The organism is Noviherbaspirillum cavernae (assembly GCF_003590875.1).
GTDB lineage: Bacteria > Pseudomonadota > Gammaproteobacteria > Burkholderiales > Burkholderiaceae_D > Noviherbaspirillum > Noviherbaspirillum cavernae.
Map to the genome: position 1 here is coordinate 1,490,945 of NZ_QYUN01000002.1, position 461,373 is coordinate 1,952,317.

Here is a 461,373-nt window from a genome sequence, read left to right on the forward strand (position 1 = left end):
CAATGAAACAAGGGAATGGGGATTGACGACAGAACGCGACATTGACCAACTGCTTGTCGAGCGCGTCCAGCGTGGCGATAAAAAAGCGTTCGAGCTATTAGTGACCAAGTATCAACGGAAACTGATGCGGCTCGTGTCTCGGCTTGTGCGCGATCAGGCGGAAGCCGAGGACGTGGTGCAGGAAGCCTTTATCAAGGCATATCGGGCCCTGCCTCAGTTTCGCGGCGATTCTGCGTTTTATACGTGGCTGTACAGGATAGGCATTAACACTGCGAAGAATTATCTGGTGACGCAGGGGCGGCGCGCACCCACGTCAACGGAAGCTGATGCTGAAGAAGCAGAAACCTTTGATGATGGTGAACACCTGCGGGACATCAATACGCCGGAATCGATGCTGGCAACCAAGCAGATCGCCGAGACTGTGAATGTGGCGATGGATGCACTTCCGGACGAGCTGCGTGTTGCAATCACATTGCGCGAAATCGAAGGGTTGAGCTACGATGAAATTGCGGAGGCGATGGGATGTCCGATCGGGACCGTACGCAGCCGGATATTCAGGGCGCGTGAGGCTATCGCAGAAAAGCTGAGGCCATTGCTGGGTACTGCAATAGACAAACGTTGGTAGCGGCAAAAGCGCCTATAAATACGGATTTGGGAACGAAAACAGGGATCAGCCCAGCTTAAACGAGGTTGTAATGAATACGAAAGAAATGGCCAAAGAACAGATTTCTGCTTTTGCTGATGGAGAGTTAAGCGATCAGCAGACGGAGATGGTGCTTGCTTCTTTGCGCCAAACTGATCACCGAAACGACTGGGAGCTATATCACCAAATCGGCGATGTGTTGCGCTCGGACGACATTGCTGTTGAATTGAGTCCCGGATTTGCCGCCCGCATGGCGGCGCGCCTGGAAATGGAGCCGACAATCATTGCACCCGCAATGGCTATGCAGTCGTCGACATCTGACGCCATTGGAGTCGGAATGCCGGCGGCATCCGGCAAAGCGAATGCATTCCCGCGGCCCGCAAAGCGATGGGCACTGTCCGGAGTTGCGGCCGCAGCAGCGGTGGCGACGGTTGCATTTGTCACGGCACCGCAGCTAATGGTGGCCATGAAGGACATCACAGGTGGTGACGCCGGCGAGACAAGTCTTGCTTCCGCTGCGGCGACAGCTTCAAGCATCACGCACGTTGATTCCCGCATGGCCCAGCCGGCCTTGATCGCTACTCGCGCCCCGGAAGGCGTAGTACTGCGTGACGCACGCATTGACGACTACCTGCTGGCGCACCAACGATTTTCCCCATCCGTGTACAGCACTGCGCAGTATGCACGCTCGGCCACTTTTGCAACCGATTCCAATAAATGATTTGTATGCGGCAAACACTCGTTTTATTTAGGTTTGTCGTTGCGTTTTCTGTTCTCTTTGCTCTATCAGCCAAGGCTCAAAATATAGAGTCGCCCGCTGATAAACGTGAGGCGCAGTCCTGGTTGAAGAAAATCCAGTCTGCAGCGCAGAAGCTCAATTACGCTGGCACTTTCGTGTACCAACAGGGAACGCAGATTCGCACGTCGCGTATCACGCATCTGGTGGATGGCAAGAGGGAAATCGAAAAATTGGAGATTCTCGACGGCAAGCCACGTGAATATATACGCAGTAACGAAGAGGTCGTTTGTTATGTGCCTGAAGCCAAAACCTTGCTGGTAGAAAAGCGCGTCACACACGACGTGTTCCCTGCGATTCTGGCAGCCAATCCGTCCGATTTGACCGATTTTTACAATGTCAGAAAAGGCGAAGCAGGACGCGTGGCGGGACACGATTCGCAGGCAATCGTACTGGAACCGAAGGATAACCTGCGTTATGGATATCAATTGTGGGCGGAAAAGACGACTGGCTTGTTGCTTCGGGCGCAGACGTTGAACGAAAAAAGCGAGGTCGTCGAGCAAATCACTTTTACCCAGATTGCAATCGGAAATATCGACAAGAATCGCGTGAAGCCGACCTTTCAAAACACTGCCGGCTGGCGAGTTGAAAATGCAGTCATGAGTCAGGTTAGTTTGTCCGGCTGGACGGTCAAATCCGTGCCTCCGGGGTTCAAGAAAATTCGCGAAGTGAAGCGGCTGGTATCGGATACGACTCCCATGAATTCGAGCGCGTCCGGAAATGCACAGAATAATGCACATCCAGCGACACAGCCTCATCAAAGAGAAGTGTCACAGATTGTGTTTTCTGACGGGCTGGCTGCGATTTCCGTATTTATCGAGCCGGGCACGCAAAGCCGTACCGAAGGATTCATGCAGCAAGGTGCAATGAATATCGCTGGTAAACGTCAAGGCGATTTTTGGCTTACCATCGTGGGCGAGGTGCCGTCTACGGCAATCAAGCAAGTCGCCAATTCGATTGAATTCAAATCCAGGTAACTAAAGAACCATGAGGGCAATCTTGTCTGCACGGAACACAATATTGGCGGTACTCCTTGGCGCGAGCAGTGCATTCTTTGCACTCCCCTTGGCAGGCGGTGTGTCGTCGGCATCTGCAGCATCTGTCGCAGGACTTCCCGATTTCACCGATCTGGTGGAAAGAACGGGAGCGGCCGTGGTTAATATCCGGACAACTGAACGTGTAAAAAATGGCCAAGGCATTCCTGGTAGCGACGACGAAGAGATGCAGGAATTTTTTCGGCGGTTTTTTGGTGTGCCGATGCCGCCACGTCAACAGCCGGCACCGCGAAATCGCAAGCCTGGCCCGCAACAGGACGAGGAAGTTCAACGTGGCGTTGGCTCGGGATTCATCATTTCGCCTGACGGCTTCGTATTGACCAATGCGCACGTGGTGGACGGCGCGGATGATGTCTATGTCACGTTGACAGACAAGCGCGAGTTCAAGGCGAAGATTATTGGCGTGGACAAACGCACGGACGTCGCGGTTGTCAAGATTGAAGGGAGCAATCTGCCGCGCCTGACGATCGGTGATCCGGGCAAGCTTCGCGTCGGAGAATGGGTGATTGCAATCGGTTCTCCTTTCGGACTTGAGAATACAGTGACTGCGGGCATTATTTCGGCGAAGGCACGCGATACCGGTGACTATCTGCCCTTGATTCAGACCGACGTCGCGGTCAATCCCGGAAATTCAGGCGGGCCGTTGATCAATATGCGCGGCGAAGTGGTCGGCATCAATTCGCAGATCTACAGCCGTTCCGGCGGATACATGGGAATCTCATTTGCCGTTCCCATTGACGAGGCGGTACGTGTTGCGGATCAGTTACGAGCAACCGGCAAAGTAACTCGTGGCCGCATAGGTGTGCAGATCGGCGAAGTCACGAAAGATGTCGCTGAATCGCTTGGGATGCCTAGAGCGAACGGCGCTTTGGTACAGCGGGTCGAGCCGGGTGGCCCCGCAGAAAAGGGTGGATTGGAAGCCGGAGATATCATTCTCAAGCTCAATGGCATCAATATCGAAAAATCGAGCGATCTGCCGCGGCTTGTCGGTGCAATCAAACCCGGTACGCGCGCGACATTGACCGTGTGGCGCAAGGGTGCGCCGCGTGATTTCACGTTGACGATCATCGAGCTGGAACCCGAAAAAACCGCCAAGAAGGAACCGAAAAAAGCAAAACCCGAGCAGCCCGCCAATGCCTTGGGATTGGTGGTGAGCGACCTCACAGAAGCCCAGAAAAAGGAGCTTAAGGTGGATGGGGGAGTTATTGTTGATGCGGCTGAAGGTTCTGCGGCACGTGCCGGACTGCGTCCAGGGGACGTGATACTTCAACTAAATAATACGGATGTGCAGGATGCCAAGCAGTTCAATGTCGCGGTATCCAAACTTGATACGAAGAAGGCCGCTGTAGTGCTTGTACGACGCGGTGAGGCATCGCAATTCGTCCCGATCCGGCCGAATGGGCAGTAGCATTTTCTCTTCCGACAAGGGCCACCAGCTGCATGAGGCTTGTGGCCTTTTCTTTATCCACGCTTACCAAATCCACTTTGGTTCACTTCACTCTCTACTCCAGAAGCTATTGTCATCTTTGCGATGACATGATTGAGGCGCTGCAAGCATTGCGTAGCGAATATCCGTTTGCGCTTGAAATTGTCGACGTGGATGCCGATGACGGGCTGGTCGCGCAGTTCGATGAACTGGTACCCGTACTTGTTGGGTCTAAAGACAATGCGACGACGGTACAGCTATGCAACTATTTTCTGGATGAGGCAAAAGTGAGAGATTTTTTGGGCGCGCCATAATTCAGAATGCGAAATATTCTTCGCTCGGAATTGCGATGGTGTGGCTTGTCATTCTTGAATTTGAATGACGGCAGAGTGAGCGAACAAGAACATTTTCGATGCAATTTTTCGTGATTTCAAGAAAGAAAGAATGCGGGATGTGAAATGGGTTTGACTCCACATTCAAGGGTTTTCCACTCTGAAATCCGGTAAAATGCGCGTTATTGAACAACCTTCTGGAAGAGGCGCTCATTTGGGGTTGCTACCCTGTTCAGAGCGCTTTTTTTGTAATTGCACCTTAATTAATGGATAACATTCGCAATTTTTCCATCATCGCCCATATCGATCATGGCAAATCAACACTGGCTGACCGCATTATCCAATTATGCGGAGGCTTGTCCGATCGCGAGATGGAAGCCCAGGTCCTCGACTCGATGGATATTGAGCGGGAACGTGGCATTACGATCAAGGCGCAGACGGCGGCCTTGTCTTACAAGGCGCGTGATGGCGAAATCTATAATCTGAACCTGATCGATACGCCCGGCCATGTGGACTTCAGCTATGAGGTCAGCCGCTCATTGTCCGCATGTGAGGGGGCATTGCTCGTGGTGGACGCCTCTCAGGGCGTTGAGGCGCAAACGGTGGCCAATTGCTATACTGCGCTGGATCTTGGTGTTGAAGTGGTCCCCGTGTTGAACAAGATCGATCTGCCATCCGCCGATCCGGAAAATGCGATTCGTGAAATCGAGGATGTGATCGGCATCGATGCCGGCGACGCGGTACGGTGCTCCGCAAAAACAGGCATGGGCGTCGAGGATGTACTGGAGGCATTGATCAGCAAGGTGCCACCTCCCAAGGGGGCGGTCGATGCGCCGCTGCAGGCGTTGATTGTCGATTCATGGTTCGACAACTATGTGGGTGTTGTCATGCTGGTCCGGATTGTCAACGGCGCGTTGCGCCCCAAGGACAAGATATTGCTGATGGCGACCGGAGCCCAATACCTGACGGAAAGCATTGGTGTGTTCACGCCGAAATCGCAGGCGCGCGACGTGCTATCGGCAGGGCAGGTTGGATTCATCATCGCGGGCATCAAGGAACTGAAGGCGGCAAAGGTCGGAGATACGATTACGCTGGCTGCCAAGCCGGCCGCAGAGCCGCTGCCGGGATTCAAGGAAGTGCAGCCGCAAGTGTTTGCAGGCTTGTTTCCGGTCGAGGCAAATCAGTATGACGCGCTGCGCGATTCGCTCGAAAAGTTAAAGCTGAACGACGCGGCATTGCAGTACGAGCCTGAAGTGTCGCAGGCGCTTGGTTTCGGCTTCCGCTGCGGCTTCCTTGGCTTGCTGCATATGGAGATCGTGCAGGAACGACTCGAACGCGAGTTCGACATGGACTTGATCACGACGGCACCCACCGTCATTTATGAGGTCGTGCAGCGCGATGGCACCATCATCTCGGTCGATAACCCATCGAAGATGCCGGAACCATCGAAGATCGAGGAGATTCGCGAGCCGATCGCGACAGTCAACCTGTACATGCCGCAGGAGTACGTTGGTTCGGTCATTACGCTATGTACCCAGAAGCGCGGCGTACAGACCAACATGACTTACCACGGCAAGCAGGTGATGCTGACGTATGAAATGCCGATGGCGGAAATCGTGCTCGATTTCTTCGACAAGCTGAAGTCCACGTCGCGCGGTTACGCATCCATGGATTATGAATTCCTGGAGAATCGCGCCGCAGATGTCGTCAAGGTAGACATGCTGATCAATGCGGAAAAGGTGGATGCTTTGGCGATCATCGTGCACCGTTCGACCAGCCAGTATCGTGGACGGGCGGTTGCGGCCAAGATGCGTGAGTTGATTCCGCGTCAAATGTTCGACGTCGCGATCCAGGCTGCGATCGGGTCAAACATCATCGCCCGCGAGAACGTCAAAGCCATGCGCAAGAACGTGCTGGCGAAGTGCTATGGAGGTGATATCAGTCGCAAACGCAAGCTGCTCGAAAAGCAGAAGGCCGGCAAGAAGCGCATGAAGCAGGTCGGCTCGGTAGAGGTGCCGCAAGAAGCATTCCTGGCGATTTTACAAGTGGACGATAAATGAGTTTGCAAGCGATTCTTGGCAATTTTGCGTTAATCCTTTTTGTTCTAACCATTGCGACCGGGGTGATATGGTTTCTCGATGTCTTTTATCTCACCAGGCAGCGGCGCGCGCGGGCCGATGTGGCGTTGGCTGCATTTGATGCGCGCAATGCCCGGTTGATGGCGGATGGCGTCCGGCCGGACGACCGCGGTCGCAGTGCGCTGGAAACGGATCTTCTCAAACAACCCACCTGGATCGAGTATTCCGGAAGCTTTTTCCCGGTTATTGCGCTCGTTTTCTTCCTCCGATCGTTTCTGTTTGAGCCATTCAAGATCCCGTCCAGTTCAATGGTTCCCACTTTGGCAATTGGGGATCTGATTCTGGTGAATAAATTCACCTACGGAGTGCGCCTCCCGGTTATTAATAAAAAGGTCATTGAAGTCAATGCGCCACAACGTGGCGATGTCATGGTCTTCAAATATCCGAAGGACATGTCGCTTGACTACATCAAGCGTGTCATCGGTGTGCCAGGTGATAAAATTGTCTATAAAAACAAACGTTTAAGCGTCAATGGTAAAGAGCTTTCATATCAGCCTTTGCCGGACTACCTGGACGAAGAGCATTTGACTTATTCCAAACAGTTTTCCGAGAGGCTGGCGGGTGCAGGACACAAGATACTGAATGATGAGCGGGTGCCGGCCTATGTTCCGAATCCGGATGCATTTCCGTACAGGGAATCGTGCAGCTACAACCTCGAAGGATTTGCATGTACCGTCCCGGCTGGACATTACTTCGTGATGGGGGATAATCGGGATAACAGTCTGGACAGCCGATACTGGGGCTTCGTGCCGGATGAAAATATTGTCGGAAAGGCCTTTTTCGTCTGGATGAATCTCGGCAATCTGAAGCGAATCGGCAGCTTTCAATAAATAAAACGAGGGAGTGACCGCATGGAACTATTGTCAGGAATCACGGACAGACAAAGAGGCGTGTCGTTGTCGGGCTTTATTTTCGTGATCGTGATTGTTGCGATTGCTACGGTGATTGGAATGAAAATTGTGCCGACCGTAGTCGAGTACTCAGCAATCAAGAAGGCAATTGTGTCAGCCAAGAATGCCGGGACGACAGTAAGGGAAATTCAGCTTGCGTTCGACAAACAGAGTGCGGCTGGTTATATCGACTCGATCGCAGGTAAAGATCTGGAAATCACAAGAAATGCCGATGGCGGTTTGGATGTCAGCGTTGCATATGAGAAGAAAATTGCATTGTTTGGCCCGGTAAGTCTGGTCATTGACTATGTGGCGACGACGGGGCGCCAGCCGGTGGTTCAATAAGATTGCACGCAGCAGGCGGAAATGGATTCGATGGTATTGCAAACCCGGCTAGGCCACACGTTCAAGGATGCCGCATTGCTGCAGCAGGCTCTGACACATCGAAGCCATAGCAGTTTGCATAACGAACGACTGGAATTTCTGGGTGACTCGATACTCAATTGCGTTGTTGCATCGTTGCTGTTCGAGCGTTACAACAAGATTGATGAGGGCGATTTGTCCCGGCTGCGTGCCAATCTCGTCAAACAACAGTCCTTGTACGAAATTGCGCAACGACTGGAGCTTTCGCAGTTCCTTCGGCTGGGTGAAGGCGAATTGAAATCGGGCGGCTTTCGCCGTCCCTCGATTCTCGCAGATACGCTTGAGGCTTTATTCGGTGCGATTTTTCTGGATGCGGGTTTTGACGCCGCGTGCGGCGTTATCCGGGCCTTGTACATTCCGATACTGGAAACGGTCGACCCCAAAACTCTGGGCAAAGACGCCAAAACGCTCTTGCAGGAGTATTTGCAAGGAAAGAAAATCGCGCTTCCTCAATATAACGTTGTCGCAACGCACGGCGCGGCACACAACCAGGAATTCGAAATCGAGTGTCTGGTACCCAAGCTCGATATCCAGGTATTCGGTACCGGTGGCAGCCGCAGGGCTGGCGAACAAGCCGCCGCAAAGCTCGCGCTGGAGGCGGTTCAGAACGCATTTGCAAAAGGCTCGAGCACTGCACGCAAAACCAAGCCGCGTGCTTCGCAATTGAAGCTTGCCGGCATCGCGACCATTCAGCCGGATGCACCGGTTGACGAGGTGCAGAAGAAGTCGGTGAAGGCGACATCAAAGACGGAGTCGCGGCAAGAAGTCAAGCAACTGGATGCAGCGCAGGAACTGAAATCCGATGCTGCCACGGACAGTCAGCCGGACGGCAAGGCTGATACCAAGCCCGATGCCAAATCCGATATACCTGCTTCGAATCAGATTGAAACTCCCATTGTTGCTACCCAATCCAAAACAGCATGACTGAATCTGCATCATCTCCAGACTTTCGATGCGGCTATATCGCGATCGTGGGGCGTCCCAATGTCGGCAAGTCGACGTTGATGAATGCGCTGATTGGCGCCAAGGTAAGCATTACTTCGCGCAAGGCACAGACAACTCGCCACAGGATCACTGGCATTCAGACCACTGAAGACGCGCAGTTCGTGTATGTCGACACTCCGGGATTCCAGACACGCCATTCCAATGCCTTGAACAAGACGCTCAACCGCACAGTCACCAATACGCTGACGGCGGCGGATGTGATCCTGTTCATCGTCGAGGCGGGTACCTACGGACCTGCAGACAAGCAGGTTCTTGAATTGCTCCCTGCGGACGTGCCATGCATTCTGGTGCTGAACAAGTCTGACCGCGTGAAGGACAGAGCGGTGCTGATGCCTTTCGCACAGCAGGTTGCGGCAGAGAGGGATTTTGCTGCCATCGTTCCGGTGTCGGCGAAGCAACGATTTCAGCTGGATGTTCTCGAAGGCGAAATCAAGAAGCATTTGCCTGCAGAGCAGCCGATTTTCGATGAAGACGACATAACAGACCGCAGCGAAAAATTCCTCGCGTCGGAGATCGTGCGTGAAAAGGTATTCCGCTTTGTGGGGGATGAGCTGCCTTATACCAGCACCGTCGTGATTGAAAAATTCGAGCAGGAAGGCAATCTGCGCCGCATTTTTGTGGCCATCCTCGTTGAGCGCGATGGCCACAAATCGATGGTTATCGGACAGAAGGGGATGAAGCTCAAGGAGATATCGACCCAGTCCCGGCTTGACATGGAAAAGCTGTTCGGCGGCCCGGTCTATCTTGAAATCTGGGTGAAGGTGAAATCCGGCTGGGCAGATAACGAGGCCGGGCTCCGCGCATACGGCTACGAATAGGCGCAGCACTGGATGAACATCAACGTCGCGGACGTGATGCATGGGTTGGACATGCCGTCGCATGGCACAAAGATGGAACGGCAAGTGGGCCAGGCGCATGGTGCAGGAGAATCCGACGCTCGATCAAACGGCGCGATGAATGACGGCAATGCACCGGTCGAAGGCCGAGTCGGCGTCCAGGCAAAGCGCAGCAAACCCACGGAGAAGGAGAGCCGCGTCGCGCATCAACCCGCCTTCGTCTTGCACAGCCACCCCTACAAGGAAACCAGCCTGATCGTCGATATATTTTCGCGCGATTACGGCCGCATTCCGCTGATCGCCAAAGGTGCCAAGCGGCCGCATTCCAAATTGCGTGGTGCGTTGCAGACATTCCAGCCTTTGTCTGTTGGATGGAGCGGAAAATCGGAAGTGCGTACGCTCACCAGCGCGGAATGGATAGGCGGCTTGCTGCCGCTGGAGAGATCGGCATTGTTATGCGGTTTTTATTTGAACGAATTGCTGGTCAAGCTGCTGGCGCGCGATGATCCTCATCCAGCCCTGTTCGATTGCTACATCGACGCCTTGAATCAGCTGGGCCATGGTGAACCAGCGCCCATCGTATTGCGCAAATTCGAGCGGGCGCTGATGAAGGAAACCGGCGTGGCAGCCAACTTCACAGTGTGTACGCGTACCGGGCGCACCGTCGAGCCGGGCGAGACCTATATCGTCGATCCCGAACGCGGACCGCGTCCGGCATTGCCATCCGATGCCACGCCGCGCGTTTCCGGCAAGACGCTGCTCGACATGGAGCATGAAGATTACGCGGATCCTGCCACGCAAACGCAAAGCAAATTCCTGATGCGTTTTTTGCTCGCACATCATCTGGGTGGCGCGCAACTTAATACGCGGCAGATTCTGATAGATTTGATGCAGTTATAAATCACCTATTCCCATCATGAGTCTCTTGCATCCACACAAGCCGGTTATCGATTTGGGCGTCAATATTGACCATGTTGCGACCTTGCGCAACGCACGAGGAACCATCTATCCCGACCCGGTCCAGGCCGCCTTGCTGGCGGAAGAGGCCGGGGCAGATGGAATCACTCTGCACATGCGCGAAGATCGGCGTCATATCAAGGATGCCGACGTCGAAGCCATTCGTCCGCAACTGCGCACACGCATGAATCTGGAGTCGGCAGTGACGGCGGAAATGATCGATTTCGCGTGTCGGATCAAGCCGCAGGATGTCTGTCTGGTCCCGGAGCGGCGTGATGAGGTCACCACCGAAGGCGGTCTGGACGTGGTCCGTTACTTTACCCAGGTGCAGGCCGCAATCCGGCAACTGCAGGCCGAGAACATCCGCGTCAGCCTGTTTATCGATGCCGATCCCGTTCAAATCAAGGCGGCAGCCGAGGCGGGTGCGCCGGTGATAGAGATTCACACGGGCCGTTATGCCGATGCCCGGACCGAAGATGAACAGCAGCAGGAACTTGAACGCGTGCAAGCGGGCGTGCTGGAAGGCGTGAAATGGGGACTTAAAGTCAATGCCGGTCATGGCTTGCACTATGACAATGTGCATGCGATCGCGGCCATCCCGGAAATCATCGAACTCAATATCGGCCACGCCATCGTCGCGCAGGCGCTTTTCATCGGCTGGCAGAATGCGGTGCGGGAAATGAAGGCAATCATGACTGCGGCGCGCCTGGGAATTCACAAGAAATGATTTACGGCATTGGGACCGACATTATTCAAATCTCGCGTATCGAAGCGGCCTTGGCGCGTCACGGCGATCGATTCGCTGAAAAAATTCTTGGTCCCGATGAAATACTGAAATACAAGGGCCGCAAGGCAAAGGTCGAAGCGCGCGGCATCCGTTTCCTGGCAACGCGGTTTGCCGCGAAAGAGGCTTTCTCCAAGGCGGTTGGGTTGGGTATGCGCATGCCGATGACGTGGCGCGCAATGCAGACCTTGAATGCGCCGGGCGGAAAGCCGATTGCGGTAACAAGCGGAGATTTAAGGGATTTCATGGAGCAGCAAGGATTGACTGCGCAGGTATCGATAACAGATGAGGCTGATTACGCGGTCGCGTTCGTCATAGTGGAGAAAAAATGAATTCAACAACAAGAACGACCGGCCTGAAATCGGGCCCCGTCATGCTCGACGTGGCGGGAACATCGCTCGATGACGACGATATCCGTCGCATTCAACATCCGTTGACCGGCGGCGTCATTCTGTTTGCGCGTAACTACGAGAACCGCGAGCAACTGATCGCGCTGACCGAAGCGATTCATGCAGCGCGGCCGGGCGTACTGATTGCCGTGGATCATGAAGGCGGACGGGTGCAGCGATTCAAGACAGATGGATTCACGAAATTGCCGGCGATGCGCAGGCTGGGTGAGTTGTGGGATCGGGACGTGCTTGCCGCGACAAAGGCGGCGACGGATGTGGGGTTTGTGCTGGCCGCCGAGTTGCGTGCCTGCGGCGTTGATTTGTCGTTTACCCCCGTGCTCGATCTCGATTATGGCGAATCGGGTGTCATCGGCGATCGCGCGTTCCATCGCGACCCGCGCGTGGTCACGATGCTGGCAAAGAGTTTGAATCACGGTCTTGCGCTTGCCGGCATGGCCAATTGCGGCAAGCACTTTCCCGGCCATGGCTTTGTCAAGGCGGATTCGCATGTCGATATTCCGGTTGACGAGCGCGGATTGAAAGAGATTCTGGGCGAAGATGCTGCGCCATATGACTGGCTCGGTCTCGGTCTGTCCGGGGTCATGCCGGCGCACGTCATTTATCCGAAGGTGGACAAGCATCCCGCCGGATTCTCCAAAAAGTGGCTATCGATCCTACGCCGGGACATGGGCTTCCAGGGGGTGATCTTCAGTGACGATCTCAGCATGGAGGGGGCCAGTGTCGCTGGCGGCGTGGTCGATGGCGCCCATGCAGCCTTGTCTGCAGGCTGTGACATGGTGTTGATCTGCAATTCGCCGGACAAGGCCGATCAGTTGCTGGTCGGCTTGAAAGTGGAATCGGATTCTGCCGCCAGGGAATCGGCCGCCCGGATTGCATCCTTGTCACCACAGACGCCAGGTTTGGACTGGGACGCACTGCAGAACGATGTGCGTTATCAAGCGGCGAAAGCCGTTGCGCAGTCGCTTTGCACCAGCTGATATTGTTGAAGTGATGTCCGAAAACGTTGCACCCGACCCGCGCACGGCAATTCTTGAAATAGTTGCGAAACTTCCGCACCTGCCGGGCGTGTACCGTTATTTCGATGTCGATAACAATCTCTTGTATGTCGGCAAGGCACGAGACCTCAAGAAGCGTGTTTCTAGCTATTTCCAGAAAACCCTCACCAGTCCGCGGACTGCGATGATGGTGGAACGCATCATGCGGTTGGAAACGACCGTGACACGAAGCGAAGCCGAAGCATTGCTTCTTGAAAACAATCTCATCAAGACCTTGCAGCCGCGATACAACATTCTGTTTCGCGATGACAAATCTTATCCGTATCTGAAAATCACCGGGCAGGCTGTGCCGCGCATGGCCTATTACCGCGGCGCAGTTGACAAGAAGAGCCAGTATTTCGGGCCATTTCCCAGCGCGTGGGCGGTCAAGGAATCGATGCAGATTCTGCAGAAGGTCTTTCAGATCCGTACGTGCGAAGACACGGTTTTTGCCAATCGCACCCGGCCTTGTCTTCTGCATCAGATCAATCGCTGCAGTGCGCCGTGCGTAAATGCGATCGGCAAGGAAGACTATGCGATCGATGTTGAGAATGCGGCGAAGTTCCTGCGTGGACGACAGAACGAAGTGATGGAGGCGCTGGAAGCGAAGATGCACGCCTTCGCTGCCGAACTCAAGTTCGAGCAGGCGGCGGCGGTGCGCAATCAGATCACGGCGCTGTCTCGCGTGCTGCACCAGCAAAGCATGGAAGTTGCCGGCGACGCAGACATCGATGTCATCGCCGTCATTGTGCAGGGCGGCCGCGCCTGCGTGAACCTCGCGATGGTAAGGGGCGGGCGGCATCTCGGTGACCGGGCATACTTCCCGACGCACGTGGATAACGCCATCGCCACGGTAGAGGATTCGGTCGAGGTCGAAGTGCTGAAAGCATTCCTGGCCCAGCACTACATCGACAAATTCATCCCTGGCACGATCATTCTCAACGTCGAATTCGACGAGCCGGCGCTCATGATGGCGCTCGCCGAACAATGCGGTCATCGCATCAATCTGGTATTCCAGCCTCAGGGGCAGCGCCGCCAATGGCTGGATATGGCGCACAAGGGGGCGGAAATCGCATTGGCCCGTCTGCTGTCCGAGCAGGGCTCGCAGCAGTCGCGCACGCGGGCTCTGGTGGATGTGCTGGGAGTCGATATCGAAGACATCGACTTGCTCCGTATCGAGTGCTTTGACATCAGTCATACACAGGGCGAAGCGACGCAGGCGTCTTGCGTGGTATTTCATCATCACACGATGCAGAATGGCGAATATCGCCGCTTCAATATTCTGGGCATCACGCCGGGAGACGACTATGCCGCGATGCGTCAGGTGCTGACGCGACGCTACGAGAAAGTCGCAAACGGCGATGGTGTCATGCCGGACGTTGTGCTGGTCGATGGCGGCAAAGGTCAGGTCGAAGTGGCGCGCCAGGTATTCAGCGAGCTCGGCTTGGACATCAGCCTGATCGTTGGCGTGGCGAAAGGAGAGGGCAGAAAAGTCGGACTGGAAACCCTGATCTTTGCCGACGAGCGCGCGCCGCAAGAGCTTGGCAAGGAATCTGCCGCATTGATGTTGATTGCACAGATTCGCGATGAAGCCCATCGCTTTGCAATTACCGGAATGCGTGCCAAACGTGCAAAGGCGCGCCAAACCTCGCGCCTGGAAGAGATCGAGGGGATCGGAGCGAAGCGGAGGCAGAAACTGCTCGCGCGTTTCGGCGGCCTGCGCGGTGTTGCGGATGCCAGTGTCGAAGAACTTGCTTCGGTTGAAGGAATCTCGCGCCAGCTCGCGGAGGAGATTTACAAGCAGCTGCATTGACCGTCGGGACAAAAACGTCTCGGCAAGGCGCACGCGTTGCGCATGAAGCGGGCACCGACATTCGAATATCCGATGCCCGAGTCGCTAATAATTGCGCGCAATGCAAATTGCGGGCGATAATCCGGCCTGAAAATTTCTCGAAGCCATCCTATGCCTTTGAATATTCCAATTCTGCTGACCTGGTTGCGCGTGGCGCTGATTCCACTTGTTGTGGGGGTGTTCTACTTGCCCGACGCATGGTTGTCGCCATTCGGAAAAGGGGCCGCGTCCTGCGCCATTTTCATCATCGCCGCCGTCACGGACTGGTTCGATGGCTTTCTCGCGCGGCGCTGGAACGAAACATCGGCATTCGGCGCGTTCCTCGATCCGGTTGCGGACAAGCTGATGGTGGCGGGTGCGCTGCTGGTGCTGGTCGAGTTCGGCAAGGTCAATGCGGTGATTGCCTTCATCATCATCGGGCGCGAGATCACGATTTCCGCTTTGCGCGAGTGGATGGCGCAAATCGGCGCGTCCAAGTCGGTCGCCGTTAGTTCGCTAGGAAAGATCAAGACAACCGCGCAGATGATTGCGATTCCGATGCTGCTGTTCGATGGCCACCTGTTCGGTGTCATCGATACGGAATATTGGGGCAGCTGGTTCCTGGCCGTTGCCGCAGTGCTCACGGTGTGGTCGATGCTTTACTACCTTCGAAAAGCCTGGCCGCTTATCAAGGAGCGGACTGGCAATGTCCTCTGAGACCGAATGATTCGGTCTGGGACGATTGTCTGCTCACAGAAGTGAGTCGGGATGTGGTTTGCGTTCGGAGCCGGATCGCAAGGCTTCTCCAGTCGCCAATGGATCCGCATGCCGGCGCCTGCAGTGTCGCCATGTCCCATCGGGTCTGTTGTCTGCGAAACCATTAGCGCCTGAACGGCTCGCTGCGATTGCTTGATCAACGCAGTCCGATTTTTTTGCGCATCGTTTACGCCACGCGCCCATCTTTTTACGAAATCTTTATGTCCGCGCGGCTACCCTGATCATTATCAGGGCATGTGTGCAGGTGCTTCTTTGTTCCGCGATTCAGGATGTATGCCATCGGTTGGATACGATGCAGCCGCAACACGAAATGCCCTTTTTTGCATCGGTCAAGGGGCATGACAATGAAAGCATCGAATACGAGGGGGACATTACTCAAATGGCCCTCAGCGAATCCCGTTCGGAATGATGCCGGGATTGAACAGCAGGGCGCAGGGACCAATAGTTCAGCTGACCCTGCTCCTGATCAAATCGCAAGCGGCCACTCTCGCGGTAAAGACAATGGCAGCATGCGCAGGCGCTTGTACGATCTAGTGAGAATCCGGCGGGATGATCATGCTGAACCCTCTGTTCCGACGCGGGATGATCTGCAGACGGACAATCAATTCCAGCCAGACAATCAAGTAAACGCGCCCCATCTCAACCTGGATGAAAACCGCTTGCTGAACATATCCAGGGCGGACCTGAGCGACCTGCTTCCTGCGCTTTATGGCACGGCGCAGAATCTCGCCAATCTTGGCAATAATGCTCTCAGCGCCACATATCAACAACTTGCGGATCAGGCAAAGCAGCTTGCCGACGCGCCGCTTGAGTCGTTAAAGGCGCAATTTCTGCCTGCAGATGCGTTGAATCTGGGTCTGTCGAGCAGCATTTCTGCCGTAGTCTTGCCCTTGGCCTTCATTGCCTTGCGCGCCGGCATCCGCGATACGCGGAAAGCAATTGAATCCAACGAAAAACTGAACGCCCGTGAACAGTTGACGCAGAACTATGTGCGAAATCTCAAGGCGTTGGCAGATGACGCTGCGCGCGGAAATCTGCATCCTCTCCTTGGCCGGTATATCCATCTTGGCGAGCAGCAAGCCGAGTTGCTTCGTTTTGCAAAAAGCATGAACAAGCTGAGTGGCGTTATCTCAGCCTCGTCTGCCACATCGTCCGCGATTGTGATAATGCACGCCGGCGAGGAGCTCGTTGCCAAAGGCATCCTCGGCGTCGAGCACGGATTCAATGCCGCGCAATTGGGTACTACCGCCGCTGGCGCGGCGACGGGTTTGAGCATTGCGGGAACGCTCGCATTGACGCCTCTGTACGGCATTGCCAGTACTGCCATGGCGAGTACATTGACCTATAAGTCAGTCAAGAAGCAGAAGAACTTCCGAGCGGGCAAGGAGAAAGTCGATGCGTTCCTCAGGAATGAGATCAATGCGGAATCCGTCCGCGATCAAAGGTACCGGCGTTTTTTGCAGACGAAACTGAGCCAACGGGCCAAATTCTTTCGTACAAATGTCATTTCCAATTCGGGTTTTCTGGCGGGGAGCATTGTTTATACGGGCACGTCGATTGCGAAAATGGCGATCGTGGCGGCGGCAATGACTGGCGCTGGAGTGGCGGCAGCCAATCCCGTTGGGGCTTCGGCATTGTTGGCAATGGGGATTGTCGGTGGATTGGTCATGGGTGCGGGGTCACTGAAATTCCTGCATTCAAACAGCAGGCAAAACCGTTACGACCACTATCTCATTGCAGACGATCTGGAGCTGGAAAGGGAGTTTCTCCATGTCGTGGATATCATGCATCCCGATGGCAAATCCAGGGGATTCGGCATGCGCGCGCACTTTTACGCCTTGATCTCTGCGCGGGAGTATCGCAGGCAGGGTCTCCTTGCCGAGATTGCCGAAGTTAACAACAAGTCCTATAAGCCGGTTCATTACTCGACAGATGGCGTCACTTTGCCTCCAAGGCAAAAGGCGGACGGTAGTGCATGGAAAAAAAACATACAGGCTCGTCTGGATACGGAACTCGTCAGGATGAAGGGTTTTTTAAAAGGAAAGCCCCGGCAGGCGAAGGAGGATGCACGAAAAGAATGGGGGAATAAATCGGACATGCTGACGTCATGGCCGGTACAACGCTGGTTGGAGAATCCCGCTAATTTTCCTCGGCAGATCGATTTCATGAAGGCGGAAACGCGCGCACAACTTGCTTATCTTGAAGAAAAAATGGCGGCCCGCGGCGAGGTGTTCCGCCGCTTCGGCTCCAATACCGGCACGGCTGGTGAGCAATCGCGTCCGCAGGGAGCGAGTCAGGAGGAAAACGGCAATCAATTGTCAGCGCTGATCAATGATTTTTTGACGGGACAAGAGAATGCTGCGCAAAGAGATGCGCTGTTGGTCGAGCGTGGGCAGACTCTGATGGAGAGTCTCGACAGGATCAAAGAAGCTGGGGAGCAAACACCAGATGCCCAGGCATTGGAAAAACTGAAATCCGACTTTTTGCATTTGCAAACAGGAGATGTGCCCGATTCTGCCGAATCCGCCGCCGACACGCCTCAGGCGACAGATCACTTGTTTGCCAAATTCCTTCGCAGAGAGTCACCGAAGCGATACCGGGATTTAAGGGGCATCCTGATTGAAACAGAGATCTTCGCCGCAAAATTGCGAAGCAGGGCAGAGATGGAGCCCGTACTGGCAAGGGAATCATCTGAAACACCCATCACACCGGCAGTCGGGACGCATGAACCTGAGCTGCCACCTGAGCTGCCGATTCACCGGCAATTCATGGCGGGGAAAGATCGCTCGTCAGCGCCTCAGCCATCGCCGAGTCCGGAGGAAAAAGATGTTCAAAAATGGCTCGCGAATTTCATTGACGGCGATCCTGACTTGAAGAAATTTTTTCGCACCGAGTAAAACTGGCCGGGTACCCTCTGACATCAGGAGGCCAGGCTGATATTCTCTTTAACGAGTTGTGCCGGCTTTTGTCTTGAAAAGCACAAGTAAATCGTCATTACAGGAAAAATGCATGTCTTCAAAACAATCTTTTTCGGAGTTCATGGAGCAGAAAAATGTCAGGCTGACGCTGGCGGCTGTGTGTGTCTATTTCGCAATCGGCGGTCTCTTTCAGCTGCTTACCGGTGACAACGGCGCGGACTGGTTCCGTGGTGGAGGCGGATTTCTGCTGTGGGGTGGATGGGCTGTGATCAACGCGCTAAAGCCCTACGGACGGAGTGTTCCGGGTATCAATATCGCCGTCAACGCCGGTCTGGTGATGATCGTTGCCAGCTGGATCGCAAGGAATTGAAAAAAGCAATATTTGTCGGTCAAATTCATGGATGTTTCACGCATTGCCAAACAGGAAACTCTCCGGATGCAAGCAGCAATCCTTGCGTTTTCGCAAGGAATACATTGCTTGCTGGAAGTACGATGAAGTCGGTCCCTTAAGGCCTCCCAGGAAGTTTTGCCCGCAACGCGCAAGCCTTGCGGGCTTTTTCTTGCGTTTTCGTTTTTCAGGCATGCAGAAATTTCTCGTGGACGTAGGATTTTCCTGAGGCAAGTTTGAGAATTATCAAATACTTCAAAGCAAACATTTTGCATACTTTCCCATCAGAAAAATTCCCCCGTCCCCAAGCAAAATAAAGCCATGAAGAAAAAGCCAAGCACTGAAGCCATCATCGACGACCTCATTTCCGCAAGCTGCGCGGCAGATGCCAGCCCCCGTGAAAAACATGTGCTCCGCGAATCCCTGCGCGGTTTGGTGCGACTTGCAAAGGCGGAGCAGATGATGGAAATGAGGGCCGATGTGGACAAGCTTACCGGCGCAATCGCTGCGCGCGCTGCGCGGCGTCGTGCGAAGGCCTTGCTGCTCGCCCAGCGCTTGTCGTTTACGGCGGGCGACATGCAAAGGCAGCTGGAGTTCAGCCGCGGCTGACGTTCCCGCCGGCTGACATGCCGGACGGCATGCGCAGGTGCTGTGCGTGCCGTGGACGAGCCTGGCAAGCCGCAGGCCACTGTACTTCAAGCTTCGATGCGAATCGGCATAAAATCCCGGTTCCGCAGCTCTTGTCGCACAGTACAGATGGCCATGAAAGTCTATAACCTCGGTTGTGAGCATCAACATCGTTTCGAAGGCTGGTTTTCCTCTGAAGAGGATTGCAGCGCACAACTGGCGCGGCAAGAACTGGCGTGTCCCTTGTGCGGCAATCGAGGGATTGCCAGGCTTCCTTCCGCGCCGCGCCTGAACCTTGCCGGTATGCAGAAAGTAGAGTCTGACATTCAGAATCAGGTGCAGGAAAAATTGCTCGAATTCACTCGTCACATCGTCCGCAATACTGAAGACGTTGGCGATCGCTTTGCGGAAGAAGCGCGCCGCATCCACTACAACGAAATTCCGGAGCGCAGCATTCGAGGGACGGCGAGCGCCGATGAATGCGAGGCATTGGCGGACGAGGGCATCGGTGTGCTGCAATTGCCCATGCCGGCGGTGTCGAAGCAAACGCTGCAATAGACAGTACACGTTTGCGCATGCCATTGACTGACGTCAATGTGCGACGCCTTTGGCGATGATTCCGGGGGCGCGGCGAGAACAACGTTCTCTCGGCATGCCGACGTCCATTGAACATTGCTGTTTTTCATCCCGCTTCACATCTTGATTTCACATCCTGATTCCTCTTCTACGAGGATCGTTGATCCATCCTTTTTCTGCAGTCAACAACGCGCAATTCACCTGCCATAGTGGCTGCAAATTAATTGAACATACGTTCGCAAATTCCGCTATTATTTAGAACGGTCGTGCTTTTTAGCCGCAATCATGAGGAGACAGCATGGATTTGAATTACACGGCGGATGATCTGGCTTTCCGCGATAGCGTTCGCGCCTTTCTGGACGCGAGCCTGCCCAAGGACCTGCAGGACAAGGTGCTGAATCACAAGCGCCTGTCGAAGGAGGATATCGTCCGCTGGCACAAGATCGTCGCCAAACAGGGCTGGGTCGGCACCGGCTGGCCGGTCGAGCATGGCGGCACCGGCTGGTCTCCCGTGCAGCGTCACATCTGGGAAGAAGAGTGCGCGCGCGCCGGCACGCCGCCGATCCTGCCGTTCGGCGTCAACATGGTGGCGCCGGTCATCATGGCTTTCGGCAACGAAGCGCAGAAGCGGCACTATCTGCCGCGCATCCTGAGTTGCGAAGACTGGTGGTGCCAGGGTTATTCCGAACCGGGTTCCGGCTCGGATCTGGCATCACTCAAAACCCGCGCCGAGCGTCAAGGCGATCACTACATTGTCAACGGTCAGAAGACATGGACCACGCTGGCGCAACATGCCGACATGATTTTCTGCCTGGTGCGTACCGATCCGAACGCACGCAAGCAGGAAGGTATCTCGTTCCTGCTGATCGACATGAAGACGCCGGGCATCACGGTGCGGCCGATCATCATGCTCGACGAAGACCATGAAGTGAATGAAGTCTTCTTCGACAACGTGAAGGTTCCTGTACAGAACCTGATCGGCGAAGAAAACAAGGGCTGGACGTACGCGAAATACCTGCTCGGCCACGAGCGCACCAATATCGCTGCAGTGGGCCGCGCCAAGCGCGAACTGCTGTTTCTCAAGCGTGTCGCCAACGAGCAGCGCAAGAACGGCAAGCCCTTGCTGGAAGATCCGGTGTTCGCAAGCAAGGTTGCCAGCCTCGAAATCGAAATCATGGCGCTGGAAATGACGGTGTTGCGTGTGCTGTCGCTGGAGAGCGCCAAGCGCGGCCCGGGACCGGAAGCGTCGATGCTGAAGGTGAAGGGTACCGAGGTGCAGCAGATGCTGACAGAACTGATGGTGGAAGCCGTGGGACCATATGCGTTGCCGTTCGACGCGACGTATCTCGAAGGTGAGCGCGAACACAGCATCGCGCAGGACGACGATGCCGCACCACTTGCGCCGTACTACTTCAACTACCGCAAGACATCGATCTACGGCGGCTCCAACGAAATTCAGAAAAACATCATCACCCAGATGATTCTGGGACTGTGAGGCGACCATGAACTTCAATATCACGCAAGAGCAGCAACAATTCGCCGATGCCCTGCGCCGCTGGGTCGACAAGGATTATTCCTTCGAGCATCGCAACAAGATCATCCATTCGGAGCAAGGCGTGTCCGGCGAGGCTTGGGCGACGCTGGTGGAACTCGGCATGACGGCATTGCCGGTTCCTGAGGAGCAGGGCGGCTTCAATGGTTCCGCGATTGACATGATGGTAGTGATGCAGGAACTGGGTCGCGGCCTCGTCGTCGAGCCTTACTTCGCTACTGTGCTGGGCGCGCAGTTCCTGAAGCTGGCTGGTGGACAGGAAGCGTTGCTGGAACAGGTCGCCGGCGGCGAGTTGAAGCTCGCGGCCGCGCTCGGCGAAAAGCAATCCCGCTACGAAATGTTCGACATCGCAACGACGGCGAAAAAGAATGGTGACGGATATGTCCTCAATGGCACCAAGACGGTAGTGATCCACGGCGGGCAGGCAGACAAGCTGATCGTGTCGGCGCGCACCGGAAGCGGACAGCGCGACACCAGCGGCATTTCCTTGTTCGTCGTGCCGGCCGATGCTGCGGGAGTGTCGCGGCGCGATTACCGTACGATCGATGGCCAGCGCGCAGCCGATATCACGTTCTCGAACGTGCAGATGCCCGCCAGCGCATTGCTCGGCAAGGAAGGCGCGGGTTGGGACATTCTGGAAGCTGCAACGGACTATGGCGCGACGCTGTTGTGCGCAGAAGCAGTCGGTGCGATGGAGGCGCTCAACGCCGCCACGCTCGAATACCTGAAGACCCGCCAGCAGTTCGGCGTGCCGATCGGTAAATTCCAGGCATTGCAGCATCGCATGGCAGAAATGTTCATGCAGATGGAACAGGCGCGCTCGATGGCGACGCTGGCTGCGGTAAAGGTCGCGTCTTCCGATCCGGAAGAGCGCCGCCGCACCGTGTCCGCCGCCAAGGCGCGCATCGGGCAGGCTGCCAAATACGTTGGCCAGCAGGCGGTGCAACTGCATGGCGGCATGGGCGTGACCAATGAATTGCCGGCGGCGCATCACTTCAAGCGCCTGACGATGATCGATGTGACGCTGGGCGACACCGACTATCATTTGGCGCGATTCGCGGCACAGCCAGGCTTCAAAAAATCGGCTTGACGTTTTCACTTGAACGGGAGAGGGCGGCATGTCGCAACTGAAGTGGTACTTTGAAGATTTTGAAGTCGGCAAGACCATCGCGGTCGGGTCTTGCACTGTGTCGGAAGAAGAGATCATCGAGTTTGCAACCAAGTTCGATCCTCAACCCTTTCATGTCGACAAGGCCGCCGCTGCGCAGTCCATGTACGGCGGCATCATCGCCAGCGGCTGGCACACCTGCGGCATGATCATGCGCCTGATGGTGGATGGCTTTCTGAAGGAAGCCGCGAGCCTCGGTTCGCCGGGCGTGGATGAGATCCGGTGGCTGAAGCCGGTGCGCGGCGGCGACACGCTGACAGTCACCACCACTGCGCTGGAGTCGCGTCCGTCCGGCAGTCGACCGGATCGCGGCGTCATCACCACTTCGTGGGAAGCCAGGAACCAGCACGGTGAACTGGTGGCGACGGTGAAGGGCATGGGCATGTTCCAGCGCCGTCCGAAACCCGCAAACCTCGAATAAGAATTGGAGACAATATGCGCGAAATCTCGTCCCTCGCGGAATTGAAAAGCCTGGTTGGTCAGGAAGTGGCGGTATCGGATTGGGTGCAGATCACCCAGGAACGCGTGCAGCTGTTTGCGGATGCCACCGGCGATCATCAGTGGATCCATCTCGATGTCGAACGCTGCAAGAAAGAGTCGCCGTTTGGCGGCACCATCGCGCACGGATTTCTGACCTTGTCGCTGTTGCCGATGTTGATGGAGCACACCGTTCGCATGAGCGATGTGAAGATGATGGTGAACTACGGCTTGAACAAGGTCCGCTTTCCGGCGCCGGTGCCGGTCGGGAGCAAGGTGCGCGGACGGATGGCTCTGCTGAGTGTCGAGGATATTCCGGGCGGCGCGCAGGTGACATGGCAAGTCACGATCGAATGCGAAGGCGGCGACAAGCCGGTGTGCGTCGCGGAATTGATCGGACGACGATACGGCTGATGGAATGTCTTGTCAGGTGCGCTCTGCAGGCGTACCTGATAAGGCAGAGCGTCGTTGCGACGCTCTGTGTTTCCGCTCAATGCTTCTCATACTGCGTCCTGCCAAACAGGATTTCCTTCGCCTTGTCGTCGAATGGCTTGCTGCTGTTTGCCAGCACTTCCACTCCGCGCTTGACGGCGGACCGCTCGCTGATCTCATCGAACCAGCGTTTCGCATGCGGGAAGTCGCTCCAGTCGACGCCCTGATTCTTCCATGAACGCAGCCACGGAAACGTCGCGATGTCGGCGATTGTGTACTCGTCGCCTGCGAGATAGGCATTCTTCGAAAGCTGCGTGTCGATCACGCCGTATAGCCGGTGTGTCTCGTTCGTGTAGCGGTTGACCGCGTACTCGATTTTCTCCGGCGCGTAGACGCGGAAATGATGCGCCTGGCCGAGCATCGGGCCGACGCCGCCCATCTGGAACATCACCCACTGCAGCGTCGTGAATCTTTCACGGTCGGTGCGACCGAGGAATTTGCCGGTCTTGGATGCCAGATACACCAGGATCGCGCCGGATTCGAACAGCGACATCGGTTTACCGTCCGGTCCTTGCGGATCGACGATGGCGGGAATCTTGTTGTTCGGCGAGATCGCAAGGAACTCCGGCTTGAACTGGTCGCCGGCGCCGATGTTGATGTGGTGAATGCGGTAGGGCAGTCCGCATTCCTCCAGCATGATGTGGACCTTGTGGCCGTTGGGAGTCGCTGCGGAATAGACGTCGATCATGTTTCCTCTCCTGTAGATGGCATATGGCGATGGTGGAACCTCGAACTTCTGCAGGGATTATGCAGAACTTCGAGATTCCGTGCCGTGCGCCGGTCGGCAGGAGAGGACGCCTGCGGGCTACCCTGTGAAGGGCGCCTATGAGCGCGTGATCGGCAGTTCCTGCTCGGTCGCCGGGACGTGCATGTGCTTGGCCAGTTCAAGCTTGGCGATCGCGTTGCGGTGCACTTCGTCCGGGCCGTCGGCGATGCGCAGCGTGCGGTTGCCTGCCCATTGATAGGCGAGCGGGAAGTCCTCCGACACGCCGCCCGCACCGTGCGCCTGGATTGCCCAATCGAGTACCTGCTGCGTCACGTTCGGCGCCAGCACCTTGATCATGGCGATCTCGGCCTTGGCGTGCTTGTTGCCGACGGTATCCATCATGTAGGCTGCCTTGAGCGTGAGCAGGCGTGCGGTGTCGATCATGATGCGCGCCTCGGCGATGCGCTCGTGCCAGATGCTTTGCTCGGAAATTCTCTTGCCGAACGCGATGCGCTCGTTCAATCGTTTGCACATGTATTCCAGCCCGCGTTCGGCCACGCCGATGGCGCGCATGCAGTGATGGATGCGGCCCGGGCCGAGGCGGCCTTGCGCGATTTCGAATCCGCGTCCTTCGCCGAGCAGGATGTTCGATGCCGGCACGCGCACGTTTTCGAACAGGATTTCGCAATGGCCGTGCGGCGCATCGTCATAGCCGAACACCGGCAGCGGGCGCTTGATGGTCACGCCTTGGGTGTCCGTCGGCACGAGGATCATCGATTGCTGCGAATGGCGCGGCGCGTCCGGATCGGTCTTGCCCATCAGGATGAAAATTTTGCAGCGCGGATCGCCTGCGCCGGAAATCCACCACTTGCGGCCATTGATCACGTAGTCGTCGCCGTCGCGCTCGATGCGGGTCTGGATATTGGTCGCGTCAGACGATGCAACGGCAGGTTCGGTCATCGCGAATGCAGAACGGATTTCGCCGCGCAGCAAGGGCTCCAACCATTGCTTCTTGTGTTCCTCGGTGCCGTAGCGTTCGATGGTTTCCATGTTGCCGGTGTCCGGCGCGGAGCAGTTGAACACTTCCGGCGCCCAGGGCACGCGGCCCATGATTTCGCACAGCGGCGCATAGTCGAGATTCGACAAGCCTTCGGGAGCACGCGCCGATTTCGGCAGGAACAGGTTCCACAGGCCTTGCGCACGCGCCTTCGGCTTCAGGTCTTCGATGATGCGGGTGGCGAGCCAGCGATTGCCTTTCTCCAGCCCGTTGCGGTCGATCTCTTCCTTGTAGGCCTTTTCGTTCGGATAGACGTGTTCATCCATGAATTTGAGAAGCTTTTCCTGCAATTGCTTGCAACGGTCCGAGTATTCGAAATCCATGATGTCTCCTGTCGTTGTGTGATTTGGCAGTGGTTGTCTTGAACGGGCTTACTTGCTGCTCGCGTAGCTCCAGCCCATCTCTGCCATCGGCCGCGCTGCCTTGCCGGCCTTCAGCGCTTGTTCACTCGACGCCGTGCCATCCACGTAGCGCTTCATGATGCCTTGCAAGATGCCGGCCATGCGGAACATGTTGTAAGCGAGATAGAACTTGAAATCTTCCTTGCGGATCGTCTTGCCGGTGCGTTCGCAGTATTTCGAGATGTATTCTTCCTCGCTCGGAATGCCGAGCGCCTTGTGGTCGAGCCCGCCGATGCCACGGAACTGGCCGGGCGGAATATGCCAGCTCATGCAGTGGTAGGAAAAATCGGCGAGCGGATGGCCGAGCGTAGACAGCTCCCAGTCGAGCACGGCGAGTACGCGCGGCTCGGTTGGATGGAAGATCATGTTGTCGAGCCGGTAGTCGCCATGCACGATGCTGGTCTCGTCGCCTGCCGGAATGTTCTTCGGCAGCCAGTCGATCAGGGCGTCCATCGCGTCGATCTTCTCGGTTTCCGATGCCTTGTACTGTTTGGTCCAGCGGTCGATCTGGCGGGTGAAGTAATTGCCCGGCTTGCCGTAATCGGCGAGGCCGATCGCAGCGTAATCGATCGTGTGCAGCTGCGCGATCACGCGATTCATCTCGTCGTAATGTGCGGCGCGTTCGTCGTTGCTCATGCCCGGCATCGACTGGTCCCACAGCACGCGGCCATCGACGAAATCCATGATGTAGAAGGCGCGGCCGATGATCGATTCATCATTGCACAGCGCGTACTGGCGGGCGGCGGGAAAGCCGGCCTTGTGCAGCGCATCCATCACGCGGAATTCGCGGTCGATGGCATGCGCTGACGGCAGCAGCTTGGCGCTGGGTCCCGGTTTGGTACGCAGCACGTAACGCTGGCCATTCGTCGCCGTCAGCTTGAAAGTCGGGTTGGATTGGCCGCCCTTGAACTGCTCGACGTTCAATTCGCCCGAGAAGCCGTCGACATGCTGATGCATGTAGTCCTGCATGGCACCAAGATCAAATTTCTGGCGCTCCGAAACGGGTCTGGTGCCCATGAATTCTTCGAACATCTTGTCTCCTGTGGGTGGATGGCGCGTAAGTGCGGCAAATGAAATTTATCGGCTCAATGCATTCTATCTCATGAAAGAGTACGGTCGTACTATTTTTAATGTCGCACCTGGCGCAATCGTTGCACCCAGTGTCAGACCGGCCGGGATTTTCTGTATTGATCCAGCAAGACTTCCATCGTCGTGTTGCGCGACTCGCCTTGCAGAAGCGAGGGCGGCGAAAAATTGATGATACGCACCACCCAGTCGGCAGGATCGTCGCCGACATCGAGCGCATTGATGCAGCCGGCGGTTTGCGCCAGGTTGCCGAGGAAGAGGCGCTGGTTGGTCAACGCGTAGGAGAGGATCGCGCGATTGATGCCGCCGTGCAGTACCAGCAGCACCGTATCCCAGGACTTGTCGGCGCGCAGGCGGTCGATGCATGGATGGACGCGATCCATCAGTTGCCCGATCGATTCGCCACCGAGGAACTGCTTGTGCTCAGGAACCAGTCCGTCGAATGCGCCGACAAAGGCATCCTTCAATGCTTCGTCGGGGATCGCCGACAGCTTGCCGCCCTTGATCTCTTCCAGCTCCGGCCATTGCTCGAGTGCGATCGGCTGGCCGGTTTGCTCCAGCACCAGCGTGGCAGTTTCCACTGTACGCGGCAGTCCGGAAACGATCACGCGGTCGAACTGCAGCTTCTCCAGCGCGAAAATTTTGCCTGCCGCAGTGGCCTGCGCGCGGCCGAGTTCGTTCAGCGGCACCTGCTCGGGCAGGTAGGGTTTGCCGGCTGCGTCGAAGTAGGTCACGCTGCCATGGCGCATCAGGTAGATGCGCCGTCGCTTGTGCGGATTCATTTGTAGTGAGGCTTTCTTTTTTCAAGGAAGGCGGTGATGCCTTCCTGCGCATCGCGATGATGCAGGCTTTCGATAAAGCTGATCTTCTCTGCCTCGAAATGCTGCGCCAGCGAGTTGCCGCGCGCTTGCTGCATCAGCGCTTTGACGCGCTCGACCGCGTTGGGCGACTGCTCGGACAGGGTATCGCTCCAGGTCAATGCGGTATCCAGCGCCGTGCCGTCCGCCACCAGTTTGTTGACTACGCCCAGCTGATGCAGGCGCGGCGCGAGAATTGTTTCGCCGCCGATCAGCAATTCGGCTGCAAGCTGATGGGGCAAGGCCTGCGTCAGGAACCACGAGCCGCCGCCATCCGGCGTCAAGCCGACCTTGACATACGACATCAGGAACTTCGCCGATTCGCCGGCCACGATCAGGTCGCATGCCAGCGCAAGGGAAAAACCGGCACCTGCCGCTGCGCCTTCGACCGCTGCGATGACCGGCTTGGGGCAATCGCGGATCGCTTCGATCCAGCCGTTCAGGCTGTTGATCGACTCGGCCTGTTCGGCTTGATCCCTGCTGCGGTTTTCCAGCAGCCGATTCAAATTACCGCCAGCGCAAAAAAAATTGTCGGCCCCTGTCAGGATCACGGCGCGGACCGAATCGTCGCGTTCGGCAGTGGAGAGTGTTTCAATCGCGGCGGCGTAGATGTCGGGATGCAGCGCATTCCTTGCCCCCGGATTGGAAATCGTCAGGATCAGTGTCGCATCGCGGCGGGCAGCTTGGAGTTCGGCAGACATGAGAAGTGGTTTGGGGTTATCGAATTGGAAATCAGGCGTCGGCTGGATGCCGATGCTGTCGCATCGACGACGAGAGCATCGAAGCAACTTTCGCCAATATTATTGCCCAATTGTGGCAGGCCGGGGCGGATCCCTTGCGAATCCATTGCGCACCCCGTTCGCATGAATGCATGGCGCAATGAGCCCGGTCTTGCGGTAAGCTTCCCTTCCAATGCCGTCGCTCAGGCGATGCTGCAGCGACAATGTGCGCCGGCGCGCACGACATCCGATCATTCAAGAGACACATCAGGGAGACAACATGCTGAAACTCTGCGGCTTTGCCGTCAGCAATTACTACAACAAGGTCAAGTTTGCGCTGCTGGAAAAAGGCATCGCCTTTGAAGAGGAAGTGGTGTGGACCGACAAGTCGCCCGAGCTGCTTGCCCGTTCCCCGCTCGGCAAGGTGCCGTTTATCGAAACCGAACACGGCAGGATGTGCGAGTCGCAAGTCATCATGGAATACATCGAATCGACCTATCCGCAAAAGCCGCTGATGCCGGCCAATCCATTCGCGGCGGCGAAGGTGCGTGAGCTGATCACCTTCATGGAACTGCATCTCGAGTTGGTGGCGCGCGAGCTGTATCCGGAAGCGTTTTTCGGCGGCAAGGTGACGGACGAGGTCAAGGCGCGCACGCAGAAGCTGCTGGCGCGCAACGTGAAAGCGTTTGCAAAGCTGGCGAAATTTTCTCCTTACGTTGCCGGCGAAGAATTCACCATGGCCGACTGCGCGGGCCTCGTGCATCTGCCGCTGGTCAGCATGGCGTCGAAGATCATTTACGGGGAAGATGTATTGGCCGAATTGCCGGTGCGCGACTATATGAAGGTGCTCGGCGAGCGGCCATCGGTGCAGCGCGTGAATGCCGATCGCAAGATCAGTCAGGAGGCAATGAAGGCACGCGGCAAATAGCAGCGCCATCCGCCGCAATCGTCTTTCGCACTCGCATCCCTCGCGAGTGCATCAAAAAGTAACAATGATGAACCCCGGCAAACAGGCTTTATCTAAAGGCTATGCGCGGCCATATTCGCGCTGCGCCGGGGGTTCCATGAAACACTTCTTCCTCCCCTTGTTTTTGTCGGCAGGACTTGCCGGTTGTGCTGTCGTGCCGTATGACGCCTATCCAACGTACGAGTCAGGAACGATCGTGAGCGGGCCGTATTACTCGTCGCCGTATTACTACCCTTATTACGCCTGGCCGCCGAGCTATGCCACGTTCGGATTCAACTACGGCTATTGGGGAAATCGTTCCGGGAACGGCCACCATCATGGCCACAAGGGAACGACTGCTGCGCCGGCCCCCGCGCTAACCCCTGTCCCGACTCCGGGGATTGCACCCCGAGGCAGCGGGCATATGAACCCGAGTCATGGGCACGTGATCGGACGCGGCGGCATGCGACGGTAATGGTTCGTCGAGGCCGCCGCTTCAACCCTTCCTTCATTGCGGCTCGTCGGTATCGGGAGCGGGCGCTGTAAATTTCTGCATGTCTTCGCGGCTCATGCGGTGCGGCCGGTGCGGGTCAAGAAGGGGTTCGTCTTCCGGAAAAATATGCTGGTCGCCGGATTGCTTATGATGCATGCGATTGCGATCGGCGGACTGGTTTCTGTTTCGATTCGGATTGTTTGTACTCATCGCAAATTCCTTTTCATCGACTGAACGAAGGTCAAACACTGCCATGCATCGAAGAATGATCGCTATCGATACATGTTGCAGATCAATTTAGAACACGCCTGTGGCGCGGAGTTCGTCATCTCGACTATGCATGTGCGCAAGAGAAATCTTCGATGGTGTGCTTTGGCGCTTTCAATGATGTCGGATCGATGTCGATGCGCCTGATCCGTTCGATGATTTGCGTTTTCTCAATCCACCGATGCATCGTTTCTGCAGCATTTTGAAACATGCATTTGCGCAAGCAATTTCCTCTGCCGGACTCGTTGGAACTCGACGGCTTTCATCGTTGATGCATTCATCGAAAAAGTAAATGCAAATCGCTGATTCGGCGACGATGCATCGAATTTTCATGCTTATTTTTTCCTGTGCAACTGGTTACATTGACAAGACGCGACGCCGCACCGGCAGACCGCTGCGCGCCTTCGCATATCAAAACCATTTAACCAGCCAGGGTGGCGATCGCGCGCATGTCATTTGTATCAACAGTCAACGCAATGTCGGGCCGATGCACCGATGGAAGAACGTGGCGATGATTGATTACGGCGATTCCCCCGCATCTACACTCTGCACAGGTCCCGATGAATCCATCCATTCAGCAGATGCAACCGGTCTCGGAGCAGGAGGACTCGGTTGACCTCGCAAAGTACCTTGGCTTTCTTGCCGACTATAAGTGGCTGATTGTCGGTATCGCACTTGCGACCATGCTGTGCGGAATGCTTTATGTGATGGCGACGCGGCCGGTCCATGACGCGAACATCCTGATTCAGGTGGAAGATCGCGCGGCTGCACCCAAGAGCATTCTTGGCGACATGTCCAGCATCTACGATCTGAAGGTTGGCGTAGCGTCGGAGATGGAGATCCTGCAGTCGCGCCTCGTGGTGGCGCAAGCGGTTGAAAATGCGCGGCTCTACATCACGGTCGAGCCGAAATACCTTCCGCTCGTCGGCGAATGGATGGCGCGCCACAACAGGAAGCCCTCGGACCCCGCGCAGCGCGGCAGCGATGGTAGCGCAGTGGTGGGTTCGTCGAAGCTGTCGGAACCCGGACTGCTGGGTTACGGTGGCTACGTCTGGGCGGGGGAAAAGGCCGACGTCTCGACATTCAATGTGCCGGAGCCACTGGAGAGACAGCCCTTCGTCCTGACGGCCGAAGGCAATGACGGTTATCGCCTGACTCGCGACGAGCATGGCATCGACTTGCAGGGGAGGGGCGGCGAACGCTTGAAGGCGCAGACAGGCCAGGGCGAGATCGAACTCCTCGTCGATCACATGGATACGAAGCGCGGCGCGAAATTCACCGTGACGCGCATATCGCGGATCGCCGCCATCGAGGCTTTGCAGAAGGCATTGAAGATTTCGGAAAAGGGGAAGCAGTCGGGCATCATCGGCGTGTCGCTGGAGGGGCGCGACCCGAAATCGACCGGCCTTGCGTTGAATGAAATCGGACGCGACTACATCCGCCAGAACGAAGACCGAAAGTCGGACGAGGCGGAGAAATCGCTTGCTTTCCTGAACAAGCAGATGCCGGAACTGAAGGAAGAACTGCTGACGCGCTAGCGGCACATACAGGAGCCATATTCAACATCGTGCGCGGCGGCGTGAGCACGGTCGTGGAGATCGAGGAATCGGTGAAGCGCCTGAATCAGGCAGGGCATGCCGTGACCGGCGTCGTGTTCAACGATCTGAAGTCGCGCTATGCGCGTTACGGATACGGATCGAAGCATGGCAAGTATGCCTGCGTGTAATGGCCTTGCCGGCATTGATTGTCGATTGGCCGAATGTCGGTGGACTTGACGACTCCATATGCGATGGTTCCCGCGCAGGAGTGATCTGAATCCGTAGACATTTCGTACGCTTTCATTCGTCCATGCATGCTGGAATTTGTATGCAATGCATCGCCGTCGAACCCATCAATAAAGTGAATATGAGAGGGGAAATTCAACAGTCAAGCATCGAATTTTCATACTTAATGTTTGTGGCGTGCCCGGGTAGAGTAGTACGAAGTTCGGGCGCACCACGCGTTCGCATTTCAACGCTTCGCATGGGCCGGTTGAACAGAATCTAATATGGAAAAGCTTATCTATCCCCACTGCTGCCGCGGTGTTGTTGCGGCGAACCGCTTGCCTGCATGGCCTGGTGCGGGAGTGTCATTGTGATGGCATTCCAGGATATCGTCGGCATCATTGCCATCGCTGCGCTTGCCAGCTGCGTTGTCAGCCTGTTGATCGTCCTGACGCAGGCGTGGCACGGCAGCCTGTCGCTCGACAAGGATGTTGCGGGAGTTCAGAAATTCCACAAGAAACCGGTGCCGCGCATCGGCGGCGTCGCACTGGTGGCCGGTGTTGTCACAGCCATTGTTTACGGTGCATTCGATGAATCGCCGCGCATTCAGCAGGTGGGGACGGTTGCGCTGCTCAAGCTGCTTTTGGCGAGCATGCCGGCCTTTCTCGCAGGTCTGCTGGAGGATATGACGAAGCGGGTTTCGGTCATGGCGCGTCTGCTTGCCGCATTCGCCAGTGCGTTGCTGGCATGCTGGCTGCTTGGGGCATGGCTGCCTCGCCTCGATACCTGGGGATTCGACCAGTTGCTCCGCTTTACGCCATTTGCCATCGCGGTAACGATGATTGCCGTGGCCGGTGTTTCCAACTCCATCAACATCATCGACGGCTTTCATGGCGTCGCCGGCAGTGCGGCAGTGATCATTCTTGCTGCTCTCGGATTCCTGGCATGGCAGGCCGACGACATGTTGGTGACCAGGATTGCCTTGATGGGTATCGGGGCCGCGATCGGCTTTCTCATGGTGAACTATCCAACCGGACGCCTGTTCATGGGGGATGGCGGCGCTTATTTTCTCGGGTTCTGGATTGCGGAAACGGCGGTGCTGCTTGTGGCGAGAAATCCATCGATCAATGCGTGGCAGGTATTGGCGGTCTGCGCCTATCCCGTGATTGAAGTGATGTACAGCATCTACCGCAGAAAGATCATTCGCAAGATGAGTCCGGGTGACCCGGATCGCTTGCATCTGCATACCTTGATTTATCGCCGCGTGGTGTGCCAGATCATTCCTCGCAACGACGCGTATCCCTGGATTCGCAATTCGGCGGTCGCCTGCGTCGTCGCGTCGATCGTCGCGACCATGACGCTGGGTGCGGTGCATTTCGGCGATGGTGCGATTGCCGCGCCTCTGATCGTGCTGGGTGAAGTACTGCTGTACATGGCGCTCTACACGCGCCTGGTGCGCGGGCGCTGGTGCCTCGATCCGACAGTCATCCTTGGCCTGCGCCCGGCGCCGGCGGTGCGGGAGTGGCGATGAGTGACGAGGCCCTTCCAGAGCAGGCATGCTGGCATGTGGTGCGGACGAAACCCAGGCAGGAATTTCGCGCACTGGAGCAACTGCAGAATCAGCGATACCACTGCTTCTTGCCGATCATCAAAGTAGAAAAAATCCGTCGCGGCAAACTGGAGACGTGCATCGAGCCGCTCTTTTCGCGCTATCTATTCATCCATCTTGACAGGGTAACGTGCAACTGGAGTCCGATCCGCAGCACGCGCGGCGTCAGCGAGCTGGTCGCGTTCGGCGGCCGCTTCGCTACGCTGCCGCAGGCCTGTGTCGAGGTGCTGCAGAGCAGCCCGGCACCGATCTGCGAATACCGGTTTCAACATGGAGAGCGTGTTGCCATCACCTCCGGGCCATTTGTCGGCCTGGAGGGGATTTATCAATTGTCGGATGGCGAAGCGCGTGCACTGGTGTTGATCGAATTGATGAGCCAGCCGCAGCGATTGAAATTTGCCGTGGAGATGCTGCGCAAGGTTGCGTAGTGATGATGGGCGGTGAATGCAGCCGCGTCACATGTTATCGAATCAAGGGTCTTTGGAATGCGACCGGTAATCCAAGGGCGGTAGCGTGGTTGAATTCGCGAGGTCGTCGGTTGGCCCCGATTGAAGGGGAAGGCGGGGATGGGGGCACTACAAATAGCGGAAGCGTTTCCGTCATGCTGACAATGATGAGGACAAAGATGGATCAGATCGAATTCGACGAAAGGATGCAGCTGAACGGGTGGGCCGTATTCGAAGACGCCTTGCCGGACCATCTGATTCAGGAGCTGAAGCGGGACTGTCTTGCGTGGATCGAGGTCTGCCGGGAGTATCAGATCGCGAACCGGATAAACGAAAGCGGCGACGGCACGGGGCACCATTCGGTGGGACAGGGGAAAAGCATCGATGCGTTTCTCGACATGCATCTGTTCCATCCCTATCTTTCCCATTTTTTCAATGATGTGCCTTACATCATGCATGCCTGCAATCCGGTGGGCGGCTTCCCGAAGCTGGATACCTATATCCACAAGGTGCATCGGGACGTTGCGACATACATCCCCGATTTCAACATGAGAATCAATATGCTGGTGATGCTCGATGACTTCACATTGGAGAATGGTGCGACCCGGGTTCTTCCCGGATCGCACAGGCAGAAGGAAAAGCCCTCGGACGATGCGTTCAATACGGACTGCGAACCGATATTGGGGAAGGCTGGTTCGGTCGTTCTGTTCAATTCCTATCTGTGGCACAAAGGCGGCCTGAACACGACCGCGCGAAACCGCGTTGCCCTGACCTTGAGTTTTGGCCTGGCGTTTGTCAAGCCGCAAATGGACTATGCGCGATATCTGGGAGAAGAGCATGGACGGCGGCTGTCCGATTTGTCGCGACAGGTGCTGGGATACAACGCGCGTGTTCCGACCACCCTCGACGAATGGTACAAGCCGAAGTCGGAGCGGCTGTATTGGGCCAATCAGGGATGATGCGGCTTGTTCCCGGCGCATCCGGTACCGGACATGGCGTGGCGTTTCTTCCGTTCACCCGGATTGATCGGCGCTGAGTCATGGTAAAAAAAATCGGCATCATGCAGCCTTACCTGTTTCCGTATCTGGGTTACTTTCAGTTGATAGATGCAGTGGACGTTTTCGTGCTGAGCGACGATCTTCAATACATTCGCCAAGGATGGATCAATAGAAACAGGATTCTTGTTCAGGGACAAGCCAAATACATTCACATCCCGATCAAGCATGACAGCTATCTATTGAACATCAACGAAAGGGTTTTTCCGGATAACCATCGATCCACGATAAGAACGCTTCTGAAAACGATCGCCACCGCGTATGGACGAGCGCCGTTTTTCAAAGACGTTTTTCCCATGGTGGAAAGCGTCATGCGATCTCCTGAAAGGAATTTGGCCAGGTACGTGGAGAACTCGATCAGGACGGTATGCACTTATCTGCAGATAAGCACACCGATACTGATTTCATCGGAGCTGGGGTTGAAGTCAGATCTTCGAGGGCAACAGAGGGTGATCGAAACGGTGAAGTCGCTGAAAGGGGATGTCTATATCAACCCCATAGGCGGAGTCGAGTTGTACAACTTCGATGACTTCAAGGGCCAAGGTATAGCTCTGCAGTTTCACCGAATGTGCGACATGCAAAGTCGCCGGCCTGGCGATGATTTTGAACCCTATCTTTCGATCATCGACATGCTGATGTTCAACAGCATCTCAGACATGCGGAAGCGGCTATCTCATTATTCATTGGAAAGCAATGAAAGGCGAGATTGTTCCGCCACCTGACGCGGCACTGCTTTCTCGTCTGCAAGTACCTTGCGACCGGCTCTGGACAAGAGTTGACTCGTGACCGTATCGATTTCCGGAATCCAGGGACCTCCTTCCCTGCGAGGCTCCTTACGCACCCCGCACGAAAGGTGCTTGGTGTCGCATCGTGTATCAACTAACCAGCCCAGAGGAAAAGCATGAGCAATCTTCAACCTGTTCACGACGCAGCGATGCATCTTGATGGGCCGATTTATGTGACTCAGCCTTACCTCCCCCCTTTGGAGGAATTCATTCCCTACCTGGAGAAAATCTGGAACAAGAAAGTATTGACCAATGGCGGACCTTTTCATCAGCAACTTGAAAAGGCGTTGAGCGATTACCTCGGTCTGGAGCATATCGCCTTGTTTGCCAACGGCACGCTTGCGCTGGTCACTGCGTTACAGGCGTTGCGCATCACCGGCGAGGTGATTACAGCGCCTTACTCATTCGTCGCCACCGCCCATTCGCTGCTATGGAACAGCATCAAGCCGGTGTTTGTCGATATCGATCCAAAAACGCTCAACCTGGATCCGGAGAAGATTGAGGCCGCGATCACCCCACAGACGACCGCGATCATGCCGGTGCATTGCTATGGACATCCTTGCGACGTTGAGGCCATTCAGAAGATAGCCGACAACTATAACCTCAAGGTGATCTACGATGCCGCCCATGCATTTGGCGTCCAGGATCAGGGCGGAAGCATACTTCGGCATGGTGACCTGTCGGTACTCAGCTTCCACGCTACAAAAGTGTTCAATACCTTCGAGGGAGGTGCGATCGTCTGCCCGGACGCCAAAACCAAGTTGCGCATCGACCACCTGAAAAACTTTGGTTTTGTGGATGAAGTGACGGTTGTTGCAGCCGGCATCAACGGCAAGATGAGCGAAATCAATGCGGCTTTTGGCATGCTTCAACTACAGCACATCGATCATGCATTGGCCCGACGCAGGGAGATCACAGCCATTTACCGCGAATTGCTTGCGGATATAGAAGGCATACGTTGCATAGAGGACGCAGGCGAAACGGTTGCCAACTATTCCTATTTCCCGATACTGGTGGAATCCGGATATGGGACGAATCGAGATGGCCTGTACGAAAGACTCAAGGAGCAGGGGATCTTCTCACGCCGCTATTTCTACCCGCTGATCTCGGATTTCCCCATGTACCGCAGCCTGGTGTCGGCGCATCGCGACAATCTCCCGGTTGCGACAGAGACGGCGCGGAAGGTGTTGTGTCTGCCGATATATCCAGGGTTGCAACATCATGACATTCAACGGATTGTTGAATGCATCGCTCAGTGAGATGACGACGAAGAGAATTCCTTTTCTCGGGGGGGCGATCCTGTTCCGGCTATTGAACATGTGCCGAAGCCTGCTTCAATGGACCGTGGACTTCATTGCATTTGCAGGAACGCGGCGTCAAGAGATCTGTGCGGGTGAAACCTGCCGACTTGCTTGACAAGTGCATTGGCTCTTGCGACGCCTTGACACAATGATTCTCCACTTCGATAACGTGGAAGAAATGTGCGATGTGATAGACAGCAGGGAGCATGACATCACCATTGAGGGGGTGATATGAGTTTTTTTCTCCGCAATCTCTCGAAATCGGATATCGAACTGATCAACAAATGGCGGAATGACCATGATGCGCAAAGAGGGCTGGTGAGCCCGTTCCGGTTTGTGGCAGAAGAGGTTGATGAACGATGGTTCGAAGCTTACCTGGACGGGCATGCAAATAACATTCGTCTGGCAATTGGCGACTCCGATTCGCATGGAGTGATTGGCACGGTATACCTTTTGAACATCAATTGGACTGCTCGCTCTGGTGAGTTTGGAATATGGGTGGGTGACAAGGCATGGCAAGGCAAGGGGGCGGGGGAATTCGCAACGCGACACATGTTGTGTCATGCCTTTGCAGATTTGAATTTACGCCGCGTCGATCTCACTGTTCTTGCCAACAACGAACGGGCCATACGCCTCTACAGGAAAGTTGGCTTTATCGAAGAAGGATGCCAGAGACAAGCCGCCTTCAAGAATGGTGAATATGTAGACCTGATTCTGATGGCAATGCTTTCGAGCGAATATCGACATACGGAATCAAAAGCCCAGGCATGAACCTGTCTTTCAAACGCAATGTCATCGCCAATTACGTCAGCCAGCTCTACAGCACGCTGATTGCCATTGCGATGGTGCCTTTGTATGTGCGCTACATGGGGGCGGAAGCCTACGGTCTGGTTGGTTTCTTTGCCATGTTGCAGATGTGGTTCCAATTGCTGGACATGGGTATTACCGCCACCATCACGCGCGAGACGGCGCGCTTCCACGGTGGCGCGGGCGATGCGCTTTCCCTGCGTCGTCTATTGTGCGCACTCGAGATGATCTTCTTCGGGATTGCCCTGGTCGGCGCCATGGCATTGATGGCAAGTGCGGGCGTAATCGCCAGTAGCTGGTTGAAGGTGCAGCAGCTGCCGCTGACTGAAGTGCGGAACGCCATCATGCTCATGGCGACGATCGTCGCATTGCGCTGGATATGCGGCCTGTACCGCGGTGCCATCACGGGCTTCGAGCGGTTTGTCTGGCTCAGCGGGTTTAACAGTGCTGTTGCAACGACCCGCTTTGTACTGGTGATCCCGTTTTTCATTTACGTCGGCGCCAGCCCAACCGAATTTTTCAGCTTCCAGCTGGTGGTGGCGATTGCCGAGACAGCGGCCTTGATGCTGAAAACCTATCGCCTGTTACCGAGGATTGCAGACGGTCAGCGACTGCTCTGGCAATGGGCGTCCTTGCGTGGTGTACTCGGGTTCTCTCTCAGTATTGCCTTTACCAACTCGATATGGGTGATAGTGACGCAGACCGACAAGTTGTTGTTATCCAAGCTGTTGCCGCTGACAGACTATGCTTATTTCACGCTGGCCGTTCTGGTCGCCAGCGGTGTGCTCGTGATCAGCAGCCCGATCAGCGGTGCCTTGCTGCCACGCCTGACCAAGCTGTCCGCCGAGGGCGACGATGCCGGATTGATCCGCTTGTACCGCAACGCGACCCAAGTCGTCGGTGTGATCGCCATCCCGCCGGCGTTGATGCTGGCATTTTTTGCCGAACAGGTGCTATGGGCCTGGACCGGCGATGCAGACATCGCTCGCAAGGCGGCACCGGTGCTCTCGCTCTATGCCCTGGGTAATGGTGTGCTGGCTTTGGGAGCTTTTCCTTACTACCTGCAGTTCGCCAAAGGCGATTTAAAGCTGCATTTGATCGGCAATGCGCTATTTGTCGTACTGCTGATCCCGGCGATGGTCTGGGCCACTTGGCGATATGGCATCGTCGGCGCCGGTTATGCGTGGCTCTGTGCCAATGTCGTTTTCTTTCTGTTGTATGTGCCAACCGTGCATGCACGATTCGTCAAGGGGCTGCATCTGCAGTGGCTCTTGCGGGACGTGAGTGTCGTCGTGCTGTTGAGCGTGATGGGATGCGTGATGTTGCACGGTTTGATGAAATGGCCGCAAGAGCGAGAGGCGGTTGCGATAGGGATCGTTGTGGCGGGCTTGATGTTACTCAGCATCGCGGCCGCCGGATCTTCGTGGGTGAGAACGGCAATTGGGGGCAGATATCGTGCGCGATTTTTCAGCTAAGGACAAGACAATGGAAGAAATTCAGAAGAAGCCGAAAGTTTCCGTATGCGTCGTGACGTATAACCACGAAAAATACATTGAGCAATGTCTGCAAAGCATTGTTGACCAGGAAGTCGATTTTGAGTTCGAAGTGATTGTCGGAGAAGACTGTTCAACCGACGATACACGAGGGATCTTGCGTCAATTCGCAGAGCGTTATCCTTCGGTGATCAAACCCATATACAACGAAACCAATCTTGGTGCATGCAAAAACTATATAGCTATTCAAGTCGCAGCAACAGGAACATATGTCGCCCACTGCGATGGTGATGACTTCTGGTACCCGGGAAAGTTGGCGTATCAGGTTGAGTTTCTGGACAATCATCCGGAGATAGCCGCGATCTTCTCGAATGCGAACTATGGCAATGGTGTCAGAAACAAGTCCAGTGAATGCGGTGTATATCGACTTGAAGCGATTCTGGAGAAGGTCTATACGAAGAATCTCTGCATTCACTCATCAATACTGGAACGGAATGCTGCTGCAAATCTGCTGCATGAGGATGAAAACGGGCTGTTCGACTTTGTGATTTATTGGTTGAAGCACGGTAGCTCCCTGATTTATATCGATCCCGCCATAAGAGTAAATTATTCGAAAAATCCGGAGGGATTGTGCGGCAACAAAAACTTCATAGAATCGTTACGACTGTCCCTGCATAGAATGGAAAAATCCGGGATCAATGAAAAATTGCGGGAGCGGATGCATTTTGACTATGAACTATTGAAGTACTTTTCAAATCCGCTTGTCATGAATCGCCCGTCGATTGCAACGGCGATTCGCCAGCATTACGGAGCAGAGATACTAGGGCGACTTATTGTGCCAAAAAAAATGTATCGCACCGTCAAATCTCTTGGGAAATCAGTACTTGGAACATGACATCACAAGAGAGATTCCTGCGGAAAAATTACTCGCCGGATCTGCAGAAACATCTGTGGCTTCAGCCAAACAACGATACTGAATCGCCCTGCTAACGACTAAAGAACTGCGCTTATCAAGCCGGAACGCCACTGGTTCTAAAAGCCAATGCATATCGCCACCCAATTACATGAACAAGAGACGTTTCGGCGTCGCAGCAGCAGGAAGACAATCATCCATTTCCTTGCGTTTGTATCCGTGTATTTGTCGCTGTTGGCCCTCAACTACTTTCTCAAAAATGATGCATTGAAGACGCTGGCAAATGGCTTCGCATTCCTCATATTTGCCATGTTTCTGCTCAAGATACTTCAGCAGAAAACAGTTTTGCGCCTGAAAAACGGCTATGCATTGACATTTGCAGTGTTGATATTCGGGATGGTCTGCAATGTGGTTGTAAACCTTGGGGCAACGGATATTGCGGACTATCTGAAAATGCTGCTGTCTCCCTTTTTTTTCGTAATAGGGTATTTATCCTTGAACTTGAATGAGTTCAGCGGAACCGTACGAAAAAAAATGCTGTTTTTCACATGGATGCTTCTTCTTGTTCCCAGCGTGATTGCTGTCGGCGAACAAATGGTCTGGGGAAGCAGATTCCAGGAAGAAGACTTAGCCATTTCCATATTCGCGAACCGAAACAATGCAGCACTCTATGCACTTGTGCTTTCGATTTTGTTTGCGATTCTGAAGGTCAATCTGCGCTGGATTCTGTTGTATCTGGTAGCGGTATCGGTGTCGTTCGCAACGCTGGGCGTATTGGTTGCCGTGGTTCTTGGCATTGTTGTTGTCCAGATCAGAAAAGGAAATATTCTCTATTTGATGCTTTCGCTCATGCTTGTCGTAGTGGCTTTTCTAATTCTGATGAGCACCATGCCAACCCTGCCGGTATTTGAAAGACTCATGAGTCTTGGCGAAGGACTGCACTATCTCTATTCGTCGGGGCAGATCAGGAATCTATCCCGGATGAACTACGGACAGTTGAGCGAAATAATGGGAAGCTCCGATATCTCGTTCTTTTTCCGGATAACGCACTGGGCGGAATTGCTGGAGATATATTCGAACGGATCGCTAGAGAGCATGCTTTTCGGGAATGGCGTTGGCAGCAGTGTCAGGATGACTGCCGCGGGTCTGGTACCCCATAACGATTATCTGCGGTATCTGTTCGAATGCGGGCTCTTCGCATTCATGGGTTTCCTGCTTCTGAATCTTCGAATCATTAAAGATGCAGGAAGCACTTATGCGGCGATTCCGTGCACCGCAATAATGATTTATTTCTTTTCCGAGAATCTCATCAACAATTTTCTGGCAATGATGCTCTTTTACTTTCTGGCAGGTTTTGTGATTGCCCGGAATACCGCGATGCGCAAGACAAGGACAAGACATGAACATTATGCAAGTCAGCCAGAATTACTTCGTTTCGGGCGGCTCTGATACGTATTTCTTCGCAGTATCGTCATTGCTTAGTGAACGGAACCATAATGTCATTCCGTTTTCCGCCTATAACGAAAAAAATCTGCCTTCGAAGTGGGCGAGATATTTTCCGAAAACATATAAGGAAGCGCCGAATAAAGCCGTCGGACTCGTAAAGTATTTTTACTCGAACGAAAGTCGTCGATCAATTACTGAGCTGTTGCGTGCCGAGAAAATTGACATGGCACATTTGCATATATATTACGGTTCGCTCACTTCTTCGATACTGGAGCCTCTCAAACAGGCAAATATACCTGTAGTCCAGACCCTGCATGAATACAAGCTCGTGTGCCCGGTCTACACGCTGGAAAATCATGGCAACTTGTGCAATAAATGCGTCACAGGCAGTTCGCTGAACGGAATCATTCATCGATGCAAGAATGGTTCCCTCATGGATTCGACAATCCGAGTGGCTGAAAACGGTCTGTCGAGAATGCTTGGCGATGTCCGGCTCGTCGACAAATTCATATCCGTCAGCGATTTCCATAGACGGAAAATGATCGAGGGAGGAATCCAGGAGCAGAAGATCGTGACGGTGCACAACTTCATCGATGCTGACGCTATCGAATGTTCGGATGAAGACGAGGCGTATGCCCTGTACTTCGGCAGGATCGAGAAGGTGAAAGGCATCCAGACCCTTCTGAGGGCATTCAAGAATCTTCCTCTGAAGCTGGTCATGGCAGGAGAGGGAAGCGCACTTGGCTATTCGAGGGAGTTGGCGGCCGATCTCCAGTTGAATAATGTCGAATTCGTGGGTTTCAAAAATGGAAGCCAGCTGCATCGGCTCATTCGACAGGCGCGGTTCTGCATTGTCCCGTCTGAGTGGTATGAGAACTGTCCGATGGCGGTTCTCGAAGCGATGGCGCACGGGAAAGCCGTGGTGGCAAGCAATATCGGCGGCATCCCTGAACTGGTACGTAACGGAACGGATGGCTATCTGTTCGAGCCGAAGTCAGTCGAACAGCTCAGGGATTGTTGTCTGAAGTTGTCCATGAGGAGCAGGGCGCGAGAGATGGGACACAATGCCCGTAAACATGTCGAAGCTGATTTTTCGAAAAGTGCGCACTACCAAAAAATCATGGATGTCTACAAAAGCATTTCTCCTGAAATTTCAATGAATGCTTGAAAACTGGTTCGATGTGATAGGCGTTAAAGCGACGCTGATCAAGTAAACGAGTTGAAACGGCAAAGTGTTCCGCAGCCCATTGATCAGCAGATGTGCTGCAAGCTGATGAACAGCAGAGCCGGATGGCGAAAGACATGATAATGTTCTCTGCATTATTTTAGGAAGAAGGATTGACGTGATTCTTGTTACAGGTGGTGCCGGCTTTATAGGCGGAAATTTTGTCCTGGATTGGCTGAAGGAGAATGACGAAAAAATCGTCAATCTCGACAAGCTGACATATGCCGGCAATCTGGACACGCTCACACGCCTTCAGGACGATCCGCGGCACATCTTCGTGAAAGGCGACATAGGTGATCGCGGCCTTGTGAGTGACCTTCTTGGAAAATATCGGCCCCGCGCGGTGCTCAATTTTGCGGCCGAGTCACATGTGGATCGTTCCATTCATGGTCCTGGCGAATTCATTCAGACCAACGTGCTGGGGACATTTCATCTTCTGGAGGCTGTGCGCGCTTACTGGTCGGGGCTGAGTGACGTCGATCGGGCGGCATTCCGGCTTCTGCACGTGTCGACCGATGAGGTGTATGGCACGTTGAAACCCGGTGCTCCCGCCTTCAGTGAATCGCATCCCTATGAGCCGAATAGCCCATATAGCGCCAGCAAGGCGGCGAGCGATCATCTGGTGCGCGCCTGGCATCATACGTACGGACTGCCCGTTCTCACCACCAACTGCAGCAACAATTACGGACCATATCACTTCCCGGAAAAGTTGATTCCGCTTTGCATCTTGAATGCGCTTGCCGGCAAATCCCTGCCGATCTATGGCGACGGACAGCAGATTCGAGACTGGCTTTACGTAACAGACCATTGCGCCGCCATACGCCGCGTTCTGGATGCCGGTGCCGTCGGAGAGACCTACAACATCGGCGGTTGGAACGAGAAAACCAATCTCGAAGTCGTGCGTACGATATGCACAATTCTGGACGAAATCAGGCCGCGTGCGGATGGCAAGTCCCATGAGATGCAGATCACCTTCATCCAGGATCGCCCGGGCCATGATCGGCGGTATGCGATTGATGCAAGCAAGATTCAACGAGAGCTTTCCTGGAAGCCCACGGAGACGTTCGAGAGTGGCATCCGAAAAACCGTCGAATGGTACTTGGCGAATGCAGGCTGGGTAAAGAACGTTACCAGCGGAGCTTATCGCGAATGGGTTGAAAAACAATACGGAATTTAATCAGCATGCGGGGCGGTTCAATCGACTACCTTCACGGTACTGATGAATTTGAATGTTAAAACGCGTCTCGAGAAAGTCATGCGCGCTCGTTCCCTGATTATCAATTCCAGATATCGAATCTGACTGAGCGCAATGGGGCAACCCCATTGTCCCGCTATCCTGCTGTTGCTTGCCGTTTGACGAACGCACGTCGACTCTCCGCTCTTCTTTGCGTGCGCTGGCGTATTACCGGTTGGAGTTAGTTGTCCCACACACTCACTGGCAGGTCCGACTATGGCAAATCGAGACAATATCCGACGCAAAGGCATTATTCTCGCCGGCGGTTCCGGCACTCGCCTGTATCCTGTTACGCGCACCGTATCAAAGCAGTTGATGCCGGTGTATGACAAACCCATGATTTACTATCCGCTTTCGACGCTGATGCTGTCAGGGATCCGCGACATTCTCGTGATCTCCACGCCGGAAGACACGCCACGATTCGAGAATCTATTGGAGGATGGTGAGCAGTGGGGCATAAGCATTCAGTACGCAGTTCAACCCCATCCCGATGGACTGGCGCAGGCATTCATCATCGGTCGGGATTTTCTCGCCGGTCATCCGAGCGCGCTTGTCCTTGGTGACAACATCTTCTATGGACATGAGCTGTCCAACAAGCTCAAACGGATCAATGCGCAGATTGGCGGCGCGAGCATATTTGCATACCATGTGCATGATCCGGAACGTTACGGCGTGGTGACCTTCGATGCGCATTGTCGAGCTTCGTCCATTGAAGAGAAGCCTGTCGCCCCGCGTTCCAATTACGCGGTCACAGGATTGTATTTCTACGACAACCAGGTGTGTGACATCGCTGCCAGCATTCAGCCATCGGAACGTGGTGAACTGGAAATCACGACAGTCAACAAGATCTATATGGAACTCGGACAGTTGAATGTCGAAATTCTGGGGCGGGGTGTGGCATGGCTTGATACGGGAACACATGAGTCGCTGCTGGATGCGGCACAGTTCATCGCAACGCTGCAAAGTCGCCAAGGACTGATGGTGGCCTGTCCAGAGGAAATCGCTTATCGCCAGCGATGGATTACCGCGGATGAGGTGGAGCGCCTTGCCGATCCGCTGGTGAAAAATGGCTATGGCAAATACTTGTTGCAGATGTTGAAGCAGTAAGACCCTGTTTCGTCTTCTTGTTTCAAGATGGAGAGCGGATCGGCCAATCTGGATGCATGGGTGCGAGTGCCGCACCAACACCGGTCGATGCATTCGTAAATACCTCTTTGTCCCGTTGGTAAAGCCATGCACGATGGCACCACAAAATATCGGCGCCTCAACACTCATGCGCAACGATATGCAGCGGGCTGATTCTTATAGCGGCTTGATGAAGTCGTTGGTATCCGGAAAACACAACCAAGCTCACCTGGTTCATAAGGCTGGAAGACATATCCATAAAGGGGAGGTCGCTACTTTTTTCAGATCCTTCAGTGCTGTGCAATTGCAATTCGCCCTCTCCATGCCCATGGGATTGGGGAAAAAACCAAGCGCACTCTGTATTCCTCCGTGCAGAGGGCATTGATGATGCCAAACACCTTCATTTATGACCGTGAAATTGCGGCGAACCTGTATCGATCCAGTTATGGCTAAAAAGATCGCAATAATGCAGCCGTATTTTTTTCCCTATCTAGGCTATTTCCAGATGATAGCGGCTGCCGATGTCTTTGTTCTCTACGATGACATCCAGTTTATTAGTCGAGGTTGGATCAATAGAAACAAGATTCTCATTAACGGCGACGGGATGTTCATCACCTTGCCGGTAAAAAATGACAATCACACATTGAAGATTCATGAGCGATACTTTTCCGATGACTTTCCGCGTGAAATCGAGAAGATATTAAGAGGTATCTACCTTTCATATGCGCGTGCACCGTACTTCCGTGAAGTATTTCCTGTTCTTGAATCCATCATTAAATTTCCCCAACAAAACGTATCGTTGTATATCGAAAATTCGATTAGAACGATTTGCAATTATTTGGATATCTCCACAGAAATATTGGTTTCATCCAGGCTGGGTATAGGTAATGACCTGCATGGAAAACAGCGGGTGCTGAAGATCATAAAGGAGCTAGGCGGTGGAATCTCGATCAATCCGATCGGAGGGGTAGACCTGTACAGTTGCGAGGAATTTCTGCAGCACGGAGTAACGCTGAAATTCATCAAAATGCATGATATCTGTTACCGGCAATATGGAAATCGCTTTGTGCCCCGTTTATCGATCATTGATGTACTGATGTTTAACAAGATTCCGGAAGTGCATCAGAAATTGTTGCGATATTCACTGGAGGACAATTGCGGCAATCCAGTCTATGACGTTCTGAATTGAGCTGCTCCTGGTAGCCTGGGCACTGAGAAGTGGCGTCGCCAGGCGTTCAGACGCCGCAACGCTACGCTTCTTGACCCGCTGATACAAACTGTACGTCCCCCAAACCTGCTGTTCCCACGACCGGATGAATGCATTCGGTCACCTGCCTTGACCACTCCGGTCTTGAATTCCTCGCTGTGCCACTTCGGCACATAAACCGTCCCATCGCCAAACCGCAATGCTCGGACGGGTCTGCGAAATCAAGCGCGGTTCAAGTGTCAAGTATTCATGAAAGCTCGATCTTTGGAGTCGATTGACCTTTCGCATCTGATGGATTTTTCTGAATTCTTTGAAGATCTTCAATCGAACTGCCAAGCGTGCAAGAGAAACCCATATGAAAATCAAAGCGGCATTTATTGGTGCAGTTGGAGTTCCGAACAACTATGGCGGCTTTGAGATGTTTCTGGATTCCTGCTCGCCGACGTTCGTTCGGATATTCGATGAAGTCATGGTCACCTGCGACAGAACAAGATATGAAAATCGGGATCGCTACTGGCAGGGTGTTCGCCGGATTTTCATCCCGGTGCGGGCCAACGGGGTGCTGTCGATATTGCACGATCTGCTCGCTTTTCTCGCTGTATTCTGGCGATCGAATGTGGTGATCGTTCTGGGCGTTTCAGGGGGAGTATTCTTTCCCTTGTTCAGGCTGCTTTGTTCAGTGACGGGAAAAAAGCTGATTGTCAATGTTGACGGAATAGAGTGGCGGCGCGAAAAATATTCCGTGGCAAAGCGCACTTTTCTCTTTATCTCCGATCGACTCGCCCAGATCTTTGCTCACCGTGTGGTGATTGACAATGAGGCGTTGCGACAATTTTTAACAAGGTCCGCGCAAGGAAAGACATGTCATATCGCGTATCCAGGCGATCATGTGATCAGAACGGCGGATAGTCCAGACAGTAGTATTGGGGGTACTCCGCGATGCCTGACTATATGCCGCATCGAGCCCGAGAACAATTGTCATCTGCTGATAGAAGCATTCGCGAAAGCCAGGCAGGGTAACTATATCTTTGTCGGAAACTGGGAAGCGTCCCGCTATGGACGCGAACTAAGATCTCTATATCGGGATTGTCCCGGACTGGAGATGCGAGATCCTACGTACAACAAGGCAGAACTGGCATCCTTGAGAGAAAGCTGCGATCTTTATCTTCACGGCCATAGCGTAGGAGGAACCAATCCGTCTTTGGTCGAAATGCTTTTTTACGACTGCCGCATTCTCGCATTCGATTGCGCATTCAATCGGTGTACCGGTGCGGATGCATTGGATTACTTCCGCGATGAATCTGAACTTGTCGCGCATCTTCATTCGATTGAAGAGTATGCGTGTGTGAATCGAGCAGAGATTCGCAGCCGATATACGGTCGAAGGGATCTCTTCCGCGTACGCCAAAATGATCAGCGGAATGTTCCTTTCAAAAGACGTTGATATTCGGTCGCAATCACTGCCACGAAGCCGTGAGTCTGACCAAAGCGCGCAATAGAGGGCACTATTGGTCGTCTGGTATCCGCGACTGTGCATGTACGGCTCGTTGCCCCGCATGCATCGCTTTTTCGGATTTATCAGGGCAGCGAGTCCACTGCATTTGGATGACATCGTTTGAGGTCGCTGTTGCTGAATATTTTTCTTCGGCCCCATGTTGGAATGGCAAAGGATGGGACGAGCGATGCAGTATGTCGGCGACAGTGAATGCCACTTGCCAGGCGCTGCGAAATCCGGCATCAAGGCGATGCAGAACAGTCGAAACAATTCTGGAAACGGCAATCCGTCCCAAACAAGGCTTTTTCAAATTGTGCTGTCGTCTGTGGCGATAGTATTGTTTTCATGCTTCGTGCTCGTTTCTCCCTATTTGCTTCAACTTCCGGCAAGTGTGCCTGCGGAAGCCGATGCAATCGTCATTCTCGGTGGCGGGAAAGGGGACAGGGTTGCAAAATCCCTGGATTTGTACCGTGCGGGCTATGCAAGGAATCTGGTACTGACGGGCACCAAGCCCTCTCGCGTGACGAGCCATCAAGACGTTCCTGATTCCCGTACTGAATTTCTGGTCAATCGGCAAGTGCCGTCGGAAGATATCTCATATCTATTCCCGTCCGAGAATAGCTGGGAAGAAGCTCATTCCGCTCTGAGAATGATGCAGCAACTCGGTTGGGAGAAAGTGATTGTGGTCAGCGATCCGCCTCATATGCTCCGGCTGTCTTATGTCTGGGGAAAAGCATTCCGCGACTATCCAAAGCATTTCACTCTGGTTGCTACTGAACCGACGTGGTGGAGCCCATTGACATGGTGGGGAAATAGAACCAGTTTTGCCTTCGTGTTCAGTGAGATTTTGAAGTTGGGCTATTACGTCGTTGCATATTAAGAGCGTCTAACAAAATGATTCTGAGGGTGTTGCGCCGCCTTGCCGTACAGTCGTACTGTCTGCGGCGATGCCCTTGCAGGGCGCGCACTGGCTTGCATGCCAGTGCCGTTTCGCAGGCGGGCAGCAGGCTGCCCGAATTCCCTTCTCAACCCTGCTCAGAACCGCTTCGCTTCATTTTGTTAGACGCTCTAAGTTTGAAATCAACGCTTCGCGGTGCTGAATGCGGCGAGGGATTGATTGCCAGCTATAGCGGCATGTGGGTGTTCCGGTTGCCGCGTCGATTATTGTGTTCAATAGCTTCTGCCTGCCAAACCAGGCGATATGACTTTCGCAGTAGTGTGATCGCTCTCGCGGTCATGCCTGGCTTGGCGGCGTTAACGTTTATCGAGGGGTCAACGTTGATTCGTTCTCGAGGTAGTCGCTGATCTCGGCGCTGGTGGTGAGGGTATGGGACGTGAATGTCTGCCAGTCGTTGGTGGCGAACTTGAAGCGGCCGATCGCAAAGTCAACATTGGAGCCCGAGCCGTTCCATGTCTGGGTGGCGTTGCGCCAGATATCGCCACCGGAGTTGACCAGCAGCCGTGCCGAGGCGCGGTCGTCGGACTTGGCGGCATCGTCCACGATCAGGCGCGCTTCCAGTCGCGAGACGATTTCCTGGGCGCCGAACGCGACCGGGAACCGCTTGGCGGTGTAGAAGTGGAAGGAGCCGCCGGCATCGGGCAATCTGACGGAGATGCCGTCGGTGCCGTGCTTGCGCACATTGGCGGGGGCGGTGGTGTTGGTCTGGTAGTTGGTATAGAGGGTACCGACGACCTGGGAATCGGTGGTGTTGTAGGCGACGCGCGACCAGGTGCCGTTGCGCTTGATGTCGAGGATCACCTTGCGGATCTGCACGCGCACGTTGCGGGCCGGGCTGCCGGTGGTGGCGGTGGCGGCAACGCCCCACGGCACGAAGTTGGGATCAGGGTGATCAGACGGAAAATCGACGCCAAAATTCAGTTCCGGACCCGAACCCCATTTCCATGCCGGATTGACGCCGTTGGCGTACGCCTCGTGCGGCTTGGTCATGTCATCCGACAGCTGCTGTGCAGACAGTGCGTCAATTTGCGTTGATTGGGCACTGCTGACGCTCCCATAGGCTGACAGTGCCAGCGCCATGAAAAGCAAGCCAGGTGAATGCCTATTGCAAACTGCATTCTGAATATCCTTGAATGACCTCTTCGATCGCGGCTGAATACGCATTGTAAGCATGGGCGAAATTCGCTTTTCCGAAATTAACTTTATCCAGGGGTTACCGTGATGTCTTCGTATTGCGTTAGAGCGGTTGAAAGAGCGCGTCTGGCGTTGTTGCATCGACTTGCCTTGCTACGCGTACTGCCTACGCCGGCGTTGCTCTAGCCAGAGAATGCATCCTCATTCTGTCAGGAACTCTTGGACTGATAGCTGCCTCAACGTTTGACCGGCTGGCAAACCGCATCTGATTCGACGAGGCATTTCACAAAAATTACCACAATCCTTGGAGATCAAATTGAGGTATGTCATCCCATCATCCCTTGGAGGATAAGGAATGAGGGAATGCAGAGACGCTTGCTGATGTTTACCGAGGGCTCAGTGCCGACTCCCTGGCGAGGTAGTCGTTGATCTCGGCGCTGGTGGTGAGGGTATGGGAGGTGAACGTCCGCCAGTCGTTGGAGGCGAACTTGAAGCGGCCGATGGCGGATTCGACGTTGGAGCCCGAGCCGTTCCATGTCTGGGTGGCGCTGCGCCAGATGTCGCCGCCGGAGTTGACCAGCAGTCGAGCCGAGGCGCGGTCGTCGGGTTTGGCGGCATCGTCCACGATCAGGCGCGCCTCCAGCCGCGTGATGATCTCCTGGGCGCCGAACGCGACCGGGATGCGGTTGGCGGTGTAAAAGTGGAAGGAGCCGCCGGTATCGGGCAATCTGACGGAGATGCCGTCGGCGCCGTGCTTGCGCACATTGGCGGGGGCGGTGGTGTTGGTCTGGTAGTTGGTGTAGAGGGTGCCGACGACCTGGGAATCGGTGGTGTTGTAGGCGACGCGCGACCAGGTGCCGTTGCGCTTGATGTCGAGGATCACCTTGCGGATCTGCACGCGCACGTTGCGGGCCGGGCTGCCGGTGGTGGCGGTGGCGGCAACGCCCCACGGCACGAAGTGGGGAGAGGGGTAGTCGGACGGGAAGTTGACGCCGTTCGTCAGGATCGGACCGGAGCCCCATCCCCATGCCGGATTGACGCCATGGGCGTACGCCTCGTGCGACTTGGCCATGTCATCCGACAGCTGCTGTGCAGACAGCCCGGACGCTGGTGCCGGAGTCGGAGTCGGAGTCGGTGTCGGTGTCGGTGTCGGTGTCGGTGTCGGTGTCGGTGTCGGAGTCGGAGTCGGAGTCGGAGTCGGAGTCGGAGTCGGAGTCGGAGTCGGAGTCGGAGTCGGCGTCGGCGTCGGTGACGGCGTCGGCGTCGGCGTCGGTGACGGTGACGGTGACGGTGACGGTGACGGTGACGGTGACGGTGACGGTGACGGTGACGGCGCCTCAGTATCAACTTGTGTGCTTGTGTCGGTTTGTGCGTCTTGAATGCCAGCTTGTTGATCGGTTTGTGCGGTCGAATCACTACCGCCCCCACCGCAAGCGGAAAGTGTCAAAGCCAATAGCAAGGCGGGAATATAAGGTTTTTGTTTCATCATGTTTTTGCCTTCATAAGGAACAATGGAATCGCCCGAGGCGAAAAGCATCCCGCTTCCAAACACGAATATTGCAGTCAGGCTCCGTGACCAGATGCAGCTGCAAACCGCTGCTGCATCTAGACGTCAGATTGAATGACGATGGAAAGCGGGGATGTTCGCTAATGTTTACCGAGGGCTCAGTGCCGACTCCCTGGCGAGGTAGTCGTTGATCTCGGCGCTGTTGGTGAGGGTATGGGAGGTGAATGTCTGCCAGTCGTTGGAGGCGAACTTGAAGCGGCCGATGGCGGATTCGACGTTGGAGCCCGAGCCGTTCCATGTCTGGGTGGCGCTGCGCCAGATGTCGCCGCCGGAGTTGACCAGCAGTCGAGCCGAGGCGCGGTCGTCGGGTTTGGCGGCATCGTCCACGATCAGGCGCGCCTCCAGCCGCGTGATGATCTCCTGGGCGCCGAACGCGACCGGGATGCGGTTGGCGGTGTAAAAGTGGAAGGAGCCGCCGGTATCGGGCAATCTGACGGAGATGCCGTCGGCGCCGTGCTTGCGCACATTGGCGGGGGCGGTGGTGTTGGTCTGGTAGTTGGTGTAGAGGGTGCCGACGACCTGGGAATCGGTGGTGTTGTAGGCGACGCGCGACCAGGTGCCGTTGCGCTTGATGTCGAGGATCACCTTGCGGATCTGCACGCGCACGTTGCGGGCCGGGCTGCCGGTGGTGGCGGTGGCGGCAACGCCCCACGGCACGAAGTGGGGAGAGGGGTAGTCGGACGGGAAGTTGACGCCGTTCGTCAGGATCGGACCGGAGCCCCATCCCCATGCCGGATTGACGCCATGGGCGTACGCCTCGTGCGACTTGGCCATGTCATCCGACAACTGCTGTGCAGACAGGCCGGACGCCGGTGCTGGAGTCGGGGTCGGAGTCGGAGTCGGAGTCGGAGTCGGCGCCTCAGTATCAACTTGTGTGCTTGTGTCGGTTTGTGCGTCTTGAATGCCAGCTTGTTGATCGGTTTGTGCGGTCGAATCACTACCGCCCCCGCCGCAAGCGGAAAGTGTCAAAGCCAATAGCAAGGCGGGAATACAAGGTTTTTGTTTCATCATGTTTTTGCCTTCATAAGGAACAATGGAATCGCCCCGAGGCGAAAGGCATCCCGCTTCCAAACACGAAGATTGCAGTCAGGCTCCGTGTCCAGATGCAGCTGCAAACTGCTGCTGCATCTGGACGTCAGATTGAATGACGATGGAAAGCGAAGACGCTTGCTGATGTTTACCGAGGGCTCAGTGCCGACTCCCTGGCGAGGTAGTCGTTGATCTCGGCGCTGGTGGTGAGGGTATGGGAGGTGAACGTCCGCCAGTCGTTGGAGGCGAACTTGAAGCGGCCGATGGCGGATTCGACGTTGGAGCCCGAGCCGTTCCATGTCTGGGTGGCGCTGCGCCAGATGTCGCCGCCGGAGTTGACCAGCAGTCGAGCCGAGGCGCGGTCGTCGGGTTTGGCGGCATCGTCCACGATCAGGCGCGCCTCCAGCCGCGTGATGATCTCCTGGGCGCCGAACGCGACCGGGATGCGGTTGGCGGTGTAAAAGTGGAAGGAGCCGCCGGTATCGGGCAATCTGACGGAGATGCCGTCGGCGCCGTGCTTGCGCACATTGGCGGGGGCGGTGGTGTTGGTCTGGTAGTTGGTGTAGAGGGTGCCGACGACCTGGGAATCGGTGGTGTTGTAGGCGACGCGCGACCAGGTGCCGTTGCGCTTGATGTCGAGGATCACCTTGCGGATCTGCACGCGCACGTTGCGGGCCGGGCTGCCGGTGGTGGCGGTGGCGGCAACGCCCCACGGCACGAAGTGGGGAGAGGGGTAGTCGGACGGGAAGTTGACGCCGTTCGTCAGGATCGGACCGGAGCCCCATCCCCATGCCGGATTGACGCCATGGGCGTACGCCTCGTGCGACTTGGCCATGTCATCCGACAGCTGCTGTGCAGACAGCCCGGACGCTGGTGCCGGAGTCGGAGTCGGTGTCGGTGTCGGTGTCGGTGTCGGTGTCGGAGTCGGAGTCGGAGTCGGAGTCGGAGTCGGAGTCGGAGTCGGAGTCGGAGTCGGAGTCGGAGTCGGCGTCGGCGTCGGTGACGGCGTCGGCGTCGGTGACGGTGACGGTGACGGTGACGGTGACGGTGACGGTGACGGTGACGGAGAAAGCGTCTGGCTGACTTTTTCCGATACTGCGTTTGGCGACTCGGTTTGTGTGATCAGATCAATGCCAGACGGCGATCCAAGATCGGCACGGGATACGGTCAGATTGGCCACTCCGTTGGCGTAGGTATAGTTAACGCGTTTGATGAATGTCCACGTCCAATTGGTGCCACCACTGCCAGAATAGCGATATAGATATCCATTCTCGATCAAATAGCCGGCCCCGACGGTGCCGAAGCGATAGCCAGTCGTGGCATTGCGATCTGCGTCAAGGAATACGCGTATCCATTGAGGCGTGCCAGAGTAAGGAATTTTGTAGTAGACGTTCGTTGCGTCACTGGTTGCCTGCGGTGCGGCAACTGTAAACGTTTGGGTAAGCTTCGCCGACGTTTTCATTGGCGATTCAGTCTGGGTCACCAGATCAAGGCTCGACGGCGAACCGAGATCGGTACGCGCTACGCTTACATTTGCCATCCCATTCGCGGCAGAATAATCGACGCGTTTGACGAAAGTCCAAGCCCAGTTAGAGCCGCCGCTGCCAGAATAGCGATACAGATAACCATTCTCGATCAGATGGCTTGCACCGACGTTTGCCAAACGATATCCGGTTGCGGCATTGCGATCTGCGTCGATGAATACTCGAACCCATTTCACTGTGCCAGTGTAAGGAATCTTGTAGTAGGCGTTCGCAGCATCGCTGGTAGCGATAGGCGCACTCTGAGCCAGTACTAACGGTGTCAGACAGCACCCAACAGATAGCAAAAGAATCTGCGAGCGTCGTTGAGAAAATGGTGCGAGTTTTGTAAAGAACTCGTTCATGATGATGACCTTTCTAAAATTTTGCGTGTGACGATCCAGCCGCCTCGATCTACGAGGCAGAAGACATCGGGTGTTACAAGGAGCGGGATTGGCGACGTTGCTTATGCAGCGCAGTCAGAGAAGGGTGGGTGATGCAGAAGATCCACGCATCGTCTGCGATACGAAAACCGTTTCGGATTTCGCTGGATGGAAATCAGTGAGGCACCATTGCCCGCGATCCGGATTCTCCCGGGCGGTAGATTGAGGCTCGCAAGCACGTGCACTTTGTTATCGAGAGGCTTGCGATTCATACGTTGCGGCATCACGGCATGTTCCACATGGCAGCTACTGCCAATGGTCGATGCTTGTTCTGCTGGCAGGTAACGCATCGAAATCGATAATGATTTGCAGTGATTCATGGTTTCTAATTAGCCAGTAACTTATCCGGTGGATGCGAAAACGCCGACGGCAAGATCAGTGTTTTTCAGGCAAAAGCTCCCCCGCGATAGATTGAATCTATCGTTTGTCATTTCTGAAATTCAGGAATCAACTCAGGAGACAGGCATTTCAAGCAAGCCGGAAATGCAAGGGGTGGTTAATAACTTATAGGCAGTTGAAATAAACAAGATTCCAGTACATGAAAATCAAAAAGGCCATACCAAAAAGAATGGCCAAATTGACTGTTGTGTCGCGAGGAAATATTACGTACCGTCAAGTGTTTTCGCAACGAAATTTATACGAACCTGCCCCTTTATATTTTTTATTTTGGGCGGAACTTGAGGGAAAAAAAAAGTTCCCACTTTCCATTGCCTTCTCGGCATTGGAATGAAAATTATTTCGTATTGAGATGGACAATTACTCACTAAACAGGAACGAAAAGTGAGGCTTTTCAAAGTTTCGATGCCAAACCGTTTTTTGCATTTATCCAAGTTGCAGGAACGTGGCTGCGCTTCTTTATCGAGTTGCGATGTCAGCACAGCAGATTGGCGGTACTGAGTTCATTTACATCACGGGTTGAATGGAATCTAGACATCGCAAAAATGAATTTTCTAACTCAAATGGCTATTCTCATTACCGGTGGTGCCGGATTTGGAAATCGCATCTACGAACGACTGGAGTTCGTCAAAGAACGCCCAAGGCTCGATCATTGTTACGCCATCGATCCAGGCAAGCTGGAAAGAGAGCTTGCCTGGAAGGCATCTGAACCCTTTGAACTCGACATTCGTACATCAGTCAGTTCGTATCTTGATAATCAAGAATGGGTTCTTGATGTAATGACCAGAATCTGCCGCAACCGGACGAATAGGTATTGCGGCGCATGAAGATCCTTCTGCTTGGTAAAGACGGACAGGTCGGTTGGGAGCTGCAGCGTTCGTTGAGTCCGCTCGGTGAACTGCATGCCTTCGGCCATGAGGAAGCTGATCTTGAAGATTTTGAGAATCTGCGAGTACTCATCAGATCGCATAAGCCTGACATCATCGTTAATGCAGCTGCCTACACGGCAGTGGATAAAGCGGAGACCGAAGCGGACAAGGCTCGCCGAATCAACGGAGAGGTAGTTTCCTTGCTTGCGGAAGAGGCGAATCGGATTGGAGCATGGCTGATTCACTATTCGACGGACTATGTTTTCGATGGCAAGAAGGAAACCGCCTACGTCGAGCTGGATGCTACTAATCCGTTGTCAGTCTATGGCCTGACAAAACTGGAAGGGGAACAGTTTGTTCGGACATTAAACCCCAATAAGCACCTGATCTTCCGCACTAGTTGGGTCTATGCTGCCAAGGGAAGTAATTTCCCGAAAACGATCCTTCGCCTGGCAAAAGAACGGCAGACATTAAACGTTATCGCCGATCAGCACGGCGCACCGACAAGCGCAGAGCTGATTGCGGACGTTACGGCACTTGCCTTGTATCGCATATTGAATACCCCTGATGCATCCGGTCGCTTCACCGGCACTTACCATCTTGCGGCTGGAGGCCACACCACCTGGTACGCATATGCGCAGTACATATTGGAACTTGCTGCCGCACATGGAGTGCTGCTAAAAACAGGTCCGGATGCGATTGAACCCATATCAACCGAATCTTATAAAGTGTCCGCGGCCAGACCCAGGAATTCACGGCTCGATACAACGAAATTGAGTACTACTTTTAACGTCACCCCGCCTGATTGGCAGATTCTCGTCAAGCGCATGATGGATGAATTGGCTTCGCAAGGAAAGCTATGAAATGCAAGGGAATTATTCTTGTCGATGGAAGTGTGGTCTGTCTCCAGCATTGACTTCATGAGGATGTAGAGACTGTTTCTGAAAGAAGGCGGACAGCGAAAAACGATTCACCGAAATCGAATCATTGGCATCCTGCGGGAAACAGGGCCGATACACACACGGGCCGATGTTCGACGCCAGCCGATTCATGACATTACTTGCTACGGCTCGACAGCGACTCAAGATTGCACGTCCGGACGAAATCGCATGCCGGCAGAGATCGATCGATGCCATGGAACGGCGAGACCCGCACGACTCTTGGACAAGAACGGTTACGGCAAACACATGCAACGACATCTTAAGGAAGGCATATTTTCATGAATGCGACTCCTCTCGCCATACCGGATGTTCTTCTTCTGCAGTCACGGCTTTGGGAGGACGATCGTGGATTTTTCTTTGAAAGCTTCAACCAACGAGAGCTTAAGGAATTGGTTGGTCGGGAAGTGACCTTTGTTCAGGATAATCACTCAAGGTCAAGCAAAGACGTTCTGCGCGGATTGCACTATCAGGTGACTCGGCCGCAAGGAAAGCTTGTTCGCGTCGTGGCAGGTGAAGTTCTTGATGTCGTTGTCGATCTCAGGAAGTCTTCCCCGACATTCGGGCATTGGATAGGTCAAGTCCTCAGCGCCGAGAATAAAAAGCAGCTGTGGATTCCGGAAGGTTTCGCACACGGGTTTCTCGTGCTTTCCGATACCGCTGATTTTCTTTACAAAACCACCGACTATTGGGCACCTGATTGCGAGCGTTGCATTGCATGGAATGACCCGGAACTAGCGATTGACTGGCCAATCTCGTCCGGCCCAATTGTTTCTGCCAAGGATGCACAAGGCGTTCCCTTTCATTTAGCAGAGACGTTCTAAGAGTCAGGTAAATGGCCCTGCAATAACAGCGGCAGGAAGGCCGACACAACGAGTTGCAAACTCGTCTGTGAGCTTGTGCTCGTAATGCTTCCGGAGTCCACGGTATTTTTCTGGCCAGCAAAGGCACGGTCGACGGCCAAGCCCGTGGAAATCGCAGTGCACTTCCCCAATTCCCCGCGTTTTGACCTATCGAGGGACGTCCGAAGTCGTCGATTTTTCTTACAGTCCAAGCTCTTGATTGCCGATTTGTTTTGTAACTATTTGATTTAATTGTAATTTAACAACCGGTATAAAGATTGCTTAACGAAAAGTGGTTACTCCTGATCTATTTGTCAAAGGATGTCAAAATGGATTCCCTTAAAAAAGCACTCTTAGGTTTGGCGCTGGTTTGCGCATTCGGTACTGTGACTGCTGCTCCTATTACTATCGCAGACTATGTCAACCCTTCTCCGGATAGAACGGTTACGACAAACAATCCTTTTACCTTTGTCTTTGACATTACCGATGGGGCTGAGAGCTATGTTGCCGGGGTTGACACAATCGTGTCGGCAGAGTTGAAGATTCATCTTATGGACAATGCCCAAAAGGGCAATGAAACCTTCACCTTTCTTATTGGCAGTGGAGGCACCTCACAAATCTATAGTGCCCAGAATGTAAACAATGGGTCGCAAGGACAAACCTATTCGATTAATCTCCTGAATGCTTTGGCAGATCTCATCGCTGATGGACTGCTGTCTGTGAAGCTGAGCGCGACGTCCGGTAATTATGAATTCGTCGATGCCACTTTGATAGCGAAGGTGGAGAAGGGGACTGTTGGCAATGCAGTACCTGAACCGACAAGTCTTGCCTTGCTTGGCATTAGTCTGTTGGGCTTTGGCGTGGCGCGCAGACGCAGGCAGTGATCTCAATCATCCGGAAAAAAGCCCGCTTTGACGGGCTTTTTCTTTTTCAGGGTGCGGCGCAGCCGGTATTGTGGATATCAGCGCCGGGTATCATTTCGGATTCATTCTTGCCAAGCATCCAAAAACGAAAAGGCCGCACAAGGCGGCCTTTCGCAAGTCATTGATTTCATTGGTCGGGGCGAGAGGATTCGAACCTCCGACCCCTTGCACCCCATGTCATTAAATTAGCGTCCGGGGAAGCCCAATAGCATCCAATAACGTTCATAAAATCCATTTAAGATCATATGGTTAAGATAATTCGTTGTCCGAGAGACTCTAATGGTGTACGCTAAAAGCCATCGAAACTGTAGGGGTAAATGTAGGGGTAAAACTTCGGAACCCAGACCCCTTACAACTCAAAATGACCAAGATTACGCAGAAGACGCTGGAGTCATTACGCCTCGACCGAAGCGGTTCGGTAATCCGCGACGAGGGCAATTTGTTTGGCCGGATTCGCGCCAAAGCTGACGACACGGTTGCCGTCTCCTTCTATTATCGATATCGCTTCGACGGAAAATTCAAAGACATCTCCTGCGGCACTTGGCCTGCTGTCAGTCTGTCCCAGATTCGTGCCAATCGTGATGCAGCGAAACTCCGAGTCACCGAAGGCGTCGATCCGGTCGCCAAGAAGAAAGTCGAGAAGCAGGAACAGCGGGAAGCCATCGCAGTGCGGTTGGCAGAGATCGAACACGGGAAGGCCGAAGGGCTGACCGTGCAGGACATGTTCGATGCATGGATCGCCGATGGTGTCAGACGAAAGGATGGCAACGCCGAGTTGCGCCGCTCCTTCAATGCGGACGCGCTACCCAAGATCGGAAGGAAAGAGGTTAGGGCGCTCACGGAGCACGACCTGCGGGGCGTGCTTCGCGCCATGGTTGTGCGTGGCGTCAATCGCGCAGCCGTTGCGATGCGTAACAACCTGATGCAGATGTTCGCCTGGGCAGAGAAGCGCCAGCCATGGCGCAAGCTGTTCGCCGATGGTAATCCGATGGAGCTGATCGAGATCGACAAGATCGTCAGCCCCGATTACGACTTGAACAATCAACGCGACCGGACTCTGTCCACCGAAGAGATTCGGGAGCTGCGTGACATCTTCAGACGGATGCACGCGGAGTACGAGCAAGCGGACAACAAGCGAACTGCCGTGCAGCCGCTGGAGAGGGTAGTCCAATGCGCGATATGGATTATGCTCTCGACGCTTTGCCGCGTCGGTGAGTTGTCCATGGCCCGATGGGAGCATCTCAATCTTGAATCCGGCGCATGGTTTATCCCGCGCGAGAACGTCAAGGACAACGCCAGCGACCTGACGGTCTATCTATCCGACTTCACCATCGAACGCTTCCGGCAGTTGCATAAGATCACCGGCAAGTCTGAATGGTGCTTCCCGGCGCGGAACAAGGAAGGGTATGTAAACGTGAAGTCTATGAGCAAGCAGATCGGCGACCGGCAGACGATGTTCAAGAAGTCCCTCGATGGTGGACCGCGCAAACCGATGAAGAACCGGCGCAACGACAACACGCTGGTTCTGGCAAGCGGGAAGAAGGGAGCGTGGACTCCGCACGATCTGCGCCGCACTGGCGCGACGATGATGCAGAGCCTGGGCGTTTCGATGGACATGATTGACCGCTGCCAGAACCATGTGCTGGCGGGCAGCAAGGTACGCCGGCACTACCTCCATCACGATTACGCCAGCGAGAAACGCGAGGCATGGGCTCGGCTTGGAGGGCAGCTATCAGCGATTCTCGCTGCGCCAGAAAATGTGGTCCCATTTCAGCGTAAGGCGTAAGTCTCAATGACCCCGCTGGCGGCTACGACGACAGTCGCTGGCGCGGCGGCTATCGAACCGCTGATCATCCGGAGCGGTTAGTGGACCTGAGTGGACAGAATGAGCAGGTGGCGATTTGGCCCAATAACCCGCCAATACCCCCAATGCCGTTGGATAGCGCCATCGGCACAGCACCGTGTGACGCCATAGTTAATCGTCTATTTAAGGTCCTCCTCAGGGTGCGTAGGTAGTTTTGCAACCTCTGCATCCAGTCTTGTGACATCCAGTACGCTTGGTTCCTCACCAGTATGCAATGCATTTAACTGCGATATCAGGTACGGCATCATGAAGGGCATCGTGACAGTCACCAGGGCTTGTATATCCATCCCATTGGCGATTGTAGGTAACTGGTCGGCACCACGTTCGCGCACAGTTCCGTCATAAAACTGGTGTCCGCCGCCGCCCCTATATACCCCCGACTTATTGTGTCTCCACGCGACGATGGCACGCGGCCCAACGGTGCCGTCAGCGGTATTTTGATGCGCAAACAGGTTGAAGCGCGCCAAGTGATCGGCAACTACAAGTGGTGATACCCGCTTTGCGTCGCTTGCGCGGACCAGTCGCAATAAATCACGCATCCAGCGCTTATCGTGCATAAGGCACAGCGCTCCCGATCCGGTCAGCCCAAGACAGTGCGCCCGGTGTGGTCGATCTTTCGACGGGTTCACAACGTGCCGCGTATAGCGGAACACTTGGGTTTTCCTGTCGGGCGCGAGCGCCAGGCCTATTGTGTAGAGTCGCAACTCGTCGTCGACGAAGCAGGGAATGACAATGTCGTGTTCTGCGGGACAAAGATGGCTGCGTTGACCTTCAACAATTCGCGATACCCGACCTAAACAACAGGCACCTGTGTCCACAAGAAATTCTTGTTTTTCTTTAAGGTAGTTTGGTGGATATACTCCGTTGGACAATTCATAACGGAAAGAGTTTCCAATGAAACTAGATTGGTGGGCCGAGCTAGACGAACCGAATTACCGGCCGATTGAAGCAGCGATTCGTTGGGGTGGCCTAATAGCTGAAGAGGCTGAAATTTTGGCGGTGGTCGACAGCCATGGGATTCCTTGGCCAGACGCGACTGAGTTCCCGCAGTGGGCCTGTGTGCAGGCGCTTGCAGAAAGGTTGTGGGATGCCATTATTTACGATCGCTTGCCGGCATGGTGGATTGCACGGAGTGGTAGAAAGATGCAGGCTGTTGAGTCATTGCCGAGAGCGGCACCTGGCTTGAAGATTTTCCACCGTGACCTGAAAGAATGGATGATTCGTCGTTATCCAAGTCAAAGGCCAGCTTTCCTGTTCGATGAGATCGAGCGCACCGAGCATGCGCACGTAGACGCGCCTAAGCTTCAGGCGGTGCAGGCAGAGCGCGATGCCTTGCAGGCGCAGCTCAATGAGACCGACACGATGCTTCAAGTCACGCGGCAATCGCTTGCCGATGTGATGGCAGAGCGCGATGCGCTTCATGCACAGATCGTGGCCATGGCGGCAGAACGTGATGCTGCTCTAGAAAAGCCCTTCAGTACGACCGAGCGCAACTCAGTGCTAACGGTACTGGCGGCAGTGCTTGATTATTCCGATATTGACCCAACTGCCAGAGGCAGTGCTAAGCAAGTCGAAGGGTGGACGGAGCAAATGGGTGCGCGGGTGACTGATGATACGATTCGCAGAATCTTCTCGCAGATTCCTGCTGCCGTCGACAGCCGCAGAACGAAATAGGCGTAAAACCGAATTCGGATTTGATAATGCCAAATTCGGATTTGCTAGTACCGAATTCGGCCCCGAATCACATCTAAAAAATCATCCTGTAGGCGTGTTCAACAAGGTCCATGGAGGACAGACATGCCGAAAACAATCCTGCGTTTTCCCGGAGTAAAGGCGAAGAGTGGTGTAAGCCGTTCGACGCATTACAACCAAATCAAAGATGGCCTCATGACGCGCCCGGTCGCGCTCGGTCCGCGCGCACGCGGCTGGCCCGAAAACGAAATCGATGCGCTGAATGCGGCCCGCATTGCCGCCAAGTCCGATGATGAAATTCGCGTCTTGGTGAAGCAATTGGAGGCCGCCCGCAAGGCCGCGCCTTGCCTTGTTGCAGAAATGTGCAACGTGGCGGAGGAGCCTGAATCGATCAACAAGAAAACGGCGTAAGGAGGCGTGCACCGTGAATGACATCCTTTCCCAATTCCGTGACGCGATCCAGCGTGCAGGACTGATGCCGCCGGATAACATAGTGGCGGACGGTAAGCTGCACCGCTTCGCCAGCAATGGCCAGCGTGGTGACGATTCCGGCCGCTACGTGCTGCATCTGGACGGCATCCCGGCCGGCTGGATCGGCGACTACCGCACCGACGTGGACCAAACCTGGCGCGTCGACATTGGCCGTGCACTGACTCAAGCCGAGCAGGAGGAGCACAAACGCCGTGCGCCCGCTATGCGCGCGAAACGCGAAACCGATGAAAAGCTGCGCCGTGTCGAAGCCGCCACCAAGGCCATCACGCTCTGGAAAAAAGCGGCTCCGGCCTCGTCCGATCATCCTTACTTGATGCACAAGCATGTGGCCCCCGTGCCGACGTTGCGGGAGATCGACGCCCATGATGCAGCAACGCTTCTCGATTACACGCCCAAGTCGCGCGGCGAAGAACTTACCGGCCGCTTGCTGGTCGCGCCGGTCAAGATCGGCAACATGATTTCGACTTGCGAGCTTATCGATGTCCACGGGCGCAAATCGGCCATCTACGGCGGCGCAAAGGCGGCCGGTTATTGGGCCGCGCAGCCGCTGCCGGACGGCGAAGGCACTGAACTGATTCTGTCGATCGGCGAGGGGGTGGCAACGGTCCTGTCAGTTCAAGCCGCGACTGGCTACCCGGTGGTCGCCGCGCTTTCGGCGGGCAACCTGCTGCCCGTGGCTAAGGTCATGCGCGCGCGCTATCCCATGGCGCGTCTGGTGATTCTCGGCGATCTCGGCAATGGCATGGAACAGGCGGAAAACGCCGCGCGGGCTGTGGGGGCGCTGCTTGCCATCCCGGCGTTCGGCCAAGATCGCCCAGACAACGCAACCGACTTCAACGATCTCGCGGTGCTGCATGGCCAGGAAGCCGTAAAACAGGCGATAGCAGCCGCAACAGCGCCGGAACCGCTATCAGTCCAACCCGAGCAAAAAAACGTGCCGGAGGAAGAATACGCCGGTCACGTCGAGCTGATTCGAGGTAGTGACCTGACGCCCGAGCCGGTGATGTGGCTATGGCAGGGTTGGCTGGCCGCCGGCAAAATGCATATCCTCGGCGGTGCGCCCGGCACTGGCAAGACAACCATTGCGATGGCGCTGGCGGCGACGGTATCGGTCGGCAGACGCTGGCCGGATGGCATGCGTGCTCCTTTGGGCAACGTGGTGATTTGGACCGGCGAGGATGACCCGCGCGATACATTGGTTCCGCGACTCGCTTTGTCAGGGGCGGACCTATCACGCGTCTATTTCATCACTGACGTTCGCGAAGGGAACGAGCGCCGCTCGTTCGATCCCGCCCGCGACATGGACAAACTGACGCGCAAGCTGATTGAAATCGGCGACGTTCGCCTGTTGATTGTCGATCCGATCGTATCGGTGGTTGTCGGCGACTCGCACAAAAACGCCGAGGTGCGACGTGGTCTGCAACCGTTGGTCGATCTAGCGGCATCGATGCGATGCGCGCTGTTGGGTATTACGCACCTTACCAAGGGCACCGCCGGACGCGATCCGGTCGAGCGCTTGACCGGCAGCCTCGCGTTCGGCGCTCTGGCGCGCGTGGTGATGATGGCGGCCAAGTACCAGGAGGAAGATGAACATGGTCGCACCGTGCGCGTGTTCTTGCGCGCCAAAAGCAACATCGGTCCAGACGATGGCGGTTTTGAATACGATTTGCATCAAGGCGAAATGAAAAGCCATCCCGGCATCGTCGCTTCGTCCGTGCTGTGGGGTAATGCAGTCGAGGGCACGGCGCGCGAGTTGTTGGCGACGGCCGATACGGCTGCCGATGACGGCGAGGGCGGCACCTCGGCCGATGCCAAGCGCTTTCTCTCTGATTTGCTGGCCGATGGACCATTGCCGGTCAACCAGGTCAAGGCTGATGCCAACGGTGCGGGCTATTCGTGGCCCACGATCCGCCGCGCGCAAAAAGCGCTCGGCATCAAGTCTTCCAAGTCTGGACTGAAAGGCCCCTGGAAATGGGCGCTGCCCTCAAAGCGCATCCAGCAGCCCGAAGGTGCTCAACAAAATGCCGAAGGTGCCCAACAAAATATCGTGAGCACCTTCGGGAATCGTGAGCATCTTCGGGACGATTCGGATCAGAACGATCGTGGCGACTCGGACTACGCTGAGGTGGAAGTATGATGCCGGCGGCAATGGTCGAGGTCGCCAGAAAGGATGGGGTGACACTCGCCTTGTCCGACACCGACACGATCAAGCTCGCCGGTCACAAACTGGCGGTGAAGCGTTGGATGCCGCTGATCCGGCAAAACAAGCCTGCGATCCTTGCTGTGCTGTTGGAAGAGGCCGCTGTCGCAGACGAGAACGTCGGTCACATGTCGATCGCCACATTGACCACTGATGATGACCTTACGCGCGAGGCAGCGCTAGCGCACCATCAGGCAAACGACCTGTCCATCCAGGATGACTTCAAGCGCCAACGCCGCAATGAGGGGGATGTACCCGACCGTGCAGAAGAAGCACCGCGCTCGATTACTTTCGGCGACGAGCGGAGGACCTGCACGCAATGCCGGAACCTAATGCCGAGCGGTCAGTGCATGGCCGCCATACGCGGCGAGCTGAACGCCACCCAGACCTATGAACCAATCCAGGACCTGTTGCAGCGATGCGCCGGCTATCTGCCTGGACCGGACGATGCCGACCAGCGCACGGGCCATGAGCGCCGTTGGCCTGCCTAAAGTGGAAAGTGGTGTGCAATTCGCTAAACGTCGTCCCACTATGAAGATCGTTTCGGCGGACGAGAAGGCGATGGACAACTAGAGCGTGTGACGCAGCTTGACGCAGGTTTTGACGCAATGAAACGGTCGTCGTATTGTGCTTTCTCACTAACTACCTTTCATCAGGCCATGTCGGCTTATTGGTGAGGGGAACGGAACTGACCATGCTCCGAAGTCGCTCAAAATGCCGCTGCTCTGGGTGCGCGTACTCGGTATCCTGTTTGCGTTGAATCATTCCGGTGTTGGGCGGCTCGACTAACATGAGTGCCGGGTGGTGTTCCGACTGACTGGCGATGCGTCTGCGAGCACACAGCACCATGCCGCACATTGAGCTGCAACAAACCTCTCGGTCCCAAGGATTCTTCATTCATGAATGGAAGACAAATGGAACAATGCGTGGCCCTCGTTTCGTGCGTGAAGACAAAGCAAGAGCGTGCGGCAGCCGCACAGGACCTGTATCGTTCGACGCTCTTTACGGGCATGCGCCGCTATGCAGAACAATACGCCGATGCTTGGTTTATCCTGTCTGCCGAATATGGTGTACTGCGGCCTAGCCAGGTGATTGCTCCATATGAGCGCACCTTGAACACTATGCGTAAGCCGGATCGGTTAGCGTGGGCTTCACGCGTCCAACAACAACTGCTCCAAGTATTACCAACCGGCGTTACGGTCGTTTTTCTTGCGGGAGACCGTTACCGCGAGCACCTCGTCCCGTTTCTCAAGTACCATGGGTTTGTCACGCGAGTGCCCATGGAGGGACTTCCATTTGGTCGTCAGCTTAGCTGGTTGAACGAGCAGACACGTAATGCGTAATTTACTATCTGATCTCGACCAGTTTTACACGCTTCTGACCCGCCTTGAGGCAGCGGGGCAGGGTGAGCACTTAGGTTCCTATTCGGGCCGAGCGCGCTTCCCGCTTCGGGGGGTATATTTTTTTCATGAGCCAGGCGAGTACCGCCGGAGTCATCCAAATTCGCCGCGCATTGTTAGGGTCGGCACCCACGCCGTCAGCGCAAACGCAAAATCCACGTTGTGGCAGCGCTTGCGTACACACTGCGGCACGCGCGCAGGTGGCGGGAATCATCGTGGTTCAGTGTTTCGACGCCATATCGGCGCTGCCTTGATTGCCCGTGACGGTCTGTCGTTGCCGACGTGGGGTGTGGGCCAAGCTGCGCCGCCAAGGTTGCGTGAAAGTGTGACGAATCAGTTGGCCGAGGCGGCGTGCGAGCGCGAGGTATCTGCATACATCGGCGCAATGCCCATCTTATGGGTTGATGTGCCCGATGCTCCTGGACCAACCAGCGAACGCGCCTTCATTGAAAGGAATGCCATTGCGCTGCTATCTCAGGTCGGTATGTCCACCGAGTCCGCGTCAAGGTCTTGGTTGGGGCTGCATAGCCCGCGATCGGAGATTCGTAGTAGCAGGCTATGGAACGTCGACTACACCGGGCAGACCTATGATCCGCGATTCCTGAACGTGCTGGCGACGGCCGTGGAACGCACCGTGAAGCAGCATCTTTAGGCGCACTATTTCATTGATAGCTCGGCGCGCCAGCCCGCTCGTCCGAGCGCCCGCATAACCCACCAAAGCATCACGCCCTCATCCGAGTAAAGATGATGCCCTTGCGAACTAGTGACGAATTTCCACATGGTCAATGAATTTGACGAACGATATGGCTTGTAAGGGCGGTATCGTGTCGGTGAAATACTTCGCCAATATGCGTGATGGTCGGCGTGTCGCATACCGAAGGTGCTCAACATGTCCGAAGATGCCCATCCTTTTTGTTTGAGCATCTTCGGACATGTTGAGCATCTTCGCCCAAGAGCGCTCCGTAGAAGTAGCGCCGCGCTTTATCAAATTCCACAGCTCGTTGCTATCCTGCGGAGTTGCCATAAGGAAGGCTTAGACGCCTCTCTGTCTCCTTCGTTTATGTATCAGTTTCGTACCGAAATTTTCCGTCTCTTGATGACATTTTTTGCAAAGGGTTACAGCATTACTCGGGTCGAGCGCTCGTGACGGGTCTTCGGAGATCGCAACTTTATGGTGTACGTGGAGTGAGCTTTCCACGGAATTTCGTCTTCCATGGGGACGTAAAATCAACGTTACTTTGGAAGAACAGGAAATGAAGAAAATACCAAAACAGGCATATACGACGGAGTTCAAGGAGTTGGCCGTCAAACGGGTGGCGGATGGGCAGGCGATTGTGGCGGCGGCGAAGGAGTTGGGACTCAATGAACAGACGCTGCGCAATTGGGTCAAGGCTGCGGCAGCAGGCAAGCTGACAGGGGCTGGCAGCAAGGTCATCACGCCGGAAGCGATGGAACTGTCCAGGCTGCGTGCAGAGAATGCCCGCCTGAAGCGGGAGAACGAAATCATAAAAAAAGCAGCGGCGTACTTCGCGCGGGATGTTCTGTGAAGTACGCCTGGATTGACGCGCATGGCAATGTCTTTGCGCTGACGGAAATGTGCGCCGTGCTCGCGGTCAGCATCAGCGGTTATCGTGCATGGAAGCGTGGCGGCACACCTGGTCGCAAGCGGTTGACGGATGCGCAGATGCTGGCCGTGATTCGTGCCATCCATCCCGAACTGAAAGGGGCGTACGGCAGTCCGCGCATGCTCCGCGAACTGCGGCTGCGCGGCTTTACAGCCGGCAAGGAGCGTGTCGAGCGGTTGATGTGCGAGAACGGCATTCATGCCCGCCATAGACGGCGCTACAAGGTCACGACGGACTCGAAACACGGCTTGTCGGTGGCAGACAATCTGCTTGATCGCCACTTCACCCCGGCAGCCCCTGACCGCGTCTGGACGTCGGACATCACCTACCTGTGGACCGATGAAGGCTGGCTGTATCTGGCCATCGTTCTGGATCTGTTCAATCGGGAAGTGATTGGCTGGTCGCTCAAGCCGCGCATGACCGCCGATCTGGTGACTGATGCGCTGACAATGGCGTGGTTTCGCCGACGGCCGGATCCCGGCATCCTGCATCACTCGGATCGCGGCAGTCAATACGCCAGCCATGCCTTTCAGGACAGGCTCAAGGAATATGGCATGACCTGCTCGATGAGCCGCAAGGGCAACTGCCGGGATAACGCACCGACAGAGAGCTGGTTCAACAGCTTCAAGAACGAACGGGTGCATGGCGTGCGTTACGCAACCCATGCCGACATGAAGGCGGCCAGCTTCGAATACATCGAGGTGTTTTACAATCGCAAGCGGCAACACTCGACCCTCGGTTATCGATCATCAATTCAGTATTTGGATCACTGGATCAGTGAGCAGAGTCAGGAAAGACTGGCTGCATAAAGGACATCTGCTGGAAGACGAAAAACCGAGGGAACCTCATCTTTTGACGTACTGTCGCGGAAAGCTCCTGCCCGAAGGCAGCGGTAGCTGTAAAAGGTGTCGGCTATCGTCAGCAATCTGGTCAGTTCTTCTACTTTGGCCTTCGGGGAACCTCGGGCTGTAGCCGAACAGAACGTGTCGCGACTCGCTATGCCGGAAGGGCAGCTTCATATCGAACGCTTAGAGCCTATCCCAGTAGGCCTATGCTTCGCCAGGTGATAATGCCGCAGGCGAGATGAAGGAACGCGAGATGGTTCTTCGCCTTCTTGGCCCAACGAATCAGCAAGCCACGAAACCGGTTCAGCCAGCTATGCGTACGCTCCACCACCCAGCGGCGGGCTCTCGTTCCCGTCTGCCGCTGCTGCGCTTCCTCCCCGCGTGACCGGATGTGCGCCCGGTAGCCCAATTCAAGCGCCAACTGCTGGATCTGCGGATAGTCATAGCCCTTGTCCAGGCACAGTCCTTGTGGCCACACCGCAAGCAATGACGGTCGCCCCACTTCCAGCGACTCCAGTGTCGGTCGCGCCAGCTTCATGTCATGGCGGTTCGCACCATCAATGACGATGGCCAGGGGAATGCCGTGTGCGTCCGTCAGCAGGCTGCGCTTGACGCCGCCTTTGCCGCGATCCGTTGGATTGGGGCCGATTTTTTTCCCCACCCAGAGGAGCCTTGGTCATCGCGCCGTCGAGTGACAGCCAGGACCAGTCGATTTCCCGCAACGCCGCTGCCGACAACAGCCCATGCATCCAGAACTCCTCGAACACGCCGGCATCAACCCATTCCTGAAAGCGCCGATGCGCCGAACTGCTGGAACAAATGCCGGTACCGTTCAATGCATTCCACTGGCAACCGGTACGCAACACGAACAAGATCGCATCCATGGCTGCCCGGTCGCAGACACGCGGGTTATGGCAGCCCAGCGGATGTGGCTTGCGTGGCGGTAAAAGCGGCTCCATTTGCGCCCAGAGTCTGTCTGGCAAACGCCAGCCGTCGTCCTGCTTGACCATGCCCATGTCGAACCTCCTTCGCCAACATGCGCTTGGACCACCATTTACCTCGCAATTTCCCTTGCCGACGGCCTACCGGGATAGGCTCTAAGAGCCTATCCCAGTAGGCCTATGCTTCGCCAGGTGATAATGCCGCAGGCGAGATGAAGGAACGCGAGATGGTTCTTCGCCTTCTTGGCCCAACGAATCAGCAAGCCACGAAACCGGTTCAGCCAGCTATGCGTACGCTCCACCACCCAGCGGCGGGCTCTCGTTCCCGTCTGCCGCTGCTGCGCTTCCTCCCCGCGTGACCGGATGTGCGCCCGGTAGCCCAATTCAAGCGCCAACTGCTGGATCTGCGGATAGTCATAGCCCTTGTCCAGGCACAGTCCTTGTGGCCACACCGCAAGCAATGACGGTCGCCCCACTTCCAGCGACTCCAGTGTCGGTCGCGCCAGCTTCATGTCATGGCGGTTCGCACCATCAATGACGATGGCCAGGGGAATGCCGTGTGCGTCCGTCAGCAGGCTGCGCTTGACGCCGCCTTTGCCGCGATCCGTTGGATTGGGGCCGATTTTTTTCCCCACCCAGAGGAGCCTTGGTCATCGCGCCGTCGAGTGACAGCCAGGACCAGTCGATTTCCCGCAACGCCGCTGCCGACAACAGCCCATGCATCCAGAACTCCTCGAACACGCCGGCATCAACCCATTCCTGAAAGCGCCGATGCGCCGAACTGCTGGAACAAATGCCGGTACCGTTCAATGCATTCCACTGGCAACCGGTACGCAACACGAACAAGATCGCATCCATGGCTGCCCGGTCGCAGACACGCGGGTTATGGCAGCCCAGCGGATGTGGCTTGCGTGGCGGTAAAAGCGGCTCCATTTGCGCCCAGAGTCTGTCTGGCAAACGCCAGCCGTCGTCCTGCTTGACCATGCCCATGTCGAACCTCCTTCGCCAACATGCGCTTGGACCACCATTTACCTCGCAATTTCCCTTGCCGACGGCCTACCGGGATAGGCTCTAAGTGGGCTTGGGCGTGTTCGGCGATCCCTTATAGCGTGCCCGTTGGCAAGGGCAAACTGCTGCCCGACTATCGAAAGCATTGGCGAAATGAAAATGAATTAAGTCGGCGCGTGGTAACCGAAGAAATTCCCTGTCTTACGCTGGGTAAAATAAGTGATAATACGTCACTGGATTAGCCCTGAAAAAGACGAAAGAAAACGGATATGGAGCGCGTGGACGAATTCTCACTGCTTAAAAACGTACTGGAGATTTATGACCAGAAATATGTGGCGGATTATCTGAATGGTATTTCGCCAGGTACATGGTGCCGCGAAACAATTAATCGTTGGCTCAATGGAAAAGCAGCCCCGAAGTTAAGTCACGCAGAATTTCTTCATCTGGAGAATCTGCTCCCAAAATCACCGCAGAAAAAAGATTCCTCATATAAATTTGATTTTATTGATCTTTTTGCTGGCATCGGAGGAATTCGGCGCGGATTTGAAGAGATTGGTGGGCGCTGTATGTTCACAAGCGAATGGAACTCATATGCCGTTCGGACTTATAAGGCAAATTACTATTCGCACCCAGAGCATAAATTTAACGAAGATATCCGAGAGGTAACTTTCACAGACCGTTTGGACTTGTCCGAGGAGCAGGCTTATCGCGATATCAACGAGACCGTTCCCGATCATCAAGTCCTACTTGCGGGTTTCCCGTGCCAGCCATTTTCGATTGCGGGTGTGTCGAAGAAGAATGCCTTGGGACGAAAGCATGGGTTTGAATGCGAAACTCAGGGAACGCTTTTCTTCGACGTCGCCCGGATTCTTGCGGCAAAGCAGCCTGCTGCGTTCGTGCTTGAGAACGTAAAGAATCTCAAGAGCCATGATAAGGGAAAGACTTTTCGCGTCATCATGGACACATTAGACGAGCTTGGGTACTGGGTGGCGGATGCTGATCATTCCGGGCCGAATGATTCAAAAATTATCGATGGCAGCTATTTTGTGCCACAACATCGTGAGCGTATCGTGTTGGTTGGATTCCGTAAAGATTTGGGCATCCACGAAGGCTTTTCGCTTAAAAATATCGTCAAGTTATATCCGCCAAAGACACCGACACTCGGCGAAATCCTGGACAAGAAAGTGGCTGATAACTACATCCTCACGCCAAAGCTCTGGGAATACCTGTACAACTACTCGATAAAGCACAAAGCTAAAGGCAATGGCTTTGGATACGGATTGGTTAAGGATGGTGATATTGCGCGAACCTTATCCGCCCGCTATTACAAAGACGGTTCTGAAATTCTTATCGATAGGGGTTTTAATCCCAAACTGGATTTTGCACACGAACGCAACGTGAAGAACCGGCCGCGACGATTGACCCCCCGAGAGTGTGCTCGCCTGATGGGCTACGATGGTCCCGGAGAGTCGAAATTCAAGATTCCAGTCTCTGATACCCAAGCGTATAAGCAGTTCGGGAATTCAGTGGTTGTTCCTGTGTTTACCGCTGTTGCGAAGCTGATGAAGGACCGGATACTTGCGGCCAAGAAGATCGAGGATGCATTGCGAAAGCGTGCCGCCTGAATAGATGGTAGATGTGCATACGCCGGATCGTCGAAGCGCGAATATGCGCGCGATCCGGCATAAGGATACGAAGCCCGAAGTCGCAGTTCGCCAGCTATTGCACGCCCAAGGTTTCCGGTTTCGCCTGCACGTAAAAAAGCTACCGGGAACTCCTGATATCGTCTTACCGAAGTATCACGCAGCGATTTTTGTTGATGGCTGCTTCTGGCACGGTCATAACATGCTACATGTTTAAGATGCCGGCCGAGAGGCGTGATTTCTGGGCGGCGAAGATCGCGGCAAACCGTGAGCGTGACCAACGCAGCAGAGGAGTATTGAGTGCGGATGGCTGGCGGATAATGACAATCTGGGAATGTGTGTTGAAAGGACGTCTTCGGCTGTCGCCATTGGCGTTATCGAATCAAATAGCCGCTTGGTTGCGTTTGCCGCCAAACTCCGTTTCATTTAATTCTGCTGAGCTAAGTTGTCACGACTGCCTCGCAGAACAACAAATAGGCGACTTGCCGGCATAGGGCGGCAGGCAGCTCTAACCTGTTTCCCCTGCAATAACTCCACGACTTACTGCGCCGCGCACAGTGGCGCATTCTGATATTGCGCCTGCTTCTTCCATTCGCGGAGTTCTCATTCTCCGCATCCCCGGAATTCATGGGTATGTACGAGCACTTTGCAATACGCGAACCTGACGTGCGCTCCCGTTTTCCAGATATCCCTGAGGCAATAAACCGCGATTAACCCAAGCAAAATCCAAGTAAAAAATAAAAAACACAAATAAAACAATAGTTTAAAAACATTCGCGAAACTTATCTGAAATATTTCTTCTGTTCATGATATCCTGTTTGCAACATTGACAGGAGGAAATCATGAGCAGCTACCCATCTGAGTTTGAGCATAGCGCGCAGTCCGTTGGCGAGATCAGGCAGCGACTCGCAGCGCTGGGCGTTGAAGTCGCCTTGTTAAAGATGTTGCCTAAGAATGCAAATGACAAGAACCAGATTTACATCGCGTCGGATTTCTTTGTCCTGCATGACCTCTTTGATATGACACTCCTGGAGCGCGGGGAAAGCACCAGCGAAACCAAAGACAGGTCTGCACCCGGCTCGCGAATTCCTGAGGCGGTATTTAACGACTTTGAGTGGGTAAAGCGTGATGGCACGCGAATCGCCGCGAAACGTATGAAGGCGATTATTTACCCTCAATATCCAGAAGCGCGCCTTTCAGGTTTGCAGACCGTCGAGAATACGATTCCGCAATCTCTCTCTGTCACCTTTACCAAAACATACGGTGATGCAAAACGACTTCTTGTGCTGGGCAAGCTCCCGGGCGGGCGGTGCGTTGGATTGGTCTATATCCACATTTCACCGGAGCTGGAACATGAGATTTCAGCGCTTCCCGGATTTGAAAGGGCGCGCGCATGCAAGCGCTTTACTCTGGATCAGGGTAACAGTGAAAAACTGGAGCGAAGGCTCGCCGATGTCCTCAATGTGCCGTTGCCTGGATGCCGTCTGGACGTGTATGGGAACACAGTGCCTTTTTCCGGCACGCAGGTTTGCGGATATACCTTGGAGCATGCACTCGGCATTGTCCCTAATTCGGGGAGTGACGGTGATCTTTACGGCATTGAACTGAAGACGCACACGCAAGTAAAGGTAACGCTCTTTACGCCAGAGCCTGACTTTGGTCTGTATGCCGACGACTTTCCGAAGTTTATGACGACATATGGCTACACGAACAAGGACGGGGGTGGAGAGTACAGGTTGACAGGCATACATCGTGCAAATATGTGCTGCTCGAAATCCAATCTGACGTTAAAGATCAGGGAACACCGTTTCGAAGGAGAAGAGCTAAAGGCGTTTCCATACAATCCATTGACGCCACTGACGGCAAAGATGGATGCGATTGATGTTGTTCTGGAAGGGCCAAGTGGCGAAGTTGCTGCCGGATGGAGTATCGAACGCCTGATGAACTGCTGGGGCGCAAAGCACAACGAAGCGGTCTATATTTCGGCAACCAAGAAAGCCAATTCGGATGAGGATTTGCGGGCGCTTGGATACGAGCACATTGTGACCTTCGCTCCAACTGTCATGTGGTGTCGGACAACGTCGATGGAAAGGCTGCTTAACGCTATCAATGATGGTGTGATTTTTCTTGACCCGGCACCCAAGTTTCATCCGACCGATCCGTCGCAGAATAAGAGGCGGGCGCAATGGCGCGTAAACGATATTACTAAGGCCGCCCCCGCCTTATATGAGGAAGTCCGGTTTAAGACAATTGCTCCCGATCGTGCGCGTTAAATAACAGCATTTCTTTAGCCGTGCGACTGCAATGCAGATTTGGCCTGACCGAATAAAAGGGATTATGGATAAAGAAGAATTAATACTCACGCTCCTGAATGTCGTTTGGAGCAACATAAATCCGCGATTGGTGAAAACGAATCGAAATACGAAAAGCAAGCACTTCCTGAAGAACGATTTTCAGAACGCCTTCGTAAACCGGATAGTGGGTTTTTTGGGTGAACTCGCCTATGTAACGGTTACGGCTGACCGACCTGGAATTTTTCCGGGCGGCTGGTTTGTTCCCGATGAAAAAGAAGACAATCCACTTGCTGCCAAATGCTATTACACGGTCGCCGACAGTATCGGTGGCGACTTGGTGAAGGTTTACACAGTGCTCGCGAAGCACATGCCAGAAAAGCAGCTATTCGTTCTTGTCGCTCAAGACGGAATTGACGTGCGCAATCTTTCACGCGATTCCTATGCATACTACCTGTTCAGCCGGACCGAATCCGTGTTTCAGCAAGTGTCACACACGGAATTTTTTCAGTGTTGGAAGAAGAGGGGCGCGCCAAGACCGCAGCTCCCGGATATTCGCGACCAGATAAATCGTGAAACCGTCGCATACGTGAAAAGACTGTTGTCCAATAGTGCAATCAGCGCTGAGGCGCTAAGACTGAAGCTCCTCGATCGATTCGTGTTTGACGTTGAAATCGCTGGTCATCATTTAAAGGGACGCCCCTCGGATATTGACTTTATCAAGCTCCGCTCGGATGGCTGCATTGTGCCGATCGACGTCAAAGACAAATATGTCAGCAGGAAAGGAACGTTGGGAGTAAATCTCGATCACCTCCCATTCTTTTTGGATTTGGATCAGATTTTCGGGACTGAATCACAGTATGTAGTCCGGGTTTCCGAGACGGGGCCTGATCGGGCTCTGGTAGAGTGGCGTTACATCGCGATGCGCGAATTTTCACTGGCACGTACCGGCAGGGGGAATTGCGGCGCAAATGGCAAAGATGCCGAAGATACGCCGGAGCTGCCGCTGGCGGATTTCAAAGTTTGGTCACCACCCGGGACGAAAGACCCATGAGGACTCCGAATGATGCGGCGTCGCGCGCATTAGCAAAGGGCGAAATATAGCTGAATTGTCGCCCATGGGGTGCGGCCGAGAGTATCGTATTGCATGATTCGCCCCCACCTTTCCTTTGGAGGCGGGGGCATTATCAATTTTCAGAAGTCACAGCAGGATTACTTCAATTACTGAAAAATAGTCTGAACCTTTGTCTGAAGTGAAAGGGGAAGCGCAAAATCCGCTGAGGATACGTGCGTGAGCGCGGCGTATGGCTTATTTTTGTCGCCGGCCAGTATCCCGATTTCTTCCTCGATATCATTCACAAATTGTAGGGTCGAACCGACAGTGGGATCAATTGCGCCTTCAATACGAGCACTGCTTATGTCTGCTGTCGCAATATCGGCCGCCCCTTTACTGGCTTGATGGTCTTTGTCATAAACTGCCAGATAGGGAATGCGGAATTTGTTGAGTAGCTGGCAGTACAGGGGTATGTTGTTTTTTGATCCGCAGTCAACCAGAGTATAGTCGTACCTGAACACGCCTAACCGCTTCGCCAGCAATGGGATAATCGTTTTATCGGTTGGTCCTTCCACAAGAATCACGCGGCGTGCAAAGAACAGCTCGCTTCTGTCCGGGTTAATCCAGTAGGATAAATTAAAATCCTTCTTTTTGTCTCCGGTGAATAGGTCTTCACTGCATTGGCATACCTTCGTGCCGATATTTTCATCATCCTTCTTCACAATACAAATTGACTTGTATTTTTCCACGTCGATCAGAGCGCTGGAGTGGGTGCAAAGCATTACCTGATTTTTCGATTCGGAGAGGGCAACTAAGGAGTCGAATAATGCGCGTTGCGCTTGAGGATGCAGATAAAGCTCGGGTTCTTCCAGGATGAAGTAGGTCGAAGCCGATACCATTCGGCTACCGGAGGTTTCCTCTCCGCCTGAATCGGCGCTTCGCTCCCTCTTCAAAGTATCCGAAACTACTTTTATCAGAGCAAACGTAAGTGCTCTTTGCAGGCCATGACCTTTACGCTTGATATCTGTTCTGACACCGTCGTTTACCCAAACTTGGGTATTTGCTCTGAACACTTCTTCAATGTTCGGGGGAGTCACTTCAACGTCAATTTCCGCGCTCCACGATTTCAATTCATCACCTAGTGCGCGTTCAAAGTCCTCCAGTTCTTTAGGACGATTCTTATTATCCTTCCCGTCGCAATCTAGACGATTCAACGCGCCGAAAAGAGTGGAGAGTTTGTTCTTCGTTTCTTTCCATTCCGGGTTGGTCGATGATAACGAATCAATAATATTCGTGTACAGCTTTCCGAAGGCGCTCGCCTCCTTGGACGAAAAATCGTCCGAAGCGTCCCTTATGGCGGGAATGAAGTACACATCGCCAAATATTCCCTTTGCTACTGACTTTAGCCCGAGAAAGTTGGTTTCTTCCATTTGAAACCGAAGCTCCACCGCCTCCTTGTTGTCCTCGATGTACTTTTTCTGGGCATCGATGACCTCTTGTTTCGTCAAGCGCCCCTCTGGCGGGAGATAGGGGTAGAAGGGCAAAGTTTTCGCGACCTCTCGCTTTGCGTATTCCGACGCACTGGCTTCCTGAAGCCACTCTTCGACCGGGTTCTGAATATAGCCCTTGTACTCAAAACTTCCACCTGCAAAGGCAGTTTTCCGAACCTTGAGCTTGTTGTCTGAGGTAAGGTACTTTTTGAACGTCCTTTTGTCGTTTTCATCGAGATCAGAAAACGTGGTTTCTACGTAAAGTTCTTCTGAGCCGTGATTGAAATCCAGATCGTGCGGCTTTATTTCACCGAAGAAGAACAGCAGGGCTGAAAGGACGTTTGATTTCCCATGATTGTTTTGCCCGATAAAGATCATTAAATCTTGGAACTTGATTTCCAAGTTCTTAATTGATCGCCAATTGCATATGCAAAGTTCTTCTATGTTCATCGCCACTCCCTTAACGGAGCCGCGATCATATAGGGCGCATTGGGTGGCGGCTATCTCATAATCATGGGGGTTGGCGCTTACGTAGATTTTCGCAGGCCACTTATGGCGTTTCTGAGAGACCGTACCCGATGTTCACGCATAATTCCCCAGGCATTGGTGGCGAGTTAAGCCCGTTAAAACGGAGCGCCTGGAGAGCACAATAAGGATTGTCGAAAGTTGGTCCGAGGCTTGTGAATGCGGCTTAAATAGGGCGCTTGATTGCAATTCCCCTGTATGTCGGTTTGCAGCATTACACAGCAATTTCTCACGAACAAAAGTGTTTGCGACGCAATTGCGGTAAATGCGGTTTGCTACCAATGGGATGGAATCAAGTCGCTGGCACAAGATTTTGATCCCACGCATCTTGGAATATTTCTTACCAAATTTCTTACCAAACGCCGGACAACAAAAAAATCCGCGCGAGGCGGCGGTCTGTAGGGGTAAACGTAGGGGTAAATTCCGTGCAAATGAAAAAGGCCAATCCGAAGATTGGCCTAAGTCTTTGATTTCATTGGTCGGGGCGAGAGGATTCGAACCTCCGACCCCTTGCACCCCATGCAAGTACGCTACCAGGCTGCGCTACGCCCCGACGAGCTGTGCATTATAGCAGAGCGATAACCTTTTCCGCCACGCATCGCGCCTTCAAAATCGGCATCAATCCAGTCTTGCGCCGGTCTTCCTGATGATTTCCGCCCATTTTTTGGTTTCCTCTTCGATATATTTTCTGAATTTTCCGGCTGTACCTCCAACCGGTTCGAGCCCGGCATTGCGAAGGCGTGATTTGACGTCCGCCATTTTCAGGGCGGCGTCGATCTCGCGATTCAGACGTTGCACGATTTCGTCCGGCGTCCCTGCCGGGACCAGAACGCCGTTCCATGCAAGCGCCTCGAAAACCGGCAGGCCCGATTCGGCAAGCGTTGGGATATCGGGCAGAAGGGGAAAGCGGGTCGCGCTGCTGACGGCAAGGGCACGGATTCTCCCGCTGCTCAGTTGCGGCATCACGGCGGTAGGTACGGTGAACAGCATCTGCGTGTCGCCGGCTGCGATCGACAATGCGGCCGGCGGCGCGCCGTTGTATGGAACGTGAACGATGTCGGTGCCGGTGAGCATCTTGAAGTACTCCATGGCGAGGTGGGAGGAGGAACCATTGCCGACCGAGGCGTAATTGAGCTTGCCGGGATGGGATCGTGCATGGGCAATCAACTCGCGAACGTTCGTTGCCGGGATGCCGGCGTTCACGGCGAGTATGTTCGGTTGTGAGCTTGTTTGAATGACCGGGACAAGATCCTTCTGTGGATCGTAGCGCAGTCTGGTCAGGAATTGCGTGGAGGCGAGTGGTCCGTTGTACGACATCAGCATCGTGTATCCATCAGGTGCAGCTTTGGCGACCTGGGCAGTGGCGATGGTGCCTGAAGCTCCGGCGACGTTTTCGACAATCAAGGGCTGGCCGAGCCTTTCTCGCAACTTGTCGCTGACGCTGCGTGCAATGACGTCGAGCGATGAGCCGGCGGGACCGGCAACGACAAAGCGGATCGGGCGGGATGGCCATGCATCGGCGTGCGCGGCACTCGCGCTGGCGAATATCGCCATGGCGGCAAACAGCAATCGACACAACATGTTGATCTATGCGGGATGGGGCAAAACCCGCAGAATAGCATCTGGATCACGTTCACCGCGATGACTGCGCAGCCGCATCATTGTCGGCGTTATCGCTTTTTTGGAATTAAATCTTCTACCCATGCCTATCAAGATCAGTCATCAATTCGACGCCGGTGCGATTGAGGTCCTGCGCGCTGACAGCGCGGCGACAATCGACCTGCGTTTGCGCAAGGATTCGCATGCCGAATTCGCACAATGGTTTTATTTCAGGCTCCAAGGCGCACGGGACCAAGCGTGCACAGTGCGCATACTCAATGCTTGCGAGGCGACCTATCCGGATGGATGGAAGAACTATCAGGCAGTTGCAAGCTATGACCGTGAAAACTGGTTTCGCGTGCCGACGGCGTATGACGGCCAAGCGTTGACGATTGCGCATACGCCGGAAAAAGACAGCGTGTATTACGCCTATTTCGAACCGTATTCCTGGGAGCGGCACTTGCGGCTGATTGCACGCGCTGAATCGTCGCCGCTGGCACGCGTGCATGATCTTGGCAGCACGATAGACGGGCGCGATTTGAATCTGCTGACCATCGGCAATCCGTCAGCCGCGAGAAAAATCTGGGTCATCGCGCGCCAGCATCCGGGCGAAAGCATGGCGGAATGGTTTGTCGAGGGAATGGTCGAGGCGTTGCTGGATCAGGCCAATCCGATTGCGCGCCGACTGCTTGAGTGCGCAGTGTTCCATATCGTCCCGAACATGAATCCCGACGGCGCCGTGCGCGGCAATTTGCGCACGAACGCGGCGGGCGCGAACCTCAATCGTGAATGGGTATCGCCGTCGCTTGAAAGAAGCCCGGAAGTGCTGCTGGTGCGAAAGCGGATTCACGAAACCGGCTGCGATATGTTCTTCGATATTCACGGCGATGAAAGCCTGCCGTATGTATTCGTCGCCGGCTGTGAAATGCTGGAAGGATTCAGCCCCGAGCAGGCGGCGGAACAGCAGGCTTTCATCGCGCATTTCAGAAACGCCAGCCCGGATTTTCAGACTGTGCATGGCTACGAACCCGGTAAGTACCGGGAGGACATGCTGCAGCTGGCGTCCAAATACATCGGCCATACGTTCAAGTGCATATCGCTCACTCTGGAAATGCCGTTCAAGGACAACGCGGACTTGTCGGATGCGCGGACGGGATGGAGCGGCGCGCGCAGCGCGAAGCTGGGGGAAGCCATGCTGCAGCCCATCCTCCGATCCATCAAATAGGAGCGACAAGAATGGGTGTTGAAATCGAGCGGAAATTTCTTGTCCGTGATGACCGCTGGCGGACCCTGGGGCAGGGGATATTGCTGCGACAAGGTTACCTGTCGTCGCACCCGGATCGTGTCGTGCGCGTGCGCATCGAGGGTGATGAGGCGACGCTGACAATAAAAGGGCGTACGCAGGGAGCGACCAGGTCGGAATGGGAGTATCCGATCCCGATGACAGATGCCCGCGAACTTCTCGGCGACTTGTGCGAGCGGCCGATCATCGAGAAATACCGCTATCGCATTCAACACAACGGCATGACGTGGGAGCTCGATGAATTCCTCGGCGATAACGCGGGTCTGGTGGTGGCGGAGATCGAACTGGAGCGCGAGGAGCAATCCTTCTCGAAACCGGATTGGCTGGGCGTGGAAGTGACCGGCGATGCGCGCTACTACAACGCCAATCTTCTGCGTCATCCCTATACCCAATGGTGAGGGAAACGCCAGGTGACACTCAGTGGAAGTGCCCGGTCCCCGACGGCACATCCTCCGGCATTTCGGCGTGAACCAGGTCGGCGTCGGGATCCGGATACAAGGGGGAGCCGCAATCGTCGCAGAATTCCAGTGGAAAGCGTTCGCTGTGCCGCTTGATATGCACGATTCCGCTTTCCCGCAGTAGTGCAAGGATTTCTTCGCTCGGTGTGCGGGGCTGGTCGCTCAATGCATCTTCGACACTGCTCAATGCTTCTGCAATAGTTGCGCGATCGGCCTCATCCTCATCTTCTTGTCCATACAGCGGCCACACGACGCCATAGATCACTTCCGGGCTGTGGCGCAAGGTAAAGCTGATCCGATATTCGTCAATGCGGCCGCTGACCGGCTCCTCGCTGAAGCTGCCGATGATTGCACGCAGCTCTTGCGGGTCGGTAGCGAGCGTATTCGTCAGGTAATGGACCGCCGCGCGGATCGACGCCGGGCGAATAAACTTGTCCGCTTCACGACAGGCGATGTGATATGCCTCCGGCAACAGCAATTCCACGTTGCAGCCCGGCAGCAATCGCATGATGTTGGGCATTGCCTGAGCGCGCCAGTGTGACGCCGCGCGTTCGCGGTCGGCAGGATTCGCGGTTTCTTGCCAGAGAAATAATGGCTCGCCAGCGCGCACGACGACAACGGCTAGCACATAGCGCGTGTCAGCCAGGAAGGGCGCGGTTTCGGGCGGATTGGTCAACGGACGCAGAGGCGTGTCCTTGAGGGCTGCCTGTGCCATGCGTTGCGTCATTGCCAACGTTTCCGCATGGCTGTGCGGCAACTGGTCAATTGCAAACAAGGTCGGTGCCATTGCCAAACGCGCATTGGATGACAGCAAATGTGCATGCAAATGCGCGGAAAGCGCTGTCTGCACGTCGGTCGGGATCGTCCCGGATGCGATGGAAAAGCGTGTCCAGGCGAGAATCGGTGCTGCAATCAGCAAGGCATCATAGTGCCCGTCATCATGCTCGATATGACAGGATTCGCTGCCGGCTTCCGCAGCTTCCATCAAGGTTTCATAGGCGCTCAGATCGCTCTTGAACAGATGGTCGAGCGCAGCATCCACCGTTTCCTGATGGCCGGTCTTCAGCAATTTGCGAAGCAGTGCATCGAGGTTGCGTTCCCACACGCGCTCTTCCAGGCGGCTGGAGGATTGCATCAGCCCTTGGGCTGCATTGACTAGTTTCTGGCTGTCGCCGGAGAGTCTGTGGGAAGAGTTTTTGGATGGACGGCGCATGACGGGAAGAGAAAGCGGAAAAATGAAGCGGAGGAATTGTATTGTAGTAGATTCAACGCACTCCGTATGCAGGTGCGTGAATAATGAATAACGAATCGCCGGCCCGTTGCCGCTTTGGCTTGAGGCGCTGCTGTTGCCGCCCAAAAAAAAGCCGCACGGCAGATGCCGTGCGGCTTTTCAATTTCAAACCTCAAAACTTACTTTTGAGAAGCAGGAGCTGAAGAATCTGGGGCTGAGGACTCATGCGTCGTCGTTTCCGTCGGATTATGGCCTCCCGCTTCGCCCTGCATGTTGACCTTGTCGCCCCCTTTCAGGATGACGAACAGGGCGAGGGCCGCGAAAACGATGAATGCTGCAAAGATCTTCCACATGATATGTCTCCAGGTTTTCAAATCGATCAAGAAAGTGTCGGAGGGAACCGGTCTTTCTCATCGCTCCAGAATACATATCGATTCTTACACTACGCTTGCAAAGGGACATGCCGGGCCAACCGGCATGTCCCCCGCAACACCTTACGCTGCCAGTAACTGACGCAGGACAAACGGCAGAATGCCGCCGTGCTTGTAGTAGTCCACTTCGATCGGCGTATCGATGCGCAGCAGCACCTTGACGTTCTTCTTGCTGCCATCGGCGCGCGTGATCACGAGCGTCACTTCCTGTTGCGGCTTGATGTCGCTTTCGATGCCTTTCAGATCGAAGGTTTCATTGCCGGTAATGCCCAGTGACTGGATGCTGTCGTCACCGAGGAATTGCAGCGGCAACACGCCCATACCCACCAGGTTGGAACGGTGAATGCGCTCGAACGAACGTGCAATCACGGCCTTCACGCCCAGCAATTGCGTGCCCTTGGCGGCCCAGTCGCGCGACGAGCCGGTGCCGTATTCCTCGCCCGCGAATACCATTGTCGGCACGCCGTCGCCGATGTACTTCATCGCGGCGTCGTAGATCGACATCTGTTCGCCGGTCGGTTGGTGAAGCGTGACGCCGCCTTCGACGCGCGAGCCGTCCTGCTTGGCGGGGATCATCAGGTTCTTGATGCGCACGTTGGCGAAGGTGCCGCGCATCATGACTTCATGGTTGCCGCGGCGCGAGCCGTAGGAATTGAAGTCTGCCTTCAGAACACCGTTTTCGAGCAGCCATTTGCCAGCCGGGCTCGATTCCTTGATCGAACCCGCAGGCGAAATGTGGTCGGTCGTGATCGAGTCGCCGAATACGCCCAGCGCGCGCGCGCCGCTGATTCCCGTTGCTGCAGCCTTCGGCTGCATCTCGAAGCCTTCGAAGAACGGCGGCTCGGCGATATAGGTTGAGCTTGGCCAGTTGTAGACTTCGCCCTCGGCCACGCCCTTGATCTGCTCCCACAGCTTGCCCGGAGCGCCCTTGACATCAGCGTAGTTGTCCTTGAAGGTCTTGGCATTCATCGCAAACTTCATCAGCTTGCTGATTTCTTCCGAAGTCGGCCAGATGTCGCCGAGGTAGATATCCTTGCCACCCTTGCCCTTTCCAACCGGCTCGGTCATCAGGTCTCTGGTGACGTTGCCGGCGATGGCGTAGGCCACAACCAGTGGCGGGGACGCCAGGAAGTTGGAGCGGATGTTCGGATGGATGCGTGCCTCGAAGTTGCGGTTGCCGGACAGCACAGCGGATGCAACGATATCGTTTGCCACGATCGCTTCGTTCATTGCCGGTGTCAGATCACCGGCATTACCGATACAGGTGGTGCAGCCGTATGCCGTCACGCCGAACCCGAGTTTCTCGAGGTAGGGCAGCAGGCCCGCGGCTTCCAGATACTTGGTGACGACGCGCGATCCAGGGGCGAGCGATGTCTTGATGTGCGGCGCGACTTTCAATCCTGCTTCAACAGCCTTCTTCGCCAACAGACCGGCGGCCAGCAAAACGCTCGGATTGGAGGTATTGGTGCAGGAGGTGATGGCGGCGATCAGCACGTCGCCGTTCTGCACCTTGACGCCATCGGTGTTTTCATAGACGGCGTCGAGGTCTTCCACCTTCTTGTTGAAACCGTTTTCAGCAACCGGCTTGGAGAAGAGATCGGCGAAGGTCGATTTGACGTTGCCGATTTCGATACGGTCCTGCGGACGCTTCGGACCGGCCAGCGACGGTGCAACGGTGCCAAGGTCGAGCGTGACGACGCTGGTGTAGTCGATCTCGCCTGCCTTCGGGATGCCGTACAGGTTCTGTGCCTTGAAGTAACCTGCGAAGGCGTCGATCTCTGCCTTGCTGCGGCCTGTGCCCTTGAAGTATTCAATGGTCGCGTCATCGACCGGGAAGAAACCCATGGTGGCACCATATTCCGGCGCCATGTTGGCGATGGTTGCGCGGTCGGTCAGGGACAGTGATTCGGTACCTTCGCCGAAGAATTCGACGAATTTGCCGACGACCTTGTGCTTGCGCAGCAATTCGGTGATGGTCAGCACCAGGTCGGTTGCCGTCACGCCTTCGCGCAATTGGCCGGTCAGGTTCACGCCGACGACATCTGGTGTCAGGAAGTACACCGGCTGCCCGAGCATGCCGGCTTCGGCCTCGATACCGCCCACGCCCCAGCCGACGACGCCGATGCCGTTGATCATGGTGGTGTGGGAATCGGTGCCGACCAGCGTGTCGGGGTAGTACACATCAGTCTTCTTGTGAACGCCGCGTGCCAGATATTCGAGGTTGACCTGGTGCACGATGCCGAAGCCCGGAGGCACGACGCCGAAGGTGTCGAATGCCTGCATGCCCCACTTCATGAACTGGTAGCGCTCGTTGTTGCGCGAGAACTCCAGTTTCATGTTGAGGTCGAGCGCCTTCTTTTCACGGAAGTGGTCGATCTGCACGGAGTGGTCGACCACCAGATCCACCGGCACCAGCGGTTCGATGTTCTTCGGCTTCTTGCCCATCTTGGAGGCGACGCCGCGCATCGCGGCCAGGTCGGCCAGCAGCGGCACACCGGTGAAGTCCTGCAACACGACGCGCGCAACCACGAAGGGAATCTCGTCAACACGCGCTGTGGTCGGGCCCCAGTTCGCGAGCTGCTTGACGTGCTCTTCGGTGACCTTCTTGCCGTCGCAATTGCGCAGCACCGACTCCAGCACGATGCGAATCGATACAGGCAAGCGCGAGATATTCACGCCCAGCTTTTTCTCCAGAGCGGGGAGCGAGTAGAACTTGCCTTTTTTGGAATCCGAAATCTTGAATTCCTTGAGCGTGTTCAGAGTGTTGCGGGACATAGCCTCTCCTTAGATGCAATCAACTGAAAATAAAATGAACTTCAACCCTTGTTGCGACCGGCCTGTGTATCGGCCGGCCAAAATTTGTGTACTTCCTAGCTCTTGATTGTTTCTTCTGCCTTTGCCTTCAGTTGGTCCGGGTTTCTGCATTCATTCGCAAGCTGCTGCCCTTTCTTCGCGTCGAGCAACATACTTTTGGCCGGAATATCGATCCATACCCAGCCGCTTCTTCGGTTTTCGAAGCGATGTGCGCCGGTCGTCGTGTCCACGCGCTTCAAGCGAAGGAGCTGCTTCTTCCAGCGCAGGGCGATGTGCTTGTCGTCGTCGGCGTTGCGATAAATGGTGACCTTGTTGCCGAGCTCGCATGCAAATTCGGTCGCCGACGCGGATGTGACATCCGGCTCTTTGTCCTCTTCGTGATCGCCAGCTGCCGCATCTGCTTGCGGTGTCGGTTCGGTTTTCTTCTTGACTGTTTTCTTGGCTGCCGGCTTGTGCGTTTGCTTGGCGGCAGCGGCGCTGTCCTGAGCCAGCGCCGGCAGGCCGACACCCATGCCGATGGTTGCAAACAATAGTGCGGTAAGTAACTTCATATGGTGGTCCCCGGTTATGCGCGATTCGGCGAACATGCCGAAAAAGATTCGCGTGTTGTCATAGCAGGCCCGCAGCCGCTTCCGGCACGGGCAGGCCGCTTGCCTTGGCACGTTGCAGGATCGTCCAGTAGTAACGATAGCTGGCACGGTCATGCAATCTGCCATTGTGTTGTATCGGTCCCCACTGAATCCGTTGGGCTTCAGTCAGGATGGCCGATGCTTCATTAATTTCGGAGCTGCGGGGTGCGAACGCTTTCAGGATCGGTTTGATCTGATCCGGATGAATGCTCCACATGCGCGTATAACCGAGCTCCGACGATGCGCGCTGCGCGTCGCTCGCGACGATCGCCGTGTCCTTGATTTCGGTTGTTACGTTGTGCGATGGCGTCTTGCCGAAGGCATGGCAGGCTGCGGCAATTTCCAGCTTGGCGCGGACGACCAGCGGATGGGTGAACTGCCCGGGACTGCGCATGGCATTACCCGGGATGGCGCCGTAATGCGCCGACACGAAATCCATGATGCCGAACGACAGGCACTCGACTTGCGGCAAGGCGGCGATGGCGCGGACTTCGGCCAATGCTTCATGCGTTTCGATCAGCACGTGTACCGGCAAGTCGCTGCGTCCTGCCTTCTTCGCCTGACGGTTGATGAGCTGAACAGCTTGCTTGACCTCGGCAACGCTTTCCACCTTGGGGACAACAACATATGCCAGCCGTTGGGCTTGTTCGCAAATGATCGCGACATCGGTTTCAAAGCCGGGATGAGAGAGGTGGTGCAGGCGCGCGCCGATGCGATTGAAACGATTGTCGTCGCTTGCGACCAGAGAGGCGACCAGCCGGGCGTGTGCCTCTTCATTGCCGGCACTGGCGCCGTCTTCACAATCGAGGGTGATGTCGAAAACAGGGCCAAGCTCTTGTTGCAGAGCAATCGACTTACGCATGAGCTTTTCTGAACCGGCGTAATGGTCGCAAACCGGAATCGATACCGGCTGGCGTTTGCCCTGGAATAAAACCTCGGAAGGGTGCATGTGCAACGTATTCTTGGATTTGATGCTGCGAGGTTGAAACAGGTGAGTGACGCGGCATGAAACGTTGCCGCGCCACTCGTCCAGCGGGGGTTAGCCCACGAGATGTTTTACGCCCTCACGCTCTTCCAGCAATTCCTTCAGCGTGACATTGATGCGCTCTTGCGAGAACGCGTCGATATCGAGTCCTTGAACGATCTTGTATTCACCATTCTCGGTCGTGACCGGGAAACCGAACATCGTGCCTTCCGGAATACCGTAGGAGCCGTCGGAAGGAATGCCCATCGTGGTCCACTTGCCGTTGGTGCCAAGCACCCAATCACGCACGTGGTCGATGGCGGCGTTGGCGGCCGATGCGGCGGACGACAGGCCGCGCGCTTCAATGATGGCGGCACCGCGCTTGCCAACGGTGGGCAGGAACACGTCCTTGTTCCATGCATCGTCGTTGATCATGGCCTTGACCGATTGACCGTCAACCGTGGCGAAGCGGTAGTCGGCATACATTGTCGGCGAGTGGTTGCCCCATACGCACAGCTTTTCGATCTGGGAGACGGGCTTGCCGATCTTTGCCGCGACTTGCGACAGCGCGCGGTTGTGGTCGAGGCGCAGCATGGCGGTGAAATTCTTCGCAGGCAGGTTCGGTGCGGACTTCATGGCAATGTAGGCATTGGTGTTTGCCGGGTTGCCGACAACCAGGACCTTGACGTTGCGCGATGCCACGGCGTCCAGCGCCTTGCCTTGCACGGTGAAAATCTGTGCATTCGCTTCGAGCAGATCCTTGCGCTCCATGCCCGGTCCGCGCGGACGTGCGCCGACCAGCAGCGCAACATCGATATCCTTGAATGCAGTCATCGGATCGCTGTGTGCAGTCATGCCGGCCAGCAGCGGGAATGCGCAGTCGTCGATTTCCATCATCACGCCTTTGAGAGCCTTTTGCGCTTTTTCGTCGGGGATTTCCAGCAACTGCAGAATAACGGGCTGGTCTTTGCCGAGCATGTCGCCGTTTGCGATGCGGAACAGCAGGGAGTAGCCGATTTGGCCGGCGGCGCCGGTGACGGCAACGCGCATGGGGGCTTTAGCCATGATGAATCTCCAAAGTGGTAATGAAAACGGAGTGGAACGTTCAGAAAATTTCTGCAAGCCTGTAATAATACCGTTGAAAGCCTGCCAAGTCACAGCCTGCACCCTGTCGTGGGCGGGTCTTGCAGTGCTTGAATGTCATGCAAGGCTCCGCATTTTCAAGGCATGAGTACGGTCAATAATTGCTCGCGAGTGTAGGCGCACATGGCTGCTCTGTCAATGACTATCTTATGTCTTATATAAGACATATCACACGTCACTTTTTGCTAGACTGCAAAGGGTATTTTGTGGTGAAATCTGGCGCTATGAGTTCCAATCCGTCCAACTTGTCGGCCAACAGCGCATCTGGTGCGGGGGCTTCTGCTTCTGGAGCATCATCGCCCACCTTCAGTCCGCTTTATCAGCAAATCAAGGGGCTTATCACGCAGAGCCTCCAGTCCGGCGAGTGGAAGCCTGGTGAATTGATCCCAAGCGAGGTCGAATTGGCCGCGCGTTTCAAGGTAAGCCAGGGAACCGTACGCAAGGCGATCGACGAGTTGGCGGCGGAGAATCTGGTCATGCGCCGTCAAGGCAAAGGAACGTTTGTCGCGACCCATCACGAGGCGCGCGCGCAATTCCGTTTCCTCCGTCTGATGCCCGATGCGGGCGAGCCGCATAACGCAGATAACAAGATTCTTGAGGTCAAGCGTTTGCGCGCTCCGGCGGAGGTTGCACGTCTGCTTGATATCAAATCCGGTGATTCGGTTGTCTTCATCAGGCGTGTGCAGTCGTTTGACGGTGCGCCGACGATTGTCGAAGAGCTGTGGTTGCCGGGAGTGATTTTCAGAGGTCTGACCGCAGAACGTCTGGTCGAATACAAGGGGCCGATGTACGGCTTGTTTGAAACTGAATTCGGTACGCGGATGATTCGTGCGGCGGAAAAAATTCGTGCAGTGGCCGCGGATGAGGTGACTGCGGAGTTGTTGAGCATCGCGTTGAATACGCCTTTGCTCAGTGTGGAGCGCGTGTCGTATACCTATGGCGACAAGCCGGTTGAGGTTCGTCGAGGTCTGTACTTGACTGATCATCATCATTATCAAAACGAGTTGAGTTGACAAAACCGTCGGGCTGGCCAGATGGTCGGCGGATTTTCGTGCGCCAAGCGGACACAGTATGCGCAATGCATAATAACTGTTGGTGTGCCGCACAAAAATCGGCGAAAATTACGGGATTGTTATGCTCAGGGAGGTGCTGTTATGTCTGAAGCCGTGAACAAGAATCGGCGACAATTTGGTGTCATGCGGTTTGCTGATGTCATGCATTATCGATTGCCCCTTGCGGGATACATATCGATCCTGCATCGAGTCAGCGGAGCGTTGATGTTTTTTCTACTGCCTTTTGTCTTGTATCTGCTGGACAAAAGTCTCACATCCGAAATTTCTTTTGAATATCTCAAAGGCTTTACTTCCCACTGGTTTGCAAAGCTTCTCATCCTTGCATTGGTCTGGTCGTATCTCCATCATTTCTGCGCCGGCATCCGCCATCTGTTCATGGATTTTCACGTGGGCGTCGACAAGGACAGCGCACGTAAATCATCTGTAGCAGTTTTTGCAGTCAGCCTTCCGCTGACCGCATTGGTTGCATTGAAATTGTTCGGAGCGTTTTAAATGGCAAATAACAATATCGGGCCGCGGCGGCTGGTTGTCGGCGCGCATTACGGACTGAGAGATTGGATGGCGCAACGCGCCACCGCAATCGTGATGGCCCTGTACACAGTCATTCTTCTGGTTGCATTTTTGAGCGGCAACAATTTCAGCTACGAAGGCTGGGCCGGTCTGTTCTCGCACCAGTGGTTCAAGATCGCCACCTTCGTCACTCTCATGTCCCTCTTTTATCACGCATGGGTTGGATTGCGTGACATCTGGATGGACTACTGCACCAAGTCGGTCGTGCTCCGGCTGGTGTTGCAGGTTGCCACACTCCTGTGGCTGATCGGTTGTGCCGGATGGGCGGCACAGATTATCTGGAGAGTGTAATCGTGGCAGCAATTAAAACCTCTATTCCTTCCCGCCGTTTCGATGCGGTAATTATTGGCGCCGGTGGTTCCGGTATGCGCGCTTCGTTGCAACTGGCAGAAGCCGGTTTGAATGTCGCAGTACTGTCCAAAGTATTCCCGACTCGTTCGCATACCGTTGCAGCACAAGGGGGCATCGGTGCATCCCTCGGTAACATGTCCGAAGACAACTGGTATTGGCACATGTTCGATACCGTCAAAGGCTCGGATTACCTGGGCGACCAGGACGCGATCGAATTCATGTGCCGTGAGGCACCGAAGGTCGTGTACGAGCTCGAGCATTTCGGCATGCCGTTCGACCGCAATCCGGATGGCACGATCTATCAGCGCCCGTTCGGCGGCCATACCGCCAACTTCGGTGAAAAGCCTGTACAACGTGCTTGCGCTGCAGCCGACCGTACCGGTCACGCGTTGCTGCACACGCTGTATCAGCGTAACGTGCGCGCAAAAACGCATTTCTTCGTCGAGTGGATGGCGATTGATCTGATTCGCGATGCGGATGGCGACATTCTCGGTGTGGTTGCACTGGAGATGGAAACCGGCGACGTGATGATTCTCGAAGCCAAGACCACACTGTTCGCGACTGGCGGAGCAGGGCGCATTTTCGCGGCTTCGACCAATGCATTCATCAATACTGGTGACGGCATGGGCATGGCTGCGCGTGCGGGCTTGCCGTTGCAGGATATGGAATTCTGGCAGTTCCACCCGACCGGCGTATCCGGTGCAGGCGTGCTGATCACAGAAGGCGTGCGAGGCGAGGGCGGCATTCTCATCAACAGCAATGGCGAGCGTTTCATGGAACGCTATGCACCGACGCTGAAGGATCTTGCGCCGCGTGACTTCGTTTCGCGTTCAATGGATCAGGAAATCAAGGAAGGTCGCGGATGCGGCCCGAACAAGGATCACGTGCTGCTCGATCTGCGTCATATCGGTGCCGACACGATTCGCAAACGTCTGCCTTCGATCCTCGAAATCGGCCACAAATTCGCCAACGTCGACGCAACCAAGGAACCGATCCCGGTTGTGCCTACCATTCACTACCAGATGGGTGGCATTCCGACGAACATCTACGGTCAGGTCGTCGCGCCGAAGAACGGCATCCCGAATGAAGTCGTCAATGGCATGTATGCCATCGGCGAATGCGCATGCGTTTCCGTGCATGGTGCAAATCGCCTCGGCACCAACTCGCTGCTGGACCTCGTGGTCTTCGGGCGAGCCGCCGGCAATCACATCGTGGCAAGCAATCTGAAGGCGAAGAGCCACAAGCCATTGCCTGCCGATGCGGCCGATGTCGCTCTGTCGCGTTTGGCAAAACTGGAAACCAGCACAGGTTCGGAGCGGGTGCAGGATGTTGCCAATGCAATTCGCTCCGCGATGCAACAGTACTGCGGCGTATTCCGTACCGATGAATTGCTGCAAACCGGCTACAAGAAAATCATGGAGCTGGATGAACGCCGCAAGCACGTGTCTTTCAAGGACAAGTCGAAGGTCTTCAACACCGCTCGCGTCGAGGCGCTGGAGCTCGATAACCTGATCGAGACAGCGAAAGCCACCATCACGTCAGCTACTGCCCGCAAGGAGTCGCGTGGTGCCCATGCGCATCGCGACTACGAGAAGCGTGACGACGAGAACTGGATGAAGCACACGCTGTGGTTCTCCGAAGGCAACCGCCTCGACTACAAGCCTGTCAACACGAAGCCGTTGACTGTCGAAACCTTCAAGCCTAAAGCGCGTACTTTCTAACAAGGTAGGAACATGCCACGTACTCTGAAATTTCAAATCTACCGCTACGATCCGGATAAGGACGCGAAGCCGTACATGCAGGACTTGACGGTGGAACTGCAAGATACCGACAAGATGCTGCTGGATGCATTGCAGCGTATTAAATCGGATGTCGATGATTCATTGGCGCTGCGCCGCTCCTGCCGCGAAGGCGTATGCGGTTCCGATGCCATGAATATCAATGGCAAGAACGGATTGGCTTGCACCACCAATCTGAACGAATTGACCGAACCGATCGTCTTGCGTCCGCTGCCCGGCCTGCCGGTAATCCGCGACTTGATCGTGGACATGACGCAGTTTTTCAAGCAATACCATTCGATCAAGCCATTCCTGATCAACGACACGATTCCACCGGAGAAAGAACGTCTGCAAAGTCCGGAAGAGCGTGAAGAGCTGGATGGCCTGTACGAGTGCATTCTCTGTGCATGCTGCTCGACGTCCTGCCCATCATTCTGGTGGAACCCGGACAAGTTCGTCGGTCCGGCAGGCTTGCTGCAGGCATATCGCTTTATTGCCGATAGCCGCGATGAAGCTACAAACGCACGGCTGGACAATCTGGAAGATCCGTATCGCTTGTTCCGTTGCCACACGATCATGAATTGTGTCGATGTCTGCCCGAAAGGCCTGAACCCGACCAAGGCGATCGGCAAGATCAAGGAACTGATGGTGCGTCGTGCTGTTTAAGTTGTATTAGTAACACAAGGGCGGAGGCGAATCGGCTTCCGCCTTGTTTCGTGCGCCATTGCCCGACCATGGGTTTGGGATGGCGAATGAAATAGCGTAATGAGGATTTATGTCGATATCCCACCAGTCCGACCCGGCAAAACGGGCCCGACTTCGCTGGCGCGCAAGGCGCGGCTTGCTGGAAAACGATTTGATCGTGTCGCGTTTCCTTGATGCGCACGAGACTGCATTGACAGATGAAGAAGTCGACGCGTTTTCGCGTCTGATGGAGTTGGCGGACGGGGACTTGATGGATTTGCTCCTCGCACGCAAGGAGCCTGAAGCCGAAATTGATTTTCCGCATGTCCGGGCTTTGCTGGTGAGGCTCCGCGCCGCCTGATACAAGATCGTTGCAACTTGTGTTTGTGTTTTTATAACAATCGATTCACCCATCTGCATTTGAAGGAAGCGCCATGACCAACTCTGATTCTAAAGCCACGCTATCGTTTTCTGACGGTTCGCCCTCGCTTGATCTTCCGATTTACAAGGGTACTGTCGGCCCGGATGTGATCGATATCCGGAAGTTGTATGGCGCGACCGGCAAGTTCACGTACGACCCGGGTTTCATGTCGACCGCAGCGTGCAATTCCTCGATTACTTATATCGATGGCGACAAGGGTGAGCTGCTGTATCGTGGCTATCCGATCGAACAACTGGCAGTGAACTGTGATTTTCTGGAAACCTGTTATCTGCTGTTGAACGGCGAACTGCCGAATGCCGGCGAGAAAAAGAAGTTCGTCGACACGGTAACCAAACACACCATGGTTCACGAGCAGATGCAATTCTTCTTCCGCGGATTCCGTCGCGATGCGCACCCGATGTCGGTGCTGGTCGGCACGGTCGGCGCGCTGGCATCGTTCTACCACGACTCGCTCGACATCAACGATCCGCATCATCGCGAGGTGTCCGCGATACGCTTGATCGCAAAGATGCCGACGCTGGTGGCGATGTCCTACAAGTACTCCATCGGTCAACCGTTTGTCTATCCGCGCAATGACCTTTCTTACAGCGCAAATTTCATGCGCATGATGTTCTCGACGCCGTGCGAAGAGTACAAGGTCAATGATGTGCTGGTTCGCGCACTGGATCGCATCCTCATTCTGCATGCCGATCACGAGCAGAACGCTTCGACTTCAACGGTTCGTCTATCTGGTTCCAGCGGTGCCAATCCGTTTGCCTGTATCGCTGCTGGTATCGCCTGCCTGTGGGGACCGGCCCACGGTGGCGCGAATGAGGCAGCGCTCAACATGCTGCGTGAAATCGGTTCGGTGGACAAGATTAACGAATTCGTCAAACAGGTCAAGGACAAGAGCTCCGGCGTGAAGTTGATGGGCTTCGGTCATCGTGTCTACAAGAACTACGATCCGCGCGCCAAGCTGATGCGTGAAACTTGTCACGAAGTATTGAACGAACTTGGCTTGCAAAACGATCCGTTATTCAAACTGGCGATGGCGCTCGAAAAAGTGGCGTTGGAAGATGAATACTTCGTGTCTCGCAAACTGTATCCGAACGTCGATTTCTACTCCGGCATCGTTCAGTCCGCGTTGGGTATCCCGGTGTCGTTGTTCACCGGTATTTTCGCCATGGCACGTACCGTCGGTTGGATTGCACAATGGAATGAAATGATTTCCGATCCGGAGCAAAAAATCGGTCGTCCGCGTCAGTTGTTTGTCGGGTCGGCACCACGCGATGTTCTGCCGATGGACAAGCGCCGCTGATCGCGTACACGCCCCATGAAAAAGCGAGCCCGGGCGGCTCGCTTTTTTCGTTGGCAGAGGCAAATATGCTATGCTAACGCCTCAGTAATTTCAGTAACACTTCAGGTCACGTAGCCCTTCCCCACAACTTGATGTGCAATCCGCTAACCGGTCAGGCCGTGTCGCGGAAGGTTATATAAACCCGCTAATCTCGCGAAACGCGAAGAAAGGTGAGCAAGATGATGCAGCAGCACCACTCCAATTCCTATCTGTTTGGAGGCAACGCACCGTACGTAGAAGAATTGTACGAGGCTTACCTCAATAATCCTGGATCCGTTCCCGACAACTGGCGCGCCTACTTCGATGCAATGCAGCATGTGCCTGCAGTCGACGGTTCGGCGAAACCCGATGTCGCCCATGCTCCGGTCATCGCCTCCTTCGCGGAGCGTGCAAAGCAGGGGCCGATCCGCACGGTCACCGCATCGGTCGATGTCGAGATGGGCCGCAAGAGCGTCGCAGCGACCCAGCTGATAGCTGCCTACCGCTTCCTTGGCAATCGCTGGGCCAACCTTGATCCGCTGCAGCGCCAGGAACGTCCGAACATTCCGGAATTGGAACCGAGTTTCTATGGCTTCAGCGATGCAGACATGGACATCGTGTTCAATATCAGCAACACGTACTTTGGCCCGGAAACTGCCTCGCTGCGCGACTTGCTCAATGGATTGCGCGATACGTATTGCCGCTCGATCGGCGCCGAATTCATGTACGTCAGCGATCCGGCACAGAAACGCTGGTTGCAGGAACGCCTCGAATCAACGCGCTCCACACCGAATTTCTCCGCTGACAAGAAAAAGCACATTCTCGAGCGTCTGACTGCTGCTGAGGGGTTGGAGCGCTATCTGCACACCAAGTACGTGGGGCAAAAGCGATTCTCGCTGGAGGGTGGCGAAAGCTTCATCGCGTCCCTGGATGAAACCATCCAGCGCGCTGGCGAAAAAGGTGTTCAGGAAATCGTGATCGGCATGGCACACCGTGGCCGCCTCAACGTTCTCGTCAACACGCTCGGCAAGATGCCGCAGGATTTGTTTGCAGAATTCGAAGGCAAGCATGCGGACGATTTGCCTGCCGGCGATGTGAAATACCATCAAGGCTTCTCTTCCGATATCACCACTCCGGGCGGCCCGGTTCATCTTTCGCTGGCGTTCAACCCCTCGCACCTTGAAATCGTCAACCCGGTTGTCGAGGGTTCGGTCAAGGCGCGCATGGAGCGCCGCGACGACAAGGATGGTTCGCAAGTGCTGCCGATTCTTGTACACGGAGATGCGGCGTTTGCAGGGCAGGGCGTTGTGATGGAGACGCTTAATCTCGCACAAACCCGTGGTTATGGGACGGGCGGTACGGTGCATATCGTCATCAACAACCAGATCGGCTTTACAACCTCCGATCCGCGCGACTCGCGTTCGACGCTGTATTGCTCCGACGTGGTCAAGATGATCGAAGCGCCGGTATTGCACGTCAATGCAGATGATCCTGAAGCGGTCGTGCTCGCGACGCAAATCGCAATCGATTACCGCCTTGAATTCAAGAAGGATATCGTTGTCGATATCATCTGCTTCCGCAAGCTGGGCCACAATGAGCAGGATACGCCGGCGCTGACCCAGCCGTTGATGTACAAGAAGATTGGTCAGCACCCGGGAACTCGCAAGGTGTATGCGGACAAGCTGGCTGCACAAGGCACCATCCCGGCCGACGGTGCTGACGTAATGGTCAAGGCTTATCGCGACGCGATGGATGCCGGTCGTCATACGGTAGATCCGGTTATTTCGAACTTCAAGAGCAAGTATGCTGTTGACTGGATGCCGTTCCTGAATCGCAAGTGGACCGATGCTGCCGATACGGCTGTGCCGCTGGCGGAGTTGAAACGTCTTGCTGCTCGTATCACGACGGTTCCAGAAGGTTTCAAAGTGCACTCGCTGGTCGAAAAGGTATTGAGCGATCGCGCGACAATGGGGCGTGGCGAGTTGAACCTCGATTGGGGTATGGGTGAGCATCTGGCGTATGCGTCCCTCGTATCTTCCGGCTATGCGATTCGCCTCACTGGTCAGGACGCGGGCCGCGGTACGTTCGTACACCGTCACGCAGTGCTGCATGATCAAAATCGCGAACGTTGGGACGCGGGCAGCTATCTGCCGCTGCAGAATGTGTCCGACAAGCAGGCACCGTTTACCGTTATCGATTCCGTATTGTCGGAAGAAGCAGTTCTCGGCTTCGAATATGGTTACTCCACCGCGGAACCGAACACGCTCACCATCTGGGAAGCGCAGTTCGGTGATTTCGCCAACGGCGCTCAAGTTGTGATCGACCAGTTCATCAGCTCCGGTGAGGTCAAATGGGGTCGCGCATCGGGCTTGGTCATGATGCTGCCGCATGGCTACGAAGGACAAGGACCAGAGCACTCATCGGCTCGCCTGGAGCGCTATCTGCAGCTGTGCGCCGACAACAACATGCAAGTCGTTCAGCCGACGACCGCAGCGCAGATTTTCCATCTGCTGCGTCGCCAGATGATTCGACTGTTCCGCAAACCGCTCGTCATCATGACGCCGAAATCGCTCCTGCGTAACAAGGATGCAGGCTCGCCGCTGTCCGAACTGGCGAAGGGCTCGTTCCAGACCGTGATTGGCGAAGTCGACGAGAAAATCGATCCGAAGAAGGTCAAGCGCGTCATCGCATGTTCGGGCAAGGTGTATTACGACTTGGTCAACGCACGCAAGGAGCGAGGACAATCCGATACCGCGATCATCCGTGTCGAACAGTTGTATCCGTTCCCGCACAAGGCGTTTGCCGCTGAACTGAAGAAGTTCCCGAACTTGACGGAACTGGTGTGGGCGCAGGACGAGCCGCAAAATCAGGGGCCATGGTTCCAGATTCAGCACAATATCTTCGAGAATCTGGAAGATGGCCAGAAGCTGGCATATGCAGGTCGTCCCGCTAGCGCATCGCCAGCAGTCGGCTATTACGACAAGCATTATGCGCAGCAAAAGGCATTGATCGACACCGCGTTTTCCAAGCTCAAAGGCTTTGTCCTTACGAAATAATGACCCGACGGCACGTTAGAAACTGGCGTGCCGAACGAACAACCCGAAACGGAGAGTTACATGGCTATTCTTGAAGTCAAAGTTCCGCAACTGTCGGAATCCGTCGCAGAAGCGACCCTGCTGCAATGGCATAAGAAAGTGGGCGAGGCAGTCGCCCGCGATGAGAACATGATTGATATCGAGACCGACAAGGTCGTGCTCGAATTGCCTGCGCCGGACGCCGGCGTCATCACCGAAATCATCAAAGGCGACGGCAGCACTGTTGTCGCTGGTGAAGTGATCGCAAAGATTGATACAGAAGCCAAGGCGGGCGCGGTTGCTCCGGCAGCTGCGGCAGCAACACCAGCCAAGGCGGCAGAACCGGCAGCCGTTGCTGCATCGTCTGCGGCAGCTGGCATTGCCATGCCGGCGGCAGCGAAAATGCTGGCCGACAACGACATGTCGGTCACCCAAGTCGCAGGTACAGGCCGCGATGGCCGTGTCACGAAGGGTGATGTGATTGGCGCAATTGGAAGCAAGGCAGCGGCTCCTGCGCCGGCTGTTGCAGCCAAGCCCGCGTTGCAGCAGGTTGCCGCACCGGTGAGCCTGAATCTGGCAAACCGTCCGGAAGAACGCGTACCGATGAGCCGCTTGCGCGCCCGCGTTGCCGAACGTCTGCTGCAGTCGCAGGCAACCAATGCAATCCTCACCACGTTCAACGAAGTGAACATGCAACCGGTGATCGATCTGCGCAACAAGTACAAGGACAAGTTCGAGAAAGAGCATGGTGTCAAGCTCGGCTTCATGTCTTTCTTCGTCAAGGCCGCTGTTGCGGCACTGAAAAAATATCCGATCATCAATGCATCTGTGGATGGCAACGACATCGTTTATCACGGTTATTTCGACATCGGTATCGCGGTTGGATCTCCACGCGGTCTGGTGGTCCCGATTCTGCGTGATGTGGATCAGCTGTCCATCGCCGAAATCGAAAAGAAGATTGCCGAATTCGGCACCAAAGCCAAGGATGGCAAGCTGAGTCTCGAAGATTTGACCGGCGGTACGTTCTCGATCTCGAACGGCGGTGTGTTCGGCTCCATGTTGTCGACGCCAATCATCAACCCGCCGCAATCCGCGATTCTCGGCATCCATGCGACCAAGGAGCGCCCCGTTGTCGAGAATGGCCAGATCGTGATTCGTCCGATGAACTATCTCGCGATGTCCTACGACCACCGCATCATTGACGGTCGCGAAGCTGTACTCGGTTTGGTCGCCATGAAGGAAGCGCTGGAAGATCCGGCTCGCCTGCTGCTGGACCTGTAAGAAAAGAAGCTTGGGGATCACGGGGACGAGGAAAACATCCTGCTCCGTGGTCCCTTTTTATTTTCGCGGAAAACGAAATTACGTATATGTCAAAAAACTTTGATGTGGTTGTCATTGGCGGCGGTCCTGGTGGCTATATCGCAGCGATTCGCGCTGCGCAATTGGGTTTCAGCACAGCCTGTATCGACGAATGGAAGAATGAGAAAGGCGGCCCGGCGCCGGGCGGCACATGCACCAACGTGGGTTGCATTCCGTCCAAGGCGTTGTTGCAATCGTCCGAACACTACGAGCATGCAGGGCATGCATTTGCCGAGCACGGTATTGAGGTCAAGGGTCTGGGGCTGAACCTCGGTCAGATGCTGTCGCGCAAGAATACGGTCGTAAAGCAGAACAACGATGGCATCCTGTACTTGTTCAAGAAGAACAAAGTCACGTTCTTTCACGGTCGCGGCTCTTTTGCAAAGGGTGATGCGAAGGGCTATGAAATCAAGGTGGCGGGTGCAGCTGAAGAAACCATCACCGCAAAGCATGTGATTGTTGCGACCGGCTCCAATCCTCGCGCACTGCCAGGTGTTGAGTTCGACGAAAAACTGATTCTGTCGAATACCGGTGCATTGGCGATCGATTCTGTACCGAAAAAACTGGGCGTGATCGGCGCCGGCGTGATCGGTCTGGAAATGGGCAGCGTCTGGCGCCGTCTTGGTGCCGATGTCACCGTGCTGGAAGCGCTCCCCGCTTTCCTCGGTGCGGTGGACGAGCAGATCGCGAAGGAAGCTCAGAAACTTTTTGCCAAGCAGGGACTGGTTGTCAGCCTTGGCGTGAAGATTGGTGCCATCACTTCCGGCAAGAAGGACGTGACGATCGAGTACACGGACGACAAGGGTAATGCGCAGAAGGCTGTCTTCGACAAGCTGATCGTTTCGATCGGTCGCGTACCGAACACGATTGGACTCAATGCCGAAGGTGTCGGACTCAAGCTCGACGAGCGTGGCTTCATTGCCGTCGATGGCGACTGCAAAACCAATTTGCCGAACGTCTGGGCAGTGGGTGACGTGGTGCGCGGCCCGATGCTCGCGCACAAGGCCGAGGAAGAGGGCGTCGCGGTTGCCGAACGCATCGCGGGTCAACATGGCCACGTGAACTTCAATACAATTCCCTGGGTCATATACACGTCGCCGGAAATCGCATGGGTCGGCAAGACCGAGCAGCAACTGAAGGCCGAAGGCGTGGCGTACAAGGCCGGCACGTTCCCCTTCATGGCGAATGGACGTGCCCGCGCCTTGGGTGATACGTCGGGCATGGTCAAGTTTCTGGCGGATGCAAAAACCGACGAGATCCTCGGCGTGCATATCGTCGGCCCGATGGCTTCCGAGCTGATTTCGGAAGCGGTTGTTGCGATGGAATTCCGCGCGTCGTCGGAAGACATTGCTCGTATTTGCCATGCCCATCCATCCTTGTCCGAGGCGACCAAGGAAGCCGCGTTGGCGGTCGACAAGCGTTCGCTTAATTTCTAAGGAGTCGCTCATGCGCCACTTGATCCTGATGCTTCCGATTGCACTCGTCGCATGTGCAACTACAGGGTCAAGCGGTGGCAATGTCGCGATTGAGACTACGGCGAATGGACAGTCCTTGCCTGGCGTGCAATGCGTCGTGAATAACTACAACGGCAGCTGGAATGTAACGACACCGGCAACGATTAATGTGGGTAGTGCGAACGGTGATCTGCGCATAGTGTGCGACAAGGAAGGCTACCGTACCTCTGAGATGGTTTTCAGGCCATCCGGCCCGCTTGGCTCAAGCGTCGGTCTTGGCGTGGGTGGAGGTGGTGGAAATGTCGGTGTCGGTGTCGGACTGAGTGTGCCGATCGCACTGGGTAGCGGTGGATATCCATCGAGGGTGACTGTCAATTTGAATCCGCAATAGGCTGGTTCGAGGAATATGCCGCGGATGTGCCCGGATACTCGGGCGGCGGAAGCGGTGATGAAGTTTTGTTGGATGGGCGAGCAAGGTCTCGCCCATTTTTTTGTCAATGCGCGGCAAACGCGGCCGATCGGAGAATATCGACCATGTTGCGGTTGCAACCCGGGCCGTAGTTGCCTCGTGCGGAAATTGATCAAACGGCGAATGGGCCAGTGCCGAAATCCCGAGATGGCGGCAAGAACAAGTGAAGCAGAATGATATGAACGTTAGGGAGTTCTACGAGCATGCGCTCACGCAGCGCGGCTTCAAGTCCGATGAGGCGCAGCGACGTGCAGTGGATCGGCTGCAGCAGGCTTATGACGAATGGATTGCGTACAAGTCGCAACGAGCCAACAAGTTCATGCGGCTCATCAGCCGCCCGGAGGTGCCGCGTGGCGTCTACATGTGGGGCGGCGTCGGTCGAGGCAAGTCGTTTCTGATGGATAGCTTCTACTCGGTGATTCCGGTCACGCGCAAGACGCGGCTGCACTTTCACGAATTCATGCGCGGCGTGCACCGCGAACTGGATGAGTTGAAGGGGGTGGCCGATCCGCTTGATGAAGTGGCAAAACGCATCGCGAAAAAGCACCGTCTGATCTGTTTCGACGAATTTCATGTATCCGATATCGCGGATGCGATGATTCTCTACAATTTGCTCAAGGCGCTGTTCGACAACGGCGTCTCGTTCATCATGACGTCCAACTATGTGCCGGACGCGCTCTATCCGGATGGCCTGCATCGTGACCGCATGCTGCCGACGATCGCACTCATCAAGGAAAAGATGGATGTGCTGAACGTGGATGCCGGCCTTGACTATCGCAAGCGGGCATTGCAGCAGGTCGATGCTTACCACATGCCGCTGGGTGCGGCGGCGGATCATGCACTGCGTGACGCATTTGCGGGCATCGCCGACACCACGGACGAGGATCCGCGCATTCATATCGAGGCACGTGAAATCAAGGCGCTGCGCAGGGCCGGCGGCGTAGTGTGGTTCGACTTCGCGACCTTGTGCGGAGGTCCGCGCTCTCAGAATGATTACCTTGAAATCGCAAGCCGCTTTCATACGGTGATCCTGTCGGGAATCCCGCGCATGTCGGCTTCCATGTCTTCGGAGGCGCGTCGATTTACCTGGCTGATCGATGTTTTGTATGACCACAAGGTCAAGCTCCTCATGTCTGCCGAAGTCGCGCCGGAGGAGCTTTACACGGAAGGCATGCTGGCGAACGAATTCCACCGGACGGTTTCGCGTATCATTGAAATGCAGTCTTCCGAGTATATGGAGACGGAGCGGCGTGATGTCGCGGGATCAATTTCTTGACCGGTTTTTATGGGACTTGACTATATGCATTTCAAGACGCTGGCATCGGCTCCGATGAGCGGCTTTTCGTTGGCAGTGTATGTTTCTTGCGCACTGGTTGCAATTCTGACGTTGGGTACTGCTCCGGCTTTTGCGCAGGATGCCGCGGTATCGGGCAATGCGCAGGTCGCTACATCTGTATCCGTCGCTTTGCCGGCTCGCTATCCCGCCGGCTCCATCGACTCCGTCCAGATGGCGGAGCGGGCGCTGGAAGAAACGTCAAGAGAACGTTCCGCCATTGAGGCCAGGTTTGCAACAGAGGAATCTGCGTGTCATCAGAAATTCTTCACGAATGCCTGCATCGATGCGGCCAAGGAGCGTCGCCGGCTTGCGATCAAACAGGTGCGGCCCATAGAGATCGAGGCAAACACTTTCAAACGTCAGATGCGTGTCACCGAGCGGGATCAGGCTTTGGCAGAGAAGGCGGCGCAGGAAGAGCAGGAAAGGCCGCAAAGATTGAAGCAGCAGCAGGAAAATGAGGCTGCTGCAGCACAGCAGGCAGCGGCCAAGGCAAACGAGCCGCAACGTGTTGAGCCGAAAGAACCAGTATCAGACCAACGCACTGCGCAGCATGAAGCCAGGATGAGGCAACTCCAGGCCAAAGAAGCGGCCAATGCACAAAAGCGTGCCGACAACGTTGCCGAGTACGAGGCGAAAGTACGGGAAGCCGAAGAGCGGCAACGCAGTGTTGCGACAAAGAAGCTTGAGAAGGAACAGAAGCGCGCCAACAGCGGACTCCCTGCAGCGAAGCAGTAGCGTCCCGGTCTTGGGGTTGTTGGCGCTGATGGATGGGATCGAGGCTGCTGATGCGGCCTTTAAATTGCGCGGCGTATTTTTCCGACCGTATAGTTTTTTGCTTCCTTGGGCGGTGCGGCGAGTTTCACGATGGCAAGTGTGCAGTTGTCTGCGGCAGAGCCAGAAGCGCGTTCACGCGCCTTGTTGATCAACATCTCGGATGCCTGGCGTGGGGAGTTCATCGCGATTGCCGCACCCAGTTCCGCATCATTGAAGTATTGCCAAAGCCCGTCGCTGCAAAGCAGGAAGGCATCGCCGGCTTTCAAGCCATGGTGGCATCCGATCGTGATTTCAGGCGTGAGATCCTTTGATCCCAATGCGTTGACCAGCACGTTTGCAAGCCGATGGCGCTGTGCCTCTTCGCGCGACAGCTTGCCGTCCTTTACCAGCTTTTCAACATAAGAATGGTCGACTGTGCGATCGGCGATATTCGGGCCTTCGAATCGATACAGGCGAGAGTCGCCGACATGGGCCCAGATTGCGCTTCGTTCCGGCGTTACGACAAGCGCAACCATTGTGCTGTGCGGGTCCTTCTTCGACGAAATTGCAGTGAGCTGAATGATGGTGTGCGCGTCGCGTGCAATGGCGGCCAGCATTGTCTCGACATCGTCTGTTTGCGGAGAAAACAAGTCGAATGTCTGCTTGGCGGTACGAATCACTTGTTCAGCCGCGAGCGCGCCGCCACTCAGGCCTCCCATGCCATCGGCGAGCACGGCCATCATGTAGCCGGGTGCCTTGGGGGCCGCAAACAATGCAGTGCGATCCTGTTGCTCTTGCCGATCGCCAAGGTGTTGGCCCGTGCCCGCTTCGATCTTGTATTGGCTCATAAGTGTGGGTAGATTAAACTGCCGAACGGCAATCCATTATTGCATGTGAGAAAAGTCATGCTGGATGTTGATAGATTTTGTTACAGATGGTCAACATCATGCGATAGCACAAGGTGTTCCAAGCGAGTAAGCGAGTATACGCATATCACTTTCACTCTTAAAATAGTGGCTACAAGCCCTCCCGGAAAAGATCATGACGCCTTCCGAAGAAATAAAGCAACGCATCATTGAATTGGAAGTGGAGCATCGCGATCTGGATGCCGTCATCGACCTGCTGGTGTGTGACATCCGCCACGACGAGTTGCAATTGCGGCGCCTGAAAAAGCGCAAGTTGCAGCTGAAGGATCACATCACATTGCTGAAAATGCAACTCATTCCCGATATTCCCGCCTGAGCCTTTCACGGTGCAGGGAATTACCCTTTTCTGAATTGTTATTGCTTTGACCGAGAATGCCCTCACCACGCCGGCTCCGGGTGGCCACGATGCCGACATCGAGCAGTTGTTTGACGCAAATGGTTTGTTGAGTCAGGCGGTGGAGGGCTTTCGTCCGCGCCAGTCGCAGACCGAAATGGCCAAGGCGATTGCGCGCGCAATTTCGGAACAGAAAACCCTGATCGCCGAGGCTGGCACCGGCACTGGCAAGACGTTCGCCTATCTGGTTCCTGCCTTGTTGTGGGGTGGCAAGGTCATCGTTTCGACCGGTACCAAGAATTTGCAGGATCAGCTCTATCTGCGTGACATTCCCATGGTGCGCAAGGCCCTCAATGCGCCGGTTTCGATAGCGCTGCTCAAGGGACGGGCCAACTATGTTTGCCATTTCCATCTCGAACGTACGCTGCAAAACGGACGGCTGACCTCGCGCGACGATGTCGGCTATTTGCGCGAGATTTCACGCTTCATCAAATCGACCGGTTCAGGCGACAAGGCCGAGCTGTCGAAGGTGCCTGAGTCCGCGCCGGTGTGGAATCTGGTGACGTCAACGCGCGATACCTGTTTGGGAGCGGAGTGTCAGTACTATCAAGACTGTTTCGTGATGAAGGCGCGCAAGGAAGCGCAGCAGGCGGATGTCGTGGTGGTGAATCACCATCTGTTCTTTGCCGATGTCGCGCTCAAGGACACCGGTGTGGCCGAGTTGCTGCCTTCGGCGAATACCATCATTTTCGATGAGGCGCACCAACTGCCGGAGACGGCGACACTCTTTTTCGGCGAAACGGTTTCAACATCGCAGGTGCTGGAGCTTTGCCGCGACGTGCTGGCGGAAGGACTGGCGCATGCGCGAGATGGCGCGGACTGGCCGCGGGTTGTGGCGCCGGTTGAGCGTGCCGCGCGTGACTTGCGCCTCGCCTTTCCGCAGGATGTGATTCGGCTGGCTATCGGCCAAATTGCACCGTCGAGCGAGTTCTTTCCCGCGCTCGCCAAACTGAAGGACGAACTGGATGGCATGATCGCCACGCTGGAGAGTCAGGCGGAGCGCGCCGAGACGATTGAGCAATGCCGTGCAAGGGCCGTCGAGCTTGGTGCGAAGCTGGTCGCATGGAATGCGCCTGGCGAGCAGATGGAAGGGGCAGAGTTCGTGCTTTGGATTGAGGCATTCACTTCATCGCTGCAAATGCACAAGACGCCATTGTCGATTGCGCCGATTTTCAGCAAGCAGCGAGACGGGGCGTCGCGTGCCTGGATCTTTACTTCCGCAACGCTCGCAGTCAAAAACGATTTCAATCACTACATGTCGCAGATGGGCCTGTGGAACGAGCCTGCGCAGTCGTGGCCGAGTCCCTTCGACTACGGTCAGCAGGGTCTGCTGTATGTTCCGGAAAACCTGCCGCAGCCGAATTCATTCGACTATACCGATGCGGTGATCGACGCTGCGCTGCCGATGATCGAAGCGGCGGGTGGGCGGGCTTTTCTTCTTTGCACAACGATACGTGCGGTGAATCGTGTCGCCGAGCGCCTGCGCGACGAATTCGAGAAGCGGAAACTGCCGTTCCCAATGATGGTTCAGGGCGAAGCCGGCCGTACGGAGCTGCTCGATCGTTTTCGTTCGGCGGGCAATGCGGTATTGATAGGAAGCCAGAGCTTCTGGGAAGGCGTGGATGTGCGCGGTGAGGCGCTTTCGCTGGTGGTGATCGACAAGCTGCCCTTTGCGCCGCCTGATGACCCTGTCCTGGCGGCTCGAATCGAGGCCTTGGAAAAGAAAGGCTTGAACGGTTTTGTGCATCACCAGCTGCCGGCAGCGATCATCAATTTGAAGCAGGGGGCAGGAAGACTGATTCGCGATGAAAGGGACCGCGGGGTGCTGATGATCTGCGATCCGCGACTGATCTCAAAGCCTTATGGAAGGCGAATCTGGCAAAGCCTGCCGCCGTTCAAGCGTACACGGGACGGAGAAGTCGCGAAGGCATTCTTCATCCAGCAGCGAGAGGATTGATTCGTCTCGCTGCGAAGCCTGCAGCAGGAGTGCTGCAGGCTTCGCGGTTTTCATTCAGCGCTGCGGCTGAATCACGATTTTCCCTGTTACCTTGCGCGCGGCCATGTCGTTCAGCGCCTGTGGTGTTTCCGCCAGCGCGTAACGTCCGGAGATATGCGGCTTGACCTTGCCTTCGGCCATCCAGGTCATCAGTTCGCGCATTGCTGCGGCATTGGCCTTTGGCTCGCGCTTGGTGAATTCACCCCAGAACACGCCGACCAATGAGGCGCCCTTCAGCAGCGGCAAGTTCAACGGCAATTTCGGAATCTCGCCATTGGCAAACCCGATGACGAGATAACGGCCGCGCCAGGCAATCGAGCGGAACGCCGGCTCCGCGTATATTCCGCCCACCGGATCGTAAATGACGTCGGGTCCCTTGCCGTCGGTGGCGGCCTTGATTGCTTCACGCAGGTCCTGCGTGCTGTAGTTGATCGTGGCATCGGCTCCATGCGCCTTGCACACTTCCAGCTTCTCATCGGTCGATGCGGCCGCGATGACACGTGCGCCAAGCGCTTTGCCGATTTCAATGGCAGCGAGGCCGACGCCGCCCGCTGCACCGAGGACCAGCATGGTTTCCCCCGCTTTCAGTTGCGCCCGATCCGCCACTGCGTGATGCGAAGTTCCATAGGTGAGCGTCACTGCTGCTGCTGTGTCGAAGTCCATCCCCGGCGGCATCGGCATGACCATCTGAACCGGTACCGCAATCTGCTGCGCGAACGCGCCCTGAGTCGCGAAAGCCAGCACCTTGTCACCCGCCTTGAAAGTCGTCACACCGTCGCCAACGGTGCGTACCACGCCGGCGAGTTCGTTACCGGGTGTGAAAGGCAGTTCGGGTTTGAACTGATACTTGTTTTGAATGATCAGCACGTCCGGGAAGTTGACACCTGCAGCATGGATGTCGATAACAACCTGACCCGGGCCGGGAACGATATCCGGGAGCTCCTCAACAACCAGAGTATCGGGCAGGCCCCAAGCCTTGCAGAGGACAGCTTTCATGTAGTCTCCTTGTGTTTATAAAAACGAACGGTCGTTTTATTCTAGGCGTATGCCACAAAATGTCAATATCTGTAAAGCTCAAAAGATTGCTTCGGGTAAAATCGACTTATGAAAATTCTTATCAGCAATGACGATGGTTATCTTGCGCCAGGTGTGATCGCATTGGCCGAGACACTCACGCCGATTGCCGAAATTATCGTTGTCTCGCCGGACAGCAATCGCTCCGGCAGCTCCAATTCCCTGACGCTCGATCGACCGCTTTCTGTTTATCAGGCAGCCAATGGTTTTCATTTCGTGAATGGCACGCCGACCGACTGTGTCCATGTGGCGTTGACTGGCGGCCTGTCATTCAAGCCAGATCTGGTAGTGTCAGGCATCAACCAAGGGCAGAACATGGGCGACGATACACTTTACTCCGGTACTGTTGCCGCTGCGACTGAAGGATTTCTGTTCGGCATTCCTGCCATTGCTTTCTCCCAAGTGGAGAAAGGATGGGCGCACCTCGACTCTGCGGCGAAAATTGCGAGAGAGATCGTGGAACGCAACTTCGACATGTTGCAAAAACCTTATCTTCTCAATGTGAACATTCCCAATTTGCCGCACGAGCAGATCAAAGGAATTATGGCAACGCGTCTGGGCAAACGGCATGAATCGGAGCCGGTAATCAAGACACACGATCCACATGGCCGCGACATCTTCTGGATAGGGCCTTCGGGCAAGGAAAAGGATGCAGGGGAGGGTACGGATTTTCATGCCGTGGCACACGGCTTCGTCTCGATCACACCGCTGCAGGTGGACTTGACGCACACGGCACAGCTGAATGTGCTCAAGAAGGGATTGTCATGACAGAACGAGGCAAGCGCTTTCCGCTGTCATTGTCATCCGTGGTCGAAAAGCCGGCCAAGTCAGCACAGACCCCACGTGCATCGTTGAACAATGTTGCAACACCTCAAACAGCCACAAAGAATGCTGCGCAACATCTGACGCGGCCATCTCCAGTTGCGAATGCGCATACCAGATCGATGCCGCAGCCGGCAGTGCCGGTCGCATCACAACGACCGCTGGTATCGGATGCAATCCGGGCGGCGATGGTGGCGCGTGTCGCCAAGCAGGGAGTCAGGGATGGCAAGGTGCTGGCAGCGATGGAAGCGGTGCCGCGGCACATGTTTGTGGAGCCGGGCCTGTCGGGTCAGGCCTACGTTGATGCCTCCCTGCCGATCGGCCACCATCAGACGATTTCCCAGCCATATATCGTGGCCCGCATGATCGAGGTCATGCGCGATAACGGCAATGGCGGCGAACTGAGCCGCGTGCTTGAAATTGGGACGGGCTGTGGTTATCAGGCTGCCGTGCTGTCGCTTGTGGCGAAAGAAGTGTATTCAATAGAGCGCATCAAGCCGCTTCACGAATTGGCAAAATCGAACTTGCGTCCGCTGCGCATCGCCAATATCCGCTTGCATTATGGAGATGGTATGCTAGGGCTTCCGCAAGCAGGGCCTTTCGACGGCATCATTCTGGCCGCAGCCGGCCTGGAAGTGCCGCGAACGCTGCTGGAGCAGATGAGTGTCGGCGGCCGCCTGGTGGCACCTGTCGGCGAGCGTCATCAAGTGCTGCAACTGATCGAGCGCGTCAGTAAATTCGAGTGGACCAATGTCACACTGGAAGCCTGTCACTTTGTTCCGCTGCGCCCGGGCGTTGTTTGAAGCCGGTTCCATCGGTCTGCCGCCCAACCATGCCGCAGCCCCGACAATTGAATGTATGAGAATGAAAAAAGCACGTTTAGTATGCATTGCAATCCTGCCCGGCCTGATCGCCGCCTGTAGCACCACTCGTCACTCGGCTCCCGTGGTGGACCGGGCTGCCGGTGCCAAAACGGCCGAAGTGCCGAAGACCGCCCCAACCGCTCTTGGCGCGCCGAAGCAAATGGATGGCAAAGGCTTCTATACAGTCAAAAAAGGCGACACTCTGCATCAGATCGCATATGAGTTCGGTCAGAATTACCGCGATCTGGTTGCATGGAATAATCTTGCCAATCCCAATGACATCAAGGTGGATCAAGTATTGCGTGTATCCCCGCCCGACCAAGGCGCGGCAGGCGGTGTGCAAGTCGGCAGCGTCGCTGCAACATCCGGTGTCGAGGTAAGGCCGCTGTCGCAAACTGGCGTCTCGGCGAATGGCTCTGCACCAAACAAGACTGCACCTCGCGGAGAGAAACGACCATATTCCGACGGTACTCTGGCCGAAATGCAAAAACCGGAGGGGGCGGCTGGCGCGACTCCAGCGGCCACTGCGAAGGCCGAAGCGCCAAAGTTGTCGGATGCGAAGCTTGCGGAAAAACACTCGGATCCACAGAGCAATGCGGCAGTGGATGATGAGGGGATAGCATGGATCTGGCCTGCCGACGGCAAGGTCATTTCACACTTTAGCGATGGCAAGAAAGGCATCGATATTGCCGGCAAACTCGGACAGCCTGTTGTGGCAGCGGGCTCGGGCAAGGTCTTGTATGCGGGCAGTGGAATTCGCGGATACGGGAACCTGGTGATCGTAAAACACACCAATAGCTTGTTGTCCGCGTATGCGCATAACAAAACCATCTTTGTAAAAGAGGATCAAACTGTTAACAAAGGCCAAAAGATTGCAGAGATGGGGAACTCTGATACTGATGCGGTGAAACTCCACTTTGAAATTCGGCAGCAAGGCAAACCCGTTGATCCATCAAAATTTCTGCCAAACCGCTAAATGACACGAATCCCCCACGATCCACTCAATGATGAAGCGCCGTCGGACGATTTGGCCGATGATATTTCGCTGAATTCGGCTGACGACGCAGACGGTGCGCTTGTCGATGGGGGCGTTGAGGCCGATCGGATAGGTGGGGACGTTGCCGTAGCCGATCCGGTGGACGAATTGAAAACCGTATTGGCCGCAGAGCTGTCAACGGACACGACCCAGCACTACCTCAATCAGATCGGTGCACGTCCATTGCTGACAGTGGCAGAAGAAGTCCATTACGCCACACTCGCAAAGCGCGGGGAATTTGACGCAAGGCAAAAGATGATCGAGCACAACCTGCGTCTCGTGGTTTCGATTGCCAAACATTACATCAACCGCGGCGTGGTGCTGCTCGACTTGATCGAGGAAGGCAATCTTGGTCTGATGCGCGCGATCGACAAGTTCGAGCCAGAGCGCGGTTTTCGTTTTTCGACCTATGCAACCTGGTGGATACGCCAGAGCATCGAACGCGCGATCATGAACCAGGCACGCACCGTACGATTGCCGGTCCACATGGTGCGTGAGTTGAATCAGATCTTGCGCGCCAAGTATCACCTCGAGGCGCAGCACCACGATGGCAAGGATGCGACCGCAGAAGACATTGCACACCTGGTCGATCGACCTGTGGAGGATGTGCAGGATATTCTTGCATTGTCGGAGCATGCGACCTCGCTCGACGCGCCGCTGGACAACGACCCGCAGGCCAGCTTGATGGACATGCTGCCGGGCGATGCCGCAGACGGTCCCGATTCCCGTGCCGAGCACCATGAAATGACAGTGCTCGTGCGCGACTGGCTGAAGAAGCTGCCGGACAAACAGCGCATCGTCATCATTCGGCGATTCGGTCTGGACAATGACGATCCTGCGACGCTTGAAGAGCTGGCTGCAGAGATGAGCGTTACCCGTGAACGCGTACGCCAAATTCAGCAAGAGGCCTTGGTCAAACTCAAGCGCGCCTTGACTGCGCGCGGTGTCGGCAAGGACGCATTGTTGTGATTCCTGTTTTGGTGTTCGACATCGAGACGATTCCCGATGTGACGGGTTTGCGTGCGCTGAACAATCATCCTGCATCGATGACGGATGCGGATGTTGCCGCTGCTGCGTTCGCGGCCCGGCGCGAGAAGAGTGGCACTGACTTCCTCCAGCATCACCTGCACAAGATTGCCGCCATATCCTGCGCGTTCCGCGATGATGATGGTTTCAGGGTACGCTCGTTGGGAAACCTGGAGGATCAGGAAGGAAAACTCGTTCAGGATTTTTTCCGCATCATCGACAAATACTCGCCGCAGCTGGTGTCGTGGAATGGCGGCGGATTTGATTTGCCGGTCCTGCACTATCGCGCCATGATCAACGGCGTGGTCGCGTCGCGCTACTGGGAAATGGGTGATGACGATCGCGAGTTCAAATGGAATAATTATCTGAGCCGTTATCACACTCGGCACCTCGACTTGATGGATCTGCTGGCGCTTTATACCGGTCGTGCAAATGCACCCCTGGATGAACTGGCAAAATTATGCGGTTTCCCCGGCAAGCTCGGCGTCGATGGCTCTCAGGTCTGGAATCTGCACCAGGACGGACGCCTGAGCGAAATCCGTGACTATTGCGAGACGGATGTGGTCAATACGTATCTCGTCTACTGCCGTTTTCAACTGATGCGAGGCACCCTTGCGAAGGCCGCATACGACGCTGAAGTGGCTTTGGTGCGATCCGCGCTCTCATCTTTGGATGGCGCGCATTGGAAAGAATATCTGGCCGCATGGCCGGCACCGCAGTCTTGAACCACACTGATTAATTTTTCAATTCCCGGGCGATAAGCGCCCGACATGTCTACATAATCCATATGCAGCACCAACTTATCGATATCGAGTCGCTCGACATGGAAGCTCGCGGCATCGGCCATCTGAAGAACGAAGACGGCACGCAGGGCAAAGTCATTTTCGTGGAAGGAGCCTTGCCCGGCGAGAGAGTCGGCTTTCAGTCGTTCCGCCGCAAACCCAAATGGGAAGCAGCGACAATGACCGAATTGCATAACGAGTCGTCCTTGCGGGTCAAGCCGCAATGCACTTATTTCGGCACATGCGGCGGCTGCGCGATGCAGCACCTGGAGCCTTCCGCGCAGGTCGCCATCAAGCAGCGTGTTCTGGAAGATAACCTCTGGCACCTCTCCAAGGTGCGCGCCGAAACGATGATGCGACCGATCTATGGCCCGACATGGGGATATCGCTTTCGGGCGCGTCTGTCGGTTCGCAACGTACGCAAGAAAGGCGGCGTCCTCGTCGGTTTCCATGAGCGGAAATCATCCTATGTCGCCGACATGGAAACCTGTGAAATCCTGCCGCCTCACGTTTCCGCCATGCTGGTGCCACTGCGCCGCCTGGTCGAGTCGCTGACAATCTTCGAGCAAATACCACAGATGGAATTGGCTGTTGGCGAAGACGTCACTGCGCTGGTGTTGCGCATCATGGCGCCGTTGACCGGAGAGGACAAGGAGAAGCTCACCGCGTTTGCGGATCAATACCGGATTCAATGGTGGTTGCAACCCAAGGGGCTGGACACGATTTATCCGTTCTATCCGACGGATGTGCAACTGCATTATCTGCTGCCGGAGTTCGGCGTGAAGATGCCATTCAAGCCAACCGATTTCACGCAGGTCAATCATCAAATCAATCGTGTGCTGGTTGCACGTGCGCTGCGTCTGCTCGATGTGCAGCCGAACGAGCGGGTTGCAGACTTGTTTTGCGGCTTGGGGAATTTCACTTTGCCGCTTGCGACCCAGGCAAAAGAAGTTGTCGGAATCGAAGGCAGCACGACACTCACGGAACGCGCTCTCGAGAATGCCCGCACAAACGGACTTGCAGGAAAAACCATCTTTTACAGCCGTAATTTATTTGAGGCAAAGGCCGAGGATCTGGTCGCGCTAGGCAAGTTTGACCGCATGTTGATCGATCCTCCTCGCGAAGGTGCGGTCGCGGTCTGCCAGGCAATTGCCGCTCTCGATGCCGACAATGCGCATCTGAAACCCAAGCGCATCGTCTATGTATCTTGCAATCCTGCCACCCTCGCACGCGATGCGGGTTTGCTGGTGCATCAGGCTGGGTATGTATTGAAACAAGCGGGTGTGGTGAATATGTTCCCTCACACGGCGCATGTCGAGTCGATGGCGGTATTCGATTTGGCTGGTTAGTGCGAAGCCCACGAAAAAAAAGCCGACTTCGCGTCGGCTTTTTTCTGCATCTGTTTTTACTTCAGTCGCGATCGCCGCCAAAAATGCCAAGCAGGGCCAGCAAGTTGGTGAAGATGTTGTACACATCAAGATAGATCGCGAGAGTGGCCGAAATATAGTTCGTTTCGCCACCATTGATGATCTGTTGTACGTCAAACAGGATATAGGCGGAGAAGATCGCGATTGCCAGCACGGAAACGGCCAAGTACAACGCGGGGATCTGCAAAAAAATGTTGGCGGCCGCAGCGACCAGGATCACGAGAACACCCGCAAACAACCATTTTCCCAACCCGGAAAAATCGCGTTTCGACACGGTTGCGACAGTCGCCATTGTCGCGAAAATCGCCGCAGTTCCGCCAAAGGCTGTCATGATCAGCGATGCTCCGTTGGAGAAGCCGAGGATTTGGCCAATCAGACGCGACAGCATCAGCCCCATGAAGAAGGTGAAGCCCAACAGGACGGCAACACCAATGCCCGAGTTCTTGGTCTTCTCAATCGCGTAGAAAAATCCGAATGCAACCGCGAGAAAGACCATGAACCCGACGAATGGACTGCCGGCGAAGAAGGTAAATTCAAACTGAACACCAAGCCACGCGCCAAGTACAGTCGGAATCATCGACAGCGCGAGTAGCCAATAGGTATTGCGCAGCACGCGATTGCGAGTGATCAGCGATTCAGCGGATGTAGTAAAAGTATGTTGCAGGTTCTGGTCCATGTTGCCTCCGGATACGATTGTCAGATGCAGGGCATTTCAAAAAAACAAGGCACCCTATTAAAACATAAGATAGCGATATTGAAGCGAAGTTCTATATATGCAATTGCTTCCAATCTGACTCTTGGATGGGGGATTTCATGCTAAAATCAAAGGTTAGTTGAATTCCTTGTTACCAGCCTTAACCCTTTCTTTTTATTGGAGTTTTTACAGATGGCAATCGAACGTACACTGTCGATTATTAAACCTGACGCAGTCGCGAAAAACGTGATCGGTCAAATCTACGCCCGTTTTGAAAATGCTGGTTTGAAGGTCGTCGCGGCTCGCATGGTGCATTTGTCTCGTGCCGAAGCCGAAGGCTTCTACGCGGTACATCGCGAGCGCCCTTTTTTCAAGGATCTGGTGGACTTCATGATTTCCGGTCCGGTCATGGTTCAGGCGCTGGAAGGCGAAAACGCCATCGCCAAGAATCGTGAACTGATGGGCGCAACCGATCCGAAGAAGGCTGAGAAAGGCACGATTCGCGCGGATTTCGCCGATTCCATCGATGCGAACGCTGTACACGGCTCCGACGCTGCTGAAACCGCGCAAGTGGAAGTTGCCTACTTTTTTCCGGCATTGAACGTTTATTCCCGCTGATTCTGACGCCGTCCCGCTTGCTCCCACACACAGCATGGACGGCACAATGAGATTATTCGATGACGGCTCTTACCAATCTGCTGGATCTTGATCCCGCGCAACTCGTCGCCTACTGCGGGGAGTTGGGTGAGAAGCCGTTTCGCGCAAAACAATTGCAGCGCTGGATTCATCAGTTCGGTGCCAGTGATTTTGACGCGATGACCGATTTGGCGAAATCCTTGCGCGAAAAGCTCAAGGTTCGCGCCACCATCGCCGCACCCTCGATCATCAGTGACCATACTTCCGCCGACGGCACGCGAAAGTGGCTGGTGGATGTCGGGCAGGGCAATGCGGTCGAAACTGTATTCATTCCCGAAGAAAACCGCGGCACGCTATGCGTTTCAACGCAAGCGGGCTGTGCAGTCAATTGCAGGTTCTGCTCAACCGGCAAGCAAGGCTTCAGTCGGAATCTGATGGTTGGCGAAATCATCGGCCAACTCTGGATGGCGGAATTCGAGTTGCGCAAGACGAAAGGCGTTGAACCGGGGCCGAAGGGCGAGCGCCAGATCACGAATGTCGTGATGATGGGCATGGGTGAGCCATTGCTCAACTTTGAGCCGACAGTGACCGCATTGAAGCTGATGCTGGACGATAACGCTTACGGATTGTCCCGGCGTCGAGTGACACTATCGACGAGTGGCGTCGTGCCCATGATCGATAAATTGGCGCAAGAGTGTCCGGTTGCGCTGGCGGTGTCGCTGCATGCCTCGAACAATGGTTTGCGCGACGGCCTTGTACCTCTGAACAAAAAGTACCCACTTGAAGACTTGATGGCAGCATGCAAGCGTTATCTTGCATACGCGCCGCGCGATTTCATTACTTTCGAATATTGCATGCTGGATGGCGTCAACGACACTGACAAGCATGCACGCGAACTGGTAGCGCTAGTACAAAACAGCGCCAATCCGGTGCCTTGCAAATTCAATCTTATTCCCTTCAATCCCTTTCCTGAGTCTGGTCTGCTGCGCTCCAACAATGCGCGCATCAAGGCGTTTGCACAGATTTTGATCGATGCGGGAATTGTCACCACCATCAGAAAAACGCGCGGAGATGACATCGATGCGGCCTGCGGTCAGCTGGCGGGAGAGGTGCAGGACCGTACACATGTGCAGGAGCGGATGCAAAAGATGGTTGAATACCAGAAGAAGTTCGGCAAGAACTTTGGCCGCATCGTGGAGATATCTACGTGAGAATGACTTGGCAATGCTCCGCGCTCGCCGCCATGGCTGTGTTCACTCTGATGTTGAGCGGCTGCGCATTGAATCCTTCCAGTGCCTCACAAAGTGAATTACCGACCAGTTTGGAGCAGACCGACAATCAACACCGGGCGCGCATTCGGTTGCAATTGGCGGTTGGATACTACGAGCAGCGTCAAATGACGGTCGCGTTGGATGAAGTGCGGCAGGCACTTCAGGCGGATCCGAATTTTGCCGATGCTTACAGTGTGCGCGGCTTGATTTACATGGATATAGGGGAGAATCGACTGGCGGAAGAAAACTTTCTGCATGCGATCAAGTTGTCCCCGAATAATCCGGATTTCAATAACAATTACGGGTGGTTCCTTTGCCAAAACGCGCGAGAGCGTCAATCCATCTCGTACTTTGAGGGAGCGCTGAAGAGTCGCGCTTATCAATCTCCGGCCAAGGCGCTCAATAATGCAGGAGTGTGCAGTCTGAAGGTGCAGGACAAGGCGGCAGCGGAAAAGTATTTTTCGCAAGCGTTCCAGTACGAACCGGGCAATGCGTCCACGAATGTCAATCTCGCAAAGCTCTATTACGAACAGCGTGATTACGAACGCGCGCGGTTTTATGCCGACCGCGTGGTGAAAACGGATGGCGCGCAGGCAGACGCTTTGTGGCTGGCTATCAAGATCGAGCGCAAACGCGGCGATCGGACAGCTGAGTCCAGTCTCGCAACCCAATTGCGACGCCGATATCCAAATTCCGTGGAATATGCCGCTTATCAGCGTGGAGCTTTTGATGAGTGATCAGGAAGTGAATGCATCTATGGCATCGGACCTTGACGTAGGTGTTGCCAGCGAGAGCAAGACGCCCGGCGCGCAGCTTGCGGCCGTTCGGCAATCCCATGGCTGGTCGGTTGAACAGGTGGCGAGCCAGCTCAATTTGGCACCGCGTCAAATACATGCAATAGAAAGCGATGACTATGCAGCGCTGCCCGGCATGCCGATTGCGCGCGGCTTTATTCGGGCCTATGCGAAGTTGCTGAAGGTTGATGCCGTGCCGTTGCTGGCAACAATTTCGGGCGATGCGGCAGTTGCCAATGAAGGCATTACGCCGCCGAGAACATTGTCGATGCCGTTTGCTGAAACACGCTTGCCCACCATGGTGAGCCGACAGGGGTTTTCTGGAAAAAGACTCACAGGCGTGCTCGCTGTTGTTGCACTTGTTGCCGGATTGGGAATGGCGCAGCAGTCCGGAAAATTAGGTGAAATGTTGCAGTCATTGACTTCTGCATTGGGTCACAGTGATGCTCTCGAATCCGTGTCGGCGCTTGCGTCAGCGACAGCACCCGCGCAAGCAGAGGTGACGGTTCCTGTGAGCGTCGAGAGTCTGTCGACGGCTACCTCGACTGGAGGCGAGGCAGCAAATGTAGCTCCGGTGGTTGCGATGGCTGAATCTCCTGTCGAGGTTGCAACGACGGCGGACACTGTCGCTCCGACCATAGAAAAAACTGCGATGGAGCATGAAGCGCTGGTCCTGAAGGCTCATGCGGACTCCTGGATCGAAATCAAACGGCCCGATAACAGTATTGTGTTTTCGGGATTGGTAAAGGCGGGAAAGACTGAAACAATCGATTTGCCAGGGCCTGTTTCGCTGGTCATTGGCAATGCGTCAGGTGTTGATGCGAGTTTGCGCGGTACTTCACTCGAGCTAAAGGCGAATACAAGCAGCAATGTCGCTCGCCTGAATTTGAAATGAGATGAAGATGTCGTCCGTGAATTCCCCAATTGCATCCGGTCCGCTTTCCCGCCGTAAAGGGCGCATGGTGACAATTCGTCATGGCTTGCGCGAAATTGATGTTGGCGGCATTGCACCGATTGTCGTCCAGTCGATGACGAACACCGATACTGCAGATGTGATTGCGACCGCGATTCAGGTGAAGGACCTGGCGCGCGCGGGTTCAGAGCTGGTACGTATTACCGTGAACAATCCTGAAGCGGCGGCGGCGGTGCCGGCCATTCGGGAACAGTTGGACAAGATGGGCGTTGATGTTCCTTTGGTAGGGGACTTTCACTATAACGGTCATAAACTCCTCAAGGACTACCCGGAGTGCGCCCAGGCGCTGTCGAAATATCGAATCAATCCGGGCAATGTGGGGCAGGGGGCCAAGCGCGACATGCAGTTCGCGCAAATGATCGAGATCGCATGCCAGCATGACAAGCCGGTTCGCATTGGTGTGAATTGGGGCAGTCTTGACCAGGTGCTTCTTGCGCGCATCATGGACGAGAATGCGCAGCGTACCGAGCCTTGGTCCGCGCAGGCCGTCATGTACGAGGCGCTCGTTACCTCTGCCATTGAAAATGCGCAAAGAGCGGAAGAAGTCGGTTTGGCTGCCAACAAGATCATCTTGTCGTGCAAAGTCTCCGGTGTGCAGGACTTGATCGCGGTTTATCGTGAGCTTGCGCGTCGCGCCGATTATCCTTTGCACCTCGGCTTGACGGAAGCCGGCATGGGCAGCAAGGGGATCGTGGCATCGACTGCTGCGCTTGCTGTGCTGCTGCAGGAGGGCATCGGCGATACGATTCGTGTTTCATTGACGCCGGAACCGGGCGGTGACCGTACGAAAGAAGTCATTGTTGCACAGGAAATTCTGCAGACGATGGGATTGCGCAAGTTCACGCCCATGGTGATTGCGTGTCCGGGATGCGGACGAACGACCTCGACGGTTTTCCAGGAGCTTGCAGACAAGATTCAAACCTATTTGCGCGAGCAGATGCCGGCGTGGAAAGAGCAATACCGCGGCGTTGAAAGCATGAACGTCGCTGTGATGGGATGTATCGTCAACGGCCCTGGCGAATCCAAGCATGCAAACATCGGCATCAGTCTGCCGGGCACGGGTGAGTCTCCGGCCGCGCCGGTATTCATCGATGGTGAGAAAAGTGTCACGTTGCGCGGCGAGCGCATTGCTGAAGATTTCCAGGCCATCGTGCTGGACTATGTCAAAACTCGTTATGGAAAAGACGCTGCGACGTCTTGATCATGACGCCAACTGTTGTCTCAAAAGAATGTCTGAAAACAAGAAAGCAGAAAAAATCGTCGGCGTGAAAGGGATGAACGACATCCTGCCCGCGGATGCACCGCTGTGGGAGCTGTTTGAGAATACTGTGCAATCGGTATTGAAAAGCTATGGCTTCCAGCAAATCCGCACGCCCATTGTCGAGTCAACAGCGCTCTTTGCGCGCGGTTTGGGCGCGGTCACCGATATCGTCGAAAAAGAGATGTACTCGTTTGTCGATTCGATGAACGGCGACAACCTCACGCTGCGACCGGAAAGCACCGCCGGCGTGGTTCGTGCCGCGCTCGAACATAACTTGACATACGACGGGCCAAAGCGCCTGTGGTATGCCGGTCCGATGTTTCGCCATGAAAGGCCCCAGCGCGGCCGCTATCGTCAATTCCACCAGGTTGGAGCGGAAGCGCTCGGCTTCACCGGACCGGATATCGACGCGGAATTGATCATGCTGTGCCAACGGCTGTGGGATGACCTTGGTCTGCAAAACATCAAGCTGGAATTGAATTCAATTGGTAACGCGGATGAGCGGAACAGACATCGCGCCGATCTCGTCACTTACTTTGAGCAGCACAAAGACATGCTCGACAATGACGCCCAGCGCCGCCTCCATTCGAATCCGTTGCGCATCCTGGATACCAAAAACCCTGCTATGCAGGAGATGGTCAATGCGGCTCCGAAGCTGCTTGATTACCTTGGAGAGGATTCGCGTACGCATTTCGAAGGGGTGCAACGAATCCTGCGGCATAACAATATCCCCTTCACCATCAATTCACGCCTCGTGCGCGGCATGGATTACTACAACCGTACCGTATTCGAGTGGGTAACAGACCAGTTGGGCTCACAAGGTACGATATGCGGCGGAGGTCGTTATGACCCGTTGATCGAAATGTTCGGCGGCAAACCGACTCCGGCCTGCGGGTTTGCGATCGGCGTTGAGCGCTTGCTCGAACTGATGAAGGCCGCGGGTGAGCAGTTCACGCCGAATCAGTGCGACGTCTATGTGGCTCATCAGGGCGATGCCGCACAATTGCAGGCATTTCTCGTGGCAGAACGTCTGCGCGATGCCGGCCTCGATGTCGTTCTGCACTGTTCGTCGGCCGGCGCCGGCAGCAGCTTTAAATCGCAAATGAAACGCGCCGACGCAAGCGGTGCCGCCTTCGCAGTGATTCTGGGCGAAGACGAGATGGCAAAAGGCGTTGCCACCATCAAGGCAATGCGATTGGGCGAAGGCGAGAACAACCAGACTGCGGTTGCGCTCGACAATGTTGCCGATCACGTGCTTGACCAGATTGCCTGTGGCGGCGACTGCGACCATCCGGATCATAATCATCATCACCATCATTAATACGTTATCAACATGGCATACGATCTCGAAGAACAAGAACAACTAGCGTCCTTGAAGGCTTGGTGGGGCAAGTACGGCAACCTGTTGACGTGGGTGCTGATCATTGCCTTGGCGGGCTACGCGGCATGGATGGGCTGGAACTACTATCAGCGCAATCAATCGTTGCAGGCCTCGCAGTTGTATGACGAGATGCAGAAAGCGCTTGCGGCAAAAGACGTTGAGAAAGTGCAGCGTGCGGCAACTGACATGACTGACAGATTTGGCAGAACAGCCTACGCGCAAATGGGGGCCTTGGCGGCGGCCAAGGCTGCGTTCGACGCGAACGACTTGAAAACTGCCAAGGCTAGACTCCAGTGGGTCATTGATCATGGGCATGATGATGAATACAAGGCCATTGCGAAGGTTCGTCTGGCCGGGATTCTTCTTGACGAGAAAGCCTTTGATGAGGGCTTGAAGCTATTGTCACAAGAATTTCCTGCGCAGTTTGCAGGTGTGGTTGCCGATCGCAAGGGCGATATATTGGTCGGACAGAACAAACTCGAAGAAGCTCGTTCGGCATATCAGGTTGCACTGGATAAAACGGATCAAAAGAATCCAGCCCGCCAGTTGATTCAGTTGAAACTGGACGCGATCGGCGGAACACCTGCCAAAACCGTTGGTTAACCGGCAGTAAGGGGAGAAAATGCGCAGCGTACTGAAGCTCACTTGTATTGGGGCAATCGCAGTATTGGCGGGATGTTCGTCGTTGAATCCTTTCGCCAAAAAATCCGAACCACGCAATCCGCCGGCGGCATTGGTCGACTTTAAGCCGACGATGTCCGTTCGCACCGCATGGACGGCTTCCGTTGGCAATGCGGGTGCCTATTCATTTTCGCCTGTGCTGGCAAATGACAGTCTGTACGTTGCGGCTGCGGACGGTTCCGTGATGCGTGTCAGTCCGATCAACGGTCATCCCATGTGGCGCATCAACGCAGGCATGCCATTGACCGCGGGAGTGGGAAGTGACGGCGCGACTGTCGCGGTTGCGGGCGAGAAGGGCGTGCTGTTGGCATTCGATGCGGATGGCAAGCCGCGCTGGAAAGCGCAGGCCTCAAGCGAGATACTGTCCGCTCCGGCAGTAGGGCAGGGGCTTGTGGTTGTTCGCAGCTTGGACAATCGCATTGCTGCCTATGATGCCGAATCGGGGGTACGTCGGTGGGTTGCGCAACGCACGGTGCCACCGCTGACCTTGCGCACTGCGCCTGGAATCGTCATCGCGAACTCCACCGCATTTGTCGCGTTGCCAGGTGGCCGGCTTCTTGCCCTTGCCTTGTCGAATGGCGGCGCACGGTGGGAAGTGGCGGTCGGCGATCCGCGTGGAACGACTGAGCTGGAGCGTATTGCGGATATATCCGGTGCGCCGGTCGTCGCCGGACGCGATATTTGCGCCGTGGCATACCAAGGGCGGGTCGCGTGCTTCGATGTCGCTACGGGGCAGCCACGCTGGGCCAAGGAGTTATCCAGCGATGTCGGCCTGGGAATGGATGAGCGCTTCGTATTTGCCGCCGATGAGCGCGGTGCGGTGAGCGCGTTTTCGCGTGAAAGCGGCGCAGGCGTATGGCGAAACAACAAATTAGCCAATCGCGGTTTGTCGACTCCTGTCTCGTTTGGCCGCGCGATTGCGGTCGGCGATGCGCAGGGTTATGTACATTTCCTTTCACGCGAAGATGGGGCATTGCTCGCGCGTTCTGCGACGGATGGCAGTGCCATCATTGCAGCCTCGCCTCTGGTTGCCGGCTCGAACGTGATTTTTCAAACCAAAGCAGGAGCTGTGGTCGCGTTAGCGTCCGAGTAAGAATTTGATGAAGCCGGTTATTGCATTAGTAGGCCGACCGAATGTCGGTAAATCCACGTTATTCAACCGGCTTACCCGGTCGCGCGATGCACTTGTCGCCGACCTACCAGGATTGACTCGCGATCGGCATTACGGCGAAGGTCGTGTCGGCGAGCGGCCATTCCTCGTCATCGATACCGGTGGTTTCGAACCGGTTGCCAAAGACGGGATCATGCATGAGATGGCCAAGCAGACGAAACAGGCTGTGGCGGAAGCGGATGTGGTTATTTTCATCGTCGATGGCCGTCAGGGGCTGACTCCGCATGACAAGACGATCACCGATTTTCTTCGCAAATCCGGTCGTTCCGTCATGCTCGTGGTTAACAAGGCCGAGGGCATGAAATACACTTCGGTCGCATCAGACTTTTACGAGTTGGGCCTGGGCGATCCCTATGTCATTTCTGCCGCCCACGGAGATGGCGTGGCGGATTTGGTGGAAGAGTCTTTGAACCTCGCATTCGCCCAACGACCGGTCGACGATGAAATCGAAGAGTCCAGCAGCAAAGGCATCAAAATCGCCATCGTTGGTCGCCCCAATGTCGGCAAGTCCACACTGGTAAACGCGCTTCTTGGCGAAGATCGCGTTATCGCATTCGACATGCCCGGTACTACCCGCGATGCCATCGAGATTCCTTTCGAGCGAGATGAAAAACAATACACATTGATTGACACTGCAGGCATACGCAGGCGCGGCAAGGTATTTGAGGCGATCGAGAAGTTTTCCGTAGTCAAGACCTTGCAGTCGATTTCCGAAGCCAACGTTGTGCTGTTATTGCTTGATGCTCAGCAAGATATCTCTGAACAGGATGCCCATATTGCCGGCTTCGTACTTGAATCTGGTCGTGCACTGGTTGTCGGAATAAATAAATGGGATGGCTTGACCGCTGACCGCAGGGATGAAATCAAGATTGATATTGAACGCAAGCTGAATTTCCTGTTTTTTGCGAAATTCCATTTCATTTCGGCATTAAAGGTGACAGGGATCGGTCCACTGATGAAGTCAATTGACGCTGCCTATGCGGCGGCAATGGCAAAGCTTTCGACTCCAAAACTGACCCGTGCACTGATTGAAGCAATCGAACATCAACAGCCGCGGCGCAAAGGCTCGATTCGTCCCAAAATGCGCTACGCACATCAAGGCGGGCAAAATCCACCGATCGTCGTTATTCACGGTAATGCACTTGAGGCGATTGATGCCAATTACAGGCGCTATCTTGAAAAGCACTTTCGCGAAACTTTTTCTTTGGTCGGCACTCCATTACGTATTGAGCTGCGTTCAAGCAAGAATCCATTTGTCAAAGGCGAAAAATAGCCATTGCCTTGGCATTAAATGCAAAAATCGATTACAGTCGTAATTCACCATACTATTGGGCACTTGAAATTCACTCAAGTGCCTCCACCTCCTGATCACAACAACACAATGGAGCTGTCATGAGCAACAAAGGGCAACTACTACAAGACCCCTTCCTCAATGCCTTACGTAAAGAGCACGTACCTGTTTCGATTTACCTCGTGAACGGGATCAAACTCCAGGGCCATATCGAATCGTTCGATCAATATGTCGTCTTGCTGCGTAACACGGTCACGCAAATGGTTTACAAGCATGCTATTTCGACGGTTGTTCCCGCACGTGCGGTTAGCATCAGCACCGAGTCGGATACGGAATAACGAATCGTTGAACCAATCACTCATCCTATGCGCGCTGCTTTAGTCGGCGTTGATTTCGGCGAAGGCGACTTTACTGCAAGTCTGGAGGAGCTTTCTCTGCTGGCCAAATCGGCTGGGGCCGAACCAGTCATCACCATCATTGGCAAGCGTGGCAGTCCGGACGCAGCATTATTCGTTGGATCCGGAAAAGCTGACGAGATTGCGCAAGTCGCAGAAGACAAGCAACTCGATCTCGCGATTTTCAATCATGCATTGTCGCCGGCCCAGCAGCGTAACCTGGAGCGCCACCTCAAGGTGCGCGTCATTGATCGCACCAGTCTGATTCTCGATATCTTTGCGCAAAGAGCGCAAAGTCATGAGGGCAAGGTGCAGGTTGAACTGGCACAGTTGCAGCATCTGGCAACGCGTTTGATCAGAGGCTGGACGCACCTGGAGCGGCAAAAGGGCGGTATTGGCTTGCGCGGCCCGGGTGAAACCCAGCTCGAAACGGATCGACGCTTGCTGGGCGATCGGGTAAAGGCCTTGCGTGCACGGCTCGACAGATTGCAGCGTCAGCGCGAAACACAAAGACGGGCGCGCAGTCGCAACCAGACTTTTTCTGTATCTCTGGTCGGATATACAAACGCTGGCAAGTCCACCCTTTTCAATGCGCTTACCAAGGCACGCGCTTACGCAGCGGATCAACTGTTTGCGACACTCGATACCACTTCTCGTCGAATTTATCTCGGCGAGGCGGGCAATGTCGTGATTTCCGATACAGTTGGCTTTATCCGTGAATTGCCGCACCAACTGGTTGCCGCGTTCCGCGCCACGCTGGAAGAAACGATTCACGCAGACTTGCTATTGCATGTGGTCGATGCAGCAAGCCCGGTCCGAATGGAGCAGATCGATCAGGTAAATATGGTCTTGAAGGAGATCGGTGCAGACCACATTCCGCAGGTTCTGGTTTGGAACAAGATCGATATGGCAGGGCTCGAGCCGGCTTTGGAGCATGATGAATATGATAAAATCCGCCGTGTTTTCATCAGCGCGCAAACTGGGGACGGCATGGATTTGCTACGTCAAGCCATAGCCGAATTTGCGAAAATGAATGCTGTGGAGCGTCTTGATTGTCTGCCGGTTCGGGAGTCTCACGATGCACGAATCAATAATAACTAGCATTGCAACCCTCTAAATAAACCGGATAGCGACAGAATGCTCGTTCCTCTATTCAAAAAGATAGGTCTGAAGTTTTCATTGAACGATCCTCGCTGGGGGCGCGGCTCAGATGATAACAATGACCAGCAACAAAATCAGGATGGGAAAAAACCAGGTGACGGGCCTCCGGACTTGGACCAGTTATGGCGTGATTTCAACCAACGCCTGAATCGCCTGTTTGGAAACAAGAATGGCGGGCGTGGTAACGGTGGCGGCGGATTTACCCCCGACATGCGGGGAGCCAGTGTCGGAGTCGGCCTGATCGGCGCAATCATTGTCTTCTTGTGGATGGTGAGTGGGTTCTTCATTGTCCAGGAGGGGCAGACTGCTGTTGTTCTGACTTTCGGAAAATACAGCCACTCGACGCCAGCGGGCTTCAATTGGCGCTGGCCTTACCCCATTCAGAGTCATGAGATCGTCAACATATCCCAGGTGCGTACCGTGGAAGTCGGTTACCGTTCCAGCGTCAAGAACAAACAGGCACGAGAATCTCTGATGCTGACCGATGATGAAAACATCATTGATATCCAGTTTGCCGTGCAATACAAGCTGAAGAATGCCGCGGATTGGGTATTCAATAATCGCGACCAAGAGGAAATGGTTCGCCAAGTGGCCGAGACTTCCATTCGTGAAATCGTCGGCAAGAGCAAGATGGACTTCGTTCTGTATGAAGGACGCGAGAAGGTGGCACTGGACGTCAACATGTTGATGCAGCAGATACTGGATCGCTATAACTCGGGCGTTCAGATCACAAATGTCACTATGCAGGGGGTGCAACCGCCTGAGCAAGTGCAAGCGGCATTCGATGATGCAGTGAAGGCCGGTCAAGATCGTGAGCGGCAGAAAAACGAAGGACAGGCATACGCCAATGATGTGATCCCTCGGGCTCGAGGTGCTGCGTCGCGATTGATGCAGGAGTCGGAAGCCTATCGGGCCCGCGTGGTGGCAACCGCACAAGGTGATGCCTCCCGCTTCAAGCAAGTGCTTGTCGAGTATCAAAAAGCACCTGTTGTAACCCGTGATCGTATGTACTTGGAAACGATGCAACAAATTTTTGCCAACACGACGAAAGTCATGGTCGATTCCAAGAGCGCTGGCAATCTGCTCTATTTGCCTCTTGATAAATTGATTGCCCAGTCAGTCGCAAGCGATTCTGCTGCCAAAACCGGAGTGTCTCCGCAAGCAGGCGCAACATCTTCTCCCCAGGATCCTTTGCAGTCGTTGGAGCCGCAAAGGCAGAGAGATTCGCGCAGCCGCGATGGGCGTGACTCGCGTGATCGGGAGACACGATGATGAATCGCCTCATTTCACTGGCAATAATCGTTCTTATCGCCTTGTCGATTTTGCTTTCAACTTTATTTATTGTGGATCAGCGGCAATATGCAATCGTGTTTGCTCTCGGGGAAGTGAAGAAAGTCATTAGCGAACCCGGGCTACACTTCAAATTGCCGCCCCCATTTCAGAATGTGCTGTTTCTCGATAAACGGATCCTGACTCTGGATACGCCAGAGGCAGATCGTTTCATCACCGCCGAGAAAAAGAATATTCTGGTCGACGCATATGTAAAGTGGCGAATCGCCGACCCCAGATTGTATTTTGTCAGTTTTAGCGGCGATGAGCGTCGGGCAAATGATCGAATGAACCAAATCATCAAGGCGGCGCTGAACGAGGAAATCACAAAGAGGACTGTACGTGAGGTGATTTCGGGCGAGCGCGGCAAGGTGATGGATTCACTCCGGAAAAAGGTTGTTGATGAAGCCAAGCAGATTGGCGTCGAAATTATCGATGTGCGCTTGAAGCGCGTGGATTATGTCGAGCAAATCAATAACTCAGTGTACGACCGAATGAAGGCCGAGCGTATGCGCGTAGCAAACGAATTGCGCTCGACCGGTGCCGCGGAATCTGAGAAAATCCGCGCAGATGCTGATAGGCAGCGTACTGTTATTTTGGCTGAGGCCTATCGTGATGCGGAAAATATTCGGGGTGATGGTGATGCCAAGGCATCTCAGATTTATGCGCAGGCATTTGGTCAAAACCCGGAGTTTTTCAAGTTCTATCGCAGTCTTGAAGCATATCGAGGCAGCTTCAAGAATCGCCATGACATGATGGTAGTTGACCCGAGCTCGGAGTTCTTCAAATACTTCAGGGGTGCTGGAACGGGCCCGGCGCTCAACTCCAAAAAGTGATTTGGCGCGTTGACGATATTGTCGAGTAATCGCACATGGACTGAACCTGTCGAGAAGGTCAGTCCATTTGTCTTTCTCAAACAGCGGTGATTGAACTTCAACTGCACTGGTGATGAGGGTTCATATTCCGAGGTGAATGGGCGATCATCGAGCCAGATGGGCTAGATTGCGTCTGATTTTTTCATATCTCTTGAAGTAATTCTTCTTTTGTTGTTATGCCCAATTGGCTTCTCCCTGAAAATATTGCTGATGTTTTGCCATCAGAAGCGCGCAAGATAGAAGAATTGCGTCGTGCCTTGCTGGATAATTTTCGCCTGTACGGTTATGAGCTTGTCATGCCGCCGATGCTTGAGTACGTTGAATCTTTGTTGACGGGAACTGGTCAGGACATGGAATTGCGCATGTTCAAGTTGGTTGATCAGCTGTCTGGTCGGACCATGGGCATACGAGCGGATATGACGACACAAGTGGCGCGAATTGATGCTCATTTGCTTAATCGTTCCTCGATTACTCGATTGTGCTACACCGGCAGTGTGATGCATACTCGCCCATCCGGATTGCATGCGACGCGCGAACCGTTACAGATCGGCGCTGAAATTTATGGTCATGCAGGATTGGAGGCTGATGCCGAAGTGCAGGAATTGGCGCTTGCATCGCTTGCATTGGCTGGAATCTCGCATGTCCGTCTGGATTTGTGCCACGTTGGGGTGTTGCGTGCAATCATTGCCAATGATGAGAAGACAAAGCATTGCGAAGCGGCTTTGTTCGGCTTGCTGGAAGCCAAGGATATTCCGGGTTTGAAGGAAATTTCATCCAATTTTGACGACCTGACAAGGAACGCTTTGTTGGCGCTTCCAAATTTATATGGCGATGGGAAAACGATCGCGCATGCTCGTCAGGTCTTGCCTCAATTGCCTGGAATCACAAAGGCGTTGGACGATCTTGATTCTTTGATCAAGCTTGCCGGCACGACGGACGTGACAGTCGACTTGGCTGATTTGCGTGGCTACCATTATCACAGCGGTGCAATGTTCGCTGCATATGTGCCTGGGTTGCCGAATGCAGTGGCGCGTGGCGGACGGTATGATCACGTCGGAGAAGCATTCGGCCGCGCACGGCCGGCTACCGGTTTTTCAATGGATTTGCGCGAACTGGCACGTCTCATGCCGAGTGCCGGACGTACGCGCGCCATTCGCGCCCCGTGGGGTAAAGAAGCAGCATTGTGCTCGAAACTCGAAGAGTTGCGCAGGTCAGGTGAAGTCGTGATCCAAAGCCTGCCTGGGCATGAGAACGATCAAGACGAGTTCGATTGCGACCGTGCACTCGAACTCGAAAATGGAAACTGGATTTTGAGAAAATTAGGTTAAAAGTATGGCAAAGAATGTGGTTGTCATCGGCACCCAGTGGGGCGATGAAGGAAAAGGAAAGATCGTCGACTGGTTGACCGATCATGCGCAAGGCGTCGTACGCTTTCAGGGAGGGCATAACGCTGGCCATACGCTGGTGATTGGTGGGCAAAAGACCGCCTTGCAACTGATCCCGTCCGGCATTATGCGAGCCGGAGTTGCCTGCTATATCGGCAATGGCGTCGTCTTGTCGGTACCAGACTTGCTTCGCGAGATTGACAAGCTGCAGGCGAATGGTGTCGAGGTAGTGTCACGTCTGAAAATTTCGGAAGCCTGCCCGGTCATTCTTCCCTATCACGTTGCACTGGATGCCGCACGTGAGGCGGCCCGTGGCGCTGCGAAGATCGGTACGACGGGTAAGGGTATTGGCCCGGCATATGAGGATAAAGTGGCGCGTCGTGCGATTCGGGTTGCCGACTTGCTCAATGAGGAGCGTTTCGCGGAGAAGTTGCGCGATAATCTGGATTATCACAATTTCGTGCTCAAGAATTATCTCGGAGCACAGCCGATTGATTATCAGAAAACCCTGAGTGATGCGCTTGCAACAGTGCCTCGTATCGCGCCCATGGTGGCTGACGTCTCAAGTGCTCTTTACGCGTCGCACAAGGCGGGCGGAAATTTGCTGTTTGAAGGTGCGCAAGGAAGTTTGCTGGATGTGGATCATGGCACGTATCCATTCGTCACATCCAGCAATTGCGTGGCGGGCAATGCGGCTGCAGGCTCTGGCGTTGGTCCAAACATGCTGCACTATATTCTCGGTATTACAAAGGCATATACGACTCGCGTTGGCTCCGGTCCCTTCCCTTCGGAATTGCCAACCGATCAGGGGATTGGCAAACACTTGGCTAGCGTCGGTCATGAATTTGGTACCGTCACGGGGCGTGCTCGTCGATGCGGATGGTTTGATGCGGCTCTGCTGCGCCGATCAGTACAGATCAACGGCGTTTCGGGAATGTGCCTGACCAAGCTGGATGTGTTGGATGGATTGGATACATTGCAGCTATGCACCGGATACATGATTGATGGCAAAGCTGTCGATATCTTCCCGGTTGGAGCGGAAGATGCCGGAAGGTGTCAGCCAGTCTATGAAGAGATGCCGGGATGGAAAGAATCTACGGTTGGCGCGAAGTCGTTGGCTGCACTTCCCGCGAATGCTCGTGCGTACATTAATCGAATCGAACAACTTGTCGGCGTGCCGATTGATATGGTTTCAACCGGTCCGGATCGAGAAGAAACGATCGTTTTGCGGCATCCATTTGTGTAAGGGTAGAAGTGGAAATGCCCGTATCAGACGACAAGCACCTTTGGGTTTCCTGGGCGCAGTATCATCGCTCCATAGAGGAGCTTGTCAAACTCGTCCATGAATCGGGCTGGAAATTTAATCAGGTATTATGCCTTGCTCGCGGTGGCTTGAGGCCGGGCGACATTTTCTCGCGTATTTTCGATGTGCCGTTGGCCATCCTCTCTACGAATTCGTATCGTGCGGAAGCGGGGACGGTGCAAGGGGAGTTAGGCATTGCCAAGCACATTACGGTAACGAAAGGCACCGTGTCGGGAAAAGTGCTTCTGGTTGATGATTTGGCAGATTCCGGAGTGACGTTAAAGCGGGTGCAGGAGCATCTTCAATTTAATTTCCCCGGTGTAACTGAAGTGAAATCGGCAGTCATCTGGTGCAAGGCATGTTCGGTTCTGCGGCCGGATTACTATCTTGAATTCCTACCCACCAATCCCTGGATTCATCAGCCATTCGAAGAGTACGATAGCATGCGTCCGGCAGATGTCATTGCGCGCTTGAAGAGCGAACAGGAAGTCTAGCGCGCAGAACTTCATCCATGCCAGAACCATCCAAATAAAAGAAGTTCGGGTTTGAATGAAACGATATGGGTTCCGGAAAAAGGTGCCGATAAAACGAAAAACCCGTTGGCGAACCAACGGGTTTTTAGTGATTTGGTGCCCAGAAGAGGACTCGAACCTCCACAGTGTTGCCACCGCTAGGACCTGAACCTAGTGCGTCTACCAATTCCGCCATCTGGGCGATGCGAAAGACATGCATTATAGCTGAAATGATTTGGAAGTCAATCCATTCGGAAAGCAAATCGTCCACATTGTGAGTCGTTAGGTAAATGCTGTACTCCTCCGTTACACTAGACCATGTGCCAATAATAATTAACTGAAGTACCCATTTGAGCCAATATTCATACACCATCCCCAGCCGAGAGGAAATTCTCGGTATCTTACGTACCGCGACGGGCCCGCAAGATGTGAATTCCCTCGCCGCGGCTCTCGATGTTAAATCCGCAGAACTGGACGGCCTGACGCGCCGCTTGAATGCGATGGAACGTGACGGTCAGATCAAGCCGAATCGAAACGGCCACTATCAACTCGCACATCAGCCGAACTTTATCGAGGGCCGTGTCAGTGGTCATCGCGAAGGTTACGGTTTCCTGATTCCGGACGATGCCAGCGAAGATATCTTCCTACCCGAAAAGGAGATGCAGAAGGTTCTGCACGGAGATAGCGTGCAAGTGCGCATCGTCGGCACCGATCGACGCGGTCGTCCCGAGGGAACCATTGTCGAAGTGGTCGAGCGCGCAAATGCATATGTCATCGGACGCTTGCTGAATGAGAATGCTGTCTGGATCGTGGCGCCGGAAGACAAGCGAATCGGTCAAGACATACTTTTGGCGGGTTCTCCTGGCAAAGCAAAAACCGGGCAGGTGGTCAGTGTCGAGTTGACTGAGCAGCCATCACGATTTACCCAGCCGGTCGGCAAGATCGTCGAGGTGCTCGGGGATATAGACGATCCGGGAATGGAAATCGAAATCGCAGTGCGCAAGTATGGCGTGCCGCATGAGTTTTCCGAAGCGGCAAAAAAGCTTGCCGCGAAGCTGCCAAACGAAGTGTACGAAGCGGATTTGGCCAGCCGGGTTGATTTGCGCGACATTCCACTGGTGACGATCGATGGTGAAGATGCGCGGGATTTCGATGATGCGGTGTATTGCGAGCCGGTGAAGATCGGCCGCAGCAACGCATTCCGCCTGATCGTTGCCATCGCAGATGTCAGTCATTACGTCAAACCGAACGACGCGCTGGACGTCGATGCAATTGAGCGCAGTACTTCGGTGTATTTCCCCAGACGCGTGATTCCGATGCTGCCGGAAAAGCTGTCGAATGGATTGTGTTCCTTGAATCCGGACGTCGACAGACTGACACTGGTGTGCGATGCGATCATCACCTCGAAAGGCGAAATCAAGGCGTACCAGTTCTATCCTGCGGTGATTCACTCGGCGGCGCGCCTCACCTACACGGAGGTGGCAGCGATTCTTGCCAATACCAAAGGCACGGAAGCGGCAAAACGGCAAACACTGGTGCCGCATCTGTTGCACCTTTACGAAGTGTTCCAGGCATTGCTCAGGGCGCGACAAGCGCGTGGTGCGATCGACTTCGAAACCACGGAAACCTATATCGTGTGCAATGCCGCAGGCAAGATTGAACAAATCCTGCCTCGAACGCGCAATGATGCGCACCGGTTGATTGAAGAATGCATGCTGGCGGCGAATGTCTGTGCCGCCGATCTGCTGGAACGGAACAAGCAGCCCGGCGTGTTTCGCGTCCATGCGGGGCCGACCAAGGAAAAGCTGAATCAGGTCAGAACGTTTTTGAAGCAGGCCGGCTTGCATCTAGGCGGCGGCGACAGCCCTTCGGCGTCCGATTATGCTGAGCTGCTGCCGAAGATCAAGACGCGCCCGGATGCCATATTGTTGCAGACAATGCTGCTGCGTTCGATGCAGCAGGCAGTCTATAGCCCAGAAAACATCGGGCATTTCGGCTTGGCGTATGAGGCCTATGCCCACTTCACCAGTCCGATTCGCCGCTATCCGGATTTGCTGACCCATCGCGCAATCAAGGCGATCCTGCAGGGAAAACGCTACGAGCCGAAGGGCATCGATACCGCTGTGCTGAATACGATGCTGTCGCCGGCGGCGCGCAAGATGCAGGCACAGGACAAGGCTGCAGGCAAGAAAAAGGCAGAGGGTGACATCGCAATCTGGGAGGCGCTGGGTATTCACTGCTCCGCCAATGAGCGTCGTGCCGATGAAGCATCGCGCGACGTTGAGGCGTGGCTGAAGTGTTATTTCATTCGCGACAAACTTGGCGAAGAGTTTACGGGAACGATTGCCGGCGTTGCGCCGTTCGGTATTTTCGTGCAGTTGGACTCGCTCTTTATCGAGGGGTTGGTGCATGTCACCGAGCTGGGGGCCGACTATTTTCAGTACGATGAAATGAGGCATGAGCTGCGCGGAGAGCGCACGGGTATTCGCTATCAGTTGACGGATCGCGTCACTGTTCAGGTAAGCCGCGTCGATCTGGATGCACGCAAGATCGATTTGCGTCTGGTGAGCGAACCGGGCATCCGCACCGTCTTGAAGAACGAAGCAAGGCGAGCCGAAGTCGAGCAGACGCGAGAGAAGAAGGGCGACCAGAAGGCGGTGCGCACCAGAGAAGCCGCGGTAAAGAACGGAAAGCCGAAGCGTGCGAAATCGGCGACCAGCGGGACTAAAAAAGCGCGTTCGGTCAAAACGAGCACCAAAACCGGCAAGAAAAAGCGTCAACAATGAAAAGTAAAATGATTTTCGGCTTTCACGCTGTGACTGCACGCCTGCGTCATGAAGCATCTTCGGTGGAAGAGATCTATATCGACGCCAGCCGTCACGACCGTCGCATGCAGGAACTGTTACGCGCTGCTGAAGCTGCGAAGGTGCGCATCATCCACGCGGATGATCAGCGTCTCGACAGAATGGTGGGAACGCGACGGCATCAAGGCGTGGTTGCGAAAGCAGGTGAATTGTCGTTGGCGCGTAACCTCGACGAATTGCTGGATGCTATTGAAGGCCCGCCACTGTTGTTGATACTGGATGGGGTAACCGATCCGCATAATCTCGGCGCTTGTTTGCGCGTCGCTGACGGCGCTGGTGCGCATGCAGTGATCGCGCCCAAGGATCGTGCCGTAGGGCTGAATGCCACCGCTGCCAAAGTGGCAAGCGGTGCGGCCGACACGGTTCCTTACATTACGGTCACCAATCTCGCCCGCACGCTGCGCGAACTCAAGGAACGCGATATCTGGCTCTTCGGTACGACCGACGATGCGGAAAAAACCATCTATGACGTGGATTTTTCAGGTCCTGCTGCACTCGTCATGGGTTCCGAAGGAGAGGGCATGCGCCGTCTTACACGGGAGAATTGCGATGTGCTGGCCAGCATTCCGATGTCCGGTGCGGTCGAAAGCCTCAATGTGTCTGTTGCGTCCGGTGTTTGTCTTTATGAGGCGCGCCGCCAGAGGATGTCTGTGCGCTGAGAAATGCAGCGTACGGCGCAAGCGCCTGCGAATTTCCGCTTTCGCCTGCGTGGCCATGCACGCAATGCCGTTGCGTTTGTTCCCTGATGCCGCAATCAGCAAGGCTTTGCGCTACGCGTTAACATTACATTCTCGAGTAACAAAATCAATTTTCTATGTTTAGCCGCCTTCGCGAAGACATCGCCAGCATCATTGAACGTGACCCTGCCGCACGTACGGCATGGGAGGTGCTGACTTGTTATCCTGGCTTGCACGCGATTGTGATGCATCGCTGGGCGCGCTGGTGCTGGACGCGCGGGATGAAGTGGTTGGGCCGGTTTATTTCTCATATCGCTCGCGGTTTGACCGGGATCGAGATCCATCCCGGTGCGACGATTGGACGGCGTGTATTCATTGATCACGGCTTCGGCGTCGTGATCGGGGAGACTGCCGAAATTGGCGATGACTGCACAATCTACCAGGGCGTGACCTTGGGTGGGACGTCGTTGAGCAAAGGGGCGAAACGCCATCCGACCTTGGAGCGTGGCGTGATCATCGGTGCCGGTGCCAAGGTGTTGGGCGGATTCATCGTTGGTGAAGGTGCCAAAGTCGGGTCCAACGCCGTTGTTGTGAAAGCGATTCCTGCCGGTGCGACGGCAGTTGGCAATCCGGCACACATCGTCCGGAAAGAGGCAAACAAGCAGCACGAAGAAGCAGCAGCACGCATGTTCGCTGCGTACGGGGTGACGCCGAACGGCGATGATCCTTTGTCGACCGCGTTACATGGCTTGATCAATCATGCGGCAGCCCAGGAAGGCCAGATTCATAAAATCATCGCTGCGATGAAGAGTGCCGGTGTTGCATGCGAAGTATTGCCGGAGCTGGAGAAATTCGACCCGGAGCAACTTAATAAGCTGGTTGAATGAAGGTCGCAGAATGAGTGAAGAATCCACCAATCAAGAATCTTCAAATGCCGATCGCAGTACGAGCGAGTTGCTTGACGCTTTTGAGGTCAGGGTGCTTGCCGTCCTCGCGGAGAAAGAGGCGCTGATACCGGACAATTATCCGCTATCGCTGAATGCACTGGTCAACGGCTGCAATCAGCTATCCAGCCGTGATCCCGTGATGTCGATGTCCGAGGAAACCGTGCTGGAAGTGCTTCAGCGATTGATGCAGAAAAAGTTTGTGGTTGAAGTGCGGCAGGCCGGTGCTCGCGTATCGAAGTACGAGCACCGCATGCGCATAAAATGGTCGCTGGAGCAGGACAAGCTTGCGATTCTGACGATACTGATGCTTCGCGGATTTCAAACTGCGGGAGAAGTCCGGACTCGTAGCGGCCGATTGCACGAATTCTCAACCGTGCAGGAAGTGGAAAGCGGCCTGCAATTCCTGATTGATAAATTTCCACCATTGGTGGCGCGATTGGCACGCGCGCCCGGCACCAAGGAGGCGCGATATGCTCACTTGCTGGCTGGCGAAGATATGCTAGAGAGGCAGGAAATTGCGGCAAGCTTTTCTTCTGGAGTGGAGATGCATCGGCAAGACCGGGTGTCTCAGCTTGAAGACGAAGTTGCTCGTTTGCGCAGCGACGTCGCAACGCTGACGGAACAGTTCGCTCAATTCAAAAAGCAATTCGAGTGAATCACTGAGAGTGAATCACTGAGAAAGTGCAATGAGCGCGTTAGCGCTGAACGCCATCAACGTCATGCGAGCTTGCCGCGCCAGTCGCATCGATGGCAAGCCAGCCGCCGCGTGGTGACTCGCTATCACAATCCCAATCCGGCAGTACGTAACGTATCTTGTCTCTTTCATACTGATGGCATGCGGGCCGATGTGTGTGGCCATGGATGAGCATTGATGCGCCGGTTGCTGCAAACAGCGAAGCAATCGCTTCCGGATTGACATCCATGATCTCGCATGACTTCGACCGTTGCGCTTCACGGCTGCCGGCACGAAGGTTTGCAATGATCGCCTTGCGCTGCATCAGCGGCATTGCAAGGAATTCCTGCTGCCAGCCCTGCTGCCGAACTTTTGCGCGGAATGCCATGTATTCCACATCATCGGTACATTGCGCATCGCCGTGAGCCAATGCGATCTGCCTGCCGGCTATGGAAATCATGAAAGGGTCCGGCAACAACGTCACACCCGCATCTCGGGCAAATTGTGTCCCGACCAGAAAATCGCGATTGCCTGCGATCCAGTACACTGCCACGCCTGCGTCGCTCACCTGCCTGATTGCCTGCAGCACCTGCTTGTTGTAGGGATCATCGATGTCATCGTCGCCGGCCCAATATTCGAATAAGTCCCCAAGCAGATAGAGTTGTTTGGCATACCTTGCATGCTGACGCAGGAATTTGAAAAATGCCTTGGTGGTGCGTGGCAGCGATGCCTGCAAATGGACGTCCGAAACAAAAAGCGCAACCGTTTCAGGTTGCGCTTTTGAGGCCGCAGACGAACTCATGTCTGGCTCATGCATGATGGTTCTGGAGTAGATGCAGCGCTCAGACGATTTCCGCTTTTTCGATCACGACGTTTTCTACCGGAACGTCAGCATGCATGCCGGCTCTGGTGGTCTTCACCGACTTGATCTTGTCCACCACGTCAGTACCTTCAACCACTTTGCCGAATACGCAATAGCCCCAGCCATCCTGACCCGGATAGTCGAGGAAGCTGTTGTTCTTGATATTGATGAAAAACTGCGCAGACGCAGAGTGAGGCGCCGATGTGCGTGCCATTGCAATCGTGTACGGCTCATTCTTGAGACCGTTCTTGGCTTCGTTTTCGATCGGTTCGTTGGTCGGTTTTTGCTTCATGCCCGCTTCGAAGCCGCCTCCCTGAATCATGAAGCCATCGATTACGCGATGGAAAATCGTGCCGTCATAGTGGCCGCTCTTGACGTAGTTGAGGAAATTCTCAACGGTCTTTGGCGCTTTCTCTGCGTCAAGTTCGATTTTGATGTTGCCGTGATTGGTAGTGAGAATTACAGCCATGGGAATTCCTGTCTGAGTGGTTATGAATATTAATTGGTAACGGATGCGGACTCGATCACAATTGCTTTGACCGGTACATTTTGATGCATTCCGACAGTGGTGGTTTCTGCTTTTTTAATTTTGTCCACGACATCCATTCCTTTCACGACTTTGCCGAATACTGTATAGCCCCAGCCATCCTGGCCGGGATAGTTGAGAAAGTCGTTGCTCTTGACGTTGATAAAGAATTGCGCGGTGGCAGAATGCGGAGCGGATGTGCGCGCCATTGCAACCGTGTACGCATCATTTTTCAGGCCGTTCCTTGCCTCATTCTCAATCGGGCTGTTGGTCGGCTTTTGCTTCATGTCCTTGTCGAAACCGCCGCCTTGAATCATGAAATTTTCCATTACGCGATGGAAAATCGTGCCGTTGTAATGTCCGCTCTTTACGTACTGAAGAAAGTTTGCCACCGACTTAGGTGCTTTCTCCGGATAGAGTTCGATCACGATGCTGCCCATGCTGGTTTTCAAGGTGACCTGTTCCGCGTCTGCTGCGTTCGCGTTGTGTACAGCAGCGGTCAAGCTTATCGCTGTCAGCAAGTGAATAAAAGTGCGGCGTGAATATTGCATCATGAGTTCCTGAAGTCCTTTACAGACAATTATTGATTGTGTATCTTCCCTGTCCCCGTGATCATGTACTCATCCTTCAGATGGTTACATCACGCGCGAACTGATTGAATGCGATGAGCTTGCATACTCGCCTCTATCCATTTCGATTGTAGCGGCTGAGTACTGATTGCATGTTTGTTGCGACTCATCGTTCGCCAGATGATCATCGTGGTTTGTAATTGCTCATGCGTTGAATGTTTCCGGACTTGAGTCGGTCCGAACGCAAAGAGTGGAATTTTCATCGATGTTATACTGCGGCGAAGAGATGCATTTTATCAAAATCTGCATTGAAAAAGGGTTTCGGCGACCCTGTTGCAAGGCGCTGCACGCTCGCGATCGGAAAGCAGGTGCAGGCAAAACCAAGACTGTGACATCCCCCAGGCCGGAACGGATAATTGCCCCATGAGTGCCATAAAAATCTACAACACGCTCGCGCGTGAGAAGCAGACATTTGTCCCGATGCAAGCGGGCAAAGTACGCATGTATGTATGTGGCATGACAGTGTACGACTATTGTCATCTTGGTCATGCCCGCGTCATGGTGGTTTTTGATATGGTGCAGCGCTGGCTGAGAGCGTCCGGCTTCGACGTTACATATGTGCGCAATATCACAGACATTGACGACAAGATCATCAAGCGTGCAGTAGAAAATGGTGAGACAATTTCCCAATTGACGACGCGATTCATTCAGGCAATGGATGAAGATGCGGCTGCGCTCGGTGTGCAGAAACCGGATCATGAGCCGCGTGCGACACAGTACGTACCTCAGATGCTGGGCATGATCGGCAAACTCGAAACAAACGGTTTGGCATATCAGGCTGCGGATGGTGACGTTAATTTTTCCGTGCGTGACTTTCCTGGTTATGGAAAATTGTCGGGCAAGTCTCTTGATGATTTGCGCGCCGGCGAACGTGTTGATCTGAATGCCACCAAGCGCGATCCGCTGGATTTTGTGCTCTGGAAGGCGGCCAAGGAGTCAGAGCCGGATGAAGTCAAATGGGATTCTCAGTGGGGTAGGGGACGTCCGGGATGGCATATCGAATGTTCGGCAATGAGCTGCGAGCTGCTTGGCGAGCATTTTGATATCCATGGTGGCGGCCAGGATTTGCAATTCCCGCATCACGAAAACGAGATCGCGCAATCCGAAGGTGCGAGTCAGCTGACATTCGTCAACTACTGGATGCATAACGGCTTTGTGCGAGTGGACAATGAAAAGATGTCGAAATCGCTCGGCAACTTTTTCACCATTCGTGACGTGCTGAAAAAGTATGATCCCGAAGTCGTGCGGTTTTTCATTTTGCGCGCGCACTATCGCAGTCCGCTGAATTATTCCGATGCGCATCTGAATGATGCCAAGCATGCGTTGACGCGTTTGTATACTGCGCTCAAGGATGTCACTCCGGATCTGCTTCCCTTGGATGTGACGGAGCCGCATGCCGCCCGCTTTGCGGACGCGATGAACGATGACTTCAATACGCCGGTCGCCATTTCGGTGCTGTTCGACCTTGCCAATGAGGTGAATAAAACCCGGTCTCCGGCGCTAGCCCGGCAGTTGAAGCATCTGGCCGGCATCATTGCATTACTTGAACGCACACCTCGGCAATTCCTTCATGCCGAACCAGCCAGTAGCGAGGATGGTTATGCGGAACCGGACATTCTTGCGCAAATTGAGGCGAGGGCCGCTGCCAAGAAGGCGAAGAATTTTGCGGATGCCGATCGCATACGTGCGGAACTGCTCGCCAATGGCATTATTCTCGAGGATAAACCGGGTGGCCTGACTGAATGGCGAAGGGCGTGATCCGGATGGTGACGTCGAAGATGGCAGACGCCACGGTTTGCATACCGGCCTATTGGCATGATGCGAAGGAAGAGCTAATGAAGCGCGATCGCATCATGCGCAGGCTCATTCCGCAATTCGGCGATATGCATCTGATCGGACGTGGCGAAGCATTTACGACATTGGTTCGGTCGGTAATCGGGCAGCAGATCTCAGTCAAGGCGGCGGATTCGGTATGGCAGCGTGTGCTGGAGATATGTCCGAAATGCACGCCGGTGCAAATTCTCAAGGCTGGCAATGACAAGCTCTCGAGCTGCGGATTGTCAAAGCGAAAAGCTGAATACGTTCTCGATCTGGCGGATCATTTCAAGGCCAAGCGCGTTCATGTGGATAAATGGTCGGAAATGAACGATGAGGATGTCATCTCCGAACTCGTTCAGATTCGCGGGATCGGTCGCTGGACCGCGGAAATGTTTTTGATTTTTAATCTGCTGCGTCCCAATATATTGCCCTTGGATGATGTGGGACTGCTCAAGGGCATCAGTCTCAATTATTTTTCCGGCGAACCCGTGTCACGTAGCGATGCGCGCGAGGTTGCGGCGAATTGGGAGCCGTGGCGAACAGTTGCCACATGGTATCTGTGGCGCAGCCTTGATGCGGCACCTGTCCCTGTACAATACTGAACCCGTTGAATTTAATATTTACGTCGTGTCAAGCAAAATGGAGGCGCAATGAGCAAGACGACTTTTCTCGGTTTTGAACAGCCGATTGCAGAGCTGGAAGGAAAAATCGATGAGTTGCGCTTTGTGCAAGATGACTCCGCAGTCGACATCTCGGAAGAGATCGAGCGTCTTTCGAAAAAAAGTCAGCAACTGACCAAGGATATTTATGCGAAGCTGACGCCGTGGCAGGTGTCGCAAATCGCGCGCCATCCGCAGCGTCCTTACACGCTGGATTACGTGAATGAGATTTTCACGGACTTTCATGAGCTGCATGGCGACCGGTCTTACGCCGATGATCTGTCGATCGTGGGCGGTCTCGCGCGTTTCAACGGACAGCCGTGCATGGTGATTGGTCACCAGAAAGGGCGCGATACCAAAGAGCGGGCTTTACGCAATTTCGGCATGCCGAAACCAGAGGGATATCGCAAGGCGATGCGTCTGATGAAGCTGGCGGAAAAATTCGGTCTGCCCATTTTTACGTTCATCGATACGCCGGGCGCATTCCCCGGCATCGACGCGGAAGAGCGCGGGCAGTCGGAGGCCATCGGACATAATCTTTATGTCATGGCGGAATTGAAAGTGCCTCTGATCGCAACCATCATTGGCGAAGGTGGATCCGGTGGCGCGCTGGCAATCGCGGTGGGCGATGCCGTGTTGATGCTGCAGTATGCGACGTACTCCGTGATTTCGCCGGAAGGCTGTGCTTCCATTCTCTGGAAAACTTCCGAGCGTGCCGCCGATGCGGCGGACGCGTTGGGACTGACCGCGCACAGGCTCAAGGCCATCAACCTGATCGACAAGATCGTCAACGAACCGTTGGGCGGAGCGCATCGCGATCCGAAGCAAATGGCTGCAATGCTGAAACGTGCATTGGCCGACACGCTGCGTCAATTCCAGGGAATTAAAACCAAGGATTTGCTTGCTGCGCGCCATGAAAAGTTGATGAGCTACGGCAAGTTCAAGGAAATCAATCCATCCGAATGAGATAGCTTTTTGTGTCAAACAGGCAGGCAGCGTCGTTGATCGACGCATTTGAATGCGCGTTGGGGGAAATCCAAACGCGCGTTTGTGTTTCTGGCGAGAGGGCCAATGTTCGGGATGTATCGCATTCATCGGACGAGGCAAAGATCGCCGGTGTGCCGGCCATTGCAATAGCGTATAGCGGCGGACTCGATTCATCAGTGCTGCTCGCGCTGATGCAGCGTTATGCCGCCAGACGAGCAATCCGGCTATTCGCGTTCCATATTCATCACGGCATCAGTCCGAATGCGGATCTCTGGCTGGCTCATTGTCAACGTGAATGCGAGCGGCTTGGCATTGCCTTTGAGGCGCGCCGCATTGCGATCACAGGGAGAGAGCAAAGCGGTCTGGAAGAGGCGGCGCGCATCAGCCGCTATGCTGCGCTGGGGGAGCTATGCAGGGTGCACAATGTACCGCTGCTGCTGACTGCACATCATCAGGATGATCAGGCGGAAACCGTATTGCTGCAATTGTTGCGTGGCTCGGGGGTGGCTGGGTTGGCGGGGATGGAGGAGGTAAATGCTGCGCCGGACCTGCTGGGTTCTGCCGATCTGCTGATGGCGCGCCCTCTTTTGGCGGCATCACGTGCGGAGCTGGAAAGCTATGCTGCCAGTGAAGGAGTTGCCTATGTCGAGGATGAATCCAATGCGGATACGCGGTATGCACGCAACGCGTTGCGTCATCGGGTGATGCCGGCGCTCGCGGAATTCTTTCCGGGATTCCCGGGGCGTATTGCGCGGGCTGCGCAACATGCACAATCGGCGCAGCGTCTGCTGAATGAACTGGCCGCACAGGATCTTGATCGATGCGTGCATGGTGAATGCCTGGATATTCCCCGCCTCAGGCAGTTGAGCGAGGACCGGATCGACAATGTGCTGCGCCATTGGTTTGCCTTGCGCGATGTGCGCATGCCAGCAACCTCATGGCTGGCTGAGTTGCGTCTGCAATTGTTCGGCGCCCGGGCGGATGCGCAGCTGTGCGTGACGCATATGGATTGTCACGTCCGGCGCCATCGCGATCGAATCTTCCTTGTTCCCAGGCGCGATGACGACGCCCGGCAAGCCTTGCCGGCAACGTTCCGCTGGAATGGAGAAGCGTGCATTGCCTTTGCGGAGTTTCACGGCCATCTGTGCTTCGAAGAAGCAGACGAGGGCATTGATCCGAATTGGCTGCGTCAGCAGAACTTGATGCTTCGCCATCGGAGCGGAGGAGAGCGATTGAAACCCGCACTCAATCGCTCGACGAGGAGTTTGAAACAGCATTACCAAGCCTTGGACATACCCTCCTGGCAGCGCGAACAACTTCCATTGCTGACGGCCGGAGGCGACTTGCTGTTTGCTGCCGGTATCGGCATGGATTGCCTGCATTTCAGCATGGCGCCTGGGCCGAAGATACGTTTCCATTGGCAGTCTGACAAAGTGTAGTGTTGCCTTTCAGGTCATAGGTCGGCACTTGTTATTTCGCATTGTGGCAGGTATAGTAAAGGGTTGATTTTTATCGATATTTTTACAATTTTCCAAGCCCAATTTTTCAATTCTCATGGCTTTAATCGTCCACAAATATGGCGGCACATCGATGGGCTCGACCGAGCGCATCAAGAATGTCGCGAAGCGCGTCGCCAAATGGCATGACGCTGGTCACCAAATCGTCGTGGTTCCGTCCGCCATGTCCGGCGAGACAAATCGTCTGATCGGACTTGCCAAGGAAATCATGCCGCAGCCGGATCCGCGCGAACTCGACATGCTGGCCTCCACCGGTGAACAGGTGTCGGTTGCGCTGCTGTCGATGGCATTGCAATCAATCGGCAAACAGGCGGTGTCGTACGCCGGTTGGCAAGTCCCCATCAAAACCGATTCCGCATTCACCAAGGCGCGCATTCAATCGATCGATGACGTCAAGGTGCGCAAGGATCTCGATGCGGGAAAGATCGTCATCATCACCGGTTTCCAAGGCGTGGACGACGATAACAACATTACGACGCTGGGCCGCGGCGGCTCGGATACATCGGCAGTTGCGGTTGCCGCCGCATTGAAAGCGGCAGAGTGCCTGATCTATACCGACGTCGATGGTGTTTACACTACCGACCCGCGCGTCGTATCGGAAGCACGCCGTCTGAAGACGGTCACGTTTGAAGAAATGCTCGAGCTTGCATCGCTTGGTTCGAAAGTGCTGCAGATTCGCTCCGTCGAATTCGCGGGCAACTACAAGATGCCGACGCGCGTGCTGTCGTCGCTGACCGATCCGCTGATGTCGCTGGAAGAAGAAGCCAATTCGGGCACCCTGATTTCGTTTGAGGAAGATACACACATGGAACAAGCCGTCATTTCCGGTATCGCGTTCAATCGCGACGAGGCGAAAATTACCGTACTGGGCGTGCCTGATCGTCCGGGCATCGCTTATCAGATTCTTGGCCCGATCTCTGATGCCAACGTCGAAGTGGACATGATCATCCAGAATCAATCGGTCGAAGGGAAAACAGACTTCTCTTTCACTGTCGCACGAGGCGAATATGCGAAGGCAATGGACGTGCTGAACAAGAGCGTCAAGGAGCATATCGGAGCCGCCAGTATCATCGGCGATGCCAAGGTGTCGAAAGTGTCGGTGGTTGGCGTGGGCATGCGCAGCCATGTCGGTATTGCATCGCAAATGTTCCGCACTTTGTCGGAAGAGGGCATCAACATTCAATTGATTTCCACATCCGAGATCAAGATTTCTGTCTTGATCGATGAAAAGTACATGGAACTTGCTGTGCGCGCGCTGCACAAGGCGTTCGACCTCGAAAAAGCTTGATCATTTTGGATCAGATTGCAGAGTTTCATTGACCAAGTGCGCATGAGAAGTTATCATGCGGCTCTTCGCCAAAGCGGACTTGCAATACTGCTCTGGATGTGGAGACGTGGCCGAGTGGTCGAAGGCACTTCCCTGCTAAGGAAGCATATGGGCTTAAACCTGTATCGAGGGTTCGAATCCCTCCGTCTCCGCCAAAATTAATAAGCCCCGCAAGGGGCTTTTTAATTTTTCAGAGGCAGGAGCGCGCGCAGCGTGCGATCGGGACTCGAAGGAGTGGGCTTGCAAGCTCAACTGCGGACTGCGATATGCAGGCGAATCCCTCTGTCTCCGCCAAAATCTACAAGCCCCGGGAGGGGCTTTTTTCATATGCAAGGACCAGCGGCGCATTGCGCGTGATTGTGATTCAAGGGGGAGTCCACGCGTGTTCTGCGAAACGTGGATGAGCCGCCCATCTCCGCCGAACATCACTACTCTTGCCTGAGCCGCCATGGTGTGTGCACATCAATGTTTTTCATGCAGCCCACGGCAATCGCATCCTCACACCGTGACCTGGTATCTGCGTTCGCGTGCCGACAATCGGTTCAGCGCGCAACCGCAGCGATGCGGGTTCTACTTCATGAATCTAGACGCTATACAGCCTGGTGTTGCGATTGCGTAGCTCCTCGTCGCTCGATCAGACCGAAAATGCTCCACGCGAAAGCATTTGTACATGGATGCGAATGTCGTCGGGCCATTGTTCGATCTGTGCGTTGAAACGTTCGGGGGCGTTGGCGAACAATGCGCGCGTTGCTTCTTCGAAGCCGGCGTAGTTGCCTGCCATGGCGGACATGAAGCGGTATGTCGCTTCGCGCGACTGACGCATTTGGTCTTGGTCGGCATTGGCGCGGCTGGCCTGCTCCACAAGTTTGCGTAATGCCACGGACGCACCGCCTTCCTGAGTGCTTAACCAGTCCCAGTGACGCGGTAGCAACGTGACCTCACGAGCGACAACGCCAAGTTTCGGACGTCCTCTGGAGGGACGTGCTGCCGTTTCGACGGGAGTGCTGCTGTCGACTGAGGCATTGGTGGCGATGCGAGTGAGGCGGTTCAGCACATCGTCCGTTGTGCCTCGAAAATCGACCTCGATCCGGTTGCAGGTGGTGTCGTCGAAAATCATTACGGCCGCCTGCTCCTCATCACTCACGAGCGTTTTCACCTGTTTCGCCACTGCGGAGAGGTCGCCGGAAACGATCCGCCTTGTGCCGATAAAAGCGGTACATGTTCCCCGGTGGTTTTCCATGATCATGCTTCTCCTGACAGTGGGTGAGGGTCTAAATTTACCCGGATATAAAATTACCGTCAATAACACCCGGGTAAAAATAGAATTTCGTTGAGGTATGCGTGCCGAAGGAGAGCTGAAACTACTTGCGAAAAAAATTTGCAAATAAATGATTATCAAATGCAACTTTCCGAAATTTATTCAGTCATATCCCTAAATTCGATATCTGCAATGCCGTTAAGTAACCAACAGGCGGTTTCTTTGCTGGATACCCAACGATACTCAAATGGCGTTTTTTTCGGGCGGCACTAGCTTGGCTCGAAATTTCCGGACAAATACGCGTTCATTTGTTGCAGGAATTCAACGAAATTTGCCAGCCAATGCACATTGGTACAGGCAAAATCTGCTGAATTGGTTGGCATTCCCATGACGGCAGATCGAGCGGGCTGCAGACACGTGTTTGCATGCTCATCAGCCTGAATGCAAGTCTCCACGCCGTTTCTCGCGGCATTTTCTCTACCCGCCTTGAGCGCGGTTCCTTGTTTGTAGGACAAATACCTACAATGCTGTCAGCATCTCCTCCGACGAAAAATACCGACTGGTACCTATTCCCCGTGCCTTGCGGCGCAAGCAGAATTCATTTACCGGCAATCCAAAAATACAACCCGGTGCTTAATGGATAGGGGAATGAACATGAACACGAACGACATGATGGCCGAAATTCGTGACGCCAATTTGAGCTACCTGATGCTTGCTCAACAGATGATCCGTTCCGACAAGGCCACGGCGATCTTCCGTCTCGGAATCAGCGGCGAGATTGCCGACCTGATCGAAGGTCTCAATAATGCGCAGATTCTCAAACTCGCCGGTACCAACATGATGCTGGCGCGCTTCCGCTTCGACGATCGTGCAATCCTGGGCATGCTGACCAACTACAACAAGGATCGTGAACTGGCGCAGTCGCATGCGGCGATCCTGATGGCTTGCCAATCCGTTGAAGAAATCTCGTAAGACCCTCCTTTAGAACTCATTTCATAAATGACCGGGTGCGGAACGGTGTCTGGGCGGAGATGTCGCCTGACTTCGGTTCGTTCATGCGCGCAGTTTATGAAATCGGTTCTGGTTATTTTTCGACATTGAATACTCGAACGGGGTCAGGAAATGACTAAGAAGAGCGTGGTCACGGAAGTCCAGGAAATTCAGTTGGCCATCGAGCTGATCAACCTCGGCGCACGCTTGCAGCTGCTGGAATCGGAAACGTCGTTGTCGCGCGAGCGCCTGCTGAAGCTGTACAAGGAGCTCAAGGGCGTTTCGCCGCCGAAGGGCATGCTGCCGTTCTCCACCGATTGGTTCATCACCTGGCAGCCGAATATCCATTCGTCCCTGTTCATCAACATCCACAAGTATCTGGTCGAGCATGCCCGCATTTCCGGCATCGGGGCCGTGATGAAGGCGTACAAGCTCTATCTGGAGCAGGTCGGACCGGACGCCAGCGGGGAGCAGGTTCTTTCGCTGACACGGGCGTGGACGCTGGTGCGATTTTTCGAAAGCAAGATGCTCACGACAGCCTGCTGCAGCAAGTGCAAGGGCGAGTTCGTGGTGCACAAGCTGGACCTGCACAACCATTACACCTGCGGCTTGTGCCACATGCCTTCACGCGCCGGGAAGACAAAGAAGGCGAAGGAAGAGGCTGCGTCCATCGCGGCGGAAGTCGCTGCTTGAGCGATATTTCTCTCGTATCGAAACAAGGTCGGATTCATGAACGGCGTGCGCTCGGGCACGGGCGTATCGCACGATAGCTCGCTGTTGAACAAGCCTGCGGTACAGGCGGCACTGATTCAGGCTGCGTCGTTTGCGGTCGTCGTGGCGATTGCCTATGCGCTGCCTTTGCTGTCTGCGGCACCGCTGACGATCGTCGGCGCGGCTCTGCTGCAGGGGGCATTCGCAGCGCTGATCTCGCGCTTGCTCAAGTTGGCGCCGTGGTGGCTGCCGATTCAAGCCGTGTTTCCGATCGCGTTGGTCGCGATGCTGTCGGTGCGGCTTCCCCCCGAAATATTCCTCGTTGCGTTCGTCGCACTGCTTGGGTTGTACTGGACCACGTTCCGAACCCAGGTGCCGTTCTATCCATCCGGACCGAAGACCTGGGATGCCGTGCTCGACATTTTGCCGGCCGATCGGCCGATTCGATTCATTGATGTCGGCAGCGGATTGGGCGGGCTGGTGCTGCGTCTTGCGGAAGCGCGGACGGATAGCGTATTCGTCGGCATCGAGCTGGCACCGCTGCCATGGCTTGCCAGTTTGCTGCGCAAATGGATACGCCGCAGCGCGGCGCATTTCACGCGGGGCGATTACGGCCGACTCGATTTTGCGGCATACGATGTCGTGTTTGCCTATCTGTCGCCGGCAGCCATGCCGGCGCTGTGGCAGAAGGCGCACGCGGAAATGCGGACAGGCACGCTCTTGCTCAGTTACGAGTTCGACGTGCCGGCGAGCGAGCCGCATTTCGTTCACGTGCCGGTTGACGGCGGCCCGGCCCTTTACGGCTGGCATATGTAGACGACCGTGCCTTCGCCGTCATTTTCCATTCGTGGTACGGCGCGCGGACCGCAGCACATTTCCACACTCAAGTTATTTTCTTTCGGACCGTTATTCAATTGAAAGCCGGCTTTAGGGTGTCTGTTCGAACCTTTGCGCCAGCGGGCAGGTTGTTATCCTGTTGGCTGGTTGGCAAAATGGCTGGTCAATGACACTGATCCTTTCTTGAGACGGAGTATCTCCCTTGTTAGTCATCGTTGGATACATCATTGTTGTCGCTTCCGTCTTTGGCGGTTTTGCAATGTCGGGCGGACATCTGGCCGCGCTTTTCCAGCCGCTCGAACTGTTGATGATCGGCGGCGCGGCTGTAGGTGCGTTCCTGGTAGGGAACAGCGTCAAGGCGATCAAGGCGACGTTCAAGGTATTGCCGAGCCTGCTCAAGGGCTCCAAGTACACGAAGGATCTGTACATGGAGCTGATGACGCTGCTGTTCGAGATTCTCACCAAGGTGCGCAAGGAAGGACTGATGTCCATCGAGGGCGACATCGAGATGCCGGAGGAAAGCCCGATCTTCAGCAAGTATCCGAGCGTCCTGGCCGATCACCACATTGTCGAGTTCATCACCGACTACTTGCGGCTCATGGTGTCGGGGAATATGGACGCGTTCCAGATCGAAAACCTGATGGACAACGAGATCGAAACGCATCATGCCGAAGGCGAAGTGCCGGTGCATTGCATTTCCAAGGTCGGCGATGCATTACCGGCGTTCGGTATCGTGGCGGCAGTGATGGGGGTGGTCCATACGATGGAATCGGTCGGATTGCCGCCGGCGGAACTGGGGATATTGATCGCACATGCGCTGGTCGGCACCTTCCTTGGCATTCTGCTGGCGTACGGATTCGTCGGTCCGCTCGCTACTGCACTTGAGCAGAAACTGCATGAGTCATCAAAGATGTTCCAGTGCGTGAAAGTGACCTTGCTGGCGAGTCTGAACGGTTATGCACCGGCGCTTGCCGTTGAATTCGGTCGCAAGGTCCTGTTCTCGACGGAGCGCCCGTCGTTCGTCGAACTGGAAGAACACATCAAGCAGTCCAAGTCGAAGTAATCAGGCCTGGCAACCAGAACAACCACAGGGAATTCGACATGGCAGAGGAAGGGCAGCGGCCCATCGTCGTAAAGAAAATAAAGAAGGGCGGCGGCCATCACGGCGGCGCCTGGAAGATCGCCTACGCCGATTTCGTCACGGCGATGATGGCGTTCTTCCTGTTGATGTGGCTGCTGGGTTCGACGGCAAAAGGAGATCTGCAGGGGATTGCAGAGTACTTCAAGACCCCGCTCAAGGTCGCCATGGCAGGCGGCAGCGGAAGCGGTGACAGCTCAAGCGTGCTGCAGGGCGGCGGCAGGGACCTGACGCGCAAGGACGGTCAGCTCCAGAATGGGGAAGAGGCTTCGCCGAGGAGGGTCAATATGCCGACGGCGGCCAGCATGCAGGCTGCGCAAGCGGAACTGGAGCGGATGGAATTGGCCCGCCTGAAAGCCTTGAAGCAGCGCATCGAGGAGGCTATCGAAGCGCGCCCGGCGCTGAAGCAGTTCAGGAAGCAGCTCCTTCTCGACATCACCACCGAGGGACTGCGCATTCAGATCGTGGACGAACAGAACAGGCCCATGTTCGCGCTGGCCAAGGCCGAGCTTCAGCCCTATACCAGGGAAATCCTGCTTGAGATAGGCCACTTCCTGAACGATATGCCGAACAGGATCAGTCTGTCCGGCCACACCGATGCCACCCCTTACGCCAGCGGCGAAAAGTACTACAGCAACTGGGAGCTTTCGGCCGACCGCGCGAACGCATCGCGCAGGGCGCTGGTGGCGGGCGGCATGGATGAGGTCAAGTTGTTGCGGGTGGTCGGATTGTCGTCGGCGGTGCTGTTCGACAAGGAAGATCCCTTTAATCCTGTCAACCGCCGTATTAGTATTATTGTCATGAACAAGAAAGCGGAGGAATCCGCACTCAAGGACGGCGGAACCATCGAGGTTACGAGCGGAGCGCAAGTCAGACAGGAACTTGGCAGTGCGAGCGCGCGATAGCGAAGCGCATGCCGGTAGTGGTAACGAGCGCTGTTTGGGGACAGGACTTTTCATGACAGAAAATGCATTGCCAGGCTCTCAGGTGAAACGCCTGCTATCCAACTTGTCGGAGCACAGCACGCAGCATTTGACCGAGGCAGAGACCGATCTGGTACAGACTGGCATTCTGCTTGGCGAAGCCATCGAGAAGCTCGGTACAAGTTTCATGGCGATTCACGATGCCATCACGGCGCAGCAGCAGGCAGTCGACATGCTACTGTCCGGCGCAGAGCCCACCTTGGAAATCACCGAACTCATCAAGGCGAAACAGCAGGAGATCGGTCAGCATGTGAATGCGGCAGTGACCGGCTTGCAGTTTCAGGACATGACCAACCAATTGATCGGCAGGGCGGTCCGGCGTGTCACCGGCTTGCGCGATGTGCTGGAGCAGATAGGTGCCGGCAGTGCCGGCGTGTCGGCCGAGGGCGGCACGGAACAGATCAACATGACACTGAACGATATCAACAGAGCATTGGAAGAGCAAAGCCTGAAGCTCGAAAGCGAGTTGTGGAAAGCGGTTTGCCAGACTCATATGGAAAGCGGCGATATCGAACTGTTTTAACGATTGCAGATACTGGAAAAGCGGGTGTACGGCGTCATGGCAGGACGCCGGCCCTTCAACGAAAAAGCGGGAGTAACAGGAAATGGCGAAATCAATTCTGGCTGTAGACGACTCAGGTTCATTGCGGCAAATGGTGGTGTTCAGTCTGCGAGCAGCTGGCTACCAGGTCACCGAGGCGGTGGATGGACAGGACGGTCTCGACAAGGCAAAGACCCAGGTGTTCGACCTGGTATTGACGGATCAGAACATGCCACGGATGGACGGGCTGATGCTGATCCGGTCCTTGCGCCAGCTGCCGACATATCAGAAAGTGCCGATTCTCATGCTGACCACCGAGTCCAGCGATGAAATGAAGGCGAAGGGCAGGGCTGCCGGTGCTAACGGCTGGCTGGTCAAGCCGTTCGACCCGAATCGCCTCACCGAGGTGGTGAAAAAAGTCATTGGCTGACCAGGGTTAGTCGAATGCAACAAGAAAAACGCACAGCGCCAACGACGGAGTCCGACAATGACCATTGACATGAGCCAGTTCTTTCAGGTGTTCTTTGACGAGGCCGAAGAGCTCCTCGCGGAGATGGAAAAACTGCTTCTTGCCGTCGATATCGCCGCGCCGGACGAAGAGGACCTCAACGCGATCTTTCGCGCCGCGCATTCCATCAAGGGTGGCGCGGGAACGTTCGGTCTGAACGACCTGACGGAAGTCACGCATGTGCTGGAGTCGCTGCTGGACAAGATTCGCAAGGGCGAAATGGCGCTGACGGCGGAGCACGTCGATGCATTTCTCGTGGCCAAGGATATTCTCAAGATGCAGTTGGACGGGCATCGCTTGCACACGCCCGTTGACCAGGATGCGGTGGGTGATGCCCGCATGATGCTGCAATCGCTTTCGCAGGGCGACGTGTCGCACGCTCCGCCGGCTGCTTCGCTGGAGATCGCCGCCGGCCGTCCGCATGCAGCGCCAATGCCGGCACCGGGCAGCGCCCGGCAATTCCGCATCGAACTGCCCGAAGTGCAGGCGCGCGACGTCGATGCGCTCGCCGCCGAACTGGGACTGTTGGGGTCGATCACCAGAACGCCGATTGAAAACAACCGTACCGCATTCACTCTCATCACGGGAGAGAGTGAGAGCGATATCGTGGCGATCTGCTCCTTCATCCTCGACCCGGACGACTTGAAGATTACCGAAGAGGCGGTGCAGCTTCCGCAGGGAGAGGCCGCAGCAGGGATTGCCGGTCAGGAAAACGCGCAGGGCTACGGATTCTTCGAGCCTGTCGAGACGATAAGAGCGCGGTCCGATGCCGCCAGCAAGGCGGCGCAGGAGGAAAGGCAGGGCTACGGATTCTTCGAGCCGTTCGATACTCCCGCGATGAAGGAAGCGCGAGAGGCGGCGGCGAAAGCCGAGCAGGCGGCAGCCAGCGGTGCAGCAGATGCGACACATGAACATGTCGAGGCATCGGCAAGCGACAAGAAAGCGGCGGCCAGGCGTGACACAGAGCGGGCCGCAAGCACGCAGGAGTCATCATCAATTCGCGTCGGCATCGAGAAGGTGGATCAGCTGATCAATCTCGTCGGCGAACTCGTGATTACGCAGGCGATGATCGAGCAGCGTTCCAGCGGACTCGATCCGATGCTGCATGAGCGACTGTTGAACAGTGTCAACCAGCTCACGCGCAACACGCGCGATCTGCAGGAAGCGGTGATGTCCATCCGCATGATGCCGATGGACTACGTGTTTTCGCGCTTCCCGCGCATGGTGCGCGATCTGGCACACAAGCTGGGCAAGCGGATCGAGTTCGTGACCCATGGCGCGGCGACCGAACTGGACAAGGGACTGATCGAACGTATCGTCGATCCCTTGACCCACCTGGTGCGCAACAGCATCGACCATGGCATTGAAATGCCCGAGGCACGCAGGGCCGCGGGCAAGGGCGAGACGGGCAAACTGTCTCTCTCCGCCGCGCATCAGGGCGGCAATATCGTCATCGAGGTGACCGACGACGGCGGCGGCTTGAACCGCGAGAAGATTCTGGCAAAGGCGATGCAGCAAGGGCTCGCCGTGTCCGACGCGATGCCGGATGCCGATGTGTGGCCGCTGATTTTTGCGCCCGGCTTTTCCACGGCGGAAGCAGTGACCGACGTTTCCGGGCGCGGCGTCGGGATGGATGTCGTCAAGCGCAACATCACGGCGATGGGCGGCGTGGTCGATATCCGTTCGGCCAGAGGGTTCGGCACCACCATCTCGATTTCATTGCCATTGACACTGGCGATCCTGGACGGGATGTCGATCAAGGTAGGAGAGGAGATTTACATCCTGCCGCTGGGCTATGTGGTCGAATCGCTTCAACCTGCGCCTGTCGACATCAAGGACATCAGCGGACAGGGTCGGGTGGTGAAGGTGCGCGGGGAATATCTGACCCTTATTCCCTTGCATCAGATGTTTGACATCGAACCGGTTTTCACCGATCCGTCGCAAGGCATCGTGATCATTCTGGAGTCGGAAGGCAGGAAGGCCGCGCTATTCGTCGACGATCTGGTCGGGCAGCAGCAGGTCGTGGTGAAGAATCTCGAATCGAACTACCGCAAGGTGGCAGGCATTTCCGGCGCAACCATCCTCGGCGATGGCGGCGTTTCATTGATTATCGACGTCGCGGCGTTATTGCGATCGAGCCGTCAGTTGAACGATGCACCCATTTTTTCCTGAAGGACAACCGCCATGACTCTATCCATGCAAAACAACGTCACTGCACTCGCAGATCACTCCGACCGCGATATCGCGGGACGCGAGTTTCTTGCCTTCACGCTGGGCAAGGAAGAGTACGGTATCGACATTCTCAAGGTGCAGGAAATCCGCGGTTACGAAACCGTCACCCGCATCGCCAACTCGCCCGATTTCATCAAGGGCGTGGTGAACCTGCGCGGCATCATCGTGCCGATCGTGGACATGCGGATCAAGTTCAATCTCGGCGAGCCGACCTACGACCAGTTCACGGTCGTCATCATCCTCAACATCGGCGGTCGTGTCGTCGGCATGGTGGTGGACAGCGTGTCGGACGTCACGACGCTGTTGCCCGAACAGATCAAGCCGGCACCTGAAATGGGCACGGCGCTGAATACCGACTACCTGATCGGCCTGGGTACGATCGAGCAGCGCATGCTCATCCTAGTCAACATCGACCAACTGATGTCCAGCGCCGAAATGGGCCTGATCGAAGCACTCGCAGCATAAACCAGGCCTCAAAGAAGGCCGGGCATACCAAAGGCGCCTGACAAATCAGGTGCTAATAAAATCGGAGACAAGGGTGCGCGTTGCTCGACAGCGGCGTGCACTCCAAGAGCGTCTAACAAAATGAAACGCAGCGGTTCTGAGTAGACGCGCCGCCGCAGACAGTACGACTGTACGGCAAGGGCGAAGCAGGGGATTCGCAACGCATGCGTTGCGCCTGCGTAGCGGCCTTGGCTTGCCAGCCAAGGCGCGCCCTGCAAGGGACGCAACACTCTCAGAATCATTTTGTTAGACGCTCTAAAAATAAAGGTGCGCAAATGCTTGATAACCTCACGATCAAATCGCGGTTGGTTTTCGTCATTGGCTTTTTGTCATTGCTATTGGTAGGAAGCGGCGTCGTCGGCCTGACCAGCCTGGGTGCCGCCAACAATTCCCTCAAATCGATATACAAAACCGGCCTTGTTCCGATGGGTCAGCTGGACATGGTAGTCAGGCTGATCGACAAGAACAGAATGGCGGTTGCCGAATCCATGAACGGCGATCCAGCGGTCGTCACCAAGAGAATGGATGAGGTGGACAAGATGACCGGCGAAGTTGGCAGGCAGTGGAGTGCCTATGTCGCGGGTTCGCTGGCTGCCGATGACAAGACGCTGGTGACCAGCTTTGACGAGAGTTACAAGAAATTTCTCGAAGAAGGACTGAAGCCGACCGTCGCCGCATTGCGTGCCGCCAACGTGCAGCAGGCCATGGAGCTGCTGCAAGGGCCGATGAACCAGCATTACGCGCCCTTGCAACAGAGCATCGATGCGCTGATCAAACTGCAGCTCGATGATGCGGAAAAGGAATTCGAACGCACGCAGGACATGTACACATTGGTGCGCAACATGTCGATCGTGGCTGTCGTGTTTGGCGTCTTGCTGGCGGCGATTATCGGCGTGTGGCTGATACGCGCGATCTCGAGGCCGCTGGAGCAGGCGGTACGCGTGGCCAGGAGCGTCGCGTCGGGCGACCTGACACAGACGATCGATGTGCGATCCCGCGATGAAACCGGCCAGCTTCTGCAGGCCTTGAAGGACATGAACCACAGCCTGGTCACCACCGTGGGCCAGGTGCGCCTCGGCACCGAAACGATCGCCGTCGCATCGCGCGAAATCGCCTCCGGCAATGCCGATCTGTCAGCGCGCACGGAATCGCAGGCAAGTTCGCTCGAAGAAACCACATCGTCCATGGAGGAGCTCACGAGCACGGTACGGCAGAACGCAGAGAATGCGCGTCAGGCCAATCAACTGGTCGTGTCGGCATCGGAGGTTGCAACACGTGGCGGCGAAGTCGTAGGGCAGGTGGTCGACACCATGGGATCGATCAAGGACAGTTCGCGCAAGATCGTCGACATCATCGGCGTCATTGACGGCATTGCATTTCAGACCAACATTCTCGCGCTGAACGCGGCGGTGGAGGCAGCGCGTGCGGGCGAGCAGGGCAGAGGCTTCGCAGTGGTGGCGGCGGAAGTGCGCAGCCTTGCACAGCGCTCCGCCGGTGCGGCGAAGGAAATCAAGTCGCTGATCAACGACTCCGTCGAGAAGGTGGACGTCGGCAGCAAGCTGGTCGATCAGGCCGGCAGTACCATGCACGAAATCGTGACTTCGGTAAGACATGTCGCCGACATCATGAACGAAATCACGGCTGCAAGCACCGAGCAGAGCAACGGCATCGAGCAGGTGAATCAGGCAATCAGCCAGATGGACCAGATGACGCAGCAGAACGCGGCACTGGTCGAGCAGGCTGCCGCCGCGGCGCAGAGCATGCAGGATCAGGCCGGTACGCTGTCGCAGGCGGTCGCGGTATTCAAGCTTGAGGGCGGCGTCCATCACGCATTGCCGGTGCGGACGACACCACTGGTTGAACGCGTTGCGCCAAAAATGTCGCCTGCAAGGGCGGTACCGAGAGCGCGAGATGCTGCATCGAAAGCCGCGCTTGCGCCGGCAGAAAAGGGCCGGCCGCTTGCCACCGATGCGGATGACTGGGAAGAGTTCTGATTGTTCCGACACTCATGGGCCTTGGCGGCATTTTTCATCCTGCCCGGACGTCGCATGGAAGAAATGGCAACGGGTGATGCGTCGAGATCGGAATCCTTCATGGTCACCCGGCCAATGATTGAAAGGCGTGCTTGAACGGCACGCCTTTTTCACATGGGTAATTGGCGTGGTAATTAGCGTGGTAATGGCGCTCTGTTTCTTCGATCACCCTGAAAGTCGGCGCGCCATAATCGTTTTCAGATACCGTGCTTGATAAATACTGCGAAACGCAGACGCTGATACTCAAGTCCCGCGCATTCTTCGCCGATATATAGATGATGCGGCAAATGGAGTATGCGTAATTTGTCATAGAGGCAGTAACGGACTGAATTGGTGGAGTAGCTGATGAAGCGTGCGAATTACAAATCGTTTCGCCTCCTGTTGATTGCAGCGGGGGCAATCGTTGTCAGCACATTGTTGACGGCCTTGATTGACTGGGCCGGCGGAGCGACCGCGAAACCGATCCTTCTTGCGGCAATGGCGTCCGTCATCACGGCGGGTATTTGCCTGTTCGCCTTGCGATTCAATGACGAGGCTCGCAATTCGCTGGCGGAACTCATGGCGGGCGAGCTCGATCACATCGTGATCGGTGCTGCCGAGACATCCTATTTTGTCGAATCGATCAAGAAGAAAATCGATCAGGACGTAGAGGCCACCAACGATATCGTGACTCGTGCGGCGCAGAACGCCGGCACCACGGAGCAAATCGCGATCAATGCAGAGAACGCGTCAAATGTCGCCGCCGACGTACGGCGTGAAAGCGTCGCGGGTCGCGCCGAAGTCGACCGGGGTTTGCAGCAGATCAGCGACGCAAGGCAGGACGCGCAGGCGGCATCCGGGACGATGGCAACGCTGCAGCAAAAATCCCGCCGTATCCACGTGATCACGGAAGTGATCAACGAGATCGCGGCGCGCACCAACCTCCTTGCCTTGAATGCGGCGATCGAGGCGGCGCGTGCCGGCGAACACGGGCGCGGCTTCGCGGTTGTCGCAGGGGAAGTACGGCAGCTCGCACAGCGGACGAAATCGGCAACCGACGATATCGGCGTCATGGTGCGTGAGATCACCGACGAAGCCGAACGCGCAGCCCGAGACATGACTGCATTGACCGGAAAAGTGACCGATGCGGCGCAGAACGTTGAACGGGTTCACGGGTTTCTGGGCAATATCGAGCGATCCGCCGGCGTATCGCAGAGTGAAATCGAGAAGATTGCGACCGCATCGCGCGAGCATGTGGACACCACCCGCATGATCACGGACGCGCTTTCGCAAATCAGGGATCGCATGTTGTCGACCGAGGAAGAGCTGCCCCGTGCCGCGAGTTCCGCGATGGCGCTTTCCGATCGCGGCGAGGCGTTGTTCATCGCACTGGAAGGCTCCGCTGTGACGACGGTGCATGGCGAGATACGGGACGTTGCCGAAGTCGCGTCGAAGGAGATCGGGGGTATCTTCGACAAGGCGATTGCAAGCGGTGAAATCAGTGAACAGGCTTTGTTTGACCGCAATTACAAGCCGATACCGAACACGAATCCGCAAAAGCACACGACCTTGTTCGATGCATTTACCGATCGTGTGTTGCCTGACGTGCAGGAACGGATTTTGAAGGAACTGCCGCAGCTGGCTTACGCCGGTGCGGTCGATAACAACGGGTATTTTCCAACGCATAACAGGAAATTCTCCAAGGCGCTGACCGGCAATTATGAGACTGACCTGGTGAACAATCGCACCAAGCGGATCTTCAACGATCGCACTGGATCCCGCTGCGGTTCGAATACGGAGCCGTTCCTGTTGCAGACTTACAAACGCGATACGGGTGAGGTGATGCATGATTTATCCGTACCGATTTACGTCGCCGGACGCCATTGGGGCGGATTCCGCATCGGTTACCGTTCTGGTGACCCAGCGATGCGAGACGCTGATCGGCGCGCGGCACCGAAACAGGGTTGACGTGATTGATTGATGTGGTGTGGATGCGGTTAGCAAACCGCGATGTCAAGGAAAGAAGTTGGATGTGATGAATACGGTTCGGCAAAACAAGATTGATGGAGTCAAGGAGTTCGAGTTCACCGCTCGCGACTTCGAGCGAGTGCGCGCGCTGATTTACAAGCGCGCAGGCATTGCGCTCGCCGATAGCAAGCAGGAAATGGTTTACAGCCGGTTGGCGCGCCGCCTGCGCGCGACGGGCATCCGCTCGTTTCAGGTGTATCTGGACAGCCTGGAAGGCCGGCAGGACGACGATGAATGGGAGGCATTCACCAATGCGTTGACCACCAACCTGACGTCGTTCTTCCGCGAGGAGCACCACTTCCCGATCCTCGCCGACCATGTGCGCAATCGCAAGGAGCCGGTGACGGTATGGTGCTCCGCCAGTTCGACCGGTGAGGAACCGTACTCGATTGCGATGACGCTGTGCGAGGCATTCGGGACATTGACGCCGCCGGCGCAGGTGATCGCGACGGATATCGATACCAATGTGTTGGCAACCGGGGCGAACGGGGTCTATCCCTTGGAACGCGTGAACAAGCTGTCACAGGAACGCGCGAAGCGGTTTTTCCTGCGGGGCAAGGGCGCGCAGGAGGGCCTGGTGCGGGTGCGCCCGGAACTGCGTCAGATGGTGACCTTCAAGCAGCTCAATCTGCTGGCGGACAGCTGGCCGATCAAGGGACAGTTCGACGTCATCTTCTGTCGCAACGTGATGATCTATTTTGACAAGCCGACGCAGGGCAAGATCCTTTCCCGCTTCGTGCCGTTGATGAAGCCGGATGCGCTGTTGTTTGCCGGTCATTCCGAAAATTTTCTATATGTATCCGATGCGCTCAAATTGCGGGGCAAGACCGTGTACGAACTGGAAGCGAAACACGCGGCGGCCAATTCCTTGTCACGCCGGCACGAGAATCAATCATGAAATGCGGACTTGAAGAACAATTTGCGACCAACGTCTATTACGACCGGACGTTCGACTGCGATGCGGCGAAGATCCTGCCCGGCGAGTACTACTTCACGTGCAAGGACATGCTGATCGTGACCGTGCTGGGGTCGTGCGTATCCGCATGCATCCGCGACCGCGTCACCGGCATCGGCGGCATGAATCACTTCATGCTGCCGGATGGCGGCGGCGATGCCGATAGCCCGATCTCGGCATCGATGCGCTACGGCACCTACGCGATGGAAATACTGATCAACGATTTGCTCAAGGCGGGCGCGCGACGCGAGAATCTGGAGGCGAAGGTGTTCGGCGGCGGAAATGTTCTGCGCGGCTTCATCGCGATCAACGTCGGGCAGCGCAATGCGCAATTCGTGCGCGACTACCTGCGCGCAGAGAGCATCCGAATCACGGCGGAAGATCTGAACGACATTCATCCGCGCAAGGTGTATTTCTTCCCGCGCACCGGTAAGGTCCTCGTCAAGAAACTGAAGCAACTGAACAACAACACGCTCGTCAACCGCGAACAGGACTACGCGAACCGCCTGCAGACCACACCGGTGGCAGGCGCGGTCGAGTTGTTCTGACCGGCTGACGTTACGAAAGCACGCACCATGAAGATCAAGGTATTGATAGTGGACGACTCTGCGTTGATTCGCAGCGTCATGAAGGAAATCATCGGCAAGCAGCCCGACATGGAAGTCGTCGGCGTTGCACCCGATCCGATCGTCGCGCGGGAACTGATCAAGCAAACCAACCCCGATGTACTGACGCTCGACGTGGAAATGCCGCGCATGGACGGCCTCGATTTCCTTGAAAAGCTGATGCGCCTGCGGCCGATGCCGGTCGTCATGGTGTCGTCGCTGACAGAGCGCGGCTCGGAAATCACGCTGCGTGCGCTGGAGCTTGGCGCGGTGGATTTCGTGACGAAGCCGAAGCTGTCGATTCAGAGCGGCATGCTCGAATATACCGAGCTGATCACCGACAAGATCAGGGCTGCGGCAAGAGCGCGCGTCAAGGCGCGTACCGTTGCGTCCGCCGAGCATGCCAGGACTGCCACTGACGCATTGCCGTTGATTCGCAACCCGCTGACCAGTAGCGAAAAGCTGATCATCATCGGCGCGTCCACCGGCGGCACCGAAGCGATCAAGGAGTTCCTGATGCAGATGCCGTCGGACTGCCCCGGCATCCTGATCACGCAGCACATGCCGGAGGGTTTCACGCGTTCCTTCGCGAAGCGGCTCGACAGCATCTGCAAGATTTCGGTCAACGAAGCGGCCGGGGGCGAGCGGGTATTGCCGGGACATGCGTTCATCGCGCCCGGCCACTCGCACCTGCAGCTTGCTCGCAGCGGCGCGAACTACGTGACGCAGCTCGACCAGGGGCCGCCGGTCAATCGACACAGGCCTTCGGTCGATGTGCTGTTCGGCTCGGCGGCGCGTTGCGCAGGGAAGAACGCTGTCGGCGTGATCCTGACCGGCATGGGCAAGGATGGCGCGGCCGGCATGCTGGAGATGAAGAATGCCGGCGCATACAATTTTGCGCAGGATGAAGCCTCGTGCGTGGTGTTCGGCATGCCGCGCGAAGCCATCGCCGTCGGCGCGACACATGAGGTAGGGCCGCTACAGGAATTGCCGCGCATGGTGCTGGAGCATCTCGCCGCCAACAGCAGTCGTGCGCTGCGTGTTTGATGATGCAAGCGGGTTGTTAAAACATAAACGACTGTGGCGCATGCGTCTCGGCAGCATCAGGAATGCGTCGTTTTTTCTCCGCTGCGGCGCTGTGCGGCAGGCGACAGAGTGCATAATAGCGGCAAGTTTATTTATACTTGGCTGGCCGCGAGGTTGGACAATAAGCGGCCGACAGGTCGATAACGGTTGAAAGAAACATTGGAGTAATTCATGGCTGATCCGAAAACAAAATTCTTGGTTGTCGACGATTTCTCGACCATGCGTCGCATCGTCCGCAATTTGCTCAAGGAATTGGGATACACAAACGTAGACGAAGCCGAAGACGGGGCCATGGCGCTTTCCAAACTCAGGAGCGAACCGTTCGACTTCGTGATTTCGGACTGGAACATGCCGGTCATGGATGGCTTGACGATGCTGCAAACCATTCGCGCCGATGCCGCGCTGTCCAAGCTGCCGGTGCTGATGGTCACGGCAGAGGCGAAGAAGGAAAACATCATCGCGGCAGCACAGGCCGGTGCGAACGGGTATGTCGTCAAGCCGTTCACGGCCGCCACACTGGATGAAAAGCTCTCCAAGATTTTCGAAAAGATGAGCGCGGGCGCCTGACGCCGGCTGCAGCTCTTGAGAAAAACAAAAACGCACTCGAATCGTCCAGGTCTGCCTGGCTGGAGTGCCCGTGCAGTTGCGGGACGAGTGCGGCTGCATGCCGCCCGGCCTGCTGACCGACTATCAGTCATTGGGCGAAACAATGCATCAGGCGATGCTCATTGGACTTGCGCAGGGTCGGTACGTTTGCGCGATGCGTTCGATGCCTTGCAACCCGCTGATGCATTTCCTTTGCCGAAGCAGATTCTGCTCTGACTATCCATGCAACACGAGAATTTCATTGTTCGTGAACCGCTGATCACCTCGCAGGAGCACGTGCTCGGGTTCGAGCTATCCTGGCAGCGTAATGGCACGGGAAGCGGCAGGATCAATGATACGGAGGCAAATGCGCTGGCGGATTTTGTCACCGACCGGATCAACGCCAACGAATACGTCGGATCGCACGACGACCGCCTGCTGATTCTGGCGGCCTCGCCGGCGACGCTGAAGGCGGAAGCCTATTTCCGCTTGCCGCCGCAGGGCAAGGTGCTGGCGTTGTGGGCCGACGATCTCGGCGATCCGGGCGCAGTGGCCGCGATCAAGTCCTTGCGCGTGCAGGGTTACGGCGTTGCGCTGCGCGGCGCGCAGCTGGAGACGGTCGACCAGAGTCTGCTGTCGCTTTTCTCGCACATCGAGGTTCCGGTCGACGCTCCCGATCTGGCTGAGCAATTGCGCATCTATCGTGCGCTTGGCCTGCCGTCCGTGCGCATGGTCGCACGCAACGTCACGAGCTGGGAGCGGTACGAAACGGCTGCATCGCTTGGGATGGATGCCTTTGCAGGAACGCTTCATTTGTCGCGGCGTCACGGCGACGAAGCGCGCGACCTGAGTCCGACGCAGACCATGATCCTGCGCCTGATGGACATGGTCAAGCAAGAGGCCGGTATGAATCACCTTGAAGGCGTACTCAAGCGCGACGCCGCGCTCTCGTACCGGCTGCTGCGCTATATCAATTCGGCGGGGTTCGGACTCGGATGCGAAATCCAGTCGCTCAAGCACGCGGTCACGCTGATGGGGTATTCGCCTTTGTATCGCTGGCTGGCCGTGCTTCTCGCAACGTCCGGTCCGACCGGCTTTTCGCCGGTGTTGATGCAGACGGCGATCATCCGGGGCCGCTTTGCCGAGCTGCTCGGCGAGACCTTCCTGCCCAGGACCGAGGCGGAAAACCTGTTCGTCGCCGGCATGTTCTCGCTGCTCGACCAGTTGCTGGGCATTCCGATGGAAGAGGTGCTGGACAAGATTCAGCTGTCGGATGCCGTGACGGAAGCGCTCCTGTCGAGAGAAGGCATCTACGGCCCGTTTCTGGCATTGGCCGAAGCCTGCGAACTCAGTACCACCGACGTCGAGTCGATGGCGACCTCGCTTTGCATCAGCGCCATCCAGGTGAACGACGCGCACATGTCGGCGCTCGCGTGGGCGCGCAACCTCAAGCTGTAAGCCGAAGCCTGCAATATTTCCCTGCCGCAATCGAAAAGCGGGGGGTTTTCGCACTTATTCCCTCGATAGTCGACGCGGCTTCTGGCCAATAATCGCACCTGAAAACCCGCATTGTGTCGTCCTCGACGCAATGACGGCGGCGACAGGAGTCGGCGATGGCCGAAGACAGCGAACTCGAGAAAACAGAACCAGCCTCGCCCCGGCGACTGGAACAGGCACGTGAAGAAGGCGACGTTCCCCGTTCGCGGGAACTGGCTACGTGCACGGTTTTGCTCGCTGCTGGCGCCGGCCTGTGGTTCACGGGGGATGGTCTGGTGCGCCAGATCAATCGCATGCTCACGTCCGGAATGGCATTCGACCGTGCCCAGGTATTCGATTTCAATCTTCTGCTCATGCGCATCGCCGGCGATCTGGTCGATGTGCTGATTGTATTCGCGCCCCTGGCCGCCTTGCTGATGCTGGTGGCACTGGCATCGCCGCTCTTGATCGGCGGCTGGCTGTTCAGCGGCAAGGCGCTGCAGCCGAATTTCGGCCGTCTCAATCCCCTGAATGGCCTCGGCAACATGGTCTCCGCGCGCGCCGGCGTCGAACTGATCAAGGCCATCGCCAAGGCGATTCTGGTCGGCACCGTTTCGTGGATGGTCGTTTCCAGTCAGATGGAGTCGATGCTGGGCCTTGTCGTCGAGCCGTTGAAGGCGGGCAGTGCGCATCTGGCCAGCCTGCTGCTGACGGGCTTCATCACGATCGTGTGCAGCCTGGTGGTCATCGCCCTGATCGACGGGCCGTACCAGATCTGGCACTACGCCAACAAGCTGAAGATGACGCGCGAGGAACTGCGTCAGGAAGCCAAGGAATCGGACGGCGATCCGCAGATCAAGGCCAAGATGCGTCAGATGCAGCGCGAGATGGCAAGGCGCCGCATGATGACCGAAATTCCGACCGCCGACGTCGTCGTCACCAACCCGACGCACTACGCCGTGGCGCTCAAATACGCCGACGGCAAGATGCGCGCGCCGACCGTCGTCGCCAAGGGCATGGATGAAATGGCGGCCAAGATTCGCGAGATCGCCGCCGAGAACAACGTGCCGCTGCTGGAAGCGCCGCCGCTGGCGCGTGCCCTGTACAAGCACACCGAATTGGGCGACGAGATTCCGGAAGGTCTTTATACGGCGGTTGCGGAAGTCCTCGCCTATGTGTTCCAGCTGCGCGCCTACAAGACGAATGGCGGCAATCGTCCCGATGTGCCGGGCGATATCGACGTGCCGCCGCAACTGGATCCGCTCAATCCGGCTGCACAAGCCCCTGGCGCTAATGGATTGATGCAATGAATGGTTTGAAACTGCCGGCCTGGTTCCCCAGCAATTCCAGCAAGGCGCTTGCCGCGCCGATCCTGATCATCATGATGCTGGCGATGATGGTGCTGCCGCTGCCGGCATTCGTGCTCGATATCTTCTTCAGCTTCAATATCGCGCTGTCGATCATCATCCTGCTGACCAGCCTGTACACGGTCAAGCCGCTCGATTTCATGGTGTTTCCGACGGTGCTGCTGGTGTCCACCATGCTGCGCCTGTCGCTGAACGTGGCATCGACGCGCGTCGTGCTGACCGAAGGCCACACCGGACCGGATGCGGCGGGCAAGGTCGTCGAGGCATTCGGCCACTTCCTGATCGGCGGCAATTACACCGTCGGTATCGTGGTGTTCATCATCCTCACCATCATCAACTTCATGGTGGTCACCAAGGGCGCGGGACGTATCGCCGAAGTCGGTGCGCGATTTGCGCTGGACGCGATGCCCGGCAAGCAGATGGCAATCGACGCCGATCTCAACGCCGGCATGATCGGCGAGCAGGAAGCGCGTCGCCGCCGCACGGAAGTCGGCCAGGAAGCCGAGTTCTACGGCGCGATGGACGGTGCCAGCAAATACGTTCGCGGTGATGCCATCGCCGGCATCCTGGTCACGATCATCAACATCGTCGGCGGCCTGATTGTCGGCATGGTGCAGCATGATCTTGCGTTCGACGTGGCGGTGAAAAATTACACGCTGCTGGCGATCGGTGACGGCCTGGTTGCGCAGATTCCGTCTCTGATCATTTCCGTCGCCGCCGGCGTGATCGTGTCCCGCGTCGCCAGCGAACAGGATATCGGCAGCCAGCTGGTCGGTCAGTTGTTCGCCAAGCCGCAGGTGCTCTACATCACGGCCGCCATCATCGGCGGCATGGGTGTGATTCCAGGTATGCCGCACATCGCTTTCCTGATGCTGGCCGGCGTTCTCGCAGGCGGCGCATATGCGCTATCGCAGCGTGAGCAGAAGGCGGCAACCCAGGCACCCGTGCCGGAGGCCGCCACTGCCGCGCCCGAGGTGGAGGAGGCGACCTGGCAGGACATCGTGCCGGTCGATACGCTCGGCCTCGAAGTCGGCTACCGCCTGATTCCGCAAGTAGACAAGTCGCAGGGCGGCGAACTGCTGCGCCGGATCAAGGGCATCCGCAAGAAGTTTGCGCAGGAGATCGGCTTCCTGTCGCCGCCGGTGCATATTCGCGACAATCTCGAACTGAAACCCTCGGCCTATCGCATTACGCTCAAGGGCGTGGAAGTCGGCAGCGGTGAATCCTACGTCGGCCAGTTCCTCGCCATCAATCCCGGCATGGTCAGCGGCACGCTGCCGGGCGCGACCACCACCGATCCGGCATTCGGCCTGCCGGCGGTCTGGATCGATGGCAATCTGCGTGACCAGGCGCAAGTCATGGGCTACACCGTGGTCGATGCCGGCACGGTCATCGCGACGCACTTGAATCACCTGATCTCGACGCATGCGGCCGAACTGCTCGGTCGCCAGGAAGTGCAGCAATTGCTCGACCACCTCAGCAAGGAAACGCCCAAGCTGGTGGAAGACCTGGTGCCGAAACAGATTTCGCTTTCGACCCTGCAAAAGGTATTGCAAAACCTGCTATCCGAGGGCGTTCACATTCGCGACATGCGCACCATCATCGAGACGCTGGCCGAGAACGCCGGACATATGCAAGACCCGAACGACTTGACGGCGGCGGTACGGATTGCATTGGGGCGCGCCATCGTGCAGCAGATTTTCCCGGCCACCAATGAGCTGTCCGTGATGACGCTCGACGGCCGGCTCGAACGCCTGCTGATGCAGGCATTGCAGTCCAGCGGACCGGATAACGCGGGTCTCGAGCCGGGCCTTGCCGATACGCTCGCCATGCAGACCGAGCAGGCGGCGCGCCAGCAGGAGCAGATGGGGCTGACGCCGGTGTTGCTGGTGCCGGGGCCGCTGCGCGCCTCGCTTGCCCGCTTCCTGCGCCGCACGGTACCGCAGTTGAAGGTGTTGTCACACGCAGAACTTCCCGATTCCAAGACGATTAGAGTTACCACCCTGGTTGGAGCCCAAGCATGAACGTCAAAAAATTCTTCGCAAAAACATCACGCGAGGCATGGCGCATGGTTCGAGACGCACTCGGCCCGGATGCAGTGATTCTTTCCAACAGGGAGGTGAACGGCCAGGTCGAAATCCTGGCATTGCCGATCGAGGACATGGCGTCGCTGGCGGAACCGGCGGGCGACAAAAAAGTTCAGGAAGCGATTGCAAGAGCAGTCGCCGGCCACGTCGAAGGTGGCAACGGCAACCCCGCGCCGGCGCTACTTCGCCGGACCAATGCGAGTGAAGATTCGCTACCCGAGCGCACCGAGCCTTCGATGGATGCAATGTCGCCCAAGGAAGCGCGCGCCGGAAAGTGGCCGGAAGTCCAGCGGCATGCATCCACCTCAGCCAAGGCTGCTCCGGTAGCACCAGCGCAAACCACCAACCTGGCACCTCGTTCCATTCCGAAAGACGTGCCGGCAGACGTGCCGCATATCGACCTCGCCGAAGTGATGAACGAATTGCGCACCGAATTCATGACCGAGATTCGTTCGATGCGTGGGGCGCTGGAAGAGCAGCTCGCCGAAATCGCGTGGAGCGGTGAACAAAAGCGCGACCCGATGAAAACGCTGGTGCTGCGCGAAATGCTGGCGGCCGGCTTCAGCGCAACCCTCGCACGCTACCTCGCGGAAAAACTCCCTGCCGGTGACAAACCGGAAGACGCGATGAACTGGATCAAGGCGATTCTCGGACGCAACCTGTCGGTCATCAGCAACGAAAGCCAGATGCTCGAAAAAGGCGGCGTCTTCGCGCTGGTGGGCCCAACCGGTGTGGGCAAGACCACCACCACGGCGAAGCTGGCGGCGCGCTGCGTGATGCGGCACGGCGCCGGCGCGCTGGCCTTGATCACGACCGACGGCTATCGTATCGGCGCTTACGAACAATTGCGCATCTACGGCAAGATTCTCGGCGTCATGGTGCATTCGGTGAAGGATGAAACCGATTTGCGCATCGCGCTGGACGAACTCAAGACCAAGCACACGGTGCTGATCGACACGGTCGGCATGGGGCAGCGCGACAAGATGGTGGCGGAGCAGGTGGCGATGCTGCAAGGCGTCGGCACCGAGGTCAAGCGCCTGCTGTGCCTGTCCGCGACATCGACCGGCGAAACGCTGAGCGAAGTGGTGCGCTCGTATCTTGGCGACGGTCTCGCCGGCTGCATCGTCACCAAGCTGGACGAAGCCGCCACGATCGGCAACGTGCTGGACGTGATGATCCGACGCAAGCTGAACCTGTTCTATGTCGCCAACGGCCAGCGCGTGCCGGAAGACCTGCATGTCGCCAATCAGCACTATCTGGTGGATCGTGCGTTCAAGCTCAAGCGCGAAACCGGACCCTTCCAGCTGCAAGACCACGAGGTGCCGATGGTGGTCGCCAACGGCGTGCGCGGAACGAACGACAAGAGCCTGCAAGGGGTGAAACTTGGGTAACTACGCTTCGGATCAGGCGGAAGGTCTGCGGCGGATGCTCGCCGGACCGAAACCGCGTATTTACACCTTTCTGTCGGCGACGTCGGATGAAGAAAAGGGCGCGATGCTCGTCAACCTGGGGGCGTCGCTCGCGCAGTCCGGCAGCGATGTGCTGATGGTCGATGCCTGCGTCAGCGCGCAGGGGATTGCGGAACGCATGGGAGCGACGCAAGGCGCGAGTCTCCTGCAGGTCGCTCGCCAGGAGCGTGCGCTGGACGAGGTGGTGCAGCGCATGCCGCAAGGCTTTGGCATCGCGGCACTGGCGCATGGCGCACAGCGTTCGGCGACAAGGGAACCGCAGGAGATGCAGCGCCTCGCCAATGCCTTCGGCGTGCTGTCCACGCAGGCCGACATCGTGGTGGTGGATGCCGAGCTCGGCAAGGACGATGCGTTCCCGATCCCGACGCTGGCCGGTAGCGAAATCGTGGTGCAGGTATCGACCAGTCCGGAATCGATCACTACGGCCTATTCGATCATCAAGCGCATCAATGGCGAAGTGGGGCGCAGGCCGTTCAGCATCCTGATCACCGGCGCATCGGAAAAGGAGGCGAAGGTGGTGTATCAAAACATGGCGCAGGCGGCCAACCGCTATCTGGCCGTCAAGCTCAATTCCGTCGGATCCGTGCCGGCGGACGAGCACACGACGCGCGCGGCGCGGCTCGGACGCTCCGTGGTGGATGCGTTTCCGCTGGCGGGCGCGTCGGTGGCGTTCAGACGCCTGGCCGAGCGCATCAGCTTGCCCGAGTTGCCGGGAGGGGAGTTGCAGGGTGTTGCACCCGCCGCCGCCCGTCTCGGCTTGTAAGGCTGCACCCAGGACATACGGCCCGTTCGCGAGCTTCAACCAATGCAAAACAGGCTTTCAAATGTATACGGTTAGTGGAAAAACAGATAAACAGGACCTTCTCGTGGAGCATGCCTCGCTGGTCAAGCGGCTGGCGCATCAGATGCGCGCCAAGCTGCCGCCCAGCGTGGAAGTGGACGATTTGATCCAGGCCGGCATGATGGGCTTGCTGGACGCCGTCAATCGCTACGAAGAAACGCATGGCGCACAATTCGAAACTTACGCGGTGCAGCGAATTCGCGGCGCGATGCTCGACGAGCTGCGCAGCAGCGACTGGCTGCCGCGCAGCATCCGGCAAAACATGCGCAAGGTCGATGTCGCGATCAATGCCGTGCAGCAGCGGCTTGGCCGCTCGCCCAGCGAAACCGAAATTGCCGATGAGCTCAAGGTGTCGCTGCCGGATTACCAGGAAATGCTGTCCGACGGCAGCGGCCACCAGTTGATTTACTACGAAGACTTTCACGATGGCGACGGCAACGAAAACTTTCTCGACCGCTATTGCGTCGATGAGGCGAGCGATCCGCTGCGCTGCCTCGTCAACGGCGCATTCCGCGGCGCTGTCGTCGATGCGATCGAGGGACTGCCGGAACGCGAGAAGATACTGATGAGCCTGTACTACGAGCAGGAACTCAACCTGAAGGAGATTGGTGCCGTGATGGGTGTATCGGAGTCGCGCGTATGCCAGTTGCACAGCCAGGCCATTTCGCGCCTGCGCTCGAAGCTGCGAGAAGAATCATGGACTGGGCTAGCGTAGCCGGTCTTGTGCTTGCGCTGGTCGGCATTATCGCCGGCCGGGCGCTCGAAGGAGGGGCCATCGGCGCGCTGATGCAGCCGGCGGCGTTCGCCATCGTCGTCATCGGCACCTGCGGTGCCGTGCTGCTGCAAAGTGGCAAGGCGAACTTCGTCCGTGGCGTGAAGATGCTGCGCTGGGTGTTTTCGCCGCCTGTCGAAGACCTGCCTGCATTGACCGCCGAAATCAACCGCTGGAGCGCGGCGGCGCGGCGCGAAGGATTGTTGAGTCTGGAGCGGCACCTGCTTGCGGTCAGCGACCCCTTCGTCAACAAGGCGATGCGGCTGGTGGTCGACGGCATCGATCCCAACCGGATTCGCGAGATTCTCGATCGCGACATCTCGTCGTTCGAACGGCACGAGCGCCAGGCAGTGAAGATATGGGAAGCGGCTGGCGGCTATGCGCCGACGATCGGCATCCTTGGCGCGGTGCTGGGGCTCATTCACGTGATGGAAAACCTGTCCGACCCGGGCAAGCTCGGCAGCGGCATTGCGGTGGCGTTTGTCGCCACCATTTACGGCGTCGGTCTTGCCAATCTGGTCTTCCTGCCGATCGCCAACAAGCTGAAGGCGATTGTCGCTGGACAGGTCGCGCGGCAGGAGATGATGGCCGATGTGTTCTTCAGCATCGCCGCCGGCGACAATGCGCGCATCATCCAGGAACGCATCTCGGCGTATCGATAAGCGGCCCGACAACATGCCACGCAAGCGATACGAAGAAGAACCCGACAACCACGACCGCTGGATGGTGTCGTACGCCGATTTCATCACGCTGCTGTTCGCATTCTTCGTGGTGATGTACGCGATCTCCTCGGTCAATGACGGCAAGTACCGCGTACTGTCCAGTTCGCTGATCAGCGCATTCAGCAACGGCACAAAACCGCTCATCATCAACGACGACAATCGTCCGCAGCCCCCGGTGCAGATCGCACCGCCGTCGCAGAAGCGCCAGGGCGAGGCATTGCGGCGCGAGCGCGAGCACATGACCCGCATCGCGCGCGACATCCTGACCGTCCTTGCGCCGCTGATCGATCAGGGCAAGGTGCGGGTGACGCAGACCGACCGCGGCGTCAAGGTGGAAATCAATGCCAGTGTGCTGTTTGCGCCTGGCGATGCGCGACTCGCCGTCGAGAGCAGCGAGGCGCTGAAGGCGGTCGCGGCAGTGCTGAAAGACGACGTGCGCGCCATTCAGGTGGAAGGTCACACCGACAGCGTACCGATCAGAAATGCGCTGTTTGCCTCCAACTGGGAGCTGTCGGCGGTGCGCGCAAGCAGCGTGGTCAGGCTCTTCATCGACAATGGCGTTGCCGAAAGCCGCTTGACGGCGGTAGGCCGCGGATCGACGCAAGCCGTTGGCGATAACGACACTGCCGACGGCAGACAGCGCAACCGGCGTGTTGCAGTCATCATCATGTCCTCCTTGCCCGAGACGGTAACGGACGTGCAGGTGGAGGCGGGGCCGGTCAAATAGGGCTCAGGGGTCTGCAAGCAAAGCGTGCGGAATACGCCTCATGCCGATACGCGCCGGGATGACGATGATTTCAGTCATCGCCGGTGCCTTGCTTGAATGATGGATATCGCTGCCGGAAACCGGCGAGGGGAAAAGCGTCTCAGGCGCGGCGTGTCAGCCAGCCGCCAGCCGGCGTCCGCCGAGCTTCGTGGTTGATTGGCCGTCCGGGCCGTAGAAGTTGCCGCCTTGCGCGGCGGCGTGCAGCACGTTCAATGCATTCTGGTTGCGTGCCATGTGCTGGTTGATCAGCATGCCATTGACGCGATTGAGTTCCTTGGCCGACTGCGCAAGCATCAGCAATCCGTTCCAGGTTTCGCGCACGTCGGCGGGAGCGTCCGTACCGTTCGCCCAGGCATGCATGCCTGGTTCGGTCGCCTCGACGCCTGCTTCGGCCAGCGCACGATGGCGCTGCGATGACAGTGCCGACATGCGCGCCGCGATTCCCGCCTTCTCCTCGGTCAGCCTGGCGAGTCCGTCCACGTCGGCGGCAATCAGGAAAGCCTGTTCCTGCCGGAGCAGGTCCAGCAGGCTTTGCGCCGCCTTGTATTCTTCGGCGAGGCTTTCTCCCAGTCCGATTCCGAGGGATTGCATGGCGTGGTTTAACCTTTGCGGGTGGAAATCAGGTCTTTGACCGTGTCGATCAGGCCGTCGGCGATGCGCTGTGCATCGACCTGGAAAGTGCCGTTGGCGATCGCGGCCTTGATCTCGTTGACCTTGTCCGTATTGAACACGCCCTTGTCGCCGGATTGACCGGCCAGCGCGCGCGCCTGTGTGGACAGCGTGACGTTGTCGGAAGGGGTCTTTTCGACGCCCGCCTTGTCGACTGCCTTGCCGGAGCGGTTTTGCGGCGCGCCGATGCCTAGATCTGCGCTTTTCTTGATTGAGTCATTGATTTTCACGACTTCGTCCTTGTCTCGTTTGGGGCCTATCGCCGCCGTCAGATTGAATATCGGCGATATTAGCGCAAACTTTAATGCCTTATCAGCATCAATTTTAACTTCTGGTTAAATTGATAACTAATAGCTGATTTCCACTACCCCGCCCATCCGTGCGACACCGCTGACCATCTGGCCGTTGGCGGCGCGCGCCTGCGTAACCTGGCCGTCGTTGGCGTTGTTCAGCGCCCGGCCTTCGGTGGATACCTGGAAGCCGGGACCCGAGGATACCAGTCGCACCACCTGGCCCTGTTGTATTGCCTGCTGGTTGCGCAAGGCATCCTGGCGCAGCGGCGTGCCAGCCGGCAGCGACATCGACAGGGTGCGGCCCACGGCCTGGGATGGATCGGTGATGATCCCGGCGGGGAGGGCGGTGAGGTCGCCTTTTACCTGGACGAGATCGTTCTGGCTGATGCTCTGCCCCTGCGCAAGCGGTGCGGCTGTTGACACATAAGTGCCTTGTACGCGGACCGTGGCGGAGACGTAGATGGTCCAGGCCGATGGCGCGGTGCAGCGCACGCCGACCGTGGTTTTGCCCCAGACGCGGCCCGCGGGCGGCAGGAAGGCTTCCGGCGTGGCGCATGCTGGCAGGTTCAGGCGAGGGTCGATCGCGCCGACCGCGATGCTGACCTTGCCCGGCAGTCCTGCCGACTGGGTTTGCAGGAACTGTTCGACCGCTTGCCGCAATGCGGCCTGGGACTGGCGCTGACTTTGCTCTTGCGCGAGCGCGCCATGCGCGAACGACAGCGCAAACAGGGCAGCAAGTGCTTTGGCGAAGAGAGTCATCGTGGGGAAGGGGATCGAATTCAGCGCTCATGTTACTGCTCGCGCGAGGCTGCAAAGGGTGGAATAGGGTGGCTTTTTGCAGTCTTATCGCCTGATTGTGTTGCTCGGGTGCTCCGTATGATCGACGCTATGTAAAAGTCCGTCATGAGGATGAATCCGTCCCGACCGGACGACTTGCACGGCCGATAGACCCTGGGAGGTGCGATGATCGGAAAACTTGACGAAGCCTTTCGCTTCCATGAAACGGCGCTGAGTTTGCGGGCGCAGCGCCAGCAATTGCTGGCATCGAACATAGCGAATGCGGACACGCCGCATTACAAGGCGCGGGACGTGGATTTCGGCAAGGCGCTGCAAAACGCGATGTCCGGTTCAAGCGCCAACCCGGCACCGGTGGCGGTTGTCAAGACAGCGGCAAGCCATCTGTCGCCGCAAGGCGCGCCCACGATCGGCGGGCTCGAACCGCAATACCGCTCGACCATCCAGGGCAGCGTTGACGGCAATACCGTTGACATGGACATGGAGCGCAATCAGTTCACCGACAATGCGCTGCGCTACGAGGCGGGGATCACGCTGATGTCGGGCGAGATCAAGAAAATGCTGACAGCCATACAGGGACAATAATCATGTCGCTATTCAACATCTTCAACGTCGCCGGTTCGGCCATGAGCGCGCAGGGACAGCGACTCAACGTAGTGTCCAGCAATATCGCCAACGCCGACAGTACGACCAGCGCCGACGGCAAGACCTACCGCGCCAAGCAGGTGGTGTTTTCCGTCGTGCCGATGGCCAATCCTGCGGCTTCCGGCGTCAAGGTGCAGCAAGTCGTCGAGGATCAGTCGCCGCTGAAAATGGTGCACGATCCGAAGCATCCGCAAGCCGATGAAAATGGCTATGTCGCGATGCCTAATGTCAACGTGGTGGAGGAAATGGTCAACATGATCTCCGCGTCGCGTTCCTATCAGACCAACGTCGAGACGATGAACGCGGCCAAGACGATGCTGCTGAAAACCTTGACTCTCGGCCAGTAAGAAAGGACCAATTCATGGCGACCACTATCGACAACGGCGTGTCTCAAAGCCTGCTCGATTCGATGAATCCGAACAAGGCCACCTCCAAGACGACGGCGGAGGAGGCGCAGGACCGCTTCATGACGCTGCTGATCACGCAGATGAAGAACCAGGACCCGCTGAACCCGCTCGACAATGCGCAGGTCACCAGCCAGCTCGCGCAGCTGTCGACCGTGACCGGCATCGACAAGCTCAATACGACACTGGAAACCCTGAAGGGAAGTTACCAGGCCAGCCAGACCTTGCAGGCCGCCAGCATGATCGGACACGGTGTGTTGACGCCGGGTTCCGGAACCGATCTGGCCGAGGGCATGGCGCTGATGGGGGTGGAGTTGACCCAGCCGGTCGACAAGCTGGTCGTGACCATTCTGGACTCCAACGGCAAGGAAGTGCGCACGCTCGACATGGGCTCGCAGGATCCTGGCACGGTGGCCGTGCCGTGGGATGGCAAGACCAATGACGGCGCTGATGCGGAAGCCGGCCACTATACGTTCAAGATTACCGCCACGCTTGGCAGCGAAACAATGCCGGCGACCGCGCTGCAGTTTGGCATGGTTACCAGCGTCTCGACCAACGCGCAGGGCGTCAAGCTCAATGTGCCCGGTCAGGGCGAAGTCGACTTCGCCGATGTCCGGCAAATTCTTTGATCCGATAGCACACATCCAGGGAGATAGATATGGCTTTTCAACAAGGTCTTAGCGGCTTGAACGCAGCGAGCAAGAGTCTGGAAGTAATCGGCAACAACGTTTCCAATGCCGGTACCGTCGGCTTCAAGCAGGCACAGGCGCAGTTCGCCGACGTGTATGCGAATTCGCTGGCTGGCGGCGGCGGATCCCAGGTCGGTATCGGTACCAAGCTGGTTCGCGTCGCACAGCAATTCACCCAGGGCAATATCAGCGGCACCAACAATCCGCTGGATATCGCGATCAACGGCAAGGGTTTCTTCCGCATGAATAATGCCGGGGACATTACCTACAGCCGCAACGGTCAATTCATCCTCAACAAGGACGGCTTCATCGAAAATGCCAGCGGCGCGCTGCTGACCGGCTATCCGGTCGGGCCAAACGGCGTGGTTTCGGCCGGTGCGCCGATTCCGCTGGAGATCAATGCCGCCGACCTGTCTCCGACGCCGACCGGCACATACGATCTGGTGCTCAATCTGGACTCGCGCGTGACGGCAATTCCCGTCGCCACCGCCTTTGATCCGAACAATCCTGGCACCTACCATAAATCGGTCCCGGTGCCGGTCTATGACAGTCTGGGCAATTCGCATCTTCTGCAAACCTATTACGTGAATCGGGGCCCGGTACCGGGACCGGGCAATTCGTGGGATGTCTACGGACAAGTCACGCTGTCGGACGGAACAACGCAGATGCTCGGCGGTGCGGCCGTCCCCCCGTATGCCACGATCGGCACGCTCGCCTTCAGCAACGCCGGCGTGATGACCCCGGCGGCACCGCTGGTGGTGAACTTCACACCGCCTGGCGCAGCGGCGATGGCGATCAATGTCAGCCATGCCAGCACGACGCAGTTCGGCTCGGCGATGAGCGTCAACAGCCAGGCGCAGAACGGCTACACCTCGGGCAGCCTGACCGGCTTCAGCGTCGCCGCCGACGGCAAGTTCATCGGCCGCTACAGCAACGGCAAGGCCAACGTGCTGGGCCAACTGGCGTTGGTGAACTTCGCCAACCCGAACGGATTGCAGGCCATGGGCGACAACGCCTTTACCGAGACTTCGCTGTCCGGCGTGCCGCTGATCGGCACCCCCGGCAGCAGCGGCATGGGTGCGGTGCAGTCGTCCGCAGTCGAGGAGTCGAACGTCGATCTGACCGAAGAGTTGGTCAACATGATCACGGCCCAACGTATCTATCAGGCCAATGCGCAGACCATCAAGACCGAAGACCAGATCATGCAGACGCTGGTCAACCTGAGGTGATCGACTCATTGAAGCATTGATGCCGGAAGCGATGCCGGCCTGACCGGCATCGCCTGAACACGGGAGCAGCAAGATGGACCGTCTGATTTACACCGCCATGACTGGCGCCAAGCACATCGTGGAGCAGCAGGCCACGGTGTCGAACAATCTGGCCAACGCGACGACCACCGGTTTTCGCGCCCAGCTCGATACCTTCCGCGCAGTGCCTGTGCTCGGCCAAGGCTTGCCGACGCGTACCTTCGTGGTCGATTCCACGGTCGGTACCGACTTCCGAGCGGGAGCGATCCAGCAGACCGGACGCGATCTCGACGTCGCGATCCAGGGGGAAGGCTGGCTTGCGGTGGAACGAGCTGACGGCACCGAGGGCTACACCCGCCACGGCAGCCTGAAGCTGAACGAAAATGGCGTGCTGCAAACCCACAGCGGCTTGAACGTGATGGGCGACGGCGGTCCGATCAGCATTCCGCCGGATGTCGTCGTCACGATCGCCAAGGATGGCACGATTTCCACGGTGTCCACCGGCACGGTGCCGGGGGCGACCACGGTTCTTGGCCGCATCAAGCTGGTCAATCCGCCGCAGGACACACTGGTGCGCGGCGACGACGGACTGTTCAACGTGAAGAATGGCGACGTGGCCGAAGCGGATGCCGGTGTCTCGCTGCTCGGCGGCGCGCTGGAGGGCAGCAACGTCAATGTCGTCGATTCGATGGTCAACATGATCAACCTCGCGCGGCAATTCGAGATGCACATGAATTTGTTGAAGAACGCCGAGAACAATGCCGCCAAGGCGGACCAGTTCCTCGCTTTGAGCTGACGGCGGGCGCGGCACAATTTGCACTGACTCATTGCCGATGCGTGTGATGCACATGCAGCGGCGTTGGCCAAACAAGGCTTCTGGAGGAAAAAATGATTCGTTCCCTGTGGATTTCCAAAACCGGTCTGGATGCGCAACAAACGCAGATGGACGTCATTTCCAACAACCTGGCCAACGTCAGCACCACCGGATTCAAGCGTTCCCGTGCGGTGTTCGAGGACCTGCTGTACCAGACGCTGCGTCAGCCGGGGGCGCAATCTTCCCAGCAAACCCAGCTGCCTTCCGGCCTGCAGGTCGGCACCGGCGTGCGTCCGGTTGCGACCGAACGGATTTTCACGCAGGGCAACCTGCAGCAGACCGGCAACGCCAAGGATGTCGCCATCAACGGGCAGGGCTTCTTCCAGGTGCTTCTGCCGGATGGCAATACCGCCTACACCCGCGATGGTTCCTTCCAGGTCGATAGCCAGGGACAGCTGGTCACATCGAGTGGATTCGTGGTGCAGCCCGCCATCACCATTCCGGCCAATGCGCAGAGCCTCACGGTCGCGCGCGATGGTGTGGTATCGATCACGCAGGCAGGCGTGGCTGCGCCGGTCCAGATTGGTTCGCTTCAGCTCGTGACCTTCATCAATCCGGCCGGACTGGAAAGCAAGGGCGAAAACCTGTATGTGGAAACCGGCGCATCCGGTACGCCCAACGTCAACACGCCGGGCACCAATGGGGCCGGCCTGCTGATGCAGAACTACGTGGAAACCTCCAACGTCAACGTGGTCGAGGAAATGGTCAACATGATCCAGACCCAGCGCGCCTACGAAATCAACAGCAAGGCGATCACGACTTCGGACCAGATGCTGCAGAAGCTGTCGCAGTTGTAAGACGTTGCCGCCGACATGAACAGATTTTCCGCGCTCATCGTCTTCGCCGCACTGGCGGCGGGCCTTGCCGGTTGCGCGAGCGTGCCGGACACGATCATCCAGCAGCCGCTTACGGCCAGGCCACAGGCGGCTCCGGTGCCTGCGCCGGCCAACGGCACCATCTTCCAGACTTCGTCCTACCGGCCGGTGTTCGAGGATCGGCGTGCACGCCTCGTCGGCGACACGATGGTAATCACCATCGTCGAGAGGACGAGCGCAGGCAAGTCGGCCGGAAATTCCGCCAGCAAGAGCGGTTCGGTGGATTACTCGGCAGGTGCCTTGCTTGGCCTGCCGGCCTCGACGCTGGCGAAGGTTAGGGCCCAGGCGGAAGGGGCAAACACGTTTGACGAGAAGGGCGCTTCCAGCTCCAGCAATACGTTTTCCGGCACGATCGCGGTCACCGTGGTCGACGTGCTGCCGAACGGCAATCTGCTGGTGAGCGGTGAAAAGCAAGTCGCATTCGACAAGGGCGTGGAGTTCGTTCGCTTTTCCGGCGTGGTGAATCCGGCGACGGTCGCTGCGGGTAACGTGGTGCCATCAACCCAGGTCGCCGATGCGCGGATCGAATACCGCACCAACAGCCGCCTCGACAAGACGGAAATGATGTCGCAGCTCACGCGCTTCTTCTTCAGCCTGTTGCCGATCTGAGCGTGATGCAGCAGGGGACACGCACATGAATATCAGCATGCCATCAGTGAAAAGATTTCTTCCAATCCTGCTCGGAGCACTGTGCATTGCCGCTGCGGGCAGCAGCCACGCGGAACGGCTCAAGGATCTCGCCAGCATCCAGGGCGTGCGGCAGAATCAGTTGATGGGCTATGGCCTTGTCGTCGGTCTCGACGGCAGCGGCGACCAGACGACGCAGACACCGTTCACCGTGCAAAGCGTGGTGAGCATGTTGCAGAACATGGGTGTCAACCTGCCGCCGGGAGCAAGCCTCCAGCTCAAGAATGTCGCGGCGGTGGTGGTGACAAGCTCGCTGCCGGCATTCGCGCAGCCGGGCCAGACACTGGACGTGACCGTTTCCTCCATGGGGAATGCCAAGAGCCTGCGCGGCGGCACGCTGGTGATGACGCCGTTGAAGGGTGCCGATGGCCAGATTTACGCCATGGCGCAGGGCAACGTGGTGGTGGGCGGCGTCGGTGCATCGTCCGCCGGCAGCCGGACCACGATCAACCACTTGAGCGTCGGCCGCATTTCCGCAGGCGCGACGGTCGAACGCGCAGTGCCGACCGCACTCGGCCAGGACAACATGGTGCAGCTGGAGTTGAACGACAGCGACTTTTCCACTGCCAGCCGCGTGGTCGATGCCATCAACCGGCGCTTCGGACCGGACACGGCATCTGCGCAGGATGGCCGGGTGATTCGCGTGCGCACGCCGGGCAGCAGCGATGCGCGGGTGTCCTTCCTCGGCGCGCTGGAAAGCCTTCCAGTCACGCCGGCGCAGACCGCCGCCAAGGTCATTCTCAACGCACGCACCGGCTCGGTCGTGATGAATCAGGCAGTCACGCTCGACAGCTGCGCGGTATCGCACGGCAACCTGTCGGTCATCATCAATACCGAAAACACACCCAGCCAGCCAGCCCCGTTTTCGCAAGGTCAAACGGTGGTTACGCAGAATTCGCAAATCGAGATCAAGAAGGAACCGGGACAGGTCATGCTGCTGAAAGCGGGGACGTCGCTGGCCGAGGTGGTCAAGGCGCTCAACGCCATCGGCGCGACACCGCAGGACCTGCTGGCGATCCTGCAGGCGATGAAGGCGGCCGGTTCCTTGCGGGCCGAACTGGAAGTGATCTGACCTGACAGCGCCATGATCAATCTGCCCAATTCCAGCAACAGCCTTGCAATCGACACCAAGAGTGTCGAATCCCTGCGCCAATCCGCCAAGCAGAATTCGCCCGAGGCGCTGAAGGAAGCCAGCAAGCAGTTCGAATCGCTGTTCCTGAACATGGTGATGAAAAGCATGCGCGAAGCATCACCAAAGGAAGGTCTCTTCGACAACGAGCAAAGCCGCATGTACACCTCCATGCTGGACCAGCAACTCAGTCAGACCATGGCAAATCGTGGCGTGGGCCTGGCTGACATGCTGGTGCGGCAGCTGTCTTCGACGATGAGCAAGCAGGGGCTGCCGGCGGATGGCGGGCAGGACGTGCTCAACAGCATGATCGACGGCCAGGCCCGCAAATACAATCCGTGGCAGCCGTCTGCGGCACCATCCGCCGCCGCGACGGAGAGTGCGAAGGGAAGCAGCAGGCAGCCGGCCCACGTGCAGGCATTCCAGGAGCGTCTGGCGTCGCATGCGCAAGAGGCGAGCAGCACGACGGGCATTCCTGCCAAATTCATGCTCGCTCAGGCGGCGCTCGAAAGCGGCTGGGGCAAGCGGGAAATCCGCGCCGCCGACGGCAGCGCGAGCCATAACCTGTTCGGCATCAAGGCCGGCAAGGGATGGAAGGGCAAGGTAGTGGAGGCGGTGACGACCGAATATGTGAACGGCGTGCCGGAGAAACGCGTCGAGAAGTTCCGCGCATATGACTCGTATGCGGATGCGTTCCGCGACTATGCCAAGCTGCTGCGCAACAATCCGCGCTACGAAAATGTGCTGGCCAACGCCACGGACGCAACCAGCTTTGCGCAGGGGCTGCAGCGCGCCGGTTATGCAACCGATCCGAATTACGCAAACAAGCTGGCGAAGATCATCACGAAAAACTTGTCTGCCTGACAAGTAGGCTGCCACACGGATGGCGGCACCGGGCCCGGCGTTGCCATCATGTCAAACATCGGGCTCAAGTTTTCCCGCGGGCTGCCGTTCACTGGGATGTCGCGATATAACAAAAGAGTGAAACCACTATGGCCAATATCCTAAGCACCGCTCAAAGCGGTCTGCTCGCCGCGCAGGCCGGACTTGCCACGACCGGACACAACATCGCCAACCAGAAAACGCCGGGCTACAGCCGGCAACTGGTGATTCAGTCGGCGATCAGTGGCCAGTACGAATTCGGCGGCTTCATCGGCAAGGGCACATCGGTCGTGGCGGTAAGACGCCAGTACAGCGACTATCTCGGCGCGCAGCTGCAGAACATCAATACGGCCAAGGGGCAGATCGATTCCCACTTTACGGAAATCAGCCGCATCAACAATCTGCTGGCCGATCAATCGTCGGGTCTCGCGCCGGTGCTCCAGGACTTCTTCAAAAGCGTGCAGGCATTGAGCGGTGGCTCCAGCGAGGTGCCATCGCGCGGCGGCATGCTGGCGGCGGCAGAGAGTCTGGCAGGGCGCTTTCAAAGCCTGAACGGCCAGATGCAGGAGATGCGCGAGCAGGTCAACACCCAGATTTCGACCGTCGTCGGCACGATCAACTCGTACGCGCAACAGATCGCGGCGCTGAACGACGCGATCAGCAAGGCGCAGACTGGCGCCGACAACCAGGCACCGAACGATCTGCTCGACCAGCGCGATTATCTGGTGGGAGAACTGAGCAAGGAAACCCAGGTATCGGTCATCAAGGAAGGCCTTAACTACACGGTCTTTATCGGCAACGGCCAGCCGATGGTGATCGGCTCGACGGCATCGAAGCTGGCGGTGGTGCCATCGCCGACCGATCCGCGTCAGCTGCAGGTCGGCTATGTCGCGGGTAGCGGCACCACAGTCCCGCTCGCTGAAAACGGCCTGCCCGGCGGCAAGCTGGGCGGCTTGTTCGAATTCCGCTCCAAGACGCTGGATTCGGCACAGAATGCCTTGGGCCGGATCGCACTGGGATTGGCCGCAACGTTCAATGCGCAGCACAAGCTCGGGCAGGACCAGAACGGCGCGATGGGCGGAAACTTTTTCTCGGAAGCGATTCCCGTAGTCCACTCGAACAGTTTCAACAAGGGCGTCCCGGCAGGCACGCCTGCCGTGCTCGATGCCAGCATCGCCGATGTCGGCAAGCTCACCGGCAGCGACTACACGTTCGCCCGCGATGGCGTCGGCAACTATGTCATCACGCGCGTGGCAGACAATGTGCAGGTGTATTCGAATGCGGCACCGCCTGCGGCACCGATCGACGGCGTCAATTTCACCATCAGCTCCGGCACGATGGCCAGCGGCGACAACTATCTGGTGAGACCGACGATCAATGGCGCAGCATCGTTCAATGTGCTGGTCAAGGATCAGGCTCTGATCGCGGCGGCGGTTCCGATTGTCACTGCATACGACACCACCAACGCCGGCACCGGCGCGATCAGCGAAGGCACGATCGACGGCAATTTCCTGCCGGCGATGGCGGCCACGCCGATTTCGCTGGCGTTCGATGCGGCAACGGGCGAGTTCAACGATGCCGCAACGGGACCGGGCACCGGCTTCGCGTTTCCGGTCAAGGTGACCGTGAACGGCACTTCGACCATCTATGCGGCGGGCACCCCTGTGCCCTATTCGGCGGGCGCGACCATCACATTCGGCGCGTCATTGCCCGGACCGCCGCCCGATGTCGGCGGCATGAGCATCAAGATTACCGGCGTGCCCAAGGACGGCGACAAGTTCACGGTCAGCGCAAATCCCAAGTCGGACAGCGACAACCGCAACATGCTGCTGCTGGGGGCCTTGCAGACCGCGAACACGCTGGTCAACGGCACCACCACGTATCAAGGCGCTTTCGGGCAGCTGGTCAGCCAGATCGGCAACAAGACGCACGAACTGGAAGTGACCCAGAGCGCGGAGGAGAAGCTGCTTGAACAGGTGACCCAGTCCCAGCAGGCGGTATCCGGCGTCAACCTCGACGAAGAGGCGACCAACCTGATCCGCTACCAGCAGGCATACCAGGCTTCCGCGAAGGTGATGCAGGCAGTACAGGAAATGTTCGATATCCTTGCCTCGCTGGGACGCTGATTGCTGAACCGGGCGGCTGAACCAGGGCAAGGGATTCGCACAAAAAATCGCATGACCACTTCAGAGATGGGAAATCGTGCCGATAACGGTATATCAATGTAAACAAGCCGGTCGACAGGAGTAAGCAGCCATGCGCATCAGCACGAATATGATATTCGACCTGGGGGCAAACAGACTCAGCCAGCTGCAGGCAGGGCTCGTCAAAACCCAGCAGCAGCTGTCCACGCAGCGTCGTGTGCTGACCCCTGCCGATGACCCGGTCGCAGCCGCCTCCGCCCTTGGCATATCGCAATCCCTGTCGATCAACGAGCAGTTTGCCTCCAACCGGAATACCGCCAAAAGTGCGCTGGGTGAAATGGAAAGCATCCTGCAAAGCGTCACCAGCCTGTATCAGGATGTGAAGACGCTGATCGTCAATGCCGGTAACGGCTCGATAGAAGATGAGCAACGCCAGTATCTGTCTGCAGAACTGAAGGGACGCTTCGAAGAGCTGCTGGGTCTGGCGAACAGCCGCGACGGCATTGGACGATACATGTTCGGCGGCTTCAAGACCTCGTCGCAGCCGTTTTTCCAGACGGCGACCGGCGCGCAATATGCCGGCGACCAGGGCAAGCAGCTGCTGCAAGTCGATACCTCGCGCAACATTGCACTGAACGACACCGGCAATACGATCTTCGAGGCCAACAGGACTGGCAACGGTATTTTCCTTACTTCTGCGGCCGCCGGTAATACCGGTTCCGGCATCATCGGCACCGGCGCCGTCGTCAATGCCGGAGTAATGACCGGTCATGACTACAGCATCGACTTTACGGTGGTGCCGGGCCCGCTGCCCACTGTTCCCGGCACGACGACATTCACGGTCAGGGACAACGTCACCGGCAACTATATGGATCCCGCCACCGGCGTGTTCAACCTCGCGGCTCCGCCGGCGGTCGGCACAACCTATGCAGCGGGAGAGGCCATCTCCGTCGACGGCATGCAGTTTGAGATCCAGGGCAATCCTGCCAATGGCGACCAGTTCGACATCGAGCCGAGCCGCAATCAAAGCATTTTCACGACCCTGACCAATCTGCTGACGACGTTGAATACCACCGGCGCAGGTGCGGCCGGTCAGGCAAATCTGACCAATGGCCTCAACGCTGCCAACAACAACATCGATCATGCACTGGACACTCTGCTGAACGTGCGCGCAAGCGTCGGTACACGTCTGAAGGAGATCGAGACACTCGACAGCAGCGGCTCGGACCTCAACATCCAGTACACGGAAACCTTGCACAGATTGCAGGACATCAATCTTGCCGAGACGATTTCCAGCTTCACGCAGCAGCAGATCGCACTTCAGGCCGCACAGCAGTCATTCACCAAGATCACCGGACTGTCGCTGTTCAATTTCATTTGATGCGCCTTGCCGCGTACTGCCTGAGTCTTGCAGGCGCGGCATCGCATCAGCCGGAACATCGGGAATCAGTTCCCCGGACGTAAATCACCAATCACCGCAACGACACCCGCACGATTCAAGAAACCATCCGCATCCACTCGCATCCACCCACGTCCGCAGAACGGCACGGAAAATGCGAGTCGGCGCATCAGATCATCCATATCGCAACAACCGTCACACCCGAGGAACATATGAGCTTGAACGACATCAAGGTATCCCGCAAGTTATGGGCCACCATCGTGGTACTCCTGGCCGCCATGCTGGCAGTCTCTTTCTTCACCAGCCGCTACAGCCGTCACGTTCAGGAGGAGGCAATGACGCAGGTCGAGCGTCACGACAACCTGATCACGGTCGCGACAAAGTGGAAGGCCATGGCGGAAACCAATTCGCTGCGCGCGGTGGCCGCCGGCCTCAGTGCCGATCAGGTCGCCACCGATTTTTTCAATGCCGAACTGAAGAAAGGGATCGCCGAGTCCAGCGGGATCCAGAAATACCTGGTGGAGAATGCCAATACCGCCGAGGACAAGAAGGCGATGGATGAAATCGGCAAGGCTCGCACGCACATCCTCGCGGTTACCAAGAAGCTCATGGATGCGAAGGCTACAGGCGATGCCGAAGCGCTGAAGAAGGTGCTCGATTCCGAGTTGATGCCTGCCACCGACGTCTACGTCGGCGCCATGGGCAATTTCGTCAAACTCCAGGAGACGCAGCGCGACGACACCAAGGCGCGCTCCGAGGAAGCCCGCAACATGGCTTCCACGATCGGCTTGGTGAGTGCCGCACTGGTTTTTGCACTGGGCATGGGTTGTGCTGCGGTACTGGTGCGCTCCATCAACCAGCCGCTGGCGCACGCCGTACGGGTAGCCGAAGGCATCGCGGCCGGCGACCTGACGCAGCGCATCGACGATTCCCGTCGCGACGAATTCGGCCAGCTCATGCGAGCCATGCGGCGCATGAACGAATCGCTGGCCGGCGTGGTGGGCAATGTGCTCGCGTCCACTGAAAGCATCGGCACCGCCAGCTCGGAAATCGCGACTGGTAATCTCGACCTGTCCGCACGCACCGAGCAGACGGCTTCCAATTTGCAGCAGACCGCCGCTTCGATGGAGCAGATCACGGAGAGCGTGCGCCACAACGCCGATGCTGCGAATCAGGCCAACCAGCTGACGTCGGCCGCTTCCGACGCGGCCACGCGTGGCGGCAAGGTCGTCAGCGAGGTCGTGGACACGATGCAGGCGATCACGGCATCGTCGCAGAAGATCGCCGACATCATCGGCGTGATCGACGGCATTGCATTCCAGACCAATATCCTGGCGCTTAATGCGGCGGTCGAAGCAGCCCGTGCGGGCGAGCAAGGGCGCGGTTTCGCGGTGGTGGCCAGCGAGGTGCGCAATCTCGCGCAGCGTTCGGCACAGGCGGCCAAGGAGATCAAGAGCCTGATCGATACCTCGACCGAAAAGGTCGAGGCTGGTGCGGAACTGGTGCAGACGGCGGGCGCGACGATGGAAGAGATCGTGGCCTCGGTACGTCGTGTCACGGACATCATGCACGAGATCACGGCGGCAACCACCGAGCAATCAACCGGAATCAATGAAGTCAACAAGGCGGTCGGCAACCTCGATCAAATGACGCAGCAAAACGCGGCCCTCGTGGAAGAGGCCGCCGCAGCGGCGACCTCGATGCAGGAACAGGCCCGGCATCTGGCCGACACCGTCAGCACATTCAAGGTCAACGATGCCCAGCGTACAGGAATCATTCCGGCAGGCAGCGTAGCGCGGGTGGCGCAGGCGCCGCGCGCCCGGACGCCCGCAGTGGCGGTGTCCCGCAAGCCGGTGCCGGCAAAACCTGCGGCAATCAAGGCGTCATCTCCGAAGCAGCTGGCGGCGGCAACGGGATCGAATGATGATTGGGAAGAGTTCTGAGCATCGAATCCATCGCCATCCCGGCCTTCCCCTTGAAGGGGAGGGCGGCACGCTACGCGATGTTCCCCTGAAAATGCACCGGCACGCCGCAGCAATCGGTGAGGCAGTGAACTCTGACCACGCTACTTGCCGCCGCGGTCAGGTGCGGCTGGTTTGGTGCCTATTGCGCCAGGCCGCTCCAATTGGAACCAAGGTGCCTTGGTGACCAACCAGCCGACCCCAAGGCCGAGGAACATCGTGAAAACGCACATGAATGGCAGAGGGACAAACGCTACCACCGCTGTCGAGGACACGTCCCTCCCGCTATAAACGGGCTCCCACACACTCCAATGAATGGGCACCATCAACCCCAGCGCCCCAAGGAGTCCGAAGATCGAAAGCCAGGCGACACGCCGTCGGGAAAAACCGGCCGGTAGAAACAGCAGAATCGCGCTCAGGACAACGAAGGGGATCAGACTCCAGACGGCAAGCAGGAAAAGGTTGTGTCCCTCGGCGAACTGTCGGCCCAGGATATCCTTGAAAGCCGGCCCTATCGTTTGGCCTCCTACCCCAACCGCCAGGACAAAGACGACTAGGGACGGTGTCATGAAGCCAATGGCAAGAGGGCCCACGACCCAAGGCCACGATTCGCGCATTCGCTGAATTTGAGCAATTGCCATCACGTCATCCCTTGTCGTCAAACGTCCGACTTCAGCGGCGACATCCCGCAGATCAGATCACGTCGCCTTGCAGGAATAGGTCTTCCCAAACCATTTCATCATCGCCTCGCCGTGATGCTCCCAGAACTCAGCGTTCTTGGTGGTGTACTTCGTCCCGCTGCCCGCCTGCGTCTCGAATGCGACTACCTGGCGATTGCCCACAGTCAAGACGGCTGACGGCGGTTCTGTTTTCTCGTAAAAGGCGGCGGTGACCGGCTTGTCCTCGAGGCCCTTGCAACGGTATTCGACCGGCGTCGGGGCCATGAGGTCGCCGTTCCTGATCTGCAGGACAGCGAGCCGGCGCTGGTAGGCCGACGTGGCACAGTCCTTTACGTCCTTCTGCTTCGCGCACGCATTGCGCTCGGCGATCCATGCCCGCTGGTTTGCGCGTTCCGAGGTCTTGTCGCTGTCCGCCCATTCCGATTTGGGCGACATGCCCTTGGCGTACGCATTGGCCACAGCGCGGTCGAGGGCGGCAAGGCTGGTATCGCCGCACACCCGCTTCTCGACCGCTGTCGCCGCTTTCGCGCAATCGAAGGATGGCCCGGACCCAGCCGACGCGGCAGCCGACACCGGCGCGCTGCCGGCCGCGAGGACCTTGCCGTCGGCCATCGACTTGTATTCGTTGATCAGCATCTGCGAGCCTGTCGCCGTGGCCCGCTTCACCCGAGGACCGGGCACGGTCGGATTGCCCGGATAGGACTTGCCGTCGAATGCCAGCGTGACATCCCCGCTCTTGCCGCCACCACCACCCACGCGCACGACCAGATCGCGCCAGCCCGAAGATCTGTTGGACGATGCTCGGATCGGCGGCTGCGTGACGCTGATGTTGGAGACGAGCCGATAACCGGTGCCTTCGGACGTGAAGACGAGCAGGTTGCAACCTCCGGTGCCGCACACCGTCGGGCCGACCACGTACACGAGGACCTCGGGCTTGCCATCGCCGTTCAGGTCGACCGAGCTGTCGAAATACCGCAGTTCGTCGTCAGCGAAGGTCTTGCGGATCGAGTTCGCGATGTCAGCAGGAAGCGCGGATTGGGCCATGCTGTGCGAGACGCCGCTCGCGACGCAGGCGACGGCCGCCATGCGCATGATGGCGCGGAGGGAATGTATCGTAACGATCATGAGAAACTCCTGAGAGATGTCCGGGGTGTTCGACGACTCGGACACGAACCCTCGCGTCACAGCATTATCGCTGGCTCAACTCCAAGGCTTAGAGCCTATCCCAGTAGGCCTATGCTTCGCCAGGTGATAATGCCGCAGGCGAGATGAAGGAACGCGAGATGGTTCTTCGCCTTCTTGGCCCAACGAATCAGCAAGCCACGAAACCGGTTCAGCCAGCTATGCGTACGCTCCACCACCCAGCGGCGGGCTCTCGTTCCCGTCTGCCGCTGCTGCGCTTCCTCCCCGCGTGACCGGATGTGCGCCCGGTAGCCCAATTCAAGCGCCAACTGCTGGATCTGCGGATAGTCATAGCCCTTGTCCAGGCACAGTCCTTGTGGCCACACCGCAAGCAATGACGGTCGCCCCACTTCCAGCGACTCCAGTGTCGGTCGCGCCAGCTTCATGTCATGGCGGTTCGCACCATCAATGACGATGGCCAGGGGAATGCCGTGTGCGTCCGTCAGCAGGCTGCGCTTGACGCCGCCTTTGCCGCGATCCGTTGGATTGGGGCCGATTTTTTTCCCCACCCAGAGGAGCCTTGGTCATCGCGCCGTCGAGTGACAGCCAGGACCAGTCGATTTCCCGCAACGCCGCTGCCGACAACAGCCCATGCATCCAGAACTCCTCGAACACGCCGGCATCAACCCATTCCTGAAAGCGCCGATGCGCCGAACTGCTGGAACAAATGCCGGTACCGTTCAATGCATTCCACTGGCAACCGGTACGCAACACGAACAAGATCGCATCCATGGCTGCCCGGTCGCAGACACGCGGGTTATGGCAGCCCAGCGGATGTGGCTTGCGTGGCGGTAAAAGCGGCTCCATTTGCGCCCAGAGTCTGTCTGGCAAACGCCAGCCGTCGTCCTGCTTGACCATGCCCATGTCGAACCTCCTTCGCCAACATGCGCTTGGACCACCATTTACCTCGCAATTTCCCTTGCCGACGGCCTACCGGGATAGGCTCTTAACCGAAACGGCTTTCGTTTTTGATATTGGTCTATCAGGACGGTACAGGTAGGGGGCAGCAGCAACCGGGTCGACTACTCACGGCGTTAAGGCTGCGCTGAACAAGCCGCCGAATCTCGGATTCGGATCGATTTGACCGATGCAGATCCGTGAATTGGCGTGTTCGGCCCGTTTCTCATTGCCCTTGCGGGCAGTCGGCTGTTTCCACCCGTTTTCAGCCCACTACGGGCACAGCTGCGCCATCAACCGGCGACGCGCCAGGGTGTCAGTCAACCGCTCGCAGCCGAGCGCCAAGCGGCGAAGGCAGTGCCAGGACTATTCGTTCCGAAGCTGCTGCGCCGACACCGGATAGTGCTCCCCGAACAGTTCGATGGTGGAGGTATCGGATCGCTTCTCTTTCAACATCACGATCGCCCGCAGCCCGTCCGTGTAATACGGGTCGTTCTCCGCGTTGCGGCGCGGGGCCGTCCGCGCGGCGGCGCCGACGCCTTTGGTATAGGAGAGCCGCTGCGCCAGTTGCGAGGTCATGAGATCTTGCAGCAGGTAAAACCGGGCCTCGTCGAGCGCAGGATCGATTTCGTGCGTGGTGGGCGGCCACAAGCGGCCCGACAGTTTCACTCCGACGTCGCGACTGATCTGTGCGGCCCAGACCGCCTGCCCGCGCCACGTCACGGGTGTCAGCCACAGCCGGAGATGGTTGCGCTCCGCGACGAGCTCGCGGCTCTTTTGATAGGCGATGTCTTGCGTGCGCCCGAGGAAGCGCAGGTCGGACACGGCGCCATACGGCAGGCGGCTGCCGGACAGGAAGGCGAACGCCATCTTCAGTGATGCCGAGCCGGACACGACTTCCGCCAAGGTCCAGCCGCGCGAGGCGAGCGCATGCCTGACCAGTTCAAGCGAACCGACGAGAACGAAATTGATCGGGTCGGCCTCCTGTCCCTCGGGGCCGATGGTGCAGCACGGCAATGTGGCCACGTAATCGATCAAGCCGGCGTCATCCAGATCCGGCAAGGTCTGGCCCGGATAAATCCGCTCTTGCGAAGGGATAGGCGGCCTGTGCAAACCGGGGACAAGCAACACGAACGGGAAATCGCGGCGATGCCCCGGCGTCATGAGCTGCACCGTGACAGCCTTGAGTCCCTCTTCGGCGCGCACGAAGATCATGCCGGAGGTCACGCTCTTCGGCGGGATGAGTACGGGCAATGCGTTGTTTTCGACGCGCGTGACCAGTTCTTGCGGGGGATGCCGGCCAGCGACGCGTCGCAGCACTTCGGAGGGAATGAAGTAGTCGTGGTCGATGGCGATTGGAAACAGCCAGTAGGAGGCCGTATCGTCGTTCCGGATGCGCAGCCAGATCGGCTGGATACCGACATCGTGCAGCGATACGCCAAGCGCATCCGTGCTTTCCTGTGCGCCGAGAGCCGCCGCCGCGACGCTCACCGGGCCGTCCTGGCGGATCACGGCGCGCAATTCGGGTGGCGCCGGGTCGGTTTCGAACGGCCGTTCCACGGCGCAGCCCGCCAGACTCATGAAGATGAACAACACGATGTACAAGCGTGGTTTCATGGCCGCTCCACAGCGATTGTCAACATTGAATTGCAGGCGTATCCGGCTCCGCTTCAATTCATCGACCGCGGACCCTTGTGCAGCATCGTATCCGCGCTATCGATGCGGATAAAGACCAGTCCCGGAAATTCGAATTAGACAATGATGTGCAGGGGCATGTTCAGCACGCTCGAACTCGAACGTGTCATCCGTGATTGCATTGCCGTTTATAACCAGAACCCGACTCAATAATGACTCAGGACACTGGTGTCCTGAATTCGAAATTCGCTGCATAAAAGATGACGAGAATCGCACCGATACCGCGTCAAAAATGCTCGCAAGGCCTCGGCCTTGCTGCGCTTTTTTCCTTGTCTCGTCGCGATTTCATCACTTTTATTTGCAACGAATTTCAAACTCAGGACACTAGCGCGGCTTCGGCACCATCGCCGCAGTGATCTGCTGGATTGCATCGATGCCGTCCTGAAGCAGTCGCGTCATCGGGGTGGCGAGATACGGCAGCGACAGCGCCAGCATCAGGAAGCCGACACCGATGGTGATCGGAAATCCGATGCCGAACAGGTTGAGTGCAGGCGCGGCACGCGTGAGAATGCCGAGCGCGATATTGGTGATCAGCAATGCCGCGACGATGGGCAGCGACAGCTGAATGCCAGCGCTGAAAATCTTTGCCCCCCAGCCAGCCAGATGCCGGAATCCCTCGCCCGACAGCGTCGCCGCCGAGATCGGCAAGGATGTGAAGCTGTGCGCCAGCGTCGACAGCAGCACCAGATGCATGTTCGTTGCGAGATACACCATCATGGTCAGCAGCGCCAGGAACTGGCTGATCGCCGATGAGCGTCCGCGCGATTGCGGATCGTAGAAGACCGCAAACCCCAGGCCCATCGTCATGCTGCTGACTTCCCCCGCCAGTTCGATGCTGGCGAACACGATGCGCATCGCGAACCCCATCGCAAGGCCGATCACCAGCTGTTGCAGGAGGATGAGCAGCCCTGGCAGGGACATCGGATCCATGGCGGGGAGGGTGGGGACGGTCGGCGCGATGACGATCGCCAGCATGACACCGAGGCCGAGCTTGAGCCGAGCCGGCACACTGACGTTGCCGAACAGCGGCGCGACCGAGATCAAACCCAGGATGCGGGTGAGCGGCCAAAGAAAGGATGCGACCCAGGTGTAGAGTTCGGCGCTGGTAATGGTGATCATGTCAGGGTGATCATGTCGGTCGCAATGCGATGTCGGCCTGGCCGGTTCGCGCCGCGTCCATGGATGCGGGCAAGTTGCGGCGCAATCGGCGTCCTAACCGACCAGGCTGGGAATGTTGGTGAAGATATCGCGCATGTAGTCCAGCATGGTGGTCAGCATCCACGGGCCGGCGATCACGAGTGCGACGAACACGCCGATCAGTTTGGGAATGAACGACAGCGTGGTTTCGTTGATCTGGGTCGCCGCCTGAAAGATGCTGACGATCAGGCCGATGCCCAGCGCGACGAGCAGCATCGGTGCGGACACCATCAAGGTGACTTCCATCGCGTGGCGGCCGAGCGTCATGACGCTTTCAGGAGTCATCGGTCTGTCCTTAGTAGAAGCTTTGGGCGAGAGAGCCGATCAGCAACTGCCAGCCATCGACCAGCACAAACAGCATCAGCTTGAACGGCAGCGAGACGATTGCGGGCGACATCATCATCATCCCCATCGACATCAGCACGCTGGCGACCACCATGTCGATGATCAGGAACGGGATGAAGATCGCGAAGCTGATCTGGAACGCGGTTTTCAGCTCGCTGGTGACGAAGGCGGGGATCAACACGCGCAGCGGCACGTCATCGGGGGTTTGCAGGGCGGGGCCGTTCGACATCTTCACGTACAGCGCAAGGTCGGCCTCGCGCGTCTGTTTCATCATGAATGTCTTCAGCGGCACAACGCCTTTTTCGAGCGCCTGCTGCATGGTGATCTTGTTTTCGGATAGCGGCTGATAGGCCTCGACGTAAATCTTGTCGAGCACCGGTCCCATCACGAACAGGGTCAGGAACAGCGCCAGCCCGACCATTACCTGATTCGGCGGGGCGGTTTGCGTGCCAAGTGCCTGGCGCAACAGGGACAGCACGATGATGATGCGGGTGAAGCTGGTCATCATCATCAGCGCCGCCGGCAGGAAGGACAGGCTGGTCAGCAGCAGCAGCGTCTGCAGGCTGAGGGAGTAGGTCTGGCCGCCGCCTGCGGCGGGCGTGCTGGTGATGGCCGGCAAACCGGCAGTTTGCGCGGCAGCCAGCATCGGCAGGCTCAACAGCGCGAGCGGCAATGCGGCCCTCAATCCTGTCTGCAATTTCCTGGTCATCGCTGGAACCGCTGACTGCAACATCGAATCCTTACCGCCCATTGCGCTTTTCAATCGTTTGCTTCAGCCAGGCTGAAAAATTCTGCGGGCCGGCGTCGGCCGTCGTCGGCATGGCGGCGACTTCGCGGCGGGGCATGGTGGAAAGTGCATTGACGCGGCCCGGGGCCACGCCGACCACGATCCATTGGTCCGCGACCTCGACCACCAGGATGCGTTCGCGATTGCCGACATTGACGCCGCCGACGACCTTGACCGTGCTGGCGGGCATGTTCTTCATGAGGCCGAGGCGGCGCACCGTCCAGGCTGCGGCTGCCATCAGACCCAGCACGACGACCAGACCCAGCAAGACTTGAAACAGGCCGCTGGCGGTGGCGGGAGACGCCGTCTCGGCGCGCGCGGCAACTGCGGCAGACAGCAACAGCGGCACCAGCGTGAATCGCAAAGCAGACGAAAGGGAGGGCAAGACGCGCATCATCGGTTGAGCTTCCTGATCCGTTCCGACGGGCTGATGATGTCGGTCAGGCGAATACCGAACTTGTCGTTGACCACCACCACCTCGCCCTGCGCGATCAGGCAGCCGTTGACCAGCACGTCCATCGGTTCGCCCGCCAGGCCGTCGAGTTCGACCACCGAGCCTTGCGCCAGTTGCAGCAGGCTCTTGATCGCGATCTTCGTGCGTCCGAGTTCGACGGTCAGCTGCACGGGGATATCGAGAATGAACTCGATATCGTTGTGGGTGCCGCTCTTGACACTGGAAGATGAAAAATCCTGAAACGGTGCGGCGGCGGCCGGCTGCTTCTCGGGTGCTGCAGCACTTTCAGTCTTGGCCTGTTCGGCGAGGGCGGCGCCCCAATCGTCTTCTGCCGCGGTTTGCGGGTCCAAGTCGTCACTCATCGTCTTCTCCTGGCTGTGTTTGGTTTTCCTGCGGTGAGTTGGGGTCGTCCAGCGATCCGGCTTCCCGCAGCTTGCGCAGTGATTCGTATCCACGCAGCGAGTCGTTGACGCTGTAGATCAACTGTTCGATGCGCAATGCGTATTGCCCGTTCATCTGTCCGTAGGAGCATTCGAGGACCGGCACACCATCCACCGTTGCCGATACCGGGTTCGGCACGGTGATCGGTATCACGTCGCCAGCCTTCATCGCCAGGATGTCCTCGAACTTCAATTTGGCATAGCCGAGGTTGGCGACGAGCTCGACTTCGGCGGTCTTGATCTGCTGCTTGAGCAGGCGGATCCAGCGCTTGTCCATCTCCAGCGTTTCGCCCTGCAGGCTGCTGGTCAGGATGTCGCGGATCGGCTCGATGGTCGAGTAGGGGATGCAGAAGTGCATTTCGCCGCTGACCTGGCCGAGTTCGATGGTGAAGGTGGTTGTCACCACGACTTCGTTTGGCGTCGCGATGTTGGCGAACTGCGTGTTCATTTCCGAACGGATGTATTCGAACTGGATCGGGTAGGCCGGCTCCCACGACTTGGCGTAGGTTTCGAACACGATATTCAGAATGCGCTGGATGATGCGCTGCTCGGTCAGCGTGAAGTCGCGGCCCTCGACCCGGGTGTGGAACCGGCCGTCGCCACCGAACATGTTGTCGACCAGCAGGAACACGAGGTTCGGGTCGAATACCATCAGCGATGTGCCGCGCAAGGGCTTCATGTGGACCAGGTTCAGGTTGGTCGGCACCACCAGGTTGCGGATGAATTCGCTGTACTTGGACACGCGCACCGGGCCGATCGATACTTCGGCGGTGCGATGCAGGAAATTGAACAGGCTGATGCGGAACAGGCGCGCAAAACGCTCGTTGATGATTTCGAGCGTCGGCATCCGGCCGCGCACGATGCGCTCTTGCGTCGCAAGGTTGTACGGGCGAATGCCGGACGGATCTTCCTGGACCTGCAGATCGTCCTGGTCGCCGGTCACGCCCTTCAAGAGGGCATCGACTTCTTCCTGTGAGAGAAAATTCTCTGCCATGGCTGTTACTGAACGACGAACGAGGTGAAGAACACGTCGGTGACTTCCGGCTTCGCTCCCTGCGGCGAGAAAGGCTGCTTCGCTTGCTCGATGATGTCGGCGGCGAGTTTTTTCTTGCCGTCAATGGTGAGAATCTCCGAAGCCTTCTTGCTGGACAGCAGGAGCAGCAGGCGATTGCGCACCTGCGGCATGTTCAGTTTGATCAGGTCGGCGGTCGCCTGGTCCGCCACCTGCATGGTCATGCCGATCTGCAGGAATTGCGCCATGTCTTCCGTCTGCAGGTTGACGGTGAACGTTTCCATCGTCATGAACACCGGCGGCTTGTTGTCCACCGCGCGCGGCGCAGTGGAGGGCGATCCGGGTGCATTGTTCTGGTTCGCGCCGAGGAAGAACCACGCGCCGCCGGCAGCAGCGAGCGTCAGCAGGATTGCGCCCACTACGATCAGGATCATTTTCATGGAGTTCGCCGGTTGGGCAGCAGACGCATCCGCCGCAGGAACCGCTTTCAGATTTTTGTTTGCTGCTTTGGGTGCGGTTGCCATGATTGTCCTCGGGTTGTTCTCGTATACGGCTGTATTGCATGAGCTTCCAGCCATTATGAAAAAAAAGCCTCGCTCGGGATGCGCCGAAAAGAAGGGATAAGACAGTGCATATCCGCGCATCCTGAGGCCGCGCTGCACGCCGCATGCGTTGTCTCGATGCGGAGCGTTCGTGCGCGTAGTCGGCGCGTATTCAATTATTACCGAAAGGCAATATTACGGATAGGGGAAAAGGCGTCGGACCAGAGGGAAAGGCCGAACGTGCAACAGAAAAATGGAAGACGAGTGCGGTCAGGCGAACGTATCGACCAGCCCTTGTCCGCCCTTGATGGTCTGGCCGCGGACGACACGTGCCGGTGTGTCGGTGTCGTCGTTCGTTTGCGCGGAATGACGCGACGACGGCTGCTGCTGCGAACCGAATGCCTGCTGCTGGTGGTCCGGCATGCCTGCGCTGACGCTGGCCTGGCCGAGCTGGATGCCGGCGTCGCCCAGCATTTCGCGCAGCTTCGGCATGGCTGATTCAAGCGCTTGCCGTACTTCCGGCTGCGCGGCGGTGAAGCTGGCGGTGGCCTGGTTGTTGGAGACGTTCAGCACGACTTGCAAGGGGCCGAGGTCGGGCGGATTGAGCGTCAGCGATGCGCTTTGCTGTGCGCCTGCAACCATCCAGACGACCTTTTGCCCCAAGGCCTGATCCCAGCCTGGTGTGCCGACGCGCGGCGCGAGGGTTTCCGGCAGTTGGCCGCTCGCGGCTTGCACCTGATCGAGCGCTGCGGGGGATTGTGCGACGAGGGATTGCGCGGTGCCATTGACGGCTGCAGCCACGGCTTGCAGGTCCGGTGTCGTCGTCCTGGGGATGTGAAATTCCGGTGCGTTCTGTGCTGCCTGTGACGTCTGAGCCGACGGCGTCATTTCCACAAGGCCCGCTTGCGTCTGTCCTGCGTTCATTTCCGGCGCGGCCTTGGCCTCCTTGCCTTGCGCAAGTGCTGCGTCGAATCCCGCTTGCGTCTGTGCCGCAGCTCTTGCCGAGGCATCCGGTCGCTGTTGCTTGCCGGAGGATTTCAGCTCCGTCACGGCGGCTGGATTCGTTTTGGCTGATTTCGTGCCGAGCGCGCGCGGCGCATTGGCAAGGGCGGCGGCAAGCTGTTTGGCATCGGCCGGTGCGGTATCGATCACCGCTCCCTGCGCGGCCACGGCAGCCTGTGCAGCCTGCGCGTCGGCGGAAACGGGCATCTCATCGGCGGCCTGAATGACGGTCGTTGCTGCAGCCGCAGCGGCAGCGGCAGCCGCAGTCGCAGCCGCAGCGGCATCGTCGGATGCCGGTGTTTGCGTGCTTGTCTCGGCCGCAGCGGCGCGTGGCTGATTCAGGTTGGCAACCAGGGCGAGCAGTTCCTCGGATGCGGCTGCCAATGCGGCCTCCTCGGTTTCCTCTGCGTCGTCGGTGGCAGGCTTGGTCTTGCCTTGTGCTGCCACAGCGGCGTCCTCGCTTGCTGCGGTAGCGCCGGATTCGGCGACGGCGGCGGTGTCCGTGTCGGCGGAATCGGCTTTGTCCGACTTTGCTGCGGGCCGGGCAGATTGCGGCGTGGCCGCGGCGGGGCGGCTTTCGCGGGTGGCCGGCATGGCTGCTTCGTTGACCGCGCCGCGATCGGCGACTTCACGCGACAGGAGCTCGCTGAACGGCAGGCCGGACGCATCGCCGGATTGCTTCGCACTGGAAGCGGTGGCGGAATTGACGTTGGCCGGGTTCGAGATTGCTGCTGTTTTCATGATGTGTGCCGCTTTTACGGTTAGCGTTTATAGAGCAATTGCCGGGCGGCGAACTCGTCCGTCTGCTTCTGATCCCGCCGGGATTCCTTCAACTGTTGCACCTTGAGCGTGCGCTCGGCGAGGATGTCGTAGGACATGCGCTTGCGCTCGCAGCCTTGCCATGCCGTGCGCTCGTTGCCCACGCGGCGAGTTGCGTCCTGCACCACGCGCTGCTGCCCCTTGATCGCTTCATCGAGCTTGTCCAGGAACTGTTGAAAGTTGCGATAGCCGGAGGCGCTGACACCCGCCGACAGCTTGACCTGAAAGCGCAATACGTAGTCTTCACGATACTGCATGAGCATCGCCAGCTTCTGCTCCGCATCTTCGGTGGCGCGGACTGCCCGCCCGAGCCGCTTTGCGGCTTCGTCGGTCGCTTGCGTCGCCAATTCAATCAGCGTATCGAGGGCAGAGGAGGTGGCCATGGTGACGATTCTAGTGTCGCGCTCGCCAGGTCAATCACTCGAATAGCGAGGAAAGTTGCCCCAAGCTCTCGGTCAAACCCGCTTGTTCGGAGATATCTTGTTGCAGGAACGACTCGATCTTTGTGTATTTGGCAATTGCTTCGTCCAATACCGGATCGGATCCGGCGCTGTACGCGCCGACGCTGATCAGGTCGCGGCTGCGCTGATAGCTGGCAGTGAGCTTCTTCAGGTGACGCGACAGTTTCTGGTGTTCCGCTGTGGTGATGCTGTGCATGGCGCGGCTGATCGATTGCTCGATGTCGATTGCGGGGTAATGTCCCGCTTCCGCCAGTTGGCGGTTCAGCACGATATGGCCGTCGAGAATCGCGCGCGCGGCATCCGCGATCGGATCCTGCTGGTCGTCGCCTTCGGTCAGCACGGTGTAAAACGCGGTGATCGAACCACCGCCTTCCTTGCCGTTGCCGGCGCGCTCGACCAATGCAGGCAGCTTGGCGAAGACCGAAGGCGGGTAGCCCTTGGTCGCCGGCGGCTCGCCGATCGCCAAGGCGATTTCGCGTTGCGCCATCGCGTAGCGTGTCAGCGAATCCATGATCAACAGCACGTTCTTGCCCTCGTCGCGGAAGTGCTCGGCGATCGCGGTGGCGTACGCCGTGCCCTGCAGGCGCATCAGCGGCGAGGTGTCGGCGGGAGCTGCGACCACGACCGAGCGGGCCAGTCCTTCGGGGCCGAGAATCTGTTCGATGAATTCCTTGACTTCGCGGCCCCGTTCGCCGATCAGCCCGACCACGATGACGTCGGCGCTGGTGTAGCGCGCCATCATGCCGAGCAGCACGCTCTTGCCGACGCCGGAGCCGGCGAACAAGCCCATGCGCTGGCCGCGCCCGACCGTCAGCATGCTGTTGATGGCGCGCACCCCGACGTCGAGGATGTCCACGATCGGCGCGCGCGACAACGGGTTGGCTGCGCGCACGTTCAGCGGAGCGGAATGCGCTACATGCAGCGGGCCGAGATTGTCGAGCGGACGCCCGGCGGCATCGAGCACGCGTCCCAGCAGTTCGTCGCCGACCGGCAAGTGGCGGGCGCGGTCGCTCGGGCGGCGGCGCGGATGACTGACCGCGCCCGGGCGGGGCAGGGTTTGCGCAATTTCCATCGGGAACACCCGCGTGCCGGGCAGGACGCCCTCGACATCGCCTTGGGGCATCAAAAAGAGCCTGTCGTCGTTGAATCCGACGACTTCCGCTTCGATCTTTGCGCCATTTGACAGCGGGATGGTGCAGCCGCTGCCGACCGCAAGCTTCAGGCCGACGGCCTCCATGACGAGTCCGGTCACGCGCGTGATACGCCCAGACACCTGCATCGGCTCGGCAATTGCGAGCAGGGCGCTGCAATCGTGCAGATAGGTTTGCCAGCGGCTGCTGTGCGGCGTCGACGAATTCATGGCGCGAGCCAGTCCGATTCCTTGCCGAGTGCGGCGGCGATACGCTGCCAACGGGTTGTCATGGTCGCATCGATCTGGTTGCTGGACGTTTCGACACGGCAGCCGCCGCGCGCCATGTGCGCGTCGTCAACGATGCGCCACGCGGCTTTCTCCAACTCGTCGCCCATCAGTTCCCTGACCAGTCTTGCATCGTCCGGATGCAGGAACAGCAGTGCGGGCTGCTGCACCGACGGCAGGTAGCGGATGGCGTCGCCGACGATCGGGATGACCAGTTCGGGGCGCACGTTCAATGCGTTCTTCAGCATCGCCTTGGCAAGGTCCAGCGCCAGATCGAGCACGTCGTGCGCGATTCGTTCGCTGGCGTGCGCGATCTCGTTGCCGAAAGTCGCGGCGACTTCTTGCAGCTGCTGCCGTTCTGCCTCGGCCTGGGCACGGCCTTGCGCCAATCCTTCGGCATGTCCCTGCTCGATGCCCGCGGCGCGACCTTGCTCGAAGCCCTCGGCACGGCCCTGCTCGATGCCTGCAGCGCGTCCTTCTTCGAGTCCGGTGGCATAGGCGGCGAGGCGGGTTGCGCGGTTTCCCTGTTCCAGCCGGGCGGTCACTTCCTCCGGCGTCGGCGGAGGCGGTTCGTCGAACGATGCCAGCTCCCAGCGCTGGTACGCCGACAGTTGTTCTTTCGGAATGACATTAGACATAGACGTCCTCGCCCTTTGGACCGATCGCTACCTGGCCCTCGTCCGCCATGCGGCGGACGATCTGCAGGATTTCCTTCTGTTTCTCCTCGACTTCGGACAGGCGTACCGGTCCTTTCGATTCGAGGTCTTCCTTCATCATTTCGGCGGCGCGCTGCGACATGTTCTTGAAGACCTTCGCGCGCAAGGCTTCGCTGGCGCCCTTGAGCGCAATGATGAGCGATTCGGATTGCACCTCGCGCAGAATGCTCTGGACGCCGCGATCGTCGATATCGAGGATGTTTTCGAACACGAACATCTCGTCCATGATCGCCTGCGCCATTTCGGGATCGTGGCCCTTGAGCGTGTCCATCGCCGATGACTCGTTCTCGCCGCTGAAGAAATTGAGGATTTCGGCGGCCGTGCGGATGCCGCCCATCGGCTTCTTCTTCAGGTTCTCGTTGCCGGTCAACAGCTTGGTCAAGACGTCGTTCAGCTCGCGCAGGGCCGCCGGCTGCACGCCGTCGAGCGTGGCGATGCGCAGCACGACATCGTTGCGCAGTCGCTCGGTGAAATGATCGAGCACCTCGCAGGCGTGGTAGCGCTCGAGGTGAACCAGGATCGTGGCGATGATCTGCGGGTGCTCGTTGCGGATGAGTTCCGACACCGACTGCGCATCCATCCACTTCAGGCTTTCGATGCCGCGCGCTTCGCGTGCACCGAGGATGCGGTTGAGCAGCGACGTCGCCTTGTCGTCGCCCAGCGCCTTGGTCAGCACGTTGCGGATATAGTCGTCGGAGTCGATCCCGAACGACGTGTTGGTCTTGGTGCGCAGACGGAACTCATGCAGCACGCTGTCCAGCTCGTCCGCCGTCACCGCCTTCATCGCCGACATCGCCGAGCCCAGCTTCTGCACCTCGCGCGGGCCGAGAAACTTCATCACTTCGACCGCTTCATCCTCGCCCAGCGCGAGCATCAGGACCGCTGCCTTGTGAATTCCGAGATCGCTCATTCGGCTATCCATTCCTTGATCACGTTGGCCACCACTTTCGGATTCTCCTTGGCCAGTTTCTTGGCTGCTTCCAGACGCTTCGCATAGGTCATCATCTGCGGCTTGGTAGGATCGTCATCGTCATCGTCTTCCAGCAGCAATGCATCCTCGCCTTCACCCAGTTCCTTGACGATCGGGTTGCCGTTTTCGTCAAGCTCCGGCGCTTCGAGCAGTTCGGGATCCTTTTCCTCATCCTTTTTCTCATCCTTGTAGATGAGCGGCTTGAGAACCTTGAAGTAGAGGAGCAGCACCACCAGCGCCAGCAGCAGATAGCGGCCGACTTCCTTCGCGAGGCTGTGCATTTCCGGCTGCTTCCAGAGAGGCACTTCCGGCAGTTCTTCCTTTTCCATGCCGGCAAACGGGCTGTTGACCACGTTCAGGCTGTCGCCGCGGTCCTTGTTGAAACCCATCGCTTCCTTGACCAGATCGGTGATCTCGGTCTTTTCCGCGTCGGTCAGGGGGCGAGTGGTGACCTTGCCGTCCTTGCCGGTGACGCGCTTGTAGTTGACCACGACCGCGACTGTCAGGCGCTTGATGCCGCCCATCGGCTGCTGCACGTAGCGGATCGTCTTGTCGACTTCGTAGTTAACGGTGGAGTCGCGCTGCGAGCTGCCGGCGGCTCCCGTGCCGGGCGGATTCATGGCCGTGCCGGCCGCGCCTTGCGGATTGACAACCGGAGCGGTAGAGGGAGCGGGCGGTTGGTTGGTGAGCGCGCCCGGGACGCCGGCGTTGTTGTTGCCGCCATTCTGCGCTTCGCTGTTGTGCTGGCTGCGGACCGTGGCCGAGTTCGGCGTCTGGTTCGGCTTGTACATTTCCGCCGCCTGCTCGCTGGTGGAGAAGTCGACGTCGGCGGTCGCCTCGGCGCGCACGTTGTTCTGGCCGACGATCGGTGTGATGATCGATTCGACGCGGCGGACGATGCTTTGCTGCAGCTCCTGCACATACTTGAGCTGGGTCGGATCGAGGCCGTTCGAGGCCGGCGTCTTGCCGTTCTCCGACAGCAGGTTGCCGCTTTGATCGACCACGGTCACATTCTTGATCGGCAGATCGGGCACGCTGCTGGCGACGAGGTGGACGATTGCGCTGACCTGTTGCGCGTCCAGCATGCGGCCGGGATGCAGATTCAGCAGCACCGAAACGGTCGGCTTCTGCTGATCGCGCACGAAGACGGAGGATTTGGGCAGGGCGAGATGCACGCGGGCGGTTTGCACCGCTGCGACCGACTGGATCGAACGCGCCAGTTCGCCTTCCAGTGCGCGCTGGAAGTTCACTTGTTCGTGAAACTGCGAGACGCCCAGTTTCTGGTTTTCCATCAGCTCGAAGCCGACGCTTCCGCCCTTGGGCAAGCCTTGCGACGCGAGCTTCAGGCGCACGTCGTGTACCTTGTCATCCGGGACGAGGATCGCGCCGCCGCCTTCGGCGTACTTGTACGGCACGTTCATCTGTTGCAGCGCGGCGACGATCGCGCCGCCGTCGCGATCGGAGAAGTTGGAAAACAGGACGCGGTATTCGGGCTTCTGACCCCACATCCAGACGCCGGCGATCAGCGCGGCGATTGCGGCGACGGCTCCCATCAGGAGCGCGTTGCGGCCGCCCGGCGTCTGCGGCGCGAAACGCATCAGACCGGTCGCGGGCGGGCTTGGTTGCTCTTCCACGGCTGCCGTCACGATGCGTCTCCGGATATGCGACTGTTCTGCATGATTGTGTTGATCACTTGCGGTCCGTTCGGGGAAAAATGTTACTTGTTGTTACTTGTTGCCTCAGTATGCATTGTCGGACCCATGCGGGAATTCAATCGGAGGAAAAGAGCGTACTTTCGACTGCTTATCAGCCCGTCCAATCGAACTGCCGGTGATAAGGTGTCGTTGTAGAAAGGCGAAATGGCGCCTGCGGTGTCATCCGGGGATGATCCCGGAGAGCAAGGAGAACTGCATGAAATCAGGAATCGATACGAGCCGCATAGAGTCGATGCTGGCTCACTTGAAGGCTGCCGCAGCCAATGCGAAGGGCGGCGTCAATCCGGTTCAAACCGAGAAAACGGTCGAGAAGGCGGATTTCTCCGTCGCTCTGAAAACCATGCTCGACCAGGTCAACGGCGCGCAGCACAAGTCAAAGGTGATCGGCGAGCGTTTTGCACTCGGCGACGACAGCGTGAATCTGTCGGAGGTGATGATTGCATCGCAAAAGGCAAGCATCGCATTTCAGGCCACGGTACAGGTGCGCAACAAGCTGGTGTCGGCGTATCAGGACATCATGAACATGCAGGTGTGACTGCATGTCAGGCTTGCAGCTGCACTTCGTTTTTTACTCTCTTCGGGGTTGCGATCGTCAGCTGTTGATCTGTTGATCAGCCCATTCCCGTCGCGCGGGCGTTCTGCTCGCGCTCCAGTTTCGTGATGTAGCGCTGAATCGCCGCGACGGCAGCATTGGTCGGCTCGATGAACATGAAGCCCAGACGCTGGATCTGCTTGCCGTTGCTCAGGGCAATCTCGCGTGAATTCATCAATTGCATTGCGACAGTGACCTCCCCGCCGGGCAACTCAAGCCGCGCATTCTCGTAAATGGTGCCGATTGCGACCGGTACCTGTTTTTTCTCGTCGACCAGGGAAATCCCGCCGCCGCTGACATTGTAGAGCGGCAGCATCACCGAGGCGGGATTGTTTCCGCTATCGTCGGGAATCGCGATGGTGCATCGCACCGGCGTGGTAACCGGCGTCATAACGCGGTAATGCTCGCGTCTTTGCAAGCGGATCACGCTTTGCGGAATGGCGATGCACAAGGCCGGTCGTCCGTCATGTTCGCACTCCGCGATCTGCGAGGCGGAAAATTGGATGCGGATGTTTTCCAGCATGGTTTCGAAGCGGACATTCGCGCTTTCCAGCAGGCGCTGGTTGGTTGCCGCACTGGATGCGCAGTCGATGATGACGATCCCTTCCGCGTCGTCCACCTCCAGGATGGCGGTCACTGCTGAATCGGCACCCTTGTTTGCCTCCATCCGAACGAACTGATTGCGCCGCCCGACGTGGCGCAGCAGGTTGACGATTTCCCTGCGGGAAGTAACCTGGTAGCGGTTCAGGTCAAGTGTGTCGTCGTCGGCATTCAAAGTCATTGGAGTCTTCAGGAAAAACAGGATATGCGGTACCCGCCAATGGCCCTATGATACCTTGTCGTTTGCCGGCCCTCCAGCCTCAATGTGGTGTATCCACGCCAATAATTCGGCCACCGCGCGGTACAGCGCCGGCGGGATGCGGTCATCCAGCTCAACCTGCATCAGCAGCGCGACCAGTTCCTTCGATTCATGCACGAAAACCCCGTGCTCTTTCGCGCGCGCGATGATCTCATCGGCGATCATGCCGCGACCCTTGGCGACGACCTTCGGCGCGGCATCGCCGCTCTGGTAGGCGAGGGCGATCGCGTTTTTCGATGAGGGCAGGGAGTTCATGGTCGCGATTGCCGCGTTCTGCGATGCCGGAGTCGGCGTGGAGCGTCAGGCCGCTTCATCTTGCTTTACCGTCAGTAAATCCAGCGGCGAGCCTGCGGCATCCAGTGCCGATACGAGGTCGTCGCCATGCGCGCGCAGCAGTGCCGCCGTGGCCTCGCTGGCGGCCCGAACCTGTACTTGCACCCGTTCGCCGGTCAGGCGGATCGTGGCCGACACGGTGCCGAGCACCGGCAATTCGACGCGCAGCACGCTTTGCCATGTGCTTTGTGCAGCGCCGGCAGACTGGCTGTCCGGCGCATCCTCGGTTACTTCCCATTCCATCGGCTGGCCGGGCCACACTTCGCCGCGCCACATCACGCGCTGATGCTCCAGCGTGTCGAGCTGAAGGCTGACCATCCGTGCCGATTCATTGATCGCCGTTTCCCGCCGCGTGTCGGGAAGGAGCGCAGCCGAGGCGTCGGTGCCGGCTGCAGTTGGAGGTGGCGGGGCGTCCGGCGAATCCGCATTTGCCAGTGCGGCCGATGCCGGCGGGATGTCCGCATGCGCGTCATCGACCAGGGCTCCCGTCGAGGCAGCCGCTGCCGTCGCAACGGCGTTCGGGGCATGGCCGTTCTGGGCCGGTGCATCGGCTTCGTGCGCGTTCAATGCGCCATGCGTTGATGCAGGCGTTTCGGACGGATTGGCGGCATGCATGACATGTGTCTGCAACAGTGTGCCATCGGCATCCTGCGGGATGGCCGGGTTGTGCGCTGCGATGAGGGCATGATGTGCAATTGCGTCGGCTGCATCCACTTGCGCCGGGGCCGTGGCGGCTGCAGCGGTTTGCAGCGCGGCGGCGACAAGCTGCGGATTGCTGCCTTTGGCCTGCGGTTCTCGCATCAGATCGGTAAGAGAACGCGAACCGCTGGCCCATTGACTTACGTGTGATTCGTAAAACAGACCGCTGAATGCCAGCGTATCCTTGAGCGCCGTGGCAACCTGCGTGGCGCTGGCCGCAGCCGAGGGAACAAGGGCGGCTTTGCCGACCAGGGTGGTTGGTGCGCCTTGTTCCTGCGCGGTCCGCAGCAAGTTATCGATCAGGCGTCCGGTGTTGCTGAACTTCGCGTCGGATTCGGCGGCCGGCGCATTCATCAAAAAGGTCGGTCGCGGCTGATTGGCGACGAGTGTGAGATCCAGCTTGTCGCCGACCTGCGTACCTGCCGGCAGATTCATCCGTACGGCGACATCGGCAATCTTTACCGTGAACGAGCCATCCGTCAGGTGCGATAACACTTCCGCCTTGAAGAACTTGCCGAGCGAAAGCTGGCTGAAGCGGTCGAACGATTCTTGCCGCGCATCGGCAATCGACGCGATGCGCTGCGTTGCTTCAGTCGCGGCAACGGGCCTGATTGCATTGTTGTCGGCCCGAGTGAGCATCGGTCACTCCTACTGGTTCTTGCCGTAGGTCCGGGACAGCTTGCGCTGGGTGCCGGTGTTGTTGATCAGCGCCGACAACTCGTTCATCCACGGCTCCGTGAGACTGCGTATTTCGCGGTCGTCGGCAAGTATTTTCTGGATGATCCGGGCCTTGCGTTCGCGGCTGACCGGGGGTAGCGGTGCTGTCGCTTCGCCTTCCTTGAGTGTTGCCACGTGACTGGCGCAGCGCGTCTCCAGTTCGGCGAGTCTTTCCCAGTTGCCTTCGCGCGCGGCGGTGACCATCTGGTCGGTGATCACGGCAACCGTTTCATACAGGGTGATGACTTCTTCGCTATTCATGATTCGTCACGCCTTCACTAAACGGGGCATGCTTGGCGCGAGCGGATCGTATGCCTGTGTCGGCATCGGCATCTCGGTCAGGGTTTCGGGCGGCAACGCGCCAGCTGCGGGGTCGATCGCCTCCCATGCCCCTTTCAGCTCATTCAGCAGGCGTTGGACTTCTTCGATGATTGTCGTGTCATTGTGCAGGTTGGCCATCAGCAGGCGGCCGCTCATGTACTCGTACAGGGCATCGAGATTCTGGGCGATTTCGCCGCCAACATTCTTGTCGAGGCTGGCGCGCAAACCGCTGTCGATGATCGTGATCGCCTTGGAAATGGCTTGCCCCTTGGCGGTGATGGCGTTTCCGGCCTTCATGTGCTGCAGGGCCGAAGCCAGCGCCGCGAGTGCGCCATCGAACAGCATGACGATCAGCTTGTGCGGACTGGCGGCAACCACTCCGGTTTCGATGCCGACCTTGGCGTAAGCGTTTGCGCCGCTGCGCGCGGATCCAAACATTGGCGTTTCCTTTGCTATGTTCCGGGCCCTGTTCAGGACTGGGAAAGATTGCTGATCTGTTCCAGTTGCTGTGTCAGGTATGAACTGGTGGAGTTCAACTTGCTGATCATCACATCCAGCGCGGTGAACTGCTTGCGATATCGTGCCTCGATCTCGGTCAGCCGGGCATCGAGTTTTTCCCGTTCCTTGCTGACGTTGGTGATGCCGTCCTGAAGACTCTTCGTGCGCCCGGAAATCATGCCGTCTTTACTGTTGACGAATTCGTCGAGCAGGTTGGTGAGGTGGAAGGCATAACCTTGCGAAAAATTCACCGTGCCGCGCGATCCGGTGGCGCCACCGGTGATCTGCAGTTTCAATCCGGCCGCCGTGGAACCCGCCGCCCCGGTCAGGAACTGGCCCGACCCGCCCGCAGCAATGCCACCGATGGTGCCGGCGACATCCACGCCATCGGTCGCGGCAGGCGATGCGCCTACCAGCACGCTGGCGGCATTGCCGCTCAGACTGACCTTTGAAGTGGAGCCAAAGGTGTTCGACGTCAGACTGAGCTTGCCGCTGGCGTCGATCGTTGCACTGACTGCAATACCCTTGGACGAGAATGCCGAGATGCCGTTGATGGCCGACTGCAGCTGTGCTGCAAGTTGTGCCGGCGTGTAAGTGCCTTCGACCAGCGACACCGAGGATGTGACGCCGTTTACCGTGACTGTCATGTCCTTGTTGCCGGCGTTGATCGCGGTAGAACCGCCGATCACGAGCGAACCGATCAACTTGCCCTGGGTTGCCAACTGGCTGACGACAACCTCGTTGGTGCCTGGCGATGTGGCGGAAGTAGAGCTGACATAGCTGACCAGGCTGTCCGTGGTCTTGCCGATGGAGGAGAACAACGCCGTGACGTCGTCCATGTTCTTGCTCATCGCGGTGGACAGCTTTGTCGCGTCGAGCGACATCACACCTTTCTGGTCGATCGAAATGCCGGCCTGGGACAGCGTTGTCAGGCTGCCGCTCGATCCGGTGAGCGGGGAGGACATCATCTTGCGCAATTGTGCCTCAATGTTGCGCACCGACGAATCGCCGATCAACGGACCGGACAGCGTCCTATCTTCGTTGTAGGCGGTCAGTTTCTTGATCGTCGAGTTGACGTCGTTGTACGCCTTGACGAACGCAGTCACGCTCGACTGCACCGCCGAGGTGTTGCGCGCGATGGAGAGGCTTGAGGAGCCGACCTTGGCAGCCGTCAAGGTCACACCTTCGATTGCGCCGTTGATGATGTTGCTCTGGCTGGTCACGGCAATGCCGTTGACGGTGAGTACCGCGCTTTGTCCCGCGGCACTCTGCGTCATGTTCTGCGTGCCGGCGGGATCGTAGGCCAGCAGGTCCGACAGCGCCGTCTCCGAACCAGCCACGGAGATTTTCATGTTCGACGTCGCGCCGGTTTCGTTCGACTTGATCACGAGATGATGCGGTGTCGCGCTGCCGTCGGAAACGATGGTCGCGGTCACACCCAGGTTGGCCTTGTTGATCGCGTCGCGAATGCCTTGCAGTGAATTGTTCGTGCTGTCGATCGTGACCGTGCCGCTGGTCTTGTTCGGGTCCTGGGTGAATGCCGGATCCGGCGGCGTGGCAGTCGGATCGTTGACATATTGTCCATTTTGCAGCTTGCCGCCGGTGACGGTGCCGAACTGGAATGTCAGCGTCGTGGTAGAGCCGCCGCCGATGGTCGCCGTGGTGCTTGCCTGTCCGGCGGATGCGATCGTCTGTGCTTGCGCCAGTTGCGTGATGTTGACGTTGTAGCTGCCGGCGGTTGCCTTTGCCGTCGCCGTTGCGGTAAAGATCGACGCATCGGACGGCGTTGCATTCACCGACTGGAAGGTGGATTGGGTGTTCAGGCTGCTCAAGGCAGTCTGGAATGCGCCGAGTGCGCTGGAGAGATTGCCGAATGCGGAGAGTTTTGCCTGATAGCTCGCTTCCTTGCGCGTGAGCGCAAGGGATGGCGCGCTGGCTTCGGCTTGCATCAACTTCGTGATGATGCTGTTGATATCCAAATTGGAACCGATGCCGGGGGATGAAATACCAGCCATCTTGCCTCTCCTAAGAAAACATGTTCAATGTATCTTAATAACGGCGGGGCCAATCCGAACTTTAGACGGTGATTTACCCGCCTTTTTTAAAAAGTCATGCCTTTTGTTTAACAAGCAAACCTTGCAGGCGATCCAGCGCCTTGGCGACTTCCAAGGCTTCCTCTGTCGGCATTTGCCGGATCACTTCCTTCGTCTGCTGATCGACGACTTTCACGATTGTGCGATGCGCGTCCGAATCGACCGAGAATTCCAGGCCGCTCTTCAGTGCATCGTTGATCTGCTTTACCGCGTCGTGCACCTGATTCATGTCCGGCACTTTGCCCGGTTGCTGCACCGCATTGACGGTCTGTACCGGCGAAGCCGCTTCACGGGCCGCAATGGATGGCACGTCGGCCGTGAAATTGCCTGTATCCGAAACACGCTGTCCCGATGGGTTGTTGCTACCGACTGGTCGAATTTCCATGATCGTTCCTTTTGTGAAAATACCCCGGCTGGAAAACTCCAGCCGGGGTATCGGTCTGCATCAAACTGCGGAGGTGATTAGCCGCGCAGCAGGGCCAACACGCCGTTGGGCAGCGAGTTCGCCTGCGACAGCATGGCGGTACCGGCCTGCTGCAGGATCTGGCCGCGCGTCAGCGCCGCCGTTTCCGACGCGAAGTCGGCATCCTGGATGCGGCTGCGCGCAGCGGACAGGTTTTCCGAGGTGGTCTGCAAGCTGGTCACGGTGGAGGCGAAGCGGTTCTGCAACGCACCCAGCGCCGCACGCGAATTGCTGATGCTGGAGAGCGCCGCATCGATGGTGGACAGGGCATTGTTCGCGCCGGAGACGGTGCTGATGTCCAGCGAAGCCACCTGCGTCAGGGTCGACGCCTGCTGCGCGGCTGCCGCGCCGGCAAACAGGCCGCCGGAGGAGCTGGTGCTGGAGCTGATGGTGTAGCCGGAGCTGGAGCCGAACTGCAGCGAGCCGCCCACGGTCGCGCTGTTGGTGGCGCCGCCCGAGGTCAGGGTCTGCTGCGTGCCCATGTTCGCGCCGGAGAAGGCGTCCTGGCCGTCCAGCTTGACCGTGCCGCCGGCGGAGTTGGTGAAGCTGGTGATCTTGACGTCGGTGCCGTCGGACGACTTGAGCGTCACGGTGCCGCCGTTGACGGAGGCGCTGATGCCGGTGGAGGAGGTCTGCGCATTGATCGCCGAGCCCAGTGCCGACAGGTCGTTGGTGGCGTTGATGGTGGCGCCGATGGCCACGCCGTTCAGCGAGAAGGTGACGTTGCCGACCGACTGCAGGCCGCTCAGTGCCGCCTGGGTCTGCGCGGTGGCGGTCACGCCGGTGGTCGCGGTCGACGAGTTGATCGTGGCGGCGATGGTCTTGGCAGAGTCGCCTGCGTTGACGGCGGTCGTTGTGGTCTTGCCGTTGCCGGCGATGGTCAGGGTCTGGGCCTTGACGTTGTTCACTGCAGCGATGTTGGATGCGCCGGTGGTGGACGCGCCGCTGATGGTGGTGCCGGCACCGGCCGCGATGTTGTTGGCCAGCGTGAAGTTGCCGATGTCGGAAGCCTTGGCGCTGTTGATGCCGACGTTGATGACCTGGTTGGCGTTGGCGCCGACCTGGAACTGGGTGGACGACAGCGAGCCGTCGAGCACGTTCTGGCCGTTGAACTGGGTGGTGGTGGCGACGCGGTTCAATTCCTGGGTCAGCTGCGAGACTTCCTGTTGCAGCGAGGCGCGGTCGGAGGCGGAGTTGGTGCCGTTGGCCGATTGCACTGCCAGTTCGCGCATGCGCTGCAGCAGGTCGCCGGTGGTGCCGAGGCCGCCTTCAGCGGTCTGCGCCAGCGAGATGCCGTCGTTGGCGTTGCGCTGGGCCTGGTTCAGGCCGCGGATCTGGGCGGTGAAGCGTTGCGAAATGGCGAGGCCGGCGGCGTCGTCCTTGGCGCTGTTGATGCGCAGGCCGGAAGACAGGCGTTGCAGGGAAGTGGCAAGGGATGACTCGGATGCCGAGAGGTTGCGTTGCGCATTCAACGACGCGGTATTGGTATTGATGATTGCTGGCATTTGGATTCTCCTGTTAAGGCCATCATGTTTTCCGGCTCAAGCGCTGCCAACTTTGGTCTGCCCCCATGCTGCGCGGGGAAAAGGGCCGCTGTCACCAGACATATCGGACGAGACTGGAAAAACTTTAGGCCCGGAAGCTTTATTTTTTCCAATCGTGTCCAAACCCGAACCGGGCAACTCTACTTCGGACGGTTTAGGAAAATCTTTAGTGCCAAAAAGCAACTTGATAAGTATTTTTTGCAATTCTTTTTTTTGATGTGTTTGTCAAAATGGCATGCAAAAGCGCTCGCAGAGCGGCGCAGGCGTGCAAAGGCGGGATTCTCCGTTGCGACGTCTCTCGGAATGGCAGGAAGGTGTCTGCATCGATTCACGGCGCGAGATTCATGATGCGAAAGAGAGAAGTCAAGAATGGTGACCCATTGTCGCTCGGAGTGAAGCGAGGAACCTCAAGCCCAACCATGCTGTACATGCGTATTCAGCAGGGGAACTTTGTGCATGCCACCAATGAAAAAAGCCGCCTTGCGGCGGCTCTGGCGAACAAAGTCCCGGCTGGAAACACCAGCCGGGACAATGGTTTGTATCAGCGTTGCAGCAAGGAGAGGACGCCGTTGGGCAGCGAGTTCGCCTGCGACAGCATGGCGGTACCGGCCTGCTGCAGGATCTGGCCGCGCGTCAGCGCCGCCGTTTCCGATGCGAAGTCGGCATCCTGGATGCGGCTGCGCGCAGCGGACAGGTTTTCCGAGGTGGTCTGCAAGCTGGTCACCGTGGAGGCGAAGCGGTTCTGCAACGCACCCAGCGCCGCGCGCGAGTTGCTGATGCTGGAGAGCGCCGCATCGATGGTGGACAGGGCATTGTTCGCGCCGGAGACGGTGCTGATGTCCAGCGAAGCCACCTGCGTCAGGGTCGACGCCTGCTGCGCGGCTGCCGCGCCGGCAAACAGGCCGCCGGAGGAGCTGGTGCTGGAGCTGATGGTGTAGCCGGAGCTGGAGCCGAACTGCAGCGAGCCGCCGACGGTCGCGCTGTTGGTGGCGCCGCCCGAGGTCAGGGTCTGCTGCGTGCCCATGTTCGCGCCGGAGAAGGCATCCTGGCCGTCCAGCTTGACCGTGCCGCCGGCGGAGTTGGTGAAGCTGGTGATCTTGACGTCGGTGCCGTCGGCCGACTTGAGCGTCACGGTGCCGCCGTTGACGGTGGCGCTGATGCCGGTGGAGGAGGTCTGCGCATTGATCGCCGAGCCCAGTGTCGACAGGTCGTTGGTGGCGTTGATGGTGGCGCCGATGGCCACGCCGTTCAGCGAGAAGGTGACGTTGCCGACCGACTGCAGGCCGCTCAGTGCCGCCTGGGTCTGCGCGGTGGCGGTCACGCCGGTGGTCGCGGTCGACGAGTTGATCGTGGCGGCGATGGTCTTGGCAGAGTCGCCTGCGTTGACGGCGGTCGTTGTGGTCTTGCCGTTGCCGGCGATGGTCAGGGTCTGGGCCTTGACGTTGTTCACTGCGGCGATGTTGGAGCCGCCGGTGGTGGAGGCGCCGCTGATGGTGGTGCCGGCACCGGCCGCGATGTTGTTGGCCAGCGTGAAGTTGCCGATGTCGGAAGCCTTGGCGCTGTTGATGCCGACGTTGATGACCTGGTTGGCGTTGGCGCCGACCTGGAACTGGGTGGACGACAGCGAGCCGTCGAGCACGTTCTGGCCGTTGAACTGGGTGGTGGTGGCGACGCGGTTCAATTCCTGGGTCAGCTGCGAGACTTCCTGTTGCAGCGAGGCGCGGTCGGAGGCGGAGTTGGTGCCGTTGGCCGATTGCACTGCCAGTTCGCGCATGCGCTGCAGCAGGTCGCCGGTGGTGCCGAGGCCGCCTTCAGCGGTCTGCGCCAGCGAGATGCCGTCGTTGGCGTTGCGCTGGGCCTGGTTCAGGCCGCGGATCTGGGCGGTGAAGCGTTGCGAAATGGCGAGGCCGGCGGCGTCGTCCTTGGCGCTGTTGATGCGCAGGCCGGAAGACAGGCGTTGCAGGGAAGTGGCAAGGGATGACTCGGATGCCGAGAGGTTGCGTTGCGCATTCAACGACGCGGTATTGGTATTGATGATGGATGGCATGTCTGTTCTCCTGTCGATCTGTCGGGGGCGAGCGGGGGATTCCGTCTCGAGCCTTGTTGCACCTTTTATCGGGCGATACTGGAAAAAATTTAATCGAAATATCTATATTTTTTTTCCGGTCTTGCCTGAATTTGCAGCAGGCAACTCATCTTCGGAAGGTGCCGAAAAATCTTTAGGAAAAAGAGCGATTTCGCAATTATTTTGCGAATATTCCAGCCGACTGCCCGAATGGGCTAAAGAAAGAAGGGAAGTTGCCGTCAATAGCTCCCTCCAGTGAATTGGATGGGGTATTTGGCGGGGCGGCCCGCTTCTCCGGCATGACGGAGAAGCGATGGCTGAAGAGATTGACTACTGAGATTAACTACTGCCTGCGTCCCGTTTGCAAGTGCAGGGGAGTCGAAGCAGAGTGCAGATACGGCGCGCTTGCGCCGATGCGCTTATCGATAGGTGTATGTTGCCGTGGGTGGACGCGATATCAACTGGGAAATCGCGCGGTGTAAGCGATCCCTGGTTCGTTTTTCCCTGTGCTCGTTCCCGGAAGTGGTCAATTCCAGATCCGGGAAATACAGCCGCACGGACTTTGTCGCAGTGACGAGATCGAGCCGGTGAGCATGCTCAAGCCGGAAGTCTTGTCCAAGGTCCCAGACGCATTCGGAGAGCAATATGCCATGTTCCATGGCAATTGCTCTTGCACTCTCGGAAATGGCGTCGGCACCTGTCTTGCGATCAATCTTCATGTCGACTCCTTTATTGACGCGTCCGTACCGCCTTAGCGACGGCGCTGCGTGCGCGGGCCTACCGGTCCGCGTTTCTCGATATGGCGGAAGGTAATGCGCCCTTTGCTGAGATCGTACGGAGACAGTTCCAACGTCACCTTGTCGCCTGCGAGGATTCGAATGTGGTGCTGCCGCATCTTGCCGGAAGTGTAGGCAATCAGCTGATGGCCATTGTCGAGGTTCACACGGAAGCGTGAATCCGGGAGTACTTCTTCAACAAGACCGTCCATTTCAAGAAGTTCTTCTTTCGCCATTCTTCATTTCCTTGTCTGGGCTGCTTTGCCAAGGCCGGCAGCCATGAGTTGCACGTTGCAAAGACAACGTGTGTTGCGGCTCGTGAGAGTGGGCCAGTGAGCCGACCTGCGAGCAGGCTTCTAATTACGATTTCGCTCTCGTTGCATGCCTTTGTTCGTCCAGCACAAACAAGGAGCGCTTTGAAGGGGCGCATTGGTGTGCGCCTTCATGACACGGAGAAACATTGGGAATGATCAACACGCTTGAAACTCGAACCTGCGTGCGACCAAGGATAGGTAAAGGACTGGAGGACTGGCTGCCAATCCGAAAAGGGCAATCTGCCCAGCGAACGCGCATTATAACGCATCGCCTGAATACGCATTTTCAATGGAGGCAGCACATCGTTATTGCTCATCGGAAATCCACGTTGCCACGTCGCCGATCAACGCATGCGCGGCGTGCAAATCAGCTTCCTGCGACAGTATTGCGTTGATTTGCGGAACCGCGCGTGCAAGTGCCACGCATATCATCCCAGCCGGAAAATATCCTCCAGCACGGCGCGTTTGGCCGGCTTGAATGTCGGTACGCCGTTGTCTCCATTAAAGGCCATGCAATCGCCCGGCGTATCGTGATTGATGATGCTGGTTCCCTGCGCCAGGACGGTGCCGCTGGCGACGTGGCAGCGGCCGATGATGGCCGTGTTCGGATACATCACCACGCCGTCGCCGATCACCGGGGCGATGCCGTGATTCTTGCCGACCGTGGAGTTTTGATACAGCACGAGATGGTTTCCATAGGTCGCCTTGGCCAGCACGATGCCGACGGAGTGGCCGATGAAAAAGACCTCCGGCATCTCGATCTCGTAAAACAGATCGATCGCGTTCAATGCCTTGTTGAGGCAGAACAGGCGAGTCGGCACGGCCGGGTCGCGCTCGTTGCACCAGATGGTGTTGGCGAGGTAATACAGGTAGATGCAGTACTGGCTGGAGTTCAGATAGTTGAAGCGCTCGGGCGTCCACATCCGCACGGCATTGATGCAGCGTTCCAATCGTGTCAGCGCCTCGTCGATGTGGCGGCTCACCTGCGTTCGCACCATGTCGCCTTTCCCGTCCGGGAAGAACGTGGCGACCTGGGCGCAGGTGTAGTCGATCAGGCTTTGGCGCGTGTGTTCAAGCAGTTCCATCGCAATCACATTCCTTTCAAACGGGATTCGATCACGGCGCGCACCGGGCGCGGCACCAGGCCAAGTGCAGACAGCCGCTGCACGTCGCACAGCGGGGCTTGCTGGCACGCAATGTCGCGGCTCAGGCTGACGGACCAGCCGCAGCGGTTGAAGACTTCCGTCAGCTCCGCATTGGACACGTTTTCGCCGCTGGCGAGATTGACGATGCCGTTGGCAGCGTGATCGGACATGGCGCGCAACGCCGCCACCACGTCGTCGAGGTGGATATAGTCGCGCACGTAGCCTGTACCCGAGTCGAGCGTAAATTGCTTCTCACGCGCGGCGCGTTGCAGCCACTCCGACAGGTAGCCGGGAGCGCCGGGGCTCCAGTCATAGACGCAGGACAGGCGGGCGACCGCGGTGCGTTCGGCGGCGACGGTCAGGCACAGGTTTTCGCCCAGGGCCTTGGAGAGGTCATACAGATGGCGCGGATTGGTCGGGTTCAGCGCCAGCGCCTGCGTTTCCTGGCCGCTGTCACTGTCGCTGCCGAGGCTGTCGTACAGGCGCGTCGAGGACAGATAGATCAGGTGCGAGAAGCGGGCCTCGCGTAATACGCGCGCCAGCAGGCTGACATGCGCTTCCACGGTGTCGAAGGGACGCGCTGCGTAGTCTGCGGTCAGCCCGATGCAATAGAACACCTGCCCGAGGTCGAGCGAGAGCAGCCCGACGTCATCGCGTGGCGGGGCGTACACCTCGTGTCCCGCCGCCCGCAATGCGGCCACGAGGCGGGTGCCGACGAAGCCCGATGCGCCGAGTACGGTATAGCGGGGCATGAGGTTTACAGGCCGCCGATCGGATGGTGCAGCGCCGGGTCCTTGTGGCGCAGCAGCTTCGGGCTGACGCCTTTGCAAATTCGGTAGCGCGGCGAATCGAATAGCGCGCCGTCCTTGACTGCCACCATGTTGAAGCCGTGCGGCGGGCCTTCGAGATAGACCGCGTCGGCCGGGATCAGCTCGATGGGCTGGCTGGACAGGTCATAGTTCGAATTGAAATCGCGCACGGCAAAGACGTGATAGCCGACATTGGTCAGAAGCTTGACGATGTCGGTGTTTTCCAGACCGCGGCTCCAATCGACGTAGTGGCGATGCACTTCGAAGACGATATTGGGGGCTTCACCTGCAGGGCGCTCCAGATACGCCTGGGCGCCTTGCAGGGCGCGCAGTTCTGCGCCTTCGATATCGAGCATGATCAGGTCGAGCTGGGCAACGCCTGCTGCCTTCAGGTAATCCTGGATGGTGACGGTCTGGAAGCCGTCGCTGCTGCCGGCGTGCGCCACTTCCGGGTGTGCGAACGAGTCGAAGCCGACCAGCTTCAGCGTCGTCGAGCTGTTGTCCCACAGTCCCTCGGAACGCGGCACGATGTTGGTGAGGCCGTTCAGTTCGGCGTTATGCATCAGCACGCGCCGCTGGTCGTTGTTGGGTTCGAAGGCGTGAACCGTGCCGTGATTCTTCGCGGCTTGCCTGGCGATCAGAATCGCCTGGTCGCCGAAATACGCGCCGCCGATCACGACCTGTTTGGCGCGGCTGGCGAGATCGACCAAAAGGCGTGAAGTCTGCGGTTCCCACGCGTGGTCGGGCTGTGCCGGTTCGGACATGACGAAATCGCGCGCAATCTTCGAGCGGTAGAGGAAATCGAGTTGCGTGCCGTCGGCCAGCACTTTTCTCACCATCTGGTCGTCGTCATGCAGCGCGTCGATCAGCGGGCCGGTGACGTCTTCGCGAATGTCGATGTCGCGGGTCGCGATCTTCTTCTCGAAGGCTTGCATCTGGCGAATGAACTCGGCGCGCCATTCCGGCTTCTGCGCGATCATGCCCAGTGCCGCCAGCAGTTTTTCTTGATCCATGTTGTCGTCCAATCTCTCAATGAGTCTTCGTGGTTTCAAAACATTCGGAGAACAGCGGTAGCGCACGGTCCTTGTCCGATATCGTGCGATTGTTGCAGTCCGGCCAGGCGATGTCCAGGGCTGCATCGTCCCAGCGCAAACCACGCGCTGCTGTCGGGTGAAACACTTCCGCCATGGCGTAAAACACTTCCGTGTCGGCTTGCAGCGTCTGAAAGCCATGTGCCACGCCGCGCGGAATGTAGAGCTGGCGGTGGTTGTCCGCTGACAGCTCGACGCCAAACCAGCGACCGAAGGCAGGCGAGTCGCGACGCAGGTCCACGATCACGTCGAATACCGCGCCGCGTGTGACGCGCACCAGTTTTTCCTCTTCGTGCGGTGCTGCCTGATAGTGCATGCCGCGCAGCGTTCCCTGGCGCGGATTCCACGACACACTGTGCTGCAGAAAATTCGGATTCAAGCCGTGGTGCGCGAACTCCTCGGTGCACACGGTGCGCGCAAAGAAGCCGCGTTCGTCTTCGTGCCGTTCGATGTCGATCACGAATGCGCCGGGCAAGGGGGCAGGGGTGAACTTCACGCAATGACCTCGACTGAAGGGATGGGCACGACGAATTTGCCTCCCCATGTGCGGATGTCAGCCATCTGCTGCATCACTTCCTCCTTGATGTTCCATGGCAGGATCAGCAGATAGTCGGGGTGCGTTTCGAACACCGTTTCGGGCGCGCGGACCGGAATGCGCGTGCCCGGCAGCAGACGGCCCTGCTTGACCGGATTCTTGTCCACCGCGTAGTCGATGAAGTCCGTGCCGACGCCGCAATAATTGAGCAGCGTATTGCCCTTGGCGGCAGCCCCATACGCGGCAATGCGGCGGCCTTCGCGCTTGGCCGCAAGCAGGAAGTCGAGCAGCGCGCGTTTCGTGCCGCGTACTTTTTCACCGAACGCGGCATAGGTCGCAAGCTGCGTCAGGCCGGCGGCTGCTTCCTGCTTCAGGCAGTCGGCGACGGCGGCGTTTTCGGCATGTGCGGCTGCGTGATGGCAGGCATACACGCGCAGGCTGCCACCGTGCGTAGGCAGATGTTCGACGTCGAAGAAGCGCAATCCGGCGCGCTGGAAAATCGGCACGAGCGCCGTCAGCGACAGGTAGGAATAATGTTCGTGGTACAGCGTGTCGAACTGGTTCTGTGCCATCAGGTTGAGCAGGTGCGGGAACTCCAGCGTGATCACGCCTTGCGGCTTGAGCAGGAGCGGCATGCCACCCACGAAATCGTTGATGTCCGGCACATGGGCCAGCACGTTATTGCCGAGCAGCAGATCGACTTGTCCGCCTTCCGCGGCGAGCTGCGCCGCCGTGTCGCGGCCGAAGAACATTTCACGGCTCTCGACGCCGACCTTGCGCGCTGCTGCGGCCGTGTTGGCGGTCGGTTCCACGCCGAGGCTGGGAATGCCGGCCTGCACGAAATACTGCAGCAGATAGCCGTCGTTGCTGGCAATTTCCACGACGCGGCTGGCGGCATCGAGGCCGAAGCGCGGGATCATCATGTCCACATAGCGTCGCGCATGTGCCAGCCATGAGCTGGAGAACGAGGAGAAGTACACGTAGTCATCGTGGAAGTGCGCTTCGGCACGCGATACGTCGGACAATTGCACCAGCCAGCAGCGCTCGCATACCAGCGCATGTAGCGGATAGAACATCTCGCCGCGCGCGGCATTTTCCGGCTTGACGAAGGCGTTGGAAACGGGCGACAGGCCGAGGTCGGCAAACGTGTGCCTGACGGGATCGAGCGGCGCGCCGCAAGAGCGGCAGGTGGACGAGTGAGTCATGAGCAGAATTGATCCAGCTGTTGTTCGGTGATGGCGCGGGCGGCGGACGGTTGTTGCGCGACGGTGTAATACCACTGTGCCGTTTTCTCCAGTCCTGTTGCCAGTTGCCATGTCGGCGTCCAGTCCAGCAGACGCCGCGCCTTGCTTGAATCAAGGTACAGAAAGCGCGCTTCGTGCGGCGCCTGTTCGGCATTTTCTTCCAGTTGCCAATTCAGCGCCGGCCAGTGCGCCTGCAAGCGCGTCAGCACATCGGCCACAGAAAGATTATCGGCAGCATCCGGCCCAAAGTTGAATGCGTCGGCCATCGCGGCTTCGCCGCCCGACAAGCGCGCGCCGAGCAGCAGATAGCCATGCAGGGATTCCAGCACATGCTGCCAGGGGCGGGTGGCCGCCGGATTGCGGATCAGCAGCGGCTGGCGGCTCGCCACCGCGCGCGCCGCATCCGGAATCAGCCGGTCGTCGCTCCAGTCGCCGCCGCCGATGACATTGCCGGCGCGGGCCGAAGCCAGCAACGGGCCGCTGTTCGAGAAGAAGCTTTTGCGATAGCTTTGCACGACCAGTTCCGTCGCTGCCTTGCTGGCGCTGTACGGGTCGCTGCCGCCCAGCGGATCACTTTCACGATAGCCCCAGATCCATTCGCGGTTGTCGTAGCATTTGTCGGTGGTGATGACCACGATGGCCTTGACGCTGGGGCAGGCGCGCGCCGCTTCCAGCAGGTTGACCGTGCCCATCACGTTGGTGGACCAGGTTGCCGCCGGTTCGCGGTAGGACAACCGCACGAGAGGCTGCGCGGCGAGGTGGAAGATGACTTCGGGCGCGGCTTCGCGCATGGCCGTCGTCAAGGCGACCTGGTCGCGGACATCGCCCGTGACATGCCGCGTCAAGGCTTCGCCGACGCGCGCCAGTTCGAACACGCTGGGCGTTGTGCAGGGCGGCAGCGCGTATCCGGTCACGTGAGCGCCGAGACGTGCCAGCCACAAGGACAGCCACGAACCCTTGAAGCCGGTATGGCCGGTCACGAAGACCCGGCGGCCCGCGTAGGCGGCTTGCAGAGAGTGCGCTCCGCTCATCGCCACACCTTCCACGGCGCGTGATCGGTCTGCCACAACTCCTCCAGCATGTTCTTCTCGCGCAGTGTGTCCATCGGTTGCCAGAAGCCACTGTGCTCGAATGCCATCAACTGTTTCTCGGTCGAGAGATTGGCCATCGGTTCGAGTTCCCAGCTGGTCGCGTCGCCATCAACCAGGCTGATGACTTCCGGTTGCAGGATGAAAAAGCCGCCGTTGATCCAGCCGCCGTCGCCTTGCGGTTTTTCCTGAAAACCGGTCACCGCATCGCCGTCGCGCATCAGCGCGCCGTAGCGGCCCGGAGGCTGCACAGCCGCCACCGTCGCCAGCTTGCCGTGCGATTTGTGGAACGCGATTTCCGCTGTGATGTCGATATCCGCCACGCCGTCGCCATAGGTGAAGCAGAAGGGCTGGCCCGGCGTCAGGTACTGCTTCACGCGCCGCAGGCGGCCGCCAGTCATGGTGTTCGGCCCGGTATCGACCAGCGTCACGCGCCATGGCTCGGCATTCTGCTGATGCACTTCCATCCGGTTTTTCTCCATGTCGAAGGTGACGTCGGACATGTGCAGAAAATAATTGGCGAAGTATTCCTTGATCACATAACCCTTGTAGCCGAGGCAGATGATGAAGTCGTTGACGCCGTGATGCGCGTAGATCTTCATGATGTGCCACAGGATCGGCTTGCCGCCGATTTCGATCATCGGCTTGGGACGCAGGTGGCTTTCTTCCAGAATGCGCGTGCCGAGGCCGCCGGCGAGAATAACCGCTTTCATGCATTGCTCCCTTCGTTTTGTTTGCCGTCGTTATGCTTGTCGTCGTTATGCTTATCGTTGCACCAGTTGAGCCACATGCCGCGATAGGCGTGTTCGAGATGGCGGGTGAAGCGCGGCGCGTTCATCAGGGGGCTTGCCTGCACGCGCTGGCGCAGCCCGGCGCGGGTGCGCGCGAGGCGCGCGGGGTCGAGCGCCAGCGCGGCGGCGATCTCGAGGTAGGCGTCCTCGCTGTGCGCGACCAGCTCCGGCAGGCCGGCATTGGTCAGGATCGTCACCCCCATGCGCGCGGTGAAGTGGCCGCCGGCCAGCGTCACCAGCGGCACCCCCATCCACAGCGTGTCGAGGCTGGTGGTGCCGCCGTTGCAGGGGAAGGGGTCGAGCGCGATGTCGATCCGGTTGTACAGCGCATACTGGTTGGCGGGCGCGCGCGGCACGAGGATCTGGCGCTCGGACGGAATGCCGAGCCGCGCCAGACGCTGCTCGACCTCGGCGCGCCGGGCCGGCTCGTCGATGCCGTGGATCTCCAGCATCAGGCGCGCGTGCGGCACCCGCTGCAGCAGGCGGGCCCACAGCGCCAGCACCGGATCGGTCACCTTGGCGAAGTTGTTGAAGCAGCCGAAGGTGACGAAACCGTTGTCCAGCGCCGGCGGATGATCGATCACGGCCGGGCTGTCGTCGTGGGCGCGGTAGCAGCAGAAGATCTCGGGCAGCCGCCACAGTTGCTCGGTGTTCAGGTGCTCGGTCATGCCGGCCGGTTCCGCATGGACGTCGGTGAGGCGGTAGTCGATGGCGGACAGGCCGGTGGTGGCGGGATAGCCGAGCCAGGTGGCCTGCACCGGCGCCGGCTTCCTGGCGAAGGCCAGCAGGCGGTTGCCGCCGGTGTGGCCGGCGAGGTCGATCAGGACGTCGATGCCGTCGGCGCGGATGCGCGCCGCCAGCCGTTCGTCGGACAGGTGGCGGCAGGGGATCCAGTGCTCGGCCAGCGCCTGCAGGCGCTGCGTGACCGGATCCTGGCGGGTGCCGTTGTAGTAGCAGAACACCTCGACCTGCGCCTTGTCGTGCAGCGCCAGCACCGGCTCGATGAAGTAGGACACGGCATGGCGGTTGAAGTCGGGCGAGACGTAGCCGATCCGCAGGCGGCGCTGCGGATCGCGCACATTGCCGTGCGGCATCCATGCGGTCTTGAGCGGCGTCTCGAACTGCGCGCCGAAGCGCGCGTGCTCGGCATGCATCTGCTCGGGGCTGTACGACGAGGAATACTGCATGTCCAATAACATGTTGCCGTAGGCATCGGGATAGTCCGGCTTATAGGCAAGCGCTTGCCGGTAGCAGGCGATTGCCTCGTCGGGTTCGCTCTGCTGGTGGTATGTGCGGCCGAGGTTGCAGTGGGCTTCGGCAAAGTCCGGTCTGATTCGCAGCGCCGATTGAAAACATTCCCTTGCTTCGGCAATCCGGTTTTGCTCCGTGAACGCATTGCCAAGATTGTTGTAGGCATCGGCAAAGTCCGGCTGGAGCGCAGTCGCGGTTTCATAGCAGGAAACCGCTTCGCCAAATTGCCCTTTGAGCGCGAATGCGATGCCTAGGCTGTTGTACGCCTGAACGTAATCCAGTTTGAGCGCGATCGCTTGCAGGTAGGACGATATCGCTTCGTTCAGATTTCCCTGCTCCGCATAGGCATTGCCGAGGTTGTAATGGCTGCCTGCATCGTTTGGATCGAGCGCGATCGATTGCCGATAGCAGGTTATCGCATCGTCAAAAAGACCCTGGTCGTAGAAGGCCGTGCCCAGATTGTTGTACGCGCCGTGGCAATTCGGATCCTGAGCCAGTGCCGCCAGGTAGCTGTCAACCGCCTCGGCGATTCGACCCTGAATATGATATGCCGCACCAAGACTGTTATGGGCATCGGCGAAGCCGGGCTCGATATCGATTGCGGCTTTGTAACTGTGCGTGGCTTCGTCCAGCTTTCCTTGCAGCCGCAATGCATTGCCGAGGTTGTTGTAAGCGATGGCAAAACGAGGGGCAAGGGCGATCGCTTTCCGGTAATGGTCAATAGCTTCCTCCAGCTTGCCCTCATCCGCGAATGCGAGGGCAATGCCATGATGCGCCGCAGCCAAATCAGGATTCAAGGCAAGCGCTCGCTGATATGACAGGATCGCCTCATCCAATTTCCCTTGATCGAGAAGGACAGTGCCCAGGTTGTAGTGGGCTTCGAACCGCATTGGATCGGCGGTGATAGCCTGCAGGTAACTCGTTGCCGCTTCGTCCAGCCTGCCTTGCTCCTTGAGCGCATTCCCCGAATTGTTGAGGGCAGCAGCATCCGCTGCGGTGACGGAAATTTCTGCTGGCACCGTATCGTTCTCGCAGCTTTCGCACCAGTTGTGCCACATGCCGCGATAGGCCTGTTCCAGATGGCGGGTGAAGCGCGGCGCATCCATCAGGGGGCTTGCCTGCACGCGCTGGCGCAGCCCGGTGCGGGTGCGCGCGAGGCGCGCGGGGTCGAGCGCCAGCGCGGCGGCGATGTCGAGGTAGGCGTCTTCGCTGTGCGCGACCAGTTCCGGCAGACCGGCATTGGTCAGGATCGTCACCCCCATGCGCGCGGTGAAGTGGCCGCCGGCCAGCGTCACCAGCGGCACCCCCATCCACAGCGTGTCGAGGCTGGTGGTGCCGCCGTTGCAGGGGAAGGGGTCGAGCGCGATGTCGATCCGGTTGTACAGCGCATACTGGTTGGCGGGCGCGCGCGGCACGAGGATCTGGCGCTCGGACGGAATGCCGAGCCGCGCCAGACGCTGCTCGACCTCGGCGCGCCGGGCCGGCTCGTCGATGCCGTGGATCTCCAGCATCAGGCGCGCGTGCGGCACCCGCTGCAGCAGGCGGGCCCACAGCGCCAGCACCGGATCGGTCACCTTGGCGAAGTTGTTGAAGCAGCCGAAGGTGACGAAGCCGTTGTCCAGCGCCGGCGGATGATCGATCACGGCCGGGCTGTCGTCGTGGGCGCGGTAGCAGCAGAAGATCTCGGGCAGCCACCACAATTGCTCGGTGTTCAGGTGCTCGGTCATGCCGGCCGGTTCCGCATGGACGTCGGTGAGGCGGTAGTCGATGGCGGACAGGCCGGTGGTGGCCGGATAGCCGAGCCAGGTGGCCTGCACCGGCGCCGGCTTCCTGGCGAAGGCCAGCAGGCGGTTGCCGCCGGTGTGGCCGGCCAGATCGATCAGGATGTCGATGCCGTCGGCGCGAATGCGCGCCGCCAGCCGCTCGTCGGACAGGTGGCGGCAGGGGATCCAGTGCTCGGCCAGCGCCTGCAGGCGCTGCGTGACCGGATCCTGGCGGGTGCCGTTGTAGTAGCAGAACACCTCGACCTGCGCCTTGTCGTGCAGCGCCAGCACCGGCTCGATGAAGTAGGACACGGCATGGCGGTTGAAGTCGGGCGAGACGTAGCCGATCCGCAGGCGGCGCTGCGGATCGCGCACATTGCCGTGCGGCATCCATGAGGATTTCAGCGGCGTCTCGAACTGCGCGCCGAAGCGCACGTGCTCGGCATGCATCTGCTCGGGGCTGTATGACGAGGAATACTGCAGTTCGAGCAGCAAGGCATTGTGGGCAGGCGCGAATCCGGGGTTCCGGGCGAGCGCCTGGCGGTAATAGGCGATGGCTTCGTCGGGCTTGCCCTTGCCATGCAATGCGGTTCCCAGATTGTTGTATGCGGCCTCGAAATTCGGGTTCAGACCAAGTGCGGTCTGGTAGCAGGCGATGGCTTCGTCCAGGTTGCCCAGCAGGGTGTGCGTGATTCCCAGGTCGTTGTGGGCATCCACAAAATCCGGTCGCAGTACCAGCGCTCTTTTATAGCTCGCCATCGCCTCATCCAATCTGCCTTGATTGCGCAGCGCACATCCCAGATTGTGATGCGCAGCGAAGAATCCCGGATCGAGGGTTACGGCATTCTGGAAACTGGCTAGAGCATGCTCTAGCTGTCCAGCGTTCGAAAGCGCGATTCCGATGTCATTGTGCGCCCCGGCAAATTTCGGTTTGAGCGTGATGGCGTTTTGAAAGCAGGCTATCGCCTGATCGGTGTCGCCTCGCGATGTGTAAAGCACACCCAGATTGGCATATGCCTCGGCAAAGCGGGGATCGATCGCAATGGCTTGCTGATAGCAGGCTTCCGCATCCTGCATGCGGCCGCAGTCCTTGAATGCATTGCCCAGATTGTTTTGCGCGAGTGCATTTCCCGGTGAATGGGACAGCAGCTCCTGATAGGCAGAGATGACGTCATTGACCCGATTCAACTCGCGATAAACCGGCTCGAGCGCGAAATAATAATTGGCATTGGATGGTTTGAACTTGATCGCCTGCCGGATCAGTTCAATCGCCTCGTCATGCTTCCTCAATTGATGCGCGATGACGCCGCGCAGATGCAGCGCATCGGGATTGCGCGGCATTTTCCTGTAGAGCGCTTCCGCCTGCTGCAGACGGCCAGCCCGATGGTGCTGCAGAGCAGTTTCGATATCCGATGACGTGTGGCTTCGCTGGTGTTTCATAAGCAGATGGCAGGCGCTGTGGTTTTCATTGGAATGCCGGGGATCCTTCAATTGCCGCTGTTTGTTTGCTTTCGCACCAGTTGTGCCACATGCCGCGATAGGCCTGTTCCAGATGGCGGGTGAAGCGCGGCGCATCCATCAGGGGGCTTGCCTGCACGCGCTGGCGCAGCCCGGCGCGGGTGCGCGCGAGGCGCGCGGGGTCGAGCGCCAGCGCGGCGGCGATGTCGAGGTAGGCGTCTTCGCTGTGCGCGACCAGTTCCGGCAGGCCGGCATTGGCCAGGATCGTCACCCCCATGCGCGCGGTGAAGTGGCCGCCGGCCAGCGTCACCAGCGGCACCCCCATCCACAGCGTGTCGAGGCTGGTGGTGCCGCCGTTGCAGGGGAAGGGGTCGAGCGCGATGTCGATCCGGTTGTACAGCGCATACTGGTTGGCGGGCGCGCGCGGCACGAGGATCTGGCGCTCGGACGGAATGCCGAGCCGCGCCAGACGCTGCTCGACCTCGGCGCGCCGGGCCGGCTCGTCGATGCCGTGGATCTCCAGCATCAGGCGCGCGTGCGGCACCCGCTGCAGCAGGCGGGCCCACAGCGCCAGCACCGGATCGGTCACCTTGGCGAAGTTGTTGAAGCAGCCGAAGGTGACGAAGCCGTTGTCCAGCGCCGGCGGATGATCGATCACGGCCGGGCTGTCGTCGTGGGCGCGGTAGCAGCAGAAGATCTCGGGCAGCCACCACAATTGCTCGGTGTTCAGGTGCTCGGTCATGCCGGCCGGTTCCGCATGGACGTCGGTGAGGCGGTAGTCGATGGCGGACAGGCCGGTGGTGGCCGGATAGCCGAGCCAGGTGGCCTGCACCGGCGCCGGCTTCCTGGCGAAGGCCAGCAGGCGGTTGCCGCCGGTGTGGCCGGCCAGATCGATCAGGATGTCGATGCCGTCGGCGCGAATGCGCGCCGCCAGCCGCTCGTCGGACAGGTGCCGGCAGGGGATCCAGTGCTCGGCCAGCGCCTGCAGGCGCTGCGTGACCGGATCCTGTCTGGTGCCGTTGTAGTAGCAGAACACCTCGACCTGCGCCTTGTCGTGCAGCGCCAGCACCGGCTCGATGAAGTAGGACACGGCATGGCGGTTGAAGTCGGGCGAGACGTAGCCGATCCGCAGGCGGCGCTGCGGATCGCGCACATTGCCGTGCGGCATCCATGAGGATTTCAGCGGCGTCTCGAACTGCGCGCCGAAGCGCGCGTGCTCGGCATGCACATCTTCCGGGGCGTAGTCAGCCGAGTACTGCATCGCAAACAGGATGTTGCTGTGCGCCGTAGTGAACTCGGCGTCGAGGCCCAAGGCTTGCCGATACCATTCGATCGCCTCGTCAGGCTTGCCGCGTCCGTGCAGGGCGAGGCCGAGATTGCTATAGGCGCTCACCAGTGCCGGGTTTGCCGCAATCGCCTTTTCGTAGCAATCGATTGCTCGGTCGAGCTTGCCCTCGTTGCTGAAGCAGCCGCCCAGGTTGTTATGTGCGTCGGCAAAGTCCGGCTTGAGAATGATCGCGGTTTCGTGGCAGGTGATGGCCTCCGCCAGATTGCCGGCATCCGCGAATGCAAGCCCCAGCCCGTTGTGGGCTTCGGCAAAATCGGGCTTGTATCCGAGCGCCGTCAGGTAGCGGTTGACCGCGTCGCTTATCCGGCCTTCGCCGCGGAATACGTTCCCCATGTTGTAATGCCCCTCGACGGAATCAGGCATCAGTTCGAGACATTTCGTAAAACAGTACGCCGCCTCTTCCAGCATGCCTTCGTCGGTGAACAGCATCCCGAGATTATTGTGTGCTTCCGCGAGATCGGGTTGCAATGCGAGTGCGGATTGATAGAAGTGGATCGCCTCGACTTTCCTGCCCAGGTTCTGCAGCACGACGCCGAGGTTGTAGTGCGCCTCGAAGAAATCCGGATTGACGGCGAGGGCGTTCTGGTAGCACGTCACTGCCTCGTTCAGTCGATTCTGGTCCTTGAGCACGTTGCCGAGATTGCTATGCGCTTCGGCATAGTCAGGAACGATGGTCAGTGCTTGCCGGTAGCAGGCGGCAGCCTCGTCCAGGCTGTCTTGCTGCTTGAAGATCGCGCCCAGATTGTTGTGCACCTGAGCGAAATCCGGCTTGAGCGCCAGCGCCGCAGAGTAGCTCGCGATGGCATCGTCGAGTCTGCCTTGCTCCTGTCGCACGCTTCCCAGGCTGGTGTGCGCGACGACGAAATCGGGCTTGAGTTCGATGGCTTTTCCATAGGCGGCCGCAGCATCGTCCATATTGCCCAGTTTTCTCAGCGAGATTCCCGTGTTCGCATACGCCGCGGCATACGCCGGATCGCATGCAAGCGCTTGGCGGTAGGAAATGATGGCGTCGTCATGCCGGCCTTGATCCGCGTACACGACGCCCAGGTTGTTGTGCGCTTCGGCGAAATCGGCGTTGAGCGCAATGGCCTGGCGATAGCAGACTGCCGCTTCATCCAGATTGCCCTGATCCTTGAGCGCATTGCCCAGCCTGTTGTGGGCCAGTGCGTTGCCCGGTGCGCGTATCAGCAACGTCCGATAGCAGGCCGTAACCTCGTCAAGTCTGTTCAACGCACGCAAAGCCATGTCGAGCGAAAAATAGTAGGCCGCATTGGACGGATGCGCCTGCAGGGCCTTGCCGATCAGTTCGACCGCTTCTTCGTTCCGGTTCAACTGATGTGCGATCACGCCGCGCAGATGCAGCGCATCCGCGTTGTGCGGCATTTTTCTGTAGAGCGCTTCCGCTTCCTGCAGTCTGCCCGCACGATGGAGGTGCAGGGCGCTTTCAAGGTCGGCGAGCTTGTTGCTGCGTTGCTGTTTCATCGATGATCTTTCGGTTCTTGCGGCACGCCGCTCAGTCCGCATTGACGACGCGGTTCTTGCCGGCCTTCTTGGCCTTGTACAGCGCCTCGTCCGCGCGCTTGATCAATTCCACCTGTTCTTCCCCGCTCCGGTACATTGCCGCGCCGGCGCTGAAGGTGATCAGCAGCCGCTCGTGGTTGTGCATGAAGATGCGCTTGGTCAGCTCGCGCTGCACGCGCGTCACCGTCTGCGAGGCTGCCTCCAGCGACGTGTCGGGCAGCACGATCATGAATTCCTCGCCGCCGAACCGCGCGATCACATCCATGGAGCGCAGCGTATCCTTGACCACGCGCACGAGGTGGATCAGGGCCTCGTCGCCGGTACTGTGGCCATATGTGTCGTTGAGTTTCTTGAAATCGTCGACGTCAAGCATCGCGATGCACAGCGACGAATTGCGCCGCTGTGCGCGCGCCATTTCGCGCTCCAGCACTTCGTCGAGTCCGCGTCGGTTCAGGCTGCCGGTCAGCTGGTCTTCGCGCACCAGCTCGCTCATTTGCACCAGTTGCGACTCCAGTTCCTGGATGCGCGTCTCCGCGCCGTGCACCTCGTTGCGCGCCGCCAGCACGTCGTCGTGTGAGCGCAGCGCCTCGATATGCGCCGTGCGCGTGTCGCGCGTGATGTCTTCGAGCAACTGGTTCAGTTCGGGAACGCCTTTCGCCGCGCTGATCTTCTGCGAATACGCCTCGATCTTCCGGTGATAGTCGCCGGTACTAGTCGCGACCGCACCAAGGCGGTCGATCGCGGTCAGCATCATGTCCCTGACGCGCGTTTTCGCCTCCGCAAGGCTGTGCTTGAGCATGCTTTGCTTGTAGATAACTTCCTTCAGGCTGCGCGTGGCGTCCATCAGTGTCGCGTAGTTGATCGGGCCCGACAGCACCTCCTGCACGTTGGTGATCTGCCCGCTCAACCACGAATCGTCTTCCAGCAGCTCGCCGATGTTCTCGATCAGCAGCCTGAACAGGCGCAGCAGCAGTTCGCGCTCTTCGGCGATGTCGCCGCTTCTCATCTCGACCCGGAAGCAGAACTGCTTGAGGCGCGGCTCGATTTCCGACAAGGCCTGGCGCGTACGCGCCATGTTGATGTCCGTGGCCAGCGATTCCGATTCCTTCGTGAGTTCCGGAGAACCCTGCAGCAGCGAAGTCACGGCAAAGTTGAGGGTGCGCGCCAGCATCTCGCGCAGCATCCGCGCAACGTTGCCGTCGATGACGGGCGCGGTGCCCGCATCGACCAGGCTTGCCGGTTCGCGCTCTTCTGCCGGCGCGATGTCATCGACCAGCGGTATCGGCATTCTTTGGACCGGTGCGGGCGTGACGTCATCGACCAGCGGTATTGAATTTGTCCGTGCCGGCTGCTCCTTGGCGGCCGGGGCAGGCTTCAGGTGTTTGTCGGCCAGTTGCTGCAAATGCCTGCCGTAGCCATGCCAGTCACGTGTCTGCGCATTCTCGGCCATCCGCGTGGCATATCCCGCGATGTCGCCGCTTGCGCCGGCCAGATTGGCGGCAAACTCGGTCAATACCCGCTCGGCCGGGGATGGTTCGCGGATACCTGCGACCTCGTCGTAAACGTCCCGGTACGCTTCGGGCGTCGGCGCGATGCGGCGAACGGCAAGACGGCGAAACGCTTCGCGCGCAATGTCGGCGGGACTTTGCTGCGCGGCGGAGTCTGACGATCCTGGTCTTGTCGGTTTTTCTTGCATGGCGGGCGTTTGCGGCCTGTGATGTGCGGCCCGTGAATCGGGCATGTTGCCGGCCATGATAAGGCTTCGGCTGCGCCGCCAACCGAGGGATTAGCAGCAGAAAGCGTCGCTACTTCGGGGTTTTAGGGGGCCAGCCTGTGCGGGCATGCGTGGGCATACGACACCCGCCGGCTGCCGTCGCAACGGGTGCAACAGGGGGCTCACCGGCATCTCGTCGAATTTCGCTTGTCAGGAAAGCATGTCAAGCAGCGCGTTCTGGGCGGAGTACGCATGCTGATGGCCGTGTCTGCGGTGGTAATAGCCATCCGGCGTCATCTCCCAGGCGCCGATGTTGTCCTTCAAATAGGGCTTCAGCCCCTCGGCGATGATGCGCTTTTTGATCTGCGGATCGAGCACGGGAAAGCAGATTTCCACCCGGCGGAAGAAATTGCGATGCATCCAGTCGGCGCTGGAGAGGTACACATCCTTCGCCTTGTTGTTGTGAAAATAGAACACCCGCGTATGCTCCAGGAAGCGGCCGATGATGGAGCGCACCTCGATATTCTCGGACAGTCCGGGAATTCCCGGACGCAGTGCGCAGGCCCCGCGCACGATGAGCCTGATCCTGACCCCGGCCTTCGATGCCTCGTACAGCGCCTCGATGATTCTGGTTTCCAGCAGCGCATTCACCTTGGCGACGATGCGGGCTTTCCGTCCGCCCCTGGCATGTTCCGTTTCACGCCGGATCGCCTTCATCAGCGCGGGATGCAATGTGAACGGCGATTGCCACAGATGGGCCAGCTTGTCGGGGTGGCCCAGTCCGGTCAGTTGATTGAAGATGCTGGCGACATCGCTCGTCATCTTCTCGTCGCAAGTGAAGAGGCCGAAATCGGTATAGAGCCTGGCCGTCTGCGCATGGTAATTGCCGGTCCCCAGATGCGCATAGCGCCTGATGCGCCCGTTTTCGCGCCGCATCACCATGGCCATCTTGGCATGCACCTTGTAGCCGGACACGCCGTACACCACATGCGCGCCGACTTCCTCCAGCTGCGTCGCCCAGTTGATGTTGGTCTCCTCGTCGAAGCGCGCCAGCAATTCGACAATGACCGTGACCTCCTTGCCGCTGCGCGCCGCATTGATCAATGCCTGCAGCAGCGCCGAGTCGTGCCCGGCGCGATACACGGTCTGCTTGATCGCCACCACGTCGGGGTCTTGCGCCGCCTGCTCGATGAAGCGCACGACCGGGGCAAACGATTGGTACGGATGGTGCAGCAGGATGTCGCCCTCGCGAATCGCGTAGAACATGTCTTGCTGCGCGAAGAGCGCGTTCGGCAGGCCGGGGCGGAATACCGGATATTTGAGATCGGCCCGCTCCACGCTATCGGGCACCTGCAGCAGGCGCACCAGATTGACGGGGCCATTCACCGGGAACACATCCGCATCGGCGAGCGAGAATTGCTGCTGGAGGAAGGTCTTCATCGCGTCGGGGCAATTGGCGGCCACCTCGAGCCGCACCGCATCGCCAAAACTCCGGTGCGGCAATTCACCCTGCAGGATTTCGCGCAATGTCTTTTTTTCTTCCTCGTCGATGAACAGTTCGCTGTTGCGCGTCACCCGGAACTGATAGCTGCCGCGCACCTTCATGCCGGGAAACAGCTCTCCCATATGGGCATGCAGAATGGACGACAGGAAGACGAAGCCATAGTCGCAACCGGCAATCTCCGCCGGAAGAAGGATCACGCGCGGCAAGGCGCGCGGCGGCTGCACAATCGCTGCGGTCGAGCTGCGGTCGAAGGCATCGCTGCCTTCCAACTCGACCGCGAAGTTCAGGGTCTTGTTCAGCACCCGGGGGAAGGGATGCATCGGGCTCAATCCGATCGGCGTCAGCAAGGGCAAGAGTTCGCGGAAGAAGTATGCCTTGATCCACTGCGCCTGCGACCGCGTCCATGAGGGCCGCCGCAGAAAGCGGATTCCCTGCGCGGCAAGGGCGGGAGTCAGCACGTCATTGAACACGTGGTACTGATGCGCCACCAGTTCGTGTGCGCGCTTGCTGATCAGCGCATGCACCTGGCCGGCGGTCAGCCCATCGTAATCGGCGACGAATCCATCCCCGCGAATCTGCTCCAGCAGTCCGGCAATGCGGATTTCATAGAATTCATCCATGTTGCTGCTGAAGATGCACAGAAAACGAAGCCGCTCCAGCAATGGCGTGTCCGGATCCTCGGCTTGCGCAAGCACGCGCCGGTTGAATTCCAGCTGGCTCAACTCGCGATTGACAACATTCTCCTGCACAACCGGCAGATCGGCATTGCCTGCCGGCTTGAATGCACGCGCAGCATTATTCGTCAAGGAAACAGCGTTTTCAGCAAAGGGGGACATTGTTGATCACCTCCGGCGCATGGCACGCCTATCATTGTGGCGCTGACATTCTTCCTGACGATGCGCTTGACCAAACCTCAGTCGAATTCCGGGCAGCGTCATGCCAGCACGAGCAGCATGGGTTGATGATCGGAAGCATCTGTTTCGGAATCGACCACGACGTCCTTGACGCACCCGCACAGGTCTTCGCTGACCAGGATGTAATCGAAGACGAAGGGATCGCCCGGCCACTGCATCTTGTCGTACACGCCGACGGTCGGCGTACGCGGGGCCGATCCGTGCACGCGTTCCCAGGCATCGTGATAACGAGGCGTTGCTGCATCGATCGGAGCGAGCAGGCGTTTCCTTTCATCGGCATCCGGCAGGCAATTCAGATCGCCGGTCAGAATGGCCGGTCCGCCGCGCGGCGGGTTGAAGAAAGGCGCGTCCGACAGATTGCGCGGCGGATCGCTGCGCGCATGCGAGGCGGCTTCCCTGTGCAGTTCCCGCAGTCGTTCGATCTGGGCAAACCGCTGCTCGACCGAGTAGTACTCAAGGTGTGTCGTCGTGACGCGCACATATCCCGCCGGCGTGTCGAGGGTCGCTTCGACCGCGACGCGCTGCATGCTGAACACGCCGGGCTCGGCCGGCCACGGCAGCAGGTGCCGGAAGATCTGCAGCATCGGATAGCGCGACAGCATCATGTTGCCGAACGCGCGGCGCACCGGATGTCCCGGCACATCGCTGGCGATGCCTACAATGGCGTGGAAACCCGGCAGCCGCTGCGCGAGTTCGTCGAACTGGTTGCGTTCATTGTTGCCCGGCAGTTCCGGATAGCCGCTGGCAACTTCTTGCAGGCAGAAGACATCGATGTCTGCAAACCGTTTTGCATGCGCAACGACACGACCCAGATCGACGCGGCCATCGGCACCGCGTCCCCATTGGATATTCCATGTGAGCAGTTTCATGAATGAGGCAGGGTGCAGGCGTTGAAGTTTGCTCGCGTACCGTGTTTAATGACTGCTGTTTCCATTCACGGGCGTATCCATGAAAGTGCACCACGATGCAAGTCGCGATCACGTCGAAATCGAGTTGAAGCTGCTGTTCGATCCCGCCGACGAAGATGCGTTGTGCAAGCATTCTCTGCTTGAAAAATACGCGATCGAGAAACCGCACCTTCAGGAACTCGAAAGCATTTATTTCGACACGCCCGATTTCCATCTTAGGCGACAAAAAGCATCGCTGCGAGTGCGCAAGACGGGCAGCGGATGGCGGCAGACGCTCAAGGGCGGCGGCAAGGTGGAAGCCGGATTGCATCAGCACAACGAGTGGGAAAGCGACGTGAACGGTCCGGCGCTCGACCTTGCTGTACTGCGGGAAATGGCAGGGCCGGCAAGCGAGTGGGGCAAGCTGCTGGATGCGCCCGCACTGACGGAACGTCTTGCTCCCGTTTTCGCCACCCGCGTCACCAGGGCTGTCTGGAACTTGCGCCTGCCCGAGGGCGACGACATCGAATTCGCCGTGGATCGCGGCACGATCGAATGCGGGACAGTCAGCGAGCCGATCAGTGAAATCGAGCTGGAGCTGAAGTCCGGCGAACCGAGTCGTCTCTTCCGATATGCCTTGCAGCTGCTCGACACGGTTCCGCTGCGCATCGGCAACCTCAATAAAGCCGTGCGCGGTTATGCGCTCCGCGTCCCGCAAGAGCTTCCCATCGTCAAGGCTGCCGCGTTGGCGTTGTCCGGCGACATGAGCATCGAGCACGCCTTCCAGATCATCGCGGCCAATTGCAACGCGCAGATTCAAGGTAACGAGATCGGCGTGCTCCATGGGAACGACCCGGAAAGCGTGCATCAGATGCGCGTCGGCGTGCGACGTTTGCGCTCGGCATTGCGTCTTTTCGGCGGCGTCATCCAGGTACCGGCGCAGATCCGGGAAGAACTCGGCTGGCTGGCGGCAGAGCTGGGTGCGGTGCGCGACTGGGAAGTATTGGCGGATTTCACCCTGACTTCGATAGTGACCGCAAGCGACGAGGCATCCGGGATCGATAGGCTAAAGAGCACCGCAGCCGCCGTCGCGCACGACAAGCGCGAACAGGCAGCGGTCGCCTTGCGGTCGCCGCGCTATACGCGGCTCATGCTGACGCTGTCGCACTGGCTGCTCGGTGCCGGCTGGCGTGACGGCATAGATGCATCGAAGCACAAGGAGCTCGACGCGCCGGTGCAGGCGTTCGCCGGCAATATGTTGAAGCATGATCATCGCCGCTTGCGAAAGCGCGGCAGAAAACTGCGTGGCGCGGACGCAGCGAAACGTCACAGGATGCGCATTGCCGCGAAGAAATTGCGCTATGCGACTGAGTTTTTTCAATCCCTGTACCCGCCCAGGCGCGTAAAACGATATGTCAAGTCGCTCGCCCGCATGCAGGATGAACTTGGTCGCCTGAACGATGCCGCCGTCGCGCAAGGCCTGCTGCCTGAACTGAAGGAACTGCATCCGGAACTGGCGTCGGACATCGAGTTTGCGCGCGGATATCTCGCTTGCGTATCGGACAGCGAAGCGCGCTCGCTTTACGTACGCTGGAAGCGCTTCAAACTGATCAAGGCACCGTATCAGGCGTAGCCGGTGCCGGATGCCGCTGAAGAAAGGCAGCCAGCGACATGCTTGCAATGGAAACCATCACATGAACCTGATCTTGTGGCGTCATGCGGAAGCCGAACCAGGCACGCCCGATCTGGCGCGGAACCTGACTGGAAAGGGCAAGCGGCAAGCGTCGGCAATGGCTGCCTGGCTGACCCCCTTTCTGCCAAAGGGGGCGAGAATCCTGGTCAGCCCGGCGAACCGTACGCGGCAGACGGCCGATGCGCTCGGCCTGTCCTATGAATTGTGCAAGGAAGTGGCGCCTGACGCCGATGCGCAAGGGATTCTGCATGCGTGCGGGTGGCCGGGTGCGGATGAGAGCGACGATACCGTTGTCGTGGTCGGGCATCAGCCGGCGTTGGGCCAGACGGCGGCCTTGCTCATGACGCAATCCGCCGCCGAATGGAGCATGAAAAAGGGCGCGGTCTGGTGGCTGTCGAACCGGGTGAAGGAAGGCGCATTCGAAGTCATCATCAAGGCCGCGATGTCACCGGACCTGCTCCGCGTGAAATGACGCGCCGTCATATTGCTGTAACAGTGATGGTTTAGGGTGGCGGGTTTTTTCGATGCGATGTGTTTGTTGATAATGCAACGTTGCTGACGCCGTGACTGAATCCATCAGGAACATGATGGCGCAAGATATCCCTCTCGATCTGACACATCCAATAACCGAACCTCCTGAAATCGGAGCACACAAATGACCGCACCACTGTTTGCTGCCGTTGATCTGGGATCCAACAGCTTTCGCATGCACATCGGGACGCATGACGGCAGTGCGATCCAGGTGTTGAAAAGCATGCGCGACCCGATACGGCTCGGTGCCGGTCTGGACAGCGACGGCAATCTGACCGAACAGGCCATGAAAACCGCGCTGGAATCACTGGCGCGATTTCAGGAAGTGTTGAGCGCCTATCAGCTGGACGCCGTGCGCGTGGTCGCAACCAACACGTTGCGCATCGCGAAAAACAGCGCCGCATTCCTGCCTGCCGCCGAGAAGGCGATCGGCTATCCGATCGAAGTCCTGTCCGGCGAAGAAGAGGGGCGCCTGATCTATCTGGGCGTCGCAAGCACGCTGCCGGCATCGCACGAGGGCCGGCTTGTCATCGATATCGGCGGCGGCTCCACCGAGTTGATTCTTGGCCGCGGCCGGGCCATCGAGCAGGTGGAATCATTCAGCATCGGCACGGTGCCGCAAACCAGATCCTTCTTCCCTGACGGCAGGATCGACGCCGCGGCATTCGAGGCCGCCATCCTTTCGGCACGTTCCTATTTCGAAGATGGCGGCCCGCCGTTCTATGCAAGCCACTGGAGCAGGGCGTACGGCTCCTCGGGCACCATCCGCGCCATCTCGGAAGTGATCGCGAAGAATGCGATTGGCGACGGCAAGCTGAGCTATGCCAACCTCGAAACGCTCACGCAACGGCTGATTGCATGCGGTCATGTCGACAAGGTGAGCCTTGCGGGCATCAAGCCGGAACGGGTTCCAGTTCTGACCGGCGGCTTGGCGCTGCTGATGGGCCTGATGCAGGAGCTCGGCATCAAGTCCATGACCGCCGTGGAAGCCGGCTTGCGCATGGGCGTGCTGTGGGACTTGCACTTGCGGGCGACGCAGCACGACCGGCGCGAGCTTTCGGTGCGCGACTTCATGCAACGTTTTCATGTGGACATGAATCGCGCGAACCAGGTGGCGCACACTGCCGGCGTCCTGTTCACGCAGCTCAAGCCGACGACGGATGCGTACGGGAAATACGTGTACTGGAGCGGCCTGCTGCACGAGATCGGCCTGGCGGTGTCGCACACCGGCTACCACAAGCATGGCGCGTATGTCGTGCAAAACGCCGACTTGCCCGGCTTCACGGGACGCGACCAGCGCCTCGTGAGCACGCTCATTCTTGCGCAGAAAGGCAATCTGCGAAAAGTGGACGAGGCGCTGTCCGATTCGGACTTCGCCAAGTCGGTGCTGGCGCTGCGTCTTGCCGTCATGTTCATGCATTCGCGCATCCCGGTGGACCTGAGCGAGTTGCAACTCAAGATGAAGAACAAGATTGAAATCGACATCAGGCAAGACTGGATATCCGATCATCCCACCGTCTCCTACTGGATCGGCAAGGAGCGCGGATTCTGGGACGAGGTAGGGGTGAATTTCGCCGTCCGGACAGGTGAATGAAGCAGGTGCGCACGGCGCGCTTGCGTGCCATGCGATTCAGACGTGATTGAGCGCATTCCGCCACGCGATGGGATGTCCGCATTTGCGCATCGTTCGATCCGCCCGCATGACGTCATCCCGGCCGGCGAAGTCGGGGAAGTTGTGCAGCGAAAATAAATGGTTTATATTATTTATACTATTATTTTCGAGCGGAGGTCGTATGGGCAAGAGTAGTGTCAGCAAAAAACACGCTGGTCAAAAGAGTGGAAATGCTGCAGACAAGGCAGAAGTCGCGTCGGAGCAGGCGGCGGCTGGGGATGGCATTGTCGTCATGCCGGTTGCCGCGGACGGCGACGATGAGGCAGCCAATGGCAAGAAATCGGCGAAGGCCAAAAATGACGATGCCCCAACGAGCGACGCCAAAGTCAAGAAAGCGAAACTGGTGCGCGACAGTTTCACCATGCCAGAGGCGGAATACAAACTGCTTGGCGAAGTGAAACGGGACTGCCTGAAAGCGGGCATCGAAGTGAAGAAGAGCGAGCTGCTCAGAGCCGGCGTTGCGCTGATCCGGCAAATGGACATCGAACAGTTGAAGGCGGTACTGGCTGCCTTGCCGGCCCTGAAGGCGGGGCGTCCCAAGAAAGAGAAATGATTCTTCTCAAAGCGGTTTGTGCATGCAAGGAACCGCGGCCTGCCTCGCAGTGATCCCGATTTGCAAGCCAGTGCCGTTACGCAGACGGGCAGGGGGCTGCCCGAAGTCATTGCTCAACCCTGCTCAGAACCGCTTCACTTCATTTTGTTGGACGCTCCAGGAAGGACTGGCAAGGCGAACCGCGCCGTCATCCATTACGCCGACCTTGTCGGAGGCGATTGATCCAATGGACTGCGCCAGATGCTGTTGCGCACCGAAGGCGAGGGTGTTGCTTCGAGACTTGCGCTTGTGGTAGCGGCCTTCCGGGTCCAGCTCCCAGGCATTCACGTTGTCCTTGAGATAGGGACGCAATCCCTCGTCGATCACGCGTTTCTTCAAAGCCTTGTCGTGGATCGGAAACGCGACTTCGATGCGGCGAAACAGGTTGCGGTTCATCCAGTCGGCGCTGGACAGATAGACGTCATGCGCAAGATCGTTGCGGAAATAATAGATGCGCGTGTGTTCGAGAAAGCGGCCGACGATGGAGCGCACCCGAATGTTTTCGGACAGGTTTTTCGCTCCGGGGCGCAGGGCGCAAGCGCCGCGCACGATCAAGTCGATCTTGACGCCGGCTGCCGAGGCCGCATACAAGGCGCGAATCACGGATTCGTCCTGCAGCGCGTTCATTTTGGCGATGATGCGGCCCGGGCGGCCCTGCCGCGCGATGGCCGTTTCCCTGCGGATCGCCTTGATGAATTCCTTGTGCAGGGAGAACGGCGCCAGCCAGAGGTGTTGCAGCCGCTTCGGCTTGGTCAGGCTGGTCAGATGAATGAATATCTCATTGACCTCGGTCGTGATCGGCGTGCTCGCCGTCAGCAGGCCGAAGTCCGTGTAGTGCTTGGTCGTGGTCGGATGATAGTTGCCGGTGCCGAGATGCGCGTAATAGCGCAGGCTGCCTTCCTCACGGCGCAGCACCAGCGCCAGCTTGGCATGCGTCTTCAGGCCGACCACGCCGTAGACCACTTGCGCGCCCACGCTTTCAAGCCGCTCCGCCCAGTTGATGTTCGCTTCCTCGTCAAAGCGCGCCATCAACTCCACAATGACCGTCACTTCCTTGCCCCGACGCGCCGCGATGATCAGCGATTCCATCAGGTCGGAATTCATGCCCGTTCGATAGATGGTTTGCTTGATCGCAACGACATTCGGATCATGCGCTGCGGCCCGGACAAAATTGACGACCGATTGAAACGACTCGAACGGATGGTGCAGCAATACATCCTGTCTCTTGATATGCGCAAAAATGTCGTCGGCCGCAAGCGCCTGCGGTATGCGAGGCGTGAATGCAGGAAAGTGCAGCGGTACCTGTTTCACATGGCCGATCAGCTCCAGCAGGCGCACCATGTTCACCGGGCCGTCCACCGCGTAAAGATGGTGCTTGTCGACCGAAAATTGATCCAGCAAAAAATCGGCAAGATGGGCAGGGCAGTTGCGCGCGACTTCCAGCCGCACGGCAGCGCCGAAATGGCGGCTGTGGAGTTCGCTTTGCAGAGCCTGCCGCAGATTCTTGACTTCTTCTTCGTCCAGCCAAAGATCGCTGTTTCTGGTGACGCGGAACTGTGAATAGGCCACGACTTCCCGGTCCGGGAAAAGGTCGGCGATATGCGCGTGAATCACCGAGGACAGCAGACAGAAAGACGTGGTGTTGTCTGAAATGTCCGCCGGCAACTGGATCACCCGCGGTAAAACGCGCGGCGCTTTCATGATTGCAATGCCGGTACCGCGACCGAAAGCGTCCTTGCCGGACAGTTCGATGATGAAATTCAGGCTCTTGTTGACCACTTGTGGAAACGGATGGGCCGGGTCGAGCCCGATGGGCGTCAGAATCGGTCGCACCTCGCGTTCGAAGTAGTTCTTGACCCATGCGCGCTGCGCCGCGTTGCGCGCTTCATGCCGCAGGAGATGAATGCCGTTCTCGGCCAGACTCGGCAGGATTTCCTGATTCAGCACGGCATACTGGCGCTCCACCATGTCATGGCATTCGGCGCTCATGCGTTCGATTGCCTGCATGTTCGGCGGTGTTCCGTCGATGCGATGCTGCGCCAGCAGACTGGCGATGCGGATTTCGAAAAATTCGTCGAGATTGCTGCTGACGATGCACAGGAAACGCAGCCGCTCCAGCAGCGGAATGGCACGGTCCTCCGCCTGCGCCAGCACGCGGCGGTTGAATGCGAGTTGCGACAACTCGCGATTGAGAAATAGGTCAGCGCGGGATGGATTCGCCCCGGCCTTGTTTCCAGAGTCCACAAGCTTCATCTTTTCGCATGCAACGACGGGCAAAGTTGCAAAGCATAACGATGCTTGATGACACCTTCATGACAGGGGCGCGCCGCGTGACGCTTCCGTCATTCGACCAGTTGGTTCTTGATTGCGTAATGCGTCAACTCCGCATTGTGGCGAAGTTTCATCTTCTGCAGGAGCCGCGAGCGATACATGCTGATTGTCTTCACCGACAGCGACAGCTCGTACGCGATGTCGCCGACCGTCTTGCCGGAGGCGATCATGATGAGCGTTTGGTATTCCCGGTCCGACAGGGTTTCATGCGGCGGCACGTTGCGGTCGTCGCCGAGCTGGTTGGCCAGTTCCTGCGCCAGCGCGGAACTGATGTACTTGCGCCCCGACGCCACTTGGCGGATCGCATCGACGAGCTGATCCGGCGCGCTCTGTTTGTTCAGATAACCGGCGGCACCGGCCTTGAGCGAACGGATCGCGTACTGGTCTTCGCGGTGCATCGACAGCATCAACACGGCTAGCCGTGGGGACTCCTTCTTGATCTGCTTCAACACCTCGATCCCGCTGCGGTCGGGCATCGAGATATCGAGCAGGAGAACATCGCAGTCGCTGTTGCGCACCAGCTTGATCGCATCCGAGCCATTGTCTGCATGGCCCGCAACCACGATATCCCTGGTATCGGCAAGAATCTGCTTCAGCCCTTCACGCACGATGGCATGGTCGTCGGCGATCAGGATTTGAATTTTTTCTTTTGCGTTCATGGCACTGCTTTCAAAATTTCACCGCGGACGCCGCCAGCGGAATCCGCAGCGCCACCACGCTGCCGCCGCCGGGCACATTGCTGACCGTCAGATTGCCGCCGAGCGCATTTGCCCGCTCGACCATGCCGCGAATGCCGAAGGATTTCGGCTTGAGGCGGTCGGTCGTGGCAATGCCCTTGCCGTTGTCGACAATCTCCAGACGCACGTGCCGGTTGGTCCGCACCAGGCGCACAATCACCTTGGTGGCGCCGGCGTGCTTGCCGATGTTGGTCAGGGATTCCTGAAATATGCGGAAGAGGGCGGTGGCCTGGTCCGGATGCAGGTCGATCTCCTTCTTGTTCGACGAAACGACACACGGTATTCCGACGTGCTTTTCGAATTCCCTGGCTTGCCACTCGATGGCGGCCATGATGCCGAAATCGAGAATGCTCGGCCGCAGATCGACCGAAATGCGGTGGATCGCCTCGATCGTGCGATCCACCAGCGCATCCACATAGCCGGCTTTTTCCACGAGCGCGCCTTCCTCCTGCGGCAGGCGCCGCGTCAAGAGCGCCAGCGCCATCTTGATCGCGGTCAGATTGCCGCCAAGGTCGTCATGGATTTCGCGCGCGACGCGCATGCGCTCCTTTTCCTTCGCCGTTTCGACGTGCGCCGACAGCTCCGCCAGTTGCGCGCGGGAGCGTTTGAGTTCTGCTTCTTCCCGCTTGCTGTCGGTGATGTTGGTCATGATGCCTTCCCACCGCACGCCTTCCCACAGCACCGCGCGCGGCGTGGAGCGCAGATTGATCCACTTGATGTCTTTCCACTTCTCGATCCAGATGCGTCCCTCCCAGTTCCATGCCTTCAGGGTATCGGCGGAGGCGATCATGGATTCGAGGTAGGACTGGCGGTCCTCGGGCAGGATCAGATTGAGAAAAAGCGACGAATCGGCGCGCAGCCTTGCCGCCGGAACGCCGAGCAAGGCCTGGCAGCCTTCGCTGAGATAGGGGAAGGAAACGCTGCCGTCGACTTTCAGCATGAACTGGTAGACAAGCCCCGGCATGTTGGACACGATCGCGCGCAAGCGCGCTTCGCTCACATGCAGCGCCTTGGCTGATTCGTGGCGCGCGCTGATGTCGTTGCCGATGGCAATGAAAGCCGGCGTCGTTTTCGACGGACAGTAAAACAGCCGGAACTCGATCGGATAGGTGCTGCCGTCCTTGCGTACGTGGGTGGCGTTCAGGAATGCCTTGGGACAGCGGCCGTCGCGCATTGACTGGAGAATATCCTGCAATGCTTCGGCGTCAGGATTCCGCGCGATGCACAACGGAGTCATCTCCGTCAGTTCGCGTGCGTTGTACTGCAGATTCTTGCGCGCCGCCTGGTTGGCGTGCATGAAGCGCAACGTGTTGCATTCAATGACATATATCTCGCTGAATGAACCCTGCATCACAATGGGTAGCCATTCCGCTTGCATCATGTTGTTCCGTCTTCCTCTTCGTTCTGTATTTCTATTTTTTGCGTACGTTGGCTGATTGGAACAATTCTGCCGTCATGCCAGTGCGATACCTCGCCCGGGAAGAAGCATCGCCGGAGAAAGTAGCCATGGAGAAACTACTGTGGCGACTTTATCACAAGCCTTTTTGGAAAAGAATCGGCGCGCAACAAGTCCGCGAATCTGATCGTGCTTGTTGGATGGAAGAAACAACGTCGAATTGATGTTGCGCCAAAGCGATTTTTGCGTTCATGAAAGAGGGGAAAGATAAACTGGAAATCCCTCTTCCAAAATTTGTTGAGCCCGTGCTATACTTTTGTTCTTCGCGGCTGTAGCTCAGCTGGATAGAGTACTTGGCTACGAACCAAGGGGTCGTGGGTTCGATTCCTGCCAGCCGCACCAGTAAAATCAAGGGGTTAGATCGCAAGGTCTAACCCCTTTCTGGTTTACGGGTCAATCCGTGACACTTTCCGTGACACTTTTGAATCTGTTTGTTATCGCATACTCCGTCGATAAAAATCCCGCCCTATAAATCCTGCGGATTGCGATGACCTTCAGCGCGGCATTCCATGCCTATCCGTCTGTCACTTATCAATCGCGCCCATTTTTTACTTTCTAGTTGGTGCTTAATTCCTCATTAAGGCAACGCTGAACAAGTAAACGAGATTGGCTGTCGAGCGTTATGGATGCATTGACGACCGATCTGACGAACGACGATGAAACTGCGGGCCCTGGTAATGGCGCAAGACCAAGGCTTCGATCAATGCCGCAAGCCGACGCGGCGCGACCAGTTCCTGGAAACAATGGACCGAATCGTGCCGTGGACGGCGCTGTGCGCAGTGGTCGAGCCGCATTATCCGAATGCGGGCAACGGGCCGGCCGCCAATCGGTCTGGAACGCATGCTGCGCATTCACTTTCTGCTGCACTGGTTCAACTTGGCCGGATCCTGCAAGACAGCGGCATGACGCTCAAGACGGGAACGATCGTCGATGCGACGATCATCGCTGCGCCGAGTTCGACGAAGAATGCCGACAAGGAGCGCGATCCGGAGATGCATCAGACCAGGAAAGGCCAGCAGTGGTACTTCGGTATGAAGCTGCATATCGGGGTGGATAGTCAAAGCGGCCTGGCACACAGTGCGGTGGTGACGGCGGCGAACGTGCACGACAAGCACCCGCTGCGCAGTTGCTGCATGGACGGGAGAAGCGTGTGTATGGCGACAATGCCTATGCGCGCCAGAAGGTGCTGATCCAGAGCCGTGCGCCGCAGGCGAGGGACTTCACCAACGAGCGGGCAAGGAAGCGCAAGGATGGCGAGGTGGACGAAGCCAAACGCGCGAAGAACCGGACCAAGTCGAAGGTGCGGGCGAAAGTCGAGCATATGTTCGCAGTGGTCAAGCAGCTGTGGGGGCTTTGCGAAGGTGCGCTACCGCGGCTTGGCCAAGAATGCGTGCCGCGCCTTCACGGCGCTGGCGTTGGCGAATATTTACCTGGCGCGCCGTCGGTTGATGGCACAGGTGCGCCCGTAACGGGCGAAAGCGGGCGGAAACGCCCGCCAACGAGCCCGCAAGGGCAATAGAAAACTAGCTGAACATGCCATTTGATGCATTCGGGGCGATCAAGTTGATCCGAGTTCAAAAAACGGTGGCTTGTTCAGCGTAGCCTTGAGTCGAATTGCTCCGATAGTCCCAAAATTACTCCATCCGATTCAGAAGATTTCATAAGGAGGAGCAAAACCATGCCAGCAGCAAAATTTCTTCGCCTACCTATGGTCTCAACACGGACAGGATTATCGCGTTCTGCAATTTATCGTGGCGTGATTGCAAAGACATTCCCAACGCCAAAGATGCTAGGCAAACGATCGATTGGATGGCTTGAAACCGACATTGATGCGTGGATTCAATCAAGGCCGGAGGTGTCCGGTGTTAATATGGAAGAGACTCAGCTTTAAGTGCGCTCAGAACCAGATCGACCGAACGCCCCAACTCCCCAGCGCCCGAACGCCCGAACGCCCCAGCGCCCGAACGCCCGAACGCCCGAACGCCCGAACGCCCGAACGCCCGAACGCCCGAACGCCCGAACGCCCGAACGCCCGAACGCCCGAACGCCCGAACGCCCGAACGCCCGAACGCCCGAACGCCCCAACGCCCCAACGCCCCAACGCCCCAGCGACCGAACGACCGAACGCATTCCCTCCAAGGTAAGGAATGGAACAGGCCAAATCGGCGCGGCTCGTTTTGCGGAAAAGGCAGGCCAAATAGCTTGCTGCTTTCACCTACCAACCATTAATTCGACTTTGCGCCGCTTGCTTATCTATCAAGGATAATAAAGTGAAAGCTAGTGATGCACTCGTAACAAATCCCAGCTCCCCCTTTGCACGCAACGCGCAACGCTACATCGACAACGGCCTGCCGGTGATCCCGATTGCGCCCGGCACCAAGCGCCCCGGCGAATATGCCGGCGGCAAGTGGCGCGGCATGAGCGAGTGGCAGAAATACAGCACGCACCTGCCGACCGAGCTGGAACTTGACTTCTGGCACGCCTGGCCGGACGCCGGCATGGGCCTGCTGACCGGCGCACTGGCGGGGGTGGTGGCGATCGACATCGACACCGAGGACAAGGCGATCCTGGCGAAGATTCATGCCATCCTGCCGCCGTCGCCGGTGCGCAAGATGGGCCGGAAGGGCTATACCGCGTTCTATCGTTTTCGCGGCGAGGTCAACAAGTCGTGGCGCGTCAACAGCCAGCCGGTGATGGACCTGCTGGCCGAGGGGCGGCAGACCCTGATGCCGGGCACGCTGCACCCGGACGGCATGACCTACGTCTGGCTGACCGAGGACACGCTCGACAATTTCGAGCTGGACCGCCTGCCGCAGCTGCCGGGCAACTTCATCGAGCTGATGAACCGGCTGGTCGAACCGCTGATGACGACGGATGACAAGAAGTATCTGCGCAATGCCGTCATGCCGGCCGACCCGGCCGGGGAAATCCAGACCGGCAACGGCTTTGTCGCCGCCTTCTTCCGCAGGATCAATACCGAAGCCCTGAATCGACTCGACGAATGGGTGCCCAGGTTCATCCCCGGAGCCAAGCCCAATGCGATCGGCTATCGCTGCCGCGCCTTTTGGCGCAACGCGCAGAACATGAATGTCGGCATCGCCCGCTCCGGCATCCGCGACTTCGGCGGGGAATACGGCATGACCGCGATCGACCTGGTGATGCATGCGCAGAACGTGACGTTCGCGCAGGCGGTGGAAGCCTTGCGCCTGGCCCTGAACATCCCGACCGGCGACGAGTTGACGATGACCGTCAATGGCAAGGCCATGACGCCCGACCCCGATCCCGCGCCCGCGCAGGTGGTGGCAAGACCCAGGGCGGACCGGGATCCGTTGCTGGTGGAGCGCGAACGGCAGCTGGCGAAGGTGGAGCAGCAGGAGGCCGCCGTCGAGGACGCCAAGGGGCCGCCCGACTTCATCCTGCAACCGCCCGGCATGCTGGGCCGCATTGTCGGCTGGATGGCGCAGACCGCGCCGAAGTACCAGCCGGAACTGTTCGTCGCGGCGGCCATTGCGGTGGGGGCAGCGGCGATGGGGCGGCTGTATCGTTCCGATCACGGAAATTTCACAAGTTTGTTTATCGTGATGGTGGCGTTATCCGGTGAAGGCAAGGAACATCCGCAACAATGCGTAACAAGGCTGCTGTCGGCGGCCGGATTGGATAAGGTAATTGCTGGTGCCGGATATACATCCTCAAGTGCGGTAATAAGTGCGCTGATGCGTACGCCGTCACATGTCGCCATTATTGATGAGGTTGGAAAGCTGCTCAAATTTTCCCGCGCGCTCGGGCAGAGCAATAGCGAAGCTGCCATTGACAAGCTGGTGGAGGTGTTCGGCAAGTGTGATGGAGTCATGAAGCCGCAAAACTATTCCATGACGGGGTTGACTCCGCAACAAGCCGCTAACCTGTCAGATCGTGTTGTGCATAACCCGGTAGTTTCGCTGCTGGGAGCTACAACCCCAGCAACCTTTTACCAGGCGCTGACCGACGATCTTGTTCGGGAGGGTTTTCTTGGTCGGGTCATTACTGTGCAGTCGAAGATGCCACGGCAAATGGCACGCATGGTCAAGGCAGCTCCTCCACCGGAGGATGCGGTGGTATGGTGCAAGTCGCTAGTAAGTGATGCGGCGGAGCACGGCGACTTGGTCACGCAAATGAATCCACTGATGCCAGCCACGCCGGTAACAATGGCTTTTACCCCGGAATCTGTGGCGTTGCTGGAAGCATTCGAAAAAGAATTGACCTTCCATTTGAAGCCGCGGTATGAGTCCACTGGATTAGACAATTTGCTAGTGCGCACCCGCGAAAAGGCAATGCGGTTGTCGATGATTGTCGCGAAGGCTATGAATGCGCCAAAGGACAATCAGATTCGTGCGGAAGCGGCGGACTGGGCGATTAAGTATGTGCGGCATTACGACTTGCAGGTGATTGAATCTGTACAGGTAGAACGCTCAGAAACGATCATTGAAGCGCAAATCAAGAAGTTGGTTGGGTTCATTGGTCGCGCGCGCAATCTTGAAGATAAGGAAAGTGATAGGCGTGTGCTGCAAAAGGGAGGCATGCCCCGTTCCAAGCTGATGCGGGCGATGAAAATGGACAAGCGCACGTTCGATAACGTCGTCGACACGGCGATCGAGCAAGGATTAATCTCCAAGACCGAAGGTATTCCGGCATTGGACTATGCAGGAGTGGTGTATTGGCTGCGGGCGTGAACTCCAATGCCGCTCTGGAGTATGGGGCGGCCCTTCCGCACGCCCCACCGTTCTCCATCGAAGGTGTGCATGGACATGGGGCTAATTTCCTATCAATCGGACGATTCCTGCGCCGGCATCATCCAATCCGTGAAGAGGGGTTTAAATGCAAAACGAAATCGATTCTGTTTTTTGGCTGCCGCCAGGCGACGCGGTAATCACCCGCCTGGGTATTGTTGAAGTAACGCCGGGAGAAATCCTGACACCGAACGACCATGAGGAAAAGCTGGGTTATCGGATGCAGATCTTGGTGGACAACGCGAAGATGAGTTTGAGGAGTCTCGATAGTTTGTTCTACAAGAAATTGACGGAACGTGGGATCGATGTGGCATATCGCGCATTGGAATGCGCAGGAGTGGACCTGGTTGCGGATCTGGCGAGTCGCCTTCGTGCTGCCGGCGCCCTCATTTCCGAGCCAGTGCAGATTCCGATGGAATCGCGGCCGGGTGTGCAAGCATGGCACGACGAAACGACACTCGTAGCATGGATTCAAAGGGCATCGATGTGGTTGCGGTAGTCAGGCTGTTGGCAGGGGCATGCGCGCCGGCGGCGATAATGTAGATGGCGTGATGGTTCACATGTGCGTGTTCTGTTCTTTGGCATGGCGGCGGCAACTTACAACTTGCCGTCGTCGCTTTGAATCCGTGTCCGCGCACAATCCTTCGCGCCTTCGCACTCTCTCCCTTTAAGTCCCACGCCAAGTTAGAAAACGGCGGGAGTAACAGGGTGTGCGAAGGTGCGAAGGAAAGTGAAAAACAAATGAAATAATCAATATGAGTAATAGCGCAAGTTAGAAGCAACGTGCCATTCAGGATCGTTAGATCGAATATTTATTGTGTGTGCCTTCGCAACCAATATGCGAACGACGGATAAAGAAGCGAATGCGCGTAAATGCGAATTATTCACGTTTTAAGAGGGAAGTCACGATATCCGCCCCACAACCATTATCGTACGCGCGCGGCGTTCGGTCGGTATAGCGTCGAATAGCTGCGCCGAGCGCAGCATGATGCAACGACAAAGCTGATTGTCATACATTCATGGCTGCTACTCGCCTTCGCCAGACCTATCGACAAGGTATCGTGAATTATCTGAACAGCACGGATAGATACAGCTCGGCGCGCGACATTGCCACGGCCCTCGATATTCCGTACAAAGCCACCATTGATGCCCTCAACATGTTGCGTAGCATGGGGCGTGTGGCGCGGATTGGACGCAAGTACTCGGCCACCTGGGGATCGGTTCGGCTGGCGCATCAGGAACAGGGAGCGAACGGCTGGCCAATGCTGGCGGCTGCGTGGTTTGGTCCGACGGTGCGGTTTCGATGACGGGGGGAGGGCAGAAACGGGGGAGTAGGGGCCCCGTACCTCTTTCATATTCGGGCCGTCAAAATTTTTTCGCGGCAGTCCGGCGCTTTCACTTTTCTTGCCGGAACAATAGTGGTCGAATTTTCGACGTGCCCTTTTTCTACTGTTACAGTCGATCCAACAAGTCCTTTTTTTTTCGCTCGAACTCATCATCGGTTATAACGCCGCGGTCGCGCATCACCTTCAATCGTTCGATCTTCCCAAACGCATCTTCCTTGGCTGCTGTTGTACTTGCAGGGTAAGAGTTGCTTGCTCCTATCTGTCCCTGTTTCCACGCTATCCCGCTGTAAGCGACGGTTGCCACTTCAAAGACTGCAATTCCTTTGCCTGTGGCCTTGGCCGCTGTCGCAACTCGATCAAATAATTCAGCGTTCTTTGCCGCCCCTTGAACGATCGACGAGCCACGGCCTGAAACGTCAAAATAATAGCCATTAACGGGGCGGCCATTGGCATCCTTCCCGGCCGCCGGGATGACCATTACTTGTTGTGTGTACGTGTCCAGCAAAAATCGGAACAACGCGCTATACCCTTTAACAGGACCGTCGATATCCGTTATCTCGTATCCGGGCAGAGTATTTGCCAATGAGGAAAAAGCAATTTGAAACGCTTGTTCTTCCGGGATGGCATAAATCATCTGGCCCGTGCTGCCTTCGGTCTTCAGCGTTGAATAGTGGCTCCCGCAGGCTGGCAAAACAGCCGCGAGAATCGCGGTAAAGAAGAGTCTTCGTATGAGCATACATGTCCCATTTTGTGTTGGATTGATGGCACAACCGGCAGGTGCAGGTCTTTCAATTTGAATTGCGAAGATTGACTGATCGTTTGGGGAAAATTGTTTTGTGTCTAATGGTTGGAGCGCCTGGAATCCAAACAGGTCTATCTGCTTGCGTTCGACCCTTACAGCGGCGGCATCGACGCCCGGTTCAGCCAGCTTTCCAGCGTCATTTCCTCGAACAGTTCCCGCAGGTCCGGGTCGTCCTCCAGCGGCACCGTCACCCCTTCCAGGGTCAGCGCGCCGTCCGCCCGCAGCTTGCCCGCGATCCCCGCCACGATGTCCATCCCCGCCGACTCCAGGCTGCTGATGCTGACCGTCCAGCCCTCCGCGATCAGGGTGTCCCGCACCATCTGTTCCAGTCCGCGTTTCGTCACCTGCTCCTGTTCGATCAGTTCCTGGAGCCGCCACCCCACCAGTGCCTCGTGGTCCCACAGCGTCACTTCCCGTCCCGGCTTCACTTCCACCAGTCCCAGCCTCGTCACGCTCGGATTGCCCTCCGGCATCCACAGAATGGTTGTCATGTCATTTTCAGTTGGTTAAAAAGCGTCCGTATTGATGCATGCGTACGATTGCGTAGAGGAATCTTGCATCTTTGCTATTAGAAAATGGCCTGCATCATCATGTGTTGAGCATGATCAACGCTATACCGCAATGGCGCGATATGCATGCCAAAGCGACGCCGCCTACGTAAATGAATTTCGTTTAGGCAATGAGAAGCGATGCGCTAAGATTGCTGCTTTCCAGTCAATATGCCGCACCGCTCTCGATGATCGACGACATCAAAAAAACCCTGTGGGCCACGGCCGACAAAATGCGCGCCAACATGGACGCCGCCGAATACAAGCACATCGTCCTCGGCCTCATCTTCCTCAAGTACATTTCCGATACCTTCCAGACGCGCCAAAACGAACTGCAAGCGCGTTTTGCCGACTCGGATGACGACTACCACCTGGACGGTGCAGACGCGGCTGCAATCGCTGCCGAACTCGAAGACCGCGACTACTACAAGGAAGCGAACGTATTCTGGGTGCCGGAAGCGGCGCGGTGGGAATCGCTGCGCGCGCAAGCCAAGCAGGCCGACATCGGCAAGCGCATCGACGACGCGCTGGCGCTGATCGAAGGCGAGAACCCGAAACTGAAGGGCATCCTCGACAAACGCTATGCGCGGGCGCAGCTCCCCGACGGCAAGCTCGGCGAGCTGGTCGATCTGATCTCGACCATCGGCTTTGGCGAGGGCGGCCAGAGCGCACGCGACTTGCTCGGGCAAGTGTACGAATACTTCCTCGGCCAGTTCGCCAGCGCAGAAGGCAAGAAGGGCGGCCAGTTCTACACGCCGGCCTCGATCGTCAAAACCCTGGTCGCGATCCTCGCGCCGCACCACGGCAAGGTCTATGACCCCTGCTGCGGTTCGGGCGGCATGTTCGTGCAGTCGGAAAAGTTCATCGAAGCGCACGGCGGCAAGCTCGGCGACGTCTCGATCTACGGGCAGGAATCCAACCCCACCACCTGGCGGCTGGCGGCGATGAACCTCGCGATTCGCGGCATCGATTTCAACCTCGGCAAGGAACCGGCCGATACCTTCATCCGCAACCAGCACCCCGACCTGCGCGCCGACTTCGTGCTGGCCAATCCGCCGTTCAACGTGTCCGACTGGTGGCACGGCAGCCTGGAAGGCGACCCGCGCTGGGTGTACGGCACGCCGCCGCAGGGCAACGCCAACTATGCGTGGTTGCAGCACATGCTGCACCACCTGAAGCCGAGCGGGCGCGCCGGCATCGTGCTGGCCAACGGCTCGATGTCCTCCAGCCAGAACAGTGAAGGCGACATCCGCCGCGCGATGGTGGACGCCGACAAGGTCGAGGTGATGGTGGCGCTGCCGGGGCAACTGTTCTTCAATACGCAGATTCCGGCCTGCCTGTGGTTCCTGGCGAAGCAGAAAACCACGCGGCAAGGCGAAGTGCTGTTCGTCGATGCGCGCAAGCTCGGCAAGGCGATCAGCCGGGTGCAGGTGGAACTGACGGACGACGACATCCAGAAGATCGCCGATACCGTGCATGCGTGGCGCGGCGATGGCGAAACCGACGCCGTCTATGCTGACGTGCCGGGCTTCTGTCGTAGCGTTGCGCTGGCCGAAATCGCCGAGCATGGGCATGTGCTGACACCCGGTCGGTATGTCGGCGCGGAAGAGGTCGAGGATGACGACGAAGCGTTTGCCGAGAAGATGCAGAAGCTTACCGAACTGCTGGGCGAACAGATGGTGAAGGGGGCGGAACTAGATGCGTCGATTCGGCAGAAGTTAGGAGGGCTGGGGTATGAGTTCTGATCCAACGTGGGAAAAAATGACGCTCAATGAAGCGGGGGTCACCCTTATCGATTGTGACCATCGTACTCCTCCAGCTACAGAAGTCGGCTACCCCTACATTGCCATACCGCAGCTTAAGGATGGCCATATTAGCCTTGAAGGGGTGCGTAGGATTTCACAGGAACACTACCAAGAATGGACGCGAAAGCTGAAGCCACAGGCGAATGACGTTATTGTTGTTCGACGCTGCAATTCAGGCCTAAGTGCAGTTGTTCCACCGAACTTCGACTGTGCTATCGGACAGAACTTGATCATCCTTAGGTCGGATAGTAAAAAGGTCGCGCCGGAATTTCTCAGGTGGCTTGTTCGAGGCCCGGAATGGTGGGAACAGGTCGGAAAATTTATTAATGTCGGCGCTGTGTTCGACAGTCTAAGGTGTCGCGATATTCCCAATTTCGAGTTGTCGATTCCACCAATTGAATCGCAGCGAGAAATTTCGCTTCTTCTCGGCGCTCTGGATGATCGCATTGCCCTCCTGCGCGATACCAACGCCACCCTCGAAGCTATCGTCCAAACCCTGTTCAAGTCCTGGTTCGTGGACTTCGACCCGGTGCGCGCCAAACAGGAAGGCCGCGCACCGGAAGGCATGGATGAAGAGACGGCTGCGTTGTTCCCGGATGAGTTCGAACTATCTACGCGTGGATCGATCCCGAGGGGGTGGCGTGTCGGTCCAATACTCGATGGTGCCCGCCTTCTTAGTGGAGGGACTCCAAAAACCGATCGCTCGGAATATTGGGAAGGAGAAATTCCTTGGGCTAGCGCGAAGGATGTGTCGCAGTCTGCTGACTCCATACTGATTGAAACTGAACGCACTATCACGAAGCGTGGCCTTGAAGAAAGTTCGACCAAGATGATTCCCGCATTTGCGTCTGTCGTCGTTGCGCGAGGTGCAACGACGGGGCGCATGGTTCTATTTGGCGAATCAATGGCAATGAATCAAACTTGCTACGCATTGGACTCAAAAACCGGCACTCCCATTGCGCTGTACTGTCAACTTCGACGCGAAGTAATAGGTTTGGTCAACGCTGCGCATGGGTCGGTATTTGACACGATTACCACTAGCACCTTTGCCCAATCGGCCGTAGTGCATCCTCCCGAGTCACCGTTAAAGGCATTTGAGGAAGTCACTGCCCCTCTGTATCAAAAAATCTTGGCCGGAACGAAAACACTACGTTTTCTCAGCAGCCTTCGCGACACGTTGCTACCTCGCTTGATCTCGGGTCAGCTACGTCTGCCGGACGCCGAAGCCTTGATCGACGAGGCCGCCTGATGCCCTTCAACCGCACTCAACCCCACAACGATTTGCCGCTGCTGCCGCCTGCGGCCGAGCTGGAGAGCAAGGCCATTCTGAAACAGGCGATCGCCGCCAACCGGGCGCTGGCCAATCTGCGCGGTCTGGCGGGGCAGATTCCGAACCAAGGCATGCTCATCAACAGCATCACCTTGCAGGAAGCGCGGCTGTCGTCCGAAATCGAGAATATCGTCACGACCAATGACGAGCTGTATCGCGCAGATGCCGATGCCGACGGCAAGACGGACCCGCATACGAAGGAAGTGCTGCGCTACCGGCAAGCGCTGCATCATGGCTTTGCGGCGCTCAGGGAGCGGCCGCTGACGACCAATCTGTTCATCGAGATCGCGCAGTTGATCAAGCAGACCGGCATCGGCATTCGCGCGATTCCCGGCACGGCACTGAAGAACGAGCGCGGCGAGGTGGTGTATACCCCGCCCGTTGGCGAGGCCGTGATCCGCGACAAGCTGTCCAATCTGGAGCAGTTCATCCATGCGGAGGACGACATCGACCCGCTCATCAAGATGGCGGTGCTGCATTACCAGTTCGAGGCCATCCATCCCTTCCCGGACGGGAATGGCCGGACTGGCCGCATCCTGAACCTGCTGTATCTGGTGCAGCAGGGGCTGATGGATATTCCGGTGCTGTTCCTGTCGCGCTACATCATCGCCCACAAACGCGATTACTACCTCGGCTTGCAGAAAGTGACCGAGGAGCAGGATTGGGAAGGCTGGGTGCTGTTCATGCTGCGCGCGGTGGAAAGCACGTCGCAGCAGACCTTCGATCAGGTACAGCGGATTCTGGCGCTCATGGAAGAGGTGCGCTCGCGGGTGCAGGCCGAGGCAGCGACTATTTACAGCAAGGATTTGGTCGAGGTGATTTTTCGTCATCCGTACACGAAAATCCAGTTCTTGGTCGATGCTAATATTGCCAAACGGCAAACTGCTTCGACGTATCTGCAAACGCTCGCAGGGATCGGGGTATTGCGTGAATACAAGGCCGGGCGCGAAAAATACTATATCAACGATGCTTTGCTGCAAGAACTGACACGGTAGTGACAGCTTGATAATAGGTTGATGCGTTCGACGCATTCGCAAAACGTGTCGATTTTTTCGCATTTTTTAAACATATTGTTTAAAAACGTCGATGGAATCGACATGTTTTATTTTGGGCGACAGAATCATGACAGAAGATCAACTCGAACAAGAAACTCTCGTCTGGCTGGCCGATGTTGGCTACCGCACTCTTTACGGCCCGGATATCGCACCCGATGGCGATGCGCCGGAGCGCGCTGACTACCGGCAGGTCGTGCTGGTTGATCGTCTGCGTGATGCGGTTGCCCGCCTGAATCCGACTATCCCGCTGGCCGCACGCGAGGATGCGGTGCGGCGCGTGCTGAATCTGGACGTGCCGGTGCTGCTGTCGGCCAACCGCGCCTTCCATCAATGGCTGGTCAACGGCGTGCCGGTCGAATACCAGAAGGACGGCGAGACGCGCGGCGACTTCGTGCGGCTGATCGACTTCGCCAACATCACGGCGAACGAATGGCTGGCAGTCAACCAGTTTTCGATCAAGGGGCCGCAGCATACGCGCCGCCCCGACATCATCCTGTTCGTCAACGGCTTGCCGCTGGTGCTGCTGGAACTGAAGAACCCCGCCGACGAAGACGCCGACATCTGGAAAGCCTACGACCAGATTCAGACCTACAAGGAACAGATTCCCGACGTGTTCCAGTACAACGAGGTGCTGGTCATCTCGGATGGCACCGAAGCCCGCCTGGGATCGTTGTCGGCCAATGCCGAACGCTTCCTCGCGTGGCGCACGATCGATGGCGTGACGCTCGACCCGCTCGGTCAGTTCAACGAGCTGGAAACACTGGTGCGTGGTGTGCTGGCTCCGGCCTACCTGCTCGACTATCTGCGTTTTTTCGTGCTGTTCGAGGATGACGGCACGCTGGTCAAGAAGATCGCCGGCTATCACCAGTTCCACGCGGTGCGCGCCGCCATCGCGCAGGTGGTCGCGGCGTCACGCCCCGGAGGCAGTCAGAAGGGCGGCGTGGTCTGGCATACGCAAGGGTCGGGCAAGAGCATCACCATGACCTGCTTTGCCGCGCGCGTGATGCGCGAAGCGGCGATGGAAAATCCGACCATCGTCGTCATCACCGATCGCAACGACCTCGACGGCCAATTGTTCGGCGTCTTTTCGCTGTCGCAGGATTTGCTGCGCGAACAGCCGGTGCAAGGGCAAACGCGGCAGGATTTGCGCGCCATCCTCGGGAATCGGCCGTCCGGCGGCATCGTGTTCGCGACGATCCAGAAGTTCATGCCGGGCGAGGATGAGGACACGTTCCCGGTGCTGTCCGAGCGCCACAACATCGTCGTCATTGCCGACGAGGCACATCGCACGCAATACGGCTTCGAGGCCAGGTTCAAGGGCGACGCCAAGGGCTACCAGGTCGGCTATGCGCAGCACCTGCGCGACGCGCTGCCGAATGCGACCTTCGTCGCCTTCACCGGCACGCCGGTGTCCAGCGAAGACCGCGACACCCGCGCCGTGTTCGGCGATTACATCCATGTCTATGACATGCAGCAGGCGCGTGACGACGGCGCGACGGTGGCGATCTACTATGAATCGCGGCTGGCCAGGCTCGGCTTGAAGGCCGAAGACCTGCCGGCGATCGATGCCGAAGTGGACGAGCTGGCGGAAGACGAGGAAGGCGACGAACAGGCCAAGCTGAAAAGCCGCTGGGCGGCACTGGAAAAGGTGGTCGGCGCGGAACCACGCATCAAACAAGTCGCCGCCGACCTGGTCGCGCATTTCGAGGAACGCAGCCAGGCGCAGTCCGGCAAGGCGATGGTGGTCGCGATGAGTCGGGACATCTGCGTCCACCTGTACGATGCCATCGTGGCCCTGCGGCCCGACTGGCACGACCCCGACCCGGAAAAGGGCGCGCTCAAGATCGTGATGACCGGCTCCGCCAGCGACAAGGCGCTGCTGCGGCCGCATATCTACGCCAGGCAGGTCAAGAAACGGCTGGAGAAGCGCTTCAAGGATCCCGCCGACCCGTTGCGGCTGGTGATCGTGCGCGACATGTGGCTGACCGGCTTCGACGCGCCTTGCGTGCATACGCTGTACGTGGACAAGCCGATGAAGGGCCACAACCTGATGCAGGCCATTGCGCGCGTGAACCGCGTGTTCCGCGACAAGCAGGGCGGGCTGGTGGTGGACTACATCGGCATCGCCAACGACCTGAAGCAGGCGCTGAAGGAGTACACGGCCAGCAACGGGCGCGGCCGGCCGACGGTCGATGCGCATGAAGCGTATGCGGTGCTGGAAGAAAAGCTCGACGTGCTGCGCGCGATGCTGCACGGCTTTGACTACAGCGGCTTCATCACCGGCGGACACAAACTGCTGGCACAGACGGCGAACCATGTGCTGGGCATCAAGGAGGGCAAGAAACGCTTTGCCGATGTCGCGCTGGCGATGTCCAAGGCGTTCACGCTGTGCTGCACGCTGGAGGAAGCCAAGGCGGTGCGGGAGGAAGTCGCCTTCTTCCAGGCGGTCAAGGTACTGCTGACCAAGAAGGACATCACCGCGAAAAAGAAGACCGACGAAGAACGGGAGCTGGCGATCCGGCAGATCATCGGCTCGGCGGTGGTATCCAATGACGTGGTTGATATATTCGGCGCGGCGGGCCTGGACAAGCCGAACATCGGCATCCTCGACGACGAGTTCCTGGCCGAGGTGCGCAACCTGCCGGAGCGCAATCTGGCGGTGGAATTGCTGGAGCGCCTGCTGGAAGGCGAGATCAAGAGCCGCTTCGCCGGCAACGTCATCCAGAACCAGAAATTTTCCGAACTACTGACCAACGTCATCAAACGCTACCAGAACCGCTCGATCGAAACCGCGCAGGTGATCGAGGAATTGATCGAGATGGCGAAGAAGTTCAAGGAAGCGGCTGACCGGGGCGCGGAGCTTGGCTTGAACGCCGACGAGCTGGCGTTCTATGACGCGCTGGCGAACAACGAGGAATCGGTGCGCGAGCTGGGCGATGAAACGCTGAGGAAGATCGCGCATGAACTGGCGGAAAACCTGCGGCAGAACGTCAGTGTCGACTGGTCCGTGCGGGAGAGTGTGCGGGCGAAGTTGCGGCTGATGGTCAAGCGAATTTTGCGCAAGTACAAGTATCCGCCGGTCAAGCAGGAAGAGGCGGTGCAACTGGTGCTGGCGCAAGCAGAGACCTTGAGTGCCGATTGGGCGTAAATCGACTAAATCCGCTGGCGATGTACGGTCGTACGGCGGCCATGACTGCTATCAGTAGCCCGAATGGTGATTTGTAATGTTATGCCGCACGGGGCTGCGTGACGACGGTCGCCCCAGCATTAACCAGTAAATCCAGGCGTGCACCCAACAAGAGCCATGCTTGGCACTGCTCTTCTTTCAATTCTTGTCGTTGATAAATACGAATCAGCTTTTTTTGTTCGACATGATTCAGGCATTTTTCAATGATATCTGGCCGTACTCCAAGCGATCCCATCATAGTAGCGCCTGTTCGCCGTAGGTCATGCGGGCTCCATTTTCCACTCGTCATCATTAGCGTTCCCACCGCCTTGCTACGATTTTTCATGGGCTGCTGTCGTTGACGGTCGCCCACTTGCTTCGAGATGCTCTTTTTGTCAATCGGCATATCCTTTTTGTTCTCTGCAGGATAGCACCAGCGATTTTCTCCACTAATTTCAAGCAACGCTTCAAATTGCTTAATTGCAAAAGGAGATAAAAAAACCGTATGCGCCTTTTTATTTTTGGCGTTGGCAACAGGAATGTGCCATCTTCCTTCTTTGAGATCGATATCGCACCATTCCGCTTGCAGTAACTCGCCAACACGGCAACAGGTGGCTAACAAGATCCACAATGCCAGCTCGGTCGATTTTTGAAGTTTCGCGGCAGGCAGCTTGTTCAACAGTTCGCCAATTTCAACTTCACTTAGAGCCTATCCCGGTAGGCCTATGCTTCGCCAGGTGATAATGCCGCAGGCGAGATGAAGGAACGCGAGATGGTTCTTCGCCTTCTTGGCCCAACGAATCAGCAAGCCACGAAACCGGTTCAGCCAGCTATGCGTACGCTCCACCACCCAGCGGCGGGCTCTCGTTCCCGTCTGCCGCTGCTGCGCTTCCTCCCCGCGTGACCGGATGTGCGCCCGGTAGCCCAATTCAAGCGCCAACTGCTGGATCTGCGGATAGTCATAGCCCTTGTCCAGGCACAGTCCTTGTGGCCACACCGCAAGCAATGACGGTCGCCCCACTTCCAGCGACTCCAGTGTCGGTCGCGCCAGCTTCATGTCATGGCGGTTCGCACCATCAATGACGATGGCCAGGGGAATGCCGTGTGCGTCCGTCAGCAGGCTGCGCTTGACGCCGCCTTTGCCGCGATCCGTTGGATTGGGGCCGATTTTTTTCCCCACCCAGAGGAGCCTTGGTCATCGCGCCGTCGAGTGACAGCCAGGACCAGTCGATTTCCCGCAACGCCGCTGCCGACAACAGCCCATGCATCCAGAACTCCTCGAACACGCCGGCATCAACCCATTCCTGAAAGCGCCGATGCGCCGAACTGCTGGAACAAATGCCGGTACCGTTCAATGCATTCCACTGGCAACCGGTACGCAACACGAACAAGATCGCATCCATGGCTGCCCGGTCGCAGACACGCGGGTTATGGCAGCCCAGCGGATGTGGCTTGCGTGGCGGTAAAAGCGGCTCCATTTGCGCCCAGAGTCTGTCTGGCAAACGCCAGCCGTCGTCCTGCTTGACCATGCCCATGTCGAACCTCCTTCGCCAACATGCGCTTGGACCACCATTTACCTCGCAATTTCCCTTGCCGACGGCCTACCGGGATAGGCTCTTAATACTCGGTCGCGTTCTACCTTTTTGCCGAAATTGTTCCGTTTCAGAAAAGAAGTGGGGTCATGCGGAAGTATTTCTCGCGTGATCCCATAACCGAACATCTGGCGCAGGTCGCCAAGTAGATTGCGTGCAATGATAGGCGCGCCGCGTTCAACAGCTCCGTCCAAAATACCCGTAATCATTGCGCGGGTTACGTCTTCGGCAGCAACATCACCGATCTTGGGGAAAACATCCTTTTCAAAACTGCGGTGCACTTCAGCACCGCCATCCTTGCGCCGACCTAATTCACGGCGCTTCCATTGATCGAACAAGGTTTTTACCGTCAGTCGGGCGGCCGCCTTTGCTTGCTCCTGCCGTGCGGCTTTTTCTGCGGCCTGCTTGGCTACTTCCTGTTGCGCTTTTTGTTGGACAGGATCAATGCCTTGCTTGCGCATAAGCTTCATGTTCAATGCCGATGCGCGGGCATGGGAAAGCGATATCCTGGGGTAGGGGCCGATATCGACCCAGTTGGCCTTATTGCCTACCTTATAGCGATACAGCCATGTCTTTGCGTTCGTATTCATGAACACACGCAGAGGCCTCCGCCATCATTTAAAAATGCATCCTTGCGGTCCATCGCCTTGGCATGTTTGACATCGTAGTCAGTCAGGATTGCCATGAAACCTCCCATGTAAGTGGCATCGCCGTTCCCGCTGTTTCGGCTTAGTCCGTGACACTTTCCGTGACACCTTTATGCACGCAACAATCTGGAATCTGTTGCAACCTTCTGGGATTATATAATATTTAAGCTATTGAATATAAAGAGAAAAAATTCTAATTTTGTCTAAGAATACTTTAGCGTTTTTTGCGAAATAGTGCTTTTTACCTAACTACGAACCAAGGGGTCGTGGGTTCGATTCCTGCCAGCCGCACCAAATATGAGGGGTTAGATCGCAAGATCTAACCCCTTTTTGGTTTATGGCCTGCGCATAGCTGCAAGTTCGTTTGCGCACAGGCACTTCATTTTTCTTCCTTTTCAGTCACGGCCTTCAGGCCAGTCATTCGCCCGTTGCCTGTGGGCGCATCGTCTCGGATTTTGAGTTTCAGACTCTGCTACGCATGTCCGGAGCAGGTCAGGGTGTTTGCATGAGAACGGCGCAGGAGGCGATGCGATGCTTCGCAGTCGGATAAATGGAACGTCCGATCAGAGCACTTCGATATCGACGCAGAAGCTGTAGCCTTGGCCGTGTTCGGTGCGGAGGGGGAGCTTTTCCCCGGTGCGGTTTTGCCAGCGGCGACGCAGCCTGCTGACCAGTTGGTCGAGATGGCGGTCGTCGTAATCCAGCCAATCGGTGCCGAATGCCCTGGCAATGTCGGGTCTGGATACCACTTTGCCTGCATTGCGCGCCAGCAGTTCCAGCAGTGTCATTTCCAGGGCGCTCATGGTTTCCTCATGGCCGCCCGGTGCGCACAGGCTGCGTTCAAGCATGTTGAGGCGCCATGTGTCGCTGACGATGCGCCGTGCGATGGCTGACACGTACGCCGACAGTTCGTTGAGCCGGATCGGCTTGATCAGATAGTGATCGGCACCTTTCCTGAGTCCATTGATCTTGTCGTTGATGCTGCCGCGTGCGGTGAGCATGATCGCGCCGATGTGTGGATGTGTTTTGCTCAGGCTTTCCGCGACTGCGAAGCCGTCGCCGTCGGGCAGGCCGACATCGATGATGGCGATTTCGGCGTGGTCGATCAAGGGAGTGAATTCCGCAACGCTGCCTGCTTCCTGCACTTGATGCCCTTCGCTGCGAAGAAAATCCGCAACCTCTTCGCGAAGAGCCACTTCATCTTCCAGCAGCAATACCTTGGCCATATCGATTTGATTTCAATAATTTCCTGCGGGAAAATTGTAGCACCTGTTTCATATCTGGCAGAACTGTCAGAAGTTGTCAGGAATGGCTCGGATATTTCCTACAAAATGCGACCGCTTGTAAAAAGTGCATTCAAGCAAGAACGGCCGCCATGCTCTGATTGATTCTCTCCATAGGACGGGATCGGCGGTCGATTTGTTAAAAATCCATCCATTCCGCCATGCGTCGCTTCTCTCTCTTGCGCCGGATTTTTCGCGTCGCTTCTGATCGTCGGTCTTTCCGTTCCCTGCTGCTCGTTTTTGCTGCAATGGCTTGTTCCGGCCAGGCGCTCGCCGCGCTCGATGTGTCGATGAGTGTCACGCCGGGCTACGCGAATCCGATCTATCCCGGCGACATCACTTCGTTTCGGATCAGCCTGAGCAATAGCAACGCGGTATCGGCGGTCACCGGCGTCGGCTTCACCAACTCCATGCCGGCACAGATCACGGTTGCCGGTGTTGGTGTCAAGTCTTATTCCTGCGTGGACGGCGACGGGACGAGCGCTGCAACGAGCGGCACTGTGACTGCCAGCGGCAGCACGATCAGTCTGTCCGGTGGTTCGGTGCCGAAAGCGAAGGCGGGCGGGGCCAGCGGCAAGTGCGATATCGACGTCGAAGTGACGTCGCTGGTGCGCAACAACGCTTTCATCAATACGATAGCGGCGGGCGCCGTCACAGGTACCGACAACACCGGTGCGGTCGCCAACGGCACGCAGGCGCAGCAATCTATCAACGTCAATAATTTCGCGCTGCCCACCATCAGCAAGAGTTTTTCCTCCTCCATCATCGTCAAGGGCGACGAGACGGTTCGCCTGAGCATGGTGATCAGCAACGCCAGCGGCGCGACCACGCTGCCGCTGAACGGCGCAAGCGATTCTCCGGCATTTGCGTTGCGCGACACATTGCCGGCAGGTTTGCAGGTGGCGACGACGCCGAATGCGACGGCAACGTGTAGCGGGGCGGGCGTTGCTCCCGCATTTTCTCCTGCGGCGGGAAATACGGTTCTCACCGCAGTCGGCGGAACTGTGGCGGCAGGCGGCACTTGCACGCTGGCGGTCGATCTGGTGGGCACGACCACCGGTGGCGCTTACAACAAGGATGTCGTCAACACGATCAGCCGCACCGCCGATTTCGGCAACAAGCGCGGCCTGGTGCCGGCCAGCGATGCGACTGCCAGCCTGTCGATCCATTCCCTGCTGCGGGTTGCGAAGCAATTCACTCTCGGCACGATCAGTGCGGGACAGCAGTCGACGCTGGTGATCACGCTGAACAACGATAGCCCGGTCAGCCCGATCACGCTGACTACCTTTGCCGATAGTCCGATCGACGGCATCGGCAATCCGTCATACGGTCTGAAGGTGTCGGGCACACCGACCACCACCTGCGGCGGCACGGCCACTGCGACAGGCGGCAATATCGGCATCACGATGACAGGCGGTGCCATTCCGGCCAAGGGCAGTTGCACCATCACCGTTCCCTATAAAGGTACCCTGCAGGCCGCCGGCACGCCGCAAGCCTTCACCAACACGATTGCCGAAGGCGCGGTCGGCACGTCCGATCCCGACATCGTCAGCAAGTCCGCGACCCATAGCGTCACGGTGGTGGATCAACTGCTGATCAACAAGAGCTCGAATCCGGCGAAGATCGCTGCCGGCAATCCGATCCAGTACACGATCACGATCAACAATTATTCGTCTTCACCATTGAGCAATGTGGTGTTGACCGATCCCTTGCCCTCAGGTGTGCTGGCGCTCCCCGCCATGCCGGCAGCACCGTCCTTGTCGGGCACCGGATGTTCGGGCTTGTCGCACAACATCCCGTCTTTGCCGGCATCGATGGCGACACCGCGATTCACGATCGGCACGGTGCCCGCCGGCACAGGCGCTGCGCCGGGCGCCTGTTCCGTGACGTTCTGGGCCATGGCGCCCAAGAGTTCGGGCGTCAGCACCGTTTTGACGAACACCATCCCCGCCGGCAATGTCGGGGTGGGCGGAATCTACAACACGAACGTCTCCAGCGCGGCTGCGACTGTCGATTCCACCATCACGATCAGCAAGGTATTCAATCCGAGCAGCACGTCGGAAGGGACCGTGTCGCTGCTGACGCTGACGCTGACCAACATCTCGTCCCAGGCGGTAACGAATGCCGGCTTCACCGACAATCTGCCACTCGGCTCGACCGGCCTGCAACTGGTCGTCGCCAATCCGGCCAGCGCCTCGACGACATGCGGCGGCGCGCTCACCGCTGTCCCGGGCAGCAACAGCATTTCGCTGAGCGGCGCGAACATACCGGCGCGCGCCAACAACGGCACCGGTGCGTTCGGCACCTGCCAGGTGCAGGTCAAGGTGATCGGCCCCGCGGGCACGTACGTCAACACGCTGCCGGCGGGCGCGCTGACCGGAACGCAGCTGTATGCCGACGGTACCACCGACACCATCAGCAGTCCCGGTCCGGTGTCGGCCAGCCTGACCTATACCTCTGCATTGGCGGCATCGAAAGTCTTCTCGCCGGCCACGGTCAGTTCCGGCGGCAAGGCGACGGTGCGCATCAATCTGACGAACAAGGACACCGGTACGCTGAATAACGTCAGCGTCATCGACCCGCTGCCCGCCGGCATGACGATCGCGTCGCCATCGAATGCCTACAGCACCTGCGGCGGCAGTCCGGTGATTACCGCAACGCCAGGCGCGGCCTCGGCATCGGTGAGCGGTGTCGTGCTGCCGCCGAACGGCAAGTGCGATTTCTTGTTTGATGTTATCGCCACTGGTGCGTCGAACTGGGTCAATACCATCCCGGTTGGCAATGTGACGGCAACGGGCGGAGTGCAGAACGTGTTGCCGGTGACGGCCACCCTGCAAAACAGCACTGCCGGGGCGGTGATTGTCACCAACAACACCAATCCCAACAGCTTGTCGGCACCGGGCGCATCGAGCGTGCTGACCGTAAACATCAGCAATACCGGATCGGTGGCGCTGAGCGGCCTCGGCCTGGTCAACCACTTCACCGTCAATGGCTTGGCCAACGGCACGCCGACCGGCATGCGCGTCGCTTCCACGGCGAACCTCGGCACGACCTGCCCGGGCGGCATCGTCAGCACCAGCGCCGACGGCACCAGCGTGACGCTGTCGAATGCGACGCTGGCAGCAGGTGCTTCGTGCACGATCACGGCCAATGTCACGCTGAACACGACCGGCACGGTGCAGGACACGATTCCGGTCGGCGCGATCACCAGCAGCCAGGGCATCAGCAATACCTTGCTGACCGTGACCAGTTTGTCCGCAGGGGCGAACATTGGCGTCATCAAGCAATTCACACCGGCGGTCATCAAGCCGGGCGATCGTTCCCGGCTGCGCCTGACATTCATCAATCCGGTCACGCTTGCGCTGAACGATTTGACTGCGGTCGACAACCTGCCGGCCGGCCTCGTCGTTCCCGCGGGAGCGAACCCGATGACGACCTGTTCTGGCGCGACTGTTTCGGCGCCGACTGCAAACCAGGTAAAGGTCACGGGCGGATCGCTGCCTGCGGCAACTACCGGCACATCCACGACCTGTTACGCGGAAATCGACGTGCAGGCCGCGAGCGTCGGTTCCTACACGAACATCATCGTGGTCGGTGATGTCACCGGCACGATCGGAGGCGGCTCGGCCAGCAATCCGTCGCCGGGCACATCCACTCTGGAAGTACGCAATCCGGTCACCATCGGCAAGGCGATCGCGCCTGCGTCGGTCACGCCGGGCACGCCCGCGACTGTCACCCTCACGCTGACCAACAGCAACGCTATCGCGCTGACCAATGCGGTGCTGACCGACAATCTGCCGGCCAACGTGGTTGTCGCACAGGCTCCGAATGCATCGACCACTTGCGCAGGTGGCGTGATATCCGCACCGATCTCGGCGACCTCGGTCGCCCTGACCGGCGCGACATTGCCGGCCAACGGTTCCTGCACGGTGAAGTTCGACGTCGTCAGCAATATCGCCGGCGTGTACGTCAACACCATCCCGGCCGGCAACCTGGTCACGGCGCAAGGCGTCACGAATGAAACGCCGGCCAGCGCGACACTGAGCCTGCTCGATCCACCGACCGTCAACAAGCAGTTCAGCCCGATTGCGATTTCCGCAAACGGAAAATCGACGCTCACCATCGTGCTGGGCAATACCAACAGCACGGACGCGACCCTGAGCGCGGCGCTGGTCGATACCTTGCCGACTTTGCCGGGCAATATCGTCGTCGCCACGCCCAACAACCTGAGCGGCACCTGCACGCTGGCTAGCGTCAGCGCACCGGCCGGCGGCGCGACGGTGACTTACGCGAGCGGGGCGAAGATTCCTGCTGGCGGCTGCACGATCAGTGTCGATGTCACCGGCACGGTCGAAGGCACGTACAACAACTTCATTCCTGCTGGCGCGCTGGTCACGAACATTGGCAAAAATGTGCAGCCTGCCAGCGCCAATCTGGAAATCAGCCCGCTCGGCTTCGTTTCCGGCAAGGTGTTCAAGGACAACAACGTGGTGCCGAACGGGACGTTCGAGCTCGGCACCGATGTCGCCATCGCGAATGTGGCGCTCACGCTGACCGGCACCAGCTACGGCCCTGATGGCGTCGCCGGCGGTGGCGACGATACGGCGGTGAGCCTGAACACGGTCACCGACGCATTGGGCAACTATGCATTCACCGGCCTCAATCCCGGCAGCTATTCGGTAACGGAAACGGTACAGCCGGCCGGCACGATGAACGGCATCACGACTGCCGGCACGATCGCAGGCGCGGGCGGCGGCATTGCCGGCACTGCGACCGGCATCGCCGTCACGCCGAGCCGCATCTCGAATATCGTCCTGAACAAGGATGGCAGCGGCAAGGTCTCCGTATCGGCGAACAACAATTTTGCCGAAGTGGTGCCGTCGTCCATTGGCGGCAAGGTCTTTCTCGATCAGAACAACAACGGCGTGCAGGATCTCGCCGATACGGCGCTGCCCGGTGTGACGGTCGAGCTGCTGAACGCATCGTCCGTCGTGGTTGCGACGACGGTGACGGACGCCAACGGCGCATACAGCTTCAACAATCTCGTGCCCGGCAAGTACTCGGTGCGCGAGCCGACCCAACCGGAGAATACCGTCAACGGCAAGACCGTTGCCGGCACGGTCGGCAATGGCGGCACCGCAGGCACGCCGACGGCGAACACCGTGCTGCCGAGCGTGATTGCCAATATCACGCTGCCGCCGGGAACCGCAACCACTGGCAATAATTTCGCGGAAGCGCCAAGTGGACGCCAGATTTCCGGCCGCGTGTTCACCGACCCGAACAATGACGGCGTGTTCAACGCGGGCGATATCGGCCTCGCGGGCGTGACCATCAATCTGAGCGGAACCGACGTCAATGGCACGGCGGTCACGCGGACCACGACTACCGGCCCCGACGGACGCTACACCTTCATCGGCCTGGCGGAAGGGACGTATACCGTCACCGAACCAACGCAGCCGCTGCGCACCGACAACGGCATTACTACTGCCGGTTCGACCGGTGGCACGGCAACCGTCGTGGCGGTGAAGCCGTCCGCGATTTCGGCGATCAATCTGACCGGCACCAATTCGATTTCGGTCGATAACAATTTCGCCGAAATTCCGATTCTGGTCGGCGTTGTGTCGGGCAAGGTGTATGCCGATGCCAACGACAATGGCGTGGCTGAAGCGGGTGAGAAGGGCATTGGTGGCGTCAAGCTGAGCCTGACCGGCACCGATGTCAACGGCAGTACCGTGAACCTGAGCACGACCACGGCGGCCGACGGCAGTTACAGCTTCAACAACCTGCCGCCGAGCAATGCCGCCGGTTACACGATTACAGAGCTTCAGCCGGCGCTGTACAAGGATGGCAAGACCACCGTCGCTGCCGGCAATCCCGGCACGGCGGCATCCAGCAAGCCGGTTCTGTCGAACAACAGCGATGTCATCCGCAATGTGAGCGTGATCGCGGGCGATGTCCTGACCGGCTACAACTTCGGCGAGATCGGCGGATTGTCGCTGAAGCCGCCGATCGTCAATGGTTACGTGTATCTGGATCGCGACCATACCCGCGTGCGTCCGACCGATGGCAGCGCCGCAGGTCTGGAAGGATGGACCGCGCAACTGACGCAGAACGGCACGGCGGTCTGCACCACCACGACCGATGTCAATGGCTTCTACCAGTTCGACAACCTGCATTGCCCCGGCTATGAGGCTTCCGGGCTGCCGGTCGGCACCGGTTTTGAAATCGGCTTCAACAAGGATGGCAACAAGTATCCGGCATTGCCGACCTCGGGCGACAATCGCGGTTCAACGACAGCAGCCGGCGGTAGTGTCATTACCAATATCACGCTGCTGGCGAGCGACGAAGTCGTCGAACAGAATCTGCCGCTCGATCCGTCCGGCGTCGTGTACGACTCCGTTACGCGCAATCCGATTGCCGGCGCGGTCGTCCGTATCGATGGTCCGGCGGGCTTCAATCCGACGACGCATCTGGTCGGCGGCAACGCGGCGCAATCGCAGACGGTCGGCAGCGATGGTTACTACCAGTACCTGCTGCAAAACGGCTTCCCGAGCGGCACCTACACCTTGTCGGTCACTGCGCCGGGCGGCTATCTGCCGGCGCCATCGAGCAACCTGCCCGCATGTAACGGCGCGGCGGTGGTAGGGGCCTTGCCGAATCCGGCGCTGGTCCAGGCCAGCGATACCGCGCCGGGATTGTCGGTGACGCAGCAAACCGATCCGAGCGCCTGCGTCGGCATGGTGCCGGGTGGCGCGACGACGACGCAGTACTACTTCAGCTTCGTGATCACGAACGGTGTATCCGCGCCGATTCTGAACAACCACATCCCGCTCGATCCGGTGCAAGTCGGTTCGATCCTGGTCACCAAGACCACGCCGCTGGTGAATGTGGCGCGCGGCGATCTGGTGCCGTACACGATCACGGCATCGAATACGCTGACGACGCCGATTCCCGGCGTGAACGTGGTCGATCAGATTCCGCCCGGCTTCAAGTATCGCCTGGGCAGCGCAACGCTCAACGGCGTGGCGGTGGAGCCGGTCGTCAAGGGGCGCGTGCTGACCTGGCCGAACCAGAGGTTCGTGGCGAAAGAGAAGAAGACGTATCGCCTGATCCTGACGGTGGGCGCGGGCGTCGGCGACGGCAACTATGTCAACCAGGCATGGGCCGCCAACAACGCGACCAATCTGATGCTGTCGAACCTCGCGACCGCCACCGTGCGCATCGTGCCCGATCCGACCTTCGATTGCCCGGACATCATCGGCAAGGTCTTCGACGACCGCAATGCCAACGGCTATCAGGATCAGGACGAACCGGGCATTCCTGCGGTGCGTGTCGTCACGCCGCGCGGCTTGCTGGTCAATTCCGATAGCGAAGGCCGCTTTCACGTGCCGTGCGCGGATATCCCGAACGCGGATCGCGGTTCCAACTTCGTGATGAAGCTGGACGAACGTTCGCTGCCGAGCGGTTATCGCGTCACGACCGAAAACCCGCGCGATGTCCGCATCACCCGCGGCAAGGTGGTCAAGCTGAACTTCGGCGCCACCATCCATCGCGTGATTCGCATTGAACTCAGCGATGCGGCCTTCGTCTCCGGCGAGGTGAGCTTGCTGCCGCAATGGCAGAAGCAGTTCGACGCCGTGCCGTCGCAGTTGAAGCAGAGGCCGTCCGTGGTGCGACTTGCCTATCAGCCCGGCAAGGATGACGCCGCGCTGGTGCAGAAACGTGTGGATGCAATCCGAATGCAGATACGGGAACGCTGGAAAGCGCAGAAAGGGGAGTACACGCTCAACATCGAAACCGAGGACGCACAATGAACGCAACACGTCATATGAATATCCGTGCGCGGATTCGTGGGAATTTCCAGGCCAAGAGATTGGCAGTTCTGCTGAGTGCAGTGGGAATGACATGCCTGCCCCTCAGGGCGCAGGAAACCGGTAACACGCATGAGGATGCCGTCAACCTGCGCGGCAAGATGGTGGACCGCAGCCGCGTCGATGACGCGCATGTGTCGCCGAACAGCGAAAGGCAAGCGACCGAGTTTGCCAAGCTGACGCCGTCGGCGTTGACGCTCGCCGAACGCAAGACCATGCTGGAAGCGGTCGCGCCGGAAGGTGCCGCGCAACGCAGCGTCGTCATCGAGGATGAAATCAAGGGCAGTCATTTCGAGTCGGGCAAGGCAGTGCTGCTGCCGCGCACGATGGAAGTGCTGAACGGCTTGCTGAACAATCTGAAGGGCAAGCGCGATATCCGCATCCAGATCGTCGGTCATACCGACAGCCAGCGCATCGCGGCGAGCTTGCGTCCTGTCTATCCTGACAATCAGGCCTTGTCCGAGGCACGGGCACTGGCGGTCGCGGCGTTTCTGAAGCAGGGCTTGCAGATTCCGGCGGACGCCTTTTCCGTGAGCGGCAAGGGCGAGACGCAGCCGGTAGCCAGCAACGCGAATCCGGAGGGAATGGCAAAGAACCGGCGCGTCGAAATCCGTGTCTGGTTCAGCGAGGCGCCGGCCCAAGTCACGGTCACACGAGAAAAAGTCATCGACAACAATGCCTGCGTGACGAACCCGTCGGCAGCCGAGTTGCCGTTCTCCATCAGCATCGACGGCCAGCCGGTGCAACTCGATGCCAAGGCGCAGGAAGCCGACTTCCAGCGTTGCGTCGATGTCGCGCTGGAAAAGGCCGACATCCAGATCAAGTTCGATCCGTTGAATGTATCGCCGGCGTTGAACGTGTGGGTGGTGCCGAGCACCGCCGTGCGCGGCAAGCAAACCTATTTCGGTACTTATACCAATTACGCCTGGTGGCTGCGTCGCGCCGAGCTGCGCGTCTTTGCCAAGGGACAGAATGCACAGGAAACACCGTTCGCCGTCGTGCCGCTCGCGCCGGGCGCAGCGCTGCAATGGCAGGTGCCGGACGATGCGCCGACCGAACTGGTTTACCTGTTGCGTGTCTATGACGCCGATGGCCGTTTCGACGAGACGTTGCAGAAGCCGATGCGCTTGCTGGAACGCGCCGATGTACTGGTCGATGCGCAACGCGTGCAACGCGAAAAATTGTCCGGTTGGGGCGAATCCAGTCTGCACCTGAGGAACATTCCGGCACGCGGCGGTTCGGTCAGCATCAGCGGCGAAAAGATTCAACCGGGCCAGACCGTGACGGCGATGGGCATTGCAGTGCCGGTCGATGACAAGGGCAAGTTTGCCTTGCGCCAGATTCTTCCGCCGGGGCCGCATCAAGTGGATGTCGCGGTCAAGGATGCCAACGGCAAGGGCGCGAGCTTCCGCCGCAATCTGTCGATTGCCGATCAGGACTGGTTCTACGTCGCCGTCGCCGATCTGACGGTTGGCCGCGACAGCACGACCGGGCCGGCCCAACTGGTGACCAACGATACGCAGCACTACGACAACAAGACCTAGATCGATGGTCGGGGTGCGTTTTATCTCAAGGGAAAGATCAAGGGCGACGTCCTGCTGACCGCCAGCGCGGACACGCGCGAGCAGCCGTTCAAGGACTTGTTCAGCAACTTCAGCAGCAAGGACCCGAACTATCTGCTGCGGCGCATTGACCCGGACCGCTATTACCCCGTGTATGGCGACGACAGCACCATCGTCGATGACGCGCCGACGCAGGGCAAGTTCTACGTCAAGCTGGAAAAAGATAATTCCTACGTCATGTGGGGGAATTTCCAGACCGCATGGACCGGCACCGAACTGACGCAATACAGTCGCGGCCTGTATGGTGCCAACGTGCTGTGGAATGGCAAGGACGCGACGCGCTACGGCGAGAAGAGCAGCACCGTCAATGTGTTCGCGGCAGATCCGGGCACCTTGCAGTCGCGCGAGGAATTCCGCGGCACCGGCGGTTCGCTGTATTACCTGCATCACATGGACGTGACGGAAGGCTCCGAGCGCCTGTGGGTGGAAATCCGCGACAAGGATTCCGGCCTGGTGATTCAGCGCACACCGCTGACGCCGGCGCAGGATTACGACATCAATTATCTGCAAGGACGCGTGACCTTGCGCGCGCCGCTGCCTTCGGTGGCGGACGGCAGCACGCTGGTGCAGACGTCGAGCGCCAACGGCAATCCTGTCTACCTGATCACGACCTATGAATACGTGCCGGGTCTGACCGAAATCAGCGGGAACGCCATCGGTCTGCGCGCCAGCCACTGGTTCAACGACAACCTGCGTGTCGGCCTGAGCCTGTACCGGCAGGGAGAGAACGGACAGGACCAGAACCTGAAGGGCATCGACACCACCTTGCGCTACAAGCCGGGCACCTGGCTGAAAGCGGAAGTGGCGCGCTCCAGTGGCATTGGCACCACGACCTTGACCTCGCTCACCGGCGGCTACGATTTCACGCAGAGCCTGTTGAGCAACCAGACCGCCAATGCCAAGCGCGTCGATGCGACGGTCGATCTGGCCGATGTCAGCGACATGAAGGGCCGCATGTCTGCCTACTGGCAGCAGCGCGACGCAGGATTCTCGGGGCCGGGACTGGCATTGCCGAACGGCGAGGCGATGGAGCAAAAGGGATTGGCAGCGACTGTTCCGGTCAATGACAAGACCGATGTCACCGCCAAGCTCGATTATCGTGACGCCACCAGCCAGAGTGCGAACGCGGTGGAAGCGGCAGTACGCCGCAAGATCGATGCCGAATGGGGTGCATCAGTCGGTGTCCGGCGCGATGACCGTTCCAATGCGAATGTCAATGCGGCGGCCGGCGTGATCACCAATGCCAGCCCGATCCTGAGTCAGAACGGCACACGCAGCGATGTCATTGTCCGCGTCGATTATCGTCCGCTGGAAGAAGGCGAGGCCGAGAAGCTGGCGGCGATGCAAAAGACTGAGGGGGGCGAACCGGCTGCCGCTGCCGCCACCGCTTCGGTTGCAGCCGGCTTGCCAGGTAACGGACAGAACAATCCGACGTCCTCCTTGCTGCCATCGGCGAACTCGACCGACAGTATCGCGTCGCGCACCGTCAGCGATGCCACCTCGGCCGCTGGCGTCGCGGCGGCGCGCGTGCCCGGTTTGCAATACAAGTCCTGGGACACTTACGGCTTCGTGCAGGCAACCGTCGCGCGCTCCGGCGATCGCGGCGAAAACGACCGCGCCGGGGTCGGCGGAAGCTGGCAAGCCACCGAGCGCCTGCGTTTCGGCGCGGAAGGATCGGGCGGCAGCGGCGGCGTCGGCGGCCGCTTGAGTGGAAACTATCGGGTGGACGATCGCAGCACGGTCTATCTGACCTATGCGATGGAAACCGAAAGCCAGGACAGCAACTATGCCGGTCGCCAGGCCACTCTGGCCTCGGGGACGCATTATCGCTACAGCGATCAGATCGGCATGTTCGGCGAAACGCGCTGGTCCAACGGCGCCGGGCCCAAGAGCCTGACGCACGCATTCGGCGTCGATCTGGCGCCGGACAAGAACTGGACCTATGGCGTGAAGTATGAGACGGGCACCTTGTCCGATCCGGTCTCCGGCGACTTGAAGCGCGATGCGATCGGCCTGACCGCCGCATACCGCGACAAGGATTTCAAATACACGAGCGCGCTGGAGTTCCGCAATGACCGGACCAGTACGCTGGGCAATGTGGCCGGTACTTGCGTCACTTCGGACATCAACGGCAATTGCGCAGGTGTCGCCAGCGACAACAATCGCCGCACATGGCTGCTGAAGAATTCCGCGCAATACCAGCTTGACCCCGCATGGCGTTTGCTCGGCAAACTGAATCTTTCGCGCAGCAGCAACAGCCAGGGGGCGTTCTACGACGGCGACTATACGGAAACCGTGCTCGGCGCGGCCTATCGCCCGGTGAACAACGACCGCTGGAATACGCTGTTCAAATACACGTATTTCTACAACCTGCCGTCGCCCGGCCAGGTGGACAGCGTCACTGGCGGTGCGCTCGACTTCACGCAGAAGAGCCATGTGTTCAATATCGACACGACCTACGATGTCGTGCCGTGGCTGTCGGTGGGCGTCAAGTACGGTCTGCGCATGGGGCAGTTGCGCATGTCCAAGACCGAGGGTGAATGGTTCTCCAGCCGCGCAGACCTGTGGATCCTGCGCGCCGACCTGCACCTGGTGAAGGAGTGGGATGCCCTGATCGAAGCACGTCGACTGCGTGCGCAGGAAGCGAGCGATGTGCGTTCCGGCTATCTGGCCGGGATTTACCGGCACGTCAACAAGAACGTTAAAATCGGCGTCGGTTACAACTTCACCGATTTCTCCGACGACTTGACAGATTTGTCCTATCGCAGCCGAGGCTGGTTCCTCAATGCGCTGGCGACTTTCTGACGTCATGCAGGAGCGGCCGGTTTGTGCCACGGGCGACGGGAATAAGGATCCCGTCGCCATCCCGGTTGATCTTCCAATACCATCGTCATGAGCCTTGTTTCCCGTTATCTGTTGATGCTGTTGTTGTTCGTGTGCTGCGCCTGGGCGAGAGCGGAGCCGCTGGCATTGGATCATGAGAGGGAAGAATTGGCCGGGTACATGTCGGTGTTCATCGACAAGTCGGGCAAGATGGACTTCGAGGACGTCGCCGCTCCTTACAACAGCGAACGTTTTCGGCCCTTGAAGGGCGAGCTGAATGAAGGTATTACCGATGCCGCCATCTGGCTCAAATTCACCGTCCAACGGTCATCGCAGTATCCCGCCGAATGGTGGCTGGAAGTTCAGCCGGCACTGATCGAGCAGCTCAATCTGTATGTGCCGAATGCCGACGGCAGCTACACCATGCGACAGGCGGGCACGCACCTTCCATTCGCGAAGCGCGAAGTGGAATACCGGAACCCCGTTTTCAAGCTGCAGTTGCCGACCTCCGTCCCGCAAACGTATTACCTTCGGATCAAGACGGTTGCCCGGAGCTCCATGCACCTGACCTTCTGGCAACCGGAGGCATTTCTGTCCAAACTTGGCAGCGAGCAGCTTGTGTTGGGACTGTTTCTCGGGGTGTACGCCATGCTGGCGCTGGCCAGTTTCTGGTTCGAGCGTGCCTCGCGCGACGGAGTGTATAAATTCCTCGGTTTGTACGCACTCGGTTGTCTGTGGATGGTGCTGGCCGAAAGCGGCCTGATGTTTCAGTATTTGTTTCCCGGACATCCGCAATGGGCTCAACCGACATGGACTTTGTCGTTTCTTGTCGGCGGGCCGATGGCTATCGAATTTCTGTTCCGGTTCGTCGACATGCCGGAACGTTATCCTCGGCTGACCCGCTACTATTTGTGGGCAATCCGGATCTACGTGCTCGGGCTGATAAGCATGATCGGATTGGGCTTCCATGCCGAGGCGGCGGCCCAACGATGGATAGTGGGTGCAACGGTGATCGCGCCGCTGACCTTTGCGATCCTGTTCGTGCCGATTCTGAAAAGCCGCAATGAGATACGTTACGCACTTTTCGCGAGTAGCGCCGCGCTTTTCGCCGAGGTCGCGATTCGCGCCCTGTTGGAGATCGGTCATGTCGAGCGCAACATTCTCACCGAGAATGTCGGTTTTCTGGGCTCCATGACGTTCTGCCTGATCAGCTATTACGCGACCAGTCGCCGTTACTACACGATACGGCAAGCCAAGGAGCGGGCGCAAAGCGATTTGCTGGAGATGGCGCAGCGCACCGAGCAGGAGCTGGAACAGCAGGTGAGGGCAAGGACGGACGATCTGCTGGAGGCCATGAAAACAGTGGAGACGGCATTGTCGCGGGAACGCGCTGCGCATGAGGAGCAGCGCCAGTTCATCTCTACCGTGTCGCACGAGTTGCGCACGCCGCTGGCGGTGATTGATGCGACCACGCAGAACCTGACCCGCGATGCGCTGCAGGAAAACGGTCCGGCGAGGATGCTCGGCCGGCTGGAGAAAATCCAGCAGGCGACCGAGCGCCTATCCTCCTTGTTCGACAATTATCTCAGCAGCAATCGTCTGGACATCATGTCGCAGGGTGTCCATCCGCGGCAAACGCCCTTGCTTCCCTTGCTGGAGGATGCGATTCGCTCCGCACGTCCGCTGGCGAACAGACATCTATTCCTGCTCAAGAAAAAGCATTTGCCCGAAACAATCCATGCCGATCCGGATTTGATGCGCCTGGTCTTGCGCACGCTTGCCGACAACGCGGTCAAATATACGCCCGCAGGCTCGCTGATCACGCTTGAGGCGAAGACGACGGAAGACGGATGGGAGATCGAGGTAAGGGATAACGGTCCTGGCATTGCGCCACAGGAGCGCGGCATGATTTTCGATCGCTATTTTCGCGGCCGCGCATCGTCGGGCCATACAGGTACGGGCCTTGGATTGCCGCTTGCAAGACGATTGATACGAATGCATGGCGGCTCGCTGACGCTGGTCGATACCAATGGGGCGGGGGCCGTCTTCAGAATCTGGCTGCCTCGGAATCCTGCCATGGCTGCCGAACCGGCAGGCAGTGGCAATGGTCTTGTCGAAGCGGGAAGCTGATTCTCCTGCATGGATGTGAAATCCGGGAAGTCGCTTGCAGCATCATCACAGCCGGCGAGACAGATCATGTACCGAATTTTTCGGGAGTGGACATGACAGCAGCCTGGCTGCTATCGATGTTCTTCGTGATCATCAAAAAGAAATGGGCCTTGATTCCCCAGACGCGCTTGTGCCCGACATCATGCTGCGGCGCTCCAGGCAGTCTTGCGGCAAGGCGGTAAAGCTCGCCGGAGCCGAGCAGTCTTGGCATGCGTCTGACTAGCCAGCGGTTCTGCCATGCATGTGGCAGCCAATGGATGAGGGGCAACCCGGTGTGGAATTCCAGCGGGTGCCAGCGATTGGGCGTGGTGACGAATACGCCTTTGCGTGCGACGCGATGCAAGTCCTTGAGCAATGCATATTGCTGCGCTGCATTCTCCATCTTCTCGATGCTCCCATCGCAGCGAACCCAATCAAAGGTGTCGTCCGCAAAGGGCAGACGACCATCTGCGCTCAACTCCGCTGCACGAATGATGGGTGTGTCGAAAACGGAAGCGTGCATGTTATTGACGTCGAGAACGGTGTCCGACGCGACTTCGCCCTTGAAGGCGGCGAAGGCTGCCAGCAGCTTCTCGCGCTGTGCACTTGACAGGCGCTGACGAAACTCTTTGGTAACGGATGCGCGGGAATTGCCGGAATCGGTGTTTACGGTGTTTTTCACGGCATTGTTCCCATCGATGTTGACGTACGGCGAATCTTCCGCCTGAATGCACCAGCACATTTTGTCGAAAGACAAATCGCGATAGCGTTGTCTGCCATCACAAATGACCATGTTGCCGCACCTCAAACCGATTGAGCTTGCGCAATGAAGATCCTCCTGTATCGGCCTATTCTTGATTGCCAGCCGCCCCGGCCAATTTTCATAGGGAAATCGAAACACATGAAGGCAATGATTCTTGCAGCAGGCAAGGGCACGCGGGTTCGACCGCTCACGTATGATCTGCCCAAGCCCATGATCCCCATCCTCGGCAAGCCTGTGATGGCATATATCGTCGAGCACCTTGCGAAACACGGCGTGCGCGACATCATGGTCAATGTCAGTTACCTGCACGAGCGGATCGAGGACTATTTCGGAGAGGGCAGCCGGTTCGGCGTCAATATCGGTTACTCATTCGAAGGACATGTCGATGACGATGGCGAAGTGGTGCCAGAGGCGCTCGGTTCCGCCGGAGGCATGAAACGGATACAGGAATTCGGCAATTTCTTTGACGAGACGACCATCGTAGTGTGCGGCGATGCGCTGATCGATCTCGATCTCGATGCCGCTCTGCGGGAGCACAAGCGCAAGGGCGCATTGGCAAGCGTCGTCACGAAGGAGGTGCCGTGGGACAAGGTGTCCGATTACGGCGTCGTGGTGATGGGCGATGACGGTCGCGTACAACGCTTTCAGGAAAAACCGAGGCAAGAGGATGCCAAATCGAATTTCGCCAGCACCGGCATCTATATCTTCGAGCCGGCGGCAATCGATCTGATCCCCTCAGGACGGATATTCGACATCGGTTCGGAGCTGTTTCCGCTGATGGCCGAAAGAGGCTTGCCCTTCTATGCGCAAACGCGCCCCTTCAACTGGCTCGATATCGGTAGTGTGACCGACTACTGGAGCGTGTTGCAGAACATGCTGATGGGCGAAGTCGCGCAAATGGAAGTGCCGGGAACGCAGGCAAAGGAGGGTGTATGGGTCGGGCTGAACACGCGCATCGACTGGGAGGGAACGACGATCGAGGGGCCGGTGTACATCGGATCCGGCAGCCACATCGAGGCCGGCAGCAAAATCGTCGGACCCGCCTGGATCGGTCATGGCAGCCATATCTGTGCGGGAGCGGAGATAACGCGAAGCATCCTCTTCGAGTACACGCGCGTGCTGCGCAATGCCCGGCTCGATGAAACGATCGTCTGCAAGAATTATTTCGTGAATCGAGCGGGCGAAATGCGCCGTCTTGCCGAGGCTGACGATGCCGGGCTCATCGACGCGCGTGATCGGCGACATGAACGACGCGACAAGGAGGGCCGCCAGACGGCATAGGCGGTTTGCGCGAGAGCGTCATGTCGGCGCTCCCGGCTTCCGGTTATGCGTCGGGTCAGTTGGCTTGCTCTTTTCCCGTCGCTTCGGCATCGGATTCCGCACGATGAATCAGCAGGCGGTCGATCCGGTTCCGATCCATATCGACGACTTCGATGCGATAGCCTTCCCATTCAAAATATTCGGCGACGACGGGAATATGACCCAATGTCGCCATCACGAATCCGGCGAGCGTGTGGTAGCTGCCGGTGGCTTCCTCGGGAAAGCGTACATTGGTGTCAAGCAATTCACGGAAGCGGTCGAGGGAAATGCCGGCGTCGATCAGCCACGATCCGTCTTCGCGTTGTACCGCATCTTCTTCATGATGCTCGTCGATGACGGCGACATCGCCCACCAGCGCGCCGAGGACATCGCTCAGGGTGACGATGCCTTCAATCTCGCCGTACTCATCGATGATGAGGGCCAGTTCGGCGCGGTTTTTCTTCAGTGTTTCCAGCAATTGCATGGCGCTGATTGTTTCCGGCACAAACAGCGGCGGCCTGATGGCACTGGCGATATTGACCTGCTGGCCGCGAATCATCTGTTCGAACAGGCTGCCGGCATGAACCACGCCGATAACATGCGATACATCACCGGCATAGACCGGGAAACGGTTATAGGAGCTGTCCGCGATCTTCAGCAGGTTGACGTCCAGCGGATCGTCCAGGTTGATGAAGTGCACGTCCATGCGCGGCGTCATCAACGCCACAACCGGCTGATCATCCAGGCGCAGGGCGCGTGACACGATGTCATGCTCGGTCTTTTCGAACAGGCCCGCATCCGTTCCTTCTCGCAGCAGGCCGGTAATGTCGTCTTCGGTGACGGTGTCTTCCTTCTTGCTTTCGAGGCCGAGCAACTTGAGCACGAAGTCGGTGGCGTAAGTCAGGATCCTGACGAAGGGGCCCATCATGCGCGACAGCCATTGCATCGGCGCGGCAATCAGGGACGCGATCGATTCGGGATACTGCATCGCGATGCGCTTGGGGACCAGTTCACCGAATATCAGGGAAGCGAAGGTGATGCCGAGCACGACCACAGCCAGCGCGACTTCGCGCGCGTAGTCACCGATCACGGGCAGGGTTTCCATTTGCGGGGCCAGCTTGGCGACCAGCGATGCCTCACCGAATGCACCGTTGAAAATGCCGATGACTGTGATGCCGACCTGGATTGTGGAGAGAAATCGGCTCGGGCTTTCTGCAAGCTCGATTGCGGCCTTGGCGCCGCGGCTGCCGTTTTCGGATAACTTTTGCAGCCGAATCCGTTTGGCTGAAACGACAGCGATTTCGGACATGGCAAAAATGCCATTAATGAGAATCAACCCGAGAATTATTAATATGTCTACCATTGCAGAACCGTGCGATTGCCCGCCGATCCCAGTTGTTGAGGAAACAGCATTGTACGCGCAACAGAGCGGCGTTCAGAAGATCGCGCTTGCATCGATATCGAGACCGACTTCGTCGCGGCATCCATGGACTTATTGCTGTGCCAACAAGGGCAAGCTGCACCGCCACACATTGGGGACGCATCCATGATTGACCTCAATGATCGTGTGGATGCGCGTGGTAGGATTTTTTCGGACACTTGCCTTCTGGAGTGGTAAAAATGACACCAGCTTTCGCCCACAAGGCCCCGGACCCCGCGCCGGACGACCGGCCGCCGCCGGTTCCGAATCCCGAGCCGGAGGATGAGCCTGTGCCGGATCGCGATCCGGTATAAATCGATCTGCGGCAGTTGTCATTTTGCATGTCGGACCGATTGGAGGCCGTGATGCGATCCGAATACATCGGCGAATACGAAATTGAATATGCCGGTATCCAATTGCCGGAAAGCGAACATTGGGGCGCATTTGTGGCGATCTACGGACCGTCGCCCAATCCGATGCACAGAAACAGCGTCTTCCCGGAACAGCGAGTCAACGTCGATGTCGTGTTTTCGTCGGAGGTAGAAGCCGAAGCCGAGGCGCACAGGATCGCGATTTCCATGGTGGAGCAAAGCCACTACCATCCGGACGGAGGGTTGGGGACACACGGCTAATCGTCCGGCGCAACCTTGTGTTGGCTGACCATGCGCTGCTGCACAGCGGGCGGTACCAGATCGTAGTGACTGAATTCCAGCGTGTAACTTCCCCGGCCGCCGGTGGCCGAATGCAGGCGCGATTGATAGCCGTTCAATTCCGATAGCGGCACCTGGCCGGCGATGACGACGTTGGCGTCCTGCACCGTGTTCATGCCGCTGACCTGGCCGCGCTTGCCGGACAGATCACCGATGATGTCCCCCATGCTTTCTTCCGGCGTCACAACCTCGATGTTGACGATCGGCTCCAGCACGATCGGGCGCGCCTTCATGATGGCGTCGATGAAGGCCTTGCGACCTGCGGTCGAGAACGCAATTTCCTTGGAATCGACCGGATGGCTCTTGCCGTCGTAGACGGTGACGCGCACGTCCTGCATCGGGAAGCCCGCCAGCGGTCCGGCTTCCAGCACCTGACGTACGCCTTTTTCCACTGCAGGAATGAACTGGTAGGGGATTGCGCCGCCTTTCACTGCGTCGATGAATTCGAAGCCTTCACCGCGCGGCAATGCCTCGATGCGCAGGAACACTTCACCGAACTGGCCCGCGCCGCCGGTCTGCTTCTTGTGCCGATAGTGGCCTTCCGCCTTGCCCGCGATGGTTTCGCGATAGGCGATCTTCGGCGGATGGGTGCCGATATCCATCTTGTACATCTCGGTCATGCGCTCGATGGCGCAGCGCAGGTGCAATTCGCCGAGTCCGAGCAGGACGGTCTGGTTGGTGTCGATCAGATGCTCGACCTTGAGGCAGGGATCTTCGGCAGTCAGCTTTTGCAGGATTTCCCACATGCGCTGTTCGTCGCCGCGCCGTTTGGCTTCGATCGCGAGACCGTAGATCGGCGCGGGGAAGGGCAGCGGCTTCAGATGGATATGGTCGTCCTCGGCCGCATCATGCAGCACCGCATCGAATTCGATATCTTCCACTTTTGCCACCGCGCAGATGTCGCCCGGACCGGCTTGCTGGATTTCAACCTGTTCCTTGCCTTGCAGCAGAAAGAGATGCGCGACCTTGAATGGTTTTCGGCCATCGCCGATGTACAGCAGGCTGTCACGCATGACCGTGCCTTGATGAATGCGGAATACACCCAGTTTCCCGACATATGGGTCCACCGTCACCTTGAACACGTGCGCCAATACGTGCTTCGCCGGATCGGGCAGCGCGCGGATTTCGGCGTGGCCGTCTGGAGCATTAGCGTCATCGCGGTAGAACATAGGCGGATTGCCTTCCGTCGGATTCGGCATCAGCTTGACGAACACATCGAGCAATTCCTGGATGCCGATGCCATTGCGAGCCGATACAAAGCAGATCGGCACCAAATGGTTTTCGCGCAAGGCTTGTTCAAACGGTGCGTGCAACTGCTCCGGCGCGATTTCTCCCTGTTCCAAATACAGCGCCATTAGTTCGGGATCCACTTCCACCACCTGATCGACCAGTGCGCGATGTGCCGCCTCGACCGAGGAAAAATCCGATTCTCCGCCCGGATTGAAAAAGCAATCGACGACCTTCGTGCCGCCTGCCGCCGGCAGGTTGATCGGCAGGCATTCCTTGCCGAAGGCTTCCTGAATGCGTGCGACAAGTCCCGGCAGGTCGATGTTGTCCGCATCGATCTTGTTCACGATGATCATGCGGCACAACTGACGTTGCTGTGCAAGCTGCATCATGCGCGTGGTGATCATCTCGATGCCGGTCTGCGCATTGATCACGATGGCCGCGCTCTCCACGGCTGGCAAGGCACCGATCGCCTGGCCCATGAAGTCGGGATAGCCGGGCGTGTCGATCAGGTGAACCCGCGTGTCGCGGTGGTCGAGATGGAGGACGGCGGAGTAGAGAGAGTGCTGATATTTTCGTTCCAGCGGATCGTAGTCGGAAACGGTCGAGCCGCGTTCGAGACTGCCGGAGTTGCCAATCATTCCCGCGCCATGCAGGAGCGCCTCGGCAAGCGCCGTCTTGCCGCTGTTGGTATGTCCCAGCATGGCAATGGTACGGATGGCTTCGGTACTGTAGGACATCGGCCGCTCCTCCCGATAGCGATTGCATCGCATTCAATCGTCTGACTGATTATCGTACAGCGATGGCGCGCTTACAAACTGACATGAAACAAAATTGCGGATCGGATGCCCTAATACTCTGCAGACATCAGAATGCATTGCAGACAGGCTGTCGGATCGCGGCACTGTTGACTGCTTTCAACTGATGGGGCGCATTGACTTGATGCAATATTGCGTCGTCGCCAATGCCTCGGAACTGTTTCAAGGAGGGAAGTGTGGGTTTCATGAGTACCTTGTTAGGCAGACGCAAAGCCGTCGTCGAGCACCGGACCGTCGATGGAGGCCATCCGGCGCCTTATCCCGATATGACCGACGAACAGCTGTACAACTATGAAATGACATTCAACGTTCCAAAGCGGACGTTCGATCAACCGCCCGTTTCCGCGCATCATGCTCGCGAGGAGCCGACTTGGCAGGCCGAATTCGATGCGAACCTGGAGTCTTTCGACATCGCGTCAATCACCGCGCAGGCGGGAAGGAAGCGGACGATGCAGCGACAACCCGAAGTGCGGCCTGTCGAACGAGAAGCGAGCGGCACGCCGCTCGATCTGACAAAACCTGTGCGCACGATCACCACCAGGCATCCGGTCGATATCATCACGACGCGCGCTCGGCATCCGATATACAAGGTCCACGGCTACATCGGCGACGACGATGTGGTAACCGTGTTTACGCTGGATGGACGGCTGTCGGAAAACAGCGAAGTGTTTCTGGAAAACGTGCCCGAGCCGCTTCAGCTGCATCTGAACATCTATCCCAATCGGGATCCGCATCAGGCGCAGCGGTACGTGCTGACCCAGCACGATACGCGCGAGGAAGCCGATGCCAGCGCGACGCCGGGGCGCATCGCCTGCGTCTGTGTGCAACTGGACGCATGACGCGAGATTCTGGCGGCAGCCTGGATGGATCCGGCAAGTCATCGCGTGCGGCGGCGCAGGTAAATGCGCTCGCCGAGCTCAAACACGAATTGCGTTGCGAGCGCCAGTGCGGCGGCGGGAATCGCACCGGCCAGCAGCATGTCGTTGTCGTTCAGCGCCAGCCCTATGGCGATGCGTTCGCCATAGCCGCCGGCACCGATGAAGGCGGCGATGGTGGCGGTGCCGACGCTCATCACGGCGGCGGTCTTTACGCCCGCCAGGATGACAGGCAATGCCAATGGAAGGTCGATATGCAGCAGCCGGTCTTTCCGCTCGAGCCCGAGTGCCAGCGCGGCCAGTCGCAATCCCTGCGGCACCTGCTCAAGTCCGGTGCAGGTATTGCGCACCACCGGCAGCAAGGCGTATAGAAACAGTGCAAGCATCGCGGGAACCGTGCCGATCATTCCGAGAACGGGGATCAGCATCGCCAGTAGCGCGAGCGAAGGAACGGTCTGCAGCACGCCGACAACCGCCATCACGATATGCCTTGCCTTCGGCGCAAATGCAGCGACGATTCCCATCGGGACGCCGGCCAGCACGGCTAGCGATACCGACAGCAGCACGAGCCAGACGTGCTGCCGCGTCAATCTCCACATATCGCCGTCATGCAGCTTGTCACGCAGTCCGGATCGTTTCGCTGCCCTCGATTCGCCGCGCGTCAGGAATGCATGCGCAATTGCAGTAAAGCTCTGGCCATCAAGCTCCGCAGCGGCGTTCATTGCAATCATGTCGTTTGCCGAGATGCGTCCCTGCAATTGCTGCAATGCCTGCCATGCCTGCGGAAAGCGGGTCTCGACATCGAGGCGATACAGAAGCACGGCATCGTAGCGAGGGAAATAATTCAAATCGTCCGTCAGCACACGCAAACCGAGTTTGTTGATCTTCGCGTCCGTTGAATAGATGTCGATGATGTCCACCTGGCCGCTGGTCAGTGCCTCGTAGGCAAGACCATGATCCAATGCGAGCGGCTTCTGTGCGAGCGCATAGCGCTGCGCCAGTCCCGGCCAGCCGTCGAGGCGACCGATGAATTCGTGCGACAGACCGAGTCGCAGCGAAGGATGATGTGCAAGGTCGCCGAGCGTGCGGATCGATTGCCGCTCGCCATCGGCGGCGCGCATGGCGAGCGCGTAGGTGTTATTGAAGCCGAGCGGCACGGCAACGCCGAGCCCGATACCGGCCAGTTTCCGCTTGAGATCGTCGATTGACAGCGGTTCGGAGTGCTTCAGTATTTCGCGCGCGATTGTTCCCGTGTATTCGGGATACACATCGATGCTGCCGGCCTTGAGCGCTTCGAAGACGATGGCGGTATTGCCCAAACCCTGCTTGTGCACTGCGTTCGCATGCGGCGTTGCTGCCTGTGCCACGATCTCGCCCAGGATATAGGACTCCGTGAAGCGCTTCGACCCTACCCGCAAGGTATCGGCTGCCTGTGCGCTGCCGAAATCCGGCATGACGATCAATGCCAGGAGCGCACAGCCCAGTGAGGTGATGAAGAGCGGAATCCGGTTGAGTGTCATGTCAGGAATCCGGCAACGCGCCGTGGAATGCAATTGTCATTTACTCATCGTACATCCGATGCAACGGGATTCGAAAGCGGCTGCAAGCGGGTGCACTTTTGCCGATTTCCCTATGTTAAGATTTTCAGCGTGTTTTTCTCTCGCCTGCAATAAACAGAACATACGATCATGCGCAGGCGTCGGCATTGCCGACTTTCCGGCAATCAAGAAATGAGAAAGTCGCGCAATATCCGGCTCCACAACAGAGAAACACTTCATCGCAAATGCAGAATTCCGGCTTTCATCGTGCCAATCTCCGCGTGATACTTGCGTGGACGATGCTCAGTGTTTTTCTCGCAGGCGTGCTGTGGGCCTTGACACTCTCCAAATTGAGCCGCGACAGAGCGGCCCTGACAGACAATGCAATCCGGCAAGCATCGTCATTGTCAAAAACCTATGCCGAACAGTTGACGAGATCGCTCGAGCAAATCGATCAGGTCACGCTTCATCTCAAGCACTATTGGAGAGTCACGCACGGGTTGGTGAATCTCGAGAAGCAGATGCAGGAGGGACTGTTCCCTGTCAGCGCGCATCTTTATGTAACGATTGTCGATCGCAATGGCTGGGTAGCGACAAGTACACTCGACAGCAGCGGCAGCCAGAATATTTCCGGGCGCGATTATTTCCAGTTCCACAAATCCGGACTTGCCGGCGGTTTGCTGATCAGTGAGCCTGCTCTCGGCCGCCGATACGGCAAGACGGTAATTCGCTTCTCGCGCCGCCTCGATACCGCCGACGGATCGTTCGATGGCATTGTTCTGGTGGCGGTCGAACCAATCTACCTGGCCTCGTTCACTGATGAGTCAGGCCTTGGGAAAAGCGATTTTCTTTCGGTTGGAAGGAGCGACGGCTCCTTTCTTGCATCCAAGATGGGCGCGGGCATCCGCTCCATGGAAAACGTGTTTCGCACGCCTCCCGTGTTCGGCAGCGACAAGGATGTCGTCGCGATGAAGAGGGAGAACTTCATCGATGATCAAGCCCGTATCGTCGCTTGGCAGAAACTGAAAAACTACCCGCTCGTGTCTACCGTAGGAATATCCGAGGAGGGCATTCAGGCTTCCTACAAGGAAAGAGCGAAATACTATTGGAGCCTTGCCATCGCAGGCAGTGTGCTGCTTCTCCTGCTGGCTGCGAGCGGTATCGTGGTGACGACCCGGCTGGCATGGCGAAAGCGCCAGACCGAAAAAATCGAACGTACATACCGCCTTGCCACCGACGGCGCGCGTGAAGGTTTCTATATTGTGCGGACGCTCTACGATGAGGAAGAACGTGTAGTCGATTTCCTTGTGGAAGATTGCAATGAGCGCGGCGCGACGTATTACGGCATGCTCAGGACGCAGCTCATCGGGAAGAAATTCTCGGAGATGCCGTTCGGTTCCTACCTGTCCGAAGTCGTGAGAATTTTTTCCGGTGCAATGCAAACCGGCTTTTATGAAGACGAGTTGAAGGTGCCGGCCGAGAGTCCTCTGCAGGTCGCCTGGGTCCACCGCCGCCTGGTGCGTTCCGGCGACGGCCTTGCTGTCACGCTGCGTGACATTTCCGACATGAAGGCACATGAGGAAGCCTTGTCGCGTCTGGCAAACATGGACGCCGTCACCGCGCTGCCCAATCGTCACTGGCTGATGAACCACCTTCCGACCGCCGTCATGCGTGCACGCGAAAGCGGTGCAACGCTGGCAATGCTTTTCGTGGACCTCGACGACTTCAAGAACATCAACGACACGATGGGCCATGCGGCCGGCGACGAGTTGCTGCGCGCAGCGGCAGCGCGCCTGCGCTCCGTGATCCGTCCGCAGGACAACGTGGTGCGTCTCGGCGGGGACGAGTTCACTGTCATCCTGGAACGCGTGGAGAGCAGCAGCGACGCGGCGCGCGTGGCCGAGCGCATCATCTCGTCGCTGGATACGCCGTTCGTGCTGGCGGATGCCAGCCTGCACGCCGTGAAGGCATCGATAGGCATCAGCATGTTTCCGCATGACGGCGGCGACGGTGAAACATTGCTCAAGCATGCCGACATCGCGATGTATGCGGCAAAAGCGAACGGCAAGGGGCAATACGAGTTCTACCGCCCGCAGCTCTCCGAGCGACTCGTGGTCCGGCTGGACAGGGAGCAGGCGCTGCGCAAGGCGATCGAACTCGACGAATTCGTGCTGTTTTATCAGCCGCGTGTCGATACCTTTACCGGCGAGTTGCGCAGCCTTGAAGCGTTGGTGCGCTGGATGCATCCGGAGCGCGGACTGGTGCCGCCGCAGGAGTTCATCCCGATGGCGGAAGAGACCGGGCTGATTGTGCAGCTCGGCGAACTGGTCATCAGAAAGGCCTGCGCGCAATTGGCACAATGGCGCAGGCAGCATCTGCCGGTGGTTCCGGTGTCGATCAATGTGTCGCCGAGGCAGTTCAATGAAGGCAACCTGAGCGCATTGTTCTCCGCCTGCATGAGCGAGCAGGATATCGCGCCGTCGCTGATCGAAATCGAGATCACCGAATCGTGCATGATCGGGGAGGGCAATGCCGTCAACGAGGAACTTTCAGCGATCGAGGCGCTTGGCATCAAACTGCTGGTCGACGATTTCGGCACCGGTTATTCTTCGCTCTCGCATCTGCAACGGCTCGACTTTGACATCCTGAAGGTCGATCGCGCCTTCACCGCGCAGCTGTGCAACGGCAAGGAAGGCGAGGCGTTCTTCATGGCGATCCTGTCGATGGCGCACGTGCTCGGCATGGGGGTGGTCGCCGAAGGCGTGGAAACGGCGGAGCAACTGCACGTGCTGCAAGCGTTGTCGTGCAATGAAGTGCAGGGCTATTTCATTTCGCGTCCGGTGCCGGCAAGCGAAGTACCGGACTTCTTTGCCAGACGCTATCTGTTCCATGCCGAGCATCGCTCGCCGCTGCATGCCGTTTGACGCCCATGGCGGATGCGATCCGGTTTGATGAACGGAGCGCGTCAGTCGAGATGAAACAGGGTTGCCTGGTCCCCATCACATCTTTCGGATTCGTCGTGCTCCGACTGCGGTAAAGGGATGAGGATGGACAGCGTCGTGCCGCGCCCTGGCGCGCTGTCGATCGAGAATTCCCCGTCCAGGGCGAGCACGCGCTCCTCGATGCCTACCAATCCGAAAGCATTTGCCGCCCTTGGCGACTTGCGGCGCATGCCTATGCCGTTGTCTTCGATGCGCATCACGAGCCGGTCGCACTCCCTGCGCAGCTCGATGGCAACACGCGTGGCGTTGGCGTGCCGGATGACGTTGGTGAGCGACTCCTGCAGGATGCGGAAAAGGGTGGTGGCGATCGCATTGTCCACGTTGAAATCACCATGGTCCATCGTCAGGCTGCATGCGATGCCGGTACGGCGGCCGAAATCCGCCACCTGCCACTCGATCGCTGCGGCAAGTCCGAGATCCAGCACGGCAGGACGCAGATTGTTGATGATGGTCCGGATGGTCTTGACCGTGGCATCGATGTGCAGCAGTGCCTCGCGCACCCTGGTGTTGAGCCTGGGATGCGACTTCCCGGTACGGGCGTCGAGCATGGAGACATCGATGCGCAGCGCCAGCAGGGTTTGCCCGAGTTCGTCGTGGATTTCACGCGCGATGCGCTTGCGCTCGTCCTCCTTGATCCTGTCCTGATAGGAGGTCAAGTCGCGAAGAAGTTCGTGCGAGCGCTTCAGTTCCTCGACCATGTGCTTGTGCTCGGTGATGTCCATGATCGTGCCGCGCAGCAGTGTGGTGTGATCGTCATGACCGGCTCGGCAAATCGTTCGCACCCAGCGCAGCGTGCCGTCGCGTTGCACAATCCGATGTTCGGCGCTGAATTCATCCGCAGTGGCAATTGCATTCTCCATCCCCCGTTGAATGCGCTGCCTGTCGTTGTCATGGATACGGTAAAGGAAGTTTGCATACTCCGGGCCTGCGCTCACATTCAGACCGAAGATATGGTACGTCTCGACCGACCAGTTCATTCTTCCGGATCCGGGCTCCAGAATCCAGCTGCCCAAGTGCGCCATGTGCTGCGCCTCCGCAAGCCTTGCCTCGCTGGCGCGCAAGCCTTTCGTCATTTCATTGGCGAGCTCGTTGGCGCGCCGGTGCGTGGCCATGAAAAAGTAATAGATCGAGTACAGCAGAAGCGATGACAGCAGGCAGCCGATCAGCACGAGCCACGGAACGTATGAGTTGAAGCCATTCAGCAAGGCCGCCTTGCGGGTGACGAATTCGATCTCCCAGAATCGGGGACCGAACGTCATCGAAATTCGCTTCGTGAACACCGCTTCGGATGTCTCCTCGGCCGGTTCGGTATCGCTGTCGAATAACAAGCGGTCGGGGTCTGTTGTTCCCGATGCGCGTCGGTTGCCGACGTCGCCGATGTCATAAATTCTCAGCCGCATTTGCCCAAGCGCGTCCTTGTCAATGGCGCCCAGCATCAGGCTGGGAATGTCGATTCTCGCGCCGACCGTTCCGTAATATGCCGCTCGTCTTTCTTCCGTCGCGTCGAGCGACATTCCGCGTCGGTAGAGCGGCATTCGAATCGATACTCCGATATGTTCTCCGGGCCCCGGAATTGTCGTCAACCTGCCGGAAAAAGACATTTGCCCGCTGTCACGCGAAACGGCGAGCGCATTGGCTGCCAAAGTGTTCGATCCAATGTTGAAACCCAGAAAGACGCGATTGCCGTCGAACGGTTCAATAAATGTCAGTACATGATAGTCGGGCCGCACATCGCCCGGATGGATCGCGAATTCGGGATGGCCGGCAGGTGCAATGCCGGTATCCGCTTGTACGGCGGCTTCAAATGTCTTTTTCTCGCTCGCCGTGACATGAGTCGCGAAGTTCAGGTTTCTGATTCCCGGGAAGCTCTGCGCGAGGTCGAGCTTGCTGACATAGGCGTGAAACTGGGCGCGTGAAATGCTGTCGCTGGTGTCGAAGAGGGCCGATGTCCCGCGCAAGACATCGATATAAGCCTGCACGCGAGACTGGATGGTGGTTTGAATGTTCCGGCTGCGGTAGTCGAACTCCGCTTCGGTCATTTCACTGACCGTCTCGGCCGCAATCAGATAAAGAATGATGGATGTCGCAACGCCCGCCCACCATCCGGCCGAGGTAAGCAGGGATTTGACAAATCTACTTGAAATCCGCATGTGGCCGCCACCATCAACAATGTTTGTTGTTTTTGGCGATGCCGCCGTCGAACATTGCGGCAGGCCAAATCGGGATTTGAATCAGGCAAGTCTTGCGGCCATTGTATTGCTTACTTGGAACGATTAGTAAGGGGAGTCAATGAATATCTGTCGGACGCCACGGCATGGCGGTGTTTTATTTATAAAAAGATAATGCCGATCGCCGGGATGGCACGCGAAGGGGCGTTGCCAACTACATGGCTGCTGCCTTTGCGGGCATGCCGGCTGGTATTGAACGCTGTGAAAACGATGCAGCAAAAGACTGCTTGCTGGCAGTCATTGCTGCATTTGCCCGGATTTACTTCGGTGCATCAGGAGATGTGCTTCCGCTTGCGCCACCAGCCGGACCGCTCATGCTGCCGGATGTGCCGCCGGCGGCACCAGGCGTGGTTTCAGACGTACCCGGTGCAGCGCTGCTCGGGCTTGCGGGAGCGGGAGGTGTTGGCGTAGCACTTTCAGTACCGGCACTTCCTGTGCTGCCAGGAGCCGACATGCTGCCGCCCGTCGTGCCTGATGGTGCAGAGGGGGCCGTTGTGCCGGAGGGAGCGGAGGTGGGCGCTTCAGCATCCTTCTTGCCACATGCACTCAATGCAAGAGAGGCGACCAATGCCGCAAGCAATATCGAATATTTCATGTCGATTTCCTTTCAAGCAAATCAAAACTACGTGTTCTGCCGATAAACCAGAATCACTCGCGCAAACCTTCAATTCGGTTGGCGATGCACATCGCGCTCATGAATCGGAAATTTGATTCGGCTTGTATGCATCGCCGGAGACTTGAAGCTTTGTCGCAGCCATGCCGTGTTGCTGCAGAACACGGTTGTCACCCGGAGTTACTTGTTTTTCGCAGTCAGGAAAACGAGCAGTAGGGACAAGAATTAGAAAGAAGGCATCAATGAGAAGTTTCCGAGAACGGGCGAAATAATATTGCAACCGGAAAAATCATGATCGCCAAAAGGCCGTGACGCGATGTTCTTTGCACTATTGCCATGTGCAGAATGCATGTTTTCCCAATGCAGAAGGGAAAGATTCATCAAATATCGGAAAAATCAATCAGAAAAAGGGATCAAATTCCACTTGCCGACAGTCTTATGAAGTATAATTTGCGACCGTTGAAGTTTTAGCTAGCAGGTGCAGTATTTGTCTGTCATTCCTATCTTGCTTCAAGGGATCCACCGGGCAACGTCCCAATTTAACTGAAATAGGAAATGCAATGGCAACAGGTACCGTAAAGTGGTTTAACGATTCCAAGGGTTTTGGTTTTATTACTCCGGATGAAGGCGGCGAAGATTTGTTCGCACACTTCTCCGCAATCCAAAGCAGCGGCTTCAAGACCTTGAAGGAAAATCAGCGCGTTACTTTCGAAGTGACGACTGGCCCGAAAGGCAAGCAGGCTTCCAACATTCAGCCCGCGTAAGCTGAATCGTTGAATTAAAAATCCTCGGTGCGCCGAGGATTTTTTTTGCCTGTCGTCTGACGCAGTGACCTCGATAGCGTCACGTCCTGCGCCAGTATTCTGGCTGCGCATAAGCGTGCCGCAGAAAATCAACGAATGCCCGGATGCGCAGTGGCAGATGGCGGCGCTGGGCAAACACCGCGTACACATCATTGCCGGGGGCGGCGAATTCATCCAGCACCGTTACCAGTGCGCCGGACTCGATCGCATTCCCGACTTCCCACATCGAGCGCCATGCCAGTCCCTTGCCCGCGAGCGACCAGTCGTGCAGCACCGCACCGTCATTGCAGACCATGTTGCCGGTCACCTTCAATGTGACATTTCTGCCGCTCTGCCTGAAGGTCCAGCCGCGCTGGCTGCCTTCACTGCTGATGGCAAGGCAGTTGTGCTTTGCAAGTTCGTCCAGTGAAACCGGCGCGCCATACCGTTTGATGTAAGCGGGCGAGGCGACCACCACGCGCTTGTTATCCGCCAGCTTCACGCCAATCAGATTCGAGTCCGACAGGGCCGCGATGCGGATCGCGACGTCGATCCCCTCGCCGATCAAATCCACCACGCGGTCATTGAGGTTGAGCGTAACCGTGACATCGCGATGTTCGGCCAGGAAGGAGGGCAGCAGGGGGGCAACGTGTTGCCGTCCGAACCCGGCGGGTGCCGAAATCAGCAAATGCCCGCTGGCTTTTGCGCTGCGTTCCGACACCGCCGCCTCGGCATTCTCAAGGTCCGTCAGGATGCGCTGACAGTCCTCCAGGAACGCCACGCCTTCCGTGGTCAGTGCGACCTTTCGGGTCGTCCGCTGCAACAGTTTCACACCCAGGCGTTCTTCCAGCGCATCCAGCCGGCGGCCGATCATGGCCGGTGCGATGCCTTCCGCGCGAGCTGCCGCAGACAGGCTGCCCTTGGCTGCGACGTCAACGAATGTGGAGATTTGCTTGAAATGATCCATCGCAAAACACTATTTCACATGATACTAAAACGCAAGAATAAAGTGATAATTCATTTTGCTTGTGCGTATTTATATTTAATATACTTTGCTCAGCATTATGAGCAGCACGACACTTCCATTCATCTACAGGACTGCACGCGCTCCATGACCATTCAAGCCATTGTCTTCGACGCTTACGGGACACTGTTCGACATGTACTCGATCGGTGTGCTGGCAGAAAAGCTGTTTCCAGGGCATGGTACGGCGCTGGCCGAAGTGTGGCGCGCGACATGACGGCATTATTGAACTATCTTCAAGAAAACAGGAAAGAAAAAGCATGATGAGCAGCTGGCAAATTGTCTTGGTTGGTTTCGCCGCGTTTTGCGCCGGCGCGATGAATTCCGTCGCCGGCGGCGGCACATTCTTTTCCTTCCCCGCCTTGCTGGCGGCCGGCGTGCCGCCGATCACGGCCAACGCCAGCAATTCGGTGGCGCTATGGCCGGCAAGCCTGTCCGGGGCATGGGCGTATCGCAAGGAACTGGCGCGTTACAAGAGGTATCTCATTCCGATGGGGATCGTGTCCCTGATCGGCGGCGTCGGCGGCGGCTTGCTGCTGCTGGCGACACAGGACGCAACCTTTTCGAAACTGATCCCGTGGCTGTTGCTGTTCGCGACGGTGCTGTTCGCCTTCTCCGGCAAGATTTCGACATGGCTGCGTGGTGCAGCGCCCGGTGCTCCCAGTAGTGGCCCGACGGCCCTTGCGGGGCAGGCTGTTGTTTCGGTGTATGGCGGATTTTTCGGCGCGGGCATGGGCATCATGATGCTCGCGAGCCTGGCGATGGCAGGTCACGATGATGTCCACGAAATCAACGCCATCAAGAATCTCTTGTCGGCCATCATCTACAGCGTGACGGTCACGACATTCATCATTGCCGGCGCGGTCGATTGGCCGTACACGATAATCATGCTCGCCACGGCGACCCTGGGCGGCTATTGGGGAGCAAGCATTGCGCGCAAGATCCCTGCGCTCTGGCTGCGCCGATTCATCATCGCGGTAGGCCTTGTGCTGACCGTGTTTTATTTCTATAAAACCGTATAAAAACACACTCACACTCCAAGGATCTCTCTCCATGACCACACGCACCACTTGCCACGGACTCCAAGTCGCGACGAACCTGTACCGCTTCATCGAGGACAAGGTACTGCCGGGTACCGGCATTGACAGCGCCAGCTTCTGGAAAAATTTCGATGCCATCGCTCATGACCTCGCACCGAAAAATGCGGCCTTGCTGGCAGAACGCGACCGCCTGCAGACGGAATTGGACAAGTGGCATCGCGCTAACCCGGGCCCGATCGGCGACGTCGTCACTTACCGTGAATTCCTGCAGTCCATCGGCTACCTGGCACCGCGCCCGGACGACGTGAAAGTCACTACCACCAATGTCGATGCCGAACTCGCATTGCAGGCCGGCCCGCAACTGGTCGTGCCTATCCTGAACGCACGCTACGCGCTGAACGCGGCGAATGCCCGTTGGGGGTCGCTGTACGATGCACTGTACGGCACCGATGCGATTCCTGAAACCGACGGCGCCACGAAGACCGGCGCCAATGGTGAAGGCTACAACCCGGTACGCGGCGCGAAGGTCATCGCTTTCGCTCGCAATTTCCTCGACCAGGCGACGCCGCTGGCGAAAGGTTCGCATCGCGACGCGACCGCCTACCGCGTGGCGGGCGGCAAACTGGCCGTGACTCTGCAAGACGGCAGCACCACCACCCTGGCGGAGGAAACCAAATTCGTCGGTTACCAAGGGAAGGCGGAAGCGCCATCGTCGGTGCTGTTGAAGAATAACGGCCTGCATATCGACATCCAGATCGACCGCAGCACGTCCATCGGCAAGAGCGATGCAGCCGGCGTCGCTGATGTGGTGGTTGAATCCGCGCTATCGACCATCCTCGACCTGGAGGACTCGGTCGCCGTGGTCGATGCGGATGACAAGGTCGTTGCGTACAGCAACTGGCTCGGCATCCTGCAAGGCACGCTGTCTGAAAGCCTGACCAAGGGTGGCAAGACCTTCACCCGCACCCTGAACAAGGACCGCAAGTACATCGCCGGTATCGGCGCGACGGATGCGAACGGCGGTGAGGTCACGCTGCATGGCCGTTCGCTGCTGTTCGTGCGCAACGTCGGCCACCTGATGACCAATCCCGCGATCCTTCTGAAGGACGGCAAGGAAATTCCCGAAGGTATTCTCGATGCGGTCGTCACCGTGGCGATTTCCTTGCATGACCTCAAGCGCAGCAAGGATCAGGAAATCGGCAACTCGCGTACCGGCTCGGTCTACATCGTCAAGCCGAAGATGCACGGCCCGGCCGAAGTTGCTTTTGCCAATGAATTGTTCAGCCGTATCGAAGCTGCCTACGGATTGGCGGCCAATACGGTCAAGCTCGGCATCATGGACGAGGAGCGCCGCACCAGCGTCAACCTCAAGGCTTGCCTGAAGGAGGCTCCCGCGCGCGTGGCCTTCATCAACACCGGCTTCCTCGATCGCACCGGCGATGAAATGCACACCGCAATGCATGCCGGCCCGATGATGCGCAAGGGCGACATGAAGACCAGCACATGGCTGACTTCCTACGAGCGCAGCAACGTGCTGGTTGGCCTGTCGTCCGGCCTGCGCGGACGCGCACAGATCGGCAAGGGCATGTGGGCGATGCCCGACCTGATGGCTGCGATGATGGAACAGAAAATCGGACACCCGAAGGCCGGCGCCAACACCGCCTGGGTGCCGTCGCCGACCGCCGCGACCCTGCACGCATTGCACTACCATCAGGTGAGCGTGGTGGACGTTCAGAAAGAGCTGGAAAAGATCGACGCGAAGACCGAAATCGAACGCCTGCTCGACGGCTTGCTGCAAATTCCGGTGGCTGCGGAAGCGAAATGGTCTGCCGCCGAGATCCAGCAGGAACTCGACAACAATGCGCAGGGCATCCTCGGCTATGTCGTGCGCTGGGTCGACCAGGGAGTCGGCTGCTCCAAGGTGCCGGACATCCATAACGTCGGGCTGATGGAAGACCGCGCCACGCTGCGTATCTCCAGCCAGCACATCGCCAACTGGCTGTTGCACGGCATCGTGACCGAAGCGCAAGTCACCGAAACCCTGCAGCGCATGGCCAAGGTGGTCGATGGCCAGAACGCCGGCGATCCGCTCTACAAGCCGATGGCTCCGGACTTCGAAGCCTCGTATGCATTCCGCGCGGCGCGCGACTTGGTGATGAAGGGATTGGAGCAGCCGAGCGGCTACACCGAGCCCTTGCTGCACGCTTGGCGTTTGAAGGTGAAGGTGCAGGCCTGAGCCGTTCCGATGCGGGAAGGATGCGCGTCAGCCATTCGCGCATCAACGGCAAATCCAGTTGGGGACGGGTTCTTCGCCCCGATGTGCTGGCAATGTCATTCATAACAGCAAGAAGAAACCTGCTTCGGCCGGTTTTTTCTTGCTTTGCTTTTTTCACGCATTCAGTAACATGAGATGATCGAAATGCGGGAGGCGGGCATGCATGTACTCAAATTGACAAGAATCGGTGATTCCCTCGGCATCATCATCCCGCCCGAAACACTGGCCCGGCTCGGGCTGGAATCCGGCGAAACCTTGTTTCTGGACGACACGCCGGATGGCTTGCTGCTGAGTCCCTACGACGCGGACACGCGGGAACAGATCAATGTGGGGCGCGAGCTGCTGCGGGAACACGGCGCAACCTTGCGGGCCTTGAGCAAATGAATCTCCAATCCATCGATCGGGAAGCCTTGCTGGCGCTCCATCGCGAATGCGTCATCGAATATGGCGGCAATGAGGGCGAACATCGTCCGGCCGCACTCGACGCAGCGCTGGCTTATCCAATGGAGCGGGCGCTGTCGGGCGAAGCCGATATCGCGAGCCTGGCGGCGGCGCATGCATTTGGTGTGCTGAACCATCGTCCGTTTGCCGACGGCAACACGCGGGCAGCCTTTCTTGCGCTTGGATTGTTTTTATACGTCAACGGCTGGCGCTTGTCCGCGTCGCAAACGGATGCGGCGAACATCATGCTGAAGGTCGTAACGGGGGAGATTGATGAATCGATGCTGACGGACTGGATACGCGCACGGTTGTAATCGGGGCAATGACTTCATCCAATTTCTCTGAAGTGTTGCGCTGGATTTTCAGGGTAAGCGATTGATTTTAATCGGCTTCCTTGAGTCGGATCTGGAGATTGCATTCCGTTTGCCAGCGCCGGCGCTCGGCGTTGGCGACGGACTCTGCCTGAATCTCGTCATCACTTTTTTCTGTCTGAGCTTGAACCAGACGATCAGCCAATTGAAGGTCCGGCAACACAGTGCCGAAGAAGCTCACTTTGTCGTGTCGCTGGATCAGCAGGGTCGGAAAATTATCGACATCGACGTCGCCCACCACATCGGCCTGATCCTCGATATCGATCCACACAAAACGCTTGTCCGGATGACGCAAGGCGAGCGCATCGAAGCTGTTGCGATACTGCTTGCAGGTATCGCACCACGCTGCGCACAGGCAAGCAACGACCCAAGCGTCGCTGCCCAGCCAATCGCTGACCTGGGCGCGGTTGTGAGATTCAAGGGTGATGCTGGACATGGGTGATGTAGGCGGTCGCAAGTCATGAACACTGCCGGCGGGAGTGCGACGCTATTGTAAGTCAAGGCATGCCCGACTTGCCTGGGGCATGCCAAACCTGCATCAAGCCTTGGTGTTGATATTCTGTCCCAGGTGGGGAGGCAGATTGGACTGCACTGGCGGAAGTGCCTGAATCAATGCCGCGGCACTCGCTGCCTCCGCATGCAGCGCTTTTTTCAGCACGGCAATGCCGATCTCCTGTTCTGTGCGCGTTGTCTTCATCGTTGTTGCCAGGTTGGCAATGCTGCTGATTTCCATGCTTATTCCGATTCTGTTGATGTGCTACCGCTGTTATCGGCGGGTGCGTGAATATCTTGAGGGTTCCCGTCCGCGCAGTGTTGTGAATGTCGGAAGCGAACGAGTGCGGGCATGAAGGTGCGCGGTAAAATACGCGCATGTCTACCATCCTTGCCATAGAAACTTCTACTGAAACCGCATCTGCATCCCTGCTGCATGACGACATCATCATCGCCGGGGAAACCACAGGGGTGCATACCCATTCGCAAACCATCCTGCCGATGGTGCAGGATCTGCTGAAGCAAGCCGGCATGACACTTGAACAATGCGATGCGATCGCTTTCGGCTCCGGACCCGGTTCCTTCACGGGCGTACGTACGGCCTGCGGCGTGGCGCAGGGCTTGGCCTTCGGCAGCGACCTGCCTGTCGTTCCCGTTGTCACCCTGCTGGCAATGGCACAGGCATGCCGGGAAGAATGCGGTGCAGACAACATACTGGTGATTCTCGATGCGAGGATGGGCGAGGTCTACTGGGCGCAGTATCGCCATGAGCATGGCTGGCATACCGTGCTCGAGCCGCGATTGTCGGCACCTTCCGCCGTGGCCGCGAAGGGCCGTGTCGTTGCCTGCGGCAATGGCTTGGCGGCCTATCCGGGCAAATTCGAGAATCTTGCAGCGGAAGACGGAATGCAGCCTCACATCATGCCGCATGCGCGTCAGGTCGCGCGGCTGGCGCGCATCGCGTTTGAGAATGGTAATGCGGTGGCTGCGCGCGACGCGCAACCGCTGTATGTGCGCGACAAGGTGGCCATGACCACGGTCGAGCGGCTGGCAACAAGGGCAGCTTCGTGAGCGCAGTGCAGCAATCCGCGTCGGATGCACCTTCATCCCTGTATTTTGCACGGATGAAGCTGGACGATTTGCCGGGTGTGATGACGATCGAGGCCGATGTTTATCCCCATCCATGGACGCGCGGGAATTTCCTCGACTCGCTCTACAGCGGCTACGAAACATGGACATTGCGCGATGCGTCGGGAGAGCTTGTCGGATATTTCCTCATGATGCTGGCGGTGGACGAGGTGCATCTGCTGAACATTACGGTCCGCCGCGGCTTGCATGGCAAGGGGTATGGGCGCATGCAGCTCGACAAGGCCGCTCAACTCGCAAGGGAAAAGGACATGACGTCCATTCTGCTTGAAGTGCGTCCGTCCAACGAGAGGGCGCTCGCGGTGTATCAGCGATACGGTTATGTACAGATCGGTCGGCGCAAGGGCTACTATCCGGCCGCCGACAACACGCGGGAAGATGCAATCGTCATGAGATTTGCGTTATGACATCGGCAGCACAGCGACGCGCCGTTTTTTTGAATGAGATCGGCGTCGGCCCATTGTGGACGCTGCGTGATCGTCCTGTGGATGCGCTTGTCTCTGCGGCTGCCGAACCGGCGGCGATGGATCTTGCTGCGGAGTTGCCGACAAACTTGGTTCCCGGTGCAATCGAGCGCATGGACTGGGTATCGCTCAAGGAGACCGTGGTCGGCTGCGCAAGTTGCAATCTCTGTCATGGGCGCACTCGAACCGTATTCGGCGTGGGCGACGAAAAGGCGAAATGGCTTTTCATCGGCGAAGGCCCCGGCTACAACGAGGATTTGCGCGGAGAGCCGTTTGTCGGCCAGGCCGGCAAGCTGCTGGACAACATGCTGCTCGCGATGGGCCTGAAGCGCGGTGAGAATGCCTACATCGCCAACATCGTCAAATGCCGACCCACCGATGCCAACGGACACGATCGGCCGCCGACGGCGGAAGAGGTTGCGGCGTGCATGCCTTATCTGCAACGGCAAATTGCGCTGATCGAACCGTCCGTCATTGTCGCGCTGGGCAAAACGGCTGCGTTGTCGCTGCTGCAGCTGGACCCTGAAACGCCGGTGTCCAGGCTGCGGGGAACGGTGCATCGCTATGCGGATTTGCCGCTTGTCGTCACCTACCACCCGGCATACCTGCTGCGCAATCTCGCCGACAAGAAGAAAACCTGGGCCGATCTCTGTCTGGCGATGAGCACCTATGCCGCCTGACCCGGCAAACTTTCAAGCCGAATTTCATCGTCGCTGGCTGCACCTCAATAACCCGCACGTGCGTTCGCTCGCATGGCTACTGGACGCACCGGACCTGCTCGATCCGAATGCGCCACAATGGCAGGGCAAGATCGCATCGCTCGGGCCGATCGAGCCGCAGACTGAAGATTGGCTGAATGCGCTGGACAAGTCCCCTGGCATGCTGCACACGTATCTCGGCATCCAGCCATTTACCCGGCTGGGGCGCTATGCGGAAAAGCTGATGGCATTCTATTTCGCGCATCAGGGAATGCTGGTCGCACATGGCTTGCAAGTGCAGGCAGGAAAAAACGAAACCATCGGCGAGTTCGATTTTCTGCTGCGTCAAGGCGGTGCCTTGGTGCATTGGGAATTCGCCAGCAAGTTTTATCTGCTCGAGTCATGCGGTGCGGCGCTGGCGGCAGATCATTTCGTCGGCCCCAATCTGGCCGATTCGCTCGGCGCAAAAGTGCGCAAGATCATGGATCGCCAGTTGACGCTGTCGCAGCATCCGGCCGCGCAACTGCACTTGCCGCAGCCGGTCACTCAGGCGCAGGCGTTGGTGAAGGGCTGGTTGTTCTACTACGGACAGACTCCTCAACCTGCGGTCATGACCGGATTGTCGAAGCCGCATTGCCGCGGCTTCTGGTGCCCGCTTGCGGAACTGGATGCGATTGCCGGACAGCGCTACATGATCCTGCCGCGATTGAGTTGGCTCGCGCCGGCAAAGGCGGGTGCGGGGCAATGCCTGCACAGACACCAGGTTCAGGAGAGCTTGAGCGAGCATTTCAGCAGCGACTCGATGCCGGTGTTGATTGCGATACTCGATCAGGTCGGCGATGACTTGATCGAGATCGACAGGGGATTCATTGTCCCGGATGACTGGAAAGGCCGGGCAGGGGAGAAGGTCAGCCGGATGGTGCTTGCTGCCTGAGAGCGCCCGTCAAGAACGCTCACTTGCGGGCAGCTCAGTGCTTGCGTTCGCCGATCAGCGCCAATGAATCATGTTCACGCTGATTGGCCGCATGTTTTTTCATCGTGAGCAGCATCGTGCCGGCGACGAACAAGCCGAACAGAATGATGACAATATTGATGTCCATGTTCAGTTTCACCATCACCGCGTACAGCACCAGCATCGTCAGGACCGACATGTTTTCGTTGAAATTCTGCACGGCGATCGAGTGACCTGCGCTCATCAGCACATGCCCGCGATGCTGCAGCAGGGCATTCATCGGCACCACGAAATAACCCGACAGTGCACCCACGAGGACCAGCAACGGATAGGCGAGCCAGACGGTATGCACCATCGTCATCAGCATGACGATCAGGCCCATGGCAACCCCCAGTGGCAGGACGGTCAGTGATTTTTTTAGCGGAACAAAGCGCGCGGCGGCAGTGGCGCCGAAGGCCACGCCGAGAGCGAACACGCCTTGCAGCACGGCAGCCTTGTCCAAAGGCATGTTCAGGGACTTCTCGGCCCATTTCAATACGATGAATTGGAGCGTCGCACCGGCACCCCAGAACAGGGTGGTGACGGTCAGAGAAATTTGCCCGAGCTTGTCCTTCCACAAGGTCGTGAAGCAACCCGAAAAGTCCGCAATGAGCTTCATCGGATTGCGCTCTTGATGCGGGTAGCGCGCGCCGGTATCGGGAATCTTCAAATTGAATATCGCGGCAATCACATATGTTGTCATGATGACCGACAGTGCCGCCTCGGCGGTGGTGTCAATACCGAAAGCAAGGACGGGAAAATCGAATCGGAGAAGTGCCGCGGCAATGGCAGGATTGACGAGCGCACCGCCCACGACCGTGCCGAGGATGATCGATACCACGGTAAGTCCCTCGATCCAGCCGTTCGCTGCAACGAGTTTCTCGGGCGGCAGCAGCTCGGTGAGAATGCCGTACTTTGCAGGGGAATATGCCGCCGCGCCGAAGCCGACGACGGCGTAGGCAATCAATGGATGCACATGAAAGAACATCATCGTGCAGCCGGCGATCTTGATCAGGTTGGTGATGAACATCACCCGTCCCTTGGGCAGCGAATCGGCAAATGCGCCGACAAATGCAGCCAGCAGCACGTAGGACAGCACGAAGAAGAGTTTGAGGAGCGGCGTCATCCACGCCGGAGAGTCCATCGATGCCAGTAAGGCAATTGCTGCAATAAGCAGTGCATTGTCGGCGAGCGACGAAAAAAACTGCGCCGCCATGATGGTATAAAAACCGCGATTCATCCGCATATAGGTTGTAACAACATGTCTCTGGCTTGCTTTATACCATGAAAAGTTGCGTCGACAGCGCATTTCGACGCTCGCTGGAAGGGGGCTCCGGTAGAATGGATGCTCATGCTTTTCCTTCATTGCTGATCCATCAAGAGTGCCTCCATGCCACGTCCAATCACTGCCGCCATCGATCTTGCGGCCATGCGCCATAACCTTGCCGTCGCGAAGAACCGCGCCCCTGGTGCGCGGGTTTGGGCGGTGGTCAAGGCAAACGCATATGGTCACGGCCTCGAGCGCGGCATGCGCGGCTTTTCCGAGGCGGATGGTCTCGCGTTGATCGAAGTCGAGGGTGCGGTCAGCCTGCGCGAGATGGGCTGGAAGAAGCCGATCCTGTTGCTGGAAGGTTTTTTCGAGTTCGCTGACTTGAACGTGGTTGCAGAGCATGATGTGCAGGTTGCGGTTCACTGCGATGAGCAGATCGCCATGATCGAGCGCGCCCGGCTTGCAATGCCGATCGATGTGCATTTGAAAATGAACAGCGGCATGAACCGGCTTGGCTTCAAGCCGGACGTCTATCGCGATGCATACGCGCGACTCAGGAATATCCCGGCGGTGCGCAGCCTCACGCTGATGACGCACTTCGCGAATGCCGACGACACAGATAATCCCGGCTTGCCGCTGGCAGAGCAAATCAGACGCTTCCAGGCTGGCGCGGCAGGGCTGACCGACGAGCGCAGCCTGTTCAATTCCGCCGCAGACCTGATGCCGCCGGACGTGCATACCGATTGGGTGCGGCCAGGCATCATGCTCTATGGCGGCACGCCGGGGGGCAAGTCGGCAGAGGAATTCGGCTTGCGTCCCGCGATGACGCTGACCAGCGAAATCATCGGCGTGCAATCGGTCGAATCCGGTGATGCGCTCGGGTACGGCAGCCGTTTCATTGCCGGCAAACCGATGAAAATCGGCGTGGTCGCCTGCGGATACGCCGATGGCTATCCGCGTCATGCGCCGAACGGAACGCCGGTCATTGTCGAAGGACGCAGGACGCAGATCGTCGGACGCGTTTCGATGGATATGATCACGGTCGATCTGAGCGACATTCCCGGCGCAGCAATCGGCAGCAAGGTCATATTGTGGGGCGAGGGTTTGCCCATCGACGAAGTGGCGAATGCCGCCGGGACCATCGGCTACGAGCTCATGTGCGCGCTCGCGCCGCGTGTCAGGACCGTCGAACGGAATGACGCGCGACAGTAGCGCGGTTCGCTGTCGGCGCGTCCGGCGGTCCGTGTCAATCATTTACTGAACTTTCATGGCGAAACAGAAAACCAACTACACCTGCACCGAATGCGGCGGTATCGCGAGCAAATGGGCGGGACAATGCCCGGCGTGCGGGCAGTGGAACACCCTGGTTGAAACCGTGGTCGAGGCATCGGGCAATCGCTTTTCGGCGCAGCCCCAGGGCCTTGCGCAAACCGCCCCGGTAATGAGTCTTGCGGATATCGAGGCCATCGACGTGCCGCGTTTCGGCACGGGCATCGAGGAGTTCGACCGTGTATTGGGCGGCGGACTGGTCGCCGGCGGCGTGGTCTTGATCGGCGGCGATCCCGGCATCGGCAAATCGACCCTGTTGCTGCAGGCCCTGGCCAACATGGCGCGCGTGAAGAAGGTGCTGTATGTCAGCGGCGAGGAATCGGGTTCGCAAATCGCGCTGCGCGCCAAGCGCCTCGCCGTCGACGCGAAAGAATTGAAGCTGCAGGCGGAAATTCAGCTCGAAAAGATTCTCAACACGCTGGCGGAGCACAAGCCGCAGGTCGCGGTGATCGACTCGATCCAGACGATTTACTCGGATGCGTTGACTTCCGCGCCGGGTTCCGTCGCCCAGGTGCGCGAATGCGCAGCGCAATTGACGCGCGTCGCCAAGCAGTCCGACATCACCATCATCATGGTCGGCCATGTCACCAAGGAGGGCGCGCTGGCCGGACCGCGCGTGCTCGAGCACATCGTCGATACTGTGCTGTATTTCGAGGGCGACACGCATTCGAGTTTCCGGCTGGTGCGGGCCTTCAAGAATCGCTTCGGCGCGGTCAACGAACTGGGCGTGTTTGCCATGACGGAAAAGGGTTTGAAGGGCGTCTCGAATCCGTCGGCGCTGTTTCTGTCGCAGCATGACAATCAGGTGCCCGGCTCCTGTGTGATGGTGACGCAGGAGGGAACGCGTCCATTGCTGGTCGAAATCCAGGCACTGGTCGATACCTCGCATGTGCCGAATGCACGGCGCCTGTCGGTTGGTCTCGAACAGAACCGTCTTGCCATGCTGCTGGCCGTGCTGCATCGGCATGCCTCGATTGCCGCCTTTGACCAGGACGTCTTCATCAACGCCGTGGGCGGCGTCAAGATCACCGAACCGGCTGCCGATCTCGCGGTGCTGCTCGCGATTCATTCTTCTATGCGCAACAAGCCGCTGCCGCGCGGGCTGGTGGTGTTCGGCGAAGTCGGGCTGGCCGGTGAAATCAGGCCGGCACCCCGTGGACAGGAGCGTTTGCGCGAAGCGGCCAAGCTCGGCTTCTCGATTGCACTCATCCCGAAGGCGAATGCGCCGAAACAGAAAATCGAAGGCTTGACCATCATCGGCGTCGAACGCATCGATGAAGCACTGTCCCGCATGCGCGAACACGAGTAGTTGTCATTCGTGCATTGGCGGGGCGCACACACGGGTTTCCCCGTCCATGATCCGACCGCCGAATGTGTTTGTTTTCCTACACGAATCTGAGCGTTTCTGACATTTTCTGACCGTGCGTTGCCACGCGTTAATCCTGTCGCTAAGATGGCGGGGATATCTGCAATCCCATACTTCAAGAAACGGCCGCCGCGTCTGGCCTTGTCGTTTCCTTGTTTTTTTCCTATCGATTCCCCCTGAAGCTGCATGCCCCTTTCAGAGTCGTTGTCCGTTGCGTTCGCACGTGTGTGCTTGTCAGGAATGCTCGTTTGCTCAGGCACGCAAGCCGCGGTGTCTTCGTCCGAGTATGAAGCGGCCATTCAGTCTGCGCATGCGGGCAACGAAACAGCCGCGATCGAGAAGTTGACGGCTTGGCTGCACGCCGATCCCGACAACCGGCGCATCATGCATGACCTGGCTGCGGTTCTCGTCATGGTGGGGCGTGATGATGCTGCCTTGCAGTATTACGAGCGCATTGCGCGTGTCGATTCGCCTCCGTATGCCATCAAGTCGGTTGCGTTGGCGGCGCGGCGCGCCGGGCGCCTGGCGGATGCCGAAGCTGCATATCGCTTGCTGTTGAAAAAAACGCCGGAGGATGCGGAAGCGCACGCAGGCCTTGCCTACGTCTGGATGGCGCTGGGCCGGACCGATGATGCACTGGCCTATGTGAGCGGTCATCTGCCGCGCCCGCCAATTGCCTATACCCGCCGTGATGTGGCGCTAGTCGTGGCATTGGCTGAATTGCACGAACATCACAAAGACTGGCTGCTCGCTGCGAGTGCGTATCAGGATGTGCTGACACTCGACCCCGGGTTCAGGTATGCCTTGCGAGGCAGAGTATTCGCCGTCAACAAGGCGGGCCTTCCGCATCTCGCGAAACGTCTGGCGGACAGGCAGCCGGATGCTTTCAGCGAGGATGAGCGTCGGCAGCTTGCGCACGATGCGGCAGGACGCACCGTCATCTTCGGCCAGGCGCAGCTGGAAGCGGATGCTCGAGCGGCGCGCTTTGCGACGACCGATGTCGGGTTGCAGGCCAATCATGAGACAGGCGATCGTTTTGGCGAGCGGCCGGCGACACTGTTCGATCGGCTGGTGGCCTTGCGTGACCGGGTGCGCATGCGCGATGCCGTGGAGCTGTATCAGCACCTGTGCGCAGCTGGCGTGACCGTTCCCGCGTATGCCAAGGCCGCCGCGGCCGATGCCTACCTGTATCTGGAACAGCCGGAAATCGCGCGCGACTTGTACCGCGAGGCGATAGACGAGGTTCGTCAGGGTGGTGGCGAAAACGTCAGGGCATGGCAAATCGCGCTCTTTTATGCGTATGGCGAAGCCGAGCAGCATGACGAGGCGCAAGCCGTCGCGGATGGACTGCATCGCGACACGTCACCGATGATGAACAAGGGGATGCGGGGCATTGAGGAGCCGAACCCCGCATATTCGCAGACGGCATTGCTGAGTGCGCAGGCGCGACTTTATGCCGGGCGCCTGGATCAGGCGGAACAGCGACTCGCGGAACTACGCGCGCTGGCTCCGCACAATTCGAGCATCCGCTCGTCGTGGGCCTCCCTGCAATCCTCGCGTGAAAAACCTCGCGCCGCCCTGGAGGAGTTCACCTTGCTGCGGATCGATGATCCGAAATCGGTCGATGTGGCGGTAGGTCAGGGCGAATCCCTGCTCACCCTGAACCAGTTTGCAGAGGCGCGCGCGGTGCTTGCGCCATTGCTGGAGAGTTCCCCGGAGAGCAAGGCCGTACAGAATTTTGCCGACCGGGTCGATCGTCACGACCGTCTTTTACTGCAAATCGACACGACGTTGGGGCGGGGTGGCTCGGTAGCGGGAGCGGAGTCGGTGTTCGATAGCCGGCTGTATTCCGCTCCATTAAAGGATTCGCTGGGCGAGCCCTACCGTGTTTTTGCGCACGTGTCACGCTCGCAGGGGCATACCGATGGATCCTCGCTTGCGCGCACCCGTATTGGTGCAGGCATCGATTATCGGGCGCGCGACATTAGCGTCGAGGCCGAGGTCAATCAGGCAATCACGGCGCCCGATGCCAACGGAATTGCGCTGGCGCTGTCCTGGAGCCTGTCGGACGCATGGCGTACCAGCGTATTCGTCGATACCAATCTCAATGACCTGGCCGCAGCGGCGTTTCGCAATGGCGTGACGGGAAAGGCGATTGGGGCCAGCGTGACGTGGATCGACAACGAGTCGCGCAGCGCCGGCGCTTCCGTGTCGCGCACGCAGTTTTCCGACGAGAACGTGCGCGAAGGTGTGCGGATATGGTGGAACGAACGCTGGGTGTCCGGGCCGGTGTTCAAGCTGGACAGCAGCGTCGGCTTGTACACGTCGACCAACAGCCTGTCCGACCGGGTGTATTTCAGCCCGAAGCGAGACAAGGAAGCGAGCGTCGCTGTCACCGGTGAATGGCTCACCTGGCGGCGCTATCAACGCTCCTTCACCCAGCGGCTGACCTATACGTTCGGACGGTATTGGCAAGAAGGCTTTGAGAATGACGCCGTCGGCGACCTGCGTTACGAACACGCCTGGCGCGACGATCACGGCATCGCGCTTCGATATGGCATGGGTTACGGCTTTCATCCGTACGACGGCAATCGCGAAAATCGCCGTTATGGCTATCTGAATCTGGAATGGCAAATCAAATGAAGCGCGACATGAGACTTGGCCTGGCGCATCGTCTGCGCTCGATTCGGGCCCAGGATGCGTTCTGGCTGTTGCTCGCAGTGGCTTTGTGGTGCAGTGCACTGCTGTGGACAGGCAGGGCGTCGGCCCAATCCATGGGGCCACAGACACCGCTTCCATCCGCCATCGCCGTGCCGGACCCGGAGCAGAGTTTCCGCGTGTTGTGCTACCACGATATTCGCGACAACCTCCGTGAGTCCTTCCGTACCTGGCCGGAGCCTACCGCTGTCGACACCGACGAATTTATCCGGCAGCTGTCATGGCTGAATGAAAACGGCTACCACCCGGTCAGCCTGCAGCAGATCATCGATGCCAGGGCGGGGCGGGGCAAGCTGCCGGAGAAAGCGATCCTGCTCACTTTCGACGATGGCTACAAGAGCGCCTATACGAAGGTGTTCCCGTTGCTCAAGCAATTCAATTTCCCGGCAGTGATCGCCATCGTTGGTGAGTGGATAGAGACGCCGGCCGGCACGCCGGTCAGATTTGGCGACAGTCAAGTGCCGCGCGCCGAGTTTCTCAGCTGGAACGAGATCCGTGAAATGACGGCATCCGGACTGATCGAGGTCGCATCCCATTCGCACGGCATGCACAAGGGGATTCTCGCCAACCCTCAAGGGAATTCGATCCCCGCTGCGGTGGCGCGCCATTTTCACGCCGACAAGGCCGCTTACGAATCCGATGACGACTATGCATCGCGCATCAAAGGCGATCTGATCCGCAACGCGGACCTGCTCCAGCGTGAGCTGGGCAGCCGTCCACGGGCCATGGTCTGGCCGTATGGCGCCTACAACATGGCTGCTGCGCGCTGGGCGGCCGAAGCGGGCATGCCGGTCACGATGAATCTCGAACCGGGGCCGAACACGCCGCAGGACACGCTGCTGCGGATGCGGCGCACGCTGATCTTGCACAATCATCGGCTGGCCGACTTGATCGAGGCGCTGCAGGAACCGGCCAGCTACGGTGGTCGGCACGATCCGCTGGAGCGCGTCATTCATGTCGATCTCGACTATGTCTACGATGCCGATCCGCAAAGGCAGGAAGCGAATCTGTCTGCATTGCTCGACCGGATTGTGCGCTTGCGTCCCACGACGGTGTATCTGCAGGCCTATGCCGATCCCGACGGCGACGGGGTCGCGGATAAGCTGTATTTCCCGAACCGTCACTTGCCGATGCGTGCCGATCTGCTGTCACGCGTTGCCTGGCAACTCAAGACACGGGCGGGCGTCAAGGTCTATGCATGGATGCCGGTCATGGCATTCAAGCTGCCGGCGGAGCATCCGGCAGCTACCCATGTGGTTACTGTCATGCCGGGCGCACCGCCTGCGGCAAGCCAGGGCCGCTATCACAGATTGTCCCTGTTCGATCCGCTGGCGCGAAAGACGATCAAGGAAATCTACGAGGACCTAGGCAAGCACGTGGTGTTTGCGGGCATCCTGTTTCACGACGATGCGACCTTGTCGGACTACGAGGATGCCAGTCCGATGGCGCTCGCGCACTACCGCGACAAGTGGCAGTTGCCGGCCTCGGTCGAGACGATCCGCGCTGATGCCGCGTTGCGGCGGCGCTGGACCGAGGGAAAGACCGCGTATATCAATGCGTTCACGGTCGAGTTGATCAAGACCCTGCGCGAATATCAGCCCGCGTTGCTGACGGCGCGCAACATCTACGCGCAGCCTGTGCTCGATCCGGCATCCGAGGAATGGTTTGCACAGACGCTGCCGAGTTTTCTTGCGACCTACGATTTCACCGCGATCATGGCCATGCCCTACATGGAGGGGGCCGCCGATCCGGAGCAATGGCTCGGCCAGCTGCTGGCAAAGGTCAAGGCCCAGCCTGGCGCATTGCAGAAGACGATATTCGAGTTGCAAAGCCGGGACTGGCGCAACGACCAGCCGGTGCGTGCCGAAACGCTCGTTGCTCACTGGCGCCTGCTGCATCTGGGCGGCGCGCGGCATTGGGGGTATTACCCGGATGACTTCCACCAGAATCAGCCGGACGAAAACGTGATCAAGGCGGCAATTTCCGTCGAAACCTTTCCGATAAGGCGATAGAGATGGCGCTGGACATACTGCTATTCGACTTCACGTTCTACTATCCCTTGTTCATGTCGTACCTGTGGATGACGGGCGCCATCGCCTATTACTTTCATTACGAGCGCGACAGCCTGAAGTGCAAGGATCCCTTGAGCCTGTTGCGCGACAAGCCGCTGGTGTCGATCATCGTCCCTTGCTACAACGAGGAAGACAACGTCCGTGAAGTCGTGGATGCCTTGTCGCGGATGAATTATCCCGACTACGAGATCATCTGCGTCAACGACGGCAGCAAGGACAACACGGGCGCGATCCTGAACGAATTGCTGGATCAGTATCCCCGACTGCGCGTCATTCACCAGGAAAAGAACCAGGGCAAGGCAGTTGGCTTGAACACCGCCGCGCTGCTGGCGAAAGGCGAATACCTGCTGTGCATCGACGGCGATTCGATACTCGATCCCGACGCCATTCCCTGGATGTTGCGCCATTTCGAGTCGGGGCCGCGCGTCGGAGCGGTGACCGGCAACCCGCGCATCCGCACGCGTTCGACCTTGCTGGGTCGCTTGCAGGTCGGCGAGTTCTCGTCCATCGTCGGTATCATCAAGCGCGCCCAGCGTACCTACGGCCGTCTGTTCACGGTATCGGGCGTGGTCACGATGTTCCGCCGCCGCGCGGTGCTGCAGGCGGGCTTCTGGAGCCCGGACATGCTGACCGAGGATATCGACATCAGCTGGAAGCTGCAGGTCAATCACTGGGATGCACGCTTCGAACCGCATGCCTTGTGCTGGATATTGATGCCGGAAACCCTTGCCGGCTTGTGGAAGCAGCGATTGCGCTGGGCCATGGGCGGCAGCCAGGCGATACGCAAGTACGCCTTCATTTTCACGAAATGGCGCTTCCGCCGCATGTGGCCGATTTATCTGGAATATGTCGGATCCGTGTTCTGGGCCTATGCGATGGGGCTGGTCGTCGCGCTGTGGCTGCTCGGCTTGGTGATCAACATGCCGTTGCGTTGGCAGATCACGATTGTGCCGGGGTGGCATGGCGCGCTGATCGGTACGACCTGTCTCTTCCAGGTAATGCTTGCGATGTGGCTTGACCGCCGTTATGACCAGCGCGTGTTCCGCCACTTCTTCTGGATGATCTGGTACCCCCTGGCCTACTGGATGCTGAATATGTGCGTCACGATATGGTCGGTGCCAAAGGTCTTTGCCCGGCGCAAAGGCCGGCGGGCAGTCTGGATCAGCCCGGATCGCGGCGTGCGCATGCCAGTGCCGGAAACGCAAGCGGCTCCGGCGTCCGCCACAGGCCTGGTTCGCACACAGTCCGGAACCCATCCGCCAGCAGCCGCACCGGCCACGGTGCGGGAAGCGGTTCTTGACGAATGAGAAGAACATGATTGAGTGCAAAACATGTCATTGATTATTGATCAGCCATCGCTGACATCGATCCCGAAACGCATAGGGTGGGGCGGCGTCACCTTCCTGTTCTGGACGGTGTGGATCTATCTTTGGATGCCGTTTATCACGCTCGCCGCATGGATGTTCGGCTATTACCAGGCCTACAGTCAGTTTCGGTGGGAGCAGGAGGTGGAGGAACTGAAACGGCTGGTCATCCTGTACACCACCATCGTGGCATGGCTCGGCGGCTCATTGCTGTTATGGGCGCGGGTGGAATACATGCGATTCCGCAATGTGCATCGCCGCGCCTGGCCTGTCCCTGCGACGACGGAGGATCTTGCCCGGTACGCGGAATTGCCGGCTGCGGAGGTCAACGCATGGCAGCATGCGCGATGCGTCATCGCTCGTCACGATGAGCACGGCAAGCTGGTCGGCGCGGACGTCAGGGAGTGAGGCAGGCGGCTGCCTGCACGCCGCTTCTTATCGCAGATTCCAGCGTTGCTGGATAGTCGCTGGCGGTGTAGTCGCCTGCAAGGATCAAGCCGTTCATGGCTGTGCGGTTGTCCGGCCGCTTGAGTCCCGGCGCGCACGAGAAGGTGGCGCGCTTTTCCGAGATGACTTTCGTCCATGCCGGATTGCGTAATTCCGGTCGCTGGAACGACGTCGCCAATTGCACGGCGACGCCTTCTGCCAATGCCTGATGCCCCAGTTCGATCGCTTCGCTTGATGCACTGATGACGACCGCCAGCAGACCTTGCTGGTCCGCCGATATCTGTCCGCGATCGAAAACGAACTGGCCGAATTCGCTGGCGGCTGCATCTTCGAGCAGTGCGAAAAAAGGCTGCTCCAGCCTGACTTCCGCTGCATACTGCAGATAGCAGGTAGTGATCGGCTCGTACCGGAATGACGACAGGTTGTCGGTTTCAGCCAATCCATTCAGCAGGATTGCTGCCTGTGCGGGTTGCGTGGCGATGATGACTGCATCGAATCGGCCTTCGTCGTCCAGGGCAAACTCCTGAGCATTGACCTCGACTCGCCAGTGCCCATCCTGGCTGGAAACACGCTTGACGGTTGACGCACATCGGACCGTGCCGCCATGACCTTGAATGAATGCCGCCGCTTGTTGCGGAAACAGTTCGCTTAGATCCACACGCGGGATCAGCATGTCCGAAGCGGCGCGGCGCGCTCCCAGGCTGTCGCGCAGCACGTTCAGGAATACCTGCGCAGAAGCACGCTCCGGTGGCGTATTCAGCGCGGCAATGCACAGCGGACGCCACATCAGGCTGACAAGGCGATCTGTTTGGTCGAAGCGATCGAGCAGTTCGGCGACGCTGCAATCTGTGTGCATTCGCCAATCCATCCAGCGCGCGGTGGTCGAAAAACGGGCCAGCGACAATTTGTCGTCACGTCCCAATCCCTTTGCGCGCAACAATCCGACCAGCATATGGAAAGGGGCAGGCAGGCGCGGCGTCACGAAATCCATGCCGCCGCATGCTTGCGGATACCGCATCTGCAGCGGCAGGCGCAGCAAGGCGTCGTCGGGATTGATGCCAACTGTCCGCATCAGCTTCAGTGATTCGGCATATGCGCCCAGCAGGATGTGCTGGCCGTTATCGAGGACTTTTCCTTCAATCTCGACGCGCCTGGCTCGGCCGCCGAGCGTGCGCGCCGCCTCGAACAGCGTGACGCGATGCCCCTTACGCGACAGTTCTACTGCTGCGGCGCAACCGGCCCAACCGCCGCCGACCACTGCCACCGCCACCGAGCTCACAGCTCAACCCCGCACATAGGTTTTCCACGCCAGCCACAACTTGCGGATGGGCGTCAGGGAAATGCGTTGATTGAGCACATGGAAGCCATCGCGTTGAATCTCATCCAGGAGTGCGCGATAAATCGCCGCCATGATCAGCCCCGGCCGTTGCGCACGCCGGTCTTCGGAGGGCAGCAGCGCAAAGGCCTCGTCGTACGCTGCCTGCGCGCGTTCGGCCTGGAAACGCATCAGCTTTTCGAAGTTCTCGGTGTGGCGCGCATTCAGAATGTCGGCCGCAGTGACATCGAATTGCTGCAGTTCGCTCACGGGAAGGTAGATTCGTCCCTTGCGGGCATCGTCTCCGACGTCGCGGATGATGTTGGTCAGCTGGAAGGCCAGACCCAGCTTTTCGGCGTATTGCAGGGTTTCCGGACGTGTCGCGCCGAAAATTGCGGCCGACAAGATGCCGACCACACTCGCCACATGCCAGCAGTAGCGTTTCAAGCCCGCGTAGTCAAGATAACGCGTTTGATCCAGATCCATCTCCATGCCATCGACGATGGCGAGCAGATGCTTGCTGTCGAGTGAATAGGTGGTCATGTGCGGCTGCAATGCCTGTGTCACCGGGTGGGATGGCGCGCCGGCGAGCATGGCTGCGATTTCCTTGCGCCACCAGGCGAGCTTGGTACGGGCGACCGATACGTCGGTGCATTCGTCCACGGTGTCATCGACTTCGCGGCAAAATGCATAGAGCGCAGTGATCGCGCGACGGCGCTCGGGCGGAAGAAACAGGAAGCTGTAGTAGAAACTGGAGCCGCTCTCGACGGCTTTTTGCTGGCAATAATCGTCTGGCGACATGAAAAATGGGGAGGAAACTGAGAGGAAGCCGCTATGCTAGCCGACTTGCCGCATGCGCGACAAACTGATTTTCATTCGGAGCGCGCGCCAGGCGATCAGCAGCCAGTCGCGCGGACCAAGTTGGGGGCGCCGGTGAAATACATCACCGTCCGTCGCCTCGATCCGCTCCAGGATACGCAGCCCGCCTTGAACCACCAGGCGCAGCTCCCAGCCGATGCGTCCGGGCAGGCGCAAGGCCAGCGGCGAGCCGGACAGCATCATTGCGCGCGCGCGCTCGATTTCGAAGCGCATCAATGCCCGCCATTCGGCATTGAGGTGCGCCGCGGCGATCTGGTGTTCGGTGACGCCGAAATGCGCGAGGTCTTCCTGCGGTATATATATGCGGTCCTTTTTCCAGTCGATGGCCACGTCCTGCAAGAAATTAATCAGCTGCAAGGCCGAGCAGATCGCATCGGAGTCACGCAAATTTCCCTCGTCCGCCGCATCATATAAATGCAGCATCAGAATGCCGACCGGATTTGCCGAGCGGCAGCAATAGTCCTGCAGGTCCAGGAATGTCGCATACCTTGTCGTTGTCACATCCTGTTTGAAGGCCGACAGTAAATCGTGAAACGGCTGGAGAGGCAGCCGGTAGTTATCGATGACTTGTGCGAGCCGGCTGAAAAGAGCTGATTGCGACGCTTGATGCCGCGCAATGCCGGCGAGGGCATCTTCATAAGCATTGAGTGCCGCGATGCGGGCCTCCGGGCGGGCATCGCCCTCGTCCGCCAGATCGTCCGCGCTGCGGGCAAAGGCATAGATTGCTTCGACCGCAGGACGCAGGCGCGACGGTAGCAGAATCGACGCGACAGGGAAGTTTTCGTAGTGATCAACCGGCATTGTTAGGTAAATGACTAAAAAGTCATATGAAAACTGGACAGCCCTGCTTATAATTACTAACCAGTCAGTCAGTAACTTGTCTTGGGTGCCGAAACAGATAGCAGCGCTGTCATCAAGTCGTTGCTTCGGCAGAAATTTTTCAGGTCGAATAGTAAAGGAAAATTCGTGGATGCTCTGATCAATCCCCATCAGCCTGTGCAGGAAGGACGTGTTGTCAATCGCACTGCGCTACTGGCTATCGCCGCCATGATTGTGCTGGGCGGCTGCTCCAAAGAGATCGCGAAAACCGAAGACATCCGGCCTGTACGCGCCATCCAGTTGAGCGCCGAAAACGCGAACATCGCGGCCGAATTCTCCGGCGAGGTGCGTGCCCGCATCGAATCGCGGCTCGGGTTCCGTGTTGGAGGAAAGATCGTGGAGCGCAAGGTCGATGTCGGTGCCGTGGTCAAGCGCGGCCAGCCGTTGATGCAGCTCGATCCGCAGGATTTGCGACTAGCGCAGGCACAGGCCAATGCCGGATTGAAAGCGGCAGAAAGCAACCGCGATCTGGCCAAGGCGGAGTTAAAACGCTATCAGGATCTGCGCGAAAAGAATTTCGTCAGTCAGGCGGTACTTGAAGCCAAGGAGACTTCGTATCAAGCGGCGCAGGCAAGCTACGACCAGGCGCTTGCCGGGTACCGCAATCAGTCCAACCAGGCTGGCTACTCCACGCTGCTGTCCGACGTGGATGGTGTTGTCACCTCCGTCGATGCCGAAGCCGGGCAGGTGGTCGCGGCCGGAACTCCGGTGGTGCGCGTGGCCCAGGCGGGCGAAAAGGAAATCGTCATCGGCCTGCCGGAAGACAAGGTCGATGCATTGCGCCGCGTCACGGATGTTCGCGTCCGGACATGGGCCAGACCGGACGCGATCCTGGTGGGCAAGCTCCGCGAAGTGTCGCCTGTCGCGGACCCCGTGACCCGGACCTACACCGCAAAGGTGTCGATTCCGGACGCATCGAACGACGTCAAGCTCGGCATGACGGCCTATGTCAGTTTCGCGACGAGGACGCCGAACGCCAGCATCAAGGTGCCGCTTACTGCACTGTTCCAGGACAAGGCGAACACAGCCGTATGGATTGTTGAAAACGGCGCAGTCAGACTCGTGCCGGTACAGGTTGCAGGCTCGTCAGGCAATGACATCCTGCTCGCCGGCGGTGTTTCGCCGGGCCAGACCGTTGTGACCGGCGGCGTCAACCTGCTCAAGCCTGGTCAGAAAGTGACGATCCTCGGCGACGACGCCATCGCCAAACCAGACAACAAACTGGCGGGAAAAGAAGACGCCGGAAATGGCGTCAAGACCAATGGCGCAGGAACAGGAGCCGGTAAATGAAGGGCGGCTTCAACCTGTCGCGCTGGGCGCTGGAACATATCCCGCTCACGCGTTACCTGATTGTCGTACTGTTGCTCGGCGGCATTTTGAGTTATGGGCGTCTGGGTCAGGATGAGGATCCGCCGTTTACGTTTCGCGCGATGGTGGTGCGGGCGATGTGGCCGGGCGCGACCGCACTGCAAATGGCGGACCAGGTAACGGACAAGCTGGAAAAAAAGCTGCAGGAAACCCCTTATATCGACAAGATCCGCAGCTATTCGAAGCCAGGCGAGACGCTCATCATTCTGCAATTGCGTGAATCCACGCCGCCGAAGGAAACCGCGGGCGCGTGGTATCAGGTCCGCAAGAAGATCGGCGACATCCGCGGCACGCTGCCTGCCGGGGTTGTCGGGCCGTTTTTCAACGATGAGTTCGGCGACACCTACGGTTCGATTTTCGCGCTTTCCGGTGACGGCTTCAGCTATGCCGAGGTCAAGGATTACGCCGACTTCATCCGCCAGCAGTTCCTGCGCGTGCCATCGGTCGCGAAGGTCGAACTGCTCGGCGTGCAGGACGAAAAGATCAACATCGAGTTTTCGCACAAGAAGTTCGCGCAACTCGGCATTCCGATCGAGACGATCATCGCGCAGATCAACGCACAAAACATCGTGGAAGCGACGGGCGTCCTCGTGACCGCCACCGACAATCTGCAGGTGCGCGTGACAGGCGCAATGAAAACAGTCAAGGATCTGGAAGAGCTGGAGCTGCGTGCCAGCGGGACCACGTTCCGCCTGGGCGATTTTGCCACCATCAAGCGCGAATACAAGGACCCGCCGCAGGACAAGATGCGCTTCAACGGCAAGGAAGTCATCGGTCTCGGCATCTCGATGGAAAAGGGTGGCGACATCATCGCTCTGGGACATGATCTGCAAAAGACCGTGACCGATCTCAAGCGCAGTCTGCCGGTCGGCGTCGAGCTGGAGCAGGTCTCGGATCAGCCGCAGGCCGTGACATCGTCCGTCAACGAGTTCCTGAAGGTGCTGACCGAGGCAGTACTGATCGTGCTGGCAGTGAGCTTCATCGCACTCGGTCTGCACACCAAACCATTCCGCCTCGACGTGCGGCCCGGACTCGTGGTGGCATTGACGATCCCGCTGGTGCTGGCGGTTACATTCCTGTTCATGCGCATCTTCAACATCGACTTGCACAAGATCTCGCTCGGTGCGCTGATCATCGCGCTTGGGCTTCTCGTGGACGACGCGATCATCGCGGTCGAGATGATGGTGCGGAAGATGGAGGAGGGGCTTTCCCGCTTCGATGCGGCCACCTTCGCCTACACCTCGACGGCGATGCCGATGCTGACGGGTACGTTGATCACGGCGGCGGGCTTCCTGCCGATCGGATTGGCGAAGTCGGCGGCGGGCGAATATACCTTCTCGATGTTTTCGGTCAACGCCCTGGCACTGCTGATCTCGTGGTTCGCGGCCGTCTTGTTCACGCCCTACATCGGCTACGTGCTGTTGAAAGTCAAGCCCGCCGCCAATGCGGACGGTCATCATGAGCTGTTTGACACCCCGTTCTATACGCGTTTCCGCGCACTGGTGAACTGGTGCGTCGAATGGCGCAAGACCACCATCGTGGCCACGCTGGCGATCTTCGGCTTGGGCGTGTTCGGTTTCAAATTCATCGAGCAGCAGTTCTTCCCTGATTCCAGCAGGCCGGAATTGATGGTGGAACTGTGGATGCCGGAAGGTACGGCTTTCGCCGCGACCGAAGCGCAGGCGAAGAAGTTCGAAGCCTTCATTCGCAAGCAAGATGGCGTGGAAAGCGTGACCAGCTACGTCGGTACCGGCAGCCCGCGATTCTATCTGCCGCTTGACCAGATATTCCCGCAGACCAACGTGTCGCAAATCGTGGTCCTGCCGAAGGACTTGGAGGCACGCGAGGCATTGCGCCTCAAGATTGTCGATGTCTTCAAGACCGATTTCCCTGAAGTGCGAGGACGCGTCAAGCTCTTGCCGAACGGGCCGCCCGTGCCTTATCCGGTGCAGTTCCGCGTCACCGGCACGGAAGTCGGCAAGGTGCGCGCCATTGCCGATCAGGTGAAAGAAATCATGCGCGCCAATCCCAATGCGATCGGCGTCAACGACAACTGGAACGAGTCGGTCAAGGTCCTGCGTCTTGAACTTGATCAGGACAAATTGCGCGCGCTAGGCATCAGTTCGCAGACCGTGATGCGTGCCGCCAATACGGTTCTGACCGGGACCACCATTGGTCAGTATCGTGATGAAAACAAGCTGATCGACATCGTCCTCAGGCAGCCGGTCGAGGAGCGCGCCACCATCACTGCGTTGAGTGAAGCGAATATCCCGACCGCGAGCGGCAAATCGGTTCCGTTGGCGCAAGTGGCGCGTCCCGTATTCGTCTGGGAGCCGGGAGTTGTGTGGCGTGAAGGGCGCGAATGGGCGATCACGGTGCAGTCGGATGTGATCGATGGCATTCAGGGGCCGACCGTATCGAGCCAGATCGATCCGGATCTCAACAGACTGCGCGCCCAGCTGCCCGCCGGTTACAAGATCGAACTGGCAGGTGCCGCAGCGGATAGCGGCAAGGCGCAGGAATCGATTGCCGCCAATGTGCCGCTCGTGATCTTCATCATCTTCACGCTGCTGATGCTGCAATTGCACAGTTTCTCGCGCTCCGTACTGGTATTCCTGACCGGACCACTGGGGGTCGCCGGCGCGGCACTTGCCTTGCTGTTGCTGCAAAGGCCGTTCGGCTTCGTGGCGCAGCTCGGAGTGATTGCACTGTTCGGCATGATCATCCGCAATTCGGTGATTCTCATTGACCAGATCGAGCACGACATTGCAGAAGGCGTCCCGCCATGGAACGCGGTGGTGGAATCAGCCGTACGCCGCTTCAGGCCGATCATCCTGACTGCGGCAGCCGCAGTGCTGGCGATGATTCCTCTGTCGCGCTCAGTGTTCTGGGGACCGATGGCGGTTGCCATCATGGGCGGTCTGATCATCGCCACCGCGTTAACCTTGCTGTTCCTGCCTGCACTGTACGCAGCCTGGTTCCGCGTGAAGAAGCCGGTGCCGAAAACTGCCACCATTCCGTAAACCCGAGGATGCGATTCCGAGGAGTCGCGCAGCATCCGGACGCCGGCATGCTGCGCGATTCAATGTACGCAATCGATCCTTGGCGCGCGTGGCGATGACAGGGCGTGGCATGTCATGCCGAATGGAAAATACTGTATTTCAGTGTGCAAATGATTTCGCTGCCGCGCAAAACGCAGACATCCCCGTGTGCTTCAGGTAAAATGCCCGGTTGAAGTGAATAGGCAGGCAAAGGGGCGGCCAGTTTCTGTTTGATGGTCGCTTTTCTTTTTATTCGCAAATTGTTTAAAACCATCCCGCGAGGATGGCGAAATTGGTAGACGCACCAGGTTTAGGTCCTGACGCCAGCAATGGTGTGGGGGTTCGAGTCCCCCTCCTCGCACCACGAAATATTTAATTTTTTGGACGATTCACATGGCAACTGCAGTCGAAACTTTGGATAAACTCGAACGCCGTATCACAATCACCTTGCCGCTGGCCGACGTGCAGGCAGAGGTTGAAAAGCGCCTGAAAATTCGTGCGCGTACCGCGAAAGCGCCTGGCTTCCGTCCGGGCAAGGTCCCGATGAAAATGGTTGCGCAGCAATACGGTTACCAAGTCGAAACCGAAGTGCTGAACGACAAAGTTGGCCGTGCGTTCAATGATGCTGCAACCGAAAACAATCTGCGTGTTGCCGGCTTCCCCAAGATCGAACCGAAAACCGGTGAAGGCGTTGCCGAAGGCTCCGTCGCGTTCGATGCGACCTTCGAAGTGTATCCAGAGGTCAAGGTCGGCGAGTTGTCAGCAGCAGAAGTGGAGAAGACAACGTCGGCTGTGGCTGAGTCCGAGATCGACAAGACCATCGATATTTTGCGCAAGCAACGCGTGCATTATCACGTCAAGGGCGAACACGGTGCACATGGCGATGGCGGCCCAGACCAAACTGCGCAAAACGGTGATCGCGTGACAGTGGATTTTGTTGGCAAGATCGACGGCGTCGAATTCCAGGGCGGGAAGGCGGAAGATTATCCGTTCGTGCTCGGAGAAGGGCGGATGTTGCCGGAATTCGAATCGGCCGCCATCGGACTCAAGGTTGGCGAATCAAAAACGTTCCCGCTGCCGTTCCCGGCTGACTATCATGGCAAGGATGTCGCGGGCAAGACTGCCGAATTCACCATCACGATGAAAAAGGTGGAATGGGCACACATGCCCGAGGTCGATGCCGACTTTGCGAAGTCGCTTGGAATTCCGGACGGTGATCTCGCAAAAATGCGCGAAGACATCAAGCTCAACCTCGAACGCGAGGTAAAGAACCGCGTCAAAGCAAAGACGAAAGATAGCGTGATGGACGCTCTGATCAAGGTCTCTGAATTGGACGTTCCGAAATCCCTGGTGGAGCAAGATATCCAGCGCTTGGTCGAGATGGCTCGCCAAGACATGGCGCAACGCGGCATGAATGTGAAGGACATGCCATTCCCGCCGGAGTTGTTCTCGACGCAAGCTGAGCGTCGTGTACGATTGGGATTGATCTTGGCTGAAGTTGTGAAGGCAAACAAGTTGGAAGCGACGCCCGAGCAAGTAAAGGCGCAAGTGGAGGAATTTGCGCAAAGCTATGAAGATCCGCAGCAGGTTCTCAAATACTATTACAGTGACCGCCGTCGCTTGGGTGAAGTCGAAGCCCTTGTTTTGGAAGAGAATGTCGTTAACTACGTGTTGGGCAAGGCGAAAGTGAATGAGAAATCAGTCGCTTTCGATGAGTTGATGGGCAACACAGCACAAGCGTAAATTGTTTGTGCGCTCTGCAAAAGGAAAGCACATGTCAGGAATGATACGAAACTCCGCATTGGACACCGAAATGATCGGCATGGTGCCGATGGTGATTGAGCAGAGCGGTCGGGGCGAGCGCGCGTACGATATTTATTCGCGTTTGCTGAAGGAGCGCATAGTCTTTCTGGTCGGTCCGGTGAATGACCATGCGGCCAACTTGATTGTGGCTCAGTTGCTGTTCTTGGAAAGCGAAAACCCGGACAAGGATATTTCCTTGTATATCAATTCGCCGGGAGGCTCGGTTTCTGCTGGGATGGCAATTTACGACACCATGCAATTCATCAAGCCGGATGTGTCAACTCTTTGCACGGGTTTGGCCGCTTCGATGGGGGCCTTTCTGTTGGCAGCAGGTGCAAAAGGCAAGCGCTTCTCGTTGCCGAATTCTCGAATCATGATTCACCAGCCCTTGGGTGGAGCGCAAGGTCAAGCTGCCGATATCGAAATCCAGGCACGGGAAATTCTGTATCTGCGAGATCGGCTGAATCACATCCTCGCTGAGAAAACCGGTCGTACGGTGGAACAAATCAGCAAGGACACTGACAGAGATAATTTCATGTCTGCCAGCGAAGCAGCTGAATATGGCATGATTGACAAGGTGCTGACCACGCGCGCTTGAGGAAGTCGTCCACGCGAAAAACGCCCGGACGCTGGCTGGTTCGGGCGTTTTTCTTTACTGCGACGGAATCGTGTTAATGGGTTGCCCTGTTTTCTTGAGCTGAGTCGTGACGAATCCGGAATTCGCAGGTAATATCGAATCACTCCCTACATATAGATTGCTCTATGTCTGACAAAAAATCCTCCAGCGGCGAAAAATTGCTTTACTGCTCCTTCTGCGGCAAGAGCCAACACGAGGTGAAAAAACTCATTGCAGGCCCGTCCGTGTTCATCTGCGATGAATGTATCGACTTGTGTAATGACATCATCCGTGACGAGGCATCGAGCATCGAGTCGGTCGCCGGACCGAAATCCGATTTGCCGACGCCTCAGGAAATTTTTGAGTTGCTTGGACAATATGTAATCGGGCAGGAAACCGCGAAGCGCATTCTGTCGGTGGCTGTTTACAATCATTACAAGCGCCTGAAACACCTTGGCAAGAAAGACGATGTCGAGCTGGCGAAAAGCAATATCCTGCTGGTTGGTCCGACTGGCTCCGGCAAGACCTTGCTTGCACAAACGCTGGCACGCATGCTCAACGTGCCATTTGTCATTGCAGATGCAACGACATTGACGGAAGCCGGCTACGTGGGTGAGGACGTGGAGAACATCATCCAGAAGCTGCTGCAGAATTGCAATTATGAAGTCGAGAAAGCGCAGAAGGGCATTGTCTACATCGATGAGATCGACAAGATTTCGCGCAAATCTGATAACCCTTCGATAACGCGCGATGTATCCGGTGAAGGCGTTCAGCAAGCTTTGTTGAAGTTGATTGAAGGTACGATGGCTTCAGTGCCGCCTCAAGGTGGCCGCAAGCATCCAAATCAGGATTTTGTGCAAATTGACACGACTAACATCATGTTTATTTGCGGCGGCGCGTTTGATGGCCTTGCCAAGATCATTTCGAATCGCTCGGAGAAAAGCGGTATCGGCTTTGGCGCAACCGTAAAGAGTCAGCAGGAGCGAAATGCAAGCGAGGTCTTGCTGGATGCAGAGCCTGAGGATCTGATCAAGTTTGGATTGATCCCCGAACTGGTTGGACGCTTGCCAGTGGTAGCGACTTTGAGTGAACTAAACGAAGAGGCGTTAATCCAAATTTTGCTTGAGCCCAAGAATGCACTGATCAAGCAGTATGCGAAACTGCTGCAGATGGAAGGTGCTGAACTGGAGGTGCGTCCGGCTGCATTGCACGCAATTGCCAGAAAGGCGCTTGAACGTAAAACCGGAGCGCGCGGCTTGCGTTCCATTCTTGAACATGCGTTGCTGGATGTCATGTTCGAATTGCCGAACCAACAAAATGTTGCGAAAGTGGTCATTGATGAGAGCACCATCACCAATGGTGGAAAGCCGCTCTTGATTTACCATGAGCAACCAAAGGTCTCAGGCGCAAAATAAGTATCGAATTTATTTGTGGCAAATCCATTTATTGCCTGAAAGCAGTACAATTTGACTTACAAGAATCACTTTCGGATTCCATCGCAAAGCCACCCCGAGGGCGACTTCGTGTGTGGCTTTTTTATTGCAATGTCAACCACCTTTTATGGGAGCAATTTTTGTTGCCGCTTGGACTTGAGTTTCGGCTGCTCGTGCCTACATCATTAACAAGCTCTTAGATAAGGTTCGCCATGACGACTTCTACAACATTTACTGAACATACCCAACTGCCATTGTTGCCGTTGCGGGACGTTGTTGTCTTCCCGCATATGGTGATACCGCTATTTGTTGGCCGTCCCAAGTCAATCAAGGCGCTCGAAGCAGCAATGGAGCAGGGCAAGAGCATTATGCTCGCAGCTCAGAAAGCGGCTGCGAAGGATGAGCCGTCGGCTGACGATATCTATGAAATTGGATGCGTTGCCAATATTCTGCAAATGTTGAAACTGCCCGACGGCACGGTAAAGGTGCTGGTCGAAGGTGCGCAGCGTGCGCGCATCCACAAGATCATTGAGCTGGATTCGCATTTTGTCGCGGACTTGACGCCAGTCGAGTCGGAGCCGGGCGACGAGTCCGAAGTTGAAGCGATGCGTCGCGCAATTGTTCAGCAGTTCGACCAATACGTGAAACTCAACAAGAAGATTCCGCCGGAGATACTGACATCGTTGGCGGGGATTGATGATGCCGGCAGGCTCGCCGATACGATCGCGGCCCACCTTCCGCTCAAGCTGGAACAGAAGCAAGTCATCCTTGAGATATTCAACGTCGCCAAGCGGCATGAACATTTGCTCGGCCAGCTAGAAGGCGAGCTCGATATTCTTCAGGTTGAAAAACGCATCCGCGGCCGAGTGAAGCGGCAGATGGAAAAGTCGCAGCGTGAGTATTACCTGAATGAGCAGGTAAAGGCGATTCAGAAAGAACTCGGTGAGGGCGAAGAAGGTGCCGATCTTGAAGAGCTGGAAAAGAAGATCGTCGCCGCAAAGATGCCCAAGGAGGCACGCGACAAGGCTCAGTCGGAGTTGAAGAAACTGAAGTTGATGTCGCCGATGTCGGCCGAGGCAACGGTTGTGCGCAACTATATCGATACCTTGGTCGCTTTGCCGTGGAAGAAAAAATCGAAGGTAAATAACGACCTTGCCAATGCGGAAAAGGTACTTGAGGGCGACCACTATGGACTGGAAAAGGTCAAGGAACGAATCCTTGAATATCTCGCAGTCCAACAGCGTGTGGACAAGGTGAAAGCGCCGATTCTCTGCTTGGTCGGACCTCCCGGGGTTGGCAAGACCTCGCTGGGCCAATCGATCGCCCGTGCGACCAACCGCAAGTTTGTTCGCATGGCGTTGGGCGGTGTGCGCGACGAGGCGGAAATTCGCGGCCATCGCCGTACCTATATCGGCTCCATGCCAGGCAAGATTCTGCAGAGTCTGTCGAAGGTCGGCGTGCGCAATCCTCTGTTCTTGCTCGATGAGGTCGACAAGTTAGGCATGGATTTTCGCGGCGATCCTGCTTCGGCACTCCTCGAAGTTCTCGATCCGGAACAGAATCACACCTTCTCCGATCATTACGTCGAAGTCGATTTCGACTTGTCCGATGTGATGTTCGTGGCGACATCGAATTCGCTCAACATTCCCCCCGCATTGCTGGATCGGATGGAAGTCATTCGCCTGTCTGGATATACGGAAGATGAAAAGACCAATATCTCGCTGCGTTACCTCCTGCCCAAGCAGATAACCAACAATGGCTTGAAGGAAGACGAAATCAACGTTTCGGAATCCGCTATTCGCGACATCATCCGCTATTACACACGTGAAGCCGGTGTGCGGTCTCTCGAGCGTGAGATTTCCAAGATTTGCCGCAAGGTCGTGAAGATGCTGCTGTTGAAGAAGCAGGAGCGCAAGATCACAGTCACTTCAAAGAACCTTGACAAGTTCCTTGGTGTCCAGCGTTTCGACTTCGGTGTGGCAGAAAAGGCAAATCAGATCGGTCAGGTCGTTGGTCTTGCGTGGACGGAAGTCGGTGGCGATTTGCTCACCATCGAGGCGATGACAATGCCGGGAAAGGGCGACATCATTCGAACCGGAACACTGGGTGATGTGATGAAGGAATCGATCGAGGCAGCGCGTACGGTCGTGCGCAGCCGTGCAAAGCGACTCGGTATCAAAAGCGAACTGTTCAGCAAGAGCGATATCCACATTCACGTTCCCGAAGGTGCTACGCCGAAAGATGGTCCATCCGCAGGCATTGCGATGACGACGGCGCTTGTCTCGGTGCTGACTGGTATTCCAGTGCGTGCCGATGTTGCGATGACCGGTGAAATCACGTTGCGCGGCGAGGTGTTGCCGATCGGTGGATTGAAGGAAAAACTGCTTGCTGCACATCGCGGCGATATCAAGACGGTACTGATTCCTGAGCAAAACGTGAAGGACTTGGCAGACATTCCGGATAACGTGAAGAACAAGCTTGAAATCGTGCCGGTACGCTGGATTGAAAAGGTGTTGGAGGTCGCTCTTGAGCGGCAGCCTGTGCCATTGACCGATGAGCAAGCCGCGGTTGATACCGCTGTCACGCAGCCTGCGGGTCAAACGGACTCAAGCGTCATCAAGCATTGAGTTATCCTGGCGCAAACAGGAGGCGATCTTCGGCTCGCTTCCTGTTTTTTACCCGAAGCGGTCATGCTCAATGGAATATGGTTTGGTTTTATTAAAAGATGACAATGAATGCACATTCCGAATGTCGGTAACCAGCGTGCCGCAAGGCTGTGCGACTTGATAAAGGCATCTCGCAGTTTTTTCAGCCTGCGTGAACGGATGTGATCCGGGAACAAGCGATGCAATCTGAATCAAGGCGGTCAAGACATCGAAATTCCGCGCCAGCAAGAGACTGAAGTGTGCAGTAAATTAGTGCGTCACTGCTAAAGATGATGTAGAATAATGTTTTTAACGACGTGGTGACAAACGTCGGATGTTGGCTGACTAAGTGTGGATCCGGGTGCTTAGCTCAGTTGGTAGAGCGGCGCCCTTACAAGGCGTAGGTCGGGAGTTCGAGCCTCTCAGCACCCACCAGGCAGTCCACCATCATGCAGTAGCAAGCAGTTTCAGGAGTGGTAGTTCAGTCGGTTAGAATACCGGCCTGTCACGCCGGGGGTCGCGGGTTCGAGTCCCGTCCACTCCGCCAAAACAAGAAAAGGCGAACTTATGTTCGCCTTTTTTCATATGCGAAGAAATTTTCGCGGTCTGTTCTGTGATTGGCTGATCATGTTTGAATTTATCCGTACGCATCGACGCTTGATGCACATCGTGCTGTTGCTCTTCATCGTTCCTTCGTTCGCATTTTTCGGATTGGAGGGTTATTCACGGTTCAGCGACAGCGGCGATGTCGTGGCAAAAGTCGCGGGGCAAAGCATCACGCAGCAAGAGTGGGATGCCGCGCAACGCGAGCAAATGGAGCGCTTCCGTCAGATGTTCGGTCCGCAGTTTGACGCGAAGATGTTCGATACCCCGGAAGCAAAGCAGAATATTCTTGAAAACCTGATTGCAAAGCGTGTCATGGCGGCAGAAGCAGCGCGCAATCATCTGACGATTTCCGATCAGGCTCTTCAACAGACCATCCTTGCCATCCCCGGACTTACTGATGCTGATGGCAAGTTCGATGTCGAGCGTTACAAGGCTCTGCTGGCAATGCAAGGGATGACGCCGGTGATGTACCAGGAGCGTTTGCGGCAAGACCTCGCCTTGCAGCAAGTCAACGCCGCGGTTCAGTCGAGCGCTTTTGCACCGAAGTCCATTTCCGCGCGATTGTCCGATCTCAACGATCAGGAGCGCGAGGTCCAGGAGTTGCTGTTCAAGGCGTCGGATTTTGCATCGCAGGTCAAAGTGACTGATGAGATGCTGAAAGAGTATTACGACAAGAATGGCAGACAATTCGAGATTCCGGAGCAAGCCAAGGTCGAGTATGTGGTGCTCGACAATGCAGCGCTTGCGACGCAGGTGTCGGTGAGCGACGATGACGTCAAATCGTATTACGAGCAAAATGCGAAGCGCTATACGATCGACGAGCAACGGCGCGCGAGTCACATCCTGATTACTGTTAAAAAGGATGCGTCGGAGGCTGACAAGACCGCCGCGAAGGCCAAGGCGGATCAATTGCTGGCGCATTTGCGCAAGACGCCCGCTGATTTCGCGAAGCTGGCGAAGGAAAACTCAATGGATCCTGGCTCGGCAGAGCGTGGTGGCGATCTGGATTTCTTCGGCAAGGAAATGATGGTCAAGCCGTTTGAAGATGCTGCCTACAAGCTGAAAAAGGGGGAAATCAGCGAGGTTGTGCAATCCGATTTTGGCTACCACATCATTCAGCTTACCGACATCAAGCCTGCAACTGCGCGGAGCCTGGATGATGTAAAAGCGGAAATTGTCGCCGAGATCAAGAAGCAGCAAATTGCAAAGAAACATTCGGAATTGGCCGAGGTGTTTACGAATACCGTGTATGAGCAATCGGACAGTCTGAAACCGGTGGCTGACAAGCTCAAACTCAAGATCGAAACGATCTCGAATGTCACGCGTGTACCGAATCCGAGCGTGGCACCAAATGCGCCGTCTAACAATCCGAAGTTCCTGCAGGCCTTGTTCTCGGACGATACGATCAAGAACAAGCGCAATACCGAGGCTGTCGAAGTCGCTCCCAGCACCTTGATTGCCGGGCGCGTGGTGGAATACCAGCCTGTGACAAAGCGACCTTTTGACGAGGTCAAGGCAGTTGTGCGTGAACGCGTCATTCAAGCCGAGGCTGAGAAACTTGCAAGCAAGGCAGGGGAAGCAAAGGCTGCGGAGCTCAAGGCGAAGCCTGCGGCTGTGGCTGGTTTTGCAGACGTCAAAACGATCTCTCGCACCAAGAATCAGGGAATCAACGGTTTGGCATTGTCTGCGCTAATGAAGGCCGACATCACCAGGTTGCCGGCGTTTGTCGGTGTTGAGTTACCGGGACAAGGATATGCTGTGTACCGCATCAACAAGGTCGGACAACCGGCGACTGTTGATACAGCAAGGCGACAGGCTGAACAGCAGCAGATCGCAAATGCGTTGGCCCAACAAGAGATGCTTGCTTACATTGAGGCATTGAAGAAAAAGGCAAAAGTGAAAATGCTGAATTCGGGTGCCGTCAAAGCAGAGGGCACAGAGAGCAAGTAAAGGGACAGGTAACTTGCAATCCAGTGTAAAAGGCCGCTCGAATGAGCGGCCTTTTTATTATGGAAAGCATTGCCGAAAGAGTCGGGACTTGCGCCATGGCGGGTAATCAAGCCAGTGATGCACCAGTTGAACCTGTCAGCATTTTTTGCGGCATTCCTTTGGGGACTCGTTTGCTGCTTATATCGGTGGCCGCATCCGCATCCGTGCATATGGCGAGTTCAATGAGTCTCTGTCCGTCATGGTGAAGACCTGTTCAATACAGCCTGGTCATGTATGTATTTGAATGGACACGATGGCTGTCGTGGATGTCTGTTATTTTGCCAATAGTGCCTTCAGACGTGGCCAGACGTTGTCCAGCATGATCGGCTGTGCAGCAGAGGTTGGGTGAATTCGATCGGCCTGGAACAGTCGCTCCTGGTCAGCAACGCCGTCTAGCAGAAACGGCACCAGCGCTGTCTTGTTGTCCTGAGCCACCTTGGCGTAAATTGCGGCAAATTTGTCTGCATAATCGCGGCCATAGTTCGGCGGAATTTGCATGCCGACCAGGAGGACTTTTGCCTTGGCCATTTGCGACGCCGTGACCATCGCGCGAAGATTGGTTTCGGTGGCTGTCAGCGAAAGGCCGCGCAAGGCATCGTTGCCGCCCAATTCGATGATCACGACAGCGGGCCGGTGCTGGTCCAGCAATGCTTGCAGGCGTGTCTTGCCGCCACTGGTGGTTTCGCCGCTGATGCTTGCGTTGACCAGGCTGGCATCGATTTTTTCGGCGTGCAGACGTTTCTCCAGCAGCGATACCCAACCGGCACCGCGTGCGAGACCGTATTCCGCAGAGAGGCTGTCGCCCAGCACAAGCACGGTTTTTGATGCAGAATAGGCGCACGTCGTTATCAGGAAGAACGCCAGTGTCATCAGCGTCTTCAGTCCGAAGTTCATCCTTCCCAATTTCTTGCCATCATTCTGCATGCCAGATCCTTCCGCTGCCATTGAGGCCATTCGATTGAGCAAGCGCGTCGCAGATGCGACCGGCGAGCTCACCATCTTGCAAAACGTCGATTTTACCGTGCAGCGTGGGGAGACGCTGGCGATCGTGGGAGCATCCGGATCGGGCAAGTCAACCTTGCTCGGCCTGCTTGCAGGATTGGATACGCCTTCGGATGGGACGGTCAAGCTGGGAGGCGTTGATATCTTTGCGCTGAATGAGGATGGACGAGCGGGTTTGCGCCAAGGCAAACTTGGTTTCGTTTTCCAGTCGTTCCAACTGCTTGCGCATTTGAATGCGCTGGAAAATGTCATGCTGCCTCTGGAATTGCGCCGGGAAGAAAATGCGCGGGAAAAGGCCGAAAAAATGCTGGGGCGTGTCGGATTGTCCAGTCGCCTGAAACACTATCCGAAATATCTGTCGGGCGGTGAGCAGCAGCGTGTTGCGCTGGCACGCGCATTTGTGACAGAACCGCCGCTGTTGCTGGCGGACGAGCCGACCGGAAGTCTGGATGCGGCAACCGGCGATTCGGTGATTCAGCTGATGTTCGAGTTGAACCGGGAGCGCGGCTCCACTCTGGTTCTCGTTACCCATGATCCATCGATTGCTGCTCGATGCCAGAGGACGATCACGATCGCGGCGGGGCGTTTGATTTAGCCTGCCGCACAGGGAGAGGCGAATCGATTCCGGGAAGATGCGCCTTGCAGACAGCACAGCCCGCAAGGCGGCAAAAAGCCCTCGGTATCATGTTGTCAGATGCTTTCAGTCCCCTTTTAACGCACCATGTGCCGGCCCGACGGCGGGCAGCGGATGCATCCTGCGGTGCTCGACATAGGCGATGCCTATGCCGCTGGCGCAGATGATCGCAATGCCAAGTGCCGTCAACTTGTCCGGTAGCTGGTTGAACACCAGCCAGCCCATTGTGGTGGCGGATATGATTTGCAAGTACGAGAATGGTGTCAGCAGTGATGCCTCGGCATGTTTGTATGCGCTGTTGACGAAGTAATGGCCGACGGTGCTGGTGATGCCAGTGGACGCGAGAATCAACCATTCCTTGCTGCTCGGCATATGCGAAGACCAGTAAAAGGGCACGATGAGGCTGCTGGCAATCATGCCGATCAAGCCGCCGTAAAACAATGTGACCATCGGATCGTCGGTGCGGTTGGTTTTTCGCGTGAGGATGACGATGATCGCGAATGTTGCCGCCGACGTGAAGCCGAGAGCCACGCCTTCCGGCACGATACTCCCACCGGGTCTTACCACGATCAGCATGCCGACAAATCCTACGGCCACCGCAACCCAGCGGGACGGATAGCTTTTTTCCCCGAGCAGCCAGGGCGAGATCGCGAGCACCAATAGCGGTGCACAAAAATTCATCGCTGTTCCTTCGGATAGCGGCACGATCTTGAGCACGGAAAAGAAAACGAGCGTCGACAGCAGCAGCAAGAGTGCACGGACGATCTGGAGCCGCAGTTGCGATGTCTGCAGGATGCTCTTGCCGGTACGCCGCCGGTAAAGTGGTGCGAGCGTGATCGCCATGAATGCCGTGTTGATGGTGTAGCGCATCCACGCGATCATCACCACGTGATAACCGGCTGCGGCAAGCAGTTTCCCCGCAGTATCGAGCAGGGAAAGAGTCCATTGTCCAAGAACGAGGTAGGCGATGCCTAGCCAGAGATTAGAGCGTGCGGCCGTGTTGTGCATTTTTATTGATGAGTTGGTTCAGGGATGCTCGTATTGCGGGAATCAATTCGCTGGCGGTCAATCCTGTCGGCCCGATTCCTTGTTCAACCAGCACGTCCGCGGCATGACCATGCAGCCATGCCGCGCCGACAGCCGCTTCACGCTCCGGCCAGCCCTGCGCCAGGAGTGCGCCGCACATGCCGGCCAGTACGTCGCCGGTACCTGCCGTTGCCAGTGCAGGGTTGCCTGTTGTGTTGATTACGGCGTTGTCGCCAGGTGTCGCGATGACGGTGCCCGAGCCTTTCAATACGATAGTGGCATTGAAAAGCCGCGCCAGCTGTCTTGCGGCAGCCAGTCGGTCGTCTTGAATCGTTGCACTGCTCACGCCGAGCAGGCGCGCGGCTTCCAGCGGGTGCGGTGTCAGTATCAGCGGGCTCGCGTGTCGTGCTGCCAGCGTTTGCAGCTTGGTGTCTGCGGCAATCAGATTGAGAGCATCGGCATCGAGCACGAGCGGGACTTGTGCATTCAATGCTCGTTCAAGGATGTTGCGGGCAGTGCTCGATATGCCCAGACCGGGGCCTGCGACGAAGGTACCTGATGCAAAGTCATGGTCCACGGCATTTCTGCACATCAGCTCGGGCTGGAGGCTGTCGTGGGTCGGCGCATCGTCGATGAATGCTGCGTACACCCGACCGGCCCCGGATTTTGCCGCTGCGCGTGCCGCAAGGATCGCTGCGCCGCCCATGCCGCGTGCACCGCCAATCACCGTGACATCGCCGTAGCTGCCTTTGTGCGAATTGTGCATGCGCAGGCGCAGATGGCTGGAAAACAGCCGCACATCGTTCAGTTCGGCGTGAAAGGGGATGAAGCATGCCTCATCGATATCCAGCGACGCTACCCGCACCGCTCCGGCGTAATCCTTGCCGTGCGCGGTATGCAGGCCCGGCTTGTTGCCGATGAAGGTGATCGTGTGACTGGCCCGTATCGCAATACCGTTTTCACCAACGATATTGCCCGTATCCGCATCAAGACCGCTGGGCACGTCAAGCGACAGCACCGGGCACGCAAGCACGTTGACCGCTTGCACCAGCGGTCGAACCGTACTGTCGATCGCACGTGTCAAGCCGATGCCGAACAAGCCGTCAATGACTAGATCCCATTTCTCAGCGAAGAGATCGTCCCGGAGATCGGTGTCGACAAAGCATGCAGCGGAGCTTTGCGCTCGCAGCAACGCTTGCCGGGCATTGAGCGGTTGCCGGGCGGGATCGGCGCATAACACGATGGTGACTTCGAGGCTGCCTTGCGCCAGGCGGTAGGCTGCTTCCAGAGCATCGCCGCCGTTGTTGCCCGGGCCGGCGAGGATGAGAACGTTCGCAGTATCGCCGGCGGATTGAATCAGTTCCAGCGCCAACTCGGCTGCCGCTTCGCCGGCGCGCTGCATCAATGTACCGGCAGGCAAGGTGGTCTGCGCTGCGCGTTCAATGTCGCGGATTTCACTGGCGGAAAATAGCGCAGTCGGAGAGGGCATCGGGTGGAATTGTCTAACGGCTCTGGCGAGGCCGGCAGCGAACATGGAACCCTGTGATTTTATGCCAAGTCACTTCAACCTGCGGGAAGGCGCTTTGGTTCGATGTCTCAGGACTCATGCTGCGGACGAGTTTGACTCGAGCAGAGCAACAACGTGGTCGGCAATCGCCAGCGCGGCAGTCAGTCCGGGCGATTCGATTCCATACAGACCGAGGTAATGCAAATTGCCATGCGACGCGAACAAAAAATCCGCTGCGGCTGCGTCCGACGGAGCAATCTTCGGCCGCACGCCGGCATAGGCGGGCTGGAGCGCCGCGTCCGGCAAGTCCGGCCAGTAGGCGCGGATTTCGCGATAAAACCTGTCGGCTCGGCGTGGATCAACGGTGTAATCGATATGGCCATTCTCAAGCCATTCCACGTCCGGCCCGAATCGCGCCTGCCCGCCAAGGTCGAGGGTCAGATGGACGCCCAGGCCGCCCGCCTCGGGGACGGGATAGATCAGGTGCGAGAACGGCGCAGGGGCGGCAAGCGAATAGTAATTGCCCTTGGCGAAATAGGGGACAGGAATGGAGTCGCGCTCCAGTCCGGCAATCTGCGCAGCAAGCTGCGGTGCCTGCAATCCGGCGCAATTGACGACTGTTTGTGCGCGCAGCGCGATCTCAGCACCATCGCCGGAGCGCACCGTCAATTCGACCCCGTCGGCATTCGCGCTACCCGCAATGACGCGGCTGTCGAGCGCAAAAAGCGCGCCGGCATTTTCTGCGTCGCCTTGGAGCGCAAGCATGTACGCATGGCTGTCGATGATGCCGGTATTCGGCGAGAAGAGGGCGGCCACGCACGACAATGCCGGTTCCATGATGCATGCTTCTTCGGCGCTCAGTGCGACGACTTCGGAGCAGCCGTTCGCATGTGCCTGCGCATGAATCGCGGCGAGCTTGCTGCGCTGCTCGTCCGAGGTGGCCACGACCAGTTTGCCGCAGCGGCGGTAGGGAATGCCGCGCTCCTCGCAATACGCATAGAGCGCGTCGCGGCCCGCGACGCAGAGTCTGGCTTTCAAGCTGCCGGTCGGATAGTAGATGCCGGCGTGAATGACTTCGCTGTTGCGTGAACTGGTTTCCATGCCGATTGCCGGATGCGACTCGACCACGACCACTTCGCGTCCGGCGCGTGCGAGTACCCGTGCAACGGCGAGACCCACGACGCCGGCCCCGATGACAATGCAATCGACCTTATCCATAGCGTGACAACGTCAGGCCATCCATATCGACTTCGGGCGTGAAACCCGAAACGATGTCGGCAACGATTTTTCCTGAACCCGCCGCCATCGCCCAGCCGTTCGAGCCGTGACCGATGTTGACATAGACGTTTCTGACGGGCGTCGCACCGAGCAGTGGCGGCCCATCCGGCAACATCGGTCGCGCACCGCACCAGAAGGTCGACGTGTTGTAGTTCGCGGCATTGGGGAACCAGTCGCTGCCTACCTTGATGAGGGTGCGCAAGGCGCTCTTGTGCAGTTCGGACGTGCGGGTCCCGAGTTCCGCGATGCCTGCCACGCGGACGCGTCCGCCCATGCGGGTGATTGCCACTTTGTAGGTTTCGTCCTGGAGCGCTGCGCGCGGCGCTTCGTCAAAATTCTTGATCGACGCGGTCGCCGAGTAACCTCTGACCGGATAGAGCGGGACCTCGATGCCGAGAGGCTTCAGCAGCTGCGCGCTATCGCTCCCCGCCGCCAGCACGACCGCATCCGCGGAAAAGGTGCGGTCATCGATGCGCAGGGAAACGCGACCGCCATCCGGTTCAATCGCGCGGACGGTGCTTGTGAATTGGAATTGGACGCCCATCGATTGGACGATTTGCCGCATTTGCTTGGCGAACAGAGGGCAGTTGCCCGCCTCGTCATTCGGCATGTAGAGCGCGCCCGCCAATTCGGCACGATATCCAAGCGCGGGTTCAATCTCCCGCGCGGCATCCGCATCCAGCATCTGGTGCGGCACTTCATTGTCGTTAAGCAATTCGCGCGCGGGTTCTGCAGCCTTGATATCCCGCTCGCTGCGCAGCAAATGCAGCACGCCCCGCGTGTGTTCGTAATCGAGCTGGAAGTGCTCTCGCAACTGTTGCAGAATCTCCCGGCTGTAGTAGGCGACGCGTTGCATGCGCGTGCTGTTGATGCGGTAGCGTTCCAGCTCGTTCTCGCTCATCCACCGTTTGACCCAGCGGCGCAACGCGCGGTCCATGCCGGGTTTGATCAGAACCGGGGCGGCGGTTTGGGAAATGCAGGATAGAAGTTTCTTCGGCAGGCTGGGGACAAGCCATGGTGTCGCGTAGCCGGAAGAAACGATACCGGCATTGGCAAAACTGCTTTCCTCCGCGACATTGTGGTGGCGCTCAACGACCACGACATCATGTCCTGCCTCGGCGAGAAAAAATGCAGTGCAAACGCCAACGACGCCACCACCCACTACCGCAATCTGTTTTGTCACTTGATTAACCTGTAATACTGAAGCCCGACTTGCCGGACAGCGGCATCATTACCTTCTGAACATGATGCGCGCCATTGCCGATACGATGCCGAAATCATAGTCGATCGGCGATGTTTCAGGTTTGAAAGAAGGCGCTAAATGCAAAAGCTTGCGACAGCTTTTTGTTTCTTGCCAACTCCATCTTGCGACTGGTGGCAGCTCGCCGATGCATCCCTACGAGTTAGTTTTGACAAGCACCGGCGTTCTTGCTATGCGGATTTCAGCGCAGCCTCAATCGCGCGGGCAGCGGCAAGAACTCTGCTGTCCGTCATGGCCGGTCCCGCGATCATCAGACCCACCGGCAATGTACCCGCCGCATGGCATGGCAGGGAAATGGCGCAGCCATCAAGCAGGTTGATGATGGAAGGATTGCGCAAGAGCAGACCATTGGTTTTGAAGAAGGCATCCTCCGATTCCTCGAGCTCCGCAATCGGTGGCGCGACCATCGGCACGGTCGGCATGATGATGGCATCGAAGGGGGCGAGCGATTGGTCCATGCGGGCGATCCAGTTGCGCCGTTTCGCGTGCAAGTCGATATAGTCGGCGGCGCTCATCGTCGCCCCGAGCTTGATGCGTTTGGCGACCCGGAAATCGTATTCCGCTTCGCGCGTTGCAAGGATTTCGCGATGCCATGCGAAAGCCTCCACGCCGGAAAACCTGTTCATGTCCGCGGCTTCCGCCAGCAATGACAGCGGCGCGTTGACGATGCTCGCGCCTGCATTGGAAAGCCGAGACAGGGTCGCCGAAAAGGATGCTGCGACGTGCGGCTCGAGCGCGTCCAGCACAACGGTTTGGGGCACGGCGAGGCGCAGCGCCGACAGCGGCAGATTCGGAATCGATAGAGGAGCATCTGCAATGATGCTATCGATGAGAATACAGTCGTCCACAGAGCGCGTCATTGCACACACCGTGTCCAGCGTGGATGACAAGGGCAGTGCGCCGGCTGTCGGTACACGACGGGCCGTCGGCTTGAATCCGACCAGTCCGCAAAGCGCCGCCGGAATCCGGATCGAGCCGCCCGTGTCCGAGCCGAGGCCGGCCACGCACATGCCGCTTGCCACCGAGACTGCCGCGCCGGACGACGAGCCGCCGGGAATCCGCGCAACTTGTCTGTCAGCCGGATTGGCCGGCGTGCCGTAATGCGGATTCAGGCCGACGCCCGAAAAGGCGAATTCCGTCATGTTGGTTTTGCCGATGATCGCCGCACCGGCCTGGCGCAAGCGTTTCACCGCCGGCGCATCGGCCGTTGCCGGCGGCGCGTCCTTGCGCACCACGGATCCAGCCAGCGTCGTTTCTCCTGCAACATCAAACAAGTCCTTGATTGATACGGGCAGCCCGGCCAGGGGCGAAAGGTCGATTGATTTTGCGCGGATGGCATCGGCCCAGGTCGCGGTTGCGAGGGCTGTTTCGGGGTATAGCCGAGTGAAGACGGCAGGGCTGCTTTCAGCCGCTGCCAGGCACGCCTCCATCAATGTCCTGCGCGGCGTGTGCACGAGGCCGGAGATGGCGGTAGTGATGGGATTGCTCATGGATGGATGCGCTCGAAATGATCGAAAAAGGAACGATAGCATAGGGATTTCCACTGGAAAAACCAGTCGAGCCAGCCATGATTGACATCCAGCCAAGAAGCGTCGGCGCGGTATAATCACGGATTCCGATTCAACCCGCAGTCAAGCTGCCAATCGGTAGCCCTCCTGCATCAACTTTCTTGCCGCCATGCTGATTCTGCCGGGCTCCAACGCCCTGTCTGCCTTCCGTACTCAACGTCTTTTGTCACAATTGCAAGCAGTCGAGCCCGCCATCGTTGGGGTGACAGGGCGCTTCCTGCATTTCATTGATGCCGCGACGACGCCAAGCCAGGATGATGTCGGCCGCCTGAATGCGATGCTGACCTATGGCGAACCGTTCTCGGGCGCTGCGGACGGCGAGGAATTTGTTGTCATTCCGCGCTTCGGCACCATTTCGCCGTGGGCCAGCAAGGCGACCGACATCGCGCACAACTGCGGCATGACGCACATCAAGCGCATCGAGCGCGGCGTGTCGTACCACGTGCAGATGAAATCGGGCTTGCTGGGCGGGACGAAGAAGCTGCCGGAAGGCGCGATTGAAGCCGTCGCCGGCCTTCTGCATGATCGCATGACCGAGAGCGTGCTGCGCGATGCCAACAATGCCGCAGGCCTGTTCCGCGAACTGGAGGCGAAACCGCTCGAATTCGTCGATGTGCTCGCCGGCGGCAAGGCGGCTCTGGTGAAGGCGAACAGTGAACTCGGCCTGGCCTTGTCGGAAGATGAAATCGACTATCTGATCAACGCATTCACACAAGCGAAGCGCAATCCGACTGACGTTGAATTGATGATGTTCGCGCAGGCCAACAGCGAACATTGCCGGCACAAGATTTTCAATGCCGACTGGACGATCGATGGCGTCAAGCAGGACAAATCCCTGTTCGGCATGATCAAGAATACGCACCAGCTGCAACCGAAGGGTACTGTTGTGGCGTATAGCGACAACTCCTCGATCATCGAAGGCGCGACGGTGTCGCGCTTCTATCCGCGCGGCGCGGCGCAAGGCAATGTGTATGAGGCGTCCGATGAGTTGACGCACATCCTGATGAAGGTCGAAACGCACAACCACCCGACCGCGATCTCGCCGTTCCCCGGCGCATCCACTGGCGCGGGCGGCGAGATTCGCGACGAGGGCGCGACCGGTCGTGGCGCGAAGCCGAAGGCGGGCCTGACCGGCTTCACCGTTTCCAACCTGATGATCACGCACGCGGTGCAGCCGTGGGAAAACGTGCGCGATGTCGCGCAGCCACCGGCGCAACGCGAGGCACATGCCCAGGCCGGCATCTACGGCAAGCCGGATCGCATCGCATCGGCCTTGCAGATCATGATCGACGGGCCGATCGGCGGCGCGGCGTTCAACAATGAGTTCGGACGTCCCAATCTGGGCGGCTACTTCCGCACCTACGAACAAAATGTCGGTGGCTCCGTCAAGGGATATCACAAGCCCATCATGATCGCCGGCGGCCTCGGCAACATCTCCGCAAAACACACGAAAAAGCATGACCTCCCGGTGGGCAGCCTGCTGATCCAGCTGGGCGGCCCGGGCATGCGCATCGGCATGGGCGGCAGCGCCGCATCGTCGATGGCGACCGGCACCAACACGGCGGACCTGGATTTCGATTCGGTACAGCGCGGCAATCCGGAAATGGAACGCCGGGCGCAGGAGGTCATCAATGCGTGCTGGGCGATGGGCGACACCAATCCCATCCTGTCGATTCACGATGTCGGCGCGGGCGGCCTGTCCAACGCCTTCCCTGAAATCACCAATGACGCCAGGCGCGGCGCGCTGTTCGATTTGCGCAAGGTCCCGCTCGAAGAGAGCGGCATGGCACCGAAGGAAATCTGGAGCAATGAATCACAGGAACGCTATGTGCTCGCCATCGCACCGGAAAGCCTGCCGCTGTTTCAATACCTGTGCGAACGCGAGCGTTGCCTGTTCGCAGTCGTTGGCACCGCTACCGAAGAGCGCCAGTTGAAGGTCATCGACCCCGAGCATGACAACAATCCGGTCGACATGCCGATGGAAGTCCTGCTGGGCAAGCCGCCGAAAATGCACCGCGATGTGGTGCGTGTCGAGAATGATTTTCCGCCCGTTGACCTGACCGGCATGGAGTTGGCGGAAGTGGCGCAACGCGTGCTGCGCCTGCCGACTGTCGCGGATAAATCCTTCCTGATCACGATCGGCGACCGTACTGTAGGAGCCATGTCGGTGCGCGACCAGATGGTCGGCCCCTGGCAGGTGCCGGTGGCGGATTGCGCAGTGACGGCGATGAGCCTTGAAGGCTATCGCGGTGAAGCGATGGCGATGGGTGAACGCACACCGCTGGCGGTGATCGATGCGCCTGCATCGGGCCGCATGGCGGTGGGTGAGGCGCTGACCAATATCGCGGCCGCGCCGATTGCCGACATGTCGGACATCAAGCTGTCGGCCAATTGGATGGCGGCATGCGGCCAGCCTGGACAGGATGCTGCTTTGTTCGACACCGTCAAGGCGGTCGGCATGGAGCTTTGCCCGGCGCTTGGCATCAGCATCCCGGTCGGCAAGGACTCCTTGTCGATGCGCACGACATGGAAGGATGAGGAGGGCGACAAATCGGTCACGGCACCAGTGTCGCTGATCGTCTCGGCGTTTGCACCGGCAACCGATGTGCGCCAATCGCTGACGCCGCAGATCGTCAAGGACGCCGGCGATACGGCGCTGATTGCCATCGACCTCGGTCGCGGAAAGAACCGCATGGGAGCTTCTGCATTGACGCAAGTCATGCAGCAGATCGGCAACGAGACGCCTGACGTCGATAGCGCGGACGACCTGAAGGGATTTTTCGCCGCGATCCAGCAACTCAACAAGGAGCGCAAGCTGCTGGCCTACCATGACCGCTCCGATGGAGGCTTGTTCGTCACGCTGTGCGAAATGGCGTTTGCAGGCCGCAGCGGCCTGTCGCTCAACCTCGACATCCTGACGATGGAAGGCGAACATGCCTCGGATTGGGGCGACTCCAAGAACTGGGCATCGCAAGTTGGCGAGCGCCGCAACGAGATGACTCTGCGCGCCTTGTTCAACGAGGAACTGGGTGCGGTCATCCAGGTGCGCGATGGGGAAAAATCCGACGTGATGACCGTGTTGCGCAGCTATAACCTCGGCGCATGCAGCCATATCATCGGCAAGCCGAATGATCGCGACGTGATCGAATTCATGCGCGACGCAAAGGTGATCTACAGCCAGCCGCGCATCGAGTTACAACGACTGTGGAGTGAAACCAGCTGGCGCATTGCGAGGTTGCGCGACAACCCGGCCTGCGCCGATGCGGAATACGATCGCATCCTCGATGCATCCGATCCCGGCATCACGCCCAGGCTGACCTTCGATCCGCAACTGGATGTCGCAGCGCCTTTCATCGCGACAGGCGTGAAGCCGAAAGTCGCCATCCTGCGTGAGCAGGGTGTGAACTCCCATGTCGAGACTGCCTATGTCATGCACCAGTCCGGTTTCGTCGCGGTCGATGTGCACATGAGCGACCTCATTGCGGGCCGCGCCCGTCTCGATGATTTCAAGGGCGTGATCGCGGTCGGCGGCTTCTCCTACGGCGACGTGCTGGGCGCAGGCGAAGGCTGGGCCAAGACGATCCTGTTCAATGCGAAGCTGGCGGAACAGTTTTCGATCTTCTTCAACCGCGCGGATACCTTTGCACTCGGCATCTGCAACGGCTGCCAGATGATGAGCAACCTGAAATCGATCATCCCCGGTGCGCACGACTGGCCGAAGTTCACGCGCAACAAGTCGGAGCAATTCGAGGCGCGCTTTTCCATGGTGGAGATCGCCGAGTCGCCGTCGATCTTCTTCGATGGCATGGCGGGCACGCAAACGGCAATCGCGATTGCGCATGGAGAAGGCCATGCCGACTTCACGCAAACCGGTGATATTCGCAGTGCGATCGCAGCGATGCGCTACGTGGACAACAAGGGGCAGGTGACGGAAGGCTACCCGTACAACCCGAACGGTTCGCCGCAAGGCATCGCGTCGGTGACGACGCCGGACGGCCGCTTTACGGTGCTGATGCCGCACGCGGAGCGGGTCTTCCGCTCTGTGCAGCAATCCTGGCATCCATCTTCGTGGGGCGAGTATTCACCGTGGATGCGCATGTTCCGCAATGCGCGCAAATGGGTCGGCTGACCTTTTGACCGACCATGAAAAAGGCGCTCCGAGGAGCGCCTTTTTTGTTGACCTGAAAGGTCGTGATGCTTACTGGATTTTCGCTTTCTTGCGCAGTTCTTCCTGGTAAGCCTGCAGCTTCTTCTGTTGCAGAGACTCTGTGATTTGCGGCTTCACTTCTTCCAGCGACGGCAGCTTTGCTGCGCGCACGTCTTCCAGCTTGATCACGTGATAGCCGAACTGGGTCTTGACCGGCGTTTCAGTGAACTGGCCTTTTTGCAGGGCAATCATCGCGTCGGAGAACGGCTTCACGAACGAAGCGGGGGAGGCCCAATCCAGGTCACCGCCGTTGGCTGCCGAACCCGGATCCTTCGATTGCTTGGCGAGGTCTTCGAACTTCGCACCGCCCTTGAGCTTGGTGATGATTGCCTTGGCATCGTCTTCCTTCTCGACCAGGATGTGGCGCGCACGGTATTCCTTGTCGCCGGCTTGCGCCTTGAACTTGTCATACTCGGCCTTGATGTCGGCATCGCTGACCGGATTCTTCTTCAGAAAATCGGCAACAAGAGCACGGATCACGATCGACTGGCGTGCGATCTCGACCTGGCTCTTGACGTCGGCGTTGTTGCTGAGACCGAGCTTGTCCGCTTCCTGGATCAGGATTTCACGGTTGATCAATTCCTGCTTCACCATGTCGCGCAATTGCGGAGAATCCGGCTGGCCTTGCGCTGCAAGCTGTTTGACCATTGCATCGGCACGTGAGGAAGGTACCGGCTTGCCGTTGACGACGGCGAGATTTTGCGCCATTGCCGGGAATGCGGCGGCTGCAACGAGAATCATCAGCAAGCGAGCAGGTTTTAAATTCATTGTTGTTCCTAATGGGAAGTGAATAAAAAATTTGAAGTTAAATCGGAAGGCGTCTATCTGGAAACTTCTGACGGCGCCATGGCAATGATGGCGAGAGCGTGTATGTCGGTATGCATCATGTCATGCAGGCAATCATACACCAGGCGATGCCGACCGATGCGATTCAGCCCTTCAAATCGCGTGGAAACGATGTGAAGACGATAGTGACCGGCACCGGATTCTGCACCGGCATGACCGACGTGCAAATGCGATTCGTCCTCAAGTTGACATTCCAGCGGTGCGAAAGTTGCAATCAATCGGGCACGGATTCGTTCAAGCCGATCTGTCATTGCGAATCCTTGATGTATCGGGAAAGGAAAAGGCTTTGCCCAATAACGAATGCGAGCATGAGGCCCGTGAAGCCGAACAGCTTGAAATTGACCCATGTCGCGGTGGCGAAATTGTAGGCGACATATAGATTGATCAGGCCCATCGCGACGAAGAAGAGCGCCCATGCCACGCTCAGGCGTTGCCAGACCACGTATGGCAGCGATATCTGCTTTTCCATCATCATGCGAATGAGATTCTTGCCGAATAGTGTCTGGCTGAGGAGCAATGCGGCACCAAAGACCCAGTAGAGCACAGTGGGTTTCCATTTGATGAACGTCTCGTTATGGAAATAAATGGTCGCTCCGCCAAACATCGTGATGATGGCCAGCGACACCCACAGCATCGTATCCACCTTTTTTCCGCGCAGCAGCAGGTAGGCGATCTGGCCGATCGTTGCAACTATCGCAACTGCAGTGGCAAGCATGATCGGCGCTTGAGCAGCCGTGCCGGCGCCGCCGCCGGACACGATCCCCGACAGGTATTGCTCGACCAGCGATTGTGCGGCATCGGTATTGTTTTCACCCCATTTGAACATCGCAAAAAACAGAATGACCGGGAAGATATCGAACAGGAACTTCATGGCGATTGTTTTTCTTTCACTGGTTGTGGATCGAAACGCAGAGATGCTGAGTTGATGCAGTAACGCAGGCCGGTCGGCGGCGGTCCATCCGGGAACACATGACCCAAATGTGCATCGCAGACCTGGCACATAATTTCGGTGCGTATCATGCCATGACTGCGATCGACGCGTTCACTGACATTGTCCGGATTGAGCGGTCTGAAATAGCTGGGCCAGCCGCAACCGGAATCGAACTTGGCATCCGATTCGAACAGCGGCGTGTCGCAGCAGACGCAGGTGTAGATCCCGTGTTCGTGATGGTCCCAGTAACGTCCGGTGAAGGCACGTTCCGTTGCCGCATGGCGGGTTACCTGATATTCGAGCGGATCGAGCTGACTGCGCCACTCGGCGTCGGTCTTGATGATCTTGTCTGTCATGATGAACAACTCACTTCCAGTTGACTGGCCCAGTCGGGCGGGAGGTTTGCATATTTTTCGTTCTCCGGTTGCTCGTCGAATGGTTTTTCCAGCACATCGAGCAATCTTGCAATTTCAGAAAAGTCCTTGTTTTGCGCTTTTTCAATCGCGACTTGCGCGAGGTAGTTGCGCAGCACGTATTTCGGATTGACCGCATGCATCGCAGCCTTGCGTTCTGCGTCGCGCCGGTTTTCCTGCCGCAGACGCGTTCGGTATTGTACTGCCCACGCATCGAAGGCAGGACGGTCGAGGAAGAGGTCGCGCAGCGCTTCGTCCTGCGACGGATCGTCTATCCGCAAATCACCCAGGCGACGGAAGAACAGAGTGAAATCGACGTGATTGTTTTGCATCAGAATGAACATCGCGTCGATCAATCCGTCATCGTCGACATCCACGGACTGCAACCCGAGTTTGGCATGCAACAGCTGACTGAGCGTCCTTTCGTACTCGGGTTGATAAACCTGTAGCGCGTCTTTCGTGGTTTCGACATCGCCCACAAGCGGCAGCAATGCCTGTCCGAGCGCATAGCAATTCCATTCGCCGATCCGCGGCTGCATCTGATACGAGTAGCGTCCCTGCGGATCGCTGTGATTGCAGATGTGGCGAATGTCGAAAGCTTCCATGAAGCCGAACGGGCCATAGTCGATTGTCTGTCCGAGTATCGACATGTTGTCCGTATTCATGACGCCATGCATGAATCCGACTGCCTGCCATTGTGCGATGAGGTGCGCAGTGCGGCGCGTCACTTCGGAAAGCAGTGCATGGTATGGATTCGCCGCGTCGCACAACTCCGGATAGAAGCGATCGATCACGTAGTCGGCGAGTATCTTCAGTTCCTCTTTCCTGCCGTTATAGAACCAGTGCTCGAACGAGCCGAAGCGCACAAATGTGGGGGCCATGCGGGTTGCAATCGCGCTGGTTTCCGGAGTCTCCCGCATCACGCGCATGTCTGAGCCGGTGACGCATAGTGCGCGCGAAGTCGGGATGCCCAACGCGGCCATCGCTTCCGAACAGAGAAATTCACGAATGGAGGAACGCAAGACGGCGCGGCCATCGCCCATACGGGAATAGGGCGTCAGGCCCGAGCCTTTGAGCTGCAACTCCATCGTGCCTGGCGAGGACGTTCCGGGCGCGGGAACGTCGCCGAGAAGAATGGCGCGGCCATCGCCCAACTGACCGGCCCATACCCCGAATTGATGGCCGGAATATACAGCGGCCAGTGGGTCGGAGCCAGCAGGCGTGCGGTTGCCGGCGAGTGTCTGGACGAAGTTATCGGTACTGAATTGTTCTGTATCCAGATTGATCAGCGCCGCCGCCGACTTGCTCGCGCATACGAGATACGGAGAAGGGACCGGCGTCGGCATCAATCGTGTGTAGAACGCTGGCGGCAATGAAGCGAACGAGTTTTCAAAGGGCAGTGTGTCTATGCAATGACGGACCGGTGGAAGTCCAGGTGTATTCATGAGTGTCCTTGATTGCTCTTGCGTTGCTGCACCAGACAGGGGCGGGAAAAGGCGTTGATCAACATCGATACGCTTAAAGATTGACAGTCTTGTCTGTTCATAGATACAAATACTGCTGCTGCCTCACGAAAGGATTCAGCCGTTACAGACATAGTTCACATTTTGACAGAGAAGAAGGGGTCCCATATGAATGCTCCAGCAACACCACTCATCCCCTCCATGAAGGATCGCGTTTCTCCGGAGGAGTGGCAGACACGCGTGGATCTTGCGGCGTGTTACCGCCTCGTTGCAGACTTTGGATGGAGCGATCTGATTTTCACCCATATCACGGCGCGCGTACCCGGTACGGAAGACCAGTTCCTGATCAATCCGTACGGAATGATGTTTGATGAGATCACGGCGTCCTCGCTCGTCAAAATCGATACGCACGGCAACAAGCTGGAGGATTCGCCATTCCCGGTCAATCCGGCCGGATTCATCATTCATTCCGCGATTCATGCTGTGAGGCACGACGCACAATGCGTACTGCATGTGCATAGCGTCAATGGCGTCGCTGTTTCTGCGCAAAAAGGCGGCGTATTGCCAATATCCCAACAATCCATTTTTGTGCTGTCCAGTCTTGCCTATCACGGTTATGAAGGCGTCGCGTTGAATGAAGAAGAGAAGCCGCGCCTGGTGGCCGACCTTGGCGATAAAAATTACTTGATGCTGCGCAATCATGGGTTGCTGACGCTTGGAAAAACGATTGCCGATGCCTTCGTCAACATGTACATTTTCGAAGCAGCATGCATGATTCAGGTTCGCGCGCAGGCGGGCGGCGAACTGGTGCAGATTCCGTCACAGATCATCAGCGGCGCGCAGGAACAGGTGAAGACGGTGACGAAATCGCAAGGCGGCATGCTGGCATGGCCGGGCTTGCTGCGGCGATTGGATCGCATCGATCCTTCCTATCGCACATGATGATTCAGCACAATTCAATACAACCAAAAAACGGAGACAAGATGAATGCACGCGCCAAATTTCACGACATGCAGCACAGCACTGCGGAAGACTGGCAGATCATCGCCGGCGAGTTCAAGCCGTATGCACAAGCGCTGCCTGATCGCGTACTGGCGCATTTGCGCTTGCTGGAAGGGGACTGCGGCGGCTTTGCGGTGGACCGCTTGACACACAGCCTGCAGACGGCGACGCGCGCGCATCGTGACGGGCGCGATGACGAGTATGTGATTTGCGCCTTGCTGCATGACATCGGCGACACGCTGGGCAGCTATAACCATCCCGATATCGCGGCGGCGATTCTCAAGCCGTTTGTGAGTGAGGAAAATTACGTGATGGTCGAGAAGCACGGCATTTTCCAGGGCTATTACTTCTTCCATTACCTTGGCATGGATCGCAATTTGCGCGACCAGTTTTCCGGTCAGAAACTCTACGATACGACACTGGAGTTCTGCGAAAAATATGACGCGCCTGCATTCGATCCGGCATACGACACCTTGCCGCTGGAGTTCTTCGAACCCATGCTGCGTCGCGTGATGGCACAGCCAAAAAACACGATTTACAAAAGTATCGCCGAATGAAAAGTCTCGACGGCGACATTGACGCGTCGCACAATCGAAAGTCATTGACGGATTAGAACGGTCGTTCAAAAATCGGGCTTGAAAACGAGAGCATGTGCAACGGCCTGCACCAGCCAAAAAACGAAGGAGACAAGATGTCCGAGTACCCCAAGAGCCCATTGATGGGCCAAATGATGAGCCAGCCCCTGCTCATCTCCAGCATCATCCAGCACGCGGACCGCTATTTCGGCAGCAATGAAATCGTGTCGCGCCGCGTTGAAGGTGACATTCATCGATACACGTACCGGGACTGTCACAAGCGCGCCCGGCAGATGGCGAACGCGCTGGACGCACTGGGAGTCAGGATTGGTGATCGCGTTGCCACGCTCGCATGGAACGGCTATCGGCATCTGGAACTGTATTACGCCATCTCCGGTTCCGGCGCGGTGATGCACACCATCAATCCTCGCCTGCACCCGGAACAGATTGCCTACATCGTCAATCATGCGGAAGACCAGTTCCTGTTCTTCGACATGAGCTTCCTGCCGCTGGTCGAAGCGTTCGCGGCACATTGCAAGACGACCAAGGGTTTCATCATGATGTGCGATCGCGATCGCATGCCGGCGGAGACAAGGATTCCGAATCTGATGTGCTATGAGGATCTGATCGCGAAGAGCTCCGATGACTACGCATGGCCGCTGTTCGACGAGAACTGCGCATCGAGCCTTTGCTACACCTCCGGCACGACCGGCAACCCGAAGGGTGCACTGTATTCGCATCGTTCGACGGTGCTGCATTCCTACGCATCGGCGATGCCGGACGCCTTGAATGTTTCGGCGCGCGACTCGGTGCTGCCCGTCGTGCCGATGTTTCATGTCAATGCGTGGGGGCTGCCGTATTCCGTGCCGCTGACCGGCGCGAAAATGGTATTTCCGGGCCCGGCGCTGGACGGCAAGTCGCTGCATGAATTGTTCGAGCAGGAACAGGTGACATTCTCCGCCGGCGTGCCCACGGTATGGCTGGGCTTGCTGACTTACGTGGGACAGAACAATCTCAAGTTCTCCTCCTTCAAGCGCACGGTGATCGGCGGTTCGGCTTGTCCGCCGGCGATGATGAAGACCTTCCGCAACCAGTACGTCATCGACGTTGTGCATGCATGGGGCATGACGGAGATGTCGCCGCTTGGCACCGCATGCACTTTGCAAAGCCATCACATGTCCCTCTCGGATGATGCACAGCAGTCGATCCTGGAGAAGCAGGGGCATGCGATCTTCGGCGTGGACATGAAGATCGTCGACGACATGGGCGAGGAGCTGCCATGGGACGGCAAGACCTACGGCAATCTGCTGGTCAAAGGTCCGTGGATCGTCAGCGGCTATTTCAAGAACGAGGGCGGCGATGTGCTTCAGGATGGCTGGTTCCCGACCGGCGACGTGGCGACCATCAGCCCGGACGGCTACATGCAGATTACCGACCGCAGCAAGGATGTGATCAAGTCCGGTGGCGAGTGGATCGGCTCGATCGATCTGGAGAACATCGCGATGGGCCATCCCGCCGTGCAGCAGGCTGCATGCATCGGCGTGTTCCATCCGAAATGGGACGAACGTCCGTTGCTGGTCGTCGTGAAAAAGCCGGGAGCCGAAGTATCGAGAGAAGAGCTGATCACGTTCTACGAGGGGAAGATCGCGAAGTGGTGGACGCCGGACGACGTCACGTTCGTTGAAGCGCTGCCGATCGGTGCCACGGGCAAGATTTTGAAGAACAGGATTCGAGACCAATTCAAGGAGTACAAACTGCCGACTGCGTAACCGAACTTTGCAAGTGCCGATCTGACGGGTTTCATTGTTGTAAGAATGCAGGGCCTCGTGCCCTGTTCACAATAGCCATAAGGAAGAGACAAATGACACTACGAATCCGCCCGCTGCTTTTAGCCTGTTCCGTCGCCGCTGTCTTTGCCACACCGGCTGCAATGGCTGAAAAAGTGAAAATTGCATTGATCGAAACGCTGTCCGGCCCGTTCGCTCCGATCGGACAGAACCAGCTCAACAGCTATCAGATGTTCGCCGAAGCGGCGAATCAGCAGAAGCTCGCCGGCGACAATACGTTCGAGATCGTCGGCTTCGACAACAAGGGCAGCCCGCAGGAATCGCTGACCCAGCTCAAGACGGTTATCGATCAGGGCTTTCGCTATATTGCGCAGGGCAATGGTTCCGGCGTTGCGCTGGCATTGATCGATGCGGTCAACAAGCACAACGAGCGCAATCCTGGCAAGGAAATTCTCTTCATCAACCATTCCGCGATCGATCCGGATCTCACCAACAGCAAATGCAGCTTCTGGCATTTCCGCTTCGACTCCAATTCCGACATGAAGATGGAAGCGCTGACCACCTTCATGGCGAAGGATCAGGGCATCAAGAAGGTCTACATCATCGGTCAGAACTACGCGCACGGCCACCAGGTCACGCGTGCGGCGAAGGAATATCTGAAGCGCAAGCGTCCTGACGTGCAGATCGTCGGCGACGACCTGCATCCGATCGGCCAGGTGAAGGATTTCTCGCCCTATGTCGCGAAGATCAAGGCATCCGGCGCGGACACCGTCATCACCGGCAACTGGGGCGCCGACCTTGCCTTGCTGATCAAGGCCGCCAAGGATGCGGGCCTGACCGCCAATTTCTACACCTACTACGCCAGCACCACCGGTGTGCCGACCGCGATGGGTGCGGCCGGTGCGGAACGCGTGAAGTATGTCGGCTACTGGAACGTCAATAACGAAACCTATTCCGGCAAGGACATCGTCGAATCGTTCAAGAAGAAGTACAACGACGACTTCTACGTGCTGGCGACCTACACCGCAATCAACATGCTGTCGAAGGCGATGAAGGAGGCGAAATCGGCCGATCCGGTCAAGGTGGCCTTTGCGCTGGAAGGCATGAAGTACAAGAGCCTGAACGGCGAAGTCGAGATGCGCAAGGGCGATCACCAATTGCAGCAGCCGCTCTACATCGCGACCTGGACCAAGGTCAACGGCAAGGACGTGAAGTTCGACCAGGAAAACACCGGTTATGGATGGAAGACGGATCAGAAGATCGAGACGTATGTCGCATCCCAGCCGACTTCCTGCCAGATGAAGCGTCCATCCAACCATTGACAGACGAATGCGGCATGACGGTTGCCGACGTCATGCCGCGCTTTCAGGTGGTGCCGTCGTCATCGCACATGCATGATCTTCGGAGGGCAATTCTCCGAATGCGCGCGGCGCTGTTTTTCAATCATCAGCATTCCGCCTGACAGGAAAAATTATCGCCCCCTGTGTTGCATGAGCACGGTGTTTGGTCACGTGTGTGGTGAACGTGAGCGGCGGTGAAACTGCATTCGATATCTTCGCTTTACACAGGGTGGAACCGTCGATATTCTATGAGTCACTATAACTAAACAGGATGAGACAAATGACACTTCAATTGCGTCCAATCGTATTGGCCTTGTCTGCTGCAGCCGCGTTCGCGTCCGCAGGAGCCGGTGCAGAGAATGTAAAAATCGCATTCATCGATCCGCTGTCCGGGCCGTTTGCGCCAGTCGGGCAGAACATGCTCAAGAGCTGGCAGGCGATGGCCGATCTTGCCAATCAGAGCAAATGGGCAGGAGACAACATCATTGAAGTCGTCGGCTTCGACAACAAGAGCAGCCCGCAGGAATCGCTGACGCAGCTCAAGACCGTCATCGATCAGGGCTATCGCTACATCCTTCAAGGCAACGGCTCCGGTGTCGCGCTTGCACTGGTCGATGCGATCAACAAGCACAACGAGCGCAATCCAGGGAAGGAAATCGTGTTCCTGAATTACGCGGCCGTTGATCCTGACCTGACGAACAGCAAATGCAGCTTCTGGCATTTCCGTTTCGACGCCAACTCGGACATGAAGATGGAAGCGATGACCACCTTGATGGCCAAGGATCAGAATGTCAAGAAAGCCTACATCATCGGTCAGAACTATGCGTTCGGCCATCAGGTCACGCGCGCGGCGAAGGACTACCTCAAGCGCAAGCGTCCGGATGTGCAGATCGTCGGCGACGACCTGCACCCGATCGGCCAGGTCAAGGACTTCGCGCCGTATGTGGCGAAGATCAAGGCTTCCGGTGCGGACACCGTCATCACCGGCAACTGGGGCACCGACCTTGCCCTGCTGATCAAGGCCGCCAAGGATGCCGGACTGACCGCCAACTTCTATACCTACTACGGCGGCACGACAGGTGTGCCAACCGCGATGGGGGCGGCCGGAGCAGAACGCGTGAAGCAGGTCTCCTACTGGCATCCGAACAACGAGAAATTCTCCGGCAAGGAAATCGTCGAAGCCTTCAAGAAAAAATACAACGACGACTACTATGTGATGGCGAGCTACAGCGGCATGGCGATGCTGTCAAAGGCGATCAAGGAGGCGAAGTCGGCGGATGCGCTGAAGGTGGCGCTCGCGATGGAAGGCATGAAGGTGCAGAGCCTGAATGGCGAAGTCGAGATGCGCAAAGCCGACCACCAGTTGCAGCAACCGCTGTACATCTCGACATGGACCAAGGTCAACGGCAAGGACGTGAAGTACGACCAGGAAAACACCGGCTACGGCTGGAAGACGGATCAGAAGGTCGATACCTATGTTGCCGCCCAGCCGACGTCGTGCCAGATGAAGCGTCCGGCACATTAAGCATCTCTTGCAGCGTGCGCCGCCAAGGTGGCACGCTGCTTTTTTATCGCCGCAAAATAGTACGGTCGTACACGAAATTTCTGAATAAGGGCATCTTGTGGAGTTCACACTAATCACCTTGCTGAACGGCATGAGCTACGGGCTCCTGTTGTTCATGCTCTCGTCGGGCCTGACGCTGATTTTCAGCATGATGGGCGTTCTCAATTTCGCGCATGCGAGTTTCTACATGCTCGGCGCGTACTTCGCGTACACGATCAGCACGAAGCTCGGTTTCTGGCCGGCGCTGGTCATTGCGCCTCTGCTGGTCGGCGTCATCGGTGCGATGGTCGAGCGCTACGGCCTGCGCTCGGTCCACAAGTACGGACATATTCCCGAACTGCTGTTCACCTTCGGCCTTTCCTACGTCATGGTCGAACTGGTGCAACTGATCTGGGGCAGGGCGGCCGTGCCGTATCCGATTCCCGCGGAACTGGATGGCCCCTTGTTCACGATCTTCACGACCACCTTCCCGATCTATCGCGGCTTCATGATGCTGATTGCATTGCTGATGCTGCTCTCTGTCTATCTGGTGCTGACCCGTACCCGCATCGGTCTCGTGATCCAGGCTGCGCTGACGCATCCCGACATGGTGGAGGCGCTCGGCCACAACGTGCCGCGGGTCTTCATGCTGGTGTTCGGCGGCGGCTGCGCATTGGCTGGACTGGCTGGCGTCATCGGCGGCAATGCCTTCGTGACCGAGCCTGGCATGGCGGCAACGGTCGGCAGCATCATCTTCGTCGTGGTGGTGGTGGGCGGCATGGGCTCGCTGGTCGGCGCATTGCTGGCATCGCTGCTGATCGGCGTGCTGCAGACCTTCGCGGTGGCGCTCGACTATTCCTTCCTCAGTGTGCTGTCGAGTTTCGGTGCGAACATCGGTGCTGAAACTTTCGGCTATCCGGTTCTGAAACTGACGATTTCGCAGGTGGCTCCGATCCTGCCGTATTTGTTGCTGGTGCTGATCCTGATCTTCAGGCCGCGCGGCTTGATGGGCACACGGGAGGGTTGAGATGAATACATTAACAATGAACAAGACGATTACTTACAAGCCCTTGAATCTGGCGCGCTGGCTGATCTGGTGCACGTTTGCGATCGCCCTGATCGTCGCGCCGCTGATTTTCAGCAAGGGCGCGTCGTTATCCCTGCTGTCGCAGATCGGCACCGTGATGATCTTCGGCCTGTCGTACAACATGCTGCTCGGGCAGGGCGGCATGCTGTCCTTCGGCCACGCGGTGTATTCCGGCCTCGGGGCATTCTTCGCGATCCATGCGATGAACCTCGCGACCAAGGGCGCGATCTGGATGCCGGTGTCGATGATCCCGCTGGTGGGTGGCGTGGCCGGGATGTTCTTCGGCATGCTGTTCGGTTACGTGACGACCAAGAAATCGGGCACCACGTTTTCGATGATCACGCTCGGCATCGTCGAACTGGTATTCGCATGCTCGCTGATGTTCCCGGAGTTCTTCGGCGGCGAGGGCGGCATTTCGACGAACCGCGTGTATGGCGACAAGTTCCTCGGCATTTCCTACGGTCCGCAGATCCAGGTGTATTACCTGATCGCGTTCTGGCTGTTCGTCAGCACGGTCGGCATGTACGCCTTCACGCAGACGCCGCTGGGCCGCATCATCAATGCGGTGCGCGACAACCCGGAGCGCGTCGAGTTCATCGGTTATGACACGCAATGGGCGCGTTATCTCACGCTGATCCTGTCCGGTTTCTTCGCCGGCATCTCGGGTGGCTTGTCGGCCATCAACTTCGAGATCGTGACAGCGGAAAACGTCAGCGCGATCCGTTCCGGCGCGGTGCTGCTGTTCACCTTCATCGGAGGCGTGGGCTTTTTCTTCGGCCCGATGATCGGCGCGGTGGTCGGCATTTTCCTGACGGTGATGCTGTCGGATTTCACCAAGGCATGGCAACTGTATCTCGGCGTGTTCTTCATCGTCATCGTGATGTTTGCGCCAGGCGGCATCGCCAGCATCATCATGTTGAACCTACGACTGGTGAAGTTCGACAAGTTCAAGCGCATCTGGCCCGCGCTGTGTGCCGTGTGTGCGGCGGCGCTGGTGGCGCTGATTGGTGTCGTGATGGTGATCGAGATGCTGTATCACCTGACGCTGGAATCGGTGCATGGCACCACGATGAAGCTGTTCGGCTTCACGGTGGATACCGCAACAACCCTGCCGTGGGCGATCGCGGTCGCGCTGCTGATTGCCGGCGGATTCGCGTCCTGGCGTACGGGACGGACATATCAACAAGTGTGGGGCGAAGTGAATACCGAAATTGAAGAAACGATTCGGAGGGCCGCAGCATGAGCGCGTATTCCCTTGAACTGAAAGACGTGCGCAAGAGTTTCGGCAAATCGGAAATCATCCGTGGCGCCAACCTCCAGGTGCCGAAAGGCGAACGCTTCGCGATCATCGGGCCCAACGGTGCCGGAAAATCGACGCTGTTCAACCTGATGTCGGGACGCTTCCCGGTGACATCCGGCGACATCCTCCTGAACGGCGAAAGCACGATCGGGCTCAAGCCGTTTGAAATCAATCGTCGCGGCCTGTCGCGCAGTTTCCAGATCACGAACATCTTCCATCGCCTGTCCGTGTACGAAAACCTGCGCTGCGCGGTGCTGTGGTCGCTGGGTTACAAGTATTCGTTCTGGCATCGCTTGAACGGCCTGAAGGATGCACACGAACGTGCCGAATCGGTGCTGGAATTGATCGGCCTGAAACGCCGCCGCGACACCTCAGCCGGTCTGCTGACCTATGCGGAGCAGCGCGCGCTGGAAATCGGCATCACGATCGCGGGCGGCGCAGAGGTGATTCTGCTGGACGAGCCGACCGCAGGCATGAGCCGTTCGGAATCCGATGCGGCAGTCGAACTGATCCGCAAGGTGACCGTCGGCAAGACCCTGTTGATGGTGGAGCACGACATGAGTGTGGTATTCGGCCTGGCCGACAAGATTGCGGTGGTCGTCTACGGCGAGGTGATCGCCTGCGACACACCGATCAACATCCGTGGCAACCAGAAGGTGCAGGAAGCATACCTTGGCGGCCATGCACCGGCGGAGGCGGCATAAATGACAACGATGCTTGAAATCAAGGACCTGCATGCCTTCTATGGCAAGAGTCACGTGCTGCACGGCGTCGACATGAACGTGAGAGAGGGTGAAATCGTCAGCCTGCTCGGACGCAATGGCGTCGGACGCTCCACCACCGTGAAGGCGACCATGGGTCAGGTCAGCGTGACCGGATCGATCCGCTTCAAAGGCGAGGAGCTGGTCGGCCTGAAGGCGTTTGAAGTCGCGCACAAGGGGCTTGGCTACGTGCCAGAGAACCGCGACATCTTCCCCGCGCTGACAGTTGAGCAGAATCTGATCCTCGGCGAAAAAAAGGGCAAGAAGTCTCGCTGGTCGATCAACGACATGTACAAGATGTTCCCCCGCCTGAAGGAACGTCAGCACACGCAGGCCGGCGTCCTGTCCGGCGGCGAGCAGCAGATGCTGACGCTATGCCGCACCCTGATGGGCGATCCCGACCTCATCATGATCGACGAGCCGACCGAAGGGCTGGCACCGAAGATCGTCGATCTGGTGGCGGAATACCTGAAGGAACTGAAGAACCGCGGCATCTCGGTGCTGCTGGTGGAGCAGAAGCTGGCGATCGCGCTGGAGATTTCGCAACGCGTTTATGTCATGGGACATGGCTCGATCGTGTTCGAAGGCACGCCGCAGGATCTGCGCACCAATACCGCCATCCGCAAGGAATGGCTGGAGGTGTAATGGCTGTCATCGGCCCCGATGTGGTTCTGCGTAATCCTGCGTATGTGCACGAAACCGCGCACTTGTACGGCAAGGTGACAGTGGAGGAGCATGCGTCGATCTGGATCAACGTGGTGGCGCGCGCCGAGCACAAGGAAATCGTGATCGGCCGCTATACCAACATCCAGGATTTCGTGATGCTGCACATCGGGGACGCGAGCGACACCATCATCGGCAATCATTGTTCGATCACGCATCACTGCACCATTCACGGCTGCACCATCGGCGACAATTGCCTGATCGGCATCAACTCGACGATCATGGATGGCTGCGTGATCGGCGATAACAGTATCGTCGCCGGTCACACCTTCCTGAAGGAAGGCACCATCATCCCGCCGAATTCGATTGTCATGGGTTCGCCGGGTAAAGTGACGCGCACGCAAAACAACTTCGTGCGCAACCGGCTGAATGCGTTTTTGTACTTCAAGAATGCGCTGGCTTATGCGTCAAGCGACTATCGTGCCTGGAGCAGCGCTTCCTTTCCCGCCGATGTGATGAAGGAAATGCAGCGGTTGAACGCCCTGATTGCCGGCGATGAAAGCGCTGGCTAATTTTCCTGCTCCTGTTTTGTGATCAAGATTTCTACGCGGTGTTGCGAAAAACACCCATGCAGTCCCGCTTCAGTTCGTTCATGATGCGTGTTGCAAACAGCATGGATATACTTGTCTTCCAGGCAACTGAAGCACGGCATCTCCACTCGGAGGATGGTCGTTGCCGCATTCATTTCACTGAGGGAGGAGCCAACAAATGTGGACTACATGTGGCCGCGCGCTGCTTTTCTGTGCGCTATCCGTGACTCACACGTTCAATTTCGCACAGACCGATCAAACACTGAAAATCGGCGTCTCCGGACCATTTTCTGGCGGCTCTGCCCCGATGGGCGACAGCATGCGCAATGGCATCCGCCTGGCGGTCGAAGAAATCAATAGTGTCGGCGGCATCAACGGCAGAAAAATCGAATTGATCGAGCGCGATGACGCGGCCAAGCCGGATGTCGGCGCAAAAATCGCGGACGAATTAACGCAAAAGAAAGTTGTTGCCACGATCGGCATCGTCAATACGGGCGTTGGACTGGCATCGATCGACGCGTATCAGAAGGCGAAAATTCCGCTGCTCGTGGCGGTATCTACCGGCACGATGCTTACGCGCAAATACGCGCCGCCAGCAGCACCGGAAAACTATATTTTCCGCATTTCGCCGACGCTCGATCTGGAAGCAAAGGTCGTTGTTGCTGACCTAAAGCGCAAAGGCATCAGCCGTGCCGCGATTCTCGCCGACGCTACCGCATTCGGCCAGGACGGTCTGAAGGCGTTTCATACGCAAGCCAGAACTGCCGGTATTGCGGTCGCCTTCGAGGAACGTTTCGAGATCGGCGATCAGGACATGAGCGGACAGATCAAGCGCGCCAGGGCCAGCGGCGCACAAGCGCTTGTCGTGTGGGGCATCGGCCCCGAGCTGGCGGCGATCGCCCGCAACAAAGAGGCGCTCGGCTGGAAAGTGCCGCTGCTGGGTAGCTGGACGCTGTCGATGCGCAGCTTTATCGACTTGTCGGGCAAGGCGGGGCAGGGGGCGTTGATGCCGCAAACCTTTATCCAGGATTTCGGCTCCGCGAGCAAGAACAGCTTCCTGCTCGCCTACGAAAGGATATTCAAGACGGACATGATTCCCTCACCCATGAGCGCGGCTCAAGGATACGATGGCATGCATTTGCTGTGTCTGGCCATTATTCAGGCGAATTCGACGGACGGCAGCAAGATCAAGGATGCGCTGGAAAATCTGAAAAGCCGCTATCAGGGCGTCATTACCAGCTATAACAAACCGTTTTCCGGAGAGGATCATGATGCGATCACGCACAACATGCTGCTGATGGGCGTTGTCGCTTCGGGGCGAGTTGATTATGCGTACACAGAGGATGAAAAACGGGGCGCGCTGCTGCGAATGAAAGCTCGGTAGAAGAGCGCTGCAACTCCGGAATACCGGCAGAGTCTATTTGTCTGCCGGATTTTTTTTATCTTAAAATAATACGATCGTTCTATTTTTGGGTATAGTTAAGCGTCACAAGAAAAAGCATGTTTTCAGGCTCCTACAGATAACTAATTGAAAAGGAAGAGATATGACTGCCGAATACAAGGTCAACGGCGCGGTTGCCATCATTACGCTCAACAATCCTCCGGTAAACGGCCTGGGTCATTCGACCCGCAGCGCGATTGTCGAAGGCATGAAGAAGGCTCTGGACGACAAGGCCGTCAAGGCGATCGTGATCACCGGCGCGGGCAAGGCATTTTCGGGCGGAGCGGACATCAAGGAATTCAATTCGCCCAAGGCATTGGCCGAACCGACGCTGCATACCGTGATCAGCGTGGTCGAAAATTCCGACAAGCCGGTGGTCGCAGCGATTCATACCGTGTGCATGGGCGGCGGACTGGAACTGGCACTGGGCTGTAACTATCGCGTGGCATCGCCGGGTGCGCAAATCGCGCTGCCGGAAGTCAAACTAGGCATTCTGCCGGGTGCCGGCGGCACACAGCGCCTGCCGCGCGTGCTGGGACTGGAGATGGCGCTCAACATGATCGTGTCCGGTACGGCAGTCCCCTCCGAAAAACTTGCAAAGAGTGCGCTCTTCAATGAATTGATCGAAGGCGATCTGATGCAAGGCGCGCTGGCATTCGCCAACAAGATTGCCGATGTGCGTCCGCTGCCGAAGGTGCGCGACATCAAGATCGACTATCCGAACCACGAAGCATTCCTGCAATTCTCCCGCAATACCGTCAAGGCAATGTCTGGCCCGTTCCCGGCACCGTTGAAGTGCGTCGAAGCCGTTGCTGCGGCCGTGACGAAGAAGTTTGACGACGGCATGAAGTTCGAACGCGAGTTGTTTGTGGAGCTGGTGCAGACCACCGAGTCCAAGGCCTTGCGCCACGCATTCTTCGGTGAGCGCGCAGCCAGCAAGGTGCCGGATGTGCCGGAAGATACGCCGACCCGCGCAATCAAGTCCGCAGCCGTGATCGGCGCGGGCACCATGGGCGGCGGCATTGCGATGAATTTCGCCAACGCCGGCATCCCGGTCAAGATCCTCGAAATGAAGCAGGAAGCGCTGGACAAGGGGCTGGCGACGATCCGCAAGAATTACGAAAACACGATGAAGAAAGGCAAGCTCTCGCCCGAGAAGTTCGAGCAGCGCGTCGGCCTGATTACCGGCACGCTGTCGTATGAAGAGATCGGCCAGGCGGACATCGTTGTTGAAGCCGTGTTCGAGGATATCGGCGTCAAGGAGCAGGTATTCAAGAAGCTCGACGAGGTGATGAAGCCGGGCGCGATCCTCGCGTCCAACACCTCGACGCTCGACGTCAACAAGATCGCCAGCTTCACCACGCGTCCGCAGGACGTGATCGGCTTGCACTTCTTCAGCCCGGCCAACGTGATGAAACTGCTGGAAATCGTGCGCGGTGCGAAGACCGGCAAGGACGTGCTGGCGACGTCGCTGCAACTGGCGAAGAAGATCAAGAAGACCGGTGTCGTGTCCGGCGTGTGCGACGGCTTCATCGGCAATCGCATGATCGAGCAGTACAGCCGTCAGGCAGGTTTCCTGCTGGAAGAGGGCGCGCTGCCGGAACAGGTGGACAAGGCGGTCGAGAAGTTCGGCTTCGCGATGGGACCGTTCCGCATGGGCGACCTGGCAGGCAACGACATCGGCTGGTATATCCGCAAACGCCGGTATGTCGAGAAGCCCGAAGTCACCTATTCGAAGACGGCCGACCTGCTGTGCGAAATGGGACGCTACGGCCAGAAGACCAGCGCCGGCTGGTACGACTACAAGCCGGGCGACCGCAAGCCGTATCCGTCGCAAGTCGTCAATGACATGATCATCAAGCACTCCGCCGATTGCGGCATCCAGCGCCGCAAGATCAGCGATCAGGAGATCGTCGAGCGCCTCGTGTACGCCCTCGTCAATGAAGCGGCATACATCCTCGAAGAAGGCATCGCGATGCGCGCATCCGACATCGACATGGTGTACCTGACCGGTTACGGCTTCCCGCTGTTCCGCGGCGGCCCGATGTGCTACGCGGATACGGTCGGTCTGCCGAATGTCTTGATGGCGATGGCGAAATACGCGAAGGGCCATGAAGGAGAGGCCTGGAAGCCTGCGCCATTACTGGCAAAACTGGCGGCGGAAGGCAAGACCTTCAACTGACCGAGGCTGTCCTTGCACAAGCCCGATGATCGGTGTCGCACGTCATGAAAACGCGCTGACCGGTGACAGCAGGGCTGATGAACCATTGATCAAGAAAGCGAGCTTCGGCTCGCTTTCTTTTTGTCCATCCGAAGCAAGCGGCAAGCACTGGAAACCGCTCTGGGTGCTGACGCACAGCAGGGGCAGCCAGCCCAGGTACTTCTCCTTCCATTACTCCTCTCATATGCTCCGCTCGTCGGTTGGGGTTGGAATCGGGCCGTATTTTCTGATCGACAAACCACGCAAGCCGAACGGCGAGGAATTCTCTTCCGTGTCTGCAATGGTTTCAGTCACCGCCGCGTATGCCATTTCGCCAACCTGGAACGCGCGGCTCCTGTGAAATCGGGTTGCGACCTCGTACGACCGGGACAGCGACGTGATCCTGTTCGCCTTGGGGTATCGGTTCTAACGGCATTACCAATAATTCTCCGTGACGAACTGGCCCGGCAGTGCGCGGCGAACGGGCCGCATGCCGCGCTGATGGAGTATGTGGCGCGTGTCTTCGATCATGACGGGATTGCCGCACAGCATGATGCGCGACGCTGATACGGAAAGAGCGATGCCAGCCTTTTTCTCCAGTTCGCCGTTATTGATCAGCGTTGTGATCCTGCCGTGCAGCCGCGCCGCCGGTTCGAGCAAGGCGGCTTCGCGCGTGGTGGAGCGGATGATCTGCAGCCGCGCCGGGGTGGCGATGGTCGCTGGCGGGCGGCGTTGCATGGCATCAAGCTCATTCTGGTAGGCGAGTTCGTTGGCGTGCCGTACGCAATGCACGAGGATGAGATTGCGAAATTTTTCCCAGACGAAAGCATCGCGCAAGATGGAAATATACGGCCCGATACCGGTACCTGTGGCCAGCATCCACAGGTCTTCGCCATCGACAAAGCGGTCCACGGTCATGAAGCCGTAGGTCTGTTTCTCTATCCAGATCGAATCGCCCGGCTCCAGCTTTCGCAACCTGGAAGTGAACAATCCGCCTTCAACGACGATCCCGTAAAACTCCAGTTGCTCTTCATGCGGCGCGGAGGTCATCGAATAGGCGCGCCAGACCTCGCCGCGTTCGTCGCTGAGCCCCATGCGCGCATATTGGCCCGCGGTAAAGGAATATCCGTCAGGTTTTGTGGTCGTAAACGTAAACAGGCTGTCGGTCCAGCGATGCAGGCTGGTGATGGTTTCCTGCGTGGCCTTTTGACTGGCATGCGGATCGGCATTCATCGGATACTCACATGAAATGTTGGCGGGCTCGTCGAACAAACAACCAGAGACTGCGATGGCAAAAATCGTTCTGCTCGAAAAAATTCACGCGAGTGCGGTCGAGCATCTGAAGAATGAAGGTTTTGACGACATTCTCCAGATTCCGTCCGCGCTGACCGGCAATGATCTGCTGGATGCGCTGGCCGATGCCGACGTGGTCGGCATTCGCTCGGGGACCCAGGTATCCGCCGACGTGCTGAACACCGTATCGCATCTGCGGGCCATCGGCTGCTTTTGCATCGGCACCAATCAGGTGAATTTGACTGCGGCCACTGCGCTTGGTATCCCGGTTTTCAATGCACCATTCTCGAACACACGCTCCGTGGCGGAGCTTGTCATTGCGCAAGCCATATTGCTGTTGCGTCGCATCCCGGAAAAAAATGCCCTCACACATCGCGGGAAATGGGACAAGACGGCGCAAGGCGCATATGAAGTACGCAACAAGGTGCTCGGCATTGTGGGATACGGCAATATCGGCGCGCAGGTTGGCATCCTTGCGGAAAGCGTCGGCATGCGTGTCCATTATTACGATGTCGAAAGCAAGCTTCCGCTCGGCAATGCGAAACCCGTGACAAGTCTCGAAGAATTGCTGGCACTGGCCGACGTCGTCACGCTGCACGTCCCTGGCGGCAGCGCCACCGAGAATCTGATCAATCGCGATCGACTGGCCGTCATGAAACCGTCCACGGTATTGATCAATGCGTCGCGCGGCGGCGTGGTGGAGATCGATGCATTGCATGATGCGCTGATCGAGAAGCGATTGGCTGGGGCTGCGCTGGATGTCTTTCCGGTCGAACCGCGCAACGAGACGGAAGAATTCACATCGCCATTGCGTGAACTCGATAATGTGATTCTGACGCCGCACATCGGTGGCAGCACGGAGGAAGCGCAAGAGAACATCGGCCGCGAGGTGGCAGACAAGCTGGTGCGTTTCCTCAAGGCAGGCACGACGCGCTGGGCCGTCAATTTCCCGGAAATCCGGCATGTGGAAAAAGACGCCCAAAGCCGCATCCTGCACGTGCATCGCAATGAGCCGGGTGTCATTGCCAGGATGAATGCGGATTTCGCCGAAGCGGGTCTGAATATCGTGGCACAGCATTTGCAGACAAAAGGGTCGATTGGTTATGTCATCACCGATGTGGATGCAGCAATTTCAGATGCCTTGTTGCAAAAACTGCGAAGTGAACCGGCAACCATCCGATGCGATCTGATTTGAGCAAGCGCGTAACTGTCAGTGATGCCGGAGAAAACTCTTTACTTATGGATAAACCGTTCTACTCTTTAATTGAGGCGCATGCCATTGCGGTGATGAGATGTGGCATCTCCTCGATAATCCGAAGCGAGCGCAACAGGACCATTCCGCCGAGTGCGTGATGGCAGTGACAATGAAAAAATCTTCTTTCTGGGTAATGCTTCTGCTGGATGCTTATGCGCTGGTCTGCATGGCAGCGCTATTGCTTCTGTTTGCGGAAGTCCGGATGCCCGCATTCAGTCTGACGCATAACTGAGATTGAGTAGTGCAGAAACACCCGGATGTCCGGCATGCTCAACATGCTCGGTGTGCAATGCGATATCCGGAAAAGGAATGCCGCCGCGGAAGGGCAGTCACAGCCTTCTGCTGGTAACCACGCGCGCTTCGCCGCGTTCGCCCACCGTATGCAGCGTCACTGGCCGTCTCCACACACGGCCGATATATTCCAGTACGCGTTCCGCGCGCGCGAGGTCGAGTCCGCGTCCATCGCTTTGATGGTCATGCAAAAGTTGCAAGCTGCCGTCCACATGAAGATGATTGGCAGCGATGCGCGGTGCGCCATAGTTGAACTTCGGCGCGAGAATCGCCTCATGCACCGCATGAATATCGCGCTCGACGATCCTGATATCTCCGTCGTCGCGCGCCTCATAGACAAACAGGTCAAGCTTGTCGATCAGCTCCGCGCTCAGATAATTGCGGACGAATCCGAAGTCATCTTCTTCCTTGCAGATCTGCCGTGCGGCTTCGAGTCCTTTCTTCTCGATGATGTCTTCCCAGATCGAGAACCCGAGGTGATAGGGATTGACTGCCAGTGCGAGCTGACGCTCGGACGCGTAAGGACGCACGACATCGGAATGCGCTTTGATCGCTGAAAGATAAAGATCGTGCGGCAAAAAATCCGCCTCGCGCAGCAAGCGTGCATGCCAGTACGATGCCCATCCTTCATTCATGATCTGGCATGCGAATACCGGATAGAAATAGAACGACTCTTCACGTACGGCAAGGAAGATGTCGCGTTCCCAATCCTCCATGTCCGGCGCATAGTGCGCGATGAACCACAGCAAGTCGTATTCCGGCTGCGGCGGGACTGATGCGCGCGGCGGAGGCGATCGCATCCCTTGCACCGGCTTCTCTCCAGGCAGATTGTGATAACGCTTCTGGAATACATCCGGTTCCGGCAAGAGCTCCGCTTTCGGCGTCTGCACAGGGTACAGAGAGCGGTGCAGCTCCCTGTTGGTATCGATGTGCGGTTCGAGCGCAAGCGCGGCATCGAGCACCTCTTCCACCTGTTCCTGTCCATGGACGTTGATTGCGTTTTCGATCCGATGCGCGCGCGCTGCAGCTTCCTCGAGAATGTGGCCGCCCGCCATTTGCATGAACTGCGCGAACAGGTGATTGTTTTTTGCAAAGTCCGCGTGGCCCAGCACATGGGCGGTGACCAGTGTGTTTTCCGGGAGCGTGTTGTTGTTGACCAGGAAGGCGCGGCATGGATCGCCAGGGAACATCACTTCGAAGATGCGCGAATGCCCCATGCCTTGCCGGATCAGTTGATGGATATAACGCACCCCGAACGACCAGTGATGCATGCGCACAGGCAAGCCGTAGACCGCAATTTCCATCATGAAATTGTTGGTCACGAGTTCGAAATCGACCGGGAAGTAATCCAGTCCTTGTTCGCGCGCGAGCTTTTCGATCCGCGCCGAATAGTCCTTCAGGGAATCAACATCGGTGCACATGGAGTCGTCTTTCCTTATTCAGCCTGCTGCCGCACAAAGAATTTGCGTATCGCCTTCCACACATCATCGTGGCGGGTGAGCGCGCAGTTGCCGATCGGTGCGCCGGTGCGTTCAAGGTCGGAGCACAGCATTTTCATCTCGGTTTCGCTGGTGCGCGGCGAACCGGGAACGGTTTCGACGTAACCGATATAGTTCAGCAAGCCGCTCAGTTTCGTCAGACTCTCGATCGCTGCGGGACGGTCTTCGGTAAAGTTTTCACCATCGGATGCATAGAACAGATAGCCGTTGTATTGCGCCGGATCGTATTCGTTCTCGATGATGTCGAGCGCGAGCCTGAATGCCGTCGATGCGCCGGTACCGCCGGTGCCGCTGACATTAAAGAATTCGCCTTCGGAGAATTCCCATGCCTGCGTCGTGTGGGCGATGAAGCGCGTTTCCACTTTTGCGTATTTGCGTCGTATGCCTTGCAGGACGAAGAAGAAGAAGCTCTTCGCCAGCTTGCGTTCGGCATCGGTCATGCTGGCGGAAACATCCAGCGCGAACAGGACGACCGCATTCGTCGCCGGTTTGCGCCGCTGCACCAGCTGCCGGAACCGCAGATCGTCATTCGTGAACGGTACCGGGTCTTCCTGAATGGCGCGCCGCTTGACGGCTTCCTTCACGGTGCGGCGGCGATCCAGTCGCGCACGCGCGCCGCGCTTGTCCCAGCCTTCGCGCACCATCTCATCGTCATCGACGCTTGTGTTGCGCTTGGGTTGGAGGTCGGGCAACTGCAGCTCTTCCCACAGCCAGTCGATGATGTCATCGATCTTGAACTCCAGAAGCAGCTTGATTTCGCCCTCATCATTGCCGCCTTCGCCATCTTCTTCCGCCGAATCCGGCTGCGCCTGGCGCAGGATGTCGCCGGGGCTGCCTTTGCCCTGACCGGCGCTGGATTGAGAATGCGGATCGGCCAACCTGAAGCGCGCATGCTCCAGCAACCGTACCGGAATCTGTACGGTACGGTCTTGCGAGCCGGTAATGACGTCGGGGCCGGTGACGAGATTGGGCAGGTTCCGCTGCACCGCTTCACGCACCTTCTCGTTGTGGCGCAACCAGTCGCGCGCACCGCGGGAAAACAAGTCATACCACGGCGTTTCAACAGACATCGTAATGTGGTCAGCCATATCGAGATTCCAATACACCACGTTCGCGCGTGATGCGGCACCATGAGCGTGCCGTCATTCCTGCGCCATCAGCGTGGTGACATAGTTCAGCGCCTCACGGGCACTGTGGCTGTCGTAGCCGTATTCATCGACCAAACGTTTTTCGACGACAGAAATCTTTTGCTTCACTTCCTCATCCGGGCGCGTGCTGGAACTCACCAGCCGCAGCACATCGCGCCGTTGCTCGAACAGGTATTGCTGCACCGCGTTGTGCAATTGCGCATGGCTGTCGAGCGTGAATTTTTCCCCGCGCTTGTATGCACCCATCGCCTTGCGCACGACTTCCTGGCGGAAGGACTGCTTGCCGGAGTCGGAGATGTGAATCTTTTCCTCCACCGCGCGCAGGAAACGTTCGTCCGGCTTGCGTTCCTCGTTGGTGATCGGATCCTTGATCTGCCGGTTGTCGAGCATGGCTTCCACTTCATCCAGATACTTGTCGAGCAAGTCCTGCGCCTCCTGTTCGAACGAAACAAACAGCGCCTTGTGCACGTCTTCCTTGACCCAACGGTTGTAGAAATCCTTGCGCGCCAACACCAGATAATCGACCCACTTGCGTTTCTTCTTTGGGTCGATGCGGGCGTCGTTTTCGATCGCATCCTTGATGGCGAGCAGCACATCCATGGTGGTCAGGCTTTTGACATTGGATTGGATGATGGCGTTCGACAGCGCGTTGATGACGAAGCGCGGCGAGATGCCGGCCAATCCTTCGTCCGGCGTTTTCTGTTTCATGCGTTCCACATCGGCATGCGCGTAACCTTCCACCTCCTCGTTGCCGTAGAGACGGACTTTCTTGCTCAGCTCAAATTCCTTTTCCTCGCTTTCGTGCAGGCGGGTGAGGATGGCGAACACCGCCGCCGCATGCAGCGTATGCGGATCGAGGTGCACTTCGCGGAACGCCGGCGCGGCGGACGAAATGAGCTTCTTGTAAATTCGTGCCTCATCCTTGTAATTCAGCGTGTACGGCACCTGGATGATGACCATGCGGTCCAGCAGCGCTTCGTTCTCGCTCTCCTGCAGGAAGCGGCGGAACTCGGCAAGATTGGTATGCGCCAGAATCGTTTCGTCGAGATAGATCAGCGGGAAGCGCGACACCTTCACATTCTTTTCCTGCGTCAGCGTCAGCAACAGGTACAGGAACTCGCGCTTGACCTTCAGGATTTCGATCATTTCCAGCAAGCCGCGGCTGGCCGCATAGACCGCACCGGACCACGACCAGGCACGCGGATCGCCTTCGTCGCCGTATTCCGCAACCTTGGACAAATCCACGGAGCCCACCAGATCGGCGAGATCCGCCGTGGTGGGGTCGTGCGGTGCGTACGTGCCGATCCCGACCCGTCCCGCTTCCGAGATGAAGAGCCGTTCCACCGGCATTTTCATGAAATCGCCGCTGTACTCGCTTTCGAGCCGTGAACGGCAATGCGGACAGACTTCGCCCTTGATCTCGACTCCGTAGGTTTCACGGAACGAGGCACGCAGGGAATGCGGGATCAGATGCAGCGGCGATTCATGCACCGGGCAGCCCTTGACCGCGTAGATCGCGCCCGCGTCGGTGAAGCTGTACTCTTCCAGCCCGCGCTTCAGGAGAATCACGAGTGTTGATTTGCCGCCGGAGGGCGGGCCGAGAAGCAACAGCAGCCGGCGGCCGACTTCAGATCCTGCCGACGCGGCCTTGAAGTAGTCGACCACGCGGGCGATCGATTCGTCGATCCCGAACAGCTCCTCGTCAAACAGGCGGCAACGAAAAGCGCCGTTCTCATCCTCGGAACTCATCCACCGAATCATGTCCCACATGTACTGATGCGAGCTGCGCGCGACGCCCTGCGGGTCGCTCGGGAGAATCTCCTCCAGAAAACTGGAGAGACCACCCGACCAGTACACGGCGTGGTGGTTCTTTGTGAAGTCCACCAGGCTTTTGAGAAAACTCTCTTTCCGGTCGCTTTGGTGGAGGTTTGCTTGATTCGTCATCGTGTGTTCCCCGTCAGGTGATTGGGATGTAACTGATGGACATTCGAAAGCGGGTAATGTTTCTCCAGTTCTTGGTTTAAGTATAGGGCGCTGCCGAAAAATCGAATGCTGATCACAGTCAATGAATTCATCGTCACGTGGGTCGAAACCTGTCGCCGTCAACAGACCACTCATGAGCAAGTGTTAGCAAGATGCGTGCAAGCGGTGATGCGAAGAACGCTTTCGTCAATAACGCAAATTTCGTCTCGTCGGCGGCACGGCAAGTTTCAATGGTTTGAACTGGTCTTGCATGTACTTGAAGCATGCCTGTTGAACCCGGTACATAGATGTATACGCTCGAACCCATTTCAAGAGAAGAGATGTTTCAAGCTGTGTCAAGCAAGTGAGTCCGCTTTCGCGGAAAAGATTCCATCCCGGAAGTTGATGTACGTCACTTCAATGCCGGTTGACAGGATCAAACTGAATTGCCGGACATGAAGGAGGCGGCTCTTCCAGAAAGCGTGCTGGGCAAACTGTCCGACATGTCGCCGGGGGAAATGCGCAAGGCCTTGCTCGACGGCATGAGCTTTGCCGTGACGGCAGGCCGGAATACGCTGATCGTGGACGACGTGCGTTTTAAATCCGATGGATGCAAGCGCAAGATAGGTTTCCGAGACCATCAGTTCCCGCCGCATCACTTCCTGCGCATTATTTCCTGCGCATTATTTCCTGCGCATTATTTCCTGACATCTCACTTCAGGCTTCCCCGTTGCCGTCATGACCGCTCGCATTCCATCATAAAATGACTGCGGCGCAATCAAACATCTCAACTTCAGAAAGCCGGACTATCTTGAACAAGAAAAATTCATTGCCTGAAGCAATTTCGCGCGCGCAGGATGTAGCGACGCCGCATCGCATCGTCATCGTCGGCGGCGGGGCAGGGGGGCTGGAACTTGCGACGCAACTCGGCGACAAGCTGGCCAGACGCGGAGAACTGGAGGTCGTGCTGGTCGATCGATCGCCGACGCATCTATGGAAACCCCTGCTGCATGAAGTCGCAGCCGGCAGTCTCGACATCCATACTCACCAGGTCGAATACATTGCCCAGGCGCGCTGGCATCACTTCGAATTTCAGCAGGGCGAGCTGGTCGCGCTGAACCGGGAAGCGAAACGGATCACGGTCGGTGCGAGCTTCGACATCGATGGCGTCGAGATCCTGCCGCAGCGCGATATTACCTACGACACGCTGGTGCTCGCGATCGGCAGCGTGACCAGCTTCTTCGGCGTGCCCGGCGCGGAAGAGAATGCGATTGCGCTGGACACCATGGCCCAGGCAGAACGCTTCCGCCGCCATTTGATCGCGGCCTGCATGCGCGCGCAAAACAAGCTGGGCGAGCAGGCAGCGCATGAGCGGCCGCAAGTCAACATCGCGATCATCGGCGGCGGCGCAACCGGGGTCGAACTTTCCGCCGAACTGCGCAACACCGCGCAGGTGCTGCGGGCGTATGGCCTGCACCAGCTCGACCCGGTGCGCGACGTGCGCATTTCCGTCATCGAGGCCAGCCCGCGCATCCTCGCTGCATTGCCGGAGCGGGTATCCGTCGAGACCACCAAGCTCCTGCGCAAGCTCAACATCGATGTGCTGACGGCGGAGCGCGTCACCGAAATCCAGAAGCGCGCGGTACTGACCGCAAGCGGAAAGAATCTTCCGGCCGATCTGATCGTCTGGGCAGCGGGCATCCGCGCGCCGGACGTGCTGGCGACACTGGGTCTGCCGGTCAACAGACAGGGGCAGGTCATCGTGTCACAAACCCTGCAAACGGAAGTCGATCCGAGCATCTTCGCCTTCGGCGACTGCGCCAGCTGCCCATCGCGTGAAACCGGCAAGCCGGTGCCGCCGCGCGCGCAAGTCGCGCATCAGCAGGCGACCTTCCTGTTCAAGGCATTGCGCCACCATCTGGCCGGAAAATCCTTGCCCGAATTCGAATTTCGCGATCTCGGTTCGCTGGTCTCGCTGGGGCGTTTCAGCGCAGTCGGCAATCTGATGGGAAACCTGATCAGCGGTTCCCTGTTTGTGGAAGGCATTCTGGCGCGCCTGCTGTACACCTCGCTGTATCGCATGCACGTGATGGCGCTGTCGGGATTCTGGCGCATGACGCTCGATACGCTCACGCACTGGCTGCGACGCAAGACGGCACCACGCATCAAGCTGCATTGAGGCGCACGTCCGGATTGCACGAACATGCTGTCATGCAAGCATGTTCGTGCAATCCACGCGATCCGCCGTGATTTTCGGCGATCAAAGAAACTGAAGTACGCGCGCGCAGTCATATTTCATGTCTGACACTCTGTATTCCCTTCGGTAAACTTTTGGAGATCAGCATGAAAAAAACGCTACTCATCGCGTTGATATCCCTTTTTTCGGCGGCTGCAAGTGCAGCGACGCCAGCCCCGACCAGCACTCTCACCGAGAGCACCGATCCAGCAAAGATTGCCGACGTCGAGCGCAGGGCGGAGGAAATGCGTTCGCGTCAGCTTGAAACCTCGGGCGACTCGGGGACGAAGTCCGGCAAGCAGGGAAAGCATGACGGCGCCAAGAAGCCTGCGGCAAAGCCGGGCAAGGACGCCGGCAGTACATCAGGTGCCGCCGACACGGGTACGAAGCAATAGCCTTGAAAATAGCCTTGAATAGCGCGGGTTAGCGACACTGCAGCCGGGTGGCATGCCGCCAACCCGGCGCGCCACGCCGCTCAGGCCGTGGACGGGAAAAACCATTTCGGCAGAATCGGCTGCGTTTCCGACGGCGGCAGCGGCTTCGAAATGTAGAACCCCTGTATCTCGTCGCAGCGCAGCGACTTCAGAATCCTGATCTGCCGCTCGTTCTCGACACCTTCCGCGACGACGCGCATTCCCAGTGCATGCGCCATGGTGATGATGGCGGCGAACAGCACGTTGCCTTGCTCCGATTTTTCCAGCCCGGCAGTAAACGCACGATCAACCTTCAGCACGTCGAAATCCAGACTTTGCAGCTGCGACAGCGACGAATAACCGGTTCCGAAATCGTCCACCAGCAGCTTGATGCCCATGCCCTGAATCGCCGCCAGCACCTCGGACACCTCGCCGCCGTGGCTCATCATCGACGATTCGGTCACTTCGATCTCCACCAGGCGCGCCGCAACGCCATGATGCGCAAGCGATTCCGCGAGCAGTTTCGGCACATCGGTCTTGTCGAACTGACGCGGCGAGACGTTGATCGAGACAGGCACAAGCTCCTGGCCGGTCTTTGCCCATCGCGCCAGCTGCGCGCACACTTTCTCTATCGCCAATGCGCCGAGGCCCGCGATCAATCCGGTTTCCTCGGCCAGCGGGATGAAATCAAGCGGCTCCAGCAAGCCTTTGGACGGATGCTGCCAGCGCACCAGTGCTTCCATGCTGGATGTCGTCCCGGTCGAGATGTCCACGCGCGGCTGGTAATACATGAGGAATTCGTCGTTCTCGATGGCGCGGCGCAAGTCATCCTCCTTGTCGTGCCGGGCGCGCAGCTTTTCGTAGTACTTCTGATCATAGAAGCGGTAGTTCGACTTGCCGCCGGTCTTGACGGAATACATCGCGATATCGGCATTCTTCAGCAGCGTGTCGGCGTCCGATCCGTCGGAAGGAAAGATGCTGATACCGATTGACGTACCCACCGAACGCACGCCCTGGGTCAATCGAAAACCCTCCTGAAAGGCATGCAGCACGCGCCGCGCAACGTGCGCTGCATCGCTGCGCTGTGCGATGTCTTCGATGATGACGACAAACTCGTCGCCGCCGATCCTGACCACCTTGTCGTGCGGCCGCACCGCGACCTTCAGACGGCGCGCCGCAATCTTCAACAGTTCATCGCCCGCCGCATGCCCCATCGTGTCATTGACCGCCTTGAAGCCGTCCAGATCGATGAAGAGCAGGGCGTGCATGTCGCCATCGGGCGCGGAGCGTTCGATCATCGCCGGAAGATAACTCTGCGCCCAGTGCCGGTTCGGCAGTCCGGTCAATGCATCTTCGTTGCCGCGCCGCTCCAGTTCTTCGACATGCTCTCTGGCATCGCTGATGTCGCGCAAGGTCATCGCCAGATCACCGCCCGAGCGCACGATCTTCAAATGGATCCAGCGCAAGACAACCGGGCTTCCCGCGGACACCTTGATGTCGTTTTCGAATGCGCCCGTTTCCAGCGCCTGCCGCATGCCGATCAACAGACGGGGTGGGCCGGCATTCTGGTAAATGGCGGAAATGCGTTTGCCGATCAATTCTTCGCGCCGATGCCGCAGAAACTCCGCTCCCCTCTGGTTGCAATCGATGATCTCGAAATCGCTGACCTCCGCACCGCCGCTGCGGATCGGCCGCGCGATATAAAACCCTTCGTTGCCGCCTTCGGTCGCCATGCGATAGGTTGCCTGGGTCAGCACCAGCTGGTGCTTGCGCCAGGCCAGCCGCATCGACAGCACCAGCCCCGTCAGCATGAATGCGAGCAGGCCCGCCGTGGCCCACAAGGCATCCCGGATCGACGACGCGTGATGGTTCCAGTACGAGGCGAATGCCGTTTTTTCGTCGATACCTGCGATCGCGATCAAGGGATATCCGTCAACCGGATGCCAGCCGATGTAACGGTTGCGCTCGTCGCGGAACCAGTCGCGCCCGTTGAACAATGCGCTTCCGCTTTCCGAAAGGAAGCGCGGCATCCGGAGCAGCGCCGGCGTCTGCACCGGATAAGGGCTACTGCCGATGCGGGTCGCGCGGATCAGCTTGTCGAAACCGACGAGCGCAAGCAAGCCGGAATCCCCCAATGTGGCTGTGTCGTAGCCGGCGGTCAGATAAGCCGGTATGACCGACACCATGACCACGCCATCGAAAGCGTTGTTCTTGTCCCTCAGCTGACGCGAGAAGTGAATGACATTCTTTCGCTCCGACTCGCTGTAGAGCGCTTGTCCGATGTAGAACGAATCCGAGAGTGCGCTCTTCTGGAGCGCGAAGTACGGGCGATCCGTCGCATCAACGTCCAGCGCGTCGGGAATGGTCGTCGTCAGCACTTTCCCATTGCGGTCAAGAATATAGACGTTGAACAGATAGGAAGGCGGAAAGAGGCCGCGCTTGCTGATGTCCTCAAGGCGGAGCTTTCCACCGGACAATTCCCATTCGTATTTCACGTGCAAAAGAATCTGATCGACTGCCTCGAGCGTGCGGACGAGTTGATCCGCATAGGTGCGTGACAATATTTCCGCCTCATGCAGGACAACGGTTTCGCGCTCGATCCGCTGCTCGTCCAGGCTGGACAGCAATAGTTGCCAACCGATCAAGCCAACGAGGAGTGCGCCGAGCGGCCATGCGAACAGCAGCCGTGAACTGCCGCGAAGAAAATGCAGCTTTCGAAACGGAGCCGTCAGCCTGGTGACGATGCCAAAAGATGTCAGCGCATTCATGGAAAGATCAGGTGATGGCGGGGCCCGGCGGTGGTTTTTCCCTCATGTCAATCATGCCGCTCAACAACTCGATCGGCAGCGGGAAAACGATCGTCGAAGACTTGTCGCCGGCGATCGTGCTCAAGGTCTGCATGTACCGCAACTGCATCGCCCCCGGCTGCTGCGCCAGCACGTGTGCGGCCTGCATCAGTTTTTCCGATGCCTGCAATTCGCCCTCTGCATGGATCACCTTGGCGCGCCGTTCGCGTTCCGCTTCGGCCTGGCGGGCAATTGCGCGCACCATCGATTCGTTCAGATCGACATGCTTGATTTCCACGGTCGTCACCTTGATTCCCCACGCATCGGTTTGCGAATCCAGCACCTGCTGGATATCGATATTGAGCCGTTCGCGCTCGGCCAGCATGTCGTCCAGCTCATGCTTGCCGAGTACCGAGCGCAAGGTCGTTTGTGCAAGCTGGCTGGTGGCTTCGAAAAAATTGGCGACCTGAATGATCGCCTTTTCCGGGTCGACCACGCGGAAATAGAGAACGGCATTGACCTTCACCGACACGTTGTCGCGCGAAATCACATCCTGCGTCGGCACGTCGAGCACCACCGTGCGCAGGTCTACGCGCACCATCTGCTGGATGCCCGGAATCAGCAGCACCAATCCCGGCCCCTTGACTTTCCAGAATCGTCCGAGCTGGAACACGACGCCGCGCTCGTACTCGCGCAGGATGCGGATCGAGGTAACGATGAACGCGATGACAAGCGCCGCAAGGGCGCCGAATCCGAACTCGAAGAACATGCTCACTCTCCTTTGTCATGATTGCCGAGGGGCGCGACTTCCAGCACCAGTCCGTTGCGCGACAGTACTTTTACCTTTTGCGCGCTTTGCAGCGGTGTCTTGCTGACGACCCGCCAAATCTCGCCGCGCACGCGCGCCCATGCCGTGTCGTCCAGCACTTCCGCAACCATGCCGATCATTTCGCGTTCGCCGATGACGACCTTGCGCCTGTGCGTCTTTGCCGCGACGGTGACGATGGCCGCAATCAGCAAGGCATTCAATGCAGCGATGCTGACAATCAGTGCAAACGGAATGCCGAACCCCGGCAACTCGGTGTCGATCAGAATCACCGCGCCGAACACAAAGGCAATGATGCCGCCCAGTCCGAGCGTGCCGAAACTCGGAAAGAATGCTTCTCCGATCATGAATGCGAGTCCCAATACGATCAGCGCCAGCCCCGCGTAATTGACGGGCAACAACTGCAACGCATACAGCGCAAGCAGCAGGCAGATGCCTCCCAGCACGCCGGGCAGCACCATGCCGGGCGTCATGAATTCGAACAGCAAACCGTAGACACCGATCGCCAGCAGGATGAGCGCGATGCCGGGATCGGTAATCACGGCAAGAAAACGCACCCGCCAGTCAGGCGCGTAGCGTATTTGCGGCGCAGCGGATGTCTGCAGTGTTCTATCCTGTCCCTGCACATTGACCTTCTTGCCGTCGAGCTGCTGGAGGAGATTCGCCAGATCGGTCGCAACATAATCCACCACATGCTGCTGCAAGGCATCTTCGGACGAGAGGCTCACCGCTTCGCGCACCGCCTTCTCCGCCCATTCCATGTTCCGCCCGCGCATTTGCGCAAGCCCGCGGATGTAGGCGGCGGCATCGTTGACCTGTTTGCGCGTCATGGGCTGGCCGGTCAGCGTTTCAGGCGGTTTTCCCTCGTCCGGCTTCTTGCTCTTGTCGTTCTTGTCATTCTTTTCGTCCTTTTTTCCCGTTGCCGGCTTGTCGGGCGCGGCCGGTTCGGGGCTGCCGCCGATTTGCACCGGAGTCGCTGCTCCGAGATTCGTGCCCGGTGCCATGGCGGCAATATGGCTCGCGTACAGGATGTACGTGCCGGCGCTGGCGGCGCGCGCGCCGCTCGGCGCGACAAAGGCCGCGACCGGCACCGGCGATGCCAGGATGGTTTTGATGATGGAGCGCATTGACGTGTCGAGCCCGCCAGGCGTATCGACCATGAGTACCACGAGCTGCGCGCCATCACGTGCAGCTCGCGTGATTCCGCGATTGATATAGTCCGCGGAGGCGGGCGCGACTGCGCCGTCGAGCGTCAATATGACCACCGGCGCGGGGGCCGCATGGACACTGCAACACAGCGCGGCGAAGCCCAGAATCACCGCAATCCGACGAATGAAGGAGCCGTTCATCATTTCAAGCCAGGTTTGGCGCAGCGATGTCGCAATCGGTTGGCGCGCCCATACTCACCATACTCATCTTAGGTAAATTTTGCCCACGGCAGGCAATCTTTGGATGTGACGGCACGCGAGTCCGGCATGGCCGTTGCAACCGGAAATACTCACTTTTTAGCGCGCCGGCGCGCCTTGCGTATTGTGTTGCGCCAAATGATGCGGTGACGCGAACCAGAAGTATGGCTTTGCGGAAACCCGGCAGGCTGTCGTGCCGGAATATGCGGAACGCAATGAAAGCGCATTCCCATGGTGGGCAATAACATCGATCCGGTAAGATACGCGTTTTACAACATGTCCGATTCAAGGCTCCCTTTGGTCTCCGATACATCCAAAAACAAACTAGCGGCATTCACTCTGGCTGCCATCGGCGTGGTCTACGGCGACATCGGTACAAGTCCCTTGTACACGATGAAGGAAATATTCTCGAAATCGCACGGCCTTGCGCTCACCACGGCCAATGTGTTGGGTGCGGTATCACTGATCTTCTGGGGCCTGACAATCATTGTCTCGCTGAAATACGTGACCCTCGTCCTGCGCGCCAACAATCGCGGCGAGGGCGGCATCATGGCCTTGCTGGCGCTGGCGCTGTCCGCCGTGACGGACAAATCGCGCTGGTATTACCCGGTGATGCTGATGGGCCTGATCGGCGCTGCCATGTTTTTCGGTGACGGCGTCATCACGCCTGCCATCTCGGTGCTGTCCGCGGTCGAAGGGCTGGAAGTCGCCACCCCGGCATTCAAGCCTTACGTCGTGCCGCTGACGGTGACGGTGCTGGTGGCGCTGTACCTGGTCCAGAAAGCGGGCACGGCCGGCATCGGAAAATGGTTCGGTCCGATCATGCTGATCTGGTTTGTCGCGCTGGCGGGCATGGGCATCGTCAATATCGTGGAAAACCCGGCCATTCTCGCCGCGCTCAATCCGCTCAATGCGCTCCATTTTCTGCTGCAAAACGGCTGGCTGGCGTTTGTCGCACTCGGTGCCGTCGTGCTGGCGTTCACGGGAGCAGAAGCCCTGTACGCGGACATGGGGCATTTCGGCAAGAAACCGATCCGCGCCGCATGGTTCTTCGTGGTCTTTCCCGGACTCTCGCTCAACTATCTGGGGCAGGGCGCGCTGCTGTTGTCGAATCCGGAAGCGGCTTCCAACCCGTTCTATCAGCAACTGGGGCCATGGAGCATCTACCCGCTGGTGATCCTTGCCACCATGGCGACCGTCATCGCGTCGCAGGCAACCATCTCCGGAACCTTTTCAATGACGCATCAGGCGATATCGCTCGGCTTCCTGCCGCGCATGAAAGTCATCTATACCTCCAAGCACGAGATCGGACAGATCTACATTCCGCTGGCGAACTGGCTGCAGTGCTTCGTGGTCATCCTCGCCGTGATCGGTTTTGGCTCGTCATCCAATCTCGCCGCCGCGTACGGCATCGCCGTCACCGTCACCATGCTGATCACGACGATTCTGACCTTCTTCGTGATCCGCTACCGCTGGGGCTATCCGCTGATGCTGTGCTGGGCGGCGACCGGTTTCTTCTTTGTCATCGATATCGCCCTTTTTTCCTCGACCACGCTCAAGATCATTCATGGCGGCTGGTTTCCGCTGGTGCTGGGTGCCGCGATCGTGCTGCTCATGATGACGTGGCGGACCGGACGCGAGCTGGTGTTCGAAAACCTGAAGAAGCATTCGATCGGCCTCGGCGACTTCCTGCAGTCGCTCTTCATGGGACCGCCGGTGCGCGTGGGCGGCACGGCCGTGTTCTTCCGTGCCGAAGGCGACGGCGTGCCGCACGCCATGCTGCACAACCTGCTGCACAACAAGGTGCTGCATGAACGCACCATCTTCCTGACGGTATTCAATGCCGACATCCCGACAATCCCGCCCGCCGAACGTGTCAAGGTCGAACCGCTCGGGCACGAGTGCTACCAGGTCAATGTGTACTACGGCTTCACCGACGAGCGCGACATTCCGCTGGCGCTCGACCAGTGCAAGAGCGCGGGGCTGGACTTCGACATGATGGAAACCTCCTTCTTCATCGCCCGCCAGACCGTGATTTCAAGCGTCGGCGGCGGCATGGCGTTGTGGCGCGAACAGCTGTTCGCCGCGCTGTCGCGCAATGCCCGCGATGCAGCGGATTACTACCGCGTTCCGCGCAATCGCGTCATCGAACTGGGGACGCAGGTCGAGATCTAAGCGCTCCGGCCCGTCATGACGTCAGCGCCGGCACCAGACGTACCCGCGTGATTTCCGAGGGAGCGCCGAATCGCTTTGGCGGCCCCCAATAGCCGGTGCCGCGGCTGGTGTAGACCCACAGCGCGCGCAACTTCTTCAGACCTGCGACATAGGGCTGCTGCATCGGCACAAACAGGTTCCAGGGAAAGAATTGTCCGCCATGCGTGTGGCCGGATAATTGCAGGTCGAATCCGGCATCGGCCGCCGCAGATGCCGTGCGGGGCTGGTGCGCCAGCAATACCTTCGCCCCGACACCATGCGGTGCACCGGCGAGCGCCGCATGCGGATCGCTGCGGTGCGATTCGTCAAAATGATGTGCCGTAAAGTCGGTGACGCCCGCCACCAGCAGCGATGCGCCTCCGTGGTTCAGCACGACATGCTCGTTCAGCAGGACAGTCAGGCCCAGCCGCCGCACTTCGGCGATCCAGGCGTGCGCATTCGAGTAATACTCATGGTTGCCGGTCACGAAATAGGTCCCGTGCCGTGCCGACAATCTCGCCAGCGGCGCGGTATGCGGCCTCAACTGGCTGACGCTGCCATCCACCAGGTCGCCGGTAATCGCGATGACATCCGCCTGCAGCGCATTGACTCTGTTGACGATCGCCTCCAGATAGCCGTGCTTGATGGTCGGACCGACGTGGATATCGCTGATCTGCGCGATGGTAAATCCGTGCAATGCCGCAGGCAGTCCGGCGATTGGCACGTCGACATCGACCACCCGCGCAACCCGGCGCGCATTGAGAAAGCCAATGAGGGAGGCAAGCCCGGCAAGGGCCGGCACCGCGATCGCCGTGCCGTGTACATATGCCGGCCCATGCAGTCCGATCAGCATTGCTATCAGCAAGGATGCATCGCGCAGCAATGTCAGCACGAACAGGGAAGAAAACACCCCCAGCGCGAACAGGCCGGCCCACGCAATGCGATCCGACAATGAGTGGCGTGCAAACCTTGACGCCAGCAAGCCGAGTGGTATCAGCGTCGCCGAGGCGAGCAGCCACAGCACACCAGACGCCTGAACAGCGCGCGCAAGCGGCAAGTCCGGCAGGATGCGCAGACCGATATATGCGTGCAGCAATGCCAGCAAGGCAATAATGACAAATCCGTAGCGGCGTCGCCTCATATGAGTGCAAAGGAAAAGGGAAGGGGGCCCGGTATCCGATTACCGAGACATGAGCTTTGCAGGTAGGGGCGACATGCCTGGATTCAATAGCGCAGGCAGGAGTAAAACTGGCAGCGGCTTGATCCGTGACCGGATCGGGCCGAGCCTGGCTGCGCATCGCTAGAGAGAGAAACTACTGAGGACGTGGAACTGCGCCCGGCGGGCCGGACGGGACAGGATAATCGGGGATGCGCAATTCGGTCATGCTGCGTCCATACGACTGGATCCGGTGTCCCTTCGCATACATGCATTGCTGATAACCGATGTCATATCGCCGTTGCACGGAGTAGGCTGCCCCTTGCGCCGTTCCGGTTCCTGCGAGGCCACCCAATGCCAGCCCCGTGCCGGCTCCGACGCCGGCCCCACTGCTGCCATTGATTGCTGCGCCTGCAGCAGCGCCAAGAATGGTACCGACAATGGCAGTCGCCACACCGCTGCTTGCACCTGCCTGGTTCGCTGTTGCGCCGTTGACTTGTTGTTCTGCAAACTGTCGGCACACAAGATCGTCGCCGCGGAACTGATCGAAATTCTTCCCGGTCCCCGGCAACACAAGGACGCTCGGCCCTGTCGGTACCGACGTGCATGCGGCAAGGAAAAGGGCTGTGAATGACATGCCGATATGGAGAATTCGACGCATGTCCATTGCTCCGTCAACGGCGTTGCAGCGACTGCGCCGGAACGGTCAGCCAGGCTTGCGAACAGGATTTAACGTTGGGGTAGTATCCCTTCGGGTTATTGCAGTAGAACCAGAAGGATACGGGCGGAGCTTGTGTCTGCGGTGCAGCGTTGCCATCCTGTTCCACGCTCGCTTGATCGACATATCCTTGCTCGATAAACAGGGGCGGCGAACTCTGGATCACAACCGCCTGCGGATACGGATAAGCGTAGTACGGCAAGGGCATCGCGGGCCGGTAATCGGGTCGGTAGTAGTAGCTCCAGCCGCCGGCGACCGGCGTGCCGACAATGATCGCAACCCGGCCATGCTGCTGAAAATGACCTCGGTGTGCATGCCCCTTGAACGCCACCACGCCGCTGCCATCATTCGGCCGAGCCCATGCAGTGGTACTTGCCAGCAAACCGAGCAGCAGGATCGCAATCGCAAGCTCCTTGCTCCGCTTCATCACAGTCTCCTTGCCGCGTCATACCGGCGTTGCGCCGGAATGCACAATCACGCATGAAATTAGACTGCGTGATGTTGGCCGAGTTTCAATCGGCCGAGGCAGACAGATTCAGCAGGGGGTAGGGGCCTACGACTTCCCGGGACGCAAGCGCAGACGTGACAGCCAGCCACCCGCCGCAGCCTGGGCATCACCAAGCACGCGCGGCGGTATCCGCTTGAGAATTGCCGGGATGGCCAATGCCAGCAGCGTCACATCGTCCGCCCATCCAATGACGGGAATCCAGTCGGGAAGCATGTCGATGGGGAAGATGGCATACAAGACCAGCAGGATCGCCCCCGCCTTGAGAAAGGTCGGCGTCGCCGGGTTGCGACAGGCATACCAGAGCACGACCGCATCGCGGCCAACGAACCGCAGCAAACGAAGCAGGCGAAGAAACATGATGACCTCCAGATCAATTACCGATTACGCACGCCGCACCGGTTCTGCGTAACAGCGCAGCCATTCATATTTGGGCAATCGCCGCAATTAAAAGTGCCATGAAGAGTGAATTGCGTATGGGTCGCCACAGCTTTCACTTCATGCAATCGGCTTGCCTGCCGCCTTCAGACGCGCATTGGCTACCGCTGCCTCGAATTGCGGCCCGTGCCATCCTGTCGCGCGGCCAAGCTTCTTTCCATTCTGAAAGAACATGAAAACCGGAATGCCGTGCAAGCCGAACCGCTGGCCAAGTTCAGGGTGCGCATAGACATTCGCGTGCAGCCACACGAGATCAAACGCCTGGATAGGATCGGGCCGCGCCAGCATCGCCTTCTTCGCCATGTCGCAATTGAAACAATCGATACCCCAGAAGAACACGCACACCAGCTTTTCGTCGGCATCGGCAATCGCATCGTCAATCGATTGTCCGTCCACTTCCCGCACGGCAAACGCGGCGAAGACAGTGCGGTCGATCCATGCTCGCCGCAGCATTTGCATTGAAGTCGAAGACACTCGTTGATGCCATCCGCGATTCCGGCCAACTCGCCGAAGTCGACTTGAATGCCGCGCTGACCGCTGCGTCACTGATGGGTATGAACAATGTGTGGTGCCCGTACGTCGAAATGGCCGACGACAACGATCTCAAGACCCATCGTCCGGAGCTGCGCATGAATGCGTATGCCACGCACGGTGGTGAGGATCGCCGCCGTTTCGAACTGTACGCGTTGGCTGCAAGCATCGTCGGCAAATGCCATTTCTGCATCCAGTCGCATTACAAACTGCTGAAGGAAGTCGGTATGACGGCAACGCAATTACGCGACGTCGGCCGCATCGCAGCGGTAGTCGTGGCGGCAGCGCAGGTTCTTGCCGCCGAAGGAAAATGAATGTCGGCGGACGCGATAGCGTCCGCACGTTGAGAATCGTCTCGACGATCCATTGATTCAAGCCGATAGCGACCGGTTCAAAGTCGCTGCCGACATGCGTCCCGCGTCGCGATATGAGAGGGCGCGGGACGGTACCAATACTTCAGCGGCATTCCCCCGCGGCCGTCCGCAAAGTCATCCTCTTGTTTTCCGGCTCTGCGCTCGCGCATGATCACACCCGGAATTCGCGCAACTCCCATCCTCTGAACGCAATCATCGGCAAATGCATTGCCATGCATGCCGGAACATTGCGTGAGCCAGCTCTTGCGTCAACGCACAAAGTGACGACGCCCACGGCAACATTGCGCTCGATCACCGTCAAGTTCCGATTAAAAGCTGCGAATCCTCAAATAACCTGCTCACGGCAGAGAATCGTCAGAATTATTGCGCCTGTATCCTGTCTGGATTTATCACAGAACCTTCGATGGCAAAAATGTGCTCAAAGAAAAATCCCGAAGACAGGCAACATCTCCGTTACGCATCGTTCAAATGTTGAGTGGAAATACCGACGTCGATGATCCGGCGAAGGACAGGCAGGTTTCTGCTCAATTACGCGAAGAGCTGGAGCGGTGTGCGGCTGCACACAACGACATATCGCTGAAACTCGAGCAGGCCAAAGATGCAGGGTGTAGTTCGGAAGGCCGCTTCGAAAAAGTGTTTCGCTTGTGTTCCGATGCGATGCTGATCTGCCGCTGCCGTGACGCGCGTACTCTGGCCGTGAACCATGGCTGGGAAACCCTGTTCGGATACAGCCGTGCGGAGGCTGCGGGGCGCAGCCTGCGCGAGTTGCGCATATTCGCGAATGACGAGGAGTGCATTGCCGTCTGCAAAGGAATCCAGTCACAGGTCTGCATTCGCCAACGCGATCTGAAAATGCTCGACCGGGCCGGCAAGGTGCGGAATGTTCTGCTGTCCGGCGAAGCGTTCGACAATGCCGGCGACGTGTCCTTCATCATCGTGATGCGCGACGTTACCGAACAACGCCGCATCGAATTGCGTGTGCAGAAGCAGCGCAAACAGTTGACGCACCTGGCGCGGGTGGCAGTACTGGGTCAGCTTTCCGCCGCGCTCGCGCATGAACTCAATCAGCCGCTGACCGCGATCCTGAGCAATGCGCATGCCGCCCAACGGTTTCTCGCGAGGGAGGATGTCGACCTGAATGAAATCCGCGACATCCTGCAGGATATCGTCGATGCGGACAGGCGCGCGGGCGACGTCATACACAGGCTGCGCGCATTGTTCCTGAAAGGCGAAATCAAGCTGCTGCCGCTGAATCTCAACGATGTGGTGACGGAAGTGCTTTCCCTCGCCCGCAGCGATCTGATCGCACGCAAGATTGATGTCGCGCTTCGGATGGAGCCGAATCTCCTCAACGTGCGTGGCGACCGCGTGCAGTTGCAGCAAGTACTACTCAACCTCATCACAAATGCCTGCGAGGCGATGATGGACGGCGCGAACGCGGTGCGCAGACTGGCCGTCGTCACATCAAACAGTGACGACGGCATGGTGCGGATGGAAATCTCCGACACGGGACAAGGTATCGAGCCGCATGCAATCGACAGGCTGTTCGATTCGTTCTTCACCACCAAGGCGCATGGACTTGGATTCGGCCTTTCCATCTCGCGTTCCATCATCACCGATCATGATGGCCGCATCGAGGCGATGAACAACAAGGAAGGCGGGGCGACATTTCGCGTCAACCTGCCTGCACATGCGGGAGAGCATGGATGAACAATGCGCCGACCGTCTTCATCGTTGATGACGATCCCGCCATACTCAAGGCGTTGGAGCGGCTTCTGCGTGCGGAAGGCTACGAAACGCGTGACTTCCAGTCTGCCGAAGAGTTTCTCGCGGGACACGATCCTTCCATCCCCGGCTGCATTGTTCTCGACATGATCATGCCGAATGTAAGCGGCCTCGCATTGCAGCAGGCATTGCGCGCATCGGGCTGCGATCGCTTCATCGTCTTCATGACCGGACTAAGCGATATCGCGGCCAGCGTACGGGCAATGAAAGATGGTGCAGTGGATTTTCTCAGCAAACCTTTTTCCGACAACATGTTTCTGGCGGCCGTCCGCGATGCGATCGCAAAGGATTGCATCGCACGGGAAATTTTCGCGGAACGGAAATCCATCCGGGATCGCATCGCAATGCTGACGCCGCGCGAGTATGAAGTATTGCAGCACATCATCTCCGGCCAGCTCAACAAGCAGATTGCCGCCGATCTCGGCACCGTGGAGAAAACCATCAAGGTGCACCGTGCGCGCGTCATGGAAAAAATGCAGGTGGCGTCCCTGGCCGAACTCGTTTGCGTGACCATGCGCATCGGATTGCCACATTCGGGCACCCGTACTCACCACGCCGGGATAGATACCACCGATTCTGCGATGGCATCCGTCAAGTTCGATTCCGGCATTCCTGGCACATATCCTTCCCTTGCACGGCGATTCGGCGACCGCATGCACCTTCGCGGCGATGCGAAATAGCGGTATATAGAACGTTTTGAAATCGAAACCTAATGAGGTCAATCGGGAGATTGGCCTCATTTCTAATCCGAGCTCTCTATCTGGCGCGGAGCTCCGGCGATGGTAGTTACCTTGCCGTCATGCGTTACTCGCCGAATTGTGCCGTTTGCAGTATCCACCACGTATACGTTTCCATCCACACTGGCGGTGATCCCTCTGGGAAGGAAAAAATCTGCCTCTTGGCCGATTCCATCTGCACTTCCTTCATGATTCAAATCGTAAGGTTTGCCGGCAATCGTTTTCACCGTGCCGTCTGTAGTGATCCTTCTGACGACGCTGTGTGTGCCGCCTGATCTTCCCCCATTCACTGTGCTCTCGATAGCGAATATCGTCCCATCATTCGCAACGGTTATGTTAAGAAGAGGGATGAATGAGGCATTGCTACCTATTCCATCGACACTAATAAGTGCGCCATCTTTTCTGATTCCTCCGGCTATTAAAGTAGGTATTCCTGATCTTGAAAGCCTATGTATCCCATAAAAATCCCCTACGATGAGATCGCCTGCACTGTCTATTGCTAGACCACCGGATGAGGAGAGCCCGTTGGGTTCATTTACAAGTCCTTTTTCTTGATAAAAGATGCTGACATTTCCATTTCTATCGATTCTTTTTATAGCGCTGTTTCCGCGGTCTGCGACATAGAGGCTCCCATCGGAATCTATCGCAATATTTGCAATTTCCCTAAATCTGGCATTTGATCCCGGTCCGCTTGTATTGCCTTCCTCGTTCACGTCTCCCGCAACTGTCGTCACTAATCCTTCGGTAGACAATTTTCGGATCGCATTGCCATCGACGAAATAGAGGGTGCCATCCGCCGTCGCCGTGATGCTCTGCAGATTCGTAAAGCGTGCGCTTTCTATCGGACCGTCTGTCGTGCCGGCGACACCAACCGCTCCAGCAATCGTGGAGACTTTCATGTCGGGAGCGATTTTTCGTATCGTGTAGTTACCGGTGTCGGTAACGTAGAGATTGCCTTTGCTATCGGAAGTGATTCCCGTAGGCGAAGAGAAACGCGCCGTTGCGGCACGCGTCGGCGTGGATGTGTCCGGGTTTGTTGTACCAGTTGAAGTCGAGCCTCCAGTACCCGGAGAGTCCGGCGATGTGCCCCCTGTTTCGCCGGAGGTACTTGCCGTGGACGAGCTAGACGAGGGCTGGCCGGATGCACTGCTGCTTCCTCCGCCTCCACCGCATGCCGCCAACAGCAAGCCGAGTAACACCGGCACGAATGCGCGCATTCCCCACCCGTGGGTGAAGTGTTTGACCATATCGATCCCCAATAGAAAGTTGTCGTCCTGAAGCGGTATGTAGAAAGACTACGGCGGGGACGTTCTCTCTTCGTGAGAATGGTCAATCTCCAACTTGCGTTTTGCCAAAAGTCAGCACAGAGGGTAATCGGCGCTGCCGCAAAACGGCTTCGAGCGCGTTGTTATCGCCGTAAAAGCAATCGGCCACGATCGCCTTGAACGCAATGCCGGCCGCCTGTGCGCGCTCGACCAGGGACAAGGCGATTTGCGGCTTGGTCTGGAACGCAGGGTCTTGCGCGTGGTAACGGCGACGATGCCGTTATCGATCTTGCCGACCGAACCGAGGTACTGGCGCGCGACATGGTCGGTGGCGCAGCCATCCTTGCGGTCGCCGGTGTCGTCGATGACGAGCACGCCATCGGCGGTGGAGGCGGTCAGCGGATCGGCCCCGCGCAATTGCAACGTGCGTGCCGTGATCGCGTCGACCTCCCAGGTCGATTCGGGCAGAAAGAATTGCAATGCTGCACAGGCGCGGCTTGTGCTTGGACCAGCGGTTCGGCGCCAGCAAGCGCGGTGAGCGTCTTGTGCCACCAGCAAAAGGCGAAGGCACAGCACACCAGCGCCCAGTGGCGGCGAATGGCGCGGTCGTTTGCTTACGATTATTTACTATGGGCATGACAATATTCTGCTCGGCATGCCGTCGAACCCTGCTAATGGGGCAATCGGAAATAAATTCCAGTGTATGTATGATGGGGTTGCGTGTCCGAAGCTCGACACATCTCCCCCTGACACTAAAAGGCGCCTGTTAAGTAGACGCCTTTTATGTACATAGAGAAAAAATTAACGTTAGTTAGTCAGAGCTTCCTTGTTCGCGGGCTTTCCCGGCAATGGTCGTTACCATTCCATCTGGCGTAACCCGCCGAATCAATTCGTTGCTGTTGTCTGCAACATAGAGGTTGCCATCGATATTGGCGGTGATCCCCTCCGGATAAAAGAAGTTCGCAGTTCGCCCTTGTCCATCACTGCTCCCCGGAGAATTGAAGCAGTCATAAGGTTTTCCCGCAATTGTGGTAACAACACCGTTTTGATCGATCTTACGGACGACACTGTGAGTGCCACTGCACATAGGACCTTCCACTTGACTCTCGGTAATATAAAGAACCCCTACTTTATCTATCGTCATATTTCGTATATCGACGAGTACGGCATCAGATCCGGTTCCATCGCGACTCATCGAGTTACCATCCTTTTTACCTCCAGCAAACAAACTCAGCTCTCCCCTCGGGCTCAACTTCCAAATGCCATACCAATCCCCTACGTACAAGTTGTCATGGCCATCAATTGTTAATCCGCTGAGCCCCCACATCGGCAATCGAGCATTAAGCACAGTGCTCACTGCGCCATCGGGAGTCAGCTTGCGGACCGCATCGTTGGCGGTAACATAAATCGTTCCATCTTTGCCGACCGCTAGATTGCCCAGAGTATTAAACCGGGCTGCACTGCCCACTGCATCGTCATACCCATATTCATTGACATTGCCTGCCAAGGTAGTAACCACGCCATCTGTGGATAGCGCCCGAATGGCGTACTGATCAACGACGTATAGCGTGCCGCTCGGCGAAACCGTAATGCTGCGCAAATCCGTGAACTGGGCGCTTGCGGCAGGACCATCAACATTGCCTTTCACTCCGACTGTTCCCGCAATCGTGCTGACCTTGAGATTGGGTGTGATTTTGCGGATGACATAGTTTCCGCCATCGGCGACATATAAATTTCCTTGGCTATCGGAGGTGATGCCTCGAGGGGCGTAGAAGCGGGCAGTGGGGCTGGGCGTTGGCGTTGATGAACTCGGATCGGTTGTAGTTGTGCCAGGCGTAGTCGTTCCTCCTGTTCCAGTGCCGGGGGAGTCTGTCGATGTGCCGCCTGTTCCGCCGGAGGTGTTTGCGGTCGACGAGCTAGGCGATGGGTTGCCGGATGCACCGCCGCTTCCTCCACCGCCGCCGCACGCCGCCAACAGCAAACCGAATAAGGCCGGTACGAATGCGCGCATTCCCCACGCGCGGGTGAAGTGTTTGACCATATCCATCCCCAATAGAAAGTTGTCGTCCTGAAGCGGTATGTAGAAAGACTACGGCGGGGACGTTCTCTCTCCGTGAGAATGGTCAATCTCCAACTTGCGTTTTGCCAAAAGTCAGCACATAGGGTAATCGGCGCTGCCGCAAAGCGGCTTAACAAATTACCGATAGTCTGGCGACAAGCTGTTAGACCAAGGTCCAATTACGCATTGCGCGCCTGGCTTGTATAAGGTGGTATGACATCCATACGCTCCACCGTGATTGCCGTCGTGGACGACGAGGTTTCTGTGCGCAAGGCGCTGCTGCGGCTGGTTCGCGCCGCGGGCCGCGATGCACGGATGTTCGCCACTGCGCGGGAGTTCCTGGACACCTTGCCGTACTGCAGTTACGACTGCGTCGTTCTCGACCTGCACATGCCGGGCATGAGCGGATTCGACGTGCTGCGCGACCCGGCTTTCGTTGGCGTGCATATTCCTACCGTGATCATTTCCGCCGATGACGATTCGGATATTCGCGAGGAGTGCATCGATGCCGGTGTCTCCGACTTTCTTTGCAAACCGTTTGGCGACCAAGAGTTGCTCGATGCGATAGACACCGCAATGAGGAAGACTTTTCCGCTCTGATCGCATCATCAAAAGCAGGACGGCCGCAAGGCAGCGATCAATGCTGCGTTGCGGCCGTTTGTCTCGGCAGAGGGGCGTCTCGAAAGGAGGGCGTCAGGCTGCCTTGGCGTAGTCTTGCGGCTCCGTCAAGTCAGCCAGCAAGGCAAACACTTCGTCCTTCGATAACACATAACGATCGAGCAATGTGCCTTTCAGCGCCACCATGATGTCCTTGTAACCCTTGATGGCGTCCAGCGTGCGGGTATACAGCTCGTCCGCCTTGCCCTCGACCTGCTTGACTGCCTCGTCGCGCGAACCATCGCCTTGCAGTTGCGTGTAATCGAGCTTGGAGCGCGAATACATCGACAGGCGGTTGACCATGAGGTCGAGCTTGGCCGTGACCTTCTGGATGTCGTTCTGGCTGCCGACCGAGATACCGCGTGCGCCGTAGAACAGTTCTTCCGCCGCAACGCCGCCGTACAGCTGCATGATGTCCTGCTCCATCTCTTCCAGCGTCTGCAGCGACACGTCTTCACCCGAAGAAAGAACATAGCCCAGCGCGCCGATCTTGGAGACCGATTCGGTGCTGATCTTGAGCAGATGCGATTTTTCCTTCACTTCCTCCCAGCTCATGCCTTGGCGCAGGTACGGATCGATCTGCATGAAGAAGTGGCCGAGTTCGTGCAATGCCACGCGTTCGCGCTGCTTGTCTTTTTCCGCAGTCGTGGCGCGGTCGGTCATGCCGATCGATGCGCGTTCGAATGCGCGGAACAGCACGTCCGTCGTGATCACGGTCTTTTCCTGAATCGCGATCATGCTGGCGCGATCGACCACGGTTTCCACCAGCGCCGGGCTGAGGTTGGCCGTAATGTCCGCCACATAGTCGAGGTTCATGTCCGACCAGTTCACGCAGCCTTGATCCTTCTTCGACAGGAACACGTTCAGCAATTCGTGACGCTCCGATCGGTTCGGCAGACGGAAGTTGATCTTCACCGAGAAGCGGCGCAGCATCGCCTCGTCCATTTGCATGTTGACATCATCGAAGTTGGACGCCACCACCCAGATGATGCCCGCACCTTCATCGCTCTTGATGCCGTCGAGCAGGCCGAGCAGCGTGTTGGCGGTGTCGTCATCCCACTTCTTGTCGCCGCGTCCGCGCGGCATGAAGAGGCTCTGCGCTTCGTCGAGGAAGATGATGCAGCGGCCTTCCTTGCATGCCTTTTTGTAAATCGCATTGAGCGCCTTGGAACCGCCGCCGACAAAGCCCGACTCCAGACCCGAGCCGGATGCCTGGATCAGGGGAATGTCCAGCTTCTTGGCCAGATAGCCTGCCAGCTTGGTCTTGCCGGTGCCCGCCGGCCCGGTCAGCATGACATTGAACGGCTTGTCGATGTTGTGCGAACGATAAAGGCTGCGGTTGCGGATCATCTCTTCCAGGTGCGCGACTTCCTGCTTGATGTCCTCCATGCCGACCAGGTCGTCCATGCTGCCCTTCAGGCTGTCAGGCTTGATCACCGATGCGCTGGCGCCCGTCATGCCGGGAATGCCTTTGCGCAAGGCAAAGAAGAGGAAAACCAGCAGCGCGATACCAATGGCGTTGCGCAGGAAGAAAGTGCCGGCCTCGGCAGCGAAGCCGGTTTTCGATTGTTCGTCTTCGAGGATCGCCGTGTTCGACGCCAGGAATTCTTCCTTGGCGATGGAGTAGGGGATCGCGTTCTTCAGCAGCACTTCACGCTCGAGATTGGCATGCGATGTGCTGGGCACTTTCACGACGTGAATCGTTTCATCGCTCCGGTACTTGTACACGTAACGCGGGAAATCCGACAAGGGATTGGCGAGCAGCAGGTATTCAAGCCGGCTCTTGTTGGCAGCCAGTGCGGTGATTTGCGAAATGTCCTGCGAGTGCACCACAGGCGCGGCCTTCGGCAATACCGTCGGCTTGTAGACGACCGCAGCAACCGCGCCGATCGCGATCAGCAGCAGGAACGCGACGCGCACGTAGATGTTCTTCGACGATTGATACACTTTTGAAAAGCTTGGCATTGATCAGTCCTGTCAGAGAGGCTTGTCCGGATCGCACAATGCTGGAATCTGTGCTGCGGACAACGTTTCCGGTATTCATTCCTAGGACAGACTGCCTCGCTATTGGTTGCTTCGATTAAAGATTAAATTTCGCTTTTACGACGATATTTTTGGCGTTTCCTGACCAACTGGTAACGAAGATTGGTGCTTGAACATGCTTTGTTCCGCACTGCGGATCAAGCGAGCAGATTCAGGACCGCCCGTAAGGCTTCGTTCGATTCCAGCACGTGATAATCCGCTATCGCCCACGATATTCGATTGCCAATTGCAGACCGTCGAATACGGTCATTGCAATCGCGACTGCGGTCCGCTCTTACTCCGCTTACTTCAGGCGCTCATATTCTGTTCGCGCCCGATCCAGATCCAGTTCCGACAAATCGATCTCTTGCTGCAAGTCGCGAATGCGTTCCCAGTACGCCTCGTTCAAGCGGTTGAAGCGTCCCACAGTGCCTTGCCTTTCACCCGGACCGGGAACCAGACCGTGCATGTATGCATACCGCGCCGTTTGCATTCGCTGCGATGCTCTGCAGACATCGTTGTACGCCGCAGCAAGACTGATGCTGCGCAGTACGGCAAGCCGATCCGCACGCGCCATGTCCTGCTCCAGCTTGCGTTTGGCAACACCTTGGGCCTCGGTTTCGGCGCGGCTCATGGGGGGCACGCGGACAATGCCCGCCTGCTTTCCGCCTCTCGGCGCGGTCTGCGAATACAAGGTCGAACCGTCGGGCATCTTGTATCGGTAGATGGTTGTCGCATCGACGTGTGCCGAGATGCAGACCAGCAGTATGGAGAGAAGAAGGCGGGGAGTGCGGTCAGTCATGGCAAGTCCTTCGCGGCACACGCGGTGCGGCAGCATGGATTCCCCTTTTCCATTGCCGCAAGGCTTTGAATTTTTACAATGTTGTGCTTTCAGCTCGATAGCTTACTCGCGGCCGCGCATTGCGTTTTCGCCTTGTGCTGCGTCATTGATCCATGTCTAATTCCGCCGGAAAGCTTGTCTGCAGACTATGTTTACAGCACTATGCGAGGAGCATATTTTCGTGAGTGCAACAGATCACGAATAATTGCTACGATTGCCGTAGAAAATTATCATTCAGCGCGGCGATCGCATACCCGGTTCAGACACATGACATATCACCATCCACCCTATCCACGATTGATCATTCTTTCCTTGTTGTTCAGCGGTTCCGCTTTCGCCGCGGATCAATCAGCTGCGTTCGCGGATTGCGCGCGCGTCGCCGAGAACAAGCTGCGGCTGGAATGCTATGACCGCCTTGCCGAGCGCGCAAGCGATGCACCGGCGGATGCCGCGAACGCAGCAGCGCCGGCTGCGGAAACTGCGATCGCGGAAGAGAAAAGACTGCAGGAAGAACCCTTCAGCCTCGTCAAGCATTGGGAATTGGACGACGCACACAAGCGCGGAACCTTCGCATTCCGTCCACACACGCCAAACTACGTGCTGTTGGCTAACACCAGCCGCGATCCGAACGTCGCGCCTTTCGAGCCGCTCATCGCGCTTGATCCCGACAACCCGAAGGTTTCAAACACGGAACTTTCGTTCCAGCTCGGCTTCAAGGTCAAGGCACTGGAAAACGTGATCAACAAGAGCGATCTGTGGTTCGGGTACACACAGCGCAGTTTCTGGCAGGCATACAACAGCGATGCGTCCAGCCCGTTCAGGGAAACCAACTATCAGCCCGAGGTGATGTTCGTCACGCCGCTCAATTTCGACTTGCTCGGGCTGCACACCCGCTTCGTCAATGTGGGACTGGTGCACCAATCCAATGGCCAGTCTGGGAGCCTGTCGCGCAGCTGGAACCGCGTCTATGTACAAGCCGGCTTCGAGCGCGGCGACTTCAATGTGCTGGCGCGCGTCTGGCACCGCTTCCATGAAAATCAGAGCGAGGATGACAACCCGGATATCGTCGATTACATGGGACGCGGCGACCTCATCGCCAACTACCGCTGGCGCGGCCATGATTTTTCGGTTCTTGCCCGGCGCAACTTCGACACCGGCAAAGGCGCCGTGCAGCTGGGCTGGGGCTTCCCGCTGTCAGAGCAGCTGAAGGGCTATATCCAGTTCTTTTCAGGCTATGGCCAGTCGCTCATCGACTACAACAGTTATCAACAAAGCATCGGCCTTGGTTTCCTGATCGACTTTTGATGCGAATGGCAGTCAATGGAGTGAATGATTTTCGCTGTTTCTTTGGTCTATAAATTCTGCTATTTCAGAATTTAATAGTGAGATCACCCTTGGTTTTCAAATAATTCTGCCATAGTAGAATTTACCTTGCGACCAAACTGGATTCGCCATAAAATTCTGCTATTGCAGAATTAAAGGCGGAATCCATGAAAACGATACGGCCAACGTCTTTCCCCAAAGACCCCTTCATTGACACCACCGCAGTGGTCGCGCAAGCGATCAAAGCCGCGCGGACGCAAGCCGGACTTCGACTCGCCGATGCCGCGCTCCTCGCCAGGGTGTCGCTGCAGACGCTTGTGGATGTCGAGGCTGGAAAGCCGGGAGTCAGCCTCGGCAAGGTGCTGCAGATCGCGGATGCCATCGGTGTCAGTTTTTTTGCAATTCCATCCTCCCGCCGCGAGCAGATTCGCCATCAGCTTGCCCATCTCAATGAGGGCACCGAATGAAGCTGGCTGTCTGGACTCAGGAACACAGGATCGGTGATTTGTCCTATGACGGTGCCACCGGGCGATTCGCGTTTGAGTATGCCCCGGCGTGGCTGGAATGGGACCAGCGATTTGCCCTGTGCCCCTCCTTGCCGCTGACGCAAACCCCGCAGGAAACGCCGGAGCAGCACAGCGCGGCGGTTCGCCAGTTTTTTCAGAACCTGTTGCCCGAAGGCCAGGCGCTGGATGACGCGGCACGCGTGAGCAATGTCTCCAAGGCAAACGTGCTCGGCCTTCTCCATGCGCTCGGGCGGGAAACCGCCGGCGCATTGGTGATCTCGCTCCCTGACGAACGTCCTGATCGAATCGAAGTATCGCCGCGCCTGTTGTCCGACGCGGAATTGTCCGAGCGGATTCGGCACCGCCCCTCGGAGCCATTCACGGTCTGGGATGGCAAGGTACGCCTGTCCATCGCCGGCTATCAGGACAAGCTCGCGGTATACGAGCATGAAGGGCAATGGTTTCTTGTGGAAGATCCGACGCTGGCGTCAACCCTCATCCTGAAGCCGGAACCGGTTCGACAGCAGATGGCCGGCATGACAACCAATGAGCTGATGTGCCTGCGACTGGCGCACGCGCTCAAGCTGCCCGCCGCGAAGGCCAGCCTCAGGCACGTGCCGGAACCGGTGCTGGTGATTGAACGTTTTGACCGCAAGCTGAAGGAGGGAAGGGCAGGCCGGATGGAGGTCCAACGCCTTCACTGCATCGACGGCTGTCAGGCGCTGGGGTTGCCCGTCGACTTCAAGTACGAACGTCCCTACGGCGATGGGGAGCATGTCAAAAATATTCGAGACGGCGCATCCCTCAGGCGTTTTTTCAGTCTCCTGAGCGACAAAACGAAAATTCCTGCGCCCGGTGTCGCGCAACTGGAATTCCTGCGCTGGGTGATCTTTCAGGTGCTCATCGGAAACACGGATGCGCACGCGAAGAATCTCAGCTTCTTCAGCAGCGTGCGCGGGTTGCAGCTTGCGCCGACCTACGATCTCGTCAGCGGACTGGTCTTTGCCGGCGACGGCGTGCTCGATTCATTGGCCATGGCGATTGGCGACAATTTCGACCCCGTCGCGATTTCCGCCTACGACTGGGCCCAACTCGCGCATGAAAACAATCTGCATCCGCGCCTGGTGGCGGGCGAGGTAAAGCGCCTCGCGCAAGCGTGCAAGCAGGCGCTGCCGACGCTGATGAGCGAGTTGGCGGAGGAGGGTGCGGAAGCCTCGATGATGACGCGCGTTGCCGCTGTCATCGAGCGACAATGCGAAGAGGCCTTGCGTGTCGCGCCTCACATCACGAAGATCGACGCAGTCCTTTTCTAAGCAGGTCCGCAAAAGTTTTTTGACATGCCGTAGGGTGCGTTCCACGCACCGTTCGCCTCTCGCAACTGGACGACATTGGCCCGTGCCAGGTGAGACGGTGCGTGGAACGCACCCTACGAATTGGCCAGCTAGCGGAGATGAATTCGATGTCAAAAAACTTTTGCATACCTGTTTAGACCGACGGATCACAATGGCCGCCCCTTGTCCACCCAGGTCTTCTTTGATCCTTCCAGCGCCCATCGTATGAGCGACCATGCGCCGCCGCCAGTGACCATGCCGAGCAAATAGATGACAGCGACAAGAATCGCGAGCGGGGCGCTGATGCTGAGGCCGAGGAAAGACACTGTGACGACCTGAAAATTCTGCAACGCGAAAATCAGCGTCGCTACGATGAGCAGGGTAACCACCGACATGTAGAACCAACGCATATTCGATCCTTCCGATTTTGCGACGATCAAAGCTTGTTCTTGCAGATCCGACCGTCCTTCATGATCAGCGCAAGATATCGCTTCCTTTCGCGAGCATGCCGGCGGGCCGGGAGACCACTGCCTCGTCGGCCAGGGGCAGATATATCTGAACGATCACGCCACGCATGCCCCCGCTGCGGACCTCGCAAGTCACCGTCGCCAGATTTGCGCTGCGCTTGACGCCTTGACGCGCGAGAACGAGAAATCCAGGGCTTCCCGATAAAACCGCTGAACAGAATGGTGCGCGACGGTGCATCTGATGGGTTGATGGATGCCATGCGCCATTACAGAAAATCATAGCCAACCGGACTCGTGCTCACTATTGGACTTTGGTCTCATCACAGCCAGCACTGCGTCCGCCAAGGTTTGTTTTTTATGGAGAAGTTTGCAATTTCCGCCAGCATTTCGCGCCGGTTACTAATTTCCATGCAGATCACCTGACGCCGCAGGCCTTGCGACAGATCAGATTTGCTGGATCTTGTCGCAGTCTCGTTCCTTGGCTGTCGATACACCGCCCGCTAGAGTGAGACATGCTTCGAAAATAATTCGTCCGGGCTTACGGCCGTTGATCGCCTCATTCATTCTCGGAAGAAAATCAACACACGCTCAGAGGTCGTCTATGTATAACGCCATGCGTACTGCCGTATTGCTCGCACTGTTTGGCGTATTGCTGACGGCTTGTGGCGGGGGAGGAATGGCACCGGTAGCGGCTGTTTCCAGCAATGCATCCCCATCCAGCACAACCGATACATCGGATTCCGAGTCACCGGGCCAAGGCTCGGGCGTGCCCATTCCTGCGGGACAGATCGATCGCGCCGTCAGCCAACTTGACGCGATGGCGGCCGACATCATGGCCCGAACGGGCATTCCGGGAATGGCGGTCGCCGTGGTGCATGGCGGACAGACCGTGTATGCCAAGGGCTTCGGCGTGCGCGCGGCAGGCAATCCCGCACTCGTGGATGCGGATACCGTGTTTCAGCTTGCATCGATGTCGAAGTCGATTGGCGCCACCGTGGTGGCACAGCAGGTTGGCGCAGGGCGGGTGAAATGGGACACGCCGGTTCAAGCGAACCTGCCTTCGTTCTCGCTGGCCGATCCCTACATCAGCGAAAAGATGACCATCGGCGACCTGTATTCCCACCGGTCGGGCCTGCCTTCCCATGCCGGAGACAAGCTGGAAGATCTCGGCTATGACCGTACGCAGGTACTCAATCGCCTGCGGTACTCGCCGCTGACGCCGTTTCGCGTGACGTATGCCTACACGAATTTCGGCCTGACGGCCGCCGCAGAATCCGTCGCTATCGCAGCGGGAGTGGACTGGGCAACACTCTCGGAACAATCGATCTACCACCCTCTGGGAATGAATTCGACCAGCTCCCGTTTCGCCGACTATCAAGCGCGCCCCAATCGCGCCGTGGGGCACGTCAAGGTGAACGGCAGCTTTGTCGTCGGAGTAGCGCGCGAGCCCGATGCGCAATCGCCTGCCGGTGGCGTGACCTCATCGGTCAACGACGTGGCGAAATGGCTGGCGTTCCTGTTGGCCAATGGTTCCGTCGGCGGCCGCCAGCTGGTGGATGCGAGTGCATTGCAACCGGCGACCTCACCGCAGATCGTTTCCATTCCATCCTCCAGCATGGATGAACGTTCCGGCTTCTATGGCTATGGATTCAACGTCAGCACTTCTGCGGCGGGAAGGATGATGATCAGCCATTCCGGCGCATTCGCACTGGGTGCAGCCACCGCGTTCACGGCCATCCCGTCAGCGGATGTGGCGATCGTCGTCCTGACGAATGCCGCCCCCTACGGCATACCCGAGACATTGACCGCACAGTTCGCGGACCTGGTCCAGTTCGGTCGCATGGAACGCGACTGGGAAGCGTTTTTCACGAAAGCATTCGCGCCCTTTTTAACGCCGGAAGGATCGCTGGTCGGCGTTGCGAAACCAGTGAGTCCGGCGCCGGCCAAGGTGCTTTCGTCTTACGTCGGCATCTATCAAAACGACTACTACGGCCCGCTGCAAGTCGTCAACAACCAGGGCTCGCTGGAGCTGCGTCTTGGACCAAAGCCGATGACGTATCCGCTTTCGCATTGGGATGGAGATGTCTTCACGTTCACGCTCAATAACGAGAACGCGCCACCCGGCACGATATCCAAGGCGAGTTTCTCATCCGGGAAGGTGGTGCTCGAGTACTTTGACGACGGCGGACTGGGCACGTTCGTGCGTTGATTTCGATGGTGATGTCTGCGCGCGAAGTCGAGTTGCTTGACCGCGTTGAATGTGGTGTCGATGCTTGTGCAGGCCCGATCGTGTTTTGGTGTTTTTCTCGGCTTGCCGCTAAAGGCTGGCTGGAAGAAGGCACAGAAGATCACATGCGGATTCGGCCAGACGCGGCAATCCATCGAGCTATCGGACACGATTACTTCAACAAACGAAATTGTGGGCGGGATTGCTTCTTGCGGTTTCTTGCGATATGTTATTTTACATAATGCAAATTATGCGGAACTTTATGCGGAAGTCATTTGAGCATCTCCAATCCAGCCAAGCCCATCACTGCCACCTTTGCTCATGGGCATAAATATCATCCTCAATCGATTCCAGACCGCCAAAAGCCAGTTCGAGACAGTTGACGGTGGCGTCCAGCGAGATTTCCCATGGGGCTACGCTGGCGGTTGCGGCATTGTATTCGCGCAGCGCTTCCTGCAGTTTGGCGGTCCTGACCGATACGAAAAAGCGCGCCGCGTGCGGGTTGTCACGCCGCTGAAGCGCCGTCACAAGCGCATCGATCTTTCTGCTGATACCGCGAAGTCCGAACGCGATCGCGCTGCAATGGACATCGACGTTGTAAGAATCGGTGTGCCGTTGTTTGAGCCGCAATTGCTGTTCGTTCACTGTTTTCGCAAAATCAAGCGCGTCTTCGACCTCTTTGTATTTTGCCAACAATGTGCCATGCAGGATTTCCATATATCCCTCCGTACATGCTTGCCGTCGCAATCCTTCGCCGACCCTCCGTCTCACAATTTCATTCTATTCACTTGACGGAAGACGAATGTCTTTTGAAGATCAATCCGTACAAGTCCGCTCTACATAAACTATTCTCATCACAATCCGCATGCGTGCAAACTGCTCTTGCACGGATACGCTGCCCGAAGGAAATGCCGAGATGAATACATTGAATGTCGATGTCGCGGTGATCGGTGCCGGCACTGCCGGTCTTGCAGCGTACAAGGCGGCGAAATCGCACGGCAGGAATGTCGTGCTGATCGAAGGCGGCCCCAATGGCACCACCTGCGCGCGCGTCGGTTGCATGCCGAGCAAGTTGCTGATCGCCGCGGCCGACGCGGCTCATGCGATTGGCGCCGCACCCGCGTTCGGCATTCATGCCGGGCCGCTGCGTATCGACGGCAAGGCGATCATGGCACGTGTGCGCTCGGAACGCGACCGTTTTGTCCGTTTCGTGCTCGAAGGCGTCCAGCGGATTCCGCCGGAACATCGCTTGCGCGGATATGCGCGCTTCATCAGCGAAAAAAGCCTGCAGGTGGATGACCATACTGTCGTCAACGCAGCCAGCATCGTGATCGCGACGGGGTCAAGTCCCATGCTTCCGCCGGAACTTGCCGACGCCGCCGACCGCTTGCTGGTGAGCGATCAGGTGTTCGAATGGGATGATTTGCCGGAATCGATCGCGGTTATCGGTGCCGGAGTGATCGGTTGCGAACTCGGGCAAGCCTTGCATCGGCTCGGCGTGCGGGTGACGATATACGGACGCAACGACAGGATTGCGCCCTTGACCGATCCGGCCGTGCGCAACGCCGCGGCGCGGATATTCGGTGACGAGCTCGACCTGCGGCTGCACACGGAGGTATTGGGTGCGCAACGGGACGGCGATGGCGTCGCACTGCGCACGCGCGATGCGGATGGCAAGGAGCGGATCGAGCATCACGGTCATGTATTGGCCGCTTCGGGCCGTGTGCCGAATCTGCGCGATCTGGACCTTGCAAATTTATCGATAGCGCTTGATGAACGCGGTGTGCCGCTGTCCGACCCGCATACGATGCAGTGCGGCGATAGCGGAATTTTCATTGCGGGCGATGTCAGTGGCGAGCGTCCGCTGTTGCATGAAGCCGCCGATGAGGGACGCATCGCCGGCGACAATGCGGGTCGCTATCCCGACGTGCGGCGCGGGTTGCGGCGTACGCCGCTCAATATCGTATTCTGCGATCCGCAGATTGCCGCTGTCGGCGAGAGTTACCGCGACCTGCAGCCTGGCTCCTTCGCCGTCGGTGAAGTGTCGTTTGAAGATCAGGGGCGCAGCCGCGTCATGCTGCAGAATCGCGGCTTGTTGCGCGTGTATGCAGAACACGGATCGGGGCGTTTTCTCGGTGCCGAAATGACCGGACCGCGCGCGGAGCATCTGGCGCATTTGCTGGCGTGGGCCTGTCAGAACCGCATGAGCATCGACCAGATGCTGCAAATGCCGTTCTACCATCCGGTGATCGAGGAAGGATTGCGCACGGCCCTGCGCGATGCGGATGACAAGCTGCTGCACGGGCTGCCGGAGATCGAGCATTGCACCGATTGCACGCCGGGAATGTGAGCATCGATATCCGGCAATGCCGATTTCCGGATACGATCCGTCTCGGCATGGAACGGCGCGCGCATTTCACGAATACCAACTGGAGATTGTCATGTTCAAGTGTTTCATCCTGCTTGTTGCCCTGTCCCTCGGCATGATCAACTCGTCATGGACGCAGTCGCCGCCCTCGCCTGCATCCGCTTCATGTCCGTCGCTACTCGACCATCGCTTCAACCGGCTGCAGGACGAGGCACCGCAGAATCTCTGCCAGTTTGCCGGGAAGGTGATGCTGGTGGTGAATACGGCAAGCTATTGCGGCTTCACCGGGCAATACGAGGGGCTCGAAGCCTTGTATGCGAAGTACCGCACCAAGGGACTGGTCGTGCTCGGTTTCCCGTCAAACGACTTTTCGCAGGAGCCGGGCAGCAGCAAGGAGATTGCCGACTTCTGCTACAACACCTATGGCGTGAAATTCCCGATGTTTGCGAAGTCCTCGGTCACGGGTCCGCGCGCCAATCCGCTATACGCCACGCTGGCGCGCACCACGGGAACCGCGCCGAAGTGGAATTTTCACAAATACCTGATCGACCGCACAGGCAAGGTCGTGGCCGATTATTCGAGCCGCGTCGCACCGGACGATCGGAAGCTCGTCGGGGATATAGAGAAGGCGCTGTCGCAAGGGACGTGAAGCAGGTTCAGGCAGGCTTGACCAGGGCATATTGTCCGGCGTTGTCCTCCAGCCAGCGTTGCAAGAGATCGCTCTGCTGATCCGGATGAAAATCGCGGCGGAAATACTCGCGCCACACCTTGCAGGTCTGCCGCAGCAAGCCGCGCCGGCCAGGCAGAAAGCCTGTCGCACGCTTCCATGTCCGCTTGCCATGAATGATCGTGACATGCCGCAGCTGATTCCACGCGGTTCAAAAATTCGCATCACGGCAATATCCCGGCGACCATTTGAGGGATAATTTACGCCCGGCAAGTCACGAACGGCATATGGAACGGAAGAAGCGGAACAAGCAGGCGAACGCGCTGACTTGGCAGCGCGGATATCGGTGTCACACACTGTGGAATGGAACCCAACGCATCGGGCGCATCAGCCTCGGCGAAAGCGGCAAATGGGATGGCGTGTATCGCTGCGAAGTCGGCACGCTGCGCGGCGAAACAGCTTCGCTCCCCGAGGCCAAACGCTGGCTCAAAGAGCAAGCACGGCTCGATCTGACACAGTTGCGTCTGTTCTGATTTGCCCTCACCCTGCCTGACCGCCCTCTCCGCCCGGCTCTTTCTTCTGCCCCAACTCCTGCCATTCCTTTTCGATGCGGCTTCGCGCTTCGGCCGGCGGCGTACCGATCGTCCTCCCGTTTTCCATCGCCCAGAAGGAGCCGTCGCGGATCCCGATCCTGATGCACGCATCGATTTGCTCCCTGCCGAATGCCTCGCGCAGCGAATCGATCCACGCGGCGACCTCCGGCATGGCTTCCCGTGCTTTCCTGGTGGAAGGTTCATCGGCGAAATCGGATTCCATCCCTCCTCCATCTCCTTTCGATTCTCGCAATCAGCTGCTGCGGGAACTGCGCCGACGCACATTGTCTAAATGGCGGCACGTTCAAATGAACGTTCAATTTACATCAACGTAATCGCGGCCAGCCATGGCACCTGCATCGTCGCGGGTCGCGCCTCCTTTTGCAACATATGGCACTTGTCTCAATTACCGAGGCGGCGAAGCTCGTACACAGAAACCGCACCACGATCTATCGGGATATCGAGCGCGGCCGCCTCAGCAAGACCGTTTCTCCGGAGGGTGACACCAGGATCGACACCTCGGAACTGCTGCGTACATACGGACGGCTCTATCCCGATGTCGCGAATGGATCGGATGATGAATCGGCGCGCGACAAGGTGAAGGTCGCCATTCTCGAAGAGAAGAACCGCTCGCTTGAGCGCGCCTTGGCGCTGGAAGGCGAACTGCGCCGGATCAAGGATCAGGTCACGAGCGAACTGCGTGCGCGGCTCACCGACAAGGATAGTGTCATCAAGGTGCTGGAAAGCAAGGTACTTCTGCTGGAATACGACAAGCAAGTCGCTTCCGGGCCGACCGCAAAAAAGAAGGACAATGGACCGGTCGAGTCGAAAAAATCGTGGTGGAATCGACTGTTGAATCGATAGGCATCCATCCACTCTCGATGATATGTTGATGCACGACAAACCGAGGAACATTCTCCAGGTGATCGCATCTTCCCAACAGTAATATGTTTCATCCAGCATGCATCCGCTCATGCACCGCAATCCAATAACAAGGAGTGTTGCGATGAAAGAAACGACGATCGATAGTCAACCGGCGGAGGATTTCGGCAAGCTGCTGCTGCGCCTGGTACTCGGTGTGCTGATCCTCTTGCACGGGATTGCCAAGGTGATCGGCGGTCCCGCCTTCATTCTCAAGGTGGCAACGGATGCCGGATTGCCGGCGGCTTTCGGCTACATGGTGTACATCGGTGAAGTGCTGGCACCCTTGCTGCTCATCTTCGGCGCATGGACGCGACTGGCTGCGCTGATCATTGCGGTCAACATGGTGTTCGCCATCTGGCTGGTACATGCCGCGGAGGTTTTCACGCTGAATAAGCAAGGGGGCTGGTCGCTGGAACTGCAGGGCATGTTCCTGGTGACCGCGATTGCGCTTGTATTCCTCGGCGCAGGACGATACAGCGTCGCGGGCCGAAGCGGGAAGCTGAACTGAACGTGCGTATCAGTCGCTGCGCCGCATCCGGCAGCTGGTCGGCAAGGCGGTGGCTGCCGCCGGGATGTAGCGCTCAGTCTTGAATCCGTAACCGCTGCCTTCATTGTCGAAGCGTATCGCGCCGTCCGCTATTTTCTGCATGACCGATACGTAGAGCGGCTGGATCAGCTGATGATCGGTAGCGCGCATGCTCGCTTCGTGGAACGCGTTCTGGTAGCGCGCACCTTCCATCGCCTTCGCCACCTTCGCCGCCTCGGTGCTCTGCGCCTTCTCGATGGCCGTAGCCAGCATCTCGATCATTAGATGCATGCGCATGTGGACGTAGTCGTCTTCCGGCGACGGATAGCGCTGGCGGAACGCCTTGTAAAACGCATCGCTCGCCGAATTCTTCACGCCCTGCCCGGCATTCGGATGCCATTCGGCCACCGCACGTACGCGGCCGACGCCGGCATCGCCGATTGCCGCGGGCGCACCCAGGCCATTGCCGTAGAAGGTGTAGAACTTCACGTTGAGCCCGCCTTCCCTTGCCGCCTTCACCAGCAGCGTCAGGTCGTTTCCCCAGTTGCCTGTGATGACCGTGTCCGCGCCGCTGGCCTTGATCTTCGTGATGTAGGGCGTGAAGTCCTTGATCTTGCCGATCGGATGCAGCTCATCGCCCGCGATGACGACGTCGGGGCGCTTGGCCGCCAGCTGGGAGCGCGCCACCTTTGCAACCTGCTGCCCGAAGCTGTAGTCCTGTCCGATTAGATAGACGCGCTTGGCGCTGGCGTCGGTCTTGATGACCTCGGTCAAGGCGTGCATGCGCATGTCGGCATTCGCATCGAAGCGGAAATGCCAGAAGCTGCATTTTTCATTCGTCAGCGTCGGATCGACGGCGGAATAATTCAGGAACAGGACGCGCTGATCCGGCACGCGCGCATTGTGCTTCTCGACCGCATCGATCAGGGCCGCCGCGACCGCCGAGCTGTTTCCCTGCACCACAACACCGATGCGCTGGTCGGTCATTTGACGCAGGCCGATCAAGGCTTCCTCCACCCCTTGCTTGCTGTCGTAGGTGACCAAAGCCAGCGGATGCGCGCCGTCGGGCAGCTTGACGCCGCCGCGCGCGTTGACGTTTTCGATCGCAAGCTGCAGGTTGCGGATGACGGCCTGGCCGGCATTGGCGAAAGGGCCGGAGAATCCTTCGATCATGCCGATGCGGATCGGCTCCGCGCTGTATGCGATACTGCATGCCAAGAAAGAGAGGGCGAGGAATAGACGTTTCATGTGTTTTTTATATTGAGGAGTGCGTGCTGCCGATCAGTCCGACAATGCGTAGCGGCCAATCAGAGGTGCGTCATTCCGGCACAGACCGAAATGACTGTTTTGTCGGTAGTCCACGAAAATTCTGCCGTGGAATTCTGTTGCAGATTTTTACCTTTCAGGCCATGTAATCGGCCTGAAACCGAAGTCACTCGAAATCCAGCATGTGCCCGAGTTTTTCCTGCTTGGTGCGCAGGTAGGCCGTGTTATGCGGCGTGCGCTCGATCAGGACGGGAATCCGTTCGGCAACGCGCAAGCCGCTTTCCTCCAGCTTCGCCATTTTCGCCGGGTTGTTCGTGATCAGGCAGATGGAGGTGACGCCCATGTGATGCAGAATCTGCGCCGCCGCCTGATAGTCGCGCGTGTCCACGGGCAGCCCGAGATCGACATTCGCTTCCACCGTGTCGCGCCCCTGATCCTGCAATTGATAGGCGCGGATCTTGTTCGCCAAGCCGATGCCCCTGCCTTCGTGGCCGCGCAGATAGACAATGGCGCCCGCGCCAGCTTCGTTGATCATGGCCATGGCCGCATCGAGCTGTTCGCCGCAGTCGCAGCGCATCGAGCCGAACACATCGCCGGTCAGGCACTCGGAATGCACGCGCACCAGCACATTTTCCCGTCCGTTCAGATCGCCCTTGACCAGCACGGTGTGCTCCACCGTTTCGCCAACGGCGCGATAGACGTGGATGCGGAAATCGCCATGCCGGGTCGGAAGGAGCGACGATGCGACGTATTCGATCAATTCCCCGCCGGCGCGCGCCGGAACTTCTGCCTTGCTTTCACTCATTTTTTCAATCCAATGTATCTGACTGCTGCCTGCGCCCGCGCAACGGTTGCGGCGATCAATGTTCGGGCGGCAACGGAATCCACTCGGTTTCGTCGGGAACGTTACCGAAGCGCTGCTCGCGCCATCTTCCCTTGGCTTCGTCGATGGCGTCGCGCTTGCTGGCGACGAAGTTCCACTAGATGAAGCGGTCGCCGTCGAGCGGACTGCCGCCGAGAAGCATGACGCGGGATGTGGTCCTGGCCATTATTGTAATCGCTTGCCCCCGCGGGAGTACGGCCATGTGCTGCGCAGCGAGTGGCTCGCCATCGACGAGAATCTCGCTATCGACCGCGTAGATCGCGCGCTCCTGGTGTTGCGCAGGCAGCACGAAGCCGGCTCCGGCGTCCATTTCCGCCGCCACGTAGAACAGATCGGAAAATGTCGTCGTCGGCGCGGTCTTGCCGAACGCGGTGCCGGCAATGACGCGCAAGGTGACGCCCGGCGACACAATCGTTGGAAGATTGGCAACAGGATGATGCTCGAATGCGGGCAACGTCTGTTCGTGTTCCTGCGGCAGCGCAACCCATATTTGTATGCCGTGCAGCTTGCTCCCCGTCGTGCGCAGATCATCCGGCGTGCGTTCGGAATGTGCGATGCCCTGCCCTGCGGTCATCCAGTTCACGTCGCCGGGGTTGATCGGTTGCACCGAACCCAGCGTGTCGCGGTGCAGGATCGTGCCTTCGAACAGGTAAGTGACGGTCGCGAGGCCGATGTGCGGATGCGGCCGTACATCGAGTCCCTGGCCCGGGGCGAAGCTGGCCGGCCCCATGTGGTCGAAGAAGATGAATGGGCCGACCATCTTGTGCGGATACCCGGGCAGCACGCGCGACACCGTGAATCCGCCGAGGTCCTTGACGTGCGGCTTGAGAAGAGAGAAACGGGGAGAAAGGGAATCAGTCATCGTCAAGGCATCCTGAGATTGGTATGTGCGCGAATGCGGTGGTTCATTCAAGCCGAAAAAACCGGCGTCCGCGAGGAACGCCAGTCTCATGTTCGGACCATGCTTCAGTATCGATCAGGCAGTCGCCTGTGCGAACTTGCCATTCTGATAGTCGATTATCGCCTGTTCGATTTCTTCGTGGGTGTTCATCACGAACGGCCCGTACTGCGCGACCGGTTCGCGCAGCGGCTTGCCGGCCAGGACGAGAAAACGCGCCCCGTCCGCTTCCGCCGCCACCTCGATCAGATCGCCTTCCGACAGCACGCCGACGCTGTGCGTCTTCAGCAGTCGTGGCGCATCGCCGCCGATCCTGGCGCTGCCCTCAAATACATACACCAAGGCCTGATAGCCACTATTGACCGTCTGCGCAAATCGGGTGCCTGCCGGCAGCGTGACATCCAGATACAGCGGATCCGTCGTCAAGCCCTGAATCGCCCCCGCTACGGACTTGCCATCCGTATGCAGGGTTCCGGCAATCACCTTGGCCTGCCCACCGCCCGGCAAGGCCACCGCCGGGATTTCATCCGGCTGGATGTCGCGATAACCCGCTGCTTTCATTTTTTCCCGCGCCGGCAGGTTGATCCAGAGCTGGAACCCGCGCAGGCGGCCCCGCTCCTGTTGCGGCATTTCGGAATGGATGATGCCGCGCCCGGCTGTCATCCATTGCACGCCGCCGCTCTTCAAATCGCCGCGATTGCCGAGATGATCCTCGTGCAGCATGTGGCCGTCGAGGATGTAGGTCACCGTCTCGAACCCGCGGTGCGGATGCGCCGGAAAACCAGCGATGTAATCGTCCGGATTGTCCGAGGAAAACTCGTCGAGCATCAGGAAGGGATCGAGCCGCGTGCTCTGGCCGCGCCCCAGACTGCGCCGCAGCTTGACGCCGGCGCCGTCAGACGCCGGAACCGCTTCGATAGTGCGTTGCAAAGACCGTGAGCTCATGTTGACAAACACCTTTCTGTTTTCTGAAGTGAGTTCTTCGGACAATCTCTTTCACGCCGCCGCGCGCAAGGGCTCCACCAGCTGCACGATCTCTGCCTTGGCCTGGCCCAAGGCCTTTTCCTTGCTCGCCTCGCCCATGCTCAATCCTTCGGCATACACGAATTCCACATCATCCATGCCGATGAAGCGCAGGAAGTCGCGGACATACGAGGTCTGCGTATCCAGCGGGGTGCCGGCATACAAGCCGCCGCGCGCCGCAAACACATAGACCTTTTTCCCGGTCAGCAAGCCTTGCGGGCCCTTTTCCGTGTAGCGGAAAGTGATGCCGGCGCGTGCCAGGTGGTCGAAATACGCCTTCAGCGTCGACGGAATGCCAAAGTTATACATTGGCAAGCCCAGCACGATGACATCAGCCTTGCGCACTTCCTCGATCAATGCATCCGAAAAATCGACCACGACCTGCTGTTCCGCATTGCGTTCCTCCGGTTTGGCAATGAACGCGCCAAAACGTTGCGCGGTCAGGTGCGGCACGGGATTCTGGCCGAGGTCGCGGACGACCAGCTTGGCGTCCGGGTTGGCGGCGCGCCATCCTTCGACGAACTGATCGGCGAGACGGCTGGACTGGCCTTGGCCGGAAAAGATGCTGGCGTTGATCTGAAGCAGTGTTGTCATGGTGTTTCTCCTTTTGTTTGGTGAACACCTGTATTTAACTATTCATTGAATAGATAAAAAAGTAGAATAATTAGCGTATATATATTCATTGGATAGATAAATGACGGACGTGCAGCTGCAATACATCACGCTGGAGCAATGGCGCACGCTGATTACGGTGGTGGATACGGGCGGCTATGCGCAAGCCGCAACGGTGCTGCACAAAAGCCAATCCTCCGTGACCTACGCGGTGCAGAAGATCGAATCGCTGCTCGGCTTGAAGGTATTTGAAATACAGGGCCGCAAGGCGGTGCTGACACCGACCGGGCAGTTCCTGTATCGCCGCGCAAAAGCGCTGCTGGATGAGTCGTCCGCCCTGGAACGCGCGGCCAGACGCTTGTCGGCCGGATGGGAAGCGGAAATCCGTCTCGCTGCCGAGATCATTTTCCCGACATGGTTGTTGCTCGATTGCATGAATCGCTTTGGCAAGGAAAGTCCGCACACGCGCATCGAGTTGATCGAATCGGTCCTCGGCGGCACGAGCGAGGCCTTGTTGAGCGGGCAGGTGGATTTCGCAATCGCCGGACAGGTGCCGCCCGGCTTCCTCGGCTCGCCCTTGATGCGGCTGCGCTTTCTTCCCATCGCCAGTCCTGATCACCCCTTGCATCAGCTGGGGCGCAAGCTGACCATCCAGGACCTGCGGGCGCACCGCCACATCGTGGTACGCGAATCAGGCACGCGACAGACCCGGAAGACGCTGGTCGATGCCACGCAGCGCTGGACCGTCACCGATGCCGCCACGTCGATCGAGGCAGTGCGCAGCGGCTATGGCTTTTCATGGTTTTCCGAGGAAAAAATCCGGAACGAACTTCGGTCCGGCGTGCTGAAACCGCTGCCGATGCGCGAAGGCGGAGAAATGTTCGTCGAGCTTTACCTGATCCTGGCCGACCCAGACAGTGCCGGGCCCGGCGTGCAGCGACTGGCGCAGATCATTCGCGAATCGACTGCCAGCGAGTGCGCGCTGCGATATGAAGAGGCGGAAGAAGCGGAAGAGGCGGGAGCGGACGAGTTCACTGGAAATGCGGCAGCGCCATCCGATGCCGCGCCATAGTCGCGATCACAATACGGACTTCAGGCCAGCAGGCGGTCGACCATCGCATAACCCTTGACGAATCCCGCCTGGACGGCCTCTTCCTCGCTCGGATAGTCCGCATCGTCGCCGGATTGCGCCGACAGTTCGCTCTCGCTGCCGGCATCGTCGCCGGGCTGGCTGATGCGCACTGAATAATCCCATACCGAATTCGCATCGTCGCGCGGCAAGGCGGTGACATGCACTTCCATGCCCTTGTACAACTCGGTACGCCAGTCCTGCTCGAATGCCATGTTGATCGCTCACCGTTTGACGCCTGCCTGAAATCCTACCCGCGGCAGCCGTGCCGGCATTGATACCGGTCAGCCGCGTGATGCACAGCATTGTTCATGCGCGGGAATATGCGTCTCTCCTCCGCCCTCATTGAGCAGGCTCAAGGTGACTGACGGATGAAGCGCCAGGATGAAACAAGACAGAATCGTGTGATGCTGCAGCGAGGTGCCCATGTTCGAAACCATTCTTGTGCCGACGGACGGCTCGCCATGGTCGGACAAAGCGGCCGATGCCGCGATCGGCGTTGCAAAGGCAATCGGCGGAAGAATCGTTGTACTTGCGGTCGCAGAGCCTTATCCCATCATGCCTGCAGCCGAAGGTGCATTCCTCGGCGATTGGACAGAGTATGAAGCGGAGTCGCGCCGCATCGCACAGGAACATGTGCACAAGGTGACGACCGCCGCGGGCGATGTTCACGTGCCGTGCGAGAGCGTCGTGGTTGCATCCTTCAATACCAGCGACGAAATCATCGATGCGGCGAATCGCTTTCATTGCGGCGTGATTTTCATGGGTTCGCACGGGCGCAAAGGATTGAGCAAGTTGTTTCTCGGCAGCCAAACGCAAAAGGTACTGGCGCATTCGACCATTCCGGTCATGGTGTTTCGCTGATCTTGTCGCATTGATTCATCTTGGTGCATCGCATATGGCTTGCCGTACTTGCATCAGGGCATGACTGCAAGCCGATTTGACACCGGACAATAAGGCGTTCGCTTGTGCAGACGCGGCATGAACTTTGCCCGATCCTGATATCCAATCAGAAGATTCAATTGCCGTATCAGCAAGCAAGAATTCTTCTGCACATTTTTCAGACAGACCGTGCATGCGGACCGTCCCATCACCGCACATGCACGATCGGATCAAGGAACCTGACCAATGCTTAGAGTTGCAATTGTCGCGAACAAGGTCACCCCGTATCGGGTGCCGGTCTTTCAACGTTTGAGTCGAATGCCTGATGTCATTCTGCATGCGATCTTTTGCGCGGAGCGGGAGCCGAACCGGCTGTGGGATTTGCCCAGCCTCGGCTTCAACCACACCTTCCTGCGCGAGCATTTCATCTCGGTGCGTGGGCGCTACATCCACTACAACCTTGACGTCATTTCCAGCCTGAAAAAATTCGCGCCGGACGTCGTCGTGACGGCCGGCTTCAATCCGACTCACCTGTATGCGTTCGGCTATGCGCAGATGCGGGGATGGGGCCATGTACCGATGACGGACGGCACCGATGCGTCCGAACTGTCCTTGAGCAAGGTGCACCGGAGCGTGCGCCGCTTTGTCTATGCAAGGTCGGGAGCCTTCGTCTCCGCCAGCGAAGGCGGCCAGCGCCTCTACCGCAGCTACGGCATACCGGAGGACCATTGCTTCAAGTCCTGCCTGTGCATCGACAACGATGCATTCTCTCCGCGCTTGCAGAAAAAGGAGAAACCCTTTGATTTCCTCTTTTGCGGACGCATCGAGTCGGTCAAGAACCCGCTGTTCGCGCTGCAGGTGGCGGCGGAGGTCGCAAAAAGACTGGGCCGCAAGACGAGCATGCTGTTCGTCGGGTCGGGCAGCGAGGAAGATCGCGTGAAGCAGGCCGCGGCCGAACTTTCCAGTCTGGTGTCGGTGGAGTTCAAGGGCTTTGCCGCACAGCGGGAGCTGCCATCTCTTTACGGGGCGGCACGGATATTCCTGTTTCCGACACAGTGGGACCCCTGGGGCGTGGTCGTGAACGAGGCGTGCGCGTCGGGCCTGCCCGTCATCAGCTCGCCGCACGCGGGTGTGACAGGCGAACTCGTGCGGGATTGCGAAAACGGCTTCATCTGCGACCTCGATGTGAATGTCTGGGCAGACCGTGCGGTCATCCTCCTGACGCAGGAGCATGTGTGGAATGATTTTTCACGGCGCAGCCTGGCGCTGGTCGGCGGATACACATACGACAGTGCGGCGCGCGGATTGGTGGAAGCGTGCCGCTACTCGGTGTCGGATCACCGCCAGAACGCCACGCGCAAGGCAGCCTGAGCGGTTCGCGCGGGTCAGCGCACGCCGGTCAGCGTTTTGTCGTCCCGCCAGCGATCGAACTCTGCAATTCCGCTTCGAGGTCTTGAATCCGCCGCAGCAGCATGAGCGCCACCGCGACGCCATGGCGGTCGAGTTCGAAATCGTCTCGCAATCGTCGCGCCTTCTTCGCCGTCACGACGTACCGCAGGTGGAACGACTGCGACTCGTCCATATCGTCCGTCGGCCCCTGCGCCGGCAGGATCGCGCCGATATCGACCAGATCCCGTATATCCGTCACCGACAGGCCCGATACTTCGGCGAGATACTCGATCGAACAGAGCTCCGTCTCGTTCAGCCAGACCGCACTGGCAACCTGCATCATCATTTACCCGTTCCTCCGGTCAAATGCTTGCGCGGATGAAAATCCGACGCAGCGGCAAGCTGTTCATACAATTCGCGTTCCCTTGCACTGACGGTATGCGGCACGTCGACCCGCACCACCGCATACTGGTCGCCGGCGCTTCCGTCGGACGATGGCAGGCCGCGTTTGCCAAGACGCATTTTCTGTCCCGTTTTCGTACCCGGCTTGATGGCGAGTTCGACCTGCCCGCCCAGCGTCGGTATTGTCACCGTTGCGCCGAGCACCGCCTCCCACGGCGCCAGCGGCAGATCGATGTAGAGGTCGCGCCCGCTGATGCGGTATAAGGGATGTGGGGTGATAGACAACGCGATATAGAGATCGCCCGGCTTGCCGCCGTTCAATCCCTGGCCGCCCTTGCCCGTCAGGCGCAGCCGCTGTCCTTCCGTCGCGCCCTTCGGCACCGTGACGCGGAAGGTGCGGGGAACGCGATGTATCAGGCCTTGCGCATCGTATTCGGGCAGCTCCAGGCGGACATCGATCTCGCCGCCCGTGTACACCGTTTCCAGCGGCACCTGCGCCGCGACTTCGTAGTCTTGTCCCGGCATCGCGAATGGTTCCGCCCTCTGATGACCGCGCGCGCCACGCTGACGCGAGCTGGTAAAGGCCGACAGGATGTCCGCGAGATCGACGTCGTCGAAATAGGATTCACCCCTGCCCTGGCTGAACTGCTGCTCCCATTCCGGCGGCGGATGGAATTCCTCTCCCGGCCGGCGCGTGCCCAGCTTGTCGTACTCCTCGCGCTTTTGCGGATCCTTCAGCGTGGCGTACGCTTCCGCGATGTCCTTGAATTTTTCCTCTCCCCTGGGATCTTTCGAAACGTCCGGATGGTATTCATGCGCGAGCTTGCGGTAGGCCTTTTTTATTTCCGCTGCGGTCGCAGTCCGTTCGACACCCAGCGTCTTGTAATAGTCCTTGAATTTCATGCAGAGATTTTCCGGATGATATGAACGCCCTTGCCGCCCGATGAATGCAGCCGGCAAGGCTGGCCTTGCCGACTATGGTTCGCACTGCACCGCGCGATGCTCAGTGACGCGTATCCGACGATGGCAGCAGCAGCGGGTCGTGCAGCCTGACGATCTGCCGCACATCCTCGTCGTCGATGACTTCAAGGCTGGTCATCCCGGCCGCATCATGATCGACATACACCTCCCTGGGGTGGTGAATCATGTGGTCGAGCCCCTCCATCACGAGTTCAACGATATCGCTCTTGGGGTCGTACGTGATTCCCAGCAGCGGCACCCATTCGGCCTCGATCTGGCTGCCGAGCTGCAGCGAATCAACCTCGATTTCCGCGCGCGCGCCTTCAAGCGCTTTCGACATCTTGTCGAAGTACGGACCCCATGCAGTTTTTTCGACTTTCGATATCATTTCCCGCCTCCGCAAAGTGAATGCCTGAACAGCCAACCAAATGCTGAATAATTCTAGGTATGAGCAGGCCGGCCAGCCGTCATGCGCCGGTCAGGCGTCATGCGACGTTCCATCACGCCTCCGGTCTCTGCACGAGTCCCTGCCCGCATTCGAAAGGCGAGTCCGAGCAGCAGCGCGCCTGTCAGGATGGCGTACAGGCTGATCAGCCAGATCAATGCCATCGCGCCCGCGCCGGGATAAAGGAATACCAGCACGCCGAATGCGATGGAAACCGCACCGCTCAGTATCAGCATCCATTCATTCCTGATCGCCTTGCGCAAGCGTATCGCAGCAGCAATGTCGAGCACGCCGGAAATCATTGCATTGGCCGCCATCACCAATACGAGTACCAAGGCCGTCAGTCCCGGATGAATGAGCGCGATCACGCCCGCGCCAATGGCAGTCAGGCCCAGCAAGAGAGACAGCCACCATTCGTCATCGGTCTTTCGATTCTGAAACGCGCCGGCGACCGACACCACGCCGCTGACAAGCGCATACGCTGCAAACAGCGCAATCAGGCCAAGCAAGGTCAGTCCGGGCCATGAGATCGCAAGAATGCCGAACAGTATCGCCACCACGCCACGCACGGCGGGAACCCACCAGGATTTGGATAACATGGAATTCATTGCGGACACCTCCATTGAAAAGTTGCGTTCTTGTTGCAGAGTTAGTCCGCGATTTTTGAAGAACGTTCGCTGGCGCAACCGCGCATGTGGGCGTGTTGAACACTGAAATCCGCGCGAGATTCGCGATAGATCAAAGGCTGTGGCGCGACGCAACTATTGCAGCTTGCCGGCATGAATCGGTTCCTTGACGAAACGATTTTTCGATTCGCCCGCGTTGCCTGTCTGATGCATGTCCGGTGCATGTCCTGTCCATGCATTTGCGTATATGCTGATTGAAATGAACCGGAGGACAGGATGCAGAACAATGCAAGCGTGAAGGCGGACTACCTCATCATTGGCGCGGGGATTGCGGGCGCATCAATCGGTTACTGGCTTGCGCCGCATGCAAAGGTATTGGTGCTGGAACGCGAATCCCAGCCCGGCTATCACAGCACCGGCCGTTCCGCCGCGCTGTTCATGGAGAGTTACGGACCGCCGCAGGTGCGCGCATTGACGTGCGCGAGCCGGGCATTTTTCGAACAGCCGCCGCCGGGGTTCACCGAACATCCGATCTTGTCGCCGCGCGGCGCGATGATGGTGGCCGACCACGGCCAGCAGGATTTGCTGGATGAACAGGACGCGATAGTGCGCTCCGTCTCCGGCATGGCGCGGCGGCTCGATGCGGACGGCGCATGCGAACTGGTGCCGGTACTGCGCCGCGAGTGCGTACTGGGCGCGGTGCATGAGCCGGATGCCGCCGATATCGATGTGCATGCGCTGCATCAGGCTTATCTGAAAGGGCTGCGTGCCCGAGGTGGCTCGATCGCCGTGGACGCCGGCGTGAGCGCCATGGAATACAGCGGCGGCATCTGGCGCGTCACCGCCGGCGAAAAGCTGTACGAAGCGCCCATCGTCGTCAACGCCGCCGGTGCATGGTGCGACGTCATCGCCGCACTGGCGGGCGCGGCACCGATCGGACTGGTTCCGATGCGGCGCTCCGCCTTCACGTTCGCGCCGCCGGATGGCATCGACGTGTCGCGCTGGCCGATGTTCATCGGTGTGGACGAATCGTATTACGTGAAGCCCGACGCCGGTCTGCTGCTCGGCTCGCCTGCCAATGCCGATCCGGTCGCGCCACACGATGTGCAGGCGGAGGAACTGGATATCGCATTGGCAATCGACCGCATCGAAACCATGACAACCTTGACGATACGCCGCCCGAAGCACGTGTGGGCGGGGCTGCGTTCCTTCGTCGGGGACGGCAGCTTCGTGGGCGGATTCGATGCGGCGCTGCCGGGATTTTTCTGGGCTGCCGGCCAGGGCGGCTATGGCATTCAGTCGTCTGCCGCAGCCGGCGAACTGTATGCGGCGCTGCTGCGCGGGATACCTGCGCCACAAAGAATCATGGATTTTGGCGTGCGGCTGGAGGAATTGAGTCCGGCGCGCATGCGCTGAAAAGCCAGGAATAACCAGGGCCGCAAATGAAAAAGGGCCGCATTTCCATGCAGCCCTTGCAGCCCTTACGGCAGTCCGTGCCACTATCCGGCGAGATTCACGTCTGCGCAATCATCCCTTGTACCTGCCGCAAACGGGGCCTCGTCTCGGTCACCATCTGCGGCATGCCACCAGCGGCGCTCAGGTCAAACGCCGCGACCGCCTGCCCCAGACTTGCGGCGCGGTCCTGCATTGCCGCCGAGGCGGCAGCGGCTTCCTCGACCAGTGCGGCATTGTGCTGGGTCATTTCATCCATCGTCGCAATCGCGCGGTTGATCTCTTCGATGCCGGCGCTTTGCTCCTCGCTTGCGTCGGAAATATCGTTCATGATGCCCGCCACGCGCTGCACGGCGGCGACGATTTCCTCCATCTGCGTGCCGGCGCTGTCGACCAGGGTATTGCCGGTTTCCACCTTGTTGACCGAGTCGCCGATCAATTCCTTGATTTCCTTCGCGGCCTGGGCCGAGCGCTGGGCGAGCGTTCTGACCTCGGCGGCGACCACGGCGAAGCCCCTGCCCTGTTCACCGGCGCGGGCTGCCTCGACCGCCGCGTTCAACGCGAGGATATTGGTCTGGAAGGCGATGCCGTCGATGACGCCGATGATGTCGACGATCTTGCGGGCGCTTTCCTTGATCGAGCCCATGGTGGCGACAACCTGTCCCACCACTTCCCCGCCCTTCACGGCAGAATCGGATGCGGAGCGCACCAGCCGGTTTGCTTCCTGCGCGTGGCTGGCGTTCTGCTTGACAGTCGAGGTCAGTTCTTCCATCGACGATGCGGTTTCCTCCAGCGCGCTGGCCTGCGATTCGGTGCGCTGCGACAGGTCGGCATTGCCGGCCGATATCTCGTTGGAAGCGATGCCGATCTGATCGGTACCCGTGCGCACCTGGCTGACGATGCTCGACAGGCTTTGGTCCATGTCCTTGAGAGCCCGCAGCAGCTCGCTGGTTTCATCCCTGCCCGCGACGTCGATGCGTGCGCCGAGCTTGCCGGCGGCCACCCGCTTGGCGACGGCCACCGCATCCTGCAGCGGACGCGTGATGCTGCGCGTGGTCAGCCACGACACGATGCCGCCCATCAGCACGGTGACGATGCCGGTGATGCTCAACACGAGGGTGATGGCCTTCCCCATGTCTTCCGAACTGGCAATGAGCTCGCGGATGACGCCCTGCTGTATCTCCACCAGCTTGTCGATCTCGACGATCGTCTGTTGATTGAGCGGGTCGATGCGGGAGGAAATCAGCTTGCCCGCCGCCTCGTTGCTGTACGCCTTCACCATTTCCATGGCTTCCAGGAACGGCGCGTCGGTTCCTTTATCGAGATCGGCGATCTGCGCGACGATTTTCTTTTCCGTATCGTTCAATCCCAGCGCGATCAGTTTCTGCTGCGCCTCCTGGAAGCGCTTGCGCTGCGCCCGCAGTTTCGCTTCCTCCCGCTGCATTTCGGGCGTGCTGTACTGCAAGCCGACATTGCGCATCGCGATGCCGCCTTCAAGGATCGCGCTGCGCATGATATTGGCCGTCGCGGATTTGGCATTGGCATGCTCGGTGGCATCGTTGTGGCTGCGGCGGGCATTGTCGCTGATCACGATGCCGGCAACCAGCACGACCACCACCCACGTCAGAAGGACGCCGAACCCCAAGCCGAGGCGGGCGCCAATTTTCACATTGCGCAGATTCATGGTGTCTCCCATTCTCTTGTTATCAAATTGCGGAAATCTGCCTGCCGGACTTGCGTACGTCCGATCTTCTGTAGCCGCCAGGCAACGCTGCCCAGCCTGATCCTCCGCTTCGGACAAACAAATGTTTATCCAATGCAACGGGAAGTGTAACCAAAATGTAACCATCCCCACAAATATTTTCCATATCGCAACATGGCAATTTGATCCCAAGCAACAGCTTTTTCGCCATGGCAACGGCAACCTGAGGATTTCCTCTAAATCACTTGATGCATGGCAATCAATCAGCCGTTAATCGCACCTTAATTCATTAACACGGGGAACGCTGGTCCGGTCAGCACTTCTAAGAGTGATCATTAAGGTGCATGCATTGCGCTGCGGAAACACGGATTCTGAAAATTGCTTAAGCCCAAGGTTTTACTCGTCAACGACCATCCCGCGAGTCTGCTCGCGCTCAAGACGCTGCTGTTGAGCGGCCCCGAGTCTGGTGAATATGAACTGATCACCGCCACTTCCGGCGCGGAAGCGCTGCGCGAAGTGCTGCGGCATCGGTTCGCGGTCATTCTGCTGGATATCAGCATGCCGGGCATGGACGGCTTCGAAACTGCCGAGATCATCCATTCGCATTTCCGGCTGGCATCCATTCCGATCATTTTCATTACCGCGCATTACGCGGATGAATTGAATCGGCTGAAGGGCTATGAGCAAGGCGCGGTCGATTATTTGATCACGCCCGTCATCCCCCAGGTGCTGCGCAGCAAAATTTCGGTATTCATCGAACTCGCGAAAAAGAACATCCAGCTGCAAAGCCAGAAGGAAGCGTTGGCGATGAGGAACCGCGATCTGCAGATTCAGCAGATGGAAGATCTCAAACGCATCAATGCCACGCTCGAAGAGGAAATCATCGAGCGCCGCCAAGCCGAAGAGCGCGCGCATGAACTGGCGATCCGCGATCCGCTGACGGGCCTGATGAACCGGCGCTCGCTGGCGGAGCATCTAGAACATGCGACGGTGCGCGCCGCGCGCCGGGGCGAATTGCTGGCGCTGCTCTTTCTCGACATGGACCGCTTCAAGGCCATCAACGACACACTGGGCCACGATGCCGGCGACGAGTTGCTGTGCCAGGTGGCAAGGCGCATCAGCGCCGCAGTGCGCGAATCCGACGTGGTGGCGCGGCTGGGCGGTGACGAGTTCGTCGTGCTGATGGAAGACCTGCCCTCCTACGCCGCCGCCTCCGAGGTCGCAAGAAAGATCGTGAAGACCTATGAGGAACCGTTCAGCGTCGCATCGCAGAACGTCAACACGTCGGTGAGCATCGGCATCAGCCTGTTCCCGCAGGACGGCACGTCCGTCAACGAACTGATGCGCAGCGCCGATCTTGCGATGTACCACGCGAAGCAGGAGCGGCGCGGCAGCGTCCAGTTTTTTCACGAAGAACTCAATGCGCGCATGGTCGAGCGTTCGCAGCTGGAACAGGAACTGCAGCATGCGCTGGAAAACGACGAATTTGAGCTGTATTACCAGCCCAAGGTCGATGCCGCGACCGGCCGCGTCGCGGGCGTCGAGGCGCTGCTGCGCTGGCACCATCCGCGCCTCGGCTTGTTGAGCGGCGGGCAATTCATTCCCGCCGCGCTCGATACCGGCAAGGTGGTGCCGATCGGCGAATGGGTGATCTCCGCCGCCTGCGCGCAGGCGAAACTCTGGCAGGAATCCGGCGCGGGGCTGCCGTCCATTCCGATCGCGGTCAACATCGCCATTCCGCAGATCTACGCCAATCTGCCAGAGGTGATCGATCGTGCGCTGCGCGAATACGGCGTGCCGCCTTCCAGCCTGCAGCTCGAAATCACGGAATCGCTTCTGATCGAGGATATCGAGCGCGCGACTTCCGTGCTGCGCGAAATCAGCGAAAGCGGCATCACCATCGCCATCGACGATTTCGGCACCGGCTACTCGTCCTTGTCGGTGCTGAAGACGCTGCCGATCGACGTATTGAAGATCGACCAGTCCTTCGTGCGCGATCTCGGCAAGGACCTCGGCGACAACGCCATTGTCGCTGCCATCGTCAACATGGCGCGCGCACTCGCGCTGCGCGTGGTCGCGGAAGGCGTGGAAACCCAGGAGCAGCTCAACATCCTGCGGCAACTGGGCTGCGACGAACATCAGGGCTACTTTTACAGCAAGCCATTGCCTGCGGCGCTTGTCGCGGAGCAGCTTGGCCGCACAAACAGCACAAGCAGCACAAGCCACGCGTAGAAACGCTTGATCGGGAGCAGCGGCATTACCGCCCGCCCTTGCTTCCTCCATTGAATCGCACAGGGAATAACAGCATGGACGTGACAACGGACGCCAATGAAGAACTCGATATCAAGGTCTTGCTCGCGACGCTGATCGCGCTAAAGAAAGGCGACTTTTCGGCGCGCATGCCGTCCGACTGGACCGGCATGGCCGGCAAGGTCGCGGATACCTTGAACGACATCATCGAAACCAATGCCCAGATGGCCGAGGGCATTACCAGTGTCAGCCGCGTCGTGGGCCGCGAAGGCCGCCTGAGCCAGCGCGCCGTGGTGCCGAATGTTTCCGGCGGCTGGTCCACCATGGTGCGCTCGGTCAACACCTTGATCGACGATCTCGTCTATCCGACCACCGAGATGGCGCGCGTGATCGGCGCGGTTGCCAAGGGCGACCTGTCGCAGACCATGTCGCTCGATGTCGATGGCCGCCTGCTGAAGGGGCAGTTCCTGCGCGCGGCGACCCATGCCAACACCATGGTCGAGCAGCTGAGTTCGTTCGCATCGGAGGTGACGCGGGTGGCGCGCGAGGTCGGCACCGAAGGCAAGCTGGGCGGCCAGGCCAACGTGCCTGGCGTGGCGGGAACCTGGAAGGACCTGACCGATTCCGTGAACTCGATGGCGGGCAACCTGACTTTGCAGGTCCGAAGCATCGCCGACGTGACCACGGCGGTCGCCAACGGCGACTTGTCCAAGAAGATCACGATGGACATGCGCGGCGAGATTCTGCAGCTCAAGGGCACGATCAACACAATGGTGGACCAGCTGCGCTCCTTCGCATCCGAAGTGACACGGGTGGCGCGCGAGGTCGGCACCGAGGGCCGCCTCGGCGGCCAGGCGAACGTGCCTGGCGTCGCAGGGACATGGAAGGATTTGACCGACAACGTGAACTTCATGGCGTGGAACCTGACGGACCAGGTGCGCAACATCGCCGAGGTGACGACGGCGGTGGCGCGCGGCGACCTCTCCAAGAAGATCACGGTGGACGTCAAGGGCGAAATTCTTGAACTGAAGGACACCATCAACGTGATGGTGGATCAACTCAGTTCCTTCGCCTCGGAAGTCACCCGCGTGGCGCGCGAAGTCGGCACCGAAGGCAAGCTGGGCGGCCAGGCGCAGGTCGAAGGCGCGGCCGGCACGTGGAAGGACCTGACCGACAACGTGAACTTCATGGCGGCCAACCTGACGGAGCAGGTGCGCGGTATCGTCGGTGTGGTGACCGCGGTGGCGAACGGCGACCTGACGAAGAAACTGACGGTCGCTGCACGCGGCGAAATCGCGGCGCTCGCCAATACCATCAATGAAATGACCGACACGCTGGCCGTGTTCGCCGACCAGGCGACGACGGTGGCGCGCGAGGTCGGCGTGGAAGGCAAGCTGGGCGGCCAGGCAAGCGTACCGGGCGCGGCGGGCACGTGGAAGGACTTGACCGAGAACGTGAACCAGCTGGCGGCCAACCTCACCACGCAGGTGCGTGCGATCGCGGAAGTGGCAACGGCCGTGGCGCGCGGCGACTTGTCGCGCTCGATCCAGGTGGATGCGCGCGGCGAGGTGTCCTACCTGAAGGACAACATCAACGAGATGATCCGCAACCTGAAGGACACCACGCAGAAGAACGCACAGCAGGATTGGCTGAAAACCAACCTGGCGCGCATCACGCGTCTGCTGCAGGGCCAGCGCGACCTGGGGGCCGTGACGTCGCTCATTCTGTCGGAGCTGGCGCCGCTGGTATCCGCGCATCACGGCGTGTTCTACATGATGGATTCGCAGGACAGCGAGGCGCGGCTGCGCATGGGGTCGAGCTATGGCTACCGCGCGCGGAACGACCTGCCGACTTCCTTCATGCCTGGCGAAGGCCTGGTCGGGCAATGCGCGATCGAGAAGCAGCGCATCTGGCTGACCAACGTGCCGCGCGACTACATCATGGTGTCGTCCGGACTCGGCGTCGCGCCACCGACCAACATCGTGGTGCTGCCGATCCTGTTCGAACAGCAGGTCAAGGCGGTGATCGAAATCGCCTCGCTCGACCGTTTCACCGAAACCCACCTCTCCTTCCTCGACCAGCTGACCGATTCGATCGGCGTCGTGTTGAATACCATCGAAGCGAACAGCCGCACCGAAAGCCTGCTGACGCAATCGCAGTCGCTGGCGCAGGAGCTGCAGCAAACCAATCTGGAGCTGGCGGAAAAGGCGCGGCTGCTGTCCGAACAGAACATCGAGGTCGAACGCAAGAACCGTGAAGTGGAGCAGGCCAAGTTCGCGCTCGAGGAAAAGGCAACCCAGCTCACGCTATCGTCCAAGTACAAGTCCGAGTTCCTCGCCAACATGTCGCATGAACTGCGCACGCCCTTGAACAGCCTGCTGATTCTCGCGCAGCAGTTGAGCAACAATCCGGACAGGAACCTGACCGACACACAAGTCGAGTTCGCCAAGACCATCTACGGCTCGGGCAGCGACCTGCTGACGCTGATCAACGACATCCTCGACCTGTCGAAGATCGAATCCGGCACGGTGACGCTGGAGATCAGCGACTATCGCTTCGAGACGCTGCGCGCCTACGTCGAGCGCACTTTCCGCCACATGGCAAAGGCGAAGACGATCGACTTTGCGATCGAGCTGGACAATCGTCTGCCGCCATCCATGCAGATCGACACGACCCGGCTGCAGCAGATTCTGCGCAACCTGTTGTCGAACGCCTTCAAGTTCACGGCCAACGGCAAGGTGTCGCTGCGCATCGGCATGGCCGACCACGGCTGGTCGACGGACAATCCCAGCCTCGCGCGCGCCGACGCGGTGCTTGCATTCACGGTCACGGATACCGGTATCGGCATTCCGACGGACAAGTTGCAGCTCATTTTCGAAGCCTTCCAGCAGGCCGACGGCAGCACGGCGCGCAAGTACGGCGGCACCGGCCTCGGCCTGTCCATCAGCCGTGAACTGGCGCGCCTCTTGAACGGCGAAATCCGCGTCATGAGCGAAATCGGTGTCGGCAGCACGTTCACCCTGTACCTTCCATATCAAAAGGACGGCTTCACCGACTACGGTTATCCGCGTCACGTCGGGCGGCAGCGGCACAGGGTCAAGCCCAAGGTCGTGTTCGCACAGGACGGCAACGCGGAGGCAGCGCACTCGGTGAACACCGTCGAGGCATCCGGACCGGGTCAGGACGTTCCGTTTGACGATCGCGCGCTGGTGGCTCCGGGGGATCCCGCCGTGCTGATCGTCGAAGATGACCAGCATATCGCCAAGTCGCTGCTCGACCATGCGCGCGACAAGAACTTCAAGGGCATCGTCGCGTCACATGCCGACTCGGCGCTGGCCCTGACGCGCGACTATCAGCCAGCGGCGATCCTGCTCGACATCGATCAGCCGGAACTAGACGGGCTGGCGGTGCTGGACCGCCTCAAGCGCGATCCGGCGACGCGCCACATTCCGGTGCACGTCCTGTCGGACCAGCATGAACGAGAACGGGCGCTGCGCCACGGTGCGATTTCCTACCTCAGCAAGCCGGTCAGCGCAACGCGGCTGGAGGAGGAATTCGCCCGCATCGAGCATTTCGCCACCAACGAAACGCGCCATCTGCTGCTGGTGGACGACGACCCGGCACAGCGCAACAGCATTGTCAGGCTGATCGAACACGAGGATGTGTCGGTCAAGACCGCCCTCACCGGCAAGGAAGCGCTCGAGCAGCTCTCCGCAGCGAGATTCGATTGCATGGTGCTCGATCTGACGCTGCCCGACATGGACGGCGTCGAGCTGCTCGAAACAATAGGAAACGATGCCAGCCTGGTCGATCTACCCATCGTCGTCTACACAGCGGAGGAACTGAGCCGCGAAAAGACGCGCGAGCTGCAACGTCTCGCCAAGCGCATCGTGATCAAGGACGCGCATTCGCCGGAAAAGCTGCTGGCGGAAACGGCCCTCTTCCTCCATCGCGCACATGCGAACCTGCCGGAACCGCAGCGCCGCATGCTGGATGAGGTGCATGCTGCCGACATGGGGCTTGCCGGGCGCAAGGTGCTCGTGATTGATGACGACCTGCGCAACATCTTTGCATTGAGTTCGGTGCTCGAGCGGCAGGACATGAAAGTGCTGTACGCGGAAAACGGACGCGACGGGATCGAGATGCTGCAATCCGATCCATCGATCGAGATCGTGCTGATGGACATCATGATGCCCGGCATGGACGGCTACGACACCACACGCGCGATACGCCGGATTCCGCAATTCAAGACCCTGCCCATCATCACGCTGACCGCAAAGGCGATGAAGGGCGACCGCGACAAGTGCATCGCGGCCGGTGCCTCCGACTACATCACCAAGCCGGTCGATGCCGCGCGGCTGCTGTCGATGATGCGGGTGTGGCTGCCTGCGCACCAATCCACGCAGACTAATTGAACCGGGAACGCCGCCGCATCACATGCGGCGGCACACTCTGTCATCAGCCCGCCTGCGCGGCATTTCTGCGCTTTGCCAACGCGACGAAATAATCCAGGCTGCCGGGATTGGCCATCGCGTCGCGATTGGCCACCTCTTCCACCGCCATGCCGAGCAAGAGCTTCTTGACCGGCAGCTCCATCTTCTTGCCGGTCAGGGTGCGCGGGATTTCGGCGACGGCGAAAATGTCGTTCGGCACATGGCGCGCGGACAAGTCGCTGCGGATGCTGTCCGATATGCGGCGCACGAGGCCGTCGTCGAGCGCGATGCCCGGACGCAGCACCACGAACAGCGGCATGTACGATTCGCGTCCGAGATACTCGAGATCGACGACGAGGCTGTCGACGACTTCGGGCAGGCTTTCCACCACGCGATAAATCTCGCTGGTCCCCATGCGGATGCCGTGGCGGTTGATCGTCGTGTCGGATCGCCCGTAAATCACCGCACCGCCATGCGGCGTGATGCGCAGCCAGTCGCCATGCCGCCACCAGCCGGGGTAAGTGTCGAAATAGCTGTCGTGATAGCGCTTGCCGCCCGCATCGTTCCAGAAATACAGCGGCATCGAGGGCATCGGCTTGGTCACCACCAGTTCGCCCACTTCGTCGTTCAGGGCCCTGCCCTCTTCATCCATCGCATAGACAGCGATGCCGAGATAGCGGCACTGCATTTCGCCTGCATGGACGGGAAGAATCGGACAGCAGCCGACAAAGCACGCAGCGATGTCCGTGCCGCCGCTGATGGGCGCGACCAGCACATCCGTCCCGAGCTGCGCCTGTATCCAGTCAAATGCATCGGCGGGCAATGGCGACCCCGTGGCGCCGACCGACCGGATGGCGCTCACATCGGCGATGCTGCGCGGCGCGATGCCTGCCTTCATGCAATTGGCGAAATAGGCGGATCCCGCGCCGAAGAAGCTGACGCGCGCTTCCTCGGCAAATTTCCAGAGCGTGCCGAGATCGGGGTGGCCCGGATTGCCATCGTAGAGGCAGATCGCCGACCCGAGCAGCAGGCCGCACACCTGTGAATTCCACATGATCCAGCCGGTGGTGGAGTACCACAGGAAGCGGTCGTCTTCCCCAAGGTCCATGTGCAAGCCATGCCCCTTCAGGTTTTCGAGCAGCACGCCGCCCTGGCCGTGGACGATGGGCTTGGGCATGCCGGTCGTGCCGGATGAATACACCACCCACAGCGGATGGTCGAACGGCAGCTGCTCAAACACCATGGGGCTGTCATGCGCCAGCAGCTCCTGCCAGTGGCGCGTATCGGGCATTGCCGCCTGCGGATCGAGATACGGCAGCAACACCACGTGTTCAAGCGTCGGCAGCGATTGCGCCAGTTGCGCCACCACGTCGCGACGGTCGAAATCCTTGCCGCCATAACGGTAGCCATCGACCGCGATCAATACCTTCGGCGCAATCTGACCGAAGCGGTCCAGCACGCTCGGCGTGCCCATGTCGGGCGAGCAACTGGACCAGATCGCGCCGATGCTGGCGCAAGCATAGAAGGCGACGACGGTTTCCGGCAGGTTCGGCAGGTAGGCCACCACGCGGTCTCCCGGCTGGACGCCCATGCCGCGCAAGGCATGCGCAACCGAAGCGATCTGGCGGCGCATCTCGCGCCACGACATTTGCGTCAGAGGGCGCAGTTCGGATTTCGACACGATGGCGGGACGCTCGCTGTCCGCCTCGGACAGATGAAATCGGAACAGTTGTTCGGCGAGGTTCAGGCGCGCACCGTCGAACCATTTCGCGCCCGGCATTTTTTCGCTGTCGAGCACGCGCGCATATCCTGCCGAACTCTGCACATCGAAATATTCCCAGATCGATCCCCAGAACTCGTCAATCCGATCGACCGACCATTGCCACAACGTATCGTAATCGCGGAACGTCAGCTTCCTTTCCCGCTGCAGCCAGCTCATGTAATCGTGGATGCGGCTGCTCTCGATACGCTGCGGTGACGGTGTCCATAGCGGCATCCGGTCTTCGACGTTCATTTCCTGTCTCCTGGCAAGTTGTTTTCTGGTGGCCTCAGTTTTTCGGCTTGTCGCGCAAGCGTCTGTGGAAATTGACTGCAACGGCAAGCAGTCCGACGGCACCGGCGATCAGCACGGCGGGCGTGCCCGTGCGTTCAACGATCACGCCGGCGACGCCGACTCCCACCGATTGTCCTATGAAAAACGACGATGCGAACGCCGATACCGCCGCCCCGCGCCGCTCCGGCGCCATCTGCGTGGCATTGATCTGCAAGGTGTTATGCAGCATGTAAAAGCCCAGTCCTGCAAGAAAGCATGCCGGGATCGCCCACCACCACACCGGCGCGACCCCGATCGCAAGAAAGGATACCGCGATCAATATCCCGCCCCATAGCGACAAGCCGCTCTCGCCCAGCCGGCGCACCAGCGTGGCGGAAGCGATGGCAAACAGCAGGCCGCCGAATCCGAACAGCATGATCAGCGAGCCGGCCTTGGTCAGCGACAAACCGTACGCATGATGCAGATGCGATGCGATGAAGGCGAATGCGCCGAAGATGCACAGGCCTTCCAGAAAGACGGTCAGGAGCACGGTGCGCGCCCATGGCCGCAGCAGGACCTGATGAAATTCGGTGATCATGCGGCGCGCCGTCGATCCTTCCGACTGCTGCAGGATGCGCGCATGCGCGGGCAGCCGCCGGTTCAAGGACAGCAGTGCGAAACTGATCACGATGAACAAGAGTGCAATGCCGAAAAACGGCATGCGCCAGTGATTGGCATCGGCCGCAAGTCCGCCGATCAGCACGCCCGCCGACAGCCCGAGAATCTGGCCGATCAGAAAGCGCGCCAGCACGGGTTGCCGCTCGTGATATGGAATGACGTCGCCGATCCATGCCATGGCGAGCGGAATGATGGCGGCCGCGGTCGCTCCGGCCAGCAGCCGTGCAAGCAGCAGCAGCGTAAAGGTTGGTGCCAGCGCGCACAGCGCCGCGCTCACCGCGCAGGCAACACAGGCGCAGGCGATGACGAAATACTTTCCGTAGCGGTCGCCGAGCGGTCCGAAAAAGAGTTGCGAGATGCCGTAGGCGATCGAGAACACCGTGATGACAAGCGATGCTTCGCCGAGCGTGACGCCGAATCCTGCGGCGAGATTGGGAAGCAGCGGGTCGCTTACGCGCAGCGACATCCCGCTTGCAAACGCGGCAAGCGACAGCAGCGGGATGGCAAGGACAGGGACTGACTGGGAGATGGGTGTTGCGGCCTGACTTTGAGACATCGACTTTCCTGAGGCTGATTGCTCTCGCGACATTTTACTGAGCATTCAGGAAACGAGTCCGCTGCGGCCAAAGAGTTGCCGTTTCGATCACGATGCATCCGCTGCTGCTTGATCTCCAAGGTGACCCGTCTTGATGTCGAAAAGTTTCGTCCGCGCGACGGTGCTTGTGCTGTGGAAAGCACTCCGCGCATCGCCGAGGAGACTGCGCACGATCAAACCGTGTGCAGGCGCATCGTGAACCAACAGTCCATGGCCGGTTCAACTTTCATAGCGATCGACGATGGTCGTCCGTTCAGTAATGGGAGTGTCCAACGGGAGAGCCATTGCGCATGAAGGATGAAACTCAGCTGTCCTTGTCACGGGAGTTGGAGCGATGAGTCTTGCCTTGACCTCGCCGGCTTTTGATGCCGGCAACAGCATTCCTGCCATCCATACCTGCGATGGGAGCGATGTGTCGCCGCCGCTTGCATGGTCCGGCATCCCGCCAGGCACGAAGAGTCTGGTGCTGATCGTCGACGACCCCGATGCGCCCGACCCTGCCGCACCGCAACGGACATGGGTGCATTGGGTGCTCTACAACATTCCGCCCGAGAGCGCAGACCTGGCCCAGGGCATCAAGGCCGCCGATCTGCCGCCGGGTACGCGCGAAGGCATCAACGACTGGAAGCGCAGCGGCTACGGCGGCCCCTGCCCGCCCATTGGACGGCATCGCTATTTTCACAAGCTGTATGCGCTCGATGTGACACTCCCCGATCTCGGCAAGGTCGACAAGGGCGCACTCGAAAGGACCATGAAAGGCCACGTCATCGGTACGGCGGAGCTGATCGGCACATACCAGCGTCCCTGAGTCGCGTTGCGACTGTACACAGGCAAGTCATGGACGCCACGCCGCAACCGCCCGTCAGCCGCTACAGCGGTTTCGAGGAACAATTCATCAATGGCGCGTGGCGGCCCGGGCGTTCCACCAACACGCTGGACGACACCAATCCATACAACAATGACTTGCTGGCGCACATCATCCTCGCCAACCGCAGCGACCTCGACAACGCCTACGACAGTGCCGCCATGGCGCAGGCATCGTGGGCAAGCGCGCCTCCCGCCGAACGCGCCGACGTCCTGCTGCGCGCCCTTGCCATCATGGAGGCACGCCATGACGAAATCGTGGATTGGCTGGTGGGCGAAACCGGCAGCACGCGGATCACGGCCCGATGGCAATGCCGGCTGCTGAATGCCGTGACACGGGAAGCCGCCTCCTTTCCGTATCGCGACGCGGGCCGGATCCTGTCGTCCGACATTGCCGGCAAGGACAGCCGCGCGTACCGCCAGCCGCTCGGCGTGATCGGCGTGATCAGTCCGTGGACCTTGCCGATCTATCTGTCCAATCGCGCCGTCGCACCCGCCATCGCGCTCGGCAATGCGGTCGTGCTCAAGCCGGCGCAAGACACTCCCGTCACCGGCGGCCTGCTGCTCGCGAAGATCTATGAGGAAGCCGGTCTGCCGCCCGGAATACTGAACGTGGTGGTCGCGTCGCGCAGCGAACTGGGCGATGCATTCGTCACGCATCCCGTCCCGCGCCTGATCGTCTTTACCGGTTCCGCAAGTTCCGGCAGGCACATCGCCCAGGCCGTCGCGGCCGCCTCCACGATCAAGCGGCTCCTCCTCGAACTCGGCGGCAATTCGCCTTTCATCGTGCTGGACGATGCGCACATCGACCGCGCGCTGCCTGCCGCCGTGTGGAGCAGATTCCTGCACCAGGGACAGATCAGCACGAGCGCCAATCGCTTCATCGTCGATACGCGGTTGTATGACGAATTCGTCTACCGCTTCAAGGAGCACGCCGGCGGACTCAAGCACGGCGACCCGGCGGACGAGGACACGGTCATCGGGCCGCTGATCAACGCACGGCAACTGGACCGCATGAAGGCATGCATCCAGAGCGCGCACGACGCAGGAGCGCGCCAGGTGCTGGGCGGCGAGCCGGACGGGCTGGTTCTGCCGCCACAGGTGTTTGCCGATGTGACCGGCGACATGCCGATCGCCAGGATGGATGCGTTCGGCCCGGTTGCGGCGATCATCAAGGTGACCAGCGAAGAAGAGGCGCTGCGCATCGCGAACGACACGGAGCACGGCCTGTCCAGCGCGGTGTTCACGCGCGACGAAGGGCGCGGCGCGCGCTTCGCACTCGCGCTCCATGCGGGCATGACGCATATCAACGACGGCACCGTGGACGACCATCCGGACGCGCCCTTCGGCGGCGAGAAAAACAGCGGCATCGGCCGTTACGGCGGCGAATGGGCGATACGCGAATTCACCACCGACCACTGGCTGACGGCGCAGCGTATACGGCGGCAATATGCGTTCTAGACGAACCCTGCGATGAGGCACCATGTCGCAAGGAATGTTCCCTGCGATCGATTTACTTTGAAAAAAGGATGGTTACACTGGAACCAGACATGGAAGTGAAAAGGTGTTGTTCCCCCGTTTTCCCAACATCAAGAGGAGACGCATCATGTTGGCACGCAGTCACTTCATTCCCTTGCTGGTGCTCGTTCCGGCCATTGCATTCGCGCAAGACGTTCAGGTCGTCAAGATCGGTTTCAGCAGTCCGCTGTCGGGTCCGCAGTCTGCGGCGGGAAAGGACAATCAGGGCGGCGTGCAGATGGCCGTGGACCGGCTCAACGCACAAGGCATGGTCGTCGGCGGCAAGAAACTGAAGTTCGAGCTGCAGATCGAGGATGACCAGGCCGATCCGCGCGCCGGTGTGAGCGTCGCGCAGAAGCTGGTCGATAGTGGCGTCAAGGCCGTCATCGGCCCGTACAACTCCGGCGTCACCATCCCCGCATCGAAGGTCTACAACGATGCCGGCATCGTGATCGCGACTGTCTCGTCCAATCCGAAGATCACGCAGCAAGGCTTCTTCAACGTGTTCCGCGTTGCTGCCAATGACATCCAGCTGGGTGGCAAGATCGCGCAATACGCGGCGAAAGAACTGAAGGTGAAGCGGGTGGCGCTGGTGGATGACCGCACCGCCTACGGGCAGGGGCTGGCCAACGAATTCGAAAAGGTGGCCAAGGCCAACGGGATCGAGATCACGGGAAGAGACTTCACGACCGACAAGTCGACCGACTTCATGTCCATCCTGACCTCGATCAAGGCCAAGAAACCGGACGCCATTTTCTACGGCGGCTATGCGCCGCAAGGCGGGCCCATGACGCGTCAGATGAAGCAGATCGGACTGCAAGCCTTGATGCTCGGCGGCGATGGCATCTGCTCCGCCGAAATGGCGCGCCTTGGCGGCGACAGTGTCGGCTCCAACGTCTACTGCACGCAGGGCGGCGCGATGCTGGACAAACTGGCCGAGGGAAAAACCTTTGCGGCGGATTACAGGAAGCAATTCAACCGTCCGCCGGAAGTCTATGCCGTGTCGTTCTATGACGGCATGATGCTGGTCGCGCAGGCAATGAAAGCGGCCAACTCGATCGATCCCGCCAAGTACGGCCCGGCTCTCGCCAAGATCCAATACAAGGGCGTGGCGGGCTCCTACGAGTTCGATGACAAGCACGATCTCAAGCAGTCGCCGGTGACGGTGTTCCAGTTCAAGGGCGGCGAACCGGTACCGATCGCCAGCTATTGATGCATGCGGCAAGCGCGGGACGTGTCATGCAGCGTTCCCCGCTTGCCGATGAGTCAAGAGTCAAGGCCCCCCCATCATTTCGTCACCCGAGATCATGAATCGCTTGGTGGCACATTCGGAGAAACTCATGGCAGAAGTGATCCGCTTCCTCCTGCAGAATTTCACGCTGACCCTGCTGGCTCTTGGGTTTGTCGCCTCGGCAGGCTCGTTGTTGCGAAGGCCTCGCCCGTTGACGTTACCGGTGCTTCTCGAGGCGCTCTTCTCGTATTTCATACTCTTCCCGATCGCGCTCGGTTTTCTCTACAGCTTCGTGTTGCATGTGTTCTTCGGTGAGATGACGGCACGCTTCATCGGATGGGCGGACAGCCCGTTCCAGAGGGAGGTCGGTTTTGCGAGCCTGGGCTTCGCGGTCGTCGGCTTTCTCGCATTCCGGGGGAGCTTCGACATGCGCGTCGCCGCGGTTGTGGGTCCCGCCTGCTTACTGCTTGGCGCCGCGGGCGGTCACATCCTGGAGATCCTCAGAACCGGCAACCTTGCGCCGGGCAACGCGGGTGTGATCCTCTACACCGACATCCTGCTTCCCCTAATCGGCTTTGCCCTCCTCTGGCTCACACATCGCTATTCGCGAGAGAGAGTCGCCGCGCGAACCGCATTGCAACACCCCGCGGCCATATGACTCTACGCCCAACCATCAGTTGCACCGGACCCTTCGCAAGCGGGCTTTGCCCGCTCGTTCGGGCCGGTGAACTGAGGCGTCAGGCGTAACAATCGTGACCTGGCTAACTTCACGACACACTTGGAGGTCTATCACCATGCTGCGAGGAAGTTGCTTGTGCGGGGCCGTAGCGTATGAAATCAGCGGCCCCTTCGTTCACATAGGAAACTGTCACTGCACGATGTGCAGGAAACTCCATGGCGCAGCATTTGTGACATGGGGAATCCTCGGTCAACAGCACTTTCGATGGACCAGAGGTGAGTCGCAGGTTCGCTCGTACGAATCGTCGGCGGGTCGGCAGCGTCTGTTCTGCAGCAACTGCGGCACCTCACTCGCAAGCGCCCATGATGGCCGCATTGGAGAAGTCGTCATCGGCACACTCGACGACGACCCTGGCGCAAGACCCTCTGAGCACATCTTCGTCGCCTCCAAGGCCTCTTGGTATGACATTTCCGATGATCTTCCGCAGCACCCTCAGTGGCCTCCCCACATCGAGTCGTGAAAGTGCAACTCTTGACACGGACGCCTGACAATCCATATATGGACTCCCTCCAGAATTCAAGAAACTGATCAATAGGTGTGGCATGAAGGAGAAGCCTGCAATCCGGCATCGTTGGTGGGCTCATTGGCGGCCCGTGCCGACATGGAATCTGCGTCACCATTGCGCCAATCGTTACGAGCGGCAAGGGTGCGGCTGCCGGAAGAGTTATCGGCGTCAAACGGTGTGGGGGTTTACCAAGGTGCGCCATCGCGGCCTGGCTTGGAATGCATGCCGCGCCTTCACGGCACTGGCATTGGCGAACCTGTACCTGGCGCGCCATCGATTGATGGCACAGATGCGCCCGTAGTGGGCGAAAGCGGGTGGAAACACCCGGCAACCTGCCCGCAAGGGCAATGAAAAACGCGATGAACGGGCCGCGTTGCGGACTCGCATCGATCAAATCAATGCAAGTCCGAAAATCGATGGCTTGTTCAGCGCAGCCTTGAAGAAGGACAGCAACCATGTTGAGCTACCTCCGCACGATCCACACCATCGACGCGCACACCGGCGGCGAGCCATTGCGGATCATGATGTCCGGCATGCCGCCGGTACCCGGCAAGACGATTCTGGAAAAGCGCGCGTGGCTCAAGGCTAACCGCGACGACTTGCGCCAGTTCCTGATGAACGAACCGCGCGGCCATGCGGACATGTATGGCGCTTACCTTTTCCCGCCCGTCACGCCGGATGCGGATTTCGGCGTCATCTTCATCCACAACGAGGGCTACAGCGACATGTGCGGCCACGGCATCATCGCGTTGGGCAAGGTGCTGGTCGAGATGGGTTATGTCGAGCGCAAGACGCCTGCCACGCGAATCGCCTTCGACGCCCCGGCGGGTTTCATCGAAGCGCATGTCGAATGGGACGGCACGCGTGCCGGCAAGGTGACGTTCAAGAACGTGCCGTCCTTCATCTACCTGCGCGACCTGGAGGTGGAGACGCCGTCATTTGGAAAGATCATCGGCGACATCGTCTTCGGCGGCGCGTTCTATTACTACATCAATGCCGATCAGGCCCATCTGGAGATCAAACCGGAACAGGTGCGTGCATTGATTCAACTCGGCGCGGAAACCAAGGCCGCGGTGAAGGCAAAAGTGTCGATCCGGCATCCGCTGGAACCGGGACTGGACCAGCTGTATGGCACCATCATCGACGGTGCGCCCAACCGTCCGGGCGTGGACCAGTCCAACGTCTGCATCTTCGCCGATCGCGAAGTGGACCGTTCGCCGACCGGCACGGGCACCTCCGGACGCGCAGCGCAATTGTTCTTGAGAGGCAAGCTGGCGCTGAATCAGCCATACGTGAACGGCAGCATCGTCGGCAGCGCCTTCGAGGTCAGGGTCACCGGCACGCTGAAGGCAGGCGATCTCGATGCCGTTACCACGGAAGTCAGCGGCAACGCGCACATCATGGGAACAAACCAATGGGTGCTGGAGGAATCCGATCCCTTCCCCACCGGATTCTTCCTGCGATGAAGGCGCGCTCACCGCAACCTGTCTGATACGGCGGCATCGACGGTGCGCAAAAAGGCTTCCACACTGTTCGTGTAGTCGCCCGGCTGGCCCAGATGCTGATTGATATCCTTGTGCGATAACGGCTGCTTCAATACGCTTGCGCGCATTCCCGACGACACAGCCTTTGCCGCGAAACGATCCGCCTGCGGACAGGGATCGTCGCGCAGGCTCGAACACACCGCGAGAATCGGCACAGTCCCGCCGTTCAATGCATGGAAGGGTGAAGCCGCCTTCCAGTACTCCGGATCGCGTCCGAAGACCCGATCATAAAGACGCGGATGCCTTTGCTCCATGCGCTGCACCACATCGAGCGCGGCACTGTCGAGCAATACCGATGCCAGCCACGGCGCAGTAGCGACCCCGGCGCAATCGTTCCCGTCACACGTTGCCGACCACGCGGTTAGCAAAGCGACCAGATGCGCTCCGGCGGAATGCCCCATCAGAATGAATCGGGTGCGATCTCCGCCCCAGGTTGCCGCCTTTTTCTGCGCCGTCGCCAGTGCTTTTCCGACATCCCTTGCCTGCTCCACCGGCATGGCGCGCGGCAGCATCCGGTAATTTGCCGAGATCACGATAAAACCCTTCGGCACCCACCGCGCCACCTTGTTCTCCACCACCGCGCGTGCCGACTTGTCACCCAGCATCCATGCGCCGCCATGCACCATGAAAATCACCGGAGCGTCTTGCACGCCAATGGCCGCATAGACGTCGAAGCGCTGCGCCGGGTCGCTGCCGTAGGGCACGTCGCGCACGACGCGCACGCCGGCAGGGAGCGACGTACCGGAGGACGCATCATCGTCCGCCTGCGCAACCTTGCACAGTATACCCAGCAGCATTCCGGCAATCATCATCCGAAGTGCAATGTATTTCTGCGAAGTCATACCTGACCCTTCAATTCTTCCGTTCCCGACTTCGCATATTTACCACCGTTACATGCGCGCCGACAAGCAGTCGAACCTCACGGCCTTGCAGGCCTCAATCGAACTTTGCCGCGCCAATCAATCCGCCGCACCGCATTCATTGCGGCGTCGCCGTCGGTGCCGGCCCGATCGGCACGCCGCCCGCCCCGCCCGAGAATGTCATGGACGACGCCGGCGCCTGCTGACCGACGCCCGGCTTGAGCCAGTCGCAAACACCATCCGGAAACACCGCCTGCAATCGCGCAAGGTGAATCCCCGAGATGATCTGCGGCGCATAATCCGCGGCATTCAAGGGCCTGAGCTGGCACTTCAGGATGTCTTCCGAACGCGGTCCGCCGGCAGTCTGTCGCGGCGATGCATGCGGCCGCAGGAACGGGTCGGCATCGCAGATTGCCTTGTCGGTCACCTTGGTCGCCTGCGCGGCGTCGCCGCTCAGATAGCAGAAGTCGAAGGCCTCGACCGGTTTCGCCCGCACCACTTTTTGCGCGATTGATGCAGTGCTGGTATCGGCCTTCAGATTGGTCAGCCACATGTCCATCGTCTGGAATGCGTCCAGCGTCATGGAGGGCGCCGGCACAAAACCGTTGCGAGCATAGCGCCACATCACATGCCCGGCGTGGCTGCCATTGGCCTTGTCCAGGCGGTCGCGCAACGCGAAGCTGCGCCAGACATGATGGATGCCGGTGATGTTTGGCGGTCCCGAGATGCCGCTCGGCAGGACGGCGATGAGTGAATCGTCCCAGCCGCGCATGTCGATGATCGGTGTTTGCGCCAGCAGCTTGCCGCTGGCAACGATGCCGGCGCGATACGCGGTCGCCAGCGCATCGGGATTCGCTTGACTGCGATTGACGGACAGGATGGAGTCGGCATTGACGCCGCCGATGATCTCGTTGAGCGTGACGAACTCCTCGGCAGTGATTGCGCCTTCGATGAAGGCCTTCAGGCCATATTGGACGCCGACATTGTCCCGCGTATCGCGTGCGAAGACCGTGTTCGGCACCTTGCCCCACACGGCCACCGCGCTATCGGCACCACCACAGCGCGGGCCATTCGGGTTCGTCACCGGGTCATAGACGGTATTGGCCGGCAGCTGGCAATTGTTCGCCGACACCGGCAACGTCGTGATGACGCCGGTTGCATTGTCGGCTGGCAAAACCACGCGTGCAAAGAAGTTTCCCGGCTTGGAATTGGTGCCGAACAGGTTGTTCCATGCGTGGCAGGCGGTCTGGTCGAGGTGGCCGTTGATCGCCGCCTTCTTGGCGTTGACCTGTGCCAGCGAATAGCCGCCGTTCGCCATCAGGTTGAGCCAGTCCGGCTTTTGATAGGCCTCGACCAGCAGCACGCAATCCTGCACTTCCATCGTCGTCGTTTCCGAGTCGGGATAGGTGCAGGTCGGCTGGATGCCGTCCAGCAGACCCGGCATGATCGATGCGGCAGTGTTCTGATTGATCGAGCCGCCGGAGCATCCCGCGCCCATCGTGAACCGGATCTCGCCGTAGGTGTCGGTGACATGCTCCTTCATCATCATCACGGTTTCCGACATCAGGACGCGGTTGGCGTTGTATTGCGAATCCGTGAGGCTGTTCTGCACCACCATGTATCCACGCGCCAGCGACTTGTCGTCCGCCCAGGATCCCTGCGGACGAAACTGCTTGCGCGGCTGGCCCGTACTCCCGCCGAACTGATACAGCAGCTTGCCGTTCCACGCGGATTGCGGCGCGGTGGCTGTCCATGGCTTCGCCGGATCGAACAGGACGGCAATGTCGTAGATGCCGCGATTGATCGTGCCGCGCTCGCGCCGGACGATGTAGGGAACGGTGAGCCCGGTATCGGTGGTGGTGGTCGCAAGGTCCGCCGGCAGCACCGCATTCGGATCGTAGGGCTTGAAGCAGTTGTTCGGATTCGCGGTCGCGGGCGGCGTCGGGTCGGGCAAGGCATTGACGCAAGCCGCTGTCGTTGTCTTGTAGAAGAATCGCGTCTCGGTCGCGATATTGCATTGCGCGTCCGTGGCACTGGTGGCGAGGCCGCTGCCATTGGTCGATGGCGTGCTGCCGGCTTCCGGTTGCGCGGTTGGCGTCGCGCAGACCCACGGCTGAATCTGCTGACCGGAGAGGATGGGGCCGCCAATCGGATGGTTGGTGATTTTCAGGCTGGCGCTGCGCACGCCGGGGGCGGAGACGACGAGCGTGTTGACGCCATTCGCCAGACCGCTCACAACACCGGTCACGCGTCCATTGGCGCGCAGCGCGAACGCGCTGCTGACGTCGCGGCCGCCGACTTCCACCCTCAAGCCGCTTACTGCGGTGCCGGTGGGCAGGATCACTTCCACCAATCCGTCGCCGCCGCTCACGAAATCGGCGCGGCTGGAAAGAAATTTGACGTCGAGCGCAGGAGTGTCGTCATCATCGCCGCCGCCACTGCCGCATGCGGCAAGCGCCACGCAGACTACCGGCAGCAGAAAAAAGTGCGAAAAGCGCTTTCCTGAACGCATGTGCCCTCTCCTGTTTGTTGTTGTCATGGCCATGGAGTCCGATTTCGTGCAGCAGCAAAAGACCGCGCCGTTGTTGGCATCGGTCTGCGGATGAAATTCGGGAATGCGATCCTGCGGCGCTGAATGCGGTGTTGTTACAGGAAAAGCTTACTGCGCGTTAGCGCATCGATGTATTTGCCGTGGACAAGGATTGACGCGGCTCAACGCGCAAGGAAGGCCGACACAAGAAGGCCGGATATGGTTTTCATCTTTATGAAGGAAGGGGATAGCGCCCGTGCTGTCATTCCGAGCGCAAGCGAGGAATCTCGTGCATGGCATGGTTCCAGCATTGGAGATTCCTCACCTTCGTTCGGAATGACAATCTGGCGCGAAGATCGGCGCGGTCAGGCCAGCTTCAAGCCGACATGGAATGCGCCGGAATATCCCTGGCCGCTCTCGGCAACCGCAAGCATCAGTTGCCGTCCGCCGCGCCGGAAAATGCCGTCGCGCTCGTTCCTGACGCGGCGCAATCCGCGCGCGGCATAAGGCGGGCGGGACAGCACCTTGTCGTTGAGCGCATCGTCGAAGTACAGCTGCGAAGTGAATTCATGTGCCCGCGCGGATGCGGCATCGGTTCTGATCTTGAAGTGGATATGCACGGTCCTGCCTTCGTACCAGCCGGGATAGATGGTGGTGAAGCGGACACGCCCCTCGGCATCGGTGATCTGATAGCCGCGCAGGAATTTTTTCCCGCCTGTGGTGAAGCCTGGATCGCTGACGTCCGAATAGACGCCTTTCGCATCGCAATGCCACACATCGACGATGGCACCGGCAAGCGGCTTGCATCCGTTCGCGCCGACCGTCGACACGACAAGCTGCAACGTCAGCGGCACGCCTTCCTTGATCGAGCCGTCCGACGGATCGCGCCGGATGTCCGAGCGCTGCAAACGCTCGTCAACGAAGTATGGCCCTTCGGTCTGTTCCGGTGTGGCGACGCATGTCGGCTCAACCGCGTTTGCCGCAAGGGCGTTGCGCAGCGGGAACCCCGTCAACAGACTGGTACCGGTCGCACCCATGATTGCGAGAAGCTTTCTCCGTCTGGCAAACCAGTCCGATGCTGCATTCGTGTTCATGCCGCCCTCCTTCGTCAATTGCGCGCACCCTGCCGCGATTCAGCATCGAAATGCTTCGCGCTCATGAACTTCTACTCCAGCGGCACGGAACGCAGCCGCGTCACCTGCGCCGGATACACCATCGCCGCGTGATTGCCCCATGAATTGCGGATGTAGGACACGACCGCCGCGACTTCCTGATCGTTCAGGATCGCACCGAACGGCGGCATGCCGTACGGACGCGGGTTGCCCTCGGTGCTAGGCGGATAGCCGCCGTGCAGCACGGCACGCACGGGATTGACGAAGGTATCGAGCTGGATGGCACGATTGCCCGCCAGTGCGGGGAAGCCGGGCGGCTCTCCTGCGCCGGACGGCTTGTGGCATTCAACGCAGTGTTTCTGATAGATGGCCGCCCCCAGCTTCAAGGCATACTGGTTCTCCGGTTTGGCGGCGACCATGGTGTGGGTGTCGTCCTCTTCCGGCGTTTGCGGCAGCGAGCGCAGGTACGTGCTCATCGCGCGGATATCGCTTTCCGTCAGATGCTGCAGGCTTTCGCGCACCACCTCCGCCATGGGCCCCGATGCGACTCCGCGCGCCGATACGCCGGTCCTGAGCAGGTCGGCGATGTGCTGCAGCTCCCAGCTGCCGAGTCCGGCTTCGGACTCCGACGTCAAGGACGGCGCGTACCAGTTCGATATCGGAATCACCGCGCCGCCCAGATCGTTTTTCGTCTCCGTCGCGCCGAGTATGTTGCGCGCGGTATGGCAGGCATTGCAATGGCCGAGGCCCTGCACCAGATAGGCGCCGCGATTCCATTCGACGCTGCGGCTTTGCTCCGGCTTGAACTCGCCCGGGCGGAAATAGAGCGCGCGCCATGCCACCAGCAAGTTGCGCTGGTTGAAGGGGAAGCGCAGTTCCGGCTCCCTGTCTTGCTGGACCACCGGCGCAAGCGTTCTGAAATACGCGAACATCGCATCCGCATCGGCCCGCGTCACCATGGTGTAGTTCGGATACGGAAAGGCCGGATACAGCAGCTTGCCGTCCCTGCCCTTGCCGTTATGGATGGCGCGCCAGAAATCATCCGCCGTCCAGCTGCCGATGCCGGTCGCGGTGTCAGGTGTGATGTTGGAAGAATAGATGGTGCCGAACGGCGTCTCGATGCCGCGTCCACCCGCAAACGGCGCGCCGCCTCGCACGGTGTGGCACGCGAGGCAATCGCCTGCCCGCACCAGATAGCTGCCGCGCTCGATCATTTGCGCCGCATTGGTGGCTGGCTGCGATGCGCTTCCCTTGTCTTCCGCGAGACCGAGATAAAGGCCCGCGCCCAGCACGGCGACGAGGATGATGGCAATCACCAGAAAAATGCGTTTCATTTGTCGTCTCCCTTACTTCTGCGAAAAGCTTCCGCAGGCGATCGGAAGGTGGACGCCGGTCGCTTGCGACGGCGCATAGTCGGGCGGAACCGGCTGCGACGCCAGCCATGCCGATACCGCGCTGATGTCTTCCACCGTCAGGCGCTGCGTGATCTCACCCATGCAATCGGGTGCAGCAGCGCGCCGTGCGCCGCTTCGCCATGCGCCGAACTGGCCGTTGATGTAATCGCGCGGAAGCCCGAGCAGACCGGGGATCGACGGCGCGATGCCGGTCAGCTTTTCACCGTGGCACGCCGCGCATGACGGAATGTTCTTCGTTGCGTCGCCGACCATCGCGAGGGTGCGTCCGCGATCCACCACTGCTTGCGGCTGGTTCGAGATTTGCGGTGCGGGATATGGCGGATGCTGTTCCGCAAAGTAAACCGCGAGCTCCTTCAGGTAGTCGTCGGACAGATGCTGCACCATGTAGATCATCATCGGATACTGCTTGCGCCGCCCTTCCTTGAAATTCAGCAACTGGTTGTAGAGATAACCGGCCGGCTTGCCCGCGATGCGCGGATAGTAGCCATCGCTCGCCGCCCGTCCTTCCTTGCCGTGACACGCCATGCAGGGTACGGCGCGCTTTGTCATCGTGTCGGTGTCGAGGGGTCTGGATGGTTCTGCTGCAAGTGCTTGCGCGGTGAATGCACTCGCAAGCGCACAGACGGCAGTGCATAAGGAAACGAAGGATGGCAGGAATCGCGGCATGGGAAAGGACATGTTCTCTCAGCAATCGAGTGGTGCGGTATTGTATTGTCTTTCACATTCATTGACAGACGGCACCGGTGCGTTGCCCTGTTGCTGCGCATCGGCACGTGCGTCCTGCAACAATCAGTATCAATCACTTCGGCACGAACGCAAGCTGCCTTCTATCCATCGATATGCGCGACCAGCGGCAGATGATCGGATGCAATGCGCGCCAGCGGCGTGTCGTGCCGTTCGACATGTACCAGCCGGTGACGCGGTCGGATCCAGATTCGGTCGAGCGCGAAGATCGGCCAGCGCGCGGGAAACGTGGCCGGCGCGGGCACCGCCTCGAAGTGTGACACCAGCCAGCGCAGCGGCCTGCCCCACATGAACCATTCATTGACGTCGCCCAGAAGAATGACCGCCATCTGATCAGTGTCGAATACCTGCAGCAGGCGACGAATCTGATCGCGCCGCTCGGCTGGACGCAAACCCAGATGCGTGGCGATCACCCGCAGGGGATGGCCATGGCAATCGACATCCGCATCCACCGCGCCGCGCGGTTCGCGGCTGCCGAAGGACAAGTCGATCGCGCGCGTGTCGCGAATTGCATAGCGGCTCAACACCGCATTGCCATAGCGCCGCTCCATTCCCTGTCCGGTCGGGCCCTCCGTGGAATGAAAACCGGTCACATCCTGCAGCATCGCCAGCACATTGGGAGATCCATTTCCGCCGAGCGGCACTTCCTGCAAGGCAATGATGTCCGCGTTCATCTCATGCAGCACATCGCCTACGCGCATCGGCGCAAACTCGCCATCCCACCCCACCGCCCCATGAATGTTGTAGGTGGCGACCGTGAGCGGCCACGGGTTCAGGTCGGGCACTGCTTCCGAAAAATCCGGCGTGATGACAGTAGTCAAGCTCATTTCGCCTCGACGCTCCGCCTTCCGGCAAAGAGGCGCTGCAGCAGCATTGCGAACCCCACCAGCAGCAGCACCACCGCACCAAGCACCGCAATCGATCCCATGCTCGGCGTGCGCACTGCCTCGGCCAGATAGTGGACGAACGTGACCATGACAACGATACCCGGCAGCATGCCCAACAGCGTCCCTATCATGAAATCGCGAAAACTGATATGCGACGCTCCAGCCACCAGGTTAACGAGCGTAAACGGCGCGATCGGCAGCATGCGCACGATGATCATCGCGACGATGCCGCGACGCGCGATTCGTTGACTCAGGCGATTGACGCGCGCGCCGACCAGACGGCGCACCGTTTCACGCCCCAGCCGCCAGCCGATCCCATATGTCGCGGCCGCACTCAACAGGCTGCCGGCAATCGCATAACTTGCACCAGCCACCGGTCCGAACACGACGCCGGTGACGGCAATCATCAGCGATACCGGCATCATCACCAAGCCGGCGATCACGTAACTCGCCACCACCGCAAGCGGCGTGAACGGCAAATCATCAAGCCCGCGCGCAAAGCCGACGAGGGAATCGAGGTTCGCGTATTCGCGCAGCGGTGTCCAGCGCCACGCCACAGCCAGCAAGACGAGCACGACCGCAAGCGCACCCAGCCCGAGCAGGCGGCGCGGCGCAGGCTTTGCCTCCTCCGGCACGAATTGCGAGACAAGTTCGTCCGCATCGATCGGCTGCTCGGGATCAAATATGGCTTGCTCCGGAATGAGCGCGTCGAGTTCCGGCGTGATCTGCGGGTCCATCGCATGCAGCGAGCGTGCCGGTCCCTGCAATGCCGCGATCGTCTGATGCAGGCCGCCATGTTGCCGCGCACAGTCCATCACGATGTCGGGCGTGGTATCGAGATGCTCCGCCAGCAGGCGGCTGCGCAAACGAGCAATCGCGTGGCGAATGCGCTCCTTCTCCGCATCGCTGCCGTACGCCTCGAACGCGAGATTGCATTCCGTATCGAACACCATCGAACGGTTGCTGAGGTTGGCCGAGCCGACGCAAAACACATCGTCGTCCATTGCGAACACCTTGCTGTGGACGTTGAGGCAGCCTTGATCCAGATCCGGAATGTGCGGACAGTACAGCCGGTAACGGCCGTGCGCGTCGGCTTCCTGCAAGCGCCGATGCAGGCGGGCGCGCAAGACGCCCATCGTCGCCTCCTCCAGCCAGCCGCTCTGTGTGCGGGGCGAAATGACCGCCACTTCAGGCCCCTCGGTCTCGGCCAGGCGCGCGGCGAGCGCGTTGCTGATCACAGCGGAAGTGAAATACTGGTTCTCGAAGAACAGGTCGCGGCGCGCTGCTGCGATCGCATCGAGATACAGTTGCCGCACTTCAAAAACTCCCGGACGTCCCTCATAGGCCGGCTCGGTTCGTGCAATCGCGATATCGATGTTCGTCAGATCAGGCGTCACATCGTGCGGCCATGGATCGCATTCCGAGTGCGGTGCGGTCGCAGGCCAGTGTCCGGTCGCATGTTGCCAGCGTACGCGGCAAAGGTCTGCCAGCGCACGTGCGGCATTGCCATCCACCATCGACTGCACATCATGGAACGGGCCATATGTCCTGCCGTCGATACCGCGGCGCAGCGGCAGATGACAGGCATGTTCCGGCGTATCCCATCGGCTGCGCGTCAGATCGAGTCCGCCGACGAACGCCAGCTTGTCGTCGATCACGACGATCTTCTGATGATGCGACGCACCGATCGGATGATGTCCGTCCATGAAGAATGCAAGCCGCCGGTCCGTGCGCCAGCCCATCTTGTACACCGGCAGCCACTCGCGCTCCAGCGCGTACAGCATCGCGAAATCCCAGTTGAGGACATAGGCATGCAAGCCGGGATTGGCCGCGACCACCTCATGCAGGAAATCGCCCAGCGGCTCCGGAAAGCCGTCGTTCGCGCCTTCCGGCAACAGCAGCGTGCGGCTGTCGATATCCCAGCTGAGGATGAAGATACTGTGCCGCGCTTCCCGCAATGCCGCGCGCACCGCCTTGAAATACGCCGCGGCGTCCACCAGCATACTGAAGCGATGCGCATGTTCGACACGCCAGCAGTTGCGCCCGGGTTGCAACAGACGCGGCGCGCTTGATGAAACTGCCGTCGAGGTAGCTGCGAGAGATTCTTCTTGTGATCGCATAGGCGCCGTGTTGAAAGGAAACGATGAGGGTTTCCTTGTTCGACGGTGGAATGCGAAGGAGGTTTCTGGACGTTGCGTGTCAGACGAGGTTTGTTGATTCAGTCCGGCCGTTTTTTCATCGACAAGCAAGAGTTGGCGTTGTCATTCCGAACGAAGGTGAGGAATTTCATGCCTGGCATGACGTCAACACCGAAGATTTCTCACTACGTTCGAAATGACAGAGGACCCGCATATCATTTATTGCGTTATTTCGAATACTGCTCCAGAGCTGCAATCTGTACGGAAATATGATGTGGAGCAATCATCCCTTGTCGCGCAAACCAGATCGCGCCCTGTCATTTTTCCCGCAAGCGGATCAACCCCTCCTGCGTCAAGGTCGCCACCAGCACGCCTTCGATGTCGTAGACATGCGCGAAGGACAGTCCGCGTCCGCCCGATGCGTTCGGGCTTTCCATCGAGAAGAGCAGCCACTCGTCCATGCGGAACGGTCGGTGAAACCAGATCGTGTGGTCGAGACTGGCGATCTGCAGGCGCGGATCGCCCAGCTTCACGCCGTGCGGCTGCAAGGAGGTCCACAGCAATCCGTAATCGGAGACATACGCAAACAGCGTTTCATGCGTCAACGGATCGTCCGGCAGGCGGATCGGCGATTTCACCCATACCTGCTTGTGCGTGGCGGTCGCGTTGTGGCTGTAGAGGTCGCCGCCGTGCGCGGCACGGAAATCGACCGGAACCGGCAGGAACGGACGCCCGTATTTGGCGGCGCTGTCTTTCCATGTCTGGATGCTGGAGGCCAGTTCCTCCGGTTTCGCTGTGGCCGGTGCCGGCTTCTGATGCGACAGACCTTCCTCTTCCGTCTGGAAGGAGATCGATGTCACGAAAATGCGCCGTCCTTCCTGCACCGCCACCACGCGGCGCGTGCTGAACGAGCCGCCGTCGCGCACGCGCTCCACCTCGTACTCGATCGGCAGCCGGTGATTGCCGGGCAGGATGAACAGGGAATGCAGCGAATGCGGGCGGCGATTTTCCACCGTCACTGTGGCGGCATGGAGCGCCTGCCCCAGTACCTGACCGCCAAACACATTGGGGCTGCCCATGAAGTGGCTCTGCCCGCGATAGCGATCGGGGCCGATCTGTTCCAGCTTCAGCAGGTCCAGTATTTCTTCGGTGTTGTAGAGCGCGTCGTCCGGCATGGGTTGTTGTCCGATAAGCAAGTGGCGGGAATGAGCAGGAGGAAGCCATGACAGAAAAGACCGGTCATGCTTTTTTCAGATCATAACGGATTTGCCGGATTGAAGGTGTCGCGTCATTGCCGTTTGAGTTGCCTTTTCGCGACGCTCTGCCTTGCTATGAATGGAATGCCTGCCACGGCGCGCTCTTGCGCCATTCCGCAATCCAGGCAGGCGGCATCGCGAGGCTGAACGCGCCGATGTCGGCGACGAAATTGGCCAGTCCCGCCGGCACGATGGAAACGCCTTTCGTCAGCGCCTGCAGCCGCGATTCGACCTCCTGCATGACGATGGGCCCGAGCCAGTCGCCATGATGCAGCCATACGCTGCCGCCGACGACGAAGACGCTGGTGTCGAGTGTGATGGTGAGGTTGTAGAGCGCGCGGCCCAGCCACCGTGCCGCCTCGACCACGATGGCGCGCGCTGCCGGTTCGCCGTCGCGGGCCGACTGGAACAGCTCCGGTGCCGGAATGCCGTGCGCATTGCTCAGGTTGCGGCCGGATATGAGGGATTCGAGGTCGCCGCGATTGCCGCAGCCGCATTCGGCGGCGGACTCCGGGTTCAACAGCATGTGCCCCGCATGTCCGGCGTTGCCGTGTTTTCCGCGCAGCACATTGCCATCGACACACAGGCCGAAGCCGATGCCCGTGCTCCAGGTAACGTAGACGCAATTGGCCGCATCCTGCACTGCGCCGAAGGTCCGTTCGGCCATCAGCGCAGTGACACAATCGTTCTCGATGACGACGTGCTGGAAGCGTTCGCGCAGCACCCGTTCCAGCGGAATGACGGTCCAGTCGTTGGGCAGATCCGTGCGATGTCCCAGCCCGCCGCAGATGTTGGGCGTGGCGAGTTCTATCATGCCGACATTCGCCACGAACGGGCCGCAGGAACCGACGCCGACCGTTTGCAATCTGTTGAAATCGATTCCCGCCTTGTCGCAGGCCTGCTTCAACAGTGCAATGGCCTGCTCCGGCACCGCACGCGGCGTCCCGGTCTTGATGGTCGCTTGCGAAACCCGTGCAAGCGGCCCTGTGACATCGGCCACGCTGGCGGCAATCTTGGTACCGCCGATGTCGAGCGCGCCGACAAGAAGTGATTCCATCTTTTCTGCCTTGTCTGATCTGTCGGATGATCTTGCGGACGCATCAATAGGCATCTTCCCACGGTATGCTCAGGCGCGCCGCGCACTGGATCAAGCCGACCATGCTGTAGGTCTGCGGGAAGTTACCCCACAGTTCGCCCGTGTCGGGAACGACATCTTCCGACAGCAAGCCGAGATGGTTCCTTTTTTTCAGCAGATGTTCGAACAGTTCTCGCGCACGCTCCTTCTCGCCCATCTGCGCCAGCGCGAGTATCCACCATTGCGTGCATACCAGGAACGCCGTCTCCGGGCGGCCGAAATCGTCCTCCTCGTCGTAGCGCAGCAGGAAGTCGCCGCGCCGCAAATGCCTTTCCACCGCATGCACTGTCGCGACAAAGCGCGAATCGTCCGGTGCAAGAAACTGGAATTCCGCCATCAGCAGCAGACTGGCATCGAGCCGGTCGCCGCCGAAGGTCGAGACGAAACTGTTGAGCTCCACATTCCATGCCGATTCGCAAATGATCTGGTGGATGTCGCGCGCATGCGTGCTCCAGAATTCCTCGCGATCCGGCAAGCCGAGCCGGCGCGCGATCTTGGCGAGCCGGTCACATGCGGCCCAGCACATGATGCTGGAAAACGTGTGTACCCGTTTTGTGCCGCGCAGTTCCCACAGCCCGGCGTCGGGCACGTTGTAGTTGCGCACCGCCTCTTCCCCGAGACGCTCCAGGTCCTTGAACATGAGGCGTCCTGCGGGCCGCTCCAGACGTGTGTCGAAGAAGGCGTGGGTGCTGGCCAGAATTGCCGCGCCGAACACATCATTCTGTACCTGGTTGTATGCCAGATTGCCGACACGCACCGGGCCCATGCCGCGATAACCGCTCAGTTCCGGCACGATGCGCTCATCCAGCGCATCTTCGCGGCGCACGCCATAGACCGGTTGCAGCGGCGTGTCGCGGGTATCGGCGATGATGTTGAGGATGTATTCCAGATACCGTTCCATCGTGCCGGTCGCGCCCAGACTATTGAGCGCGTTCACCACGAAGTACGCATCGCGCAGCCAGCAATAGCGATAGTCCCAGTTGCGGCCGCTATGCGGCGCCTCGGGAATCGACGTCGTCACCGCCGCGATGATCGCGCCGGTATCGTCGAATGCGTTGAGCTTGAGCGTCACGGCGGCGCGGATCACATCGTCCTGCCATTCGAACGGGATGGCCAGCGTACGCACCCAGCGGTGCCAGTAGCATTGCGTCTTTTCGTAGAACGAGCGCCCGATATCGGTCGCGGAGCCATCGACCGTTTCGTCCAGACCCATCAACAGCGTGACCCTGTCCTGCAGGAAGAACGGCCGCTCATGCGTGATCGCGGAAATGGAGAGGTCGGTAGTCAGCCGCATCGACTGCGCCGCACCGACATAGGAGACATGATGTGCGCCGACGCGCATCTCGGCGCGGTTGCCACCGTAATCGACGGTCGGACGCACCCGCAGCGCAATGCGCGGACGGCCGGCAACGCGCTGGATGATGCGGATCAGCGTCGATGGATTGAACATGCGTCCGTGCAGATAGAAACGGGGCGCAAAATCGATCACTTCGATCGCATTGCCGGCCTCGTCCTTGAGACGTGTCACCAGAATCGCCGAGTTACGCTCATAGAATTGCTCGCTCTCGGTCATGCCGTCCATCTGGACGTCGATCATGCCGATCGGCGATTCCTCCTTGCCGCCGGATTTCAGCAGTGAACAGCACAGCGGCGGGCTGTCGAAAAACGGATAGCACCACCAGACGATACTGGCGTTCTGGTCGACCAATGCGCTGGTGCGTGAGTTTCCAATCAGTCCGAGATCGAGTGTGTTCATGCTCCGCATCCTGTTGTGGCCGGGTGGCAACCATCCCGGGGTCCGACGGCATTTGTCTTCACTCAATGTGAGATAGGCGCAGGCAAGGTCCAGTTCCTTGCACCCAGCGTGTGCAGGCGGTTGATCAGTTCATCCAGCAGTTGTGCCATGTCCTGCCGGCGGCGGAGGAAGAATTCCGCCTCGGTCTCGGTCGTGCATTCGATGCGCACGGTCAGAAGATTGCCGCGCCGCAAGCGAAACACATCTTCGTCGGTGATGTCATCGCCGATGTAGATCGCGCTTTGGGCGCGGCTGATCTGCATCAACTGCTCCAGCGCACTTCCCTTGTCGCCCGCTTCCTCCGGCAGAAGGTTGAAAACGCATTTGCCGGAGATGACACGGGGCAGCGGCTCAAGATGCATCAACACATTGCGCAGCCTGCTTTCCGCTTCAATCGGATCGCGCGCGTGCCGGTAATGGACCGACAGCGAGTAACGCTTGTTCTCGATCACGATGCCCGGATCGAACATCGCAGGCTCATGCAGGATGCTCGACAAGCGCTCGTGCCAGAGACGGCAGACCGCACGGTGTCTGGCCGCCGGCTCTTCCCAGCCGGGCAATCCTTCGATGCCATGATTGCCGACGACGAAATCCGGCACGAATCCGAGCCGCTCGCGCACATCGTCCAGCGCCCTGCCTGTGATGATGGCGACCGGCGCATAGGCCGACAGCTCGACCAGTCGGTACATCAATTCCGTCGGCAGACAGGCATGCTCCGGCAACGCGACGATCGGCGACAGCGTACCGTCGAAATCGAACGCACACAGCAATCCCGGCCTGACAATCGCGTCAAGCCGAGCGAAGCCCTCCGTTGAAAACAATGCTCCCATGCTGGCTCATGCTTACACGACGCGCCGCAGGGATTTGCGGCTGTGCGAATGGATTTTCGTCATGATGCGTTCACGCTGGCGCAGACGCGATGCATCGAGCAGCATGCGCCCCGCCCAGCGATAGATGTTGAAGTCCTTGACCAGCGAACGCATGCTGCGCATCCGTTCGCGCTGCTCGATCTCGGGCATGGTCAGTGCGCGATAGATCGCCTCTGCCCCTTGCTCGATGTGATACGGATTGACGATGAGCGCCTCATGGAGTTCCCGCGCGGCACCGGTGAACTGGCTCAGAATGAGGACGCCGTGCTCATCGTCGCGCGCCGCGATGAATTCCTTCGCCACCAGGTTCATGCCGTCATGCAAGCTCGTCACCAGACACACGTCGGCGGCGCGATAGTAGCGGTTCACCTGGTCGGAATCGTGATGCTCCACCTTCAGCAGGATCGGCTCGTAGTTGCTGTTGCCGAAACGCCGGTTGATGCGCTGCACGAGGCTGCGCACGCGCGCTTCGAAGTTCTGGTATTCGTCCAGCGACGAGCGGCTGGGCGCAGCGATCTGCACCATCGAGAATCTGCCGACCATTTCCGGATGCTGCTCCAGCATTTTTTCGATTGCTTGGAAGCGCTCGATGATGCCCTTGGTGTAATCGAGCCGATCGACGCCAATGCCGAGCAACTGATTGGCGGGCAGGCCCAGCTCCTGCCGGATGCTGGTGCGGGATTCGGCGACACCGGGGCCGTCTTCCGCTTCGGGCCATGCGATCGAAATCGGATAATCCTCCACCTTCGTCAACTTGCCGCCGTAGGAAATCGTCGAGACTTCATGCTCGATGCGCGCCTCCAGATAACGGTCCACGGTTTCGAGGAAGTTCTTGCAATGGAATTCCGTATGGAAGCCGAGGGTGGTGCTGCCCAGCAATCCTTCCAGGATCTCTTCGCGCCACGGACAGATGCCGAACGATTCCGGGTTGGGCCAGGGGATGTGCCAGAAGGTGATGATGGTCGCCTTCGGCAAGACCTCGCGCACCATGCGCGGCAGCAAGGCGAAATGGTAATCCTGCGCCAGCACGACCGGATCGTCGGTGCGCGCTTCCTTGATGACGGCATCGGCGAAGCGCTGATTGACCTGCACATACTGGTCCCAGTCGCCGGAGCGGAACACGGGCCGCACATGGGCGATGTGGCAGAGCGGCCACAAGCCCTCGTTGGCAAAGCCGTAGTAGTAGCCCTCCTCCTCCTCCTTCGTCAGCCACACGCGACGCAGGGTATAGCTGGGATTGGCCGGCGGCACCGGCACGCGGTCGTTGCGGTCCACCGCGTCGCGGTCGGCCGAGCCGCTGCCATGCGCGATCCACGTGCCGGAACAGGCGCGCATCACCGGCTCGACCGCGGTCACGAGGCCGCTGGCCGGGCGCCGCACTTCGACGCCATTGCGGGTATGCATATGCAGATACGGTTCTCGGTTCGACACCACCAGCACTTCGTCGCCGGCCAGTTCCTCGTGCAGCAGCGTCCGCAGTTTTTCCGGGGTCCAGATGTGGGAGGAATCGTCGCGCGTGCGCCGTTCCAGATTGATTTCATTCAACAATGCGCGCAGATCGCCTTCCAGCGGCTGCACTTCCGGCGGCGTCGGCGGCGGCACCGTCGCGGAATGGTTCGAGGCGGCGGGAGATTGCTCGCGGTGCAGCAGTCCGCCGCGAAGCAGGCTTTTCACCGACGTGATCCAGCCGCGCCAGCTCAAATGCGCGACCACCACCGTGATGAGAGAAATGATGACCGCCAGCAATGCAAACAGCGTGATGACATATTTCCTGGTATCGGCATTGCGGCGCTCGATGAAGCTCATGTCATGCACGAGGACGAGTTTTCCCAGATGCTCTGCTTCGGTATTCAAGGGGCTTTCGGTGATATGCAACGCGCCCTGCGGGGTGTGGATGACCGCTTGTCGCACGCCCAGTTTCGGACTCACGCTGCGGCAGCCGAGCGAGTCCGGATAGGTGACGGTCTTGTAGGCGAGTTGATTGTCGGCATCGCAGAATGCCAGCGCATACAGACGCTCGTCGAGAATCGCGCGGTCGAACAGCTGATTGATCTTCTTCGCGGATTTTTGCGGTACGTATTCCGTCAGCGGATCCTGCATCGCGTTGGCCAGCATGTTCGAGCGCGCATCCAGCTCGCGCATGAACCAGCGCATCGTGAGATTGTCCACCAGCGGCACGATGGCAAAGGCAAACAGGCCCAGCACGATGGCGAGCGGCAAGATGAGCCGCAGCGAAAACTTGAATGATCGAAGCTGCATCTCTCTCCTCTTCGTTCATCGAACAAATGCGTACGCGCATGGATACATGCTGGCGTTGGCGGGAAGACGATGAATGACAGGATCGGGATCGTATTGCCCGCGACAAACAACGGAGCGAATGAACAGCCGCAACTAGCGTGCCACCATGCTTGCAAGGGCAAGAAATGCCATTGCGAAACAATCATTCGCTGTCGTTTTTATATGAGGTCGATGGCAGAAAAGACAATGCCGCTCACTTCAAGGGAAGGAGATTTGCCGGCATTGCGATGCCATGAATGGAAAGCAGCAAGGCATGCAACGGATCATTGTAGATTTTGCATACCTAGGGATATGCAAAATCTGCAATGGCGCGCAGTGTGGCTTCGTTTGTTATCTGGAAATCATGCCTGTTGCAAATATCAATACGCGCGTTCGCGCAGCCACTTGTTCGCGACGAATTTTATTCCGCTGACCACGGGTGCACCCGCATGCAAGGTCTGGCGATCCGGCGATCCGTAATCATCGGTGTTGCGGAAGAAGACGGCATTCCCCTTTCGCGGCTGCACTTCCAATCCGAGATTGGGGAAGGACGTACCGCCACCTTCGTCCACGTCGCACAAATAAAGAACAAAGGTCCCCACGCGCTGACCGCCGTGCTCCAGATGCTTGCGCGGTCCGGGCTGGTCCGGGTCGAACCAGTCGTAGTGCGCGCGGTACTCGTTGCCCTTTTCATAGCGCAACACTTGCAATCCCTCGCCGTTCTGCACTGGCCAGCGCGCGATCGCGGCAAGGCGCGCATCGATGCGCGCGATCAATTCTGTTTCTCCCCGACCGAGCATCGCTCCCTTGCTGGTGCGATGCGCATGCAATTGCGTTCCGCCATCCGTGTCGCCGACGACCGGCGAACGCGTCAGACGCTGCTCGGTGTAGGCACAGAGCGCATCACACTCGTCATCACTCAATACATTTCCCAGCACGACGATGCGCGGGGAGCTGAACGTCGTCAGCACATGGACCAGTCGATCGGGTGTCTGCAGCGTGTTCGCCGACGTGTCGATGTCCGGTACCGGCTTGACGATGCGCGATTCGGAAGAAGAGCCGCGCCGCGCTTCCTTGATCGCGGCATCGGCCAGCATCCTGCTGAAGCGCCCATCGCGCACCATGACTTCGGCCATGCTGCCCGCCTCGCAGCCGCGCGCGAGATTGTCGGCAACCCAGAGTTGCCATTCCTGAGGCAATGAAGAATATGCAGTATTTAACATGGTGAATTTACAGTCGATGCACAGAAGGAAACGAACGGTGGCGCGAATCACGACGCTGCGTGATGGCGCGTTTCATGGAAATGCAAACGCATGCCGTCAGAGTGTATTTCTATGATGCAATTGCCTCGAAAAGGTTCCGATAGGAAATGAGGCAATATGGAAATATGGAAATGTCATCGCACGTGCGCCAACGCGACTCTCGTGCAATGTTGTGCACTATTGTGCAAAAAGCTAGTCGTAGGAAATGTTATAGAACAACAACAACGCGCTGCGCGTACCCGCTTCCGCTTCGAGCGAGAGCTTTTTGCTCAAGGTGTAACGCAGACGCAGGACGCTGGTCGCGCTTTCGATTCCCTGCCTGAAACCGACGTATAGCCTGGAATTTACCTGCTTGCCCAGCGTGACGATACGCTCCTGCAGCGTGGAATCCGGATCGGTTGTCACGCTCAATTCATCGAGGCCGAAGATACCCGCGATTTGCGACTGCACGCCAGCCGCCGCGCCTTTCGTCAACATTGCGCTTGCCGCCGCCTGCAAGGCAGCAGCATCCGACTCGCCCGATTGATCGATGCCGCGTCCGAGCACCAGCCACGAGAGCTTCTCCACATCCGGCACCGTCGGATCCGATACGAGGTCTATGCGCGGCGACAACACGGTGCCGCGCACCGCGACACCCGCAGCCACTTCCTGACCGCGCCGCATCGCGACGATATCGAGCGCCGGATTGCCGATCGGACCATTGAAACGCAACAGGCCCTGCTCGATCTCCAGCTTGCGTCCGTATGCGGTGTAGGTTCCTTTCGCGACATGCAGCGTACCGCGCGCGCGCAACGGCTCGCCGGGTTCGCTCGCAAACCGGATGTCACCCGCCAGCACCGCATCGACGCCCCGCCCCACCAGCTTGATGCCGTCGCCGAGCGCGATGCCGATGTCGATGCTGGCCGGCAGGCCGCGCTGTTCCACCGCCTTGTCTTTCTGTCCGACGATGACCACATCATCGGACAGCGTGGGCATGCCGGTGTTGCGGACATCGAAGAAACCGGAATTCACGTTGAATGTGCCGGTGATTTTCGCCACACTCTCGCGCCAGCCCAGCCGGCCCTCGCCGCTCATGCGCAGACGCCGGTCCGAACGATCGAGCAAGGCGAACCGGTCTGCCTTGACGGCGATATCCGCCGACGGCTCCCGCTCGGCGAAATCGATCTGGCCCGTCGCGATCAAGTCGGCATCCTGCTTGCCGAAACGCAGACTTTTGATGATCAGCCGCGAATCCTGAAACTCGCTGTCGAGCACGCCGTTCTGCAGGTCGACTCCTGTATCCGCAAGCAGCATGCGCAAGCCGCTGCCACTGATGCGTCCGGCAAGACGCGGTTGTGACAAGCTGCCTCCGACGGTGATCGCACTCTGGAGCTTGCCGTCAGCCACCAGGCTGCGCGACACCAGTGCCGAGGCCCAGCTCAGCGATGGAATATCAACCTTGATATCGCCGCTCAACGGCGCATCCTGTGCAATGGCAAAACCGCCGCGTCCGCCGGCCGCGACAGCTCGCCCTGTGGCTTCGATCCGCCCCGCCCGCAGGCCTTCCGCCAGCAGCTGCATGGAAATCTGCCCGTTTGCCGCAGTCGCGCTGGCGTTCAATTCGCGCAGACCGAGCGCCACCGAGGAATTGCCTTTCATCACGACATCGCCCTTGTCGCGACGAAACTTCAGCGTGCCCGCCAGCGTATCGCCAAGCGTCACATCCCATTCCCCGCTCATCTGCAAATCGGTGCTGAAGGCCTGCTCGCCCCCGGATGCACCGGCGAACCTGATCAACTGCGCCAACTGCATCCGCTCGATGCGGCCGCGCGTGACAATGCCATTCTGATCGCGCATGAACTGCTCAACGGCGATGAACGCCGCCGTCGAATCGAGCCGGAATCGATCGAGTTGCACGCGCTGCCGTGACACCAGCAGCGGTGCAGGCGCCGCGATATGCGCCACGAAGCGGCCGGCGCCATCGACCTGTTGAATCGTCCCTTGCCATTGCGGTGCGGCGTTCAGCTTCGACAAGCCGCCATCGGCCTTGAGCGTCCACTGCTGGCCGGGCTCGGACAGTGCCGCATCGATCACATGCGCCGAGGTGGTGCCGTTGGCCGTGACGGTCAGGCTGTCGGCGCGCATTGTTCCTGCCGCCAGATCCTGGACCCGGACATCGAGCTGGAGCGGCGCGTCTGCGTGGGGCGAAAACTGCAATCGAGCCGACAGCGCCGCTGCCTGTCGCCCCTCGCCACGCAGACCGCGCAAGGATGCGTCCAGCGTCGCTGCGTTCAGCCACAGCGGTTTGCGCCTGTCGATGTGCACGTCGGCCTTGCCTTGTGTGCTGTCGATCTGCAGCAAATCGCGGATGCGCACCTTGCTGCCGTCCCAGCTCGCATTGACGTGCGGTGCCGAGAATGTGCCGCTGACGGTGCCGTTTGCGTCGAACGCACCGCCAAAGCCTGCGTCGATCTGTTCCAGCTTGGGCGCGGTCAGGGCAAACGTCATCTTTCCATTGTCGTGCGCCAGTTTCCCCTGCACGTTGAGGCGATTGTCCCCGGCCATCAGCGACAGTCCTGCGATATCGACACTGTCAGCCCGCAATTGTCCCTTTCCCTCTCCCCGCAATGCATGTCCCGCAATCCTGCTGTCGTCGATGGTGAAGCTGAAATCGGCGGCCAGCGCCGGCTGCCGCGCACCGCGCAGCGAAAACTGGCCGTTCAGGAACAAATCCGGCAAGCGCGAAAATTCCCCAAGGTCCTTGAGCCGGAACTTGCCGAGCTTGCCGGACGCGCTGAAGCTTTGCGCTCCCGCCAGATCAAAATGTCCGCTCGCATCAAGACGGCCTTCGCCGACCTGCAAGGTCGCGCGCTCCAGCGTCATGCTGGCATTGGCAAGCACCGCATGGGCGGATACGACGAGCTTCTGTTTCTTCAGCGGTTCGCTCAGGTCGATCGTGAAATCCTGCTGCCCTGAAACATGCCGGATGCCCAGCTTGCCGGTCAATTGCGTCGAACGGATGCGCTGGTCGAGTTTTTTCAGATCGAGCGATGCCGTTGTCAGATCGAGGCTCAGGCCGCCATCGGCGTAATGGCCCGCCCCCTCGACCGTGCCCGCAATGCGCTTGGCAGAACCCAGCGTTGCAGCGATTCGATCAAGGAAAAACCTGCCATCCGCCTGCCGGAACGCGACGCGCAACTCCGTCAGCGGCAGCCGTTCTTCGTCATAGAGTCCGGCTTCGGCATTGGTCAGCGCAAACTGCCCGCCGCCATCCTCACGTGCCGACAAGCTGAAATCGAGGCGGGTACGCGGCAAATCGTCCCGCAGCATGGCAAGATCGACGGCCTGCGCCGTCAGATCCGCAACGCCCAGTGGCTGCGCGGAAAACGGACGCAGCACCGCGCGCCCATTGAGCATTGCCTCGCCCACCGCAAGATCACTGGCGACATGCATTTCCGCGAGCGATCCGTCGATCCGTATCTGGCCGCTCGCGTCCAGAGTCTGAGCGCCGAACGCCGCATCGGCGCCGCTCGACAAGGCGGCCTGCAGTGCATACGGCGCGCTCGCGTCGAGCGTGGCTTCCCCCTTGACGCTGGCCGCGAGCGAAGCCTGCTCCGACTTCGACCTTACAGCCAGCTGCTGCAAGCCCAGCCGGTAGCGCGCGCCGTCGAAATCCAGGTTCAGTGCGAGCGCGCCGAGGCTGAACAAGTCGACAGGCCCCAGCCGGACCGTCCCGCCGTCTATTGCTATCTTGTCGGCACGCAGCTTGATCGGCAGCGCGAGCCGCTCCGGCAGCTGCATGGGTTCCTTCTGCTCCTGCTGCTTGATGACGATGTCGAGGTCAGCCGCGGTCAGCGAAAGGATATGCAACTCGCGCCGCAGCAAGTCCTGCGGCCGCCAGTCGAGCCGCAGCGTCTGCAGGGTGACAAGCTGGCCCTCGGTATCGATCGTCACGCGATTCAGCGTCAACGGCCCGACGATGCGCCCCTCGACGCCTTCCACCCGCACCGGGTTGCCGGGCAGATCGGACAGCATCTCAAAGACCTTGCGCGCACCGCTTTCCGTCGCCAGAAGCCAGCCGCCAAACCCGAACAACAACGCCAGCAGCGCGGCGAATACCGCAATGGCGATCCGGACGCCGCGGCCGGGACGCTTGCTTCGGGCTTGCGCGTCAGAAGCCATATCCCACCGTGAAATGCAGTCGTACTTCGCGAGTCGCCTCGCCATAGGCAAGGTCGAGATTGACCGGCCCGATCGGACTGCGCCAGCGCGCACCCACGCCCGTCCCGCGCCTGAGATCGAAACCGCGCCAAGAGTCCGACGCATTGCCGGCATCAACGAACACGGCCGCGCCCCATTGCTGCGTGATGTTATACACGAGCTCCGCGCTCATCACCGCCATCACCGTCCCGCCGACGACCGCGCCGTTCTGCGCAACGCCGAGACTCTCGAATGCATAGCCGCGCACCGTCTGGTCGCCGCCGGTGCGAAACAGCAAATCGCCCGGCAGATCGAAACGGCTCGCGCCGAACACCTGCCCCACCTGGCCGCGCAATACGGCCTGCCAGCGCTTGTAATACGGCGACAGCCAGGTCGCCTTGCCGGTCACGCGGCCGAAGTTCACCTCGTTGCCGATGCCGGCCGGCCCGCCGCCGAGCGTGACGGTCGCGACATACCCGCGCCGCGGCGAAATGAGGTTATCCACCCGCCGCCGCGTATAGGCAAAGGAACCCATGAGCGCCTGACGGTTGTTGACGGTGCTGCCGACATGCTGGCGGTCGGCGAGATACGCCACGCCCCATGACTTTTCATCGGTCCTGCTCGGACTCGTCACGCGCGCGCCGAAGCGGATTTCGTCGGTCAATTCGCCGGAAATATCCTTTCGTTCATAGCGCGCGTCATAGCTCGGCCGCCAGCCATTGCGCAACGCGGGAAGAAACAGCCCGATACCCGCGCGTCTGGTCTTCCCGTCCCACAGCAACTCCGAATCGAGCCGCCACTGGCGATCGAGAAAATTGCGATGCAGCCAGCGCGCCTCCAGCCGCAGTCCCGCATCGGTGGAGAAGCCGATACCGAAGGACAGCCGCTTCAGCGGGTTTTCGTTGAGATCGACCTGAATCGGAACATTGTCGGGATGCTCCCGATCCGCATTGACGGAAATGAACACGGAGCGGAAGTATCCCGTGTCCTGCAAGCGAGCCTGCAATTCATTGAGTTTTTCCTGCGAATAGCGTTCGCCGGAACGGATCGGATTGAGCTCATCGATCATCTGGCGCGAATACCGGCTCAAGCCCTCAACCTGCAGCTCGCCGAACGTGACCGCCGGTCCCGAATCGATCTCCACGCTCAGATCGGCCATGCGCCGCTCCGGATCGACGCGCGCTTCGCTCGCAGTGATTGTCGCCGTCGGATAATCCCGCACCAGCATGTTCTTGAGCAGCGCGTTCTTCGCGTCGGACCAGTCGGATTGCTTGAATACCTCGCCGCTGTCGAGGCTCCATTGCCGCCGCAGCCGGTTGACCCGCTGCGTATGCGCCTCGTTCGCGATATTGCCGGAAAAGCGGATCTCGACGCTGCCGACCCGCGTGGGCTCGCCTTGCTGGACGCGAAAGCGCGCGACCGGACGGCTCCCCGTCATGTCGAGTTCTTCTTCCACGACAGGTGAAAAATAACCTTCGGTCGCGAGCAGTTCGCGAATCTGCTGCGGCGTGATATCGACAAGCCGCCGCAATTCCTGCTCGCTGAGGTCGGCATCGTCGCGGTGGCGCCTTATTTCGAGATGCTCGTCGAGCAGTTCGGACAAGGATTCAGCGCCGACGATCTCAACCGTGTAGCCATGCACGGTCTGAGCCGACACGGGAACGGACAATACGAACAAGGCCAGCCAGCAGGCCAGCCAGGTGCACTGCATCAGACTTTTGCACAATGAGGAATTGGGTGTGGACGACTGCATCCGCCGTTCTGACATGTTCTGTGAATGTGAGCCGTTCTTTATCGGCTGCTATTAGAACACATCGGATTGATGCCGCCATGACCTGGCTACCACCCCTGCATCGCCGGATAGTCGCCCCGGCCGGATCATTGAGGAAACGCAAACTCGGAACCGGCACAAGCCCTTCGGCAAGCACATGCCGAAGGGCTTGCTTCATGCTTCATGCTTGATACGGATGTGCGGAGTTATTTGGGCGTCGAATCTGAGCCGGCACGTCCGCCGGCACCGCCATCGGAAGCGCCGCTGCTTGGCCCCATCGGGCGCGTCGTATCCGTCGTGCCGCCCGTGGCGGAGCTGCCGCCCGTGCCGGATGTGCCGCTGCTGCCGGTACCGGTGCCGTCCTTCATGTCACTGCCTGCGCCCATGCCGCCCGAGCCTCTGGTCCCGCTCGCGCCCGAGCTATCCATCGATCCGGATGTTCCCGGTGCTGCGCCTGCATTGCCGGTGGTACTGGAGCTGCCTGTGGAACCGGTCGAACCGGACATGCCGCTGCTTTCGCTGCCCGAGCGTCCTGTTGCGCCGGTCGTCCCGCTGCTTCCGCTCGTTGTCGAGTCGGGGCTCGCGCCTTTCATCCGTTCGGATTCCGCACTGCTGCCCGATGTTCCGCTGGTGCCGCTGCTGCCACTGCTGCCACTGCTTGCGCCGCTGGCTGTCGTGCCGCTCGTGGCACTGCCTGTGCCATATGTCTGCGCAACTGTTGCTCCCGTTATGCCCAATAGGGCAACAAGAACTGCCAAAGTCAGTTTCTTCATGATGCCTCCAGATATGTCAAATCAAAACGCTTTGCCTCGACAAAGCAGCATCGTCAATATTTAGACTTCGATTTCCCCGCCGGTTCGCCTGTCATGGAAATTAGTTTGCCTCGCATTTTCGGAAGGCAAACCTGTTTCCTGTCAGCTCTCTTTTTCACTGTCTTGCTCGTTCATTCCGGTATTCAATGCCGGCAGTCATTCCCCTGTCGAACTATCCTTGCGTGGCGATTTCCAATTCCATGAATGCAGAACATTTGCATTGAGGAGATGCACATGACCACCAGCAAGGCAGCCATCGTCGTACACGGCGGCGCGGGCTCATCGGACAAATACCAGGATGGCTGCGACCACGCGGCGCAAGTGGCGGCGGCCATACTGCAAGGCGAAGGCAAGGCGCTGGATGCGGCGATTCGCGCGGTGGCGGCAATGGAGGATGATGGCCGTTTCAACGCCGGATGCGGATCGGTGTTCTGCCTCGACGGCGAAACGGTCGAAATGGATGCCGGCGTCATGGACAGCAATGGCCTGCTTGGCGCAGTCGCCTGCCTGCAGCGCGTCAAAAATCCGGTGCTGGTCGCACGCGAAGTCGCCAATACGCCGCATTGGCTCCTCGCAGGAGAAGGCGCGCAGCGGTTTGCACGCAGCGCCGGTTTTGCGGACTACCACTCACCCAGCCGCAAGGCGCGCGACAGCTACATCGAACTGATGAAAAAATTGACTATCGATGCGGACAAGGACGCGTATGCGCCCGTCCTCGCACACTGGAACTATGCCATCTCGCCGTCCGAGGCGATCAAGCGCCATGGCAGCGGCACGGTCGGCGCAGTCGTCCGCGGCAGTCGCGGGGATTTTGCGGTCGCCACTTCCACGGGCGGTTGCACACCTGCACTGCTGGGACGCGTCGGCGACACGCCGATCATCGGCTGCGGATTCTATGCAGGGGCGCTCGGCGCAGTTGCCGCGACCGGCATCGGCGAATACATCGCCCGCCAGATGCTTGCCAGAACGGTATACGGATGGATCGAACAGGGCATGCCCTTGCAGGCCGCACTGAACCGCGGCATCGCGCTTTTCCAGGAAGGCATCAGCGTCGGACTGATCGCCATCACCGAACACGAGACTGCGGCGAGCAGCTCCGGCGAGATGGCGACGGCGACCCGTCACGCTGTCATCGATTGAGCGATTCCGCACCTGCCAGCAAGGACTCCACCGCCCTGTCAAAGACGGGCGCATACTCGACCGGTCGCAGGCGCCCGTCGAGCAGCGTCTGCAACAGCGCTGCCGCCGTGTAGACGATAGGCCCGGCATCGCGGCTGGCGGTAAACAGGTACAGCGAGCGAGCGCGGCTGATCCACACCAGCCGGGTCATCGCATCACCATCTTCCGCCGCATACTTCATGCATGCACCGGGATGCAGTTCCGCGAGAAATTGCGCCCCCTCCTGAATCGGCATGAGTTTCTCGGCCTGCAGGTGCAAGCTTGCCGTGATGCCGCGTTCCGCCAGCGCCGCCTCGATTGCCGCTGCCGGCACTTCGACAGCCTGGCCTTCCATCCCCGACAACTCCGCGCCATCGATGGTCAGCAGGGAAAAGCGCTGGCGCAGCTCATCGAAGGTCGGCGGCGATGCCGGCTTGACGGCGGGAGTGCTGCGCAATACTTCCGTATGCAATTCGACAAGCTGATCCAGCGCCTGCCTCGACTCCTCCTCCGACAATCGAAGCAGTGCCATCCCCGCCTTCAGTTTCCTGACCAGCACAGGCAGCAGTCGCATCAACGCGCTGCGTTCCTGCGGATTCGATTTGTCCTGAACGCTCCATACAAGCTCGGGCAGCAGGTCGCGATATTCCGGATACACGCCTGTGGCATCGCGCAGCTGCGCCTGCGTCAGCACACGCGCCCAGACCGTCGTGATGAAAGCGGATATGCGCGGATCGGCATTCAAGGGTGCCAGCAGGTTCGCGAGCGATGCGCCGATATGCGCAAGCAGCATGCTCGATCGCTCGGCATCGCTCAAGGCGTCGGCGCAGCGCACGATGGCGTCGTCGCCTTGATGCAGATGCGTTGCGAGGAACTGCTCGAAACCGGCGAGCGCGTCGGCGAAGATTGCCGCATCGGTATCGAACTCCTCCACGATCCGCTTGCTGACGCGCGTGATCTCATCCGCAATGACCTTGCCGAGCGACGTGGACATGTCGCAGCCGATCGCGGCCGATGTCATGCGGTTCAGCAATTGCCGCGCCGGGTGAGCGGCGTGCTGCAGCAGCGCCGGATCCAGCATGGCCGCCTTCAGAAACGGTACCTGAAGCCGGCTCAGCTGATTGCGCAATGCAAGTGGAATCCTGTCGTCGCCGAGCAGGAATTCGAACAGCATGGCGATCACGTCGATCATCACACGCTCCGGATCGCCCGCCTTGTCCGGTCCGATCTGCTCGCGCAATGCGAACAGCTGATTTTCTTCGGGTGTCAGTTTCTCGTCGATCGCCTTTCCCTCGGCGGCCAGCGCCTGATACCGGCTCAACTGCGCGATCAGGCTCTTCGAGGCGGGCGTGAATACGCCATCGTGCGCCGTCTCTCCCGTGCCAGCGGCGGCCTGCGCCATATGCGCGGCAAGCCGGCTCGGGGCGGCGGGGGTGAATATCGTGCGGACGCGATCCTGCAATGTCACCGCCGGCCGGTCATGCGCAGGGAACCACGCGCTGCCGGGTGCCGCAACGGGCACGCTGCGCAGCAGCTCCAGCATGTGCTGCAAACCGGACATCGCCTGCGCGTTGAGTGCTTCCGGCATGCCTTGCGGCAACGACGTCAGACCACCGAAATAATGCTGATTCCGGACCGCCTTCGACGGTTGCGCAATGAACCTCGCCTTGATGCCGCTTGACTCGAATGCACCGCGAACACCTGTGTAATAGTCCGAGAGGTTGTTGATCATCGCGTTCGACAGGTGTTCGAACAGCAGCTTGTTCTGCGCCTCGTCTGCCGCGATTTCGGCCAGGACTTCATGCAGGGTGCGCGCCAGCAGATAAGGGCGAAACGGATTCTCGCGTTCGCGCGCCTCGCGATTGCCGTGCATCTGCGCCACCATGATGTTCAGGCGGCCGATGTTGTCGGGGTCGGCGTCGCGCATGCGGATGAGAAGGCGATCCACTTCGATCTGCCGGCTCACCGTTTCGTCGTCGATCAAGGAAAGCTCATTGATTGATACGGTCGCCAGGTCGGGACGCAAATCGGTGTACATGGTCTGCATCGCGCGGTCGAGATGGGTGCGAAACACCGCATCCATCCGCCGCACAAAGAGACTGCCCTGTTCGAGCAGCACCTGCCGCACCGATGACAGCGCCTTCTGGTCCAGCATCGAGCGCGTCTGCGGAAGCGCCAGCAACACGCTCTCGTCCGCATCCTTGATCATGCGCTGCGCGAGCGGCGAAAACCCGTATAGCGCGCGCTCCTTGGCTAATTGGAAAATGCGTTTGTATTCAGTGTCGGACATACCGGCGTAAGGCGTGAGGGGCGAGTCTGAGATGGTCAGCAGGATGTCCAGATCATAGCGCAACAAATTCCGTGCGGAAACAACACTGTCGTTTTGTTTCGGACCGTTGCCTTTGCACGCCACAGATGCCGGGCCGCGTATTTATTGACAGCCGTATCACGCGCCGGCGAGCAAGGCCATCTGCGCGTCATCCAGATAACACCATTCGCCCTCCTCCAGCCCGAGGTCGTCCAGCGTCAGCCCGCCGATGGCGGTGCGGCGCAGCGCGCTGCAATGGTTGCCGGCGGCAGCCAGCATGCGCTTGACCTGATGGTATTTGCCCTGCTCCAGCACGATCTCGAGCCGGTGCTCGTCGATTCTGCGGCACAGTTGCGCGGCAAGCGGCCCCGGCTCATCGTGCAGCTTCACGCCGCTCAAAAGCTGCGCCGTCAACTCGTCGGTGACAGGATCGTGCGTGGTCGCCACATACAGCTTGGGCACGTGGCGCTTGGGCGATGACTGCGCATGGATGAACGCGCCGTCGTCCGACATCAGCAGCAGACCTGTCGTGTCATGGTCGAGCCGTCCGACCGGCTGCACGTCGCGCCATGTGAACTGCTCCGGCAGCAGCGTCAGGACGCCCGGATGATGGCTGGGCTTGCGCGAACATTCAAAGTCGGAGGGCTTGTTCAGTGCAATATAGACATGCTCGCGGTAGAGCCATTCCTCGTCGAAGATGGTGAATTCCAGTCCCGCAGTTTCCATCGCGGTCCGGTAATCGGTAACGGGTTGCCCGCCTATCCTTACTTCGCCATCGGCAATCAGTTCGCGGCACCACTTGCGCGTGCCGAAACCCTGGGATTGCAGGATGCGATCCAATGTCAGTTTACTCATGGGCGAGACTGTACCAGAAGCAGTGTTTGATCTCATCGGTGACTGCCGCCCGGCATCGCAGGTATCATTTGCCGGAATAACGAAATTGCAACCTTGCAATTTCCTGCCCCTTCTTCCCAACCGAAGCACCGTTGCCGATGCACACAAACGTCCGATCTGTCATAGACGCCGAGCATGCCGCCTTCATGGAGAGCGGCGTATCCATCAGCGTCGCCGCCTGCAATCCGGATCGTCTGCCAAGCCAGGTGCGCGCGACCGGCTGCCGCGTTGCGGCCGATCGCACCCGCGTCACCGTCTTCGTTTCCGCGACCCAGGCCTCCGCGCTGCTGGCCGATGTCCGCAGCAACGGCGTGATCGCCGTCGTCTTCAGCAAGCCCACCACGCACCGCACCGTGCAGATCAAGGGCACGGACGCGCAAGTGACGGGACTGATCGACGGCGACCTGCAATGCGTCGACCGGTATCGCATCGACTTCGCCACCGAAGTCGCACCGCTCGGGTTCGGCGGCCCGCTGATCCGCACGCTGCTCGCATGTCCTGCGGCAGACATCGTCGCGCTGCGCTTCACGCCGTCCGAAGCGTATTCCCAAACGCCCGGCCCGCGGGCCGGCGAACCATTGAAGGCAGCCACATGACGCTCAAGGTCGATGCCATCCGCGAATGCCTGGAGGGAGTCATTCCCGGCATCATGGCAACCGCATCGCCGGACGGCACACCGAATATTTCCTACCTGTCACAGGTCCAGTTCATCGACGGCGAACACATCGCGCTGTCATATCAGTTTTTCAACAAGACACGGCAGAATATCCTCGCCAATCCGCGCGCGATGCTGACCGTGACCAATCCCGTCACTGCCGCCCAGTACCGGCTGACTCTGCAATTCCTGCGTACCGAGACATCAGGACCTCTGTTCGAAAGCATGAAGGCGCGGCTGGCCGGCATCGCCTCGCATACCGGCATGAGTGGCGTGTTCCGCCTGCTTGGCGCGGATGTATTCCGTGTTGTCGCAATCGAGCGCGTGCCGGGCGAATCGCTGCCGCCGCCGACGCCCGCGCGCAACCTGCTCGCCGCGCTGCGCGCAGCCACGGAAAGGCTTTCCGCCTGCAGCGATCTGGATCGGCTGCTGACGGAAACACTGGCCTGCCTCGATGAGCAATTCGGGATTGGGCACACGATGGTGTTGATGCTCGATGCGCCGAGCGCGCGTCTGTATACCGTTGCCAGCCGCGGCTACGAGCAATCCGGCGTCGGTTCGGAGATTGCGATGGGACAAGGCGTGATCGGCGTCGCGGCACGCGAACGCACGCCGATCCGCATCGGCCACATGAATTCCGAGTACGCCTACAGCATGGCCATCCGCCAGAACACGGAGCACAGCAACCTGGCCGGCGCGCTGGAAACCGCGATTCCTCTGCCCGGCCTCGCGGAGTCGCGCAGCCAGCTCGCGGTGCCGATTTGCGTCGTCAATCGCCTGCTCGGCGTGCTGTATGTCGAAAGCCCGCAGGACCTGCGCTTCACCTACGACGACGAGGACGCGTTGGTCACCCTGGCCGCTCAGATCGGCACGGCGATGCACCTTCTGCAAAACAGCGCCGATGCGGGCGACGACGCGCCGCCGGCCGAAGCCGTGCCGCCGCCAATGAAAGGCGCGCCACTGCTGGTCCGGTATTTCCCCGAAAACGACAGCGTTTTCCTCGGCGACGATTACCTGATCAAGGGCGTCGCCGGTTCGATCTTCTGGAACCTGGCGCGCGACCATGTCGAAAGAAAGCGCACCGAGTTCACCAACCGCGAGTTGCGCCTCGATCCGCGCATCCGCCTTCCCGACATCAGCGACAACCTCGAAGCGCGACTGATTCTCCTGAGTCGCCGCCTTGCCGAGCGCGATGCCTGTGTGCGCATCGAAAAGACCGGGCGAGGACGCTTCCGCCTGTGCGTGAAGCGTCCTATTCAATTGATGGAAGAAGCCGGCTGACATTCCGCAGTCATGCCGCCAGCCGCTCCGGCAATGCAAGCGCCAGGGCCAGCTTGTTCCAATCCCGCTCGGACAGATAGGTATGCGCGATGCCCAGCACAGCGTCGAATACCGGTGCCGGCGCTCCGGCCCGCATGCCGCCGAGCGCCGCAGCCCGCTCGTTCGCCGTCATCGCCGGGATCATCCAGCGCATCGACGCGGCCATCTCGTCCGGCGGGATCGAGGCCACGATGGCGTGCTCGATACCCATCAATTCCTCATCGCTGCAGGCAGCCCATAACACCGCATTGTTGTCCGTTTCCTCGATGTTCATATGGGTGAAATTTTCCGCCACGAACACGGCGAGATAGCGATACAGCTGGCCGAGGGCCGCAGCACGCACCTCTGTGGAAGCGGCATCAACAGCATCGGCAAGTGTGCCCACCTGGCGCAATGCCCACTCGTGGTGCAGATGGTCGCCCGCAGTCTGCGCGGCTGCGCCGGGTTGCGCCGCCTCCATTGCCGGGTGGACAAAATCGTTTTCATGCTTCAGATGGCTGGCGCAGAAGGCGGCCAGTTCGCGCACCTGGGCCAGCACGGCGGCGACTTCTTTCGCATCGTCCGCATCTGCATTTCCCACCGAGACCAGCGTGTCACACATGAATGCGCGCAAGGCCTTGTGGATGATGGCGTAAATGTCGTAGCGCGGCGCAGCGGCTTGTTGGCGGGAAAGGTTCCTATCGTTCATCGCATCTCCAATTTTCAGGTTTCACGGATTTCGGCGGCGGCATGTGATCGCTGCACCATGGCCTGTAATTTAAGGGAATGCGGAAATCGATATTCTTAAAACTTCATTCAATAAACCCTAAAAAAATCTTAAGAGCACGCAGCAGAATCCAGCCAGGCGGCAACACGCCAGCAAATGCTATTGAGCGCGCGCCTGCAGATCGAGCCGCAACAGCGTGATATCGCCATCCGGCGACAGCCGTGTCTCGAATCCGAATTGCCGCGCAAGGTGCAGCAGCCCCTTGTTGTAGGTCAGGGTCTCGCCGACCAGTTCCTTCATGCCCTTGCTGCGGCAATAGTCCACCAGCCTGGCCAGCAGAATCCGCCCCAATCCCTTTTCCTTCATGTCGGAGCGCACGATGATTGCGAACTCCGCGCTGACATTGTCCGGATCGGCGATGGCGCGCGACACGCCCAGCGTCTCCGGTTGGCCGTCCGCTCCGCTTCTGGTCGCGATGAAGGCCATCGAGCGGTCGTAGTCGATCTGCGTGAGACGTGCCAGTTGCGACGGCTGCAGTTCGCGCATGCGCGAGAAAACGCGGTACTGGATATCCTCGGGATCAAGCGCATTGAAAAATGTCAGATGCTGCGGCCCGTCTTCCGGCTTGATCGGCCGCAGCAGCAGCTTCTCCCCCTGCCACGTGATCCACTCTTCCAGCTCCGCCGGATAGGGGCGGATCGCCAGCCGGTTCATGCCTTTGGCAGTCGTCTTCGCCACGCGAATCCGCGCATCCAGTGCAATCACGCCCGACGCATCGGCCACCAGCGGATTGATGTCCATTTCGGCGATTTCCGGAATGTCGATGATGAGATGGCACACCTGAATCAGCGTGCGACAGATCGCATCCATGTCTGCCGCCTTGAGGTTGCGGTACGCGGCCAGCAGCTTCGACACGCGTGTGCGCGAAACGAGGTCGCGCGCCAGCACCATGTTCAAGGGCGGCAGCCCGATTGCATGATCCGCCATGACTTCCACCGCGATGCCGCCCTGCCCGAACAGCACCACCGGACCGAACACCGGATCCGTGGTCATGCCGACGATCAGCTCGCGCCCTTCGGGACGGCGCGCCATCGTCTGCACCGAGAAGCGCGGCGTCCTCGCATCCGGGCGCAGCTCGCGCACCCGCCGCAGCATCGCCGCTGCCGCCTCGGCCACCGCCGGCGCACTCTCGATGTCCAGCACGACGCCACCGACCTCGGACTTGTGCGTGATATCGGGCGACAGAATCTTGAGTGCGACGGGAAAGCCGATCTCCTGCGCCACGCGCGCCGCTTCCTCGATCGTGTCCGCCGTTTTCGTCTGCACCACCGGTATGCCGTAGGCGGCCAGCACCTCCTTCGCCTCCGGTTCGTACAGCAGATCCCGGCCATGCGCCAGCGCATTGTCGATGACCTCTCTTGCCCTGGCGCGGTCTGCCACGATCATGCCATTGACCGACGGCGGCACCTCCATCAGCAATTGCTGATTGCGATGATATTGCACGATCTGCATGAAGCCGCCCACGGCCTTTTCCGGCGTGTCGTAGGTCGGGATGCCGGCATCCGAAAACGTGCTGCGCGCCTGCGCCACCGACTCCGCGCCGAGCCAGCACGCAAGCACATTGCGCGACGCATTCTTGATGACCGGCGCGACCGCCATGGCGATCTCCGCGCTGGGCACTATGGCAGTCGGCGCGTGGATGAACAGAATCGCATCCGCGTCGGGATCGCGCAGCAGCAATTCCGTCGATCGCACATACCGCGCAGCCGGGGCGTCGCCAATGATGTCCACCGGATTGCCGTGCGACCAGGTCGCAGGCAATGCATCGTTCAACTGCCGAATCGTCGCTTCCGACAGCTCCGCCAGGCGGCCTTGCTCGCCGATCAGCGCGTCGGTTGCCATCACGCCGGGACCGCCGCCGTTGGTCAGGATCGCGAGCCGATCGCCGTACAGCGGGCGCGCTCGCGCGAGCGTTTCGACCGCGTCGAACAAGTCTTCAGTGGAATACACACGCAGCATGCCGGCCCGCCGGATCGCCGCATCGTAGACGTCATCGGCGCCCGCCATGGCACCGGTATGCGAGGCCGCGGCCTTCGCTCCTTCCGGCGCCCTGCCCGCCTTGATCACCAGCGTCGGCTTGCTGCGGGCGGCCGCGCGGGCGGCGGACATGAACTTGCGTGCAGCGGTGACCGCCTCGACGTACAGCAGAATGGCCTGGGTTTCCCCATCGACCGCCAGATAATCGAGCACGTCGCCGAAATCGACATCGGCGCTGTCGCCAAGTGAAATGAATTTCGAAAAGCCGATGCCGCGCGACTTCGCCCAATCGAGGACGCCCGTAACCATCGCGCCGGATTGCGACACGAAGGCGATCTTGCCCGGCAACGCATCAGTATGGGTGAAGCTCGCATTGAGCCCGATGCCGGGAATCAGCAAGCCGACGCAATTCGGCCCGAGAATGCGCAACAGATTCCGCTTCGCTTCCGCGAGCATCAGTTCCTTGATCGTTTTTCCGCTGGCGTCCGTTGCGGTACCCAATCCTGCGGTAAGCACAATGGCGGCTCTGGTGCCGCTCGCGCCCAGTTCGCGAATCAAGCCCGGCACCGTGGCCGGCGGCGTGCAGATCACCGCCAGATCCG

Annotated in this window: 394 protein-coding genes, 7 tRNA genes and 8 pseudogenes (1 of these 409 running past the window's edge); 248 read left to right on the forward strand and 161 right to left on the reverse strand. The window is 58.3% G+C overall.

The genetic code is table 11. From position 1 onward, the window contains the following. Window positions 1-22: 22 nt before the first annotated feature. From rpoE to D3870_RS07125, 24 genes are all read left to right on the forward strand, one after another. A complete protein-coding gene (gene rpoE, locus D3870_RS07010) occupies window positions 23-625 on the forward strand; it encodes an RNA polymerase sigma factor RpoE (protein ID WP_119737799.1) in 603 nt (200 codons plus the stop codon). Between the two features lie 70 nt (window positions 626-695). Beyond that, complete coding sequence (locus tag D3870_RS07015; protein WP_119737801.1) at window positions 696-1,364, forward strand: sigma-E factor negative regulatory protein; 669 nt, start codon at window positions 696-698, stop codon at window positions 1,362-1,364. 5 nt (window positions 1,365-1,369) lie between these two features. Beyond that, the gene (locus D3870_RS07020; protein ID WP_119737803.1) at window positions 1,370-2,416 is read left to right on the forward strand and encodes a MucB/RseB C-terminal domain-containing protein; all 1,047 of its coding nucleotides are present in this window, start codon (window positions 1,370-1,372) and stop codon (window positions 2,414-2,416) included. A gap of 10 nt (window positions 2,417-2,426) precedes the next feature. Continuing rightward, the gene (locus D3870_RS07025; protein WP_199710552.1) at window positions 2,427-3,902 is read left to right on the forward strand and encodes a DegQ family serine endoprotease; all 1,476 of its coding nucleotides are present in this window, start codon (window positions 2,427-2,429) and stop codon (window positions 3,900-3,902) included. Between the two features lie 32 nt (window positions 3,903-3,934). Then, on the forward strand, window positions 3,935-4,234 hold the full coding sequence (locus D3870_RS07030) for a glutaredoxin family protein (RefSeq protein ID WP_119737805.1): 300 nt from the start codon (window positions 3,935-3,937) through the stop codon (window positions 4,232-4,234). Between the two features lie 284 nt (window positions 4,235-4,518). Further along, a complete protein-coding gene (lepA, locus tag D3870_RS07035; protein ID WP_119737807.1) occupies window positions 4,519-6,312 on the forward strand; it encodes a translation elongation factor 4 in 1,794 nt (597 codons plus the stop codon). Then, on the forward strand, window positions 6,309-7,220 hold the full coding sequence (lepB, locus tag D3870_RS07040) for a signal peptidase I (RefSeq protein ID WP_119737809.1): 912 nt from the start codon (window positions 6,309-6,311) through the stop codon (window positions 7,218-7,220). Before lepA ends, lepB begins: the two co-directional genes overlap by 4 nt. Window positions 7,221-7,241: 21 nt before the next feature. Next, complete coding sequence (locus D3870_RS07045; protein ID WP_119737810.1) at window positions 7,242-7,625, forward strand: DUF4845 domain-containing protein; 384 nt, start codon at window positions 7,242-7,244, stop codon at window positions 7,623-7,625. Between the two features lie 21 nt (window positions 7,626-7,646). Continuing rightward, a complete protein-coding gene (gene rnc / locus D3870_RS07050) occupies window positions 7,647-8,627 on the forward strand; it encodes a ribonuclease III (RefSeq protein WP_119737812.1) in 981 nt (326 codons plus the stop codon). Further along, entirely contained in the window at window positions 8,624-9,526 is a 903-nt protein-coding gene (gene era, locus D3870_RS07055) for a GTPase Era (protein WP_119737814.1), read from the forward strand. The genes rnc and era overlap by 4 nt, the downstream gene beginning before the upstream one ends. Before the next feature lie 135 nt (window positions 9,527-9,661). Continuing rightward, complete coding sequence (gene recO, locus D3870_RS07060) at window positions 9,662-10,444, forward strand: DNA repair protein RecO (protein WP_242490048.1); 783 nt, start codon at window positions 9,662-9,664, stop codon at window positions 10,442-10,444. A 16-nt stretch (window positions 10,445-10,460) separates the two neighbouring features. After that, the gene (pdxJ, locus tag D3870_RS07065; RefSeq protein WP_119737816.1) at window positions 10,461-11,228 is read left to right on the forward strand and encodes a pyridoxine 5'-phosphate synthase; all 768 of its coding nucleotides are present in this window, start codon (window positions 10,461-10,463) and stop codon (window positions 11,226-11,228) included. Further along, the gene (gene acpS / locus D3870_RS07070) at window positions 11,225-11,617 is read left to right on the forward strand and encodes a holo-ACP synthase (RefSeq protein ID WP_119737818.1); all 393 of its coding nucleotides are present in this window, start codon (window positions 11,225-11,227) and stop codon (window positions 11,615-11,617) included. Before pdxJ ends, acpS begins: the two co-directional genes overlap by 4 nt. Further along, complete coding sequence (gene nagZ, locus D3870_RS07075) at window positions 11,614-12,672, forward strand: beta-N-acetylhexosaminidase (protein ID WP_119737820.1); 1,059 nt, start codon at window positions 11,614-11,616, stop codon at window positions 12,670-12,672. The genes acpS and nagZ overlap by 4 nt, the downstream gene beginning before the upstream one ends. A gap of 13 nt (window positions 12,673-12,685) precedes the next feature. Then, complete coding sequence (gene uvrC, locus D3870_RS07080; RefSeq protein WP_119737822.1) at window positions 12,686-14,542, forward strand: excinuclease ABC subunit UvrC; 1,857 nt, start codon at window positions 12,686-12,688, stop codon at window positions 14,540-14,542. 150 nt (window positions 14,543-14,692) lie between these two features. Continuing rightward, window positions 14,693-15,277, forward strand: a complete 585-nt coding sequence (pgsA, locus tag D3870_RS07085) for a CDP-diacylglycerol--glycerol-3-phosphate 3-phosphatidyltransferase (RefSeq protein ID WP_119737824.1) — start codon at window positions 14,693-14,695, stop codon at window positions 15,275-15,277. A gap of 398 nt (window positions 15,278-15,675) precedes the next feature. Further along, entirely contained in the window at window positions 15,676-18,234 is a 2,559-nt protein-coding gene (locus D3870_RS07090; RefSeq protein ID WP_158590399.1) for a hypothetical protein, read from the forward strand. A 112-nt stretch (window positions 18,235-18,346) separates the two neighbouring features. Then, window positions 18,347-18,625, forward strand: coding sequence for a hypothetical protein (locus D3870_RS07095; protein ID WP_119737828.1), 279 nt, complete (start codon window positions 18,347-18,349; stop codon window positions 18,623-18,625). A gap of 339 nt (window positions 18,626-18,964) precedes the next feature. After that, window positions 18,965-19,252: a hypothetical protein gene (locus D3870_RS07100; RefSeq protein WP_119737829.1), complete on the forward strand. Its 288-nt coding sequence runs from the start codon at window positions 18,965-18,967 to the stop codon at window positions 19,250-19,252. A 153-nt stretch (window positions 19,253-19,405) separates the two neighbouring features. Then, the gene (locus D3870_RS07105; protein WP_119741795.1) at window positions 19,406-19,828 is read left to right on the forward strand and encodes a DUF1178 family protein; all 423 of its coding nucleotides are present in this window, start codon (window positions 19,406-19,408) and stop codon (window positions 19,826-19,828) included. Window positions 19,829-20,144: 316 nt separating this feature from the next. After that, the gene (locus tag D3870_RS07110) at window positions 20,145-21,341 is read left to right on the forward strand and encodes an acyl-CoA dehydrogenase family protein (RefSeq protein WP_119737831.1); all 1,197 of its coding nucleotides are present in this window, start codon (window positions 20,145-20,147) and stop codon (window positions 21,339-21,341) included. Between the two features lie 7 nt (window positions 21,342-21,348). Next, window positions 21,349-22,488: an acyl-CoA dehydrogenase family protein gene (locus tag D3870_RS07115; protein WP_119737833.1), complete on the forward strand. Its 1,140-nt coding sequence runs from the start codon at window positions 21,349-21,351 to the stop codon at window positions 22,486-22,488. A gap of 28 nt (window positions 22,489-22,516) precedes the next feature. Next, the gene (locus tag D3870_RS07120) at window positions 22,517-22,987 is read left to right on the forward strand and encodes a MaoC family dehydratase (RefSeq protein WP_119737835.1); all 471 of its coding nucleotides are present in this window, start codon (window positions 22,517-22,519) and stop codon (window positions 22,985-22,987) included. Between the two features lie 14 nt (window positions 22,988-23,001). Beyond that, window positions 23,002-23,457, forward strand: a complete 456-nt coding sequence (locus tag D3870_RS07125; protein ID WP_119737837.1) for a MaoC family dehydratase — start codon at window positions 23,002-23,004, stop codon at window positions 23,455-23,457. 76 nt (window positions 23,458-23,533) lie between these two features. Here the strand turns inward: D3870_RS07125 and D3870_RS07130 are convergent, their stop codons facing one another. The 5 genes from D3870_RS07130 to D3870_RS07150 all read right to left on the reverse strand — a co-directional run bounded on the left by D3870_RS07130 (window position 23,534) and on the right by D3870_RS07150 (window position 28,343). Further along, window positions 23,534-24,223: a glutathione binding-like protein gene (locus D3870_RS07130; protein ID WP_119737839.1), complete on the reverse strand. Its 690-nt coding sequence runs from the start codon at window positions 24,221-24,223 to the stop codon at window positions 23,534-23,536. 135 nt (window positions 24,224-24,358) lie between these two features. Beyond that, window positions 24,359-25,621 carry an acyl-CoA dehydrogenase family protein gene (locus D3870_RS07135; protein WP_119737841.1) on the reverse strand — a complete coding sequence of 421 codons (1,263 nt, stop codon included), beginning with the start codon at window positions 25,619-25,621 and terminating at the stop codon, window positions 24,359-24,361. A gap of 48 nt (window positions 25,622-25,669) precedes the next feature. Beyond that, the gene (locus tag D3870_RS07140) at window positions 25,670-26,731 is read right to left on the reverse strand and encodes a phosphotransferase family protein (RefSeq protein ID WP_119737843.1); all 1,062 of its coding nucleotides are present in this window, start codon (window positions 26,729-26,731) and stop codon (window positions 25,670-25,672) included. Between the two features lie 131 nt (window positions 26,732-26,862). After that, window positions 26,863-27,567: a histidine phosphatase family protein gene (locus tag D3870_RS07145; protein ID WP_199710554.1), complete on the reverse strand. Its 705-nt coding sequence runs from the start codon at window positions 27,565-27,567 to the stop codon at window positions 26,863-26,865. Beyond that, window positions 27,564-28,343: an oxepin-CoA hydrolase, alternative type gene (locus D3870_RS07150; protein ID WP_119737845.1), complete on the reverse strand. Its 780-nt coding sequence runs from the start codon at window positions 28,341-28,343 to the stop codon at window positions 27,564-27,566. Before D3870_RS07150 ends, D3870_RS07145 begins: the two co-directional genes overlap by 4 nt. 298 nt (window positions 28,344-28,641) lie before the next feature. Here D3870_RS07150 and D3870_RS07155 point away from each other — a divergent pair, with 298 nt between their 5' ends. Next, window positions 28,642-29,289, forward strand: a complete 648-nt coding sequence (locus tag D3870_RS07155) for a glutathione S-transferase (protein WP_119737847.1) — start codon at window positions 28,642-28,644, stop codon at window positions 29,287-29,289. Window positions 29,290-29,425: 136 nt separating this feature from the next. Beyond that, window positions 29,426-29,782 carry a hypothetical protein gene (locus D3870_RS21985; protein ID WP_147375728.1) on the forward strand — a complete coding sequence of 119 codons (357 nt, stop codon included), beginning with the start codon at window positions 29,426-29,428 and terminating at the stop codon, window positions 29,780-29,782. A 33-nt stretch (window positions 29,783-29,815) separates the two neighbouring features. Here D3870_RS21985 and D3870_RS07160 read toward each other — a convergent pair whose 3' ends face one another. Beyond that, window positions 29,816-30,055, reverse strand: coding sequence for a hypothetical protein (locus tag D3870_RS07160; RefSeq protein WP_119737849.1), 240 nt, complete (start codon window positions 30,053-30,055; stop codon window positions 29,816-29,818). A gap of 304 nt (window positions 30,056-30,359) precedes the next feature. Here D3870_RS07160 and D3870_RS21990 point away from each other — a divergent pair, with 304 nt between their 5' ends. The 18 genes from D3870_RS21990 (at window position 30,360) to D3870_RS07240 (ending at window position 48,850) form a co-directional block, all read left to right on the forward strand. After that, the gene (locus D3870_RS21990) at window positions 30,360-30,683 is read left to right on the forward strand and encodes a hypothetical protein (RefSeq protein WP_147375729.1); all 324 of its coding nucleotides are present in this window, start codon (window positions 30,360-30,362) and stop codon (window positions 30,681-30,683) included. Beyond that, complete coding sequence (locus D3870_RS07165) at window positions 30,628-31,605, forward strand: Wzz/FepE/Etk N-terminal domain-containing protein (RefSeq protein ID WP_119737851.1); 978 nt, start codon at window positions 30,628-30,630, stop codon at window positions 31,603-31,605. Before D3870_RS21990 ends, D3870_RS07165 begins: the two co-directional genes overlap by 56 nt. A gap of 41 nt (window positions 31,606-31,646) precedes the next feature. Further along, the gene (locus D3870_RS22275; RefSeq protein ID WP_158590400.1) at window positions 31,647-31,793 is read left to right on the forward strand and encodes a hypothetical protein; all 147 of its coding nucleotides are present in this window, start codon (window positions 31,647-31,649) and stop codon (window positions 31,791-31,793) included. Between the two features lie 410 nt (window positions 31,794-32,203). After that, the gene (locus D3870_RS07170) at window positions 32,204-33,361 is read left to right on the forward strand and encodes an MraY family glycosyltransferase (RefSeq protein WP_158590401.1); all 1,158 of its coding nucleotides are present in this window, start codon (window positions 32,204-32,206) and stop codon (window positions 33,359-33,361) included. Continuing rightward, the gene (rfaH, locus tag D3870_RS07175) at window positions 33,358-33,867 is read left to right on the forward strand and encodes a transcription/translation regulatory transformer protein RfaH (RefSeq protein WP_119737854.1); all 510 of its coding nucleotides are present in this window, start codon (window positions 33,358-33,360) and stop codon (window positions 33,865-33,867) included. Before D3870_RS07170 ends, rfaH begins: the two co-directional genes overlap by 4 nt. Before the next feature lie 197 nt (window positions 33,868-34,064). Then, entirely contained in the window at window positions 34,065-34,844 is a 780-nt protein-coding gene (locus D3870_RS07180) for a phytanoyl-CoA dioxygenase family protein (protein ID WP_158590402.1), read from the forward strand. Between the two features lie 80 nt (window positions 34,845-34,924). Then, entirely contained in the window at window positions 34,925-35,662 is a 738-nt protein-coding gene (locus D3870_RS07185; protein WP_119737858.1) for a WbqC family protein, read from the forward strand. 179 nt (window positions 35,663-35,841) lie between these two features. Beyond that, complete coding sequence (locus tag D3870_RS07190) at window positions 35,842-36,984, forward strand: DegT/DnrJ/EryC1/StrS family aminotransferase (RefSeq protein WP_119737860.1); 1,143 nt, start codon at window positions 35,842-35,844, stop codon at window positions 36,982-36,984. Between the two features lie 273 nt (window positions 36,985-37,257). Beyond that, on the forward strand, window positions 37,258-37,797 hold the full coding sequence (locus D3870_RS07195; protein ID WP_119737862.1) for a GNAT family N-acetyltransferase: 540 nt from the start codon (window positions 37,258-37,260) through the stop codon (window positions 37,795-37,797). After that, window positions 37,794-39,308 carry an oligosaccharide flippase family protein gene (locus D3870_RS07200; protein WP_242489895.1) on the forward strand — a complete coding sequence of 505 codons (1,515 nt, stop codon included), beginning with the start codon at window positions 37,794-37,796 and terminating at the stop codon, window positions 39,306-39,308. Before D3870_RS07195 ends, D3870_RS07200 begins: the two co-directional genes overlap by 4 nt. A 10-nt stretch (window positions 39,309-39,318) precedes the next feature. After that, window positions 39,319-40,221 carry a glycosyltransferase family 2 protein gene (locus D3870_RS07205; RefSeq protein WP_119737864.1) on the forward strand — a complete coding sequence of 301 codons (903 nt, stop codon included), beginning with the start codon at window positions 39,319-39,321 and terminating at the stop codon, window positions 40,219-40,221. 147 nt (window positions 40,222-40,368) lie between these two features. Continuing rightward, on the forward strand, window positions 40,369-41,688 hold the full coding sequence (locus tag D3870_RS07210) for a hypothetical protein (protein WP_119737865.1): 1,320 nt from the start codon (window positions 40,369-40,371) through the stop codon (window positions 41,686-41,688). Then, on the forward strand, window positions 41,639-42,853 hold the full coding sequence (locus tag D3870_RS07215; protein ID WP_119737867.1) for a glycosyltransferase family 4 protein: 1,215 nt from the start codon (window positions 41,639-41,641) through the stop codon (window positions 42,851-42,853). Before D3870_RS07210 ends, D3870_RS07215 begins: the two co-directional genes overlap by 50 nt. A 175-nt stretch (window positions 42,854-43,028) precedes the next feature. Next, entirely contained in the window at window positions 43,029-44,087 is a 1,059-nt protein-coding gene (gene rfbB, locus D3870_RS07220; protein WP_119737869.1) for a dTDP-glucose 4,6-dehydratase, read from the forward strand. A 291-nt stretch (window positions 44,088-44,378) separates the two neighbouring features. Continuing rightward, on the forward strand, window positions 44,379-45,251 hold the full coding sequence (rfbA, locus tag D3870_RS07225) for a glucose-1-phosphate thymidylyltransferase RfbA (RefSeq protein WP_119741801.1): 873 nt from the start codon (window positions 44,379-44,381) through the stop codon (window positions 45,249-45,251). A 463-nt stretch (window positions 45,252-45,714) separates the two neighbouring features. Next, entirely contained in the window at window positions 45,715-46,458 is a 744-nt protein-coding gene (locus D3870_RS07230; RefSeq protein WP_119737871.1) for a WbqC family protein, read from the forward strand. Between the two features lie 373 nt (window positions 46,459-46,831). Next, window positions 46,832-47,974 (forward strand): DUF1972 domain-containing protein, encoded by a 1,143-nt coding sequence (locus D3870_RS07235; RefSeq protein ID WP_119737873.1) that lies wholly within the window; start codon window positions 46,832-46,834, stop codon window positions 47,972-47,974. A gap of 183 nt (window positions 47,975-48,157) precedes the next feature. Next, entirely contained in the window at window positions 48,158-48,850 is a 693-nt protein-coding gene (locus tag D3870_RS07240; RefSeq protein ID WP_158590403.1) for a YdcF family protein, read from the forward strand. A gap of 381 nt (window positions 48,851-49,231) precedes the next feature. Here D3870_RS07240 and D3870_RS07245 read toward each other — a convergent pair whose 3' ends face one another. The 4 genes from D3870_RS07245 to D3870_RS22510 form a co-directional block, all read right to left on the reverse strand. Further along, the gene (locus D3870_RS07245; RefSeq protein WP_147375730.1) at window positions 49,232-49,918 is read right to left on the reverse strand and encodes a hypothetical protein; all 687 of its coding nucleotides are present in this window, start codon (window positions 49,916-49,918) and stop codon (window positions 49,232-49,234) included. Window positions 49,919-50,447: 529 nt separating this feature from the next. After that, the gene (locus tag D3870_RS23025) at window positions 50,448-51,551 is read right to left on the reverse strand and encodes a hypothetical protein (RefSeq protein ID WP_199710799.1); all 1,104 of its coding nucleotides are present in this window, start codon (window positions 51,549-51,551) and stop codon (window positions 50,448-50,450) included. 165 nt (window positions 51,552-51,716) lie between these two features. After that, a complete protein-coding gene (locus D3870_RS07255) occupies window positions 51,717-52,403 on the reverse strand; it encodes a hypothetical protein (protein ID WP_119737879.1) in 687 nt (228 codons plus the stop codon). A 403-nt stretch (window positions 52,404-52,806) separates the two neighbouring features. Continuing rightward, complete coding sequence (locus D3870_RS22510) at window positions 52,807-54,198, reverse strand: hypothetical protein (RefSeq protein ID WP_199710801.1); 1,392 nt, start codon at window positions 54,196-54,198, stop codon at window positions 52,807-52,809. Between the two features lie 961 nt (window positions 54,199-55,159). Between D3870_RS22510 and D3870_RS21995 the strand changes: the two genes are divergently transcribed. The 6 genes from D3870_RS21995 to D3870_RS07280 all read left to right on the forward strand — a co-directional run bounded on the left by D3870_RS21995 (window position 55,160) and on the right by D3870_RS07280 (window position 60,375). Then, a complete protein-coding gene (locus D3870_RS21995; protein WP_147375731.1) occupies window positions 55,160-55,351 on the forward strand; it encodes a hypothetical protein in 192 nt (63 codons plus the stop codon). 154 nt (window positions 55,352-55,505) lie between these two features. Next, window positions 55,506-55,844, forward strand: coding sequence for a hypothetical protein (locus D3870_RS22000; RefSeq protein ID WP_147375732.1), 339 nt, complete (start codon window positions 55,506-55,508; stop codon window positions 55,842-55,844). Beyond that, window positions 55,841-56,749, forward strand: coding sequence for a dTDP-4-dehydrorhamnose reductase (gene rfbD / locus D3870_RS07265; RefSeq protein ID WP_119737881.1), 909 nt, complete (start codon window positions 55,841-55,843; stop codon window positions 56,747-56,749). The genes D3870_RS22000 and rfbD overlap by 4 nt, the downstream gene beginning before the upstream one ends. 356 nt (window positions 56,750-57,105) lie before the next feature. Then, on the forward strand, window positions 57,106-57,648 hold the full coding sequence (rfbC, locus tag D3870_RS07270; RefSeq protein ID WP_119737883.1) for a dTDP-4-dehydrorhamnose 3,5-epimerase: 543 nt from the start codon (window positions 57,106-57,108) through the stop codon (window positions 57,646-57,648). Window positions 57,649-57,995: 347 nt separating this feature from the next. Beyond that, window positions 57,996-58,550 (forward strand): PEP-CTERM sorting domain-containing protein, encoded by a 555-nt coding sequence (locus tag D3870_RS07275; protein WP_119741803.1) that lies wholly within the window; start codon window positions 57,996-57,998, stop codon window positions 58,548-58,550. Between the two features lie 400 nt (window positions 58,551-58,950). After that, window positions 58,951-60,375: a tyrosine-type recombinase/integrase gene (locus D3870_RS07280; RefSeq protein ID WP_119737885.1), complete on the forward strand. Its 1,425-nt coding sequence runs from the start codon at window positions 58,951-58,953 to the stop codon at window positions 60,373-60,375. Window positions 60,376-60,572: 197 nt separating this feature from the next. Here the strand turns inward: D3870_RS07280 and D3870_RS07285 are convergent, their stop codons facing one another. Next, window positions 60,573-61,325 carry a hypothetical protein gene (locus D3870_RS07285; RefSeq protein ID WP_147375733.1) on the reverse strand — a complete coding sequence of 251 codons (753 nt, stop codon included), beginning with the start codon at window positions 61,323-61,325 and terminating at the stop codon, window positions 60,573-60,575. A gap of 22 nt (window positions 61,326-61,347) precedes the next feature. Here D3870_RS07285 and D3870_RS07290 point away from each other — a divergent pair, with 22 nt between their 5' ends. The 6 genes from D3870_RS07290 to D3870_RS07320 all read left to right on the forward strand — a co-directional run bounded on the left by D3870_RS07290 (window position 61,348) and on the right by D3870_RS07320 (window position 66,889). Beyond that, a complete protein-coding gene (locus D3870_RS07290) occupies window positions 61,348-62,127 on the forward strand; it encodes a hypothetical protein (protein ID WP_119737888.1) in 780 nt (259 codons plus the stop codon). A 123-nt stretch (window positions 62,128-62,250) separates the two neighbouring features. Next, a complete protein-coding gene (locus tag D3870_RS07295) occupies window positions 62,251-62,556 on the forward strand; it encodes a helix-turn-helix transcriptional regulator (protein WP_119737890.1) in 306 nt (101 codons plus the stop codon). A 13-nt stretch (window positions 62,557-62,569) separates the two neighbouring features. Then, window positions 62,570-64,774 carry an AAA family ATPase gene (locus tag D3870_RS22515; RefSeq protein WP_199710556.1) on the forward strand — a complete coding sequence of 735 codons (2,205 nt, stop codon included), beginning with the start codon at window positions 62,570-62,572 and terminating at the stop codon, window positions 64,772-64,774. 11 nt (window positions 64,775-64,785) lie between these two features. Next, window positions 64,786-65,328 carry a hypothetical protein gene (locus D3870_RS07310; RefSeq protein ID WP_147375734.1) on the forward strand — a complete coding sequence of 181 codons (543 nt, stop codon included), beginning with the start codon at window positions 64,786-64,788 and terminating at the stop codon, window positions 65,326-65,328. A 408-nt stretch (window positions 65,329-65,736) separates the two neighbouring features. Further along, entirely contained in the window at window positions 65,737-66,180 is a 444-nt protein-coding gene (locus D3870_RS07315) for a DUF6884 domain-containing protein (protein ID WP_199710558.1), read from the forward strand. Next, window positions 66,173-66,889, forward strand: coding sequence for a GIY-YIG domain-containing protein (locus tag D3870_RS07320; protein WP_119737896.1), 717 nt, complete (start codon window positions 66,173-66,175; stop codon window positions 66,887-66,889). The genes D3870_RS07315 and D3870_RS07320 overlap by 8 nt, the downstream gene beginning before the upstream one ends. Window positions 66,890-67,270: 381 nt before the next feature. Here the strand turns inward: D3870_RS07320 and D3870_RS23215 are convergent, their stop codons facing one another. Then, window positions 67,271-67,435: an HNH endonuclease gene (locus D3870_RS23215; RefSeq protein ID WP_158590404.1), complete on the reverse strand. Its 165-nt coding sequence runs from the start codon at window positions 67,433-67,435 to the stop codon at window positions 67,271-67,273. 55 nt (window positions 67,436-67,490) lie between these two features. Here D3870_RS23215 and D3870_RS07335 point away from each other — a divergent pair. Next, window positions 67,491-68,671 (forward strand): IS3 family transposase gene (locus D3870_RS07335; protein ID WP_119737902.1). Its coding sequence is split into 2 segments (ribosomal slippage): window positions 67,491-67,743 and window positions 67,743-68,671, totalling 1,182 coding nucleotides; the frame shifts between segments, so codons are not numbered across the junction. Between the two features lie 226 nt (window positions 68,672-68,897). On the opposite strand, the gene D3870_RS07340 is transcribed toward D3870_RS07335, so the two are convergent. Then, a protein-coding gene (locus D3870_RS07340; protein ID WP_199710509.1) for an IS5 family transposase occupies window positions 68,898-69,723 on the reverse strand; the annotation gives its coding sequence in 2 pieces (ribosomal slippage) (window positions 68,898-69,353 and window positions 69,355-69,723; 825 coding nt in all). 89 nt (window positions 69,724-69,812) lie between these two features. Beyond that, window positions 69,813-70,638 (reverse strand): IS5 family transposase gene (locus tag D3870_RS07345; protein WP_199710509.1). Its coding sequence is split into 2 segments (ribosomal slippage): window positions 69,813-70,268 and window positions 70,270-70,638, totalling 825 coding nucleotides; the frame shifts between segments, so codons are not numbered across the junction. A 287-nt stretch (window positions 70,639-70,925) separates the two neighbouring features. Between D3870_RS07345 and dcm the strand changes: the two genes are divergently transcribed. The 4 genes from dcm (at window position 70,926) to D3870_RS07365 (ending at window position 75,644) form a co-directional block, all read left to right on the forward strand. Beyond that, window positions 70,926-72,281, forward strand: a complete 1,356-nt coding sequence (dcm, locus tag D3870_RS07350; RefSeq protein ID WP_119737904.1) for a DNA (cytosine-5-)-methyltransferase — start codon at window positions 70,926-70,928, stop codon at window positions 72,279-72,281. Between the two features lie 43 nt (window positions 72,282-72,324). Continuing rightward, a complete protein-coding gene (locus D3870_RS23220; RefSeq protein WP_422879664.1) occupies window positions 72,325-72,516 on the forward strand; it encodes a hypothetical protein in 192 nt (63 codons plus the stop codon). A gap of 625 nt (window positions 72,517-73,141) precedes the next feature. Next, the gene (locus tag D3870_RS07360) at window positions 73,142-74,572 is read left to right on the forward strand and encodes an MvaI/BcnI family restriction endonuclease (RefSeq protein ID WP_119737906.1); all 1,431 of its coding nucleotides are present in this window, start codon (window positions 73,142-73,144) and stop codon (window positions 74,570-74,572) included. A 64-nt stretch (window positions 74,573-74,636) separates the two neighbouring features. Continuing rightward, a complete protein-coding gene (locus D3870_RS07365) occupies window positions 74,637-75,644 on the forward strand; it encodes a hypothetical protein (RefSeq protein ID WP_147375735.1) in 1,008 nt (335 codons plus the stop codon). A 167-nt stretch (window positions 75,645-75,811) separates the two neighbouring features. On the opposite strand, the gene D3870_RS07370 is transcribed toward D3870_RS07365, so the two are convergent. From D3870_RS07370 to D3870_RS07380, 3 genes are all read right to left on the reverse strand, one after another. Then, window positions 75,812-77,584 (reverse strand): AAA family ATPase, encoded by a 1,773-nt coding sequence (locus D3870_RS07370; RefSeq protein ID WP_119741807.1) that lies wholly within the window; start codon window positions 77,582-77,584, stop codon window positions 75,812-75,814. Between the two features lie 551 nt (window positions 77,585-78,135). Further along, a tRNA-Pro gene (locus D3870_RS07375) sits at window positions 78,136-78,212 on the reverse strand. A gap of 65 nt (window positions 78,213-78,277) precedes the next feature. Next, window positions 78,278-79,240 (reverse strand): Bug family tripartite tricarboxylate transporter substrate binding protein, encoded by a 963-nt coding sequence (locus tag D3870_RS07380; RefSeq protein WP_119737910.1) that lies wholly within the window; start codon window positions 79,238-79,240, stop codon window positions 78,278-78,280. Between the two features lie 121 nt (window positions 79,241-79,361). Between D3870_RS07380 and D3870_RS07385 the strand changes: the two genes are divergently transcribed. Beyond that, window positions 79,362-80,483 carry a M14 family metallopeptidase gene (locus D3870_RS07385; RefSeq protein ID WP_119737912.1) on the forward strand — a complete coding sequence of 374 codons (1,122 nt, stop codon included), beginning with the start codon at window positions 79,362-79,364 and terminating at the stop codon, window positions 80,481-80,483. Window positions 80,484-80,494: 11 nt separating this feature from the next. Next, a complete protein-coding gene (locus D3870_RS07390; RefSeq protein WP_119737914.1) occupies window positions 80,495-80,959 on the forward strand; it encodes a CYTH domain-containing protein in 465 nt (154 codons plus the stop codon). Between the two features lie 19 nt (window positions 80,960-80,978). Here the strand turns inward: D3870_RS07390 and D3870_RS07395 are convergent, their stop codons facing one another. From D3870_RS07395 to D3870_RS07415, 6 genes are all read right to left on the reverse strand, one after another. Next, a complete protein-coding gene (locus D3870_RS07395) occupies window positions 80,979-82,232 on the reverse strand; it encodes a DUF2863 family protein (RefSeq protein ID WP_119737915.1) in 1,254 nt (417 codons plus the stop codon). 197 nt (window positions 82,233-82,429) lie between these two features. Beyond that, window positions 82,430-82,603 carry a hypothetical protein gene (locus D3870_RS22525; RefSeq protein ID WP_199710562.1) on the reverse strand — a complete coding sequence of 58 codons (174 nt, stop codon included), beginning with the start codon at window positions 82,601-82,603 and terminating at the stop codon, window positions 82,430-82,432. A gap of 141 nt (window positions 82,604-82,744) precedes the next feature. Next, on the reverse strand, window positions 82,745-85,456 hold the full coding sequence (gene acnA / locus D3870_RS07400) for an aconitate hydratase AcnA (RefSeq protein WP_119737917.1): 2,712 nt from the start codon (window positions 85,454-85,456) through the stop codon (window positions 82,745-82,747). A 95-nt stretch (window positions 85,457-85,551) separates the two neighbouring features. Then, entirely contained in the window at window positions 85,552-86,082 is a 531-nt protein-coding gene (locus D3870_RS07405; protein ID WP_242489897.1) for an MliC family protein, read from the reverse strand. Between the two features lie 22 nt (window positions 86,083-86,104). Next, complete coding sequence (locus tag D3870_RS07410; protein WP_119737919.1) at window positions 86,105-87,073, reverse strand: HpcH/HpaI aldolase/citrate lyase family protein; 969 nt, start codon at window positions 87,071-87,073, stop codon at window positions 86,105-86,107. 90 nt (window positions 87,074-87,163) lie between these two features. Further along, on the reverse strand, window positions 87,164-88,153 hold the full coding sequence (locus tag D3870_RS07415; protein WP_119737921.1) for a malate dehydrogenase: 990 nt from the start codon (window positions 88,151-88,153) through the stop codon (window positions 87,164-87,166). Window positions 88,154-88,455: 302 nt separating this feature from the next. Between D3870_RS07415 and D3870_RS07420 the strand changes: the two genes are divergently transcribed. From D3870_RS07420 to D3870_RS07480, 13 genes are all read left to right on the forward strand, one after another. Further along, on the forward strand, window positions 88,456-89,244 hold the full coding sequence (locus tag D3870_RS07420) for a GntR family transcriptional regulator (protein WP_119737923.1): 789 nt from the start codon (window positions 88,456-88,458) through the stop codon (window positions 89,242-89,244). 141 nt (window positions 89,245-89,385) lie between these two features. Further along, a complete protein-coding gene (sdhC, locus tag D3870_RS07425) occupies window positions 89,386-89,796 on the forward strand; it encodes a succinate dehydrogenase, cytochrome b556 subunit (protein ID WP_119737925.1) in 411 nt (136 codons plus the stop codon). Continuing rightward, window positions 89,797-90,165, forward strand: a complete 369-nt coding sequence (gene sdhD / locus D3870_RS07430; RefSeq protein ID WP_119737927.1) for a succinate dehydrogenase, hydrophobic membrane anchor protein — start codon at window positions 89,797-89,799, stop codon at window positions 90,163-90,165. Window positions 90,166-90,167: 2 nt separating this feature from the next. Beyond that, window positions 90,168-91,946, forward strand: a complete 1,779-nt coding sequence (sdhA, locus tag D3870_RS07435) for a succinate dehydrogenase flavoprotein subunit (protein WP_119737929.1) — start codon at window positions 90,168-90,170, stop codon at window positions 91,944-91,946. Between the two features lie 12 nt (window positions 91,947-91,958). Continuing rightward, window positions 91,959-92,669 (forward strand): succinate dehydrogenase iron-sulfur subunit, encoded by a 711-nt coding sequence (locus D3870_RS07440; protein ID WP_119737931.1) that lies wholly within the window; start codon window positions 91,959-91,961, stop codon window positions 92,667-92,669. Window positions 92,670-92,778: 109 nt separating this feature from the next. Then, entirely contained in the window at window positions 92,779-93,048 is a 270-nt protein-coding gene (locus D3870_RS07445) for an FAD assembly factor SdhE (RefSeq protein WP_119737933.1), read from the forward strand. Window positions 93,049-93,121: 73 nt separating this feature from the next. After that, a complete protein-coding gene (gene gltA / locus D3870_RS07450; protein ID WP_119737935.1) occupies window positions 93,122-94,426 on the forward strand; it encodes a citrate synthase in 1,305 nt (434 codons plus the stop codon). Between the two features lie 218 nt (window positions 94,427-94,644). Then, window positions 94,645-97,500, forward strand: coding sequence for a 2-oxoglutarate dehydrogenase E1 component (locus D3870_RS07455; protein WP_119737936.1), 2,856 nt, complete (start codon window positions 94,645-94,647; stop codon window positions 97,498-97,500). A 60-nt stretch (window positions 97,501-97,560) separates the two neighbouring features. Further along, on the forward strand, window positions 97,561-98,799 hold the full coding sequence (odhB, locus tag D3870_RS07460; protein ID WP_119741810.1) for a 2-oxoglutarate dehydrogenase complex dihydrolipoyllysine-residue succinyltransferase: 1,239 nt from the start codon (window positions 97,561-97,563) through the stop codon (window positions 98,797-98,799). 86 nt (window positions 98,800-98,885) lie between these two features. Further along, window positions 98,886-100,313, forward strand: a complete 1,428-nt coding sequence (gene lpdA, locus D3870_RS07465) for a dihydrolipoyl dehydrogenase (RefSeq protein ID WP_119737938.1) — start codon at window positions 98,886-98,888, stop codon at window positions 100,311-100,313. A gap of 10 nt (window positions 100,314-100,323) precedes the next feature. Then, complete coding sequence (locus D3870_RS07470) at window positions 100,324-100,722, forward strand: hypothetical protein (RefSeq protein WP_119737940.1); 399 nt, start codon at window positions 100,324-100,326, stop codon at window positions 100,720-100,722. A 256-nt stretch (window positions 100,723-100,978) separates the two neighbouring features. Next, window positions 100,979-102,076 (forward strand): cell division protein ZapE, encoded by a 1,098-nt coding sequence (gene zapE / locus D3870_RS07475; RefSeq protein ID WP_119737942.1) that lies wholly within the window; start codon window positions 100,979-100,981, stop codon window positions 102,074-102,076. Between the two features lie 9 nt (window positions 102,077-102,085). Beyond that, the gene (locus D3870_RS07480; protein ID WP_147375736.1) at window positions 102,086-102,871 is read left to right on the forward strand and encodes a hypothetical protein; all 786 of its coding nucleotides are present in this window, start codon (window positions 102,086-102,088) and stop codon (window positions 102,869-102,871) included. 59 nt (window positions 102,872-102,930) lie between these two features. Here D3870_RS07480 and D3870_RS07485 read toward each other — a convergent pair whose 3' ends face one another. Then, window positions 102,931-103,737 carry a PP2C family protein-serine/threonine phosphatase gene (locus tag D3870_RS07485; protein WP_119737946.1) on the reverse strand — a complete coding sequence of 269 codons (807 nt, stop codon included), beginning with the start codon at window positions 103,735-103,737 and terminating at the stop codon, window positions 102,931-102,933. Window positions 103,738-103,930: 193 nt separating this feature from the next. Between D3870_RS07485 and D3870_RS07490 the strand changes: the two genes are divergently transcribed. Next, on the forward strand, window positions 103,931-104,131 hold the full coding sequence (locus tag D3870_RS07490) for a YdcH family protein (protein WP_119737948.1): 201 nt from the start codon (window positions 103,931-103,933) through the stop codon (window positions 104,129-104,131). A 46-nt stretch (window positions 104,132-104,177) separates the two neighbouring features. Continuing rightward, window positions 104,178-106,166: a DNA repair helicase YoaA gene (yoaA, locus tag D3870_RS07495; RefSeq protein ID WP_119737949.1), complete on the forward strand. Its 1,989-nt coding sequence runs from the start codon at window positions 104,178-104,180 to the stop codon at window positions 106,164-106,166. Window positions 106,167-106,220: 54 nt separating this feature from the next. On the opposite strand, the gene D3870_RS07500 is transcribed toward yoaA, so the two are convergent. Next, window positions 106,221-107,201, reverse strand: coding sequence for an NADPH:quinone oxidoreductase family protein (locus tag D3870_RS07500; RefSeq protein WP_119737951.1), 981 nt, complete (start codon window positions 107,199-107,201; stop codon window positions 106,221-106,223). 108 nt (window positions 107,202-107,309) lie between these two features. Here D3870_RS07500 and surE point away from each other — a divergent pair, with 108 nt between their 5' ends. From surE to rlmD, 6 genes are all read left to right on the forward strand, one after another. Continuing rightward, the gene (gene surE, locus D3870_RS07505; protein WP_119737953.1) at window positions 107,310-108,047 is read left to right on the forward strand and encodes a 5'/3'-nucleotidase SurE; all 738 of its coding nucleotides are present in this window, start codon (window positions 107,310-107,312) and stop codon (window positions 108,045-108,047) included. Beyond that, window positions 108,044-108,904 carry a protein-L-isoaspartate(D-aspartate) O-methyltransferase gene (locus D3870_RS07510; protein WP_119737955.1) on the forward strand — a complete coding sequence of 287 codons (861 nt, stop codon included), beginning with the start codon at window positions 108,044-108,046 and terminating at the stop codon, window positions 108,902-108,904. The genes surE and D3870_RS07510 overlap by 4 nt, the downstream gene beginning before the upstream one ends. A 61-nt stretch (window positions 108,905-108,965) precedes the next feature. Continuing rightward, a complete protein-coding gene (locus tag D3870_RS07515) occupies window positions 108,966-109,940 on the forward strand; it encodes a peptidoglycan DD-metalloendopeptidase family protein (RefSeq protein WP_119737956.1) in 975 nt (324 codons plus the stop codon). After that, window positions 109,941-110,969, forward strand: a complete 1,029-nt coding sequence (rpoS, locus tag D3870_RS07520; protein WP_119737958.1) for an RNA polymerase sigma factor RpoS — start codon at window positions 109,941-109,943, stop codon at window positions 110,967-110,969. Continuing rightward, window positions 110,966-111,751 (forward strand): 3'-5' exonuclease, encoded by a 786-nt coding sequence (locus D3870_RS07525; protein ID WP_119737960.1) that lies wholly within the window; start codon window positions 110,966-110,968, stop codon window positions 111,749-111,751. Before rpoS ends, D3870_RS07525 begins: the two co-directional genes overlap by 4 nt. A gap of 62 nt (window positions 111,752-111,813) precedes the next feature. Further along, window positions 111,814-113,157, forward strand: coding sequence for a 23S rRNA (uracil(1939)-C(5))-methyltransferase RlmD (gene rlmD / locus D3870_RS07530; RefSeq protein WP_119737962.1), 1,344 nt, complete (start codon window positions 111,814-111,816; stop codon window positions 113,155-113,157). 61 nt (window positions 113,158-113,218) lie between these two features. Here the strand turns inward: rlmD and D3870_RS07535 are convergent, their stop codons facing one another. Next, window positions 113,219-113,911 carry a Bax inhibitor-1/YccA family protein gene (locus D3870_RS07535; RefSeq protein ID WP_119737964.1) on the reverse strand — a complete coding sequence of 231 codons (693 nt, stop codon included), beginning with the start codon at window positions 113,909-113,911 and terminating at the stop codon, window positions 113,219-113,221. A 210-nt stretch (window positions 113,912-114,121) separates the two neighbouring features. On the opposite strand from D3870_RS07535, the gene ndk reads away from it, so the two are divergent. From ndk to D3870_RS07615, 16 genes are all read left to right on the forward strand, one after another. After that, entirely contained in the window at window positions 114,122-114,547 is a 426-nt protein-coding gene (gene ndk / locus D3870_RS07540; RefSeq protein ID WP_119737965.1) for a nucleoside-diphosphate kinase, read from the forward strand. A gap of 59 nt (window positions 114,548-114,606) precedes the next feature. Next, window positions 114,607-115,776 carry a dual-specificity RNA methyltransferase RlmN gene (gene rlmN, locus D3870_RS07545; protein WP_119737967.1) on the forward strand — a complete coding sequence of 390 codons (1,170 nt, stop codon included), beginning with the start codon at window positions 114,607-114,609 and terminating at the stop codon, window positions 115,774-115,776. 2 nt (window positions 115,777-115,778) lie between these two features. Further along, window positions 115,779-116,573, forward strand: coding sequence for a type IV pilus biogenesis/stability protein PilW (gene pilW / locus D3870_RS07550; RefSeq protein ID WP_119737969.1), 795 nt, complete (start codon window positions 115,779-115,781; stop codon window positions 116,571-116,573). Beyond that, window positions 116,566-117,525, forward strand: a complete 960-nt coding sequence (locus tag D3870_RS07555; protein ID WP_158590405.1) for a helix-turn-helix domain-containing protein — start codon at window positions 116,566-116,568, stop codon at window positions 117,523-117,525. The genes pilW and D3870_RS07555 overlap by 8 nt, the downstream gene beginning before the upstream one ends. 7 nt (window positions 117,526-117,532) lie before the next feature. Then, complete coding sequence (gene ispG, locus D3870_RS07560; protein ID WP_119741812.1) at window positions 117,533-118,804, forward strand: flavodoxin-dependent (E)-4-hydroxy-3-methylbut-2-enyl-diphosphate synthase; 1,272 nt, start codon at window positions 117,533-117,535, stop codon at window positions 118,802-118,804. A 28-nt stretch (window positions 118,805-118,832) separates the two neighbouring features. Then, window positions 118,833-120,185, forward strand: coding sequence for a histidine--tRNA ligase (gene hisS, locus D3870_RS07565; protein ID WP_119737973.1), 1,353 nt, complete (start codon window positions 118,833-118,835; stop codon window positions 120,183-120,185). A gap of 12 nt (window positions 120,186-120,197) precedes the next feature. After that, complete coding sequence (locus D3870_RS07570) at window positions 120,198-120,848, forward strand: YfgM family protein (RefSeq protein ID WP_119737975.1); 651 nt, start codon at window positions 120,198-120,200, stop codon at window positions 120,846-120,848. 19 nt (window positions 120,849-120,867) lie between these two features. Next, a complete protein-coding gene (gene bamB / locus D3870_RS07575; RefSeq protein WP_119737977.1) occupies window positions 120,868-122,019 on the forward strand; it encodes an outer membrane protein assembly factor BamB in 1,152 nt (383 codons plus the stop codon). A gap of 7 nt (window positions 122,020-122,026) precedes the next feature. Further along, window positions 122,027-123,370, forward strand: coding sequence for a ribosome biogenesis GTPase Der (der, locus tag D3870_RS07580; protein ID WP_119737979.1), 1,344 nt, complete (start codon window positions 122,027-122,029; stop codon window positions 123,368-123,370). A 119-nt stretch (window positions 123,371-123,489) separates the two neighbouring features. Next, the gene (gene hfq / locus D3870_RS07585; RefSeq protein WP_119737981.1) at window positions 123,490-123,726 is read left to right on the forward strand and encodes an RNA chaperone Hfq; all 237 of its coding nucleotides are present in this window, start codon (window positions 123,490-123,492) and stop codon (window positions 123,724-123,726) included. A gap of 27 nt (window positions 123,727-123,753) precedes the next feature. Continuing rightward, entirely contained in the window at window positions 123,754-124,884 is a 1,131-nt protein-coding gene (hflX, locus tag D3870_RS07590) for a GTPase HflX (protein WP_119737983.1), read from the forward strand. Between the two features lie 36 nt (window positions 124,885-124,920). Beyond that, the gene (hflK, locus tag D3870_RS07595; RefSeq protein WP_119737985.1) at window positions 124,921-126,216 is read left to right on the forward strand and encodes an FtsH protease activity modulator HflK; all 1,296 of its coding nucleotides are present in this window, start codon (window positions 124,921-124,923) and stop codon (window positions 126,214-126,216) included. Next, a complete protein-coding gene (gene hflC / locus D3870_RS07600) occupies window positions 126,216-127,109 on the forward strand; it encodes a protease modulator HflC (RefSeq protein ID WP_119741814.1) in 894 nt (297 codons plus the stop codon). The genes hflK and hflC overlap by 1 nt, the downstream gene beginning before the upstream one ends. Before the next feature lie 215 nt (window positions 127,110-127,324). Next, window positions 127,325-128,476 (forward strand): ATP phosphoribosyltransferase regulatory subunit, encoded by a 1,152-nt coding sequence (locus D3870_RS07605; RefSeq protein ID WP_119737987.1) that lies wholly within the window; start codon window positions 127,325-127,327, stop codon window positions 128,474-128,476. A 4-nt stretch (window positions 128,477-128,480) separates the two neighbouring features. Continuing rightward, entirely contained in the window at window positions 128,481-129,779 is a 1,299-nt protein-coding gene (locus D3870_RS07610) for an adenylosuccinate synthase (RefSeq protein WP_119737989.1), read from the forward strand. A 14-nt stretch (window positions 129,780-129,793) separates the two neighbouring features. Next, window positions 129,794-130,330 (forward strand): phosphoribosyltransferase, encoded by a 537-nt coding sequence (locus tag D3870_RS07615; RefSeq protein WP_119737991.1) that lies wholly within the window; start codon window positions 129,794-129,796, stop codon window positions 130,328-130,330. 133 nt (window positions 130,331-130,463) lie between these two features. Here the strand turns inward: D3870_RS07615 and D3870_RS07620 are convergent. Continuing rightward, window positions 130,464-130,550 (reverse strand) — tRNA-Leu (locus tag D3870_RS07620). A gap of 148 nt (window positions 130,551-130,698) precedes the next feature. On the opposite strand from D3870_RS07620, the gene rnr reads away from it, so the two are divergent. The 4 genes from rnr (at window position 130,699) to D3870_RS07640 (ending at window position 135,491) form a co-directional block, all read left to right on the forward strand. After that, a complete protein-coding gene (gene rnr / locus D3870_RS07625; RefSeq protein ID WP_119737993.1) occupies window positions 130,699-133,134 on the forward strand; it encodes a ribonuclease R in 2,436 nt (811 codons plus the stop codon). Continuing rightward, the gene (gene rlmB, locus D3870_RS07630; RefSeq protein WP_119737995.1) at window positions 133,131-133,871 is read left to right on the forward strand and encodes a 23S rRNA (guanosine(2251)-2'-O)-methyltransferase RlmB; all 741 of its coding nucleotides are present in this window, start codon (window positions 133,131-133,133) and stop codon (window positions 133,869-133,871) included. Before rnr ends, rlmB begins: the two co-directional genes overlap by 4 nt. Before the next feature lie 155 nt (window positions 133,872-134,026). Further along, window positions 134,027-134,776, forward strand: coding sequence for a serine O-acetyltransferase (gene cysE, locus D3870_RS07635; protein WP_119737997.1), 750 nt, complete (start codon window positions 134,027-134,029; stop codon window positions 134,774-134,776). 10 nt (window positions 134,777-134,786) lie between these two features. Further along, the gene (locus D3870_RS07640) at window positions 134,787-135,491 is read left to right on the forward strand and encodes a YceH family protein (RefSeq protein ID WP_119737999.1); all 705 of its coding nucleotides are present in this window, start codon (window positions 134,787-134,789) and stop codon (window positions 135,489-135,491) included. Window positions 135,492-135,531: 40 nt separating this feature from the next. Here D3870_RS07640 and D3870_RS07645 read toward each other — a convergent pair whose 3' ends face one another. Genes D3870_RS07645 through D3870_RS07655 form a run of 3 tightly spaced genes read right to left on the reverse strand, consistent with a single transcriptional unit; the run spans window position 135,532 to window position 137,448 of the window. Continuing rightward, entirely contained in the window at window positions 135,532-136,311 is a 780-nt protein-coding gene (locus tag D3870_RS07645) for a UDP-2,3-diacylglucosamine diphosphatase (protein ID WP_119738000.1), read from the reverse strand. Between the two features lie 40 nt (window positions 136,312-136,351). Further along, window positions 136,352-136,840 carry a peptidylprolyl isomerase gene (locus D3870_RS07650; protein WP_119738002.1) on the reverse strand — a complete coding sequence of 163 codons (489 nt, stop codon included), beginning with the start codon at window positions 136,838-136,840 and terminating at the stop codon, window positions 136,352-136,354. Between the two features lie 29 nt (window positions 136,841-136,869). Next, a complete protein-coding gene (locus tag D3870_RS07655) occupies window positions 136,870-137,448 on the reverse strand; it encodes a peptidylprolyl isomerase (protein WP_119741817.1) in 579 nt (192 codons plus the stop codon). 441 nt (window positions 137,449-137,889) lie between these two features. Here D3870_RS07655 and cysS point away from each other — a divergent pair, with 441 nt between their 5' ends. The 6 genes from cysS (at window position 137,890) to D3870_RS07685 (ending at window position 143,989) form a co-directional block, all read left to right on the forward strand. Next, window positions 137,890-139,284 (forward strand): cysteine--tRNA ligase, encoded by a 1,395-nt coding sequence (gene cysS, locus D3870_RS07660; RefSeq protein ID WP_119738004.1) that lies wholly within the window; start codon window positions 137,890-137,892, stop codon window positions 139,282-139,284. Further along, complete coding sequence (locus tag D3870_RS07665; RefSeq protein ID WP_422879642.1) at window positions 139,269-139,946, forward strand: DNA-3-methyladenine glycosylase family protein; 678 nt, start codon at window positions 139,269-139,271, stop codon at window positions 139,944-139,946. Before cysS ends, D3870_RS07665 begins: the two co-directional genes overlap by 16 nt. Window positions 139,947-139,994: 48 nt before the next feature. Next, the gene (locus D3870_RS07670; RefSeq protein WP_119738006.1) at window positions 139,995-140,969 is read left to right on the forward strand and encodes an acetyl-CoA carboxylase carboxyltransferase subunit alpha; all 975 of its coding nucleotides are present in this window, start codon (window positions 139,995-139,997) and stop codon (window positions 140,967-140,969) included. 35 nt (window positions 140,970-141,004) lie between these two features. After that, a complete protein-coding gene (tilS, locus tag D3870_RS07675; RefSeq protein ID WP_242489898.1) occupies window positions 141,005-142,429 on the forward strand; it encodes a tRNA lysidine(34) synthetase TilS in 1,425 nt (474 codons plus the stop codon). 115 nt (window positions 142,430-142,544) lie between these two features. After that, entirely contained in the window at window positions 142,545-143,795 is a 1,251-nt protein-coding gene (locus D3870_RS07680; RefSeq protein ID WP_119738010.1) for an aspartate kinase, read from the forward strand. A gap of 100 nt (window positions 143,796-143,895) precedes the next feature. Then, window positions 143,896-143,989: transfer RNA gene (locus tag D3870_RS07685), tRNA-Ser, on the forward strand. Between the two features lie 479 nt (window positions 143,990-144,468). On the opposite strand, the gene D3870_RS07690 is transcribed toward D3870_RS07685, so the two are convergent. Then, window positions 144,469-145,074 (reverse strand): DUF2239 family protein, encoded by a 606-nt coding sequence (locus D3870_RS07690; protein WP_119741821.1) that lies wholly within the window; start codon window positions 145,072-145,074, stop codon window positions 144,469-144,471. Window positions 145,075-145,746: 672 nt separating this feature from the next. Here D3870_RS07690 and flhD point away from each other — a divergent pair. From flhD to D3870_RS07740, 10 genes are all read left to right on the forward strand, one after another. Then, window positions 145,747-146,064: a flagellar transcriptional regulator FlhD gene (flhD, locus tag D3870_RS07695; RefSeq protein WP_119741823.1), complete on the forward strand. Its 318-nt coding sequence runs from the start codon at window positions 145,747-145,749 to the stop codon at window positions 146,062-146,064. 150 nt (window positions 146,065-146,214) lie between these two features. Then, window positions 146,215-146,775, forward strand: a complete 561-nt coding sequence (gene flhC, locus D3870_RS07700; RefSeq protein WP_119738012.1) for a flagellar transcriptional regulator FlhC — start codon at window positions 146,215-146,217, stop codon at window positions 146,773-146,775. A 36-nt stretch (window positions 146,776-146,811) separates the two neighbouring features. Beyond that, window positions 146,812-147,609, forward strand: coding sequence for a class I SAM-dependent methyltransferase (locus D3870_RS07705; RefSeq protein ID WP_119738014.1), 798 nt, complete (start codon window positions 146,812-146,814; stop codon window positions 147,607-147,609). Window positions 147,610-147,832: 223 nt separating this feature from the next. Continuing rightward, window positions 147,833-148,693, forward strand: coding sequence for a flagellar motor stator protein MotA (gene motA / locus D3870_RS07710; protein ID WP_119738015.1), 861 nt, complete (start codon window positions 147,833-147,835; stop codon window positions 148,691-148,693). A 38-nt stretch (window positions 148,694-148,731) separates the two neighbouring features. Then, window positions 148,732-149,673: a flagellar motor protein MotB gene (gene motB, locus D3870_RS07715; protein ID WP_119738017.1), complete on the forward strand. Its 942-nt coding sequence runs from the start codon at window positions 148,732-148,734 to the stop codon at window positions 149,671-149,673. Between the two features lie 52 nt (window positions 149,674-149,725). Next, entirely contained in the window at window positions 149,726-150,274 is a 549-nt protein-coding gene (locus D3870_RS07720) for a chemotaxis protein (RefSeq protein ID WP_119738019.1), read from the forward strand. Window positions 150,275-150,356: 82 nt separating this feature from the next. Beyond that, window positions 150,357-150,722, forward strand: coding sequence for a response regulator (locus D3870_RS07725; RefSeq protein ID WP_119738021.1), 366 nt, complete (start codon window positions 150,357-150,359; stop codon window positions 150,720-150,722). Window positions 150,723-150,779: 57 nt separating this feature from the next. Then, window positions 150,780-152,972, forward strand: a complete 2,193-nt coding sequence (gene cheA, locus D3870_RS07730; protein ID WP_119738023.1) for a chemotaxis protein CheA — start codon at window positions 150,780-150,782, stop codon at window positions 152,970-152,972. 24 nt (window positions 152,973-152,996) lie between these two features. Then, the gene (locus D3870_RS07735; protein ID WP_119738025.1) at window positions 152,997-153,497 is read left to right on the forward strand and encodes a chemotaxis protein CheW; all 501 of its coding nucleotides are present in this window, start codon (window positions 152,997-152,999) and stop codon (window positions 153,495-153,497) included. A 314-nt stretch (window positions 153,498-153,811) separates the two neighbouring features. Then, window positions 153,812-155,530 (forward strand): methyl-accepting chemotaxis protein, encoded by a 1,719-nt coding sequence (locus tag D3870_RS07740; RefSeq protein WP_119738027.1) that lies wholly within the window; start codon window positions 153,812-153,814, stop codon window positions 155,528-155,530. Between the two features lie 103 nt (window positions 155,531-155,633). On the opposite strand, the gene D3870_RS22005 is transcribed toward D3870_RS07740, so the two are convergent. Next, on the reverse strand, window positions 155,634-155,816 hold the full coding sequence (locus D3870_RS22005; RefSeq protein ID WP_147375737.1) for a hypothetical protein: 183 nt from the start codon (window positions 155,814-155,816) through the stop codon (window positions 155,634-155,636). A gap of 98 nt (window positions 155,817-155,914) precedes the next feature. Between D3870_RS22005 and D3870_RS07745 the strand changes: the two genes are divergently transcribed. The 13 genes from D3870_RS07745 (at window position 155,915) to motD (ending at window position 170,268) form a co-directional block, all read left to right on the forward strand. Then, the gene (locus D3870_RS07745; protein WP_119738029.1) at window positions 155,915-157,516 is read left to right on the forward strand and encodes a methyl-accepting chemotaxis protein; all 1,602 of its coding nucleotides are present in this window, start codon (window positions 155,915-155,917) and stop codon (window positions 157,514-157,516) included. A gap of 67 nt (window positions 157,517-157,583) precedes the next feature. After that, window positions 157,584-158,474, forward strand: a complete 891-nt coding sequence (locus D3870_RS07750; protein WP_119738031.1) for a CheR family methyltransferase — start codon at window positions 157,584-157,586, stop codon at window positions 158,472-158,474. Then, window positions 158,471-159,079, forward strand: a complete 609-nt coding sequence (gene cheD, locus D3870_RS07755; RefSeq protein WP_119738032.1) for a chemoreceptor glutamine deamidase CheD — start codon at window positions 158,471-158,473, stop codon at window positions 159,077-159,079. Before D3870_RS07750 ends, cheD begins: the two co-directional genes overlap by 4 nt. 27 nt (window positions 159,080-159,106) lie before the next feature. Then, window positions 159,107-160,183 carry a protein-glutamate methylesterase/protein-glutamine glutaminase gene (locus tag D3870_RS07760; protein ID WP_119738034.1) on the forward strand — a complete coding sequence of 359 codons (1,077 nt, stop codon included), beginning with the start codon at window positions 159,107-159,109 and terminating at the stop codon, window positions 160,181-160,183. 210 nt (window positions 160,184-160,393) lie between these two features. Further along, on the forward strand, window positions 160,394-160,789 hold the full coding sequence (cheY, locus tag D3870_RS07765; RefSeq protein WP_119738036.1) for a chemotaxis response regulator CheY: 396 nt from the start codon (window positions 160,394-160,396) through the stop codon (window positions 160,787-160,789). 261 nt (window positions 160,790-161,050) lie between these two features. Further along, a complete protein-coding gene (locus D3870_RS07770; protein ID WP_119738038.1) occupies window positions 161,051-162,265 on the forward strand; it encodes an EAL and HDOD domain-containing protein in 1,215 nt (404 codons plus the stop codon). 155 nt (window positions 162,266-162,420) lie between these two features. Further along, window positions 162,421-163,593 carry a flagellar biosynthesis protein FlhB gene (gene flhB, locus D3870_RS07775; RefSeq protein WP_119738039.1) on the forward strand — a complete coding sequence of 391 codons (1,173 nt, stop codon included), beginning with the start codon at window positions 162,421-162,423 and terminating at the stop codon, window positions 163,591-163,593. Beyond that, complete coding sequence (gene flhA, locus D3870_RS07780; RefSeq protein WP_199710564.1) at window positions 163,590-165,674, forward strand: flagellar biosynthesis protein FlhA; 2,085 nt, start codon at window positions 163,590-163,592, stop codon at window positions 165,672-165,674. Before flhB ends, flhA begins: the two co-directional genes overlap by 4 nt. Further along, window positions 165,671-167,128, forward strand: coding sequence for a flagellar biosynthesis GTPase FlhF (gene flhF / locus D3870_RS07785; protein ID WP_119738044.1), 1,458 nt, complete (start codon window positions 165,671-165,673; stop codon window positions 167,126-167,128). Before flhA ends, flhF begins: the two co-directional genes overlap by 4 nt. After that, complete coding sequence (locus D3870_RS07790; RefSeq protein ID WP_119738046.1) at window positions 167,121-167,969, forward strand: MinD/ParA family ATP-binding protein; 849 nt, start codon at window positions 167,121-167,123, stop codon at window positions 167,967-167,969. Before flhF ends, D3870_RS07790 begins: the two co-directional genes overlap by 8 nt. 61 nt (window positions 167,970-168,030) lie before the next feature. Continuing rightward, window positions 168,031-168,762, forward strand: a complete 732-nt coding sequence (locus D3870_RS07795; protein WP_119741825.1) for an RNA polymerase sigma factor FliA — start codon at window positions 168,031-168,033, stop codon at window positions 168,760-168,762. Beyond that, a complete protein-coding gene (locus D3870_RS07800) occupies window positions 168,744-169,481 on the forward strand; it encodes a flagellar motor protein (RefSeq protein ID WP_119738048.1) in 738 nt (245 codons plus the stop codon). Before D3870_RS07795 ends, D3870_RS07800 begins: the two co-directional genes overlap by 19 nt. Before the next feature lie 13 nt (window positions 169,482-169,494). Beyond that, window positions 169,495-170,268 (forward strand): flagellar motor protein MotD, encoded by a 774-nt coding sequence (gene motD, locus D3870_RS07805; protein WP_119738050.1) that lies wholly within the window; start codon window positions 169,495-169,497, stop codon window positions 170,266-170,268. A gap of 153 nt (window positions 170,269-170,421) precedes the next feature. Here motD and D3870_RS07810 read toward each other — a convergent pair whose 3' ends face one another. The 3 genes from D3870_RS07810 to flgA form a co-directional block, all read right to left on the reverse strand. Next, window positions 170,422-170,898: a flagella synthesis protein FlgN gene (locus D3870_RS07810; RefSeq protein WP_119738052.1), complete on the reverse strand. Its 477-nt coding sequence runs from the start codon at window positions 170,896-170,898 to the stop codon at window positions 170,422-170,424. Window positions 170,899-170,906: 8 nt separating this feature from the next. After that, window positions 170,907-171,206, reverse strand: a complete 300-nt coding sequence (gene flgM / locus D3870_RS07815) for a flagellar biosynthesis anti-sigma factor FlgM (RefSeq protein WP_119738054.1) — start codon at window positions 171,204-171,206, stop codon at window positions 170,907-170,909. Between the two features lie 117 nt (window positions 171,207-171,323). Beyond that, entirely contained in the window at window positions 171,324-172,028 is a 705-nt protein-coding gene (flgA, locus tag D3870_RS07820; protein WP_119738056.1) for a flagellar basal body P-ring formation chaperone FlgA, read from the reverse strand. 204 nt (window positions 172,029-172,232) lie between these two features. Between flgA and flgB the strand changes: the two genes are divergently transcribed. The 12 genes from flgB (at window position 172,233) to D3870_RS23030 (ending at window position 184,982) form a co-directional block, all read left to right on the forward strand. Next, complete coding sequence (gene flgB / locus D3870_RS07825) at window positions 172,233-172,649, forward strand: flagellar basal body rod protein FlgB (RefSeq protein WP_119738058.1); 417 nt, start codon at window positions 172,233-172,235, stop codon at window positions 172,647-172,649. Between the two features lie 2 nt (window positions 172,650-172,651). Then, complete coding sequence (gene flgC, locus D3870_RS07830; protein WP_119738060.1) at window positions 172,652-173,056, forward strand: flagellar basal body rod protein FlgC; 405 nt, start codon at window positions 172,652-172,654, stop codon at window positions 173,054-173,056. A gap of 14 nt (window positions 173,057-173,070) precedes the next feature. Continuing rightward, window positions 173,071-173,742 (forward strand): flagellar hook assembly protein FlgD, encoded by a 672-nt coding sequence (locus D3870_RS07835; RefSeq protein WP_119738062.1) that lies wholly within the window; start codon window positions 173,071-173,073, stop codon window positions 173,740-173,742. A gap of 29 nt (window positions 173,743-173,771) precedes the next feature. Further along, complete coding sequence (flgE, locus tag D3870_RS07840; protein ID WP_119738064.1) at window positions 173,772-175,031, forward strand: flagellar hook protein FlgE; 1,260 nt, start codon at window positions 173,772-173,774, stop codon at window positions 175,029-175,031. A 73-nt stretch (window positions 175,032-175,104) separates the two neighbouring features. Next, window positions 175,105-175,845, forward strand: coding sequence for a flagellar basal-body rod protein FlgF (gene flgF / locus D3870_RS07845; protein ID WP_119738066.1), 741 nt, complete (start codon window positions 175,105-175,107; stop codon window positions 175,843-175,845). A 92-nt stretch (window positions 175,846-175,937) separates the two neighbouring features. After that, complete coding sequence (gene flgG / locus D3870_RS07850) at window positions 175,938-176,720, forward strand: flagellar basal-body rod protein FlgG (protein WP_119738068.1); 783 nt, start codon at window positions 175,938-175,940, stop codon at window positions 176,718-176,720. A 15-nt stretch (window positions 176,721-176,735) separates the two neighbouring features. Continuing rightward, window positions 176,736-177,407 (forward strand): flagellar basal body L-ring protein FlgH, encoded by a 672-nt coding sequence (locus D3870_RS07855; RefSeq protein WP_119738070.1) that lies wholly within the window; start codon window positions 176,736-176,738, stop codon window positions 177,405-177,407. A 37-nt stretch (window positions 177,408-177,444) separates the two neighbouring features. Further along, window positions 177,445-178,557, forward strand: a complete 1,113-nt coding sequence (locus D3870_RS07860) for a flagellar basal body P-ring protein FlgI (RefSeq protein ID WP_242489899.1) — start codon at window positions 177,445-177,447, stop codon at window positions 178,555-178,557. 12 nt (window positions 178,558-178,569) lie between these two features. Then, entirely contained in the window at window positions 178,570-179,478 is a 909-nt protein-coding gene (flgJ, locus tag D3870_RS07865; protein WP_119738073.1) for a flagellar assembly peptidoglycan hydrolase FlgJ, read from the forward strand. A 128-nt stretch (window positions 179,479-179,606) separates the two neighbouring features. Further along, entirely contained in the window at window positions 179,607-181,622 is a 2,016-nt protein-coding gene (gene flgK, locus D3870_RS07870) for a flagellar hook-associated protein FlgK (protein ID WP_119738075.1), read from the forward strand. A 130-nt stretch (window positions 181,623-181,752) separates the two neighbouring features. Further along, window positions 181,753-183,021, forward strand: a complete 1,269-nt coding sequence (gene flgL, locus D3870_RS07875) for a flagellar hook-associated protein FlgL (protein WP_119738076.1) — start codon at window positions 181,753-181,755, stop codon at window positions 183,019-183,021. A gap of 230 nt (window positions 183,022-183,251) precedes the next feature. Further along, window positions 183,252-184,982 (forward strand): methyl-accepting chemotaxis protein, encoded by a 1,731-nt coding sequence (locus D3870_RS23030; protein ID WP_119738078.1) that lies wholly within the window; start codon window positions 183,252-183,254, stop codon window positions 184,980-184,982. A gap of 122 nt (window positions 184,983-185,104) precedes the next feature. Here D3870_RS23030 and D3870_RS07885 read toward each other — a convergent pair whose 3' ends face one another. The 11 genes from D3870_RS07885 to fliL form a co-directional block, all read right to left on the reverse strand. Beyond that, window positions 185,105-185,641 carry a hypothetical protein gene (locus tag D3870_RS07885; RefSeq protein WP_147375738.1) on the reverse strand — a complete coding sequence of 179 codons (537 nt, stop codon included), beginning with the start codon at window positions 185,639-185,641 and terminating at the stop codon, window positions 185,105-185,107. Between the two features lie 57 nt (window positions 185,642-185,698). Beyond that, complete coding sequence (locus D3870_RS07890) at window positions 185,699-186,805, reverse strand: MliC family protein (protein ID WP_119738081.1); 1,107 nt, start codon at window positions 186,803-186,805, stop codon at window positions 185,699-185,701. A gap of 95 nt (window positions 186,806-186,900) precedes the next feature. Next, a protein-coding gene (locus D3870_RS07895; RefSeq protein ID WP_199710509.1) for an IS5 family transposase occupies window positions 186,901-187,726 on the reverse strand; the annotation gives its coding sequence in 2 pieces (ribosomal slippage) (window positions 186,901-187,356 and window positions 187,358-187,726; 825 coding nt in all). Between the two features lie 399 nt (window positions 187,727-188,125). Then, the gene (locus tag D3870_RS07900) at window positions 188,126-189,376 is read right to left on the reverse strand and encodes an LssY C-terminal domain-containing protein (RefSeq protein ID WP_119738083.1); all 1,251 of its coding nucleotides are present in this window, start codon (window positions 189,374-189,376) and stop codon (window positions 188,126-188,128) included. A 402-nt stretch (window positions 189,377-189,778) separates the two neighbouring features. Next, complete coding sequence (gene fliR / locus D3870_RS07905; RefSeq protein ID WP_119738085.1) at window positions 189,779-190,573, reverse strand: flagellar biosynthetic protein FliR; 795 nt, start codon at window positions 190,571-190,573, stop codon at window positions 189,779-189,781. 93 nt (window positions 190,574-190,666) lie between these two features. Further along, a complete protein-coding gene (fliQ, locus tag D3870_RS07910) occupies window positions 190,667-190,936 on the reverse strand; it encodes a flagellar biosynthesis protein FliQ (protein ID WP_119738087.1) in 270 nt (89 codons plus the stop codon). Window positions 190,937-190,946: 10 nt separating this feature from the next. After that, window positions 190,947-191,705, reverse strand: a complete 759-nt coding sequence (gene fliP, locus D3870_RS07915) for a flagellar type III secretion system pore protein FliP (RefSeq protein WP_277986343.1) — start codon at window positions 191,703-191,705, stop codon at window positions 190,947-190,949. A 31-nt stretch (window positions 191,706-191,736) separates the two neighbouring features. Beyond that, entirely contained in the window at window positions 191,737-192,180 is a 444-nt protein-coding gene (fliO, locus tag D3870_RS07920; RefSeq protein ID WP_119738089.1) for a flagellar biosynthetic protein FliO, read from the reverse strand. Then, entirely contained in the window at window positions 192,177-192,599 is a 423-nt protein-coding gene (gene fliN / locus D3870_RS07925; RefSeq protein WP_119738090.1) for a flagellar motor switch protein FliN, read from the reverse strand. The genes fliO and fliN overlap by 4 nt, the downstream gene beginning before the upstream one ends. Next, window positions 192,592-193,671 carry a flagellar motor switch protein FliM gene (gene fliM / locus D3870_RS07930; RefSeq protein ID WP_119738092.1) on the reverse strand — a complete coding sequence of 360 codons (1,080 nt, stop codon included), beginning with the start codon at window positions 193,669-193,671 and terminating at the stop codon, window positions 192,592-192,594. The genes fliN and fliM overlap by 8 nt, the downstream gene beginning before the upstream one ends. Window positions 193,672-193,676: 5 nt before the next feature. After that, window positions 193,677-194,129: a flagellar basal body-associated protein FliL gene (gene fliL, locus D3870_RS07935; RefSeq protein ID WP_242489795.1), complete on the reverse strand. Its 453-nt coding sequence runs from the start codon at window positions 194,127-194,129 to the stop codon at window positions 193,677-193,679. Between fliL and D3870_RS22530 the strand changes: the two genes are divergently transcribed. Further along, window positions 194,128-194,313: a hypothetical protein gene (locus tag D3870_RS22530; protein ID WP_199710473.1), complete on the forward strand. Its 186-nt coding sequence runs from the start codon at window positions 194,128-194,130 to the stop codon at window positions 194,311-194,313. The two genes, fliL and D3870_RS22530, sit on opposite strands and share 2 nt — an antisense overlap. 188 nt (window positions 194,314-194,501) lie before the next feature. Here the strand turns inward: D3870_RS22530 and D3870_RS23225 are convergent, their stop codons facing one another. The 6 genes from D3870_RS23225 to fliF form a co-directional block, all read right to left on the reverse strand. Further along, window positions 194,502-195,440, reverse strand: a complete 939-nt coding sequence (locus D3870_RS23225; RefSeq protein WP_422879643.1) for a flagellar hook-length control protein FliK — start codon at window positions 195,438-195,440, stop codon at window positions 194,502-194,504. 554 nt (window positions 195,441-195,994) lie between these two features. Further along, window positions 195,995-196,435, reverse strand: coding sequence for a flagellar export protein FliJ (gene fliJ / locus D3870_RS07945; protein WP_119738096.1), 441 nt, complete (start codon window positions 196,433-196,435; stop codon window positions 195,995-195,997). A 34-nt stretch (window positions 196,436-196,469) separates the two neighbouring features. Then, a complete protein-coding gene (gene fliI, locus D3870_RS07950) occupies window positions 196,470-197,873 on the reverse strand; it encodes a flagellar protein export ATPase FliI (protein ID WP_119738098.1) in 1,404 nt (467 codons plus the stop codon). Beyond that, window positions 197,870-198,568 (reverse strand): flagellar assembly protein FliH, encoded by a 699-nt coding sequence (gene fliH, locus D3870_RS07955; protein ID WP_119738100.1) that lies wholly within the window; start codon window positions 198,566-198,568, stop codon window positions 197,870-197,872. The genes fliI and fliH overlap by 4 nt, the downstream gene beginning before the upstream one ends. Beyond that, window positions 198,561-199,556, reverse strand: a complete 996-nt coding sequence (fliG, locus tag D3870_RS07960; RefSeq protein WP_119738102.1) for a flagellar motor switch protein FliG — start codon at window positions 199,554-199,556, stop codon at window positions 198,561-198,563. The genes fliH and fliG overlap by 8 nt, the downstream gene beginning before the upstream one ends. Continuing rightward, window positions 199,553-201,214, reverse strand: a complete 1,662-nt coding sequence (fliF, locus tag D3870_RS07965) for a flagellar basal-body MS-ring/collar protein FliF (RefSeq protein WP_119741829.1) — start codon at window positions 201,212-201,214, stop codon at window positions 199,553-199,555. Before fliF ends, fliG begins: the two co-directional genes overlap by 4 nt. A 313-nt stretch (window positions 201,215-201,527) precedes the next feature. On the opposite strand from fliF, the gene fliE reads away from it, so the two are divergent. Then, complete coding sequence (gene fliE / locus D3870_RS07970) at window positions 201,528-201,866, forward strand: flagellar hook-basal body complex protein FliE (RefSeq protein WP_119741831.1); 339 nt, start codon at window positions 201,528-201,530, stop codon at window positions 201,864-201,866. Window positions 201,867-201,942: 76 nt separating this feature from the next. Here fliE and D3870_RS07975 read toward each other — a convergent pair whose 3' ends face one another. The 9 genes from D3870_RS07975 to D3870_RS08015 form a co-directional block, all read right to left on the reverse strand. Beyond that, on the reverse strand, window positions 201,943-202,704 hold the full coding sequence (locus tag D3870_RS07975) for a flagellar brake protein (protein WP_119738103.1): 762 nt from the start codon (window positions 202,702-202,704) through the stop codon (window positions 201,943-201,945). 45 nt (window positions 202,705-202,749) lie between these two features. Further along, the gene (locus D3870_RS07980; RefSeq protein WP_119738105.1) at window positions 202,750-203,037 is read right to left on the reverse strand and encodes an EscU/YscU/HrcU family type III secretion system export apparatus switch protein; all 288 of its coding nucleotides are present in this window, start codon (window positions 203,035-203,037) and stop codon (window positions 202,750-202,752) included. A 45-nt stretch (window positions 203,038-203,082) separates the two neighbouring features. Then, window positions 203,083-204,453: a flagellar hook-length control protein FliK gene (gene fliK / locus D3870_RS07985; protein ID WP_119738107.1), complete on the reverse strand. Its 1,371-nt coding sequence runs from the start codon at window positions 204,451-204,453 to the stop codon at window positions 203,083-203,085. Between the two features lie 9 nt (window positions 204,454-204,462). Next, window positions 204,463-204,792 (reverse strand): flagellar protein FliT, encoded by a 330-nt coding sequence (locus D3870_RS07990; protein ID WP_119738109.1) that lies wholly within the window; start codon window positions 204,790-204,792, stop codon window positions 204,463-204,465. Window positions 204,793-204,798: 6 nt separating this feature from the next. Beyond that, a complete protein-coding gene (gene fliS / locus D3870_RS07995; RefSeq protein WP_119738111.1) occupies window positions 204,799-205,290 on the reverse strand; it encodes a flagellar export chaperone FliS in 492 nt (163 codons plus the stop codon). 32 nt (window positions 205,291-205,322) lie between these two features. Beyond that, window positions 205,323-207,365 (reverse strand): flagellar filament capping protein FliD, encoded by a 2,043-nt coding sequence (gene fliD, locus D3870_RS08000; protein ID WP_119738113.1) that lies wholly within the window; start codon window positions 207,363-207,365, stop codon window positions 205,323-205,325. Window positions 207,366-207,459: 94 nt separating this feature from the next. After that, window positions 207,460-207,828, reverse strand: coding sequence for a flagellar protein FlaG (locus D3870_RS08005; protein ID WP_119738115.1), 369 nt, complete (start codon window positions 207,826-207,828; stop codon window positions 207,460-207,462). A gap of 77 nt (window positions 207,829-207,905) precedes the next feature. Further along, complete coding sequence (locus D3870_RS08010; protein WP_119738117.1) at window positions 207,906-209,411, reverse strand: flagellin N-terminal helical domain-containing protein; 1,506 nt, start codon at window positions 209,409-209,411, stop codon at window positions 207,906-207,908. Between the two features lie 580 nt (window positions 209,412-209,991). After that, a complete protein-coding gene (locus D3870_RS08015; protein ID WP_119738119.1) occupies window positions 209,992-211,497 on the reverse strand; it encodes a flagellin N-terminal helical domain-containing protein in 1,506 nt (501 codons plus the stop codon). Between D3870_RS08015 and D3870_RS22010 the strand changes: the two genes are divergently transcribed. Then, complete coding sequence (locus D3870_RS22010; protein WP_147375739.1) at window positions 211,496-211,774, forward strand: hypothetical protein; 279 nt, start codon at window positions 211,496-211,498, stop codon at window positions 211,772-211,774. The two genes, D3870_RS08015 and D3870_RS22010, sit on opposite strands and share 2 nt — an antisense overlap. A gap of 160 nt (window positions 211,775-211,934) precedes the next feature. On the opposite strand, the gene D3870_RS08020 is transcribed toward D3870_RS22010, so the two are convergent. From D3870_RS08020 to D3870_RS08085, 14 genes are all read right to left on the reverse strand, one after another. Then, the gene (locus D3870_RS08020) at window positions 211,935-212,234 is read right to left on the reverse strand and encodes a hypothetical protein (RefSeq protein WP_119738121.1); all 300 of its coding nucleotides are present in this window, start codon (window positions 212,232-212,234) and stop codon (window positions 211,935-211,937) included. A 32-nt stretch (window positions 212,235-212,266) separates the two neighbouring features. Then, window positions 212,267-212,527 (reverse strand): translation initiation factor IF-1, encoded by a 261-nt coding sequence (gene infA, locus D3870_RS08025; protein WP_119738123.1) that lies wholly within the window; start codon window positions 212,525-212,527, stop codon window positions 212,267-212,269. A gap of 506 nt (window positions 212,528-213,033) precedes the next feature. Then, complete coding sequence (locus D3870_RS08030; protein ID WP_242489901.1) at window positions 213,034-213,690, reverse strand: LbetaH domain-containing protein; 657 nt, start codon at window positions 213,688-213,690, stop codon at window positions 213,034-213,036. A gap of 5 nt (window positions 213,691-213,695) precedes the next feature. Continuing rightward, the gene (locus D3870_RS08035; protein ID WP_119738125.1) at window positions 213,696-214,502 is read right to left on the reverse strand and encodes an NAD-dependent epimerase/dehydratase family protein; all 807 of its coding nucleotides are present in this window, start codon (window positions 214,500-214,502) and stop codon (window positions 213,696-213,698) included. 5 nt (window positions 214,503-214,507) lie between these two features. Then, window positions 214,508-215,572 (reverse strand): FkbM family methyltransferase, encoded by a 1,065-nt coding sequence (locus tag D3870_RS08040; RefSeq protein ID WP_119738127.1) that lies wholly within the window; start codon window positions 215,570-215,572, stop codon window positions 214,508-214,510. 16 nt (window positions 215,573-215,588) lie between these two features. Continuing rightward, window positions 215,589-216,146 carry a dTDP-4-dehydrorhamnose 3,5-epimerase gene (gene rfbC, locus D3870_RS08045; RefSeq protein ID WP_199710566.1) on the reverse strand — a complete coding sequence of 186 codons (558 nt, stop codon included), beginning with the start codon at window positions 216,144-216,146 and terminating at the stop codon, window positions 215,589-215,591. Further along, window positions 216,143-217,390: a class I SAM-dependent methyltransferase gene (locus D3870_RS08050; RefSeq protein WP_119738130.1), complete on the reverse strand. Its 1,248-nt coding sequence runs from the start codon at window positions 217,388-217,390 to the stop codon at window positions 216,143-216,145. The genes rfbC (D3870_RS08045) and D3870_RS08050 overlap by 4 nt, the downstream gene beginning before the upstream one ends. Continuing rightward, window positions 217,387-218,460 carry a CDP-glucose 4,6-dehydratase gene (rfbG, locus tag D3870_RS08055; RefSeq protein ID WP_119741834.1) on the reverse strand — a complete coding sequence of 358 codons (1,074 nt, stop codon included), beginning with the start codon at window positions 218,458-218,460 and terminating at the stop codon, window positions 217,387-217,389. Before rfbG ends, D3870_RS08050 begins: the two co-directional genes overlap by 4 nt. Next, a complete protein-coding gene (gene rfbF / locus D3870_RS08060; RefSeq protein WP_119738132.1) occupies window positions 218,457-219,230 on the reverse strand; it encodes a glucose-1-phosphate cytidylyltransferase in 774 nt (257 codons plus the stop codon). Before rfbF ends, rfbG begins: the two co-directional genes overlap by 4 nt. Then, window positions 219,227-223,762 carry a tetratricopeptide repeat protein gene (locus D3870_RS08065; protein WP_158590406.1) on the reverse strand — a complete coding sequence of 1,512 codons (4,536 nt, stop codon included), beginning with the start codon at window positions 223,760-223,762 and terminating at the stop codon, window positions 219,227-219,229. Before D3870_RS08065 ends, rfbF begins: the two co-directional genes overlap by 4 nt. Window positions 223,763-223,787: 25 nt before the next feature. Next, window positions 223,788-226,610 (reverse strand): tetratricopeptide repeat protein, encoded by a 2,823-nt coding sequence (locus tag D3870_RS08070; RefSeq protein ID WP_158590407.1) that lies wholly within the window; start codon window positions 226,608-226,610, stop codon window positions 223,788-223,790. A 31-nt stretch (window positions 226,611-226,641) separates the two neighbouring features. Further along, window positions 226,642-228,345, reverse strand: coding sequence for a GGDEF domain-containing protein (locus D3870_RS08075; RefSeq protein WP_119741836.1), 1,704 nt, complete (start codon window positions 228,343-228,345; stop codon window positions 226,642-226,644). Between the two features lie 228 nt (window positions 228,346-228,573). Then, window positions 228,574-230,703, reverse strand: a complete 2,130-nt coding sequence (gene ppk1 / locus D3870_RS08080) for a polyphosphate kinase 1 (protein ID WP_119738137.1) — start codon at window positions 230,701-230,703, stop codon at window positions 228,574-228,576. A 98-nt stretch (window positions 230,704-230,801) separates the two neighbouring features. Continuing rightward, complete coding sequence (locus D3870_RS08085) at window positions 230,802-231,650, reverse strand: endonuclease/exonuclease/phosphatase family protein (RefSeq protein ID WP_119738139.1); 849 nt, start codon at window positions 231,648-231,650, stop codon at window positions 230,802-230,804. A 79-nt stretch (window positions 231,651-231,729) separates the two neighbouring features. On the opposite strand from D3870_RS08085, the gene D3870_RS08090 reads away from it, so the two are divergent. The 4 genes from D3870_RS08090 (at window position 231,730) to D3870_RS22535 (ending at window position 236,117) form a co-directional block, all read left to right on the forward strand. Beyond that, window positions 231,730-233,301, forward strand: a complete 1,572-nt coding sequence (locus D3870_RS08090) for a CYTH and CHAD domain-containing protein (RefSeq protein WP_119738141.1) — start codon at window positions 231,730-231,732, stop codon at window positions 233,299-233,301. Between the two features lie 61 nt (window positions 233,302-233,362). Then, the gene (locus D3870_RS08095; RefSeq protein WP_119741838.1) at window positions 233,363-233,833 is read left to right on the forward strand and encodes a SixA phosphatase family protein; all 471 of its coding nucleotides are present in this window, start codon (window positions 233,363-233,365) and stop codon (window positions 233,831-233,833) included. Window positions 233,834-234,028: 195 nt separating this feature from the next. Then, window positions 234,029-235,486: a Ppx/GppA phosphatase family protein gene (locus tag D3870_RS08100; protein ID WP_119741840.1), complete on the forward strand. Its 1,458-nt coding sequence runs from the start codon at window positions 234,029-234,031 to the stop codon at window positions 235,484-235,486. Between the two features lie 46 nt (window positions 235,487-235,532). After that, window positions 235,533-236,117 (forward strand): hypothetical protein, encoded by a 585-nt coding sequence (locus D3870_RS22535; RefSeq protein WP_199710568.1) that lies wholly within the window; start codon window positions 235,533-235,535, stop codon window positions 236,115-236,117. A 123-nt stretch (window positions 236,118-236,240) separates the two neighbouring features. Here the strand turns inward: D3870_RS22535 and ppk1 (D3870_RS08110) are convergent, their stop codons facing one another. From ppk1 (D3870_RS08110) to D3870_RS08120, 3 genes are all read right to left on the reverse strand, one after another. Beyond that, a complete protein-coding gene (ppk1, locus tag D3870_RS08110; protein WP_119738143.1) occupies window positions 236,241-238,409 on the reverse strand; it encodes a polyphosphate kinase 1 in 2,169 nt (722 codons plus the stop codon). A gap of 89 nt (window positions 238,410-238,498) precedes the next feature. Then, complete coding sequence (locus D3870_RS08115; protein ID WP_119738145.1) at window positions 238,499-239,146, reverse strand: response regulator; 648 nt, start codon at window positions 239,144-239,146, stop codon at window positions 238,499-238,501. A gap of 10 nt (window positions 239,147-239,156) precedes the next feature. Next, window positions 239,157-240,605, reverse strand: a complete 1,449-nt coding sequence (locus D3870_RS08120; protein WP_119738147.1) for a PAS domain-containing sensor histidine kinase — start codon at window positions 240,603-240,605, stop codon at window positions 239,157-239,159. A gap of 340 nt (window positions 240,606-240,945) precedes the next feature. On the opposite strand from D3870_RS08120, the gene D3870_RS08125 reads away from it, so the two are divergent. The 6 genes and pseudogenes from D3870_RS08125 (at window position 240,946) to D3870_RS08155 (ending at window position 246,753) form a co-directional block, all read left to right on the forward strand. Then, a tRNA-Arg gene (locus D3870_RS08125) sits at window positions 240,946-241,022 on the forward strand. A 314-nt stretch (window positions 241,023-241,336) separates the two neighbouring features. Next, window positions 241,337-242,149, forward strand: a pseudogene (locus D3870_RS23175) (IS5 family transposase). A gap of 209 nt (window positions 242,150-242,358) precedes the next feature. Further along, window positions 242,359-242,571: a helix-turn-helix transcriptional regulator gene (locus tag D3870_RS08135; protein WP_119738149.1), complete on the forward strand. Its 213-nt coding sequence runs from the start codon at window positions 242,359-242,361 to the stop codon at window positions 242,569-242,571. Window positions 242,572-242,950: 379 nt separating this feature from the next. After that, window positions 242,951-245,389: a bifunctional DNA primase/polymerase gene (locus D3870_RS08145; protein ID WP_119738153.1), complete on the forward strand. Its 2,439-nt coding sequence runs from the start codon at window positions 242,951-242,953 to the stop codon at window positions 245,387-245,389. Window positions 245,390-245,534: 145 nt separating this feature from the next. Beyond that, on the forward strand, window positions 245,535-245,945 hold the full coding sequence (locus tag D3870_RS08150) for a hypothetical protein (RefSeq protein WP_119738155.1): 411 nt from the start codon (window positions 245,535-245,537) through the stop codon (window positions 245,943-245,945). A 520-nt stretch (window positions 245,946-246,465) separates the two neighbouring features. Then, a complete protein-coding gene (locus D3870_RS08155; RefSeq protein WP_119738156.1) occupies window positions 246,466-246,753 on the forward strand; it encodes a hypothetical protein in 288 nt (95 codons plus the stop codon). 145 nt (window positions 246,754-246,898) lie between these two features. On the opposite strand, the gene D3870_RS08160 is transcribed toward D3870_RS08155, so the two are convergent. Continuing rightward, window positions 246,899-247,528 (reverse strand): SHOCT domain-containing protein, encoded by a 630-nt coding sequence (locus D3870_RS08160; protein WP_119738158.1) that lies wholly within the window; start codon window positions 247,526-247,528, stop codon window positions 246,899-246,901. Between the two features lie 158 nt (window positions 247,529-247,686). Then, window positions 247,687-248,085: a hypothetical protein gene (locus tag D3870_RS08165; protein ID WP_119738160.1), complete on the reverse strand. Its 399-nt coding sequence runs from the start codon at window positions 248,083-248,085 to the stop codon at window positions 247,687-247,689. 245 nt (window positions 248,086-248,330) lie between these two features. On the opposite strand from D3870_RS08165, the gene D3870_RS08170 reads away from it, so the two are divergent. From D3870_RS08170 to D3870_RS08185, 4 genes are all read left to right on the forward strand, one after another. Next, window positions 248,331-249,887: a class I SAM-dependent DNA methyltransferase gene (locus D3870_RS08170; RefSeq protein ID WP_119738162.1), complete on the forward strand. Its 1,557-nt coding sequence runs from the start codon at window positions 248,331-248,333 to the stop codon at window positions 249,885-249,887. Beyond that, complete coding sequence (locus D3870_RS08175) at window positions 249,877-251,196, forward strand: restriction endonuclease subunit S (protein ID WP_119738164.1); 1,320 nt, start codon at window positions 249,877-249,879, stop codon at window positions 251,194-251,196. The genes D3870_RS08170 and D3870_RS08175 overlap by 11 nt, the downstream gene beginning before the upstream one ends. After that, complete coding sequence (locus tag D3870_RS08180) at window positions 251,196-252,272, forward strand: Fic family protein (protein WP_119738166.1); 1,077 nt, start codon at window positions 251,196-251,198, stop codon at window positions 252,270-252,272. The genes D3870_RS08175 and D3870_RS08180 overlap by 1 nt, the downstream gene beginning before the upstream one ends. A gap of 127 nt (window positions 252,273-252,399) precedes the next feature. Then, window positions 252,400-255,480 (forward strand): type I restriction endonuclease subunit R, encoded by a 3,081-nt coding sequence (locus tag D3870_RS08185; RefSeq protein WP_119741842.1) that lies wholly within the window; start codon window positions 252,400-252,402, stop codon window positions 255,478-255,480. 79 nt (window positions 255,481-255,559) lie between these two features. Here D3870_RS08185 and D3870_RS08190 read toward each other — a convergent pair. The 4 genes and pseudogenes from D3870_RS08190 to D3870_RS08205 all read right to left on the reverse strand — a co-directional run. Further along, a pseudogene (locus tag D3870_RS08190) lies at window positions 255,560-256,192 on the reverse strand (site-specific integrase); the annotation flags it as partial. 15 nt (window positions 256,193-256,207) lie between these two features. Continuing rightward, window positions 256,208-257,033, reverse strand: a protein-coding gene (locus D3870_RS08195; RefSeq protein WP_199710574.1) for an IS5 family transposase whose coding sequence is annotated in 2 segments (ribosomal slippage) — window positions 256,208-256,663 and window positions 256,665-257,033 — 825 coding nt in all. Because the reading frame shifts where the segments join, the coding sequence is not laid out codon by codon here. A gap of 38 nt (window positions 257,034-257,071) precedes the next feature. Further along, a complete protein-coding gene (locus D3870_RS08200) occupies window positions 257,072-257,680 on the reverse strand; it encodes a tyrosine-type recombinase/integrase (RefSeq protein WP_119738172.1) in 609 nt (202 codons plus the stop codon). A gap of 620 nt (window positions 257,681-258,300) precedes the next feature. After that, complete coding sequence (locus D3870_RS08205) at window positions 258,301-258,963, reverse strand: response regulator transcription factor (protein ID WP_119738174.1); 663 nt, start codon at window positions 258,961-258,963, stop codon at window positions 258,301-258,303. A gap of 305 nt (window positions 258,964-259,268) precedes the next feature. Here D3870_RS08205 and D3870_RS08210 point away from each other — a divergent pair, with 305 nt between their 5' ends. The 4 genes from D3870_RS08210 (at window position 259,269) to D3870_RS08225 (ending at window position 273,466) form a co-directional block, all read left to right on the forward strand. Beyond that, window positions 259,269-266,834: a DUF7933 domain-containing protein gene (locus tag D3870_RS08210; RefSeq protein ID WP_158590408.1), complete on the forward strand. Its 7,566-nt coding sequence runs from the start codon at window positions 259,269-259,271 to the stop codon at window positions 266,832-266,834. A gap of 86 nt (window positions 266,835-266,920) precedes the next feature. Then, window positions 266,921-268,435, forward strand: coding sequence for an OmpA family protein (locus tag D3870_RS08215; protein ID WP_158590409.1), 1,515 nt, complete (start codon window positions 266,921-266,923; stop codon window positions 268,433-268,435). A gap of 96 nt (window positions 268,436-268,531) precedes the next feature. After that, window positions 268,532-271,318, forward strand: coding sequence for a hypothetical protein (locus tag D3870_RS08220; protein WP_119738180.1), 2,787 nt, complete (start codon window positions 268,532-268,534; stop codon window positions 271,316-271,318). Between the two features lie 87 nt (window positions 271,319-271,405). Then, on the forward strand, window positions 271,406-273,466 hold the full coding sequence (locus D3870_RS08225) for a sensor histidine kinase (RefSeq protein ID WP_119738182.1): 2,061 nt from the start codon (window positions 271,406-271,408) through the stop codon (window positions 273,464-273,466). A 64-nt stretch (window positions 273,467-273,530) separates the two neighbouring features. Here D3870_RS08225 and D3870_RS22710 read toward each other — a convergent pair whose 3' ends face one another. Continuing rightward, window positions 273,531-274,517 (reverse strand): class I SAM-dependent methyltransferase, encoded by a 987-nt coding sequence (locus D3870_RS22710; RefSeq protein ID WP_242490096.1) that lies wholly within the window; start codon window positions 274,515-274,517, stop codon window positions 273,531-273,533. Between D3870_RS22710 and D3870_RS08235 the strand changes: the two genes are divergently transcribed. Further along, complete coding sequence (locus D3870_RS08235; RefSeq protein WP_242490051.1) at window positions 274,446-275,528, forward strand: nucleotidyltransferase family protein; 1,083 nt, start codon at window positions 274,446-274,448, stop codon at window positions 275,526-275,528. The two genes, D3870_RS22710 and D3870_RS08235, sit on opposite strands and share 72 nt — an antisense overlap. Window positions 275,529-275,583: 55 nt before the next feature. Here the strand turns inward: D3870_RS08235 and D3870_RS08240 are convergent, their stop codons facing one another. Continuing rightward, complete coding sequence (locus D3870_RS08240; protein ID WP_119738186.1) at window positions 275,584-276,909, reverse strand: hemolysin family protein; 1,326 nt, start codon at window positions 276,907-276,909, stop codon at window positions 275,584-275,586. A gap of 422 nt (window positions 276,910-277,331) precedes the next feature. On the opposite strand from D3870_RS08240, the gene D3870_RS08245 reads away from it, so the two are divergent. After that, a complete protein-coding gene (locus D3870_RS08245) occupies window positions 277,332-277,598 on the forward strand; it encodes a hypothetical protein (RefSeq protein ID WP_119741846.1) in 267 nt (88 codons plus the stop codon). Here D3870_RS08245 and fusA read toward each other — a convergent pair. Then, window positions 277,595-279,643 (reverse strand): elongation factor G, encoded by a 2,049-nt coding sequence (gene fusA, locus D3870_RS08250; RefSeq protein WP_119738188.1) that lies wholly within the window; start codon window positions 279,641-279,643, stop codon window positions 277,595-277,597. The two genes, D3870_RS08245 and fusA, sit on opposite strands and share 4 nt — an antisense overlap. 263 nt (window positions 279,644-279,906) lie before the next feature. Between fusA and D3870_RS08255 the strand changes: the two genes are divergently transcribed. Further along, the gene (locus D3870_RS08255; RefSeq protein ID WP_147375743.1) at window positions 279,907-280,560 is read left to right on the forward strand and encodes a hypothetical protein; all 654 of its coding nucleotides are present in this window, start codon (window positions 279,907-279,909) and stop codon (window positions 280,558-280,560) included. 38 nt (window positions 280,561-280,598) lie between these two features. On the opposite strand, the gene D3870_RS08260 is transcribed toward D3870_RS08255, so the two are convergent. Further along, a complete protein-coding gene (locus tag D3870_RS08260) occupies window positions 280,599-282,116 on the reverse strand; it encodes a glycine betaine ABC transporter substrate-binding protein (RefSeq protein WP_119738192.1) in 1,518 nt (505 codons plus the stop codon). Between the two features lie 317 nt (window positions 282,117-282,433). Here D3870_RS08260 and D3870_RS08265 point away from each other — a divergent pair, with 317 nt between their 5' ends. Next, the gene (locus D3870_RS08265; protein WP_242489903.1) at window positions 282,434-285,058 is read left to right on the forward strand and encodes a bifunctional diguanylate cyclase/phosphodiesterase; all 2,625 of its coding nucleotides are present in this window, start codon (window positions 282,434-282,436) and stop codon (window positions 285,056-285,058) included. Window positions 285,059-285,099: 41 nt separating this feature from the next. Here the strand turns inward: D3870_RS08265 and D3870_RS08270 are convergent, their stop codons facing one another. Beyond that, complete coding sequence (locus D3870_RS08270) at window positions 285,100-287,286, reverse strand: CHASE domain-containing protein (protein ID WP_119738194.1); 2,187 nt, start codon at window positions 287,284-287,286, stop codon at window positions 285,100-285,102. Window positions 287,287-287,522: 236 nt separating this feature from the next. Between D3870_RS08270 and D3870_RS22020 the strand changes: the two genes are divergently transcribed. Next, window positions 287,523-288,005, forward strand: a complete 483-nt coding sequence (locus D3870_RS22020; RefSeq protein ID WP_147375744.1) for a hypothetical protein — start codon at window positions 287,523-287,525, stop codon at window positions 288,003-288,005. Between the two features lie 532 nt (window positions 288,006-288,537). Continuing rightward, on the forward strand, window positions 288,538-288,741 hold the full coding sequence (locus D3870_RS08280; RefSeq protein ID WP_119738197.1) for a cold-shock protein: 204 nt from the start codon (window positions 288,538-288,540) through the stop codon (window positions 288,739-288,741). A gap of 79 nt (window positions 288,742-288,820) precedes the next feature. Here D3870_RS08280 and D3870_RS08285 read toward each other — a convergent pair whose 3' ends face one another. After that, window positions 288,821-289,726 (reverse strand): LysR family transcriptional regulator, encoded by a 906-nt coding sequence (locus tag D3870_RS08285; RefSeq protein ID WP_119738199.1) that lies wholly within the window; start codon window positions 289,724-289,726, stop codon window positions 288,821-288,823. Between the two features lie 144 nt (window positions 289,727-289,870). Here D3870_RS08285 and D3870_RS08290 point away from each other — a divergent pair. From D3870_RS08290 to D3870_RS08310, 5 genes and pseudogenes are all read left to right on the forward strand, one after another. Then, window positions 289,871-289,990, forward strand: a pseudogene (locus D3870_RS08290) (haloacid dehalogenase); the annotation flags it as partial. A gap of 55 nt (window positions 289,991-290,045) precedes the next feature. Then, entirely contained in the window at window positions 290,046-290,804 is a 759-nt protein-coding gene (locus D3870_RS08295; RefSeq protein ID WP_119741850.1) for a sulfite exporter TauE/SafE family protein, read from the forward strand. A 31-nt stretch (window positions 290,805-290,835) separates the two neighbouring features. Next, window positions 290,836-293,058, forward strand: coding sequence for a malate synthase G (locus tag D3870_RS08300; RefSeq protein WP_119738201.1), 2,223 nt, complete (start codon window positions 290,836-290,838; stop codon window positions 293,056-293,058). 198 nt (window positions 293,059-293,256) lie between these two features. Beyond that, window positions 293,257-293,481, forward strand: a complete 225-nt coding sequence (locus tag D3870_RS08305; RefSeq protein ID WP_119741852.1) for an AbrB/MazE/SpoVT family DNA-binding domain-containing protein — start codon at window positions 293,257-293,259, stop codon at window positions 293,479-293,481. After that, complete coding sequence (locus D3870_RS08310) at window positions 293,478-293,852, forward strand: type II toxin-antitoxin system death-on-curing family toxin (protein WP_119738203.1); 375 nt, start codon at window positions 293,478-293,480, stop codon at window positions 293,850-293,852. The genes D3870_RS08305 and D3870_RS08310 overlap by 4 nt, the downstream gene beginning before the upstream one ends. A gap of 67 nt (window positions 293,853-293,919) precedes the next feature. Here D3870_RS08310 and D3870_RS08315 read toward each other — a convergent pair whose 3' ends face one another. Both D3870_RS08315 and D3870_RS08320 read right to left on the reverse strand, forming a co-directional pair. Further along, entirely contained in the window at window positions 293,920-294,345 is a 426-nt protein-coding gene (locus tag D3870_RS08315; protein WP_119738205.1) for a thioredoxin family protein, read from the reverse strand. Window positions 294,346-294,447: 102 nt separating this feature from the next. Next, entirely contained in the window at window positions 294,448-294,642 is a 195-nt protein-coding gene (locus D3870_RS08320; RefSeq protein ID WP_119738207.1) for a YjfB family protein, read from the reverse strand. 137 nt (window positions 294,643-294,779) lie between these two features. Between D3870_RS08320 and tsaB the strand changes: the two genes are divergently transcribed. From tsaB to D3870_RS08340, 4 genes are read left to right on the forward strand one after another with little or no spacing between them, the layout of a single operon-like run. Then, window positions 294,780-295,472, forward strand: a complete 693-nt coding sequence (tsaB, locus tag D3870_RS08325) for a tRNA (adenosine(37)-N6)-threonylcarbamoyltransferase complex dimerization subunit type 1 TsaB (RefSeq protein ID WP_119738209.1) — start codon at window positions 294,780-294,782, stop codon at window positions 295,470-295,472. A 53-nt stretch (window positions 295,473-295,525) separates the two neighbouring features. After that, the gene (rimI, locus tag D3870_RS08330) at window positions 295,526-295,954 is read left to right on the forward strand and encodes a ribosomal protein S18-alanine N-acetyltransferase (protein ID WP_119738211.1); all 429 of its coding nucleotides are present in this window, start codon (window positions 295,526-295,528) and stop codon (window positions 295,952-295,954) included. Beyond that, window positions 295,951-296,691, forward strand: a complete 741-nt coding sequence (locus tag D3870_RS08335) for a uracil-DNA glycosylase (RefSeq protein ID WP_119738213.1) — start codon at window positions 295,951-295,953, stop codon at window positions 296,689-296,691. Before rimI ends, D3870_RS08335 begins: the two co-directional genes overlap by 4 nt. Beyond that, window positions 296,681-297,643 (forward strand): DUF1853 family protein, encoded by a 963-nt coding sequence (locus tag D3870_RS08340; protein ID WP_119738215.1) that lies wholly within the window; start codon window positions 296,681-296,683, stop codon window positions 297,641-297,643. The genes D3870_RS08335 and D3870_RS08340 overlap by 11 nt, the downstream gene beginning before the upstream one ends. 34 nt (window positions 297,644-297,677) lie before the next feature. On the opposite strand, the gene lplT is transcribed toward D3870_RS08340, so the two are convergent. Beyond that, window positions 297,678-298,940 (reverse strand): lysophospholipid transporter LplT, encoded by a 1,263-nt coding sequence (gene lplT / locus D3870_RS08345; RefSeq protein ID WP_119738217.1) that lies wholly within the window; start codon window positions 298,938-298,940, stop codon window positions 297,678-297,680. 150 nt (window positions 298,941-299,090) lie between these two features. Here lplT and alr point away from each other — a divergent pair, with 150 nt between their 5' ends. From alr to pgaD, 6 genes are all read left to right on the forward strand, one after another. Beyond that, complete coding sequence (gene alr, locus D3870_RS08350) at window positions 299,091-300,182, forward strand: alanine racemase (RefSeq protein ID WP_119738219.1); 1,092 nt, start codon at window positions 299,091-299,093, stop codon at window positions 300,180-300,182. Window positions 300,183-300,237: 55 nt separating this feature from the next. Beyond that, window positions 300,238-301,608 carry a DNA repair protein RadA gene (gene radA, locus D3870_RS08355; RefSeq protein ID WP_119738221.1) on the forward strand — a complete coding sequence of 457 codons (1,371 nt, stop codon included), beginning with the start codon at window positions 300,238-300,240 and terminating at the stop codon, window positions 301,606-301,608. A gap of 327 nt (window positions 301,609-301,935) precedes the next feature. Then, entirely contained in the window at window positions 301,936-304,308 is a 2,373-nt protein-coding gene (gene pgaA / locus D3870_RS08360) for a poly-beta-1,6 N-acetyl-D-glucosamine export porin PgaA (protein WP_242489904.1), read from the forward strand. Beyond that, window positions 304,293-306,395, forward strand: coding sequence for a poly-beta-1,6-N-acetyl-D-glucosamine N-deacetylase PgaB (gene pgaB / locus D3870_RS08365; protein WP_242489905.1), 2,103 nt, complete (start codon window positions 304,293-304,295; stop codon window positions 306,393-306,395). The genes pgaA and pgaB overlap by 16 nt, the downstream gene beginning before the upstream one ends. Window positions 306,396-306,397: 2 nt before the next feature. Continuing rightward, window positions 306,398-307,762, forward strand: a complete 1,365-nt coding sequence (gene pgaC, locus D3870_RS08370; protein ID WP_119738224.1) for a poly-beta-1,6-N-acetyl-D-glucosamine synthase — start codon at window positions 306,398-306,400, stop codon at window positions 307,760-307,762. A 24-nt stretch (window positions 307,763-307,786) separates the two neighbouring features. Continuing rightward, window positions 307,787-308,227, forward strand: coding sequence for a poly-beta-1,6-N-acetyl-D-glucosamine biosynthesis protein PgaD (gene pgaD / locus D3870_RS08375; protein ID WP_119738226.1), 441 nt, complete (start codon window positions 307,787-307,789; stop codon window positions 308,225-308,227). Here the strand turns inward: pgaD and hpnE are convergent. From hpnE to hpnC, 3 genes are read right to left on the reverse strand one after another with little or no spacing between them, the layout of a single operon-like run. Then, window positions 308,217-309,545: a hydroxysqualene dehydroxylase HpnE gene (hpnE, locus tag D3870_RS08380; protein ID WP_242489906.1), complete on the reverse strand. Its 1,329-nt coding sequence runs from the start codon at window positions 309,543-309,545 to the stop codon at window positions 308,217-308,219. The genes pgaD and hpnE overlap by 11 nt on opposite strands. Window positions 309,546-309,548: 3 nt before the next feature. Beyond that, window positions 309,549-310,382 carry a presqualene diphosphate synthase HpnD gene (hpnD, locus tag D3870_RS08385; RefSeq protein ID WP_119738228.1) on the reverse strand — a complete coding sequence of 278 codons (834 nt, stop codon included), beginning with the start codon at window positions 310,380-310,382 and terminating at the stop codon, window positions 309,549-309,551. Window positions 310,383-310,418: 36 nt separating this feature from the next. Continuing rightward, window positions 310,419-311,261, reverse strand: a complete 843-nt coding sequence (gene hpnC / locus D3870_RS08390) for a squalene synthase HpnC (RefSeq protein ID WP_119738230.1) — start codon at window positions 311,259-311,261, stop codon at window positions 310,419-310,421. 165 nt (window positions 311,262-311,426) lie between these two features. Here hpnC and D3870_RS08395 point away from each other — a divergent pair, with 165 nt between their 5' ends. From D3870_RS08395 to D3870_RS08440, 10 genes are all read left to right on the forward strand, one after another. Beyond that, complete coding sequence (locus D3870_RS08395; RefSeq protein ID WP_422879644.1) at window positions 311,427-312,629, forward strand: efflux RND transporter periplasmic adaptor subunit; 1,203 nt, start codon at window positions 311,427-311,429, stop codon at window positions 312,627-312,629. Further along, complete coding sequence (locus tag D3870_RS08400) at window positions 312,626-315,730, forward strand: efflux RND transporter permease subunit (RefSeq protein WP_119738234.1); 3,105 nt, start codon at window positions 312,626-312,628, stop codon at window positions 315,728-315,730. Before D3870_RS08395 ends, D3870_RS08400 begins: the two co-directional genes overlap by 4 nt. 295 nt (window positions 315,731-316,025) lie before the next feature. Then, a tRNA-Leu gene (locus D3870_RS08405) sits at window positions 316,026-316,112 on the forward strand. A gap of 29 nt (window positions 316,113-316,141) precedes the next feature. Further along, on the forward strand, window positions 316,142-317,491 hold the full coding sequence (gene tig, locus D3870_RS08410; RefSeq protein WP_119738236.1) for a trigger factor: 1,350 nt from the start codon (window positions 316,142-316,144) through the stop codon (window positions 317,489-317,491). A gap of 31 nt (window positions 317,492-317,522) precedes the next feature. Beyond that, window positions 317,523-318,149: an ATP-dependent Clp endopeptidase proteolytic subunit ClpP gene (clpP, locus tag D3870_RS08415; protein ID WP_119738238.1), complete on the forward strand. Its 627-nt coding sequence runs from the start codon at window positions 317,523-317,525 to the stop codon at window positions 318,147-318,149. Between the two features lie 164 nt (window positions 318,150-318,313). Beyond that, the gene (clpX, locus tag D3870_RS08420; protein WP_119738239.1) at window positions 318,314-319,582 is read left to right on the forward strand and encodes an ATP-dependent Clp protease ATP-binding subunit ClpX; all 1,269 of its coding nucleotides are present in this window, start codon (window positions 318,314-318,316) and stop codon (window positions 319,580-319,582) included. Window positions 319,583-319,890: 308 nt separating this feature from the next. Beyond that, on the forward strand, window positions 319,891-322,227 hold the full coding sequence (lon, locus tag D3870_RS08425) for an endopeptidase La (RefSeq protein ID WP_242490053.1): 2,337 nt from the start codon (window positions 319,891-319,893) through the stop codon (window positions 322,225-322,227). A gap of 377 nt (window positions 322,228-322,604) precedes the next feature. Beyond that, window positions 322,605-322,680, forward strand: a tRNA-Val gene (locus D3870_RS08430). 35 nt (window positions 322,681-322,715) lie between these two features. Further along, a tRNA-Asp gene (locus D3870_RS08435) sits at window positions 322,716-322,792 on the forward strand. Between the two features lie 80 nt (window positions 322,793-322,872). Further along, on the forward strand, window positions 322,873-324,801 hold the full coding sequence (locus D3870_RS08440) for a SurA N-terminal domain-containing protein (protein ID WP_119738243.1): 1,929 nt from the start codon (window positions 322,873-322,875) through the stop codon (window positions 324,799-324,801). Window positions 324,802-325,113: 312 nt separating this feature from the next. Here the strand turns inward: D3870_RS08440 and D3870_RS08445 are convergent, their stop codons facing one another. Next, the gene (locus tag D3870_RS08445; protein ID WP_119741857.1) at window positions 325,114-325,734 is read right to left on the reverse strand and encodes an arylesterase; all 621 of its coding nucleotides are present in this window, start codon (window positions 325,732-325,734) and stop codon (window positions 325,114-325,116) included. 28 nt (window positions 325,735-325,762) lie between these two features. Between D3870_RS08445 and D3870_RS08450 the strand changes: the two genes are divergently transcribed. Then, window positions 325,763-326,437, forward strand: coding sequence for an ABC transporter ATP-binding protein (locus D3870_RS08450; protein WP_119738245.1), 675 nt, complete (start codon window positions 325,763-325,765; stop codon window positions 326,435-326,437). A 105-nt stretch (window positions 326,438-326,542) separates the two neighbouring features. Here D3870_RS08450 and D3870_RS08455 read toward each other — a convergent pair whose 3' ends face one another. From D3870_RS08455 to D3870_RS08475, 5 genes and pseudogenes are all read right to left on the reverse strand, one after another. Next, window positions 326,543-327,484, reverse strand: a complete 942-nt coding sequence (locus D3870_RS08455; protein WP_119738247.1) for a DMT family transporter — start codon at window positions 327,482-327,484, stop codon at window positions 326,543-326,545. Next, window positions 327,459-328,991: an NAD(P)H-hydrate dehydratase gene (locus tag D3870_RS08460; RefSeq protein WP_119738249.1), complete on the reverse strand. Its 1,533-nt coding sequence runs from the start codon at window positions 328,989-328,991 to the stop codon at window positions 327,459-327,461. The genes D3870_RS08455 and D3870_RS08460 overlap by 26 nt, the downstream gene beginning before the upstream one ends. A gap of 114 nt (window positions 328,992-329,105) precedes the next feature. Next, a complete protein-coding gene (locus D3870_RS08465) occupies window positions 329,106-330,227 on the reverse strand; it encodes an NAD(P)/FAD-dependent oxidoreductase (protein WP_119738251.1) in 1,122 nt (373 codons plus the stop codon). Next, window positions 330,220-331,479: pseudogene (locus D3870_RS08470) on the reverse strand (D-amino acid dehydrogenase); the annotation flags it as partial. The pseudogene D3870_RS08470 and the gene D3870_RS08465, both read right to left, overlap by 8 nt. 239 nt (window positions 331,480-331,718) lie before the next feature. Continuing rightward, entirely contained in the window at window positions 331,719-333,038 is a 1,320-nt protein-coding gene (locus D3870_RS08475; protein ID WP_119738255.1) for an amidase, read from the reverse strand. Window positions 333,039-333,225: 187 nt separating this feature from the next. Between D3870_RS08475 and purL the strand changes: the two genes are divergently transcribed. After that, window positions 333,226-337,245, forward strand: coding sequence for a phosphoribosylformylglycinamidine synthase (gene purL, locus D3870_RS08480; protein ID WP_119738257.1), 4,020 nt, complete (start codon window positions 333,226-333,228; stop codon window positions 337,243-337,245). A 69-nt stretch (window positions 337,246-337,314) separates the two neighbouring features. Here the strand turns inward: purL and D3870_RS08485 are convergent, their stop codons facing one another. Genes D3870_RS08485 through D3870_RS08505 form a run of 5 tightly spaced genes read right to left on the reverse strand, consistent with a single transcriptional unit; the run spans window position 337,315 to window position 340,958 of the window. Further along, complete coding sequence (locus tag D3870_RS08485; RefSeq protein ID WP_119738259.1) at window positions 337,315-338,091, reverse strand: peptidylprolyl isomerase; 777 nt, start codon at window positions 338,089-338,091, stop codon at window positions 337,315-337,317. A 53-nt stretch (window positions 338,092-338,144) separates the two neighbouring features. Further along, the gene (locus tag D3870_RS08490) at window positions 338,145-338,420 is read right to left on the reverse strand and encodes a BolA family protein (protein ID WP_119738261.1); all 276 of its coding nucleotides are present in this window, start codon (window positions 338,418-338,420) and stop codon (window positions 338,145-338,147) included. Continuing rightward, window positions 338,417-339,040 carry a septation protein A gene (locus D3870_RS08495; protein ID WP_119738263.1) on the reverse strand — a complete coding sequence of 208 codons (624 nt, stop codon included), beginning with the start codon at window positions 339,038-339,040 and terminating at the stop codon, window positions 338,417-338,419. Before D3870_RS08495 ends, D3870_RS08490 begins: the two co-directional genes overlap by 4 nt. After that, a complete protein-coding gene (msrB, locus tag D3870_RS08500) occupies window positions 339,037-339,456 on the reverse strand; it encodes a peptide-methionine (R)-S-oxide reductase MsrB (protein ID WP_119738265.1) in 420 nt (139 codons plus the stop codon). The genes D3870_RS08495 and msrB overlap by 4 nt, the downstream gene beginning before the upstream one ends. Continuing rightward, window positions 339,453-340,958, reverse strand: a complete 1,506-nt coding sequence (locus D3870_RS08505) for a protein adenylyltransferase SelO (RefSeq protein ID WP_119738267.1) — start codon at window positions 340,956-340,958, stop codon at window positions 339,453-339,455. The genes msrB and D3870_RS08505 overlap by 4 nt, the downstream gene beginning before the upstream one ends. A 186-nt stretch (window positions 340,959-341,144) precedes the next feature. Here D3870_RS08505 and D3870_RS08510 point away from each other — a divergent pair, with 186 nt between their 5' ends. The 13 genes from D3870_RS08510 (at window position 341,145) to D3870_RS08570 (ending at window position 355,626) form a co-directional block, all read left to right on the forward strand. After that, the gene (locus D3870_RS08510) at window positions 341,145-341,918 is read left to right on the forward strand and encodes a class II aldolase/adducin family protein (RefSeq protein ID WP_242489907.1); all 774 of its coding nucleotides are present in this window, start codon (window positions 341,145-341,147) and stop codon (window positions 341,916-341,918) included. A 41-nt stretch (window positions 341,919-341,959) separates the two neighbouring features. Continuing rightward, entirely contained in the window at window positions 341,960-342,535 is a 576-nt protein-coding gene (locus D3870_RS08515; protein WP_119738271.1) for an HD domain-containing protein, read from the forward strand. 134 nt (window positions 342,536-342,669) lie between these two features. Then, complete coding sequence (locus D3870_RS08520) at window positions 342,670-344,322, forward strand: 3-(methylthio)propionyl-CoA ligase (protein ID WP_119741859.1); 1,653 nt, start codon at window positions 342,670-342,672, stop codon at window positions 344,320-344,322. Between the two features lie 92 nt (window positions 344,323-344,414). After that, a complete protein-coding gene (locus D3870_RS08525) occupies window positions 344,415-345,662 on the forward strand; it encodes a branched-chain amino acid ABC transporter substrate-binding protein (RefSeq protein ID WP_119738273.1) in 1,248 nt (415 codons plus the stop codon). Window positions 345,663-345,960: 298 nt separating this feature from the next. Then, on the forward strand, window positions 345,961-347,205 hold the full coding sequence (locus D3870_RS08530) for a branched-chain amino acid ABC transporter substrate-binding protein (protein WP_119738275.1): 1,245 nt from the start codon (window positions 345,961-345,963) through the stop codon (window positions 347,203-347,205). Between the two features lie 97 nt (window positions 347,206-347,302). Then, entirely contained in the window at window positions 347,303-348,250 is a 948-nt protein-coding gene (locus D3870_RS08535) for a branched-chain amino acid ABC transporter permease (RefSeq protein WP_242489908.1), read from the forward strand. A 1-nt stretch (window position 348,251) separates the two neighbouring features. Next, window positions 348,252-349,553, forward strand: coding sequence for a branched-chain amino acid ABC transporter permease (locus D3870_RS08540; RefSeq protein WP_242489909.1), 1,302 nt, complete (start codon window positions 348,252-348,254; stop codon window positions 349,551-349,553). Next, window positions 349,550-350,314 (forward strand): ABC transporter ATP-binding protein, encoded by a 765-nt coding sequence (locus tag D3870_RS08545; RefSeq protein ID WP_119738279.1) that lies wholly within the window; start codon window positions 349,550-349,552, stop codon window positions 350,312-350,314. Before D3870_RS08540 ends, D3870_RS08545 begins: the two co-directional genes overlap by 4 nt. Before the next feature lie 9 nt (window positions 350,315-350,323). Further along, a complete protein-coding gene (locus tag D3870_RS08550) occupies window positions 350,324-351,016 on the forward strand; it encodes an ABC transporter ATP-binding protein (RefSeq protein ID WP_119741863.1) in 693 nt (230 codons plus the stop codon). Beyond that, window positions 351,016-351,606 carry a gamma carbonic anhydrase family protein gene (locus tag D3870_RS08555; protein WP_119738280.1) on the forward strand — a complete coding sequence of 197 codons (591 nt, stop codon included), beginning with the start codon at window positions 351,016-351,018 and terminating at the stop codon, window positions 351,604-351,606. Before D3870_RS08550 ends, D3870_RS08555 begins: the two co-directional genes overlap by 1 nt. 241 nt (window positions 351,607-351,847) lie before the next feature. Then, entirely contained in the window at window positions 351,848-353,008 is a 1,161-nt protein-coding gene (locus tag D3870_RS08560) for an ABC transporter substrate-binding protein (protein WP_158590411.1), read from the forward strand. 160 nt (window positions 353,009-353,168) lie between these two features. Next, entirely contained in the window at window positions 353,169-355,247 is a 2,079-nt protein-coding gene (locus D3870_RS08565) for a 3-hydroxyacyl-CoA dehydrogenase NAD-binding domain-containing protein (RefSeq protein ID WP_119738284.1), read from the forward strand. 25 nt (window positions 355,248-355,272) lie between these two features. Next, window positions 355,273-355,626 (forward strand): hypothetical protein, encoded by a 354-nt coding sequence (locus D3870_RS08570; protein WP_119738285.1) that lies wholly within the window; start codon window positions 355,273-355,275, stop codon window positions 355,624-355,626. A 74-nt stretch (window positions 355,627-355,700) separates the two neighbouring features. Here D3870_RS08570 and D3870_RS08575 read toward each other — a convergent pair whose 3' ends face one another. Next, window positions 355,701-356,498: a ferredoxin--NADP reductase gene (locus tag D3870_RS08575; RefSeq protein ID WP_119738287.1), complete on the reverse strand. Its 798-nt coding sequence runs from the start codon at window positions 356,496-356,498 to the stop codon at window positions 355,701-355,703. A 55-nt stretch (window positions 356,499-356,553) separates the two neighbouring features. Here D3870_RS08575 and serA point away from each other — a divergent pair, with 55 nt between their 5' ends. Beyond that, complete coding sequence (gene serA / locus D3870_RS08580; protein ID WP_119741865.1) at window positions 356,554-357,753, forward strand: phosphoglycerate dehydrogenase; 1,200 nt, start codon at window positions 356,554-356,556, stop codon at window positions 357,751-357,753. Window positions 357,754-357,850: 97 nt separating this feature from the next. Continuing rightward, window positions 357,851-358,045, forward strand: a complete 195-nt coding sequence (locus tag D3870_RS08585; protein ID WP_119738289.1) for a hypothetical protein — start codon at window positions 357,851-357,853, stop codon at window positions 358,043-358,045. A gap of 97 nt (window positions 358,046-358,142) precedes the next feature. On the opposite strand, the gene D3870_RS08590 is transcribed toward D3870_RS08585, so the two are convergent. Genes D3870_RS08590 through D3870_RS08600 form a run of 3 tightly spaced genes read right to left on the reverse strand, consistent with a single transcriptional unit; the run spans window position 358,143 to window position 362,695 of the window. Continuing rightward, window positions 358,143-359,525 (reverse strand): SpoVR family protein, encoded by a 1,383-nt coding sequence (locus tag D3870_RS08590; protein ID WP_119738291.1) that lies wholly within the window; start codon window positions 359,523-359,525, stop codon window positions 358,143-358,145. Between the two features lie 14 nt (window positions 359,526-359,539). Beyond that, the gene (locus D3870_RS08595) at window positions 359,540-360,691 is read right to left on the reverse strand and encodes a DUF444 family protein (protein WP_242489910.1); all 1,152 of its coding nucleotides are present in this window, start codon (window positions 360,689-360,691) and stop codon (window positions 359,540-359,542) included. Between the two features lie 54 nt (window positions 360,692-360,745). Beyond that, the gene (locus D3870_RS08600) at window positions 360,746-362,695 is read right to left on the reverse strand and encodes a serine protein kinase (RefSeq protein ID WP_119738292.1); all 1,950 of its coding nucleotides are present in this window, start codon (window positions 362,693-362,695) and stop codon (window positions 360,746-360,748) included. Between the two features lie 464 nt (window positions 362,696-363,159). Between D3870_RS08600 and D3870_RS08605 the strand changes: the two genes are divergently transcribed. The 3 genes from D3870_RS08605 (at window position 363,160) to D3870_RS08615 (ending at window position 365,344) form a co-directional block, all read left to right on the forward strand. Further along, window positions 363,160-363,480 carry a hypothetical protein gene (locus D3870_RS08605; protein WP_147375746.1) on the forward strand — a complete coding sequence of 107 codons (321 nt, stop codon included), beginning with the start codon at window positions 363,160-363,162 and terminating at the stop codon, window positions 363,478-363,480. Between the two features lie 62 nt (window positions 363,481-363,542). After that, on the forward strand, window positions 363,543-364,892 hold the full coding sequence (locus tag D3870_RS08610) for an NAD(P)/FAD-dependent oxidoreductase (RefSeq protein ID WP_242489911.1): 1,350 nt from the start codon (window positions 363,543-363,545) through the stop codon (window positions 364,890-364,892). 164 nt (window positions 364,893-365,056) lie between these two features. Beyond that, a complete protein-coding gene (locus tag D3870_RS08615; protein ID WP_147375747.1) occupies window positions 365,057-365,344 on the forward strand; it encodes a hypothetical protein in 288 nt (95 codons plus the stop codon). Between the two features lie 80 nt (window positions 365,345-365,424). Here the strand turns inward: D3870_RS08615 and D3870_RS08620 are convergent, their stop codons facing one another. From D3870_RS08620 to D3870_RS08630, 3 genes are read right to left on the reverse strand one after another with little or no spacing between them, the layout of a single operon-like run. Then, window positions 365,425-368,130 carry a bifunctional diguanylate cyclase/phosphodiesterase gene (locus D3870_RS08620; protein WP_119738299.1) on the reverse strand — a complete coding sequence of 902 codons (2,706 nt, stop codon included), beginning with the start codon at window positions 368,128-368,130 and terminating at the stop codon, window positions 365,425-365,427. 7 nt (window positions 368,131-368,137) lie between these two features. Next, window positions 368,138-368,917, reverse strand: coding sequence for a slipin family protein (locus tag D3870_RS08625; RefSeq protein ID WP_119738301.1), 780 nt, complete (start codon window positions 368,915-368,917; stop codon window positions 368,138-368,140). Between the two features lie 2 nt (window positions 368,918-368,919). Continuing rightward, window positions 368,920-370,323, reverse strand: a complete 1,404-nt coding sequence (locus tag D3870_RS08630; RefSeq protein WP_119741869.1) for an NfeD family protein — start codon at window positions 370,321-370,323, stop codon at window positions 368,920-368,922. Window positions 370,324-370,656: 333 nt separating this feature from the next. Here D3870_RS08630 and D3870_RS08635 point away from each other — a divergent pair, with 333 nt between their 5' ends. After that, a complete protein-coding gene (locus tag D3870_RS08635) occupies window positions 370,657-372,555 on the forward strand; it encodes a potassium transporter Kup (protein WP_119741871.1) in 1,899 nt (632 codons plus the stop codon). 13 nt (window positions 372,556-372,568) lie between these two features. Here D3870_RS08635 and D3870_RS08640 read toward each other — a convergent pair whose 3' ends face one another. The 5 genes from D3870_RS08640 to D3870_RS08660 form a co-directional block, all read right to left on the reverse strand. Continuing rightward, on the reverse strand, window positions 372,569-373,714 hold the full coding sequence (locus tag D3870_RS08640) for a metallophosphoesterase (protein ID WP_119738303.1): 1,146 nt from the start codon (window positions 373,712-373,714) through the stop codon (window positions 372,569-372,571). Window positions 373,715-373,886: 172 nt separating this feature from the next. Further along, window positions 373,887-374,390, reverse strand: coding sequence for a hypothetical protein (locus D3870_RS08645; RefSeq protein WP_147375748.1), 504 nt, complete (start codon window positions 374,388-374,390; stop codon window positions 373,887-373,889). 13 nt (window positions 374,391-374,403) lie between these two features. Beyond that, on the reverse strand, window positions 374,404-374,874 hold the full coding sequence (locus D3870_RS08650; protein ID WP_147375749.1) for a hypothetical protein: 471 nt from the start codon (window positions 374,872-374,874) through the stop codon (window positions 374,404-374,406). A gap of 126 nt (window positions 374,875-375,000) precedes the next feature. Then, window positions 375,001-375,312 carry a YkvA family protein gene (locus D3870_RS08655; RefSeq protein WP_119738309.1) on the reverse strand — a complete coding sequence of 104 codons (312 nt, stop codon included), beginning with the start codon at window positions 375,310-375,312 and terminating at the stop codon, window positions 375,001-375,003. A 138-nt stretch (window positions 375,313-375,450) separates the two neighbouring features. Further along, on the reverse strand, window positions 375,451-375,843 hold the full coding sequence (locus D3870_RS08660; protein WP_242489912.1) for a thioredoxin family protein: 393 nt from the start codon (window positions 375,841-375,843) through the stop codon (window positions 375,451-375,453). On the opposite strand from D3870_RS08660, the pseudogene D3870_RS08665 reads away from it, so the two are divergent. From D3870_RS08665 to D3870_RS08675, 3 genes and pseudogenes are all read left to right on the forward strand, one after another. Next, window positions 375,831-376,235, forward strand: a pseudogene (locus D3870_RS08665) (carboxymuconolactone decarboxylase family protein); the annotation flags it as partial. The gene D3870_RS08660 and the pseudogene D3870_RS08665 overlap by 13 nt on opposite strands. A 528-nt stretch (window positions 376,236-376,763) precedes the next feature. After that, window positions 376,764-378,005 (forward strand): two-component system sensor histidine kinase NtrB, encoded by a 1,242-nt coding sequence (locus D3870_RS08670; protein WP_119738313.1) that lies wholly within the window; start codon window positions 376,764-376,766, stop codon window positions 378,003-378,005. Further along, the gene (locus D3870_RS08675; protein WP_119738315.1) at window positions 378,002-378,760 is read left to right on the forward strand and encodes a response regulator transcription factor; all 759 of its coding nucleotides are present in this window, start codon (window positions 378,002-378,004) and stop codon (window positions 378,758-378,760) included. Before D3870_RS08670 ends, D3870_RS08675 begins: the two co-directional genes overlap by 4 nt. Before the next feature lie 62 nt (window positions 378,761-378,822). On the opposite strand, the gene D3870_RS08680 is transcribed toward D3870_RS08675, so the two are convergent. The 3 genes and pseudogenes from D3870_RS08680 to D3870_RS08690 form a co-directional block, all read right to left on the reverse strand. Beyond that, window positions 378,823-380,064, reverse strand: a complete 1,242-nt coding sequence (locus D3870_RS08680) for an NHL repeat-containing protein (RefSeq protein ID WP_147375750.1) — start codon at window positions 380,062-380,064, stop codon at window positions 378,823-378,825. A 112-nt stretch (window positions 380,065-380,176) separates the two neighbouring features. Then, window positions 380,177-380,627, reverse strand: a pseudogene (locus D3870_RS08685) (transposase); the annotation flags it as partial. 266 nt (window positions 380,628-380,893) lie between these two features. Continuing rightward, window positions 380,894-382,129 carry an NHL domain-containing protein gene (locus tag D3870_RS08690; RefSeq protein WP_147375752.1) on the reverse strand — a complete coding sequence of 412 codons (1,236 nt, stop codon included), beginning with the start codon at window positions 382,127-382,129 and terminating at the stop codon, window positions 380,894-380,896. A 258-nt stretch (window positions 382,130-382,387) separates the two neighbouring features. Here D3870_RS08690 and D3870_RS08695 point away from each other — a divergent pair, with 258 nt between their 5' ends. Continuing rightward, window positions 382,388-382,741 (forward strand): response regulator transcription factor, encoded by a 354-nt coding sequence (locus D3870_RS08695; protein ID WP_158590413.1) that lies wholly within the window; start codon window positions 382,388-382,390, stop codon window positions 382,739-382,741. 93 nt (window positions 382,742-382,834) lie between these two features. On the opposite strand, the gene D3870_RS08700 is transcribed toward D3870_RS08695, so the two are convergent. Both D3870_RS08700 and D3870_RS08705 read right to left on the reverse strand, forming a co-directional pair. Beyond that, complete coding sequence (locus D3870_RS08700) at window positions 382,835-384,763, reverse strand: AAA family ATPase (RefSeq protein WP_119738324.1); 1,929 nt, start codon at window positions 384,761-384,763, stop codon at window positions 382,835-382,837. A 361-nt stretch (window positions 384,764-385,124) separates the two neighbouring features. Next, complete coding sequence (locus D3870_RS08705; protein ID WP_158590414.1) at window positions 385,125-385,622, reverse strand: DUF4124 domain-containing protein; 498 nt, start codon at window positions 385,620-385,622, stop codon at window positions 385,125-385,127. A 306-nt stretch (window positions 385,623-385,928) separates the two neighbouring features. Here D3870_RS08705 and D3870_RS08710 point away from each other — a divergent pair, with 306 nt between their 5' ends. From D3870_RS08710 to D3870_RS08720, 3 genes are all read left to right on the forward strand, one after another. Next, a complete protein-coding gene (locus tag D3870_RS08710) occupies window positions 385,929-386,966 on the forward strand; it encodes a phospholipase A (protein WP_119738328.1) in 1,038 nt (345 codons plus the stop codon). Between the two features lie 185 nt (window positions 386,967-387,151). Next, on the forward strand, window positions 387,152-387,451 hold the full coding sequence (locus D3870_RS08715) for a helix-turn-helix domain-containing protein (protein WP_119738330.1): 300 nt from the start codon (window positions 387,152-387,154) through the stop codon (window positions 387,449-387,451). Next, window positions 387,448-388,803, forward strand: coding sequence for a HipA domain-containing protein (locus D3870_RS08720; protein WP_119738331.1), 1,356 nt, complete (start codon window positions 387,448-387,450; stop codon window positions 388,801-388,803). Before D3870_RS08715 ends, D3870_RS08720 begins: the two co-directional genes overlap by 4 nt. A gap of 185 nt (window positions 388,804-388,988) precedes the next feature. On the opposite strand, the gene D3870_RS08725 is transcribed toward D3870_RS08720, so the two are convergent. After that, a complete protein-coding gene (locus tag D3870_RS08725) occupies window positions 388,989-389,231 on the reverse strand; it encodes a LapA family protein (protein ID WP_119741875.1) in 243 nt (80 codons plus the stop codon). A 670-nt stretch (window positions 389,232-389,901) separates the two neighbouring features. Here D3870_RS08725 and D3870_RS08730 point away from each other — a divergent pair. Both D3870_RS08730 and D3870_RS08735 read left to right on the forward strand, forming a co-directional pair. Beyond that, window positions 389,902-391,497 carry a serine hydrolase gene (locus tag D3870_RS08730; protein WP_119741877.1) on the forward strand — a complete coding sequence of 532 codons (1,596 nt, stop codon included), beginning with the start codon at window positions 389,902-389,904 and terminating at the stop codon, window positions 391,495-391,497. A gap of 36 nt (window positions 391,498-391,533) precedes the next feature. Beyond that, window positions 391,534-391,794: a hypothetical protein gene (locus D3870_RS08735; protein ID WP_119738333.1), complete on the forward strand. Its 261-nt coding sequence runs from the start codon at window positions 391,534-391,536 to the stop codon at window positions 391,792-391,794. A gap of 24 nt (window positions 391,795-391,818) precedes the next feature. Here the strand turns inward: D3870_RS08735 and D3870_RS08740 are convergent, their stop codons facing one another. Next, complete coding sequence (locus D3870_RS08740; protein WP_119738335.1) at window positions 391,819-392,232, reverse strand: hypothetical protein; 414 nt, start codon at window positions 392,230-392,232, stop codon at window positions 391,819-391,821. Between the two features lie 199 nt (window positions 392,233-392,431). Between D3870_RS08740 and D3870_RS08745 the strand changes: the two genes are divergently transcribed. Together D3870_RS08745 and D3870_RS08750 are read left to right on the forward strand one after the other, a co-directional pair. Then, window positions 392,432-393,865: a dihydrolipoyl dehydrogenase gene (locus D3870_RS08745; RefSeq protein ID WP_119741879.1), complete on the forward strand. Its 1,434-nt coding sequence runs from the start codon at window positions 392,432-392,434 to the stop codon at window positions 393,863-393,865. A gap of 91 nt (window positions 393,866-393,956) precedes the next feature. Continuing rightward, window positions 393,957-394,532 (forward strand): glutathione peroxidase, encoded by a 576-nt coding sequence (locus D3870_RS08750; RefSeq protein WP_119741881.1) that lies wholly within the window; start codon window positions 393,957-393,959, stop codon window positions 394,530-394,532. Between the two features lie 7 nt (window positions 394,533-394,539). Here the strand turns inward: D3870_RS08750 and D3870_RS23045 are convergent, their stop codons facing one another. Continuing rightward, entirely contained in the window at window positions 394,540-394,671 is a 132-nt protein-coding gene (locus tag D3870_RS23045) for a hypothetical protein (protein ID WP_277986351.1), read from the reverse strand. Window positions 394,672-394,837: 166 nt separating this feature from the next. Between D3870_RS23045 and D3870_RS08755 the strand changes: the two genes are divergently transcribed. Then, window positions 394,838-395,083, forward strand: a complete 246-nt coding sequence (locus D3870_RS08755; protein WP_119738337.1) for a hypothetical protein — start codon at window positions 394,838-394,840, stop codon at window positions 395,081-395,083. A gap of 7 nt (window positions 395,084-395,090) precedes the next feature. Here the strand turns inward: D3870_RS08755 and D3870_RS08760 are convergent, their stop codons facing one another. Continuing rightward, complete coding sequence (locus tag D3870_RS08760; protein ID WP_199710580.1) at window positions 395,091-395,366, reverse strand: hypothetical protein; 276 nt, start codon at window positions 395,364-395,366, stop codon at window positions 395,091-395,093. Window positions 395,367-395,533: 167 nt separating this feature from the next. Here D3870_RS08760 and D3870_RS08765 point away from each other — a divergent pair, with 167 nt between their 5' ends. Next, the gene (locus D3870_RS08765) at window positions 395,534-396,007 is read left to right on the forward strand and encodes a hypothetical protein (RefSeq protein ID WP_119738339.1); all 474 of its coding nucleotides are present in this window, start codon (window positions 395,534-395,536) and stop codon (window positions 396,005-396,007) included. A 142-nt stretch (window positions 396,008-396,149) separates the two neighbouring features. After that, entirely contained in the window at window positions 396,150-396,575 is a 426-nt protein-coding gene (locus D3870_RS08770) for a DoxX family protein (RefSeq protein WP_119738341.1), read from the forward strand. A gap of 9 nt (window positions 396,576-396,584) precedes the next feature. On the opposite strand, the gene D3870_RS08775 is transcribed toward D3870_RS08770, so the two are convergent. From D3870_RS08775 to D3870_RS08795, 5 genes and pseudogenes are all read right to left on the reverse strand, one after another. Next, on the reverse strand, window positions 396,585-397,841 hold the full coding sequence (locus D3870_RS08775) for an ABC transporter substrate-binding protein (RefSeq protein ID WP_119738342.1): 1,257 nt from the start codon (window positions 397,839-397,841) through the stop codon (window positions 396,585-396,587). Window positions 397,842-398,025: 184 nt separating this feature from the next. Further along, complete coding sequence (gene ribA, locus D3870_RS08780; RefSeq protein WP_119738344.1) at window positions 398,026-398,664, reverse strand: GTP cyclohydrolase II; 639 nt, start codon at window positions 398,662-398,664, stop codon at window positions 398,026-398,028. Between the two features lie 55 nt (window positions 398,665-398,719). Then, window positions 398,720-399,604, reverse strand: a pseudogene (locus D3870_RS08785) (pirin family protein). Between the two features lie 114 nt (window positions 399,605-399,718). Continuing rightward, the gene (locus tag D3870_RS08790) at window positions 399,719-400,585 is read right to left on the reverse strand and encodes a pirin family protein (RefSeq protein WP_119741882.1); all 867 of its coding nucleotides are present in this window, start codon (window positions 400,583-400,585) and stop codon (window positions 399,719-399,721) included. Between the two features lie 51 nt (window positions 400,586-400,636). After that, window positions 400,637-401,257: an FMN-dependent NADH-azoreductase gene (locus D3870_RS08795; RefSeq protein WP_119738346.1), complete on the reverse strand. Its 621-nt coding sequence runs from the start codon at window positions 401,255-401,257 to the stop codon at window positions 400,637-400,639. A 100-nt stretch (window positions 401,258-401,357) separates the two neighbouring features. Here D3870_RS08795 and D3870_RS08800 point away from each other — a divergent pair, with 100 nt between their 5' ends. Next, window positions 401,358-402,347, forward strand: coding sequence for a LysR family transcriptional regulator (locus tag D3870_RS08800; RefSeq protein WP_119738348.1), 990 nt, complete (start codon window positions 401,358-401,360; stop codon window positions 402,345-402,347). A gap of 20 nt (window positions 402,348-402,367) precedes the next feature. Here the strand turns inward: D3870_RS08800 and D3870_RS08805 are convergent, their stop codons facing one another. Then, a complete protein-coding gene (locus D3870_RS08805) occupies window positions 402,368-402,619 on the reverse strand; it encodes a hypothetical protein (protein ID WP_119738350.1) in 252 nt (83 codons plus the stop codon). Between the two features lie 211 nt (window positions 402,620-402,830). Here D3870_RS08805 and D3870_RS08810 point away from each other — a divergent pair, with 211 nt between their 5' ends. Further along, complete coding sequence (locus D3870_RS08810) at window positions 402,831-403,268, forward strand: universal stress protein (protein WP_119738352.1); 438 nt, start codon at window positions 402,831-402,833, stop codon at window positions 403,266-403,268. A 336-nt stretch (window positions 403,269-403,604) separates the two neighbouring features. Continuing rightward, window positions 403,605-404,657, forward strand: coding sequence for a glycosyltransferase (locus D3870_RS08815; RefSeq protein WP_119738354.1), 1,053 nt, complete (start codon window positions 403,605-403,607; stop codon window positions 404,655-404,657). Window positions 404,658-404,685: 28 nt separating this feature from the next. On the opposite strand, the gene D3870_RS08820 is transcribed toward D3870_RS08815, so the two are convergent. The 4 genes from D3870_RS08820 to D3870_RS08835 form a co-directional block, all read right to left on the reverse strand. Beyond that, on the reverse strand, window positions 404,686-405,021 hold the full coding sequence (locus D3870_RS08820; protein ID WP_119738356.1) for a chaperone modulator CbpM: 336 nt from the start codon (window positions 405,019-405,021) through the stop codon (window positions 404,686-404,688). After that, complete coding sequence (locus D3870_RS08825; protein ID WP_119738357.1) at window positions 405,018-405,980, reverse strand: DnaJ C-terminal domain-containing protein; 963 nt, start codon at window positions 405,978-405,980, stop codon at window positions 405,018-405,020. Before D3870_RS08825 ends, D3870_RS08820 begins: the two co-directional genes overlap by 4 nt. A gap of 100 nt (window positions 405,981-406,080) precedes the next feature. Then, window positions 406,081-406,425 (reverse strand): DUF5335 domain-containing protein, encoded by a 345-nt coding sequence (locus D3870_RS08830; RefSeq protein ID WP_119738359.1) that lies wholly within the window; start codon window positions 406,423-406,425, stop codon window positions 406,081-406,083. A 53-nt stretch (window positions 406,426-406,478) separates the two neighbouring features. Further along, entirely contained in the window at window positions 406,479-407,081 is a 603-nt protein-coding gene (locus D3870_RS08835) for an HdeD family acid-resistance protein (protein ID WP_242489913.1), read from the reverse strand. A 303-nt stretch (window positions 407,082-407,384) separates the two neighbouring features. Between D3870_RS08835 and D3870_RS08840 the strand changes: the two genes are divergently transcribed. Then, on the forward strand, window positions 407,385-408,524 hold the full coding sequence (locus D3870_RS08840) for an NAD(P)/FAD-dependent oxidoreductase (protein ID WP_119738361.1): 1,140 nt from the start codon (window positions 407,385-407,387) through the stop codon (window positions 408,522-408,524). Between the two features lie 97 nt (window positions 408,525-408,621). On the opposite strand, the gene D3870_RS23050 is transcribed toward D3870_RS08840, so the two are convergent. After that, window positions 408,622-410,244, reverse strand: a complete 1,623-nt coding sequence (locus tag D3870_RS23050) for a methyl-accepting chemotaxis protein (protein WP_158590415.1) — start codon at window positions 410,242-410,244, stop codon at window positions 408,622-408,624. A 396-nt stretch (window positions 410,245-410,640) separates the two neighbouring features. Here D3870_RS23050 and D3870_RS08850 point away from each other — a divergent pair, with 396 nt between their 5' ends. Both D3870_RS08850 and D3870_RS08855 read left to right on the forward strand, forming a co-directional pair. Continuing rightward, window positions 410,641-412,494 (forward strand): EAL domain-containing response regulator, encoded by a 1,854-nt coding sequence (locus D3870_RS08850; protein WP_119738365.1) that lies wholly within the window; start codon window positions 410,641-410,643, stop codon window positions 412,492-412,494. Window positions 412,495-412,568: 74 nt separating this feature from the next. Continuing rightward, window positions 412,569-416,927 carry a response regulator gene (locus D3870_RS08855; protein WP_119738367.1) on the forward strand — a complete coding sequence of 1,453 codons (4,359 nt, stop codon included), beginning with the start codon at window positions 412,569-412,571 and terminating at the stop codon, window positions 416,925-416,927. Between the two features lie 43 nt (window positions 416,928-416,970). On the opposite strand, the gene D3870_RS08860 is transcribed toward D3870_RS08855, so the two are convergent. Next, a complete protein-coding gene (locus D3870_RS08860; RefSeq protein ID WP_119738369.1) occupies window positions 416,971-418,959 on the reverse strand; it encodes an acetoacetate--CoA ligase in 1,989 nt (662 codons plus the stop codon). A 34-nt stretch (window positions 418,960-418,993) separates the two neighbouring features. Next, window positions 418,994-420,211, reverse strand: a complete 1,218-nt coding sequence (locus D3870_RS08865) for an MFS transporter (protein ID WP_119738371.1) — start codon at window positions 420,209-420,211, stop codon at window positions 418,994-418,996. Window positions 420,212-420,584: 373 nt separating this feature from the next. On the opposite strand from D3870_RS08865, the gene D3870_RS08870 reads away from it, so the two are divergent. The 7 genes and pseudogenes from D3870_RS08870 (at window position 420,585) to lhpH (ending at window position 426,573) form a co-directional block, all read left to right on the forward strand. Further along, window positions 420,585-421,058, forward strand: coding sequence for a YbhB/YbcL family Raf kinase inhibitor-like protein (locus D3870_RS08870; protein WP_119738373.1), 474 nt, complete (start codon window positions 420,585-420,587; stop codon window positions 421,056-421,058). 29 nt (window positions 421,059-421,087) lie between these two features. After that, entirely contained in the window at window positions 421,088-422,575 is a 1,488-nt protein-coding gene (locus D3870_RS08875; RefSeq protein WP_119738375.1) for an aldehyde dehydrogenase family protein, read from the forward strand. 145 nt (window positions 422,576-422,720) lie between these two features. Further along, window positions 422,721-423,845 carry a branched-chain amino acid ABC transporter substrate-binding protein gene (locus D3870_RS08880; protein WP_119738376.1) on the forward strand — a complete coding sequence of 375 codons (1,125 nt, stop codon included), beginning with the start codon at window positions 422,721-422,723 and terminating at the stop codon, window positions 423,843-423,845. A gap of 127 nt (window positions 423,846-423,972) precedes the next feature. Beyond that, complete coding sequence (locus tag D3870_RS08885) at window positions 423,973-424,521, forward strand: DUF6790 family protein (protein ID WP_119741886.1); 549 nt, start codon at window positions 423,973-423,975, stop codon at window positions 424,519-424,521. Window positions 424,522-424,657: 136 nt separating this feature from the next. Then, entirely contained in the window at window positions 424,658-425,062 is a 405-nt protein-coding gene (locus D3870_RS08890; protein WP_119738378.1) for a GFA family protein, read from the forward strand. A gap of 220 nt (window positions 425,063-425,282) precedes the next feature. Beyond that, window positions 425,283-425,408: pseudogene (locus D3870_RS08895) on the forward strand (IS5/IS1182 family transposase); the annotation flags it as partial. A 154-nt stretch (window positions 425,409-425,562) separates the two neighbouring features. Next, window positions 425,563-426,573: a trans-3-hydroxy-L-proline dehydratase gene (gene lhpH, locus D3870_RS08900; protein ID WP_119738380.1), complete on the forward strand. Its 1,011-nt coding sequence runs from the start codon at window positions 425,563-425,565 to the stop codon at window positions 426,571-426,573. Window positions 426,574-426,581: 8 nt separating this feature from the next. Here lhpH and D3870_RS08905 read toward each other — a convergent pair whose 3' ends face one another. The 16 genes from D3870_RS08905 to D3870_RS22290 form a co-directional block, all read right to left on the reverse strand. Beyond that, window positions 426,582-427,448 carry an alpha/beta hydrolase gene (locus tag D3870_RS08905; protein ID WP_158590416.1) on the reverse strand — a complete coding sequence of 289 codons (867 nt, stop codon included), beginning with the start codon at window positions 427,446-427,448 and terminating at the stop codon, window positions 426,582-426,584. Window positions 427,449-427,629: 181 nt separating this feature from the next. After that, window positions 427,630-430,023 (reverse strand): DUF6351 family protein, encoded by a 2,394-nt coding sequence (locus D3870_RS08910; RefSeq protein ID WP_119738384.1) that lies wholly within the window; start codon window positions 430,021-430,023, stop codon window positions 427,630-427,632. A gap of 383 nt (window positions 430,024-430,406) precedes the next feature. Then, window positions 430,407-431,135 carry an intradiol ring-cleavage dioxygenase gene (locus tag D3870_RS08915; RefSeq protein WP_119741887.1) on the reverse strand — a complete coding sequence of 243 codons (729 nt, stop codon included), beginning with the start codon at window positions 431,133-431,135 and terminating at the stop codon, window positions 430,407-430,409. Window positions 431,136-431,206: 71 nt separating this feature from the next. Then, window positions 431,207-432,487, reverse strand: a complete 1,281-nt coding sequence (locus D3870_RS08920) for a c-type cytochrome (RefSeq protein WP_119738386.1) — start codon at window positions 432,485-432,487, stop codon at window positions 431,207-431,209. Window positions 432,488-432,499: 12 nt separating this feature from the next. Continuing rightward, complete coding sequence (locus tag D3870_RS08925) at window positions 432,500-433,246, reverse strand: c-type cytochrome (protein ID WP_242489914.1); 747 nt, start codon at window positions 433,244-433,246, stop codon at window positions 432,500-432,502. Window positions 433,247-433,395: 149 nt separating this feature from the next. Continuing rightward, a complete protein-coding gene (locus D3870_RS08930) occupies window positions 433,396-434,139 on the reverse strand; it encodes an endonuclease/exonuclease/phosphatase family protein (RefSeq protein WP_119738390.1) in 744 nt (247 codons plus the stop codon). Further along, complete coding sequence (locus tag D3870_RS08935; RefSeq protein ID WP_119738392.1) at window positions 434,136-436,319, reverse strand: VTT domain-containing protein; 2,184 nt, start codon at window positions 436,317-436,319, stop codon at window positions 434,136-434,138. The genes D3870_RS08930 and D3870_RS08935 overlap by 4 nt, the downstream gene beginning before the upstream one ends. Window positions 436,320-436,654: 335 nt before the next feature. Continuing rightward, a complete protein-coding gene (locus tag D3870_RS08940) occupies window positions 436,655-437,512 on the reverse strand; it encodes an acyl-CoA thioesterase (protein WP_119738394.1) in 858 nt (285 codons plus the stop codon). 154 nt (window positions 437,513-437,666) lie between these two features. Then, on the reverse strand, window positions 437,667-438,650 hold the full coding sequence (locus tag D3870_RS08945) for an ROK family protein (RefSeq protein ID WP_119738395.1): 984 nt from the start codon (window positions 438,648-438,650) through the stop codon (window positions 437,667-437,669). A 43-nt stretch (window positions 438,651-438,693) separates the two neighbouring features. Beyond that, window positions 438,694-440,484 (reverse strand): glycoside hydrolase family 15 protein, encoded by a 1,791-nt coding sequence (locus tag D3870_RS08950; protein WP_119738397.1) that lies wholly within the window; start codon window positions 440,482-440,484, stop codon window positions 438,694-438,696. Between the two features lie 62 nt (window positions 440,485-440,546). Next, a complete protein-coding gene (gene otsB / locus D3870_RS08955) occupies window positions 440,547-441,353 on the reverse strand; it encodes a trehalose-phosphatase (RefSeq protein ID WP_119738399.1) in 807 nt (268 codons plus the stop codon). Between the two features lie 12 nt (window positions 441,354-441,365). Then, window positions 441,366-443,651 carry an alpha,alpha-trehalose-phosphate synthase (UDP-forming) gene (locus D3870_RS08960; protein ID WP_119738400.1) on the reverse strand — a complete coding sequence of 762 codons (2,286 nt, stop codon included), beginning with the start codon at window positions 443,649-443,651 and terminating at the stop codon, window positions 441,366-441,368. A gap of 398 nt (window positions 443,652-444,049) precedes the next feature. Then, window positions 444,050-444,892, reverse strand: a complete 843-nt coding sequence (locus D3870_RS08965; RefSeq protein ID WP_199710582.1) for a 2OG-Fe(II) oxygenase — start codon at window positions 444,890-444,892, stop codon at window positions 444,050-444,052. A gap of 231 nt (window positions 444,893-445,123) precedes the next feature. Further along, a complete protein-coding gene (locus D3870_RS08970; RefSeq protein WP_158590417.1) occupies window positions 445,124-449,092 on the reverse strand; it encodes a translocation/assembly module TamB domain-containing protein in 3,969 nt (1,322 codons plus the stop codon). Then, window positions 449,082-450,821: an autotransporter assembly complex protein TamA gene (locus tag D3870_RS08975; RefSeq protein ID WP_119738404.1), complete on the reverse strand. Its 1,740-nt coding sequence runs from the start codon at window positions 450,819-450,821 to the stop codon at window positions 449,082-449,084. Before D3870_RS08975 ends, D3870_RS08970 begins: the two co-directional genes overlap by 11 nt. A gap of 266 nt (window positions 450,822-451,087) precedes the next feature. Next, a complete protein-coding gene (locus D3870_RS22290; RefSeq protein ID WP_158590418.1) occupies window positions 451,088-451,654 on the reverse strand; it encodes a hypothetical protein in 567 nt (188 codons plus the stop codon). Window positions 451,655-451,927: 273 nt separating this feature from the next. Between D3870_RS22290 and D3870_RS08985 the strand changes: the two genes are divergently transcribed. Further along, entirely contained in the window at window positions 451,928-452,833 is a 906-nt protein-coding gene (locus D3870_RS08985; protein ID WP_242489915.1) for an isoaspartyl peptidase/L-asparaginase, read from the forward strand. Here the strand turns inward: D3870_RS08985 and D3870_RS08990 are convergent. Both D3870_RS08990 and D3870_RS08995 read right to left on the reverse strand, forming a co-directional pair. Beyond that, window positions 452,823-455,204, reverse strand: coding sequence for a DUF1631 family protein (locus D3870_RS08990; protein ID WP_119738408.1), 2,382 nt, complete (start codon window positions 455,202-455,204; stop codon window positions 452,823-452,825). The genes D3870_RS08985 and D3870_RS08990 overlap by 11 nt on opposite strands. Before the next feature lie 93 nt (window positions 455,205-455,297). After that, complete coding sequence (locus tag D3870_RS08995; protein WP_119738409.1) at window positions 455,298-456,014, reverse strand: pseudouridine synthase; 717 nt, start codon at window positions 456,012-456,014, stop codon at window positions 455,298-455,300. A 185-nt stretch (window positions 456,015-456,199) separates the two neighbouring features. On the opposite strand from D3870_RS08995, the gene D3870_RS09000 reads away from it, so the two are divergent. After that, window positions 456,200-456,649 (forward strand): hypothetical protein, encoded by a 450-nt coding sequence (locus D3870_RS09000; RefSeq protein ID WP_199710584.1) that lies wholly within the window; start codon window positions 456,200-456,202, stop codon window positions 456,647-456,649. Further along, the gene (locus tag D3870_RS09005) at window positions 456,646-457,989 is read left to right on the forward strand and encodes a GAF domain-containing protein (RefSeq protein WP_119738410.1); all 1,344 of its coding nucleotides are present in this window, start codon (window positions 456,646-456,648) and stop codon (window positions 457,987-457,989) included. Before D3870_RS09000 ends, D3870_RS09005 begins: the two co-directional genes overlap by 4 nt. 10 nt (window positions 457,990-457,999) lie before the next feature. On the opposite strand, the gene D3870_RS09010 is transcribed toward D3870_RS09005, so the two are convergent. Further along, entirely contained in the window at window positions 458,000-458,716 is a 717-nt protein-coding gene (locus D3870_RS09010; protein ID WP_119738412.1) for a hemerythrin domain-containing protein, read from the reverse strand. A gap of 177 nt (window positions 458,717-458,893) precedes the next feature. After that, window positions 458,894-461,373, reverse strand: partial view of a bifunctional acetate--CoA ligase family protein/GNAT family N-acetyltransferase gene (locus tag D3870_RS09015; RefSeq protein WP_119738414.1) — the 3' portion only. Its footprint extends 208 nt past the window's final position; 2,480 of the gene's 2,688 nt are visible here — the last part of the coding sequence; its start codon lies off the right edge, out of view — the gene reads right to left on this strand; its stop codon occupies window positions 458,894-458,896.

Bases quoted from the DNA above. Each gene is read 5' to 3' on its own strand.
- fliE (WP_119741831.1), top strand. From the start codon at position 201,528: ATGAAATCAGGAATCGATACGAGCCGCATAGAGTCGATGCTGGCTCAC.
- flgC (WP_119738060.1), top strand. From the start codon at position 172,652: ATGTCGCTATTCAACATCTTCAACGTCGCCGGTTCGGCCATGAGCGCG.
- D3870_RS08245 (WP_119741846.1), top strand. From the start codon at position 277,332: ATGCGATCCGAATACATCGGCGAATACGAAATTGAATATGCCGGTATC.
- D3870_RS07605 (WP_119737987.1), top strand. From the start codon at position 127,325: ATGCCCAATTGGCTTCTCCCTGAAAATATTGCTGATGTTTTGCCATCA.
- D3870_RS08050 (WP_119738130.1), bottom strand. From the start codon at position 217,390: ATGACTCACTCGTCCACCTGCCGCTCTTGCGGCGCGCCGCTCGATCCC.
- sdhD (WP_119737927.1), top strand. From the start codon at position 89,797: ATGGCAAATAACAATATCGGGCCGCGGCGGCTGGTTGTCGGCGCGCAT.
- D3870_RS07570 (WP_119737975.1), top strand. From the start codon at position 120,198: ATGGCATACGATCTCGAAGAACAAGAACAACTAGCGTCCTTGAAGGCT.
- D3870_RS08950 (WP_119738397.1), bottom strand. From the start codon at position 440,484: ATGAACACACTCGATCTCGGACTGATTGGAAACTCACGCACCAGCGCA.
- fliF (WP_119741829.1), bottom strand. From the start codon at position 201,214: ATGCGTTTCGCGCCGCAGACGCCGGGCGGCCGCAACGCGCTCCTGATG.
- D3870_RS23220 (WP_422879664.1), top strand. From the start codon at position 72,325: ATGCGCGCGATCCGGCATAAGGATACGAAGCCCGAAGTCGCAGTTCGC.
- acnA (WP_119737917.1), bottom strand. From the start codon at position 85,456: ATGTCCCGCAACACTCTGAACACGCTCAAGGAATTCAAGATTTCGGAT.
- D3870_RS08010 (WP_119738117.1), bottom strand. From the start codon at position 209,411: ATGCCAGCAATCATCAATACCAATACCGCGTCGTTGAATGCGCAACGC.
- D3870_RS08740 (WP_119738335.1), bottom strand. From the start codon at position 392,232: ATGGAAATCCTGCATGGCACATTGTTGGCAAAATACAAAGAGGTCGAA.
- D3870_RS08690 (WP_147375752.1), bottom strand. From the start codon at position 382,129: ATGGATATGGTCAAACACTTCACCCGCGCGTGGGGAATGCGCGCATTC.
- D3870_RS08090 (WP_119738141.1), top strand. From the start codon at position 231,730: ATGAAAGTGCACCACGATGCAAGTCGCGATCACGTCGAAATCGAGTTG.
- D3870_RS23030 (WP_119738078.1), top strand. From the start codon at position 183,252: ATGAGCTTGAACGACATCAAGGTATCCCGCAAGTTATGGGCCACCATC.
- D3870_RS08815 (WP_119738354.1), top strand. From the start codon at position 403,605: ATGCCTGATGTCATTCTGCATGCGATCTTTTGCGCGGAGCGGGAGCCG.
- D3870_RS08460 (WP_119738249.1), bottom strand. From the start codon at position 328,991: ATGCCCTCTCCGACTGCGCTATTTTCCGCCAGTGAAATCCGCGACATT.
- lepA (WP_119737807.1), top strand. From the start codon at position 4,519: ATGGATAACATTCGCAATTTTTCCATCATCGCCCATATCGATCATGGC.
- lon (WP_242490053.1), top strand. From the start codon at position 319,891: ATGGTGATACCGCTATTTGTTGGCCGTCCCAAGTCAATCAAGGCGCTC.
- D3870_RS07650 (WP_119738002.1), bottom strand. From the start codon at position 136,840: ATGGCTGTAATTCTCACTACCAATCACGGCAACATCAAAATCGAACTT.
- D3870_RS09005 (WP_119738410.1), top strand. From the start codon at position 456,646: ATGACGCTCAAGGTCGATGCCATCCGCGAATGCCTGGAGGGAGTCATT.
- pgsA (WP_119737824.1), top strand. From the start codon at position 14,693: ATGCCTTTGAATATTCCAATTCTGCTGACCTGGTTGCGCGTGGCGCTG.
- D3870_RS08540 (WP_242489909.1), top strand. From the start codon at position 348,252: ATGAATACATTAACAATGAACAAGACGATTACTTACAAGCCCTTGAAT.
- D3870_RS07990 (WP_119738109.1), bottom strand. From the start codon at position 204,792: ATGAATAGCGAAGAAGTCATCACCCTGTATGAAACGGTTGCCGTGATC.
- pilW (WP_119737969.1), top strand. From the start codon at position 115,779: ATGACTTGGCAATGCTCCGCGCTCGCCGCCATGGCTGTGTTCACTCTG.
- D3870_RS08305 (WP_119741852.1), top strand. From the start codon at position 293,257: ATGCATGTACTCAAATTGACAAGAATCGGTGATTCCCTCGGCATCATC.
- D3870_RS08180 (WP_119738166.1), top strand. From the start codon at position 251,196: ATGCCCTTCAACCGCACTCAACCCCACAACGATTTGCCGCTGCTGCCG.
- cheA (WP_119738023.1), top strand. From the start codon at position 150,780: ATGACCATTGACATGAGCCAGTTCTTTCAGGTGTTCTTTGACGAGGCC.
- D3870_RS08075 (WP_119741836.1), bottom strand. From the start codon at position 228,345: ATGCAAGAAAAACCGACAAGACCAGGATCGTCAGACTCCGCCGCGCAG.
- D3870_RS07385 (WP_119737912.1), top strand. From the start codon at position 79,362: ATGCCTATCAAGATCAGTCATCAATTCGACGCCGGTGCGATTGAGGTC.
- D3870_RS08805 (WP_119738350.1), bottom strand. From the start codon at position 402,619: ATGGCATTCGAGCAGGACTGGCGTACCGAGTTGTACAAGGGCATGGAA.
- D3870_RS08115 (WP_119738145.1), bottom strand. From the start codon at position 239,146: ATGAACGCAAAAGAAAAAATTCAAATCCTGATCGCCGACGACCATGCC.
- D3870_RS07045 (WP_119737810.1), top strand. From the start codon at position 7,242: ATGGAACTATTGTCAGGAATCACGGACAGACAAAGAGGCGTGTCGTTG.
- D3870_RS08525 (WP_119738273.1), top strand. From the start codon at position 344,415: ATGACACTACGAATCCGCCCGCTGCTTTTAGCCTGTTCCGTCGCCGCT.
- D3870_RS07555 (WP_158590405.1), top strand. From the start codon at position 116,566: ATGAGTGATCAGGAAGTGAATGCATCTATGGCATCGGACCTTGACGTA.
- D3870_RS08260 (WP_119738192.1), bottom strand. From the start codon at position 282,116: ATGACACTCAACCGGATTCCGCTCTTCATCACCTCACTGGGCTGTGCG.
- D3870_RS07795 (WP_119741825.1), top strand. From the start codon at position 168,031: ATGTATACGGTTAGTGGAAAAACAGATAAACAGGACCTTCTCGTGGAG.
- D3870_RS23225 (WP_422879643.1), bottom strand. From the start codon at position 195,440: ATGCCCGTTTCCGCCGACGCGCAGGCTGCACAGGCTGCCGTGGCCGCG.
- flgE (WP_119738064.1), top strand. From the start codon at position 173,772: ATGGCTTTTCAACAAGGTCTTAGCGGCTTGAACGCAGCGAGCAAGAGT.
- hflC (WP_119741814.1), top strand. From the start codon at position 126,216: ATGAATCGCCTCATTTCACTGGCAATAATCGTTCTTATCGCCTTGTCG.
- D3870_RS08660 (WP_242489912.1), bottom strand. From the start codon at position 375,843: ATGCTGCGGCGAGCATGGATCGACCGCACTGTCTTCGCCGCGTTTGCC.
- D3870_RS07200 (WP_242489895.1), top strand. From the start codon at position 37,794: ATGAACCTGTCTTTCAAACGCAATGTCATCGCCAATTACGTCAGCCAG.
- D3870_RS08215 (WP_158590409.1), top strand. From the start codon at position 266,921: ATGACATGCCTGCCCCTCAGGGCGCAGGAAACCGGTAACACGCATGAG.
- flhB (WP_119738039.1), top strand. From the start codon at position 162,421: ATGGCCGAAGACAGCGAACTCGAGAAAACAGAACCAGCCTCGCCCCGG.
- fusA (WP_119738188.1), bottom strand. From the start codon at position 279,643: ATGTCCTACAGTACCGAAGCCATCCGTACCATTGCCATGCTGGGACAT.
- flhF (WP_119738044.1), top strand. From the start codon at position 165,671: ATGAACGTCAAAAAATTCTTCGCAAAAACATCACGCGAGGCATGGCGC.
- fliQ (WP_119738087.1), bottom strand. From the start codon at position 190,936: ATGACTCCTGAAAGCGTCATGACGCTCGGCCGCCACGCGATGGAAGTC.
- motD (WP_119738050.1), top strand. From the start codon at position 169,495: ATGCCACGCAAGCGATACGAAGAAGAACCCGACAACCACGACCGCTGG.
- D3870_RS08620 (WP_119738299.1), bottom strand. From the start codon at position 368,130: ATGAATGCGCTGACATCTTTTGGCATCGTCACCAGGCTGACGGCTCCG.
- D3870_RS07690 (WP_119741821.1), bottom strand. From the start codon at position 145,074: ATGGAAAACCACCGGGGAACATGTACCGCTTTTATCGGCACAAGGCGG.
- D3870_RS07760 (WP_119738034.1), top strand. From the start codon at position 159,107: ATGAAGATCAAGGTATTGATAGTGGACGACTCTGCGTTGATTCGCAGC.
- rfbF (WP_119738132.1), bottom strand. From the start codon at position 219,230: ATGAAAGCGGTTATTCTCGCCGGCGGCCTCGGCACGCGCATTCTGGAA.
- ispG (WP_119741812.1), top strand. From the start codon at position 117,533: ATGTCGTCCGTGAATTCCCCAATTGCATCCGGTCCGCTTTCCCGCCGT.
- D3870_RS08970 (WP_158590417.1), bottom strand. From the start codon at position 449,092: ATGGCTTCTGACGCGCAAGCCCGAAGCAAGCGTCCCGGCCGCGGCGTC.
- D3870_RS08555 (WP_119738280.1), top strand. From the start codon at position 351,016: ATGGCTGTCATCGGCCCCGATGTGGTTCTGCGTAATCCTGCGTATGTG.
- D3870_RS08545 (WP_119738279.1), top strand. From the start codon at position 349,550: ATGAGCGCGTATTCCCTTGAACTGAAAGACGTGCGCAAGAGTTTCGGC.
- lepB (WP_119737809.1), top strand. From the start codon at position 6,309: ATGAGTTTGCAAGCGATTCTTGGCAATTTTGCGTTAATCCTTTTTGTT.
- flgG (WP_119738068.1), top strand. From the start codon at position 175,938: ATGATTCGTTCCCTGTGGATTTCCAAAACCGGTCTGGATGCGCAACAA.
- D3870_RS08585 (WP_119738289.1), top strand. From the start codon at position 357,851: ATGTGGCATCTCCTCGATAATCCGAAGCGAGCGCAACAGGACCATTCC.
- D3870_RS07210 (WP_119737865.1), top strand. From the start codon at position 40,369: ATGCATATCGCCACCCAATTACATGAACAAGAGACGTTTCGGCGTCGC.
- D3870_RS07130 (WP_119737839.1), bottom strand. From the start codon at position 24,223: ATGATCGACGTCTATTCCGCAGCGACTCCCAACGGCCACAAGGTCCAC.
- fliJ (WP_119738096.1), bottom strand. From the start codon at position 196,435: ATGGCCACCTCCTCTGCCCTCGATACGCTGATTGAATTGGCGACGCAA.
- D3870_RS08505 (WP_119738267.1), bottom strand. From the start codon at position 340,958: ATGAATACACCTGGACTTCCACCGGTCCGTCATTGCATAGACACACTG.
- D3870_RS08200 (WP_119738172.1), bottom strand. From the start codon at position 257,680: ATGAATACGAACGCAAAGACATGGCTGTATCGCTATAAGGTAGGCAAT.
- ppk1 (WP_119738143.1), bottom strand. From the start codon at position 238,409: ATGAAGCTTGTGGACTCTGGAAACAAGGCCGGGGCGAATCCATCCCGC.
- D3870_RS07280 (WP_119737885.1), top strand. From the start codon at position 58,951: ATGACCAAGATTACGCAGAAGACGCTGGAGTCATTACGCCTCGACCGA.
- D3870_RS07290 (WP_119737888.1), top strand. From the start codon at position 61,348: ATGAAACTAGATTGGTGGGCCGAGCTAGACGAACCGAATTACCGGCCG.
- D3870_RS07860 (WP_242489899.1), top strand. From the start codon at position 177,445: ATGCCATCAGTGAAAAGATTTCTTCCAATCCTGCTCGGAGCACTGTGC.
- D3870_RS07670 (WP_119738006.1), top strand. From the start codon at position 139,995: ATGAGCAAGACGACTTTTCTCGGTTTTGAACAGCCGATTGCAGAGCTG.
- D3870_RS08490 (WP_119738261.1), bottom strand. From the start codon at position 338,420: ATGACAGATCGGCTTGAACGAATCCGTGCCCGATTGATTGCAACTTTC.
- D3870_RS08445 (WP_119741857.1), bottom strand. From the start codon at position 325,734: ATGAACTTCGGACTGAAGACGCTGATGACACTGGCGTTCTTCCTGATA.
- D3870_RS07615 (WP_119737991.1), top strand. From the start codon at position 129,794: ATGCCCGTATCAGACGACAAGCACCTTTGGGTTTCCTGGGCGCAGTAT.
- nagZ (WP_119737820.1), top strand. From the start codon at position 11,614: ATGAATTCAACAACAAGAACGACCGGCCTGAAATCGGGCCCCGTCATG.
- D3870_RS07155 (WP_119737847.1), top strand. From the start codon at position 28,642: ATGCTGAAACTCTGCGGCTTTGCCGTCAGCAATTACTACAACAAGGTC.
- D3870_RS07445 (WP_119737933.1), top strand. From the start codon at position 92,779: ATGTCGATATCCCACCAGTCCGACCCGGCAAAACGGGCCCGACTTCGC.
- D3870_RS07745 (WP_119738029.1), top strand. From the start codon at position 155,915: ATGAAGCGTGCGAATTACAAATCGTTTCGCCTCCTGTTGATTGCAGCG.
- lplT (WP_119738217.1), bottom strand. From the start codon at position 298,940: ATGAATCGCGGTTTTTATACCATCATGGCGGCGCAGTTTTTTTCGTCG.
- D3870_RS07090 (WP_158590399.1), top strand. From the start codon at position 15,676: ATGACAATGAAAGCATCGAATACGAGGGGGACATTACTCAAATGGCCC.
- D3870_RS08725 (WP_119741875.1), bottom strand. From the start codon at position 389,231: ATGCGTTGGTTCTACATGTCGGTGGTTACCCTGCTCATCGTAGCGACG.
- D3870_RS21995 (WP_147375731.1), top strand. From the start codon at position 55,160: ATGAAAATCAAAAAGGCCATACCAAAAAGAATGGCCAAATTGACTGTT.
- D3870_RS07020 (WP_119737803.1), top strand. From the start codon at position 1,370: ATGCGGCAAACACTCGTTTTATTTAGGTTTGTCGTTGCGTTTTCTGTT.
- D3870_RS08040 (WP_119738127.1), bottom strand. From the start codon at position 215,572: ATGGATCAAGAAAAACTGCTGGCGGCACTGGGCATGATCGCGCAGAAG.
- D3870_RS08940 (WP_119738394.1), bottom strand. From the start codon at position 437,512: ATGCCGGACGACGCGCTCTACAACACCGAAGAAATACTGGACCTGCTG.
- pgaB (WP_242489905.1), top strand. From the start codon at position 304,293: ATGGCAAATCAAATGAAGCGCGACATGAGACTTGGCCTGGCGCATCGT.
- lhpH (WP_119738380.1), top strand. From the start codon at position 425,563: ATGTTGAGCTACCTCCGCACGATCCACACCATCGACGCGCACACCGGC.
- hflX (WP_119737983.1), top strand. From the start codon at position 123,754: ATGCGCGCTGCTTTAGTCGGCGTTGATTTCGGCGAAGGCGACTTTACT.
- D3870_RS07680 (WP_119738010.1), top strand. From the start codon at position 142,545: ATGGCTTTAATCGTCCACAAATATGGCGGCACATCGATGGGCTCGACC.
- D3870_RS08335 (WP_119738213.1), top strand. From the start codon at position 295,951: ATGACATCGGCAGCACAGCGACGCGCCGTTTTTTTGAATGAGATCGGC.
- D3870_RS07770 (WP_119738038.1), top strand. From the start codon at position 161,051: ATGCAACACGAGAATTTCATTGTTCGTGAACCGCTGATCACCTCGCAG.
- rfbD (WP_119737881.1), top strand. From the start codon at position 55,841: ATGAAGATCCTTCTGCTTGGTAAAGACGGACAGGTCGGTTGGGAGCTG.
- D3870_RS07140 (WP_119737843.1), bottom strand. From the start codon at position 26,731: ATGTTCGAAGAATTCATGGGCACCAGACCCGTTTCGGAGCGCCAGAAA.
- der (WP_119737979.1), top strand. From the start codon at position 122,027: ATGAAGCCGGTTATTGCATTAGTAGGCCGACCGAATGTCGGTAAATCC.
- cheY (WP_119738036.1), top strand. From the start codon at position 160,394: ATGGCTGATCCGAAAACAAAATTCTTGGTTGTCGACGATTTCTCGACC.
- D3870_RS07230 (WP_119737871.1), top strand. From the start codon at position 45,715: ATGGCTAAAAAGATCGCAATAATGCAGCCGTATTTTTTTCCCTATCTA.
- rlmD (WP_119737962.1), top strand. From the start codon at position 111,814: ATGCAGCACCAACTTATCGATATCGAGTCGCTCGACATGGAAGCTCGC.
- D3870_RS08085 (WP_119738139.1), bottom strand. From the start codon at position 231,650: ATGAAACTGCTCACATGGAATATCCAATGGGGACGCGGTGCCGATGGC.
- D3870_RS07370 (WP_119741807.1), bottom strand. From the start codon at position 77,584: ATGAACATAGAAGAACTTTGCATATGCAATTGGCGATCAATTAAGAAC.
- D3870_RS07145 (WP_199710554.1), bottom strand. From the start codon at position 27,567: ATGAATCCGCACAAGCGACGGCGCATCTACCTGATGCGCCATGGCAGC.
- D3870_RS08285 (WP_119738199.1), bottom strand. From the start codon at position 289,726: ATGGATCATTTCAAGCAAATCTCCACATTCGTTGACGTCGCAGCCAAG.
- D3870_RS08575 (WP_119738287.1), bottom strand. From the start codon at position 356,498: ATGAATGCCGATCCGCATGCCAGTCAAAAGGCCACGCAGGAAACCATC.
- D3870_RS07105 (WP_119741795.1), top strand. From the start codon at position 19,406: ATGAAAGTCTATAACCTCGGTTGTGAGCATCAACATCGTTTCGAAGGC.
- D3870_RS08870 (WP_119738373.1), top strand. From the start codon at position 420,585: ATGAGTCTTGCCTTGACCTCGCCGGCTTTTGATGCCGGCAACAGCATT.
- D3870_RS22020 (WP_147375744.1), top strand. From the start codon at position 287,523: ATGGCTGCTGCCTTTGCGGGCATGCCGGCTGGTATTGAACGCTGTGAA.
- D3870_RS07740 (WP_119738027.1), top strand. From the start codon at position 153,812: ATGCTTGATAACCTCACGATCAAATCGCGGTTGGTTTTCGTCATTGGC.
- D3870_RS08920 (WP_119738386.1), bottom strand. From the start codon at position 432,487: ATGAAACGCATTTTTCTGGTGATTGCCATCATCCTCGTCGCCGTGCTG.
- D3870_RS07835 (WP_119738062.1), top strand. From the start codon at position 173,071: ATGGCGACCACTATCGACAACGGCGTGTCTCAAAGCCTGCTCGATTCG.
- fliK (WP_119738107.1), bottom strand. From the start codon at position 204,453: ATGCTCACTCGGGCCGACAACAATGCAATCAGGCCCGTTGCCGCGACT.
- D3870_RS22525 (WP_199710562.1), bottom strand. From the start codon at position 82,603: ATGTGGAAGATCTTTGCAGCATTCATCGTTTTCGCGGCCCTCGCCCTG.
- cheD (WP_119738032.1), top strand. From the start codon at position 158,471: ATGAAATGCGGACTTGAAGAACAATTTGCGACCAACGTCTATTACGAC.
- D3870_RS07320 (WP_119737896.1), top strand. From the start codon at position 66,173: ATGCGTAATTTACTATCTGATCTCGACCAGTTTTACACGCTTCTGACC.
- D3870_RS07415 (WP_119737921.1), bottom strand. From the start codon at position 88,153: ATGGCTAAAGCCCCCATGCGCGTTGCCGTCACCGGCGCCGCCGGCCAA.
- D3870_RS08800 (WP_119738348.1), top strand. From the start codon at position 401,358: ATGACGGACGTGCAGCTGCAATACATCACGCTGGAGCAATGGCGCACG.
- D3870_RS22510 (WP_199710801.1), bottom strand. From the start codon at position 54,198: ATGGCAAATGTAAGCGTAGCGCGTACCGATCTCGGTTCGCCGTCGAGC.
- D3870_RS08440 (WP_119738243.1), top strand. From the start codon at position 322,873: ATGTTTGAATTTATCCGTACGCATCGACGCTTGATGCACATCGTGCTG.
- D3870_RS08295 (WP_119741850.1), top strand. From the start codon at position 290,046: ATGAGCAGCTGGCAAATTGTCTTGGTTGGTTTCGCCGCGTTTTGCGCC.
- D3870_RS07900 (WP_119738083.1), bottom strand. From the start codon at position 189,376: ATGAAACCACGCTTGTACATCGTGTTGTTCATCTTCATGAGTCTGGCG.
- D3870_RS07405 (WP_242489897.1), bottom strand. From the start codon at position 86,082: ATGTTCGCCGAATCGCGCATAACCGGGGACCACCATATGAAGTTACTT.
- D3870_RS08985 (WP_242489915.1), top strand. From the start codon at position 451,928: ATGACCACCAGCAAGGCAGCCATCGTCGTACACGGCGGCGCGGGCTCA.
- D3870_RS08640 (WP_119738303.1), bottom strand. From the start codon at position 373,714: ATGAGGCGACGCCGCTACGGATTTGTCATTATTGCCTTGCTGGCATTG.
- D3870_RS07235 (WP_119737873.1), top strand. From the start codon at position 46,832: ATGAAAATCAAAGCGGCATTTATTGGTGCAGTTGGAGTTCCGAACAAC.
- bamB (WP_119737977.1), top strand. From the start codon at position 120,868: ATGCGCAGCGTACTGAAGCTCACTTGTATTGGGGCAATCGCAGTATTG.
- radA (WP_119738221.1), top strand. From the start codon at position 300,238: ATGGCGAAACAGAAAACCAACTACACCTGCACCGAATGCGGCGGTATC.
- D3870_RS08835 (WP_242489913.1), bottom strand. From the start codon at position 407,081: ATGTTATCCAAATCCTGGTGGGTTCCCGCCGTGCGTGGCGTGGTGGCG.
- pgaD (WP_119738226.1), top strand. From the start codon at position 307,787: ATGTCATTGATTATTGATCAGCCATCGCTGACATCGATCCCGAAACGC.
- D3870_RS08225 (WP_119738182.1), top strand. From the start codon at position 271,406: ATGAGCCTTGTTTCCCGTTATCTGTTGATGCTGTTGTTGTTCGTGTGC.
- D3870_RS08595 (WP_242489910.1), bottom strand. From the start codon at position 360,691: ATGGCTGACCACATTACGATGTCTGTTGAAACGCCGTGGTATGACTTG.
- D3870_RS07275 (WP_119741803.1), top strand. From the start codon at position 57,996: ATGGATTCCCTTAAAAAAGCACTCTTAGGTTTGGCGCTGGTTTGCGCA.
- msrB (WP_119738265.1), bottom strand. From the start codon at position 339,456: ATGACAGACAAGATCATCAAGACCGACGCCGAGTGGCGCAGTCAGCTC.
- D3870_RS08645 (WP_147375748.1), bottom strand. From the start codon at position 374,390: ATGCGTCGAATTCTCCATATCGGCATGTCATTCACAGCCCTTTTCCTT.
- D3870_RS08175 (WP_119738164.1), top strand. From the start codon at position 249,877: ATGAGTTCTGATCCAACGTGGGAAAAAATGACGCTCAATGAAGCGGGG.
- D3870_RS07855 (WP_119738070.1), top strand. From the start codon at position 176,736: ATGAACAGATTTTCCGCGCTCATCGTCTTCGCCGCACTGGCGGCGGGC.
- D3870_RS07025 (WP_199710552.1), top strand. From the start codon at position 2,427: ATGAGGGCAATCTTGTCTGCACGGAACACAATATTGGCGGTACTCCTT.
- rfbG (WP_119741834.1), bottom strand. From the start codon at position 218,460: ATGAGCGGAGCGCACTCTCTGCAAGCCGCCTACGCGGGCCGCCGGGTC.
- D3870_RS07245 (WP_147375730.1), bottom strand. From the start codon at position 49,918: ATGACCAAGCCGCACGAGGCGTACGCCAACGGCGTCAATCCGGCATGG.
- D3870_RS08825 (WP_119738357.1), bottom strand. From the start codon at position 405,980: ATGAAATTCAAGGACTATTACAAGACGCTGGGTGTCGAACGGACTGCG.
- D3870_RS07015 (WP_119737801.1), top strand. From the start codon at position 696: ATGAATACGAAAGAAATGGCCAAAGAACAGATTTCTGCTTTTGCTGAT.
- D3870_RS08550 (WP_119741863.1), top strand. From the start codon at position 350,324: ATGCTTGAAATCAAGGACCTGCATGCCTTCTATGGCAAGAGTCACGTG.
- D3870_RS23025 (WP_199710799.1), bottom strand. From the start codon at position 51,551: ATGATGAAACAAAAACCTTATATTCCCGCCTTGCTATTGGCTTTGACA.
- D3870_RS07885 (WP_147375738.1), bottom strand. From the start codon at position 185,641: ATGGCAATTGCTCAAATTCAGCGAATGCGCGAATCGTGGCCTTGGGTC.
- ndk (WP_119737965.1), top strand. From the start codon at position 114,122: ATGGCAATCGAACGTACACTGTCGATTATTAAACCTGACGCAGTCGCG.
- D3870_RS08705 (WP_158590414.1), bottom strand. From the start codon at position 385,622: ATGACTGACCGCACTCCCCGCCTTCTTCTCTCCATACTGCTGGTCTGC.
- flgA (WP_119738056.1), bottom strand. From the start codon at position 172,028: ATGACTCTCTTCGCCAAAGCACTTGCTGCCCTGTTTGCGCTGTCGTTC.
- D3870_RS08515 (WP_119738271.1), top strand. From the start codon at position 341,960: ATGAATGCACGCGCCAAATTTCACGACATGCAGCACAGCACTGCGGAA.
- D3870_RS08680 (WP_147375750.1), bottom strand. From the start codon at position 380,064: ATGGTCAAACACTTCACCCACGGGTGGGGAATGCGCGCATTCGTGCCG.
- fliN (WP_119738090.1), bottom strand. From the start codon at position 192,599: ATGAGTGACGACTTGGACCCGCAAACCGCGGCAGAAGACGATTGGGGC.
- flhD (WP_119741823.1), top strand. From the start codon at position 145,747: ATGAACACGAACGACATGATGGCCGAAATTCGTGACGCCAATTTGAGC.
- pgaC (WP_119738224.1), top strand. From the start codon at position 306,398: ATGGCGCTGGACATACTGCTATTCGACTTCACGTTCTACTATCCCTTG.
- D3870_RS07640 (WP_119737999.1), top strand. From the start codon at position 134,787: ATGAGTGAAGAATCCACCAATCAAGAATCTTCAAATGCCGATCGCAGT.
- gltA (WP_119737935.1), top strand. From the start codon at position 93,122: ATGACCAACTCTGATTCTAAAGCCACGCTATCGTTTTCTGACGGTTCG.
- D3870_RS08960 (WP_119738400.1), bottom strand. From the start codon at position 443,651: ATGCAGCTTCGATCATTCAAGTTTTCGCTGCGGCTCATCTTGCCGCTC.
- D3870_RS08030 (WP_242489901.1), bottom strand. From the start codon at position 213,690: ATGGAACTGCTTGAACACACGCGCCAAAGCCTGATCGACTACACCTGC.
- D3870_RS08765 (WP_119738339.1), top strand. From the start codon at position 395,534: ATGGCACTTGTCTCAATTACCGAGGCGGCGAAGCTCGTACACAGAAAC.
- D3870_RS08530 (WP_119738275.1), top strand. From the start codon at position 345,961: ATGACACTTCAATTGCGTCCAATCGTATTGGCCTTGTCTGCTGCAGCC.
- D3870_RS08650 (WP_147375749.1), bottom strand. From the start codon at position 374,874: ATGAAGCGGAGCAAGGAGCTTGCGATTGCGATCCTGCTGCTCGGTTTG.
- clpP (WP_119738238.1), top strand. From the start codon at position 317,523: ATGTCAGGAATGATACGAAACTCCGCATTGGACACCGAAATGATCGGC.
- rfaH (WP_119737854.1), top strand. From the start codon at position 33,358: ATGAGTGACGAGGCCCTTCCAGAGCAGGCATGCTGGCATGTGGTGCGG.
- D3870_RS08890 (WP_119738378.1), top strand. From the start codon at position 424,658: ATGCTGCGAGGAAGTTGCTTGTGCGGGGCCGTAGCGTATGAAATCAGC.
- rlmN (WP_119737967.1), top strand. From the start codon at position 114,607: ATGACGGCTCTTACCAATCTGCTGGATCTTGATCCCGCGCAACTCGTC.
- flgJ (WP_119738073.1), top strand. From the start codon at position 178,570: ATGATCAATCTGCCCAATTCCAGCAACAGCCTTGCAATCGACACCAAG.
- rfbC (WP_119737883.1), top strand. From the start codon at position 57,106: ATGAATGCGACTCCTCTCGCCATACCGGATGTTCTTCTTCTGCAGTCA.
- D3870_RS08675 (WP_119738315.1), top strand. From the start codon at position 378,002: ATGAACAATGCGCCGACCGTCTTCATCGTTGATGACGATCCCGCCATA.
- era (WP_119737814.1), top strand. From the start codon at position 8,624: ATGACTGAATCTGCATCATCTCCAGACTTTCGATGCGGCTATATCGCG.
- D3870_RS08655 (WP_119738309.1), bottom strand. From the start codon at position 375,312: ATGTTTCTTCGCCTGCTTCGTTTGCTGCGGTTCGTTGGCCGCGATGCG.
- D3870_RS07440 (WP_119737931.1), top strand. From the start codon at position 91,959: ATGCCACGTACTCTGAAATTTCAAATCTACCGCTACGATCCGGATAAG.
- rnc (WP_119737812.1), top strand. From the start codon at position 7,647: ATGGATTCGATGGTATTGCAAACCCGGCTAGGCCACACGTTCAAGGAT.
- D3870_RS07510 (WP_119737955.1), top strand. From the start codon at position 108,044: ATGACAGAACGAGGCAAGCGCTTTCCGCTGTCATTGTCATCCGTGGTC.
- D3870_RS08150 (WP_119738155.1), top strand. From the start codon at position 245,535: ATGCAAAACGAAATCGATTCTGTTTTTTGGCTGCCGCCAGGCGACGCG.
- D3870_RS08450 (WP_119738245.1), top strand. From the start codon at position 325,763: ATGCCAGATCCTTCCGCTGCCATTGAGGCCATTCGATTGAGCAAGCGC.
- D3870_RS08255 (WP_147375743.1), top strand. From the start codon at position 279,907: ATGAGTACCTTGTTAGGCAGACGCAAAGCCGTCGTCGAGCACCGGACC.
- D3870_RS07360 (WP_119737906.1), top strand. From the start codon at position 73,142: ATGAGCAGCTACCCATCTGAGTTTGAGCATAGCGCGCAGTCCGTTGGC.
- D3870_RS08400 (WP_119738234.1), top strand. From the start codon at position 312,626: ATGAAGGGCGGCTTCAACCTGTCGCGCTGGGCGCTGGAACATATCCCG.
- D3870_RS07255 (WP_119737879.1), bottom strand. From the start codon at position 52,403: ATGGCCAAGTCGCACGAGGCGTACGCCCATGGCGTCAATCCGGCATGG.
- D3870_RS07215 (WP_119737867.1), top strand. From the start codon at position 41,639: ATGAACATTATGCAAGTCAGCCAGAATTACTTCGTTTCGGGCGGCTCT.
- odhB (WP_119741810.1), top strand. From the start codon at position 97,561: ATGGCTATTCTTGAAGTCAAAGTTCCGCAACTGTCGGAATCCGTCGCA.
- D3870_RS07410 (WP_119737919.1), bottom strand. From the start codon at position 87,073: ATGCACCCTTCCGAGGTTTTATTCCAGGGCAAACGCCAGCCGGTATCG.
- flgK (WP_119738075.1), top strand. From the start codon at position 179,607: ATGGCCAATATCCTAAGCACCGCTCAAAGCGGTCTGCTCGCCGCGCAG.
- motB (WP_119738017.1), top strand. From the start codon at position 148,732: ATGGCAGAGGAAGGGCAGCGGCCCATCGTCGTAAAGAAAATAAAGAAG.
- D3870_RS08935 (WP_119738392.1), bottom strand. From the start codon at position 436,319: ATGCGATCACAAGAAGAATCTCTCGCAGCTACCTCGACGGCAGTTTCA.
- D3870_RS07095 (WP_119737828.1), top strand. From the start codon at position 18,347: ATGTCTTCAAAACAATCTTTTTCGGAGTTCATGGAGCAGAAAAATGTC.
- D3870_RS08095 (WP_119741838.1), top strand. From the start codon at position 233,363: ATGAACCTGATCTTGTGGCGTCATGCGGAAGCCGAACCAGGCACGCCC.
- D3870_RS08965 (WP_199710582.1), bottom strand. From the start codon at position 444,892: ATGTTAAATACTGCATATTCTTCATTGCCTCAGGAATGGCAACTCTGG.
- flhC (WP_119738012.1), top strand. From the start codon at position 146,215: ATGACTAAGAAGAGCGTGGTCACGGAAGTCCAGGAAATTCAGTTGGCC.
- D3870_RS08185 (WP_119741842.1), top strand. From the start codon at position 252,400: ATGACAGAAGATCAACTCGAACAAGAAACTCTCGTCTGGCTGGCCGAT.
- fliG (WP_119738102.1), bottom strand. From the start codon at position 199,556: ATGAGCGATCTCGGAATTCACAAGGCAGCGGTCCTGATGCTCGCGCTG.
- D3870_RS08035 (WP_119738125.1), bottom strand. From the start codon at position 214,502: ATGCCCCGCTATACCGTACTCGGCGCATCGGGCTTCGTCGGCACCCGC.
- D3870_RS08170 (WP_119738162.1), top strand. From the start codon at position 248,331: ATGATCGACGACATCAAAAAAACCCTGTGGGCCACGGCCGACAAAATG.
- tig (WP_119738236.1), top strand. From the start codon at position 316,142: ATGGCAACTGCAGTCGAAACTTTGGATAAACTCGAACGCCGTATCACA.
- pdxJ (WP_119737816.1), top strand. From the start codon at position 10,461: ATGAGTCTCTTGCATCCACACAAGCCGGTTATCGATTTGGGCGTCAAT.
- D3870_RS07170 (WP_158590401.1), top strand. From the start codon at position 32,204: ATGGCATTCCAGGATATCGTCGGCATCATTGCCATCGCTGCGCTTGCC.
- D3870_RS07190 (WP_119737860.1), top strand. From the start codon at position 35,842: ATGAGCAATCTTCAACCTGTTCACGACGCAGCGATGCATCTTGATGGG.
- D3870_RS07455 (WP_119737936.1), top strand. From the start codon at position 94,645: ATGATGCAGCAGCACCACTCCAATTCCTATCTGTTTGGAGGCAACGCA.
- D3870_RS08945 (WP_119738395.1), bottom strand. From the start codon at position 438,650: ATGGAATCACTTCTTGTCGGCGCGCTCGACATCGGCGGTACCAAGATT.
- D3870_RS08750 (WP_119741881.1), top strand. From the start codon at position 393,957: ATGTTCAAGTGTTTCATCCTGCTTGTTGCCCTGTCCCTCGGCATGATC.
- dcm (WP_119737904.1), top strand. From the start codon at position 70,926: ATGGAGCGCGTGGACGAATTCTCACTGCTTAAAAACGTACTGGAGATT.
- otsB (WP_119738399.1), bottom strand. From the start codon at position 441,353: ATGGGAGCATTGTTTTCAACGGAGGGCTTCGCTCGGCTTGACGCGATT.
- D3870_RS08635 (WP_119741871.1), top strand. From the start codon at position 370,657: ATGTCCGATTCAAGGCTCCCTTTGGTCTCCGATACATCCAAAAACAAA.
- D3870_RS07120 (WP_119737835.1), top strand. From the start codon at position 22,517: ATGTCGCAACTGAAGTGGTACTTTGAAGATTTTGAAGTCGGCAAGACC.
- D3870_RS07485 (WP_119737946.1), bottom strand. From the start codon at position 103,737: ATGAGCCAATACAAGATCGAAGCGGGCACGGGCCAACACCTTGGCGAT.
- D3870_RS07185 (WP_119737858.1), top strand. From the start codon at position 34,925: ATGGTAAAAAAAATCGGCATCATGCAGCCTTACCTGTTTCCGTATCTG.
- D3870_RS08615 (WP_147375747.1), top strand. From the start codon at position 365,057: ATGAAAAAAACGCTACTCATCGCGTTGATATCCCTTTTTTCGGCGGCT.
- D3870_RS08590 (WP_119738291.1), bottom strand. From the start codon at position 359,525: ATGTGCACCGATGTTGATTCCCTGAAGGACTATTCGGCGCGGATCGAA.
- D3870_RS08625 (WP_119738301.1), bottom strand. From the start codon at position 368,917: ATGTTCTTCGAGTTCGGATTCGGCGCCCTTGCGGCGCTTGTCATCGCG.
- D3870_RS08915 (WP_119741887.1), bottom strand. From the start codon at position 431,135: ATGAACACGAATGCAGCATCGGACTGGTTTGCCAGACGGAGAAAGCTT.
- D3870_RS07535 (WP_119737964.1), bottom strand. From the start codon at position 113,911: ATGGACCAGAACCTGCAACATACTTTTACTACATCCGCTGAATCGCTG.
- D3870_RS08670 (WP_119738313.1), top strand. From the start codon at position 376,764: ATGTTGAGTGGAAATACCGACGTCGATGATCCGGCGAAGGACAGGCAG.
- D3870_RS08925 (WP_242489914.1), bottom strand. From the start codon at position 433,246: ATGTCCTTTCCCATGCCGCGATTCCTGCCATCCTTCGTTTCCTTATGC.
- acpS (WP_119737818.1), top strand. From the start codon at position 11,225: ATGATTTACGGCATTGGGACCGACATTATTCAAATCTCGCGTATCGAA.
- D3870_RS09010 (WP_119738412.1), bottom strand. From the start codon at position 458,716: ATGAACGATAGGAACCTTTCCCGCCAACAAGCCGCTGCGCCGCGCTAC.
- D3870_RS08810 (WP_119738352.1), top strand. From the start codon at position 402,831: ATGTTCGAAACCATTCTTGTGCCGACGGACGGCTCGCCATGGTCGGAC.
- D3870_RS22530 (WP_199710473.1), top strand. From the start codon at position 194,128: ATGGAGTTCGCCGGTTGGGCAGCAGACGCATCCGCCGCAGGAACCGCT.
- D3870_RS07030 (WP_119737805.1), top strand. From the start codon at position 3,935: ATGAGGCTTGTGGCCTTTTCTTTATCCACGCTTACCAAATCCACTTTG.
- D3870_RS08720 (WP_119738331.1), top strand. From the start codon at position 387,448: ATGAAGCTGGCTGTCTGGACTCAGGAACACAGGATCGGTGATTTGTCC.
- D3870_RS07180 (WP_158590402.1), top strand. From the start codon at position 34,065: ATGGATCAGATCGAATTCGACGAAAGGATGCAGCTGAACGGGTGGGCC.
- D3870_RS08510 (WP_242489907.1), top strand. From the start codon at position 341,145: ATGAATGCTCCAGCAACACCACTCATCCCCTCCATGAAGGATCGCGTT.
- fliP (WP_277986343.1), bottom strand. From the start codon at position 191,705: ATGACCAGGAAATTGCAGACAGGATTGAGGGCCGCATTGCCGCTCGCG.
- D3870_RS08975 (WP_119738404.1), bottom strand. From the start codon at position 450,821: ATGCAGTGCACCTGGCTGGCCTGCTGGCTGGCCTTGTTCGTATTGTCC.
- fliR (WP_119738085.1), bottom strand. From the start codon at position 190,573: ATGATCACCATTACCAGCGCCGAACTCTACACCTGGGTCGCATCCTTT.
- D3870_RS08005 (WP_119738115.1), bottom strand. From the start codon at position 207,828: ATGGAAATTCGACCAGTCGGTAGCAACAACCCATCGGGACAGCGTGTT.
- cysS (WP_119738004.1), top strand. From the start codon at position 137,890: ATGAGTGCCATAAAAATCTACAACACGCTCGCGCGTGAGAAGCAGACA.
- D3870_RS07645 (WP_119738000.1), bottom strand. From the start codon at position 136,311: ATGAGTTCGTCTGCGGCCTCAAAAGCGCAACCTGAAACGGTTGCGCTT.
- D3870_RS08880 (WP_119738376.1), top strand. From the start codon at position 422,721: ATGTTGGCACGCAGTCACTTCATTCCCTTGCTGGTGCTCGTTCCGGCC.
- D3870_RS08830 (WP_119738359.1), bottom strand. From the start codon at position 406,425: ATGATATCGAAAGTCGAAAAAACTGCATGGGGTCCGTACTTCGACAAG.
- D3870_RS08715 (WP_119738330.1), top strand. From the start codon at position 387,152: ATGAAAACGATACGGCCAACGTCTTTCCCCAAAGACCCCTTCATTGAC.
- D3870_RS08020 (WP_119738121.1), bottom strand. From the start codon at position 212,234: ATGAAGATTGATCGCAAGACAGGTGCCGACGCCATTTCCGAGAGTGCA.
- fliD (WP_119738113.1), bottom strand. From the start codon at position 207,365: ATGGCTGGTATTTCATCCCCCGGCATCGGTTCCAATTTGGATATCAAC.
- D3870_RS07490 (WP_119737948.1), top strand. From the start codon at position 103,931: ATGACGCCTTCCGAAGAAATAAAGCAACGCATCATTGAATTGGAAGTG.
- fliH (WP_119738100.1), bottom strand. From the start codon at position 198,568: ATGTCTAATGTCATTCCGAAAGAACAACTGTCGGCGTACCAGCGCTGG.
- D3870_RS08210 (WP_158590408.1), top strand. From the start codon at position 259,269: ATGGCTTGTTCCGGCCAGGCGCTCGCCGCGCTCGATGTGTCGATGAGT.
- D3870_RS07195 (WP_119737862.1), top strand. From the start codon at position 37,258: ATGAGTTTTTTTCTCCGCAATCTCTCGAAATCGGATATCGAACTGATC.
- rimI (WP_119738211.1), top strand. From the start codon at position 295,526: ATGAAGCTGGACGATTTGCCGGGTGTGATGACGATCGAGGCCGATGTT.
- D3870_RS08205 (WP_119738174.1), bottom strand. From the start codon at position 258,963: ATGGCCAAGGTATTGCTGCTGGAAGATGAAGTGGCTCTTCGCGAAGAG.
- D3870_RS07980 (WP_119738105.1), bottom strand. From the start codon at position 203,037: ATGAACTCCCTGCCCTCATCGAAAAACGCGATCGCCCTCGCCTACCAG.
- hfq (WP_119737981.1), top strand. From the start codon at position 123,490: ATGAGCAACAAAGGGCAACTACTACAAGACCCCTTCCTCAATGCCTTA.
- D3870_RS08310 (WP_119738203.1), top strand. From the start codon at position 293,478: ATGAATCTCCAATCCATCGATCGGGAAGCCTTGCTGGCGCTCCATCGC.
- D3870_RS07160 (WP_119737849.1), bottom strand. From the start codon at position 30,055: ATGGCAGTGTTTGACCTTCGTTCAGTCGATGAAAAGGAATTTGCGATG.
- D3870_RS08700 (WP_119738324.1), bottom strand. From the start codon at position 384,763: ATGCCAAGCTTTTCAAAAGTGTATCAATCGTCGAAGAACATCTACGTG.
- D3870_RS07315 (WP_199710558.1), top strand. From the start codon at position 65,737: ATGAATGGAAGACAAATGGAACAATGCGTGGCCCTCGTTTCGTGCGTG.
- surE (WP_119737953.1), top strand. From the start codon at position 107,310: ATGAAAATTCTTATCAGCAATGACGATGGTTATCTTGCGCCAGGTGTG.
- D3870_RS08015 (WP_119738119.1), bottom strand. From the start codon at position 211,497: ATGCCATCCATCATCAATACCAATACCGCGTCGTTGAATGCGCAACGC.
- hpnD (WP_119738228.1), bottom strand. From the start codon at position 310,382: ATGTCGCCAGACGATTATTGCCAGCAAAAAGCCGTCGAGAGCGGCTCC.
- D3870_RS08340 (WP_119738215.1), top strand. From the start codon at position 296,681: ATGCCGCCTGACCCGGCAAACTTTCAAGCCGAATTTCATCGTCGCTGG.
- D3870_RS07395 (WP_119737915.1), bottom strand. From the start codon at position 82,232: ATGCGCCGTCCATCCAAAAACTCTTCCCACAGACTCTCCGGCGACAGC.
- D3870_RS08570 (WP_119738285.1), top strand. From the start codon at position 355,273: ATGATCGGTGTCGCACGTCATGAAAACGCGCTGACCGGTGACAGCAGG.
- fliM (WP_119738092.1), bottom strand. From the start codon at position 193,671: ATGGCAGAGAATTTTCTCTCACAGGAAGAAGTCGATGCCCTCTTGAAG.
- D3870_RS08910 (WP_119738384.1), bottom strand. From the start codon at position 430,023: ATGCGTTCAGGAAAGCGCTTTTCGCACTTTTTTCTGCTGCCGGTAGTC.
- D3870_RS09000 (WP_199710584.1), top strand. From the start codon at position 456,200: ATGGAGAGCGGCGTATCCATCAGCGTCGCCGCCTGCAATCCGGATCGT.
- D3870_RS08875 (WP_119738375.1), top strand. From the start codon at position 421,088: ATGGACGCCACGCCGCAACCGCCCGTCAGCCGCTACAGCGGTTTCGAG.
- D3870_RS07800 (WP_119738048.1), top strand. From the start codon at position 168,744: ATGGACTGGGCTAGCGTAGCCGGTCTTGTGCTTGCGCTGGTCGGCATT.
- D3870_RS22010 (WP_147375739.1), top strand. From the start codon at position 211,496: ATGTCTGTTCTCCTGTCGATCTGTCGGGGGCGAGCGGGGGATTCCGTC.
- D3870_RS07750 (WP_119738031.1), top strand. From the start codon at position 157,584: ATGAATACGGTTCGGCAAAACAAGATTGATGGAGTCAAGGAGTTCGAG.
- fliI (WP_119738098.1), bottom strand. From the start codon at position 197,873: ATGAATTCGTCGACGCCGCACAGCAGCCGCTGGCAAACCTATCTGCAC.
- D3870_RS08760 (WP_199710580.1), bottom strand. From the start codon at position 395,366: ATGGAATCCGATTTCGCCGATGAACCTTCCACCAGGAAAGCACGGGAA.
- D3870_RS08770 (WP_119738341.1), top strand. From the start codon at position 396,150: ATGAAAGAAACGACGATCGATAGTCAACCGGCGGAGGATTTCGGCAAG.
- D3870_RS08270 (WP_119738194.1), bottom strand. From the start codon at position 287,286: ATGCGGATTTCAAGTAGATTTGTCAAATCCCTGCTTACCTCGGCCGGA.
- D3870_RS07310 (WP_147375734.1), top strand. From the start codon at position 64,786: ATGGTCGAGGTCGCCAGAAAGGATGGGGTGACACTCGCCTTGTCCGAC.
- D3870_RS07655 (WP_119741817.1), bottom strand. From the start codon at position 137,448: ATGCAATATTCACGCCGCACTTTTATTCACTTGCTGACAGCGATAAGC.
- D3870_RS07735 (WP_119738025.1), top strand. From the start codon at position 152,997: ATGCAAAACAACGTCACTGCACTCGCAGATCACTCCGACCGCGATATC.
- hpnC (WP_119738230.1), bottom strand. From the start codon at position 311,261: ATGCCGGTTGATCACTACGAAAACTTCCCTGTCGCGTCGATTCTGCTA.
- D3870_RS08280 (WP_119738197.1), top strand. From the start codon at position 288,538: ATGGCAACAGGTACCGTAAAGTGGTTTAACGATTCCAAGGGTTTTGGT.
- D3870_RS08300 (WP_119738201.1), top strand. From the start codon at position 290,836: ATGACCACACGCACCACTTGCCACGGACTCCAAGTCGCGACGAACCTG.
- D3870_RS08520 (WP_119741859.1), top strand. From the start codon at position 342,670: ATGTCCGAGTACCCCAAGAGCCCATTGATGGGCCAAATGATGAGCCAG.
- D3870_RS08455 (WP_119738247.1), bottom strand. From the start codon at position 327,484: ATGCACAACACGGCCGCACGCTCTAATCTCTGGCTAGGCATCGCCTAC.
- cysE (WP_119737997.1), top strand. From the start codon at position 134,027: ATGTTTAGCCGCCTTCGCGAAGACATCGCCAGCATCATTGAACGTGAC.
- D3870_RS07295 (WP_119737890.1), top strand. From the start codon at position 62,251: ATGCCGAAAACAATCCTGCGTTTTCCCGGAGTAAAGGCGAAGAGTGGT.
- D3870_RS07380 (WP_119737910.1), bottom strand. From the start codon at position 79,240: ATGTTGTGTCGATTGCTGTTTGCCGCCATGGCGATATTCGCCAGCGCG.
- alr (WP_119738219.1), top strand. From the start codon at position 299,091: ATGCCACGTCCAATCACTGCCGCCATCGATCTTGCGGCCATGCGCCAT.
- D3870_RS08265 (WP_242489903.1), top strand. From the start codon at position 282,434: ATGCTCAGTGTTTTTCTCGCAGGCGTGCTGTGGGCCTTGACACTCTCC.
- D3870_RS07665 (WP_422879642.1), top strand. From the start codon at position 139,269: ATGGCGAAGGGCGTGATCCGGATGGTGACGTCGAAGATGGCAGACGCC.
- D3870_RS08135 (WP_119738149.1), top strand. From the start codon at position 242,359: ATGCCAGCAGCAAAATTTCTTCGCCTACCTATGGTCTCAACACGGACA.
- D3870_RS07205 (WP_119737864.1), top strand. From the start codon at position 39,319: ATGGAAGAAATTCAGAAGAAGCCGAAAGTTTCCGTATGCGTCGTGACG.
- uvrC (WP_119737822.1), top strand. From the start codon at position 12,686: ATGTCCGAAAACGTTGCACCCGACCCGCGCACGGCAATTCTTGAAATA.
- D3870_RS07365 (WP_147375735.1), top strand. From the start codon at position 74,637: ATGGATAAAGAAGAATTAATACTCACGCTCCTGAATGTCGTTTGGAGC.
- D3870_RS08840 (WP_119738361.1), top strand. From the start codon at position 407,385: ATGCAGAACAATGCAAGCGTGAAGGCGGACTACCTCATCATTGGCGCG.
- fliO (WP_119738089.1), bottom strand. From the start codon at position 192,180: ATGATGCGCGTCTTGCCCTCCCTTTCGTCTGCTTTGCGATTCACGCTG.
- D3870_RS07810 (WP_119738052.1), bottom strand. From the start codon at position 170,898: ATGCAATCCCTCGGAATCGGACTGGGAGAAAGCCTCGCCGAAGAATAC.
- D3870_RS08995 (WP_119738409.1), bottom strand. From the start codon at position 456,014: ATGAGTAAACTGACATTGGATCGCATCCTGCAATCCCAGGGTTTCGGC.
- D3870_RS07610 (WP_119737989.1), top strand. From the start codon at position 128,481: ATGGCAAAGAATGTGGTTGTCATCGGCACCCAGTGGGGCGATGAAGGA.
- D3870_RS08745 (WP_119741879.1), top strand. From the start codon at position 392,432: ATGAATACATTGAATGTCGATGTCGCGGTGATCGGTGCCGGCACTGCC.
- zapE (WP_119737942.1), top strand. From the start codon at position 100,979: ATGAACGTTAGGGAGTTCTACGAGCATGCGCTCACGCAGCGCGGCTTC.
- D3870_RS08155 (WP_119738156.1), top strand. From the start codon at position 246,466: ATGGCTGCTACTCGCCTTCGCCAGACCTATCGACAAGGTATCGTGAAT.
- D3870_RS23050 (WP_158590415.1), bottom strand. From the start codon at position 410,244: ATGAATCTGCGCAATGTGAAAATTGGCGCCCGCCTCGGCTTGGGGTTC.
- D3870_RS07165 (WP_119737851.1), top strand. From the start codon at position 30,628: ATGAATCCATCCATTCAGCAGATGCAACCGGTCTCGGAGCAGGAGGAC.
- D3870_RS08315 (WP_119738205.1), bottom strand. From the start codon at position 294,345: ATGTCCAGCATCACCCTTGAATCTCACAACCGCGCCCAGGTCAGCGAT.
- D3870_RS07135 (WP_119737841.1), bottom strand. From the start codon at position 25,621: ATGGATTTCGAATACTCGGACCGTTGCAAGCAATTGCAGGAAAAGCTT.
- D3870_RS07890 (WP_119738081.1), bottom strand. From the start codon at position 186,805: ATGATCGTTACGATACATTCCCTCCGCGCCATCATGCGCATGGCGGCC.
- D3870_RS07705 (WP_119738014.1), top strand. From the start codon at position 146,812: ATGAACGGCGTGCGCTCGGGCACGGGCGTATCGCACGATAGCTCGCTG.
- D3870_RS08775 (WP_119738342.1), bottom strand. From the start codon at position 397,841: ATGAAACGTCTATTCCTCGCCCTCTCTTTCTTGGCATGCAGTATCGCA.
- D3870_RS08600 (WP_119738292.1), bottom strand. From the start codon at position 362,695: ATGACGAATCAAGCAAACCTCCACCAAAGCGACCGGAAAGAGAGTTTT.
- D3870_RS08905 (WP_158590416.1), bottom strand. From the start codon at position 427,448: ATGCTGCTGGGTATACTGTGCAAGGTTGCGCAGGCGGACGATGATGCG.
- serA (WP_119741865.1), top strand. From the start codon at position 356,554: ATGGCAAAAATCGTTCTGCTCGAAAAAATTCACGCGAGTGCGGTCGAG.
- flgF (WP_119738066.1), top strand. From the start codon at position 175,105: ATGGACCGTCTGATTTACACCGCCATGACTGGCGCCAAGCACATCGTG.
- D3870_RS07100 (WP_119737829.1), top strand. From the start codon at position 18,965: ATGAAGAAAAAGCCAAGCACTGAAGCCATCATCGACGACCTCATTTCC.
- D3870_RS21985 (WP_147375728.1), top strand. From the start codon at position 29,426: ATGAAACACTTCTTCCTCCCCTTGTTTTTGTCGGCAGGACTTGCCGGT.
- D3870_RS08930 (WP_119738390.1), bottom strand. From the start codon at position 434,139: ATGAGCTTGACTACTGTCATCACGCCGGATTTTTCGGAAGCAGTGCCC.
- D3870_RS08755 (WP_119738337.1), top strand. From the start codon at position 394,838: ATGGAACGGAAGAAGCGGAACAAGCAGGCGAACGCGCTGACTTGGCAG.
- D3870_RS08885 (WP_119741886.1), top strand. From the start codon at position 423,973: ATGGCAGAAGTGATCCGCTTCCTCCTGCAGAATTTCACGCTGACCCTG.
- flhA (WP_199710564.1), top strand. From the start codon at position 163,590: ATGAATGGTTTGAAACTGCCGGCCTGGTTCCCCAGCAATTCCAGCAAG.
- infA (WP_119738123.1), bottom strand. From the start codon at position 212,527: ATGGCGAAAGAAGAACTTCTTGAAATGGACGGTCTTGTTGAAGAAGTA.
- D3870_RS07390 (WP_119737914.1), top strand. From the start codon at position 80,495: ATGGGTGTTGAAATCGAGCGGAAATTTCTTGTCCGTGATGACCGCTGG.
- hisS (WP_119737973.1), top strand. From the start codon at position 118,833: ATGTCTGAAAACAAGAAAGCAGAAAAAATCGTCGGCGTGAAAGGGATG.
- D3870_RS07115 (WP_119737833.1), top strand. From the start codon at position 21,349: ATGAACTTCAATATCACGCAAGAGCAGCAACAATTCGCCGATGCCCTG.
- recO (WP_242490048.1), top strand. From the start codon at position 9,662: ATGAATGACGGCAATGCACCGGTCGAAGGCCGAGTCGGCGTCCAGGCA.
- D3870_RS08065 (WP_158590406.1), bottom strand. From the start codon at position 223,762: ATGAAACACCAGCGAAGCCACACGTCATCGGATATCGAAACTGCTCTG.
- D3870_RS08495 (WP_119738263.1), bottom strand. From the start codon at position 339,040: ATGAAGTTCCTGTTCGATATCTTCCCGGTCATTCTGTTTTTTGCGATG.
- rlmB (WP_119737995.1), top strand. From the start codon at position 133,131: ATGAAAAGTAAAATGATTTTCGGCTTTCACGCTGTGACTGCACGCCTG.
- D3870_RS08820 (WP_119738356.1), bottom strand. From the start codon at position 405,021: ATGATGATGCAGGTTGCCAGTGCGGTCTGGCTGAACGAGACGGAGCTC.
- D3870_RS08795 (WP_119738346.1), bottom strand. From the start codon at position 401,257: ATGACAACACTGCTTCAGATCAACGCCAGCATCTTTTCCGGCCAAGGC.
- D3870_RS08070 (WP_158590407.1), bottom strand. From the start codon at position 226,610: ATGAAACAGCAACGCAGCAACAAGCTCGCCGACCTTGAAAGCGCCCTG.
- D3870_RS08865 (WP_119738371.1), bottom strand. From the start codon at position 420,211: ATGTCTCAAAGTCAGGCCGCAACACCCATCTCCCAGTCAGTCCCTGTC.
- D3870_RS07725 (WP_119738021.1), top strand. From the start codon at position 150,357: ATGGCGAAATCAATTCTGGCTGTAGACGACTCAGGTTCATTGCGGCAA.
- D3870_RS08165 (WP_119738160.1), bottom strand. From the start codon at position 248,085: ATGACAACCATTCTGTGGATGCCGGAGGGCAATCCGAGCGTGACGAGG.
- D3870_RS08465 (WP_119738251.1), bottom strand. From the start codon at position 330,227: ATGGATAAGGTCGATTGCATTGTCATCGGGGCCGGCGTCGTGGGTCTC.
- D3870_RS08630 (WP_119741869.1), bottom strand. From the start codon at position 370,323: ATGAACGGCTCCTTCATTCGTCGGATTGCGGTGATTCTGGGCTTCGCC.
- D3870_RS21990 (WP_147375729.1), top strand. From the start codon at position 30,360: ATGCAAATCGCTGATTCGGCGACGATGCATCGAATTTTCATGCTTATT.
- D3870_RS07515 (WP_119737956.1), top strand. From the start codon at position 108,966: ATGAAAAAAGCACGTTTAGTATGCATTGCAATCCTGCCCGGCCTGATC.
- D3870_RS08860 (WP_119738369.1), bottom strand. From the start codon at position 418,959: ATGAACGTCGAAGACCGGATGCCGCTATGGACACCGTCACCGCAGCGT.
- D3870_RS08730 (WP_119741877.1), top strand. From the start codon at position 389,902: ATGCGTACTGCCGTATTGCTCGCACTGTTTGGCGTATTGCTGACGGCT.
- D3870_RS07975 (WP_119738103.1), bottom strand. From the start codon at position 202,704: ATGACTTTGAATGCCGACGACGACACACTTGACCTGAACCGCTACCAG.
- D3870_RS08320 (WP_119738207.1), bottom strand. From the start codon at position 294,642: ATGGAAATCAGCAGCATTGCCAACCTGGCAACAACGATGAAGACAACG.
- flgB (WP_119738058.1), top strand. From the start codon at position 172,233: ATGATCGGAAAACTTGACGAAGCCTTTCGCTTCCATGAAACGGCGCTG.
- sdhC (WP_119737925.1), top strand. From the start codon at position 89,386: ATGTCTGAAGCCGTGAACAAGAATCGGCGACAATTTGGTGTCATGCGG.
- D3870_RS07240 (WP_158590403.1), top strand. From the start codon at position 48,158: ATGCAGTATGTCGGCGACAGTGAATGCCACTTGCCAGGCGCTGCGAAA.
- fliS (WP_119738111.1), bottom strand. From the start codon at position 205,290: ATGTTTGGATCCGCGCGCAGCGGCGCAAACGCTTACGCCAAGGTCGGC.
- D3870_RS07150 (WP_119737845.1), bottom strand. From the start codon at position 28,343: ATGTCTGCCGAACTCCAAGCTGCCCGCCGCGATGCGACACTGATCCTG.
- D3870_RS22290 (WP_158590418.1), bottom strand. From the start codon at position 451,654: ATGAAGAAACTGACTTTGGCAGTTCTTGTTGCCCTATTGGGCATAACG.
- D3870_RS08120 (WP_119738147.1), bottom strand. From the start codon at position 240,605: ATGATGCAAGCGGAATGGCTACCCATTGTGATGCAGGGTTCATTCAGC.
- D3870_RS08160 (WP_119738158.1), bottom strand. From the start codon at position 247,528: ATGCTCATACGAAGACTCTTCTTTACCGCGATTCTCGCGGCTGTTTTG.
- ribA (WP_119738344.1), bottom strand. From the start codon at position 398,664: ATGAGTGAAAGCAAGGCAGAAGTTCCGGCGCGCGCCGGCGGGGAATTG.
- D3870_RS07500 (WP_119737951.1), bottom strand. From the start codon at position 107,201: ATGAAAGCTGTCCTCTGCAAGGCTTGGGGCCTGCCCGATACTCTGGTT.
- hflK (WP_119737985.1), top strand. From the start codon at position 124,921: ATGCTCGTTCCTCTATTCAAAAAGATAGGTCTGAAGTTTTCATTGAAC.
- D3870_RS08790 (WP_119741882.1), bottom strand. From the start codon at position 400,585: ATGAGCTCACGGTCTTTGCAACGCACTATCGAAGCGGTTCCGGCGTCT.
- D3870_RS07720 (WP_119738019.1), top strand. From the start codon at position 149,726: ATGACAGAAAATGCATTGCCAGGCTCTCAGGTGAAACGCCTGCTATCC.
- D3870_RS08855 (WP_119738367.1), top strand. From the start codon at position 412,569: ATGGACGTGACAACGGACGCCAATGAAGAACTCGATATCAAGGTCTTG.
- ppk1 (WP_119738137.1), bottom strand. From the start codon at position 230,703: ATGTCCCCCTTTGCTGAAAACGCTGTTTCCTTGACGAATAATGCTGCG.
- tsaB (WP_119738209.1), top strand. From the start codon at position 294,780: ATGTCTACCATCCTTGCCATAGAAACTTCTACTGAAACCGCATCTGCA.
- D3870_RS08240 (WP_119738186.1), bottom strand. From the start codon at position 276,909: ATGGTAGACATATTAATAATTCTCGGGTTGATTCTCATTAATGGCATT.
- D3870_RS07125 (WP_119737837.1), top strand. From the start codon at position 23,002: ATGCGCGAAATCTCGTCCCTCGCGGAATTGAAAAGCCTGGTTGGTCAG.
- D3870_RS07470 (WP_119737940.1), top strand. From the start codon at position 100,324: ATGCGCCACTTGATCCTGATGCTTCCGATTGCACTCGTCGCATGTGCA.
- D3870_RS08485 (WP_119738259.1), bottom strand. From the start codon at position 338,091: ATGAATTTAAAACCTGCTCGCTTGCTGATGATTCTCGTTGCAGCCGCC.
- D3870_RS07480 (WP_147375736.1), top strand. From the start codon at position 102,086: ATGGGACTTGACTATATGCATTTCAAGACGCTGGCATCGGCTCCGATG.
- lpdA (WP_119737938.1), top strand. From the start codon at position 98,886: ATGTCAAAAAACTTTGATGTGGTTGTCATTGGCGGCGGTCCTGGTGGC.
- D3870_RS08565 (WP_119738284.1), top strand. From the start codon at position 353,169: ATGACTGCCGAATACAAGGTCAACGGCGCGGTTGCCATCATTACGCTC.
- purL (WP_119738257.1), top strand. From the start codon at position 333,226: ATGCTGATTCTGCCGGGCTCCAACGCCCTGTCTGCCTTCCGTACTCAA.
- rpoS (WP_119737958.1), top strand. From the start codon at position 109,941: ATGACACGAATCCCCCACGATCCACTCAATGATGAAGCGCCGTCGGAC.
- D3870_RS08475 (WP_119738255.1), bottom strand. From the start codon at position 333,038: ATGAGCAATCCCATCACTACCGCCATCTCCGGCCTCGTGCACACGCCG.
- clpX (WP_119738239.1), top strand. From the start codon at position 318,314: ATGTCTGACAAAAAATCCTCCAGCGGCGAAAAATTGCTTTACTGCTCC.
- flgL (WP_119738076.1), top strand. From the start codon at position 181,753: ATGCGCATCAGCACGAATATGATATTCGACCTGGGGGCAAACAGACTC.
- D3870_RS08710 (WP_119738328.1), top strand. From the start codon at position 385,929: ATGACATATCACCATCCACCCTATCCACGATTGATCATTCTTTCCTTG.
- D3870_RS07420 (WP_119737923.1), top strand. From the start codon at position 88,456: ATGAGTTCCAATCCGTCCAACTTGTCGGCCAACAGCGCATCTGGTGCG.
- fliL (WP_242489795.1), bottom strand. From the start codon at position 194,129: ATGAAAATGATCCTGATCGTAGTGGGCGCAATCCTGCTGACGCTCGCT.
- D3870_RS07110 (WP_119737831.1), top strand. From the start codon at position 20,145: ATGGATTTGAATTACACGGCGGATGATCTGGCTTTCCGCGATAGCGTT.